The sequence below is a fragment of the Mumia sp. zg.B53 genome (assembly GCF_019550935.1).
Lineage (GTDB): Bacteria > Actinomycetota > Actinomycetes > Propionibacteriales > Nocardioidaceae > Mumia.
In genome coordinates, this window is the sequence record NZ_JAHWCK010000001.1 from 1,362,190 (window position 1) to 1,817,403 (window position 455,214).

Sequence of the window (455,214 nt, forward strand, 5' to 3'; positions counted from 1 at the left end):
TTCTCATCGCGTCCGGGCTCCCCGCCGAGGGGTCGTGGGCGCTGGGATGCGCCTGCGGCCTCACCGGGATGGTGTTCATGGGACTGGCGCTGATCTTCGCCCAGGTCAGCAGCACGAGTCGCGGCGCGTGGGGGCTGAGCGGCGCCGCGATCGGCGTGGCGTACGCACTGCGTGCCGTCGGCGACGTCGGCGACAACGCGGCGACGTGGCTCTCACCGATCGGCTGGGGCCAGCAGATGCGCGCCTTCGCCGACGAACGGTGGTGGCCGGCTCTCCTGCTGCTCGGGGCGACGTTCGCGTCGATCGCCGTCGCTCATGTCCTCCACGACCGCCGCGACTTCGGTGCGGGGCTCGTCGCCCCCCGCCGCGGTCCAGCGTCGAAGGACTGGCGAGGCGGGGCGTACGAGCTCGCGTGGCGGCTCCAACGCCCGGCCGTCATCGGTTGGCTGGTCGGGCTGGCCTTCGGCGGCGCCGCGTACGGCACCATCGGCGACGACGTCGGCGACCTCGTCGGCGACAGCGACCTGTCGGGGTCGCTGACGGGTGGGGAGACGGGCGGCAGGGCCCTGATCGACGGCTTCTACGGCAGCGCGACGCTGATGCTCGCCATCATCACCGCCGCGTTCGGGGTCGCGGTGACGCTCCGCGCCCGCGCCGAGGAGACGGCCGGAAGGACCGAACCCGTGCTGGCGACGGCCCTGCGCCGCCGGACGTACCTCGCGAGCCACGTCGCGCTCGCGGTCATCGCCTCCACGGTGGGCGTCGTGTTCGCGGGGGCGGCGACCGGATGGATGTACGGGGTGGTCTCGGGGTCGTACGACAGGGTCGGCCAGCTCGCGTGGTCGGCCCTCACCTATGCCCCCGCGATCTGGGTGATGATCGGCCTCACGGTGCTCCTCGTCGGCTTCGTCCCGCGTCTAGCCCCGCTGGGCTGGCTCGGCATCGGCTTCGCTGCTGTCGTGATGTTCTTCGGACCGCTGCTGAAGTTTCCCGACTGGATCACGGATCTGTCCCCCTTCTCCCACCTCGCGCTCGTCCCGCTCGACGACGTGGCGTGGGCGCCGATCCTGTGTCTCACCCTGGTGGCGGCCGCGCTGACGACGGCGGGCTTCGTCGGGTTCCGCCGGCGTGACGTCCAGAACTGAGGCGGGCACCGGGGAGTCCCCCGAGCCGACCGCGGCCGCGATTGAGCCAGACTGGTCGGCGTGAGGCTGCACCTGGACGCACGCGACCGCGAGATCTTCCGGATCGCCGTCCCCGCGTTCGCAGCGCTCGTCTCCGAGCCCCTCATGCTGGCCGCGGACACCGCGATCATCGGCCACCTCGGGACCGACCCGCTCGCCGGGCTCGCGATCGCGTCGACGGTCCTGCAGACCTTCGTCGGACTCTGCGTGTTCCTCGCGTACGGCACCACCGCCTCGGTCGGACGCCACATCGGCGCGGGCGACCTGCGGGGGGCGATGGCGTCGGGCATGAGCGGTCTGTGGCTCGCCGTCCTCATCGGCGCCCTGGCCGCGCTGCTGGCCGGAGCAGGCGCCTCCCTCATCGTCGGCGCGTTCGGACCGTCGGACGTGGTCGCGGACCAGGCCGTCACCTATCTGGTGTGGGCTGCTCCCGGCATCCCGGCCATGCTCGTGGTCCTCGCGGCGACCGGGGTGCTTCGTGGCCTCCAAGACCTCAAGACGCCCCTCTACACCGTGATCGTGGCCAACGTGGTCAACGTGATCCTCAACCTCGTCCTCGTCTACGGGCTCGACATGGGGATCCGAGGGGCGGCGATCGGCACCACCGTGGCCCAGCTCGGGTCGGGACTGTTCCTCGGGTATGTCGTGGTCCGTGCGGTCCGGGCCCAGCGCGCACCAGTCCGGCCCCACCGCGCGGGCATCCATGAGGCCGCGCGTGCAGGGGTGGCGCTGGTGGTCCGGACGCTCACCCTGCGCGCCGCCCTCCTGATCGCGACGGCGGTCGCGGCGACGATGGGCTCGGCGGCGCTGGCCGCCCACCAGGTCGCGGTGACCATCGTCTCGATCCTGGCGTTCGCGCTGGACGCGATCGCGATCGCCGGACAGACGCTGACGGGCCGCTCGCTGGGGGCGGGCGACGTCACGGGGACCCGAGCGACCACGCGCCGGATGATCGGCTGGGGTGTCGCCTCGGGTGTCGTCGCCACGGTGCTGCTGCTGGCGTCGGTTCCCTGGCTGCCGAAGCTCTTCACCTCCGACCCCGACGTCCAGCACCTGATCGTCGGAGCGCTCGTCGTGATCGCGCTCACGCAGCCGGTGTCCGGAGTGGTCTTCGTCCTCGACGGCGTGCTGATCGGAGCCGGCGACGGGGCCTATCTCGCGTGGGCCGGAGTCGTGACCCTGATCGCGTACGCCCCGCTCGCCGTCGCCGTGTGGATGCTCGACGCAGGGCTGACGTGGCTCTGGGTGGCGTACGCGGGCTTCATGCTCGCGCGGATGGTGACGCTGGTGCTACGTGAACGGACCGACCGCTGGATGGTGGTCGGCGCGGTCTAGGCGCACTCGGCGGTCAGGCGGCGTGCACTCCCGCGCGAGGCGCGTCGTCGGCACGATCGCAGTCGGTGCAGCCCTTCGCGTACGCCGTGTGGAGACCGGAAAGGTGGTCGTCGCGCACAGCGCAGCACTCTGCGCACCGGTCGAGCCACCCGTCCGCCACGCCGAACTCGGCAGCGCAGTCGGTGCAGATCGCGACCATCTCGGACATCATGCGTGCTCACCTCTCGTACGGGACGGGGTATCCCCCACGCTTCGAGTGTCCCTCTCGGCACTGACACGATCAACGAGCGGCCGGCCCCGGCGTGTCATCCTGAGCGCGTCAGGAAGCCTTCTTGGCGGCCGTCTTCTTGGCTGCGGGCTTCTTCGCCGGGGTCTTCTTGGCGGTCGTCTTCTTGGCCGCCGTCTTCTTCTCGGTCGTCTTCTTCGCCGGGGCCTTCTTGGTAGAGCCCTTCTTCGCCGCGGCCTTCTTGGCGGGCTTCTCGTCGGCCCCGTCGGCCTCGTCCTTCTCGTCGGCGTCCACCCCGGCGACGGCCTCGCCCTCGCCCTTCTTCGCCCGGTCGATCGACGCCTGGAGAGCGGACATCAGGTCCACGACATTGTCGGGCTGCTCCGCGCCCTCGCCGACGGCCGGCTGCACGACCTCGTTGCCCTCGAGCTTCGCCGCGACCAGCTCGTCGAGGGCGACCTCGTACTCGTCGTGGTACTGCTCGGGGTCGAAGTCGGCCTCCATGCTGGCCACCAGGGACTGCGCCATCTTGATCTCCTGGGGTCGCAGCTGCACGTCCTCACCGAGGAAGGAGAACTCCGGCTTGCGGATCTCGTCGGCCCACATCAACGTGCTCAGCGTGAGGACGTCCTCACGCACCCTGATGGTCGCCAGCTGCTCGCGTGTGCCGATCGTCACCTTCACGACCGCGACCATGTCGGAGGCCTCGAGCGCCTCACGGAGCAGGAGGTACGGCTTGAGACCGGCGTTCGTGTCGGGCTCGAGGTAATAGCTCTTGTTGTGGAAGATCGGGTCGATCTGTTCCAGCGGGACGAACTCGAGGACGTCGACCACCTTCTTGGTGGGCAGCGGCAGCTCCTCCATGTCGTCGTCGGTCAGGACGACCATCCGTCCGTCGGGGAGCTCGTAGCCCTTGGCGATCTCGCCGTAGTCGACGACCTCGCCGTCCGCCTCGGCGACACGCTTGTACTTCACGCGCGACCCGTCGCTCCGTCGGACCTGACGGAAGGAGATGTCGTGCGTGGACGTCGCGCCGTACATCTTGACCGGGATCGTGACCAGGCCGAACGAGATCGTGCCCTTCCACATCGCGCGCATCGCTCCACCTCTCTCGTAGGCCCAGCGAACCGGCCGACGTCCATGCTGTCAATCGGGAGACCGGCCCGATGGCGCCGAGTCATCGGTCATCGTGTGCGCAAAGCCTAGTCCCGCTCGATTCTTGAACCATGACCACTGACGGAGCACGCACCGCGGTCCTCTTCGACATCGACGGGACCCTCATGGACTCGAACTACCTTCACGTGCGGGCCTGGACGACGGCGTTCCGCCAGGCAGGGATCACCGTCGACACCTGGCGGATCCACCGCGCGATCGGCATGGACAACAGCCGCCTCCTCGACGACCTCGCCGGTGACGCGGACGACGCGGCCCGGGTGGCGGCGAAGGATCTGCACGCCTCCCAGTACGCCGAGCTGGCCGGCGAGCTGCGTCGATTCGACGGGGTGCGACCGCTGCTGCGGGAGATCCGCGACCGCGGCGCCCTGATCGTCCTCGCGACGTCCGCCCCACCCCACGAGCTCGATCGACTGCGTGAGGCACTGGACTGCGACGACCTGGTGGACGCGGTCACCAACGCCGACGACGTCGCGGAGGCCAAGCCAGAGCCCGACATCGTCCAGGTCGCGCTCGCCGCCGTCGGCGTGGAGGCCGGCCGCGCCGTCATGGTCGGCGACGCCGTGTGGGACGGCATCGCCGCGCAACGGGTCGGAGTCCCGTTCCTCGCCGTCCGCAGCGGAGGGAGTGGCCCGGGCGAGCTGCGTGGCGCCGGCGCGGTCGAGGTGTACGAGGACGTCGCGGTGCTGCACGCGATGATCGACTCCTCACCGATCGCTCCCTTGCTCCGCTGAGTCTGCGCACGCGGCCCCGAGCCGCGACACTTTGGCGATGCGAAAGATGGGAATCGAGGAAGAGCTGCTCCTCGTCGACCCGGCCACGGGCCTCACGAAGACGGTCTCTCAACGCGCGCTACGGCGCCACGACGGTGACGCGGATCTGGAGCACGAGCTGTTCCTCGAACAGCTCGAGACCATGACCTCACCGCACGCGCGGCTCACCGACCTGGCGACCGACCTCCACGACGTACGCCGTCAGACGGTTGCGGCCGCACGAGCCGCGGGAGCCGCGGCCATCGCCTCCGGCACGTCCCCGTTGCCGAGCGGCGAGTCCGAGGTCACCCCGAAGGCACGGTACGAGCGGATGCTCGACGAGTTCGGGGCGATCGGCGAGAGCGCCGCCGTCTGCGGGATGCACGTGCACGTCGACATCCACGACGACGAGGAGGCTGTCGGCGTCATCGACCGCGTACGCCCGTGGCTGCCGGTGCTGCTCGCGCTCAGCGCCAACTCGCCGTACGACGACGGCCGCGACACCGCTCACGCCAGCTGGCGATCGCGCCGGTGGACGGAGTGGCCGACGGCAGGACCGGTCGAGCCGTTCGGCGACGCCGCGACGTACGACGTCGCCGTGGAGGAGCTCATCACCTCGGGCGCCGCTCTGGACGAGGGCATGGTCTACTTCGACGTTCGTCGCGCCCGCTCGTACCCGACGGTCGAGCTCCGCGTCACCGACGTGTGCACCGACGTCCGCGACGGTGTGCTGCTCGCCGGGCTGTGCCGCGCGCTGGTCGAGACCGAGGCGCGTGCCTGGGCCGACGGGAAGCCGCTCGACCCCTGGCGCGTCGAGCTCCTGCGCGGTGCTCGCTGGCAGGCGGCACGGTATGGATTGTCCGACACCCTGCTCGATCCTCGCTCGCGACAGCAGCGCCCCGCTGCAGAGGTGCTGGGAGGTCTCGTCGAGCACGTCGCCGACGCGCTGGCGGCCACGGGTGACACCGACCTGGTCTGTGCAGGGATCGACCGGATCCTGCGCGACGGCAACGGCGCCGACCACCAACGCCGCGTCGGCAGCACCGGGGATCTCCGGGCCGTGGTCACCGACCTCGCGGCGCGCACCGACCCGGACTCCTGAACGCGACAGGGCCACCCGGTCAGACGACCGGGTGGCCCATGTCATGACACGTTCACGTCACCTGAGGACGGGGTTCTTCCGCACTGCCTTCTGCGCGCCCCACCAGCGACCGAGACCCCACGTGTCCCCGGCGAGACCGAGACCGACGACCGCGACGCCGAGGGCGCCGAGGATGTGCTCGTCGAGGATCGGGTGGTTTTCCGGCGGAAGCACGACGGTCCACATCATCACGTAGAGCAGGACACCGACGAGCGCGCCGATCCGGATCGCGATGCCGAGGGTCAGCGTGATGCCGACGACGAGCAGTCCCAGCATGAACAGGACGTCGACCAGCCACACGCCGGCGAGCGAGTGGTAGAGGTCCTCGAACGGGCCGTCGGGCGCGTTGGAGAGGTAACCGTCGGTCGGGCTCCCGCCGTTGATCACCGCTCCCTCGCTGGGCGTCGAGAATCCGAGGCCGAACAGCTTGTCGAGGAAGGCCCACAGGAACGTGAGCCCGAAAGCGATCCGCATCGCCGCGAGTGCCTGGGCGAAGACGCTCGTGTTGACCGCCTGGTTCTGGTCTCGAGCGGCGAGGACGCCGCCTCCTCGAGACGGTCGGCCGATGGTCTTGTTCATGATGTCCTTCCGGGGGAGTGGAATCGGGCAACTCCCATCATGGGGGGTAACCAGGGCTGCCGTCAGCGTTCGAGTCACGCCAGACGACGAAGGACCCGCCACCCCGAGGGTGACGGGCCCTTCGTCTGTGTGAGCAGCGGGTCAGGCGGCGACCACGTTGATGGTCACCTTTGCGGTGACCTCGGGGTGCACGCGCACCTGCACGTCGTACGTGCCGACCGTCTTGATCGGGTTGCCGATCTCGATCCGACGCTTGTCGACGTTGGCGCCGGCGCCCTCGAGCGCAGTGGCGACGTCCGACACCGTGATGGCACCGAACAGGCGGCCCTCGGCACCGGCGCGAGCCGGGACGCTGACAGCGTTGGACTCGAGCTTCTGCTTGAGCGCCGTCGCGCCGTCCAGGTCGTGGATCGCACGCGAGTCGCGAGCCTTCTTGATCGACTCGACCTGCTTCTCCGCGCCCTTCGTCCAACGGATGGCGAAGTTGCGGGGCAGGAGGTAGTTGCGGCCGTAGCCGCCCTTGACCTCGACGATGTCGCCGGGGGCACCGAGGCCGGTGACCTCGTGCGTGAGGATGAGCTTCATGGTGTTGTCCCTTCCCCGACGATCAGCGACCGGTGGAGGTGTAAGGCAGCAGCGCCATCTCGCGGGCGTTCTTGATCGCCGTGGCGATCTTGCGCTGCTCCTGGACGGAGACACCCGTGACGCGGCGAGCGCGGATCTTGCCGCGGTCGGAGATGAACTTCCGCAGGAGGGTGGCGTCCTTGTAGTCGATGTAGGTGATCTTCGCAGCCTTGAGCGGGTTGCTCTTCTTCTTCGGCTTACGAATGGGGGGCTTGGCAGCCATTGTGGTGCTCCCTTCCGGTGAGCCCGACCCGCAGGACGGGTCGGAATGACGTGACGGTCGAGAGACCGCCTTGAGTGTTCTTCAGATCCGACGACTCAGAACGGGGGTTCGTCGTTCGAGCCGGAGGGCGTGCTCGCCCACGGATCGTTGCCAGCGTTGCCGCCTTGCGGGGCGGGAGAGGACCACGGGTCGTTGGCCGGGGCCGACTGGCCTCCGCCGCTGAACCCGCCCTGGCCGCCGCCACCCTGCTGGTAGCCGCCGCCTCCACCTCCACCGGAGCGAGAGGCCTTGGTGACCTTGGCGGTGGCGCTGCGCAGGCTCGGGCCGACCTCGTCGACGTCGATCTCGAACACGGTGCGCTTCTCGCCCTCGCGGGTCTCGTACTGCCGGGACTTGAGGCGTCCCTGCACGATCACACGCATGCCCTTCTGCAGCGACTCGGCCACGTTCTCCGCGGCCTGGCGCCACACGGCGCAGCCCAGGAAGAGCGTGTCGCCGTCGCGCCACTCGCCGCTCTGGCGGTCGAAGGTGCGCGGCGTCGAGGCGATGCGGAAGTTGGCAACCGCTGCGCCGGACGGCGTGAACCGCAGCTCGGGCTCGTCCACAAGGTTGCCGACGACGGTGATGACGGTCTCGCCTGCCATGTCTCACTCCAACGTTCGCGGGATGTCTGCTGGCTAGCAGTCAACATCAAGACTCCGACAGAGGCGACCCCCTGCACGCCCCCGGTGGAAACCACCGGGACGGACCTGCTGGGGACGACCTGTCGGGCGTCCGTCACTTCTCGGGCCGGATGACCTTCGTACGCATGACGGACTCGTTCAGCGTGAGCTGACGGTCGAGCTCCTTGACGGTCTCGGGCGTCGCGGTCAGGTCGACCACGGCGTAGATGCCCTCGGACCGCTTGTTGATCTCGTAGGCAAAACGACGCTTGCCCCAGATGTCGACGTTGTCGACGGTACCGCCGTCCTGACGCACCACGTTGAGGTACGTGTCCAGGCTCGGGGCGACCGTGCGCTCGTCGAGGTCGGGATCGAGGATCACCATGACTTCGTAGTGACGCAAGGCAACTCCACCTCCTTCGGTCTGTACGGTCACGGTCTTTCCGTGACAGGAGGGTTGCATCGAGCTGCCCGAGCACACCGGATGGTGGCCGGGCAACCGACTCAGTCTATCGGGGCACCCCCGCGGGTCCCAAATCGCCGACCGGCAGCATGGCGAGGAGCTCCTCACCAGCATCTCGTACGAGCTGTTCCCACAGGCACTGGAGTTCGGAGGTGCGGTCGCGCTGACCGTGGGGCTGACGCTCGGAGCCGTCGCGTACTTCGTGGCCGACCGCTGGGTCCAGCGGATCGGCGGCCGCCCGGCCGGCGGCGCCGCTGGGCATCGGGACCGCCGAGCGGGGTGAGGTCAGCACGGTGCTCCTCGTCGCGGTCTTCGTGTCCAACCTTCCGGAGGCGATGGGTTCGGTGACGGACATGCGTGCCGCCGGCGAGCGGCCTGGGGTATGCCGCCTCGCGCGTCACCGCGGACCGGTTCGAAGGGGTGGTGGACGGGTTCGCCGCCGGCGCCCTGCTGGTGATGCTGGTCGGGGCGATGGTGCCGGAGGCCCGGGCGAAGGTGCAGGACAGGGCCGGGCTGGCCGCGGTGATCGGGTTCGCCCTGGCGGCGGGGCTCTCCGCCGTGACGTGATCACGCGCGACCCAGCCCCGCCGCACGTGGCCTACTCGGTCGCGATGGCCCGCAGCACGTTGAGGCGCGAGGCCCGCAGTGCCGGGAACACCGCCGCGAGCACGCCCACCACCGCCGCGATGAGGACATAGACGACCAGGGTCGTGTACGGGATCGAGAGCTCGGTGATCCCCTCGTCCTCGAGCGCCCGTTGCAGGACCACGCCGAACACCAGGCCCATCGCGATGCCGAGCACCGCACCCAGGACCGCGATCGCCACCGCCTCCAGCCGCACCATCCGACGCAGCTGCCGTCGGCTCATCCCGACCGACCGGAGGAGCCCGACCTCGCGCGTCCGCTCGATCACGCTCAGCGCGAGGGTGTTGACGATGCCCAGGGCCGCGATCACGATCGCCAGCCCGAGGAGCGCGTTGATCAGCATGAGGATCGTGTTGATCTGGTCGCGCTGGGACTCGATGAACTCGTCCTGGGTCTGGACGACCACGGTCGGGATGTCGGCCACGACGTCACGCACGGGGTCCTCGATGTCGGCTCCCGACCTCCCCGGCGCGGCGGTGACGGCCACGAAGGAGTCCTCGCGGCTGAGCTTGACGCGGTCCACGAACCCGAACGACGTGACGTAGTTGGAGACGACGTTGGACTCGGGGAACGTGCCGGCCACCGTCATCGGGTAGTCACCGGACTGCGTGGTGACATCGACCGTGTCCCCCACCTCGAGGCCTCGCTCCTCTGCGGTGTCCTCCCGGACCGCGACCTCGTCGGCGGCCAGCGTGTCCGCCGTGGCGTCGAGCTCGAACATCGAGAAGAGCTCGGCCGGATCGGTCGCGGTCAGGCCGGCGAAGGAGCCCTCGACGGAGGCAGGCACGAACTGCGCCTCCACCACGTCTCCGACACCGTCGATGCCGCGGATCTCCTCCGCGATCGACGTCGAGAACGGAGCCCCGACCGGGTTGGTGAGGAGGAAGTCGCTCGTGAACTCCTTGGTGACACCGACGTCGACCGACTTGTTGACCGACGAGCCCAGGATGCTCATCGTCGTCACGAGAGTCAGCCCGATCATGAGCGCCGAGGCCGTCGCGGCCGTACGGCGCGGGTTGCGCAGCGCGTTCTGGGTCGCCATGCGTCCCACGAGACCGAACGGGCGGAACAAGCCGCCGAGCGCGACGAGGACGGGATGGCTGAGCAGCGGGCTCATCAGCGAGACGCCGATGAGGATCGCGAGGACGCCGCCCCCGACGTACCACGCGCCGTTGTCGACCCCGGAGAGCCCGAGCCACACCAGGCCCGCGCCGATGACGACGAGAACCGCGCCGACGAGCATCCGCAGACGCATCGACGACTCCGGCAGCGCGACGTCGTCACGCATGGCCGCGACCGGCGCGACCCGCGACGCCCGGCGGGCCGGCAGGTAGGCGGCGACAAGCGTCACCAGCAGACCCACCACGTAGCCGACGACCCACGTGCGGGGCGAGATCACCAATGGCGTGTCACTCACGTCGAGGCCGAAGCTCTTGAAGAGCGCCGTCAGACCGTGGGCGAGCCCGATCCCGAGCAGCACGCCGACGGTCGATCCGATGAGACCCACCACGAGCGCCTCGATCAGCACGGACCGGCTCACCTGCCGCCGCGAGGCACCGAGGGCCCGCAGCAGCGCCAGCTCGCGGCTGCGCTGTGCGACCAGGATCGAGAACGTGTTGATGATGAGGAAGGTGCCGACCACGATCGCGATGCCCGCGAACACGAGCAGAATCGTCGTCAGGAACCCGAGGATCTCACCGATCGCGTCCTCGCTCTCCGCAGCGACGGCGTCGCCGGTGGCGGCCTCGAACCCGTCGGGCAGCACCTTCTCCGCCTCGTACGCCACCTCCTGCGGCGTCGCACCGTCGTCAGCGGTGAGGGAGACCGCGTTGTAGACGTCCTTGCCGTCGAGGAAGAGGTCCTGGGCGTAGCCGACGTCGAAGAGCACCAGCGATGCACCGGCCATCGATCCTCCGCCGAACTGCGCGAGGCCGACCAGCGTGGCCTCTAGCGTGGGCTGGTCACCGGCGGACACCAACGTCACGGTGTCGCCGACCTCGTACCCGCCCTTCTCGGCGCTCGTGGCGTCGATCGCCACCTCGCCGTCGGCGGACGGTGGCCGGCCCTCGGAGACGACGACCATCTGCTCGCCCGTCATGGCGGGCGCCTCGTCGTAGTTGAACGACAGCGTCGGGGGTCCGAAGCCCGCGACCAGCTTGCCGTCGGACCCGACGAGCGTCAGCGACTGGCTCTGCACCGTGCCGTCGGCACGGGCGACGCCGGGGAGCTCACGCAGCTCGTCGACGACGGACGCCGGGATGGTGCGGGTGTCGGCGCTCGGCGCCTGCTCCCAGCTCCCGGTGCCCTCGGCACGGACGGTCACGTCGGCAGTGGATCCCTCGATGATGCCGTCGAAGGACTTGCTCATCGTGTCGGTGAAGATGAGGGTGCCGGCGACGAACGCGACGCCGAGGACGATCGCGAACGCGCTCATCAGCAGGCGCACCTTGCGCGCCAGCAGGTTGCGCAGCGTCACCCGCAGCATCAGGCGGCACCGCCCTCGGCCGCAGCAGCCGTCTCGAGCGCGCGCATCTGGATCTTGGCCATCCGCTCGAGCACGGTCTCCGGGGTCGGCGCCCGCATCTCGTCGACGACCTTGCCGTCGGCGAGGAAGACGACCCGGTCGGTGTAGGACGCGGCGACCGGGTCATGGGTCACCATCACGACGGTCTGCCCGAGCTCGCGGACGCTGTGCTGGAGGAAGCTCAGGACCTCGGCACCCGAGGTCGAGTCGAGGTTGCCCGTGGGCTCGTCGGCGAAGACGATCGTGGGTCGGCCGACCAGAGCACGCGCCGCGGCGACGCGCTGCTGCTGGCCGCCCGACATCTCGTTGGGACGGTGCCGCAGGCGGTCGCGCAGCCCGACGGTGTCGATCACCTCGTCGTACCAGGCCGGGTCGGGCTTGCGGCCGGCGATCGACAGAGGAAGCAGGATGTTCTCCTCGGCTGTGAGCGTCGGCACGAGGTTGAAGGCCTGGAAGACGAATCCGACGTCGTCGCGCCGCAGGCGCGTCAGCTGCTTGTCGTTGAGCGCCGAGAGCTCCGTGTCGCCGATGAAGACCGAGCCGCTGGTCGCGTTGTCGAGCGCGGCGAGCAGGTGCATCAGGGTCGACTTCCCGGAGCCGGACGGGCCCATCACGGCGGTGAACTCGCCCTCGTAGACGTCGATGCTCACCCCGTCGAGGGCTCGGACCTCCGCCTCCTGCTTGCCGTAGGTCTTGCGCAGGTCCACCGCCCGGGCGGCGATCGTGCGAGCTGGGGTGGGGCCGTCGGACATGACACAACTCCTGACGAGGCGGGTTTGAAATCCCACGGTAGGGGAAGGTGGGGGCGCGACGGCACGGGTTTTGCCGCTGGCGAACACGTGCGTGCCGTGCCCGACGTCCCTGACACTGGTCGCATGAGCAACACCGAGCGCGACCCTCAGGAGATCACCGTGCCGCCCTCGTCGGACGAGGCCGAGGTGGAGCTGCTCGAGCCTCGGCTCGTCCCCCTGGGTGGACCACGGGCGATGACGGTGCGTCGTACGCTCCCCCAGCGCCTGCGCTCGCTGATCGGGGCCTGGTGCTTCGCCGACCACTACGGACCGGACGACGTCAGCGAGTCCGGCGGGATGGCGGTGCCCGGCCACCCCCACACCGGTCTCCAGACGGTGACCTGGCTGTTCGACGGCGAGGTCGAGCACCGGGACACGGTCGGGTCGGTCACGCGCATCCGGCCCGGCGAGGTCAACCTGATGACCTCCGGTCGGGGGATCGCGCACTCGGAGTACTCGACCGCCGACACCACGACGCTGCGGGGAGTCCAGCTGTGGACGGCGCTCCCGGCCCCCGACCGCTTCGGCGACCGAGCGTTCGAGCACTTCGCCACCCTGCCGGTGCGCCTCGGTGCTGCCACCGTGCGGACGTTCGTCGGTGACTTCGCCGGCGCCTCCTCGCCGGTCACCACGTTCACGCCCCTCGTCGCGGCTGAGATCGCCCTGCCGGCGCGTGCCGAGGTCCGCTTCGACCTCGACCCGGCGTACGAGCACGGCGTTCTCGTCGATCTCGGGCCGGTCGACGTCGACGGCACGCACGTGGAACCGGCCGCTCTCGCGTACCGGCCGGTCGGGCGTACGACGCTGGTGCTGCGCACCGGCGAGACGGACGGCCGGGTCGTCCTCATCGGTGGCGTGCCGCTCGACGAGGAGATCGTCATGTGGTGGAACTTCGTCGGCCGTGACCACGACGAGATCGTGCGGTTCCGGCAGGCGTGGACGGCTCAGGTGGACGGCAGCGGCGACCCTGACGCGTACGGACCGTTCCCCGCCGCGTGGGACGGAGCCGCGCTTCCCGCCCCCGCACTGCCCCACGTCCGCCTCGCGCCCCGCAAACAGCCGCCGCGCTGAGTCCTGAGCACCCGCTCTCGCCCGGCAGGACGGGCTACGCTGATCGCACGCAGGCTGGACGGACGTGGGCCAGAGAGGCGGGTGACCATGACAGCTGTCGCCGAGCCCGTGGTGGTGAGCCACCACGCCACAGGCACGCGCCGTCAACGGACCGTGCTGGTCCTGAACGCCAGCTACGAGCCGCTCCAGCGGGTGTCCCTGCGACACGCCATCCGGATGCTCGTGCGGGAGGTGGCGGTCGTCGAGGAGGCCCACCCCGAGGCCCGGTTCGGTCCGTTCCCCGTACCCAAGGTGCTGCGCCTGGTCCGCTACGTCGTGATGCGCTGGGTGCACGCCCGCACGCCGCTGTGCACCAAGGGCGCGGTCAAGGCGCGCGACCGGCACTGCGGCTACTGCGGCGGGCCGGCGGAGACCGTGGACCACATCCTTCCCCGGTCCCGCGGTGGGCTGCTGACGTGGGAGAACGCGGTCGCCGCGTGCCTGCGGTGCAACCACCGCAAGGGCGACCGGACTCCGGCGGAGGCGGGGATGACGCTGATCGTCACGCCGGCCGCGCCCCGCCGGTCCCCGCTGACGTAGCCCGGTGGACGTCAGCGGGCCTCCGGTAGCCTCGGGGCCGTGTCTCTCAGCGTCCGTACGATCAGCACCGCCGACCACCTGGCGTTCCTGACCTCCCTCCCCTCGGCGAGCTTCCTCCAGACCCCGGCGTGGGCCGCGGTGAAGTCGGAGTGGAGGGGTGAGTCGATCGGGTGGTTCGACGGCGGGGACATCGTGGGCGCCGGTCTGGTGCTCTACCGCAAGCTCCCGAAGGTCGCGAAGTACCTCGCGTACCTCCCCGAGGGGCCGAGCATCGACTTCGCCTCCGCAGCCGCTGGCCCCGGCGGCCTGGCTGCGTGGCTCGACCCGATGGTGAAGCACCTCACGGGCCGCGGCGCGTTCGGCGTCCGGATGGGGCCCCCGGTCGTGCTGCGCCGGTGGGACGCGGCGACGGTCAAGAAGGCGGTCGCCGATCCGGCGCTGCGCACCCTCGGCGACGCTCCGGCCGCGGCGACCGACCCCCGCGCGATCGCGGTCACGTCGGAGCTGCACCGCCTCGGCTGGCGGGAGCAGGTCGGCGAGGGCGGCTTCACGGCCGGCCAGCCGAAGTACAACTTCTGGCTGCCGCTCGTCGACGCCGACGGCGCCCCTCGCTCCGAGGAGGCCGTGCTGCGCGGGATGAACCAGCTGTGGCGGCGCAACATCAAGAAGGCCGACAAGGCCGGCGTCGAGGTCACGCTGGGCGGCGCGGACGACATCGCCGCCTTCCACACGATCTATGCCGAGACCGCGGAGCGCGACCACTTCACGCCGCGACCCCTCGCGTACTTCCAGACGATGTGGGACGCACTGAACGCCGAGGACCCCGACCGGATGCGGCTCTACCTCGCACGGCACGAGGGTGATCTCGTCGCGGCGACGACGATGGTGCGCGTCGGCCAGCACGCGTGGTACTCCTACGGAGCCTCCACGACCGCCAAGCGCGAGGTCCGCGGCTCCAACGCGATCCAGTGGCGGATGATCCGCGATGCGCTCGCTGCCGGCTGCACCGTCTACGACATGCGCGGCATCACCGACACGCTCGACCCGGAGGACAGCCACGTCGGTCTGATCCAGTTCAAGGTCGGCACCGGCGGAGAGGCCGTCGAGTACGCCGGCGAGTGGGACCTGCCGATCAACCGGCTGCTGTACCTCGCATTCCAGCAGTACATGAAGCGCCGCTGAGGAAGGCTGACCATGACGCTCACTCTCCACGTCGACGGCGAACGCTGGCGCGCGCACCTGCGCGGCACCGCCGAGCTGTACGACGGCATCATCCCGGTCATCAAGGGCAACGGGTACGGGTTCGGCAACCGCGCGCTGGCACGGCGGGCCGACTGGCTCGGCACGGACACGGTCGCGGTGGGGACGTACGCCGAGCTCGTCGACGTCCTCCCCCGCTTCGGCGGCGACATCCACGTGATGACCCCCTGGCGCCCGTTCTGGGCCGACACGGTGCGCACGGAGCGGATGTACGACCCGCGCGTGGTGCACACCGTCAGTCGGGTCGAGGACCTGGAGCTGCTGCGCACCGAGGCGCCGGAAGGCACCCGGATCGTCGTCGAGGGCGAGACCTCGATGGCGCGCCACGGCGTCGACCGGCACGCGCTGACGTCGGTCGCCGACAACCTGGGCCGGCTGCGGCTGATCGGGTTCTCGATCCACCTGCCGCTCTCGGAGGACAACCTGTCCGAGGCCGACAGCTGGGCTGCTGCCTTTGAGGCGTCGAAGCTCGCACCCGCCGTCTCTGGCACGCCTGTCTTCACCGTCTCCCACCTGACCGACCGTGAGGTCCGTACCCTCGCCGAGCGTCGCCCGGGACTCGTCGTGCGCCCCCGCGTCGGCACCGCGCTCTGGCTCGGAGACCGTGGCGCCTTCCGCGTCACCGGCCTCGTGATCGACTCCCACGTCGTCGAGCGCGGCGAGCGGATCGGCTACCGCCAACGTCCGATGCCGGTCGGTGGCACCGTCCTGATCGTTTCCGGCGGGACCTCGCACGGCATCGGGCTCGAGGCGCCCACCTCGGCCAGCACGATGAAGCAGCGGGCGACCTCGGTCGCGAAGGGTGGGCTCGGAGCCGCCGGTCTCGCGCTGTCGCCGTTCACCGTCGCCGGCAAGCAGCGCTGGTTCGTCGAGCCGCCGCACATGCAGGCGAGCATGATCCTCGTCCCTGCCGGCGTCGCCGTGCCGGCGGTCGGCGAGGAGGTCGAGGTCGACGTCCGCATGACGACCACGACGTTCGACGCCGTCGACGCCCCCTAGCCGGCACCGGGCCGACCCGTGAGGATCGGCCCGGTCGTACGGCTCAGGACGTCGCGAAGAAGGTCCGCAGGTCGTCGACCACCACCTGGGGCCGCTCGAGCATCGCGTAGTGCCCGCCTTCGGGGTGCTCGGTGAACTGCACGATGTTGCTGTTGTCGCGGTCGGCGAAGGCGCGGAGCGTCTGGAAGTCGTCGGCGAACACCGACACTCCCGTCCGGGCATGGTTCACCTGCGGCTCGGCGTCGCGGCGCGCCTCCTCGAAGTGGTAGCGCCCGACCGACGCCGACGTGTTGGTCAACCACTCGAAGGTGACCTCGGCGAGGATCTGCTCGGTCGTCACGAGGCTGGTCCCGTTGCCGAACGACATGAACAGCTCGTTCCAGGCGAGCTGCCCGACCGGTGAGTCGGAGACCCCCACCGCCACCGTCTGCGGCCGGGAGCCGTTCATGGCGTTGTAGCCGCCCATCGACTGGAACCACTGCATGTGCTCCAGCGCCGCGAACTCCTTCGGCCCGAAGCCCTCCATCTCGGCCGGGTCACCCGACGGGAACGAGAAGAGCTGGAGGACGTGGAGCCCGAGGAAGCCGGCGGGCTGCATCAGGCCGAGCTCGCGCGACACCATCGCGCCACCGTCGCTCCCGTGCACCCCGTACGCCTCGTACCCGAGTCGGCGCATGAGCACGTCGTACGCCGCCGCGACCCGCGCCATCGTCCACCCCCGGTCGACGACCGGCAGGCTGTAGCCGAAGCCGGGCATCGAGGGCACGACGACGTCGAAGGCGTCCTCCGCCCGACCGCCGTGCGAGACGGGGTCGACCAGCGGGTCGATCATGTCGAGGAAGTCGATCACGGAGCCCGGGTAGGTGTGCGCGAGCAGGAGCGGCGTCGCGTCCTTCTCGGCCGACCGGACGTGCAGGAAATGGATCGTCTGACCGTCGATCTCGGTCAGGAACTGGTCGTAGGTGTTGATCCGGCTCTCCACCTCGCGCCAGTCGAAGGCGTGGCGCCACTGCTCGACGACCTCGCGGAGATAGGCGTTGGGGACGCCGTAGTGCCAGTCGTCGCCAGGGGCAGGCTGCGGGAGCCGCGTGCGCTCGAGGCGCGCGGCGAGGTCGTCGAGGTCCGCCTGCGGGACGTCGATGCGGAAGGTTCGGATGGCGTCGCTCGCGCTCACGTCGGTGCTCATGAAAGGACGGTAGGACGCATTCAGGACGGTCAGATTCCTCAATCTGGGAGGATGCGGAGAATGTTGGAGACGTCAGCCCGGCTGCTCGCCCTTCTCGGCCTCCTCCAGTCGCGACCCGCGTGGTCCGGACCCGAGCTCGCGGAGCGCCTCCAGGTCACCCCTCGCACGATCCGCCACGACATGGACCGCCTGCGGGAGCTGGGATATCCCGTCGAGGGTGCCCGCGGTCCGGCGGGCGGCTACCGGCTCGGCCCTGGAGCGAAGCTCCCCCCGCTGCTCCTCGACGACGCCGAGGCGGTCGCCGTCGCGATCGGCCTACGGACCGCCAGCGGCGTGGCCGGCATCGAGGAGAGCAGCGCGAGTGCCCTCGCGAAGCTCGAGCAGGTCCTGCCCGACCGTCTCCGCCGCCGGGTCGCGACGGTGACCAGCGCGCTCAGCGCCGGACCCGTCAACACCGACAGCAACGTGGAGGACCCCGAGATCGACCCCGCGGTCCTCTCGCGCCTCACCGATGCGATCAGGGACCAGGAGCAGCTGCGCCTCGTGTACGAGGGCGAACGGCTCGACGTGGAGCCGTACCGCGTCGTCACCTGGCAGCGGCGGTGGTACCTCGTCGCCCGAGAGGTCCCTGGCGGTGCGTGGCGGGCGCTGCGGATCGACTGGGCGGAGATCAGCACGATGCCGCAACCACGGTTCGGCCCGCGTCCGATGGACGAACGGGACTACACCGCGTTCGTGGTGAGGGAGGTCGCTGCCGCAGGCTGGTCGGTGCACGCCCGCGTCACCGTCGCCGCAGCGGCCGAGGAGGTCCGTGCCCGCATCAACGACGCGGTCGGGGTCGTGGAGGCCGTCGACGAGCAGACGTGCGTCCTCGTCACCGGCGCCGACAGCATCGAGATCCTCGCCGTGTACGTCGGGATGCTCGGGCTCGACTTCTCGGTCGACTCACCGCCCGAGCTGGTCGAGCACGTCAGGCTCCTGGGCCGCCGCTACGCCGCCGCCGGCAGCGGTGATCTGCATCCGGGCGACGAGCCAGACCGTCGCGACGACGTGCAGCACGATCGCCGCGACGTACACCAGGTCGGGTGAGCCGTCGACGGCCTTCGTCGAGTCGCCCAGGTGCCACCAGGTCGCCACGACCAGGAAGACCTCCGCCGCCTGCCACCACAGGAGGTCGCGCCACACGGGGTGCGCCAGCACGGCGAGCGGGAGCAGCCACAGGGCGTAGCCCGGAGCGTACGTCGTGCCGACCAGCAGCAGCGCCGCCAGGAGACCGAAGGCGTAGCGGGCGGTCTGGTCGACGTCACCGGATCGGGCTGCGTAGAGGAACATGAGCGAGGTCGCGAAGGCGGAGACGCCGATCACCACCGCCGCGACGGCGACGGTCGAGGGTTCGGCACCCAGCTCACGCAGCACCGCCCAGATCGATCCCACTCCGTCGTCGCGATAGAGCCACCGCCGGACCACCTCGGTCAGGGCGTCGCCGGACGAGGCGACGTACGACGCCAGCCCGCCGACCGCGAGGGTCACGGCCGCGACCCCGATAAGCCGGCCGGCCGCAGGCGCGTGCCGGACGAGCGCCGTCGCCGCCAGGGCGACCAGCACCACGATCGGCCACCACGCGGTGAGCGTCGCGACCGCGAGGATGACACCCGCCGTACGCGCCCGCCCCGACGTCCAGACCGCGAGCCCAAAGGCGACGAGGGCGACCCCGACGAGGTCCCAGCCCACCCCCAGCAAGAGCGCGACCACCGGCGAGGCCGCCAACGGCATCAGCGAGAGCGTGGGGTCGGACCACGTCGGCCAGGGGCGCAGGGCGTCGTGCACGCGCGATCGGCGCGCGGCTCGGGCGAGCGCCACGAGCGCGAGGAGCAGCGCGAGCAGCGAACCGAGCGCGACCACGCCGGTATACGCGACGGCCTCCCGGCGGACCTCGGGCTCCTGCCGGACCGTGTCCGGGTCCCGGCCGCCGCGGTCGGCACGGTCGGCACCGGTCACGGCCTGGACCAGCGAGGCTGCGCCGTACTGCAGGATGCCGACGGGCACCGTCACCGCGTTGACCGGCCACCGCCCGCCGTCGTCGGACCACGGGAGGACGCCCTCGGCGAGGCCCGTGGTCACGTACTCTCCGGGAAGCTCGCTCGCGCACAGCCGCGCGTACGACGCCCCCGCCGGGACCGGGCTCGTGGAGAACCAGCGCTCACCGTCCGCGACCGCGCAGGGCGTCTTGGTGACGAGGCCGAGCGTCCCGACGAGGACGGCGGTCGCCAGCAGGATCCGGAGCGGGGTCCACCAGCGGTTCGGTCGGACCCGGCCCCCCGCCGGCTCCGCCATGGTCAGTCGCCGGATCCGCCGCCACCGGGACCGCCACCGCCACCGGGACCGCCGGTCTCCTCAGGGGGCTCCGTCGGCATGGTCGGCATGGTCGGCATGGTGGGCTCGGTGGGCATGGTGGGCTCGGTGGGGAGCGTCGGCTCGGGCTCCGTCGGGCGCGGCGGGCGGTTCGGACGCGGCGGGCGGGTCGGCCGCTCGGGGCGCGGCTTCTCCGTCTCCGGCGTCGCCGTGGGCTGCGGGACGTACGTCTTGCCCTTGGTCGACTTGATGTTGGCCGGCTCGGGGAACTCGCCGCACTCGTCGCCGTCGAGCACCTTGTCCATGAAGCTGCTGAAGGTCTTGGCGGGGTACTGGCCGCCGTAGAACGTCGGCATGTAGCCGTTGAGGGCCTCGTTGCCGTTCTTGCCGCGGACGTACATCACCGCGGTGGCGAGCTTGGGTGTGTAGCCGACGAACCACGAGCTGGAGACGTGGGCGTCGCCGACCTCTTTGCCCTTCTCGGTCTTCTGGAACGTCGCCGTGCCGGTCTTGCCGGCGGTCGGGCACATGGTGCGGCCGTTCGTGCCGCTGCCCTCCTGCACGACCTCCTGGAGCGCCTTCGTCACGTCGGCGGAGACCGCCGCGGAGAAGGCCCGCTTCGGAGCGACCTGGTGGCGGACGACGTCCTCGCCGCTGCGGTCGGTCACGCGCTCGATGACGTACCAATCGTTCTGCTTGCCGTTGTTGGCGAAGGTCGCGTAGGCCGCCGCCATGTCGACGTTGGGGACGGGCGCGTAGCCGAGCGAGACGACCGCCACGCTCGGGTCGTACCCCTTCGCGACCGTGTCGGAGATGCCGGCCTTGCGCGCCGCGTCGATCGTCTTCTGGCCCCCGTCGTCCATCACCTCGTAGGTGAGGTCGACGAAGGCGGTGTTGACCGAGTCCTTGGTCGCGGCCTCGAGGGAGACAGGCCCGAAGGACTTGCCGCCCGAGTCGCCCTGGTTCTCGATCTCGGCACCGTCCTCGAGGCGCAGCGGCGACGAGCCGTTGAGCTGTGTCTTGAGGCTGTAGCCGTCGCTGAGCGCTGCCGCCACCGCGAACGGCTTGAACGACGATCCCGGCTGCGACCCGAGCATCGCCCAGTTGCGCTGGCTCTTGAGGTAGTTGGCGCCGCCGTACATCGCGCGCAGCGCACCGGTCGCGGGATCGACGGACGACAGCGCGATGTTGAGCTGCTTGAGGCCGTCCGGCTTCATCTCCTTGACCGTCTCGACGGCCGCCTTCTGCGCCTTGTAGTCGAACGTCGTGACGACCTTGAGACCACCGCCGGTGATCTGGGCGTCGCTGAGGCCCTCCTGCTTGAGCTGCTGCTCGGTCAGCCGCAGGAGGAAGCCCTTGGTGCCGCCGAAGCGGTTCGACTCCGCCTTCTTCTTCACCTTGGGGAGCTCGGCCGAGTACGAGGCGAACTCGTCGGAGGTGATCGCCCCGGTCTTCTCCATCCCGCCGAGCACGTACGTGTAGCGCGACATCAGACGATCGCGGTCGTCCTCGTCGTAGGGGTCGAAGGCGCTCGGGTTGTTGATGACCGAGGAGAGGAGGGCGGCCTGGGGTGCGGTCAGCTTTGCTGCCTTGTGGCCGAAGTAGGTCTGCGACGCCGCCTCGACGCCGTACGCGCCGTTGCCGAAGTAGATCGTGTTGAGGTAGCCCTCGAGGATCTCCTCCTTCGACATCTGGTTGTGCACCTTGATCGAGAGGAACGCCTCCTTGACCTTGCGGGCCATGGTGCGTTCCTGCGTCAGGTAGAGGACCTTGACGTACTGCTGGGTGATCGTCGATCCGCCGGAGGTCGTCTCCGACGTCGCGTTGTTACGCAGCGCGCGCGCGATGCCCTTGAAGTCGAGACCCTGGTTGGAGTAGAAGCTGCGGTCCTCGGCGGCGATGACGGCCGACTTGATCGTCTCCGGCATCTCCTCGAAGTCGATCGAGGTCCGGTTCTGGGTCTGGAAGTCGCCGATCTTGTGCTTGCCGTCGGAGTAGTAGACCTTCGTGGTCTGCGTGAGGAACTCCGCGTTGGCGCTCGGGATCGCCACCGACCGATAGGCGAAGTAGAGACCCGCGATCGCCAGGACGAACAAGATCACGCCGGTGATCAGCGCCCACTTCACGATGCGGCGCCACAGCGGCTTCGTCGCCTTGTCGCCCTCACCAGCCGGGTCGGCGCGACGGGCGCGGGAACCACTCGAAGAGGGCTCGGCCCTCCGCGAGCGTGGGGTCACGGGTCGGCCGTGCGACTGGTCCGCCACGCGTCGTACTCCTCAAGTGTTGCTTCCGGGGGAGGGACCTGCCCTGAGTGCAGGCAAGGCCGTCAGGACCACGTACGAGACGCGACCCACCGGCCAAGTGTGCCCAATGGGTGGGTCGATCCAAAACCCCACCGCCGTCCCAGCGCAGGTTGACATCAGTTCGATGTATCGGCACGATATATCTCGTCGTCGCCTCACTGCCTCGACGTGAGCGTGGAGAGGAGTTGTCGTGGCCAGGCGCGGAGCTGCACTCGAGTTCGCCGTTCTGGGGCTGCTCCACGACACGCCGATGCACGGTTACGAGCTCCGCAAGGAGCTCAATGCCCTTCTGGGGTGGTCGAGGGTGCTGTCGTACGGCACGCTCTACCCCTGCCTCAAGGCACTCGGCAAGAAGGGCTACATCGTCGCCGACGAGCCTGCCGACACGGCAGCGAACCGGGGACGACGGGGCAAGATCGTCTATCGCCTCACCGCTGAGGGCAAGGAGCACTTCGCCGACCTGCTGGCGGCGCCGGGCCCCTCGTCATGGGAGGACGAGACCTTCGGCATCCACTTCGCTTTCTTCGCGCGCACGGACTCCCGGACCCGTGTGCGCATCCTCGAGGGACGACGGAGTCGTCTCGAGGAGCGGCTCGAACGCGTCCGGACCGCGGCACAGAAGCGCCGCGAGCGCCTCGACGCCTACACGCTCGAGCTGCAGCGTCACGGGCTGGAGTCGGTCGAGCGCGAGGTGCGCTGGCTGACGGGACTGATCGACGCGGAGCGGTCCGGCAGGCCGCCGGGCGACGAGCCGGAGGGCCCGACCAACACCACCATCCCGCCCCACCACGGCGGATAGGACGAGAGACGGGGTCGCGAGACCCCGAGGAGGAGGAACCCCATGGGTTCGGTACGCGTAGCGATCGTGGGCGTCGGCAACTGCGCCACGTCGCTCATCCAGGGCGTGGAGTACTACAAGGACGCGGACCCCGAGGGGGCCGTCCCCGGTCTCATGCACGTCCAGTTCGGTGACTACCACGTCAAGGACGTCGAGTTCGTCGCCGCCTTCGACGTCGATGCCAAGAAGGTCGGGTTCGATCTCGCCGAGGCCACGCAGGCCAGCGAGAACAACACGATCAAGATCTGCGACGTGCCGCCCCTGGGCGTGACCGTGCAGCGTGGCCCGACGCTCGACGGCCTCGGCAAGTACTACCTCGAGACCATCGACCAGTCCGACGCCGATCCCGTCGACGTCGTGCAGGTCCTCAAGGACACCGGCGCCGACGTCCTGGTGTCCTACCTGCCGGTGGGCTCGGAGCAGGCGGACAAGTTCTACGCGCAGTGCGCGATCGACGCGGGCGTGGCGTTCGTCAACGCGCTGCCCGTGTTCATCGCCTCCGACCCCGAGTGGGCCAAGAAGTTCGAGGACGCCGGCGTCCCGATCATCGGCGACGACATCAAGAGCCAGGTCGGCGCCACCATCACCCACCGCGTGATGGCCAAGCTGTTCGAGGACCGCGGGGTCACGCTGGACCGGACGTACCAGCTGAACGTCGGCGGCAACATGGACTTCAAGAACATGCTCGAGCGCGATCGCCTGGAGTCCAAGAAGGTCTCCAAGACCCAGGCCGTCACCTCGAACCTCACCGGCCCGCTGGCCGGCAAGGTCGACGACAAGAACGTCCACATCGGCCCGTCGGACTACGTCCAGTGGCTCGACGACCGCAAGTGGGCCTATGTCCGCCTCGAGGGTCGTGCGTTCGGCGACGTGCCCCTCAGCCTCGAGTACAAGCTCGAGGTCTGGGACTCGCCCAACTCCGCCGGCATCATCATCGACGCGATCCGTGCCGCCAAGATCGCCAAGGACCGTGGCATCGGTGGCGCGCTGATCTCGGCGTCGTCCTACCTGATGAAGTCGCCGCCGGTCCAGCGCCCCGATGATCTGGGACGCAAGATGCTCGAGGCCTTCATCGCCGGAGACGAAGAGCGCTAGCGAGCGCAGCGGTCGGCCGAGGTACGAGGCCGCCCGCGCAGGACACCACCTCCCACGAACGGCGCGGTCCCCCTGGTCGGGGCCGCGCCGTTCGGCGTCTCCCCCCGATGTCGGCGCTCACCGGCAGGTCAGGAGACCCGGTCACCCGAGGCCACGTACTCCCAGTGCCACGGCTCCGGCCGTGACCCCCCTGGCCGGGCCCACGACGGCAGGGCCCAGCCGTACGACGGCGCGTTCGCGTTCATCCAGCTCCACGCGCTCGTGCCCGCCGCACCGTCTCCGGCCGTGCAGAGGTCGAGGGCCAGCCCCAGGCCGTGGTTGCTGGTGCCAGGAGGCGCGACCATGCCGGGATTGCCCGCGTGCATCGTGGCCTGCTGCGCATAGCTGCGGTAGCCGTTGTTGACGCAGGGATAGCGGCCGAACGCCTTCGTGAAGTCCTCCTGGAGCCTCGCCCACGCCTCCGCGGCGTCCGCCCGAAGCTGGACGCCCGAGCCGGGCACCGCGCACAGCGCGGACGCCCGGAGGCGGCCGTTCGGTCCGGACGGCTGGGCACCGCCGGAGGCGCAGTCGGCGATGATCGTCAACCGCTCGGCCACGGCGCGCCCCGCGGCGCTCAGGTCACCGGTGACACGCAACCGGTCCTCCTCGTGCGACGACCGGCGCGCGTCCTCGGCCCGGACGGCGCTCAGGTGGGCCGCGGCCGCTGCGGCGTCTGCACGCTGCTGCTGCACGTGGTCGACCACGGGGATCGCGGCGGCGACGGCCGCGACCAGGACGAGGATCACCGCAACCGTCCGGTACGGCGGTCGTCGAGACCGCCTGGGTCGATCGGCACGGCGGCCGCCGGCAGGCGTCGTGGTGCGGCGTCGATCGGTGCGAGGTCGCTCGGTACGGCGCGAATCGGTGCGGCGATCGCTCGGGGCGGTGCTCGATGCCGCAGTCGGCGACACGGGTGACGGCTCCGCCGCCGTGGGCGGAGCAGAGTGCCGTCCGCCCACCGGTGATCCCTCGTCCCTCCCCGCGCACGTCACCCTAGCGACGCGACATCCCCGAAGGCCACGGATTGACACCTTTCTGCCTCGCCGCTTTCTGCCTCGCCGCGCGAGGTGCTTGCCCAGACGGCGAGGCAGCGAGAGGGTCGGTCGGATGACGAGACCGACGACCCGCTTCGTGACCTGGACCGGCGCCGAGGACGATCCCGCCCGCCTGGAGTCGGCGACCCTGTCGCTCGCCGACAGCCGGCTGACGGCACGGGGCACCTCTCGGGCTTCCTCGTACGCCGTGGCCTGGTCGCTCACCACGGGCGACGCCTGGGTGACGCGGCGCCTCGACCTGTCGGTCCACGGTGACGGGTGGTCGAGGACGCTCGCCCTCGTCCGCGACGATGCCGGATGGACCGGGACGGGGGCGGCGCACGGGTCCGGAGGCCCGCAGAGCCCACCTGGGCTGGCCGACCCCGACTCGGTCGCCGAGGCGCTCGACTGCGACATCGCGCTCTGCCCCGTGACGAACACGATGCCGGTCCTGCGCCACGGGCTCGTCTCGAACGGTCCGGGGCCGGAGATCCCCCACGTCATGGCATGGGTGGACGTGCCGTCGCTGACCGTGATCAGGAGCGATCAGATCTATCGCGCACTCACGCCGTACGACGACGCCGACGGGCACGCCGTCGTGCGCTACGCCAGCGCGAGCCGCGACTTCGTCGGCGACCTCACTGTGGACGTCGACGGCATCGTGGTCGACTACCCGGAGCTGGCGTACCGGGCAAGCGTGACGTCGGCCGTCCGTTAGGCGCCGTCGCGCCCCGCCCACCAGGCGAGCAGCGCCTCGCGGGCGTCGTCCTCGCTCAGCGGCCCGCGGTCGAGGCGCAGGTCGAGCAGGAAGCGGTACGCGTCGCCCACCACACGGCCCGGTCCCACGCCGAGGATCTCCATGATCTGGTTTCCGTCGAGGTCCGGGCGGATCTTGTCCAGCTCCTCGGCCTGGGCGAGCTGGTCGATCCGGTCCTCGAGGTCGCCATAGGTCCGCTGGAGCCGCTCGGCCTTGCGGCGGTTGCGGGTCGTCGAGTCGGCACGGGTCAGGATGTGGAGCCGCGCGAGCTGGTCGCCGGCGTCGCGGACGTAGCGACGGACGGCCGAGTCGGTCCACTCGCCGGTGCCGTAGCCGTGGAAGCGCAGGTGCAGCTCGACGAGCAGGGCGACGTCGTCCACGATCTCGTTCGAGAAGCGCAGTGCGCGCAGCCGCTTGCGCGCGAGCTTGGCACCGACGACGTCGTGGTGGTGGAACGTCACGGTGCCGTCCTCGAGGAAGCGGCGCGTACGGGGCTTGCCGACGTCGTGCAGCAGCGCCGCAAGCCGGGTCACGAGGTCCGGTCCACCGCCGGGGAGCCGCACCTCGAGCGCGATCGCCTGCTCCAGGACGGTCAGCGAGTGGTCGTACACGTCCTTGTGACGGTGGTGCTCGTCGCGCTCCAGCCTCAGCGCGGGCAGCTCCGGGAGCACGTAGGCGGCGATGCCGGTGTCGACCAGCAGCGTCAGACCGGGACGGGGGTGCTCGCCGAGCAGCAGCTTGCTGAGCTCGTCGCGGACGCGCTCCGCGGAGACGATCGTGATGCGCTCGGCCATCACCGTCATCGCCTCGACGACCTCGTCGACGGGCGTGAACCCGAGCTGCGAGACGAACCGTGCGGCCCGCATCATCCGCAACGGGTCGTCGTCGAAGGACTGGGTCGCCGCGACGGGCGTCCGGAGGAGCTGCGCCTCGAGATCGGCGAGCCCTCCGAACGGGTCGACGAAGGTGCGGGTGCCGAGCAGGTACGCCATCGCGTTGACGGTGAAGTCGCGCCGGGAGAGGTCGCCCTCGAGCGAGTCGCCGTAGTCGACCTGCGGCTTGCGTGAGGCAGGGTCGTACTTCTCGCTGCGGTAGGTGGTGATCTCCACGTGAACGTCGCCCTTGCGCGCCGCGAGGGTGCCGTACTCGCGGCCGACGTCCCACGTGGTGTCCGCCCATCCCTCAAGCAGGGCCTCGACATCGTCGGGTCGGGCCGAGGTCGTCAGGTCCCAGTCCTGCGAGGGCCGCCCCAGGACCGCGTCGCGCACGGGACCGCCCACGAGAGCGAGGGTGTGACCCGCGTCGGCGAAGCGTCGGGCGAGCTCTCCGACGGCCGGAGTGGTCTCGAGGAGATCGGTCACGGCGGCGGCGGGATCGCGCAGCGCAGGGGAAGAAGAGGCGGTGGCCATGACCCACCACTCTACGTGGGCGACGCAGGCGCCGTGACCGCTCGCTCTAGCATTGGCCCCGATGACACGCGTCGATGACTGCTCCTCCCGACCCGCGCGCCGACGTACGGCGTGGGCGGCGGTCGCGACCGTGCTTGCTGCCCTGCTCGTGGGCCTCCTCCCCGCCGTCGCTGCCGCGCCGGCCCACGCGGCGGACTCCGACCGGCTCTCGGTCACCATCGACGCACTCTCGCCGACCGCGCTGGGTCCCGGCGGGACGCTGACGCTCAGCGGTCGCATCACCAACCCGTCCTCGGGATCGTGGAGCCGTCTGCGCGTGCACCTCGTGATGCCGCCCGTCCCGCTCACCGACCAGACCGCCGTTGACAACGCGCTCGCCTCGCCCACACCGCTGGTCACGGGCACGCGCTTGACGTCCCCGTCGGCCGTCGTGTCGGCCGGCGACCTGGCCCCCGGCGACACGACGACCTTCCGGCTCCAGGTCCCTGCCTCCGAGCTCCCGCTCACCACCGCAGGCGTCTTTCCGGTCGGCGTGCACGTGCTGGCGACCGGTGAGGACGCCGAGCGTTCGGGCGACGCTGTGGGACGTGCCTACACCGTCGTGCCGTACGTCGGTGAGGAGCGCACGGCTCCGACACAGGTCTCGGTCGTGTGGCCGTTCGTCGCGCCCGTGCAGCGTGACGAACGCAGCCGCTACGTCGACACGTCCGCGCTCGTGGACGCCGTCTCCCCCGGTGGTCGCCTCCGGCGGCTCCTGGACCTTGCGCGGTCCGAAGACTCCTCCCCGAGCACGGTCCTGATCGATCCCGCGCTCCTCGACGCCCTGCGCGACATCGCCAACGACTCCTATGGGCCGGTCCGGCCCAACGGGCCCGGCGGCGCCGCGCCGTACGCCGCCGGTGACGTCCCCGCCGAAGCCACCAGCGCGGCGCAGCGGGCGCGCCTCTTCCTCGACGAGCTCGTCGCGTACGCCGGGCGGCACTCCGTCTGGGCGGTGCCCTACGGTCGTCCGGACGTGTTCGCGATCACCCGTCGTGCCGCCGGCGACCCCGGTACGACGGTCGTGCAGGCCGCTCGGCGCGCGACCGAGGCGACGCTCGCCCAGTTCGGCCTGACCGCGCGCATCGTCACGTGGCCGCCCAGCGGGATCACCAACGGCAACCGGATCAACGGGTCACGCCGGCTCGGTTCCACCGCGTCGCTGGTCTCGCCCGAGGTGCTCTCCGGGTGGTCGCCCGCCGACAGCACCGCACTGAGCGCGACCATCGGCGGCGAACAGATGAGCCTCGTCGTGCTCGACCCGACGCTGGCGCAGGACGAGGGCTCGACCAGCTCCACCCTGGGCCTGCGCCAGCGCGTGGCCGCGCGGGCAGCCCTGGGGTCCCTCGGATTCGGGTCGCGGCACGTGGTCGTCGTACCCGACGTCTCCTTCGACCCCGGGAGCGAGTGGTCTCGGGCGCAGTTCCACGACCTCTTCGAGCCCCGATGGGTCCGGCCCGTCGGCGCCGACGCCCAGGTCGGGGCGGACTCGCAGGCATGGAGAGGGCGCGTACGCCTTCCCCCCAAGGCCAACCAACGCGCCATCTCGCAGGATCAGGTCCAGGCCGCCGCGCGGATCGTCACCAACGGGCGCGTCGTGAGCCAGCTTCTCGGCGACGACGAGCGGCGCAACATCTTCTACGACCAGAGCGCGGCGCTCGCCGCCTCCCAGGACTGGCGGTCGGCACGCACACGAGGCCTGCAGCACGCCGAGTCGCAGGCCGAGGCGGTCGAGAGGATCCTCGAACGCGTGAGCGTCTCCGCGTCGTCGTTCGTCACGCTCTCGGGATCGTCGGGGCGGTTCCCGATCACCATCACCAACCAATTGGGATCGCCGGTGACGGTCGGAGCGAGATTCACCTCCGACGACAGTGCCGCGCGCATCGACGACATCCTCCCGCAGGAGGTCGGGGCAGGGCAGAGCGTCACGATGACGGTCACCGCCGACGTCGGCCAGGCGACCACCACGACCTTCGGCGTGTCGCTCGTGACCACCGACGGATCGACCGTCGGGGACGAGGTGCGTTTCACCGTCCGTTCGAGCGTGGTGGGTCGTGTCATCTGGGTCTTCCTCGGCCTTGCGACGCTCCTGGTCGTCCTCGCGGTCGTTCGTCGCGTGGTGACGGGCCGCAAGGTCGAGACGCTCGACGACGAGCCAGGTGACGGGACTCCTGAGACGCCGTCCGAGACCGCCACCGTTCCGACACGCCCGGCGCGGGAGCCGGACGCATGAGCAAGCACCGCCGCGCCCGTCGCGAGAAGCGCCGCGTCACCCCCGTCGCCCTTGTCACCGCTCGCGAGGCCCCCCTCGCCGCCGAGGCGGTCGAGGCGACCGAGGAGGTCGACGAGACGAGCGACGCCGTCGCGGAGGCCGTACGCCGTACGTCGACCGGTCTGCTGTCGGCCAGCGTCCTGATGGCCGCGGGCACACTCGTCTCCCGGCTGTCGGGATTCGTCCGGTCTGCGCTGATCTTCGCCGCGATCGGCGCGAGCCTGAACGCCGACATCTTCACCGGCGCCAACACGATCCCCAACGCGCTCTACGTCCTGCTCGCGGGGGGCGTGTTCAACGTCGTCCTGGTCCCGCAGCTGGTGCGGGCGATGAAGAACGACAGCGATGGCGGCGAGGCGTACGCCCAGCGGATCATCACGCTCGGCCTGCTCGTCCTCGGCATCTCGACCGTCGTGCTCGTCATCGCGGCGCCTCTGCTCGTGAGGGTCGTCTTCGACAGCCGCCTGTTCGACCCCGGCAACGAGGACGCGCTGTCGTCGGCGTACGCGTTGATGCGCTACTGCCTCCCCCAGATCTTCTTCTACGGCGCCTTCGTCCTCGTCGGCCAGATCCTCAACTCCCGGGGCCGCTTCGGGCCGATGATGTGGGCGCCGATCGTCAACAACCTGATCTCCTGCGCCATCCTCGTCACCTACATCGTGCTGTACGGCGAGAGCAACGGCTCGGGCGGTTTCACCGGACCGCAGGAGCTGCTGCTCGGCGTCGGCTCGACGGTCGGGATCGCGGCCCAGGCCCTCGTGCTGCTCCCCTACCTGCGAGCCGCCGGCTTCCACTACCGTCCGCGGTTCGACTTCCGTGGGGTCGGGCTGGGCCACACGCTCAAGCTCGGCGCGTGGACGCTCGGCTTCATCCTGGTCAACCAGGTGATGTTCGTGGTCATCACCCGCATCGGCACCAGCGCCGGCCTCCTCGCGATCACCGACGGCAACCCTGATCCCGCGGGGACGACGGTCTACGCGAGCGCCTTCCTCATCACCCAGGTCCCGCACGGGGTGATCACCGTCTCGCTCGTCACCGCGACCATGCCGCTCATCTCACGGCTCGCCGCCGAGGGCGACCTGCGCCAGATGAGGAACGAGGTCCAGAACAACATCCGATCGGTGCTGGCACTCCTCGCGCCGATCGCCGTCGCCGTCTTCGCGCTCTCCGGACCGCTCGGCACCGTTGTCGGCTCCTGGGGCTCGATGGAGGGCAACACCGAGACGATCAGCACCACGATCGCCGCGTTCGCCCCGGCGATCATCTTCTTCTCGCTGCACTACATGAGCCTTCGCGGCTTCTATGCGCTCGAGGACACTCGCACGCCGTTCTTCATCCAGATCGTGCTGGCGACGGTCAACATCGGGCTCGCGGTCACGCTCGCGTCCCAGGTGGAGCCCAGCGCGATCGCGCCCACGCTCGCGGTGGCGTACGGGGGGGCGTACCTGGTGGGTTCACTGCTGTCCATCACCGTCTTGTCGACGCGCATCGGGCCCGTCCTCGACGTACCCTCGCTCGTCTACCTCCTGCGGCTCGTGGCCGCCTGCGTCGTGACGATGGCGGTCATGCTGATGCTGTCCGCCTTCCTCCTGGAGCCGCTCGGCCTGGACAGCGTGGGCAAGATCGACGCGCTCCTGGCGCTGGTCGGCGTCGGCGGGATCGGGGCCGGCGTCTATCTCGCGCTGGCGTGGCTGCTGCGGATCCGTGAGGTCACGGCGGTCGTCCGAACGGTTCTGCGCCGCTGACGGACGACCGGCTGCTCCCCGGATAACATGAGGTGTGGACCAGACCGCGGCACTCAGCTCGGGCCTCCTGCTGTCTGGGCGCTACCGCCTCGACGACCTCATCAAGGAGTCGGGGGGTGCGGTGACGTGGAAGGCCTACGACACGGTCCTCGACCGCGCCGTCGGCATCCAGGCGGTCCGGGCCGACGACCGGCGCGCCACGGCCTTCGTCATCGCCGCAGGGCGCTCGACCGCAGTCTCGGACCCGCGCTTCCTGCGGGTGCTGGACATCGTCGAGGGTGACCACGGCCATACCTACCTGATCCGCGAGTGGGCGCGGGCCGTCTCTCTCGACCACGTCCTCGGGCCCTCCACGCTCACCAACGCGCGTTCGACCCACGTGGTTCTTGAGCTCGCCGACGCCTTCGCCGACGCCCACGAGGCCGGCGTCTACCACCGTCACCTCCGCCCAGCGACGGTGCTGCTGAAGGACAACGGCGGCATCCGCATCATCGGTCTCTCGACCGACCACGCACTCCGGTCGGCTCACCACGACGTCGACGACGCCGACGTCGGCTACGCCGAGCAGCTCGACGTCGAGGCGCTGGGCAAGATCCTCTACGCCTGCCTCACCGGTCGCTACCCGGGTGAGGACGAGCTGCTCGCTCCCGCACCACGCGAGCACGGTCGGCTCCTGCGGCCGCGGCAGGTCCGTGCCGGCGTGTCGCACGACGTCGACACCGTGTGCGACAGGATCCTCGGTCGGCCTCCTCGCCACCACCGGCCACCGCTGCGGACCGCTCGTGACGTCGCGCTCGAGCTGGCCATGACCGGCGACGACGATCCGGCCGATCCCGAGGCGACCGGCGCCTCCTCGCCGGATCTGTACCGTCACGACCCCGTACGCTCCGCGCTCTCCGAGCCCCCGCCGGCGGTCAACCCGCCGAAGCCTCGTCCGGCTGCTTTCGCACCCACCCCGCCGACGCCGATGGAACGCGGGTTCTCGAAGGTTCGACGCTCGGCGAAGGGCGAGCGCAAGCTCATCTGGCTCGCGCTGGTCGTCATGGTGGTCCTGGCCGCTGCGGTGACGTTCATCCTGGGTCGTGTCTCGGCGCCGTCCGCGCAGTCTCCGAGCGGCAGCGGGGAGGTCCCCGAGGTCAGCCGCTCGATCGTGGACTTCGGCGTGAAGGACGTGGTCTCGTTCGATCCGCCGCCCGACGGCGACGGCGACGAGAACCCCGGCCAGGCGGAGCTCGCGGTCGACGGCGATTCCTCGACCGCGTGGACCACCCGTGAGTACTACCGGCGCAACGACCTCGGTGGGCTCAAGGACGGTGTCGGGCTGCTCGTCGACCTCGGCCGCTTCCGTGACGTCACGGCGATCCAGGTCGACTTCGGCGCGTCGCCCACCTCGTTCCGTGTCTATGCCGCACCTGGCCGCAAGCGTCCTCCCACCGGGACCGGGCAGATGGAGCGCATCGGTGGCTACTCCGACGCGCCCAGCGGCGCATCCGTGTCCCTCTCGCAGGCGGTCTCGACCCGCTACCTCCTGATCTGGCTCACACGGCTCCCCGAACGCGAGTCGGACATCTACGAGGGTGCCGTCTCGGAGCTCACCGTCCAAGGGCTGGAGTAGCCGCGGCGCCCCGGACGGCCGCGTCGTCGTCCAGGAATGGTCCGGACCTAGGATGCGTTGTGGGGGTACGGCCCCAAACCGTACTGTTCTTGACACCGAAGGCGGAGCATGTCCACTGACGTACGCAACGTGATCATCATCGGCTCGGGTCCTGCCGGTTATACGGCAGCGATCTACACCGCACGCGCGAACCTCGCGCCGTTGGTCTTCGAAGGGTCCGTCACGGCCGGTGGTGCCCTCATGAACACGACCGACGTCGAGAACTTCCCGGGCTTCCCCGAGGGCATCGAGGGTCCGGCGTTGATGGACAACCTCCGCCAGCAGTCTGAGCGTTTCGGCGCCGAGCTGGTGGCCGACGACGTCGTCGAGGTCGACCTGACGGGCGCGGTCAAGATCGTCCGTACCGCGACCAGCGAGCACCATGCCCGGGCGGTCATCCTCGCCATGGGCTCCGGCTACCGCAAGCTGGGCGTCGACGGGGAGGACCGGCTGTCCGGCCGCGGCGTCAGCTGGTGTGCGACCTGTGACGGCTTCTTCTTCCGCAAGCAGGAGATCGTGGTCGTGGGCGGCGGTGACTCCGCTGTCGAGGAGGCCACCTTCCTGACCCGCTTCGCCGACAAGGTCACCCTCGTCCACCGCCGCGAGGAGCTGCGCGCAAGCAAGATCATGCAGGAGCGGGCGTTCAAGAACGACAAGATCGAGTTCGCCTGGAACTCGCGGGTCAAGGAGATCCGAGGGGAGCTGTCGCTCGAGGGCGTCGTCCTCGAGGACACCGTGACGGGCGAGGAGCGCTTCCTTCCGGCGACGGGCCTGTTCATCGCGGTCGGTCACGACCCGCGGTCGGAGCTCCTCAAGGGTCAGGTCGACCTCGACGCCGAGGGGTACGTCCTCGTGCAGCCCGGGTCGACCCGCACCAACGTCCCCGGAGTCTTCGCCTCGGGTGACCTCGTCGACCACACCTATCGGCAGGCGATCACCGCTGCCGGCACCGGCTGCTCGGCCGCCCTCGACGCCGAGCGCTACATCGCAGACCTCGAGCACGCCGATCTCGTGACCAGCTGATCGCCCGATCAGGTGCTCGGAATCCCGCGACACCCCCGGGTGTTGCAGAAGACACATTGATGGACGCCGTACCGCCAACCGAAGGGGTAGCCACTGTGGGCAACATCCAGGCCGTCACCGACGCCGAGTTCCAGACCACCGTCCTGGGCTCCGACAAGCCCGTGCTCGTCGACTTCTGGGCTGAGTGGTGCGGGCCGTGCCGCCAGGTCTCCCCGATCCTCGAGGAGATCGCCGCAGAGCACGGTGACAAGATCACCATCGTCAAGATGAACGTCGACGAGAACCCTCAGACGCCCGCGTCGTACCGCGTGACCTCGATCCCGACGCTCAACGTCTACCAGAACGGCGAGATCGTGCAGTCGATCATCGGCGCCAAGCCCAAGAGCCTGCTGCTCAAGGAGCTCGACGCGTTCGTCGGCTGACGTCCTCGGGCGTGACCGCCCGCCGACCGCAGCGCAACTGAGAGGGCCCCGGCATCATTGATGCCGGGGCCCTTCTGTGCTCCGCCCGTGCGCTCACGGTACCCGGCGACGTTGATGCGTCGACGTTGATTTGTCGACAAATCTCTAAGTCGATGTGGTGCGCGACCCGGCGTCCTCAGGCTCAGTCGCCGGAGGGTGCGTCCGGCGAGCCCGCTGCGATGTCTGCGGGATCCATCAGGGTGACGATGCGCTCGAGGTCGTCGATCGAGGCGAACTCGACCGTGATCTTGCCCTTGGTCTTGCCCAGATCGACCTTCACCCGCGTGTCGAAGCGGTCCGCGAGGCGGTCGGCCAGATCGACCAGCTTCGGAGCGACCGGCCGGCGAGGCCGCTGGCGGGGTTCAGCGTCGGGCTCATCTCCTTCACCGAGCGCGACGAGCTCCTCCAACGCGCGGACCGAGAGACCTTCGGCCACCACCCTCTGCGCGAGCCGGTCCTGGCGGGCGGGATCGGTGACGGCGACGAGGGCACGCGCGTGGCCCGCGCTGATCACGCTGGCGGCAACTCGGCGCTGGACCGCCGGGCTCAACCGCAGGAGCCGCAGGGTGTTGCTGATCTGCGGTCGGGATCGGCCGATGCGTGTCGCCAGCTCGTCGTGCGTGCATCCGAAGTCATCCAGGAGCTGCCGGTAGGCCGCGGCCTCTTCGAGGGGGTTCAGCTCCGACCGGTGCAGGTTCTCCAGCAACGCGTCGCGCAGGAGGTCCTGGTCGGAGGTGTCCCGCACGATGGCGGGGATGACCTCGAGCCCGGCGGCCTTCGTCGCTCGCCAGCGGCGCTCGCCCATGACGAGCTCGAACGTCTCGTCGCCGACCGACCGGACGACGACCGGCTGAAGAAGCCCGACCTCTTGGATCGAGTGGACGAGCTCGGCCATCGCGTCTTCGTCGAAGACCTCGCGAGGCTGACGCGGGTTCGGGGCGACCTTGTCGACCGGGATCTCAGCGAAGTAGGCGCCAGCGACGGCTGTGAGGCCCTGCTCGGCACCGGAATCCGCACCGGCATCCTGTCTGGCGTCCACACCCGCGTCGAGCCCGTCGGTGACGTGCGCGTCCTGGTGCCGTCCACCGGCGTCAGAGCTTGAGGCTGCCCGGGTATCCGCGTCGGGCTCCGTGGTCGGATCGGCGGTCAGTGTGGACGTTGCTGTCGGGGAAGCCGCCGTTTCACGTGAAACAGAGGGCGCCGTGGGGATCAAGGCACCGAGGCCTCGCCCGAGTCCGCGGCGTTGCTGGCTCATTCGTGTGCTCCTTGGTCGGCGCCTGCACGCGCTCCTGCGTCGGCGATCTCTCGGGCCGCCTCCAGGTAGGCCAGGGAACCCGGCGAGCTCGGGTCGTACGTGATGACAGTCTGCTGATAGCTGGGTGCTTCCGAGATCCTGACCGAGCGCGGAATGGCCGTCTTGAGCACCCGATCGCTGAAGTAGGCACGGACTTCGTCGGCGACACCCGCGCTCAGTCGCGTACGGGCGTCATACATCGTGAGGAGGATCGTGCTCAGGTTGAGCGCCGGGTTGAGCTGCTCCTGGACCATGTCCACCGTCTTCACCAGCTGACTGAGGCCCTCCAGTGCGTAGTACTCGCACTGGATCGGGATCATGACCTCGCGGGCTGCGACCAACGCGTTCACGGTCAGGAGACCCAGCGACGGCGGGCAGTCCACATAGACGTAGTCGTACGGCCGGCTCTTCTCCGCATCGGAAGCCAAGAACGCCTCGAGTGCTCGTCGCAGTCGGTTCTCGCGTGCCACCATCGGGACGAGCTCGATCTCCGCGCCCGCCAGCGCGATCGAGGCGGGGAGGACGTCAAGATTGTTGACGTCGGGACACGGCTGGATCAGGGACTCGATGCTTTGTCCGTCGACGAGGACCTCATAGACACCAGCGGTCTCCGCGTCGTGCTCGACCCGAAGCGCCGTGGAAGCGTTGCCCTGGGGGTCCAGGTCGATCACGAGGACGCGTTGACCGTGTGTCGCCATCGCAGCCGCCACATTGACCGTGGTGGTGGTCTTGCCGACGCCGCCCTTCTGGTTCGCGACGACGATCACGCGCGTCGCCGTAGGACGCGGCATCGGGTCGTGCTTCTCCGCCAGCTGCTGGCGCATCAGTGATGCGGCGACTTCCTGAGCGAGCGGCGTGTCGGCGGCGATGTCACCGCCGTGCGCGAGGTCGGACGCGCGTGGGAACGCCGGGGGACGGTCAGTGTCGTTCACGCGGGCCACTCCTCGTGGTTCGTCTTGGTTTCACGTGAAACCGGGGGTTGCTGCCAGCCAACCGGGCCGCGCGTGAGGTCTGCCGGGAGCGGGTTGACCTTGGAGCTGATCCACGGATAGCCCAACCCGGACGCAATCTTGTCCTGCATTCAGCCCACCTTGTCGATCATCACCATCGTCGTGGGAGTGTCGACGACTCCCTCACCGTACGTGGTGACTCGCGCATTTGTCCCCTTCGCCGCGCGGACTGTGGACTGTGCCTCACGGATCTCCTCAGCAGCCGACGATCCCTTGATCGCCCACATCTGGCCGCCCGGTCGGACCAGTGGCAGCGACCACCTGGCCAGCTTGTCGAGAGCCGCCACCGCGCGAGACGTCACGATGTCGTACTGCGTACGGACGTCCTCAGCGCGAGAACGAAGAACTGTCACGTTGTCCACACCGAGGTCGGAGGCGACCTCCTCGAGGAAGCTCGTCCGGCGAAGGAGCGGCTCGATGAGCGTCATCGCGACGTCGGGCCGGGCGATCGCCCAGACCATGCCCGGCAGTCCCGCCCCGCTCCCGATGTCGGCCACGCTGGCGCCGGCGGGGAGAGCGGGCGCGACCACACCGCAGTTGAGGATGTGGCGCTCCCAAAGACGCGGAACCTCCCGTGGGCCGATCAGACCGCGGACGACACCGGCGTCAGAGAGCATGTCGACATAGGCAGACACCACCTCGACGCGGTCACCGAAGATGATCCGGGCCGCGTCGGGGGGCGATGTTCCACGTGAAACATCCATCTGCACCGTCAGTCAGCCAGGATGACGACGCGTCGCTCGGGCTCCTCGCCCTCGGACTCGCTCACGAGCCCTGCAGCCGCCACGGCGTCGTGCACGACCTTGCGCTCGAACGGCGACATCGGCGCGAGCCGTGCCGGCTCGCCAGACTCCCGCACCGAAGCGATCGCCGACTCCGCAATCTGCTGCAGCTCCTCGCGGCGCTTCGCGCGGAATCCCTCGACGTCGAGCATCAGACGGCTGCGCTCGCCAGTCTCACGCAGCACGGCCAGCCGGACCAGCTCCTGGAGGGCCTCGAGGACCTCTCCATCCCGTCCGACGAGCATACCCAGGTCTCCCCCGACGATGGAGACGGAAGCCCGATTGCCTTCAACGTCCATGTCCAGGTCGCCGTCGAGATCGGCGATGTCGAGGAGCTCCTCAAGGAAGTCGGCTGCGATGTCGCCCTCGTTCTCGAGACGCTCGAGCCGCTTGCTTCGCGACGGCTCGTCACCCGTCGGGTCGGTCGCCATGTCCACTGCTTCGGTCTCTCGCGACGTGTCTGTCACGACGTCACACCTCCCTGCCCGGACTCTTCGCCCGGCGCACTCTCGTCACCCCGCGAAGCGTCGCCCGGACGGCTCTCGCCGCGGGGACCGCTTCCCTTCTTGCGCTGCTCGCGCGACTGCTTCTTCGGCTGCTGGCGCCGCGGACCCGGCTTCTCCTCGGCGACGGGAGCCTCGGGCTCGACCTCGACCACCTTGCCGCGCTTGGTGTCGCGCTGCTGCTTGGCCTCGAAGGCCGGGGTGCCCGGAGCCGGGTTGTTGCGGATCACATAGAACTGCTGGCCCATCGTCCACGCGTTCGAGGTCGTCCAGTAGATGAGAACGCCGACCGGGAACGCGACACCGCTGATCGCGAAGACAAAGGGAAGGACGTAGAGGAGGAGCTTCTGCTGCTGGGCGTACGGGCCGGTGAGCGCATCCGCAGGCATGTTCTTGGACATCAGCTGACGCTGAGTGAGGAACGTCGATGCGGTCATCAGCACGACGAGCACCGCGCAGACGATCTTGACGTGCACGCTGTCGTCGGTGAAACGGCTCGCGATCTGGACGCCCAGGAAGGTCGCCTCGCGGATGGAGTCGGCCTGATCCTGACTCAGAACGCCGTACGTCTTGCCGCCGGCCGCGCCGTTGATCACCCGGAACAACGCGAAGAAGATCGGCATCTGCAGGATCAGCGGCAGGCACGACGCGAACGGGTTCGTCTTGGCCTCGCGGAACAGCTTCATCTGCTCCTGGGCCATGCGCTCCCGGTCGTGCCCGTACTTCTTCTGGAGCTCGCGGATCTTGGGCTGCAAGATCTGCATGTTGCGGCTGGCCTTGATCTGCTTGACGAACAGCGGGATCAAGAGCATCCGGATCGTCACGGTGAGCCCGATGATGGACAGCGCCCAGGTCCACCCCGAGTCCGTGTCCATGCCGATCTTGGTGAACAACCAGTGCCAACCCACCATGATCGCGGAGACCGGGTAGTAGAGCACCTGCATGATGGCGTCGAAGAAGTCGCCGATGGCGGAGAACATCAAACCCCTCGGGATGGAGTCGCGGATGATCCGGCGGATGCGGATCGTGGGGGAACGGGATCGTAGCCACCGGCCGCCCAAGGATGGCAACGGGCGACACGTCGGGCAGCCATCCAGCTGCCTCGAAGTGCGCCGTGCTCCTCGACCGCGGTGAGTGCGTAGGCCGAGCAGGAAGGATAGTACCGGCAGACCTGCCCGTACATCGGACTGATCGCGAAGCGGTAGGCCTTCAGGAGGGCAACGAGTACGGGCTTCATGACAGGGCCACCGGCGTCGAGGAGGCGGAAGCGCCCGACAGCCTGCCGAAAGCCTTGTCGACGTCCGAACCGAGCTCGGCGCTCGACTTCCGGGCAGAGGCCGGCAGTGCCCGGAGGACGAGGTCGGTGCCTCCGGGGATGTCGGCGAGACGAGCAGCGACGACTCCCCGCAGGCGCCGCTTGACCGTGTTGCGGGTCACTGCGTCGCCGACCTGCTTGCCGACCACGAATGCCACGCGCACCGGCTCCTGAGGAGAACGAGCCCCGAAACGAACGTGGGCGAGGACCGTGCGGGATCCCGCACGACGTCCTCGCCTCATCGTTGTTCGGATGTCGTCGCTCGTACGGAGTCGGTGCCGCGAGCTCAGCACCGGACTACCAGCACGGCTCAGGCCGACAGACGCTCGCGGCCCTTGCGGCGACGGTCCGCCAGGATCGCGCGGCCGGCGCGGGTGCGCATACGCAGGCGGAAGCCATGCTTGCGCGCGCGGCGGCGGTTGTTCGGCTGGAAGGTGCGCTTGGTCACGGGAGTGCTCCCCATCGTGTCTCGGACCGCAACGCTCGCGGTCATCGGGTACTGGGCGTCAGAGATGTGCCGGTTCGACGGCCACCGCCCGCCCACGTAGGTGGACAGTGACTGTCCGTACGTAGGCATGCGGCAGGTGTCGATACGGTCGACCTCACCACGGTACGCGGTCCCTCCACAGCGGGTCAAACCGGCCTACACCCGTGACCACCCCCACGTCCAGGTGCCACGCCGGAACCCCGGGTTGCGGGATGTCCTGGACCCTGTGGACAATCGGGTGTCGGTGACTCTCTCGGGCTGTTAGCGTCCCGGGGACCACCGGTATCCACAGGGTACGTCGCGACCCACGGATACCCAGAAAGCGCTGAGATGACGGGGATCTCAGCGCTGGGACCAGTAAGTCCACACATTGTGGATAACTATGTGGACGCCTGTTCCGTCACGGAGCCGGAGATTGGGGCCAACATGGACGATGAGCAACAGCCCGGCAGCACTGATCGGCTCGACGGCGCCACTCTGCACCAACGGTGGAACGCGATCACCGAGGTGCTCCCGGTCACGACGCGGGCGTGGGTGACCAGCTCGGTGCCCATCACGCTCCACGAGAACACCCTGCTCGTCGGCGTACCCAACGACTTCACCCGCACGCAGATGGAGGCCCGTCTGCGCCCCCAGCTCGAGCAGGCGCTGTCCGACTCGTTCGGCCGGCCGATCCGGATCGCCGTGACGGTCGACCCGAACGTCCTCCCTGCAGGCAACCGGTTCGACGAGAACGACTCGGAGCCCGACATCGATTTGTCGACAAGTCGAGAAGGCGATCCGGAGTCCGACAGGGTGGGCTCGGCCGACAGGGTCACCGGGGACGGCCAGTTCGGCGGCCACAGCACTCACGGCGGTCCACGCTCCTCAGCGCCCCCGTACCGCGACCAGTCCTACGACCGAGACCTGGCTCGCGACCGAGACCTGGCTCGTGACGAGCCGCAACGACGTGAACCTCCCCACCGAGAGCCTGCCCCGGCCGACGACGACCCGACCCGCGGCGCGACGCCGGCCTTCGTCCCGACGACGAGCCGTGCCCGCCCGCCGCAGCACGTCCGCGCAGCAGAGACCCGCCTCAACCCGCGCTACCACTTCGAGAACTTCGTGATCGGCTCCTCCAACCGGTTCGCGCACGCGGCCGCCGTCGCTGTCGCCGAGGCGCCGGGACGCGCCTACAACCCGCTGATGATCTATGGCGAGTCCGGCCTGGGCAAGACTCACCTCCTGCACGCCATCGGCCACTACGTGCGCAGCCTCTATGCCAACGCCCGGGTGCGCTACGTCAGCACCGAGGAGTTCACCAACGACTTCATCAACGCCATCCGTGACGACCGGATGCCCGCGTTGCAGCGTCGCTACCGAGACACCGACGTCCTTCTCATCGACGACATCCAGTTCCTCGAGGGCAAGATCCAGACCCAGGAAGAGTTCTTCCACACCTTCAACACGCTCCACGGGTCCAACAAGCAGATCGTCATCACCTCCGACCGTCCTCCGCGTGGTCTCGAGTCCCTCGAGGACCGCCTCCGCAGCCGGTTCGAGTGGGGTCTGACGACGGACGTCCAGCCTCCGGACCTCGAGACGCGCATCGCGATCCTGAGCAAGAAGGCAGAGATCGAGAAGCTCACCGTCCCGCCCGAGGTCCTGGAGTTCATCGCGAGCCGGATCCAGACCAACATCCGTGAGCTCGAGGGTGCCCTGATCCGCGCCACGGCGTTCGCCAGCCTCAACCACCAGGCCGTCGATCTGACGCTCGCGGAGATCGTGCTCAAGGACCTGATCCCCGACGGGGGTGAGCCGGAGATCACGGCGGGCCTGATCATCGCTCAGACCTCGGCCTACCTCGAGTACTCGATCGAGGAGCTCTGCGGAGCTAGTCGGTCCCGCGGCCTCGTCCAGGCGCGACAGATCGCGATGTACCTCTGCCGAGAGCTGACCGAGCTCTCGCTCCCCAAGATCGGCCAGCACTTCGGTGGGCGCGACCACACGACCGTCATGCACGCCGACCGCAAGATCCGCACGCTGATGGCGGAGCGCCGCACCGTCTTCAACCACGTCACGGAGCTCACCAACCGCATCAAGCAGCAGGCTCGCCAGGCTGGCTGAGTGCCTCGAGGACGCTTGCATCTTGCGGACAAGGGCCGGTACGACACCTCGTACCGGCCCTTTTTTGGGTTATTTCCAGTACCCACATCTGGGGATACCCCTGGGGATAAACCCGTTGTTCTGTCCACAGGCGGCACGTGAGCGGTGTGCGACCTGGGGATCCCTCAACCATCGTCCACGGGCCCGCACAGCTCGTACGGCCGTCGTCCACAACGTCCGCGCAGGCCAACCTCGCTGCTGACCTGCAGGGATGACAGTTGTCCACGTTGTGCACACCCCCTACGACTAACACGAGAAGAACAATCTCCCCTCGTTCGTTCGAAGTCATCCACAGCCCAGACCTGGGGATGACGAATCACAAGATCCCTGAGTAGTCGCCCGAGCCGGAGCCGTGGCAGGATTCCAGGAAACATGTCATTCCCCGGCCGCAGTCGCGGCCGACCCACCCGTCCGGAGGCACATCGCTGTGAAGTTCCGCATCGACCGCGACGCCTTGGCCGACGCAGTGGCCTGGACGGCACGGAGCCTGCCGACTCGTCCGACCGTCCCGGTGCTCGCCGGGATCATGGTCGAGAGCACCGACGGCGGCATCGCGCTGTCGGGATTCGACTACGAGACCTCGGCCCGCTCGACCGTCGACGCGGACGTCGCCGACGACGGACGCGCCTTGGTCTCCGGTCGGCTCCTCGCCGACATCTGCAAGTCCCTGCCGTCGCGTCCCGTCGACGTGGCGGTCGATGGCACGAAGGTCTCGGTCGTGTGCGGCAGCAGCCGTTTCAGCCTCCAGACGATGCCGGTGGAGGACTACCCGCAGCTTCCTGCGATGCCGACGTCGTCGGGCACGGTCAGCTCGGACGACTTCGCGACCGCCGTCGCACAGGCCGTCGCCGCGGCCGGCCGCGACGACGTCCTCCAGCTCCTCACCGGCGTCCGGATCGAGCTCGAGGGCTCGTCGATCTCGCTGCTCGCGACCGACCGCTTCCGAGCCAGCCTCCGCGAGCTCTCATGGTTCCCGGAGAACCCCGACACCTCCGCGACCGCGGTGGTGCCGGCCCGCTCGCTCTCCGACATCGCGAAGTCGTTCACCTCCGGCGGCGAGCTGACGATGGCGGTCGCGACCGGAGAGCAGGGCCCCGGCCTCATCGGGTTCGAGGGCTCGACGATCTCCGGCACACGACGCACCACCACCCGGATGCTCGAGGGCGAGTTCCCCAAGGTCCGCCAGCTGTTCGCTGCCAATGCTCAGACGGTCGCCTTCGTCGACCGCCAGGAGCTCATCGACGCCGTCCGCCGCGTGTCGCTGGTCGCCGAGCGCAACACGCCGGTCCGGTTGACGTTCTCCGACAACCAGGTCCTGCTCGAGTCGGGCAGCGGCGACGACGCTCAGGCACAGGAGACGCTCGAGGCGCGGGTGGAGGGCGACGACATCGTGGTCGGCTTCAACCCGACGTTCCTGCTCGAGGGACTCCTGGTGATGACCGAGCCCGCCGTCCACCTGGCCTTCACCCAGGCCAGCCGCCCCGCGACGCTCGCCGGCGTGCAGGAGCTGGGCGGGGAGCCCAACATGTCCTTCAGGTACCTCATCATGCCGATGCGCCTGCCTGGCTGATCGCCTCCACGGACCCCTTCTCCGCAGGATCCCGCTCGACACGACTCCAAGGAGTGCCATGGACATCGGACTGGTCGGTCTCGGCAAGATGGGTGGCAACATGCGTGAGCGCATGCGCCGGTCTGGGATCGAGGTCGTCGGGTACGACCGCAACCCGCAGCTCGGTGACGTCGCCTCGCTGGGCGCGCTCGTCGACGCCCTGGCGTCGCCGCGGGTGGTCTGGGTCATGGTCCCCGCGGGCGACCCGACGCACGAGACGGTCGCTCAGCTCCGCGACCTGCTCGGCGAGGGCGACGTGGTCGTCGACGGTGGCAACTCCCGCTGGACCGACGACCTCCGCCACGCTGCGGAGCTGGCCGAGAAGGGGATCGGCTTCGTCGACTGTGGCGTGAGCGGCGGGGTGTGGGGTCTTGAGGAGGGGTACGCCCTCATGGTCGGCGGCTCTCCCGACGACATCGCCAAGGTGGCACCGGCCTTGGAGGCGCTGCGGCCGAGCCCCACCACGGGCTACGTCCGCGCCGGCGGTGTGGGCGCCGGTCACTTCGCCAAGATGGTCCACAACGGCATCGAGTACGCGATGATGCAGGCCTACGCCGAGGGCTACGAGCTGCTCGACAAGGTCGACCTCGTCGAGGACGTCACCGAGGTGTTCGCGTCGTGGCGCGAGGGGACGGTGGTCCGCTCGTGGTTGCTCGACCTGCTCGTCAAGGCGTTGGAGGACGACCCCGGTCTCACCAACATCCGTGGCTACGCCGAGGACTCCGGCGAGGGACGCTGGACCGTCGAGGCCGCCATCGACAACGCGGTGCCGACGCCGGCGATCGCCGCCTCGTTGTTCGCACGGTTCGTCTCGCGACAGGACGACTCCCCTTCGATGAAGGCGGTCGCCGCGATGCGCAACCAGTTCGGCGGACACGCGGTGAAGTCGGAGTAGCCGGCCACACTGTGCACGTCACCCACCTCTCGCTCCACGACTTCCGCTCCTACCCCGAGCTCGAGCTCCCTCTCGAACCCGGTGCCAGCGCGTTCATCGGCGCCAACGGACAGGGCAAGACCAACCTGGTCGAGGCCATCGACTATCTGGCGACGCTCGGCTCTCACCGCGTCGCCGCCGACGCTCCGTTGGTCCGTGTCGGCGCCGAGCGCGCGGTCGTGCGAGCGTCGGTCGTCCGGGACGACCGGTCGGCTCTCCTCGAGATCGAGATCACCCCGGGCCGCTCCAACCGGGCTCGGGTCAACCGTGGTCCCCTCCCTCGCCCACGCGACCTCCTCGGCTGGCTCCGCTCGGTGGTCTTCTCCCCTGAGGACCTCCGCCTGGTCAAAGGAGACCCGAGCGACCGGCGGCAATTCCTCGACGCGCTCCTCGTGCTCCGATCGCCGCGCTTCGCCGGGGTGCGGGCCGACTACGACCGCGCGCTGCGCCAGCGCAACTCCCTGCTCAAGAGCGCGCGCCGTTCCGGACACGGCCGCGGTCTCGAGACGCTCGACGTCTGGGACGACCAGCTCGCCACGTACGGCGGTGAGCTCCTCGCCGCTCGCCTCGCCCTGCTCGACGAGCTGGCTCCATACCTGGGAGAGGCCTACCGCGACGTCGCCGCGTCGGCCGCGGCCGAGCGTACGACCGCGGCCGCCGCGTACAAGCCGTCCTTCGAGCTGCCGGACACCCGCGACCGTGAGGTGCTGCGGGTCGCCATGTCGGAGCAGATGCGCGAGCGGCGACGCGACGAGATCGAGCGCGGTGTGAGCCTGGTCGGACCCCACCGCGACGACGTCGTGCTGTCGCTGGGCGACCTGCCGGCGAAGGGATACGCCAGCCACGGGGAGTCGTGGTCGTACGCCCTCGCGCTGCGCCTCGCGTCGTACGACCTGTTGCGCGCCGACGGCGACGATCCGATCCTGATCCTCGACGACGTGTTCGCCGAGCTCGACCGCGACCGGCGCTCTCATCTCGCGGCACGGGTCACCGGTGCCGAGCAGGTGCTGGTGACGGCGGCCGTCGCCGACGACGTGCCGGTGGGCCTGCGTGGGCATCGCTACGAGGTGGCGTCGGGCAAGGTGGTTCCGGTGGAGGGGACGACGGATGGCTGACGACGACGAGGCGGAGCGCACCGCCACGGGTGGCGGTGCCGAGACGCCGGGCGGCGAGGAGCACCAGGCCGACGGCATCGAGCTGGCCCGGAGCATCGCGCGCGCCTACCGTTCCGTCGGCCCCGCAGCACCGCGAGGCGGCCGCGGAGGTCCACGCCGCCGGCCGCGTCGCCCGCCGAGCGCGTCGGGTGCGCACCCCGACGACCGGGACCCTCAGCTGCTCGAGTCGACCCTCGACCGGTTGGTCAGCGAGCACGGGTGGGACACCGAGGTCGCCGTCCACGGGCTGTTCGGACGGTGGGCGGAGATCGTCGGCGCGGAGATCGCCGAGCACTGTCGCCCCGACCGGTACGAGGACGGCCAGCTCTGGGTCCAGGCCGACTCGACGGCGTGGGCGACACAGCTGCGGCTGCTCGCCCCGAACGTCGTGGGCAGGCTCAACGAGCGCCTCGGGCACGGCACCGTCGTCCGCATCAACGTCCGCGGTCCGCAGGGACCGAGCTGGGGCAAGGGCGCGCTGCGGGTCCGCGGGCGCGGCCCGCGCGACACGTACGGGTGAGGCCTCAGCGGGCGAAGACCGACGAGATCCTGGCGAAGACGGCGATCGACAAGGCCGTCGCGACGCCGATCAGCGCCATCACGAGCGCGGCCGGAGCGACGCCCGACCAGCCGCCGTACGGGCGCACGCCGAGGCCGAGGAGGACGGCGCCCGCCACGGCCGCCCCGACCAGCGCGAAGAACAGCGAGCCGACGGTCGTCCCCGACGACGGCCCGGCCCTGCGCAGCGCCAGCACGAGAACGACCGCCGCCCCCCAGAACAGACCGACAGCCAGCGCCGCGAGCACGTCGGAGGGCCGGTGCCAGCCGGCGACCACGGTGGAGACCCCGGTGAGGACGATCGCTCCGGTGCCGACGAGCACGACGAGCCCACGGAGGGCCAGCGGTGCGACGAGCAAAGCGGCTACCACCAGCGAGACCGCGGCTGTGGTGTGGCCGCTCGGCAGGCTGTTCACGTGCCATCCGTAGCCGTGGTCCGGGCGGTCGAGAACGACCCGCTTGAGCACCTGGGTCGTGATGTTGGCAGCTGCCACGACGGCGACGGCCCCCACGGCCGCGGCGAACCGCTGCCTCAGCGCGGCCATCGAGACGAGCACCACGATGGCCGTCGCCATCGTGCCGATCGACAGGTATCCCAGCACGGAGAGGAGCTGGTCGAGGGCGTCGCGACGGGCGTAGACGGCGTCCATCGCCGCCTGGTCGACGCGCTGGCCCTCGCGGGCGTCGAGGAGATAGGACACGGTGACGACGAGGGCGCCGAACGAGAGCGTGAGCAGGCAGAGAGCGGCGGCGACCGTCTTCGCGCGCCCTGGTGCGCGCCCTGCAGAAGGGGCACGCGAGATCGTCGGCGATGCCATGACACCAACCTTGCCTCATCGGTCAACCGGGGACGACACCCGTCACCCTCCTTCGGATGCCGTGAGCGGCTCTGAGCGTGCGCGAGGAGGGCCGGGGCGGATGGGGGCCATCGTTCGTGGGGTGTTGATCGGCCACACCCGCCGTCTGCGGCCTCTCAGGGCACATCGGGCGGACGGGCTGACCCCGATCCCGCACCGAGGATGCTCGTACGACGCCTTGTACCGGCTACACTAGAGAGGTTGCGTTCCTGCCTCTCGCGCGAGAGGCGAGCCGTGAGTGCCGGGACGTCTGCGAGTCCACGACAACAAGGAGGCCACCCGCCTGTGAGCGAGTCGATCCGTACCCCCGAGACCGGCCCTGCACCTACGGGATCCTCCTATGACGCCGCGGACATCCAGGTCCTCGAGGGCCTCGATGCCGTCCGCAAGCGCCCGGGCATGTACATCGGCTCCACCGGTGAGCGCGGTCTGCACCACCTCGTCCAAGAGGTCGTCGACAACTCCGTCGACGAGGCCATGGCCGGCTACTGCGACACGATCGACGTCACGCTGCTCGCCGACGGCGGCGTGAAGGTCGTCGACAACGGTCGTGGCATCCCGGTGAAGGACCACCCGGTGGAGAAGATCCCCACCTTGACGCTGGTCCTGACCTCCCTGCACGCCGGCGGCAAGTTCGGTGGCGGCGGATACAAGGTGTCCGGGGGTCTGCACGGCGTCGGTGTCTCCGTGGTCAACGCCCTCTCGACCAAGCTGTTCGCCGAGGTCAAGCGTGAGGGCTACGTCTGGAGGCAGTCCTTCAGCTACGGGGTGCCGGACCAGCCGCTCGAGCGTGGCGAGGAGACCGACGAGACCGGGACGACGATCACGTTCTACGCCAGCGACAAGATCTTCGAGACCACCGACTACTCGTTCGAGACGATCGCGACCCGCTTCCGGGAGATGGCGTTCCTCAACAAGGGTCTGGAGATCCGCGTCCGCGACGAGCGAGCGGCGGCCGGTGACGTCGCCGACGCGCTGCAGAGCGCCGAGGCAGGTGGCGAGATCGCGCCCGAGGACAGCGCGACGGGCGGGAGCTCCGAGGGCCTCATGGAGCGCCGCTTCCGCTACGACGACGGCCTCATCGACTACGTCCGCCACATCAACACCGGCAACCGGAGCCCGCTCAACCGCGAGGTCATCGCCTTCGAGTCGGAGAACCCCGACGTTGGTCTCAGCCTCGAGATCGCGATGCAGTGGAACGTCAGCTTCTCGGAGTCGGTCCACACCTTTGCCAACGCGATCAACACCCATGAGGGCGGCACCCACGAGGAGGGCTTCCGGTCGGCGTTGACCTACACGGTCAACAAGTTCGCCGAGGACCAGGGCCTCATCAAGAAGCGGGAGGACCGCCTCTCCGGTGACGACATCCGCGAGGGCCTCACGGCGATCATCTCGGTGAAGCTCTCCGAGCCGCAGTTCGAGGGTCAGACCAAGACCAAGCTGGGCAACACCGAGGCCCGCTCGTACGTCCAGACGGTGACCAACGACCACCTCGGCGCGTGGTTCGAGCAGAATCCCGCCGAGGGCAAGGTGATCGTCCGCAAGAGCATCGACGCGGCGACGGCACGGATGGCGGCACGGCGCGCCCGAGACCTGGCCCGCAACCGCAAGAGCCTCCTCGGCGGAGCCGGACTGCCGGGCAAGCTGGCCGACTGCTCCTCGCGCAACCCCGAGGAGTGCGAGCTGTTCGTGGTGGAGGGCAACTCCGCCGGCGGCTCGGCCAAGGGTGGCCGTGACCCGCGGATCCAGGCGATCCTGCCGCTGCGCGGCAAGATCCTCAACGTCGAGAAGGCGCGGATCGACAAGATCCTCCAGAACGCCGAGGTCCAGGCGATCATCTCCGCCCTCGGCACCGGTGTCACCGACGACTTCGACATCGACAAGCTCCGCTACCACAAGATCGTGCTGATGGCGGACGCCGACGTGGACGGCCAGCACATCTCGACGCTGCTGCTCACGCTGCTGTTCCGCTTCATGAAGCCCTTGATCGACGGTGGCTACGTCTATCTCGCGCAGCCGCCCCTGTTCAAGATCAAGTGGTCCAACTCGCCCGCCGAGCTGGCCTACTCCGACCGCGAGCGCGACGCGCTGCTCGAGGCCGGCAAGCAGGCGGGCAAGCGTCTCCCCAAGGAGGCGCCGGTCCAGCGCTACAAGGGTCTGGGCGAGATGAACGACCACGAGCTGTGGGAGACCACGATGGACCCGTCTCAGCGGATCCTGCGCCAGGTGACGCTCGACGACGCCGCCAACGCCGACGAGATCTTCACCGTGCTGATGGGCGAGGACGTCGAGCAACGGCGTGCGTTCATCCAGCGCAACGCCAAGGACGTCCGGTTCCTCGACATCTGAGCGGCGCCGCCGCCACCGTTTCACGTGAATCCACAGACTGACCCGTACGAAGGAACGCTTTCGTGACAGAGACACCCACGCCGCCGCCGGAGCGGATCGAGCGCGTCGAGCTGCAGACCGAGATGCAGCGGTCCTACATCGACTACGCCATGAGCGTCATCGTCGCTCGTGCGCTGCCCGACGTCCGGGACGGCCTCAAGCCGGTGCACCGGCGCGTGCTCTACGCGATGTACGACGGCGGATACCGTCCCGACCGGGGCTTCAGCAAGTGCTCGCGCATCGTCGGCGACGTCATGGGTCAGTACCACCCGCACGGTGACACCGCGATCTACGACACCCTCGTACGCCTGGCCCAGCCGTGGGTGCTGCGCTATCCGATGGTCGCCGGCCAGGGCAACTTCGGGTCGCCGGGCAACGACGACGCCGCGGCGATGCGCTACACCGAGTGCCGGCTGGCGCCGATCGCGATGGAGATGGTGCGCGACATCGAGAAGGAGACCGTCGACTTCACGCCCAACTACGACGGGCGCTCGCTCGAGCCGACGGTCCTTCCGGCGCGGATCCCCAACCTGCTCGTCAACGGGTCGGCCGGGATCGCGGTCGGCATGGCGACCAACATCCCACCGCACAACCTGCGCGAGGTGGCGGCGGGTGCGATCTGGGCTCTCGAGCACCCGGACGCGACGCGCGAGGAGCTCCTCGAGGCGCTGATGGAGCGCATCAAGGGCCCCGACTTCCCCACGCACGCGATGATCGTCGGCACCAAGGGCATCGAGGACGTCTATCGCACCGGTCGCGGGTCGGTCCCGATGCGGGCTGTGGTCGACATCGAAGAGGACTCCAAGGGCAAGATCTCCCTGGTCGTCAAGGAGCTCCCCTACCAGGTCAACCCCGACAACCTGCTCACCAAGATCGCCGAGCTCGTGAACTCGGGCCGTGTGCAAGGCATCTCCGACGTCCGTGACGAGTCGAGCTCGCGGGTCGGGCGCCGACTGGTCATCGAGCTCCGTCGTGACGCGGTCGCCCGGGTGGTGCTCAACAACCTCTACAAGCACACGGAGCTGCAGAGCAACTTCTCCGCCAACATGCTCGCGCTGGTCGACGAGGTGCCGCGCACGCTGACCCTCGACCAGTTCATCAGCAACTGGATCGACCACCAGGTCGAGGTCATCCGGCGGCGCACCGAGTACCTCCTCCGCAAGGCCGAGGAGCGTGCCCACGTCCTTCGTGGCCTGGGCAAGGCGCTCGACATGCTCGACGAGGTCATCGCGCTGATCCGTGCCAGCCAGACCACCGAGGACGCCAGCGCCGGCCTGATCGGCCTGCTCGACATCGACGACATCCAGGCTCGCGCCATCCTCGACATGCAGCTCCGCCGGCTGGCGGCCCTCGAGCGTCAGAAGATCATCGACGAGCTCGCCGAGATCGAGGCCGAGATCGCCGACTACAAGGACATCCTCGCCAACGTCCTTCGTCAGCGTTCCATCGTGGCCGAGGAGCTCACGGCCATCGTCGACAAGTACGGCGACGAGCGCCGTAGCCGCATCATCCCCGCCGACGGCGACCTGTCGGTCGAAGACCTGATCCCTGACGAGGACGTCGTCGTCACGATTACGCGCGGCGGCTACGTGAAGCGGACCAAGACCGACCTCTACCGCGTCCAGAAGCGCGGCGGCAAGGGTGTCCGCGGCGCGACGCTCCGCGGCGACGATGTCGTCGACCACCTCTTCTCGACCACGACCCACCAGTGGATCCTGTTCTTCACCACCGCGGGTCGCGTCTACCGGGCCAAGGCCTACCAGCTCCCGGAGGCCGGACGGGACGCGAAGGGCGGGCACGTCGCCGGGCTCCTCCAGTTCCAGCCCGACGAGCAGATCGCGCAGGTGCTGGCGATCCGCGACTACGACCAGTCCCCGTACCTCGTCCTCGCGACCAAGCACGGCCTGGTCAAGAAGACGCGGCTCGCCGACTACAACAGCCCGCGGCAGGCCGGCGTCATCGCCATCAACTTCCGTGACCCCGACGACGAGCTCGTCGGCGCCGAGCTGGTGAGCCCCGACGACGACCTGGTGCTCTTCTCGCGGCGGGCGCAGTCCATCCGGTTCACCGCCGACGACGAAGCCCTGCGGCCGATGGGCCGCGCGACGTCGGGTGTCACCGGCATGAAGTTCCGCGACAGCGACGAGCTGTTGTCGATGTCGGTCATCCGCTCGGGCACCGACGAGGGCGCGCAGTTCGTGTTCACGGCGACCAACGGGGGCTACGCCAAGAAGACCCCGGTCGAGCAGTACCGCCTCCAGGGTCGGGGCGGGCTCGGCATCAAGGCCATGAAGCTCCAGGACGAGCGCGGCTCCCTCGTGGGCGCTCTGGTGGTCGATGACGACGACGAGATCATCGCCATCAAGGCCAGCGGACAGGTCACCCGGTCCCGTGTGGCTGACGTCACGAGGACAGGACGTGACACGATGGGCGTGAAGTTCGTCGGGGTGAGGGGCGACGACGAGGTGGTGGCCCTCACTCGCAACGAGGAGAACACCGCACTGTTGGATACTGTCGAGGAGTCCGACGCCGAGGAGCCGGTCGAGGCAACGGAGCCTGTGACCAGCACCCCCGACGCCCAGGAGGAAGCATGACGGACCGCGAGCCGAACCCTTCGGCTCCCCAGCGGCCGCGGCCGAGCGCGCCCGAGAGCGGCACCGCCAACGGCGGTCCGCGGCGCCCCGCTCAGCCCACGCCGGGAAGCCTGAACGGGGGAAGCCAGGCGCCACGGCCCGCCAGCACGCCGCCGGCAGCGTCCAGTCCACCTCCCCCCGCCCCTCCCCCTCCGTCGAAGCCCGCTGCTCCGGCATCCACCACACCCGACGGGGCCGGTGCGCCCAGCCGCAACGGGCAGGGGCAGGGGCAGGGCATGCAGCCGCAGCGCCCGCCACTGGCAGGACGACGGCCGCAGCCCGCGCCGGCCCAGCAGGCACCGGCTCAGCCTTCACCGACCCAGCAGGCACCGACAGCTACGTCACGCCCTGAGCCGCGTCCGCAGCAGTCCGCCCCCCAGGGCGGACCCACCGTGACCGGCCCGACCACCCAGCCGTCTGCGCCGAAGCCGACGCCCGACGGCGCCACGAGGCCGACGACGCCGTCCCCGTCAGCGAAGCAGGCAGCGACCAAGGCGCCCGTGCCGACTGCCGGATCGATCGCCGAGTCCGAGACCACGACCGTCGAGGCACCGACCGCGCGGCAGACCGCCGTCTCCGGGGTCCCCGCGAGCACGGACGCCGCGGGCAAGCAGCGTCGTCCCAAGCCGTACGAGGAGTCTCCGCGCGAGCCGAAGAAGGCGCCGACCGGACCGACCCGCAAGGCACGCCTGCGGGTGCACCGGGTGGACCCGTGGTCGGTGATGAAGATGTCCTTCGCGCTGGCCATCGCGCTGGGCATCGTCACGGTCGTCGCCGTCACCCTGGTCTGGGCCGTGCTCGGCGCCGCAGGTGTCTGGGACGCCATCAACTCGAGCGTCGCGACCGTGCTCAACGACAACGCCGACGCGTTCGACATCGGTGAGTACGTCGGGTTCGGCCGCATCATCGGTCTGACGATCCTCATCGCGGCCATCGACGTCGTTCTCATCACCGCGCTCGCGACCGTCGGCGCGTTCCTCTACAACCTCGCCGCGCAGCTGCTCGGCGGGTTCGAGGTGACGCTCGCCGAGGACGACTGATCGCACGCCTGGTCGGGACGGACCCCGGTTTTGGCCGGCGACCGACCACCAGGTAAAGTCTCCGACGGTTCACCGCTTCGGAGACCGAGGGCCTATAGCTCAGCTTGGTTAGAGCGCTTCCCTGATAAGGAAGAGGTCACAGGTTCAAGTCCTGTTAGGCCCACTCGACCCCCACCCAGAGGAGTGTCTGATGAAGAAGCTCGTGATCGCCGCCGTCGCCGCTGCAGGTCTCTTCGCAGTGGTGAACCGGAAGAAGAAGGCCGGCCGCAACGAGCAGCAGCTCTGGGCCGAGGCCACCGACAAGGTCTGACCGGCTGCCGGACGCGACGCGTCCGCGCCACCGGGGCTGTGGCGCAATTGGTAGCGCACCTGCTTTGCAAGCAGGGGGTTAGGGGTTCGAGTCCCCTCAGCTCCACGCATGAACACACGTACGGCCCGACCGAGGCTTCGGTCGGGCCGTACGCGTCTGTCAGTGCCGCCGTGCCCCGGCCGGGGTCCGGCTCTGCTCGCGCTCCTGGGCCACGGCCACGAAGCGGCGTACGACGGTCGGCGGGTCGACCACGACGCTCGCTCGTGCCATGTCCTGGAGGGCGTCGTGCTCCGGAGGGTCGTAGTAGCCGTGGTGCTGGTACGTCGTGATGCGGGTGCACAGTCCTTCGACGTCGAGCTCGGGGTGGAACTGCGTGGCGTAGACGTGCCGACCCACCCGGAACGCCTGGACCGGGCACTGCGGTGACGACGCCAGCACGACGGCCGTCGGAGGCAGGGTGCTGATGGCCTCCTTGTGACCGACGAACGCCGTGAAGGTCTCGGGCAGCGCACCGAAGACCGGGTCGTCGCGACCCGCCTCGGTCAGGGTCACCGGGACGCTGCTGATCGGCTCCCCGAACCGTCGGTCGACGGTCGCGCCCTGGTGGGTGCCGAGGACCCCGATCCCGTAGCACGCGCCGAGGAACGGCACGTCCTTGTCGACGACGTCGTCGAGAAGCTCAGCCAGCTCCGCCTCGACCCTGCGCTGGACGCTCGACTTGGTCTCCGGAGGGTCGCTGGCGTTGAACGGGCCGCCGCCGAGGATGAAACCGGCGTAGTCGTCGATCGCCACGCCGTCGAGCGACGTCGTCTCCATCCGGACGCGGTGCAGGGTCTCCTCGGTGAGCCCTCCGAACCGGAGGAACGCGGCGTACTCCTCGTCGGCGGCATCGTCGTCGGCGCGGATGCTGAGGAGCAGGAACGGTCTCACGTGGTCGAGGGTACCGGCGCCAGGTCGGGGCGCTTGGCCGTGCGCCCGTCGCCGGACGAGCGGCCCGTCAGCCGCCGGCCGAGCCACGGGCGTACGTGGGTCCCGTACCAGGCCACCTCCGTGCCGAGCCGTTGCCGTGGGGTCCGGGGCTCCGGCGGCGGCAGGGGTTCGCGCCACGACGGGTCGGCGTCGGGCAGGTCGGCAGCGGCGGCCATCGCACGCGCCAGCAGCACATGGCCGTCAGGATTGAGGTGGAGCCTGTCCTCGGCCCAGATCCGTGGATCGCCGGCGGCCGGCACGGTGGTGATGTCGAGCAGCGTGGCGCCGCGCCGCGCCGCGACCGTCCGTAGGCCACGGTTGAGCGCCACGACGCGGCCCCGGACCGCTCGTCCCACCGGGGATACGGCCGCGAGGTCGGGGAAGGTCATGAGGAGCACGGTGGCACCGCCACGACGCAGCGCGGCGGTCATCGCGTCGACGTGCCCGACCACTACCTCGGCCGAGAACCGCGGGCGGATCAGGTCGTTCATGCCGACCAGGACGCTCGCCAGATCCGGCGCGAGCGTCAGCGCGGGCGCAAGCTGCTCGTGGTGGACCTCGCGCGCGCCCTTGCCGCGGACGGCGAGGTTGGCGTAGGCCACGCCCGGCTCGGCGTCGGCGAGGAGCGCGGCGAAGCGGTCGGCCCAGCCGCGCGGGGTGCCGTCGGCGTACGGCTCGTCGCCGATGCCTTCGGTAGTGCTGTCGCCGAGCGCGACGAAGCGCCGATAGGTCGTCATGCGTCAAGCCTAGGCAACGCCGCTTCTAGACATGAGCGAGGGCGAACGCCGTGGTCGTGGCGAGCACCTCGTCCTGGTTCGTCTCGTTGAAGATCTCGTGCCGCGCGCCGGGATAGGTCACGTCGGTGAAGTCGTCGCCCTTGATGCGCTCGATGCCCTCACGCGTGGGGCCGATCGGGACGATCGCGTCGTCCTCGCCGTGCATCCACAGCGTCGGGAGAGACCCCAGCCGAGGACCCTCGCCGATACGCGCCAGCTCGAGACGCACAGCGATGAGCGTCTCGCGTCGGAACCGTCCGTGCCAGACCAGCGGGTCGGCGGCGTACGCCTCCCCGACGCCAGGATCACGCGAGAGCGTCGACGGATCGATCGGGAGGTCGGGGATCTCGGCACGCTCGGCCAGCTTCAACACTCTCCACGAGCCGAGGACGGGGCCCGACAGGATCAGCGCAGCCAGCTCGTCACCGAACCGCTGGCCGTAGCGTGCGGCGATCATGCCGCCCATCGAGTGTCCGATCATCACGACGGGCAGTCCCGGGTGTTCCGTGCGTGCCTGCTCCACGACTCCGTGGAGATCGGCGATCACCGGACCGAAGTCCGGGATCAGGACCCTCTCCCCGTCCGACGCGCCGTGCCCGAGGTGGTCCGGGCCGACGACCAGCGCGCCGTCGTCGACCAGGCGCTGCGCCACGTGCTGATAGCGGCCGAGGTGCTCGGCGTACCCGTGGACGAGGACGGCGATCCACCGAGGTGCCTCCGGGGCCCAGCGATGGACGACCAGCGGCGCGAGGTGTCCTTCGTACGAGGTGGTGGTCGGCGCAGTCATGGAGCGAGGATCGCAGCGTCCCTCCCTCTCAGCAACCACGCCGACCCCCGGCGTCACTCCACGTCGCTGAGCAGACTTCCCCGGGCCTCACGACGACGACGCTGCTCGGCCGGGTCCGGCACCGGCACGGCGGCGATGAGCTTCCTCGTGTAGTCCTCCTTCGGCGACTGGAGGACGTCCTGCCGCAGCCCCTCCTCGACGATGCGTCCCTGCCGCATCACCGCGACCCGGTTCGACAGTGCGTCGACGACCGCCAGGTCGTGGCTGATGAAGAGGCAGGCGAACTGCAGCTCGCGCTGGAGCTCGGAGAACAGGTCGAGCACCTTGGCCTGCACCGACACGTCGAGCGCCGACGTCGGCTCGTCGGCGATCAGCAGGTCCGGGTCGAGGGCCAGGGCGCGCGCGAGGCTGACGCGCTGACGCTGCCCGCCCGAGAGCTCGTGCGGGTAGCGACCGGCGTACGACGCCGAGAGCTGGACCCGGTCGAGGAGCGCCGCGACCTTGGCCCGCTGATCGGCCGCGGAGAGGTCGCTCTGCACCTTGAGAGGCTCGGCGACGCACTCGCTGATCGTCATCTGAGGGTTGAGCGAGGCGGCAGGGTCCTGGAAGACGAACCCGAAGCGCGCTCGGTGCGGGCGCAGCCGACGGTCGGACAGCGTGGTGATGTCCTCCTCGCCGATGAGCACGGCACCCTCGGTCACCTTCTGGAGTCCCACGGCCACCCGGCCGAGGGTGGACTTGCCGCTGCCCGACTCGCCGACCAGACCGAGCACCTCCCCACGACGCACCGCGAGATCGACGCCGTCGACCGCACGGAACGCCGGCTGGCCCAGACGCCCCGCGAACTCGACGGTCACGCCCTGCAGCGACAGCACCGGCGGCGCTGTGTCGGGCACCACGGGGGCACCCGCGCCCTGCCCGAGGTGAGGGACGGCGTCCAGCAACCGACGGGTGTACGGGTGACGCGGTGCCGTGAACAGCCGGTCCACCGGGGCCTGCTCGACGATCTCGCCGCGATACATCACCACGGCACGGTCGGCCACGTCCGCGACGACGCCCATGTTGTGCGTGATGAGGACGATCGCCGTGCCGAGCCGGTCACGGAGGTCCAGCAGCAGCTGGATGATCGCGGCCTGGACCGTCACGTCGAGGGCCGTCGTGGGCTCGTCGGCGATGATGACGTCCGGCTCGAGCGCGATCGCCATCGCGATCATGACGCGCTGCTTCTGCCCGCCGGACAGCTGGTGCGGGTAGTAGTCGACGCGGTGCTCGGGGTCGGGGAGCCCGACCATCTCCAGCAGCTCGACGGCGCGCGCCCGCGCCGCCTTCTTGGAGATGTCGCGGTGGGCGCGGATCATCTCGACGATCTGCCAGCCCACCGTGTAGACGGGGTCCAGGGCCGTACCCGGCTCCTGGAAGATCATCGACACCTGGTTGCCCCGGACGGCCCGGAGCCGACGTTCCGACATCCCGTTGAGCTCGCGCGAGTCGCTGTCGCCGGTCCGCAGGAGCGCCGAGCCGGACACCTCCGCGGTGGCCGGCAGCAGGCCCAGGACGGCGCGGGACGTGACGGACTTGCCGGAGCCGGACTCGCCGACGACCGCGACGACCTCCCCCGGTGCGACGTCGAAGCTGACGCCCTTGACCGCGTTCACCGGAGCGGCACCGGTGTGGAAGGTGACGGCCAGGTCGGTCAGGCTCAGCGTCGAGACCCGGCGCACGTCGGCGTCGAGCGCGGCGGCTTCCTGGGCGACCTCCTCGTCGAGGCCGGACTCCGCGACCGCCTCCTCGTACTCGGCGCTGATCTCCTCCTCGTCGGAGGTGGTGGTGTCACCACCGCGGGCCTTGAGGAGCGGGTTGAGGACGTCGTTGAGGCTCTCCCCCACGAGAGTCACGCCGAGCACCATCAAGACGATCGCCATGCCCGGGAAGATGCCGGTCCACCAGATGCCGTTCGTCGCGTCCGACATCGCCTTGTTGAGGTCGTAGCCCCACTCGGCGGCCGACGACGGCTCGATGCCGAAGCCGAGGAATCCGAGGGCGGCGAGCGTGAGGATGGCCTCCGACGCGTTGAGGGTCGCGATCACCGGCACCGACTGGCGGACGTTGGCCAGGATGTGGCGGAACAGGATGCGGGGGGTGCTGGTGCCGACGACGCGGGCGGCGTCGACGTACGGCTCGACCTTGACCGCGAGCGTCGCGTTGCGCACCACCCGGAAGTACTGCGGGATGAAGACGACGGTGAGTGCGATCGCCGCGGCGAGCACGCCGCCGACGACCCCGGAGGAGCCACCGCCGACCACGATCGCGACGACGATGGCCAGCAGCAGCGACGGGAACGCATACAGCGCGTCCATCACGAGCACCAGCACTCGGTCGACCGGCCCGGAGAGGAAGCCCGACAGGAGGCCCAGCGGGACACCGATGACGAGCGAGAACACGACCGCGAGGACGATCACGACGACCGCGGTGCGGGCCCCGTAGATCACCCGCGAGAGGACGTCCTGGCCGCCGACGTTGGTGCCCCACCAGTGCTCGGCCGAGGGCGGCTGCTGCGTGCCGAACGGCACGCCGTCGACGCGGGTCTCGTTGAAGCCGTACGGCGCCAGCCAGGGAGCGAAGACGGCGAGAAGGAGGAAGACCGTCACGAGGGCGAGGCCGGCGACGAGCATGCCGCGCTGGAGGCCGTGGGTGGACTTGAGCAGAGAGATCATCGGTGTCTCCTCAGAACCGCACGCGGGGGTCGACGAACGCGACGATGACGTCGATCAGCAGGCTCGAGACCGCGACGACGAGGGCGATCACGGTCACGATGCCCTGGACGGCGACGAAGTCGCGCTTCACGAGGTAGTCGGCCAGCGTGTAGCCGATCCCCTGCCACTCGAAGGTGGTCTCGGTGAGGACCGCGCCGGCGAGCAGCAGCGCCACCTGGAGTCCCATCACGGTGACGACCGGGACGAGCGCGTTGCGGTAGGCGTGCTTGCGCACGACGCGGCGCTCGGGGATGCCACGTGCCCGGGTCGCGGTGACGTAGTCGGTCCGCAGCGTCTGGATCAGGTTGACCCGGACCAGCCGCAGGAAGACGCCTCCGGTCAGCAGGCCGAGGGCGATCGCCGGAAGGATCGCGTGCTTGAGGACGTCCCACACGTAGGCGGGGTCACCCCAGAGGATCGCGTCGATGATCATCACGTGCGTCTGCGGCTCGACCCCCTGCAGCGTCAGCTCCACCTCGGTGCTCGCACGGCCGGCGACCGGGAGTCCGAGCGGCACGAACGCGAGCTTGAGGAGCAGGCCGACGAAGAACACCGGCGCCGCGTACACGAGGATCGAGAAGACCCGGAGGACCGCGTCGGGCCAGGTGTCGCGGTGGCGGGCCGCCAGGCGCCCGAGCGGGACGCCGAGGCCGAAGGCCACCAGCAGCGCCCAGAAGGCCAGCTCCAGGGTCGCGGCGCCGTTCACGACCAGCACGTCGGAGATGGCGCGGCCGTCGGTGAGCGCCGTGCCGAAGTCACCGCGGAGGATGCCCGTCATGTAGTCCCAGTACTGCTGGAGGATCGGGGCGTCGAGCCCGGCCGCGGCCTTGCGCTCGGCGATCTGCTCCGGGGTGAGGCGGCCCCCCTGAGCGGCGCTGATCGGGTCGCCGATCACCCGCATCAAGAAGAACACGAACGTGACCAGGACCCACATCATCGGGATCACCAGAGCCACGCGGACGAGAAGGTAGCGGGTCAACGGGCTCAGGCCACCGGAGCGCCGAGGGCCGCTGGGAACCTCGGGCTCGGGCCCGGTCAGGAGCTCTGTCGTCGCCATGGGACAACCTGCTTTCAGGGGGCGGACGAAGCAGGGGCGAGCCCCGGCCGGAGCCGGGGCCCGCCCCTCTCAGGTGGTGCTCAAACCTCGGTTGCCGTCACTTGGACAGCGAGGTCAGGCGGAACTTGAACGCCGCGTCGAGCGTGTTCTCCACACCCTTCACGTCGTCGGTCGCCACGGCGACCTGGGCGCCGGTCAGCAGCGGCAGCGTGGAGATGTCCTCCGCCGCGAGCTGCTGGACCTGGCCGAGGAGGTCTTCGCGCTTCGCCTTGTCGGGCTCGGTGCGCTCCGCGGCGAGCAGGGCAGTCATCTTCGGGTTCTCGTAGTGGTTCCCGATGAAGTTGTCCTTGTCGAAGAACGGCGTCACGTAGTTGTCGGCGTCCGGGAAGTCCGGGAACCAGCCGAGCTGGTAGACGGGGTAGGTGTCCTTGACGCGCTCCTCGTTGTACGTGGTCCACTCGGCCGACTGCAGGTCGACCCTGAAGAGACCGGTGTCCTCGAGCTGACGCTTGACCTCGTTGTACTCCTGGTCGGAGCTGCCGCCGTAGTGGTCGGGGTTGTACTGGAGGTTGATCGTCACCGGCGTCTTGACCCCGGCGTCGTCGAGGAACTTCTTGGCCGCGGCGGCGTCCGGCTTCTCGCCGTACGCCTCCTTGAACGCCTCGGTCGCACCCGGCAGACCCTCGGGGATCGGCGAGTACGCCGGGGTGTACGTGCCCTTGTAGACCTGCTCGGAGATCGCGTCACGGTCGACCGAGGAGGCGACGGCCTTGCGGATCGCGAGCTTCTGGGCGTCGTCGGCACCGGGCATCGTCTTCAGGTTGAAGACGATGTAGCGGAGCTCGCCGCCCGCACCCTTGTGGACGGTGACACCGTCGGTGCCCTCGAGGCTCTCGATGTCGGTCGGCGTCAGCGACCGCCAGGCGACGTCGATGTTCTTCTTCTCGATGTCGAGCTTGAGGTTGTTGCTGTCGGTGTAGGTCTTCAGCGTGATCGTGTCGGTCTTGGCGTCGTTGTACGCGCCGTCGTAGTCGGCGTTCTTCTTGAACTGCGCCAGCTGGCCCTTCTGGTACTGGCCGATCGTGAACGGACCGGAGAAGCCCTCCACCTTGACGGCTTCCTCGTCGCTCAGCGCCTTGTCGGCCGGGTAGGTCTGCTCGTCGACGATCGGGCCGGCCGAGGTCACGAGGACCTGCGGGAAGGTCTGGTCGTTGGGCGACTTGAGCGTGAAGACGATGGTCTTGTCGTCCTTGGCCTCCACCTTGGCCATGTTGACCAGGAGCGACGCAGGGCCGTTCGGGTCGTTGATGGTGACGATGCGCTGGAAGGAGTGGGCCACCGACTTCGCCGTCAACGGGTTGCCGTTGGCGAACTTCAAGCCGTCCTTGATCGTGCAGGTGTACGTCGTCGGCGTGTCGAAGTCGCACTTCTCGGCGGCGTCGGGCTGAGGCTCGGTCTCACCCTCGGGGAAGTTCAGCAGGTACTGGTAGACCTGCGTCTGGACCATGAGCGAGCCGTTGTCGTACGCGGCGGCGGGGTCGATCGAGACAACCTTGTCGGTGGTGCCGACGACCATGCTGTCGCCACCGGAGCCCGACTCGTCCTCGTTGTTGCCGGCGCCGCACGCCGAAGCGCCCAGGGCCAAGGCGGTCGCGCCGGCGACGGCGACTGCTGCTCTCAGCTTTTTCACGTAGTTCTCCTCGTGTCGGAGGCGCACGGCCGAAGAATCTTGCGGTCGGCCGCACCTCGTCGGGTAAGGCTGTCCGCATGGCGGACAGCCGGTCGGCACGCTACTCCTGCCCGCGGCCTCGACCTAGGAGGCGGCCGCAACCTTCACGCGACTGTTATACGGCGTGGGCCCGCGAAGGCGCCTCGACGCGGAGGGCCAGGGTGGCGTGGGTCCGGCTACGCTGGGAGGGGCGATTCGTCCGCCCGCCGCCCGCCGCCGCGCTCCAGGAGTCTGCTCGATGACCATCAACCAGCCGTCCGCGCTGAACCAGACCCTCGCCGAGTTCGATCCTGAGGTCGCCGCCGCGATCGACGCGGAGCTCGGGCGCCAGCAGGGAACCCTCGAGATGATCGCCTCCGAGAACTTCGCCCCGCTCGGCGTGCTGCAGGCGCAGGGCAGCGTGATGACCAACAAGTACGCCGAGGGATATCCCGGCAAGCGCTACTACGGAGGCTGCGAGTTCGTCGACATCACCGAGAACCTCGCGATCGACCGGCTCAAGGCGCTGTTCGACGCCTCGTACGCCAACGTCCAGCCGCACTCGGGCGCGCAGGCCAACGCTGCAGCGATGCACGCGCTCATCAAGCCCGGCGACACGATCCTCGGCCTCGACCTCGCGCACGGCGGCCACCTGACGCACGGCATGAAGATCAACTTCTCCGGCCGGCTCTACGACGTCGTCGCCTACCACGTCCGCGACGAGGACCACCGTGTCGACATGGAGGAGGTCCGCCGGCTGGCCCACGAGCACCGCCCGCGGCTCATCATCGCCGGCTGGTCGGCCTACCCGCGGCAGCTCGACTTCGCCGAGTTCCGTGCGATCGCCGACGAGGTCGACGCGATGCTCATGGTCGACATGGCGCACTTCGCCGGTCTCGTCGCCGCCGGTCTCCACCCCAGCCCTCTGCCGCACGCTCACGTCGTCACGTCCACGACGCACAAGACCCTGGGCGGACCTCGCGGTGGCGTGATCCTCAGCAACGACCCCGAGATCGGCAAAAAGATCCGGTCGGCCGTCTTCCCCGGTCAGCAGGGCGGCCCTCTCGAGCACGTGATCGCCGCGAAGGCGGTCGCGTTCAAGATGGCCGCGCAGCCGGAGTTCAAGGAGCGCCAGGAGCGCACCATCGAGGGTGCTCGCATCCTGGCCGCGCGGCTCACCGCCGACGACATGAAGAGCGCCGGGGTCAGTGTCCTCACCGGCGGCACCGACGTCCACCTGGTCCTCGTCGATCTGCGCGACTCGACCCTCGACGGCCAGCAGGCCGAAGACCGGCTCCACGAGGCGGGCATCACCGTCAACCGCAACGCCGTCCCCAACGACCCGCGTCCGCCGATGGTGACCTCGGGGCTGCGGATCGGCACGCCGGCGCTGGCCACCCGCGGCTTCGGGGCCGAGGAGTTCCGCGAGGTGGCCGACATCATCGCCGACGCACTGCAGCCCGGCGCGATCGATGCCGAGGCGCTGCGCAAGCGGGTCGCCGTGCTGACCGACCGCTTCCCGCTCTACCCGTCGCTGCCACCACTGTCGTGAGCACCCCGCCTGCCCCGACCACCCGCGCCCGCGTGGGTTGGCTGTCGCCGCGACTGTGGGGGCTGCACGCCCTCGTCGTGGTGGCCGTCACCTTCACGGTCTTCATGGGGTTGTGGCAGATGGGCGTGTACGACGACCGGCGCGCGGAGGCCGAGGCGGACCAGACGACCGCGTCCGTGGTGCCGCTCCAGGACGTGCTCGGCCCGGACGAGCCGTTCACGACCACGGCGGCTTCCCGCACGGTCGCGCTGACCGGCACGTTCGCCCCGGCCGAGCGGCAGGTGTGGGTGTCGGGTCGGAAGCAGAGCGGTCGAGACGGCTACTGGCTGCTGGCGCCCGTCCTGGTCGACGAGGTCGCTGGGGCGTCGGACCGTCCGGCGGCGCTGCTCGTGGTCCGTGGATGGTCGCCCGATGCCGGTGCTCTGCCGCCCGTGCCGGAGGGCGACGTCGCGCTCGAGGTGGTGCTCCAGCCGGGTGACGCGCGTGGCACCGGCTTCGACGAGGAGACCCGCGTCATCGACGGCGTCCGCATCCCCCGGCTGGTCAACGTCGTGCCGTACGACCTCTACGGCGGTTACGGCATCGTCACGGCGCAGACGCCGGCCGACGGCGCAGGGCTCGCACCTGCGGAGGTCCCCGAGCAGACCCAGGACGGAACGGCCGGTCTGCGCAACCTGCTGTACGCGATCGAGTGGTGGATCTTCGGCGCCTTCGCCCTCTTCATGTGGTGGCGGATGTGTCTGGACCTGCGGCGCGAGGGCGGTGTGGTCCAGGCCCGGGTCCCGGCGGCGAAGCGGGCCGCGCAGGAGGCCGCACGGGCGCGGGCCCGCGCCCGCGACGACGAGAGGTCGTCGGCGCTGCGTTGAGCGCCGCAGGTAGGCTCGAGAGCGTGCCCAAGACACTCGCCGCCTACCGCGTCCTCGCGCTCGTCGTCAGCTTCTTCGTGATCGCCGTCGTCGGCGGCTGGATCATCAAGATGGTCTCCGCGGAGGGCAGCACGTGGCACGACATCGGTGAGTTCACCGCGTCGATCTCGCCGATCCACGGCGTCTTCTACATGGTGCTGCTCGTGATCACGGCCGTGCTCTCCCGGCAGGCGGGATGGAGCGTCGGGTTCACCGTGACGACGATGGTGCTGGCCACGATCCCGTTCGTGTCCTTCTGGGCCGAGCACCGGGCGACGCGGCACACCAAGGAGCTGTGGGCGTCGTACGAGGCCGAGGCCGAGGCGGCCGCAGCGCAGTAGCGAGGCGCCGTCCGCGCAGGGTCAGCGCCCGACGTACGTCGCCTTACCCGGCCCGTCCTCCAGGAACGACCGGATCGCCGCACGCATGTCCTCGGTGTCGTAGAGCGCTGCGGCGATCGCCGTGATCTCGTCGTCCGCAGCGGCGACACCGCCGCGCTCGACGGCGCGGAGCACGGCCTTCGTGGCCGCGTGGGCGCGGGTCGGCCCCGCAGCGAGCGTCGTGACGAGTTCCGTCACCGCATCGTCGAGCTCGTCGGCGGGGTGGACACGGTTCACCACACCCCAGCGTGCCAGGGTCGCGGCGTCGTACAGGTCACCGGTCATCACCAGCTCCTTGGCGCGGCCGATGCCGGCACGCGCCGCAAGGCGCTGTGTCCCACCCATCGTCGGGGTGAGGCCGACGACCTTCTCGACGAGACCGAACCTCGCGCGTTCGGAGGCGACGATGAGGTCGCACGCGAGGGCGAGCTCGAAGGCCCAGGTCAGGCACAGCGCGTGCGCGGCGAAGACGACCGGGTAGTCGAGCGCGGCGACACGCAGCGGCAGCTCGAGCATCCGGTCGAAGAGGATCTTGCCGTCGGCGGCGGAGGTCTGCGAGTCGAAGAGCGAGACGTCGACACCGCCCGAGACGACCGTGCCCTCGGCGCGGATCAGGAGGGCACGGGGAGGACGGACCGCCAGGTCGTCGAGGGCTTCCTCGAACTTCCGGTGGAGGTCGAGCGAGTACAGATTGAGCGGCGGCGCCGCGATCGCGAGGATCGCGGCGCCGCTCGGTTCACGCGTGAGAGTGAGAGGCACTCTCAGATCTTGTCGGACGTCGGTCCCTGACCGGCACCCGGACCGGCGCCCGGGTAGCCGAGGGCGTCGTCGTCCAGTCCCTCGGGCGGCTGGGCCGCCGACGGGCTGGGCGGAGTCGCCGTCTGGTGGTTCGGACGGATCGGCTCCGGCGGCGGGGGCGGCGGCGTGTAGCTGCCACCCGACGGCGCCGAGGTCAGCTTCTTGACCGCGAACGCGATCGCCCCGCCGACGGCGGCGACGAAGACGAACCTGCGGATGCGGTGCTTCTTCTTGGGCTTCGCCGCCTCGGCCTCGGCGTCGGCATCAGCGTCGGCCTGAGACTTGGCCTTGGCCGCAGCGGCCGCCGCTCCGAGCGCAGCGAGCTCCGCAGCGCGCTTCCTCGCCTTCCTGGCCTGGCGCTTGGACAGCTCCGCGGCATCCCGAGCACGATCCTGCGTGTCGGCGACCTTCTTCGCGACCACGGGCGCCGCCGCCTGGCGAGCGTCGTCGAACTTCGGCCCGACGGTGCTGGCGAGGGAGTCCGCCTTGCCGGAGACCGTTTGGGAGGCACTCTCCCAGAGATCGCCGACCTTCTCGGTGAGCACCTCGCCCTTGGACTTCTTCTTGCGCAGCAACATTGTCTGCCTTCCATGGAAAGCGGTCTGTTTGCGCACCACGGTACCGAGGTCGCGGTGACCTCGCTGATGGCTGAGCGTTGGGAGGCGCATGGGAGGATGGGCAGTGCACGAACACCGAACGAGAGGCAATCGTGGCTGACCAGTCGACCGTGACGCTGAAGACCAACCGTGGTGACATCACCATCCGGCTCTTCCCCCACCACGCTCCCAAGACCGTGGACAACTTCGTCGGTCTCGCGACCGGCACGAAGACGTGGCGGGACCCCGAGACGGGCGCTGAGCGCAACGACCCGTTCTACGACGGGACGACCTTCCACCGTGTGATCGACGGCTTCATGATCCAGGGCGGTGACCCCCTCGGCACCGGCACGGGCGGACCGGGCTACCAGTTCGAGGACGAGTTCCACCCCGAGCTCCAGTTCGACCGTCCCTATCTGTTGGCGATGGCCAACGCCGGGCCGGGCACCAACGGCTCGCAGTTCTTCATCACCACGGGGCCGACCCCGCACCTCAACCGTCGCCACACCATCTTCGGCGAGGTCGCCGACGAGGAGAGCAAGGCGGTCGTCGACGCCATCGGCACGACGAAGACCGGTCGCATGGACCGTCCCGTCGAGCCGGTCGTGATCGAGTCGGTCGTCGTCAGCGAGGGCTGAGCGCCTCCACCGGGGCGAGACCGCGATGTCTGAATCCCCGTACGACGCGGGGGCGGCACCTCACGAGGTGCCGCCCCGGTGCTACCTGCACCCCGACCGCGAGACCTACATCGCCTGCCAGCGCTGCGGGCGGCCGATCTGTCCGGACTGCATGCGCCCCGCCTCGGTCGGCTACCAGTGCCCCAGCTGCGTGCGGGAGGGGCAGGCGCAGGTGCGTCAGGCGCGCACGGCCGGCGGTGGCCTGGTCCCCGGCAAGCCGGGCACGGTCTCTCTGACCCTGATCGGGATCAACGTCCTCGCCTACGTCGCGATGGTGGCGACCGGTGGCCTGGGTGACAGCCCGTTGTGGTCCTGGGGCGTCATGCTCGGCGACTCGGCCGTCTACCAGCTCTCCGACGGCTCGATCGAGACGCTGCGCGGAGTCGACGACGGTGCCTACTGGCGGCTCCTGACCTCGGCGTTCCTGCACGCAGGAATCCTGCACATCGCGTTCAACATGTACGCGTTGTATCTGTTCGGACCCGTCCTCGAGCGCTATCTCGGCACGGTGCGCTATCTCATCGCGTACCTCACGTCAGCCGTGGCAGCCTCGGTGTTCGTCTACGTGCTGAGCCCGCCCAACCAGCCGACGCTGGGCGCGTCCGGAGCGATCTTCGCGCTGTTCGGGATGGCGCTGGTGATCATGTACAAGCAGGGCCAGGACGTCCGTGGACTGCTCGTGCTCGTCGGGATCAACGTGGTGATCACGTTCGCGGTGCCCAACATCAGCTGGCAGGGTCACCTCGGCGGTTTCGTGACCGGTCTGCTCCTCGGTGCGGCGTTCGCATACGCCCCCCGCGCTCGACGGACGCTCGTCCAGTACGCCGCCTTCGGCGCGGTCTGGGCGGCGATCGTCGTCGTCACGGCGTGGCGCACCCTGCAGCTGGGCTAACCGACGGGCGTGGCGTGCTGGAGGTCGACGGTGCCGGCGTAGGCGGGCGCGACGATCTCGGCCTTGGTGGTGATCGACAGACCGAGCTGGTAGCGGTCGGCGTAGTCGCGGTAGACCTCCACCGCGCCCGAGAGGTCGAGCCCTGAGTACAGGTCGCCGACGTCGCCGACGGCCTCGATGACGTATGGCGGTGAGTAGGGGACGCCGTTGAGGATGACGGTGTTGCCGACGCACTTGATGCCCGTGGTGGAGATGAGGCGCTGGCCCTGCAGCGTGACGGCGCTCGCCCCGCCCTCCCACAAGGCGTTGACGAACGCCTGGATGTCCTGCTGGTGCACGACGAGGAGGTTCGGGTCGAGCCCTGGCTCGTCGACCTCACGCGGCGCGTCCTCCAAGGAGACCCGGAGGCCGGGGCCGCTCACCTCCGTGAAGCCGGCAGGGCCACGCAGGGCCTTCACCTCCTGCCGAGCGGTCGTCACCTCGCGGTTCTCGACGTCCTCGGCGAGGGTCTCGATCTGCGTGCTCAGGTCGTCGACGACCTGCTGCTGCGCGGCGACGCTCTCGCGGCGCTGCTCGACGAGGGCCGGGAGATCCGTGCCCTCCTTGCGGAGGTCACCACCCTCGGAGCTGATGGCGCTGGTCACGAAGAGCGCCCCGGCGAGCGCGGTCGTCACAGGGACCGCGATCCGCCATGGATCACGCCGTCGTCGCGGCGTCTGCGCGTCGTCGTCCTGGACCGTCACGGGTGCTCTCCTTCTCGACCCCGAGGTGCGCCGACTACGCTAGCCGACACAACCAATTGCCGATGCCGTCCCCTGCCGGGGGCGTGCCCGTCCTGTCGAGGTGTGCTGAGTGTCTGAAGCCGAGTCCAACAAGTCCCCAGCACGTTCGGGCAACCCCGCGAAGCGTGAGGCTGCGGCGGAGGCCTCGGAGGTGCGCCGCAAGCCCGTGAAGCCGGTCAAGCTGGGCAACCGCTGGGCCGCTCCCTTGATGATCGCGTGCGCCGTGATCGGGCTGGTGTGGATCGTCGCGTTCTACACCGCCGGCAACGACATCCCCGTCATGAAGGATCTGCAGAGCTGGAACCTCGTGATCGGGATGGGCTTCATCGTCGCGGCCTTCGGGTTCGCGATGAAGTGGGAATGACAACGCGGGAATGACGCGGCGGGAATGACGACCACCCCGTACTTACAACGGTGTAGTTCTCCACACTGGGGATAACCCTGTGGACGGCCAAGGGCCCCGAACTCTGAGGAGTTCGGGGCCCTTGCCGCGTTCGGGAGGGGGAAAAGCAGGTCGAAACTATCTGGAAAAGGACGGGCTGTCCGGGCGCCGGGCGGTCATCGGGCGTACGGCGGACAGCAGGATGAGACGTTGTCCACAGTTTTTGGACAGCACAGAGCCCCGGCATCACGACGATGCCGGGGCTCTGCTCAGACTGGTCCCACGCCAGTTCGCGCTGGTCGGTCAGCCCTCTCCGTCAGGGATGGTCGGAGCCTCGGGAACGGGTGACACACCCGGGTCGGTCGGGTCGGTCGTCTCAGGACCGCTCGACACCGTCAGGATGATCTGTGCGCCGGGGTCGGCCTCGGCATCGGCGCCGGGGATCTGCTCGGTGACGGTTCCTGCCGGCTGGTCCGACGACGGCTGCTCGAAGACCCGGACCTTGAAGCCGGCGTCCTCGAGGATCGCCTCGGCCTCGTCACGCATCTTGCCGACCACGTCCGGGACCTTCGACTTGCCGGCGGAGACGGTCAACGTGACCGACGTGCCGGGATCGACCGGTTCCCCGGGGACCGGGTCGGTCTTGAGAACCTCGTTCTTGGGCGCGTCACTCTCCTGGACCACCACCTCGTACGTCAGACCCGCCGCCTTCAGCTGCTCTCTGGCGGCCTTGAGCTTGAGGCCGACGAGGTAGGGGACCTCCACCCGCTCCGGCCCGGTCGAGACGACCATGGTGACGGTCGTCTTGTCGCCCTTCGGCGTGTCGATTCCCGGGGCGGGGTCGGTCGAGATGACCTTGCCGGCGTCGACGTCGGCGCTCGCAGTCTTTTTGATCTCGCCCACCGTGAAGCCGAACTCGGGTCCGGTCAGTTTGCGCTCGGCGGCGGCCTGGCCCATGCCGACGACGTCAGGCATCGCGACCTTGGGGGTCTCTGTGGTGTCGTCCTTGCCCATGAGCTCGGGAATGCCCCATGCTGCCAGCCCGACGACCAGCAGCGCGGCGATCGCGGACAGGATCCAGACCCATCGCCTGCTCTTGCCGTCCTCCTCGTCGCCGGCGGCCGGGGGGAGGTTGGCCGGCGGCAGCGCCTCGGTCGCTGGGGCGGCCGGGACAGCTGCGTACTGGGCCGTCGGGGCCGCAGAGGCAGCGGTGGGCTGACCCGCGAGGACACGCTCGATGTCGGCGCGCATCTCGGCGGCACTCTGGTAGCGCTCGTCGGTGCGCTTGGCCAGGGCCTTCGCGACGACGCGGTCGACCACCGGCGTGACCTCGGGGTTGAACGTCGACGGCGGCGGAGCCTCCTCGCGCACGTGCTGGAGCGCGACCGAGAGCGGGCTGTCGCCCTGGAACGGCGGCCGCCCGGTGAGCAGCTCGTAGAGGAGGCAGCCGGTCGAGTAGATGTCGCTGCGGGCGTCGACGGTCTCGCCGCGCGCCTGCTCCGGCGAGAGGTACTGGGCGGTGCCCACCACGGCGGCCGTCTGCGTCATCGCCGAGGAGGTGTCGGCGATCGCGCGGGCGATGCCGAAGTCCATGACCTTGACCTGGCCGGACGGCGTGAGCATCACGTTGGCCGGCTTGATGTCACGGTGGATGATGCCCGCACGGTGGCTGTAGTCGAGCGCGGCGAGGATGTCGGCGGTGATCTCGAGCGTGCGCTCGGGGAGGATCTTGCGACCCTCGCGCTCCATCTCGCGCAGGAGGTCGCGCAGCGTCTTGCCCTCGACGTACTCCATGACGATGAACGGCACCGTGTGCCCGTCAGGCCCGGTCGCCTCGCCGGTGTCGTAGACCGCGACGATCGAGGGGTGGTTGAGAGCGGCTGCGGACTGCGCCTCGCGCCGGAAGCGGGCGAGGAACGTGGGGTCGCTGGCCAGGTCGATGCGGAGGCGTTTGATCGCCACGGTGCGGCCGAGCCGCAGGTCGCGTCCGATGCGGACCTCGGCCATGCCTCCACTGCCCAGCACGCCGCCGATCTCGTAGCGGTCGCCGAGGCGGCCGTACGCACCCGGAGGCCCTGCGTAGCCCCGACCCGGGCCGGTGGGCGTTTCGGTCATCGTTTCCTGCTTCCTTCAAGGCAACTGCTCAAAAATACCGGTCGGGCGGTGAGAATCCCGTGCAGAGGGCGTGTCATCGACCGATCACCGCCTCCATGACCGATCTGGCGATGGGTCCTGCCAGCCGGCCGCCCGAGATGTCGTCGCGTCCGGTGCTGGAGGACTCGACCACCACCGCGACCGCGACCTTGGGGTCGTCGGCGGGGGCGAACGAGACGAACCAGGCGTAGGGCGGACGGTCCGACGTGGACTGCGCGGTGCCGGTCTTGCCGCCGACCTCGACCCCCGAGATCGCGGCCGACGAGCCGGTGCCGTTGTCGACGACGTCGACCATCATCTGGCTCAGCCCGGCCGCGGTGCCGCCCGAGATCGCGTCGCGGATCTTCTCCGGCTTGGCGGTCTCGATCGTCTTGAGGTCGGGCGAGCGCACCGTCGACACGAGGTAAGGCTTCATGAGCGCTCCGCCGTTGGCGATCGCGCCGGTCGCCATCGCCATCTGCAGCGGGGTCGCCGACACCTCGAACTGCCCGATGCCGCTCTGCGCGAGCTGGGGCGGGTCGAGCTCGGCGTCGGGGTCGCCGGTGAACTGGCTGGGGTTGCTGGCGACCTGCTCGATCGGCCGGGTCCCGAACCCGAAGGCATCGGCCTGCGCCTGCATGGCGGCCTGACCGACCTTCATCGAGAGGTCGCCGAAGGTGACGTTGCAGGAGACCTCGAGCGCCTGGGTCAGGGTGATGTTCTTGCCGCCGCAGTTGCCCCCGCCCTGGTTGACCAGCTGGTATGACCCGAAGCCGGGTGCGGACAGGGCGCTCCCGCCCTTGACCTTGCTGGAGGGGGTGAGGTCGAGGTTCTCCATGGCGGCGGCAGCGGTGACGATCTTGAACGTCGACCCCGGCGGCAGCGTCTGCTGGGTCGAGCGGTTGAGCATCGGCTGGTCCTCGTCGGCGTTGAGCCGGTCCCATGCCTTGGTGACGGCGTCGAGGTCGTGGCTCGCGAGCACGTTGGGGTTGTAGGTCGGGGTGCCGGTCATCGCCAGGACGGCGCCGGTGCTCGGGTCGATCGCGACCGCAGCGCCCTTGGCGTCACCGGGGAGACCGTCGAGGCCCTCGGCGGCGGCTCGCTGGGCCTTGCGGTTGATCGTCACCGACACGCTGCCACCACGAGGCTGGTTGGATCCGATCAGGTCGACGACGCGGTTGACGAAGAGCCGGTTGTCGCTGCCGGAGAGGATCGAGTTCTGGGACTGCTCGAGGCCGCTGCGCCCGTAGGTGTAGCTGAAGTAGCCGGTGATGTCGCTGTAGAGCTTGCCCTCGGGGTAGCGGCGCTGGAACTTCCAGACGTCGTCGACCGGGACGCTCTCGGCGATCGGTCGGTCGCCGACGAGGATCGGGCCGCGCTCACGGGCGAACTGCTCGTCGATGACACGTCGGTTGCCGTTCTTGGCGTTGAGCGTGTCGGCGTCGACGAACTGGATGTAGTTGACCCCGAGGAGCAGCGCGACGAAGAGCATCAGGCACACGATCGACATCACGCGGATCGGCCGGTTCACAGCTTCACCACCTGGGTCGAGTCGTCCATCTCCAGCGGCGCCGCCTCCGGGGGCGGACGCCGGCTCTGGTCGCTGATCCGCAGCAGCAGCGCGACGATCGCCCAGTTGGCGAGGATCGAGGACCCGCCGTACGACATGAACGGGGTGGTGAGGCCGGTGAGCGGGATGATGCGGGTGACGCCGCCGACGACGACGAACACCTGGAGCGCGAAGGACACGGCGAGACCTGTCGCGAGAAGCTTGCCGAACGCGTCCCGGCACAGCAGCGCGATCCGCAGCCCTCGCTCCACGATCAGGCCGTACATCAGCAGGATCGCCATCGCGCCGGCGAGCCCGAGCTCCTCGGCGAAGGAGGCGAAGATGAAGTCGGAGTAGGCGAACGGGGTGAGGAAGGGGTTGCCCTCACCGAGCCCGCGTCCGAGGAGGCCACCCCACGCCATGCCGAACAGGCCCTGGGTCAGCTGGAACGTGCCCTCGGTCACCGGGAAGGGGCTGAGCCAGGCGTCGACACGGCTCTGGACGTGGCTGAAGGTCGTCGCGGCGAAGGTCGCGCCCCCGACGAACAGAAGGGTGCCCACCACGAGCCACCCCGGCCGCTCGGTGGCGACGTAGAGCATGACGACGAAGAGGCCGAAGAACAGCAGCGAAGAACCGAGGTCGCGCTGGAAGATGAGGACGCCGAGGCTCACGAGCCACGCGGCGAGGATGGGGCCGAGGTCGCGGCCGCGGGGGAAGTCGATGCCCATGAACCGCCGGCCTGCCAGCGCGAGGGCGTCGCGCTTCACGACGAGGTAGCCGGCGAAGAAGATCGCCAGGCAGATCTTGGCGAACTCGCCCGGCTGGAGACTCAGGCCGCCGACCCGGATCCAGATGCGGGCGCCGTTGATCTGCGTCCCGATGACGGGCAGCAGCGGGAGGATCAGCAGCACGAGCGCGGTGAGCCCGAACGTGTAGGTGTAGGCCTGGAGCTTGCGGTGGTCACGCACGATGAGCAGGACGGCCACGAACAGGGCCAGGCCGATCGCGGTCCACATCACCTGGCGTCCGGCGAACTGCTTGGCCTCGTCGCCGAGGCGGTCGAGGCGTGCCAGGTCGAGCCGGTAGATCATGGCGACGCCCAGCCCGTTGAGGGCGACGACCAGCGGCACCAGCACCGGGTCGGCGTACGGCGCCACGAACCGGACGACGAGGTGCGTCGCCACGGCGATCACCACGAGGAGGACGGCGAGGCCGGCGACGAAGCCGGGGACCTTGCCGCGGGCGCCGAGCCCGACGGCGCAGAAGGCGAAGATGACGATCACGAGAGCGAGCGCCACGAGGAGCGCCTCGGCGCCTCGGCGCTTGCGGTGGACGACGGCGGGGCTGGTCGCTGGGGTGCTCACTCGACGCCCCCGCACTCCGCACCGGGCGCGTTGGCCTGGGCGGGGTCGGCGCAGCGGGCCGCGATGTCACGGAGCTGGTCGATGGTGTCGCGGGCGTCGGCCAGCGAGGTCGACGTGATGCCCTTCTCGACCTGGTTCGCGCGGAACGTCGGCAGCGACGCCAGCGTGACGTCGGTGACCTCCTCGACGCTGTCGAGCTCGAGGAGCGGCAGGTCGGCCTGGATGCCGCGGAAGATGGCCACGTTGCCGTCGGAGGTGCCTACGTAGTACTGGCGCTGGGTCCAGTCGTAGGTCAGCTTGGCGGCGAGGGCGAGGAGGCCGACGACGACCGCGATCACGACCAGTCGCCGCAGCCACACGTAGCGCTGGGGCGGCCGAGGAGCGTACCGGAGCGCCTCGGGGTCGGCCGTGCCGTCGCCGTTGGCGCGCGCGGCACCGGCGCCGCCCGCGTCGTCGTCGATCGCCGGCACGGCGTCGAGGTTGGTCGCGGTGGTCGGTCCGGAGCCCGGTCGCGCCTGCTCGGAGGCGGCTCCGACGAGCATCGGCTGCCCGTCGGCGGAGGCGAGGGTCGGGTCGGGCGGGGCATCAAGGTCGATGATCTCGCCCAGGATGACGGTGACGTTGTCGGCGCCACCGCCGGCCAGCGCCCGCTGGACCAGCTCCACGGCCGCCGAGTCCACCGTGGGGGCGTTGGCCAGGACGTCGGCGATGGAGTCGTCGTCGACCATGTCGGACAGCCCGTCGCTGCACAGCAGGTAGCGGTCGCCCAGCCGCGGCTCGATCAGGGTCAGGTCGGGCTCGGCGTCGTCGCGACCGAGCAGGACGCGGAGGATCAGGGAGCGGTTGGGGTGGGACCGCGCCCCCTCGGGGGTCAGACGGCCCTCGTCGACCAGGCTCTGGACGAGCGTGTGGTCCTTGGTGATCTGGTGAAGGTGGCCGTCGCGCATCAGGTAGGCGCGGGAGTCGCCGATGTGGGCAAGGCCGAACGTCGTGCCGTTCCACAGCAGAGCGGTGAGGGTCGTCCCCATCCCCTCGACGCTCGGGTCGTCCTCGATCACCTCGGCGAGACGGTCGTTGGCACGGTGCACGGCGCCGGCGAGCGCCTCGATGACGTCGCCGTTCGGCGGCCGGTCGAGGCGGCGTACGACGTGCATGACCTCGGAGGAGGCGAGGTCTCCCGCGGCCGCGCCTCCCATGCCGTCGGCGATCACGAGCAGGTGCGGGCTGGCGTAACCGGAGTCCTGGTTGGAGTTCCGCCTGCGTCCGACGTCCGAGAGGGCGACGTAGGTGTAGCCGAGGCGTGTCTGGTGAGCGGGCAAGGGGCGTCCTACTTCCGGAGCTCGACCACGGTTTTGCCCAGGCGCACGGGCATGCCGAGGTCGACCGGGACGGGGGACGTCACACGTTGGCTGCCGAGGTAGGTGCCGTTGGTCGAGCCGAGGTCCTCGACGTACCACTGCTCGCCGTTGGTCGAGAAGCGCGCGTGGCGGGTCGAGACGTAGTCGTCGTCGAGCCTGATGGCGGCGTCGGTGCCGCGGCCCAGCAGGATGTCCGCGCCCGTGACCGGCACCAGCTGGCCGGCGTTGGGCCCGTCGGTGACCACGAGCGTCGACGGCATCCCGCGCTTGGGCTTGCGGCCCTTGGGTGCGCGGGGCTGCTTGGACTTCTTTTGCCGCGGCGGCTGGGGCTGCGGCGCGCGCGTCGTGTCGACCTTGGCACCGAAGATGTCGGAGCGGATCACTGAGACCGCGGAGAGTACGAAGAGCCACAGCACCGCGAGGAATCCGAGCTTGATGAGGGTCAGGGTCAGCTCGGTCACCAGCGACCGCCTTGTGGCCCGGCCTGCGGCGGCGGCTGCGAGGGCCCGGCGTACGGCGGCGGAGATCCCGGTGCGGCCGGCGCGGGGCCGGGTGGGGCCACCGGGCCGGTCGGCCCGACCGGGGGTCCGGGGCGCGCGTGCGGGTTGCGGACCACGACCAGCGTGTTGCCCAGCTGAACCCGTGAGCCGTCGGTGAGGACGGCGTGGGTGACGCGTCGCCCGTCGACCACGATGCCGTTGGTCGACCCGAGGTCCTCGATCGCGACGCGGACGCTGCTGCCCTCGAGGAAGACGCGGAACTGAGCGTGCTTGCGGGAGACGCCGGGGTCGTTGATGCGCAGCTGCGCGTCGGTGCCGCGGCCGATCACGACGCCGGGCGGCTCGACGGGGTGGCGCACGCCGTTGACCTCGAGGACCACCGGTGCCTTGGCGACGGCGGTGTCGGTCATGCGGACACCCGCGGCGGGGGTCACGGCGGCGGAGGCGCGCGAGCGGATCCGGAAGCGGCCGGTCGTCAGGTCGGGCTGGTGGACGAACTCGAGCTTGAGCGGCCCCGCGAGCGTGTAGTGCTGCTCGGCTACGTGCTCGTGCACGAGCTCGGAGAGCTCGCCCGAGAGCGTGCCGCCGTACGGGGCGAGCCGCTCGTAGTCGATCTGCGAGAGCTCGACGGTGAAGTCGTTGGGGACCAGGACCCGGTCGCGCGAGAGGATCTGAGCACCGTTGTCGAGCTCACGTTGCAGAGCAGCCGCGATCTCGACCGGTTGGACCGCACTCTGGAACACCCGCGCGAAGGCGCCGGAGACGGCATCCTCGAGCCGCTGCTCGAAGCGCTGGAGCACTCCCATCGCCGCGACCTCCTCCTGTCGTCTGGTGCCGTCGTCGAGCGGACACGCGTACTCTCGCGGAGATGACCCCCGCACGTCCACTTGATCGTATCGGGCCGACATGAGCGGGTGTCGCCGTCACACGCCCCACGGTGGACCGCCACCCGCAGATCGGGCCTCGGTGACGGCTGTTAGACTCACCAAGCACTCGCGCGAGTGGCGGAATGGCAGACGCGCTGGCTTCAGGTGCCAGTGTCCGCAAGGACGTGGGGGTTCAAGTCCCCCCTCGCGCACACGACACGATCCCGGTCAGGTCTCCTGGCCGGGATCTCGTGCGTCCGGGACCTGCCACCCGAGCCTCGGCCGTGGGACGGTGGACTCGTGACGACCCCGGGTCGCAACTGGGCCGAGACCCACACGTACGCGGCAGCCGCCCTGCGCCGTCCGTCGAGCGTGGACGAGCTCCGCAGGGTTGTGGCGGACTCTCCACGCGTGCGTGCGCTGGGCAGCCGTCACTCCTTCCACGACCTCGCGGACTCGGCCGGGCTGCTGGTGAGTCTCGACGCGATCCCGCGCACGGTGGTCGTGGACGCCGACGCCGGCACGGCCACGGTCGGTGCCGCGGCCTCGTATGCCGAGATCGCGCCGGTGCTGCACCGTGCCGGCTGGGCGCTCGGCGCCATGGCGTCGTTGCCGCACATCTCCGTCGCGGGTGCCGTCGCCACAGCGACGCACGGGTCGGGGGACGCCGCCCCGACGCTCGCCGGTGCGGTCACCGCCCTGGAGACGGTCGGACCCGACGGCGACCTGGCGTGGACGACCGAGGCCGACCCGGACCTCCGCGGCGCGGTCGTGAGCCTCGGAGCCCTGGGGATCGTCACCCGGGTGACGTTGCGCGTCGAGCCGACGTACGACGTCCGTCAGGACGTGCGCAACGCGGTGCCGTGGGAGACGGTCCTCACGGACTTCGACGCGGTCTCCTCGTCGGCCGACAGTGTGAGCCTCTTCACCCGGTGGGGAGGCGACGTGGTCGACCAGGTCTGGATGAAGAGCCGTCGGCCGACCGAGCCGACCGTCCGGTGGGGGGTGCCGGCGACCGTCGTGCAGCACCCGATCCTCGGCATCGACGCGATCCACGCCACGGCGCAGCTGGGAGTGGGCGGGCCGTGGTTCGAGCGGCTCCCGCACTTCCGTGCGGGGTTCACGCCGAGCGTCGGTGCGGAGATCCAGAGCGAGTACCTCCTGCCGCGCGACCGCGCCACGGCGGCCTTCGAGGCGCTGCGTGCGCTCGGCCCGCGGATCGACCCGCTCCTGCAGGTGAGCGAGATCCGCACGGTTCCCGGAGACGACCTGTGGCTGAGCCCGGCGTACGGCCGCGACACCGTCGCGATCCACTTCACCCTCGTCCGCGAGCCCGACGCCGTGCGGCGGCTCCTGCCGGAGATCGAGGAGGCGCTGGCGCCGTTCGGGGCGCGCCCGCACTGGGGCAAGTGGTTCAGCCTCGGCGCGGACCGGATCGCCGAGCTCTATCCGCGCCTTCCTGACTTCCAGGCCCTGGCCGACCGCCGGGATCCCGACCGGTGCTTCCGCAACGCGTTCCTGGAGCGGACTGTGCTCCGCTCCTAGAGTCCTGCGCCGGCGAAGACGTCACGGCCCTTGCCGCCCTTGGCGAAGCGCATGCCGAGCTCGAGGCTGCCGACGCGCTTGAGCGTCGCACCGTGCTTGGGGTTTGACAGGATCATGTCGACGATCGCCGGCGCGGCGTCGTCCACCGGGTCGGCGAGGATGTTCATCGCCTTGCGCACCCTGGCAAAGCCCTCCGGCCCCAGCTCGCGGGCCTCTCGGATCATGCCGTCGGTGACGACGACTCCCGGGCTGACCGACGCGATGCGGACGGGGCCGCCCGCGGTCTCGCGCACCAGAGCATCGGTGAACGCCCGCAGGCCGCGCTTGGTCGAGCCGTACACGGTCATGCCGGGCCGGATCTTGCCGTCCGACCCGCCACCGAGGATGTTGACGAGCTGGCCGTGCCCCTGGGCGGTCATGCCGCGTACGGCGACACGGCTGCCGAGGATCGTGCCGACCATGTTGGAGGTGACCATCTCGACGATCCAGTCGGGGCGCAGGTCGACGACCGGGTGGACCGTACGCGCGACGCCGGCGTTGTTGATCCAGAGATCGATGGTGTCGAGCTGGGCGGCCGCTGCGTCCCACAGGGCCTGGACGGCGGCCGGGTCCGAGACGTCGCACCCGATGCCGAGCACCCGACCGGGGGCATCGGCCTCCTCGAGCCGCTTCACCGCCTCGGTGACCGAGTCTTCCCGTCGGCCGGTGACCACGACGTCGTAGCCGCGTGACCGCAGCTCCCGAGCCAGGCCGAAGCCGATCCCTTTGCTGCTGCCCGTGATCACCGCGGTCGCCATGAGTTGAAACGTATATGATAGGAACAGCGTTCCGCTAGGGGGTCGCGCCCAGGGTGGAGAGTCCGGTGACGACCACGTCGAGCAGCGCGTCGAAGCTCGCGTCGAGGTCGGCGGGGAGACGGAAGCCCCGGTCGAGCTCCAGGCTCACGAATCCGTGCACGGCGGACCGGAGGATGCGCACGGCGTCGACGAGGTGGTCGTCCGCGACGCCGGCGCCGCGGACGACGGCCGCGAGGATCGCCACCGCATCCCCGCCCGCGCGGGCGAGCGCGGCGTCCGCCGGGTCGTCAGGGTCCGCGGGGACCTGCACCGCGGCGTACCGGCCGGGGTGCTCGCGGGCGTAGTCGCGCATGGCGTGACCGAGCGACCGGATCGCCTCGGGCCCGGAGCGGCCGACGGTCGCCTGGCTCGTGAGGCGTACGAGGTCGCCCACCGCGTGCACCCCTACCTCCCGACGCAGGTCGGCGAGAGACGCGACGTGCTTGTAGAGGCTGGGCGTCGAGACGCCCGCGGCCGACGCGACGGACGCGAGGGTGAGGTCGGCGAACCCCGTACGGCCGCCGGCGTCGACCACGTCGAGCGCGATGGCGACGACCCGGTCGCGGTTGAGGCCGGCCCTAGGCATCGGTGCCGCTGGTGGTGGAGGCGAGGAACGGCAGCAGGACCGCGAGGACCTCGTCGGCGGCCTGCAGCTGCGGATAGTGACCGACCTCTTCGAGCACGACTCCGTCGGCGTCGACCGTCTCGCGGGCGTACGCGAGCTCGGCCGCGGCGTCGGAGAAGTCGGGGTCGGCGGAGCCGAAAACGGCGAGCACGGGAGTGTGGACGTCGGAGAGGCGCCGCTCCGCCTGACGGTGGTCGAGAGCGACCGCGAGGCGACGCAGCGAGCGCAGCCGCGCACGGTCGCGGTACGTCGCGCGGAGCGTCGCGAGCCGCTCGTCGAGACCTGGCGTCGGGCGACCCTTGCTCAGCGCCGACCGGACGTACCACGTCCAGAAGGCGCCGCCCCACGGCCACGCGAAGACGGCGCGATAGACGAGCCGCAGCAGGGCGGCCACCGCCGGGGACGCCGCCTCGCGGTAGAAGCCGGCGAGAGTGACCACACCGTTGACCAGGTCAGGCCGGTCGGCCGCGGCGATGAGGGCGGCCGACCCGCCCATCGAGCTGCCGACCAGGACCGCGGGGCCGGCCGCGAGGTGCTCGACGAGCGCGACGAGGTCGGAGGCGGTGACCGCGTCGCCGTTCGAGCGGAAGCCGGTGTCGGAGTCGCCGTGGCCGCGCAGGTCGGTGACGACGACGCGGTAGCCGGCCTCGACGAGGACGGGCACGAGGAGCGCGTACGTCGCTCTGACGTCACCCATGCCGGGGACGAGGACGACGAGCGGCCCGTGTCCGGAGTCGGTGTAGGTGATCCGACCCTCGGGGAGGGCAAGGTGATGAAGGGTCTCTGACGGTAGATGGCTCATGCCCTTCACCGTACGGCTAATGTCATTAACTTTCAAGGCCGACGACAGCCCGCAACCACCACACCAGGAGTCCTCACATGACTGTTCGCCCGTACGACGCGGTGCTCTGCGACATCGACGGCGTGCTTCGACACTGGCCTGCTGCCGACGACATCGACACCAGTCACGGGCTTCCCGCGGGCACACTCGCGAAGGTGGCCTTCGCCCCGTCACGCCTGCACCCTGCGATCACCGGAGCGATCACCGACGAGCACTGGCGCTCACTCGTGGCCACAGACCTCGCGGAGGTCTGCGGATCGACCGAACGCGCCCATGCCGTGGTCGACGACTGGTCCGGCCTGGTTCCCGTCGTCGACCACGAGGTTGCGTCCCTCCTCCGCCAGGCACGCTCGGTCGCGACCGTCGCCCTGGTATCCAACGCGACCACCCGGCTGGAGCGGGACCTTGTCCAGCAAGGGCTCGACGACCTCGCCGACACCGTGGTGAACACCTCTCGCGTCGGCCACATCAAGCCTGACCCCCGCGTCTACTTCCTGGCCGCCGAACGGGTGGGCACCCCGGTCCACCGCTGCTTGTTCATCGACGACACCACCGCCAACGTCACCGCAGCCCACGAGGTCGGGATGACTGCCCTGCGCTACCAGAAGATCGACGATCTCCGCGGTGCCCTGGCGCCGCTCCTCGGCACAGCGTCAGGCACGCAGCACACGTGATCTGCCGGGTCACTCGACCCAGGTCGTGCCCTCCTGGAAGATCAGCTCGCCTTCCTCGACCGACAGCGAGTCCTCGGGCCACTCGTCGGGGTCGGTCGGCAGGAGGCCCTCGTTGGCGACGGCGAGCGTCACCTGGGCGACGGGCACGATGCCGGCCGTCTCGCCGAGCGCGCTCCAGCCGCCGAGGCCGTTGCTGTGCGCGAGTGCATAGAGGGCCTCGCCGAGGTCCGTCACCGGGCCGTCGATCTCGTCGGGCGAGGCCTTCTGCGCCACGCTGCCGGCAGCGACGACCGCCTGCGGGTCGGTGATGCGGTAGTCCATGCGCTGGAGCACCGTCACGCCCGTCACCCGCTGCCCGGTGAGCGGGCTGCCGTCGTGGTCGTGGTCGTGCGTGGCCTCCTCGTCACCGTCCTCCTCGATGATCGCGAAGGGCGGGAACGTCCCGCTGTAGTCGTACTGCGCCTCGTCGTACGCCTCGAGCGCCGCGGCGAGCGCCTCCTTGGCGGCGGTGATGGTGGGGACGTCGGCATCGGATCCCGCCGCGGCGACCGCGACGGCATGGGTGCGCAGGGCGGAGCTGAGGGCTTCGGCGGCGCGGACGAACTCGTCCTTCGCCTCGTCGGTCCAGCGGTCCTGGCCAGGGTTCTCGGGCTGCTCGTCGGTCATGCTCGGATGGTATCGCCGGGTGGTTTCGGCCAGCGCGGCTCGTGCTCCGCGGGACGTCCCCGCGGCACCGAGCGTCAGTCGGCGTCGCTGACCCGCCCGCGGTTCGACTTCGTCTGTGCACGGCGGCGTTTGGCCTCGATCCGGCGGCGCTTCGACCCGCGGGTCGGCTTCGTCGCGACGCGCGGGCGCGGAGGTGGCGCCAGGGCCGTACGCAGGCGTTCGGCGAGGCGTTCGCGTGCGGCGACGCGGTTGCGCAGCTGCGAGCGGTGCTCCGACGCGGTCACGCTGATGCGGCTCGACCCGATCACCGACACCAGGCGGTCGCGCTGCTGCGGTGACAGCACCTCCGACGTCGCGGCGTCGAACACGACCTCGACGCGGCTGTCGGTCGTGTTGACCGACTGTCCGCCAGGCCCGGGCGACCGCGAGAACCGCTCCTCGATCTCGCGCTCGGGCACCACGAGCCCCCCGGGGATGCCGGGACCCGGGGGTACGACGAGAGGGCCGCCCACCCCTGGGGTCACGCCGACCGCCTTCCCCACTCGATCAACGGGCAGGTGTCCATCACCATCGCGAGACCCGCGGCCCGGGTCCGCTCGAACGCGGCCACGTCGATCACACCCAGCTGGAACCACACGGCCCGCGCCCCGATGGCCACCGCCTGGTCCGCGAAGGGTCCTGCTGCCTCCGAGCGCCGGAAGACGTCCACGACGTCGATCGGGAACGGCACGTCGGACAGCGTCGCGTAGCCCTGCTCGCCCAGCACCGTGGGTGCGTCGGGGTGGATGGGGACGATGCGCTTGCCACGCGTCTGCATGACCTTCGCCACCTGGAAGGCGGTACGGGAGGGGTCGCCGGAGAGCCCGACCACGGCCCACGTCTTGAGCTCGTCGAGCATCAGCGAGATCGCGGCCGGGTCCTGCCAGTCACTGTCCATGAGGTCGACGTTAGCGCCGGGGTGACCGCCTCGCCCGAGGTCGGGGCCGACGTGTAGAACACCTCTGTGACCTCACGTACGGCGCGACGCCTCCTGGCCGCTGCAGCGGCCCTCCTCGTCCTTCCCGCCTGCGGCCCTGTGGAGGTGGAGACCGGCACCGAGCAGGCGGCCCAGGCGGTGACGACCACGGCGGCGCCCCCTGCCGGGAAGCCGGCGGAGCAGGTTGCCGACCAGGTCACCAAGGCGCGGGCGATGCTCGGCCGCCTCCAGGTAGCCGGTCGCGCTCCGAAGACGGGCTACGACCGCGTCGGACGCTTCGGTCAGGCCTGGGCCGACGTCACCCGGAGCGGGTGCGGCACCCGCGACAACATCCTGAGCCGCGACCTCCAGGACGTGAGCAAGCGCAACAAGTGCGTCGTCGTCGGTGGACGCCTGGCGGACCCCTACACCGGCACCACCATCACGTTCCGCAAAGAAGACGCGAGCGCCGTGCAGATCGACCACGTCGTGCCGCTCTCGCTCGGCTGGCAGCTCGGTGCGCAGCAGTGGCCGGTGGGCAAGCGCGTGACCTTCGCCAACGACCCGATCAACCTGATGGCGGTCGACGGTCCGACGAACTCCAGCAAGTCCGACTCCGGCCCCGACGCGTGGCTCCCTCCCAACAAGGCCTACCGCTGCACCTACGTCGTGCGTTTCACCCGGGTCGCCGCCGCCTACGAGATGCGGGTCACGCAACCGATGAAGGACGCGATCAGCCGCATCCTCGACGGCTGCACACGCGTCGACGGCACGCCCGCCGACCTGAAGCCGCTGCCGACGTCGACGTGGGCGTACGCCGCGAAGTTCGCCGGAGGCACCGCTGGAGACGCGGGCGCCCCGACGAGCGCCGCACCACCGGCGGCCAAGGGGCCGAGCGTGGCGCCGACGGGGAAGTCGTGCCCGGCGAAGGCGCCGATCAAGGGCAACGTCCCCGACGGCGGCGGCGCACGCATCTTCCACGAGCCGGGCAGCCGCTCGTACGCGGTCACCGTCCCCGAGGCGTGCTTCGCCACAGCGGCCGACGCGCAGGCCGCGGGGTTCCGCGCGCCACGCTGAGCCCGCGGGCAGGTGCGGCTGTGCCACGATGCGCGCATGGCTGTCGATCCCCGCGGTGCCGACCTCAAGCGCTACCTCGCCGACGACCCCGGGGGTCCGGTGACCATGCTCAACCTCCTGCGCTTCCGGGAGGGTGGGCGCGAGCTGTACGCCAGGTACGCCGCGGCGCTCGAGGAGACGTTCCTCCCCCGCTACGGCGGTGAGGTCCTGTACGCCGGCGACGGGGCGACTCCCCTGGTCGCCGAGGACGGGCAGGCCTGGGACGCGGTCGCGCTCGTGCGCTATCCCTCGCGCGAGGCGTTCAGCCGCATGGTCGCCGACGAGGACTACCAGAAGGTCACGCAGTGGCGTACGGACGCGCTCGAGGAGGCCGTGCTCCAAGCGACCGCGGAGTGGCCCGCGCGCGCCTGACCCTCAGGTCAGCTGTTCACGGCCGCGATCTCGGCGTCGCTGCGCAGGATGCAGAACTCGTTGCCCTCCGGGTCGGCGAGGACCAGCCACCCTCCACCGTCGGGCTTGCGCAGGTCGTCGAGCGCGGTCGCGCCGAGCGCCAGCACGCGCTCGATCTCCTCGTCGCGCGTGCGGTCGGTCGGTCGGAGGTCCAGGTGGATGCGGTTCTTGACTTCCTTGCCCTCGGGGACCTCGATGAAGAGCAGCGGTCCGGCTCCCGCGCTGCCGTCGCTGGGCGGCACGATCATGCACTCGTCGTGGCCCGGCTCGTTGGGATCGCCCGGCACGTCGGTGTAGCCGGTCAGCACCTGCTTCCACCACTCGGACTGGGCGTAGGCGTCGTGGGCGTCGATGCTCGTGTGCGAGATGCGGCAAGACATACGAGGACCGTAGTGTCGTCGCTGCTCACGGTCGAACGGGTTTGGCCACAGGGGTAGGCATCCCCTCCGCTCTCTGCTGTGCTGTCGACATGACTCCGACCTCGCGAGGTGGCGGCCTCGAGGCGATCGAGACCGCGTCCGTCGACGAGCTTCGTGCCCTCCAGCTCGAGCGGCTGAAGACCTCGATCCGTCGCTGCTACGACCACGTGCCGCACTACCACGCGTCTCTCACCGAGGCCGCCGTTCATCCCGACGACATCCGCACGCTGGACGACCTCGCCCGGGTCCCGTTCACGACGAAGGCCGACCTGCGCGACAACTACCCGTTCGGGATGTTCGCCGTGCCCCGCGAGGATGTCGTCCGCATCCACGCCTCCTCGGGGACGACGGGCCGACCGACCGTCGTGGGCTACACGCGCGGTGACCTCGACGTGTGGGCCACGGTCGTCGCACGCAGCATCTACGCCGCGGGTGGCCGGCCCGGCAACGTCCTCCACAACGCGTACGGCTACGGGTTGTTCACCGGCGGGCTCGGCGCGCACGCGGGGGCGGAGAGGCTCGGTTGCACCGTCGTCCCCGTCTCCGGCGGGATGACCGAGCGGCAGGTCCGCCTGATCGAAGACTTCCGGCCCACGATCATCATGGTGACTCCCTCGTACATGCTCGCGATCGTGGACGAGATGGTCCGTCAGGGCGTCGATCCCCGGGCGACGTCCTTGGAGGTCGGCATCTTCGGTGCCGAGCCGTGGACCGACGAGATGCGCCGCGAGCTCGAGGAGATCCTCGGCCTGACGGCCGTCGACATCTACGGGCTGTCCGAGGTGATCGGTCCCGGGGTGGCGATGGAGTGTGCCGAGACCCAGGACGGGCTCCACGTGTGGGAGGACCACTTCTATCCCGAGATCGTCGACCCGTTCACCGACGAGGTCCTTCCCGACGGCGAGGAGGGAGAGCTCGTGCTGACCTCCCTGACCCGAGAGGCGATGCCGGTCCTGCGCTACCGCACCCGTGACCTGACGCGGCTCCTCCCGGGGACGGCTCGGACCATGCGGCGGATCGAGAAGATCACGGGGCGCAGCGACGACATGATCATCCTCCGCGGGGTGAACGTCTTCCCGACGCAGATCGAGGAGCTTCTCCTTCGGACGGCCGAGCTGTCGCCGCACTTCCAGTGCGTCCTTGGACGCGACGGGCGCATGGATGTGATGACAGTCGTCGTCGAGCACCGCCACGGGGTGGCGAGCGACGCGGCGTACGGTGCCGGTGAACGCGTCCGTTCTCAGGTGAAGGACACCATCGGCGTGAGCGTCGAGATGAGGGTCGTGGCTCCCGACACGATCGAGCGCTCGGTGGGCAAGATGCGTCGAGTCGTGGACCGGCGCCGCGACCGCTGAGGATCACCGGGCGTGCCACGCCGCCCTCCAGAAGTCCTCGAACACCGCGGTCGGCTCGGGCGAGGACCACATCTGGTTGACGAGCAGGATGCCCACGACGTCGGCGGCAGGGTCGACCCAGAACGTCGACCCCAGCCCGCCGTCCCAGCCGTACGCCCCCGCACGGCGGCCGTCGGGGAGGTCGGTCGTCTTCACCCCGAAGCCGAGCCCCCACCCCGAGGTTTCGTCGGCTTCGATCCTGCCGACGCGCGGGCGGACCGCCTCGGCCAGCACCTCGGTGGACACCACGCGGCTCCCGTCGTCGGCCACTCCGCCTGCGCGGAGCATCCGCGCAAGCGCGTACAGGTCCGTCACGGTCGAGACCAGCCCGTCACCGGCGTTGGGGAAGGCCGGCGGTCGCGACCACTGACCGTCGCTCCCGTCGTACGGCACCGCCGGCGCACCTGCTTGGGACGGGAGCCAGAGCGGCCCCAGCGTCCCGATCTCCCCGGGACCGACGTCGAAGCCGGTGCGCGTCATCCCGCACGGCTCGAGGACCCGAGCGCCGAGGACGTCGGGCAACGGCGCCCTCGCGGCGCGCGCGACGAGAACCCCCAGCACCTCGCTCCCCGAGTGGTAGAGCCACCGCTCGCCCGGCTGGTACGACAGCGGGACGGAGCCGACGGCCCGCATCCACGTGTCCGGATCGGGGTTCGCCTGTGGGGCAGGCGGTCCGGACTGGAGCCCGAGTGCTCCCAGCGCGGACAGGACAGGCCCAGGGAACGGTCCGGTGAAGTCGAGACCGATCCCGAGCCGCAGCTCGAGCACGTCGCGAACCGTGATCGAGCGCCGCGCGGGCACGGTGTCGTCGAGCGGCCCGGCCGGGTCGCGCAGCACCTGGCGGTCGGCCAGCTCTGGGAGCCAGCGCTCGACGGGGGCGTCGAGGTCGAGGGTGCCGTCGTCGATCAGCGTGAGCGCGGCCACCGCCACGACGGGCTTGGTGACCGAGGAGATCCGAAAGACGGTGTCGGTACGGACGGGGGTCGGGTCGTCCGGTCCGTACGACCCGTGTGCACCGAGCGCGACCTCCTCGCCGCGGGCGACCAGCCACGCGAGCCCGGGCGGGTCCTCGCGTTCGACGTGAGGACGGACGGCTTCGGTGATGCGGGTCTGGAGGTCCACGGGGTTCCCTTCTCGGACGGTCGCAGCACCGACCGGCTCGGGACGCCGAACTCATCGGCGCCGACACCCCACGGCCGGACGCCGAAGGGCGGGCCGTCGGGATCGACGGCCCGCCACGGCGGGATCACGGAGTCAGACGTGGATCAGGACGTCGGGCTCCAGATCCCGATCTTGTTGTTCTCGAAGCTCGAGAACGTGATGTCGTTGGTGCCGTCGCGGTCGAGGTCGGCGATCTTGGCGCCGCCGGCCTGCCCCCAGCCTTCCGACTCGGGCAGCACGTGCTGCTGGAAGGTGCCCGGGGCCGTCTGCTCGAGCCAGTAGAGGCGGAACGCCCCGTCGCCGGACACCGCGAGGTCGAGGTCGCCGTCGCCGTCGATGTCGCCGAATCCCGTCTTGCCGGGCGCCGCCTGCCCCGGGCGTGGGCTCGCCGTGAAGTCGGCGCCCGGGTCGACGCCGGCGGCCAGCGGAGCAACCGTCCAGGGGGTGCGGGGGTCGGCTCCCGGGGTCATGAGGAAGACGTCGGGCTTGGCGCGGAGGAACACCGGGGGCCCGGGGTTGCCGGGCGTCGTGTTCGTGTGGTTCACGCCGACCCAGCGATCGGTCCCGTCGCCGAACAGGTTCTCGACGCGGTGGATGCTGAACGACGGTCCCTGCCCGCGGCTGATCTCGTGCATCACGAAGTCGGACGCGGTGAGGCCGTCGGCGGCGTCGCCGACCCGCTCGAACCAGACGAACGACGCCTCGCCGGTGGGCGGCCCGAGCACCGCAGGGCTCACCCCGAAGTACTGCGCCGACGCGACGTCGAGGTCACCGTCTCCGTCGACGTCGGTGACCACCGGGCTGCTTCCGCCGCGGTCGGCCAGGGTGACGGGAGCGGCGAACCTGCCCTTGCCGTCGCCCTTGAAGAACTGCAGCGCGACGACGTCGTCGGTCGTGTCGGAGGCGTTGAAGCCCTGTTCGCCGACCGTGACGAGATCCTTGCGTCCGTCGCCGTCGAAGTCCACGTGCTGGAGGTCGTGATAGGCGAACGGGCTGTCGGTGAGGATGTCGTGACGCTTCCAGTCGCGCAGCCGGGCGCGGCACTCCTTGAGCTGCGAGGCGCCACGGGAGGCGACGACGCACTTCGCGAGCGCGAGGACCTCACGGACGCTGCGCGGGGTGTCGCGGTTCTCCCACCAGGTCAGCGAGCCGCGGCTGAATCCCATGCCGCTGTCCCAGAAGTAGCCCGCGGGCTGGATGACGTCGACGTCACCGTCTCCGTCGACGTCGGCGAGCGTCGGCTCGCTCGGGAAGATGATCCCGTCGGACGGCTCGATCACCGGAGTGGTCTTCCAGGTGTCGACGCCTCCGCCGCGCCGGCGGCCGGCGTTCGTGTAGAGCGTGACGCTGCCCGGCTCGGGGAGTGCGGCCGGTCCTTGCATGGTGAGAGCCCCATAGGTGGTCGACACCAGCTCCGGGCGCGGGTCACCGACCACGTCGCCGACGGCGGTGAAGGCCGGGCCGACGGCGTCCTCGGTGACGAGGGTGCGGGTGAACTCGGGCGGCTCGGCCATCGCCGGCGAGAGACTGGCCGCCACCACGGCGACGGACGTCGTCACCAGCGCTACGGCGGTCGCGGTCGTACGTGCGGGGGTACGCATGGGCGCTGCTCCTCGGTGATCGCTGTTCCCATTAATGGAACACCGTTTCGATCTGCCGTGAACTGTCGCACACAGAGGCGCGCCCCGTCGAGACCCGTTGTCACGGAAGATCGAGAAGGAGCAGGTGCTGTCAGGCGTCCCAGGTCTTCGCGACCAGCGTCAGGACGTCGTACGTCGCGACCGGCTCGCTGTGGCGGTTCGTCACCTGTGCGTCCCACCGAACCTCGCCGTAGTCGGCCGTCGTGCGCGGGGTGATCTCCTTGACGGTGAGCGTCACCGCGATCGCGTCGTCGGCCTTGACCGGGGTGAGGAAACGCAGGTTGTCGACGCCGAAGTTGGCCAGCACCGGCCCTGGGTCAGGGTCGACGAAGAGACCGGCGGCGAGCGACACCAGGAGATAGCCGTGCGCCACGATGCCGCCGAAGAGCGGGTTCGCCGCCGCGGCCTCCTCGTCGGTGTGGGCATAGAACGTGTCGCCGGTGAGTGCCGCGAACGCGTCGATGTCCTCCCGCGTCACCGTCCGTGGCTCCGAGGCGATCGTGTCGCCGACGCGCAGGTCGGCCAGGCTCTTGCGGAACGGGTGGACCGAGGCCTCCCGGCGGTCGGACCCCGGCGTCCAGCGGCCGGTGATCGCGGTGAGCATGTCCGGCGAGGCCTGGACGGCCGTGCGCTGCATGTGGTGGAGGACGCTGCGGATGCCACCCAGCTCCTCGCCCCCACCGGCCCGGCCGGGCCCGCCGTGGACGAGGACCGGGAGCGGTGAGCCGTGACCGGTCGACTCGGCGGCGTCGTCGCGGTCGAGGACGAGGATGCGGCCGTGCCACGGCGTGAGCCCGAGGGTGAGCGTGCGCGCCACGGCGGGGTCGTGGGTCACGAGCGAGCCCACCAGGCTCCCGCGACCGCGGGCCGCCAGCGCGATCGCGTCGTCGAGGCCGTCGTAGGTGAGCACCGTGCTCACCGGACCGAACGGCTCGACGTCGTGCGGCTCGGTCGCGCCATCTCGCGCCCGCAGCAGCACCGGCGCCATGAAGGCGCCGCGCTCAGCGTCGCCGTCGACGCCCTCCACGCGGTCCGGGTCGCCGTAGACGATCTCCGCGGAGCTGCGCAGCGCCTCGACGGCCTTGCGGACCTCGTCGCGCTGGGCGAGGCTCGCGAGCGGGCCCATGCGGACACCGGCATCGCGAGGGTCGCCGACCGTGACCCGCGCGAGGCGTGCGGCGATCGCGTCGACCACCGTGTCGGCCATGCCTGCCGGGACGAGGACGCGGCGGATCGCGGTGCACTTCTGGCCCGCCTTGACCGTCATCTCGGTGACGACGCCCTTCACGAAGAGGTCGAGCTCGGGGTCGTCGGCGGTGACGTCGGGGCCCAGGATGGAGCAGTTCAGGGAGTCGGCCTCGACGCCGAGCCGTACGCCGCCGGTGGCGACCGACGGGTGGGCTCGCAGCACGTTCGCCGTGTGCGCGGAGCCGGTGAAGGCGACCGAGTCCTGCGGGCCGAGCTCGTCGAGGAGCGTCCCTGCGCTGCCGGCGACGAGCTGGAGGGTGCCGTCGGGCAGGAGGCCGGACTCGATGACCCGGCGCACGAGGGCCTCGGCGACGTACGCGGTGGGGCTGGCCGGCTTCACGATCGTGGGGAGCCCCGCGAGGAAGGCGGGGGCGAGCTTCTCGAGCATCCCCCACGCCGGGAAGTTGAAGGCGTTGATCTGGACCGCGACGCCGGGACGCGACGTGAAGACGTGTTGTCCGACGAAGGTCCCGCCCTTCCCGAGGGGTTCCGGCCGACCGTCGAGGACGATCGTGTCGTTGGGCAGCTCGCGCGTGCCCTTGCTCGCGTAGGAGAAGAGGGTGCCGATGCCGCCGTCGACGTCGACCATCGCGTCACGCTCGGTGGCGCCGGCGCACGCCGACAGCCGGTAGAGCTCGTCCTTGCCGGCGCCCAGGTGCTTCGCCAGAGCCTTGAGGATCCCGGCCCGCTCGTGGAACGTGAGGCTGCGGAGCGCGGGACCGCCGACCTCGCGGGCGTACGCGACCATGGCGCCGAGGTCGAGACCGGTGCTCGAGATCGTCGCGACGACCTCACCGGTCGAGGCGTCGAGGAGTGGGCGGCCCTCGTCCGGTGCGGCGTACCAACGGCCTGCGGTGTAGCTCTCCAGCAGCGTGCTCACGTGTCCCCCTCGACGTCGTCGGCGCGGTCTTCGGTCCACGCTATTGCAGAACGATCGGTCAGTAAATGTCTGTCGTTCTTGCATCAGGCCCGCGCGCGCGCTGGCAGTGCTACCTTCCCGGGACGCGAGGTGGCAGTGGGACGATCGGAGAGCGGATGTCAGGCGAGGTCACGATCAGCGAGGACGAGGCTCGGGAGGCGCAGAGCGTCCTTGTCGACGAGTTTGGTCTCCTCTTCATGTCGCTGCTTGTCGTCACGGTGGTGCTCGGTCGACCGTGGCCCGCCGTGCTGGTGGTGGCGGCACTCGCGCCGATGCTGCAGGTTGGCTCGGTCTGGGCGCTTCTTGCCGGTCACGTTCGGATGCACTCGGTGCTGTCCAAGGGCGTGTATGCCCTTTTCTTCCTCGGATTCCTCCTCTTCGTCGTGCTCGACGTGACGTCGCCGGCGCCCAACTCGCTGAGCGATGTGGTCCGTGTCATCGGGGCGGGTGTCCTCGTTGTCGCCGGCGTGGCGTACTGGAAGCTGTCGGGACCTGTCGCGAGAGCGCTCCTGAAGGACGAGACGGTCGTCCGCAACGTTCTCGCCGACTGACCGACAGGCCCAGAACGGGCGCCGCCTCCCGGCGGGGATTGCCTTCACGGCGACGGTGTGTCACGATTTACAGACCGATCGGTCAGTAATGTGCGAACCGGAGGCACCATGACGACGACGGTCGACGAGGCGCAGCTCCTCGAGGACTTCGAGCACACCGTGGCCCAGCACGACCGCATCGAGCCGCGCGACTGGATGCCCGAGCGCTACCGCAAGACGCTCGTACGGCAGATCGCGCAGCACGCGCACTCCGAGATCATCGGGATGCAGCCGGAGGGCAACTGGATCACGCGGGCTCCGTCTCTGCGTCGCAAGGCGATCCTGCTCGCGAAGGTGCAGGACGAGGCCGGTCACGGGCTGTACCTCTACTCAGCGACGGAGACGCTCGGGGTCTCCCGCGACGAGCTCACCCAGATGCTCCTGGAGGGGCGCCAGAAGTACTCCTCGATCTTCAACTACCCGACGCTCTCGTACGCCGACGTCGGCACGATCGGCTGGCTGGTCGACGGCGCCGCCATCTGCAACCAGGTGCCGCTGTGCCGGACGTCCTACGGCCCGTACGGGCGGGCGATGATCCGGATCTGCAAGGAGGAGTCGTTCCACCAGCGGCAGGGCTACGAGCTCCTGATGACGATGATGCGCGGCACCGACGAGCAGCGCGCGATGGTCCAGGAGTCGGTCGACCGCTTCTGGTGGCCGTCGCTGATGATGTTCGGTCCGCCCGACGACCAGTCGCCCAACACGGCGCAGTCGATGGCGTGGGGCATCAAGCGCGACACCAACGACGACCTGCGCCAGAAGTTCGTCGACATGACCGTGCCGCAGGCCGAGGCGCTCGGAGTCACCCTTCCCGACCCCGAGCTCGCCTGGAACGCCGATCGTGGGCACTACGACTTCGGCTCTCCCGACTGGGAGGAGTTCGCGCAGGTGGTCGGTGGCAACGGACCGTGCAACGCCCAGCGGATCGCGCATCGCCGACGTGCCCACGACGAGGGCGCGTGGGTCCGTGAGGCCGCGATGGCCTTCGCGGCGAAGCAGGAGGACGCGTGAGCGGGGTCAAGAGCGAGTGGCCGTTGTACGAGGTGTTCGTCCGCGGCAAGCGAGGCCTCAACCACGTCCACGTCGGCTCCCTGCACGCCGCCGATGACGAGATGGCGGTGCGGCACGCGCGCGACGTCTACACCCGGCGCAACGAGGGCGTAAGCATCTGGGTCGTCCGTGCCGACGCGATCACCGCGTCGAGTCCCGACGAGAAGGACCCGCTGTTCGCCCCGAGCGGTGACAAGGTCTATCGGCACCCCACGTTCTACGACATCCCCGAGGACGTCCCGCACCTGTGAGGAGGTGAACATGTCCCACGATCCCGAGACCTCGACGCAGACCAGCCCGTACGAGGACCTCTACGGCGGTGGCGACGCCGCGCACTGGGCCTTCGGCACCGGGTTCGAGGACCCGCTCGCCGGCCTCGGGGCGGGCGAGGCGGCGGCCGTGCCGGAAGGCGTCTCGCCGCGCGACCTCGCAACCTACTCGCTGATGCTCGCCGACGACGCGCTCGTGATGTCGCACCGGCTCTCGCAGTGGTGCAGCAACGCTCCCGAGCTCGAGGACGACGTCGCCCTCGCCAACATCGCGCTGGACCTGCTCGGCCAGGCCCGTCTGCTGCTGACCCGCGCGTCCGCCGCCGACCCGGCCGTCGTCCCGACACTCCCGGAGGGGTCACCGGTGCCGGCCGAGGACGCGCTCGCCTACTTCCGCGGCGACCAGGACTTCCTCAACGTGCGGCTCGTCGAAGGCGAGGACGCCGACTTCGCCGAGGCGGTGGTGCGGCTCCTCGTCTTCGCGACCTGGCGGCTGGCGCTGCTGTCACGGCTGCGCGACAGCAGCGACCCCGTCCTCGCCGCGGTCGCCTCGAAGGGCGTCAAGGAGCTGACCTACCACCGGGACTACGCCGGACGCTGGTTCGTGACGCTGGCCCAGGGCACGGAGGGGTCGCGTGCCCGTCTCCTCGCCGCTCTGGACCGGCTGTGGCCGATGCGGCCAGAGCTCACCAAGGGGCACGCGGTGGAGAGCCGCCTCGCGCAGTGCGGCGTCGGCGTCGACCCGACGACGGTCGGCGACGAGGTCGACGACGTCCTCGGGCAGGTGTTCGCCGCCGCCGACGTCGCACGTCCCGACGCAGCGGGACTGGCCGGCGTGCAAGGGCGGACCGGCCGCGACGGGCTGCACACCGAGGCGTTCGGCCGGATGCTCGCCGAGATGCAGGTCGTGGCGCGGGCCCACCCGACAGGGCGGTGGTGATCATGGTGTCGACCCGCGCCGCTGGCCCGACGTCGGGGCACGCCGCGTACGAGGTCGTCCGGCGCGTCACCGATCCCGAGATGCCCATGCTCACCCTCGACGACCTGGGAGTCCTGCGGGGCGTCGAGATCGGCGACGACGGCCGGGTCGTCGTACGCGTCACTCCGACCTACTCGGGCTGCCCGGCCGTCGCCACGATGCGCGACGACCTGGTCCGGAGCCTCCACGAGGCAGGGTTCGCCGACGTCCACGTCGAGCTGGTGCTCTCCCCCGCCTGGTCGAGCGACTGGATCACCGCGCGTGGACGCGAGGCTCTCGCCGAGCACGGACTGTCCGTGCCCGGACCCGCGCTCCGCCACGACGGCCCCGTCCCCCTCACCCTCGCGCCGGTACGGCGGGCCGTCACCTGCCCGCGCTGCGGATCGGCGTCGACGGAGGTCTCGTCGGAGTTCGGCCCGACGCCGTGCACCGCCCTCTATCGGTGCCAGACGTGCTGGGAGCCGTTCGAGCACGTCAAGGAGATCTGATGACGGTGACAACACCGGCACCCGTCCATCGCCGTACCGCCCGCTTCCACCCGCTGCCCGTCGCGGACGTGGAGCGGCTGACCGACGACGCGGTGGCGGTGACATTCGCGGTGCCTGCGGACCTCGCCGACCAGTTCGCGTTCGCCGCCGGTCAGTCGGTCACCCTGCGCCGCCTCGTCGAGGGCCGTGAGGAGCGCCGGTCGTACTCGATCTGTGCCCCTGTCGGGGCCGCCCTCCGGATCGGTGTGCGCGTGATCCCGGACGGACTGTTCTCGCGCTGGCTGTCTCGAGAGGTCGGACCGGGCACGGTCATCGACGTGCAGACCCCGACCGGGAGCTTCCGCGCCGACCTGGACCGGGGCGGCCGGCACCTGTGCATCGCCGCTGGGTCGGGCATCACGCCGATGCTGTCCATCGCGAGCACCGTCCTCACCCACCCGGACGCGTCGGTCACCCTGCTGTACGGCAACCGCACCACGACCACGGTGATGTTCGCCGAGGAGCTCGCGGACCTCAAGGACCGGTACGGCCCTCGGCTCGAGCTGGTGCACGTGCTGTCGCGAGAGCCCCGCGACGTCGAGCTCTTCTCCGGCCGGCTCGACGCCGCCAGGCTCCGACAGCTCCTCACTCTGCTCGTGCCCGTGAGCGACGTCGACCACGCGTGGGTGTGCGGACCGCACCCGATGCTCCTCGACGCCCGGGCCGTCCTCGCCGATCTCGGCGTGCCGCCCGAGCGGGTCCACGCCGAGCTCTTCTACGTCGACGAGCCGCCTCCGGAGGTGCAGCGCGTCGATGCCGTCGCCGACGGCGCGACCAGCGAGGTGACCGTCGTCCTCGACGGACGGCGGACGACCGCTACGGTGCCGCGGTCGACCACCGTGCTCGAGGGGGTCCAGCAGGTGCGCGCGGACCTGCCGTTCGCGTGCAAGGGCGGGGTGTGCGGGACCTGCCGGGCGATGCTGTGCGACGGCGAGGTGGAGATGCGGCGCAACTACGCCCTCACTCCCGAGGAGCTCGAGCGGGGGTTCGTGCTGACTTGCCAGTCCCGGCCGGTCGCCGACAGCGTGACCGTGGACTTCGACGCGTGAGCGAGGCGATGTGGGAGGCCGACGAGGCGAGCCGAGCGCTCGGGATGAGGCTTGAGGAGCTGCAGCCCGGCAGCGCCCGGGTGTCGATGGAGGTGCGTGAGGACATGGTCAACGGGCACGACCTGTGCCACGGTGGCCTCGTCGCGACGCTCGCCGACAGCGCCTTCGCGCTCGCCTGCAACGACGACGGCACGCCCACCGTCGCCGCGGGATTCGACATCACGTTTCTCGAGCCCGCCCGCCACGGCGACACGCTCGTTGCCGAGGCGTCGCAACGGTCACAGCGAGGACGGTCGGGGGTCTACGACGTGACGGTACGCCGCCGGTCCGACGCGACGGTGGTCGCGGAGTTCCGCGGGCGCAGCCGCACCCTCGGCCCCACGCCCGGGCGCTGAGCCGGGCACGTCACCGCGACGCGCGGGTCACGGGCGTACGGCGAGCCCGTCGAAGGCCAGCGTCGCGACCGCGTCGGCCAGAACCTGCGCGTCGACCGGACCATCCGGCCGGTACCACTCGACGAGCGAGTTCACCGTGCCGAAGATGAGCCTGCTGATCAGGTCCGGTGCGATGTCGCTGCGCAGCGACCCGTCGTCGACGGCCTCCTGGACGAGCGCCGCCAACCGCTCGTCGATCTGACGTCGGCGGGCGAGCGCGCGGAGCTCGAACTCGCTGTTGCCGTGTACGCGCAACAGCAGGGTCACCGACGGCAGGTGAGCCACCAGCACCGCCACGCTCTCCCGCACCGCCGTGCGCAGGCGCTCGTACGCCGAGCCGTCCTGCGGCCGGGACGCCTCGTCGATCACGGCCTCGAGACTGTCGAGCGCCTCGTCGAGCGCGAGGGCGAGAAGGTGCTCCTTGCTGGGCACGTGGTGGTAGATCGCGGACTTGGTCAGACCGAGCTCGCGGGCGAGGTCACCCACGCTGGTGGCGTCGTACCCCTGCCGGATGAAGACGTCGATCGCCCGCCGCAGCACCGTCTCCTGGTCGTAGCCGGGGCGCCCGCGGCGGGGGCTGCCCTGCGTCGACCCGGTCGCCATGGTCCCAGCGTCTCACGCCCGTACGCCCGTACGCCCGCGTGTCCCCGTGCTCACCACCCTCGGCGCCCCTAGTGTGCGAGACATGACGGATCTTGCAGGAGCCATCACCTCGGCGGCGAGAACCGCGTGGTGGATCGTCGTCGTCCGCGGACTCCTCGCCGTCGTCCTCGGCATCGTCGCGCTGGTCTGGCCCGGACCGACCGCCCGCGTGATCATCGTGCTGTTCGGCGTCTGGGCGCTGATTGACGGCATCATCGCCCTCGTCAGCATCATCACCGGGGGCGGCCGGTCGTGGGGGTGGCTGCTGCTCGAGGGCGTCCTCGGCATCGCTGCCGGCATCATCGCCTTCCGCGCGCCGGTGACGGTGGCTCTCGCGCTCGTCCTCCTGATCGCCTTCTGGTCGATCATGATCGGCGTGCTCGAGATCTCGGGATCCCTCCAGGTCCGTCAGGTCCCCGGCAGCGGGTGGGGCTGGCTGCTCGCCTCCGGTGTCGTCTCGATCGTCTTCGGCATCCTGCTCTTCGTCTGGCCCGATCTCGGCTTCGCGACGCTCATCATCCTGATCGGCATCTACGCCCTGGCGCTCGGCGTGGTCTGGCTGATCACGGCCTTCATGATCCGCAAGGACCTGAAGGCGCTCGCGTAGGCCCCTGGACGCCAACGCCCCACGCTGCGACCAGGGCCGTGGGGCGTTGTGCTGGACGGGTCGCGACGCGACGTCGTCAGCCGTACAGACGGACCGGCATTGACTCCACGCCGTAGACGATCGAGCGCTGCCGGAACCTGAGCTCGCGCGGGTCGCACGCGAGCGTCATGTCGGGGAAGCGGCGGAAGAGGCGGGGGTAGGCCGAGCGCAGCTCCATGCGCGCGAGCTCCGCACCGACGCAGCGGTGGAACCCGTGACCGAACGCGACGTGCGACACGGGCCAGTCGCGATGAGGGTTGAAGTTCTCGAGGTCGGGGCCGCCGGTGCGGTGGTCGCGGTTGGCGCCGGACAACGAGCACACGACCACGTCGCCCTTGGCGATGCGCTCGCCGAAGAGGTCGTGTTCGGCCTTGGCGAAGCGCGGGAACGCCAGCTGCACGACGGTGAGATAGCGCAGCATCTCCTCCACGACGCTGTTGGCGAACGTGTCGTCCTTGATGAGCTGCGTGCGGGCGGCAGGATCACCCATCAGCACCAGCGCGCCCAGCGCGATCGTGCTGGCGGTGGTCTCGTGCCCGCCGGTGAAGACGCCGTCGGCGAGACCGCCGAGGTCGTAGTCGGAGATCGCGTCACCGACCTCCTCGATGATCTTGCCGATGAGTCCGTCGCCTGGGTTGTCGCGCTGCGCCTTGGTGGCGTTCATGAGGAACGTCCGTGACTCCGAGATGGCACCGAAGCTGCCGGCGCCGCCCCCCGAGACGTCGAAGCGCGCCGATCCCAGCGCGAAGAACTCCTCACGGGACTCGTCGGGGAGCCCGAGAAGCTCGCAGATCACCAGGAACGGCACGGCGAAGGCGAAGTCCTCCATCAGGTCGACGTCGGGGCCCTTCTGCTCCATGACGTCGAGCTGGTGCTCGATGATCTCGGTGATCTTGGGCGTCAGCCGCGCCAGGCGACGCATCGTGAACTCGGGGGTGAGCAGCTTGCGAAGCCGTGTGTGCTCGGGTGGATCGGTGAAGCCGAGGCCGCCGATGTCACCGTCGGCCGCGCCGACGGTGCCGACGAACGGCCGGATGTCGTTGCTGTACGAGGTGCGGTCGGCGAGCACCGCCAGCGACTCGGTGTGACCGGTCACCAGCCAGATGTTCATCCCGAACAGGCTCGCGAGCCGCTTCACCGGGGCCTCGGCCCGGACCTTGCCGAGCGCCGGGATGGGGTCGAGGCCGTCCCGGCGCAGCGGCATCAGCCACCGGTTGGGGACGAAGGTGAGCTTGGAGAGGTCGATCCCGTCCCTCTGCGACCTCAGGACCGTCCGCTGCGCGGCCCACGTCAGGAGATCGGTCGTCATGTTCCGCATAGTCCGACCAGGTTAGCGTCGCACGGGTCCGATCCTTGCCTCATATCCCGGATCTCAGGGATATCCCTGAGGGCGTCCAGCGCCGCGCGCTCCTCCTCGGTCGAAAGCTCGTCGCGGTAGCGGCGGACGAAGTCCTCGTACGGGAGCCCTTCATGTCAGCCACGGAGGCCGCGACCGTGCACGGCGGGGTCGCCACCAGGACGACCCCGCCGTGACCGTCAGAACCCGAGCACCCGCGCGGTCACCGTGGTCTCCGACGGCGCGTGCGTCGCGTCACCGGTGTAGCGGACCGTGAGCTGGTGGGTCCCCGGCTTGAGTGCCCTGGCCGGGACCGCCACGAGCGTCACGCCTGCGACGAGCCGCTGGCTGGCGAGGACGGTGTCGCCCTTGAGGACCTGGACCGTCCCCGTGGCGCGAGGCTTCACCTGGGCCGCGACGATCGGACCGAACAGCGGGGAGAGACCGGGCGTCGCCACGGCGCGCACCGTCGTCGGGGTCAGCTGCTCCTCGAGGGCGATCCCGACGAGCGCCGGGTCGTGGTCGCTCGAGCGGAACGGGCCTGCGTCGTAGAAGTTGGTCGCGTTGCCGTTGTAGCGGCTGTACTCGTAGGCGATCGACTCCATGGCGTTGATGGACCAGACGCCCATGCCCGTGATGTCCGCCGCCGCGGCGGGCGACGCGAGCACGTGGTCGAGAGACCCGATCTCGCCGTCGAACTGGTAGGTCTCGGCGGTGTCGTAGGTCTCCTCGAGATCGACGTAGCCGGCCTCCCGCAGGACGGTGATCGGGTCCTCCTGGGAGTAGGCGTTGAAGTCGCCCGACAGATAGACCTTGTCGGTGCCCGCCGTCTCCTTGACGGTGTCGGCGAACGCGACCAGCGCGCGGGCCTGGGCCACCCGCTCCACCGTGCCCGCCCCCTGGTCGGCGTCGGGCGTGCCGGACCGCTTCGACTTGAAGTGGTTGACGATCGCGACGAAGCGGTCGTCCTCGGTGCCGGCGACCGGCTGGAACGCCTGGGCGAGCGGCTCGCGGGCGTCGTCGAACGCGGGTTCGCCGACGAGCACCGTCGACGCACCGACCGGCGCCAGGACCGCCGGCTTGTAGATGAACGCCGTACGGATGAAGTCCTGGTCGGCGACCGGAGGCAGCGCCGCGGCGTCGGGCGACGGGACGTACGCCCACGTGCCGGCGCCGGCAGCCTCGTTGAGCGCCTGGGTGAGCGCGGCGAGGGCCGCGTCGCGGTCCTTGCCGAACTTCACGGAGTTCTCGATCTCCTCGAGCGAGACCACGTCGGCGTCGAGAGCGTTGATCGCGGCCACGATCTTCTTCTCCTGGCGCTCGAGCTGGACGGTGGTCGCGGCGCCACGGGGACCCGCCTGGCCGACGCACTCGTCGACCGTCGTCGGGACACCCTCGCGGTCGACGAAGTACGTGCACGAGATGCCGGTGGTGGCCTCGTACTCCTCACCGGTGGTGACGAAGTAGTTGAGGACGTTGAACGCGGCGAGGCTGAAGTCGCCCCCGACGGCCGGCGGCGAGGAAGGTCGCTCCGCCCCGCTGAACGTCGCCGGGAGGACCCCGTTGGCGTCGTCGGCGGTGAGCTGCGCGGTGGGCTGGAGCTTCCAGGTGCTGTTGCGGTAGTCGAGGACCACGTCCTTGGTGAACGTCGCCGTCGCCCCGACCCGGATCGTCGTGTCGTCGTCGATCCACGGTTGAGGCGTGTTCTTGCCAGCACCGGTGTAGTTGGTCGAGGAGCCGTCGTCGAGGGTGATGCGACGGGTCGCGTTCTCCGCCTTCACGGCCTGCGAGGCGGCGCCCGGAGCCGCGACCTCTGTCGGGACGTACAGGGGAGAGTCGCCGGACGCGAGGCCGATCTCGGCGAACGTGTTGGTGGTGTAGTTGTTCGTCACGGTCAACGGACCCGCCGGGGCGACGAGCATGCCCTCGAGCCGCTCGCGACCCGCGTCGCCGAGGGGCAGTGCGAGCGGGGTCGGCTTGACCGCGTCCGCCGGCTCGTCGAGCACGACGACGTCGGCTGCGGCCGGGGTGAGCTGGGTCATCCCGCCGAACTCGCTGACCGGACCCGTCACCTTGACGTGGTCGTCCTTCTCGACCAGGGCGACCGCGGCGCCGCCGAAGACGAAGATGCCGTCGGAGGCGTCCGGAGTCGCGTCGTCCTCGCCGCCGCTGCCCGCGGTCTGGAGGTAGAACCCGTTGAAGCCGCCGGTCTTGTACGCGGCCGTGACCACGCCCTGCGTGATGACGGTGTCACCAACGTACGGGCTGGCGTCGCCGGTGCCCTGGATGGCGGCGACGGTCCGCTCGACGACGGGGTTCGGGCCTGGGACGCACGCCTGTCCGCACGCGGTCGGTGTCGGCGCACCGGCCGTGAAGTCGGCGCTGTTGTCGTCCGTGTCTGCTCCACCGGTGCGGTTGAGCGACGACGTCACCGAGTAGCCGCCAGCCTTCGGGGCGGTCTCCGCGGTGGTGGACACGCCGTACCCGAGGAGGTCGACCACATCAGGATCGGCGAGCACGGCGGCACCGTCACCGGTGAGCGTGTCGGCGGTCTTCGTCAGGGCGAGCGTGCCCCCGTTGGCGTTGCCCGAGAAGGCGATCGTGGACGTCACGTCGGGCGTCGGCAGCGGAGCACCGTTGGCCGCATTGGCGTTGCCGCTCAGCAGGTAGTGACCCCCGGCCGGGATCGTCCCCGACAGGGCGATCTTGCCGGTGAACGCCGAGGTCGACGAGTAGGAGCGGTACTGCACCGTCCATCCGTCCACCGTCACCGGCTCGCTGGTCGGGTTGTGGAGCTCGACGAACTTGTTGAGGTACGTCGCGCCGGCGCTCCCGCCGTTGAGGTAGGCCTCGTTGATGACGAGATGGTCGGCCGGTGCGGCGCTGGCGGGAGCGGCGACCGCGGCGAGCGTCCCCGCCGCGAGCGCGCCCGCGGCGAGGAGCGACGTCGTCCGGACGGCGCGTCGAAGAGATGAAGACACTGGTGATCCTCCTGGATCCGTGCGGTCAGCGGCGCTTCTTGACGGTGACGGTCAGCGTGTCGCTGCTGGCCTTCACGGTGGAGGAGCCTCGGTAGGTGATCCGGAGCTTCTTCGTGCCCTTGCTCCTGAACTTCTTGAGAGTGATCGTCGCCCGGCCGTTGCGGACGGTGGCCGTGCCGACCTTGTTGCCCTTGAAGGTCACGACGACCTTCCCGTTGGCCGGCACCCCGGTCGTGGTGCGGACGACGACGGAGACCTTCGCCTTCGTCCTCTTCGCCCGGATCGTGCGGGTCTTCTTCTTCGCCTTGGTGGCCGACGCCGCCTTGGCGACCGAGATCGAGACCGTGGTGCTGGACGCACTGGTCCTGCTGTCACCGGAGTAGCTGACGGTCAGGGTGTGACGGCCGGGTCGCAGCGCCTTCTTCTTGATCGGGACCGTGACCTTGCCGTTCTTGACGGAGCCGGTGCCGAGGATCTTCGTGCCCGCCTTGACGGTCACGGTGCCGGTGGCGCTCGGCGGGGTGACGGTCACCTGGACGGCGCCACCCTTGCCGTACTCGGCGCCGCGCACGACGGCCTTCAGCGAGGACGCCGACTTCGGGACCGACACGGGGAACGTCACCGTCGTCCCGGACGGTGCCGCGGTGAAGGTCAGCGCGCGGGCTCCGCCGGCCGTGGCGGGGACCTTCAGGGTGATGTCCGCAGCGCCGTTGACCACCGGGAAGGTGCCGACGACCGTGTTGCCGAACCGTGCTGTCACCGTCGTGTTCTGAGGGCTGTCGAGCGACGTCATGTCGAGGCCAGAGAGACCGATCTCCACCGTGTCGCCGATCTTCAGGTCGCTGGGGATCGAGCCGTCCTGCCGGACCGAGCGGCGGGCGAACGACGGGCTGAGCGGCGAGCTCTCCTCGAGGTAGGCGATCCACGCGTCTCGGTCGACGAGACCGGAGTCCTTGGGCGCCTCGCCCTCGGTGAAGACGCGGAAGTTGTCACCGCCGGTCGCGAGGAAGCTGAAGGTGCCGATCCGGTAGTTCTTGGTGGGGTCGAGCGGCGCTCCGTCGATCGTCACCGAGTCGATGACGCCCTTCTTGGCGCCGGGGTTCGCCGGGTCGTCGACCTCGTGGAACGTGTAGGAGACGTTGTCGGAGAGGCCGAGCTGAAGGTACGAGCGGCTGGGCACCTTGCCGTCTGCGTCGCGCTGCCACTGCTGCTCGAGCATCGTGACGAACTGCTCACCGGTCAGCGTTACCGACCACAGGTTGTTGGCGAACGGGAGCACGGCGTTGGCCTGCGCGTACGTCACCACACCGTCGGCGTCGGTCGGCACGGTGGGGTCGGGGGCGTACATGAGGTCGGAGCGCAGACCGCCCGGGTTCACGACGCCGATCTCGGCGTTGCCGCCCAGGTCGTCGCCGAGGCGCTCACGCAGTGCGTTGGCGACGAGGCCGCCCAGGGTCGACTCCGAGCCGCGGTCGTCGCGGACACCGCTGGCGGTCGGTGTCGGGTGGAAGTAGCGGCCGTCCTGGTAGGTGCCGCCGGTGAGCGCGGTGGTGATGTCGTCGGTGATCGTGGCCTTGCGAACGTTGCCGACCTCGGCAGCGCGGGCGAGCGCGGCGTCGACGATCGTCTTGACCGCAGCGACCCGCGGGTACTGCGCGACCAGGTCGGCGTCGGCGGTGGTGGTGCGGGCGACGACCGCGCGGGTGTACGCGGTCACGTCGTCGGTCGCGGTGTCGACGGTGAGCTCGACCTTGGCGACCCCCTCGCCGTAGTTGCCGGACTGCACCAACGGGCGTGTGCCCGTGCTGCCTGGGATGGGCGCGTCGTAGGCGTAGCGCTGGTGGGTGTGGCCGGTGAAGATCGCGTCGACCGCGGCGACCGTGTCGTTGACCAGGTGCGCGAAGACGGGGCTCGCGGCCACCTGCTGCGGCAGCGTCGCGGCGGGCTCGGAGAGCGGCGCGCCCTCGTGGTAGCTGGCGATCACCACGTCTGCCTCGCCGTTGGCGTCGTTGCCGTCCTTGAGCTCGCCGGCGACGCGGTTGACCGCCTCGACGGGGTCTCCGAACTCGAGGTCGGCGATGCCTGCGGGCCGCACCAGGGACTTGGTCTCCTCGGTCACGACGCCGACGATCGCGACGTCGACGCCCTTCACCGTGTACTGCGCGTACTCGGGAAGGGCCGGGTCGTCGGTGCCCTTCTCGTACACGTTGGCGCCGAGGAAGACCGGTGTGCCGAAGCGGTTGTCGCCCATCCGTGGGACCACACGGTCGGTGAGGTCGGCGAAGCCCTGGTCGAACTCGTGGTTGCCGACGGCGGAGTTGTCGAGCTGGAGGGCCTTGAGGACGTCGATCGTCGGGTTGTCCTGGTCGACGGCCGACGCGAAGAGAGAGGCACCGAAGTTGTCACCGGCGGCGACGAAGACCGTGCTGTCCTCGCCCGCGGCAGCGCGCAGCTGCTCGACCGTGCCGGCGAACTTCACGGTGTTGCTGTCGATCCTGCCGTGGAAGTCGTTGATGCCGAGGAAGGTGAGCTTCACCTCGTCCGCGGGCGCCGCCGACGCCGACGGGGCGAAGGACAACGGGGCTGCCACGAGGGCGGCGGTTGCGGCGAAGACGGTGCTCCGACGCAGCAGAGTACGGTGAGTGGGTCGCATCAGGGGCTCCTCGAGAGACGTGATCCCGCTGACCATAAGCGAGCGGGGGTGTCCAGCGCTTCCGCAAACTGTGACGGTTCGGCCACGATCGGATGGCAACTGTTGGCGATCCTGGCACATCGGCGGGAGGTCCTGTGGCGCGCGACCACTATCTCGTCCCCGCTGGCGCGGCGGAGGCCGCGATCGAGGTCAAGGGATCGCGCTTCCTCGGGTGGGTGCGACGGGTCGACTCCGAGGACGAGGCGCGCGCGTACGTTGCTGAGGCCCGACGCCGGTTCTGGGACGCACGCCACCACTGCTCGGCCTTTGTGATCGGCGCGGACGGGGCACTCCAGCGCAGCAACGACGACGGCGAGCCGAGCGGTACGGCGGGAGCGCCGATGCTCGAGGTCCTCGTACGGCGTGAGGTCCGCGACGTCGTCGCGGTGGTCACCCGCTGGTTCGGTGGGACCCTGCTCGGTGCCGGTGGGCTGGTCCGCGCCTACTCCGAGACGACGGCCGCCGCCCTGGACGCGGCCGGTGTCGTGCGCCGCGAGCTGCGCACGCGCGTCGAGGTCACGGTCTCGCACGGGGAGGTCGGCAAGGTCGAGAACGAGCTGCGTGCCCGCGGGGTCGCGATCCTCGGCGTCGACTACGGCGCGGGTGACGTCGTCCTCACCGCCGCCGCACACCCGGGTGCGGTGGCGTCGATCGCGGAGCTGGTCGCGGCGATCACCCACGGCTCCGGCGGGGTTGCGGCGGGTGGCACGCTCTGGGTGCCGTGACGCCCGGCCAGTGACCCGCCGGCGGGCCGGGCGCGAGTACGGTGAACGGCATGACGACACGATGGTCCGACCTCACCACGCGCCAGAGGCGTGCCGTGGTCCTCGTGGGAGCTGCCGAGGTCGTGCTCACCACCGCGGCGTTGACGAGCCTCGCCCGTACGCCCTCGACGCGCCTCCGCGGACCGAAGGCAGCGTGGATCGCCGGATGCTTCGTGCAGCCCGTCGGGCCGCTCGCCTACTTCCTCGTCGGGCGGCGCTGACCCGTCTCGTCAGAGGGCGTCGAGGCGGCCGAGGACGTCGCGGACGTGCTCCAGCGACCGCTTGTGCGCGAGACCCGTGGTGTCGTCGAAGTAGAGCCCGTCACCGATGAGCTGGACCGTACGGGCGAGCGCGTCGTCGCCGTAGTGCTCGGCCAGGACGGCGAACCACCCGTTGCGGAGCTCCGCCAACGTCTCGCGCGCTCGGACGTCGTCCTGCGCGACGCGGGAGGCGGCGATCAGCCCGCGGTCGAACGCCGACCCGGTGTCGACGGACGTCTCCAGGTAGTAGCGGACCGGTCCCTGCGGGGCGTCCTTCATCTTCAGGACGTCGGCGCGGCCCTGCTCTCGGAGCCGGTCGAGCATGGCGTCGACCATCGCGTCCTTGCTCGGGAAGTGGTAGAGCAGGCCGCCCTTCGACACCTCGGCGCGGGCCGCGACGGCGTCCAGCGTGGCGATCCTGCCGCCGCCCTCGACGAGGAGCATCTCGAAGGCGTCGAGGATGCGGTCACGGGTGGAGGCACCGTCGGATCGGGCGGACATGCGAGCACTCTAGCGAGGCGTTCTCGGCATGGACGCCCGCCCGACCGGGTACCACTCCCGCATGGATGCCGACATCACGCTGTTGGTCGACGGTCGGTCGCGGACCCTCACGGTCGACACGCGCACGACCCTGCTGGACGCCCTGCGAGAACGGCTCGGCATCGTCTCTCCTAAGAAGGGGTGCGACCACGGCCAGTGCGGATCGTGCACGGTGCTCCTGGACGGACGTCGCCACCTGACCTGCCTCGCGCTCGCCGTCTCCTTCGACGGCGCGGAGATCGTCACCTCGGACGGGCTCGCCGCGGACGGCCTGCATCCGGTCCACGAGGCGTTCCTCGAGCACGACGGCTACCAGTGCGGCTACTGCACCCCGGGCCAGGTCTGCTCCGCGGTCGGGGTGATCGAGGAGGCGAAGCAGGGACACCCCAGCCACGTCACCGATGACCTCGAGGGCGACGTCGAGCTCGACGACGATGAGATCCGCGAGCGGATGAGCGGCAACCTGTGCCGCTGCGGAGCGTACCCCGGCATTCTCGCCGCGGTGCGTGAGGCGGCACAGGCATGAGGGCCTTCGACTACGTCCGGCCGACCGATGCGCAGGAGGCCGTCCGGGCGGTGGCGGGCAATCCGCGGGCACGGTTCCTCGCCGGGGGCACCAACCTCGTCGACCACCTCAAGCTGGGCGTCGCCGAGCCCGAGGTCCTGGTGGACGTGAGCCGGTTGCCGCTGGACCGCATCGAGGAGTACGACGACGAGCACGGCGCCGGTCTGCGGATCGGCACGAACGTCCGCAACAGCGACCTCGCCGCGCACCCGTCGGTGAGGTCGCGGTTCGAGGTGATGGCGCGCGCCCTCCTGGCCGGCGCCTCCGGCCAGCTCCGCCACCAGGCGACGACCGGCGGCAACCTGCTGCAGCGAACCCGGTGCGTCTACTTCCAGGACGTGACCACCCCCTGCAACAAGCGCGACCCTGGCAGTGGCTGCTCGGCCATCGGCGGGTACGGCAGGTACAACGCGATCCTCGGCGCCAGCGAGGCGTGCGTGACGACCCACCCCAGCGACCTCGCCGTGGCGCTCGCGGCTCTCGACGCGACGGTGATCGTGCTCGGCGTCGAGGGTGAACGGCGGGTGCCGCTCCGCGACCTCCACCGGCTGCCCGGCCACCATCCCGAGCGTGACACCGTGCTCGACCCCGCCGACCTCGTGACGGCCGTCGAGGTCCCGTGGTCGGCGGCCGGGCACCGCTCGACGTACCGCAAGGTCCGCGACCGGGCCTCGTACGCCTTCGCGCTGGTGTCGGTGGCTGCCGTGCTCACGATCGAAGACGGGCTCGTGGACGACGTCCGGATCGCGTGGGGAGGCGTCGCTCACAAGCCGTGGCGGGCCGAACGGGCGGAGGCGCTGCTGCGTGGACAGGAGCTGACCGAGGAGGCGGTCGTCGCCGCCGTCGAGGACGAGCTCGCCGACGCGCAGACCGACGACGAGACGGCCTTCAAGCCGGCCATGCTCCGACGGACGACGGCGTGGACGCTCCTCGCCCTGGCGGAGGGGCGGACGCGATGATCGAGCACCCGACGAGGCCGATCGACGCCCACGCGGTCGGGTCCGACCTGCGCCGGGTCGACGGTGTCGAGAAGGTCACCGGCCGGGCGGCGTACGCGGTGGAGCACGGCGAGCCGGACGGCGTCACCGATCCCCTGCACCTGTGGCTCGTGACGTCCACGATCGCCAAGGGCCGGGTCGTCGACGTCGACGGTGGCGCCGCCACGTCGCACCCCGGTGTGGTGGCGGTGCTCGACCACACGAACGCGCCGCGGCTGGAGGACACCAGCAACGGCGAGCTCGCCATCCTCCAGGACGACGAGGTCGGCTTCCGCGGCCAGATCGTCGCGCTCGTGCTCGCCGAGACGTCCGAGGCTGCGCGGGAGGGGGCGGCGCTGGTCCACGTCCGCTATCGCGCCGAGCCGCACGAGGCCGAGCTGCGCGAGGACAACGCGGACGACAAGCCCGAGGTCGTCAACCCCTCGATGGACACCGACACCTCCGAGGGCGACGTCGACGCGGCGCTGTCCGAGGCAGAGGTCGTCGTGGCGGAGACGTACAAGACCCCGTACGAGCACAACAACCCGCTCGAGCCCCACGCAACGGTGGCCTGGTGGAGCGAGGACGGTGGCCGGCCGACGCTGACGATGTTCGACTCGACCCAGGGCGTCCACGGTGTCGTGCAGGCGATCGCGCCGATGCTCGGCCTGGAGCCGGATCAGGTGCGGGTCCGAGCGCCGTACGTCGGCGGCGGGTTCGGCAGCAAGGGCGAGGCGCACGCCCACGTCGTCGCCACGGCGATGGCGGCGCGGACGACCGGCGGACGGCCGGTCAGGCTCGCCGTGACCCGGCAGCAGATGTTCTCCCTGACCGGCTACCGCACGGCGACCTTCTCCCACCTCCGGCTGGGTGCCCGCCTGGACGGGACCCTGACCGCGGTCGAGCATGCCGTGCAGGAGCAGACCTCGGTCATCCGGGAGTTCGCCGAGCAGACGGCGGCGCCGACCCGGATGATGTACGCCGCGCCGAACCGCCGTACCAGCCACCGTCTGGCGCGGCTCGACGTGGCGGTCCCGTCGTGGATGCGTGCGCCGGGCGAGATGCCCGGGATGTACGCCCAGGAGACCGCCATGGACGAGCTCGCGGTCGCGGTCGGGGTCGACCCGATCGAGCTGCGCGAGCGCAACGAGCCGGAGGTCGATCCGGAGACGGGCAAGCCGTTCAACGAGCGGAGGCTGGTGGAGTGCCTGCAGCGAGGGGCGGACCGGTTCGGGTGGGACACGCGCCCGCCCGCGCCGCGCGCGACCGGCGACGGTGACTGGTGGATCGGCACCGGCGTGGCCTCGGCGACGTACCCCGCGATGAGGTCCCCGGGCAACGCTGCCCGTGTCCGCTCGCTCGGCGACGGGCGCTACGCCATCGCGATCGGCGCCGTGGACATCGGGACCGGTGCCCGGACGGTCCTGACGCAGATCGCCGCCGACGCGCTCGGGGTCGGTACGGACGCCATCGAGCTGGCGATCGCCGACTCGTCGCTCCCGCCGGCGAGCGTGGCCGGAGGATCGTCGGGCACCAGCTCCTGGGGCACGGCGATCGTCGCCGCGGCGCAGCAGTTCCGCGATGACCACGGAGAGGCGCCCGACGCCGGCGTGGAGACGACGGCCTCGGCGGCGGCCAACCCGGCGACCGAGGAGTATGCGTTCCACTCCTTCGGTGCGGTCTTTGCCGAGGCACGTGTGCACCGGTGGACCGGCGAGGTGAGGGTGCCGAGGCTGCTCGGCGTCTACTCGGTGGGCCGGATCGTCAATCCGACCACGGCGCGGTCGCAGCTGCTCGGTGGCCTCGTGATGGGGCTCTCGGCGGCGTTGTTCGAGGAGTCGTACCGTGACCCGCGCTTCGGTCACGTCGTCACGCAGGACCTGGCGACCTACCACGTCGCCTCGCACGCCGACGTCCTCGGCATCGAGGCCGAGTGGCTCGAGGAGTCCGACGAGTCGTTCACCCCGATGGGCTCGCGCGGGATCGGCGAGATCGGGATCGTCGGTACGGCCGCCGCGATCGCCAACGCGACGTTCCACGCGACCGGGATCCGGGTCCGCGACCTCCCGTTGACGGCCGACCACTTCCTGGCCTGAGTCACGCTCCCCGGGGCTGGTGGCGAAGAACACCACCCCTCGGCTTGAGTCGCGCTGTCTCGAAACTGTACCGTCTGGACGGGAATGACTGTACCGGCTGGACGGTTAAGTCAGGCAGGACCGAGGCCTCGACAGGGGGAGACATGAGCACCACCACCGCACCACGCCGTACGGCACCCGTGCCGGCGCGTGCCGGCCTGCGCCAGTGGGCGGCGCTCGCCGTCCTCATGCTCCCGGTGCTGATGGTGAGCATGGACAACACCGTCTTGAGCTTCGCGCTCCCCGACATCAGCTCCTCGCTGCACCCGTCCGGCACCGCGCTGCTCTGGGTCGTCGACATCTACGCCCTGATGCTCGCCGGTCTCCTGGTGGCGATGGGATCGCTCGGCGACCGCATCGGGCGTCGCCGCCTCCTCCTCGTCGGTGCGATCGGCTTCGGAGCGGTCTCGTTCTACGCGGCCCAGGTCGACGACATCAACGGGCTCATCGTCGCCCGCGCCCTGCTCGGCGTCTTCGGTGCGACGCTCATGCCGTCGACGCTGTCGTTGCTGCGCAACATCTTCTTGGACCGCCAGCAGCGGCGGCTCGCGATCGCGGTGTGGGCAGCCGGCTTCTCGGCTGGCGCCGCGCTCGGCCCCGTCATCGGTGGGTGGCTCCTCGAGCACTTCACCTGGCACGCGGTGTTCCTCATCAACCTCCCCGTCGTCGTGGTTCTGGTGCCGCTGGCGGTGTGGCTGCTGCCGGAGTCGCGCAACCCGAACCCCGGGCCGTTCGACCTGGTGAGCATCGTGCTGTCGATGACGACGATGCTGCCGGTCGTCTACGCGATCAAGACCTTCGCCGAGCACGGCCTCACCGCCGCCGTCGGCTGGACCGTGGCCGTCAGCGTGCTGAGCGCGGTCGCGTTCGTACGGCGCCAGCTGGCCCGCGAGCACCCGCTGGTCGACGTCACGATGTTCCGCAACCGCGTGTTCTCCGGAGCGCTCGGCGCCAACCTCCTGAGCCTGATGGGACTCACCGGCTTCCTGTTCTTCGCGGCGCAGTTCCTGCAGCTCGTCGTCGGGCTCGACCCGATGGAGGCGGCGTTGGTCCTGGTCCCGGGACTGGTGGCGACCATCCTGGCCGGTCTGCTCGTCGTGCGCCTCGTGCCGGTGTTCGGTGTGCGCGCTGTGGTGTCGGCGAGCTTCGGCCTGTCGGCGGTGGGCTACGCGATCGCGGCGTTCGCCGGCTCCCTGCCGTCCGCGACGTCGATCGCGGTCGCGTTCCTCGTTCTCGGTGTCGGCATCGGGTTCGCCGAGACGCTCACCAACGACGTCGTCGTGTCCAGCGTGCCGGCAGAGAAGTCGGGCGCTGCATCGGCGCTCTCGGAGACGGCGTACGAGATCGGCGCGGTGCTCGGCACGGCCGTCCTCGGCGGCATCCTCACCGCGACCTACCGCGCGGAGGTCTCGCTCCCGCCGCTGGCCGGCACCGAGACTCAGCGTGAGGCAGCGGGACAGACCCTCGGCGGAGCGATGGACCTGGCCGACGCCATCCCGCCGCAGGTCGGGGGCTGGCTCGTCGAGTCGGCGCACCTGGCGTTCGACCACGCCGTCCAGACCACGAGCGCCGTGGCCGTCGTGATCGCGCTCGGTGCCGCTGCCGTCTCGTGGTTCACCCTGCGCGACGCGGAGCGCTGAGAGCGCCGACGACCGACGCGGATTCGGCGCGGCGCAGGCGCGGCCGGGCGATGCCGAGATAAAGAAGAGACCCGATGGGGCCGAGCAGCACCATCAGGACGATGTAGGTGACCTGGCTCTGACCAGACTGCTCCCACTGTGCCGTCGGCGTCCGTAACGCGTCGATCAGCGCTAGGAGCCACAGGACGATGAGGGGAGCGACAAGGACCCCCGCAGCAAGGAACCACAGACCTAGAACCATGGCGCATTGAACCATGAAATGCGACAACGGCGGGCCCAGATCCTCCTGGGCCCGCCGCTGTCATCTCGGATCAGTTGACCCTGATCCTCATCGAGGTGCCCTCCTGCTGGAGGACCTTCACCCGGACGCCGACGGCGGGGAGCTTGACGCCGTGGTTCGGCAGCTCCTCGTACCAGTACTTCTTGGTGTCGTCGAAGACCGGTTGAGCCGGTTGTGCGCGGATGTAGCTGGGCTTGCCGTTGGTGTGCAGCGTCATCGAATCGGCCTTGATCAGACCGAACGGTGCGTCGTAGACCTGGATGCGAGCCCGCCACGGAGCCCCGGTGGTGATGTTGATGATCGGCTCCGGGTGGGCGTCGATCGGCAGGTTGCGGCCCTGGCCGGGGTGGTCGGTCGTGTTGTTGTTGGCGATCGACGTGTCCCAGTACGAGATGAGCAGCCCCTGGCCGTAGCGGTAGTGCTCGACCCAGTCCGGCTTGGTGTTCATGAAGCCGAAGTTGTACGGGCCGGTCTGGAGGTACGTGTCATAGCCGACGTAGGACCGGTGGCCCATCACGTAGTAGTTGTCGTACTCCCTCGTCGTGGTCGCGCCGACGATGCTGTAGCCCCTGAACGTCCACGGCCCGGCACCGTTCTCCGCCCCGTCGGACAGGACGGTCGCCCCGTCCGCGGTCACCGCGATCTCGTCGAGGAACAGACCGGAGCCCACGGTCGCGGCGTCGGTCGTGTAGGAGGACCGGAAGAGGATCTTCTGGCCCGCGTACGCATCGAGCGGCACCGTGACCGGCCCCCACGCAGGGTGGTTGCCGTCGAGCGCCGGGTTGCCGTCGGTGTCCGTCCCGTACGGCTTGGCGTCGAGCGTGCCAGGCAGCGACGTCCAGGTCTTCCCGCCGTCGGTGGACGCCTGGAAGTACGCGAAGTCGTAGCCCTTCTCGATGGAGAAGCGCACCCTCGCATCGAACCTCGCCGACGTCTTGCCGGTCAGGTCGATCGCGGTGGTCATCGCGTTCTCCAGGTTGTTGCCCGACCCGGACCAGAACTGCTTGGTGCCGGTGGGCGCCGGACCGTTGCTCTCCTCGACGGGCTTCTTGGGCAGGACGACGACCGCACCCTGGGCCTTGTCGGAGTTCCACTCCTGCGGGCCGAGGTCGAGCCGCTTGGTCTGCGTGGAGGCGACGGCTTCGTAGTCGAGCCAGCCGAGCTGGAGCTTCTCCCACGCGCCGAGGTCGCCCGGACGGGTGCCGAGCGGCTCGCCGGCGCCGTTGAGTCGGCTCTGCGCCATCAACGTCCAGTACTCGTTGGAGTTGTCGCCCTTGCTGGTCGTGTCGTAGGCGTCGGGCAGACCCAGGTCGTGGCCGTACTCGTGGACGAAGACCGACAGACCACCGTTCTCGGGCTGGATCGTGTAGTCGCCGACCCAGATGCCGGTCGAGCCGATCTGGGTGCCCCCGAGCCGGTTCTGCGGAGGGCCGGTGCTGCCGACGTCGGTCCGGAACGCGTACCAGCGGTGCGACCAGATCGCGTCTCCCGCATAGAGCGGGTCGCCGTCGGCCTCGTCGCCACCGGCGTGCACGATCTGGAAGTGGTCGATGTAGCCGTCGGGCTCGTTGAAGTCGCCGTCGCCGTCGAAGTCGTAGCGGTCGTAGACGTCGTACGACGCCAGGTCGGCCTTGATCTGCGCGTCGGTGCGCCCCTTGGCCTGCTGGTCGGCGACCCAGGCGGTGAGCGCGTCACGGATGAGGTCCCACGTGTTGGCGGTGACGCGACCGTAGCGGGCCTGGTTGTAGGGGACCTTCACCCAGTCCGACACGGTGCCGTCGACGGTGTAGCGACCCGAGGACTGCGCCTCGTAGTACGTCTTCACCGACTCCTGGTCCTCACCGAAGTAGATGTCCTGGTAGTGCTGACGGTCGTAGTCCGGCTGCCAGTTCGTGGAGTTGTCCTGGGTGCGGTCCGGCTCGGGGATCTGGTTGACCTGCGGCCCGTCGAACCGTTGCGGCTTGACCGTGCCGTAGCGCGACCAGTCGTCGTCGGGGAAGTCCGGGTGACGCTGGTCGCCGAACTCGGCGAGGATCACGAAGACCTTGTCGGCCCGCTCCTGCGACAGCTCGACGTACTGGTCGTGGTCCCCGTCGTCGGCGAGTGCCTCACGACCACGCACGGTGGTCTGGGCGGCGGCGTCGGCCGGCGACAACGACGTCCCGACCTTGACGACCTCGGAGCCGTTCTTGGTGACGGGCTTCGCCTCGCCGTTGACGACCGAGGTGATCGCCTCCTCGCGGAGAGCCCGTCGCTTGTCCTCGAGCGGGTTGGGGAGCTCGTGGTCCTTGCTGGTCGTGGCGGCCGCGTTGACCGGGGGCGCCGAGGACGCCGTTCCCGGTGACGCGAAGGCGGCCCCGAAAGAGGCCGCCATGCCGAGGGTGATGAGTGCCGTGCTGAGACGTCTCAAGACTTCTCTCCCCTTCGTGCAACGGAGCCGGACCGATCGGTCCGGCGAGCCCGCGCGGTCCCCGCGACGTGATGGGTGATCACCCGGGGAGACGACGCCCGCTCTGCCACCCAACCTAGGAGCGATCACGTGCTCCGGCCACACGGGACAAGGCTCGGAGCGGGGACGGAGCGGGGACGGAGCGGGCCCCGGGGGATCACCCCCGGGGCCCTCTCCGTGCTCATGACGAGGAGATCAGTTGATCTTGATCCTCATCGAGGTGCCTTCCTGCTTCTGCACCTTGATCTTCACGCCCACCGCAGGCAGCTTGACGCCGTGGCTCGGGAGCTCGGCGTACCAGTACTTCTTGGTGTCGTTGAAGGTCGGCTGCGCCGGCTGTGCCCGGATGTAGCTGGGCTTGCCGTTGGTGTGCAGCGTCATCGAGTCGGCCTTCTTGAGCCCGAACGGGGCGTCGTAGACCTGGATGCGCGCACGCCAAGGAGCGCCGGTCGCGATGTTGATGATCGGCTCCGGGTGGGCGTCGATCGGCAGGTTGCGACCCTGGCCGGGGTGGTCGGTCGTGTTGTTGTCACGCACCGACGTGTCCCAGTACGAGATGAGGAGGCCCTGGCCGTAGCGGTAGTGCTCGACCCAGTCCGGCTTCGTGTTCATGAAGCCGAAGTTGTACGGGCCGGTCTGCAGGTACTTGTCGTACCCGACGTAGGACCGGTGGCCCATCACGTAGTAGTTGTCGTAGTCCCGCGACGTCGTCGCGGCGACGATGCTGTAGCCCACGAACGTCCACGGGCCGGCACCGCTCTCGGCGCCGTCGGAGAGGATCGTGGCTCCGTCGGCAGTCACCACGATGTCGTCGAGGAACAGACCGGCCTTGGCGAGACCGCCGTCGGTCTTGTAGTACGACCGGAAGAGGATCTTCTGGCCGGCGTAGGCGTCGAGCGGGACGGAGACGTTGCCCCAGGCGGGGTGCTCGCCCGACAGCGCCGGGGTGCCCGACGAGTCGGTTCCGTACGCAGCCCCGTCGATCGTGCCGGCGAGCGCCTTCCACGTCTTCCCGCCGTCGGTGGACGCCTGGAAGTACGCGTAGTCGTAGCCTGCCTCGATCGAGAACCGGGCCTTGGCCGTGAAGGCGGCCGACGCCTTGCCGGTGAGGTCGATCTCCGTCGTCATCGAGTTCGCCAGGTCGTCACCGGAGCCGGAGAAGAACTGGTTCTGACCCGACGCCGGAGCGCCGTTGTTGAGCTCGACCCGCTTCTTGGGCAGCACGACGACCGCACCCTGGGCCTTGTCGGAGTTCCACTCCTGCGGGCCGAGGTCGAGCTTCTTGGACTGCTTGTAGCCGACCGCCTCGTAGTCGAGCCAGCCGAGCTGGAGCTTCTCCCACGCGCCGAGGTCGCCCGGGCGCGTGCCGAGCGGCTCGCCGGCGTCGTTGAGGCGGCTCTGCGCCATCAGCGTCCAGTACTCGTTGGAGTTGTCGCCCTTGCCGGAGGTGTCGTACGCATCCGGAAGACCGAGGTCGTGGCCGTACTCGTGGACGAAGACCGACAGTCCGCCGTTCTCCGGCTGCAGCGTGTAGTCACCGACCCAGAAGCCGGTGTCGCCGATCTCGGCGCCGCCGAGCGGGTTCTGCTCGGGTCCGGTGAGTCCGGCATCGGTGCCGAAGGCGTACCAGCGGTGCGACCACAGGGCGTCCCCGCCGTAGATCGGGTCGCCGTCGGCCTCGTCGCCACCGGCGTGCACGATCTGGAAGTGGTCGATGTAGCCGTCGGGCTCGTTGAAGTTGCCGTCGCCGTCGAAGTCGTAGCGGTCGTACTCGTCGTACGACGCCAGGTCGGCCTTGATCTGGGCGTCCGTGCGGCCCTGGGCCTCCTGGTCCGCGACCCACGCTGTGACGGCGTCGCGGATCAGCTCCCACGCGTTGGACTCGTCGGGATCGCCGTTCTCGTCAGCGGTCGTACGGCCGTAGCGCGCCTCGTTGTACGGGACCTTCACCCAGTCCGACACGGTGCCGTCGACGGTGTAGCGACCCGAGGACTGCGCCTCGTAGTACGTCTTCACCGACTCGTCGCCCTTGCCGTCGCCGAAGTAGATGTCCTGGTAGTGCTGGCGGTCGTAGTTCGGCTGCCAGACCGTGGAGTTGTCCTTGGTCCGGTCGGGCTCGGGGATCTGGTTGACCAGCGGGCCGTCGAAGCGCTGCGGCTCGGCGACGTCGGGGTCGAAGTCGTCCCAGCCGTCGTCGGGGTAGTCCGGGTGACGCTGGTCGCCGAACTCGGCGAGGATGACGAAGACCTTGTCGGCCCGCTCCTGGGAGAGCTCGACGTACTGGTCCTGCTTCTGGGCCTTGGGGCCCTTGGCCGCTGCGAGGGCCTTGCGGCCCTTCTTGGTCTTCTGGGCGGCGGCGTCGGCGGGCGCGTACGACGTGCCGACCTTGACGACCTTGGAGCCGTTCTTGGTGACGGGCTTCGCCTCGCCGTTGACGACCGCCGTGACGGCCTCCTCGCGGAGAGCCCGTCGCTTGTCCTCGAGCGGGTTCGGAAGCTCGTGGGCCTTGGCGGCGCGGTCCGCGGCGGTGACCGGCGGAGCGGGTTCGGCGGATCCTGGTGCGGCGTAGACGGCGCCGAACGAGGCCGCGACGCCGAGGGTGACGAGTGCAGTGCTGAGACGTCTCAAAGACTTCTCCCCTTCATGCAACGGTGGGACGGGCCGGACGGCCCGGGGTGAACGCGTCGCCCTGGCCCACAGATGGTTGTGGGGGGGAACGAGACGCACCGCGGCCCAACTTAGGCATTGGCGGGCACGCGCGTCTAGACCGGAAGTGCTCCTATTTTTGGCGCGTTTAGGCGAGGATTTATGGGGCACATGCCTCGTCGCCCGCTGTTCCCCGCGCGAGGCGCGAGCGTGCCAAGATTCGTCCATGCGTGACGAGGCCGCTCTGTCGGCGGCGAGCCGGATCATCTCGGCGAGCGGGGTGGAGCGGCACGACGCCGCCGTCGTCCTCGGGTCGGGGTGGACCGGTGCGGTCGACGTCATCGGCACCCCGAGCTGGCAGGTGCCGGCAGCCGACCTCCCAGGATTCTTCCCGCCGGCGGCACCCGGGCACGCGGGTCAGGTCGCCTCGATCCCGTTGACCGCCGGGTCCGGGGACGTCGCGCACGTGCTCGTCCTGAGCGGGCGCACCCACCTCTACGAGGGCCATGGGCCCGCGGCGGTCGCGCACGGCGTACGGACGGCGGCGGCCTGCGGTGCCCGGGTCTGCGTCCTCACCAATGCCAACGGCTCCCTCCGGCCCGAGTGGCCGACCGGGACGGGTGTGCTGATCGCGGACCACCTCGATCTGGCCGCAGTCTCGCCGCTCGTCGGCGCCGACTTCGTCGACCTCACCGACTGCTGGTCGCCACAGCTGCGTGCGGTCGCCCGTGACGTCGACCCTCGCCTGGTCGAGGGAACGTACGCGATGCTCCGCGGCCCGGAGTTCCAGACCGTCGCCGAGCTCCGTGGCCTGCGCACGGTCGGCGCCGACGTCGTCGGGATGTCGACCGTCCTCGAGGCGATCGCCGCACGCGCCGCCGGGATGGAGCTGCTCGGGATCTCCGTCGTCACCACCACCGAGCTCGACGAGCACGGTGACCACCCTGTCCTCACCGATCCCGACGCCGTGGTGGCTGCCGCCGCGCAGGCGGCGACCGGTCTGGGCACCACGATCCGCCGAGTCCTCGCCGCAACACTCCTGAAGGAGCACTGATGTCCATGGAACCCCCCTCGAGAAGCCACGAGCCCCTCCCGGCCGCCGCCCCGGTCAGTGCGCCGACCAGCGCAATCGAGGCCAACGGGATCAACGTCATCGACGAGTCCGAGCGCAAGGGCACGCCACGGTCCCTGTTCTGGCCGTGGTGCGCGGCCAACATCTCGGTCTTCGGTGTTGCGTACGGCGCCTACTTCCTCGATTTCGGGGTCTCGTTCTGGCAGGCGCTCTTCGCCGGGCTGATCGGGACGGTGCTCTCGTTCCTGCTGGTCGGGGTCGTCTCGATCGCGGGCAAGCGCGGATCGGCCCCGACGATGGTGCTGTCACGCGCTGCGTTCGGCGTGCGCGGCAACACGCTGCCGAGCGCCGTCTCGTACGTGCTGCTCGTCGGCTGGGAGACGGTGCTGGTGTCGCTCGCAGCGTTGGCGAGCGCCTCGGTCATCGAGGAGCTCGGGTGGGGCGGCGGCGACGGAGCCCGGATCCTCGGCTTCGTCCTCACCGCCGCCGTGGTCATCGGCGCGGGCATCCTCGGGTTCGACACGATCATGAAGCTGCAGGTGTGGATCACCATCGCGACCGCGGTGCTGACCGTCGGCTACGTCGCACTCACGTTCGGCGACATCGACTGGGATGCCGTGACCTCGCTGCCGTCGGGCGGTGCCGCCGCGGTGATCGGACTGGCGATCTTCGCGACCGCGGGCTTCGGGATCAGCTGGGTGAACTCCGGCGCCGACTACTCCCGCTACCTGCCCCGTACGGCCTCGGCCGGCGGCGTGGTCCTCTGGACGACCCTCGGCGGGGCGATCGCGCCGGTCCTCCTGGTGCTCTACGGCCTGCTGCTCGCGGGGTCCGACCCTGCGCTGTTCGCAGCGCTCGGCGCGGACCCGATCGGCACGCTCGTGACGCTGCTGCCCACCTGGTACCTCGTGCCGTTCTTCCTCGTCGCGCTGGCGGGGCTCGTCGGCGGTGCGGTGCTCGACATCTACTCCTCGGGCCTCGCGCTGCTCACGCTCGGCCTGAAGACCCCGCGCTGGGTCGCGGCGGCGATCGACGGTGCGATCATGGTGGCGGGCACGATCTACTTCCTGTGGTTCGCTGACGACTTCTTCGAACCGTTCCAGGGCTTCCTCATCACGCTCGCCGTGCCGATCGCGGCCTGGGCGGGGATCTTCGTCGCCGACATCGCGCTGCGCCGCCGCGACTACGCCGACCGCGACCTCTACGACCCGCGCGGACGGTACGGCGCGTGGAACGTGCCGACCGTGGCGTGGTTCCTGCTCGCGGTCGTCGTCGGCTGGGGCATGGTCACGAACACCTACGCCGACTGGCTGGGCTGGCAGGGCTACCTGCTGGAGCCGCTGCAGCTCGGCGGCAAGAAGGGCGAGTGGGCGCTCGCGAACCTCGGTGTCGTCGCCGCGCTGGCGATCGGCTTCGTGGGCTACCTCCTCACCGGGCGCGGTCAGGTCGCTCGTCAGGAGGCGCGGCGCTGATGTCGCCGCCCGTCACCGCGACCCGCTCGCGGATCGCGGTGATGGGTTCCACCGGCCGTCTCGGTGGGCAGGTGGTGCGCGCCTTGGCGGGCAGCGCCGAGCACGAGGTGGTCGCCCTCGCCCGCACCCCGGCGTACGACGGGGGTGGGAAGGTCCAGTCCGTCCACGCTGACTACGACGATCCCGACTCCCTGCGGACGGCGCTGGTCGGCGTCGACACGCTCGTCTTCGTCTCGAGCGACGGCGAGGCGGCGCGGATGATGACGCACCACCGCAACGTGGTCGAGGCGATCGTGGCGTCGGACGTCGCGCACGTCGTGTATCTCTCCGGTCTGGACGTCGACCTCTCCTCGCCGTTCTGCTACGCCTACACCAACGGCACGACGGAGGAGCTGCTCGCCCGTACGGGCTGTGGGCTGTCGGTCGTGCGTGCGTCGATCTTCACCGAGTTCTTCGCCGGTCTCGTCGCGCGAGCGAGACCGTCCGGCGAGCTGCGGCTTCCCGCTGGCGACGCGCAGGTGTCCCTGGTCTCGCGAGAGGACGTGGCGCGTTGCCTGGCCGCGTTGGCGACGACGCCGACGGGCCGCTCCCACGACGTGACCGGGCCGGTGGCGCTCGGCATGGCGGAGGTGGCCGAGGTTGCGGAGCGGGCCTGGGGCACGCCGGTCTCGTACGTCGACGTCCCCCCGACGACGTTCGGTGCCGAGCTCGCCGCGAGCGGGGAGGACCCGTGGTGGACCTACGCGTACGCGTCGCTGTTCGCCTCGATCCGCCAGCGGCGCTGGGAGGCGGTGTCCGAGGAGGTGCGGGCGCTCACCGGCCGCGCCCCGTCCGCCCCGTCCCCGTGGTGAAGGCTTCAGGTCGGTTTCAGCAGCAGAAACCGACCGCAACCCTTCACAACGGGGACGGGAGCGAGAGTCAGCTCGCGCTGCGGTGATCACGCCCGCAGGAGGCGACGAGCTCGGCGACGGCGTCGTGCTCGAAGCGCAGGCCGACCGTCGCCAGGCGGAGGTGGCGCGACCCTTCAGCAGGGCCGGCGGCCTCGGTGCCCAGCCGCGCGCGGATCCCCGACCGCGCCAGGCGCCGCAGGGCCGCCGGGCCGTCCGGCACCCGTACCCACAGGGCGAGACCGTCGACGCCGGGCACCGCGAGACCCCGGTGCCGCAGCGCCCGCGCCAGGGCGTGCCACCGTCGCGCGTACCGCCAGCGCGCCCGCGCGACCATCTCCTGGACGCCCAGGTCACCGAGCATCAGCGCCAGGGTCCGTTGGGCGACCAGCGGTGGGAACGACCCGGTGATGTCCTGGCGTGCGCGGAGCCGGTCGACGACGGCGGAGGCTCCCCCGACGACCGCCATCCGTACGGTCGGCCCGTGCGAGCGCTGGTAGCCCCGGACGAGCACGGTCTGGTCCGGCAACCAGCTGCCGACCGACCCCGCAGGCCCGGCGGCGAGACACGCCGCGGTGTCCTCCTCGACGATCAGCACCTCCCGCTCGGCAAGGACCGCGGCAAGGTCACGAGCGCGTTCGTCGGTGACGTGGTGCGCGAGGGGGTCGGCCATCCGCGGCTGGGTGACCACCATGCTCGGGCGCGTCGCGAGAGCACGTGCGAGCGCGTCGGGCAGCATGCCCGCGGCGTCGCACGGCACACGGACGATCTGCGCGCGGACCGCCGTCAGGACCGCCTGGGTCTCCGGCGAGCACGCCGACTCCACGACGACCCGGTCGCCCGGACGGACGACGAGGGCCGCGAGCTGGGCGAGTGCGTCGGCGAATCCCCAGGCGACCGCGAGGCCGTCGGGCACGAACGGCCAGCTGCCGACCGCCATCCGAGCGAGGTCGCCGTCGACCTCGCTCCTCTCGAACTGGTGCCAGGCAAGACCTTCGGCGGCCGCGAGGAGGTGAGGCGCGGGATCCGGGAGGAGGTCCACGTCGTACGCCGAGGCGACGAGGTCGATCCTCACCGGGAGCTCGGGAGGGAGCCCGGGCTCGGGGACCGGAAGGCTGAGGTCACGGACGAAGGTGCCGTTGCGCCCGTCGGAGCGTACGAGGCGCTCGTGGCGCAGGAGGGTCCAGGCGGTGGCGACCGTGGTCGCACCGACCTGCAGCGCGGCAGCCGTTGCACGGACGGTGGGCAGCCGTGAGCCGTCGGCGATCACGCCCTGTCGGATGAGTCCGGCGACGTGGTCGGCGATGCCGCGGGCGGACGGTTCGGTGACGCCTGCGGCGATCTCCGCGGCAGGCATCGAGGTGACCGGTCGACGATGCCTTCCTCCCATGACGAATTCTTAGCGTGCGTGGCAGCCGCGCGCCACCGGTGTCCGCACGCGGACCGCGTGTTGTTGCTAAGTCGGCACAATCCCGAACAATCGAGCGGCGCTCGCCGACGTGAATGCTCCTTAACGTGGGGCCACCCTCGCCGCGGACCCGCGGCGGGTTACGTGGGAAGGGCAGCACATGAGACACAGACGATTGCTCTCCGCCGCCGTCGTGACGGCGTCGGTCTCCTTGCTCGGAACCAGCCTGGTCGCGTCCTCCGCCACCGCGGAGGCGCCGTACCGGATCACCCTGCCGGCCGCCGCGGACGGCATCGAGACGCCCGAGGAGTTCTTCGGGTTCGAGATGGGGACGGAGGGGAAGCTCGCGGCGTACCCCGACGTCCTCGACTACATGAAGACCATCGCCAAGCAGTCCGACCGGGTCGACTACGAGACGGTCGGCGAGACGACGATGGGCAACGAGTACGCCACCGTCTTCATCAGCGCACCCAAGAACCTCGAGCGGCTCGACGAGATCGTCGCGGCCAGCCAGAAGCTCTCCGACCCGCGCTCCACCTCGGAGGCCGAGGCCAAGGCGCTGGCCCGGGAGAGCGTCCCGATCTATCACCTCGAGGCGACGATCCACTCGACCGAGGTCGGCAACGGCCAGGCGATCAACGACATCGTGCACCGGCTCGCGACCGAGGACTCCGACTTCACCGAGGAGGTGCTCAACAACTCGGTGATCATGCTGGTCCCGTCGCAGAACCCTGACGGCCAGCACCTGGTGGTCGACCACTTCAACCGGACCGCAGGCACCGACCTCGCGCGGACGTACCCGGATCTTTACCACAAGTACACCGGGCACGACGACAACCGTGACTGGACGATGTTCACCCAGGTCGAGGCGCAGTACCGGCTCGAGCTGGAGAAGAAGTACCGCCCGGTGATGACGCACATCATGCACCAGCAGGGCAACGGTGGGGAGCGCATCTTCGTCCCGCCGTACGGGGGCGTGACGAGCGCCAACGTGCCGCCCAACATGAACGCCTCGAGCGCGGTCGTCGGGCAGCACGCGGCTCGCCAGCTCGCCGCCGAGGGCAAGTCCGGTGTCGGGTCGCTCGACTACCACATCTTCTGGACCCTGGAGCAGCCCGTCGGGTTCTTCCCGTTCACCGGGACCGGCGCATACCTCACCGAGATCGCGTCCGCCACCGACCTCGCCTACCCGCAGAAGTCGAACGACGGCAAGCCGTTGGGCCCGCAGGTGCCGACGCAGGCGCTGATCGAGCCGTACGAGAAGGACACCTGGACGCTCAAGGACATCGTCGAGTACGCCAGCACCGCCACCTACGCGGGCATGGAGTACGTCGCGCAGAACGGCGAGAAGCTGCTCTACGACAACCTCTTCGCCGTCCCGCAGGAGTACATGGAGAACGGCGTGAAGTCCGGTGTCGAGGCCTACGTCGTCGATGCCGAGCAGCGCGACCCGTTCGCGACGTACGAGATGCTCGAGCGCCTCGACTGGACGCAGGTCGAGATCCATCGGGCGACCGCCCCGTTCACTGCGGGCGGCAAGGAGTACGCCGCCGGGTCGCACGTGATCAAGACCAGGCAGCCGCGCGGCAACTGGGTCGACCAGGTGCTCGGCAAGGACACCTACCCGACCGACGACCTTCCGTACGCCGAGGCGACGACGAGCCTGCCGCTGCAGCTGGGCGTCGCGGTGGACGAGGTCAAGGGTGCCGTCGACGCGCAGCTCGAGCGCGTGACGTCCGTCGAGGTCCCGACCGTGACGATGCCGGCAGCGCCGGGCGCCTCGGGCGCGTACCTCGTACGACCGGAGTCGTACGGCACGATCCAGGTCGTGTCGGCGCTGCAGAAGGCGAACATCACGACCTTCCGGGCCGGCAAGGAGTTCGCCGCCGCCGGCACGACGTACCCGGCGGGCACGTACGTGGTCCCGGCGACGCCGCAGGCGCGCTCGGTCCTCGCGACGTCGACCAAGAAGGTCGGTGTCCCGGTGACGGCGGTCGCGACCGCGCCGAACGTCAAGGGCATCCAGCTCAAGCCGCGCACGCGGGTCGGCCTGCTGCGTGGGGCGAACAACATGCCGGGCGGCTGGGACATGTGGCTCATGGACCAGTACAAGATCAACTACGAGGTCGTGGGTGCCCAGGACTTCCAGACCGGTCGGCTGATCGACGTCTACGACACGATCGTCCTGCCGCAGGGCATCTCCAAGGCGCGCATCGTCGACGGGCTCGACCAGGAGCGCTACGACGAGGAGTTCGCGTGGGCGTACGGCGTCGGTGAGGCGGGTTGGAAGAAGCTGCGGCAGTTCGTCCGCCAGGGCGGCACGCTGCTCGCGATCGGCAGCTCGGTCGCGACGGCGAAGGAGCTGCTGGACCTGCCGATCGAGCCGGCTCTGCCGACCGACCAGGACGTCTTCGCCACCGGCGGCAGCCTCCTCAACCACGAGTTCGACACGTCCGACATGGTCGCGTGGGGGATGCCGGAGAAGTGGCCGGTGTGGCTCTACAACACGCAGGCGTGGAAGCCGACGGGCAAGAAGGCCGACGTCGTGTCGACCTACCCGCAGTCCGACGTCCTTGCGAGCGGATATCTCAAGGGTGAGGACTACATCGAGGGCGCGGCGAACGTCGTGTCGTTCGACGTCGGCAAGGGCAAGGTCGTGACGTACGGCAGCGAGATCACCTTCCGGTCGCTCCCGCGCTCGTCGTTCAACCTGCTCTACAACGCGGTGTACGGCGGCCCCGCTGCGGAGGTGAACAAGACCCAGCTGCGCAAGCTGCAGCCGGCCTTCTCCTCCAGCGGTCGCCTCCTGCAGTAGCGCGTCGCTCCGCCCCGTCCCCGTTGTGAAGACTTCAGGTCGGTTTCAGCAGCAGAAACCGACCGCAACCCTTCACAACGGGGACGGGCCCGCGTCGCGGTGGAGCTCGGTCAGTGCGAGGTAGTTGCTGGCGTTGACCTTGAGGCCCTCGCGCTCCTCGTCGCTCAACGGGCGGCGCACCTTGCCGGGGACCCCGGCGACGAGCGACCCCGGCGGGACGTCGGTGTCCTGGAGGACGACGGCGCCGGCGGCGACCATGGAGCCCGCCCCGATCCGTGCCCCGTTGAGCACCACGGCGCCCATCCCGATCAGCGAGTCGTCCTCCACCGTGCAGCCGTGCAGCACGGCGCGGTGCCCGACCGAGACGCCGGCGCCGAGGGTGACAGGCTTGTCCGTGTCGACGTGGAAGACGCACCCGTCCTGGACGTTGCTGCGCTCGCCGATCGTGATCGGCGCGTTGTCGCCCCGCAGCACGGCGCCGTACCAGACGCTGGCCTGCGGGCCGAGCGTCACGCTGCCGGTCAGGACCGCGGTGGGCGCGACGTACGAGGTGGGATCGAGGCTGGGGCTGGTGCCGGCAATGGTGCGGAGCAGGGGTGCGTCGGTCATGGTGCCGATCGTGCCACGGGTGGTGCCGCGCCCGGGCGAGGGTCGGGTACGGCCTCAGCCGAGGAGGGCGCGGCGGGCCATCTGGGTCAGCAGCTCCGCCATCGCGTCCGCCGAGATCCGGGCGCTGTGCGGCGTCGAGTTGAGCAGGCCGAACGTCGCCTGCACGGCGGCGCGCGCTGTCCGCTGGTCGAGCTCGGGTCGCAGCGTCCGGAGCACCTCGACCCAGGTGTCGACGTAGTCGAGCTGGAGCGCGCGCACCTCTGCCCTGCTGGCGTCGTCGAGGTTGGTCCACTCGCGCTCCTGCACGACGATCAGCGCAGGGTTGGTGAGTGCGAAGTCGATGTGGAAGGCCACCAGCGCGTCGAGCGCGTCCTTAAGGTCGCTCGCTTCCGCGACACGGGTGCGGCCGCCGCTGCGAAGCGTCCGGCTGATCCCGACGAGCATCTCGGAGAGGACCGCGTCCTTGCCGGCGAAGTGGCGGTAGAGGGCGGGGCCGGAGATCCCGCAGGCCGCGCCGATGTCGTGCACGGAGACGCCATGGAAGCCCCGCTCGGCGAAGAGGGTGGCGGCGGTGGTGAGGATTTGCTCCTGGCGCGTGGTGACCACGCCGTCATGCTAGGTCTCCACCGGTTCGCAGGGGAAAAGAAAGCGGCCGGCGGAGATCCGCCGGCCGCCGTTGTCCGTGAGCGGTCTCGGGTCCGCTCACGAACATGTCCCCTCCGCGTCACGGGGGCCGCGCGGAGGAGTCGGGGTGATACAGGAAGAAATCTGCCACGAATTCACCGGCATGGGAATGGCATAATCAAGCCGTGGCATGAAAACGACACGGATCTCGTTCCGAACGAGGGCTCGCAAGGTCGAGATCGTGTGAACCGGCACCAGTTTTCCCACAAATCCGCCGGATATCGGCAAGATCACGTGGGACGATCACGCATCGAACCGCAGTGAGGGAGGTCGCGTGCTGGAAGTCCTAGGGCTGAGCCCCGACGAGTACGACCTCTATCGCACATTGGTGGAGGTCGCGAGCGCGACTCCGGGCGACCTCGGCGACGTGGTGGGGATGCCGGTCGCCGACGTGAGCGCCTACCTCTCGTCCCTCGAGCAGCGCGGGCTGGTCGGCCGTCACGTGGACGGCAGCGAGGAGCACTTCACCGCGTCTCCGCCGACGGTCGCCCTCGGCTCGTTGATCGTCGAGCGCCAGCGGTGGCTGCGCCGTGCCGAGATCGAGCTCGAGCGCCTCAACGACCTCTATCGAAAGGCCGCCGACGATCGCACCGCCTCCGACCTGGTCGACCTGGTGCCGGGCCGGGACGCGGGGTTGCAGCGCGTGAAGCAGCTCGTCCGCGCCGCACGGCGAGAAGTCCGCCTGTCGGTGCGTACGACGAAGCTGACGTCGTCGGAGTACGGCTTCGTCGAGGAGCGGCGCGCCGTCGAGCGCGGCGTACGGTTCCGGATCCTCGCCGAGCGTGCGGTGCTCGACCGTCCCAACTCGCTCTCGGACTTCCACGACGGCGAGGGCATGGACGTCCGGCTCGCGTCTGCGCTCCCGTCGCGGCTGCTGGTGGTCGACTCCGAGATTGCGATGGTGCCGGTGATGGCCTCGCCGGACGACCTGTCCGGCGGAGCGCTGATCGTGCACCGGAGCGGACTTCTCGACAGCCTGATCGCTTTGTTCGAAGGGATGTGGGCCGGCGCTTCGCCGCTGCTCGAGAGCCAGTCCGCTGACGCGAGGGCCGCCGGGCTCGACGACACCGACGCACGGATCCTCCGCCTCCTCAACGCCGGCCTCACCGACCACAAGGTGGCGAACCAGCTCAGCCTCTCGGCCCGGACGGTGCAGCGCCGCATGAGTCGGCTGATGGAGCGGGCTGAGGTGGAGACGCGGCTCCAGCTCGGGGTCGCTGCGAAGCAGCGCGGTTGGCTCTAGCTGCGAAGCAGCGCGGTTGGCTCTAGCTGCGAAGCAGCGCGGTTGGCTCTTGACCTCATGTCGACTTGAGCATGAACACTCGGGATTCCAGTCGACCGACGAGGAGGACCCGATGCGTGCAGTGGTGGTGCGGGAGTACGGCGGACCGGACGTGCTGGAGGTCGAGGAGCTCCCCGATCCCGAACCAGAGCCGGACCAGCTCCTGGTCGACGTCTCCGTCGCCGACGTGATCTACCTCGACACGATGCTCCGTCAGGGCGGGGCCGCGGAGTGGGGGATGCCTCTGCCGTACGTCGCGGGCGGCGCGGTCGCCGGCACGGTGCTCAGCGTGGGACCCGGCGTCGACGGCTCCTGGGTCGGGCGGCGGGTGGTGGCGCGATCGGGGACGCAGGGCGGGTACGCCGAGCGGGTCGCCGTTCCGGTCGAGACCGCGTACGCCCTCCCCGACGACGTCGCCGACGAGGATGCCGCCGCGCTCTCGCGTGACGGGGTGACGGCGCTGCGCCTCGTCGAGGTGACGCGTGTCGAGCGGGGCGACCGGGTGATCGTCAACGCCGCGACCGGAGGCGCAGGGGCGCTGATCGTGCAGCTGCTCCTCGCTCGGGGTGCGGCCGTGGTCGGGGCCGCCCGCGGCGAGCGCAAGCTGGCGCTCGTGCGCGAGCTCGGTGCCGAGGCGGTCGACTACAGCGTGCCCGGCTGGACCGACAAGGCAGTAGCCGCGCTCGGAGGGTTGGCTCCGACCGTCCTGCTCGACGGCGCCGGCGGCACGCCCGGGCAGGAGGCGTTCGCGGTGCTCGGCGACGGGGGCAGGCTCGTTGCGTACGGCGCGGCGGGAGGCTTCCTCGAGCCGGACCCGGAGGAGGTGCGCAGGCGTCGCCTGGAGGTGCAGGGCATCACGGGGGCACAGCTCGCACCGGACGGCATCCGGCGCCTGACGGCAGAGGCGGTGCAGCGGCGACGCGCCGCCGAGTGGGCGCCGGTCATCAAGCAGCGCTATCCGTTGGAACGGGCCGCCGACGCCCACCGTGGGCTGGAGGACCGCAGCGCGATCGGCAAGACCCTGTTGCTCGCCTGAGACGCGGTCTCACGTCCTGCTGTTGACCCCCGCTAAGCGCCTGCTTAGTGTCGGAGATCACATCCCGGCCCAGGAGGTCCCGTGAAGCGTGTGCTCGGCTCGATCGTCGCCACTCTCTCGCTCGTTCTCGCCTCGTTCGCCCTGGCAGCGCCTGCTCCGGCGAGCGGGACGGGTCCGGGACACGTCAAGCCGCGACCCATCGTCTTCGTGCACGGCTCGGCGGGCTCGGCGAGCCAGTTCCAGACACCCGCGCTGCGGTTCGCGAGCAACGGCTACCGCGCGGAGGACATCGAGGCGGTCGAGTACGACACGCAGTTCCAGACCAACACGCTCGCTCAGGTGCACGAGCGGATCGACGCCGCGGTCGCGGCGGTGCTCCGGCGTACGCGAGCCGACAAGGTCGACCTCGTCGGCCACTCCCTCGGCACGTACGTCTCCCAGCAGTACTTGAACAGCTCCCCGGCGCGCGCCGGCCGTGTCGCCCACTACGTCAACATCGACGGTCTGACGGCGACGGCGCTCCCCGGCGGGGTCCCGACCCTGGCGCTGTGGGCGGAGCCGTGGCGCTATCCAGGCGTCACCCGCACGGTCGTCGGTGCCACCAACGTCGACCTCGGCGAGCAGGGGCACACCGAGGCGGTCACCTCGGAAAAGAGCTTCCGCGAGATGTTCCGCTTCTTCAACGGGGGCCGGCCCGCCACGACCGAGGTCCGTGCGGAGCGTGGGCGTCCGACGGTATCCGGGCGGGTGAACTTCTTCGTGAGCAACCTGCCGGTGGTCGACGGCACGCTGCGGGTCTATCGCGTCGGTCGGCTCACTGGGGCACGCCTCGGACGACCGGTCGCCACCTTCGACGTGACCGACGGAGCGTTCGGCCCGTTCCGCGCCTCGCGGCACGTCCGGTACGAGTTCGTGCTCACCCGCGGCGAGATCACGCACCACTTCTACACCGAGCCGTTCACGCGCTCCGACCGGTTCGTCCGCCTGATGACCGACCAGCCCGGCGGGGTCGTGCGCAGCGTGATGACCGCGTCGCCGCGGCACGCCAACCTCACGATCAGCCGCAACAAGGAGTGGTGGAGCGACCAGGACGGCCGCAACGACACCCTGACGATCGACGGCGTCTCGGTTCTCGACGGGATCGCTCCTCGAGCCAAGCGCGCGATCGGCATCGCGGTGGGCGACCAGCACGCCGACGGGGTGAGCGTCCTGGGTCAGCCCATCGCCGAGTTCGCGTCGGTCCCGTTCATCACCGGCGTCGACCAGTACCTCCGGGCGCCCCGCCGGCACGCCGGGATCCGGCTGCGGGCGGTGCCGCGCGGGACGACACGTCCGCACACCCTCGTCGTCCCGGCCTGGCCGTCGTCCGACCACTGGGTGTCCGTGCAGTTCGACGCGCACTGACGGCTGAGGCGTACGGACCGGCGAGGCGGGTGCGTAGTCCCACGGGGGCGGTGGTTTCTCAGGTTAACAACCGTTAACATCGACGGCATGCACCCCACCGGCATGCGCGACCTCGTCGCCGAGCTGCGCGAACGCCTCGCCGTCGTGCGCACCGGCGGACCGGAGCGCGCCCGCGACAAGCACGAGAAGCGCGGCAAGCTCTTCGTCCGCGACCGCGTCGACCGCCTCCTCGACCCCGGCTCGCCGTTCCTCGAGATCGCGCCGCTGGCCGCGTACGGGATGTACGGCGCCGACGGGGACGCGCACGCGGTGCCCAGCGCAGGTGTGGTCGCCGGCATCGGCCGGGTGTCGGGCCGCGAGTGTGTGATCGTCGCCAACGACGCCACCGTCAAGGGCGGCACCTACTACCCGCTCACGGTCAAGAAGCACCTCCGCGCCCAGACCGTGGCTGCCGAGAACCGGCTCCCCTGCCTCTATCTCGTGGACTCCGGTGGCGCGTTCCTCCCGATGCAGGACGAGGTCTTCCCGGACCGGGAGCACTTCGGGCGCATCTTCTACAACCAGGCGCAGATGTCGGCGCAGGGCATCCCGCAGGTCGCCGCGGTGATGGGCTCGTGCACCGCGGGAGGCGCGTACGTCCCGGCGATGAGCGACGAGACCGTCATCGTCAAGGACCAGGGCACGATCTTCCTGGGAGGCCCGCCGCTGGTGAAGGCCGCGACCGGGGAGGTCGTCACTGCCGAGGAGCTGGGCGGCGGCGAGGTCCACGCCCGGCGCTCCGGTGTCGTCGACCACCTCGCCGACGACGACGCGCACGCCTTGGCGATCGTCCGCAGCATCGTCGCGACCTTCGAGCGCCGGACGCCTCCCAGCCTCGAGCGCACGGAGGTCGTCGAGCCCCTCGAGGACCCCGAGACCCTGTACGACGTGGTGCCGACCGACTCGCGCACCCCGTACGACGTGCGCGAGGTGATCCGTCGCCTCGTCGACGGCTCGACGTTCCACGAGTTCAAGCCGCTGTACGGCGAGACGCTGGTCTGCGCGTTCGCCCGCATCTGGGGCTACCCGGTCGCCATCGTCGCCAACAACGGCATCTTGTTCTCCGAGTCGTCCCTCAAGGGCGCGCACTTCATCGAGCTCGCCAACCAGCGCGGCGTCCCGTTGGTGTTCCTCCAGAACATCACCGGCTTCATGGTCGGCCGCGAGTACGAGAACGGCGGCATCGCCAAGGACGGCGCCAAGCTCGTGACCGCCGTCGCGTCCTCGGTCGTTCCGCGGTTCACCGTCGTCATCGGCGGGTCGTACGGCGCCGGCAACTACGGCATGTCGGGACGTGCGTACGACCCTCGCTTCGTCTGGATGTGGCCCAACGCCAAGATCTCCGTGATGGGCGGCGAGCAGGCCGCCTCGGTGCTGGCGACCGTCCGGCGAGACGGCGTGGAGGCGCGTGGCGAGGAGTGGTCGGCCGACGACGAGGAGGCCTTCAAGGCCCCGATCCGCGCCCAGTACGAGGCGCAGGGCTCTGCGTACTACTCGACCGCACGGCTCTGGGACGACGGCATCATCGACCCCGCCGACACCCGGCGCGTCCTCGGCATGGCGCTCCAGGCGTCGTCCAACGCGCCGATCCCCGAACCCCACTACGGCGTCTTCCGGATGTGAGTGCCATGACCCCACGATTCACCAGCGTGCTCGTCGCCAACCGCGGCGAGATCGCCGTCCGCGTCGTCCGCGCCCTCCAGGCGGCCGGGCTGCGGGCGGTCGCCGTCCACTCCGACGCCGATGCCCTGGCGCCCCACGTCCGCCTCGCCGACCATGTCGAGCGGGTCGACTCCTACCTCTCCGTCGACGCGATCCTCGACGCCGCTCGACGCAGCGGTGCGCAGGCCGTGCACCCTGGCTACGGATTCCTGTCCGAGCGGGCCGACGCGGCTCGGTCGGTCACCGACGCCGGCCTGGTGTGGATCGGACCGAGCGCCGAGGTCATCGACCTGATGGGGCGCAAGGACCGGGCGCGTGACGTGGCCGAGCGGGCAGGTGTGCCCGTGACCCAGCGCTATGACCCGGCGACGGTCCCCGCCGACGCCTATCCCGTCCTGGTCAAGGCCGCGGCCGGTGGAGGCGGCAAGGGCATGCGTGTCGTGCGCGACCCCGCCGACCTCGCCGAGGCGATCGCGGCCGCCCGCCGTGAGGCCGCGTCGGCCTTCGGCGACGACACGCTCATCGTCGAGGAGTACGTGGAGCGTGGCCGCCACGTCGAGGTGCAGGTGATCGGTGACGAGCACGGCACCGTCCTCCACCTCTTCGAGCGCGACTGCTCGGCCCAGCGCCGCCACCAGAAGGTGCTCGAGGAGGCCCCGGCCCCGACGATCTCCGACGCCACGCGCGCCCGGCTGACGGAGGCCGCGGTCGCGCTGTCGCAGGAGGTCGGCTACGTGAACGCCGGCACGGTCGAGTTCCTCGTGCACGGCCAGGGCGACGCGGAACGGATCGCCTTCCTCGAGATGAACACGCGCCTCCAGGTCGAGCACCCGGTGACCGAGGCGATCACCGGGCTCGACCTCGTCGATCTCCAGCTGCGGGTCGCGCAGGGTCTCCCCCTCGGCATCGCCCAGGACGAGGTGGCCGCGTCCGGGCACGCGATCGAGGCGCGCGTATACGCCGAGGACGCCTACGCGGGCTTCCTCCCGCAGGCGGGCCGTGCCGACCGCGTCGTCTGGCCCGAGCACGTGCGTGTCGACGCGGCGCTCGAGTCGGGCGCCGAGGTCACCACCGCGTACGACCCGATGCTGGGCAAGGTGATCGCGCACGGACCGGACCGCGAGACCGCTCGCGCCGCGCTCGTCGACGCGCTCGACCGGACCGCCGTGCTGGGCGTCACCACCAACACCGGCTTCCTTCGACGGCTGGTGGCGTCCGACGCCTTCGGGTCCGCGGCGGTCCACACGTCGTGGCTCGACTCGGCCGAGGCGGCAGACCTGACGACACGTCCCGACGTCCCGCCGCAGGCGTGTGAGTCCGCGACGCGCGCGTGGGCCCGGGCGAACGTGTCTCCGGCCGACGACCCGTTCGGCGCCGCCGACGGGTGGCGCTCCGCGGCGAGCCCGGCTCCGGTCCTGGTGTCGCTGGTCGACGCCGACGCCAACCCGGTGGAGGTCAGCCTGACGCCCGGGTCGTACGAAGCAGTCACGGCCGTCGACGCGCCGTCGGTCGTCGATCCCCGCAGCGTGACCGTCGCCCACCAGGGCCAGTCCTGGACGTTCCGTCACCCGGACCCGGCGCGTGACCGCGCAGGCGCTGCGACCGGCGACGCCGACATCGTGTCCCCGATGCCGGGCACGGTCCTCTCCGTCTCGGCGGCCGAGGGTGAGACGGTGGACGAAGGCCAGGTCCTCGGCGTCGTGGAGGCGATGAAGATGGAGATCGCGCTGAAGGCTCCGTACGCGGGTGTGGTGACCCGGGTCGGGGTCGCGTCCGGTGACCAGGTCGCGCTCGGTGCGCTGCTGTTCAGGGTGGAGGACCAGGCGTGAGTCTCCCCTCCGTCCACCGCGATCCGGCACTGCCCGAGAGGGTGACGATCTACGAGGTCGGTGCTCGCGACGGTCTGCAGAACGAGTCGGGCGTGATCCCTCTCGACACCAAGCTCGCGTTCGTCGAGCGGCTGACCGTCGCCGGACTCCCGGTCGTCGAGGCGACGAGCTTCGTCCACCCGCGATGGGTCCCGCAGCTCGCTGACGCCGCCGACCTGGTCGCGCGGCTCGACCTGCACGGCCCCGTGCCGTACCCCGTCCTCGTCCCCAACGAGCGCGGCCTCGACCGCGCGCTCGAGTCCGGCGTCACCCACGTCGCGGTCTTCGCCAGCGCCACGGAGACGTTCGCCTCGAAGAACCTCAACAGCACGTACGAGTCGCAGTTCGCGATGTTCGAGCCGGTGGTGCGGCGTGCCCTCGACGCCGGCGTGAAGGTGCGGGCGTACCTTTCGATGTGCTTCGGCGACCCGTGGGAGGGCGAGGTCGCGGTCGACCGCGTCGTCACCGCCGGTCGGCGGCTGCTCGACATGGGCGCGTACGAGCTGTCGCTCGGCGACACCATCGGCGTCGGCACCGCACACCATGTCGAGGTGCTGCTCGACGCGTTCGCGGAGGCGGGCGTCGGACTCGACCAGATCGCCCTGCACTTCCACGACACCTACGGGCAGGCGCTCGCCAACACGTACGCGGCACTCCGCCGCGGCGTCACGACCTTCGACGCCTCCGCCGGTGGGCTCGGCGGGTGTCCGTACGCGAAGTCTGCGACCGGCAACCTCGCCACCGAGGACCTGGTCTGGATGCTCGACGGGCTCGGCGTGGCGCACGGGGTCGACCTGTCCGCGCTCGCGCAGACGAGTGCCTGGATGGCAGAGCAGCTGGGGCGCCCGTCCCCGTCCGCGGTGGTGCGTGCGCTGACGGCCGGCTGAGCGGCCAGACGGGCCGGGGTTCTACGCTGCTGGTATGTCTGTCCGCGCGATCCCGCTGCTGCCCTGCCCTTCGATCGACGACATCACCGACTTCTACGAAGCCCTCGGGTTCACCACGACCTTTCGCCAGTCCAGCCCCAACCCGTACGTCGCCGTCGAGCGCGACGGCCTGGAGCTCCACTACTTCGGCGTGGAGGGGTTCGATCCCGACGGCTCGTACGGGACGTGCGTCGTCCTGGTCGACGACACCGAGCCGTGGTTCGAGGCGATCGCGGCCGGGTTGCGTGAGCGCTACGACACGCTCCCGATGTCCGGTGTCCCCCGGATCACGCGACCGCGCCTGCGCGAGAACGCCCGCGGCCTCTCGGGATTCAGCCTGATCGACCCGGGCGGCAACGCGGTCCGCTTCACGCGCGGCATCGCGGAGCCCGTCATGGAGGAGAGCCGGCTCGCGACGGCGTACGCGTACGCGGTGGTGCTCGCCGACTCGAACGGTGACCCGACGGAGGCGGCGACCTTGCTCGCCGGCGCGATCCGTCGTGAGGACGAGGCGAGTCCCATCGAGGACCGGGTGCAGGCGCTGGCCTACCTCGCCGAGCTCTGGGTCCGCGCCGACGACCCCGAGGCTGCGGCCCGCACCCTGGACGAGCTCGGCGACCACCCCCTCACCCCCGAGATCGAGGAGGCGGTCGCCGACCTGAGGCGATCGCTCAACCGCGCCTGACGTCGCGAGCGTTCCGTCCCCGATGTGTGCAGTTCATCCAGGTCTTACGCCCGAGATCCTGGATGTTCTGCACACATCGGGGAGGAGAGGTCAGCCGCGCTTGACGTAGCGGCTGTAGCGGGTGCGCTCGTCGTACCAGTCGTGACCCTCGCCGACGCGGGCGATGATCGCGGCACGCACCTTGACGCGCGGGCGGGTCGTCTTGGTCAGGCAGCGGACGGGCACCGAGATGGTCGTCTTCTTGCCGTTCCAGGACGTCTTGATCCCGCTGCAGGGAAGCGGTGTGTAACTGCTCGGATCGTCACCGCGCTGCCAGCCGAGGGACTTGTCGGTCACCGCGCCCTGGCGGTTGCGCTTGACCGAGACGATGTAGGCCCAGCGGCCGCTGTCACGGGTCTTGATGTTGAGCTCGGTGATCGCGAGCTTCTTCTTGTTGCGGTTCGGGATCGTCAGCACACCGCTGACGCGGTGGTCGCCGTTCTTGACCCGCAGCTTGGTGATGTCGGCGACCCGCGGGGCATCGCCGCGCGGGTCCTTCACGTCGGTGGTCGCCGCCTGTGCTGCGGTCGGCACCATGCCGACGGCCAGGACGGAACCTGCCGCTACTGCGCCGATGCGCATCCATCGTCTCGTCATGAGTGAACCTCCTCGTTCGTTTTCCTTGTCCAACCCGTGTCGTCAGCCGCGTCGGACGTAGCGGCTGTAGCGGGTGAGGTCGTCGTACCAGTCGTGTCCCGGCTCGAGCCGGGTGATGATCCCGGCGCGCGCCCGCACTCGACGGGCACTGGTCTCCGTCAGGCAGCGGACGGGGACCGAGATCGTGATCTTCTTGCTCTTCCACGCGGTCTTGATGCCGGTGCACCGCAGCCGCCGGGACGTGGCCGGATCGTCGCCGCGCTGATAGAAGAGCCCCTTCTTGGCGGCCTGGCCGTTGCCGGCAGGGGCGATCGAGACGATGTAGGCCCAACGGCCGCTGTCCTTCGTCCGGATCATGAGGTCGATCCCGGCGTACTTCCGCTTCTTGTGGTGAGGCACGGTGAGCACACCCGTGACCCGGTGTTCGCCGTTCTTGACCCGGAGCTTGGTGATGTCGGCGACTCGCGGGGCATCGCCGCGCGGGTCCTTCACGTCGGTCGTCGCCGCGTGCGCCGTCCCTGGGATCAGGCCGACGGCCAGGACGGAGCCCGCCGCTGCTACGCCGATGCGCATCCATCGTCTCGTCATGAGTGAACCTCCGCGTTCGTCATGTCGGTTGCTGACGTCCGTCCATGGCAGCACGAGGGAGGGTCAGCCCCGCCGTGCTGTGCTGCGGGACCCTTTTTTTGACTCATTCAAGAAAAGCAGCCACACTGAGCCCATGCCCCCCGCACCCGAGATCGAGCTGCTGATCCGCGCGGCGACGCTGCGCGTGACTCGGCCGCGGGTCGCGGTGCTGACCGCCGTGCACGAGGCGCCCCACGCCGACACCGAGACGATCATCGCCGCCGTACGCCGCCGTCTGCCGACGGTGTCGCACCAGGCGGTGTACGACTCGCTCCGCACGCTGGCCGATCACGGCCTCGTCCGGCGCATCCAGCCCTCCGGCTCGGTCGCCCGGTACGAGGCGCGGGTCGGAGACAACCACCACCACGTCGTCTGCCGCTCGTGCGGAGCGATCGGCGACGTGGACTGCGCCGTCGGCGAGGCTCCCTGCCTGCACGCCTCCGACGACCGCGGCTTCGTGATCGACGAGGCCGAGGTCGTCTTCTGGGGCACGTGCGCCTCGTGCGCAACCACCGCTCAGGACGTGTGATCCGTCTCGTCCCTCCCGCCTTCACCCCCAGCAGTACCCCGTAGTTCAGCAAGCCCTGGAAAGGAACACATGTCCGAGAACCACGACGCCGTCATCGGCGAGGTCAACGAGGATCAGCCCGCGGGCGGATGCCCCGTGGCGCACGGCAAGGCCGCCCACCCGACGCAGGGTGGCAGCGGCAACCGTGCCTGGTGGCCCAACCAGCTCAACCTCAAGATCCTCGCCAAGAACCCTGCGGTCGCCAACCCGCTCGGCGAGGACTTCGACTACGCCGCGGCGTTCGGTGCGCTCGATCTCGACGCCGTGAAGCAGGACATCTCTCAGGTCCTGACGACGTCGCAGGACTGGTGGCCGGCCGACTTCGGCCACTACGGGCCGTTCATCATCCGGATGGCGTGGCACAGCGCGGGCACCTACCGCGTCAGCGACGGTCGCGGCGGTGCCGGTGCGGGTCAGCAGCGCTTCGCGCCGCTCAACAGCTGGCCGGACAACGTCAACCTCGACAAGGCCCGCCGTCTGCTGTGGCCGGTCAAGAAGAAGTACGGCCAGAGCCTGTCGTGGGCCGACCTGATGATCCTCGCCGGCAACGTCGCGCTGGAGACCATGGGCTTCGAGACCTTCGGCTTCGCCGGTGGGCGCGAGGACGTGTGGGAGCCCGACGAGGACGTCTACTGGGGCCCCGAGACCGAGTGGCTGGGCGGCGACGCCGGTGGCGCCGAGCGCTACACCGGCGACCGCGACCTCGAGGACCCCCTCGCGGCGGTCCAGATGGGTCTCATCTACGTCAACCCCGAGGGTCCCGAGGGCAACCCGGACCCGCTGGCCTCGGCCCGCGACATCCGCGAGACGTTCGCCCGCATGGCGATGAACGACGAGGAGACCGTCGCGCTCATCGCCGGCGGACACACGTTCGGCAAGACCCACGGTGCGGCCTCCGCCGACCTCGTCGGCCCCGAGCCCGAGGCTGCCCCGCTCGAGGAGCAGGGCTTCGGTTGGAAGCAGGGCCACGGGACGGGCAAGGGTGACGACGTCATCAGCTCCGGCCTCGAGGTCACCTGGACCTACCACCCGGTCCGGTGGGACAACGAGTTCTTCCACATCCTGTTCGCGTACGACTGGGAGCTCATGGAGTCGCCCGCCGGTGCGAAGCAGTGGCGTCCGAAGCACGGTGCCGGCTCGGATCTCGTCCCGCTCGCGCACGATCCCTCGCAGCACCGCGAGCCGCGGATGCTGACGTCCGACCTCGCGCTGCGCTTCGACCCCGTCTACGAGCAGATCTCGCGCCGCTTCAAGGACGACCAGGCCGCGTTCGCCGACGCGTTCGCCCGCGCGTGGTTCAAGCTCACCCACCGCGACATGGGACCGCTCGCGCGCTACCTCGGCCCCGAGGTCCCCAGCGAGCAGCTTCTCTGGCAGGACCCGCTCCCCGAGGCCTCGTACGAGACGGTCGACGCGACTGACGTCGCCGCGCTCAAGGATCAGATCAAGGCCACCGGCCTGACGGTCTCGCAGCTGGTCACCACGGCCTGGGCCGCGGCCTCGTCGTTCCGGTCCAGCGACAAGCGCGGTGGCGCCAACGGTGCGCGCATCCGCCTCCAGCCGCAGGCCGGCTGGGAGGTCAACAACCCCGACGAGCTCGCAGGCGTGCTCCGTGCGCTCGAGGGTGTCCAGGCGGCGTTCAACGCGTCGCAGACCGGCGGCAAGCAGGTCTCGCTCGCCGACGTCATCGTGCTCGCCGGCAACGTCGGCGTCGAGCAGGCCGCGCAGGCGGCCGGCTACGACCTGGAGGTGCCGTTCGCGCCGGGTCGCGTCGACGCGACGCAGGAGCAGACCGATGTGGAGTCCTTCGCCTACATGGAGCCGAAGGCCGACGGATTCCGCAACTACGTGGGCAAGGCCACCCGTCTGCCCGCCGAGTACCTCCTCGTCGACAAGGCCAACCTCCTCGGCGTCAGCGCGCCGGAGATGACGGTCCTCGTCGGTGGCATGCGCGCCCTCGGCGCGAACTACGACGGTTCGTCGCTGGGTGTCCTCACGGCCACCCCGGGCACGCTGACGAACGACTTCTTCGTCAACCTGCTCGAGCTCGGCACCACCTGGACGCCGAACGACGACTCGGCGCAGACCTTCACCGGCACGACGGCGACGGGTCACACCTGGACGGGCAGCCGCGTGGACCTGCTCTTCGGGTCCAACTCGGAGCTCCGTGCGCTCGCCGAGGTCTATGCGAGCGACGACGCCAAGGAGAAGTTCGTCCGTGACTTCACCGCGGCGTGGGTCAAGGTCATGAACGCCGACCGGTTCGACCTGGTCTGACGCTCCGCCCAGCACCAGCACGCGCCCCGGCCTGACGGGTTCGCCACCGGATTCCTCGCGGATCCGGTGTGCAGCCCGTCACGCCGGGGCGCTGGTGCGTACGGCCGCGGGTGCGGGCCGTCAGCGTGGCAGTGCGAGCCGCCGGTCGCGCAGCTCCTGGCGCGCGTACGAGGCGATCTTGGCGGTGTGCCTCGCGTCGGCGACCAGGCCGACCCCTCCGCCGAGCAACGGCACCTTGCGGACGATCATCGAGGCGCCCTGCTTGCCGCTGACCCGGCCGAAGAGCGCGGTGGTCACCTCTTGGGCGACGCGGTCGTCGAGGCTCGGGTCGTGGACCGGCGAGGTCGCCAGGCCCATCGGCGTCGTCGGGATGCGTCGCTCCTTGACGGCCTTCTTGATCTCGTCCTTGCCGAGGAGGCACGCCATCACGGCGTTGCGGACCCGCGGGTCGTCGAGGTCGTAGCCGCGGAGGTAGGCGATGGCGGCCACCATGTGGCACTGGAGGACGGCCAGCCCGGTCACGTTGGCGGGGACCGTCACGATCATCGACGCGATGCCACCGACGTTGGTCAGGAAGCCCTGGGCCCCGGCGTAGCGGACGTGGATCGCGACGGTGTCGTCGATGGCGTCCTCGACCCTCCCGCCGGCGAGCGCGAGCCGGGCGTCGGCCGCGACCCGGACCGGCTTGAAGGGGCCCACGCCGTCGATCGCCCGGTCGAGCAGCACACGCACGTATCCGGACGTGACCTTCGGTCCGGCCGACATGGCCACGCGCGGTCCTACCATCTTCGCGGTCGTCCTGGCGATGCCCACACGGTCCTCCTGAGTAGTCTGCGCTCCATCGTAGGAGGTACCCACTGAGCCAGCAGGTAGCCGGCGGCCCCTGGATACAGTCAGGCCTGTGACGCCGCAGCCGCTGCCGCCGAACCACTGGGAGTTCGGCCGTACCCACTGGCCGGACGACGACTTCGTCGGCATTGGCGCCGATCTCGAGCCCGGCACCCTCGTGGCGGCATACGCGGCCGGGATGTTCCCGATGCCCGTCGAGCCGGAGGGCCCGATCGGCTGGTGGTCCCCCGTGCAGCGCGGCGTGCTGCAGCTCGACCGGCTGCGGGTCACCCGCTCGCTGCGCAAGTCGGCCAAGCACTTCACCGTGACGGTCGACACAGATTTTCACGCCGTCGTGGAGGCGTGTGCCGACCCGTCGCGGGAGGGTGCCTGGATCGACGGCCAGATCGCCGCGGCGTACTCGCGGCTGCATGATCTCGGATGGGCGCACTCGGTCGAGGTGAGAGGTACGGACGGCGCCTTGGTCGGGGGGCTGTACGGCGTTGCGGTTGGCGGCCTCTTCGCAGGTGAGAGCATGTTTCACCGCGAGCGCGACGCGTCCAAGGTCGCCCTGCTGAGTCTGGTGGAGCTGCTGTCCGACGAGTACGCGGCCCAGCGGCTCGTGGACGTCCAGTGGCTCACGCCGCACCTGGCGTCGCTCGGGGCCGAGGCATGGCCCCGCGACACCTACCTGGACACCCTCCGAAGGGTCGTCGACACACCGCTCCCGCCCCCGTGGCGCTGAAACCACCGGCGTCGTGGGCTAGTGTCAAGGCGCACCACACCGGCGTGGGGCCCCGGAAATCCGGGGAAGTTCGGCATTTCTCCCTATGCTGGTGTGCGTCCGAGACAACCCAGTCCCACCACGTCGGAGGAACCCGTGAACCGTACTGAACTCGTAGCCGCAGTCGCCGAGACGGCCGGCACCACCAAGGCCGACGCCGACGCGGTCCTCAGCGCCTTCGGCGACACGCTGATCAACGCCGTCGGCAAGGGCGAGAAGGTCCAGATCCCGGGCCTGCTCACCGTCGAGCGTGTCGAGCGCGCAGCGCGCACCGGCCGCAACCCCGCGACGGGCGAGACCCTCGAGATCCCCGCCGGCCACGGCGTGAAGGTCACCGCCGGCAGCAAGCTGAAGGCCGCCGTCAAGTAAGACGTTCCACGAAGGGACCCCGGGCACGCGTGAGCGTCCCGGGGTCCCTCGCGTTCGTGGCCCCGGGACGGCACACTGGTCACGTGCCCGAGCTGCCCGAGGTCGACGCGCTGGTCGACGACCTGTCCCGCCGTCTGGGGGTCACCGAGGGTGAGCCCCGTGCGATCGTCGCTGCCTACCCGGCCGCGATCAGCGCCCTCAAGACCTACGACCCGCCCGTCAGCGCGCTGACCGGTCTCGTCGTCGACGGCGTGACGCGACGGGGGAAGTTCCTCGACATCTCCGTCGGCGGACTTCACCTGATCATCCACCTCGCCCGTGCCGGCTGGCTGCGCTGGAAGGACGAGCAGCCCACGACCCCGCCGCGACCCGGTGGCGGCAAGAACCCGTTGGCGTTCCGCATCGTGCTCGACGACGGGTCGGGGTTCGATCTCACCGAGGCGGGGACCAAGAAGGGACTCGCGGTCTATCTCGTCCGCGACCCCGCCGAGGTCCCCGGCGTCGCCCGACTCGGGCCGGACCCGCTCGACGGCACGTTCACGATCGACGTCTTCCGCCAGATCCTCGAGTCCGCCGGCCGCTCCCAGATCAAGGGCGTGCTGCGCGACCAGGGGCAGATCGCCGGGATCGGCAACGCCTACTCCGACGAGATCCTCCACGTCGCCAAGATGTCGCCCTTCAGGTCGGCGAGCGCGATCGTGGCGTCCGAGGAGGACCTGACGACGTTGTACGCCGCGATCGGCACCACGCTCCGCGAGGCGATCGCGCGCGCGGACGGGCTGGCGGCGTCGGAGCTCAAGAAGGAGAAGAAGTCAGGACTGCGGGTCCACGGCCGTACCGGCGAGACGTGCGAGGTCTGCGGCGACACGATCCGCGAGGTGTCATTCGCCGACTCGTCCCTGCAGTACTGCCCCACCTGTCAGACCGGCGGCAAGCCGCTGGCGGACCGGCGGATGTCGAAGCTCCTGCGGTAGCGCTCAGACGAGCCGTCGGCCCGCCTGGTGCCAGGCGATGACGCCCCCGGCGAGGTTCACGGCGTCGACACCGCGCTGCTGGAGGAAGGCGGTCGCGCGAGCCGACCGTCCGCCTGAACGGCAGTAGACCAGCACCTGACCCTCCGCGGGCACCTCGTCGATCCGGGCAGCGAGATCACTGAGCGGGATGTGGAGCGCACCGTCGACGTGCCCGCTGGCCCACTCGTCGTCCTCGCGGACGTCGACGACGACCAGCCCTGCGGGAAGGGGATCGGGCACGCCGGCGACGTCCACGGTCGGGATGGTGTTCTCGTCCATGTCTCCATCCTCTCAGCCGCCTCCACACGCTCCACGAGTCGCGCCCTCGGTGAAGGCGGTGCTCTCGCGGCGACCGCTGGGTTGGCTAGGCTGAGCCCGCCGGGCGCGTGCGTGCTCGCCCGTGCGCGAGGAGGAGAGCCATGTCGCAAGGCCCGCAGGACCCCTACGGACGGCCGTACGGCTCCGGCCCCGGTCAATCCTCGGGCTCGTCCTGGGGTGGCCAGCCCGGGCCGTCCCAGCCGGGTGCCCCGCAGGGGCAGTCGTGGTCCGCGCCGCACGCCCCGCCGACGGCCCGCGGCCGTGACGTCGAGAAGTCGTCCCCTTGGGGCATGGTCGCCGTCGTCGCCCTCGGCCTCGGGACGCTCGTCGCCCTCGGTTACGCCGCGTTCGCGCTGACCGCCCGCCGCGGCATCTTTGCCGACCTCTCCGACGACCCGTCCTCGGTCAGCCGCAGCGTCGCCGAGGACAGCGACTCGCTCAACGCGTTGCTCGTCTCCGCGACCGTGCTCGTCGTGGTGCTCGCGGTGCTCCTGTGGATCGTGGCTCTCGCCGCCGGACGCGGGCGCACGCTGCTCGGCTGGATCGGACTCGGCGTCGCGGCGATCGGTGGGCTCGTCGCGGCCGGCGGTGGTGCGATGACCAGTGGCGTGGAGTCGGCGAGCGAGGTCGACGACGCCGTCACCGGATATCTCCTCGTGGGTGCCGGCATGGCGGTGCTGGCGATCGGGCTCGCGCTCGGGATCCTGGCGCTGCTGTCGTCGCGGGACGCGTCGACCGGCGACAGTCCCTCAGGCTCGCCCTACGCGGCACCGCAGCAGCAGTCTCCTTACGGCCAGCCGGCCGAGCAGCCGCAGCGCCCGCCGTACGGGCAGCCGGGCGGCCAGCCGGGTGGTGGTCAGCCGCAGCAGGCGCCGTACGGCCAGCCGCAGCGACCGCCGTATGGTCAGCACCAGCAACCCCCGTACGGCCAGCCGGGTGGCCAGCCCCAGCGACCGCCGTACGGTCAGCCGCAGCAGCCGCCGTACGGACAGCCAGGTCAGCCGGGGCAGGGTCCCCAGCAGCCGCCGTACCCGCCGCAGGGGCCGACCGGCGGCCAGTGAGCCGCGCCGGACCCCGACGCCGTACGCCGTACCCACCGACACTCAGGAGAAGCCGCCATGGGCAAGCGATCGCGCCGCCGCGTCAAGCCGGAGAAGGCCGAGCGGGTTCCGTTCCGCGCCAGGACCTTCGAAGGGCTTCCGGGAGAGTGTGACTGGGTCGCGCTGCGCGAGTTCGTGCCGTCCGCCACGGCGACGGTCGCCCTGCGGCCCGACGTCGCGGAGAGCACGACCGTACGGGTGTGCACCTTGCTGCCCGGCGCGTCCGCCGGTCTCGTCCGCCCCGACGGCGAGCTGTGGCTCGGCCTCCAGGTGACGCACAACTTCGGTGACGTCAGCCGTGATCTGGCCGCCGTGGTGGAGCAGGGCCTCGAGACCGAGCCGGGCACCGAGATCGTCATCGCCGACCCGGGGGCGGGACGGCGGTTGCAGGACCTCGTCGACCCGGAGTCCGACTTCCCCGTCGACGTGCAGGACGGCTTCGACTTCTGGACCGCCGGCGTCGACGACCCCACGGGTGCCGTGGCGGGTGCGATCGAGCAGGCCAACGAGGTCGTGACGCCGACCGAGCGGCTCGAGGAGGTCGACGCCGCCTACTGGACGCAGCTCGGCGAGCGACAGTTCCTCCGCTGGGTGATGCCCCACGACGAGGACAAGCTCCTGACCGCTCTCGCGCGGCTGCACGTCAGCGGAGACGACCGTCTCGCCGACGACGTGCGTCTCATCGGGTCGTTCCGCGCGCACGGGCTGCTCGTCCCTGTGTGGGAGATGATCGAGCCCACGCCGGCCGTCGCCCTGGAAGGCCCTGCAGCAGCATTCGAGTCGCGGCTCGAGGAGGCGCTGGCCGACTCCTCGCCGCTGACGAGCGAGCAGCGCGGGGCGCGCAACGGGCTCGCGAACCGTCAGATCACGGTGCGTTGATGCCCGGTCGAGAAGGCTCTCCGAGCAGGTGATCCAGGTCATCGAACGGAGGACTTGAACGCCCGTTCAGGATGCCCTACAGTCTTCCTTAGACCCCGGTCGCTACTGTATCCCCCGTCAGCAGCGGCTGGGGTCTTCCCATGCCAGCACCACCCCAGGTGCTACTCTCGGCCCCATGTTGAGCGGGCGATTTTATGGGCGCGACGTGCTGGTGCAGCCAGCGGTCGGCGCCTGACTCACCGACCCGCTCAGCAAGCCAGCACAGGCACGGACCACACGGTCCGTGCCTTTCGTCATTCGTGGCGGTGCCGGCGCAGGACCGGTGCCGCCGAGAGGAAGTGCCGATGTCCAGCTCAGCCCCGGCTCGTACGACCCCCACCCCCGGCCGCACGCCGACGAGCGACCTCCGCGTGCGTGCGCTCGAGCCTCTCGAGCGCCCCCGCGACGTCGTCGCGGCCCGCCCGCTCGGTGATGCCGCCGCCGACCTGGTCGCGCGGTCGCGCGACGCGGCGGCCGCCATCATGTCCGGCGAGGACGACCGTCTCCTCGTCGTCGTCGGGCCGTGCTCCATCCACGACCCGAGCGCGGCGCTCGACTACGCCCACCGGCTCGCACCCCTGCGGGAGGCCTACGCCGGCGACCTGGAGATCGTCATGCGGGTCTACTTCGAGAAGCCCCGCACGACCGTGGGGTGGAAGGGCCTCATCAACGATCCGGGGATGGACGAGTCGTACGACGTCCGCCGTGGCCTGCGGCTCGCCCGCTCGGTGCTGCTCGACGTGCTCGCGACCGGCCTGCCTGCGGGCACCGAGCTGCTCGAGCCGACCAGCCCGCAGTACCTCGCCGACGCCGTCTCCTGGGGTGCCATCGGCGCCCGTACGCCGGAGAGCCAGGTGCACCGGCAGCTCGTGTCGGGCCTGTCCATGCCTGTCGGCTTCAAGAACGCCACGGACGGCTCGGTCCAGGCGGCGATCGACGGCTGCCGGGCGGCGGGCGCGGAGCAGACGTTCTTCGGGATCGACGCGGACGGTCGGGCGTGCGCCGTCTCCACGAGCGGCAACCCCGACTGCCACGTGATCCTGCGCGGCGGGCACGCCGGCCCCAACTACGGCGTGGAGTCTCGGCGGTCCGCGCTCGGGCTGCTCGAGCGCGCCGGGATGCCGGCGCGCCTTGTCGTGGACGCCAGCCACGGCAACTCCGGCAAGGACCACGTCCGCCAGGCTGCCGTCGTCCGCGAGCTGGCCGGTGACGTCGCCGGTGGGGACCGCGGGATCGGCGGCGTGATGCTCGAGAGCTTCCTGGTCCCCGGCAAGCAGGCGCCCGCGCCGGCAGACCTGACGTACGGGCAGAGCGTGACCGACGCCTGCATCGGCTGGGACGTCACCGCCGACCTGCTCGAGGAGCTCGCGCGCGCCTCGGCGACGCGGCGGGCAGCATCCGGGGCCTAGGCTGAACACCTACCCCCGGGTAGCCGGCTAAGCGCCCGCTTACTTAGGGTGTGCCCCAGACCACGTCGTACGGCCCCACAGGAGAGCGAACATGAGGCTCGCGCTGACACCGGAGGACGCGCAGCTCCAGCAGGAGCTCCGCGAGTTCTTCACCACCAAGGTCCCGCAGGAGATCCGCGACACCGTCCGCAGCGGTGGAGAGCTCTCCAAGGAGCAGATCGTCGAGGCGCAGCGCGCCCTCAACGCAGGCGGCTATGCCGTCCCGAACTGGCCCGTGGAGTGGGGCGGCAAGGGATGGACGCCGCTGCAGCGCCACATCTGGCTCGACGAGATGCAGACCGCCGGCGTGCCCTCGCCGCTCCCGTTCAACACGAGCATGGTCGGTCCCGTGATCGCCACGTTCGGCTCCGAGGAGCAGAAGGCGCGGTTCCTGCCGGCCACGGCGAACCTCGACATCTGGTGGTGCCAGGGCTTCTCCGAGCCCGACGCGGGGTCGGACCTGGCCTCGCTGCGCACCACCGCCGTCCGCGACGGTGACGAGTGGGTCGTCAACGGCCAGAAGACCTGGACGACGCTCGGGCAGTACGCCGACTGGATCTTCTGCCTCGTACGCACCAACCCCGACGCGCCCAAGAAGCAGCAGGGCATCTCGTTCGTCCTCTTCGAGATGTCGACCCCCGGCGTCACGGTGCGACCGATCAAGCTGATCGACGGGTCGTACGAGGTCAACGAGGTCTTCTTCGACAACGTGCGCGTCCCCGCCGACCAGCTCGTCGGCGAGGAGAACCACGGCTGGGACTACGCGAAGTTCCTGCTCGGCAACGAGCGCGACGGCATCGGCGCCACCGGCAGCACCAAGCTGCGTCTCCAGATCGTCAAGGAGCACGCCTCGGTCCCGCTGGCCGACGGCAGCCGACTCATCGACCAGCCGGCGATCGCCGCCCGCTTCGCGTCTCTGGAGAACCAGCTGCTCGCGCTCGAGCTCACCGCGCTCCGGGTCGCCGGCGGCTCGAAGGACGGCAAGCCCAACCCGGTCTCGTCGATCCTCAAGCTCCGTGGCTCGCAGCTGCAGCAGGACGTCTCCGAGCTGGCCGTCGACGTCGCCGGGAGCGACGTGCTGGCCGCCGGAGCCGGAGACGACTCGGACGTGCCGGCATGGGCGGGCCGCTCCGTACCGACGTATCTGAACCTCCGCAAGGTGTCGATCTACGGTGGCTCCAACGAGGTCCAGCGCACGATCATCGCCGGCACGATCCTGGGACTGTGAGGGACTGACATGGATTTCACGCTGGACACCGAGCAGGTTGCTCTTCGGGACGCCGTCCGCGGCATCCTCGGCGGATCCGCCGCCAACCGGGAGAAGGTCGTCGCCACCGAGCCCGGCTGGGACCGTGACGTCTGGGGCCGTCTCGCCGAGATGGGGCTGCTGGGGCTGCCCTTCGACGAGGCGTACGACGGCGCCGGCGCCGGGGCCGTCGAGGTCGGGATCGTCGCCCAGGAGATCGGGCGCGTGCTCGCGCCGGAGCCGTTCATCGACGTGGTCGTCGGTGCCGGTGAGCTGATCGCCGACGCGGGCACCGAGGAGCAGAAGCAGGAGCTCCTTCCCAAGATCGCTGCCGGTGACCTGGTCGCCGTGATCGCCCACCAGGAGCCGCGTGCGCCGCACGGGACGGTCGCCTACGGCGTGACCGCCACCCCGTCGGCGGACGGCTGGACGCTCGACGGCGTCAAGGAGCCGGTCCGTCACGGCGGTGTCGCCGACGTCCTCGTCGTGAGTGCGAAGGACGGTGAGACGACACGGCTGTTCGTCGTCGATGCCCACGCCGACGGTGTCACCCGCACGACGTACGCGACGCCCGACGACTCCTACGCCGCCCGCGTCGTCCTGACCGGGGCCGTCGCGACCCCGCTCGGCGAGGCCGGCGAGGATGCTCTCGCACGGGCGTTCGCCCGCCTGCAGACGGCGTACGGCGCCGAGGCGATCGGCGCGATGGAGATCTCGGTCGAGACGACCGTCGGCTATCTCAAGACGCGCAAGCAGTTCGGGGTCACGCTGTCGAAGTTCCAGGCGCTGACGTTCCGGGCGGCCGACATGTACACGTCGCTCGAGCTGGCCCGCTCGGTCTCGCTGTGGGCGACGATGTCGCTGGCCGAGCACGGGCCCGACCCCCTGGTCGCCTCGCGCCTGCAGGCCGAGATCGGTCGCACCGCCCGGCACGTCAGCCAGGAGTCGATCCAGCTCCACGGCGGCATCGGCGTGACGGCGGAGTACTCGATCGGCCACTACGCCGCACGGCTGACCGTGCTCGAGCGCACGCTCGGCACGGAGGCCTACCACCTCGGACGCGTCGCCGAGGGCATCGACGGCCGCGGCATCGTCGAGCTGCTGCGCTGACATCGGACGGGGTCGGCGGCACGCCCGCCGACCCCGTACCCGTGCCGTGCCCGACCGTTACTGTGCCGCCATGCACCGACTCCGTACGGCCTGGGCGGCGGCGCCGCTCGCCCTGCTGATGGCGTGCGGTGGCGGTGCGGACGACCCTTCTCGGGTGTGCACGATGATCGGCTCGTCCGCCGGGATCGGGGTCTCGGTCGAGCCGCCGCTGGCGACACAGGCGGTGACGGTCCGGACCAGCGTCTGCTGGGACGGCGTCTGCGTGGACGACCAGTCAGCGCTGACGCCGGGCCGGGTGGCCGTCGACCAGGGCTGTGACGGTGACGGTCCCGACTCCTCCTGCGGCGCCGTCATGAGATCGGACGGGACGATGGTGAGCTTCGTCGAGGTCCCCGAGCTGCCTCTCGAGCAGGTCGAGGTGACGACCGTCGTGCAACGGCGCGACGGCACCGAGCTCCGTCGTGACGTGGCGCGGGTGACCCCCCAGGCGACCTATCCCAACGGCAGGAAGTGCGGTCGCGGGGGCAACCAGGCAGAGCTCTCGATCCGGTGACGTCGAGACCCTGACCCGTCCGATGAGTTCGGCAGGCGCGCCGAGTCGAGGCTGCATGAGCACCTTCGTCCTCATCCCCGGAGCCGGCGGCCACCCCGGCTACTGGTCCCGTCTCGTCCCCGCCCTCGAACGCCGCGGACACACCGCGGTCCCCGTCGACGTGCCTCAGCACGACGAGTCGACGGGCATCGAGGACCATGTCGAGATCGTGCTCGCGGCGGTCGCGGAGCGCGTGGCGCCGCACGACGACCCGCCGGTCGTGGTCGCACAGTCCATGGGGGCGTTCATCGGCCCTCTGGTGTGCGAGCGCATCCCCGTCTCCCAGCTCGTGCTCCTCAACCCGATGATCCCTGCGCCCGGCGAGACCGCAGGCGAGTGGTGGTCGGCGACCGGGAGCTCCGAGGCGCGGCGCGAGGCAGGGTGGGAGGGTTTCGACGTCGTACGCGACTTCTTCCACGACGTCCCCGAGGACCTCGCCGCCGAGATCCTCGCCGGCGGGGACCGGGAGCCCTCCGAGCGGTCGTTCGCCGAGCCGTGGCCGGCGCGAGCGTGGCCCGACGTGCCGACCGCCGTCGTTGCCGGGACGGACGACCGGATCTTCCCCATCGCGTTCCAGCGGCGTGTGTCGCAGGAGCGGCTCGGACTCACTCCGTACGAGGTGCCCGGGGGCCACCTGGTCGCGCTCAGCCGTCCCGAGGAGCTCGTCGACCAGCTCGAGGCGCTCGTCGTCCCGACCCGCTCGGACGAGCCCCGTACGAAAAAGTTCGTGACCCGTGTCGAAAACCCGGCGGCTGGTTCGGCGTAGGGGTGAGGCACCGCTCCGGCACTAGGGTCGGAACGGACTCGATCGACAAGGAGAACGACATGCGAGTCATGGTCATGGTGCAGTCCACGCCGGCGTGGGAAGCGCAGGGTCAGATGCCCTCCACCGAGATGCTGGCGGAGATGGGTGCCTACAACGAGGAGCTCGTCAACGCCGGCATCATGCTGGACGGCGATGGCCTGAAGAACAGCGCCGAGGGCGCTCGGGTCGTCTTCGGCGACGGGGAGACGCGGGTCGTCGACGGGCCGTTCACCGAGAGCAAGGAGCTGCTCGCCGGCTACTGGATCTGGGAGGTCAAGTCCTTCGAGGAGGCCGTCGAGTGGGCGAAGCGGATCCCGAACGATCCCAGCGAGCCCGGCCAGGTCGAGCTCAGGCCGATCTTCGAGGCCGAGGACTTCGGCGCGGAGTACACCCCCGAGCTCAGGCAGCAGGAAGAGAAGCTCCGCGAGCAGGTCCAGCACCAGCACGGCTCCTGAGGACGAGCGGCAGGAGCGCGGAGCGGTAGGAGCGCAGCGGATGCCCGGCGACGTCGGTCGGACGATCGACGCGATCTGGAGGATCGAGTCGGCGCGCGTGGTCGCCGGGCTGGTCCGCATCGTCAACGACGTCGGCTACGCCGAGGACCTCGCGCAGGACGCGCTCGTGGTCGCGCTCGAGAAGTGGCCGCGCGACGGCGTCCCCGACAACCCCGGGGCGTGGCTGACCAAGGTCGCCCGCAACCTCGCGGTCGACCGGGTCCGCCGCGACCAGAACCTCACCCGCAAGTACGCGGTGCTGGCGCCAGACCTCGAGGAACAGCGGCGCGCCGCGCTTCCGATGCCCGAGGACGTCGTCGGCGACCCGGTCGGTGACGACGTCCTGCGGCTCGTCTTCGTGGCCTGCCACCCTGTGCTGACCCGCGGCGCCCAGGTCGCCCTCACCCTGCGGATGCTCGGCGGGCTGTCGACGGACGAGATCGCCCACGCCTTCCTGACCCCGGCGGCGACGGTCGGGCAGCGCATCTCGCGCGCCAAGCGCACCCTCTCCGAGGCGCAGGTCCCCTTCGAGATCCCTTCCGCCGAGGAGCTTCCCGGTCGACTGGCGGCGGTCCTCGAGGTCGTCTACCTGATCTTCAACGAGGGCTACTCGGCGAGCTCGGGCGACCGGGTCGTCCGAGAGGACCTGTGCCGCGAGGCCATGCGGCTCGGGCGCGTGCTCGCTGCGCTCCTGCCGCAGGAGCCCGAACCGTACGGACTGGTCGCGCTGATGGAGCTCCAGGCGTCACGCTTCGCCGCCCGGACCGACCGGCACGGCGCCCCGGTGCTCCTCGACCACCAGGACCGCTCGAGGTGGGACCGTACGCTGATCCGCCACGGCCTGGACGCGATCGACCGCTCCGTCTCGCTGCGACGCCCGCTCGGGCCGTACACACTGCAGGCCGCCATCGCCGCCTGTCACGCCCGGGCCGCGCGCCCTGAGGACACCGACTGGGAGCGGATCGTCGCGCTCTACGACGGGCTGGCGGCGCTCAACCCGTCGCCGGTGATCGCGCTGAACCGTGCCGTCGCGGTGAGCCGGGCGTTCGGCCCGGCCGATGCCCTGCGCGCCTTGGAGCCGCTCCGGCGCGATCCTCGGATGGCGTCCTACCATCTTCTCCCGAGCGTGCGGGGCGACCTCCTGGTGCGGCTGGGCCGCGACGGGGAGGCGGCGGTGGAGTTCGAGGCGGCCGCGCGACTGGCAGGCAGCGTCCACGACCGCCGCGTCCTCATGGAGCTGGCGGCGGCCGCCCAGGCACGCGCCGAGAGGTGAACCCCTAGCCCCTACGGTGTGGCAGGTGGAGAGCCTCGACATCGCGCCGCTCGACGTCACCGACGCCGAGACGGCCGCAGAGCTGCTGGCCGTCCAACGACGGGCGTACGAGGTGGAGGCCGCGCTGATCGACTTCCCGGAGCTGCCGATGCTGCACGAGACGCTCGAGGAGCTGCAGGAGAGCTCCGAGCTGTTCCTCGGCGCGTACGCCGAGGGCGTGCTGGTGGGAGCCGTCTCGTGGGAACGCCTCGACGACGGCACGATCGACATCTTCCGGCTCGTCGTCGACCCGCCGGCCCATCGTCGCGGCGTCGCGTCGTCGCTGCTGGAGGTGCTGTCCGCGCTCGAACCGACCCACCGCACGATCGTCTCGACCGGCAGTCGGAACGCTCCAGGGCTGGCCTTCTACGCCCGCCACGGCTTCGTCCCCGTCGCCGAGCGCGAGGTCGCCCCGGGAGTACGCCTCACCGACCTGGAGCGCCTCGCGATACCGTGAGGCATGACCACGAAGGAGATCGACTTCGACGGTGGGATCCTCGTCGGCCACGACGGCTCCGACTTCTCCGACCAGGCGGTTGAGTGGGCTCTGGAGTACGGCAGGCTCACCGGTCAGCCGGTGACGGTGACCCGTGCCTGGGTGCTCACCACGGCACCCCGCCCCAAGACGTGGGAGCCCGGCTACATGCCGCCCCTGGAGGACTTCGCCGCGGCGGTCGTCGAGGTGCTCGACGACGACCTTGCGCCACTCCGCGCCAAATACCCTGAGGTCGACGTGCGCACGTGCGCCGTCCACGGCAAGCCCGCGACCCGCATCATCGAGGCCTCGGAAAAGGCCTCGACGGTCGTCGTCGGGCGTCGCGGGCTCGGCGGCTTCAAGGGACTCCTGCTCGGCTCGGTGAGCGAGCAGGTGGTCCGTCACGCGAAGGCCACCGTGGTCGTCATCAACCCCTCGGGTGGTGACGAGTCGCCGGACGCCCGCAACGTCCTCGACTCGAGCTTCTCCGACGACGCCTGAGAGATGTGGGTCGGCACGATCGAGTTCTCCCTTCTCCTCGGTGACGTCCATACGCTCAAGGAGAAGCGCGCGTTCGTGCGCCCGCTGGTCTCCGACCTGCGCCGTACCTTCGACGTGTCGGTCGCCGAGACCGACGACCAGGACCTCTATCGTCGTGCCTCGATCGGGGTCGCGGTCGTCGCCGGCGACAACTCGCACGTGATCGCCGTGCTCGACAAGCTCGAGCGGTTCGTCGCTAGCCGTCCTGAGGTCGACCTGCTCGGGACCCACCGTTCGTTCTTCAACACCGAGGACTGAGGAGTCCCCCCGTGACCGATGCCGCACAACGCTTCCGTACCGCCGTCGAGGCTCGCGACCTGGACGCGTTCGACGACGTCTTCGCCGCCGACGTCACCTTCCACAGCCCTGTGAAGTTCGCGCCGTTCGAGGGCAGGGAGGTCGTCAAGCAGGTGCTCGCCCTGGTGATGGCGGTCTTCGAGGACTTCCGATACGTCGGGGAGCTCCAGGGCGCCGGGTCGCGCGCCGACGAGGGCGCGCCAGTGCCGTCCGAGATCCTCGTCTTCCGGGCGAGCGTAGACGGGAAGGCGCTGCACGGGATCGACATGCTCCAGCTCGACGAGGACGGCAAGGTCGCCGAGCTCACCGTGATGGTGCGGCCGCAGTCGGCCCTGCACGCGCTGCGAGACGCGATGAACCGTGCGATGACCGAGGCAGGGTTCGCGCCGGCAGCGTCTTGACCTTCACATCAGTGTCAACGCCTACGGTGTCAGCATGGAGGCACGTCCTACCGACAACCCGGTGAAGCAGCTGCGGCTCGTCGTCGAGGCCGACGACTACGACGAGGCCGTCCGGTTCTACCGTGACGTTCTCGGCCTCCCCGAGCAGGTCGCGTACGAGGGTGACGGGGACGCCCGGGTCACGATCCTCGAGGCAGGCCGGGCGACGCTCGAGATCGCGAACCCTGCCCAACGACGCATGATCGACGACGTCGAGGTCGGCCACCCCACGACCTCTCGGCTGCGGGTCGCGTTCGAGGTGGCCGACGGCGAGGAGCGTACGGCCCGGCTCGTCGAGGCGGGAGCCGAGCTGATCGCCTCACCCCGGGAGACGCCGTGGCGCTCGCTGAACGCGCGGCTGGAGGCTCCCGCAGGCCTCCAGATCACGATCTTCGAGGAGCTGCTGGCGAGGTCGGAGCGCGAGCGCAGCGACGACTTCGCCACCGACGCTGAGCGCACCGACGCTGAGCGCAGCGACAACTAGAGGATGTCGTGGCGCCGGGGGCTCCGCTCCGCTCTCGGTCCGCACCGTGCGGGCGGTCGGCCGCGACCCCGCTTGTGCGCGACCGGCTGGCCCTTGACGAAGACCTCGCCGCCCCAGACGCCCCACGGCTCCCGGCGGGTGAGGGCGGCGGCGAGACAGGCGTCGCGGATCGGACACGCGCGACAGAGCGCCTTGGCGCGCTCGATCTCGTCGGCGTGCTCGGCGAACCAGAGGTCGGCGCCGGCCACTCGGCAGGGGACGTCAGGCGCATCGAGGGCGGCCCTGGCGACGGCGCTCATCCGACCAGCTCCTTGATCTGGGCACGGATCCCGGGCGCGTCGAGACCGTGCGCGGCAGCGTGATCCTTCGGTGACCCGTACCGCCGTAGCTCGGAGTCGCGCGGGACACCGACGTGGAGCACCCGGCTCGGACGATCCACCAGCGCGGCCGCGACGGCGGCAGCGCTCGTGCCCTCGAGGTACGGCTCGACCATGGCGACGACCGGCGTCGGCCCGGCGAGCGTCCGGAGGCCGTGGGCGTCGAGGGGATGCGGCGTCGACGTGTAGGCGACGCGGACGGCAAGATCTTGGGTGGCCTCGAGGACGGTGTCGAGCAGCGGGCCGACCACGACCACCAGCGGAAGGGTGTGCCGGCCCCCGCGCACGACGTGGAGCCGACCGTCGACCGGGTGGGGACGGGCGTTCTGCGCGGACGACATCCGCACGTAGACCCGCTGATCGGTGGCCGACTCACGGCGGACCATGCGGGCGAGCTCCTCGGCGTGACCCGGCACGTGCACGGTCCACCCCGGCAACGCCGAGATCAGCGCGACGTCGGCGGGCGCCTGGTGGGTACGGCCGGCGGTGCTGGCGTCGTACGAGGCGCCGGTGCTGACCAGGAGCGCTCCGACGTCCTGGTGTCCCAGGTCGAGCTTGAGCTGCTCGTAGGCGCGTTCCACCAGGAACGGGGCGTAGGTGTGGACGATCGGCCGCAGCCCTGCGAGCGCGAGGCCGCCGGCGACCCCGACCATCGTCTGCTCGCGGATCCCGACGTCGATCACGCGGTCCGGATGGCGCGCGCTCACGTCGGTGAGGCCGCTGGAGCCGATCACGGCGAGGACGACAGCGACCCGTGGATCGCTGTCGAGGAGGGGCCCGAGCTCGGAGTAGAAGCGTTCGCGCATCGGCGTACGGGTGGTCATGCGGCGCTGTCCTTCGTCCTGGTGTCCATGCCTTGCTGGTTTTCTGACCGGTCCGGGGCCAAGAACTCGTCGGTCGTGCGGGCCACGATTGCGGTGGGACGTCCGGGGTCGATGTGTCGCAGCGCCGTACGAAGAGCGGCGTGGTCGCGCCCGTCCACGTCGGCCGTCTCCCACTCCTCCAGCGCGAAGCGCGCGGCGACCCCGCCCGGCCAGCCGAACTTGTCGCTGTGGTTGTCGAGGACGACGCAGGTCAGTCCACCGAGCCGCAGGCGCCCCGCGACCGCGATCGCCTCCGCGTTGGAACCCTCGTCCAGCTCGCCGTCTCCCACGAGCACCACGACCCGGGCGGGGTTGCGCTGCGCGCGCAGACCGAGCGCCAGACCGACGGCGAGGGGGAGCCCGTGACCGAGCGAGCCGCTGCCGATCTCGACGCCGGGAACGAGCGTGCGGTCCGGGTGGTGCCCCAACCGCGACTCCCACGAGGCGACGTCGTCGAGCCACGACACGGGGATGAATCCCTTGGCAGCGAGGACGGCGTAGGTCGAGGCGGGCCCGTGCCCCTTCGACAGGAGGAACCGGTCGCGCGTCGGGTCGTCCAGACGGTCTGGGGCGATGTCCAGGACCTGGTCGTAGAGCACCCAGACGACGTCGAGCGTCGAGTGCGCGCTCGGGTCGTGCTTCTCGTCACCGGTGATGCGAGCGAGGAGGTCGTGGATCGGTGGGGGGACGGTCGTCGTGGCCATGCGGGTATCGTGCGACTTCACGTCGACATGAGGTCAAGCGTGCAAGGAGCCACGGTGATCAGCGAGCCCGACCTGACGATCGGCGAGGTCTCGGAGCGCAGCGGGGTGGCGCCGTCAGGACTGCGCTACTACGAGTCGCTGGGGCTGATCGAGTCCGAGCGGACGGCCGGCAACCAGCGTCGCTACGGGCGCAGCGCGCTGCGCCGCATCGCCTTCATCCGGACTGCGTCGCGGATCGGCCTGTCGCTGGACGAGATCCGCGACGCCCTCGCCACCCTCCCCGAGGGGCGCACGCCGACCAAGAAGGACTGGACCCGGCTCTCACGGTCCTGGCGACCGCGCCTCGATGCCCGCATCGCCGAGCTGGAGAGACTGCGCGACAGCCTCGACTCCTGCATCGGGTGCGGGTGCCTGTCGCTCAAGACGTGTGCGCTCAACAACCCCGGCGACCGAGCCGCACGGCTCGGGCCCGGGCCCCGCTACCTCGAGGGTGACAAGCCCGCCGACGCCATGCAGGCGTGAGGCTCACACCTCGAACGGGAGCCCCGAGTAGTTCTCCGCCAGACCGGTCGCGCCCGCCTGCGAGGACGTGACCCAGCGCAGCTGCGAGAGCTGGAGCTGCGCGCTGAACGGGTCGCCGTCCTGATGGAGCATCGTCGTCATCCACCACGAGAAGTGCGTGCAGCGCCAGACCCGCCGCAGCGCGCTCTGCGAGTACGCGTCGGCGAGGCGGCGGTCTCCCGACCGGACCAGCGCTGCCAGGGCCGGTGCCAGGAGGGCCACGTCGGCGATCGCGAGGTTGAGTCCCTTGGCCCCGGTCGGCGGCACGATGTGCGCCGCGTCGCCGGCGAGGAAGAGGCGCCCGTGACTCATCGGGGCGTGGACGTAGGACCGCATCGGCAGCACGCTCTTGTCGGTGATCGGGCCCGGCTTCAGCTCCCACCCGTCCTGGCCGTGGCCCAGCCGGGTCGCCAGCTCGTCCCAGATCCGGTCGTCGGACCAGGAGTCGGGGTCGGTGCCGGGCTCGACCTGCAGGTAGAGCCGGCTCACCGTGTCCGACCGCATCGAGTGCAGCGCAAAACCGTGGGGGTGCCAGGCGTAGACGAGCTCGTCGGTCGACGGAGCGACGTCGGCGAGGATGCCGAACCACGCGTACGGATAGGTGCGCTCCCACGTCGTGCCGCCGGGGATCGCGGATCGGCTCGGCCCGAACGACCCGTCGCAGCCGGCGATCGCGTCAGCCTCGAGGCGGTGCTCCGTGCCGTCGGCGGCGCGGTAGGTGACCGACGGCCGGTCGCTGTCGACCTCGTGCAGCGCGGTGTCGGTGATCTCGTACACCCACTCCTGACCACCGGCGGCACGGGCGTCGACGAGGTCCTTCTGCACCTCCGTCTGCCCGTAGACGTAGACGCTGCGGCCGGCCAGGTCCACGAAGTCGAGGTGGTGGCGCTCGTGGGGAAACTGGAGATAGATCCCGCGGTGCCGGTCACCCTCGTGCGCGAGCCGCGCGCCCAGACCGGCCTCGCTCAGGAGGTCGACGCTGCTCTGCTCGAGGATCCCCGCACGGATCCGTGCCGCCACGTACTCCTGACTGCGGGTCTCCAGCACGACCGACTCGACACCCTCCGCCGCGAGCAGGTGGGCGAGGAGGAGACCGGCGGGCCCGGCGCCGACGATGGCGACCTGGGTCCGCGAGGTGACGGGGCTCATGGGGACATTGGAGCGTGCCGCGGGTCGTCGGTCGATGTGCCGCTTCTGCTGGGCGGAATGCCTGCGGGATCGGCCCCGAGCTGCCGCTCGATCCCCTGGGCGGCGACCTGCAGCGCGGCCACCAGTCGCGACCGGTCGCGCTTGAGGTGCGGCACCACCACGCCGATCGCGGCGACGACCGACCCGCTGCGACGGACGGGGACCGCGACCGAGCAGGCGCCCAGCGACATCTCCTCGTACGTCGTCGCGTAGCCGTCGCGCCGAACCCGCACGAGCTCGTCCTCGAGGATGCCCGGCTGGGTGACGGTGTAGGGCGTCACGCGGGTGAGCGAGCCGAGGACCCGGCGGCGGACGTCGTCCGGAGCGTGCGCCAGCAGGACCTTGCCCACCCCGGTCGCGTGCAGGGGCAGCGTCGAGCCGATGCTGCTCACGACCGGGACGGACGTACGCCCGCGCATCCGCTCGAGGTAGAGCGCCTCGTCGCCGTCGCGCACCGCGAGGTGGACCGTCGCCAGCGTGGCGGCGTAGATGTCGTGGAGGAACGGCTCGGCCACCTGGCGCAGTCCGGCCTCCACCGGCGCGAGCAGCCCGATGTCCCAGATCAGCCGGCCCACGACGTACCGGCCGTCCGGACGCCGCGACAGCGCCCCGGCGGAGACCAGCTCGCCCACCAGGCGGTGCGCGGTCGCCAGGGGCAGGCCGGAGCGCCGCGCCAGCTCGCTCAGCGTCAGGCGGCGGTGGCCGGCGTCGAACGCGGCGAGCAGCGCCATGACTCGCGCAGCCACCGTCACGCCGGGTGCCGAGGTGTTGCCGGCCATGCCCGCTCCTTCCGCTGGACGGAATCGTAGTCTTCATCGTGTGACCGCGGTCACCTAGCGTGCGGGGATGACCTCAGCCGTGCCCTCCGACGACAGCACGTCCACCACGCAGGCCGACATCACGGCCGAGATCGAGGAGATCGAGGCCGCCTACCAGCGCTCCGGGGTCGAGGAGACGCAGCCTCGCCGCGACTACCCGCCCTACCGCAGCACCGCGCTGCGCCACCCCACCAAGGACCTGCACCACGCCGACCCCGAGACGATCGAGCGGTGGGCGCCCTGCTTCGGCACCCGCGACGTCGACCCGCTCGAGGCCGACCTGACGATCCAGAGCACCGGCGAGCCGATCGGCGAGCGTACGGTCGTCATCGGTCGTGTGGTCGACGGCGAAGGACGGCCGGTCCGGCACCAGCTCGTGGAGATCTGGCAGGCGAACGCCGGCGGTCGCTACATCCACAAGCGCGACCAGCACCCGGCGCCCCTGGACCCCAACTTCACCGGTGTCGGGCGGTGCCTGACCGACAGCGACGGCGTCTACCGCTTCCAGACGATCAAGCCGGGCCCGTACCCGTGGCGCAACCACCACAACGCGTGGCGGCCGGCGCACATCCACTTCTCGCTCTTCGGCACCGACTTCACCCAGCGGATGGTGACGCAGATGTACTTCCCGGGCGACCCGCTGTTCGCGCTCGACCCGATCTACCAGAGCGTCACCGACGCCAAAGCGCGCGAGCGGCTCGTCGCCACGTACGACCACGGCCTGACGAGTCACGAGTGGGCGCTCGGCTACCGCTGGGACATCGTGCTCACCGGCAGCAGCCGCACCTACATGGAGCCCGAGGACGACGCGAGCGATCGAGGTGACGCATGAGCACCCTGACGCCCACCCCCGGACAGACCGTCGGGCCGTTCTTCCACTTCGCCCTCCCGTACGCCGGTGACCGCGAGCTCGTCTCGCCGGGCACGCCGGGGGCGGTGCAGCTGCACGGGACCGTGTACGACGGTGCGGGCGCGCCGATCTCGGACGCGCTGGTCGAGATCTGGCAGGCCGCGCCGGACGGTGCCGTGGTGGCGAGGGCGGGCTCGTTGTGCCGGGACGGGGCCACGTTCACCGGGTTCGGTCGGGCACCCACGCGGCGCGACGGGACGTACAGCTTCTGGACCCTCGTGCCCGGGCCTACCGAGGAGGGCGCCGCAGCCTTCTTCGCGGTGACCGTCCTCGCGCGCGGACTCACGAACCGGCTCTTCACGCGGGCCTACGTCCCCGGTGACACCTCCGTCCTCGCCGCCGACCGGCTGCTGGCGTCGGTCGAGGACGACCGGCGCGCCACGCTGCTGGCGGTCGAGGACGAGCAAGGGCTTCGCTTCGACATCCGGCTCCAGGGTGACGATGAGACCGTGTTCCTCCAGTTTCCGGGACACTGAGACCCATGACGGATCTGCTCTGGCCCGGTGACGAGCGGGCCGGGGACCTGCTCGGCGACGCCCACGTCCTCGCGGCGACGGTGCAGATAGAGCAGGCGTGGCTCGACGCGCTCGTCGACGCCGGCCTCGCTCCGAAGGCCCTGGACCTCGTCGGGCTGGTGGGCCCCGACGACCTGCCGGAGCTCGCGGCGGGTGCCGAGGACGGCGGCACCCCCGTCATCGGTCTGGTCGCGCTGCTGCGCCGGCGCGCGGCGCCCCCTGGCGCCGCGGAGTCGGACGCCACCTGGATCCACCAGGGTCTGACCAGCCAGGACGTCGTGGACACGGCGGTCGTCCTGGTGCTCCGCGATGCCCTGGACCACATCGCCGCGCAGCTCCGAGAGCAGGCGATCGCACTCGTCGGGCACGTCGAGGCGCACCGGAGGACGGTGATGGTCGGCCGGACGCTGACCCAGCACGCCGTCCCGACGACGTTCGGGCTGGTCGCGGCGGGGTGGCTCGAGGGGTTGCTCGACGCCGCGCACGACATCGACCGGGTGCGGGGCGGCCTACCGGCGCAGCTCGGCGGGGCGGTGGGCACGCTGGCGGCCACCACCGAGCTCGCCCGGCTGCGCGGGCGTCCGGACCCGGCCGCCGTGGCCGTGTCGCTCGCGCGCTCCGCCGCGACGACGCTCGGGCTGGCGTGGACGACGCCTTGGCACGTCCGCCGTACCCCTGTCGTTCGTGCCGGCGATGCCCTCGTCACGGCGACCGACGCGTGGGGACACGTCGCGACCGACGTGCTGACGCTCGCCCGCCCGGAGATCGCCGAGCTCGCCGAGCCGACGAAGGACGGCCGCGGCGGCTCCTCGACGATGCCCCACAAGCAGAATCCGGTGCTCTCGGTCCTGCTGCGTCGTGCGGCGCTCGCCGCGCCCCCGCTCGCCTCGACGCTGCACACCGCGGCGGCGCTCGCCGGCGACCAGCGACCGGACGGTTCCTGGCACGCCGAGTGGGAGACGCTCCGTACGCTCGCGCGCCGCGCCGTGGTCGCGTCGGAGCAGGCCAGCGAGCTCCTTGCCGGGCTGCGGGTCGATGCGGCCCGGATGCGCGCCACCCTCGAGGCCGCCGGCGAGGGGATCTTCACCGAGCGTGACGGCGTCCGGCGGTCGACCGGCGCCGGCGCGGGATCAGGCCCGGATGTCATCGGGACAGAGCCCGTGGGGACGCGTGCATCCTCCTACCTCGGTGCCACCGAGCTGTTCGTCGACGCCACCCTCGTCCGCACCCGTACGTTCCTGGAGGCCTCCGCATGACGGTTCCTCGGATCACCGGAGAGGAGCTGGCCGGTCACGGGGCGCTCCCCCTCCTCATCGTCGGCCCGTCGCTCGGCACCTCCGCCTCGGCGTTGTGGTCGGCGGCGGCCAAGGAGCTCGGGAGCGACTTCCACGTGGTCGGGTGGAACCTCCCCGGTCACGTCGACGGGCCGGTGCGGTCGCCGTTCACGATCGCCGAGCTGGCCGAGGGAGTGCTCGGATTCGCTGCCGGTGCGGCCGAGGCCCGGGGTGACGAGGCGGTGCGGTTCCTCTACGCCGGCGACTCCGTGGGCGGTGCAGTCGGGCTGCAGCTCCTGCTCGACGCGCCGGAGGCGGTGACCGGCGCGGTGCTGATCTGCACGGGTGCGCAGATCGGTGACGCCCAGATGTGGCACGACCGCGCTGCGACCGTACGCGCCTCCGGGACGCCGGTGATGGTGACCACGTCGGCGGACCGGTGGTTCGCGCCCGGCTTCCTCGAGCGCGAGCCAGGTGTCGGCTCCGCGCTGCTGCACGTGCTGCAGGCGACCGACGCCGAGGGCTACGCGCAGGTCTGCGAGGCGCTCGCGGCGTTCGACGTGCGCGACCGGCTCGACCAGATCGATTCTCCGGTGGTCGCGCTCGCGGGCGAGCACGACGTCGCGACGCCCCCCGACAAGCTCAGGGAGATCGCCGACGGGGTGCGCGACGGCGAGCTGATCGTTCTTGAGGGCGTGGCCCACCTGGCCCCCGCGGAGGCGCCAGCGGAGGTCTCGTCCGCGATTCGTGCATTTGGCCACCGAATCACCGGGTCATTTCCTGGATCACCTGCACACATCGGGGACGAGGTGGCGACCCGCGGCATGGAGGTACGGCGGGCGGTGCTGGGCGACGCGCACGTCGACCGCGCGACCGCGAAGACCGACGCGCTCACGCGTCCCTTCCAAGAGCTCATCACCCGCTACGCGTGGGGCGAGGTGTGGGGTCGCGACGTCATCGACCGCCGCAGCCGCTCGATGATCACGCTCGCACTGCTGGCGACGCTGGGGCATCGCGAGGAGCTGGCGATGCACGTGCGTGCGGGCCTGCGCAACGGGTTGTCGCGGGAGGAGATCGCCGAGGTCCTGCTGCACACCGGGGTCTATTCCGGTGTCCCGGTCACGAACGCCGCGCTCGGCGTGATGCAGCAGGTCTTCGCGGAGATCGATGACGACGAGGTCTGCTAAACTGTTCACCTGACGTACCTCCGTTCGCAAAGCGAACAACAACGCCTGTCCTGCTGAGGAGTGCGATGCCTGCGTACGTGCTGGATGCCGTCCGGACGCCGTTCGGCCGCTACGGCGGCGGGTTGTCCGGCGTACGCCCCGACGACCTCGCGGCCACGGTCGTGGCGGCGACGCTGAAGCGGTCGCCCGCCCTCGACCCCGAGCGCATCGAGGACGTCGTGTGGGGCAACGCCAACGGCGCCGGCGAGGACAACCGCAACGTCGGCCGGATGGCGGCCCTGCTCGCCGGCCTGCCGGTCAGCGTCCCAGGTGTCACGGTCAACCGGTTGTGCGGCTCCAGCCTGGACGCCGCCATCTCGGCATCGCGCGCGATCGAGTGCGGCGACGCCGACGTGATCCTCACCGGCGGCGTGGAGTCGATGAGCAGAGCGCCCTGGGTGGTGCCCAAGCCGACCCGCGGATTCCCTGCCGGCAGTGCCGAGATGGTCTCGACCACCCTCGGCTGGCGGCTGGTGAACCCGCGCATGCCCCAGGAGTGGACCGTCTCGCTCGGCGAGTCCAACGAGCAGCTGCAGGAGCGGTTCGGCATCTCCCGCGAGCGTCAGGACGCCTTCGCAGCAGCCTCGCACCAGCGCGCGCACGCCGCGTGGGAGGCGGGCCGCTACGACGACCTGGTGGTCGGCGTCGACGGTGCCGACCTGGCCCGCGACGAGGGCGTACGTCCCGACTCGTCGGTCGAGGCGCTGGCGCGGCTCAAGCCGTCCTTCCGCCCCGACGGCACGATCACGGCCGGCAACGCCTCACCGCTCAGCGACGGCGCCTCGGCGGTCCTCCTCGGCTCCGAGCGGGGTGCGGAGCTGACCGGCCGTGAGCCGCTCGCCCGGATCGCGGGCCGCGGGGCGATGGCGCTGGAGCCGCAGGCCTTCGGGTACGCCCCTGTGGAGGCGGCCAACCGGGCTCTCGCCCGCGCCGGCATCGGGTGGGACCAGGTCGGCGCTGTCGAGCTCAACGAGGCCTTCGCGGTCCAGAGCCTCGCCTGCGTCGACGCGTGGGGGCTCGATCCCGACCTCGTCAACCAGTGGGGCGGCGCCGTCGCGCTGGGCCACCCGCTCGGCGCCTCCGGCGGCCGGATCCTCGGCACGCTCGCCGCCGTGCTGCGCGAGAACGGACGCCGCTGGGGCGTGGCCGCGATCTGCATCGGCGTCGGGCAGGGCCTCGCCGTCGTCCTCGAGAACGAGCAGGCAGCCTCCTGATGGAGGTGCTGGACGCGGACGCCGCGGTCGCCGACGTCCAGGACGGCGCGACGGTCCTGGTCGGAGGCTTCGGCACGGCGGGGATGCCGTTCTCGCTGATCGACGCCCTGGTCCGCCAGGGCGCGGGTGACCTCACGGTGGTGAGCAACAACGCCGGCAACGGCGAGACGGGACTTGCGGCGCTGCTCGCCACCGGGCGGGTCCGCAAGATGATCTGCTCCTACCCGCGCCAGCCCGACTCGCACGTCTTCGACGCTCTCTACCGCACGGGCAGGATCGAGCTCGAGGTCGTCCCGCAGGGCAACCTCGCCGAGCGGATGCGTGCCGCGGGCGCCGGGATCGGCGCGTTCTTCACGCCCACCGCGTACGGCACGGTGCTGGCCGAGGGCAAGGAGACGCGCTCGATCGGCGGACGCGACTACGTCCTCGAGTACCCGTTGGGCGGGGACGTCGCCCTCATCTCCGCACGGCGGGCCGACACGGCGGGCAACCTCGTGTTCCACAAGACGGCCCGCAACTTCGGCCCGGTGATGGCGACCGCCGCGACCACGACCGTGGCCGAGGTGGACGAGGTGGTCGAGGCCGGTGAGATCGACCCCGAGGCGGTGGTGACGCCGGGAATCTTCGTCGACCGGGTGGTTGCGGTCGGCGCCGAGCAGCGGATCGCCGCACGCGAAGGCGCCGTGGCATGAGAGCGCCCGACGTCGGCGAGCGCACCGACGTGACCGTCGAGCACCCCGACCGGGCACCTCTGTCGCGCGACGAGCTGGCGCGGGTGGTGGCCGGTGACATCCCTCCCGGGTCGTACGTCAACCTCGGCATCGGTCGGCCCACCCATGTCGCCGACCACCTCACGCCCGACTCCGGCATCGTCCTCCACACGGAGAACGGGATGCTCGGGATGGGCCCGGTGGCGCAGGACGAGGACGTCGATCCCGACCTCGTCAACGCGGGCAAGGTGCCGGTGACAGAGCTTCCCGGCGCCTCCTACTTCCACCACGCCGACTCGTTCGCGATGATGCGGGGCGGGCACCTCGACGTGTGCGTCCTCGGGGCGTTCCAGGTGTCGCAGCGCGGCGACCTCGCCAACTGGCACACCGGCGTGGAGGACGCGATCCCCGCGGTGGGCGGCGCGATGGACCTGGCCGTCGGAGCCAAGCGGGTGTTCGTGATGATGACGCTCTTCGCCAAGGACGGGTCGAGCAAGCTCGTCGAGTCCTTGACCTATCCGGTCACCGGCCTCGCGTGCGTCAGCCGCGTCTACACCGAGTACGGCATCGTCGACGTGGGACCCGACGGCGTCACCGTGCGGGCGACCTACGGGATCTCCGTCGACGGTCTCCGCGACAGGCTGCCGGTGGCGCTCCGCCGGCTGGAGGACTGACACCGGGGCCTCTGGGAACGCACGGGGCGAGCGTGCCCGCTCGCCTCCCCGGGGGACGGGCGCGAAGCGGGCACGCTCGGTCGGTGTCGCGCGGCTAGGGCGCGAAGCTCGTGTCGGGGGCGACGGCGACCTCCACGAGAAGGGGCCGTCCGGGCTCGGTGAGGCGCGAGGCGGCATCGGTCAGGATGTGCGTGAGCGTCTCGATGTCGTCGACATGGACGACGTCGCAGCCCAGTGCCTCGGCGATCCGACCGACCGACACCTCGAGGAACGACGGCCACGGCGGCTTGCCGGAAGCGCGCTCGGCGAGCCGGTCCATCACCGCGTAGCCGCCGTTGGCCATCACGATCCACAGCACGCCGACGTCGAGGTGCGAAGCCGTCCACAGCGACTGCACCGCGTACATCGCTGACCCGTCACCCACCACCGCCACGACCGGCCGCTGCGGGACCGCCATCTTGACGCCGATGGCGGCCGGCATGGCGAACCCGAGCCCACCCATCGCCGCCGACACGAACCCGAGCGGCTCCCGAGCGGGGACCATCGCCTGCAGCAACGGGCGCGACGACGGTGACTCCTCGAGGAGGACCGTGTCGCGGGGGAGAACGTCGGCGAGGACCTCGAAGACGTCCGCGGACCGGAGCCGTCCGCTCTCGACCAGGCCCGTCGGCCGCTCGGGCTTCGGCGGGTCAGGACGACACGACCGCTCGGAGAGCTCGGCAGGACGAGGGCCGAGTGCCTCGAGGAGCGCGCGGACGACCACGGTGGGGTCGGCGACCACGGCAAGCTCGACCGGTGACCGGTACGCCTCTTCGGGATCGGCTGTCACGACCACGACCGTGGCGCCCGGAGGGACGAGCGGGCCCTCCGCCCACGGGTACTGGCGGAGCGCAGCGCAGCCCACGATCAGCACCACGTCGGCGTTGCCGAGGGCCGCGCGGACCCGGGGCCGGTCGGCGGGAAGGTGACCGGCGAAGAGACGGTGGTCCTGCGGGAACCCGGCCCGTGCCCCGAACGGCTCCTGCCAGACCGGTGCCTCGAGCCGCTCCGCGAGCGCCGTCAACGCGTCCCAGCCGGTCCGGCTGTCGTTGCCGGACCCGGCGACCACCGCCGGTCGCTCGGCACGGCCGACCAGCCGCGCCAGGTCGCCGACGTCGACGCCCTCCGGCGCGGGCGTACGGACCACCCGCGCAGCGGACAGGTCCTGAGGGTCGTACGGGGTGCTCCAGTCGTCCATCGGCACAACCACCACGACCGGTCCCTGGTCACGGCGTGCACGGTGTGCCGCACGGTCGATCGCCGACGGGACGTCCTGCGGACGCACCGGATTCAGCATGTCGAGCGGGTAGTCGCCGGCGAGGCTGTCCAGCCTCCCGGCCAGGAACGGTTCGAGTGCCAGGTGGCGCCGGTCCTGCTGTCCGACGACGACCACGAGCGGCGCGTGGTTCACCCTCGCGGTGGCGATCGCCCCGACGCTGTTGCCCAGCCCGGCCGTGGTGTGCAGCAGCACGAGGGCCGGTTCGCGCGTGGCGATCGCCCACCCCGACGCAATCCCGACGACCGACCCCTCGTGGAGTGCGAGCACGAACCGGAGGTCGTCGGGCAGGTCGACGAGGAACGGGACCTCCGTCGACCCCGGGTTGGAGAAGATGGTCGTCATGGCATGACGCCGCAGGACGTCGAACGTGGCGGTGCGGACGTCCGCCGTCATGCGTCTGCTCCCGAGCCCCGTTTCGCCTTCTGGATCTCGGCATAGACGTGCGTGCGGAGCTCGGTGAACCTCGGCATAGACCGGGTTGCGAGCTGGTCACGCTCGGCCGGGAGGTCGATGGTCAGGTCCTCCTGCACCACGGTCGGCGAGTTGGAGAGGATCAGCACCCGCTCACCGAGATAGACCGACTCGTCGATGTCGTGGGTGACGAAGAGGACGGTGATGCCGAGGTCCTTCCAGACGCGACGGATCAGGTCCTCCAGGTCCGCGCGGGTCTGGGCGTCGACCGCGGCGAACGGCTCGTCCATCAGCAGGACCTCAGGCTCGTACGCGACCGCCCGCGCGATCGCCACCCGCTGCTGCATCCCGCCCGAGAGCTGCCACGGGTAGGACGTCTCGGCGTGCTCCAGGCCTACCGCGTGCAGGGCCGTCGAGACGACCTTCCGGCGCTCGGCCTTGGGCATGCCCGCGTTCTTCAGCGGCAGCTCGACGTTCTGGCGGACCGTCATCCAGGCGAACAGGCTGCGCCCGTACTCCTGGAACACGACCGCCATCTTCTTCGGAGGGGCGGTGACGACGGCGCCGTCGAGGAGCACCGTGCCGGCGGTCGGCTCCAGCAGCCCCGCGATGCAGCGCAGGAGCGTCGTCTTGCCGCATCCGGACGGTCCGACCAGGCAGACCAGCTCGCCCTGTCGCAGCTCGAAGGTCAGGTCGCGCACCGCCTCCACGTCGCCGGAGTCGGCCGTGTAGATCTTCTGGAGACCCTGGACCGACAGCACGACGGGGGCGTCGACACCGTCGCGCGACGCGTTCTGGACCGTGACGCTGTCACCTTCCATGCTGCACCTCTTTCTGGCCGTAGTACCAATGGAGGACCCGGCGCTCGCACGCCTGGAAGACGATCGAGACCGCCACCCCGATCAGGCCGAGCAGAACGATGCCGCTCCACATCTCGACGACCGCGAACGACCGCTGGAACACCACGATCGTGAAGCCGAGCCCTGACGACGAGGCGAACATCTCGGAGATCACCATGAGGATCAGGCCGATAGAGAGCGCCTGCCGCACCCCGGCCGCGATCTGCGGCGCAGCGCTGGGGAGCACGAGCGTCCGCAGGCGCGTGAGCCGGGTGAGCCCGTACGTCCGGGCGGTGTCGACGAGGACCGGGTCGACGGCGCGTACGCCTTCGACGGTGTTGAGCAGGACGGGCCAGATCGCGCCGAAGACGATGACCAGCACCTTCATACGGTTGTCGACGCCGATGAGCAGCATCAGGACCGGAACGAGGACCGGCGGCGGGAGGGCGCGGAAGAACTCGAGCATCGGCTCGAGCAGCGACCGCAACCACCGCACCGAGCCGATCAGCAGGCCCGCGGCGACGCCGAGGACGATCGCGAGCAGCGTCCCGACGGTGAAGCGGGCGACGCTCGGGAGGACGTCCTCGCGGAACCGAGGGCCGATCCAGGTGTCGACGAACGTGGCGGCCAGCTCGCCCGGCTTGGGGACGAAGAAGTTGGTTGAGTCGATGGTCAGCACCCACCACAGCAGGACGAGCACGACCGGGAGCCCGAGCACGTAGGCGACGCGGGTGAGGATCCTCATGCGACCTCCTCCCGTCGGACCGAGACGTGCCAGCGAAGGGCGCGCCGCTCGACGAGGCGTGCGACGAGGTTGATGGCGACACCGATGAACCCGGTCATGAGGATGAGGGCGTACATCTGGGCCGTGGCGCCGCCGGAGTTCGCGAGCGCGATCGCGGTGCCGAGCCCACCTCCTCCGATGATGAGCTCACCGGTGATCGTGAGGATGAGGGCGACGGCCGCACCGAGACGCAGGCCCGTCATCACGTACGGCAGAGCCGACGGCCAGACGAGGTAGCGGACGCGTGCGGCCCATCCGAGGCCGTAGCTGCGTGCGGTGTCCGAGGCCACGGGATCCACGTCGCCGACGCCGTAGAGGACCTGGATGAGCACCTGCCAGAAGGACGCGTAGAGGACCAGCAGCAGGGTGGACTGCATCGAGGTGCCGTACAGAAGAGAGGCGAGCGGGATCAGCGCCACCGACGGGATGGGACGCAGGAACTCGATCGTCGAGTTCGTGGCGCGGCGTAGGAACCGGCTCTGGCCGATGACCAGGCCGAGCGCCACGCCGGCGGCCGCCGAGATGGCCAGACCGATCGCCCAGGTCGTCACGGTCTCTCGGACCGACGCCCAGAAGTCGCTGGTGCCCGCGAGGCTGCCCAGCTCGCTGAGGACGGTCGACGCGGTCGGGAGGAAGCGCTCCTCGACCAGCCCGGAGCGCACCACGAGCTCCCAGGTCACGAGGAACCCGACAATGCCGAGCAGCCCGAGCGCTGCCGAGGAGAGTGGGGCGCCCCGTCCGCCGGCGCGACGCGGGGGCGCGGACGTGTCGGCGGACGGGGACGCGGTGACCGACGTCATGGAAGCAGGGCGTCCAGGTCAGGCTCGTTCTTGAGAGTCCCGTACTTCACGGCGGCGGTGCCGAGCTTCTCCATCGACGCCTCGTCGAACTCCGAGCGGAAGACAGGCAGGACCATCTTGGCGCGAGTCGGCTCGTCGATCTCGGTGTAGGTGCCGACGATGTCGCGCACCTCCTGGTCGTTGTCGCCGGCGTAGTCCAGCGACTTGTTCATGGCGCGGCTGAAGCGCTCGACCAGGTCATTGTTCTTTCCGGCGTACTCGGTGGTGGTGAAGTAGCCGGCGATGTCGAGCTCGGGCGACATGTCGAGGTAGTTGTAGGTGACCGCCCGCGCCCCGTCGGCCAGCGCGGCGGACATGAACGGCTCGAGCACCCAGATCGCGTCGACCTGATCGTTGGCGAGCGCTGCAGGGGCTTCGGGGAAGGGCACTTCGACGAACTTGACGTCCTCGGGGTCGCCGCCGTCGGTCTCGATCGCGGCACGGATGGTGGTGTCGCCGATGTTCTTGAGGTTGTTGACCGAGACGGTCTTGCCCGCGAGGTCCTTCGGCGTCTTGACCGGCGAGTCGCCGGGCACCAGCACCGCGCCGAAGTCGGGCTCCACTCCGGCCGACGACGTGCCGTTGGTGACGAAGGTCAGCGGGAGTCCCTGGTCGGCTCCCACCATCAGCGACACCACGTTGCCGAAGGCGAAGTCGAAGTCACCGCTGACGACCCCGGGCACGGCCGCGGCGCCGCCGGTCGTGGTCTCGATCTCGAGGTCGATGCCCTCGTCCTCGAAGAAGCCCTTCTCCTTGCCGAGCCAGATCGGCGCGGTGTCGACGATCGGGATGACCCCGACCGTGACCTCGTCCGGGCCGTCGGCACCGGCGTCGTCGTCGCCTCCGCAGGCGGTCAGCAGGACGAGCGACGCTAAGACCGCGGCGGCCTTGGTCGTGGGGCGCATGTGATTCCTCTCGGGGGTGGGGCTGAAGGTCAGAAGGGGAACGTCGGGGGTTCGCTGCGGAGCGTGATCCAGCGGGTCTCGGTGAACGCGTCGATGTTGGCCTCGGCGCCGCCGTGCCTCGAGCCGGTGCCGGAGACCCCCAGTCCGCCGAACGGTGCGTTGGCCTCGTCGTTCACCGTCTGGTCGTTGACGTGGACGATGCCCGACGGGATGCGGGCCGCGAGCTCCAGACCGCGCATGGCGTCGCGGGTGACGATCCCGAGCGAGAGCCCGTAGTCGCCGGCCGTGGCCAGCTTCACCGCTTCGTCGAGGTCGGAGAACCTGACCACCGACGCGACGGGCCCGAAGACCTCCTCGGCGTACGCAGGCGCGTCGACCGGCGAGTCGGCGAGCACGGTGGGGCGGTAGAACAGCCCGTCGTACGTCCCGCCGGCGACCAGGCGTGCTCCCGCCTGCTGGCTCCCTGTGACGAGGGCGTGGATCTTGTCGCGCTGCGCCTCGTCGATGATCGGCCCGAGCGCCACGTCGTCGGTGGCCGGGTTGCCGACGGGCAGCTGGTCGGCCTTCGCGGCGAGCTTCTCGACGTACGCGTCGTACAGGCTGTCGTGGACGAGGTGCCGCCCGACCGTCATGCAGATCTGGCCCTGGTGGAAGAAGGCGCCCCAGGCGGCGAGGTTCACCGCCTGGTCGACGTCGGCGTCTTCGAGGACCAGGAAGGCGGAGTTGCCACCGAGCTCGAGGTGGGCGCGCTTGAGGTGACGCCCCGCGGCCTCGCCCACCTTGCGACCGGCGGGTGTCGACCCGGTGAACGCGATGACCCGGACGTCGGGGTCGGTGGTGAGCGCCTCGCCCACCTCGGCGCCGCCGGGCAGCAGCTGGAGGACACCGGCGGGGAGGCCAGCCTCCTCGAAGATCCGCACGATCGTCACACCGCCGGTCACCGCCGAGCGCGGGTCGGGCTTGAGGATGACGGCGTTGCCGAGCGCGAGCGCCGGGGCGACGGCCCGGATGCTGAGGATGAGGGGGACGTTGAACGGGGAGATCACGCCGACGACGCCCGCCGGGACCCGCTGGGAGATCGAGAGACGCGGCTGGTCGGTGGCGAGTACCTTGCCGGCGGCGTACGACGGGAGCGCGGCCGCCTCGAAGCACTCCGCTGCTGCCACGTCGAGGGAGAACCCGGCCATGCCGGGGACGGCGCCGACCTCGCGGACGTTCCAGCCCATCACCTCCTCGGCGTGGGCGTGCCACAGGTCGCCCGCCCTGCGGAGCACGGCGGCACGCTCGGAGTGAGGGGTCGCCGCCCAGCTGCGCTGCGCCTCGGTGGCGTGCTGTGCAGCCCGGCGTACGTCGTCGGGGCTCGCCTTGCCGACCTGACCGAGACTCTCGCCGGTCGCGGGCTCGACCACCGTGTAGGTCGCGCCCCCCGATGCCTCCACCCAGTCTCCCCCGAGGGAGATCCGTCCGCTCCAGACCGATGTGTCCAGCAAAGCCTCGTCCTCTCGGTGCTAAGGTCAGTCGCTGTCCCGGCGCGTTCGCTAAGCGAACGCTTGTCCAGCATACGAACCTACTATGACGCTCATCACAGGTCAACGGAAGAGGTCGCCGACCGCCGCAGCGCGTGTGGGGGTCTCGACGACGGAATAGGGTGCCAACCGTGACGACTGACGACGGCCGACCGGTGGAGTCGGTCCAGTCCTTGCAACGAGGGCTCGCGGTCATCCGGGCCTTCGACGCCGACCACCCGCGCATGACCCTCGCCGAGGTGGCCCGACAGACCGGCCTGACCCGCGCGACGGCCCGCAGGTTCTTGCACACGCTGGTCTCGCTCGGATACACCGCCACCGACGGACGCGAGTTCTGGCTGCGTCCGCGCGTCCTCGATCTCGGCTACGCCTACCTCTCCAGCAGCACGCTGCCCGACATCGCCACGCCTCACCTCAAGGCGTTCACCGACCGCGTCCACGAGTCGTCGTCGGTGTCGGTCCTGGACGGGGCTGACATCGTCTACGTCGCCCGCGTCCCTACCCGCCGGATCATGGCCGTCGCCATCAGCGTCGGCACCCGTTTCCCGGCGTACGCGACCTCGATGGGGCGGGTGCTCCTCGCCGGTCTCGAGCCCAGCGAGCTTGACGGGGTGCTCGCCGAGATGACGTTCGAACGGCTCACGCCGCGCACCGTTTCCTCGGCGGCACAGCTGCGCGCCGAGCTCGACGTCGTTCGCGAGCAGGGCTGGGCACTGGTCGACCAGGAGCTCGAGCTCGGGCTCCGCTCCATGGCGGCGCCCGTGCGCGACCCCCGCGGACGCACCATCGCGGCGGCGAACGTCTCGGTGAGCGCCGGTCAGCGCGACGCCGAGGACGACGTGGAGAGGCTCCTGCCGGAGCTCCTGGAGGCGACGCGGCAGATCGAGCACGACCTGCGGATGGCCGGGATGTGATCGCCGAGGCCGACATCGAAGACCCCGCCGTGCCCTACGCTGTCGCCCGACCGGAGGGAAGTCGTGGTGAATCCTGGCCTGACGTGGCGCCGTTCTCGCGCCCATGCCGGGATTCTCGTTGCCTTCGCCGTGACCAGCGCCGTGTTCGCCGCCCTCGTGGCAGGACTGGCGACCAGCACGGCAGACCAGCTCGACCACGACGTCGCGCGTGCCCTCGCAGACCTCCCTCCTCGGAGCGCTGCCCTGCGGGTCACCGCCACGACGCGGATGGACGAGGAGGTCCGTGCCGCCGAGCGCCTCGCCCGCCGCGCGGAGGCGTCCGGGCTCGTCGTCACAGCGAGCACCCGCGCCGACGACATCGTCGTCGGCCGACGGTCGTTCCTGGTCGAAGAACGTCGCGAGCTGGTCGGCCTCGCGTCGTTGACCTCCGGGCGCTGGGCGGTGTCGGACAGCGAGGCGACGCTGACGACGGCCGCCGCCGAGCGACTGCGCGTCTCGCCCGGTGACACGCTGGACCTCGGGCCCGTGAGCGTCCTCGTCGTGGGGACCTGGGCGGCCGACGACCCGACGGATCCGCGGTGGTTCGGCGATCCGGGAGTCGCCTCCGGCTCCGACGCCGGGGCGGTCGGGCCGGTCGTCCTCTCGGCGGCGACGCTGGTGCGGCTCCCTGACTACCGTACGTCCACGTGGACGCTCACGGTCCCGTCGTCGGTCGGGGGCAGCGACCTCGACCGGTTGACGTCAGCACTGCGTGCCTTCGTGGAGGAGGCCGACGATGCTGGGGCGGCCCTCGACGGCAGCCTCGCCGACCGGGTCCGCGAGATCGCGCGCGCCGAGTCCTCCGTCAACGCGGTGAGACGGGTCGCGCTGGTGCTCGTCGGCGTCGTCGGGACCCTCGTGATGTGGCACGTCGCCGGCGCGGTGCGCGCGGCTCGGAGCACGGAGGCCATGCTGGTCGTGGCCAGGGGCGCGTCCCCGGGCCAGGTGATCGCGTGGCACGGCGGTGACGTCGCGATCATCGGGGCGTTGGGCTCGGCGCTCGGGCTCGTGGCGTGCTCGGCGGCGCTCGGCCCACCATCGCCGTACGTCCTGGCGGTCGCGGTCGTCGTCCCGACGGCACTCGCCATCGCACGCGCCTGGCCTCCGGCAGTCGTCGGGCGCTCGGGCACCGCCCCGGTGGCTCTGGTCGTCGCGATCCTCCTCGCCGGTGCCGGCATCCTCCTGACGGCGCGCGCCGCCTGGCTCGGGGACGTCGTGCTCGAGTCGTCGTCGGGCGCCGTTCGTGTCGACGGGCTGACGGTTCTCGCGCCGGCACTGGTGCTGGTTGCCGCAGCCGTCGTCACCGTCCTGCTGACCCGGCCGCTCCTCGGAGCCGCCGCACGGGTCGCTGCGCGCGCGAGCAACGGTCTGGCGCTCGTGCTCGCGCTCCGTAGGGCCGGAGGTCGGTCGCGCGCGACTGCCGCGACCTTGACGCTCGTGGCTCTGGTCGTCGGTACGGCGGCCGCGTCCGCGGTCGCCTCCGCGTCGGCAGGTGCCGTCGTGGATCGGACTCGTGAGATGCAGACCGGTGACGACGTCCGGGTCTCCGTCGGAGCCGAGCGGGTCGTCGATGGCCGGCAGAGTCCTCAGGTCGACCTTGGTCCGTACGCCGGGCTGCCCGCCGTCGACCGCGTCCGCGGCGCCGTCGAGACGCCAGTGGGGGTGGCCGATCTCAAGACCACGCTGTTGGCGGTCGACGGTGGTGAGGATGGTGACGGCGTCGTGGCCGGCGCCGTCCCGATCGCGATCACCGGCGGGCTCGCGTCGGATCTCGACGTCGTGGTCGGTGACCGCCTGGAGGTGCTCGTCCCGGACGTGGCCGCGACGTTCCCAGCGGTCGTACGTCGGATCGCGCGGTCCTTGTCCGGTCTTCCCACCGGGGAGGGGATGGTGGCCAGCAGGACGGCGGTCCAGACGTCGTTGTCGAAGCCCGAGGCCCTCCTCACCGTCAACACCCTGCTCCTGTCGAGCGGCGATCCGCTGGCGACCGCCCGGGCCGTGCCGTCGGTGGCCGACCGCCCGGTGACCGTGGTGCGGGCTCGCTCCGGCCAGGGCGAGCTGTCGCCCGGAGCGGCGCAGACGGCATGGCGCTGGGCTGCTGTGGGGGTCGCGCTCCTGGGGGCGATCGGGCTCGCGGCGGTCGTGCTCGGCAGTGTGCGTGGGAGTCGCGCCGAGTCGGCCGTCCTCGGTGCGCTCGGGGCGACCCGAGCCGTGCGGGGCCGCGCACGGCTCGGTGAGAGCGCGGTGGCGATGGCAGCGGGCCTGGTCGCGGGCGTGGCCGGCGCGGTGCTCCTGGTGGCCGTCCTGGTGCCCGTCCTCTCCCGCGCCCTCGTCCCGGAGACGGCGCCGGACCTCGGGCGTGTCGTCGCGCTTGACGGGCCCGTCCTGGCAGCGTCGCTCGTGCTGCTCGCCGCCGCGGCGATCGTCATCACCCTCGCGGGCGTGGTCGTGGCGCGCGGTGACGCCGACGACCTCCTGCGCAAGGAGGACGTGTGAACAGACGATCGGGTGTCGCGCGGCTCCTCCTCCGCTACGTGGTCGCTCTCCGCGGAGTGCTCGCCCTGACCGCGACCGTGGTCGTGGTGCTCGCGTTCTTCGCGTCCGCGGCGCCGGTGGCGCTCGCGAACCTCCTGACCGACGCCCAGCGCCACGCGCTCGTGGAGATTTCGCCGGCCGCGCGCGACCTGGTCGACGAGCAGCAGATCACGCCACCGCCGGAGCTGGTCGCCGACGACTGGCGTGGTCTGCGCGATCGCTTGGAAAAGACCCGCGCCGAGCTGCCGCCGCTCCTGCGGTCGGTCACCGAGCCCGCGGCATTCACCCTGACGGCGTCGACGCGGAAGACGGCGGAGAAGATTGGCGGCCCGATGCTGCCGGACTGCTACGTGAACTTGACCCTCTCGCCCGATCTGCCGAGGCACGTGACGATGGTCGAGGGAACCTTGCCTCGACCGCCGGCCGGTGAACGGGCCACGGCCGACCTCATCCTCACGCGTGCGGCCGCCGAGGAGGCGCGCTGGAGGGTCGGCGACGTACGGGTGCTGACGGGCGGTGGCCTTCCGGACCGGCGCTACCGGCTCAGCGGCACCTACGAAGCGGTCGCGCCACAGGGTCCGTTCTGGCGCCAGATCTCCGGGGGGATCGCCCCGGTGGTCACCACCACTGGCGGCCGTTGGACGGTGGCGGCAGCCGGGTGGGTCTCGGCGGAGAACCTCCACGGCACCGGGCCTGCCTCCGTGGAGCGCAGTCACACGGCACTGAAGCTCTGGTACCCCGCGACACCAGAGCGCCTCACCGCCGCCGAGGGCGCGGCGCTGGTCGACGAGCTCTCCGCCTTCACCCGGACGGCGGTCGAGCTCGCCCCGGAGAGCGAGGTCGAGGTTCCGGGCGAGGGGTTCATGCGGGTCCCGGCCGGAATTGCCACGTTCTCGACGAACACCACCGGTGTGCTCCGTGAGGCCGACGACACTGCGGTGTCGTTGACCTCGTTGACCGCACTCCTCGCGTCAGCCCCTGTTGCTGCGGCGCTGTGCGTGCTGGTGCTCTCGACCGGTCTGGTCCGCTCACGCAGCGGCACGCTGCTCGCCCTCGCCCGGGCCCGCGGCGCCTCCGCGACCCAGCTGGCCGCCGCAGGCGCCGTCGTTGGGCTGATCGTCGGCCTGCCGGCGGCGGCGCTCGGCGCAGCCGTCGCTGCTGCGGTACACGGTGCCGTCCCGTGGTGGCCGGCTGTCCTCTGCGGTCTGCTCCCCGCAGTCACCGCTGCGCTGGCCGCGACCCCGGCCGGCGAGCGCGGTCCCCGAGTGCCGCGGGTAGCAGTCGAGCTGGCCGTGATCCTCCTCGCCGTGGCCTCCGTGGTCGCCGTCTCCCAGCGAGGACTCGGGACGCAGACGGGTGGTGTCGACCCCCTCCTGATCGCCGCGCCAGTCCTCGTCTGCCTGGCCGGCGCGGTGCTGGCGCGGCGCCTGCTCCCGATGCTCGCGCGGCGGGTCGCCGCGGTGCAGCGGCGGCGTACGGGACTGGTCGGGCTCCTCGGTGCCGCGCGCACCCGAGACGACCGGGTCTCGCCGGCTGCAGTCGTCTCCCTCGTCGCCGCGCTCGGTGCGGCGACCTTCGCCGGGTGCGCCGTCGCCACCCTCGACGCTGGACGCGCGGCGACCGCAGCCGAGGCTGCCGGTGCAGACCTCCGGGTCTCCGGATCCTCGCTCGACCCGGAGAGGGTGGCAGAGCTCTCGCGACTCGCCGACGTGCGGGCCTCGGTGACCTTGACGGACGGGTCGGACGTGAGCGTGCGGTCGGGCACGACTGCCTACGCGACGCGCGTTCTCACCGACGCCCTCGCGCTCGAGGACGTCCAGCGCGACGTGCCCGGGGCCGTCCCGGGTGTCGATCGACTGGCGGCTCCGATCGACGGTCGCGTGCCGGTCGTCGTGTCCCAGGCGCTCGCCGACAGCCTCGAGGGAGAGCGAGACGTCACCGTCGACCGTGTCCCGTCCCGCGTCGTGGCCGTCGGGCCCGCGCGCCTGGCCGGTGTCCCCGACCAGCTCTGGGTCCTCGCCGACCGTGATGCCCTGGGCGACGAGCGCCCCGAGTACGATCCGGTCCTCTCCGTTCTCTCCTCGACGACCGGCGCGCCACCGCCCGCGCTCGCGCGTCGGGCCGCGAGGCTGTTCCCCGACGCCACGGTCACGACGCCCGCCAGGGAGGAGACGGTCCTCGCGGAGAACCCGGTCGTCGCTGGTGTCGACGTGGTCGCCGGGGTAGCTGCCGCGATGGCAGCCCTGCTCGTGGGCGTGACGGTCGTCATGGCCCTGGTGGCCGGTGCCGCCTCCCGCACGCGTGACCTCGCGGTGGTGCGCGCGCTCGGCCTCGCCGCGCGACGCGCCCGGGTGCTTCCCCTGTGGGAGGTCGGTCTGCTCGTCGTCGTCGCAGGAGCGGTCGGTGCGGTAGTGGGCGTCGTGCTGCCGCTGCTCCTCCTGGGCGCCATCGACCTGCACCCTTTCACCGGCGGCGACGCGCGGCCGCCGACGACGTTCCCGGTGCTCTGGTTGGCCCTCGTCGCGGTGGGCGCTCTGCTCGTCACCGTCGCCGGGGCGCTCCTCGCCGCCGAAGGATCCGCGCGCAGGGAGCTGACCAGCTCGCTCAGGATGATGGGAGAGTGATCGAGGTGACCACAGCCGAGACAGCCGAGGCAGACGGGGCGATCGTGTGCTCCGACCTCGTCCGCGTCTTCAGCACGCGTGGCGTCGAGGTGCAGGCGTTGCAAGGGTTGAGCCTGCACGTCGACGCCGGGTCGGTCGTGGCCGTGGTCGGTGCGTCGGGTTCCGGGAAGTCCACGCTGCTGGGGATCCTCTCCGGACTCGACGTCCCCACCGCGGGCCGCGCCGTGGTCGCGGACCACGACCTGCTGTCGATGGGGCGGAGCGAACGCGTCCGGTTCCGACGGAACAGTGTCGGGTTCGTGTGGCAGCAGACCGCACGCAACCTCCTCCCGTACCTCACCGCGGGCGAGAATGTCTCGCTCGTGGGAGCCGTGGGGCGTCAGTCCTCACGACGGCGGGCGGTGCTCGCCGACGAGCTGCTCGAGCTCCTCGGCGTCGCCGACTGCCGCGACCGCCGGCCCCCCGCTCTCTCGGGCGGCCAGCAGCAGCGGGTCGCCATCGCGGTCGCGATGGCGAACGCCCCTCGGGTCCTGCTGGCCGACGAGCCGACCGGCGAGCTCGACGACGCGGCGAGCGCGGAGGTCCTCGGGGCAATGAACGACGTGAGCCGGGAGCGAGGGACGACGGTCCTGATCGTCACCCACGACGCGACGGTGACCGAGCACGTGAGCCGGACGGTGCAGATCCGCGACGGACGTACGTCGACAGAGGTCCTTCGACGCGCATCCGTCGACGAGAGCGGGGAGGACACCGTGATCGCTGAGGAGTACGCCGTTCTCGACCGTGTCGGGCGTCTGCAGCTGCCCGACGAGTTCACCCGTGCGCTCGACCTGCGGCACCGGGTCCGCCTCGCGCTCGAGAGCGACCACGTGGGTGTCTGGCCGGGCGAGCGTCACGGCACCGAGGGCGCCGACGACCGCGGACCGCGTACGAACGGCGACGGGGGTGCCCGATGAGTGCGCAGCCCGCGGTCCGCGCGGACGCGGCCGGCCGGGTCTTCTGGACCCCTGCCGGCGAGGTGCACGCCTGCAAGGGCGTGACGCTCGAGGCGCGCCCCGGCGAGCTCGTCGTCGTCCGCGGTCCCTCGGGCTCCGGCAAGACGACCCTGCTCAACCTGCTGGGTGGCCTGGACCGTCCCACCTCCGGGCGCGTCGAGCTCGTCGGCACCGACACAGCGACCGCGACGGAGGACGAGCTGCTTCGCCTGCGCAGGGACGCGGTGGGGTTCGTCTTCCAGTCCTTCGGCCTGCTCCCCGTCCTGACCGCCGTGGAGAACGTGGAGGTCCCGCTGCGGATCCGTAGGGTCGACGCGGCGGAGCGAGGACGACGCGTCGAGGAGACGCTGGCTGCCGTCGGACTGGCCGACCACGGCCGACAGCGGCCGGACGAGCTGTCGGGAGGCCAGCAGCAGCGGGTCGCGGTCGCCCGGGCGCTGGTCGCCGAGCCGGCTCTGCTCATCGCGGACGAACCCACCGGCCAGCTCGACAGCCGTACCGCTGCCTCCGTCATGGACCTGATCGTCGAGCTGGTGCACCGGCGAGGGATCGCGGCGGTCGTCGCGACCCACGACCCGCTGCTCGTCGAGCGCGCCGACCGGGTTCTCACGCTGCGCGGCGGGACGGTGGTCGGTGCGCCCGGCAACGACGAAGCCGTGACCGGTCGGGGACCGGTCACGGCTTCGGACGGCGGAGGTGGCGGGATTTGAACCCGCGAGAGGTTTTATCCTCAACCCGCTTAGCAGGCGGGCGCACTAGGCCACTATGCGACACCTCCGAGGGTGCCGCTCAAGGCTACTAGGTCACGCGTCGGCCGAACCAGTCGGGGGCGGGCCTCACTCGGCGGGCGGCAGCGGGCGGTATCCGTGCGAGCTGTCCAGCCGCGCCCTGATCTCACGCTGGACCTCCAGCGCGCGGGCACCGAACAGCATCAGCGGCAGCTCGGTCGTACGCGCGTGCTCGAGGCCGATGACCAACGTCGGGGTGCCCTCGGCCGACGGCTTGTCGTCAACACGCTCGACCTGGCTCCACAGCGCCTGACGCACACCGACTCCGCGGACACGGTGGACCTGATAACCCGTGGGGGTCAGCGTGAGCAGGCGCGGCGGCCACCGCAGCGCCGCCAGCGACGCGACGACCAGCAGCCCGACGAGGACGGAGGCGACGACTCCCCAGATCGCGGCGTCACCGCCGATCGTGAGGAGCACGGCCGCGACGACGGCGCCGACCGCGGCGACCATCATGCGGATGCCGAAGAGCCTCAGCGCCAGGAACAGCGTGAGGCGGTACGTGGAAGATCTCGTCGTCTCATTCATGGAGCAGAGGGGGCGGGATTCGAACCCGCGGCTGACATCGCTGCCAGCGACCGCTTTCAAGGCGGTTCCGATCGGCCACTCCGGCACCCCTCCTCGACGCCGTGCGCGCACGACGCCGAGTCGATTGTCGCACCCGCGCGCGGCGGGCTCGACCGGCGGATCCCTACTTGAGCGCCGCGAAGCGAGGTGGCTCGGGACGGACGAAGGTGTCGCCGTCGCGGCGTGCGGCCCGGCGGCCCGAGCGGGACGTCGACCCGGGATCGAGTGCGCGGATCGCGAGGCCGAGGCCGAGGCCGAGGATCGCGGAGTACAGCGTGGAGAGCGCGACGTAGGTCGTGTCGGCGTTCGGGGACCCGAGCGCCGTCGCCATCACGGCCGTGCCGACGACGCCGAACGCGCACATCCACCAGCCCTGGCGCCGGTTGGACCGGGTGCTGACCCCCCAGACGAGGGCAGGGAACCCGATCAGCACCTCGGTCGGCCGGGGCACGCCGCCGATCGTCTCGCGCAACCAGACCACCGCGTCGTCGATCGCCTCGACGACCCCGGGAGAGCCGTACGAGCGGACGATCGTCCCGTAGACGAGCAGCACCGCGACCAGTCCGGCGCCACCGACGATGAGCGCGACGCCTCGGCGCCCCAGACCGTGGAGCCCGGCCCCGAGGCTCCAGACGATGCCGAACGTGGCGGCGAGCGCGGCACCGAGGACCAGGAGGTAGTAGCGCTGGTAGACCAGCGGGGCGTTCCAGGCGGCGACGGCGACCGCGGCGCTCGTCGCGACCACCAGCGCGATCGTGTACTCCCGGACGACCGCCGACACCGACTCGGCCGGACGGGTCATCAGGACGGCGAGCACGGCGCCGAAGGTCGCGGTCAGGACGGAGGCGGCTGCCATCGCCCACGACCACTCGGTGAGGAGGGCGATCGCGCTGAGGATGGCGACGAGCGTGGCCCAGAGAGCGCTGCGGCCCCCGCTGCGGCGGGCGACCCCGGCGGTGAAGACGACGGCGAGGAGCGCAGCCCCGTAGCGGGCATAGCCGTCGGGAAACCCGACGGCCGCCACCGAGGTGAGAGCGACGGCGAAGCCCGCGAGCCAGGCGAGGAAGAGTCCGCTGACCCCCGCCGCGCGCAACGCCTTCATGCTGAAGCGCGGCTCTCGCACGGGCGGGATGTAGCTGATGGTGTCGGCGCTGCGGCGCGGTGCGGCGCGGCGTCCTCCTGCGGTGCTCACGGCGTCGCTCCCTGGTGGCCGTCGGTGGCCGTCGGCGAGACCGGCGCGGCGATGCGGCGGTTGGCGAGCGACGGGTTGGTCGCGCGGGCGCCCTCGAGGCGCTCGGTCGAGAGGGACGCGCGTACGACTGTGGGCTCCTCGCCCGCGGACGCGACGACCACGCCGAGCGGGTCGACGACCATGCTGAGGCCGACGTACTTCCCGCACTGGTCGGCGGCCACGACGTCGACGGTGTTCTCGATCGCCCGCGCGCGCAGCAGGGTGGTCCAGTGGTCCTCCTTGAGAGGACCTCGTACCCAGGCGGCGGGGACGCAGAGCACGTCGGCGCCGGCGTCGACCAGCATCCGCGCCATCTCGGGGAACCGGAGGTCGTAGCAGGTCATCAACCCGACCCGTCGACCCGCGACCTCGAGGACGGCCGGCGCGATCTCGCCCGCGGCGAGGCGCTCGGACTCGGCGTACCCGAACGAGTCGTAGAGGTGGATCTTGCGGTACGAGGCAGCGAGGCTGCCGTCGGGGGCGAAGGCCAGGAGCACGTTGTACGGCAGACCCGGGCCGCCCGCCGATGCTGGACGCGCCTCGAACCCTCCGCCGACCACGTACGCGCCCAGCCGGCGCGCGTGCGCTGCCAGGAGCTCCGCGAACGGCCCGTCCAGCGGCTCCGCGACCGCGCTCAGGTCGAGGGACCCGTCACCGAAGTCGTGCATCGTCGCCTCGGGGAGGACGACGAGGTCGAGTCCGTCGTGCGGACCGAGCGTGCCGAGGACGTCGTCGACCAACGTGCGGTTCGTCGCGGCGTCGGTCGTCGCGCTCAGCTGGACGAGGGCGACCTGCATACGTCCATCTTTGCAGCCGACCCCCAGGCTCCGGCAGGGTGAGGTGCGTGACCGACGCGAGGAGCTCGCCCGAGCGGTCGCCACACGACGTGCCCTACGACGCGATCGTGCTGGCGGGCGGCGCGTCCAGGCGCTTCGGCTCCGACAAGCTCGGCGTCCTCGTCGAGGGCGTCCCTCTGCTCGACCGTGCGCTGCTCGCGGTGTCGGAGGCCGAGCGGCGGGTCGTCGTCGGTCCCCGTCGGGTCACTGCGGTCGACGTCGAGTGGGTGCGCGAGGAGCCTCCCGGCTCGGGGCCGGCGAACGCCGTCGCCGCCGGGCTCCGTCGGTGCGCGGCGCCGTACGTCGTGCTCCTCGCGGGCGACCTTCCCTACGTCGCTGCCGACACCGTCGACCGTCTCCTCGGCGCGATCGCTGCCGACCGGGACTTCGCGGGAGCGATGCTCGTCGACGACGACGGACGCACCCAACAGCTGTGCAGCGCCTGGCACCGTGACGCCCTGGAGGGCGCGTCCGCCCGCCGCCCGGACTGGGTCGACGTGTCGATGCGGACCCTCGTCGAGCCGCTCCGGGTGAGTCAGATCGCGTCGTCGGGGCGGGAGGCGCGAGACATCGACCGCCCTGAGGACATAACGTCGGACCCATGAGCCTGCAGGACTGGACCGACGCCGTCTGTGTCGAGCTCGGGATCGAGCCGGACTACGACATGGACGCCATCCTCGAGACCGCCCGCGACGTGGCCCACGGCGTGGAGCGTCGCGCCGCTCCGGTGACGGCCTTCCTGGTCGGATACGCCGCGGCCACGTCGGGGGGCACCCCCGAGGACCTCGACCGCGCGCTGGACCAGGTGACCGCCCTGGCGACCCGCTGGGAGGAGTAGCCACCGGTACGGTGACGTCATGCGTGCCGTGGTCGTGAAGGAGCCCGGAGGGCCCGAGGCGTTGGTCGTGGTCGACCGTGAGGATCCCGTCGCGGGGCCTGGCGAGGTCGTGGTGGAGGTGGTCGCGGCCGGTGTCAACCGCGCCGACGTCCTCCAGCGGCAGGGGAACTACGCGCCGCCCCCGGGAGCCAGCGACGTGCTCGGGCTCGAGGTCTCCGGCATCGTGCACTCCGTCGGTGACGGGGTCACCCGCTGGCGGACCGGTGATCCTGTGGTCGCCCTGCTCGCCGCAGGCGGGTACGCCGAGAAGGTCGCCGTCCCGCAGGAGCAGGTCGCGCCCCTGCCCGAGGGCATGGACCCGGTCCAGGCCGGCGGGATCATGGAGGTCGCGGCGACCGTCTGGTCCAACGTCTTCATGACAGCCGACCTGCAGCCCGGCGAGCGTCTGCTCGTCCACGGTGGCGCCTCCGGGATCGGCACGATGGCGATCCAGCTCGCCAAGGCATTCGGGGCGTGGATCGCCGTCACGGCCGGCTCTGAGGACAAGCTCGCCGCCTGCCGCGAGCTCGGCGCCGACCTCGCGATCAACTACCGGGAGGCCGACTTCGTGGAGGGCATCCGCGCCGCCACCGAGGGGCACGGCGCCGACGTCATCCTCGACAACATGGGTGCCGCCTATCTCCCCCGCAACGTCTCCGCGCTGGCCCGCGACGGCCGGCTCGTCGTCATCGGACTCCAGGGCGGGGTCAAGGGCGAGCTCAACCTCGGTGCGCTCCTGGCCAAGCGCGCCACGGTCGGCGCGTACGGGCTGCGTGCACGCCCGGTCTCCCAGAAGGGCGAGATCGTCCAGAGCCTGGTCGACAACGTGTGGCCGCTCTTCGTCGACCAGAGCGTCCGTCCCGTGATCCACGACGTCCTCCCGCTGGACCGTGTCCAGGACGCCCACCGGGTCCTCGACGACTCCGGCAACATCGGCAAGGTCGTGCTCACCCCGTGATCGAGCTCGAGTGCGGCGCGTGGTCGGCGACGGTGGCCACGCACGGGGGTGGACTGGTGGCGCTGCGCCAGCACGGCCGAGACGTCGTGGTGCCTCAGGACGGGGACGGCAGCCACCCGGCGTACAGCGGCGCCGTGCTGGCGCCCTGGCCGAACCGCCTCGAGGACGGGGTCTACACGTTCGAGGGCGTCACGTACGAGGTCCCGATCAACGAGCCCGAGGCTGCGACCGCGCTGCACGGGCTGGTGCACGACATCGCGTGGACGGTCGCCGCCGCGACGCCAGAGAGCGTGCGGCTCACCGTCGAGGTGCCACGCTCTGCGGGATTCCCCTTCACTGTGCGCCTCGACCTCGACTACGTGCTGTCGTCGGGCGGTCTCAACGTCGCGTTGACCGCGACCAACGCCGGTGACGTGGCGGCGCCGTACGGGTGCGGCTTCCATCCGTACCTCGTGCTGGACGATGGCGACGAGACGCCGCTGTGGATCCCCGCCGAGAGCTATCTCGAGACCACCCCTGTACGCCACCTGCCGCTGCGGCGGAAGGAGGTGGCCGGCAGCCCGTACGACTTCGGGTCGACCCGCCCGCTGGGGAGCACGGTTCTCGACTACGCCTACACCGACCTGCGCCGTGACGAGACCGGCGAGGTCGTGGTCCGCGTCGGCGGGACGGAGGTGCGGTGCGGACCCGGGGTGCTCTGGTTGCAGGCCTACACGCCCGAGGGCCGCGGATCGCTCGCGGTCGAGCCCTGCTCCAGCCCCGCCAACGCCTTCCGGAGCGGGCACGACCTCGTCGTCCTCCAGCCGGGGAGCAGACACGTGCTCACCTGGACGATCCGCCGACCGTGACTACAGTGGACGGCATGTCAGGAGACCCGTTCGAGCGCGCCGAAATCTCTGACCAGCACCGTGTCGTCGGACCCGACGGCCAGGAGGTCGAGCCCGTCGAGAGCGAGGACGAGGGCGGTCACCGCCCGGTCACCGACCTCGTCGAGCAACCCGCGAAGGTCATGCGGATCGGGAGCATGATCCGACAGCTCCTCGAAGAGGTGAAGTCTGCGCCGCTGGACGTGGCCAGTCGGGTCCGGCTCCGGGACATCCACCAGACCTCCATCAAGGAGCTCGAGGACGGGCTCGCGCCGGAGCTGGTGGAGGAGCTGGAGCGCCTGAGTCTCCCGTTCGACAAGGAGACGCCGTCCGAAGACGAGCTCCGGATCGCCCAGGCGCAGCTGGTCGGCTGGCTCGAAGGGCTGTTCCACGGGATCCAGACCGCGATCTACGCCCAGCAGATCGCCGCTCAGTCGCAGCTCCAGCAGATGCGACGAGCGCTGCCGGGGGCTCCGGGCGCCTCGCCACAGGGCCTGCGCCCCGGGATGCCGGGCTATCAGCAGCCCGAGGAGGGCCAGCAGCCCCGCCCGGGGATGTACCTCTGAGAATCTATTCGCTGGCCCAGACCTTGTAGCAGGTGATTCACTGTCCTCTTCGTCGCGCGAAGGGGAGGCCAGATCATGCGCACCAGCTTCAGTCACAGCCGGACCAGCGGTCGACTCGACGCGTCGCTCGATGTCGTGCCGCCCTGCGTGTCGATGCGAGACGTCTACGACACGCTCGCGGATCCGTGCGAGTCGAGGCACGCCTGGAATGGGGCTCGGGACCAGGCGGCCGAGGCCTGTGCCTCCTGCCCGCTGCTCGCCACGTGCCTCTATCGGGCGGTCGTCGAGGGGGACGTCGAGGGCTACGTCGCCTGCACGTTGCCGCAGGAGCGGCACGAGATCCGCAGCCGTCTCGGCATCACGGTGAGCGCTGTGGACACCGACCGGCTCGCCGGACTGCGTCCGACAGACTCGGTGCCGGGTCCCCACGACGTCCTCGCGGCACGGCGCGCGTACCCGAGCGACACCTTCGCCCAGCTCGCCGATCGTCTCGGCTGCTCGGTCTCCACCGTCAAGCGCCGCGTGCGCGAGGCATCGAGTGAGGGCGCCCGGCCGTCTCGCACGGCCGTTCCGAGCGTCGACGCGGTTCTCGACGTCTTCGACGAGGTCGTCGGCAACGCGCCCACCCATGTCGTGGCGAGCCGCGTGCGGAGGCGCCACGTCTCCAGCGGGCAGGGACGACCCCGGCGGGGTGCCTGTGAGTGGTACTCGGCACCGTCGCCGCACCGGTCGACGGTGACACCCGCGTCAGATACGGTGTGACGCAGGCAACACGTACCTGGTTCCCGCTGAGTAACGCCCATCTGCCGGTTGAGTATTTGCGCGCTGATTCGTGCTTTGTCGCACCTGTTTGACTCCTTGCATCTCGTAGCTCGAAGGGGATGCAAAGATCATGCGCACCGGCTCCACTCAAAACCCGTCCACCCGCCGTCAGGTCGACGCATCGCTCGACGTCGTCCCGCCCTGCGCGACGATGGCCGACGTCTACGACACGCTCTCCGTCCCGCTCGAGGACGTCTCGAGCTCCGGTGAGTCGTGGGACGCCTGGCAGGCGGCTCATGACAAGGCGGCCGAGGCATGTGCCTCCTGCCCCCTCCTCGTCCAGTGCCTCTATCGGGCCGTGGTCGACGGAGAGGTTGCCGGGTACGTGGCCTGCACCTCGCCGCAGGAGCGCCACGAGATCCGCAACCGTCTCGGCATCACGGTGGGCAATCCCGACATCGACCGCATCGCGGGCGTCCGTACGGCGGGCTCACCGGTCGATCACGAGGCGGTCCTGGCGGCGCGGCGGGCCAACCCGAGCGACACGTTCGCCCAGCTCGCCGAGCGCCTCGGGTGCTCGCTGTCCACCGTCAAGCGGCACCTTCGGCAGGCCTCGAGCCGGCCCCGTCAAGCGGGTGCGCGCCACGCTCGCACGGCACCGCCCAGTGTCGACGAGGTGCTCGACGTGTTCGACGAGGTCGTCGGCCACGCACCGATCTGTGCGTTGACCGCCTGATTCCCGGTGGCCGGCCGCGCACGGGGGCGGCCGGCCCAGCGGGACCTCAGAGGTACTTCTCGAGCTCCCGCACGACGCCGTCGTTCTCGACCGTCTCGGTGACGTCGTCGGCCACCGCCTGGACGTGCAGCGGGGCGTGCCCCATCGCGACGCCGCGGCCGGCCCACTCGAGCATCTCGACGTCGTTGGAACCGTCACCGATCGCCAGCACGTCGGCGCGGTCGACACCCAGCTCGGCGCACACGTGCTCGAGACCGGCCGCCTTGGAGACGCCCTCCGGCGCCAGGTCGAGCCAGGCCGTGTAACCGACGTAGTAGTTCGTACCCTCCAGGCCCAACGAGTGCGCGAGCTCGGCGAACTCCTCCGCCGAGGAGTCGGGGCTGCGGACGATCACGCGGGTGACCGGCTCGGCGATGAGGTCCTCGATCGGCTCGTGAGCGATCTCACCACCCAGCTCCCCGTCGGGGAACGGCTTGTTCATGCGGAAGCCGACGCCCACGTTCTCCACGGCCACGGCGGCCTCCGGCACCTCCGCCATCAGAGCGCGCACGGCCGGGCCGGCGTCGAAGGTGACGGTGTGGAGGATCGTGATCGGATCGTAGGAGAACACCACGGAGCCGTTGCTGGCGACCGCGAGGCCCTCGGTGAACCCGAGCTTCTGGACCGCGTCCATGACGCCGGAGACGGAGCGGCCGGTCGAGATCACGCAGTGCATCCCGGCCTCGGCGGTCGCGCGGACCGCCTGGCGTACGGCGTCGGTCATCTCGTTGTCGTAGTCGACGATCGTGCCGTCCACGTCCAGGGCCACGATGCGTGGCCTCCAGGTCGTGGCGGCGCCGTCGGTGGTGTGCGAGGTCAACGTCAAGACAGCGGCTCCAAGATCTCTCGGCCTGCGAGGTAGGGCTGCAGCGCCACGGGGACCCGGACTGACCCGTCGGCCTGCTGGTGGTTTTCGAGGAGGGCGATGATCGTCCGGGTCGACGCCATCAACGTGCCGTTGAGGGTCGCCAGCGGGGTGACCTGCTCGCCGTCACGCATGCGGATGCCGAGACGGCGCGCCTGGAAGCTGGTGCAGTTGGAGGCGGAGGTCAGCTCGCGGTACTTGCCCTGGGTGGGGATCCACGCCTCGCAGTCGAACTTGCGGATCGCCGAGAGACCGAGGTCGCCGGCCGCCACGTCGATCACGCGGTACGGGAGCTCGAGCGCGTTGAGCCAGTCCTGCTCGTGGGCCAGCAGCTCCTCGTGGACCGCGTAGGAGTCCTCGGGTGTCGCGTAGACGAACATCTCCACCTTGTCGAACCAGTGCACCCGGAAGATGCCCCGGGTGTCCTTGCCGTACGAGCCTGCCTCGCGGCGGTAGCACGGGCTGAACCCGGCGTAACGGCGCGGCAAAGACTCGGCGTCGAGGATCTCGTCGGAGTGGTACGCCGCGAGCGGCACCTCCGACGTGCCGACGAGGTAGAGGTCGTCCTTCTCGAGGTGGTAGACGTCGTCGGCGGCCTGCCCGAGGAATCCGGTCCCCTCCATGGCGGACGGCTTCACCAGCGCCGGCGGGATCATCGGAGTGAAGCCCCACGCCGTCGCGCGGTCCATCGCCATCTGGACCAGAGCCAGCTCGAGCTGGGCGCCGATGCCGGTGAGGAAGTAGAAGCGGGCACCGCTCACCTTGGCGCCCCGCTCGATGTCGAAGGCGCCGAGGCGCTTGCCGATCTCGATGTGGTCGAGCGGCGTGAAGCCCTCGGCGGCGAAGTCGCGCGGCTTCCCGACGGTCTCGCGGACCACGAAGTCGTCCTCGCCGCCGGGGGGCGACTCCGGCGCGGCGAGGTTGGGGAGCGTCGCGAGCAGCGTGTCGAAGAGGCGACCGGCCTCACTGGACGCGGCGTCGGCCTCCTTGACCTGGGCGGAGAGCTCCCGGGTGCGAGCGAGGATCTCGGCCTTCTCGTCACCGGTGGCGCGGGCAACCTGCTTGCCGAGCTGCTTCTGCTCGGCACGCAGCGCCTCGTACCGGCCGATCGCCGATCGACGGGCCTCGTCGGCCGCGATGAGCTCGTCGACGACAGCCTCGGACTCGCCACGGCGGCGCTGGGCGGCGCGGATCTCGTCAGGGTTGTCACGGAGCGTACGAACGTCGATCATTCCCCAAGCCTATCGGCGGGCCGGACACGACTACCCTGATCGGGTGCCGATCGACCTCCGCCGCGCCCGTCCGGCGCGCCCAGTCCTCGTGCCCGCGCTGGTCGGCCTCCTGGTCGCCGTCTTCGTCGGGCTCACCGCCGCCGTCTGGTGGGAGTGGGCTCCTCTGCTGGATCTCGACCAGGCGGTCGCCGACGCCGCGCACGACGCGGTCGCGGGCCGGGAGATGCTGATCGACACCCTGCTGTGGGTCGCCGACGGTCTCGGGCCGTGGACGCTGCGCATCGTGATGGGGCTGACCGTCCTGGTCGCGGTGTGGCGCAGGGCCTATCGCCTCGCGGTGTGGATCGCGCTGACGATCGCGGTCCAGTTCACCGCCGTGTACGTCATCAAGCGGACCGTGGACCGGTCGAGGCCGGCCTTCGACGACCCCTTCCAGACGCTCACCTCGTACTCGTTCCCCAGCGGGCACGCCACCGCAGGCGCGACGTTCTCGACGGTCATGGTGATCGTGACGCTGCTCCTGATGCGTCGCGGTCTGCTGCGCAAGGCCGTCATCACGGTCTGGATCCTCCTCGGCCTCGCCGCCGGCCTGGACCGCATCTTCCTGGGTGTCCACTACCTGTCCGACGTGGTGGCCGGCTTCGCCCTCGGGACCGCGATCCCGCTCGCGCTGTGGTGGCTGCTGATGCGGCCCGTGTTCGCCGTGGAGGAGCCGTCGCACCCCGGCGTCTCGGGCACCGGACGACGCCAGGTCGGCGTGGTGCTCAACCCGGTCAAGGTCGGCGACGTCGCGGCGTTCCGCGAGCGGGTGGCGGAGGCGGCTGCACGTCACGGCTGGGCCGAGCCGGTGTTCTTCGAGACGACGGTGGACGACCCTGGCGCCGCCCAGGCGGTCGAGGCGCTCGAGGGCGAGGCGGACCTGGTGATCGTCGCGGGGGGCGACGGGACGGTCCGCGAGGCCTGCGGAGAGCTGGCGCGCAGCGGGATCGGCGTGGGCATCGTGCCGCTCGGCACCGGCAACCTTCTCGCACGCAACCTCTCGCTGCCCCTGCACCTGGTCGACGCCATCGACAACGCCTTCACCGGTCAGGACCGCGCGGTCGACGTCGTCCGCCTGCAGATCGACGGGTCGGAGGACAGCACCACCTTCCTCGTGATGGCGGGGGTCGGCTTCGACGCCGCGGTCATGACCGGCACGAACGAGCAGCTGAAGAAGAAGGTCGGCTGGTTGGCCTACGTGGTGTCGGGCGCCACGCAGGTGCTCCGCTTCCCCACCACGCGGGTGCAGATCGCGGTCGATGGCGGGGCCTTCGTACGGCGACGCGCTCTGACGGTGATCGTCGGCAACGTCGGCTTCCTGCAAGGGGGCCTTCCCCTGCTGCCGGACGCGCAGATCGACGACGGGGTGCTCGACGTGGTGGCGATCTCGCCCCCGCACAAGTTCGCGTTCCTCTCCGTCGGGTTTCGCTTGTTCGCCCGCGGCAAGCGCACCGACGAACGCCTCGACCGCATGACGGGGCGCACGGTCACCATCCGTACGGACAGGCCTGCGGCCATGCAGCTCGACGGCGATCCCATCGGTGAGCACACCGAGCTGTGCGCGACCGTGGAGCCCGGCGTCCTGCTGGTCCGCGTGCCGCGCTGAGTCGGAATCCGGTCAGTTGACCAAAGATTACGATCCGGTAACGGATGGTAACGATGGGTTCCGCACGCTGTAACTCACTGTTGAACTCAACTTCGCATGTGATGCAGATCGCATCGTCCTCGGAGGGAGTTCACCATGCCTCAGACCCACCCCGCGCCGAAGGGCCGCACACGGCTCGCGGCCGCGGCCACGGGCGCCGCCCTGGTAGCCGGAGTCGGCGGCCTCGTCATCGCCGGTGCACCGGCTGCGAACGCGGCCGACCAGCCCCTCAGCAAGAGTTTCAACTACACCTGCGCGGTCGACGCCGCCGGGACGCCCCTGGGCAACCACATCGTGGGCGTCAAGGCCGAGGTCACGGTCCCCAGCTCGGTCTCGCAGAACCAGGTGATCCCGCCGCGCAAGACCAAGATCACGCTGACGCTTCCGGAGACGCTGCGCAACGCGACGGTGCAGCTCCTCGGTGGCAAGACCGCTGGCGGCTACTCGGACAACGCGAGCATCACCTTGTCCGCCCCGCCGGCGGCCAGCATCACGGCCAGGATCGCCAACCTCAAGGCGCCTCAGACTCCGATCCCGCAAACCGCTGGCGGCGCCTGGGTGATCCCCACGGTCGGCGACGTGCCGTCGATCAAGGTGCCGGCCACAGCAGGCAGCCTCGCGACCATCGCGATGCCTGCCGCGTTCCTGATCAAGTCGACCGTGATCGACGGGTCCGGCAAGGCCGTGGGTGGTGCGGACGCCGTCAAGCTCAACTGCGCGCTCAGTGGTGATCGTTCGCTCGGGACGATCCCGATCAGCGGCACGGCGTACCGCGACGCCAGGCTGACCGCAGCGGCCACGACCGCCACGTACGGTCGCGCCTCGCGGATCACCGCTCGCCTGAGCGCCGCCGTCGGTGGTCGCGTCGACGCCTACGTAGGCACGCGCCGCATCGGTGCCGCCAACGTCAGTGGCACCACGGCCTCGATCCCTGTCTCCGGAACGGCGCTGCGGCCCGGTGCCTACACCGTGACGTTGCGTCACTCGGGTGGCACGCGCGTCAACCCCGTCGCCGCGGTGAACACCCGACTGACGGTCCGCAAGGCCGGCTCGTCGCTGGCAGCGAAGGTGTCGCCGAAGAAGATCCGCGCCAAGCGGACCAAGGCCAAGGTGTCCGTCACCGTCCGGACCTCGGGTTTCAAGGCGACCGGCAGGGTCACCGCCAAGGTCGGCAAGAAGACCGTCGGCAAGGGCACCGTCCGCAACGGCAAGGTGACGATCAAGCTCAAGAAGTTCAAGAAGAAGGGCACCTACCGCGTCAAGCTGACCTACAGCGGCAACGCGTACGCCAACGGCTCGACCAAGACCGTCAAGGTGAAGGTCCGCCGATAGAAAGAGTGCACAACATCTCGGGCTGCGGCACGGCGTGAGCCGTCCTGACCCTCCGAGGGGACGAGTGCCCCGGATCCTGCGCGGATCCGGGGCACTCGCTCGTTCCGGCACCACCCCTCCGTTTGAGGTGCTCGCACCCGAAACGCGCGGACCGCACCTCGTATTCGAGGTGGGATCCCCCACTGTCGGGTGTGAGCACCCCAAACGGGGCTAGGGGTGGGGGACGGTGGCCGTGATGATCGAGCCGTCGGCGCGGCGTACGCCGTCCAGCGGGCCAGGCCCCGGGCCGCCCTCCAGCAACGGGCCTTGGCCGTCGAGCGGGACGACGACCGGCTCCTCGGCCGTGACGTGCACGACGCTGCCGCGTACGGAGAACTTCGCGCCGGGCCCTCGCTCGACGGTCAGCTCGACATGGTCCTCCCGCACGTCGACACGGATGCGGCTGCCGTGGATCGTGACCCGGTAGCTGAGGCTGTCCCAGCTCGACGGGAGCCGCGGGTCGATCGAGAACTCGCCGTTGTAGTCGCGGAACCCGCCGAAGCCGGTCGCGAGCGCGCTCCACACGCCGCCCGTCGACGCGACGTGGACGCCGTCGGAGGCGTTGCCGTGGAGGTCGGCGAGATCGACGTACAGCGCCTCGGTGAAGTAGCGGAGCGCGAGGTCGGAGTAGCCGACCTCCGCCGCGATCAGCGCCTGCACGACGGCCGACAGCGTTGAGTCGCCGGTGGTGATCGGGTCGTAGTACTCGAAGTTCCGGCGCTTCTGCTCCGTCGTGAACTGGTCGCCCTGGAGATACAGCGCCAGCACGACGTCGGCCTGCTTGAGCACCTGGAACCGGTAGATCACCAGCGGGTGGTAGTGCAGCAGGAGTGGTCGCTTGTTGGCCGGGGTGTGCGGGAGGTCCCACACCTCGCGCTCGAGGAAGTGCGAGTCCTGGGGGTGGATGCCGAGGTGCTCGTCGTACGGGATCACCATCGCCTCGCCGGCGCGCTCCCACTCCTCGACCTCGTCGGTGTCGAGGTTGAGGCGCTTCACCATCCGCGAGTATGCCTGCGGCCACGCGCTCTCCAGCTCGCGTGCGGCTCGCGCGGCCCGCCGGAGGTTGTGGCGCGCCATGACGTTGGTGAAGAGGTTGTCGTTGACGACGGTCGTGTACTCGTCGGGACCGGTGACGCCGTGGATGTGGAACGACCCGCGTCCCTCACTGCGCCAGAAGCCGAGGTCGGCCCACATACGAGCGGTCTCGACCAGGACGTCGATCCCCTCGCGCATGAGGAAGTCGGTGTCGCCGGTGGCGTCGACGTAGCGGCTCAGGGCGTGCGAGATGTCGGCGTCGATGTGGTACTGCGCGGTGCCGGCTGCGTAGTACGCCGACGCCTCCTCGCCGTTGATCGTCCGCCACGGGAACAGCGCGCCTCGTTGCGACAGGTCGCGGGCGCGTCGGCGCGCGGCCGGGAGCATGTTGTAGCGGAAGCGCAGCGCCGCCCTCGCGAGCTGGGGATAGGCGTAGGTGAGGAACGGGAGGACATAGACCTCGGTGTCCCAGAAGTAGTGGCCGCCGTAGCCCGAGCCCGTCACCCCCTTGGCGGGGATGCCGGCACCCTCGGCCCGGGCGGCGGCCTGCGCGACCTGGAAGAGGTTCCACCGCAGCGCCTGCTGGAGCGACGGCTGACCTCCGATGGTGGCGTCGGCGCGCGACCAGTAGTCGTCGAGCCACGACTTCTGGTCGGCGAACTGCCTCCCCACGCCCTCGGAGGCGACCCGGTCGAGGGTCCGCCGGCAGCGGTCGGCCAGCTCGCGGGCGGGGACACCGCGTGACGTGTGGTACGCCGCCACCTTCGTCAGCCGGATCGTTCGGCCCGGCTGCGCATCGATCTGATAGACCACCTTGGCCATGTCGTCGGTGACCTGGACCGTGCGTTCGACCGGGTCCCGCGTCTCGATGGTGTGGTCGGTGGCGACGGCGATGGTCATGCCGGACTCGGCGGTGCGGTAGCCGAGCATCACGCGGGCGTCGTCGTCGCCGGCGTCCTGGAGCTCGGGGATCAGCACCCGACGGCCGAAGCGCTCGGCCTTGCGGGGGTCGGTGCCCTCACCCATGGCGGCGGAGCGGACGTGGTACTCGTCGCCACCGTCCTGCCGGTTGAGGATCTGCGACGACAGCGTCACAGGAGCGGCCGCATCCAGCATCGTGACCTCGAACGTCATCACCGCGAGGTGGCGCTGGGTGAACGACACCATGCGCTGCGACTTGATCCGGACGCGCTTGCCGGCCGGGGTGCGCCACACGATCTCGCGGCACAGCACCCCGGTACGGAAGTCGAGCGAGCGCTCGTAGTCGATGAGGTCGGCGACCGGCAGCAGGAGCGGCTCGTCGTCGACGTAGAGCCGGATGACCTTCACGTCGGGGGCGTTGACGATCGTCTGCCCGACGCGTGCAAAGCCGAACGCCTCCTCGGCGTGGTTGATCTTCCACGTCTCGTGGAAGCCGTTGATGAACGTGCCCTGCGTGTGCGACTCGCGCCCCTCCTCGACGTTGCCGCGCATGCCGAGGTAGCCGTTGCCGAGCGCGAAGAGCGTCTCCGTACGGCCCAGGTCCTCGCCGGTGAAGAACCGCTCGACGAGGCGCCACCCGTGGACGGGCCACCGGTGGCGGTCGAGATAGTCGACGACGGGGCGGGGCGTGTCGCGAGGCACAGGACTCATGCCGCACCTCCTGGGACGAGCTCGGCGAGGTCGGCGACGACGACGTCGGCGCCGGCGTCAGTCAGAACCTGGCGCCCGGCGCCGCGGTCGACGCCGATGACGAGTGCGAAGCCGCCGGCGGCACCTGCACGCACCCCGGAGACCGCATCCTCGATCACGATCGAGCGGCTCGCGTCGGTCCCGAGCTCCTTGGCGGCGTAGACGAACGTGTCGGCGGAGGGCTTGCCGGGCAGCTGCTGTGCGCGGGCGACGGCCCCGTCGACCACCACCGGGAAGCGGTCGGCGAGCCCGGCGGCGGCCAGGACCTTGGGAGCGTTGGCCGAGCTGGACACGACCGCCAGGCCGATCGGCACCGTGGCGAGGTGGTCGAGCAGGGCGACGGAGCCGGGGTACGGGCGGACGCCGTCGCGCTCCAGCTCGTGCTCGAGCTCGACGTTCTTGCGGTTGCCGAGACCGCAGACAGTCTCCGCCGTCGGCGGGTCGGTCGGGTCGCCCTCGGGGATGGTCACCCCGCGCGAGGCGAGGAGAGAACGGACCCCGTCGTAGCGCGGCTTGCCGTCGACGTAGGCGAAGTAGTCCGCGTCCGTGTAGGCCGGGGTGACCCCGTGCTCGGCGAAGTAGCCGTTGAACAGCGCTGCCCAGGCGCGCATGTGGACCTCGGCGGTCGGGGTCAGAACCCCGTCGAGATCGAAGAGGGCAGCGTCATAGTCGGCCCACTGGACCAGTGCGGACTCGGTCACTCTTCGAGGGTATTCGGTCGAGGTTGCGGTCGCGTCACGTGGCAGGAGAAAACCTCGGCGCGGCGGCCGCGGCGGCGAGGCCGTTGAAAAAAGGTGTGTGATGTATCTCTCCCTGTCACACTGAGTTGCGTCTGCGGCACGGGATCGTGCTGCGTCTGGAGAGGGAGAACTATGAAGCAGGCTGATCCACCCACCGGACTCACGGCACGCGGTCGCCGCGTCGTCGGATCGCTCACGGCCGGCGCGCTCGTCGCCGGCACGCTCAGCGCCTTCGGGCTGGCGGCCGCAGGTCCTGCCGCCGCGGACACCGACCTGGTGAAGGACTACAACTACAAGTGCAACGTCGACGCCGCCGGACTGGGGCTCGGTGTGTGGGACGTCGGGGTCCGTGCTGCCGTTGAGGTGCCCGACTCCGTCGTGGCCGGCGAGACCATCCCGCCGCGCAAGACCCAGATCACGCTGACGATGCCGGAGGGACTTCGCATCCACACCGTCGGCCTGCTCCGGGCGAAGACCGCGGGCGGCAAGTCGACAGATGCGGCCATCACGATCACGGCACCGGGGGTCAGCGAGCCTCTGGTCGTCCCGATCGGCAACCTCGTGTCTCCACAGACCGATGTCCCGACGTCGCCGAACGTGCCGTGGATCATCCCGACCGAGGGTGATGTCCCGGCGATCACCGTGCCGGCCGGTGCCTCGGAGGCGGCGACGCTCCGGATGCCGGCGCGCTTCACCGTCGCGGCGACGCTGCTGACGGCCGACGGAACGGTGGTCGGCGGCGAGGGAGCGGTCAAGCTGGCGTGCGACCTCGACCCCGCCGGTCCGAACGGTGACGGAGTCTTCGGGGCGATCCCGATCAGGGTCCCCGTGAACCAGCCCCCGGTCGCCAACGACGTCTCGGTGAGGACCGACGCGGGCACCCCGGTGGCCGTCACGCTCGAGGCGACCGACCCCGAGGGCGCCGACCTCACCTACACGACCACGGCGCCCGCTCACGGCGCGCTGAGCGGCACGGCCCCGACCCTGACGTACACCCCGGCCGCGGGTTACGTCGGCTCCGACTCCTTCACCTACACCGTCAGCGACGGCACCCACGAGACCACCGCGTCGGTCCAGGTGGAGGTCGCAGGCAGTGCAGAACCGGTCGCGACCGAGGACATCACGGTGGCAGACCCGGCGTACCGCGGCATCTTCGCCGGACCGACCGCGGTCACGCTGAAGGGCACCGGCGGCCAGGGTGCACTGACCTACACGGCGGGCCCGCTCTCGGGACCGAACGAGGGCCGAAACATCGATCTCACGGTCGACGGCGACAAGGCCATGATCCAGCCCTGGGAGGACGCGGCGCCGGGAAGCTACTCCTTCACGTACACCGCGACCGACACCAACGGTCAGGCGAGCACCTCGACCGTCCGTTTCACCATCGTGAACGCTGCCCCCGTCGTGCGTGACCAGACCTTCACGACGACGAAGGACAAGCCGTTCGACGGCTGGCCCTGGGCGCGCGACCTCGACATGACCGGACCCTTCGTCTGGACCTCGGGCGCGGCGCGCTTCACGTACGGCGAGCCCGAGCACGGCGCGATCGAGACGTTCTTCGTGGCCGACGACGATCCGGCAAGCCCCGCGTCGATCTTCGCGAAGGTCCAGCACAAGTACACCTACGTCCCCGACCCGGGCTTCGTCGGGACCGACCGGTTCACGGTGACGATGACCGATGCCGACGGCGTGTCGACGACCGGGACGGTCACCATCAAGGTGGAGGAGCCGGCCGCCCCGCAGACCGGTGTCATCCGTGACGTGCGCTACCGGTGCGCGTACGACCTCGGCGACCCGGGCACGACCGACCTGGTGGCGGCGGTGATGGGCGGCGACGTGACATTCCGCGTCGACGCGCGGGCCCACATGCCGGCAAAGCTCGCGCCCGGTGAGAAGTTCACCGTGCCGGACACGGAAGTCTCGCTCAAGATGGCGCGTCCGATGGCTGAGCTGCTGGCCGGGCCCGACTTCAGCGCCGCCCCGGTGCCGCCGATGGAGGAGGCCGGTTTCGGTCAGACCGCGGTGGCCGGTCAGGCCACCGCCTCGGCGGTCTTCACCGAGACGGCCACAGGACGGACATACGAGGTGCCCATGACGGGCCTGAAGTCGGCGACCGTGCCGCTGTCGCTCCCAATGCCCGCCGAGGGCATCACCATCCCGGTGAAGGGAGGGCTGCCCGAGCTGACGGCGCCGCAGTCGGGCGCCCTGACCGTGGCGATGCCGGAGAGGATGTTCATCAACGCGGTCCTCACGCCGGGTGCCCTCGGCGTCATCACCGACGTCGGTCTCGACTGCACCGCGATGGACGGCGAGGAGCTCACGATCGGGACCGTGCCGGTCGTGGACGAGCCGGGCACGCCGGCGCCAGCGCCGTCGTCGGTGAAGGCGTCGGCAGCCTCGACCCGGTACGGCGTCTCGCCGCGGGTGGCGGTCTCCGTCTCGCCGTCGACGGCGGGTGGCCGGGTGGAGGTGCGCAAGGGCAGCACCCTGCTGGCGCGGTCCACGGTGACGAAGGGGCGCGCCACGGTGGTGCTGCCCCGTACGGCGCTGAAGCCGGGCACGCACACCCTGTCGGTGCGCTACCTCGGTGACACGAAGACGAAGCCGTCGTCGACGACCGTCCGTCTCACGATCCGCAAGGCCAAGGCGTCGGTCGCCGCGAAGGTGACGACGAAGAAGGTCGCCGGCAAGACGCGCGCCAAGGTCCGGGTGACGGTGAAGGCCAGCGGGATCACGCCGTCGGGCAAGGTCGCGGTCTACTACCGCGGCAAGAAGGTCGGGACGGCGACGCTGCCCAAGAGCGGCCGGGCGGTCGTCCGGCTGAAGAAGCTGCCGAAGGCGGGGAGGGCCACCCTCCGGGTCCGCTACCTCGGCAGCGCGACCACCGGTGGGGCGACCAAGACGGTGAAGCTCTCGGTCAGGCGCCGGTAGCGCGACCCGTGGCCCCTGGTTCCTCCCTCCGCCGAACCAGGGGTCACGTGTCGTCGGCGAGCCAGCGGCGGATCTCGTCGTCGTGCTCTCCGAGGGCAGGCGGCGCAGTGGGCGGCACCGGTGTGGTCACGGAGTACGTGACAGGGTGGCGAACCTGCGGCGGGTGGCCACCACCGACGTCGACCGTCGGCTCGAGCCCCAGTGCGCGGGCCCGGGCGATCGCCGTACCGATGTCGCCGACCTCGCCCACCGGCACGTCGGCGTCGGACAACCGCTCCTGCCACGCCGCCGCGGTGTCGGCGGACAGCGCGTCCTCGAGGGCGGTGACGAGGTCAGCGCGGTGAGCGACACGGTTCGCGTTGGTGGCGAAGCGCGGGTCCTCGGCGAGCTCGGGACGACCGACGCCCGTGCAGAGCCGCGCGAACTGTCCGTCGTTGCCGCAGGCGACGGCCAGCATGCCGTCGGCGCACCGCAGCGTCTCGTACGGCGCGATCGACGGGTGCTGGTTGCCCATCCGCCGGGGGGCCTCGCCGGTCGTCAGACAGCTCGTGGCCTGGTTGACGAGCGACCCGAGCAGGCTCGACAGCAGGGCGACCTCCACCCGCTGGCCGCGTCCGCTGCGCTCACGCTCGGCGAGGGCCGCCAGGATGCCGATGACGGCGTCCTTGCCGGTCAGGACGTCGACCAGCGCCACTCCGGCCTTGGTCGGCTCGCCGTCGGGGTCGCCCGTGATGCTCATGAGTCCGCCGACGGCCTGCACGACGAAGTCGTAGCCCGGCAGTGCGGCCCCTGCCCCGCTGCCGAAGCCCGTGATCGAGCAGTAGACGAGTCGGGGGTTGTCGGCGGTCACCGCGTCGTACCCGAGACCCAGCCGGTCGAGCGTGCCGGCGCGGAAGTTCTCCACCAGCACGTCAGCACGGCGTACGAGGCGACGGGCGAGGGCGAGGTCGCCCTCGTCGCGGAGGTCGAGGGTGACGCTGCGCTTGGTGCGGTTGGCGCTCTCGAAGTAGGACGCGGTGCCGACCGCCGTCCACGGCGGTCCCCAGTGCCGGGTGTCGTCCCCGACGCCGGGGCGCTCGACCTTGACGACCGTGGCGCCCAGGTCGGCGAGCATCGACGTGGCCATCGGTCCGGCGAGGACGCGACTGAAGTCCGCCACGAGGATCCCCTCCAGCGGCGCGGTCACGGCGTCATCAGCCGCCCGTCGACCCGCCGCGGGATGCCCCACGGGTTGCTCTCACGCAGCGGCGCGGGCAGCGCGGCGTCCGGCACCGACTGGTAGGTGACCGGCCGTGTGAACCTGCTGAGCGCGCCGGCCCCCACCGAGGTCGCCGTCGGGTCGGAGGTCGCGGGCCACGGACCGCCGTGGTGCTGCGCCCACGTGTACGCGACGCCGGTCGGGAAGTCCCCGACCGTGACGCGCCCCGCCTTGGAGGTGAGCTCGGCGAGGACGCCGGGGAGGTCCGGGTCGGAGTCACCGTCGGCGACCACGGTCGCGGCGAGCGTCCCCTGGAGAGCGCCGACGGTCCGGGTCAGGGCGGTCTCGTCGTCGTACTCCGCGACGAGGGCCACCGGTCCGAAGCACTCCTCGAGCAGACGGCTGCCCGGCTGGAGCGCGTCGAGCGGAACGGACAGGACGGTGGAGGAGACCGACCAGCCGTCGTCGGGGCCGGCGATCTCCGCGACCACCTCCGCGCCGGCGTCCACCAGCTCGCCGACGCCGGTCCGTGCCGCGTCGGCGATGCCCTGGGTCAGCGCCCACCCTCGCGGTGCGGTCTCGCGGAGGGCGGAGGCGACGGCCTCGGCGGCCCGCGAGCCGCGCGGCGCGAGCAGCAGGCCGGGCTTGGTGCAGAACTGCCCCGTACCGAGGGTGAAGGAGCCGACGAACCCGGAGGCGATCTCACCGAGGCGGGCCTCGGCGGCCGCGGGGGTCACCACGACCGGGTTGACGGTGCCCATCTCGGCGAAGACGGGGATCGGGACGTCGCGCTGCTGCGCCGCCTCGCGGAGCGCCATGCCCGCGCGCTGCGAGCCCGTGAACGCGACGGCCGCGATCTGAGAAGCCGCGACGAGGTGCACGCCTGCGTCGAAGCCGTGGACGATCCCGAGCACGCCGTCGGGCGCTCCGGCGTCGCGCAACGCCTCCGTCGCGAGAGCACCGAGCCGCTGGCTCAGGAGGGGATGCGCGGGGTGTCCCTTGACGACGACGGGGCACCCCGCCGCGAGGGCCGACGCGGTGTCGTTGCCGAGGACGCTGAACGCGAACGGGAAGTTGCTGGCGCCGAACACCGCGACCGGCCCCAGTGGCACGTTGACCCGGGCGAGCGGCGGGTTGGCGCCGGCGGCGTGGTCGATGGTGGCGCCGAGATAGGAGCCCTCCACCGCGACGTCGGCATAGAAGCGCAGCTGCCCCGCCGTCCGAGCGACCTCACCCTCCAGACGCGGTCGCCCGAGCGCCGTCTCCGCGTCGGCCAGGTCCACGAGCTCGTCCCGCGCCGCCTCGAGGGCGTCCGCGATCGCCGCGGACCACCGGACACGCTCGGCGGGCGGCGTCGCGGCCACCTCGATCGCGCACGCCGCCGCAGCCGCCACGATCGCGTCGACCTGGTCCAGCGGGGTCGCCTCCACCTCGCCGTTCACGCGTCCGGTGCGCGGGTCGTACGAGACGTCAGTCATGGCCGCTCCGTCCGCGATGTGTGCACTTGGTCAGGGAAGTGCGCCCCCGATTCCTTGAGGAACTGCACACATCGGGGACGGGGCGTACGCGTGCCCGTCACGGCAGCGCCCGGACACCGGCCTCGAGGACCCCGAGGGCGTCGTCGAGCAGCGCGTCGCTGATCACCAGGGGCGGCAGCAGCCGGATCACGTTGCCGTACGTCCCGCACACCAGCACGAGCACGCCCTCGGCGTGGCAGTGTGCGGCAAGCGCCTGGGCGAACCGCGGTGCCGGATCCTTGGTGCCGGGCTCCACCAGCTCGATCGCGAGCATCGCCCCGCGGCCGCGTACGTCGCCGATCCGCCCGCCGGAGTCCGCCCGCAGCGCCTCGAGCCGCGGCTTGACGATCTGCTCGATCTCCGCGGCCCGGGCGACCAGGCCCTCGCTCTCGATGGTCTCGATCGCCCCCAGCGCCGCGGCGCACGCGACCGGGTTGCCGGCGTACGTGCCGCCCAGTCCGCCGGGCGCGACCGCGTCCATCACCTCGGCGCGACCGGTGACGGCCGCCAGCGGCATGCCCCCGGCGAGCGCCTTCGCGGTCGTGATCAGGTCCGGGACGATCCCCTCGTGCTCGCTGGCGAACATGCGCCCCGTCCGTGCGAAGCCGGTCTGCACCTCGTCGGCGACGAACAGGATGCCGTGCTCGCGCGCGAACTCCACCACCGCCGGCAGGAACCCCTCGGCCGGGACGATGAAGCCGCCCTCCCCCTGGATCGGCTCCGCCACGATCGCCGCCACGTTGTGGGCACCGATCTGCGTCAGGACGAGGTCCTTGAGCCGCGCCAGCGCATCGGCCGCGCACGCCTTCTCGTCACCGTCGTAGCGGTACGGGTACGCCATCGGCGCGCGGTAGACCTCCGGCGCGTACGGTCCGAAGCCCTCCTTGTACGGGACGTTCTTCGCCGTCATCGTCATCGTCATGAGGGTGCGGCCGTGGTAGGCGTGGTCGAGCACGACGACAGCCGGACGACCCGTGGCCGCACGCGCGATCTTCACCGCGTTCTCGACCGCCTCGGCGCCCGTCGAGAACAGCGCGGTGCGCTTGTCGTGGTCGCCGGGCGTGAGCCGGTTGAGAGCCTCGGCCACCTCGGTGAAGCCCTCGTACTCGGTCACCATGAAGCAGGTGTGGGTGAACTTCGCCGCCTGCTCGGCGATCCGCTCGACGACCTTGGGCGCCGCCGCCCCGACACTCGTCACCGCGATGCCCGACCCCAGGTCGATCAGCCGGTTGCCGTCGACGTCGACGAGGAGCGCACCGTCGGCGTGGTCGACGAACACCGGGAGGGTGATCCCGAACCCGCGCGCGACGTGCTGGGCGCGCCTCTCGTGCAGCGCGATCGAGCGCGGGCCCGGCACCGCGGTCTTGAGGAGTCGTGCCTGGTCGGTCATGGGTGTCATCCTTCGAGGTTGGCCATCACGTGCTTGACCCGCGTGTAGTCCTCGAGGCCGTACATCGACAGGTCCTTGCCGTATCCGGAGTGCTTGAACCCACCATGCGGCATCTCGGCGACGAGCGGGATGTGGGTGTTGATCCAGACGCAGCCGAAGTCGAGCGCGTTGGACATCCGCAGGCCGCGTCCGAGGTCCTTGGTCCACACCGACGACGCGAGGGCGTAAGGCACGCCGTTGGCCTTGGCGATCGCCTCGTCCTCGTGCTCGAAGGTCTGGACGGTGATGACGGGGCCGAAGATCTCCTGCTGGATCAGCTCGTCCTCCTGCTGCAGCCCGTCGATGACCGTGGGCTCGACGAAGAAGCCGCGGTCGCCCTGCCGTCCCCCGCCCGCGGTGACGGTCGCATGGTCGGGGACGCGCGAGAGGAAGCCGAGGACGCGCTCGAGCTGGTGGACGTTGTTGACCGGCGGCACCCAGACGTCCTCGTCGTGACGGCCCTTCTCGTACGAGGTCGCGGCCGCCTTCGCCTGCTCGGTGAGCGCGGCCACGAAGTCGTCGTGGACCCGCGGGTGCACGAGCACACGGGTGGCGGCGGTGCAGTCCTGGCCGGCGTTGAAGTAGCCGGCCGTGGCGATCCCCTCGGCCGCGGCCTCGATGTCGGCGTCGTCGAAGACGACGACGGGCGCCTTGCCGCCGAGCTCGAGGTGGACGCGCTTGATGTCGTGCGCGGCTGCCTCCGCCACCTGCTTGCCCGCGGCGACCGACCCGGTGATCGACACCATCGCGGGCGTCGGGTGCGAGACGACCGCGGCCCCGGTCGTACGGTCGCCGCAGACGACGTTGAGCGTGCCCGGCGGCAGGAACTCGGCCGCGATCTCGGCCATCATCACCGTCGACACGGGGGTGGTGTCGCTCGGCTTGAGCACGACCGTGTTGCCCGCGGCGAGCGCCGGCGCGAACTTCCAGACGGCCATCATCATCGGGTAGTTCCACGGCGCCACCTGGCCGACGACCCCGACGGGCTCACGGCGGATCCACGACGTGTGGCCGGCCATGTACTCGGCGGTGGCCCGCCCCTCGAGGACGCGCGCGGCCCCGGCGAAGAACCGGATCTGGTCGACCATCGGCGGGATCTCCTCCGCCATGGTCACCGGCACGACCTTGCCGGTGTTGCGGCTCTCCGCCTCGACGAGCTCCTCAGCCCGCGACTCGATGGCGTCGGCGATCTTGAGGAGCGCCTGCTGGCGGTCCGAGGGCGTCGTGCGACGCCAGGTGTCGAACGCCTTGGCCGCCGACTCGTAGGCCAGGTCGACGTCGGCCTCCCCTGACAGCGGCGCGTCCCCGTACGTCTCCCCGGTGCTCGGGTCGACGAGGTCGGTACGGCGGCCGTCGCGGGTGTCGACGAGCTGGCCGTCGACGAAGTTCTGGACGTGGACGGTGTCGGTCATCAGTGGGCTCCTGTGGAGGTGGTCCCTGGCTTGGAGTCGCCAGGGTAAGGCGTGACGATGTTGATGGCGTCGCCGTGGGCGGCGTCGGAGTGGCGGTACGGCCGGGCGACGAGCATGTAGACGAGGCCGACGCCGAGGACGATCGCGGCACCGAGCGCGACGATCCAGGTGTCGTACCACGGGACGTCGGGGTCGTCCCCGGGCCAGATCATGATGAGCGACGCGCCCAGCTGATAGGCGAGCGCCGCGACGGTGACCAGGAGCCCCCAGCCGCCGAGCGTGAACGCGCCGGACGGCTTCCACCCGCGCAGGCGGGCGCGCAGCGCGGCGGCGACGACCATCATGAACGCGAGGTAGATGCCGAACGACGCAAACGAGATGATCCGCACCAGCGCGTCGTCGGAGACCTGCGAGCCGAGGATGATGACGACCGGGATCAGTGCGGCGAGCATCAGGGCGAACGGCGGGACGTGGCGTGCCTGCCAGAACCGCTTGAGCAGCCCGCTGCCGGGGACCATGTCGTCGCGGGCGTAGGCGTAGATCATCCGGCTCGCCGCGGCCTGGAGGCTGAGCACGCAGGACAGGAACGAGATCAGCACGATCACGAGCACGACCCGGAAGCCGACGGAGCCGAACGCGTTCTCGAGCACCGTGGACACCAGGGCTTCGTCCTCACCGGCGAACACGGCGGCGAAGCTCGGCACCCCCAGCACGAGCGCGAAGGTGATGAAGAACGCCGCGGCGCCACCGATATAGATCGTCATCCGCATCGCCTTGGGGATCTGGCGTCCCGGGTCGCGCACCTCCTCGGCGACGTCGCCGCAGGCCTCGAAGCCGTAGAAGAGGTAGAGGCCGATGAGCGCGGCGCCGAAGAACGCCGGCAGGTACGACCCGTCGCCCTGCACGTCGTAGGTGTCGAACAACGCGGCGACGCTGTGGTGGCGTTCGGTGAGCAGGACCCAGATGCCGACGACGAGAGCGCCCACGAGCTCGGCGGCGAAGCCGAAGAACGCGATCCTGGCGAGCAGCTTCGTGCCGCCGAGGTTCAGGAGTGTCGTGAGCAGGATCAGGCCGATCGCGCAGCACACGACGACGGTGGTGGTCTCGTCGATCCCCAGGACGATCGCGACGAACGGCCCCGCCCCGTACGAGACGCCGGCGATGGTCACGGTCAGCGCGATCATGTAGACCCAGCCGGTCATCCAGGCCCACTTACGGCCCCAGAGGCGGCGGGCCCACGGATAGACACCGCCGGCCACGGGATACTGCGCGACCACCTCGCTGAAGACGAGGGCGACCAGCAGCTGGCCGAGGGCGGCGAGCACGATCGCCCAGATCATCGGCGGTCCGCCGCTGGCGAGCGAGGTCCCGAAGAGGGAATAGACGCCGACGACCGGGGAGAGATAGGTGAAGCCGAGGGCGAAGTTGCCCCACAGGTTCATGTCGCGCTTGAAGTCGGAGGTGTATCCGAGCGACGCGAGGTGCGCGTCGTCCGAGTCGAGCGGCGAGGTCGTCACGGGAGTCTCCCTGGGAACGGGCCGGGGGTGGTGTCAAGCAGGCTAGGAGCGACGAGTCCAGCAGGGATCCTGACGAAGTGGCGTGCCTTGGCGACGAGCGGTGGACACTATGTCCATGGCAACCCCGCAGCCCGAGGACCCGTACGGCGTCACGCTGGCGTGGCTGCTCGCCCAGGAGGCCCTGGGGCTCCGCCTGGTCGAGCCCGAAGCCGTCCCGACGGTCTCGCTCGGATGGGCCCACGCGATCGAGCTCGTCGACCCCACGCCGTTCCTGGGCGGCGGCGAGCTCGTCCTCACCACCGGCCTGCGGATGCCACGCGACCACGCGGGCCAGGAGGCGTACGTCGAGCGGCTGGCGGCGGCCGGTGTGGTGGGGGTGGCGTTCGGGATCGGCGTCCGTTTCGACACGATCCCTCCCGGGTTGCGTGAGGCGTGCCGACGCTCGGTGATGCCGCTGATCGAGGTCCCGCTGCCGACACCGTTCGTGGCGATCACCCAGGCCGTCGCCGCGCACCGGGCGGAGCAGCAGAACGCCGTGATGCACCGCGCGGTCGGGTTCCAGCGCCAGATGACGCGCGCGACGCTCGACGAGGGTGTCGCCGGTCTGGTCACGGCCGTCGCTCGGGAGCTGCGCGCGGCGGTCGTCGTGCTGGACGAGCTGGAGCACCCGGTCGCTTCCGCCGGCGAGACGCCGGAGCTGGGTGAGCGCGTCGCGACCGAGCTGGTCGCGCTCGTCGCGCGTCCCGGACGCGCGAGCATCACCGTGGTGTCCGACACCGGCACGCTCGTGATCCAGCGGCTCGGCGGCCTCGAGCGCCCGAGCGGATGGCTCGCGGTGGAGGTCCCGGGTGCCCTGTCGGTCGGCGACCGGCTGCTTCTCAACCAGGCGGTCTCCCTGCTCACCCTCCAGCGTGAGCGACCCCGCGAGCTCGTGGACGCGCGGCACCGGCTCGGCGCGACCGTGCTCGAGCTGCTGCTCGACGACGAGGTGGTCGCTCCGTCGATCGTCCGGCACCTCCGGCACTTCGGCTTCGAGCCGGGCGAGCCCGTACGGATGCTGGTCGCGAGTGCGGGCACTGGCCGCACGTCGCCGCGCGACCTGGTCGCCCACGCTCTCGAAGCGGCGGCGCTGGCGCACGTCGAGACCGACTCCGCCGACGGCGTTCTGGTCTTGCTCCACGACCGGGACGCGGCAGCGGGTGCCGACGCTGTCGTGGACGCGCTCGGCCGTGCGGGCCGCCACGACGTGGTCGTCGGCGTCAGCGGTGCGCTGCCGACCGAGCGGGCCGCGGCTGGCCGGGCGGCGGCGGCGCACGCCGCGGCGTCGGCGCGGGCGTCGCACGAGCCGGTCGGCTGGTACGGCACGCTGACGCTGGAGGCGATCCTGGCCGACGACCTCGTACGAGCACGGGTCGCGACCCTGGCCGCATCGCCCCTGGCCCCGCTGCTCGACAGCCGCACGGAGCGTGAGCGCGTTCTGCTGGACTCGCTCGAGGTGTTCCTGCGGCACAACGGCTCGTGGGAGACGGCATCGCGTGCGCTCGGCGTGCACCGGCACACGCTCCGCCACCGGATGACGCGGGTGGAGGAGCTGACCGGCGCGCGGCTCGACGTCGCGGAGGACCGGGTGGCGCTCCTGCTCGGGCTCCTGGCGCGCGAGCGCTGACGGCCTGACGTCAGCGCGCGAGGCCGAGGAAGAGCAACGCCGCTCGCTCGATGTCAACCAGCAGTGAGGCAGGGAGGCGCCCGATGCGCTCGCTGACGTTGGTGCGCCGTACGGTCGTGATCTTGTCGACCATCGCGAAGCTCGGTCGTTCGATCCCTGTCGTTCGTGTCGACGGAACGGGGATCCGGATCAACGGCGCATCCACGACCGTCGTGGTCAGCGGAACAACGGTGACCGACTCCGTGGCGTCGAAAAGATCCTCTTGAAGGATCAGGGCGGGCCGAGGCTTCGACGCGTAGGTGCCGCCGGCGACTGCCCACAGCTCGCCGCGGTTCACTCGTCCCAGCTGTCGGAGACGGCGTCGACGAAGTCCTGGTCGTCGTCTCGACGGTCGGCGCGTGCGGCGGCGGCGGCCTGGCGGTGTGCCTCATCGCGGAACTGCTCGGTCCGCACGTCGGGAACCCACACCTGGATCGGCCGGTATCCGCGCTCGCGCATGCGCCGGCGGTGCTCGGCAACGCGGTCACGAACAGTCATGTCACCGACGTTACATGTAACACGGGTACCGGCTCAAGATCTCGCAACGGACGTCCTCAGAGTCCGAGCGCGCCCGCCAGGCCGTTGAGCTGAAGCCGGACCCCGCCGCGGACGTGGGGAAGGTCGTAGGTGCCGTCACCGGTCGGCGTCACGAACGCGACCTGCTCGGTCCAGCGCAGACGCGCGCCCTCGTCGGTCGGGGCCAGCGCGACGGTGACGAGCGACGTCCAGCGCAGCACGTCGTTCACGTGCGTCTCGTAGGTGAGGACGATCCGCTGCGCGGACACGAGGTCGACGAACCGGGAGTCGTATGCGAGGCGCTCAGCCGTGCCGTCGACGGCACGGAACGTGCTCCGCGCGGACTCGCCGCCGCCGACGCGGAAGTCGTGCTCGTACGTGGCGTCGCGACCCGGGAGCCGGAACCATCGCCTTCGTACGGCGGGGTCGGCGAAGGCGGCGTACACGAGCTCCGGTGGGACCGCGAGCTCCAGCGTCACGGTGAAGGTGTCGTGCTGGACCTCGGCGGGCGCGGGCGTCGTCATGACGGGGCACAACCACGACGGCGGACGAGCTAGTCCCGGATTGTTAGGTCGCCTCTGCCGGCGCGCCACCGATCCCGATCTCGTTGCCGTCGGGGTCGCGGTAGGTGTGCTTGCGGACCCCGTTCTCGTATGTCTCGCGAGTGGCCGGCTCGATGCCGCGTGCGCTCACCCCGGCGACGAACGCGTCGAAGTCGTCGAAGTCGTCGAAGAACAGCGTCTGCATGGCGTGCCCGGCGTGCTCGGGCTTGAGCTCGACGTAGAGGAAGCGGTGCTCGGCGAGCTCCCAGACGATCTCGGTGTCGTTGGGTCGGAACACCTCGTCCGTGCCGAGCAGACGGGCGTACCAGTCCTTCGCCGCGTCGAGGTCGCTGACGCAGATCCCGGCGAAGAGGTCGATCTGGCTCATCCGGTCAGGCTAGAGCGCGTGGAGCTCGCCGAGGCGTTCTCAGCCGGGCGATCTCGCGCCGCGAGTGCGCGACGGCGCGACTCTCGCCACCGCTGGAGGACGCGAGGTCGTGCGCGAGGTCGAGGGTCGCGTTCATGACGTGCTTCTCCCGCCGTCGGCTCACACCCTTCGGCCGTGACCGGAGTGCGGCGCGTCGAGCGCGGCGGCGCTGCCTGCGACCGCCCGCCACCGCGTCGAGCTCAGCCGCGGTGATCGTGCCGTCGACGACCTCGGGCTGGAGGATCGCCCGGAGGTATCCGCGCTCGCGTGTCCCACCGAGGTGGATCGCGACCGCCAGCGCGACCAGGGCGGCGACGGTCAGGCCGAGCATCATCGCGCCGGCCGCGGCAGCCCCGAACGGGCCCACGAGCGCTGCCATCGAGTCCCAGAGGCCGTGCAGCAGCATCGCGGTCGCGATGAGGGCCAACCCGCGCCCCACGCGCCGCGGCTGGGCGACCGTGCCGATGACGTAGATCAGCCCGGCACTGAAGAGCGCGGTGTAGAGGGCGTGCGACGGGATGCCGGTGATCGCGCGGACCACGAACGTCTCCAGCACGGTCGACGTCTGATCCGTGCCGAAGTGCGACATCGCCGCGTTCTGGCCGTACAGCACGTCTTCCAGGATCTGGAAGCCGAGACCGATGTACGCGCCGACCATCAACCCGTCGTACACCGTGCGGATCACCACCGGCGCGAGCCCAAGGAGCAGCACGAAGAAGACCGCCTTGGACGTCTCCTCGACGAAGGGAGCCGTCAGACCTGCCTGCCAGTCCTCGGCGAAGGTCTGGCCGAAGAGCTTGCCGTACAGGTCCATGAGGGCTGCGTTGCCGGGCAGCGCGAACGCCCAGGGCGCGGCGAAGCCGCCCGCGACGAACGCCGTGAGGGCCAGCCGGCCGGGCGTCTTCTCGTACCGGTCGAACGAGTGCAGGAACAGCAGGAAGACGATGGCGAACAGGCCGGAGCTGACGATCGCGACGGTGTTGGCGTCGGCGAAGATCTCGGCCGTCGGCAGGGACAGGGTCACGAACTTCCAGAGCCCGAGGCCGACGAGGAGGAGATAGACCCAGAAGCAGGCGTTGTGCGGCTGGACGAACCGGTACGGCGCGCCCCAGCCGGACACCATGATCGCGTCGCGGCGGCGGGCGAGCACCCCGTCCCCGTCGGGCGCGGGGACGGGCATCGCGGTCGCGGTCACGAGTCGTCCCGCCGGGTGTCGGTGAAGCTCCGGAGCATGTCTTCGATGTCGGAGCTCCTCTGCTTCATCGCCTCAGGGGCGCCGACGACCTGGACCTCGATCCCGGTGTCGTCGACGACGAAGGCGGCACTGACCCCGACGTTGCGCTGGGACTCGAAGCCCTCGACGAGGCCGCGCAGCCCCGAGTCGGTCGTGAGCGGTCGAGGGCTGCCGGTGACCGAGAACCCGGCGGGGTCGCCGGTCGTGGTGCTGATCCGGTCGATCTGCCGCAGCAGTCTGCGGGTCGAGCCCTTGAACGGACCCTGCGTCACCTCGAAGGAGATGCCGTCCTTGGTGAGGATGGTCTGGTCCATCGCCACCGTGCCGTCGCGCGGCTTGTCGCTCGTGCGGAGACCGCTGACGAGGCCCCAACCCGGTGACGGGGTCATGGTGACGCGGTCGGTGACCTGGAGGACGTCACCGGCACGGATCGGGTCGTCCGACGGGACCTGGTTGTCGATCCACGGGACGAGCCACGCCCAGAGCAGATAGACGACGACCGCCGGGACGGCGTACACGAAGGTCCTCCGGTCGAGCCCGAGGAGCCGGTGCTCGGCCGGGACCCGGTGGCGCGAGAAGCCGGTGCGCGAGATCGCCATGATCCCCCCGTCGCGGGACCAGCGGCCCGCGGTGCGGTCGTGCTGGTGGGTTGCAGACTACGTCGCGGGGAGCGACCGCGCGTATGAGACGCCGCGCGTCACCCACTCCGCCAGCGCGGCGTCGTCGCGGACGGCGTCGCTGCTGACGTGGAGCCACCCGCGCAGCTCGCGTCCCCGCATCATCATCGGCTCGACGCCGTCGGCAGCCTGCAGCGCGCCGACGTCCTCGGGGTCGACCCGCACCATCAGACCGCCGCGCCCGCTCGCCGCGACCGCCATCTTGCCGGCGACGAGGAACGCCAGCCCACCGAACATCCGCTGCTCGCGGAGTAAGTCCTCGCCCGAGGCGATCGCCAGCGACACGTCGCGGATGCGCTCGGCCAGCTCGTCGTCGTACGACATGAGGCCAGTGTGCGCCGACGTCCGGACAGAAAGCGAGGGTTAAGACTGTGCCTCGACGTCCTCCAGCCCAGCGAGCATCACGCGGAGCACCCGCAGCGTGGTGTCGACGTCGGTGTCGGTGAGGTCGCCGGGGACGCGGCCCATGAGCTCGTGCTCGCGGGCGACGACGGCGGCGATCGCGCGTTCGCCGTCGGGAGTGATCCGGATGAGCGAGGAGCGCCGGTGGGCCGGGTTGTCGACGGCCTCGACCCATCCGAGCGTGGAGGCGTCGTTGACCATGCGCTGCACGAACTGACGGCTGAGGTCCTGCGTGCGCGCCATCTGCGGCACGGTGCGGGCGCCCTCTCGGTGGAGCTGGTCGAGGACGGCGCGGACTCCGACGGACATGCCCATCACGGGCTGGCTCTGCTCGACGATCCGGAGGACCTTGCGAGAGAGGGGGCCGACGACGAGATAGACCTCCGCGAGCCGGGCTGCGAGACGGTCGGGGTCCAACGGGGTGGCGGTCACGTTCCCCATGATGACACCTGGGTTGTCAAAGCCGCAGGCGTATGACACCTTGGTTGTCATGCTGGCTCGTACGGACGATCTTCGGCACCTCTCCCTCATTGACCAGCGGGTCGCGTTCGTCGACCGGGACCCTGGCACGGGCGCCACGCCGCTCGTCTTCCTGCACGGAGGGGCGGTCGACCACCGGATGTGGGGACCACAGCTCGACGCGTTCCCCGAGCGGCGCGTCCTCGCGCCCGACGCCCGCGGTCACGGCTGGTCCTCGAACGCGACCGAGGCGAGGCTCTGCGACGACGTGGTCGCTCTCCTCGATGCGCTCGGGATCGAGCGTGCTGTCCTCGCCGGGATCTCGATGGGGGGTGCGACCGCCGTCGACACCGCACTCGAGCACCCCGACCGCGTCGCCGGGGTCGTCGCCGGCGGCGTCGGGACGAGCGAGCCGATGTTCGAGGACGCCTGGGCGCTCGACGTCTTCGCGCAGTGGGAGCGTGCCGCTGCCGCCGGTGACGCGGAGGCCTGGCTGGCGGCGTTCATGGCGTTCGTGCCCGGCCCGCGCCGTACCCGCGCGGACGTCGACCCCGCCGTGTGGGACGCCGTGGAGGCGATGGCGAGCCACACCCTCGCCGAGCAGGTCGTCGTCGACGAGCACGGCGTCGCGGTCCCGCCCGCGAGGCCGACCGGGGTGACCGATACGTGGTCACGGCTGTCGGGCATCTCCGTACCGGTGCTCGCGATCGCCGGTGCCGAGGACGCTGACGATCACCGCCGGATGGCCGAGCGCCTCGTCGCGTCGGTGCCGCACGGAGAGCTGGTGATGATCGAGGACGCGGCGCACTACCCCAACCTCGAGCGGCCGGAGCGCTTCAACCGCGTCCTCGATGACTTCCTCGCGGCGGGCGGGCTCTGACCCGACCGATGAGTTCCCGGGTGGCCGTCCAGGTCTGCCCACCATGACCGACACCAGAAGCCTGACCACACCCGCTGCCACGCTCGCCTACGACGTACTCGGGCCCCTTCCGCCCACCGATCGGCCGGCGCTGATGCTCGTCGCCGCCCCGATGACCGCCGAGGGGTTCACGTCGCTCGCGACCGGCTTCGGCGATCGCACCGTCATCACGTACGACCCTCGTGGCCTCGGCCGCAGCACCCGGCACGACCACTCGACCGCGCACACGCCGGAGCAGAACGCCGAGGACATGCACCGGATCATCGCCGAGCTCGGCATCGCTCCGGTCGACCTCTTCGCGAGCAGCGGCGGCGCCGTGAGCGCCTTGGCGCTCGTGGCCGCCTACCCCGACGACGTCGCGACCCTGGTGGCACACGAGCCGCCGATGCTGGCCCTGCTCCCCGACGCCGATCGTGCCTTCGCCGCCGAGAAGGCGACGCACGGGATCTATCACGAGAAGGGGTGGGGGCACGGCATGGCGTCGTTCATCGCCCTCTCCTCGTGGAAGGGGGAGCTCACCGACGAGTTCGCCGCTGCCCCGCCGCCCGATCCGTCCGCTTTTGGCCTGCCGTCGGAGGACGACGGGTCGCGCGACGATCCGCTGCTGTCCGGCGTCTCGGACGCGATCACCGCGTACGAGCCCGACGTCGACGCCGTCCTCGCGGCGCCGACCCGCATCGTGCTGGCGGTCGGCGCCGACTCGGCGGGACTGCTCACCGACCGTACGACCGCCGCCGTGGCCGGGGCCTTCGGTCAGGAGCCGGTGGTCTTCCCTGGCGGCCACGGCGGGTTCCTCGGAGGGGAGTTCGGCCAGCAGGGCGACCCGGAGGCGTTTGCCGTACGGCTGCGCGAGGTGCTCGACGAGACGTGACCGCGGAGGTCACTTCACGACGTCGAAGACCTGCTTCTGGATGCCGTTCGGGTACGCCTCGTGCTCGACGAGCGTGAGCTTGGTCGTGTCCTTGTCGGCCTCGCTCCACAGGCGCTTGCCGGCGCCGAGCAGCAGCGGGAACACCAGCAGGTGGTATCGGTCGACCAGCCCTGCGTCGGCGAGGTTGTGGCCGAGCTCCGCACTGCCGTGGACGAGGATCGGTCCGCCCTCGGTCTCCTTGAGCGCGGCGACGTCGTCGAGCGAGCGCAGGATCGTCGCGGGCCAACGGTCGTCGTCGGACTCGAGGGTGGTCGAGACGACGTAGCGCGGCATCTCGTTGTATTCCTTGAACTCCTCCATCGTCGGCCACACCGGCGCGAACGCCTCGTACGACCGGCGGCCCATCAGCATCGCCCCGGCCTCCTTCTGCTCGCGATCCTTGATCTCGTACGCGGCCTCGTCGAACTCGACGTCCTTGAACGTCCAGCCGGAGTTGCGGTAGTCGGGCTCGCCGCCTGGGCCCTCCATGACGCCGTCGGCGGAGACGAAAGCGGTGACGATGAGGGTGCGCATGGTGTCCTCCAGTGATCGGGTTGCGACCGCCACGACCCTAGTGCCGGGGCGGTTCTCGCCTCTACGCCGAACGGGGCAGCACCTTTTCGACACCGTGGCCCGAGGTTTTCTCATCGATCGGCGGAGCTGACTGTAAGGTCCCCGCGTGACGACGATGCTTGCGCTTATCGGGTGCTCCACCACCGACGGGGAGCCGGGGATCCGCTCGGCGCGGGTTCACGCTGACGGGGCAATCGAGCCATGCGGAGCGCTCGCGATGGAGTCACCCTCGTGTGTCGTCTGGCACCCGAGACTGCCGGTCGCCTACGCCACGAACGAGACGCTCGCGGGCGGTATCACCGCCGTGACCGTGGCGGAGTCCGGCGCGATGGAGGTCATCGGGACGGCCCCGACCGGCGCAACGCCGTGTCATGCCGCCGTAACCCGCGACGGCCGATGGCTGCTGACGGCCGACTACCTCGGCGGCACCGTCTCCCTCGTCGCGCTCGCGCCGGACGGACGACCGCAGGCGACGGTCGACCGCGTGCAGATGACTGGTTCGGGTCCACACCCCGAACGGCAGGATGCCCCGCACCCGCACATGGTCGCTGTGGACGTCGCCGGTGAGAACGTGCTCTGTGTCGACCTCGGTACGGACCGGCTCACCTCGCTGGCGATCACCCGCGACGGCCGGTTGGAGCGACGACACGCCTGGGTGCTGCCTCCGGGAACCGGCCCCCGCCAGGTCGTCTCCCACCCGGGCCGGGCCGGGGTGCTCGTGATCGGGGAGCTGTCGGCGACGCTGCTGCACCTGAACCTCGAGAAGCGAGGCGACTCCGACGGGGTCGCCGACGAGACCGTCGCCGAGGTGATCTCCGAGGTCCGGACGACGGCCAGTCACGAGACCACCTATCCCGCACAGATCGCCACGACCGGTGAGGGCGCCCACGTCGTCGTCTCCAATCGCGGGCCGGACTCGCTGGCGGTGTTCGACACCGGATCCGCATCGCTCGTTCGTGTCGCCGAGACGCCTGCAGGGGTCAGCTGGCCACGCCACTTCGCCGTGGTCGGCGGCTACGTCCTCGTCGTCGGCGAGCGCTCCGCTGCGATCGCCTCGTACGAGTTCGGGGTCGCAGGGCAGCTCGGTGCACCCACGGGCCGGCTCGCGACCCCGGCGCCGACCTGGATCGCGGTGCGCCCGGCTTAGAGACTCGGCGGATGGAGATCACAGCCTGGGATTCCCTTGTTACATAGGTATGCCTTACCTTTGTTAGGTGGACACCAACCCGCGCGCACCCGAGCTGACCGCTGACGGCGTCTGCGCGGCGTACGGCTCGGCCGTCGTGGTCGACGACGTGAGCATCGCTCTCGTCCCCGGCCGCGTCACCGCGCTGATCGGTCCGAACGGCAGCGGCAAGTCGACGCTCCTGCGGACGCTCGCCCACCTGCACAAGGCGTCCGCCGGCCAGATCACGCTGTGCGAGGGCGAGTCCGTCACGGACCTCAAGGCCAAGGAGCTCGCCACCCGTCTCACGCTCCTCTCGCAGTCGCGCTCGGCTCCCGGCGGCGTGACCGTGCGGGAGGTCGTCGCGTACGGCCGTCACCCGCACCGTTCACGGTGGGGCGGCGGCGATCCCGACGGGCACGCGATCGTCGAGCGCGCGATGGAGATGACCGGCGTCACCGAGCTCGCCGGGCGCGGGGTCGACACCCTCTCGGGTGGACAGGCGCAGCGCGTCTGGCTCGCGAGCTGCCTCGCGCAGGACACCCCGGTGCTGCTGCTCGACGAGCCCACGACGTACCTCGACCTCCGCTATCAGGTCGAGCTCCTCGACATCGTCCGCGACCTCGCCGACGAGCACGGCATCGCCGTCGGCATCGTCCTGCACGACCTCGACCAGGCGGCCGCGGTCGCCGACGAGGTCGTGCTGCTCGTCGAGGGCAGGGTCACCGCGGTCGGCACCCCGCAGGAAGTGCTCACGACCGAGCTGCTCTCACCCGCGTACGGGGTCACCGTCGACGTGCACGTCGACCCTCACGACGGCCACCTCCGTACCCGCGCCCGTGCGCGCCACCACGCTCGTCCCACCATCGCCGTCACCCTCTGACGGCGTACCCCCATCGAAGGAGAACCCAGGCCGTGAAGCCCACCCGTACCCTGCTCGTCGCGTCCGCGGCAGCCCTCACCCTCGCGCTCGGCGCCTGCGGCACCACCGAGGACGACGCCGACGCCTCGTCGGACGGCGGCGAGAAGATCACCATCACCGACTCGCGCGGCAAGAAGGTCACGCTCGACGGCCCCGCCAAGAAGGTGGCCTCCACCGAGTGGAACACCGTCGAGTACCTCATCTCGCTGGGCGTCCAGCCGACCGCGGTGTCCGACATCAAGGGCTTCAAGACCTGGGACAAGTCCGTCGAGCTCGATGACGACGCGACCGACATCGGCACGCGCGGCGAGCCGAGCCTCGACACCCTCGCCAGCCTCGACCTCGACGCCGTCTTCGTCACCGACCAGCTCGTCGGCGACGCGATCGAGCAGATCGAGAAGACGACCCCCGTCATCGTCGTCCCGGGCGGCGACGCGAAGGATCCGCTCGGCCAGATGTGGAAGAACGTCGACCTCGTCGCGCAGGCCACCGGCACCGAGGACGAGGCGAAGAAGCTCAAGGAAGACTTCGACAAGAAGCTCGACGAGACCAAGAAGGCGGTCGACGAGGCCGGTCTCGCGGGCAAGCCGGTCGCGTTCAGCGATGCGTACGAGGCCGGCGGCGCGGTCTCGGTCCGTCCGTACCTCGACGGCTCGCAGCTCGGCGCGCTCCTCAAGGAGCTCGGCTTCGCCAACCCGTGGACCAAGATCCCGGGCATCGAGGGTGACCCCGCCTACGGCCTCGGGACCACCGACGTCGAGGGTCTGACGAAGCTCCCGGCCGACACGCTCTACTGGTACATCGGCAACGAGGGCGAGGCCGACCCGTACACGGAGGCGCTCGGAGAGAACAAGGTCTGGACCGGTCTGCCGTTCGTCAAGGCCGGCAACGTGACACGTCTCCCGGACGCCATCTGGATGTTCGGCGGACCCGCGTCGATGAGCGACTTCCTCGACGCCGTCGTCGAGACCGTCCAGAGCTCCTGACCTCCCGTACCCACCCCTCGACATGACGCTCACCGCCGAGCCCGCCGCCGCGGACTCCCCTGACCTCCCGACGCTCGACGCCGAGCCGAAGGCGTCCCTGAGGCTCGTCCTCGTGGTCGTCGGTCTGGTCGTGCTCGCCGTCGCACTCGCGGCCGTGCACGTCGTTCAGGGGACCGCGACGGTCGGGTTCGGCGATCTGTGGGCGTGGGTGACCGGCGGCGCCTCGGAGCAGGCGTCGGCGGTGATCGTCGACTCCCGGCTGCCACGCGTCGCGGCGGGGGCGGTGGTCGGCGTCGCGCTCGGCGCGGCTGGCTGCGTCATGCAGTCGATCTCGCGCAACATGCTCGCCTCACCCGACACGCTCGCCGTCAACGCCGGCGCCTACCTCGCGTTGACGGCCGCGGCGACGGTGGGCCTGCCCGGGATCCTGCTTGGGGACCTGGTGCTTGCGTTCCTCGGTGGGATGGCCGCGGCGGCGGTCGTGTTCGGGCTGGCGGGCACCGACTACGGGACCGTACGCCTGGTGCTCGCCGGCACCGTCGTCGCGATGGTGCTGATGTCGGTCGCGACGACGCTGATCATCCTCAACCCGATGGAGGCCCGCGGCATCCAGGCGTGGGAGTCGGGAGTCGTGAGCCAGAACGGCTTCGACGCCGTGCGGCTGATGGCTCCGGTGGTGCTCGCGTGCCTGGCGGTGCTCATGTTCTATGCGCGGCGCCTCGACGTGATGGTGCTCGGAGACGACGCGGCACGATCGCTGGGCGTCCCCGTACGGCAGACGCAGCTCGTCGTCCTCGTCCTCGCGGTCGTGCTGTCCGCGGCGGCGGTGACGCTGACGGGGCCGATCGGCTTCGTCGGGCTCGCGGCACCTGCCCTCGTACGGTTGGCCGCGCCGGTGGTGCCGGGCCTGCACCGGCATCGGGTGCTCGTGCTGGTCTCCGGGCTGGCGGGTGTGGTGATCGTGCTCGCCGCGGACGTGCTGATCCGGGCGGTGGTCGGCGCGCAGCGGGCGGTCGAGGTGCCGACCGGTGTCGTGACGTCGCTGCTGGGTGCGTTGGTGCTCGTGTGGTTCGCGTACCGGCTGCGTGCGTCGCGCCTCGATGACGCGTCCAACGCGCTCGACGTCCGGGGGCTCGGGGCGAAGCATCCGTGGGTGCTGGTCGCCGTGCTCTCGGTGGTGCTGTTCGCGCTGTGCGTCGCCGCGGTGCTGATCGGCGACCGGACGTTCCTGCTCGGTGACCTCGTCAACTGGGCGACCGGCAACGCCGGCCCGATCGTGACGAACGTGATGGGCGCACGGGTGCCCCGTGTCGTCGCGGCACTGCTGGCCGGTGTCGCCCTGGCGGTGGCGGGGACGGCGATCCAGGGCGTCACGCGCAACCCTTTGGCCGACCCGACGATCATCGGCGTCGCCGGTGGTGCGTCGGTGGGTGCGGTCGTCGTGGTGACGCTGGTGCCCCTGGCGTCGTTCTGGGCGCTCGCGGGCGCGTCGGGCGTGGGTGCGCTCGTGGCGGCGGCGATCGTGTTCGGGTTGGCGGCGCGCGGTGGCTTTGCGACGGACCGGCTGGTGCTGGTCGGCGTCGGGGTGTCGTTCGCCGCGAAGGCGATCGTCTCGCTGCTGATCGTGACGACCGATCCGTGGAACGCGTCGAAGGCGCTGACGTGGCTGGGTGGCTCGACGTACGGGCGGTCGTACGAGCACCTGGTGCCGTTGATGATCGCGATCGTGGTGCTGGTGCCTGCGGTGATGGTGGGCTACCGCTATCTGGACCTGCTGTCGATCGACGAGGACACGCCTCGGGTCCTGGGCGTACGGCCGGGGCCGGCGCGGTTTGCGCTGCTGACGTGCGCGGTGCTGCTGACGGCGACGGCGGTGGCAGCGATCGGGCTGGTGGCGTTCGTGGGGCTGGTGGCTCCCCACGCGGCGCGGTCGCTGGTCGGGCGGCGGCACCTGCGGGTGATCCCGGTGGCGGCGCTGCTGGGCGCGATCTTGCTGGTGCTGGCGGACCTGCTCGGCCGGACGGTGGCGGCGCCGACGCAGCTGCCTGCGGGGTTGTTGGCTGCGCTGGTGGGGGCGCCGTACTTCTTCTGGCTGCTGCACAAGAGCCGGCGCAAGGTGTAGCCGCGGCCCTGGTTGGTCGAGTAGCCCGGAGCGCCAGCGGAGGGCGAGACCACGCCACCGTGTCGAACGCTTCCGACCTGACGGGCGGGAGCGAATCTCGCGTTTCCCCAAAATGGCCCACCAGGTTCAGTAGGTTCACGCTCACGGATCCTGGAAGGCACCCCCCATGTCGCAACTGCCACCTGCCGGTTGGTATCTCGACCCGTTTCGACGATTCCAGCATCGCCATTGGAATGGCGAACGATGGACCGAGCATGTGGCGTCGAACGGGCGTCAATGGATCGATCCACCTGCAGGTTCGGCGCCACCGGCCGCGGTTCAACACATGCCAGCCCTTTCCCCATCTGCCCCCGTACGCCCAGCCGTGCCGACTGCGGCGACCCAGCCGGCCGTGAGCACCCAGACGACCAAGAAGGTTCAGCAGCAGGTCCGGAAACTTGGCATCGTCGGTTCGGACGGAGTTGCTGACTCAGCGCTGTTTGATGAGCCCGTTCTGGTGATCAACCAGAAGGGGAAAATCGTCGAACTGCGTGCCGAGTACGCGGTCTACGACCAGGACGGGCGCCAACTCGCTGCTGTTCGAGGAAAGCGGATGTCGAGCCGACTCCAGATCATCGACATGGGTGGCCGAACCCTCCTCGACCTGCGGCGTGACGCTTCGTTCGTCAGCTCCAAGGTTGTCGTAGCGGGCCCGACGGGCGCCAAGATCGGGCGCCTCGTTCCTTCCGTGAGCTTGGGCCACATTGACCGTGCCTTCAAACTCGAAGGGGCCGACAACACCCCGATCGGTGGCGTGTACGCGGAAGATCGAAGCCGCCAGCGGAATCGCCAGAGGGAGTTCAACGTCCAGGACGGGAGCGGTTCTGTCGTCGCCCAGATCAGCAAGACACGTGCCGGGTTGGCCAAGGAGATGTTCACGAAAGGTGACAACTACATCGTCAGCATTCCAGGGCCGATGGTTGATCCGCTCCGATCACTGACCATCGCGGCGGTGCTCGTCATCGACGCTACCTACCACCAAAGCTAGGCGGAGCAAACGAGTCCATCGCGTGATCGACGAAGGACTTCGCTGTCCTACGGCTAGGCGCGGGCAGGTGCCCGAAGATTCGGGATCGTTCGGAGGCCCAGCGGACTACCGTTCTGGGATGAGCACGTCGATCACAGTGCGTCTGGACGATGAGGTCGTGCACTTCGTCGACGACCTCGTACGGCGGGGTGAGGCGTCGAGTCGATCCGCAGTGGTGGCGCAGGCGCTCAAGCGGGAGCAGCGCCGCAAGCTCGCTGAGCGTGATGCCGCGATCCTTGCTGCTCCGCGGGAAGACGCCGAGATGGACGGACGTGCAGAGTTCGCCGGCGACGCGTCGATGGACGATCTCGACTGACAGTCGGCAGGATCGGGAGACAGATCCCTGAACGGGCCGGGACCACACCCCCGTTGGCCCCGGCCCGCACTGGTCGGTCGATCAGGCGTGGGAGGAGTTGCGGCGCTTCGACCACTGCCAGATCAGCAGAGCGATGACGGCGCCGATGATCGAGCCGATGATGCCCGCCGGCTGGAAGAAGCCGTCGTCGGCGTCCTTGTGGAACAACAGGTAGCCGAGCATGCCGCCGATGAACGAGCCGATGATGCCGAGCACGATGGTCGCGACGATGGAGAGGTCTTGACGACCGGGCACGAGGAGTCGGGCAACGAAGCCGGCGATGGCGCCGACGATGAGGATGGTGATGATGAGTCCGAGCATGAGTCTCCCTTTCTTCGAGAGGCCGACTGTTGCGCCCTCTGCCCACTACGCAACCACCCCTAGGAGGGGTGTGGCACACCCCTAGGTGGGTTAGCGTCGAGTCATGAGCAATGGAGGCCGCCCCATCCAGGTCGCCCTGGTGGACGACTACGACGTCGTCGTCATGGGGGTAGCCAACATGCTCGAGCCGTACCGCGACCGCGTCGTGGTCGCCGAGCTGGACACGAACATGTCTGTCGAGGACGGCGTCGACATCGCGCTGTACGACTCGTTCGCCCAGCCGGAGTCCGATCGCGAGGAGATCAAGGCCCTCATCGACAACCCACGTGCCCGGCGAGTCGTGGTCTATACGTGGAGCTTCCACCCGGACCTCCTCGGGGCAGCCCGAGATCTTGGAGTGCACGGCTATCTGTCCAAGGCGCTCACGGCCCGAGAGCTCGTCACCGCCCTCGAGTCCGTGCACGCGGGCGAGATCGTGGTCAGCCCTCCAGCGCCCAAGGTCCGCACCCAGCGCGGTGACTGGCCCGGGCGCGGCGAAGGCCTGACCGATCGAGAGGCGGAGATCCTCGCCCTCATCACCCAGGGCAAGAACAACGCTGAGGTCGCAGCCTTGACGTACCTCAGTCCCAACACCGTGAAGTCCTACATCCGCGGGCTCTACCGCAAGATCGACGTCGAGAGCCGGACCCAAGCAGTTCTCTGGGGTGTGGACCACGGCTTCTTGCCCGACAAGCGCCGCATCGAGCACTGGCGAGGCGGTCCCTGACCGCGTCCGCCGTCACGCAGGCGCGGAATCACCAGCCGCGTCACGGGACAGGTCATCGACCGCCGAGTGGTCCGCTACTGGGCAGCGGGCTCATGGGGTTTTCTCCTCGATCGGTCGGCGGGCCCGGATCGCTGCGTCGTCGATACCTTGAGTCGGTGACCTGAGGCTCCGGCGTACGACGTGACCGGCGCTGGTCACGACAGTCATCGCAGGCACGTCCTTGGCGACGACCGTGCCGGCGCCGACGACGGAGCCGCGCCCGATCGTCACGCCGGGAGCGATGGTCGCGGACGCCCCGATCCACACGTCGTCCTCGACGACGATCGGCGCGTGGGTGAGGAAGTCGAACCGCTCGGTGACCTCGACGGGGTGCCCGCCGGTGGTGAGGGTGACGTTCGGTCCGACGAGGACGCGGTCGCCGAGCGTGATCCCACCGAGGTCGAGGAAGTGGCAGCCCTGGTTGATGAAGACACGCTTGCCGAACGTCGCGCCCAGGCCGTAGCCGCAGAAGAACGGCGGGTAGATCGTGACGGAGGCGGGCAGCGGCCGCCCGAAGATCTCGCCGAGCAGGGCGTTTCGGGTGTCGAGGTCGTTGTGTGGGAGGACGTTGAGTCGCGAGGTGAGCTCCATGACGACCTGGACGCGCTCCGCGAAGGCGCGGGAGGCAGGCGTGCTGGTTGGCATGCGTCGCTCGTCGAACATGCGGTCGATGCTCGCACGTAGGGCTGACAGGCTTCGCACGACGAGTTAGTCGGTGTCGCCGGTCTGGGTCTTCGACCCTACTCAAATGGTCTTGTGCCGATACGTGGCGCCGCGCACGCTGTGGAGCAATTTCAACGTGGACAGCAATGCAGGGGGATCCATGAAGAAGCGATTGAAGGCCGGTCTGGCGACAGCAGGGCTCGTGGCAGCGGCGGGTGTAGTCGGGGCCTCACCGAGTGCTGCAGACACCTGCTGGAACACCCGGGACGTATCCATCGGCGGCGGCCAGTCGCACTACACCATCAGCTGCGACACGTACGGCTACGTCACCGTGGCTGGGTGGCTGAAGGACACCAAGGCCGACGGCAAATGCATCCAGGTCAAGGCCATCGCCAATGACAGAACGTACTACAGCAACAAGGCATGCCCGAAGGGTGAAGTCGAGTACTTCGAGTGGACGAAATACGTGCCTTCCTCCCAGGTGTACGTCTATACCTTCTCGGTCGGCTAACAACCCGAGAACGGATTGAGACGGCGATACGGCGTGGCCGCACCGCCGTCCTTACGAAAGATCCGGACGTATGGTGAGCCGTGGCACCCGGGTCGTGGCTGTGATGGGTGCAGCCAACGACGGCTCGCTGAGAGTCCGCGAGCTCGACGAGGACAGCGTCATGGCGACGGAGACATTACCCACGTAGTTCTTCGGTCGACGTTCACCAGGCTCGACTCCCCATGGCAGTCACCAGCCCAATCGTGATGGGCGGGGGTATCGAGACGCCCTTAACCTCTCGCACACACGTGCATCCGCCGCCATCATGTGCGGATGACATACGAGCGCCTCTGGGAACGTCTCCTCGAGTACCTCAACACCTGGGGAACCGCAGTCGAGACCGCTCCTGGACGGATCCAGATGTCGTACGAGGTCGACGGCGTTGCGCGGCGTGTCGAGATCGTCATGCGTCCCGACGAGTGGGAAGACTTCGCAAGCAGCATCTGGGGCAACTTCGACGCCGCCGCCCATGATGTCCACCGGATGATCGTGGAGGCGCCGGCCGACATGCCTTTTCGCGTCTACGGGACGTACGAGCTTGTGCCGTCAGCGACGTCAGAGCTCCCGATCGACCCCGACGATCTGGAGATGGATGAGCTGGCGCGCCAGCACCCCGAGGGCTTCGGGCGCTGGGTCGTGACCGACGGTGCAGGCAACGTCCTGGACGAGCTGGGACCCGAACCGGACTGACGGTCTGACACAACGTCGATCTCCGTCGGCGCGGCTACGAGGCGAGCTGCCTCCACTGCCCCTCGGAGACGACGTCGACGGTGCCGCCGGTCACCTTGATGGCGGTCTGGTCGTCGATCGCGTACGCCGGACCCGCGATCTCGATCGCCCATCTCTCGGCGCAGGCCATGGTGTTGTCCGGCTCCATGCCGAGGTGCGGGAAGATTGAGAAGTCGACGACCCCCAGCGTGCGGTCGTCGGGTGCGGACTCCCACTCGACGAATTGCGCACCGATGCGTGGCGTCAACGCCATGCTCCCCGCGCTCAGCCCTACCCAGACGGTGTCCCGCAGCGACGGCATGACATCCGCCAGACCGGATTGCCGCATCCAGTGGGACAGGTAGCTCGCGTCTCCGCCGCCCGCGAGGATGACGTCCGCCTCCCGCACCCAGGGCAGCCACCGCTCTTCGCCGACGCTGGGCAGCGCGGTCAGCTCGAGGACGCCCAGCGACTTCCAGCCCAGCCCGCACATTGGCAGCGGCGTCCGACCGGTGATGAAGCGCCACGCCGAGGGCGGCCCGCCCATGGCGTAGGTCGCCGTGGGGATGCAGAGGGCGTTGGCGTCGGCGATCGGCTTGCCCAGCAGATCGACCAGCGCGTCGCGGATGCTCGGGTTCGTGACGCCCGCGGAGGTGAGCAGGAGCTTCACGCGCGCCTCCTGTGCATAGCTCTCACGGCTTCCCTAAAAGTCCGGAGATCGGGTGCATGCAAGAACCGACTTGACCCCCGAGGGGAAATCATCGTCGTGGCGACCTACTTCGGTCGAATCCGTGTAGCCGGTCGAGTAGCCGGAACCGCCAGCGAAGTGTGATCGAGACATCGCCAGTTGGACACGATTGCGAGCGGGCAACTCTCCCAGGCTGGTTCTACTCGCTGGCAGCGAGGGCTTCGAATGGGGTCTCACCCACTCGCCAAACGTCCCACGCCTTATCCCGAAACGAGTCTTCATGAAGATGGAGCAGAGCGATCTCTGGTCCGTCCAGCTCAGCTGATCGCGGGCTGGTGACGATTTCACCCAGTCCAAATTCGATCACAAGCCCCGTTTCAGGCGACTCCTTGACTCCTGCAACTTCATGACCGATGAACGCGCACAGCCCATCGCGATAACCCGGGTCGCCGAAGTGGAGCACTCGGCGGCCGACTGTCACGATTGGCCAGACGTACGCCGTGAACACGGCATGGGAAAAGTCGAGCTGTAGATAGTCCCCGACAAAGACAACGGAGCCGAGTTCTTCCTCGACGAGCGCATCCAACAGTGACTGACCCATGGTCAGGATGATGTCATCCTGGCGGGTCGTGAGATCGAGAAAGTTCCTTCCCGTTGCTCGGCCGCCCATCTCACAGGCACCGTGACGGTCCGGGTTGTCGGCGCAGGGTGGTTTCGCGACGGACCGGTTGGTAGCTGGTCCGTAACCCAGAGCCAGCGTCGATCAGGCCACGGGCTAGCAGTCGCTGGAGATTTCACGTCCGACATCTGCGAGTTCGCTTCCGGCTAGGCACTGGAGCGAATATCCTCCCCCCATGAGTGACAGTGGTGGCCACCTCCCGGTCAAGAAGTTGCTGTCGAGCCTCGACGTCGGCTCGTCCGTCGCGGAGCACGACGCAGACCTTGAGCGCTACTTCGTGGAGACGGCGACATTCCGTCAACTCATAGAAGACAGGGGCGACATTGTCGCTGGAGATAAGGGCACGGGCAAGACGGCGTTGTACCGCATCCTCAAGGAGCGGTACGCCAAGATCCCCGAGTTGGCGAAGGTTGAGGTTATTCCAGCCTTCAATCCGCAAGGAACACCGATATTTCAACGGATCCTGGAGGCCGATACGCTCGATGAAGGCCAGTACATCGGGGTCTGGAAGGCTTACTACTTGTCCCTGGCAGGCAACTGGTTGCTCGGGGTGCACGAGGGTGACTTCACGCCCAGTATGGACCGCCTAGACAAGTTGCTCCAAGGAGTAGGCTTGCGGTCAACTGACGATTCGGCCAGGTCCGTGTTTGGGCAACTGGTCGAGGTCGTCAAGAAGTTTCTTCGTCCCAGGGCGGCCGAACAGTCGGTCACGTTCTCGCAGGACGGCATGCCGATCATCACTCATCGTGTCGAGTTCGACGATGACCCCGCGATCAAGGTCGAACAGGGCCGGGTGCGTCACGATGACGCGCTTCGCCTTCTGAATGATGCTCTCGAGGAGGCGGACCTCAAACTTTGGCTCGTGATGGACCGACTTGACGAGGCCTTTCAAGGTAAGCCCGAACACGAGCGCCCCGCGCTTCGTGCCCTCTTCCGTACCTACCTCGAGATGCTTGAGTTCTCGAACGTTCGAGTCAAGTTGTTCGTTCGCCGCGACCTATTCGCGCGCATGATTGAGGGTGGCTTTGTCAACCTCACGCACATCAATGCGCGTCGAATCGAGATCGTGTGGGATGAGGAAGATCTCTACGCACTTCTCTACCGTCGGATCACGGAGTCAGATGAGTTCGTTAAACTCCTTGGCATCGGTGATGGTGACGCGAACGCCGTCTTCGATATCGTCTTCCCGGACCAGGTGGATCAGGGGGACCGGAAGCCGAAGACTTGGAAGTGGATCATGTCCCGGGTTCGCGATGGAAACTACGTGCGCCCGCCGCGAAACCTGATCGACCTGGTGCTGAAGGCACAGGACTCGCAGTTGCGCGCCGAAGACCGAGACGCACGCACCTATTCACCCGGCACACCGCTTATAACCGGTGAATCGCTCAAGCGGGGCCTCGACGCCCTCAGCAAGCAGCGCGTTGAGGACACGCTCCTAGCGGAGGCCGGCGATAATGCGAAGTTGATCGAGCTCTTCCGCGACGGCAAGGCCGAACATAACACGGAGAGTCTTGCTGGGGTCTTCGGCAGCCACGCAACAGACGGCGTCAAAGTTCTACAGACACTTGGATTCATCGAGCAGACTGGTAGTACGTACAAAATCCCAATGCTCTACCGGTCAGGACTGAACATCACGCAAGGCCGAGCGTTCGCCAGCGCCACTGGTGGAACGCCCGAGTCAGAGGACGAGGACTGATCCGGGACCGTCCGTGAGGCGGCTGCGTGGGGGCGGCGGCCTCGATGCGCTAAGTCGCTGACGGGTTCGAGGGGTCGCGACCTGACGGATGGCGAGTCCCGGCAGGCGCCGCTGGTGCTCCGCATAATCACGCGGTCGACCCAACGACGCCGTGACCTGCCGAGGATACGCGCCACCCGCGACGAGCGCCGGGAGTGAGGTTGACTACAGGCGCGAGAGACCTCGCTATCCTTTCGGCGGCGCCGCGCACGCACCCGCATTGTCGCCCTGAACCGCAAACGTCACGATGCCCAACGTGAGGTTTTGGACGTCCTGTGAGCGAACGGTGAGCTGCCGCGCGATGTCAGTGAAGCCTGGCCTCGATCACGCCAATCGCCAAGGACCTGCGTGAGCAGATTCGAGTCTCCGCGCGTAGATCTGAGCCCGGCTTCCCTCGCCGAAAGCTGCTTGGGGAGAGTGCTGTATGTCCAGTCGGAGATCACGCCGGGTCGGTGCGCACGTAGTTGAGCGCCATGGCACTGACTCGCCGGTGACGCTTGAGCATCAGCACGTCCTAACCATGAGGTGTTGCCACGGATGGCCTCGGTCACGTCGACTCGCGGTATTAGGACGAACTCGCGAAATCGTTTTGCGGCTTGCTCCTTATCCTTGCCGGACTCGACGTACAGGCGCCCGCGGTGTATGACGAGGTGGCCAAGTTCGTGCGCCAAGTCCGGCAGACGTGGCGCCGACTTGTGGACATTCAGGAAGAAGACTGGCGTGGCCGTATACCGGAATAGGAATGCATCTATAGCTTGGGGAGGGCCGCCCGCCTAGTACACCTTCGCCCCCTTGGCCTCGATGAGTCGCATCAGGTTCTTCATCGGCGCGACACCGAGTCCCCAGGCTCCGCGGAGGGCTTCCGCTGCCTGTTCAGGCCAAAGTTTGTCGTCGGAGTTCGATCAGGTCCTGAAGTTCCGGGACTGCTGGCGCTGGTGATCGATAAGTCGCTTCAATCCAAATCTGATAGTTCGATGGCCAGATAGACTGCGCGCGGTCGCCTCGTCTCTCGTGGCGAGTCATGGCGACGCACGGAACTGGAAAGCATCGGAAGGCGGAAGACTCACAGCCAGGTGGTAGAAGAACTTGATCAGAAAGTTCAAGGCCCGCGTGAACGCGCGAACCATTTCAGAATCGGCGTCCTCTTCACGTTCTCAGCCTGAGACACGCAGGCGGGGTCTCGTGCCCGACGTGCTCGGCTTTGTGCGACCCAAGACGTATGAAGGACGAGGTCGCAGACAACAGCGCGGCAAGGCGGACCCTTTCGGTGTGGTCGCTTCCTGCCATCGTGAGGCGGAAGGACGGCGCGGCGGCAGCGTGCGCGGGCTCCCAAGACGTGAGCGTTGGCTAGTGTCACCGGCGTGGGGATCAACGTGCACCGGGGCGACCAGCCGGAGACGCTCGTGCGCGAGTTCGCCGCGATGCTGCGCGACGACCCGGCGGACGTGTTCACTCCCGAGGTCGTCGTCGTGCCCGCGCGCGGTGTCGAGCGGTGGCTGTCGCAGCAGCTCTCCCACGCGCTCGGCACCACAGCCGGCGACGACGGCGTGGCGGCGGGCCTGGAGATCATGGCGCCACAGTCGCTCATCAGCATGCTCCTCGGCCGAGAGCGCGACGATCCCTGGCAAGCGGACCGACTCGTCTGGCCGACCCTCGAAGCGATCGACGAGCTGACCGGAACCCCGCACTTCGACGCGCTCACCCACCACCTCGGCGCCGGCCCCGAGATCACCGACAACCCGCGCGCCGAGTGGGAGCGCAAGGCGCGTCAGTCGCGCCGGTACGCCGTCGCGCGCCGGATCGCTGGGCTGTTCGCCTCGTACGCGCGCGAGCGCCCCCACATGCTTGCCGACTGGGAGAACAACACCCCTTCCGACGGCGTGGGCGGCACGCTGCCCGACGACTTCCTCTGGCAGCCGATCCTGTGGCGGCGCACGGTCGAGCTCGTCCGCGAACGGCACAACCTCACCGAGTCGGTGACCGAACGCCACCGCCGCGTCGTCGACCAGCTGTCGTCGAGCCATACAGACCTCGACCTCCCGCAACGCCTGTCGTTCTTCGGCTACACCCGCCTCGCCGCAGCCGAGCGCGAGCTGGTCGTCGCCCTGGGCGCCTGCCGCGATCTTCACCTCTGGCTGCCGCACCCGTCGCCGCAGCTGTGGGCGGACCTCGACGGCCACACCTCCAAGGGAGCGCGCACCGACGACCGTACGGCCCGCCACGCCAAGCACCCGCTCCTCGCCACCCTCGGCCGCGACGTCCGCGAGCTGCAGGCGGTCCTCAGCACCGACGGCGTCACCGTCCACGACCCCCTCAAGCCGGAGACCGCGACGCAACGGACAGACCGCCTCGCGCTGCTCCAGGCCGACATCCGCGCCAACCGCGCACCCGACGAGACGCGGACCACGACGGCCGACGACTTCTCGATCCAGGTGCACGCCTGCCACGGGCCGGCCCGCCAGGTGGAGGTGCTCCGGGAAGTGCTCACCTCGCTGCTCGCCGACGGCCAGGGCGCGCTGCAGCCGCGCGACATCCTCGTGATGTGCCCGGACATCGAGACGTTCGCGCCGCTCATCCAGGCCACGTTCGGCCTCAGCCTCGTCCGGACGCCCGACGCGGGCCAAGACTCGTACCACCCCGGCCAGCAGCTCCGCGTCCAGCTCGCCGACCGCTCCCTCGGCGCGACCAACGCCCTGATCGACCTGGCCCACCGCGTCGTCGCGCTGGTCGCCGGGCGGATGACCGTCTCCGAGGTGCTCGACCTCGCGAGCCACGAGGCCGTACGGGCAAGGTTCGGGTTCGACGAGGAGGACCTGGAACGCGTCGGCCGGTGGGTCACCGACGCGGGCGTGCGGTGGGGGTACGACGCGGGTCACCGCGGCGAGTACCAGCTGGCCGGCCTCGACGCGAACACCTGGACCCGCGGCATGGACCGCATCGCCCTCGGCGTCGCGGTCGCCGCCGACACCGACGGCCCGTCAGCCGCGCGCGTACCCGTCGACGACATCGGCAGCCGCGACATCGAGGTCGTCGGCCGGTTCCTGGAGCTGATGGAGCGACTCAAGCGCGCCGCCGACACCGTACGTAGCACCCTCTCGGCGCGTGAGTGGATGCGCTGGCTGCACGACACCATCGAGGCGCTCGCCGACACGCCTCCGGACGAGCGGTGGCAGTTCGCCCAGCTCGACCGCGACCTTGCCGCGATCGGCGAGACGGCCGGCGACCAGACGACGCTGCGCCTCAACGACATCCGGGTGATGCTCGACCAGCGGTGGGGCGCGCGCCCGACCCGCGCGAACTTCCGCAGCGGCGCGATCACAGTCTGCACGATGGTGCCGATGCGCTCGGTGCCGCACAAGGCTGTGGTGGTGCTCGGCGTCGACGACGGCGTCTATCCGCGCTCGCCCGTGGTCGACGGCGACGACGTCCTGGCCCGCTGCCCGCAGGTCGGCGAGCGGGACGCACGCAGCGAGGATCGCCAGCTGCTGCTCGACGCCGTGATGGCGGCGAGCGAGCGCTTCGTGGCGATCTATTCCGGCTTCGACGAGCACAACGGCCAGCGCCGCCCGCCGGCCGTGCCGCTGCAAGAGCTGATCGCCGCGGCAGCCCGTACGGCGACCGCGCCCGGAGACGCGGACGGCGACACCGGCCCGAGCTTCGTACGGCACCACCCGCTGCAGGCGTTCGACGAACGCAACTTCCAGCCCGACGGCCCGCTGGCCGGCGGGACGTTCGACACCGCGGCGCTCGCGGGGGCCGAGGCGTTGCGCGCCTTCCGGGCGGACCCGCCTGCCAAGAAGGACTTCCTCGACCAGCCGCTCCCGCTCCAGCCCGTCTCCGCCGTCACGGTCGACGAGCTGGTGGCGTTCCTGCAGAACCCGGCGAGGGAGTTCCTGCGGCACCGCCTCGAGGTGACCGTCCCGCGGCAGGTGGACGAGGCGAACGACGCGTTGCCGATCGCCCTCGACGGCCTGGAGCAGTGGGACATCGGCGAACGCGTGCTGCACGAGGTGCTCGACGGCCTGGCGCTCGAGGACGCCCTCGACCGGGAGGTCGTACGGGGGAGCTTCCCGCCGGGCGCGCGAGGCCGGAAGGTCCGCGAGGAGATCGCGGGCAACGTGAGGGCAATCGCCGCCGACCACGGCACCGGCCAGCCCCGGTCCGCCGACATCCGGCTCGACCTGCCCGCCTCCGAGGGCGGCGGCACCGTACGGCTGACCGGCGTGGTGAGCGCCATCCATGACGACACCGCTCACGACACCGTGTGGGTACGGACGTACTCCACGATCAGCGCGAAGCACGTCGCGGCCGCGTGGGTGCGCCTCCTGGCGCTAGCGGCGGCCGAGCCCGAGCGCGAGCACCGCGCCGAGCTGCTCGGCAAGAGGGGCGGCCTCCGGCTCTCGTCACCCGGCCCGGAGGAGGCCGTGGCGCTGCTCGCCGACCTCGTACGGGTCCGGCAGTCCGGGATGCGGTTCCCGATGGGTGTCCCGCCTAAGACCGCGAGCGCGTTCGCCGCCGCGTACCGCAAGACCCGCCCCGGCGACCCGTACGGGTTGCAGCAGGCGCTCGACCGCGCCCGCAAGAGCTGGGAGGGCGACCACCGCTTCCCCGGCGAGAACGACGACCCGTGGTGGCGATTCGTTCTCGGCCCGCAGTCGCGGGTCGAGGCGCTGAACCGGCTCCGCAGCCTCGAATACTTCGCGCCGCGCATCTGGAACCCGATCCACGAGCACGGGGGTGAGGCATGAGCCCGACGAACGCCCCTGGGATGACCAGTTTCGACATCACCGCGCCGCTCCCGTCGGGGACGACGCTGATCGAGGCGAGCGCCGGCACGGGCAAGACGTGGACGCTGTCGGCGCTCGTCGTCCGGTACGTCGCGGAGCAAGGGCGGCCGCTCTCCGAGCTGCTGATCGTCACCTTCAGCCGCGCCGCCAGCCAGGAGCTGCGCGAACGCGTCCGGGCGCGCATGGCCGAGACGCTCACCGCTCTGCAACGCGGCGACGCCACAAACGACGTCCTGGTCGACCACCTACGCGACTGCCCCGCCGACGAGCTCGCGGCGCGCATCGACCGGCTCGCCACCGCCGTCGCCGACTTCGACACGGCGACGATCGCGACCATCCACCAGTTCTGCCACTACGTGCTGAAGGGCCTCGGCGTCGCCGGCGACTCCGACTCGTACGCCACGCTGGCCGACGACCTGACCGACCTGCGCACCGACGTCGTCGATGACCTCTATCTGGCCGAGCACGTCGCGGGCTCGACCCTCGACTACGCGCAGGCCAAGGCCGACGCGCAGATCGCGCTCGACAACCCGAGCGCGGTGTTGTCGCCCACGAACGCAACCGGACCGGTCGCGGCGCGGCTGGCGTTCATCGAGAAGGTCCGCGCCGAGGTCACGCGACGCAAGCGCCGGGCCGCGCTGCTCGGCTACGACGACCTCCTCACCGAGCTCGCCGACGCGTTGGAGGCCGACGACAGCCCGGCGCGGCGGCGGATGCGCGAACGCTGGTCGGTGGTGCTGGTCGACGAGTTCCAGGACACCGATCCGGTGCAGTGGCAGGTGTTCTCGCGCGCGTTCGCCACCGAGGACAAGACCCTCGTGCTGATCGGCGATCCCAAGCAGGCGATCTACGCGTTCCGCGGCGGCGACGTCGCCACGTACCTGCTCGCCGCCAAGACCGCGGCGACGCGGACGTCGCTGCCGACGAACTACCGCAGCGACGCGCCGCTGGTGGACGCGCTGCAGCTGCTGATGGCGAACGTCCAGCTCTCGCCGGACATCGTCGCCCACCCGATCACCGCCCAGCGGACGGCGCACCGCCTGCAGGGAGCGCCCGACAACAGCCCGGTGCGGCTGCGCGCGATGCTGAGCGACAAGAAGCTGGCGATCGGGTCGGTACGAGAGAACGTCTACGCCGACGCCGCCGCCGACATCGCCCGTCTGCTCACCTCTGGTGCCACGTTCGACGGCGCTCCCGTACGGCCGCAGCACATCGCCGTTCTCGCGTACGCCAACCGTGACCTGCACGGCATCCGCGCGGCCCTGCGTACGCACGGGATCCCATCCGTCCTGGTCTCCAGCGAGTCCGTCCTCCGTACGACCGCCGCCGAGTGGTGGCTGCACCTGATGATGGCGCTCGAGCAGCCGTACCGCGCCGACCGCCTTCGTCTGGCGGCGCTCACGCCGTTCCTCGGCTGGACGGCCGACGAGCTGGACGCCCGCGGCGAGCAGGCGACGGAGGCGATCTCTGCGCAGGTACGGTCGCTGGTCGCGGCGTTCCATCGCGGCGCGATCGCCGCCGTGCTGGACGTCGCGCGCAGTCAAGGGCTCGACGCGCGTGTGCTGTCGCAGGTCGGTGGCGAGCGCGACCTGACCGACATCGAGCACTGCGCCCAGCTCCTGCAGGAGCACGTCCTCGAGGGCACGGGTGCGCTGCCGAGCCTGGTCGCCTGGCTGAGGCAGCAGAGTGCCGACGGTACGGCGACCACCGCGGCGTCGCGGATCATGCGGCTCGACTCCGACGCGCTGGCCGTCACGTTGTCGACGATCCACGGCAGCAAGGGCCTGCAGTACCCGATCGTCTATGCGCCGTTCCTCTTCGACCACTGGATGAAGGACGACCCGACGCCCGCAATCATCCACCGCGACGGGCGCCGGGTGCTCTCCTTCGACACCGACGAGGTGAACCAGCCGGAGCACCGGTCGGAGGCGCTCGGGGAGAACATGCGCCTCGCGTACGTGGCGATGACGCGCGCCCAGTCGCAGGTCGTCGTCTGGTGGGCTCCCACCTGGAACACCGCCAACTCGGCCCTGCACCGGCTGTTGTTCGGGCAGGCAGGCTCTGGCGACGAGCTCTCGGCGCTGCTCGCGGCGCGCGTCGAGGGTGGCGGGGAGGTGGTCGTCCCCGCGGAACGGGTGCCACTGGAGGACGCCGCCGTCTCCGAGCACCTCCTGCAGACGTGGGCCGCGCACGGGGCGTTCAGCGTCACGCAGGTCGACGGCGATCGCAGCGCCCCCGAGGTGCTGGCCGAGCGGGTGACGGCACCGCTGACCGTACGACGGTTCGACCGCTCGTGGGTCGACCAGCTGTGGCGGCGGACGTCGTACTCGTCGCTGACCGCGGCCTCGCACGACGCGGGCGCGGCCACCTCCGAACCCGAGTCCGATGCGGTGGGACGTGACGACGAGGAACCGCTCACCGTCGCTGCGAGCGTCGCCGGTGTCGAGGCTGGCGTCGGCGCTGAGGTCCCCTCTCCGATGGCGCAGATGCCCGTCGGCACCACGTTCGGATCGTTGGTGCACGCGGTGCTGGAGGACGCCGACTTCCAGGCCGGCGACCTGCACCAGGAGCTCCTCACCCGGATCCGCGAACACTCGGCGTGGTGGCCGGTCGACGTGGACCCGGACGCGCTGGCCACCGCGCTCGAAGCCGTCTGTACGACGCCGCTCGGGCCGCTCGCCGGCGGCGTGACCTTGGTTGACCTGCCTCGTACCGACCGGTTCGCGGAGATGGACTTCGAGTTGCCGCTGGCCGGGGGCGACCGCCCGCACGCGAACGCGCGCTTGGGCGCGATGGCGCCGATCCTGCGCGAGCACCTCCCGGCCGGCGATCCGCTGCGCGCGTACGCCGACGCCCTCGACGGCGAGGAGCTCGGCGGCCAGGCGCTGCTGGGCTATCTGACCGGCTCGATCGACCTGACGTTCCGGCACGACGGCAAGTTCTACGTCGTCGACTACAAGACCAACTGGCTCGGACCGCGCGACGCCGCGCTGACCCTCGCCGAGTACGCACCCGCGCGGCTGGCCGAGGCGATGACGCACTCGACGTACCCGCTGCAGGCGATCCTTTACTCGGTCGTGCTCCACCGCTATCTGCGCTGGCGGCTCCCGGCGTACGACCCCGACCAGCACCTGGGCGGCGTGATGTACCTGTACCTGCGCGGCATGGCCGGCCCCGACACCCCACTGGTCGACGGGCACCCGTGCGGGGTGTTCTCGTGGCGCCCGCCGTCGGCGATGCTCGAGGACCTGTCAGCCGTGCTCGACGGTCGTACGCGGGAGGGGGCGTGATGACGGCGACGACCGGCGATCCCGCGGTCAGCGTCGTCGCCGAGGGGCGGCTGCGGACCCTGAACGAGGCGGGCTTCCTCGACGGTACCGACTGCATCGTCGCCACCCGTGTCTGTCGCCAGATCGGCGAAGAGGTCGGCGGTGATGCGGCGCTCGCGCTGGCGTTCGCCGTACGCGCCGTCCGCGACGGATCCACCGCGCTCTCGCTCGGCTCCGTCGCGGCGCTCACCGCGGACGTGGATGAGGAGGATCTCGACAGCGAGCCGCCGACCGCGGGTGAGGCGGTCGAGCTGCCCGAGCCGGCCGCGTGGCTGGACGCCGTACGTTCTTCTGGCCTGGTCGCCGCCGGCGTGCTGCGCGTCGATCTCGGGCTGGTGTATCTCGACCGCTATCACGCCGACGAGCGGCTCATCGCCGACGCGTTGCGGGCTCGGCGGGCGGCTTCCGTGCGCCCGGTCGACCCGGCGGCGGTCGAGGAGGTCATGCGTGAGCCGGACCTGGACGAGGCGCAGAAGGACGCCGTGCGCGGCGTTGCCGAGCGCGCCACCACGGTCCTGACCGGCGGGCCTGGCATGGGGAAGACGCACACGATCGATCGCGTCCTCCGTGCGGTGAGCGCCGGTCGCGGAGAGGCTCTCCGCATTGGGCTCGCCGCGCCCACCGGCAAGGCAGCCGCCCGGATGAACGAGATGATCGACGCCGACCCGAGCCGCGCGTCGTCGGTCAGCCCGGCGGTGACACTGCACCGGCTGCTGGGCAGCCTGCCTGGGAGCAACCAGCGGTTCCGGCACGACTCGCGCAACCCGCTGCCCCACGACCTTGTCATCGTCGACGAGGCCTCGATGGTCTCGCTGAGCATGATGGCGCGGCTGATCGACGCACTCGCGCCCGATGCCCGGCTCCTCCTGGTCGGCGACCCTGACCAGCTGGCGTCCGTCGAGGCCGGTTCGGTTCTTGCCGACCTCGTACGCGGCCTTGAGGCTGACGGCAGCGTCGTCCGCCTGACGAAGAACCACCGTGTGGGCGGCGTTCGTGCGGACCTCGCCGTGGCGTTGCAGGCCGGCGACGCCGACGACGTGCTCAGCGCGGTCGACGTGGCGAGCGCGGACGTCGCGTTCATCAAGACCGACGCGCCATCCCTCGACCTGCTCCCGCAGGTCGTCGACCACGCCGTGCGGCTCCGCGAGCTCGCGCTGAGCGGCGACTCGGACGCTGCTCTCACCCATCTGGACACGCTCCGGGTGCTGTGCGCGCACCGTACGGGGCCCTTCGGCACCCGGCACTGGAACCAGCTCGTCGAACGGGCACTCGCCGAGCGCGCTCCCGAGGTGGCGCTGCAGACGATGTACGTGGGACGCCCCGTCCTGGTAACGCGGAACGACTACGGGCTCGGGGTCCGGAACGGCGATGCCGGTGTCATCGTGCGTGCCGAGGACGGCCCGGTGGCGGTCATCCAGACCGCCTCTGGTCCTCTGCGACTCTCGCCGTGGCGCCTGTCCGACATCGAGACCATGCACGCGATGACCGTGCACAAGGCCCAAGGGAGCCAGGTCGAGAACGTCATCGTCATCGTCCCGCCGCCGCGCTCACGGCTGCTCACGCGCGAGATGCTCTACACCGCCGTCACTCGCGCAGCCGGGCACCTGACGATCGTCGGAAGCCGCGACGCGATCGCGAACGCAGTCTGCACGACCGCCTGGCGATCCTCGGGCCTGGCACCGCGGCTGGGCATCTGACACGCTCCAAACCCGACGCGTGTCGAATGCCAGGAGCACCGACAGTAAAACCGCATAGTGGCGCTGCGGGACGCAGGCGTGCCAATGAGGAACTCCTGAGTGAGATCGGAACCCTCGTCTGTTCAAGATCTGAACACGGCTTAATCGGGGCAAACTGGCACCGCGTGAGCAGCATGGCGCGACACGAACGGAGCGCCTGCTGCGCCTCGCTGAGCAAGCGCCGCCTCCGGCGAGACGGCGAGGACATCGAGTTCTGGGGGTGCCGACCTGAACGCGATATGCCACGCGGTTCGAGCAGCGCACGCCGGGTGGTACTCGCCGTTTTCACTATTTGATACTGGCTAGTCGGGAGTTACCAATCGTGGCGCCGCGGCATCACGCATCTCCGCTGCAGCAGGGGGGATTCACAGTGACTCGGAAAACTCGGTGCCCAATTCATCCGACATCCTCCTTGACCACCCATGCACCGTCTTGCTCCGCAAGATTGAACATGTCACGCAGGACGTCGTGCGAAAATCGCGCATATTGGCTGGAGGCATACGGAAAGGCAGTCTTTGAGAAATCAATCTCCCACTCGCCGATTAACGACTTATACCGTGAGAACTCGAGCACTCCCAGTGCCGGCAGCGAGCGACGCAGCGCGATGATCATGCCATTTATCACGGTGGTTGACGTGATTTTGGACTCCGGGTCTGTCCAGTCGTCAGCATGATGGCTCTTCAGGGCACTGAAGTACTGATCCAACGTTGAGGCGCAGAACTTGACGTAGTCCTTGAGCAGTTTTGGATTGGCCTTCGTCTTGAGCGAACCCCGCGAAGGATCCTGACCTGCCCACGCATCGAACAAGCCGGAATCTGAGTCGATATCCACCAGGTATCGAAGAGCGAATTTCACGATCGATGCGATCTTGATCGGCGCTTGATCCATTTGCGAAAGTTGGAACATTCCTCGGAAAGTGGGTTTCCGGTTCATCGCTTCGAGGACGCGCCGGGCGACCGCGACATCTGCGTAGGGCGCTCGCAAGCTCTGGATTGCTAGCAACACGTCCGCGGGAACGGGTTTTGTGTTCGAGTTGATGTCAAGAAAGATTTCGCTTTGCAGCTTGAGGCGATCCAACTCGGTCATATCGGCCGGAAACACGAGACCGGTCGCCAGGAGATGCACCTTTCCGCGAATAGCCGCGACGCTCTTCTCAAGTGCGTCCGTGCCTTCGTAGTGGGCAAAGACACGATGCTGGCCATCGATAATGCAGAGCGAGTTGAACTCGTCGGGAATCGTCATCCGGTATGACGAATAATCCTGGATGTCCTCAAGCTTGACCGGCTTCTTGTCGTCAGTCTGAAACGACACCTCGGGTGGGAGGCCGAGAATAATGTTGTTGAGGAATGCTGATCCATCGCGAGCCACGTACTGCCGAATCTTCCGGATCCTGTTGGTGTCGATCAAGCGTTGGTAGAGGTCCATGGAGTAGCCCCAGTTGTCTTTCCTAAGGACATACGCATTGCGCAGCAACACATCAGCTGAGATCATGAACGATACGAGGCGAACGCCGTTGCTAAACCCAGTACTATCATCGGGTGAAATGATCGTTGTATCTATGGTCTTTGCGTCGTTTGTCGCATTGACGGGACCGATGTCACTGGCCGTTAATCCTAGAAATCGCCATAGGTCGGTTCTGGCTGAGCGACGGATGGTCTTGGCCAGCTTGTCGAAGTAATAGAATGCTCGAGGCTCTACCACCACCATCGGTTCGAGAAGGCCGAGGGCGTCGTCGTCTAGATTCATCTCGTTCTTGGAGATGTAGAGGAAAAAGATGCGAAAACGGCTCGGGGAATACGCCTTGAGTAATTCATCATGGTTCGGGGCAACCGCGAGCAGCCATGTGATGAACTCATTCTTGCTGGAATGGATTTGTTCGGCTAGCAGTTTCTTGTTCTTCGCGTGTTCGAAGGGCTTTTTGCTAACTGTGTCCTCGACAATGAGAAGCACATTTTCATATACGAACACGGAGTCCAGTTCTCCGGGTTTCATGCCGAACTTGGCCTCTTTGCCCTCCACTGGCAGGTGAACGAAACCCATGTTGGTGAACATCGTGCGAATGGACCGAGCGAGACGACGTTGCTCCTGGACTACAGGGTCGACTGGCTTGCGAGTCGACATCTTCTTCGTCGTCCGATTCGATTTTGCCACGCCTAATTCCCTTCGTTCCGTCCACAGGGAGGATCCGCGCCGGAACCACAGGATAGCGGGAGGACAGTCCGGCCGTGGCGTGTCGCGTACACCCGAGATAAATCGTCATCGGCGCCCGCTAGAGTGGGGAACCAGCGTGGTCGGTGAAGGAGGACTTGGCGAGTGACTGAGAGTGTCGCTACAGCGCAGCAGTTCAACTCTGAGGTGCCGGACTCCGAGTTCTGGACCGTCCATCAAGGGGACGCGCGCAAGCTCGGGGACTTGCTGCGCCGCGCCGCCTTGGTGGCGGGACGCGAGGGGCAGCCGTTCGTGCAGACGACGATCACGTCTCCGCCCTACGCCACGCTTGTGGACTATGGGAGTGAGAATCAAATCGGGTTCGGGCAGTCTTATGACGATTACCTTGAATCATGTCGTTCCGTGTTTCTTGAGGTCAACCGGTGGACGCTCGACGCGGGATCCATGTGGGTTGTAGCGGACAGTCTTCTGGAGCGTCGCCGTAAGGGAGGAGCGCCTTCACGGCTGGTTCCATTGCCGTTCGAGTTGGCCCGACAAGCCGAGGCGGTTGGCTGGACGCTTCGCGAGGTTATCGTGTGGCGAAAGGATCGAACGCGTCCATGGTCCCATCACGGAAAGCTTCGGAACGGCTTTGAGTATGTTTTGTTCTTCGTTAAATCGAACAGCTTCACTTTCGAGGTTGATCGCCTTCGCGAGACCAACGGGCTGAAATCGTGGTGGGTGAAATATCCTGAGCGGCATAATCCTTGGGGAATGACGCCTGATAATGTCTGGGAAATCCCCATTCCGGTGCAAGGGAGTTGGGACAATGCTGCATTTCGGCACGCGTGTCCGTTCCCACCTGAGCTCGTTCGGCGGATGGTCAGGCTTTCCACGAACGATGGAGATGTTGTTTTCGACCCGTTCGCGGGTACTGGCGCTGTCGTGGCCGAAGCGACGCGACAAGGGCGTCGCGGTCTCGGTGTTGAACTGAATCCAAAGTACGTCTCGCTTTTTCGCGAAGGCGCGCCAACTATGGGGGCCCTGCCCTCCGAGTCCAGCTCCGTCGGGGCGATGACGCAGCGGCTCCTCGAGTTGCGGATGTTGAAGTATCCGAAGGACCTTGCGAAACAGATCGTTCGTGGTGGGTTCACAACCACTCATGTGCGTGCGGTGACGGTCGAAGTCAAGTCAGTAAACTATAAACCTTCGCGCACGGCCTACGGCAGAATTGAATGCTCGGTGGTTGTGGCGGATGATTTGTCCGAACTAGATCGCGCTCGGTTATCCAAGTTGATGCTCGAGGTGGGAGCTAAACCTCCGCTATCCAAGTACGGCCTTGAGGCCAAGTGCGACATTGTCTCAATCGCAGAGGCCAGCTCGAAATTCGTAGGTAGGGAGATTGCCGTCTACACGAAAGGCCGGACCTGGCACGCTGATTTTTCGATCGACGGTGACCGTTTGGAGGACTGGGTCCGCAAAACGGGCGTGCCGACGGTTGTGCCAGTGATCTCGCCGCTTTTGGTTCGGCAGTCGCTTGAAGAGTCATTGTGAGTTCGGTCGGCAGCCTCTACTGGCAGTCGTCGCAGGCACACTCGCGGCAACCACGGCATCGGTCGCCGCGGCGAGCCCGTACGTCGTCACCTCAGCCGCCGCCCATGCCGACGCGACTCCCGGCGACGGCCAGTGGCGTACGAGCGCAGCGGCCGGCGCTGCCTTCACCCTGCGCCGCCGTACGGGCCAATTCGGCACCCTGCATCGGAACCTGCCCATCGAACACGCGCTCGCCGAAGTGCGATGACCGCATAAAGCCCAAGGCAGCCAGGCCGAGAACGTCGTCGTCATCGTCCGGCCGCCCCGGACGATCCTCGGCAGCCGCGATGCCGTACGCGCCACCGTGCACACAACCGCTCGCCGATCCTCCGGACTGGCAGACCGCCTGAGGGTCTGAGCTCGACGGAACCCTCAGAGACAGTCGTTCGGCGATTGAAGTGACTGCAACGTCCCCTCTGGCCTCAAACGACCGGTCATACGAGCGGCGCAGCGGGGAACGACGGACGCTGGGAGAGGACAAACTCCATGTTCCAGTCGAGCAGTACGTAGGGCTCTCGAGACGAGTCGTCGTCGAGGAAGATCTCCCGCAGATCTTCGACGAGCCAGCCTGGCAACGAGGCTTGTTCGGGCGGGGCTGAACCACGCTGGATGGCGTATGCCCGGTCAAGAACAATCACCGAGCGCAAGTCCGACGGGCTCAAGACGAAGGTGCGAGTCGAGCCTGAAAGGTCGTGGAGGATCAGCCGGTCACCACGATCTTCTAAGACAACGTCACGCGGCATCTCGTCGAGAAGCTGCTGCCACAAGACTTCGGCAGTCGCCACAGCGGAACTCGCGACGTCGACGGTCTGCGCGTCGGGCGTAGGCCCCATGTTTCGGATCCACTCGGCACGCTTCAAGATTTCGCCCCAGAGTGCGTCTGCGTATGCCATTGGATCTTCGAGGTGTGTGAGACGACGCCATTCTGAGTCGAATGGCAGCATCACACGTTCGTGGATCCACGTCTTCGAGTCAGCGGAGCGGACGGCGAGCTGGGCCGCCAGCACCTCGGAGTCAGGGGTTGGCTGTAGTGCAACTACCTGCACCCCTTCCGCAGACCCGGCCTGCCGAGCGCGCTCCAGTATGAGATCAACCTCGGCATTCATGCGCACAGTATCCGGCCGACCGAGGATCACGACGGCTGTTCCGCCTTGCTCACGCCTCGATCCCGCGGCGCCACACCGCATCCAACCCACGCGTGGGCAGCAGCGCTTTCATCGCGAGGATCGCCCGCGCATCCGAGCCGACGACGACGCGCGGCCGCATCCGCCGCCGCGTCAGCTGGCGCTCGACCGCGGCGGCGACCCGTTCAGGCGGCTTGGCGTTCCTGCGGATCTTGGCGACCAGCTGGCGCTCGCCGGTGAACTGCGCCGCATAGAGCGCCCGCTGCTCAGGATCCAGCCCCGCCTCGAGCACGTCGATCACCTCGTCCATCTCGTGCCACGGGTCGGTGTCGACGACGCCCGGCTCGACGAGCCCGACCTGCACGCCGAACGGGTGCAGCTCGACCCGCAGGCAGTCCGCCACCGCCTCGACGGCGTACTTCGACGCGTTGTACATCCCCGTGAACGGGAACGACACCCGGCCGTTGACCGAGGAGATGAACACGACACGCCCTCGCGCCGCACGCAGCCGCGGCAGCATTGCCCGCGTCAGCGCGAGTGGCCCGATCAGGTTCACCTCGAACTGGTGGTGCATTGCGTCGCGCGACAGTGTCTCGACCGGCCCGGCGACGGCGATGCCCGCGTTGTTGACCAGCGCGTCGAGCGGCTCCGGCAGGACGCGGTCGAGTGCCGCCACGTGCTCGGTCAGAGTGACGTCGAGCTCGACCGGCGTGATCTGGCCGGACTCCGCGGCCAGCTCCTTGGCGGCGATGTCGGTACGGACCCCTCCGTACACCCGCCAGCCCGAGCGGGCGAGGCGTACGGCGGCGGCGCGGCCGATGCCGCGACCGGCACCTGTGACGAGGACGGTACGAGTGCTCATGGCACCGACGTTCGTACGGTCCGGTCGCGCCGGTGCAAGTAGCGGGGTACTCGAATCCCGCGTCGCTAGCCTGACGTCATGGAGCGGCCGTGGCCGCTCACCGGTCGGGACGACGAGCTGCGCAGGGTCGCGGCGGCGATCCGGCCTGGTGGGGCGGGGATCGTGGTGGCGGGCCCGGCGGGGGTGGGCAAGACCCGGCTCGCCCGCGAGGCGCTGGCCGGTCCGCGCGGCCGTGGGACGACGGTTCTGTGGGCTCATGGCAGCGCCGCCGCCCGGCCGTACCCGCTGGGGGCGTTCGCCGGTGTCCTCGACATCCCGTCAGGTGACGCCGCCGAGACCATCGGCCGCGCACTCGAACAGCTCGCCCAACGACAGCCGCTGGTGCTGGCCGTCGACGACGCCCACCTGCTCGACGAGCACTCCGCGATCGTGCTGCACCGCCTGGTCGTACGACGCCTGGCCCCGGTCGTCGTCACCCTCCGGACCGGGGAACCCGCCCCCGACACGGTGACGTCCCTGTGGAAGGACGACCATCTCCCACGCCTCGACCTGACGCCGCTCGACGTCTCGGAGACCAGCGGCCTCGTCGCCCGCGTGCTCGGTGGGCCGGTCGACTCGGCCTCTGCCCAGCGGTTGTGGGCGTTGACCGAGGGCAGCCCGCTGTTCCTCCGGCATCTGCTGGCCGGAGAGGTGGCGGCGGGTCGGTTCGGCCCGACGACCGGGATCTGGCGATGGACTCGTGAGTTCGCGATCTCTCCCGAGCTCACCGACCTCCTCGAACGTGAGATCGGCGCCCTGCCGGCGGGCGTACAGGACGTGGTCGACATGGTTGCGCTGGCTGAACCCGTGACCGTGCCGACGCTGTGCGCGCTGACGTCGCCTGCCGACATCGAGCAGGCTGAGGGCCGCGGACTCGTGCGCACCGACGGACTCGTCGCAAGGCTCGCGCACCCCCTGTACGGCGAGGTCCGCCGCTCCGTGATGGGAACGCTGCGCGCGCGCCGCCTTCGCGCTCAGGTCGCGCAGACCCTGGACGCCGAGCCGGACCCGATCCCGCGAGCCGTGCTCACCCTCGACTCCGACCTGCCGCCCGATCCCGCTCTATTCCTTGCGGCGGCCGAGGCCGCGACGCGGATGTACGACCTGCCGCTGGCCGAGCGGCTGGCCCGTGCGGCGGCCTCGACGGGGGATCCGGGTGCCCGGCTGGTGCACGCCGCGGCGCTCTCGTGGCTCAGTCGCGGCCAGGAGGCCGACACGATCCTCACCGAGCTCGTCGGAAGCGCTCCGGATCCGGGGACGTGCGCGATGGTCGAGCTGCACCGCGCGGGGAACCTGCTCTGGACGATCGCCTCGCCCACCGAGGCGCGCCGTGCACTGGCGGCCGCCGAGGCCACCGGCGAGGCCGTGCTCCACGTGGCGACGATGTCGCTCGCACTCGCCGCTGCCGTCGGTGACCTCACGCCCGTCCTGGACCGCGGTCCCGCGCTGCTGCGCACGGATCTGCCCGACGATCTCGCCCGCATCCTCGTTGCGTCCGCCGTGTCCGCGGCGGCCGCGGTCACCGGTGAACGCGGTCTGCTCGATGAGGCGGCGGTCGTGGGTGGGCTCGCCGTCGACCGTGTGCCGACAGGCATCCCGGGCTTCGGGCTCGCGGACCTGCAGGTACTCGGGCACCGCCTCGCTGGGGAACCGGACGTGGCCGAGGCTAGGGCCCGGCTGATGCGGGCCGCCTCGGCCGACCTGCCGGGGCCGGCGAGACTGATGGGTCTGGTGGTCGTTGGGCATGCCGCCCTGGCCGCAGGGCGGGTCGGTGACGCGCTCGTCTCGCTGCGCGAGGCGTGGGCCGGGTTGGCGGAGTCGGGACACGAGTTCCGGTTCCGGTGCCGCACGCTCTTGGCCACCGCACTCGGGCAGGCAGGTCTGGCGGATCAGGCCGCTCCGCTCCTTGCCGAGATCGCCGCCGGGCAGCACCCCGCGTACCAGCTCTTGCTGCCGGACGATCTCCTCGCCCGGGCATGGGGCGCCGCCGCCGAGGGGGCGACGACCGAGGCGCTCGGCCATGCCGTGGCCGCGGCGGACCTCGCCCGCGAGTCGGGTGAGCCCGCGTACGAGGTGCTCGCCTGGCAGACGGCTGTCCAGCTGGGTGGCGCGCCGGCGGCCCTGCCCCGGCTCACGGACCTGAGCGGGCGCAGTCCCCGCGCTGCGGTGGCTCGCGACCATGCGCGAGCGTGGGTAGACGGGGACGGCGACCGTCTGCTCGACATCGCCGACGCCTGGGCCCGACTCGGCGACCTGGTCGCTGCGGGCGACGCCGCGGCACAGGCTGCCGACCTGCACCGGCGGCGCGGCCGGCAGGGCTCTGCTCTGTCCGCCGCGGCCCTCGCTGAGAGGCTGGCCGTCCGGTCCGGTGCCTGCACGCCGGCACTGGCGGTCGCGGCGCGTCCACTGCCGCTCACCGCGCGCGAGCGCGAGATCGCCGTGCTCGCCGCGCGGGGCCTGTCGAACAAGGAGATCGCCGAGCACCTCACGGTGTCGGTACGGACCGTCGAGGGTCACCTCTATCGCGCGGGTCGCAAGCTCGGGGTGTCCGATCGAGCGGCGATGACGGACATCGTCGGAGTCGAGTAGTCCGCTACTCGCAGCACCGACGCTCCTCCGACCAACGCTGGGCATACGACGGCCGAGGAGGAGTTATGAGCACGGTCTACATCCCGCCCGGAGAGGGGCGGCACTTCCCGATGATCGACGGCGACCACGTAGCGAAGGTCGGCATCCAGGACGACAGCGGAGCCTTTGAGGTGTTCGAGGTCGTCGCCCCCGCCGCACCGATGGCGCCGCCGCACGTCTCGCCGTGGACGGGCGTGCTGTTCCTGCTCGAGGGGCGTGTCAGCGCGATGGTCGACGGCACCTCGTACGAGGTGGAGCCTGGCGGGGTGGTCATCTTCCCGGCGGGGACGCCGAGCACGTTCGGTGTGGTCGGGGAGTCGGCGCGGTTCATCGCGATCACGTCCGGTGACAGGGCGGGGCGGTTCTTCGAGGACTTCTCCGGCACGGTGCCGGCGGATCGACCGGTCGAGGAGTCGATGGAGGCGATCATGTCGGTGACCCAGCGCCACGGTGTCGCGATGGCCGCCGCACCCCAGGCGATCGAGTAGCCAACACCGGTAGTCGAGTAGCGACCAGCCGCGGGGTGCGCGGCTCGTCGCTACTCGACCACCTGATTAGGGGCGGGGGATGCCGCGCCGCGCTGCCGCAAGGTTCGCCGCCAGCTCCGCCAGGGTCTGGTGGGCGTGCGCGTTCCACGCCGGCTGGCCGGGCCCGCTCCGCCACGACTCGCGCAGCGGGCTGTTGTCGACGGTGTCGAAGCCGAACTCGTCGTACAACCGCGTCACGACCTCGACCGCCTCGGGGAAGTCGCTCGAGACCGACAGCGCGTGCCGCCGCGGGGTGCCGGGCGGGCTGGCCGAGAGGAAGAGCCGCGGTGCCTGGATGTGCGTGAAGGCCTTGGCCACCTTCGAACGCGGGAGGTGCTCCTGGCGGAGCTCGTGCTCGGTCTTCTCGCCGGAGTCGACCATCGGGAAGTGCCCGTCGCGCCACGCCATGTAGTTGTTCGTGTCGAGGACGACCTTCCCGGCGAGCTCGTCGACCGGCAGGGTGTTCGTCAGACTGAGCGGCGCTGCGACGATGACGATGTCGCCCGCAGCCGCTGCGTCCGAGGCGGTCGCGGCACGAGCCCCCGGGCCGAGGTCCTCGATCAGGTCCGTCAGGGTCTCGGGAGCCCGTGAGTTGGCGATGACGACGCCGTACCCGCTCGTGAGGGCCGCCCGGGCGAGCTGGCCGCCGACCTCACCGGCACCGATGATGCCGATCGTCTTGATGGCTGCCGTCATCAGCGACCGTCCGGCCGCGCGACAGCGCGTTCGAGCATATGCAGGACGGCGTCCTTCGTACGGCCGAACTCGTCGTCGCCGATGCCGGACTTGTGGAGGAACTCGATGCCCTGCATGACGGCGATGAGCGCTCGGGCGGTCTGCTCCGGATCGAGGTCGCGGTCGATCTCGCCGCGCTCCTGTGCCTCGGTGATCTGTTGTGTGAAGAGTGCGAGTGTCCGCGTGTACGCCGCGCAGGCGCGGGCGCGCACCTCGTCGTCCTGGGTGCTCAGGGCCGCAGCACTGTTGGCCATCAGGCACCCCTGCTCCGGCAGATCGAGACGGCCTCCGTCCTCGAAGGTGACCGCCGCCTTGAGCCCGTGCCAGGGACTGGGATCAGCGGTCACGGCGGACTCGAGCCCGGTCGCCTGGCGGGCGCCGTACTCGTCGAGGATCCGCAGGAACAGGTCGTGCTTGCTGCCGAACGCTCCGTACAGGCTTTGCGTCCCCAGCCCGGTCGCCTCGGTCAGGTCCTGCACGGACGTCGCGGCGAAGCCGTCGCGCCAGAACGCGTCCCTCGCGGCGGTCAGAGCCTCGTGCTCGTCGAACTCCCTGGGCCTTGCCATGCCGCGAGGCTAGCGGTTGTTGAGTGACCACTCAAATTTGACATCCGTCCGGGCTCCTGGTTTCTTGATCATCCACTCAATAACCGGAAGGACCCCCTGTGACGCCACGGCCGCTCGAGGGCAGAACCGCGCTGGTGACCGGAGGATCGCGAGGTGTGGGCGCCGGGGTCGTGGCGCGCCTCGCGGCCGACGGCGCCCAGGTGGCGTTCACGTACGCGAGCTCGAAGGAGCGCGCCGAGGCGGTCGTCGACGCCGCGGTCGAAGCCGGCGGCACCGCTCTCGCGATCCGTGCCGACAGCCTGCACGAGCAGGACGTCGTGTCCGCCGTCGCACAGACCATCGATCGCTTCGGTGGCGTCGACATCCTGGTCAACAACGCCGCGGTCGGCAGCTTCGGCACGATCACCGACCTGGCGATGGCCGACATCGACGCGATGCTCACCATCAACGTCCGGTCCGCGGTCGTCGCCATCCGTGAGTCGCTCGCGCACATGGGCAGCGGCGGGCGCATCATCAACGTCGGCAGCATCAACGCCGACCGCACGCCGTTCCCGGGCCAGTCGGTCTACGCCCTCACGAAGGGCGCGATAGCGAGCCTGACGCGCGGCCTCGCCCGCGAGCTCGCGCCCCGCGCCATCACGATCAACAACCTTCAGCCCGGCCCGACCGACACCGACGCCAACCCGGCCGACGGGCCTCTCGCCGCGGGCATGCTGGGCGTGATGGCGAGCGATCGGTTCGGTACGGCAGCCGAAGTGGCTGCGTTCGTGTCGTACCTCGCCGGTCCCGAGGCCGCCTTCATCACCGGTGCAAGCCTCGACATCGACGGCGGATTCGCCGCGTAACCGACTCTTGGCGGGAGGCGCGGGGGACCTTCCGCCAGGCGCTGCTCAGCCGTGCAGGATGCCGTACGCGATCCGTCCTCGCGCCCGAACCTCCGCGGGGACGAGCGCCCACGCGACATGCCCGTCGTCCAGGAGAGCGTTCGCCTTCATGAGGCGCTGGCGATCCTTCTTCGTCATCTCGTCGGCGAGCGCGAACGGGTCGTCGACCAGCGAGCACAGGAGCGCCAGATCTCGGTAGTGACGTTGGGGATGCGCAAGGGTGACGGCCGCTGCCTTTCCGACGATGGCTGCGAGAAGGGTCGGTCGAGGCACCTGCCCTTCCCTGCCCTCGTGGACGACCGTCACCAGCTCGGTACGGGCGAGTGCCTGCGTACCGGCAGGCATCTCCACCGTCCGCCCGGGAGGGGTCGTCGTCAGGTCCGCCCGAGCGCCCAGGCCCTCCGGTGCGAGCACGTCGACGACCACGGGTCGCGGCTCGGCCGAACGCACGTAGCGGTGTGCCAGTCCGTCGCTGCTCGGCGTGCCCAGCGTGAAACCGACGCTCTCGAGCGCACCGACGACCTGCGTGAGTGCTGTGCGGTCCGAGCGAATGTCGGCCACCACGTCACCGTCCTGGCTCACCTGCGGAGGCATCTGGTCGTGCTCGAGAGCATGGAGCAGCACCATCTGTCCGCCGACCAGCGACCACGAACGCGGAGCAAGGTCGTGGAGGTCGAGCAGCACATGCCACAGCTGGTCGATCGGCGCGGGCATCGGGGGAAGGGTGATGACGTTGCTCATCGGCGCTGCCACTCCTGCAGGAGGGCGCTCAGCTGTCGTTCGCCTGCGCTGATCGCCCGTGGTTCGGCCGCCTCGAGGAGGTCGGCAGCGAGTGCCGCGTCGGAGACCGGGGCGTGCTCGGCGAAGGGCCACACCCGCTGCGGGATCCGTACGAGCAAGTTGTTGCTCTCGTCCGGTCGTGCCTCCTTGAGCGCCAGCGCGCTCCGCGCCGCCGGCCATACCTTGTCCGGGACGTAGACCTCGTCGACGCGCCCCTCGAACGCGACGAGGTCGAAGCCACGGCGAGCGGCCTCCTCGGCGCCCGCAGGCTGAACGTCCTCGCGTGCCAGCAGACGCGGCACGGCTGCGGGGTGCGCGACGATGCGGAGGACGCGACTGCGACCTCGCAGCATGCTTCGCCAACGGTCGGCGTCCGCGTCCGACAGGCGTGACAGGTGGGAGCGGACCTGGCTGCGCGCGGCGTACGACAACCACGGGGCCGCGCCGCCGTCGAGAAGGTCGAGGGCGCCCCAGGCGCGCAACGGGCCGAGTGGGCGACCGGGGTGACGGCGACGACCTTGCAGGCGAGCCACGTCCTCCGCCGACACGAGCCAGGAACGACCGACGCGTCGCCCTTCAAGGTCGCCGGCGTGGAGGAGTTGCCGGACCCGAGAGGGGCCCACGCCCAGACGCTCTGCGGCCTCGGAGACACCGATCTCCATCGCGATCACCACCTTTCGGAAATACTAGCGCTGTCGCGAGGTTTTCCGAAAGGTTCCCGCAAATCGGGCGACTAGTCCCAGTCTTCGTTCTTCGGCGGCATCGTTGGCACAAGCCTGCCGACAGGATCGAGCAGGAACGGTCCATCCTCGGGCGAGTACGCGTGCAAGCCAGAGTCAATACGGGCAACGACCGCGTCGACGCCAGCACGCTTGCTTGCTGCCTTTCGGCCCTGACCCTCGACGGCGCGGGAGCCCTCCATGGCCGTTGCGAGCTGCTCCGTGGTGAAGTCGATCTGCCACTCCCCCTGCCAATCTTGATGAGTCACCTCAACCCAAAGGCCGCCCCCGGGCTTGATACGCGCCGTGTAGCCGCAAGCCTCAAGACCTCGAATGACCTCGGCCAGCAGAGTGCTCATTTGTACCTGACTTCGCGACGGCGGGTGGTCTCGGAGGTGGGGTAGGCCGTGATGATCCGACGTTCGGTCTTTCCGAGGAAGACGTAGGTCTGACGGGTCTTCACGTAGTGCTTCCCCTGTCGGGTGATCACGAGTGAACGTTCCGCCATACGGGGGTGGCCGTCAACGCCCTTTCGTCTGTGGTGAGAGCGAGATCCACGGCGTGAACAGCTGCACCGGGCCGCCGTCGGGAAAGTTGGCGCGGAGGGCCGGGCTCGGGTCGCCCAACAGCTCGCCGTGCACCGAGCCGGTCGCGATCACCGGCTCCATGAGGTGGGCGAGATTCTGACCGTGCGCGATCAGCGCGTCGGAGTCGCGGTAGCGCTCGATCACGATCGCCTCTGTCTCGTCGGCGTTGAAGGAGACGCTGTACTCGAGGGTGCCCTGCTCCTTGGCCCGGACGATCTCCATCGCCTGCTCCGACAGGCGCTTGAACTCCTCGACGTCGCCGTCGCGGAAGTCGAACCGCGCGATGCCGATCAGTTCACTCATCTGCTTCATCCCTTCGTTGTGGGTGCGTTCATGAGGAGAACGGAGTCGAAGGCGGATTCTCGACATCGCAACGCGTACAACGACGCTGCGCAGATGCCAAGCGGTCACGCCCGGCCGACGCGGAGTGTCGCACTGAGGGTCTGGCCGCACTCGATCGCCGCCCGCCTGCGGACGGCGTCCTTCAACGGCAGGAGGTAGCGGCCGTCCTTCCGGAACAGCGCCGTCGTGAACTCCAGCCCGTTGATGCTGACCACGACCGGCACCTGGCCCCAGTACTCCACGCCCTTCGCGGCGAACTTGATGTCGTCACTGTCCTCTTCGGGGATGGCGAGGAAGTAGAAGGGGGCGGGACCGCGCCACTCGATGACGGGCCCTTCGAACACGAAGCCCCTGTTCATGAGGTGAGTATCGCGCGCCGACGGGTCGTGCCACCAGCGGCGCGAGGCGAGGAGCGGCAAGGCGCCGTACCTGCGCCTAGCCCCGCAGCACCTTCTCCATCGCCTTGCCCTTGGCGAGCTCGTCGACGAGCTTGTCGAGGTAGCGGATCTTCTGCATCAGGGGATCCTCGATGTCCTGGACCCGCACCCCGCAGACCACGCCGGTGATCTCGGAGACGTGCGGGTTCATCTGCGCGTCGGCGAAGAAGTCCTCGAAGGTCGTCTCCTTCGCCAGGTGGTTGCTCAGCGCAGCCTCGTCGAAGCCGGTCAGCCACTCGATCACCTGGTCGAGCTCAGCTTTCGTACGGCCCTTCTTCTCGACCTTCGCCACGTAGTGGGGATAGACCGACGCGACGCTGATGGTGAAGACGCGGCTCATCCTCGTGAGGATAGTCCCGTCGGCGGCCCGGGTCACCGCAGTCGCGCCGCCGGCGTACGCAGGAAGGCCTCGACCCGGTCGAACGCGCCGGCCCACACCTCGCTGGTGAAGAAGTCGCGAACCTCCGGCACGGGGAACCCGCTCTGCACGACGGTCATCAACGTGCCGTCGCCATCGGCCTCGAACGTCACCTCGACGTGCGTGGTCATCTCCGCCCCCGACGGGTCCGAACCGGTCGAGTCGGTCACCAGCCGGTGCGGGCGGTCGATCTCGACGAAGGTCTGCACCTCGCGGAAGAGCTGGTCGCGGCTCGGCCCCCACACAGCGGTCTGCGTGCCGCCGACGCGGAGGTCGACGTCGATCTCGACGATGCCGGGCTCCTCGTCGAGGATGCTGAACCACGTCTTCTGCTTCTCGGCGTCGGTGTAGGCGTCGAACGCCTCGTCCGGCGTCGCAGGCAGCCAGCGCGACAGCCTCAGTGCCAGGTCCTCAGTCGTGCTCTCGTTCTCGGTCATGCCTCGTCCTCCTTGGTGTCGGTGCCTTCGTCCTTGCGCGTTGAGCTGCCCTTGCCGAGGCCCAACGTGAAGTAGGCCTCCATGCCGTCGAGGCGGCGTTCCCACAGCCGTTGGTAGAACCCGATCCAGGCCATCGCGTCCTCCAGCCGCTCCTCGCCGAGCCGGCACACTCGCGTACGGCCGACCTTCGCGGTGGTGACGAGCCGCGCATCCTCGAGAACGCGGACGTGCTTGGCCATCCCGGTCACTGTCATCCCGAACGGAGCGGCCAGCTCACTCACGGCGGCCGGGCCCTCGGCGAGCCGCACGAGGACCTTCCGTCGTGTCGGATCGGCCACCGCCGCGAAGACCTTGTCGAGCGATTGCTGAACCATAAGGTTCACCGTACGACAGTGAACCGAAAGGTGCAATGTATTGCTCGAAAAGGACCCCTTGTGCGCGCACTATTCAGCGTTACTATGTACCAGTAGTCAGCAACGCTGAGTAGCGAGAGGAGGTGACCTCCATGGGCAAGCAGATGACCGAGATGCTCAAGGGCACGTTGGAGGGGATCGTCCTCGCGATCCTCACCCGACGACCCGCGTACGGGTACGAGATCACAGCGTGGCTGCGTGACCAGGGCTTCGCGGAGATCGCCGAGGGCACGGTCTATGCACTGCTCGTACGGATCGAGCAGCGCGGCCTCGTGGACGTGGAGAAGGTCCCGTCCGAGAAGGGGCCGCCACGCAAGGTCTACTCCCTGAACGCCCAGGGCCAGGCACACCTCGACGAGTTCTGGAAGACGTGGGGCTTCCTCGTCGAGCGCATCGAACAGCTCCGCCACGCGCAGACAGACAACGCAGAAGGAGAAGGCTGAGATGGCCGCCAAGTGGATAGAGACCGTGATCGGGTCGCTCGAGCAGAAGAAGCAGTTCCGGCGCTACCGGGCCCGCATCGAGGCCCTCCCCGAGCCGTACGAGACGGCCGCGAAGGCGCTCGAGCGCTACCTCATGTACTGCTCCGGGATCACCGACGGCGAGACCTTCATGAGGATGTTCGACGACTTCGCCGACCTGTGGGAGCGAGCCGCCGCCGACGAGACGCCGGTGCGCGCGATCGTCGGGGACGACCCGGTGGAGTTCGCCGAGACCTTCGCCGCGGCGTACTCGGGCAAGCACTGGATCGACAAGGAGCGCGCCCGCCTCATCAAGGCGATCGACGAGGCGGCGGACGCGTGACCGCCACACAGACCCCCGCGATCCAGCTGCGCGGCCTGGAGAAGGCGTACGGCGAGGTTCAGGTCCTGCGCGGCGTCGATCTCGACGTGGCGCCGGGCAGCATCGTCGCCCTGCTCGGCTCCAACGGCGCCGGCAAGACCACGGTCATCCGGATCCTGGCGACGCTGCTCAGGGCCGATGCGGGGACGGCGACGGTCAACGGCTTCGACCTCGCGACGCAGCCCGCGAAGGTACGGGAGTCGTTCAGCCTCACGGGCCAGTTCGCCGCGGTCGACGAGATCCTCAGCGGCCGGGAGAATCTGGTCCTGGTCGCCAAGCTCCGCCACCTCGCGGCCCCGGCCGCGATCGCGGACGACCTGCTCGCCCGCTTCTCCCTCACCGACGCCGGTGGACGCAAGGTGTCGACGTACTCCGGAGGCATGCGCCGCCGCCTCGACATCGCGATGAGCCTGATCGGTGATCCGCCGGTGATCTTCCTGGACGAGCCGACGACCGGGCTCGACCCGCAGTCGCGCCTCGAGGTCTGGGACACCGTCAAGGAGCTCGCCGGTGAGGGGACGACGGTGCTGCTCACCACGCAGTACCTCGACGAGGCCGAGCAGCTCGCCGACCGGATCGCGATCCTCCACGAGGGTCGCATCATCGCCGACGGCACCCTCGCCGAGCTCAAACGGCTGCTGCCGCCCGCCGAGGTCGAGTACGTCGAGAAGCAGCCGACCCTCGAGCAGATCTTCCTCTCCATCGTCGGAGCCGACCGCAAGGAGTCCAGATGACCACGCACTTCCTGCCCGACACCACCACGCTGACCGGACGGTCGCTGCGCCACATCTCCCGCAGCCCCGACACGATCATCACCACGGTCGTCACCCCGATCGCGATGATGCTGCTGTTCGTCTACGTGTTCGGGGGCGCGATCGACACCGGTCAGGACACCGGCTCGTACGTGAACTACCTGCTGCCCGGCATCCTGCTCATGACGATCGCCTCCGGCATCGCCTACACCGCCTACCGGCTCTTCACCGACCAGCAGGCGGGGATCTTCGAGCGCTTCCAGTCGATGCCGATCGCCCGCTCGTCCGTGCTGTGGGCGCACGTGCTCACCTCGCTCGTCGCCACCCTGGTCTCCGTCGCGGTCGTCATCGCGGTCGCGTTCGTGATGGGATTCAGGACGAGCGCCACCGTGCTCGACTGGCTCGCCGTCTTCGGCATCCTCGCCCTGTTCACCCTCGCTCTGACCTGGCTGGCGGTGCTCCCGGGCCTGACCGCGAAGACGATCGACGGCGCGAGCGGATTCTCGTACCCGCTGATCTTCCTGCCGTTCATCAGCTCGGCGTTCGTCCCGACCGACAGCATGCCCGCCCCCGTGCGGTGGTTCGCCGAGAACCAGCCCGTCACGCCGATCGTCAACTCGATCCGCGCGCTGTTCGCCGAGCAGCCCGTCGGCAACGACCTCTGGGTCGCCCTGGCCTGGTGCCTCGGCATCCTCGTCGTCGCGTACGTCCTCGCCATGGGCGCCTACCACCGCAAGATCGCCACGGCATAAAGCGCGTGCTGCGCCCGAGGGGCGCGTGGCACCCTCGGAGGCAGAGTGCCTGGTCGAGCCGAGGAGCCGCGCATGATCGAGACCGCCGCCGCTGTCGGCATCGCGCTCGTCGCCCTCGGGATGGTGCTCACACCCGGGCCCAACATGATCTACCTCGTCTCCCGCAGCATCAGCCAAGGCCCGCTCGCCGGCCTCGTGTCGCTCCTCGGCACGATGGTCGGCTTCGGGGTCTACATGGTGATGGCCAACGTCGGTCTCGCCGCGGTCTTCGTCGTGGTGCCGTGGCTGTACGTGGCGCTCAAGATCGCCGGCGCCGCCTACCTCTTCTGGCTCGCCTGGAAGACCCTCCGACCCGGCGGCCTCTCCGCGTTCGAGGCACGCGACCTCCCGCGCGACTCGCACCGGCGGCTGTTCACGATGGGGCTCACGACCAACCTGCTCAACCCCAAGGCCGCGATCATGTACGTCTCGCTCATCCCGCAGTTCGTCGACCTCTCGCGCGACGACGTGGTGCTGCAAGGGTTCGTGCTCGGCAGCATCCAGATCACCGTCAGCGCCGTGGTCAACGCGACGCTGATCATCGTGGCCGGCGGGATCGCCGCGTTCCTCGCGAGTCGGCCGTCGTGGATGGCGTGGCAGCGCCGGATCAGCGGCAGCCTCCTCGGCATGGTCGGCGTCAAGCTCGCCGTGGACGCGCCCAAGCCCGCGTGACTCGCCGACCCGTAGGCGGCTAATCACATCGCGTATGACACCGTGGCGTCCTAACGTTGGGTTCGAGCGCGCGAGATCGTAGGGGGCTGAGTGGACGAGTCGACCCGCGACCCGGCGCGTTCTGACGTCCTCGACGAGGGCTTGCTGGACGACGGCGTGCTGGACGAGGACGGCATGCCCGAGAGCGCTGTGCCCGACAACAACCCGCTGACCTCGAGACGCGGGCGCATCGCCGCGATGGTCGTCTTCGTCGGCGGGTTCGGGCTGTGGCTCGCCTTCATCGGCCTGCCGACCGACGTCGTCCAGATCGTCGCGTGGCTGTGGGTCCTCACGATCGCGTGGAACTTCGGCGCGGGCTGGCGTACGCACATGCAGTTCCTCCGCGACTGGTGGGGACCCGTCGCGTTCCTGCTCGTCTATCTCTACAGCCGCGGGCTCGCCGACGAGCTGATCCCGTTGCCCGTGCACGTCACCGAGCCGATCGTCTTCGACGAGTGGCTCGGCGGAGGCACCACCCCGACCCGCCACCTGCAGGACTGGCTCTGCGAGCAGCCGTGCTCGCTGGACTCTCCGCCGCAGTGGTACGACGTGGTCTTCACCACGGTCTACTTCACGCACTTCATCGCGGGTCTCTCGATCGCCGTCGTCCTGTGGCTGATGACCCGGACCGAGTGGGTGCGCTGGATGCGTCGCTATCTCGCGATCAGCTTCGGCGCGCTCGTGATCTACATCCTCTATCCGATGGCCCCGCCGTGGATGGCCTCGCAGGACGGCTACCTCGCCGACGAGGTCGTACGCCTCACCGGCCGCGGCTGGTCCGACATGGGGCTCGGCGGCTTCCACCTGGTCCTCGCCAACGTCGGCAACCCGGTCGCGGCGATGCCGTCGCTGCACGCGGGGCTCGCGGCGCTGATCGCGTTCTACGGGGTGCAGCGCCTGCGGACGAGCTGGCGGTGGGCGCTGCTGCTCTATCCGCTCGTGATGTCGTTCACTCTCGTCTACTACGCCGAGCACTACGTGATCGATATCATCGGCGGGTTCGCTCTCGCCCTCGCGGTCATGATCGGCTGCGACGCCTGGGAGCGCCGGCGCGGCGAACGCACGCGCTACAGCAGCGTCAAGGGGCCGAGCTCCACCTCGGCTGGCTCCACCTCGGCGGGCTCGGCCTAGCCCGTCCCGCGGGCCTCGGACAGGGCCCGCTCCTCCTCCGGCGTCAGCGTCTGCTCGCTGCTCCAGCCGGCGACGCTCTTGGCGTACGTCCGGGTCTCGTTGCGTCCGTGGATCGAGGTCAGGACGACGCCGCCGCCGGAGTCGTCGGCCAGCGCCAGCGACCACGACAGCGCGCCGCCGGTGTCGCCGAACGCGTCGTAGCGGACGACCGCCATGTGCCGGAACGTGTGCCGCTGGACGTCTGCCAGCGCGGCGACCTCTCGCCGCAGCGCCGCGGTGTCTCGCGGCAGGTGGTCGACCGGCCGACCGTCGGGGCGCGCCTTGCGGGCGCTCACCACGACGAGGCCCAGAGCGACGGCCGCGACCACGAGAGCGAGGAGGGAGACTGCGAGGGCCACGGGGTCCAGCCTAGGCTGAAGGGATGGATGCCGAAGTCAACCCGCCGGGTGTGGTGAACGAGGTCGGACGCCTTCGTACGGTGATGCTCCACCGGCCAGGTCCCGAGCTCAAGCGGCTCACCCCGCGCAACAACGACTCCCTGCTCTTCGACGGCCTGCCCTGGGTGGGGCGGGCGCAGGAGGAGCACGACGCGTTCGCGGGTGCCCTGGAGTCGCACGGGGTCGAGGTCCTCTATCTGCGTGACCTCCTCGTGGAGACGCTGGAGAACCCCGCCGCCCGCGCGACCGCGATCTCCGACGTCACCGCTGACCTGCGGCTCGGCGACTCGGTGGCGGAGTACCTCGTCGGAGCGCTCACGACGTACGACCCCGAGCACCTCGCCGCCATCCTCACCGCCGGCCTGCGCAACGACGAGCTCGACGGCATCCGCAGCGTCGTGACCGTGCTGCTGCAGCCCGAGGACTTCCTCATCGACCCGCTCCCCAACCTCCTCTTCACCCGCGACTCGTCGGTGTGGCTGCGCGACGAGGTCGCGCTGACGAGCTTTGCGATGCCCGCGCGCTCCCGCGAATCGCACCTGACGCAGATCGTGTACGAGCACCACCCGCGGTTCGCCCACGTTCCCCGCGTCCACGGGCCGCGTCTCGAGCATCTCGAGGGCGGTGACGTGCTGCTGCTCGGAGACGGCGTGATCGCGGTCGGAGTCGGGGAGCGTACGACGCCGGCCGGGTTTGAGCGGCTGGCGCGGCAGTGCTTCGCGCACGACCTCGCGACCACCGTGCTCGCGGTGCCCATCGCGCAGGACCGAGCCACGATGCACCTCGACACAGTCGTGACGATGGTCGACGTCGACGCGGTGGTCATGTATCCGGCGGTCGCCGACACGCTCCGCGCCTACCCGGTCACCGAGGGCTCCGGGACCGCGCTGTCGATCGACGAGCCGGCTCCGTTCCTCGAGGCGGCCGCGAAGGCGTTGCAGATCGACCGGCTGCGCGTCATCGACACCGGGCTCGACGCCGTCACCGCCGAGCGTGAGCAGTGGGACGACGGCAACAACACGCTCGCGATCGCGCCGCGGCTCGCCGTGGCGTACGAGCGCAACATCGAGACCAACGCGCGGCTCGAGTCGGCGGGCATCGAGGTGATCCGGATCCAGGGCTCGGAGCTCGGCACCGGGCGCGGCGGCCCTCGCTGCATGTCGTGCCCGATCGCGCGCGACCCGGTGGTGCCCGGCGTTTGAGGTGCTCGCGCCGGAAGTCCGACGATCCCACCTCGTATTCGGGGTGGGATCGTGGCGTCTGAGGTGTGAGCACCCGAAACGCCCCCCGGCCGGAATGAACCCGTACGGCCTGTGGTTGGTTGCATAGCAGGACTGGTCGCACCCACGCGGCCGCCGTGACAGGGGGCCAGGGTGATCTCGACCGCGCGTCGCACGCACTATCGCGTCACGCTCGCGGTGCTGTGCGTCGGAGTCGCGTCGTTCGCCCTGGTCCAGTCGCTCACGATCCCGGTGCTCCCGCGCATCCAGGAGGAGCTCGGGACCAACGCGACGACCGTGACCTGGGTCGTCACCGCCTACCTCGTCTCCGCCTCGGTCTTCACGCCGCTGGCCGGCCGACTCGGTGACGCGACGGGCAAGGAGCGCGTGCTGGTGTACGCGCTCGGGCTGCTCGCGGTCGGGTCCGTGGTCGCTGCGCTCGCCCCGAACGTCGGCGTGATGATCGCGGCGCGGGTCATCCAGGGCGTCGGCGGCGGCGTCGTACCCCTGGCGTTCGGGATCATCCGCGACGAGTTCCCCGAGCCCAAGATCTCCGGTGCGATCAGCTTCACCTCGGCCCTGATGGGAGCGGGCGGTGGCTTCGGCACGGTGGTGGCGGGGCCGATGGTGGACGGGCTGGGCTACGTGTGGCTGTTCTGGCTGCCGGCGATCGTCACCGGCGCCGCGGCCGTCGCAGCGTGGGTCCTCGTCCCCGCGTCCCCCGTACGCACGCCGGGCCGCATCCCGTTGCTCCCGACGCTGCTCTTCGCCGGGTGGCTGACGGCGCTGCTGATCGGCATCAGCGAGGGGTCGCGCGTCGGGTGGGGTGCGCCGCTGGTCGTCGGCCTCCTCGTCGCGGCGGTCGTCCTGCTCCTCGGCTGGGTGTACGTCGAGCAGCGGGCCGCCGTACCCTTCATCGACCTGCGCATGATGCGCCTCCCCGCGGTGTGGACCGCCAACCTCGTCGCGTTCCTCATGGGCGTCGGCATGTATGCGTCGTTCGCGTTCACGCCACGGTTGCTGCAGACCGACCCGAGCGTCGCCGGCTACGGGTTCGGCGCGTCCATCACCCAGTCGGGCCTGCTGATGCTGCCCTCGGCGGTCGGCACGTTCGTGATGGGACTCGTCACCGCGCCGCTCACCCGCATCCGTGGCCCCAAGCCGGTCGTGGTGATCGGCTGCCTCCTGAGCGCGATCGGGCTCGGGGCGATGGGCCTCGTCCACCACGAGCCGTGGCAGACGGCGATCGCCAGCGGCCTGTTCGGGATCGGCCTCGGCGCCGTCTTCGCCTGCCTGGCGAGCCTCGTCGTCGCCGCGGTGCCGCCGGAGCAGACCGGCGTGGCGAGCGGCATGAACGCCAACATCCGTACGATCGGCGGCGCGGTCGGCTCGGCGGTGATGGCGACGATCGTGACGGGCCAGCTCGGACGCGGCGGGGAGCCGCGAGAGTCGTCGTACGTCGCGGGGTTCCTGTTCTTGTCGGCGGCGCTGCTGGTCGCGGCGCTGGTCGCGCTGCTGATCCCGAAGATGAGCCGGCGCGAGCTGGAGGGCGGGCTCGACGTCGACCGCGAGCCGGAGCCCGCGCTCGCCGACTGACTCCCCGCCTGCCCGCTCCGTCCCCGATTTGTGCACCTCCTCAAGGAATCGGGCCGGGGATTCCTCGACCAAGTGCACAAATCGGGGACGGGAGGGACGGGCCGGGGCCGGGCGGGTCAGATGTTGGAGCCGTCCGGGGGCGAGGCAGGGGTGCCGGGATCGCCCGTGGGAGCTCCCGCACCGGCGTCCGGGCAGTCCAGGTCGAGCGTGAACGCCGTCATCGACAGCGACCCGTACGTGTAGCCGTCGACGAGCACGTCCGCTCCACGGCCTGACTGGTCGGCCATCCCGGCGAGATAGAGCAACGGCAGGAAGTGGTCCGGCGTGGGCACCGCGTGCCGGTAGTCGGCGTGCGCGTCCATCGTCGCGATGTTGGTCGGGTCCTCGGCCATCAGCTCCCTGGCCGACTCGTCGAAGCGGTGCGCCCAGTCGTACCCCTCGTCCGCGAGTCCCCAGTCCATCCCGCCGAGGTTGTGGACGACGTTGCCGCTGCCGAGGACGAGCACTCCGTCGGCGCGCAGGGCGTTGAGCCTCTGGCCCAGGTCGAGGTGGTAGTCGAGGCCCTTGTCGGCGTTGATGCTCAGCTGGACCACCGGGATGTCGGCGTCGGGGAAGACGTGGGTCAGGACCGACCAGGTGCCGTGGTCGATGCCCCAGGAGTCCTGGTCCTCGCCGCACCACGTCGGGTGCACGGCGTCGGAGACCTCCTCGTACAGCTCGGGCATCCCGGGCGCCGGATACTGCACCTCGAACAGCTCGCGTGGGAAGCCGTAGAAGTCGTGGATCGTCCTCGGGGTGCGCATCGCGGTGACCGCCGTGGCGTTGATGTACCAGTGCGCCGACACGACGAGGATCGCGCGCGGCTTCGGCAGAGCCTCGCCCAGCGCACGCCATGCCTCGGTATAGCGGTTGCGCTCGAGCGCGTTCATCGGGTTGCCGTGGCCGATGAACGCGGCGGGCATGAGGGAGGGGGCTGCGAGGTCGGCCATGTCGTCATTGTCGCCCAAGGCCCCGGAGGCCGGAGGTAGTTGACACTTCATCTACCATGGGGAGATGAAGAACGTCGGCTTCCTCTCCTTCGGCCACTGGCAGGCCGTCCCGGGCTCGCAGGTCCGTACGGCACAGGACGCGCTGCTCCAGACGATCGATCTCGCCGTCGAGGTCGAAAAGCTCGGTCTCGACGGAGCGTACGTGCGTGTGCACCACTTCGCGCGCCAGCTCGCGTCGCCGTTCCCCCTGCTGGCCGCGATCGCAGCGCGCACGTCGCGGATCGAGATCGGGACCGGCGTGATCGACATGCGCTACGAGAACCCCTTCGCGATGGCGGAGCAGGCGGCCGCCGCCGACCTGATCAGCGCGGGCCGGCTCCAGCTCGGCATCAGCCGCGGATCACCGGAGAACGCGCAGCGCGGGTACGAGTCGTTCGGGTTCGTGCCGCCGGAGGGTGGGACCGACGCCGACATGGCGCGGACGCATGCCGAGGTCTTCCTCGCAGCGATCAGGGGTGCGGGCGTGGCGCTGTCCGACCCCGCGATGACCGGCCAGCAGGTGCCGCTCTCGATCCAGCCGCAGTCCGACGGGCTCCGCGACCGCATCTGGTGGGGCTCGGGCACCCGGGCGACCGGCGAGTGGGTCGCGAAGCAGGGGATGAACCTCATGTCCTCCACGCTGCTGACCGAGGACACCGGCGTGCCGTTCGACCAGCTCCAGGCCGAGCAGATCGCCCGCTATCGCGACACGTGGGCCGAGCAGGGCTGGGAGCGCGAGCCGCGGGTCTCCGTCAGCCGCAGCATCGTGCCGTTGCTCGACGACACCGACCGCGCCTACTTCGGCGAGCGCTCGGACGCAGACCAGGTCGGGGTCATCGACGGGCTGGTGTCGCGGTTCGGGAAGTCGTACGTCGGTGAGCCCGCCGCGCTGACGGAGGAGCTCGCCGCGGACGCCGCGGTACGGGATGCCGACACGCTGCTGATCACGGTGCCGAACATGCTCGGCGTCGCCTACAACGTCGAGCACCTCGCCGCCCTGACCGAGGAGGTCCTGCCGGCGATCGGCTGGTCGCCCCGGTCGGCCTGACGCCGCTCACCCCACCCGGGGCGGTTGCACGAGCAGCGCTGCGACCCGCGCGGCCACCAGCCGCGCGACGACGACGGTGACGGCGATCCCGAGCGCGGTCCCCGCGGCGACGTCGGCGATGTCGTGGACTCCGACGACGACCCGTCCGACCACCACGACGACGGCGACAGGGACCGCGTACCGCCACCACTGCGGTGCCACCAGCACCACCGCCGTCGCGAGGGCGGCGGCGATCGTCGCGTGGTTGCTCGGCCACGCCCAGTCGCCTTCGGCGGGGCAGATCGCGAGCACGTCGACAGCGCGGCACGGCCGCTCGTCACGGACGAGGACCTTCAGCACCTCGCTGGCGCCGTACGCCAGCACGACGCCGGCTCCGGCCGCGAGCCCGATGGCGAGCGTGCGAGGCCCACGCCCGTACGAGGCGGCCACCAGGACCAGCGCGAGCACGACGAGCCCGATGTCGGGGAGCAGCTCCACCGCTGTCGCGAGCGGGGAGGGGAGGCCGGTGGCGGCCTCGGCGATCAGGCGTGAGAGCGGGTCGGAGATCAGCACTCCGTGACCGTACGGCGGCGCGCGCCGTGACCCGTCAGCCCTCGGGCCCGTGCTGCGGGCGGCGGGTCAGACCCCAGTCGTACGCGCCCCGGACAGCACGACGCCCCGCACCCTGCGTGAGGGTACGGGGCGCCGCGCCAGAGCTCAGGCCTCGAGGCGGGCCTTCAGACCGTCGAGCTCGGTCCAGAGCACGGCCGGCAGCTTGTCGCCGAACGTCTCGAACCACTCGTTGATCTGCGGGATCTCGGTCTTCCACTCATCGGCGTCGACGGCGAGGGCCTTCGCAAGCTGCTCCTCGGTGACGTCGAGCCCGTCGGTGTCGAGGGCGCCGGGCGCCGGCACGAGACCGATCGGGGTCTCGACGGCGTCGACGTTGCCCTCGATGCGATCGACGACGTACTTGAGGACGCGGCTGTTCTCGCCGAAGCCCGGCCACAGGAACGAGCCGTCGTCGTCACGACGGAACCAGTTGACGTAGAAGATCTTGGGGAACTTCGACTCGTCGTTGTTCTTGGCCATCGAGATCCAGTGGCTGAAGTAGTCACCGGCGTCGTAGCCGATGAACGGCAGCATCGCCATCGGGTCGCGACGGACGACGCCGACCGCACCGGTCGCCGCGGCCGTGGTCTCCGAGGAGAGCGTGGCGCCCATGAACGTGCCGTGGGTCCAGTCGCGGGCCTCGGTCACCAACGGGATGGTCGTCTTGCGGCGACCGCCGAAGAGGATCGCGTCGATCGGGACGCCGTTGGGGTCGTCGTACTCCGGCGCGAGGATCGGGCACTGACGGATGGGGGTGCAGAAGCGGCTGTTGGGGTGCGACGAGAGCTCGTCGGACTCCGGGGTCCAGTCGCGGCCCTTCCAGTCGGTGAGGTGCGCGGGCGCCTCCTTGGTCATGCCCTCCCACCACACGTCGCCGTCGTCGGTCAGCGCGACGTTCGTGAACACCGAGTTGCCCTTGGCGATGGTGCGCATCGCGTTGGCGTTGGTGTCCCAGCCGGTGCCCGGCGCGACGCCGAACAGGCCGAACTCCGGGTTGACGGCGTACAGGCGGCCGTCGGCGCCGACGCGCATCCAGGCGATGTCGTCGCCGAGGGTCTCGACCTTCCAGCCCTCGATGGTCGGCTCGACCATCGCGAGGTTGGTCTTGCCGCAGGCGCTGGGGAACGCCGCGGCGACGTACTTGACGACGCCCTCGGGCGAGGTGAGCTTGAGGATCAGCATGTGCTCGGCCATCCAGCCCTCGTCGCGGCCCATCGCGGAGGCGATGCGCAGCGAGTAGCACTTCTTGCCGAGGAGGGCGTTGCCGCCGTAGCCCGAGCCGTACGACCAGATCATGCGCTCCTCGGGGAACTGCACGATGTACTTGGTGTCGCTGCACGGCCACGGCACGTCGTCCTGGCCCGGCTCGAGCGGCGCGCCGACGGAGTGCAGCGCGGGGACGAAGGACGCGTGGGTGCTCTCGATGCGGTCGAGGACCTCACGGCCGACACGCGCCATCACCGACATGGACGCGACGACGTAGGCGGAGTCGGTGATCTCGACGCCGAACATCGGGTGAGCGGAGTCGATGTGGCCCATCACGAACGGGATCACGTACATCGTGCGACCACGCATCGAGCCGTCGTACAGCTCGATCATGATGCGCTTCATCTCCGTCGGAGCCATCCAGTTGTTGGTGGGTCCGGCGTCGGCCTTGTCGACGCTGCAGATGTAGGTACGGTCCTCGACGCGCGCGACGTCGGTCGGATCGGAGGCGCACCAGAAGGAGTTGGGCTTCTTGCTCTCGTCGAGCCGCACGAACGTGCCGGCGGCGACCAGCTCGTCGGTGAGGCGGGTCCACTCCTCGGGAGTCCCCTCGATCCAGGTGATCGAGTCGGGCTTGGTGAGTGCGGCGACCTCGTCGACCCAGGTCTGGAGCTCGGCGTGGCTCGACCTGTAGGTGCTTGTCGGGGCGTCGGTGGTGATGTCTGCGGCCATGATGATCTGTGTCCTTCTCGCATCGCGATTCAAGCGTGTTGATTCGCACTGGCCAGGCCAATCCCGTGACCGGTCAGCTGATGTGGATAGGTGGGCGAGGCTCACGCTGCGGGACCGGTGCGCGGTCCCGAAGGACGAGAGCCGTGTCGCCAATGTATGCCCCGTTCGCGCCCCCGCCTCACACGGGCCTCGAGATAGTGAACATTCTCACAAGGGCCTCTGGCCTGCGGTTTTAAGTTGATCCGGCCCACAAATCGAGTTCAAAAGGGTCGAACCAGGACAGTCGTCCAACTAGTTGGCTTTCACAATCTCCGGACAGGGGCGCAACCTCCCACGACCCCCTCCGCCCGCGGGTCACTCTCTTCGGTCCGCGGGTCACTTTCTTCGGCTCGCGGGTCACTCTCTTCGGTCCGCGGGTCACCCTCAGGACCAAAGGTGACCCGCGAACGCCAGGGAGTGACCCGCGAGCGCCAGGGAGTGACCCGCGAGCGCCAGGGAGTGACCCGCGAGCGGAAAGGCGGAGGGCCCGCACCCCCTTGCGGGAGTGCGGGCCCTCTGTCGTACGCCGTGGTGTCAGCGCTTCTTCGGCGGCTTGCCGTACTGCATCACCGGGACCATGAGCTGGCCGGTGACGATCGTCGCGGTCGCGCGCCGGTGCATCTTGTCGACCGCACGTCGTCCGACGCCCATGCTGAGGAGTGCGGTGACCTCGTTGCCGCGCTCCGCCCGCGTCATCGCCTTGAGGAGTCCGGGCAGCGACGACGCATCGCTGGCCGTCGAGTACTCGTCCTCGGCGTACTCCTCGTAGTACTCGTCATCCTCGTAGCCGCGGCTGGTGCCTCCCGAGACGTTGAGGATCCCGATCGGCCGCTTGAACTTCCTGCGCGGGACGGCGACCTTGAGGTTCACGATCTTCTTGGCGGGGCCGATCGAGCCCCGCTCGCGCGCGAGCGTGACACGCAGACGCAGGAAGCCGCCGCGACGAGCCATCAGCCCCTCGTCGGTCACCTTCGTCCACTGCCCGAACTGCTTCGCGTCGACACGCGAGATCCGGTACGCCTTGTAGCCCTCGCTGATCGTCGTCGTCTGCGCGGCGTCGACGATCGTGACGTCCTCGTAGTCGTTGGAGAGGATCGAGTCGATGTCACCCGCGAACTGGTTGGCAGCACCGGCGGTGATGTCGTACTTGTCGGCATAGACGTCGCTGCGCGTGTAGGTGAGGATCTGGCCGTTGGCGCGGCGCACCTTGATGGACCGGTACGCGCGGGCCTCGCCACCGAAGGTCCCGTCGGTCACGGTCCATCCGTCGTAGCTCGACTGCGTCGCTCCGACCGTCGACAGCCAGTCCTGCGACATGACCGTGGTCGCGGAGTAGCGGCTGCGGTTCTCAAAGCGGTTGGTGGTCCGCACGGTCGGGCCGGTCGGCGCCTTGCCGAGGGTGCCCACGATCGCGGTCAGACGGTCCTGCGTGAACGTTCCGATCGGCGCGCCGAGGTTGGCGATCTTGAACGACCCCTCGATCTGGTCGCGCTCGACGTAGACGGCGTCGGCGCCGTGCAGAGACATCCGCGTCTTGCCGAGCCAGTCCATCGGGTGCCCGAACGCGTAGACCGTCGAGCCGCAGACGGCCGTGGTCGTGCCGACGCCGGCGAGCGGGAAGGACCCGTACGCGTAGGAGGCGGCGATGTTGGAGCCGGCCGAGACCGGGATCGCCTTCGTCCCGGTCCGGCTGCTCGCACCGCCGTTGCGGAAGGTGACGTTCTTGAGCTTCGCCTTCTTCGCGATCGCCGCCGCCTTCGACGACGGGACGCCGGCGGGGATGGTGATCGGTGTCGGGAGGCGGCGCAGCGAGCCGGCAGCCTTGGAGGCACCGGTGGCACGCATCGAGTCCGCGACCTTGGAGGTGATCCGGACCGAGGCGGCGGCCGAGGAGTACGACCCCGAGCGGTAGAGGTCGGCAGCCGGCGTGACACCGGCGTACTCGCTCGGTGACCACGACTGGCCGTACGCCACCGCGCCGACCAGACGCCCGTCGGGGGCGTAGAGCGGGGTGCCCGACATGCCGGCCCAGATGCCGCGGTCGACGTTGCCGGCGGAGTCGGTGATCCGCGAGCCGCGCATCTTGAACACCAGCATGTCGACGCCCGGTGCGATGCCGTCCTCGATGGTCCCGACGAACTCACCGGCGACCGTGTCGGCCTCGGTGCCGGCCGACACCGTCAGGCCCTCGACGGCTGTGCCGGGCGTTGTCGTGGTCGCCCGGACGAGCTCGGCCGGCGGGAACGCCGCCGGACAGGCGGACCCGACAGCGGCGGTCGGGGCGACGGGCTCGGCCATCGCCGGGCCGGTCGCGGCCAGCGCGGTCGCGGTGACGGCCGTCGCGGCCGCCGCGACGATCGTGAGCGTACGCCTGCGGGCGCGCGCGTGTGCGGTCATGTTTACCTCGGTTTCACGGGGGAGGACGGCAGATCGACCCGAGAGAGGGCTGTGCCGCCGGACTGAAACCTAGTGCCCCGCGGGGGTCACCGGGGCGAGAATGTTCGGGCGGGGGAACCCGATTTCGGTCTCCGCGAGCGACCCGCTAGAGTAGGGGTCGCTTCGCCGGTGTGCGAGGCGGGCGCTCGTAGCTCAACGGATAGAGCATCTGACTACGGATCAGAAGGTTAGGGGTTCGAATCCCTTCGAGCGCGCAGGAGTGAGAGGCCCGGCACCGTCCTAGGTGCCGGGCCTCTTGCGTTGTCCCCGCGACACGCCGTGCGGCCACCCAGCAGTCACGCCGTGGAGGGCAGGTCCCAGCGGTTGCCCATCGGGTCGACGAACACCGCGACCCGCCCGTACGGCTCGTCGCGCGGCGGGACGTGACCTCGACGCCGGCGGCGCTCAGTCGCGTGCACAGGGTGTCGACGAAGAACGCCACGGCCTGGTCGTCGTCGGGGACCAGGAGCGTGGCGAGGTCGAGATGCATCCCGGCACCGTACGGCGCTACGAGCGCGGGAGTCGTGCCGCGCGTCGGTTGAGGTAGCGCTGCTCTGGGAGGCTCGCGGTGAGGGCCGCGGCCCGCTCGTAGGCGGCGCGGGCCCCGGCGAGCTCACCGGCGCTTTCGAGCAGATGAGCTCGGACGGCGTGGGTCCGGTGGTGCCGCTGCATCGCCGGATCGGTCAGCAGGTCGTCGACGAGTGCCAGGCCCTCCGCCGGGCCGACCGCCATGCCGACGGCGACCGCACGGTTGAGCGTGACCGCGGGACTGGGGGCGACGGCGTCGAGCATCGCGTAGAGCACGCTGATCTGTGCCCAGTCGGTCTCCTCCCACGTCGGTGACTCCGCGTGCACGGCGGCGATCGCCGCCTGGAGCTGGAAGCGCCCGACGTGGCCGCGCGGAAGGACCTCCTCGAGGAGCCCTACGCCCTCCGCGATCTGCGTCGCGTCCCACGTGCGACGGTCCTGCTCGGCCAGCGGGACGAGGTCGCCGGTGGGAGTGGTGCGCGCCGGTGCCCGCGCGTGGGTGAGGAGCATCAGCGCGAGCGCACCGCTGACCTCGTCGTGCTCGGGGACGGCGCGGTGGAGCTGTCGGGTGAGGCGGATCGCCTCGCCGGCGAGGTCGGCGTCCAGGAGGTGCTCGCCCGAGCTTCGCACGTAGCCCTCGTTGAACATCAGGTGGCAGACGTCCAGCGCAGCGGCGAGGCGTGAGGCTGCCTCCGCGGGTGGCGGCAACTCGAACCGCGCCCCTGCGGCACGGAGCGTCGCGCGCGCACGGCTCAGGCGTTGAGCCATCGTCCTCTCGGGCACCAGGTAGGCGGCCGCGATCTGGCTCGCGGACAGGCCGGCGACCGAGCGAAGCGTCAAGGCGACCTGGGAGGCGCGGCTGAGGGCGGGATGGCAGCAGACCACGAGCAGACGGAGAGTGTCGTCGGCATCCGTACGGCGGGCGTCACCGTCGGCGTTGGCCGGCATGTCCATACGGTCGGTGTGCGTCGCCTCGCGCTCTTCCCGCGCCCGGCCCGAGCGGACCGTGTCGACCAGGCGGCGCGAGGCCACCCGGATCAGCCAGGCCCGAGGATTCTGCGGGAGTCCGTCGCGCTCCCACTGCACGGAGGCCGCGAGGGCCGCCTCCTGTGCGGCATCCTCGCAGTCCGCCAGGTCGCCGTGCCGTCGCAGCAGCGCCGCCAGGACGTGCGCGGACTCGCGCCGCCACACGTCCTCGAGCACCCGTGCGTCCAGCACGTCTCAGCCTCCGCCTCCGCGCCTCACGGTGAGGACGGCGTCACTGGTCGTCGCCGCCCGGCCACATCATGGGGCGCAGCTCGACGGTCTCGCCCGGCCCGGCGAACACCGCGCCGATCTCCTCCGCACGCTCGAGGCTCTCGACGTCGATGACGAAGAAGCCCGCCAGGTGCTCCTTCGACTCCGAGTAAGGCCCGTCCGTCGCGAGCGGCCGCCCGTCCTCCCAGCGATAGAGGCGTGCGGTGGTCGGGTCGCCCAGAGCCTCGCCCATCACCAGCTCGCCGCGTTCCTGCATCTCGGTCAGCGTGCGCTCGAAGTCGCCGGTCAGGCGCTCGCGCTCCTCGGCGGGCAGCGCCTGGAACTCCGGGAGGTAGTCACCTGTGGGGTGACCCCACGGCTGCGGGTTGGAGTGGATCATGATCACGTACTTCATGCGAGCTCCTCGATCGTCGGGACGACGGCATCACGCGCCGTCTGAGGGGAACGTCGGAGCCGAGGGCGCGATGTCGACATGCTGCCTCGCTCAGCCTCCGACGACGACGGGTGCGCTTGCCGCGGCGGGGCGGGCGACGATGCGGCGACCGGCCAGCAAGAGGTGCTCGAGATCCGGCGTCGACAGCTCGTACGTCACGGTCGTCCCCTCCCGCGCGGACTGCACCAGGCCTGCTCGGCGGAGCACCGCGAGCTGCTGCGAGAGGTTCGACGGCTCGATCCCGAGCTCGGTGAGCAGCGATCGGACAGGGGTGGGCCCGTCCTGGAGGATCTCCAGGACACGAATCCGAACGGGGTGCCCGAGAGTGCGGAAGAGCTCTGCCTCCGACTGGTGCTGCGGCACGTGGCGCGTCATCAAGACCTCTGTTCGGGCTCCGACCGTATGGTGCACGGGGCAACAAACTAGGGATCGTTGCAGACTTCTTCAAGTCGTGGAACCCTTCTTCGCACCCCGTACAACGAAAGGACCCACCTGATGGCAGATCCCGAGAAGGCGATGGACGAGGCCGGCCTCACGAACCCGCGTGTCCGCGAGTACGTGCGCCACTGGGCCGAGGTCACGGGGGCCGATCGGATCGAGGTCGTCAGTGCGGACGACGACGCACGCCTCATCGACGAGGCGCTCGCGGCCGGTGACCTCCTGCCTGCGGGCGAGGGGCGCTACTACTCGCGCAGCTATCACAAGGACACGGCGCGCTCGGAGGAGCGCACGATCGTCGCCACCAACAACCCGTCCGACGCCGGGGTCTACAACAACTGGCGCCCGGCGTCGGAGATGAAGCCGCTGCTCGAGAGCAAGATGCGCGGCGCCCTCATCGGCAAGACGATGTACGTCATCCCGTACCTGATGGCACCTCCGGGCAACGCTCTCGCGCCGTGGGCCGCAGGCGTCGAGCTCACCGACACGCGCACGGTCGTGCTGCACATGATCCGCATGGCTCGCGTCGGCGCGGACTTCGTCAACGACCTCGATGATCCCGACGGCTTCGTGCGCGCGGTCCACGTCACCGGTGAGCTGGAGTCGCTGGGGCACGGGACGCCCGACGACCAGCGCTACTTCGTCACCGTCGCCGACGAGCGGACCATCCTGCACTTCGGTTCGTCGTACGGCGGCAACGCGCTGCTCGGGAAGATCGCCCACGGGCTGCGCCAGGGCGCGTACGACGGCTGGGACTCCCGCACGTACCTCGCCGAGCAGTACATGCTCATCGGGATCCACGACAAGGAGACGGACGAGACCTACCACATCTGCGGCGGGTTCCCGAGCGCCTCGGGCAAGACCAACCTCGCGATGATGCTGCCGCCGGACGCCCTCGGCGACCGCTATCACGTGTCGTTCTACGGCGACGACATCGCGTGGCTGTGGGTGGACGAGAAGTCGGGCCGCCTGTACGGCATGAACCCGGAGTACGGCGTCTTCGGCGTCGCGAAGGACACGAACGAGACGACCAACCCGACGGCGCTGCAGTCCATCGCGGAGGGCACGGGCGCGATCTTCACCAACGTCGCCTACAACCCCCAGACGCAGGAGGTCTGGTGGGAGGGCCGTACGCCCCAGCCGCCGGCCGACGTCACCGGCTGGCTGGACTGGAAGGGCGACCCGATCGCCGACCGGACGCCCGACCAGGCCGGAGAGCCGTGGGCGCACCCCAACAGCCGGTTCACCACGACGCTCGACAACGTCCCCAACATCGCGCCGGACTACAACGCCGCGTCAGGCGTGCCGATCGACGCGATCATCTTCGGTGGGCGTACGCGCGACCGCGAGCCGCTGATCCGCGCGATCAGCGATCTCGCCGAGGGCGTGTACGACGGGCTGACCCTGGGCGCGGAGGCGACCTTCGCCGCCGAGGGCGTCGACGGGCAGCTGCGCTACGACCCGATGTCCAACCGGCCGTTCATGGCCTACGGCGAGGGCGACTACGCGCGGCACTACCTCGACGTGGTCGGGGCCGCGAAGGAGCTCCCGATCTTCGCGCACGTCAACTGGTTCCAGCGTGACCCGGAGGACGGCCACTTCCTGTGGCCGGGATACCGCGAGAACCTGCGCCCGCTGCTGTGGCTGATCCAGCTCAAGAAGGGTGAGGTCACCGGGCGTCGGACCCCGGTCGGCATCATCCCCACCGAGGACGAGCTGATGCTCGACGGCGTCGACATCGCCAAGGATGACCTCGAGACGATCCTGTCGATCGACGTGGAGCGCTGGCGGCAGGAGATGGGCTTCCGCGAGGAGCACCTCGCGCAGTTCGATCGGGTGCCAGACGAGATCTGGGAGGCGCACCGCCGCGTCAAGGCCGCGCTCGACGCCGAGGCCTGACAGTCCGCTGACGACGATGAGGCGTTTCGACCAGATGGTGGTCGAAACGCCTCATCGCTGTGTCTAGCGCCGGACCTTCGTCGTCGGCAGCGACGGAGCGAGCATCGGGTGGAGCGCCGGGTCGTCGACGGACACCACCGCGACGACGCGCTTGCCGGCGTCCCCGGGCCGCGGGGTGAAGGTGTAGCCCGTCGCGCCGACGACCGGACGACCCCCGACGAGCCAGGTGTAGCGGAAGTCCGTCACCTCACGCGACCACCGTCCGTTGCTGACGGTGAGCGTCGAGCCCACCTTCGCCTCGCCGGTGATCTTCGGCAGCCGGGTCGGGACCACGGCGCGCTTGCCGGGATCGCGCAGCGTCACGTCGTCGGCCTTCACGAACACCTGCTTGTGCGCGTACCAGAGCTGGTAGTAGCGCAGCTCGCCCTTCACGTCCGTACGGTCGTCGGGGATCGAGCCGTCGAAGGACTGCGCGTAGTAGTAGTCGGTCTCCACGTCGTCGTCGCTCACGGCGTACGTCTGTCCGGCGCCGAGCGTGTACTCCAGCGGCGCGATCGCCTGCACCGGGATCTCGTACGGCGCGTACGCCTCCGGCTCGGGATAGGCGCGACCGAAGATCGGTGCCGCGGTCGTCGATGTCGTCGTCACCGTCTTGGCGGTCGTCCGGAGCACGACGGGCCTCGTCGCCGGGTTGTGGACCCACACCAACGAGCCCGCCCACCAGACGCCGAGCCACTCGTCGCGCACCTCGGCCACGACCAGCTTGTGCCCCGACTGGATGCGTGCGCTGATGTCGCTGGCGTACGTCGTCCCCGCGGTGCCGTTGGGCTTCCAGCCCGGGTCGTTCGCCAGCGGGGCCTCGAGCGAGGGCGACTGGTAGGCGAGGACGAAGTTCGTGCCCTGGCCAGGGATGCAGTCGCCGGACCCCGGAGAGGCCTGCTGGCAGCCGGTGATCGTGTTGACGTTGTCGGCGTAGCCGCCACGGACCTCGACGACGTCGCCGGCCTTCACCGACGAGGTGTTCTTGGCCGACTGGCCGATCGGCGCCTGGACGAGGTCGAAGTAGTGCTCCCAGTCCCAGTACGGCCCCGGGTCCCAGTGCACGTTCCTCGTGGCGCCGGAGGTGACGCCCGGGACCTGGTCGTGCCCGATGATGTGGGCTCGGTCGAGCGGGATGTCGTGCTCGTGCGCGAGGTGGCGCACCAGCTTCGCCGACTGCTCGTACATCGCCTCGGTGAACCAGCCCGCCGACCCCGCCCAGCCCTCGTGCTCGATGCCGATGGAGTGGGCGTTGACGTACCAGTTGCCCGCGTGCCAGCCCACGTCCTTCGGGTCGAGGTGGTTGGCGATGTGGCCGTCCGACGACCGGATCGTGTAGTTCCAGGCGAGGTAGCCCGGGTCTGTCACGAGTCCGATGGTTGGGTCGTACGCGGTCTCGGTGTCATGGATGACGATGTACTTGAGCTTCGGCCCGCCAGGCCCGGTGCGGTCGGCCTTGTCGTGGTTGCCGTAGTTGCCGGTGCTGTCGGGGTCGGCGGGGACCAGCTTCTCGTAGCCGGCCGGGATCCACTCGCACCCGAGGTCGGGCGGACAGTCGGTCTCGGGATCGCTCGCGGACGGCGGGGCGACCTCGACCGTCGGGTCGCCACCGAGGGTCACCGTCTCGCCGCCGGAGGTCGTACGAGCGCGTCCTTCACGGAGCGTGCTCAGGACCTGACGCTCGAACGTGTCGGCGGACCCGAAGCGGGCGATCGCCGCGGTCCACCTCTGCGGTGGCGTGGACGCGTCGAGGTCGGGCGCGTACGACGCGGTCAGTGCCGCGGCCGCGCAGACGTTGGCGCGGTCGTCGCTGCGGACCGTCGAGGCGGGGATCCCGGTGAGCTCGGCGGCGCGCTCGAGCTGGCTGGCCGTACGTCGTGGGGAGCGGTCGGTCGAGCCCTTGCCCGCCCCGTCGGGGACGGCCGTCGTCGTCGACTTGAGGTTGAACATGCCGTACCCGCCGTCGTTGCTGACCCGGCCGTCGTGGCCCTCCCAGCGAGACTGCATGTAGGAGACGGCTCTGAGGAGATCCGACGGGACGTCGGCGGCCTCGGCCGCGGCGTCGAACGCCGCGTCGAGGGTGGGAGCCGCGAGGACTGACTGGCAGTCGACGGCCGGGGGGTCGGTGACGGGTGACGCGGAGACGAGCGAGGCGGGCATCGTCGCCAGCACCAGTGCTGACGCGCCGGCGACGACGCCGACCCGGAGGAGTGAGGATCGCACGCGAGGGCTCCCTTCGACACCTGATCGGATTCAGGTGATCCCTGCATGCAAGCGCACCCCACGCTGGTTGCACCACGAGACGTATCAACACCTGGGACGAATATTTGTTACGTAAACCACGGCTCGACGCCGACCTGCCCCTTGCTCGTTGTGATTCGCCGTCGAGATGCGCTCCGCATCATGAAGACGCCAGTCGGTCGAGCTCGTCGGCGGTAAGTCGGAGAGCGCCGGCTGCGACGTTCTCGTCGACGTGGGCGGGGTCGCCGGTCCCCGGGATCGCCAGGACGTGCGGGCCCTGCTGGAGGGTCCAGGCGATCCGGACCTGTGCCGGAGTGGTGCCGTGCGCCGCCGCGATGTCGAGGACCTCGGCGTCCTCACGAGCTGCGGACCGACCTCGCTCGGCGCCCTGCCCGGCGACGGCGAAGAACGGGACGAAGGCGATGCCGCGTGCGCGGCAGGCCTCGAGGACGTCCCGGGCGTCGCCGCTCGACCCGATCCCGTACCGGTTCTGCACACAGACCACCGGAGTGACCGACAACGCCTCGTCGAGGTGCCCACGATCGACGCCGGAGACGCCGATGTGGCGGATCAGACCGGCGTCGCGCAGGTCTGACAACGCCCCGACGTGCTCGCTGATCGACGTCACGGAGGGCATCTTCCGGAAGTACACGAGATCGAGGTGGTCACGGCCGAGCTGGCGGAGGTTCTCCTCGACCTGGCCGCGCAGCTGGTCGGGGCGGGCCGGTGGCAGCCACGCCCCCGAGGCGTCCCTGCCGGGCCCGACCTTGGTGGCGATGACGAGGTCGTCCCCGTACGGCGCGAGTGCGGAGCAGATCAGCTCGTTGGCCGAGCGGAGCGAGGAGAAGTAGAACGCGGCCGTGTCGATGTGGTCGACGCCGAGCTCGACCGCGCGCCGCAGCACCCGGAGCGACCTCGTGCGGTCGCTCGGCTCGCCGAGGTCGAACGCGGCGCTCCCGGTCAGCCGCATCGCGCCGAGCCCGATCCGGTTGACGGTGAGGTCACCCAGCTGCCACCTTCCGGCGCTGTCGGCAGTGATCGTCGTGGAGGTCATCGGGGGAGTCTGGCACTCGGTCGCGCACGACGAAACTGCGTTGAACGCCTCCCGGTCGTCTGGTTGTCTCACCGGGTGACGATTCCTGAGCTCGGCTGGCCGAGGAGAACCGAGCGGCTCGAGCTGCGGCTGCCCACCGACGAGGCCGTCGACGAGGTGCTCCGATGGCGCAACCACCCCGACGTGACGCGGTGGCTGCTGCGGACGACCGTCGATCCGGACTCCTTCCGCAAGGCCTGGATGGCCAGTGTCGACGATCCGCTCGACCACGGAGTCTTCGTCCACCTCGGCGACGTCGTGGTCGGGCTCGCATCGTTGGGGGTGCAGGACGGGCTGGGGCAACGCGAGGACGGGGAGCCGTGGCGAGCGGCAGAAGGCACGCTCGGCTACTCGTTCGACCCCGCGTACGCAGGGCGCGGGTTCGCGACCGAGGTGGCCGGGGCGCTGCTGGAGCTGGGCTTCACCGAGCTCGGGCTGCACCGGATCACGGCCGGCTGCTTCGCCGCCAACACCGCCTCTTCCCGGGTGATGGAGAAGCTGGGCATGCGGCGCGAGCAGTACGGCGTCCGCGACTCGTGGCACGCCGAGCTCGGCTGGATCGACGGTTGCCAGTACGGGATCCTCGCCGAGGAGTGGACCCGCGGCTGATCGTGGGGTGGCACGGCTCAGGCGGGTGAGCGCTCCAAGAGTCGCGCCAAGCGGGCGAGCCCGTCCGGCGCGCCCTCGATGATCGTGGTGGCGAGGTGGCTCTGGGCGACCGGGACGGCTTCGCGGACGTACTTCGCCTCACCCTTGGACAGCTCGGCGCCCCGCAGGTCGCGTGCGGTGAGCATCGACGCGAGCAGCGCGAGGTCGTCGAGGTGGCGCCCGCGGTGGGGGTCGACGGTGATCGAGTAGGCGGCCGACTTGATGACGAGCGCGCCGAGGAGCGTCGGGCGCTGAATCGTGCCGGTGGTGTCCCCGACGGTCACCTTGACCGGCTCCGAGCGGCGCAGCGCATAGATGGCGCCCGGAGTGGCGAGAGCGGGGAACCCGCTGGCTCCGACCCCGCGCCCAGGCTGACCGGTGAAGGCGGGGATCAGGACGTCGATGGTCGCCGCGCCGCGGACCCAGCGGTGCTGCTTGCCGCTGGCGGTGAGTCCGCGCGGCTCGAACTCCGCCTCGGACAGCGCGGAGGTGACGGTCATGAGGATCTGCGGGTGGCCACGAACGTCCAGGACGGCGTCGACGTCGGGCGTCGAGCGGTACGGATCGACGCCGCGCTCGGCGCAGTGCAGGTGGACCATCTGCCCGCCGACGAGCGTCCAGCCCTCGGGGACGGTCTCGGCGAGGTGGAAAAGGCCGAACCAGGACGCCTCCTGCTCGGCGCTCATGACGGGGAGCGCGATGCTCACGCCGTACCTCCTGACCTCTGCACGACCTCGGCGGGACCGGCGCTCGGTCGCGCCGACGCTCTCGCGGGATCCTAGGTGCTCGGCCAGGTCCGTTGCCAGCACCGGCCCCACCGCCGTGTCGCGGAGCCTTTCGATCAGGATCGAAATCCCTTGCCGGTCGCTCGTCGTGGAGTCCAGGGTGGTCCGGGGCGGCGGTGTGGAGCAACGGCCACATCGCCGTCCTTCGTTCTGCGCGCCACGCCTACGCGACCCCTCTTGACGTATTCCCATATAGGCATATGATCGTCCCTATGGCACGAGCAGCGACGACGTCGGACGTCTTCAACGCGATCGCCGAGCCGCAGCGCCGGGAGATCCTGGTGCTGCTGCGCGCAGGCGAGCGGCCCGTGACGGAGGTGGCCGAGGAGCTGGGCATGACCCAGCCGGGAGCCTCCAAGCATCTGCGTGTGCTCCGCGAGGTCGGCCTGGTGCAGGACCGCAAGGTGGGCAAGCAGCGGCTGTACGGCCTTGACGCCGGCGGGCTGCGACCGGTCCACGAGTGGACCGGCGGGTTCGAGCAGTTCTGGAACGAGAGCTTCGACCGGCTGGACGCGTACGTGCAGGACCTCAAGCAGGCACGACAGGAGGAGTAACCATGGCAGCCACAGGACCAGGAGCGCCGGTGCAGTCCGCGACGGCCGACCGGGAGATCGTGATCTCCCGCGTCATCGACGCCCCGCCGGAGCTGGTGTTCGAGGCGTTCACCGAGGTGCGGCACCTGTCGCGGTGGTGGGGGCCGGACGGGTTCACCACGACGACGACGTCGCTGGAGTTCCGCGCCGGCGGGGAGTGGGACTTCGTGATGCACGGACCCGACGGGACGGACTACCCCGAGTGGATCACCTGGACGGAGATCACCCGGCCGGAGCGGATCGCGATGCTTCACGGCGAGTCCCGCGGCGACCCGAACGCCTTCGAGTCGGTCCTCACGTTCGAGCGCGACGGGACGGCGACCCGCATCGAGATGCGCACGGTGTTCCCCACCAAGGAGCTGCGTGACGAGGCGGCCGAGAAATACCACGCGATCGAGGGTGGTCAGCAGACGCTGGGCAACCTGGCCGCGTACGTCGCCGAGATGGCCGAGCAGGGGGCGGACGACTGATGGCCGGCACGGTGTTCTTCAGCGTGTCGATGTCGTTGGACGGGTTCATCGCGCCCGAGTCCACCGACGAGCTGATGGGTCGACAGTGGATGGAGCTGCAACGGTGGGTCTTCCCGCAGCGGTTCTTCCGCGAGAACCTCAAGCTCGGCGGGGGCGGCGAGGAGGGGCGCGACAACGACATCGTCCGAGCGACCTTCGAGCGCACGGGCGCGAGTGTCATGGGCAAGCGCATGTTCGACGCCGGCGAGGAGGCGTGGCCGGAGGAGGCGCCGTTCCACACGCCGGTCTTCGTCGTGACGCACGAGAAGCGTGACCCGTGGGAGCGGCCCGGCGGTACGACCTTTCACTTCGTCAACGACGGCATCGAGTCCGCCCTCGACCAGGCCCGCCAGGCCGCCGGCGAGCGTGACGTCCGCATCTCGGGCGGCGGCGCGACGATCCTCGAACACCTGAACGCGGGCCTGGTCGACGAGTTCTCGATCGCGCTGTCGCCCGTGCTCTTCGGCAAGGGAGTCCGCCTCTTCGAGGGCGTGGACGCCGAACGCGTCGCCCTGGAGCAGGTCCGCGCCGAGTCCTCCCCGCGGGTGACGCACCTGACCTACGCCGTTCGTCAGCGTGAGCGCTGACCTCAGGTCGACCCGGCCCGGACGAGCTCGGACGCACGGGCGCTCTCGCGAGACCCGAGGTGCTCGGCCAGGTCCGCCGCCAGCACCGGCCACCCCCTCGTGTCGGGAACCACGTCGGTGACGTGGAGGACCACGTTGCCCTCCTGGCGTGGAGCGGGCACGAGGAAGTAGTCATCGACGAGGCCGTCCAGGTCCGTCGTCGCCGCGTACGCCTCGAGCGTGGGGCTCACGATGAAGCTCCCCTCGGCACTGACTCCTGAGAGGTGCACGCGCTCGTCGTCGCGCAGGTCGTCGAGATCGCCGGGGGCAACTCGGAACTCCTGGCGATCGGCTCGCCGCGCCATCCAGGCCCGCAGCAGCGCGGCGGGGTCGTCGGACGCCCGCAGGCGCTCGGCGTACGTGTGCAGGCGGGCGCGCTCGGTCGACGCGACCGTGGGCGACCCTCCCGCCAGGAGATCGAGCAGCGCCCACGCCATCCGAGGCGAGAGCGGCCGCGAAGGTCGAGCGGCCGCCAGCGGCAGACGGCCGGGGTCGATCGCCCACTGGTTGCCGATGCGGACGGCGGGCAGCGTGCCGTCCTCGATGCGCTGGTGCACGCGTCGAGGGGTGATGGCGAGGCGCTCTGCTGCCTCGCGTACGCCGATCTGGGCCACAACACAAGTCTACGCGATCGCGAAGGGAAGTGTTCGACCGTGCCCGCTCACCCTGCGAGAAAGCTGAGCCGTACCTGGCGGACAGGGTTGTCGACGTTGGTGTCCACCAGGACGACGCTCTGCCAGGTCCCGAGAGCGATCGCCCCGGCGAGGACCGGCACGGTGACCGAGGGCCCGATGAACGCCGGCAGGACGTGGTCGCGTCCGTGGCCGGGGGCGCCGTGCCGGTGCTGCCACCGGTCGTCGCGAGGCAGGAGGTCGTCGAGGGAGTTCAGCAGGTCGTCGTCGGACCCGGCGCCCGTCTCGATGACTGTGATGCCCGCGGTGGCATGGGGGACGTACACGTTGAGCAGTCCGTCGCCCTCGTCGGCGACGAACCGCTCGCAGTCGCGGGTGAGGTCGTGGACGACCGGGCGGTTGCCGGTCCGGATCTCGATCGTGTCGCTTCGCATGCCTCGATCGTGCCCCGGGACCGTCCGCGGGTGCTACCTCACCCGGCGGGCTTGGTCGCCGCGCCGTCCAACCAGAGCGTGTCGGAGGGGTCGCTGTGCGAACCCTCCGTCCCGACGTGCTTGGAGCTGATCTGGGGGCCGTTGCGGATGACGTGCCACAGCGCCATCGCATGACCGCGCCCCACGCCGTACTCCTCGTCGAGCCACGCGGCGACCTGCCCCGCCTTCGCACCCGGCTCCGCGAAGCCGCGTCCGCGCGCCTCCTCGACCAGCTCGCGGGGAGTCTTGCCGGTCTTCTTCTCGATCGCGTCGAGGTAGGCCTGGAAGGACATGGTCGTTCTCCTTGTGGGGAAGGTCAGCGCGTGCTCATCCGGTCAGACCGGTCGTGCTCGGAGAAGTCATCGCACCGTCACGCGATCGCCTCCCGCACGCGGCGGGTCATCGCGGCGAACTCCGGCGATGCTCGCAGCTCGGCGGGGTCGACGTCTGCCGACGCCCTGGCGAACGGCGCCGTCTCGTCCAGCACGATCCGCCCCGGTCGCGGGCTCATCACCAGGACCCGCGAGCCGAGCAACACCGCCTCGTCGACGCTGTGGGTGATGAACAGGACGGTCTTGCCGGTCGCGCGCCACAGGGTCAGGAGCTCGCCCTGCAACCGCTCACGAGTCAGCGCGTCCAGGGCACCGAACGGCTCGTCCATGAGGACGATGTCGGGATCGTTCGCGAGGACGCGGGCGATCTGGACGCGCTGCTGCATCCCGCCCGACAGCTCGTACGGCCGTCGCTCGGCGACGTCGGTGAGCCCGACCATCGCGAGGTACGTGTCAGCGCGCGCCCGCCGCTCGCCCTTCGCGACCCCTCGCAGTCGGGGCCCCAGCGCGACGTTGCCGCGGACGTCGAGCCACGGATAGAGCGTCGGCTGCTGGAACACGACGCCCCGCTCGGCCCCAGGACCCCGCACCTCGCGCTCGCCGACCGCGATGCGACCCGACGACGGCGCCATGAATCCGGCGACCAGACGCAGCAGCGTGGTCTTCCCGCACCCCGACGGCCCGGCGAGCGTGACCAGCTCGCCGGGCTCGATCGTGAGATCGATCCGGTCCAGCGCCGGCACCTCCGTGGCGCGGGAGGCGAAGACGTGCTCGACCTCGGTGACGCGGATCGCGCCGGCGTGCGTCCGGACCGACTGGACGGTCACTTCGCCGAGCTCGCCTTCGCCGCCGCCTCCGCCGCGCTCGCGTCCACGCCATCGGCGTACGCGGACTCCGGGCCGACGGCCGCGATGCCGTCCTGGCTGTGCAGGAACTGCGCGGTCGCGAAGAGGTCGGCGCCGAGCTTGCCAGCGAGGTAGTCCGGCGTGGCCTGCTCCGCGGCGGACAGGTAGACGAACCCGTCGAACTGCGCCTTGGCCTCGTCGGTCGTCACCCCGACCTCGACCGCCACGCTCTCGGCCGCCTTGTCCGGGTCGTCGGCGATCTGTGCGACCGCGTAGTCCTGAGCCTTGGCCCACAGGGCGAGGAAGTCGGCGTTCTCGGCGATGAAGTCGTCGGCCGCGACACCCACGTCGTACGTCGGCTTGCCCGCCTTCGCGGTGTCCTCGCTGGTGAGGATGACCGTGCCCTTGTCCTTCTTGAGCTCGCTCAGGGTCGGGTCCCACACCCAGGAGGCGTCGACGTCACCGCGCGACCAGGCCGGCGCGATCTGCTCGGGGTCGGCGTTCACGAGCGTGTAGTCGGTCGCCTTCTGCCCCGCGTCGCTGATCGCCTGGAGCAGCGAGAAGTGCGCGGTCGAGCCGAACGGCGTCGCGATCGTCTTGCCCTTCAGGCCGGTGATGTCGGTCGCGGCGCCGTCACGGACCACGAGCGACTCGGCCGCACCGATGACGTCGTGGATCCAGACGACCGACACCGGCAGGTTCAGCGGCGCCGACAGGGCCTTGGTGGCCGGGGACGACCCCATGAGGCCGAGGTCGAGGCTCTTGCCGCCGAAGGCCTGGACGACGTCGCCGCCGGAGGCGAAGCTGTTCCAGGTGATCGTGGCGTTGGGCGCGCAGCTCTCGAGGATCTTCTGGTCCTTCACGACGACATCGCCGTTCGGGATCTTCTGGTAGCCGATCCGTACGGTCGAGGTGATCGACTCGTCGGCGTCCCACGGGCAACCCGAGCCTCCCCCCGCCGCGGCCTTCTCGTCACCCCCGACGCAGCCGGAGGTCAGGAGCGCGAGCGCGGACAGGGCGGCGGCCGCAGCAGCCTTGGAGCGGACGTTCTTGATCGGTTCGGGCTTCATGTCAGGCCTTTCCTCGCCAGGGGACGAGCGTTCGTTCGATGAGACGGATGACGGCGTCGAGCGCGATGGCGGTGAGACCGATGACGAGGATGCAGGCCACCGACAGCGCGATCTTGTTCTGCGTGCCCGAGAGATAGGCGAGCCCGCCGATGCCGGGCAGGCCGTTGACCAGCTCCGCGGCCACGACGGTGGTCCACGCGAACCCGACGGCGACGCGCAGACCGCTGAGGATGTCGGGCAGCGTCGCGGGCAGGACGACGGAGGTGACGGCCTGACGCCGGGAGGCGCCGAGCGAGAGGACGGCGTTGACCTGGTCCTCGCGCACGCCGCGGACCCCGTTGATCGTCGCCAGGGCGATCGGCGGGAACGCAGCGAGGAACAGCAACCAGATCTTCGACGTGTCGTAGATGCCGAACCACGCGACGAGGAAGCCCATATAGGCCAGCGGCGGGATCGACCGCAGGAAGTCGAGATACGGACCGGCGACCCGCCGTACGGACGGGACGGTGCCCATCACCAGGCCGAGCGGCACGCCGACCACCACCGCGAGGGCCAGACCGATACCGATGCGGCGCAGGCTGACGACGAGGTGCTCCCAGAGGAAGTAGTTCTCCTCCCCGCGGACCACGCGGTCGATGCCGCCGCCGATCGGGTGGTAGGTGTTGGCCCGGATGAACGCATCCCACACCTCGAGAGGGCTCGGAGCGAGGTACGCCGGCTGGACCCAGCCGGAGGCCGCCACCAGCGACCAGGTGAGCAGCACGGCGGCAGCGGTCGCCAGCGGCGGGAGCCAGCCGAGGCGGCGCGGTCGTCGGAGCATGATCGGGACCGTACGGCGCCCCGCCGCCGCCTCGGCCCGATTCTCGCCGGGTGGCTCGAACCGGTCTCGTTTCACCCGGGGTGAGCGATACCCGTGCCCGGAGAGCGTCTACGAGGGAGGGTTGGCTCGGTCTGCCGCCGTCACCGAGGAGTCGCATGAAGATCCACTGGTTCCTGCCCACGACCGGCGACAGCCGAAGCCTCGTCGGGGGCGGGCACAGCGTCCCCACCGAGCTCGCCCGGGCCGGCGGCGCCGCCCACACGGCCGGTCGATACCGGGAGCCGGACCTCGACTACCTCGTCGACGTCGCGCGGACTGCGGAGCGCCTTGGCTTCGAGTCGGTGCTGACCCCGACCGGCACCCCGTGCGAGGACGCCTGGGTGATCGCCTCCGCGCTGCTGTCGCAGACCACCCGGCTGAAGTTCCTCATCGCCGCGCGGCCAGGGCTGGTCAGCCCGACCCTGCTGGCGCAGATGGCCTCGACGTTCCAGCGCGTCTCCGGCGACCGCCTGGCGATCAACGTCGTGGTCGGCGGCGATCCCTCGGAGCAGCGGCGCTTCGGTGACCACGTGACCAAGGACGACCGCTATGCCCGCGCCGAGGAGTTCCTCGAGATCTTCCGCGGCGCGTTCACCGGCGACGGGTACGACCGGCAGGGCGCGTACTACGACGTGACCGACGCCCGGACCCGCAAGCCGGCGACCGTCCCGCCGATCTACCTCGGGGGCTCCTCCGCGGCGGCCGGTCCTGTGACGGCGCGGCAGGTCGACGTCTATCTGACGTGGGGTGAGCCGCCGGCGCAGGTCGCCGACAAGATCGCGTGGATCCGCAAGCTCGCGGAGGAGGAGGGGCGCGACGTCCGGTTCGGTATCCGTCTGCACACCATCTCCCGCGACCGCACCGAGGACGCGTGGGAGGTCGCCGACCGGCTGCTCGCCGATCTCGACCCGGCAGACGTCGCGAAGGCGCAGGCGGTCCTGGCCGCGAGCGAGTCCGAAGGGCAGAAGCGGATGCGCGAGCTCCACGGCGGCTCTGCGCCGCGCGACGCCCGCAGCCTCGAGGTCTATCCCGGCCTGTGGTCCGGCGTCGGGCTCGTCCGGTCCGGCGCGGGCACGGCACTCGTCGGCAGCCACGAGGAGGTCGCCGACCTGATCGGGGAGTACGCCGCCCTGGGGATCGACGAGTTCGTGCTGTCGGGCTACCCGCACGTCGAGGAGGCGTACTGGTTCGCCGAGGGCGTGACGCCGATCCTGCTGCAGCGGGGACTGCTGGCGTGACGATGGCACCAGCGGACCATCTCGCGGCACCAGCCGTCGATGACGTCCAGAACGCCTTCCGCGCCGCGATGTCCCACGTCGCGGCCGCGGTGTCCGTCGTGACGGTGCTCGAGGACGGCGTCCCCCACGGCACGACCGTCAGCGCGTTCATGTCGTTGTCGATGGAGCCGCCGATGATGCTGGTCTCGCTCGACGCGCGTTCGTCGCTGCTGACCCGCGTACGGCTGGGATCGCGCGTGGGTGTCAACGTTCTCGCCGACGGTCAGAGCCCGGTCGCGACGCGCTTCGCGACCAAGGGCGGCGACCGGTTCGCCGAGCTCGCCTGGCAGGTCGAGGACGGCGCGCCGGCCCTGCGCGAACGCCACGCGTGGGTCGCCCTCGACGTGGACCGACTCGTCCCGGCGGGCGACCACGTGCTCGTCCTCGGGCACGTCCGCGCGGCCGAGACCGGCACGATGCACCCCCGCCCGCTCACCTACTGGCGCCGGGGCTTCGGCACCCACGCGTGATCGACGGCAGGACTGGTCTAAGGGCACGCTTCTTCGAGCTTCACCGCCGCGAGGACGATCACCGCGTCGACTGCCACCGTCCGACCGGCCTTGGGCTTCTGGGAACACACCTTCCAGTTCGAGTCGAGAACCTGGAAGCGATCGAGGCCGAGCGCGTCCCGCTGGTCGAGCACGTAGGACCCCAGGTGCTGCAGCTTGTCCTGTGCGAGCTGCAGGTTGGTGCCGACGAGTCGCGGCATCCTGAAGGTCTCGGAGGCCGTGCTCGACGCCTCGGTCGGGGCGGCTGCTGCCTCGGTCGGCGGCGTGGTCGGTGCCGCCTCCGTCGGCGGGGTCACCGTGACGGTCTTGGTGACGTAGACCGTCTCAGGTGCTGTCGGATCGTCGGTTGCGGCACAGCCGGCGGTGAGAGCGGCGAGCGAGAGGACGGAGACGAAGGCGGCGAGGCGTGAGGACTGCATGAGGAGCTCCGATCGGTATGAGGTGGCGGACGTGCGTGCGGCGACGGCCGGGGCCGCCGCCGCACACTGAGGTGGTGGTCAGCCGATGCGGACTGCGCTGACCGAGACGTCGGCGGTGTAGTTCCCGCTGCCGTTCGCGCTCTGGTCAGCGTTGTAGCCGAACGCGAACACCTCGACCTCGGTCTCCTGCGTCACGGTGACCACCCGGGTCGACGAGGCCGTCTGCTCGAGGTCGCCCTTCGACGGGAACTCGCCCGTGTAGGCGGTCCCGTAGTCGGCGCCCCACTGGGACCCGTCGATCCCGCGAACCGCGATCTGGAGGATCGGGCTCGAAGTCGTCGAGTCGTCGATGCGGTCGAAGAACGCGTACCCGTTGACGAGGTACGTCCCCGGCTGGAGCGTCATGGTCCCGACCTCGGTCGCCCGGTTGGTGAAGCTGCCTCCGATGTTCGCGACCGTCACCTTCTCGGTGACCTTGTCCTCGAGCCCGCCCTTGACATCACTCGCGGGATCGCCGGGCTCGCCCTTCGGTCCCTGAGCGCCCGTGTCACCCTTCGGCCCGGCAGCGCCCGGAGCACCCGGCTTACCCGGAGCACCCGGCTTGCCCGGCGCGCCCGGCTTGCCGGACTGGGCGAGCAGGCGCTGGACGGACGGCGCGAGGTCGCGCTTCTTCACAGCTCCGTCCTTGATGTGGCTGGTGCGGACGGCGTTGGAGCGGATGTCCTTGGCGCCGATCTTGTCGGCGGCGACGGCGCCGCCGGTCGAGAGGGCCCCGATCGCGAGAACGGAGGCCGCGACGATTGCGACGGCCTTGCCGTGATTCTTCAGCTTCGACATGTGAGTCTTCTTTCGTCAGCCGGCGGGCCTGATGCCCGTCGGACGTGTGAGTGGTGCGGGTCGCCGTGCAAGGAGGTGGCTTGCGTGGAGTTGAGGGAGACCGATCAGAAACGTGGCAACGCCAGGAGGTTGTTCGTCTCGCGGCCGTCGGCGACCGTGGCGATGTACGCCGGCCGGCCAGCCGGGTGCCGCGTGGCGACCCGCGCGCCGGAGCCGACGGATGTCTGCGACTGGTACGAGAACCGACCGGCGTCGATGTCGCGCACCACGTCCTGACGTGAACGCGTCCGGAGGCCGCCGGCTGGCGATTCCGAGTAGCGCACGGCGACGATGTGTTCGTTGCTGGTTCCCGGCGACTGGACCGAGATCTGGCGGATGTACCTCATGGAAACCCCCGAGATCAGTAGTTCTTTGTCGTCGCTGCCGAGCAGTTCCGAGTGCTCCTCGGTGGCGACAGGGATGACGGTATGGCTCACGGTGCGACGCCCGGCAGGATGCTTTGATAAGGGGGGTTATCAGCAATCGCACGCTAAGGCGATGCCCATCGGCGTACGGTGCAACTATGTCCACGCCTGCGCCTGAGTTGCTGCTCGCGGCGAGCGATGTCGCGCTCCTCGCCGGCGTGCGCCGACCGGTTGTGTCGATGTGGCGAGCACGTTTGGCCGACAGCGATCGCCCGTTCCCGGAGCCGTGCAGTACCGCCGGACGGACCCACCTTTTCGACGCCTACGAGGTGGCCGACTGGCTCGTCGAGACCGGCCACGGCAAGAACCCCTCGGCCCGTGACGATGTGCCGGCGTTCGCGACCTTCGCGGGCGTTTCGCACCGTGATGACCCAGTCGTCTTCGCTGCGGTGACGGCGGCACTGTGCCTCGTGGTGCTTTCGGGCGAGACGCTCTCCGGGCTGGACGCCGAGGCTGTGCTCGACCTTGCCGACGAGTGCGACCCGGACGACCAGATGCTGTACGCCGAGCTCGAGGCGGCTGCCGACCGTCTTCCGTCCGTTATCCGTTATGCCGAGCTGATCACTGACAGCTCGACGAGTCCTGCCGAGGCGTTCGAGCGGCTGATGCGAGACCGGTTCCGGACCACCCTGGACGAGCACAAGGTCGTCGTGCTGAACGCCTCCGTCGGTGACCTGGTAGCCCGGACAGCGGTCGGACTCGCTGCGCGCAGTGACGGGAGCGCCACGTACGCCGACCCGTGCGCGGGTTCCAGCGACCTTCTGATGTCGGTCCTCGCCGAGCACGGGGAGAGAGGACCTGTGGAGGTGCTGACGGCGTCCGGCGATCACGCGGCAGCGCGCCTCGTTCGGCGTCGCCTCCGCGTGAACGACGTCTATCGGACCGAGATCGTCGTCGATGAGGAGGGCGGGTTCAGTGTCGATCCCGGCGTCACGCACATCGTCCAGCTTCCGCACCCGGCCCGGCCGTCGATGTCGGACGAGGCGATCCTGGACGCCGTTGATCAGGTCGTGCTCCAGATGGACGACGCCCAGCGCGGGGTCGTGGTGGCGCCGGCATCAGCACTCAGCGACGGCTTTGGGGGCCCGGCGGAGGCACGGCGCGCAGAGCTGTTGCGTTCGGGGCGGGTACGCGCCGTCGTCCGTCTCGCGAAGGGACTGGTCCCTGCACGGTCGAGGCAGGCGCTCGCGATATGGATCCTGGGCGACGAGCATCGTGCGGTCTCGACAGCGGAGCGGGTCACGATGGTCGGGGATCTCGCGGACGTGGTGCTCTCTGACGCGGTGATCGACGACCTTGCCACCGACCTGATCGCCAGTGCCGCCCCTCCCTCGCTGATGCGTGCCCATGCGTACGCCCATCTGCGTCCCGTGCACACCCGCACGTTGGTGGCGGCGCGATCGAGCCTCGTCGAGGCGGCTCCCGCGGTCGGGCGTCAGGCAACGGGCGCGGCGACGCTGCAATCCCAGCTTGAGCGAGCGTACGCGGCTCTGCAGCCGCTCGATGCGCCCGCGGTGCCGGTGTTTGTCGACGGCTCGTCTCGTACACCCATGCGGCCCCTCACGGTGAGCGAGACCCTTCGCAACGGATCTCTGCGAGTGGTTCAGGGCACCAGGTGCGCCGACGAGCACGTCACCGCGGAGGCAGGCCTTCGGGTCATCGGCGTCGGAGAGCTTACTGGCGGCGTCGAGTCGGGTGGCCGGCACATCGATCCCCTCCTGCTTGCCGCGCACTACCCCTCGGCCCGCCTCACGGAGCCTGGCGACGTTGTCTTCTGCACGAGCCCGCGACCAGCGGCGTTCGTCGATCACCAAGGAGCCTCCGTGGTGGTGGCCCCCGCGCGCGTGCTGCGACTGGGGGCCGACCCGGACGGACTGCGAGCCGACGTCGTCGCGGCGGACATCAACCGGTTGCCGCGAGGTGCCCGCACCTGGCGGCAGTGGCGGTTGCGCCGGGTCGGGGAGGCCGAAGCGTCGGCACTGACGAGTACGCTCGCAGCGGTGCGTGACGCGCGTGCGGCGGCTCTCGAGAGGGTCGCGGCGTTGGACGCGATCAGCGATCTGCTGCTCGAGGGTGTCACCACTGGCGCCCTCACCCTGGAAGTCCCGCACACCGTGGAAGGACACTGACATGCCTCCGAGGAAGACTGCCGCGGCCCCTGCCGCGCCGTCGACGATCAAGGAGCTCGAGGACCTGCTTTGGAAGGCGGCCGACAAGCTCCGTGGGTCGATGGACGCCTCGCAGTACAAGGACGTCGTGCTCGGGCTGGTGTTCCTCAAGTACGTGTCGGACGCCTTCGACGAGCGGCGGGGAGACCTGCGGACGGAGCTCGCCGCCGAGGGCCTCGACGAGGACCAGGTCGAGCAGCTGATCGACGACACCGACGAGTACACCGGCCACGGCGTGTTCTGGGTTCCGCCTGCCGCCCGTTGGGCCTACCTGTCGGCCAATGCAAAGGGATTGCCGCCGGCCGAGGGTGAGCCCGGCAAGCCCATCGGCCAGCTGATCGACACGGCGATGCTCGAGCTGATGAAGGGCAACCACTCGCTGGCTGGGACGCTCCCCACGATGTACAACAAGGACAACGTCGACCAGAAGCGGCTCGGAGAGTTGGTCGACCTCCTCAACTCGGCGAAGTTTCACGGTCAGGGTGCGACGCGGGCCCGCGATCTGCTGGGGGAGGTCTACGAGTACTTCCTCGAGAAGTTCGCCCGCGCCGAGGGCAAGCGAGGCGGGGAGTTCTACACGCCCCAGTCCGTGGTGCGGGTGCTCGTCGAGGTGCTCGAGCCGACGAGCGGGCGGGTGTACGACCCGTGCTGCGGATCTGGCGGCATGTTCGTGCAGACCGAGAAGTTCCTCGACGCGCACGACGAGGACACCACCGCGATCTCGGTCTACGGGCAGGAGTTCAACGAGCGCACCTGGAAGATGGCGAAGATGAACCTCGCCATCCACGGGCTCTCGGCCAACCTCGGCTCGCGATGGCAGGACACGTTCGCGAGGGACATCCATCCCGAGCTCAGCGGCGCCGGCGGCGCCGATGTGGTGATGGCGAACCCGCCCTTCAACATCAAGGACTGGGTCCGCAACGAGGAGGACCCGCGCTGGCGTTACGGGGTGCCGCCGGCCAACAACGCGAACTACGCGTGGATCCAGCACATCCTGTCCAAGCTCGCGCCCGCGGGGCGGGCCGGCGTCGTCATGGCGAACGGCTCCATGTCGTCCAACTCCGGCGGTGAGGGTGCCATCAGGGCGCAGCTCGTCGAGGCCGACCTCGTGTCGTGCATGGTGGCTTTGCCGACACAGTTGTTCCGCAGCACGGGCATCCCGGTGTGCGTGTGGTTCTTCGCCAAGGACAAGAAGGTCGGACGGCAGGGGTCGGTGGACCGCAGCGGGCAGGTGCTGTTCATCGACGCACGCGCCCTCGGGTTCATGGAGGACCGCGCGTCGCGGGCGCTGGCAGACGAGGACATCGCGAAGATCGCGGACACCTACCACGCCTGGCGAGGTACGCCGTCGGCTACCGAGTCCGGCATCGCGTACGAGGACGTGCCGGGCTTCTGCAAGTCGGCCACGTTGGCCGAGATCAAGGCGGCGGACTATGCGCTGACTCCTGGCAGGTACGTGGGAGCGGCTGACGTCGAGGACGACGGCGAGCCGATCGAGGAGAAGATCGCGCGACTCACGACTGAGCTGTATGCGCAGTTCGACGAGTCGGCACGCCTGGCAGCGGTCGTCCGCGAGCAGCTCGGGAGAGTGGAATGAAGCAGGTTCTACTAGGGGACGCACTCGAACTGCTACTGGACCATAGGGGAAAGACGCCCAAGAAGCTCGGCGCCGATTTCACTCCGACGGGCGTTCCCGTCGTGTCCGCGCAGCTGGTAGCCCACGGCGTCCTGGATCTGGCTGAAGCGCGCACTGTGTCCGCGGCCACATTCGAGAAGTGGATGCCTGTGCCGCTCGCGGAGGGCGACGTACTGCTGACGAGCGAAGCACCGCTCGGACGGGTCGCTCGGGTTAGCAACGGTGAACCGTTGGTGCTTGGGCAGAGATTATTCGCATTGCGCGGGAAGCGTGGCGTGCTGGATTCTCGGTACCTTTTCTACTACTTGCAAACGGAGACCGCGCAGGGCGAGCTTTTTGCGAGGTCAACTGGATCCACAGTCGTTGGTATCCGCCAGTCCGCACTCCGGATGATTCCGATTAATCTTCCAGACATCCACGAGCAGCAGGCGATTGCGGAGGTGCTAGGTGCTCTCGACGACAAGATCGCCGCAAACACCAACCTCGCCCGCACCGCCGACGGACTCGCGTCGGCGCTGTTTCGTCAAACCGTTGCCGGACTGGAATTCTCCGACCAGACATTCGCCGACGTTGCGTACGTCTCCGGCGGGGGAACACCAAAGACTTCTGTCGCCGAATACTGGGGCGGAGACATTCTTTGGGCGACGCCGACCGATGTAACCGGACTCGAAGGTCCCTATCTGTTCGACACGGGCCGTCACATTACATCCCTCGGCCTAGAAAATTGTGCGTCCCGCCTCTACCCCAGCGAGTCGATCCTGATGACTTCGAGAGCAACCATCGGGGCGTTCGCGCTCGCGGAGCAACCGGTCGCGGTGAACCAGGGGTTCATCGTCGTTCGTGCGCGAGACGATGTTCTCAATCTCTGGTTGTTCCATGAGATGCGAGATCGGACGGACGAGTTCCTTTCACACGCGAATGGAGCGACGTTTCTTGAGTTGAGCAGAGGGCGATTCAAGCAATTGCCGGTGCGGGTGCCTGAACCTGCTGTCGCACGTCGGTTCGACGGTGAGGCTCGATCACTTCACAACGCTTCGGCAAGGTTGTTCCAAGAGAACCGCACTCTGGCCGCGCTGCGTGACACGTTGCTCCCGCAGCTGATGTCCGGGAAGCTGCGCGTCCGGGATGCGGAGCGTGCGGTCGGGGAAGCACTCTGATGACTGATCGCCGCGTCTCGCGGACTGTGGCGAAGGGTCGCGCGGACATGCCAGATCCGATTCAGTTGAAGCGCTGCCGCAACCGGTCCGGTTCAGCGAGAATGTCGCCATGAGCGAGCAGGCGCCCGCGGGGTGGTATCCGGACGGGCATGGAAGTGAGCGTTACTGGGACGGCGCAACGTGGACCTCGCACGTGCGGCCCCTTGGAGGTGTCACTGCGCCTAGTGCGACCCCTCAGCGGAAGGATGGCGCGATCTCCAAGCTGGGCTCGAAGCTGAAGAAGGCGGCAGAGGACAAGCAGGCGGCGAGAGACGAGCTCGACCGGAAGCACGCTGAAGACGAGCGAGCCGCAGGCCCGCTCATCACGAGCGGACTCTTCGGCACCTCGACGATCGAGGTCTACGCCAGCGGCTACGTCCGCATCGCGACGGTGCTAAGCGCCGCGTCGCGGCCCGGGAAGATCGCCAAGGGCACCCCGTACGAGAAGCTGCGCTCCATCAAATTCGCGCAGCCAGGGCAGGACAGGAGCCCAGGTATGACCCCTTCGCTCGACGGAATGGTCGGTCCTGCGGTGTCAGGTCTGCTGAAGGGAGGCGCGGGGATCATGAAGGCGAGCGCCCCGGGCCTCGCGGTCGCAGGGCTAGCGCATCTCGCCAACGCTCAAGGAAGGAAATCCTTCCTCACCATCGTCACCGACAAGCAGATCCACTCGCTCACCAACGAGAGCAACAAGGGCCACCACGACGTGGGGCGTGCATTGGAGGCAGCCGGCAACTCAGTTCTCAGCGCGAACGGGACAGAGCCCTTGAGAGTTACCGACGCGCAACGAGCAGAGCAGACCCAGCTCCGCATGATCGATCAGGCGCCCGGTCCGAAGACCATCACCGAGCGAATCCGCGAGCTGGCTGAGTTGCACAAGGAAGGCCTCCTTTCCGACGACGAATTTGCTGGCGCCAAAGCGAAGTTGCTCGGCCAGCTCTAACTCTGCCTTGACTCAGCGCCAGCGCACCGACGGTCGTGTACGAGCCCCGATCCGTTCCTCGAGGGCAGCGATCTCGTCCATCACGTCGGCGGCGACCCAGATGCGGTTGCGGGACCGGCCGGTGATCTCGTGCAGGATGCCCGCGTCCTCCACGGCGTTGATCGCGTCGTACGACCTCGCACGCGAGGCGCCCGTGATCGCCTCGACGGCTGCGATGTCGACGATCGGGTGTTCGAGCAGGGTCCCGACGAGTGCCTGTGCCGCAGAGCCGCGTCGGGTCCTGACGCGCTCCTCCCAGAGCGAGGGCAGTGCCGCCAACCGCTCCGCGGATGCCTCCGTGGCCTCGGTTGCCGTCATGGCAGCCGAGGCGACGTACCGGACGAGCGATTCGACGTCACCCGCGCGATAGTCCGCCAGCCTGTCGAAGTAGGTGTCCACGTCCGCGAGCATCACCGCGGCGATCGGCACGACCGTGCGGCGCGTCGTCCCGCGCCGCCGGAAGACGGCGCTGATGAGACCTCGCCCGATTCGGCCGTTGCCGTCGTTGAACGGATGGATCGCCTCGAACTGCCCATGCGTGGCCGCGGCCTGGACGACCGGGTTGATGTCGTCGCGGTTGGCGAACTCGACCAGGTCGGACATCAGGTCCTGGACCAGCTCGGGAGGGGGCGGAACGTGCGTAGCGTTGCGCGGGGTGAAGTCGCTGCCGCCGATCCAGTTCTGCTGCGTCCGATAGCTTCCGGCCGAGCGGTGTTCGAGCAGATCGTCGGCAAGCAGCGCGCCGTGCGCAGAGAGGATCACACCTTCGGACAGCGGGGCGCCGCCATCGCACGCCTCGGTGAGCTCACGCAGCGCGCGGGTGGCGGCGAGCGTACTCGTCGCGCTCCTCGTCGACTCCTCGCCGAGGCTGGCGCGCGCAAGATCGTCGAGGTCGGCATACACACGCTCGATCCGCGACGAGGCCATTGATTCCGTCCGCGTGAGGAACTCCGCGAGGGACGAGAGGTATCGGCCCGGCCCAGCATCGAGTGACACGATTCCTTGGCCAGCGGCCTCGCACAGGGCGGCCGTGTCCGCCGTGAGTGGTGGGGACAGCGCGCCGATCCGTGCTGGAATCTCGGTCTCGACGTGATCGAGCATCCGATCCGCTCGGCTGGGACGGCGGCCGTCGGTGCTGCGACGATCGGGATTCGTCCGCCACCGTCGCCGTTCGAGAGAAACCGACGGCCACCCGCGATCTGCGACCTCCATGTCGCCAAGTATCACATATTCGGCTAAGTGATACTATGCCGAAGGTGTTCTCGGTTGTTGAGGTGCGCGGTGAGCTGATAACCCGCCCTATCGCCGCCGTACACCACCCGCACGGCACACGTCGGACAAGATGGAGGAGAACGTCGGGACGAGCGAAGGGACCACCATGAGCATGTCGGAGGCCGAATGGGAGGCCTTGGCGATGGAGAGCCTCGCCGAGCTCGCCTGGCGGCCGATGCGTGGTGACCAGATCGCACCGGGGTCGGGAGAACGGGAGTCATGGGGGGACCTTGTCATCCCACCGCGATTCCTCGCCGCCCTGCAGGTCCTCAACCCGACCGTGCCGCCGCAGTATCTGCAGCAGGCCGCCGACGACATCCTCGCCACGAAGTCGCAGGATGCGATCACCGAGAACCACCGCATCCACGAATACCTCGTGCATGGTTATCGCGGCATCTCCTACCTCGACAACGACGGCATCGAGACCACTCCGACGATCACGCTCGTCAGTGCCGACCCAGGCCTCAACGACTGGCTCGCCGTCAACCAGGTGAAGGTCACCCGCGGCGAGTACGACCGCCGCTTCGACGTGGTGCTGTACTGCAACGGGCTCCCGGTGAGCATCATCGAGCTCAAGCGGGCTGGCGCTGCCAACGCAGACCTCGCCTCTGCGCACGCCCAGCTGCAGACGTACCTTCGCGAGTTCCCGTTGGCGTTCCGCTTCTGCGTCTTCACGTTGGTCTCCGACGGGATCACCGCGGCGTACGGGACCCCCTTCACGCCGTTGCATCACTTCTCACCGTGGAACGTCGACGACGACGGGGAGCCGGTCGACATACGAGCGGCCGGGGGTCCAGAGGCGAACGAGGACGCCGATCTCATCGGGGTCGAGGTGGCGCTCCACGGCCTCTACAACCAAGAGCGGTTCGAGCAGCTGATGCGCAACTTCACCGCCTTCGACGAGAACGACGCCGGGCTCGCGAAGCGCATCGCCAAGCCGCACCAGTACTTCGCCGTCACCAAGGCGGTCGGTAGCACGATCACCGCCCGCGACAGCAACGGCAGAGCGGGGGTTGTGTGGCACACGCAGGGCTCGGGCAAGTCGATGGAGATGGAGCTCTACACCAACCTCGTCATGCGGCACCCTCGCCTCGCCAACCCGACGGTCGTCGTCATCACCGACCGCACGGAGCTGGACGGGCAGCTGTTCGCCGGGTTCGCGCAGAGCCTGCTGCTCCCCGAACGCCCTCAGCAGATCCGCCGCCGCAGCGAACTTCGTTCTGAGCTCACGCAGCGTACGACGGGCGGCATCTACTTCACGACGCTGCAGAAGTTCAGCCGGAGCCGTGACGAGCGTGCCGCCGGGCACGATCATCCCCTCCTGTCCGACCGGCGCAACGTCATCGTGATCGTGGACGAAGCACACCGTAGTCACTACGACGACCTCGACGGCTATGCCCGCCACCTCCGGGACGCGCTGCCGCACGCGACCCTCATCGCGTTCACCGGTACGCCGATCTCCTTCGAGGACCGCAACACGCGCGACGTCTTCGGCGACTACATCGACATCTACGACCTGACCCGAGCCGTCGACGACGGGGCCACGGTGCCCGTCTACTTCGAGCCACGTCTGATCAAGGTCACCTACGCCCAGGGCGTCACCCAGGATCAGATCGACGCGGCTGCCGACGAGGCGACAGTCGGCCTCGACGACGTCGAGCGTGCGCGGATCGAGCAGAGCGTGGCGGTCGTCAACGCCGTCTACGGTGCCCCCGAACGCGTGGCCAAGCTCGCTGACGACATCGTCCAGCACTGGGAGAACCGCCGCGCTGAGATGCAGAAGTTCATCGAGTCGCCCGGCAAGGCGCTCGTGGTCGCCGGCACGCGCAAGATCTGCGCGGACCTCTACGACGCCATCGTCGCGCTGCGACCCGACTGGCACTCCGACGAGATCGACAAGGGTCGGATCAAGGTCGTGTATTCCGGCACCGCATCGGACGAGCCGCCGATCTCGCGGCACGTGCGACGCGAATCGCTCAACAAGGTCGTCAAGAACCGGCTCAAGGACCCCGACGACGAGCTCGAGATGGTCATCGTCAAGGACATGATGCTGACGGGATACGACTCCCCGCCGTTGCACACCCTCTATCTCGACCGTCCGCTCAAGGGTGCGCTCCTGATGCAGACTCTCGCTCGCGTCAACCGCACCTATCGAGGGAAGCAGGACGGGCTCCTCGTCGCGTACGCGCCCCTCGTCGACAACCTCCGCAAGGCGCTCGACGAGTACACCGCCACCGACCGCGAGGCCAGGCCGGTCGGTCGGGATGTGAGCGAGGCGGTGGAACTCACGACGACGTTGCTCACGCGGATCCGTGAGCTCCTCGCTGGGTACGACTGGAAGGGCATGCTGGCTGCTGGTGGTAGGCGCGCGTACATCCGTGCGGTCCAGGGCACCGTCAACTACCTGAGGGATCCGCAGACGCCAGGCAACCAGGTGCCCGAGGGAGAGGTCACCCTCGCAGACGCTTTCCGGAAGTACACGTCCCAGCTGGCGCGAGCATGGGCGCTCGCATCAGGGTCGAAGAACCTGCCCGATCTGCGCCCCGAGGCGCAGTTCTACGAAGAGGTGCGGGTATGGATGGCGAAGTTCGACGCCGAGGAGCGCCGTTCACGAGGTGAGCCGATCCCGGAGGAGATCCGTCGCCTGCTCGCAAGCCTCATCGCCGACGCCACGGCCTCAGGCGAGACGCTCGACATCTACGCTGCCGCAGGCATGCCGCGGCCGTCGCTCGACGACCTCGGGGCCGGCTTCGCAGATCGTGCGCTCAAGGCAACGAACCCGCACCTCGCCATCGAGGCGCTGCGTGAGCTGGTGACCGCCGAGTCGATGAAGGCGACGGGAAGCAACCCCGTCCGTGCGCGCGCGTTCTCCGAGCGGGTCAACGACCTGATGATCAAGTACACCAACTCACAGCTCACCTCCGCCGAGGTCATCGCCCAGCTCGTCGACCTCGCGAAGGAGGTGGCGGACGAGGCCGACCGCGGGCAGCACTTCGACCCGCCACTCAACACCGACGAGCTCGCGTTCTACGACGCGGTCGCCGAGAACGAGTCAGCGGTGCGTGAGCAGGGCGACGACGTGCTCGCCCAGATCGCCCGGGAGCTGGTGGCTGTGATGAGGCGCGACGTCCGGACCGACTGGACGGTGCGTGACGACGTCCGCGCCAAGCTGCGGTCGTCGATCAAGCGCCTCCTGGTGAAGCACGGCTATCCGCCGGACAAGCAGCCGGCAGCGATCTCGCTCGTCATGGAGCAGATGGAGGCGATGGCGCCCCGGTACGCGGACGGGACGGCTCCGGCGGCCTAGATCAAGCACCTCCACGTTCGAGATGCATCCTCTGCCGAGATACGTAGCGTGGGCACGGTGCCACCGGGCGTGGGGAAGTCGGCGAGCCTGCCGATGCGTCGGGTGGACACCTGGGGGAAGTCATGTCTCGTACGCAACTCGGGCGCGCAGCGACCTTGCTGGTGGTGCCGTCCGTCCTCGCTCTCGCCCTGATCGCACCCGCCTCCGCGAAGGCGCCACCGACTCCGTCCGGCCTTCCGGCCGCGATCGAGGCGGGCGCGCCGTACGTGGGACCGATCAGCTGCGCGAAGCCGCACAAGGGGACGTCCCGCCTGGGCGCGCTCCTCGTCCGGACCTGGCCCGCGACCAGGTGGTCGGGAGCTCGCGACTGCTCGACGGCGACCAGCGAGCACCACGACGGGCGGGCGATCGACTGGACGACCAACGCACGGACCGTCCGCGGCAAGAAGCGTGGCACCGACCTGGCAGCGTGGCTGCTGCGCTCGGACGCCCGGGGCAACCGCTACGCGAACGTCCGCCGTCTGGGCGTCATGTACATCATCTGGAACAACAAGATCTGGTCGTCCTACCGCCCCGGCTGGCGCGTCTACAACGGCTGCACCGCCAAGAGCCGCGCCGGGACGGCGTACGACACCACCTGCCACCGCAACCACGTGCACCTCTCGCTGTCGTGGCCCGGCGCACGCGGCTACACCTCGTACTGGGACAAGTCCGTGGCCAAGGTCAACTACGGGCCCTGCCGCCCGGCCGACCTCAACTGGGCCGCGCGCTACACGAAGCGCCGGGCGACCCCGTGCCCTCGCTATCCGCGGGTGACCGCACGCGCCGGCTCGTCGACGCTGCACCGGACGCTCGTCGCCTACTCCGGGCTCCGGATCAGCTCGGGCACGCGCGGCCCGGCCGTCCGTGCGGTCCAGCAGGCGTTGCGCATCCGGGTCAGCGGCGTCTGGGACGCACGGTCGCGTGGGGTGATGCGCTCCTACAAGAGCGCCCGCCGCATGGGGTCGAGCTCGGTCGTCGGCAACGGTGTCTGGCGTTCGCTGCTCGCGCAGACGGCGCCGAGGCCGACGGCACGGGTGATGTGACGGCGCCCGGCGCGGCCGAGGCTAGCGCTTCTTCTTCTTTTTCTTCTTCAGGACCTTGACCGTCTGCGTGGTCGACACCGTCGACTTCCAGCCCTTGCTGCCGCTCTTGGCCCGCACGACCACGCGGTAGCGCTTGGTGCCTTTGGAGGTCATGCGGACCTTGGTGGACACCCGGCCGGTCTTGGAGGTGCGCAGCGTCTTGACCTTGCGCCACTTGCCCTTGCGCCACTGCTGCAGCACGACCTTCGCGCGCTTGGCGGGGAGACCGACCGAGGTGACGCGGGCCTTGAAGCGGACCTTCTGCCCGACCCGCACCTTGGCCTTCGAGCGGGAGAAGCTGACCTTGGCGGCCAACCGCGCGAATTCGTTGACCGACGTGACGACGGTCGCGGCGCGGCCGTTGACGGAGACCTTGAGCGCCGTACGGCCGCCCACGGAGGTCCGGGCGAGACCCGGGTTGCCGCTGGCGGTGAGGACGGTGACGACGCGTGCCGTCCGACCCGTCGCCACGCTCACCGGCACCCGGACGACCGACCCGCGGGTCGAGCGGCCGTACGACTGACCGAGCGTGCCGGCGGACGTGGTGGCGCCGGAGACGCGGGGTGTCCCTGTCGTCAGGAACCGGGCGTTGCGGACGGTGCCCGTGGAGTCTGTCCCGGTGAGCGCGACGGCGCGGCCGCCGACCCGGGCACCGACGCCCGACGGGAGAACCCACTGCTGCTGCACGGTGCCGGACGTCTTCGTCGCGCGGACGAGGTCCTCCACGACGACCGCGTCGATGCCGCGCAAGTAGTAGACGCACCGTGCCAGCTCGAAGCCGCTGCTGGCGAGGTAGCCCGGGTCGTAGACACAGGTGCGGTCGGTCGAGGCCGATGTCGCCGACGCCTGCACCCGGCCGTACACCGCACGGTTGGGAGTGCCCGGAGCGACGAGCGCACTGTGGGCCGTGCGCCGGATGATCGCCGAGCGCAGCCCCGAGCCGTTGTACGCGTACGGGCCGGGGTCGGCGATCCACGAGACCCCGTCGGCGTACATCGTCATCGCGGTCGTGTCGGCGTGCCGGTGCGACGGAAGGGCGTAGCGGTCGGCCGTGCGGACGGAGTAGAAGGTCGACGAGGTGTCGACGCCCGGAACCCAACCGGACCGGCCGAACGCGTAGCCGCCGGCGTAGCGGCGATAGAGAGCGCTCGGCTTGCGGCCCGCCTTGCCCGAGGTGCGGACCCACTCGGCCTCGGACGTCCCGCTGAAGACGCCCGACGGGATCTTCTGGAGGTGGGTGTCACCGATGGTCTCGAGGTAGCGGTCGGGTCGGCTCGCCTGCGCGTAGAACGAGCCACGGGCGTTGAGCATCGTCGCGACCTTCGATGCCGACGACGTCGCGCCGTACAGCGTGAACACGTTGACGGCGCGGTGCATGATCGTGCCGAGGTAGAGGCCGTAGCCCGGGGCGCCCTCGAGGTCGGAGCCGTCGGCGTGCGCGAGGCGCTGGGCGACGTTGACCGTCTGGTCGCGCAGCTTGACGCGCTGCGCCTCGGTGCCTGCCTGCCGCGCCCCGGCGTACGCCGACAGCTTGAGGTTCATCATCGTGTTGTTGCCGGAGGTGCCGTAGGCGAGTGCCTTCGGCAGCTCGGCCTTCAGCTGCTTGCCCGCCCAGGTGCGGTGGGTGGCCGACGCCGCGAGCCGGCTCATGCAGACGAAGGTGCCGATGCGGAAGCCGAGGTACTGAGGGTGGTTCTGCCAGTAGGTGCGCTTCTTGACCGGGTTGTCGCGGACCCAGTCGAGCATCAGCGCGGTGAACCGGGCCTGCATCGCCGCGCCCTCGGCGTCGCCGAGTGCCAGGCCGGTCTTGAGCAGCGGCAACGCCCAGTGCAGCGAGTGCATGTAGCGGTCGCCCGCCAGGTCGAGCCCGGCCTGCGGCTTCCACGAGGGGTTGGCGGCGAGGGTCATGGTGCCGTACTGGCCCATGTCGACGCGGCCGTTCATGATCGCTCGCGCGCGGTCGAGGTCGGCGCGCGTCAGGGAGCCGAGCGTGTGCATGTTCTCGCACACCCCGTCGTAGCCCGCGGCGGCGGCCGCTGGGCTCGGCGCGGCGACGGCTTGGACGGCGACGACGCCGGAGACGCTCAGCGCCGCGGCGACGGCGACGCCGGTGAGTCGGCGAACCACGGGCGTACGGCGGCGCGGGGCGATGCTGCGGGGGAAAGGCATAGGCCAGCCATAGTTGCAGACCGGGGGGTCGCCCGGAAGTCATCTCGAGCCGGGATCCGGCGAGACCCCGTACATTTCCCGCATGGACCTGCGTGACGACGATCTGACGTCGCTGGCGAACTCGCTGGCCGAGCTCGTCGGAGCACCGATCACGATCGAGGATCCCCAGGCGAACGTCCTGGCCTACTCCCAGAGCCTCGACGCCGACCGCTCGCAGGCCGTCGACGACGCCCGCATCACCACGATCCTCGGACGCCAGGTGCCTCCGCACTACCGCACCCTGCTCGACGAGGCAGGCGTCTACAGCCAGATCTCGCGGTCCCAGGACGTCGTCACGGTGGACCTTCCCGGCTCCGGCATGACGCAGCGGGCGATCGTGGCCGTGCGTGACGAGACCGGCACGCTGCTCGGGTCGGTCTGGGCGGCCGTACCCTCCGGGCTGACCGAGGTGCAGCGGCAGGCGCTGCTCGACGGCGCGCCGGTCGTCGCGCGCGGGCTGGTCCGACAGCGGGAGCGCGCCGACTCCTCCCGCCGCCGCACCGTCGAGGTCGTCGAGGCACTGCTGCGCGGGGGCGACGACGCCGCGCGTGCGGCGGACTCGGCCGGGCTCCGCTCGCCCTGCACCGTGGTCGTGCTCGCGTCGGACCGGCCCGACGACGTGGTCCCCGCCCACCGGGCGGGAGCGTTCGTCCTCCACCTCGCCGCCGTGGCGCCGAGCGCCGCTGCCGCCCAGGTGGACGGTGTGGTCTACGCCGTGGTCGCCGGCGACGAAGCAGCGGCCGCGCGGCTGGCCCGCGACTTCCTCGCCCGCTCTCACGGCCCTCTCGTGGTCGGCGTCGGGCGTACGGTGGGGTCCCCCGAGGCGATCGACCTCTCGGCCCGTGACGCCGACGGCGTCGTCCGCGTCCTGCGTCGCCGCGGTCGTACGGGCGCCGTCGAGACCGTACGGAGCACCCTCACCGACGTCGTCGCGATGCGTGCCGCGGACGCCTTCGCCGGCTACGAGGACTTCAGTCCCCTCACGGCCCTGGAGCGCTTCGACGCCGAGCACCATGCCGACCTGATGTCGAGCGCGCGCGCCTACCTCGCCCACGGCGGCGACGTCGGTGCGGCAGCGGCGTCGCTGCACGTGCATCCCAACACCCTCCGCAACCGGCTCCGCCGCGCGTCCCAGGCGGTCGGTGTCGACGTCGACGACCCCGACACCCGTCTCCTGCTGGCACTCCACGTCAAGCTGCGCGAGCTCGACGCCTGAGCCCGCGCGGCCGCGGGCGTGACGGGTGTGCGATCGCACACCCGTGCCTCGCCGATCGTGGCCGAACGCACAGCCCGCGGGACGCCATGCCGTCCGACCATGAGGGGATGAGCACACCGGGCAGCGCCGCGAGCGCGTCGAGCACTCCTCAGCACGTCGTCGTCGCCGGAGCCGGCATGGTCGGTCTGTCGACGGCGTGGTTCCTCCAGGAGCGCGGCGTGCAGGTCACCGTCGTCGACCGGGCGGGCGTCGCGGCCGGCTCGTCGTGGGGGAACGCCGGGTGGATCTCCCCCGCGCTCACGCTGCCGCTGCCCGAGCCTGCGGTCCTCTCGTACGGTCTGAAGGCGATGCTCAGCCCGTCCTCTCCGGTCTACGTGCCGCTGACGGCCGACCCCAAGCTGCTGCGCTTCCTCGTCGGCTTCGCGCGCAACTGCACCCCGAAGCGGTGGCGCTCGGCGATGGCGGTCTTCGCGGCCCTCAACCGCGACGCGCTCGGCGCCTACGACGTGCTGGGCGACGGCGGTGTTGCCGGCCACGCGGTGGACGAGCCGATCCAGGACGCCGACCCGTTCCTCGCGGGGTTCAGCTCCGTGGAGAACCGCACGACGCTCGTCGAGGAACTGGCCCATGTCGTCTCCTCGGGCGGCTCGGTGGACTACGACCTGCTGAGCGGTGAGGAGATCCGCTCGCTCGAGCCGACCCTCGGCGACGGCGTACGCGCCGGTGTCCGGATGCTGGGGCAGCGATACGTCAACCCGCCGGCGTACGTCGGGTCCCTGGCGGAGTCGGTGGTGGCTCGCGGCGGCGAGATCCGCGCCGGGTTCGACGTGAAGGACGTGCTCGACCTCGGGGCACGCGGGGTGGAGGTGCTCGCGCGCACCGGCGAGCGGCTGCGCGCCGACGCCGTCGTCCTGGCCACCGGGACATGGCTCGGTGATCTCGCCCGGGCGTACGGGGTGAAGCGCGTCGTCCAGGCCGGTCGTGGCTACAGCTTCACCGTCGTCCCCGAGCAGATGCCCAAGAACCCGATCTACTTCCCGGTCGAGCGCGTCGCGTGCACACCGCTCGGTGATCGCCTGCGCGTGGCGGGGACGATGGAGTTCCGCGACCCCGACGCCCCGTTGGAGCCAGCGCGGATCGAGGCGATCGTGGCGTCGGCGCGGCCGATGTTCACCGGCGTCGACTGGGACGCACGGCAGGAGGAGTGGGTCGGCTCGCGCCCGTGCACGACCGACGGGTTGCCGCTGGTCGGAGCGACGCGTTCGCCGCGGGTCCACGTCGCCGGGGGCCACGGAATGTGGGGCATCGCCCTCGGGCCGCTCACCGGGCGGATGGTGGCGGACGCGATGACGGGCCGCCAGGCGCCTGCGTACGCGCGTCACCTCGACCCTCTGCGCTGAGGAATCTCATCTCCTGCTGACATTTCGGTCGAATCAGGTCGAGGGCTCCAGGCGGCCGTTCTGAGTCGGTATGCTCGGCCCGGAGCACCTGCCGTGGTCACCGTCGACCGCGTACGCGTCCGGTCCCGGCGCGATCGGCTGAACGGAGGATTCGACCCATGGCGTTTCTGCTGCGCATCGAGCTTCCTGACGTCCCCGGGTCGCTCGGTGCCGTCGCCAGCGCACTCGGTGAGGCGGGAGCCGACATCCACGCGATCGAGATCGTGGAGCACCGCGGCGACGGCAAGGCCGTCGACGACGTGCTCTTGGAGCTGCCGGTGACGACGATGCCCGACCAGCTCATCACCGCGTGCCACCGGCTCGACGGCGTACGCGTCCAGTGGATCTCGCGCTACAACGCCGGGGCCAACCTCTCGATGGACCTCGAGGCTGTCGAGGCGTTCACCGCCGAGCCTGCGCGTGCCCTGGAGAGCCTGGTCGACCGGGTGCCCGAGACCTTCCGCTCGGACTGGGCTCTGCTGCTCGCCCTCGGTCCGGACGGCCAGCAGGTCCTCCACGCGACCGCGACCGCACCTGAGCGGGTCCCTGACGTCGAGAAGTGGTTCACGCTCGAGCAGGCCCAGCGGCTCGCCCACGTCCCCGACTGGGGCTCGATGGTGCTCGCCGGCGCCCCGGTGCCTCAGCGCGACGCGGTGGTCGTCTTCGGCCGCCACGGTGGTCCACCGGTCCTCGATTCCGAGCTGGCCCGGCTCGGGCACATCGTGGCCCTCGCGGCGTCCGTGGCCGCCGCGCTCTGACCGCCAGCTCGAGCCGGGCGCCGACGTCAGATGCAGCCCAGCCGCTCGACGACCCGGGGCCAGCGCTCGACCCGTTCACCGCTCCCGACGTAGGCCCAGGCGCCGTCGGCGGAGAGCCACAGGTGGTCGCTTCCACGACGGAAGCCGGTGTCCCTGGCGTCGGGAGCGAGCGCGACCGATGAGGCGTAGGGCCCTGCGAAGAAGTCGGCGAGGCTGGCATCGGGCTCGCGGACGTACTCGGCCTTGCCGACCTTGAGGAAGGTCATGTGCTCCCAGGCGCAATGCTCCGCTCCCGCGTACGAGGTGATCCGGCGGGTCGACACCCGGCCGGTGGCGTCGGACCACACCTGGACCCCCGCCGCCTCGGCCACCTCCTCGGGAAGCTCGGCGTAGTCGCAGCGCGCCCAGGACTCGACGTACCACCCCTTCTCGCCGAAGGCCTCGCCGTCGCGGGCGATCACGGCCTGGCGTACGCGGCCGTCGGCAGTGAAGGTGAACAGCGTGCGGGGACCGTCCTCTCGAACCACCCGGTAGCCGTCGCGGACCCCGTCGAGCTGCCGCTCGTCGAAGGCCGTACGCAGCGCCTCCTCCGCATCGTCGCTGAGCGCGCCGTCGTCGTGCTCGTCCGGATAGCCGTTGCCGCCCTCCGCGGACCCGTCGCACTCCACGACCTTGTGCGCAGCACCCTGCCGCCCTTCGACAGCGAGCGGTCCTTCGTACGTCCCGGTTACGCGGTCCTGACCGCATGCGGTGCAGGTCAGCATCAGGAGTGCGGCAGCGAGGGCAGGAGAGAGCAGGCGGTGACGGCGCACGGCGTCCTACTTCGCGTCGGTCACCGGGACGTGCGCCGAGTGGCTGCGGCCGAGCGCCGCGACCTCGCGCTCCATCTGCGGCACCGTCCTCTTGACCAGGCGCTTGGCGATCGGCTCGGCGACCGCTGAGGAGAAGAGCGGCTTGGTGAGGTTGGCGACCAGGACCCCCTTGGGGACGTAGACCCGGCGCTTCTTCTTCTCCAGCCCGTGCGTGACCGCCTCGACGCACTCCTCCAGCGACGTCGTGCCGTTGGCCGGCCACGGGAGCCGTCCGCGGATCGCCTTGAACGACGGGAGGTCGTCCTCCGCCCCGCGGACGATGTCGGTGTCGATCCACGAGGGGTGGCAGACGCCGACCTTCACGCCGTGGACCCACATCTCCTGGCGGTACGCGAGGGCGAGGGCCTCGACGCCCGCCTTGCTCGCGTTGTACGGCGCCAGGCCCGCGAGCGGTGTGAATGCCGCCAACGACGAGACGACGAGGACGTATCCCTTCGTGGCGATCACGTGCGGAGCTGCCGCGCGGAGCGTCCGGAAGACGCCGTTGAGGTTCACGTCCACCACCCGCTCGAACGCGCCGGGATCGATCTGGCGCACCGTGCCGTACGCGGCGATGCCGGCGTTGGCAAGCACGTGGTCGATGCGGCCGAAGCGGTCCGCGGCGGCGTCGACGGCGGACTGGACCGCGTCCGTGTCACGGACGTCGGCCTCCCACCAGTCGGCGGCGTCACCCAGCTCGGCGGCGAGGGACTTCAGCTCGTCGGGCTCGAGGCCGAGGAGCGCGACGCGACCTCCACGACGGACGTACTCGCGGGCGACACCTGCGCCGATGCCGCGTGCGGCACCGGTGACGACGGCAACCTTGCCGGTGAAGGATGAGGGCATGGCCGCCAAGATACCGTCGGTATCCCGCCATGCGCCACCCTCGATGTCACATGGTGGAGGTCATTGGAGGTCGGGTCAGGTGGCGAGTGCCCGGAGGATGTCCTCGACCCGCTCCTTGGCGTCCCCGAACAGCATCTGGGTGTTGTCGCGGAAGAACAGCGGGTTCTGGACGCCCGCGTAGCCCGCCGCCATCGACCGCTTGAACACGATGACGTTCTCGACCTCCCACACCCGCAGCACCGGCATCCCGGCGAGCGGGCTCGTGGGGTCCTCGGCTGCGGCGGGGTTCACCGTGTCGTTGGCGCCGATCACCAGCACCACCGACGTCTCGGCGAAGTCGTCGTTGATCTCGTCCATCTCGAGCACGATGTCGTACGGGACCTTGGCCTCGGCGAGCAGCACGTTCATGTGCCCGGGGAGGCGACCGGCGACCGGGTGCACGCCGAAGCGGACCTCGATGCCTCGGTCGCGCAGCCTGCGGACGAGGTCGGCGACCGGGTACTGCGCCTGAGCCACCGCCATCCCGTACCCGGGGGTGATGACGACCGACCGCGCGCTCTTGAGGAGCTCGGCAGCATCGGCGGCGGTGATCTCGCGGTGATCGCCGTAGTCGGTCGCGTCACTGGTCGCGGCCTCGATGCCGAAGCCGCCGGCGATGACGGAGAGGAACGAGCGGTTCATCGCCTGGCACATGATGTAGGACAGGTAGGCACCCGACGACCCGACGAGCGCGCCGGTCACGATCAGCAGGTCGTTGTTGAGCAGGAAGCCCGACGCGGCCGCTGCCCAGCCCGAGTAGCTGTTGAGCATCGACACGACGACGGGCATGTCGCCACCGCCGATCGAGGCCACGAGGTGCCAGCCGAGCGCCAGCGCGACGACGGTGAGGAGGATCAGCAGCGTGAGGTTCGGGGAGATGACGAACCAGACCGTCAGGATCACGAAGACGACGAGCGCGCCGATGTTGATGAGGTTCTTGCCCGGCAGCATCAGCGGCGCCGACCGCATCTTCGCCGACAGCTTGAGGTTGGCGACGATCGAGCCGGTGAAGGTCACGGCGCCGATGAAGATGCCGATGAAGATCTCGGCGTGGTGGATGTCGGCCAGCGAGCCGGTCAGGTGGTTCGGCGCCAGGTAGCCGTTCCAGCCCACCAGCACCGCGGCGAGGCCGACGAAGGAGTGCAGGAGCGCGATCAGCTCGGGCATCTGCGTCATCGCGACGCTCCGCGCCCGCCACAGTCCCAGCGCGGCGCCGATCGCGACCGCCACGAGCAGCAGCGCGATCGCGTCGGCGTCGGCGACGTCGGCGACGAGCACGAACGTCGCCACGAGCGCGATCCCCATGCCGGCGATCCCGTACCAGACACCGTTGCGTGACGTCTCGTGCTTGGACAGCCCGGCCAGGGACAGGATGAACAGCAGCGACGCGACGATGTACGCCGCGGTGGCAGCACTCTGTGCGGTCATGGCGGCGTCAGTCCTTCGAGAACATGCTGAGCATGCGACGGGTCACGGCGAAGCCGCCGAAGACGTTGATGGAGGCCAGGAGGATCGCGATGAACGAGAGGACACGGATCACCGTGGCGTTGTCGGCCCCGTCGTCGACCGAGATCTGCAGCATCGCGCCGACGACGATGATGCCGCTGATCGCGTTGGTCACCGACATCAGCGGCGTGTGCAGGGCGTGGTGCACCTTGCCGATCACGTAGTAGCCGACGACGACCGCGAGCGTGAGCACCGTGATGTGCTCCGGCAGCGGCGCGGGCGCGAAGGCGTTGACGAGGAAGAGCGCGAGGATCCCGGTGCCGATGAGGCCCCACGTGACGGCAGGCTTGGCCGGCGCCTTGGCCTTGGTCGCGGGTACGGGAGCGGGTGCAGCGGCTGCCGGGGGCGCCGCCGAGACGGCGACCGGGGGTGGCGGCCACGTCTTCTCGCCGTCTCGGACCACGGTGACCGTGCGCTGGACGACGTCGTCGAAGTCGAGGACGAGCTCTCCGTCCTTGGCCGGCGTGAGCAGCTTGAGCAGGTTGACGAGGTTGGTGCCGTACAGCTGGGAGGCCTGCGTCGGGAGGCGCCCGGCGAGGTCGGTGTAGCCGAGGATCGTCACCCCGTTGTCGGTGACGACCTTCTCCCCCGCGACGGAGCCGGCCACGTTGCCGCCCTGGCCGGCGGCCATGTCGACGATGACGCTGCCCGGCTTCATGCTCGCCACGTCGGCCTCGGTCAGCAGCCGCGGTGCGGCACGCCCGGGGATCAGCGCGGTCGTGATGACGATGTCGACGTCGAGGACCTGCTCGGAGTAGATCTCGGCGGCGCGGCGGTCGTAGTCCTCGCTGGTCGCCTTGGCGTAGCCGTCGGTGGACGCCTCCTGCTGCTCGACGTCGACCGGGAGGTACTCGCCGCCGATCGACCTGACCTGGTCGGCGACCTCAGGGCGCGGGTCGGTGGCGCGGACGATCGCGCCGAGACTGCTCGCCGCGCCGATCGCTGCCAGTCCCGCGACCCCGGCGCCCGCGACCAGCACCTTGGCCGGGGGGACCTTGCCGGCGGCCGTGACCTGGCCGGTGAAGAACCGCCCGAACTCGTGCGCCGCCTCGACGACGGCCCGGTAGCCGGCGATGTTGGCCATCGACGACAGGACGTCCATCGACTGTGCGCGGGAGATGCGCGGCACCGCGTCCATCGCCAGCACGGTCAGGTGACGCTGTGTCAGCTCGTCGACGAGGCTCTCGTTCAGCGCCGGGGACAGCAGGCTGATGAGGGTCGCGTGGTCGGCAAGGAGGCCGATCTCGTCCGGCGAGGGGGCGTTGATCTTGAGCACGAGGTCGGACCGCCACGCCTCGTCGCGGGGCACGACCGAGGCGCCGGCCTCGACGTAGGCCTCGTCGGAAAAGCTGGACGCCTCGCCTGCGCCGGACTCGACCACGACGTCATAACCCAGCTTGATCAGCTGCGTCACGGTCGCCGGGGTCCCGGCGACACGGGTCTCGCCCGGCGAGGTCTCTTTGACCACGCCGATCTTCATTCGGGAGACGTTATCGGCAGCGACTGGCGCCGACCAGAGGGTGAGACGTGCGTCTCATTGCGCGGAGGTTAACGCCTCAGGCGACGCCGTACAGCCGGTCACCGGCGTCCCCGAGACCCGGCACGATGTATCCCACGTCGTTGAGCTTCTCGTCCACCGCGGCGACCACCAGCGACACCGGCACCTCGACGTCGGCGAGGTCGTTCTCGACACGGGCGATGCCCTCGGGCACGGCCAGCAGGCAGATCGCGGTGATCGCCGTGCACCCTCGACCGACGAGGAACGCGATCGCCGCCGAGAGGGTGCCGCCGGTGGCGAGCATCGGGTCCAGCACGTACGCCTGGCGGCCGGTCAGGTCGTCGGGCAGCCGCTCGGCGTACGTCGCGGGCTCGAGGGTCGTCTCGTTGCGGATCATCCCGAGGAAGCCGACCTCGGCCGTCGGGAGCAGGCGCTGCATGCCGTCGAGCATGCCGAGGCCGGCGCGCAGGATCGGCACGATGAGCGGCTTCGGCGGCGCGAGGCGTACGCCCTCGGCCGGCGACACCGGGGTCTGCACGAGGACCGGCTCGACCCGGACGTCGCGGGTGGCCTCGTACGTCAGAAGCGTGACGAGCTCGTCGGTCAACCGCCGGAAGGTCGGGGAGTCGGTCCTCGAGTCGCGGAGCGTGGTGAGCTTGTGGGCCACCAGCGGGTGGTCGACGACGTGGATGTCCATGCGGCGAACCTTACCGAGCGACGATCTGCCGGCGACTCCCCTACACGAGGGTGTGATCGTCTGCCATCCTGCGGGTACGTGCACGACGACGAGCGAAGGGGGTGTGGCCGTGGAGGACGATCTGCAGGGCGAGGTCGATGTCGCGGTCGCCGCCTACCGTGACGAGGGCGGCTGGCAGCTGACCCGCCTTCCCGCCGGTGTCACCGGAGACATCGAGGAGGTCGAGCGGGCGCTGCGCCCGTTCCCTTCGGAGTGCGGTGTGATCGGCATGGTCGCCGTCGACGAGGACTTCTTCGTGCTCGTGCGCGTCTGGGGCCGCAGCACGCTCCTTCTCCTGTCCGACATCACCGCCGTCGACGAGTGGCCGCTCGCCAGCTCCGTCGCCGACGAGCTCGACCTCCCCGACCCGGAGGACGACGACGAGCCGCAGCCTGCCGGTGACATGGAGATCCTGGCCGACCTGGGTGTGAGCGCGATCGATCTCGCCGTGATGCTCGACGATCCGGACGCCTACCCGGACGAGGTGCTCGGCGACATCGCCGAACGGCTCGGGTTCGGCGACGCCTACCAGGCGCTCGCCGGCTGACGTGTCGTCCCCGCTCGTCCACGACGACGCCCTGATGGGCAGGGCGCTCGACCTGGCGTCACGCGCTCTCGAGACCGCCGACGTCCCGGTCGGGGCGCTCGTCGTCGACGCTGACGGAGCCGTCCTGGGCGAGGGCTGGAACGCGCGGGAGCGCGACGGCGACCCGACGGCGCACGCCGAGGTGATCGCGCTACGGGCCGCGGCGGCCGCGCGGGGCGAGTGGCGACTCGACGGCTGCACCCTCGTCGTCACGCTCGAACCCTGCACGATGTGCGCGGGTGCGCTCGTCCTCGCTCGCGTCGCCCGCCTCGTGTTCGGGGCGTACGACGACAAGGCGGGAGCGGTCGGTTCGTTGTGGGACGTCGTCCGGGACCGGCGGCTCAACCATCGCCCTGAGGTCCGCGGAGGGGTGCGTGCCGAGGAGGCGCGGGCCCAGTTGCTGGCCTTCTTTGCTGAGCACCGCTGAGCCCTGACCCGGTTCCGGAGGCGGGCGGCAGGTCCGGTAATCTCTCCTGCGGTGGCGTGTCCGAGCGGCCGAAGGTGCAACACTCGAAATGTTGTGTAGGGCAACCTACCGTGGGTTCAAATCCCACCGCCACCGCCATGACGAGCCCCGTCCGGGATCCCCGGGCGGGGCTCGCTGTCGTACGCCCTCTCCTGCGGCCGATTCCCCTCGGCCGATTCGGTGAGGAGATCGGGTCTCGATCGCGGAAACCCCCGATCTCCTCACCGAATCGCGGGGTGGGTGGGCTGGGTGGGGAGGCGCCTGGGTGCGTACGGCGCAACTCGGAGTTGCTATCTGTGTTACATCTCGTGGCAGGTGGGAAACGTGCGGCCAGTCCTCGAGAGGAGACCCCCGTGCCCGCACCGACTTCCGACAACCACCCCCGACCCATCGAGACCGACTGGGGCCGCCGTGCGTTCCTGGCCAGAGCCGGCGTGCTCGGCCTCGCCGCCGCGGCTCCACCCGCACTCTTCGCCGCACCGGCCCGTGCCGCCACCACCGACGACGCCCTCGAAGCCCTCCTGGCCTGGCTGCGCCCGCAGCTCCAGCGCCTGTCGGCCGACACCTTCGGAGGGGTCGCGGCGTTCTGCTATCCCGGCCCCGACGCCTTCTCGCTCCGTCAGCTCGAGGTCCGTCGCGAGGCCGGGGGCATCGCCACCCGCACGCCACAGTTCCTGATGGACACCCTCGACGGCTACATCCCGCTCCCCGACTCGATCGTCGTCCCGCTGCTCACCGACGGGACGCGGCAGCTCGGCGCCCTGCCGAGGCCCCTGCCGTACGTGGTCACCCGGGCAGGGCTGAGGCGGGCCCAGCGCCTCGACGAGGCGCTCACGATCGTGCTCGAGAACGACGAGCACCTGCCCGCCTCCATCGTGGTGGCGTTGCTGCTCAACGTCACCGCGGCCGTCCTGGTCCCGGCGTCGCTGCTGCGGTTGGGCTTCAACTCGCCGTTCGCGCGGTTGCGGTACGCCGAGAAGGCCCGCGTCTTCGCCGACCTGGAGAGCGACGAGCCGACGGTGGTGAAGGTGCTCCGCCCGATCGTGGGCGACTTCCTCGCCGACGAGCTGCGGGGCCTGGTCCACTACCTCGCGATGGCGCTCCTCGCGCTGCCGTCCGACGGCATGTACAGCGAGCAGTCGGCGTACGACCGCGCCACCAAGCGGCTCGTCCGCCGCCCGATCGGGTGGGACCAGACGAACTACCTGCCAGGCAGGACCACACCGCCCGACGGGCACGCCGAGCTCCTCGGCTACTACCAGGGCCGGACGGAGGTGGAGGGCTGATGCGCGACGTCATCGTGGTCGGCGCCGGAGGCGGCGGACCGGTCGTGGCCGCCGAGCTCGCCGCACGCGGGCTCGACGTGCTGCTCCTCGAGGGCGGCTCCTCGCACGCGCAACCTGAGCGGGAGTGGACGCACTTCGAGAACGACGCCTTCAACCCCAAGGACGGCTACTTCCGCGTCGGACCCGCAGACCGCGACCGGCCTGCCTGGATCCGCGACCAACCTCAGAACTCCTACCTCTGGAACGTCACCGGCGTCGGTGGGACGACGCTGCACTACTACGGCAACAGCCCTCGGGCCTACCGTGGCGCCTTCGCCGGGTACGACGGCGCGGACCGCGACGCGTACGACACCGATCATCTGTTCCCCTTCCCGTACGAGGAGCTGGTGCCCTACTACGAGTGGGTCGAGGCGACGCTTCCCGTCCAGACGGCGCCGATGGGCCGCAAGGAGCGGGTGTTCTTCGACGGGTGCGAGGCCCTCGGGCTGCCCGTCCAGACGACGAAGGACACCCACGGCATCGCGTTCCGACCCCAGGAGAACGCCATCCTGCAGCCGCAGGGGACGGCAGGCCGGACCTCGGACTCGTCGTTGCTCGTCTATCCGCAGGCGCAGGGCTGCACCTTCTGCGGGTTCTGCGCGCAGGGGTGCCGGTCACCGCTCAAGGCCCCGCGCAACCAGTTCGCGAAGCGCTCCACCGACAACAGCTATGTCCCGATGGCGGTGACGGCCTCGGCGTGGGCCGCGGCGGGCCGTGACGCCGAGCTCGTCACCGACGCCTTCGTCACCCAGGTCCACACCGAGGAGCGCGGCGGGCGCACCGTCGCCACGGGCGTGACATACCGGACCGACAACGACACGGAGACCGTCCGGGAGGACGCCGCCGTGGTCGTCCTCGCCGGGGGGTGTGTCGAGACACCGCGGCTCTGGCTGGGGTCGGGACTGCCGAACCCGAACGGCTGGGTGGGTCGGGGTCTGACCGACCACTACCTCGACTGGGTGGTCGGGACGTTCGACCGCGACACCGGCGCGTCGCGCGGTCCGGCCTCGGCGGCACGGGCGGAGTTCCCCGGGTACGGCTGCCTCGAGCAGGGTGGGCTTCCGCCGGCGCTCCAGGCGTTCAGCATGAGCCACAGCGGGAGCGGGATCCGCGAGATGTACGACCTCGGCCGAGGCAAGCGCGGAGCGTGGGACGGCGTCTCCGGACGGCTCCAGGGCTCGGAGCTGAAGGACGTGATGCTCAACGGCATCGACCGTCTTCTCAGCGTCCTCGTCATCACCGCCGACGACGTGGAGCCGGACAACCGCGTACGGCTCTCGCCGCTGTATCCGCGCGACGAGCACGGCGCGCCCGCCCGGGTGGAGATGGACTTCACGAGACGCTCCGCCGACACCGTGCGGCGGCGCAACTTCCTCGCCAACCGGGCGGCCGAGGTCCTGCGCGCAGCGGGGGCGCGCAAGGTCTACCGGATCGACTGGGCGCCGCTCATCCTCCACACGCAGTCGTCGATGAGGATGGGCGCCGACCCGGCCACGTCGGTCGTCGGGCCGACGGGTGAGGCCAGGGCGGTGGAGCGCCTCTTCGTCGCCGACAACTCGGTGCTGGCGAACTCCCTCGGCGGACCGAACCCCACCTTGACCACGCAGGCGATCGGGACGCGCACGGCCGAGCAGATCTTTGCCACGTACTTCGACGGCGACCCGTGGGTGGGAACGGAGGCGCCGGTGCCGTCGACCGATCCGCGGATCAGCGCGGCGCTGTGATCCGCGCGGTCACATCTCCGGGCGGCCGTCGCGCCAGTAGCCCATGAATGCCACCGACCGGCGGTCCACGCCGCTCTCGCTCACCAGGAACCGTCGAAGCGTCTTGATCACCGACGCCTCGCCGGCCAGCCAGGCGTAGAGATCGCCGGTCGGAGGCAGGGGCATGCCCTGGTCGTCGAGCGCGACCTCCCACACGAGCTCGTCGCCGACCACCTCGTCGAGGGCGACGTCACCCGCCTCGCCGTCACCCGCCTCGCCGTCACCGGCCTCGCCCTCGGCCGGTGCGGGGATCCCCAGCATCGCCGAGGCGCACCGTCGGACCGCGGGGACGAGCCGTTGGCCGTGGCGGCTCCCCTCGCGCGCGATCCAGGTCAGCGAGACGCCTGCGGGTCGGGCGAGGTCGGTGATGTCGTCCGCGTACGGAACCTCGAGGATGACGTGGCCGCGACGGTCGCTCGGCAGGTCCTCCAGGATCCGGGAGATCGCGGGGACCGCCGTCTCGTCGCCCACGATCAGCACGGGTCGGTCGGCGCTCGGGACGGCGAACTCCAGTCCGCCGTGCGGACCGGGGTGGGCGGCGTTCGGGCCCATCAGCACGGCGGGCGTGCCCGGTCGGCACGTCGCGGCGAAGCGGCCGGCCGGTCCGGTCGCGCCGTGCAGCACCACGTCGACGTCGACCTCGCGGAGCGCGGGACGCGACGCGCGGACGGTGTACGTACGGATCGGGTTGCGGTGCTCGTCGGGGAGGCTCCGCCACCGGTCGTACCAGTCAGGTGCGGACGGGACGTGCTCGTAGCCGCCGGTCGTATCCGGGAGCAGCAGCTTGATGCGCTGGTCGAAACCGTTCGCCGACATCGCGTCGAGGTCGTCCCCCCGGAAGGTGATGCGGACGAACGAGCGCGAGAGGCGGACCGTGCGAGCCACGGTGACGTCGAAGAACCGCCAAGGCTGGACGGCCTTCTCGATGGTGATGGTCACCGTGGCTCCTCCTGAGTGTGGCTTAGAGGTAAGGCTAACCAAAGAACCTTGAAGCGGTCCAGACGAAGAGCCACTAGCCTCCTGGTACGAGCCATGCGACGAAGGAGCCCATCATGCCGACTCCACGCCAGCCCATCACCGCCATCGCAGCCCTGGTCCTCGGGATCGGGCTCCTCGCTGCCGCAGGGGGTGCCGCTCAGGGCGACGACGCTGCACTCACCCCTGACAAGCGGGCCCTCGTCGCCGAGGCCGAAGCAGTCGAAGACGCAGCCGCAGCATCTGACCAGCCGCCTGCTCTGGCCTACGACGGTCCCATCGCGACCTCGCTGCAGCGCGCCGTCGCCGACCGCGTGACGGAGCTGCTCACCCCGCAGGGTGACAAGCCTGCCGACGGAGTCCCCGTGAGCCTCGATGCCGGAGTGATCGGCGTGACGGGGAGCCCGACGGCCGGCTACACCCTCGTCGTGACGCGGGGCACCGACGGCGCGGCACTGGTGAACCGCCTCACCTCTGGTCTCTCGGCCACCGCACGCCGTCTCCTCACCGTGCGGACGTCGGAGCGCACGGCGCAGGAGCTGCGCGACGCCTGGGTCGGCGTCACGGCGCAGCAGTGGCGCACGGCCGACGCCGCGCCGACCGCGGGCTACTCCATGGATCTCGATCCCGAGCTCGAAGCGGTCGTCGTCGACGTTGCCGCCGCGCCGCCACGAGCGGCCGCACGGCTCGATCGGCAGGCAGCGCCGGTCGAAGGAGTCGACGCGGGTGCGGTGGTGGTCCGCTACACCGGCAGTGCGGCCCGAGCGTCGCGCACCTCCGACACCTCGCCGCACTGGGGAGGCGCTCGGATCACCAGCCCCTCCAAGGTCTGCTCGTCGGGTTTCACCGTGCGCAGCAAGTCCTCGAGCACGCGCTACTCGGTCACCGCCGGACACTGCGGCGCGAACGGGACCTCGTGGTACTCCGGGTCGTACTACTTCGGGCAGATCGCCGGGCGGAGCAACTACCCCGCCTACGACCAGGCTCGCCTGGCCGGCTCCACGTACACGAACTCGATCTACACAGACGGGCTCGACAACTTCAACGTCCGTACGGTCACGGGGGCCAACGACGGCGCGGTCGGCGACAACGTGTGTGCGTCGGGTGCGGTGACGAAGTCGGTGTGCGGGATCGAGATCAAGAGCCTGTCCGCCTCGTACTGCGACGATCCGGCCAAGCCGGCCACGTGCAGCACCTACCTGATGCGGGGCCGACGGAGCGACGACCGGGTCATCGCCCGTCTGGGAGACAGCGGCGGTCCGGTCTACCAGCGCAACACGACGCAGTCGCGGGCCTCCATCCGGGCGATGGTGGTCGCGTACGACATGAGCGGGGTCCGGATGTACGCCGAGCGCTACAACTCGATCTCGAACCACCTCGGGGTGATCGCGGTCACGAGCTGACCCGACAGGGGAGAGCCCGGTCAGGCGCCAGGGTCGACGGCCAGCGTGGGCACGCAGATGGTCACGCGGTTCTTGGCCTTGAGCGCCATGACCGGGTTCTTTTTCAGTCCCTTGAACTTCTTGCCGATGTAGACCTCGACGGTGGCGTCGTCCTCAGGGGTGCCCTTCGTGTACTGCACCTTGCCCTTGAACTGCGCTCCGACCAGGCGGGCGTCGACCCGCTTGGGCTCTGGGGCGACGACCCGGACGTTGGCGATGCTCGTGCCCTCCGGTGCGTTGCCGACCGTCCCGGGGAGGAAGCCGATGCCCTGGAGGTTGAGCGCCGTGCGGTTCGCCATGCCGGAGAGGCCGCCGGCGTTGAGCACGTTGACCAGGACCTGGTTGGGCGCGATCTGCTCGCCGGGCTCCAGCACGCGGTTGCGGCAGGCGGTCGTCGCGTCGGCGTCTGGCAGCTCGGGCGCCTTGGCAAACAGGAGCTGGACACCGGTGTAGGTGCCGCCGATCAGGATGGCGCTCAGCACCGACATCGTGAGGAACGTGCGCAGCCCGCGGGTCATGGTCACCGGTCCATCGCGTAGATACGGGCATGCATGACCTGGCGTTGCTGCAGCGCCGCGCGGAGGGCGCGGTGCAGCCCGTCCTCGAGGTAGAGCTCGCCCTGCCAGCTGACGACGTGCGGGAACAGGTCGCCGAAGAACGTGGAGTCGTCGTCGAGGAGGCTGGCGAGGTCGAGCTGGCGCTTGACCGTCGTGAGCGTGTCGAGCCGGACCTGCTGGGGCGGCAGTTTTGCCCACTGGCTCTGGGTCAGTCCGTGGTCAGGGTACGGCCGCCCCTCGCCCACTCCTCTGAAGATCACCCCTGCAGTGTAGTCAGGCGATCTGGACGTGACGGACGTCACACACTAGCGTCGTCCCGCGGGATGCCGACGCCCGCTCCGGCAGGCGCCGGTTCCCTGTGGTGAGAGGCGTTGCTCATGAGGTTGAGGCGTTCGACGTTCATGGCTCCGGCGCTCGGGTTGCTGGTCTCGGGACTCGTGCTGACGGCCCCGTCGCCGGCCAGCGGATCCCTGGAGGCGCACGGCTCTCCCGGTTCCCACGGCGGGGGCAAGGGCCGCCTCGCGGTCGAGACGGTCTCCAACCCGCGAGCCGACCTCGTCAGCGGTGGCGACGTCCTCGTCCGGGTCACCGGAGCCGCCGCCGACGCGCGGGTGACGCTGCTGGTGAACGGCCGGCGTACGAAGACCTCGCTCGTCGCGCAAGCCGACGGCAGCCGCACCGGTCTCGTGACCGGGCTGCGCAAGGGACGCAACGTCGTCACCGTCCACCGCGGCTGGTCGATGGCCGCCGAGGTCGTCACCAACCACGACCTCACGGGTCCCCTCCTGTCGGGGCCGCAGCAGAAGCCGTTCTACTGCGAGACCGAGGCGTACGGCCTCGCGCCGGCGCAGCAGCCCGACTGCGAGGCTCCGACCAAGGTCACCTACCAGTACCGGTCCGGGAGCAGCTTCAAGCCGCTCGCCGACCCGAGCCAGGTCCCCGCCGACGCGGCAACCGTGACCGTCGGCGGCAGGACCGTCCCGTTCGTGGTGCGGCTCGAGACCGGCACGATCAACCGGGCGGTCTACCAGGTCGCCGGAATCTACGACGGCACCGACCCGTCGCCGACGGCACCCGAGTCGACCTGGAACGACCGGATCGTCTACACCTTCGGGGGCGGCTGCAACGGCGGCTACCACCAGGGTGCGGCCACCGGCGGCGTCCTCGATGCCACGATGCTGGCCAAGGGCTACGTGGTCGCGTCGTCGTCCCTCAACGTCCTCGACAACAACTGCAGCCCGATCATCTCGGCCGAGACGGCGATGATGGTCAAGGAGCACGTCGTCGAGACGTACGGCGTCCCGGTGCACACGATCGGGTGGGGTGGCTCGGGCGGGGCGATCCAGCAGTACACGATCGCGGAGACCTACCCCGGGATCGTGGACGGCATCATCCCGAGCATCAGCTTCCCCGACGTCGTCAGCACCAACGGCGTCAACGCCGACTGCCGCCTCCTGCAGCGCTTCTACGCCGGCGAGGGCGCGTCGTGGACCCCGGAGCAGAAGCGTGCCGTGACCGGGTTCCTCAACGCGAGCAGCTGCCAGTCGTGGGACGTGGCGTTCGGGAACCGGCTCACCGCCACGGACTCGTGCCCGCCGATCATCCCGGTCGAGGCTCGCTGGGATCCCGTCACCAACCCCGACGGCATCCGGTGTGCGGCCATGGAGCAGTTCGTCAACCAGGTCGGACGGGACCCGCGCACCGGCTTCGCGCGCAGCCCGCTCGACAACATCGGCCAGCAGTACGGGCTCGAGGCGCTGAGGTCCGGCGCGATCGATGCGGAGCAGTTCGTCACGCTCAACGAGCGCATCGGCGGCTACGACCCGGCCGGCGCCGTGGTCCCCGAACGCAGCCGCGCCGACCTGCGGGCGGTCCGGGCGTCGTACCGGTACGGCATGCTCAACACGGCGTCCCGCGGTCTCGCGGAGACGCCGATCATCGATCTCCGCACGTACGCCGACGTGGCGGGCGTCCCTGCCAACTTCCACACCGCCGAGTGGTCCTTCGTGATGCGCGAGCGGTTGCGCAAGGCCAACGGTGACGCGGACAACCAGGTGATCGTGGCGTACCTGCCGGTGCCGGAGCTGGCCGCGGCGGCCTCGGCGCAGGCGCTGCAGTCGATGGAGAACTGGCTGACGGCGATCGGTGGCGACGACCGTCGGGGGTCGAAGGCTGCCAAGGTCGTGCGCAACAAGCCCGCCGCCCTCACCGACTCCTGCTGGCTGCCCGACGGTCGCCTCGTGCCGACCGACTGGGAGGCGGGTGGCGATGCGTGCAGCTCCGTCTACCGGATCGGCTCCAACCCGCGTCAGGTTGCCGGGCAGCCCATGACCCAGGACATCGTGGCCTGCGCGCTGCGGCCGATCCGCTGGTCGGACTACGGCGTCGCGTTCACGTCCGCGCAGCGGTCGCGGATGCGGGCAGCCTTCCCCGACGGCGTGTGCGACTACACCAAGAAGTCTCGCGGCTGGGCCCCGCCGGCTCGTCCGTGGCAGAGGTTCTGAGGCCGACGTGCACGAAGGCCCGGGCCGCAGCGCGGTCCGGGCCTTCGTCGGTGTGGCGGAGGATAGGGGATTCGAACCCCTGAGGGCGTTAACCCAACACGCTTTCCAAGCGTGCGCACTAGGCCACTATGCGAATCCTCCGCGAGCAGGTTACCTGTTGGGTCGGGCCGGGCCGAAATCAGGGGGAGGGGATGCCCCGCTTCCGCGTGCTTGAGCGGTCTCGGTACGATGACTGAAGTCCCTCGCGCGGCGGTATCTCGCCCAACTCCCCCAGGGCCGGAAGGCAGCAAGGGTAAGTGAGCTCTATCGGGTGCGCGAGGGACCTTTTCATGTCCGGACGCAGGAGCCCGGGAGGGAACCGCGCGGGACGTGCAAGTCCGTGCTCGGTGCTCGGCACGGAGGGCATGCTGGGTTGATGTTCCTCGACGAGCCTCCGCACGACGATCCGGTGCGCGCCCTCTACGACGCCGACCTCGAGTCCGACGGGTACGTCAACAACCTGACCCGTCTGTGGGCGTGGCGGCCCGACGTGAACGACGCGGCCACGGCAGCACGCGCGGCCGTCAGCCGCGACAGCGCCTTGACCGACGAGGACCGCGCCGTACTCGTCGCGGCGACCGCGGCGGCGCGCCACGACTCGTACTGTGCCCTCGCCTGGGGCCGTCGGCTGGCGAGCCTGGCCGGTACGGCGACGGCGGCCGGCGTGCTCAGTGGCGCCGTCGACGCACTCGCACCGCGGACCCGTGCCCTCGCGGCATGGGCCACTGTCGTGGTCCAGGACCCGAACGCGACGACCGCGGAGGACGTCGCGCGGTTGCGCGCCGTCGGGCTGGGCGACCGCGAGATCTTCGAGGCGACGGCCTTCGTCGCACAACGGCTCGCCTTCTCGACCGTCAACGACGCGCTGGGTGCGGAGCCTGACCGACAGCTCGTCGTCGGTGCGCCCGAGGAGGTCGTCGCTGCGGTCGCGTACGGACGGCCGGTTGCCGCCGAGTAGCCCGTCCAAGCCCCTTGCCGCCTGTGGGGAAAATGTGGATAACGGCCGCGATCTGTGGATGGTGAAGCACGTTCTGTGTACGACCCTCTGGACGACGCGAAAAGGTCGAAGTTCTCTTCTCTGGACCCTTGCACGGTGTCCGGATCGCACGGTAGGACAGTGCAGGTGCGCCTCGGGCGCCATGCGTAGATGCAAACCCCCGGAAGGCCCCGCGACGCCGATGCGCGTGTCGCGGGGCCTTGCGCATCGCACGGCGATCACGGTGCACACGACAGGGCGGTTCGGACGTCAGGGACGATCGTTAGGGTTGACGCGTGGACGAACCCATGGCCTTGTACCGGCGCTATCGCCCGGAGACGTTCGCCGAGGTGATCGGCCAGTCGCACGTGACCGACCCGCTGCGGCACGCGCTCGCCAACAACCGCGTCAACCACGCCTACCTCTTCTCCGGCCCCCGCGGCTGCGGCAAGACGACGAGTGCGCGCATCCTCGCCCGCGCGCTCAACTGCGAGAAGGCCCCGGTCGCCGACCCGTGCGGCGAGTGCCAGAGCTGCCGCGACCTCGCGCGCGGAGGCCCGGGGAGCCTCGACGTCATCGAGATCGACGCCGCCAGCCACGGTGGCGTCGACGACGCCCGCGATCTGCGCGAGCGGGCGTTCTTCGCTCCCGTCAACAGCCGCTACAAGGTCTACATCATCGACGAGGCCCACATGGTCTCGAGCCAGGGCTTCAACGCCCTGCTCAAGCTCGTCGAGGAGCCACCTCCGCACCTGAAGTTCATCTTCGCGACGACCGAGCCCGAGAAGGTCATCGGCACGATCAGGTCCCGGACCCACCACTACCCGTTCCGGCTGGTGCCGCCCAAGACCCTCACCTCCTACCTCGAGGAGCTCGGCCGTACGGAGGGTGTTCCGCTCGAGGCGACGGCGCTTCCGCTGATCGTGCGCGCCGGCGGCGGATCCGTCCGCGACACCCTCAGCGTGCTCGACCAGCTCATCGCCGGGGCGTCCGACGACGGGGTCACGTACGACCTCGCCGCGTCGCTGCTCGGCTACACGCCCGACTCGCTCCTCGACGAGGTCATCGACGCGTTCGCGGCGGGCGACGGCGGCGCGGTGTTCGCGGCCGTCGACAAGGTCGTGGAGACCGGGCAGGACCCGCGCCGGTTCGCCGAGGATCTCCTCCAACGGCTGCGTGACCTGGTGATCGTGGCCAACGTGCCCGACGCCATCGGCATGGGCCTCATCGACATCGCAGGCGACCGTGGCGAGCGCATCGAGAACCAGGCCGCGCGGTTCGGCCGCGCCGACCTGACCCGTGCCGCCGACGTCGTCAGCGCCGGCCTGACCGAGCTGCGGGGTGCGACCGCCCCGCGTCTCCTGCTCGAGCTGATGTGCGCCCGCATCCTCCTGCCGGGCGCTGACGCCACACCTGACGGCGTGCAGGCCCGCCTCGACCGGATCGAGCGGCGCCTGTCGATCGTGGGAGACGGTCCGCCACCGGTCGAGCGTCCCGCGCCGGCCCCCGCGCAGGCCCCCGCGTCCACTCCGACTCCGACAAGGACTCCGGCGCCGGCGCCTGCACCCACCGAGGCCGCGAGGCCGGCGGCTCCCGCGCCGGCGGTCGAGGAGGCGCCCCCCGCGGCCGCCGAGCACACCGAGCCCGCACCGCCCGGCACGCCCGGAGTGGCCGACGTACGCCGCCTGTGGCCCGACATCCTCGACAAGGTGCGCGTCATTCGGCGCTTCACCTGGGTGATGCTCAGCCAGAACGCCCAGGTCCACTCGCTCGAGGGCACCACGCTCACCATCGGGCTCGTCAACAGCGGCGCACGGGACTCGTTCGCCCGCAGCGGCTCCGACGCGATCCTCGTCCAGGCGCTCGTCGACGTGCTCGGAGGCACGTGGCGCGTCGAGGCGATCGTCGACCCCAGCGCCGGAGGCGGGGCCGCTCCGGCGCGAGCCGGGTCGACGCCGCGCGGCCCTGACGAGTCCGCGGCGCCCCCGACGGGCTCGACCGGCTCCGCTCCTCAGGCTGCCGCGGCACCGGCGATGCCGGAGCCCTCACCCGCCCCGCCGACGGCTCCGCCGCCTCGTGAGCGCGCGAGCGCGGACGCCATCGCGGCCGCGCGAGCCAGCCTGCGTGACGACTCGGCGCGCCCCGAGGCCTACGACCCCGACCTCCATGCCAAGGTCGACGACCCCGCGATGGAGAACGACGGCCTCTCCCACGAGGAGCTCCTCAGCAGAACGCTCGGGGCCCAGGTCATCAGCGAGATCCCGCACGACTGACAGAGGAGCACGATGAGCAGCTGGCGGCCCGACATCCTTGGTGACGGCTACGAGCAACGGCGGATCGACCTCGGGCCCGACCCTGACGGTGAGGGGGCCATCGACGCCACGCTCGTCCGACGTGTCCCGCGCGACGGTGAGGACGCGAGGGGTGCGGTGCTGTACGTCCACGGCTTCAGCGACTACTTCTTCCAGACCGAGCTGGCCGACTTCTTCGCCGAGCGCGGGTTCGCCTTCTACGCCCTCGACCTGCGCAAGTGCGGCCGCTCGCTGCAGCCCAGCCACACCGCCCACTTCGTCTCCGACCTCGCGCTCTACGACGAGGAGCTCGAGCGGGCGCTCGCCGTCGTGCGTGAGGAGACCAGTGCCGACGTCCTCCTGGCGGCGCACTCGACGGGCGGCCTGATCCTTCCGCTGTGGCTCGACCGTCGGCGTCGGGCGAGCGCCGGGCGAGCCGGCGGCGTGTCCGGTCTCGTCCTCAACAGCCCGTGGTTCGACCTTCAGGGTGCGGCCTACCTGCGCTCCGTCGGCACCCAGGCGATCAGGGCCGTCGGTCGAGTCAAGCCGACGGCGCCGGTCAAGCTGGCGCCCAGCGACGCGTACGGGACCAGCCTCGCGGCCTCGCACCACGGTGAGTGGGACTTCGACACGGCCTGGAAGCCGCTCAACGGCTTCCCGGTCACGTTCGGGTGGCTTCGCGCCGTCCGCGTCGGTCACGCGCGGCTGCACCGTGGGCTCGACATCGGCGTCCCGGCGCTGGTTCTGCGGTCGACGCGCTCGCACTTCACCTCGCGATACTCCGAGGACGTCGACTCCGCCGATGCCGTCCTCGACGTCCGTCAGATCGCGCGGTGGTCCGGGTGCCTGGGCGGCGACACCCGGGTGGTCCCGATCGAGGGTGCCCGTCACGACGTCTTCCTGTCGCGCGAGGAGCCGCGCAGCAGGGCGTACGACGCGGTCGACGCGTGGCTGCGGCACGACGCGGCCCTGCTGCCGGACCAGCGGGAGCTCGCCGGGGGATGACCACGCCGGCCGCCGACCGGCGCCGGATCGGCCCGCTCGACCTGGGACCGCTGCTGCGCCGGTTGGGCGGTCGAGACCGGCTCGTCGCGCTCGTCGGGGCATGGGACTCGGGCCGCGCTCTCGTCGCGTACGACCCGGTGCGAGTGCTCGCCGACGGCGACGACCCGTTCGACGTCGGCACCGGTCCGGACGGTGCCCGGGAGATGGGCACCTGGATCGGGTGGTGGGGCTACCAGCTCGGTGCCCGGCTGGAGGACGTCGGTCCCGTGCCGCCTCGGACGGACCCGCTGCCCGACGCCGACCTCGCCCTCTACGAGACGGTCCTGCGTCGGATCGACGGCGTGTGGTGGTTCGAGTCGGTCGCCTCGCCGGAGCAGACCGAGGAGCGGTGGGCCCGCCTGTGCGGCCTGCTCGCGGGTGACGAGCCGCAGCCCGCGGCGTACGGGCTCGCGCCGTTCGTCGCCGTGCCCGGGATCGACGCGCACCGCGAGGCGGTGCGCCGCACGATCGCCCACATCCACGCCGGGGACGTGTTCCAGGCCAACGTCTGCCTGCGTCTGGAGTCGCGGATCGACGGCGCGGGCGGATCGGCCGCCGGGCTGGAGATGTTCCTCAGCGGAGTCGCCGCCCTCGCTCCGGCGTACGCGGCGTACGTCGCCGGGCGGTCGGGGACGATCGTCAGCCTCTCGCCGGAGCTCTATCTGCGCCGGACCGGGCGTCACCTCGTGTCGTCGCCGATCAAGGGCACCGCGCCTGCTGAGGCAGATCCCGCCGACCTCGTCGCCTCGGTGAAGGACCACGCCGAGAACGTCATGATCGTCGACCTCGTGCGCAACGACCTCGGACGCGTCGCGGAGACGGGCACCGTCCGCGTCACCGCGACCACCGAACCACGCCGTCGTGCCGGGGTCTGGCACCTCGTGTCCGACGTCGAGGCGACGCTCGCGGCCGACGCGACGGACGCCGACCTGCTTCGGGCGACCTTCCCGCCCGGGTCGGTGACGGGGGCCCCGAAGGTGCGGGCGATGCAGATCATCGGCGAGCAGGAGGCGACGGGGCGCGAGGTGTACACCGGCGCGATCGGTCACGCCGGGCCGCGCGGGCTGGAGGCGAGCGTCGTGATCCGGACGTTCGAGATCCGGGGGGACCGCGTCTGGCTGGGCGTGGGGGGCGGGGTCGTCGCCGACTCCGATCCCGACGCCGAGCTGCGAGAGTGCTTCACGAAGGCCGCGCCACTGCTCCGGGCGGTCGGTGCCACGCTGCAGACGCCTGCGCCCGGCGGCGCCGTTCATGCGCCGCGCCCGCCGATCGGCGGGCTTGTGGTCCCGACCCGCCTCGCGGGACCTGGTCGTCCGGGCCGGCCTGACTCGGCGGCAGGCATCTTCGACACGCTGCTGGTCCGCGACGGGCGCCTCGTCGATCTCGACCACCACCTCGCGCGGTTCGTGCGGTCGGCGCGGTCGGTCTACGGCGTCGGTCTCGAACACGAGGTCCTCGCCGTACGAGCCCGGGCCGCCGCAGGTCCGCTCAGGGGGTCGCATCGCCTCCGGCTCACGCTCGATCCACGCACGGGAGACGTCGCCGTCACCGCGGTGCCGACCGGCGCTGTGCCGTCCGATCCCTGGACGCTGTGTCCGGTCGTCCTGCCCGGTGGGCTCGGTGACGCGAAGTGGACGGACCGAGCGGTGCTCGACACACTGCCCGGCGCCCCGTGGACGCCGGCGCGGGACCCGCTGCTCGTGGACGAGGACGGCACGGTCCTCGAGACGGGCCGAGGCAGCGTCTTCGCGGTCTTCGACGACGGTGTCCACACCCCCTCGCTCGACGGGCGCATCCTGCCCGGCGTCACCCGGGAGGCCGTCCTCGGTCTGCTGCGCGGGCGGGCGGTGCCCGTGGTCGAGCGCAGGATCGCGCTGGCGGAGCTCGCCGGCGCGAGCGAGGTGTTCGTGACGAGCGCGATCAGCCGGGTCCGTCCGGTCGCTGAGGTGACCGGTGTCGTACGACGAGCCCTCGGTCGTACGACGGACTGGATCCGCCGCCTCGACCAAGACAGAGACGACCGGGACAGGGACGACCGGGACAGGGACGACCGGGGCCGAGACGGAGCGTCGAGCCCGGGTCACCGCTCCGTGGCCGAGACGCCTGGCCGTTCTGCCTCAGCGGTCGGCGGGACGCGCGTCCTGCTGATCGACAACTACGACTCGTTCGTGCACAACCTCGCCCAGTACGTCCGCGAGCTCGGCGCCGACGCCACGGTGGTGCGCAACGACGCCTTCGACGTGGAAGGGCTGGCGCGCCTGCGCCGTACGGGTGGATTCACCCACGTCGTCATCTCGCCCGGCCCCGGGGAACCCTCGAGCGCGGGGGCGAGCATCGACGCCGTCCGCGTCCTCGGCCCGACCACGCCGATCCTCGGCGTCTGCCTCGGGCACCAGGCGATCGCCGAGGCGTACGGGGCGCAGGTCGTGCGGGCGCCGAGGCCGGTCCACGGGGTGCCGTCCCTGATCCACCACGACGGGCAGGGCGTCTATGCCGGGTTGGACGGACCGCTGGTCGCGGCGCGTTATCACTCGCTCGTCGTCGAGGATCTCCCGGAGGCATTGATCCCGACCGCCCGGAACGCCGAGGGTGTGCTCATGGGCGTACGCCACCGTGAGCACCCGGTCGAGGGCGTGCAGATCCACCCCGAGTCGATCCTCACGCCGCGTGGGCACGACCTGCTGGCGAACTTCCTGTCCCGAGGCTGACGCCGACGACTGACGCCGACGACTGACGCCGACGACTGACGCCTAGGTGCGCGCCCGCGAGCGTCGGCGGACGGCGACCACCGCTCCGACCACTCCCACGACGGTGACCACGGCGAGGGCCACGCCCCACCCTGTCGTCAGCCCGGCACCCACCGCCGCATAGAACGCCGACATCCCGATCGTCGTCCACACCAGCGCCCACGCCATGCAGCCGGGGACCATCGCGACCAGATAGAGCGGGAACGGCATGCGCACGACACCCGCGCCCGCATTGATGACGGTCTGCGCCCCGACCGTCAGGAACGAGACTGGCACGGCGAGCGCGCCCCACCGCCGTACGACGTCGGCGCCGCGCTGGGCCGAGCCACCCTCGAGCCAGTCGTGGGTGCGGGCGCGCCAGCCCCCGGCCGGATGGGTACGGGTGAGCACCTGGACGGTGGCCACGCGCGCGATCCAGTACGTCGCCTGGGCGCGGAGGAAGACGACGACGAAGAAGAACAACCACACGGAGAGGGCGGGTCCTTCGGGGCGGTCCACGGCCCCAGCCTAGGAACCGCGGCACCTCCCTCCTCAGCCGCCCTCACCCCGCGAACAGCAGGAACAGCCCGAGGAACGTGTAGCCGACCATCACCAGCATCAGCGCGAGCTGGCCCGTGAGCTCGTGGGCACGCGGCAGGAGACGGAGGCAGCGGTCGTGCGCGGCGACCACGCCGAGGACGTGGCCGGTCAGGACGAGCCCGACCTTGAGGACGGCGAGCAGGTGCGGGTGCTCGGACAGCCAGTACGAGGGCTGCAGGCCGCCGAGACCGAGCAGGTCCCACCCGCGGTCGAGCGGGTCGGCGAGGGCGATGACGGTGCGCTGCCCCTTCTCGACGAGGTACGACAGGTAGTGCGCGCCGACGTATCCGACCACGATCGGGACCAGCGAGTGCGCGAGCTCTCCCGGCATCGCGCGCCGCTGCAGCGGGGTCAGCCCACGGGCGGCGCGGGTGGCCAGCACGAAGACGAGCGCGACGAGCAGCACCGCCGTGAGGAGCCCGAGCGTCTTGTACGCCACCGCGAGCGCTGCCGACCCCGCGTACCAGGTCTGGACCTCGGTCATCCACCACGGCGTCCCGGTCGCGGAGTCGAACGCGGTCGAGCCGAGCAGCACTGCGACGACGGCCACGATCCCGCGGTCGACGGGGAGGCCGGCGAGGTTGGACAGCGGGTTGCGGGCCACGATCCGACGGTCGTCGGGCGAGCGCCGCCCGAGCGGAGACAGGGCGGCGACGAACGCGGCGTACACGTCGAACGGGTCCGCCCGCTCGAACCACCGCCGCCCGAAGGCAATCCCGCCGAGCACCCCGTACGCGACGTAGCCGACCAGCCACACCCGTACGGTCGCCAGCGCGCCGGGGTCCGGCGAGGCCAGCTCGGTCCAGACGAACGCGAGCAGGCCGAGCGCCGCCGGCCAGTAGCCGAGGCGCGCCGGGTAGGTCCACACACCGGTGGCCGGGTCGCGCCGCAGCGCCCAGCAGACGGCGCCGTGCAGCGCGCGCACGGGCGAGAGGAATGCCCAGACGTGGCCGCACAGCAACGACAGCGGGACGATGCCGACCCACAGCAGCACGTAGAAGGCACCGGGTGCGCCGTTGGTGGGACCGGGGTCGCCTCCGAACGCTGCGAGGGCGACCCAGGCGGTGAAGCCGACGCCGACCAGGCCGAGGACGGCACGAGTGACACTGCTGTCGACCACCCGGGTCATCCACTGCGGGAAGGCGACCCCGGGCGAGCTCGGGTCGAGGCGGGGACGTCGCCACGCGAGCGCGAGGACGGCGAAGGAGATGGTCAGCGCCCACGCGGCGCCGACCATCGCGTACTCCAGGGGTACGGGGAGATCGGTCGATCCTCCGACCCCGTGGGCGAGGATCATGGACTGACGTCGATGGTGGCGATCGTCCCTCCGACGTGGTGGGACTCCAGCGAGACGCTGCCCGGGACCTCGACCGCGAACTCGAACCGGTGCGTGCCGGGCGTGACGGCGAAGGTCTCCTCGGGCTCGGCGTGCAGGTGCAGCTCGTCGTCGGTGTCGGAGGTGACGTCGAGGACGATCGACTGACCGACCTCCGCCGCGTACGAGGTGCCGAGCGGGCTGACCTTGCCGTCCGCGATGCGCACCTGGATCGAGATCGGCGCGTCGGCGTCCCCGTCCACGACCGGCGGGTCCTGGGCACACCCGGTGAGCGTGAGCAGGCCGGCGAGGGCGAGCGCGATGAGCGTACGGGGTGGGGTCATCGGTCGTCGTCTTCCTGGTCGGTGGTGACGGTCGGATCGGCGCTGTCGCGCGCGGCCTCCTCCTGCTGGGCGCGCTCGCGCGCCTCAGCGACGCGGTCGCGCCGGGCGACTACGAGCACGACCACCGTGATCGCGATCGCCGGGACGAAGGCCGGGATCGTGAGCAACAGGGGGTGGTGGGCGAGCAGGACGGCGTCGGGAGGCATGTCAGACGCGGGCGGGCGGGCGGTCGTCGGCGTGCCGGTCGGCGGTCGTGCCGCGCGGGGTGGCTCGTGCGACGCGGGCCGCACCCCACGCCAGTGCCCACAGCAGCAGCAGCGAGCAGATCGCAACGACGGTGCAGGCGGCGTTCCAGAGCCACGTCGGGTGGTCGGCGCTCTTCTCGCGCTGGAGGATCGAGCTCTCCGGGACGAACGCGCGCGTGAACGCGGACGGCGCCGCGAGCTCCTCCGCATCAATCGCCGCGTCGGCGGGCAGCCAGATCGGGACCGCGGCGAGGATGCGGTCGTCGGAGACGCGGATCAGCGTCTTCCAGGTGCCGTGGACCGGGATCGGCCTGGTCGTCTCCCAGACTCCGGGCGAGGTCTCACGGAGCCGGTCGACGACGACGCCGTCGCCACCGCCCTGCCACGCCGTGATCTGGACCCAGGTCGGGTCGTCGCTGGGGAGGTCGGCCGGGTCGAACGTGACACGCGCCTCGACCGTACGGCTCGCCGGGTCTGCGTCGACGTCGGTGAGCTCGACGCTCGCGGTCGCGTCGGGGACGGTCGCGTACAGCCCGTTGCCCAGTGACACCGCGACCGCGACGATGCCGGCCACGATGATGGTGCGGCACACGGCCTTGCCAGGGATCTCGCCGGTGGTGAGCGCGGTCCCGAACAGTGCCCCGGCCATCCCGGCGAGCACGCCCACCGGGACCGACATGAGGAGTCCTTCGAGCCACATGTCGCTCGTCCACGGAAGGACGAACGCAGCCTCCACCCAGAGACCCTCGAGCGCGAGACCCACGGTGGAGAGCGCGAGACCGGCGACCGCGCCGAACAGCAGGCGACGCCGGTAGAGCGGCGCGACAAGAGCGAGCACCTCGATGACGACCGCGGTGCCCAGGTAGAGCGGGAAGACGTTGTACGCCTCGCCGAGGACAGGCCCGACGATCACCGCGGTGCCGATGCGCACGGCGAGGTAGAAGAGCACGGCGAGGACGGCGCCGCCCCTGCCGAGGACGCGCCGTGCCGCGACGAGGGCGAGCCCGGCGGCCGCCGCGATCATCATGGGGTGCAGCGGCTGGCGGAACTGCTGGATGCCGAAGTCGTACTCGACCTGGAAGACCGACAGGCCGATCAGGAGCCCGCCGAACGCGGCGGTGTACGAGATGCGCACCCGGAGCTCCCGCAGCGGCGCAGTGACCTTGCCCTGCGCGAGGTCGCCCTCGCGGAGCAGGATGATGATGCCGATCAACGACAGGCCGGCACCCCCGATGAGCATGATGTGGGTCGGACCCCAGAGCGTCACGTCCTGACCGAAGATGCGGTGCCAGATGTCGTCGAGCGGGAAGCCGATCAGGGCGTACAGTCCGGCGCCGGCCACCAGGAGCCCGCCGACCGGGACGTGCCAGGCGCGGGTGATCTTCACGGCGGCGGGGCCAGGCACCTCGTCGAGGGGCAGCACCATCGCAGTCGCGCCGGCGACGAAGGTCAGGAAGAGGCCGACGAGGATGAGGTAGTGCGCCGGGTTGGCCAGCGGGCCCTCGTCGCGTCCGACTCCCGCGTGCAGGCTGACGTCCCAGATGAAGCCGAGGAACGCGGTGACGAGGGCGATGGCGAGCATCGCTCCCGGGACGGCGACCCAGCCTGGCCGGCCGAGACGCTGCTCGGCACGGTCGCCGAAGCGCTGCAGCCAGGTGATGCGGCGGGTGCGGTGCGCCCACGCGATCCACAGCAGGGCCGCCGAGACGACGACGGCGGCGACGGACATGCCGATGACCTGGTCCAGTGCAGCACCGCCCGCGGGTGGCTGCTCAACGGCGACAAGGGAGGCGAACGGTCCGAGATCGGCCATGCGACGGAGTGTGACATCGGCGATGTCACATGTCAACGGTCACGTACCGCGGGTGCGAACGAATCGCTCCCAGGAGACGCAGGCGTCGCTCGTGGGCGACACCGAGATCGCTCGCCCGGCCCTAGCATCGGGGTGAGAGGAGGACGGGACGGTGATGAGCCTCACCCCACGGAGGACCGACGTGCTGCTGTGCGTCGGTGTCACGGTCGTGCTCGCCGTCGTCGCGAACTCCCACGAGGGCCGTGGGGGTGCAGTCAACCCGCTCGTCTATCTGTGGGCTCTCGGTCTGGGCCTGCTCATGCTCGTACGACGCAGCCACCCGCTGCTGGTGCTGGCACTCACGTCGCTCGGGTTCTTCAGCTACTACGCGGCCGGCTTCCCCGCGATCGGTGTCGCCGTCCCGATCGCCGCGGCGCTCTACTCGGCCGCCGAGATGGGTCACCTGCGTGCGGCGATCGTCACGAGCGTGCTCGTCGTCGTCACCGCCACCGGCTTCCGGCTGCTGGAGGGCCAGAGTCCGTCGTTCGTCCTCGGCTACGAGCTCAGCGGCCATGCTGCCCTGATCGTCGCGACCATCGCGCTGGGGCACAGCGTCCGGGTCGGTCGCCGCCTCCGGCAGAGGACCGATCAGGTCACGCGGCTGCTGACCCGCCAGGGCGAGCTCGACGACGTCGCCCAGGTGCGCGAGGACCGGATGAGGCTCGCGCGCGAGCTGCACGACTCGATCGGGCACTCGCTCTCGGTGGCCGCGCTCTACTCCGACATCGCTCGCGAGGCGCTCGCCGAGGACGCGCGTCGAGATGCGCTCGACCTCGTCCGATCCTCGATCACCGACGCGTCCGCGCACCTGCGTCAGACGGTCGCCGTCCTCCGGGGGCGGGGACAGTTCGATCCCGCTGCGGGGCTCGACGAGGTCGTCAGCCTGGGCGTCGCGCCGACCGCGGCGGGGTACGCCGTCGACGTGCAGGTCGATCAGATCGACGTGGCGCCCGAGGTCGGTGCCGCGGCGTTCCGTCTTGTGCAGGAGGCGATCACGAACACGCTGCGTCACTCGAACGGGCGCAGCATCAGCGTCCGGATCGGCATGCAGGAGCCCGGACTGCTCGGGGTCCGCGTCGTCGACGACGGGACGGCCGCCGCAGGCCCGCAGATCCAGGACGGGCACGGCCTCAGCGGGATGCGTGAGCGGGTCAGCGCACTCGGTGGAACCCTCGACGTCGACGCGGGCCCGCAGGGATGGGCGGTCGAGGCGTCCATCCCGACGGTCCCGGTGATGAGCGGTGGTTCGTCGTGATCCGGCTGCTGCTCGTCGACGACCAGGTCCTTCTCCGCCACGGCCTGCGCGCGATCATGGAGAACACCGACGACGTCACGGTCGTCGGTGAGGCCAGTGACGGCAGGGAGGCCGTGCGTGAGGCGCGTGAGCTGCGGCCCGACGTCGTCCTCATGGACCTGCAGATGCCGGTGATGTCGGGCACCGAGGCGATCCGCGCGATGCGCGCCGACCCGCTCCTCACCACGACGCCGGTGCTCGTCCTCACCACGTTCGACGACGAGGACGACGTCGTGGAGGCGATCGCCGCGGGTGCCAACGGCTATCTGCTCAAGGACATCGACGCCGACGAGCTGCGGCGTGCGGTGCGCAGCGCCGCGGACGGGCAGGCCCAGATCGCGCCCGGGGTGCTCCGCCAGCTCATGGACCGCGTCGCGCGGATGCCCACCCGCCGTGCCCGTGAGGAGAGGCTCGCGGGTCTCACCGAGCGCGAGGTCGAGGTGCTCACCCAGGTGGGGCTCGGGCAGACGAACGAGGAGATCGGGACGGCGCTGTTCTTGAGCCCGGAGACAGCGCGCACCTATGTCAGCCGCCTCCTGACCAAGCTTGACGCCCGCGACCGCTCCCAGCTGGTCGTGCTGGCGCACCGGGCCGGTCTCGTCGACTGACGGGGACCCCGAGACCCGTACGCCCAGACGCGACGCGACTGCCGCTCCTGAGGGACTGATTCGCGCTTCCCGCGCTCCTAGCGTGGTGCGCCGACGACCTGTCGGACACCAGCGGAGGACGTGGACACCATGGAGAGACTTGCTCGAGCCTGCCAGCGAGGGCGGTGGTTCGTCGTTGCCGGATGGATCGTCGTCGTGGTGGCACTGTCGGCCCTGTCGGGGGCGTTCAGCGGTGAGACCAGTGACGACTACGACCTCCCTGGCTCGCCGAGCGACCGTGCCGTCCAGATCCTCGAGAAGGGTGGCTTCTCGTCGGACGCGGGCACCCAGGCGCAGCTCGTCCTGCAGCGCGAGGACGGCCTGGACACACCGGCCGGGCGCGATCAGGTGGCGTCGCTGGTCGACGAGGTCACGGCGCTGGCGCCCGACGCGAGGGTCGGCAGCCCGTTCGCCGCCGACGGAGCACACCAGCTCTCTCCCGACGGCACGATCGGCTACGTCACGGTGGGGCTCCCGACCCAGGACGCCGAAGCCGTCGCCGAGCTCCAGGACGACCTGGACGAGGTACGCGGCTCGTCCGCCACGGACGGCCTGACCGTGGAGGTCGGTGGCCTCGGCGCCGAGCAGGGGCATCAGAGCGGGCCGCCGAGCGAGCTGATCGGCGTGCTGGCGGCGATCGCCATCCTGCTCTTCGCCTTCGGGTCGGTCATCGCGATGGTCCTGCCGATCCTTGTCGGAGTCATCGGCGCCGCCAGCGGTGTGGCTCTCGTCGGTCTCGGTGCCCGGTGGGTCGACATGCCGAGCTTCGCCGCACCCGTCGCGGCGATGATCGCCATCGGCGTCGGCATCGACTACGCCCTGCTCGTCGTCACCCGCTACCGCGAGGCGCTCGCGGCGGGGGCCCATCCGGCGCAGGCCGTGACGATCGCGCAGACGACCGCCGGGAGGTCCGTGCTCTTCGCCGGAGTCACCGTGGTCATCGCCTCGCTCGGACTGGTCCTCATGGACCTCAAGGTGATCACGGGTGTCGCGCTGGGGATCGCCGGAGCGGTGCTCGTCACCATGCTGGCCGCCGTGACGCTGCTGCCGGCGATGCTCACGATCACCGGACGGAGGATCGACCGGCTCTCGGTCCACCGGCGGCGTACGAGGTCGGACGGTGGACGGCTCGCTCGCCGCTGGAGCCGTGTGGTGCAGCGGCGGCCGTGGCCGGCGGCCCTCGCGGCGACCGCCGTCCTGGTCCTGCTCGCCCTCCCGGTTCTCGATCTCCGGCTCGGGTTCTCCGATGCCGGCACGCGCCCGACGACCGACACCGGACGGCGGGCGTACGACCTGGTGGCGGAAGGCTTCGGCCCTGGCGCCAACGGCCCCCTCTTCGTCGCGGTGCAGGCAGCCGACGGCCCCGCCGGCGACGCTGCCGTGGAGGCGCTCGCCGACGCCCTCGAGACGACACCGGGCGTCGCGGCCACCACACCGCCGGTGCTCTCCGACGACGGCGACGTCGCCTTCTTCGAGGTGATCCCGACGACCGGACCGCAGGACGAGGCCACGACCGACCTCGTGCACACGCTCCGCGAGGAGGTGGTCCCGCAGGCGGTGGACGACAGCGGGCTCGAGGTCGCGATCGGCGGAGCGACGGCGGCGGCGGTCGACTTCGCCGACTACACCGCGGAACGTCTTCCGCTCTTCCTCGCCGTCGTCCTCGGTGCCGCGCTGGTGCTCCTCGTCCTCGTCTTCCGTGGGTTGGCCGTCGCCGTCAAGGCGGTGCTGGTCAACCTGCTGTCGCTCGGCGCCGCATTCGGGGCGGTGGTGGCGGTTTTTCAGTGGGGCTGGGGCGTGGAGCTGCTCGACCTCGGCGCGAGCGCGCCCGTCGAGGCGTGGGTGCCGATGATGATGATCGCGATCGTCTTCGGTCTGTCGATGGACTACGAGGTGTTCCTCCTGTCCCGGGTCCGCGAGGAGTACGACCGTACGGGCGACAACGCCACGGCCGTGGCCGAGGGCCTCGCGCGCACCGCGCGGGTCATCTCGGCGGCCGCCGCGATCATGGTGTGCGTCTTCGGGAGCTTCGTCCTCGGGTCGAGCCGGGAGCTCCAGCTGTTCGGGTTCGGTCTCGCGTTCGCGATCTTCATCGACGCGACGCTGGTGCGGCTCGTGCTGGTGCCTGCGGTGATGGAGCTGCTCGGCGACCGCAACTGGTGGCTGCCGCGCTGGTTGGACCGTGCTCTGCCGCACCTGACGATCGAGACCTCCCGAGGGCCGCGGGGCGTCCGATGACGAGATATCGGTTCGGGTTGCCGTGGTGGGCGATCCTCCTGCTCGCGGCGCTCTCGCTCCCACGGGTCGTCGTGCACGACCTCGACGTGGACACGGGGGCGTGGGGGCCGGCGCTCCTCGCGATCGGACCGATGCTGGTGTGGGTGGGCGTGGCCCTCTGGGCCCGCGTCCCGTCCCCCGTCACGACGCTTCTCGTCGTCGGCACGGTGTACGGGATCGGGCTGGGCATCGGCCACAACCTGATGTGGGACTCGCTTCTCGCCGAGGACCCACGGCTCGGCGGGTCGTGGGAGGGAAGGCTTCCGCGACAGGCCGAGGAGGTGATCATGCGAATCGTCACCGTGGGGAGCAGCGTCGTCACCGGCGCCGTGGTCGGGCTCGTCTCGGGCCTGGTCGCGACCGGGCTGCGCCGCCTCGGCCGGTCCGCACGCTCTCGCCGGTAGGCTGGCCAGTGCACTTCGCGGCGGAGACGCCGCGGTCGTACCAACGTGAGGACGTCTCGGTGATCGGTGATGATTTCGGCGGACCCAACCAGCCCGGAGGCGGCATGCCCGACATGTCGGCCCTCCTGCAGCAGGCCCAACAGATGCAGGAGCACCTGCTCGCCGCCAAGGACGAGCTGAGCCGGCTGCAGGTCACCGGCCAGGCCGCCAACGGTCTGGTCAAGGCCACGGTGACCGGCACCGGCGAGCTCGTGTCGGTGGAGATCAAGCCCGAGGCCGTCGATCCCTCGGACACCGAGATGCTCGGCGACATGGTCGTCGCTGCCGTCCGTGACGCCAACGGCCAGGCCGAGCAGCTCGCGGCCGAGAAGCTCGGCCCGTTCGCGGGCGGGCTCGGCGGCGAGCCCGGTGGGGGCGCAGCGGGCGCCCTCGGGTTCTGACGCGATGTACGAAGGCGTCGTCCAGGATCTGATCGACGAGCTGGGCCGGCTCCCTGGCATCGGGCCCAAGAGCGCGCAGCGCATCGCGTTCTATCTGCTCGACGCCGATCCGGTCGACGTCCGTCGCTTCGCCGAGGTGCTCACCGAGGTCAAGGACAAGGTGCGGTTCTGCACGACGTGCGGCAACGTCGCCGAGTCCGAGACCTGCCGGATCTGCGCCGACCCACGTCGCGATCCCGCCATCCTGTGCGTCGTGGAGGAGTCCAAGGACGTCGTCGCGATCGAGCGCACCCGCGAGTTCCGCGGCCGCTACCACGTCCTCGGCGGTGCGATCTCCCCGATCGAGGGTGTCGGTCCCGACGACCTGCGCCTCAAGGAGCTCATGCAGCGGCTGTCCGACGGCGCGATCCAGGAGATCATCCTGGCGACCGACCCCAACCTCGAGGGCGAGGCGACCGCGACCTACCTCACGCGGCTCCTCAAGCCCCTGGGGTTGCGGGTGACGCGTCTGGCCAGTGGACTACCCGTAGGCGGTGACCTCGAGTACGCCGACGAGGTCACGCTCGGGCGTGCCTTCGAAGGGCGTCGCTCGGTCGACTGACACCGGCACCGGAGGGGGCGACGTGAGCACGACGAGAGACGACGAGCTGGCCGCGGTGGCTCACGGGTTCGCCGAGGACGTCGACGTGGTGCTGGAGGGCTTTCGCAGCCTGATCGGCATCACCGACGGCGACGAGATGGTGGCCGGTCTGCTCGTCGAGCTGAGCCGGGCGCTCACCGTCGGTGCCCGGATGGCCGCGATGCCGAGGATGGTTCCCCCGGACCGCTACGAGCCCGACAGCGGCCCCGACATCGATCTCGACGACGTCCGGGTGGAGCTGGCCACGGTGCTCGACGGCTTCGACACCTACGTCGAGGTCTTCGACCCCTACGACGATCCCGCCGAACCCTCGGCGTACCGGATCTCCGACGACGTCATCTCCCTGGTCGCCGCGCTCGCGCACGGGATGCAGCACGCCCGCGCGGGCCGTCTGGTCGAGGCGCTGTGGTGGTGGCAGTTCTCGTTCTTCACCTCGTGGGGCGGCGAGACGACCTCGGCGCTGCGGGCACTGCAGTCGGTCGTCGCCCGCGACCGGATCGTCGGCGCGACCCCCGCGATGTCGCCCGAGGAGCCCCCGCTCGATCCGCTCTGAGCCACCCGCGGCTCACGCGTGCTCGACGGCTCGTAGAAGGCGGAGCGAGCCACACGGTCGACCGCTGGGGCGTACGCCTAGGCTCGAAACCATGACGCAGACCGACCCGTACCTGTGGCTCGAGGACGTCGACGGCGAGAAGGCGCTCGACTGGGTCCGCGCCCGCAACGCCGAGACCGCCGAGCGCCTCGAGACGAGTGACGACTTCCGTACGACGGAGAAGCAGATCCTCGAGGTCCTCGACTCCGACGCCAAGATCCCGCCGATCGCGAAGGCGGGCGACTGGTACTACAACTTCTGGCGCGACGCCCAGCACGTCCGCGGTGTCTGGCGTCGTACGACCCTCGCGTCGTACCGCACCGACGACCCGGAGTGGGATGTCGTCCTCGACCTCGACGCGCTCGCCGACGCCGAGGACGAGAACTGGGTCTGGCACGGCGCCGCCGTCCTGCGGACCGGGCCGCTCGCCTTCATGCGCGCGCTGGTCTCGCTGTCGCGCGGCGGCTCCGACGCCGACGTGACGCGGGAGTACGACCTCGCGTCGCGTACGTGGGTCACCGACGGCTTCGTGCGCCCCGAGGCCAAGGGGGACGTGAGCTGGATCGACGAGGACACGGTCTTCGTCGAGACCGACACCGGGCCGGGCTCGATGACGGCGTCCGGCTATCCGCGGATCGCGCGGCGCTGGCGTCGCGGAGAGCCGCTCGCCGAGTCCGAGGTGGTCTTCGAGGGCGCCCACGAGGATCTGTCGATCGGCGCCTTCCATGACCGCACGCCGGGCTTCGAGCGCGACTGGGTCGTCCGCGCGACGTCGTTCTACACCGCCGAGCGCTACCTGCTCACCGAAGATGACGGTCAGGTCGTGCTGACCAAGCTCGACGTGCCCGACTCCGCCGAGACCAGCGTGAAGCGCGACCAGATGCTCGTCGAGCTCCGCGACGACTGGACCGTCGACGGACGCACGTACGTCGCTGGATCGCTGCTCGCCCTGGGTTTCAGCAGCTTCCTCGACGGAGCACGCGACTTCACGGTCCTCTATGAGCCGACCGGCGACAGTGCACTCGCGGGTTATGTGTTCACCGCCCACCGGCTGGTGCTCGAGCTGATGACCGACGTACGAAGCCGCCTCGAGATCCTCACCCCGCCCGCCGAGCCGGGCGGTGAGTGGGACCGGGTCGCCGCGCGGCACGTCCCCGAGCTCGGCACGCTGCAGGTCGCACCGGTCGATGCCGACGAGGACGACGCGGTGTGGCTCTATACGACCGACTATCTGACGCCTACCACGCTCTCGCTGCTCGACCTCGGCCCACGGGGCGTCAACGCCCGCCCGGTCCCGCTGAAGGCGATGCCATCGTTCTTCGACGCCGACGGCCTCGTCGTCGAGCAGCACTTCGCCGAGTCCGTCGACGGCACGCGCGTGCCCTACTTCGTGGTCCGCCCGCACGACCTCCCGGACGACGGCTCCGCCCCGACGCTGCTCTACGGCTACGGCGGCTTCGAGATCTCGCTGACTCCCTCGTACTCCGGTGGTCTCGGCCGCGCGTGGCTCGAGCACGGCGGCGTGTATGTCGTGGCGAACATCCGCGGAGGCGGGGAGTACGGCCCGACGTGGCACCAGGCGGCGCTCCGCGACCAGCGCCACCGCGCGTACGAGGACTTCGCTGCGGTGGCGCGAGACCTGGTGGAGCGGAGGATCACCTCGCCGCAGCACCTCGGCGCGATGGGCGGATCCAACGGCGGCCTGCTCGCCGGCAACATGCTCACGCAGTACCCCGAGCTGTTCGGCGCGGTCGTCATCCAGGTGCCGCTGCTGGACATGCAGCGCTACCACCTGCTGCTCGCGGGGGCGTCGTGGATCGCGGAGTACGGCGACCCTGACTCCGCCGACTGGGAGTTCCTCGCCACGTTCTCGCCCTACCACCTCTTCGACGCCGACCGGGCCTATCCGCCGGTGCTCTTCACGACCTCCACGCAGGACGACCGGGTCCATCCCGGCCACGCGCGCAAGATGGCCGCGAAGATGCTGGAGGCCGGCAAAGACGTCACGTACTACGAGAACATCGAGGGCGGCCACGGCGGCGCCGCCAACAACGCGCAGGCCGCGCACATGTCGGCGCTGGCGTACCGGTTCCTCTGGAGCCGCCTCTCCTAGACGCCGGACACCTCAGGAGGTGCGGACCCCCCGCCCCTGGTCGAGAATCGCCGCAGGACAGGGGGGACGATGGCGACTCACGCGGAGGAAACCCACGAGGCCGAGCCGCTGGCCCGGGGCAAGGTCTGGGCGATCTTCGGCGGGCTGATGCTCGCGATGTTGCTCGCCGCCCTGGACCAGACGATCGTGTCGACCGCGCTCCCCACGATCGTCCAGGATCTCGGTGGTGCCGAGCACCTGTCCTGGGTCGTGACGGCGTACATGCTCGCGTCGACGGTGACCACGATGCTGTGGGGCAAGCTCGGGGACCTGTACGGCCGCAAGAGCCTCTTCATCACCTGCATCGTGATCTTCCTGGTCGGGTCGGCCCTCGCCGGGACGTCGCAGACGATGGGACAGCTCGTCGCGTGGCGGGCCGTGCAGGGTGCGGGCGGCGGCGGGCTGATGGTGCTGTCGCAGGCGATCATCGGCGACGTCGTGCCACCGCGGGAGCGCGGCCGCTACCAGGGCGCGTTCGGGGCGGTGTTCGGGGTGGCCAGCGTGGCTGGTCCGCTGCTCGGTGGGTTCTTCGTCGACAACCTCTCCTGGGAGTGGGTCTTCTACATCAACCTTCCGCTCGGCGCCGTCGCGCTGGTGGTCGTGACGGCCGTCCTGCCGCGCATCCGCCCAGATCGCGCCGCGAGCGTCGACTATGCCGGGGTGGTCCTGCTGGGGACGGTGGCCACGGCGATCGTGCTGATCACCAGCCTCGGCGGGTCGACCTGGGCCTGGAGCTCGGTGGAGGTGTGGACCACGGGGGTGATCGGCGTCGTGGCCCTGGGGGCATTCGTGCTCGTGGAGCGTCGAGCGCCGGAGCCGGTCCTGCCGCTGCGGCTCTTCGCGAACCGCACGTTCACGACGACGTCGCTGGTCGGGTTCGTCATCGGCTTCGCGATGTTCGGAGCGATCACCTACCTTCCGCTCTACCTGCAGCAGATCAAGGGCTCGTCACCGACCGAGTCCGGGCTGGAGATGCTGCCGATGATGGTCGGGCTCCTCCTGACCTCGATCGGCAGCGGCCACCTCATCACCAAGACGGGTCGCTACAAGGTGTTCCCCATCCTCGGGACGGCGATCACCGCGCTGGGACTGTTCCTGCTCTCTCTGATGGGCCGGGACACGACCACGCTCGAGTCCTCGGGCAGCATGTTCGTCCTGGGTCTCGGTCTCGGCATGGTCACCCAGGTGCTGGTGCTCGCGGTGCAGAACGCCGTCGCCTACCGCGACCTCGGGACCGCGACCTCGGGAGCCACGTTCTTCCGTACGATCGGCAGCTCCGTGGGTGTCGCCGCGTTCGGTGCGGTCCTCACCCGCTCCCTGGCCGACGCCCTCGGGCGCGACACCCCTGCCGACGCCACCGGACGCTGCTCGGGCGACGTGCTCAAGGAGTCGGCTCTCGGGCTCAGGGAGTGCCCACCGCAGGTGCAGAACTGGTTCCTCGACGGCTACGCGGACGCGATCCATGTCGTCTTCCTCGCCGCCGTGCCGGTGGCGCTGCTCGCGTTCCTCCTCGCCTGGCTGATCCCCGAGCTCCCGCTGCGGCGCACGACCGGGGCCCAGGACGTGGGCGGCTCCGCCGGTCAGTCGTTCGCGCTGCCGTCGAGCCGGACCTCGCTCGAGGAGCTCCGGCTCCACCTCTGGCGGCGCGTCGGTCGCCAGGACCCGCTGCGGATCTACCAGGCGCTCGTCGGCGACCTCGATCTCGGGCTCACGCCGGAGGAGTGCTGGATGGTGACGCGTGCGTCTCTCAAGGGACCTCGGTCCATCGCGACCATGGCCGAGCGGTCCGGGCGTCCTCCCGAGGCGGTGCAACGGGTCGCCGACTCCCTCGCGCGACGCGGGTTCGTGACCGTCGACGCCGGCACGGTCACCTCGACCGCCGCTGGCGACGCCGCAGCCGAGACGATCCGGGCCAACGAGCGGGAGCGCCTCCAGCACTACATCAAGGGGTGGGACCAGGAGCCGGAGATCGATCAGCTGGTCGACCAGCTGACGGAGGACCTGCTCTCGGAGGACCGGTCGACGGTTGACTAACATACGTACGTGTATGTATGTTGCGCGCATGGGGATACGCACCGGCAGGGTCGCCGACGTCGAGCACGCCGGGCGGCCGTGGAGGATCCACGACATCGCGCCCGACTTCCGGCTCGAGGACGTCTGGTCCTACCGCACTCCCGGCGCCGGACCAGACGACTTTCCGGTCATGCTCGCCGCCTTGCGTGCCGCCGGCGGGCTCAACGAGAACCCTCCGCTCGTCCGCTTCCTCTTCGCGGTCCGCTGGCGGCTCGGCGCGATGCTCGGTTGGGACTCGTCCGACCAGGGACTCGCCTCTCGGGTCGACACGCTCCGTGACCGGCTCCCGTCGGACCTGATCCAGGAGGCGGCCGGCGACCCGGTCCCCAACACGCCGTTCACGATGGTCTACGAGCTCCCCGACGAGTGCGTCATCGAGCTGGCCAACAAGACCGTCCACGACCTGTGTCACCTTGGCTGGGTGCCGAACGGCGACGGCGAGTACGAGCTGAGGATGGCAGCCCTCGTCAAGCCCAACGGTGTCTTCGGGCGGATCTACATGGTGGCGATCAAGCCGTTCCGCTACCTGATCGTCTATCCCGCCCTGACCCGCAAGTGGGAGCGCGCGTGGCTGGAGCGGGAGCGCCTCGTCGGCCCGACTCCTGCGGCGTCGTGAGCGGGTCCGTCGCGCGGCGTACGCAGGCCGACCGTCGTGAGCGGACTCGGTGGTCCCTGCTCGTCGCGGCGGCGCGGGGCCTGTCCACGTACGGCTACGCCAACCTGGTCCTGGAGCAGGTGGCCAAGGACGCGGGCTACACCCGCGGCGCGCTCTACCACCTCTTCGCCAACAAGGAGGAGCTCGCCCTCGCCGTTGTGGAGTGGGTCGCCGAGACGTGGGACGCGGAGGTGCGACGACCGAGTCTCGACGAGGGCGACCCCCTCGCGGTTCTGCTCACGATGGCCCGGCGCCACGCCGCGTACTGTCGCGGTCACGACCGTGCACGAGTCATGCTCACGCTGCGAGTCGAGCTCACCGGTCAGGACCACCCCGTCGGGCGCGCGATGGAGACGACCTACGACCGGCTCGAGGCCGAGTGCGCCGATCTGGTGCGGGCAGGGCGCCGAGACGGCTCGATCCCGGCCGGACCCCCACCCCGGCTGACGGCCCGGGCCTTCCTGGCGATCTTGGAGTCGGTCGGCATCGAGCTCGCCAGGAGCGCGCCGCACGACGTCGAGTTGGTTGAACGCGCCGTGCAGGGCGTCCTCGGAGTCCCGTCCCCACCCGTGGACTGAGGCTGCCGCGCACGTCCGCGTCACGCCGTACGGCGTCGGAACAGGCGCGCGGAGCACACCGCCGCCCCGACGAGGATCACGCCGCACCACCCGAGAGCCCACCAGCCGTGGTCGCCGATCGGCGTTCCCATCCACAGCCCACGCAGCGTCTCGATCATCGGCGTCATCGGCTGGTTCTCGGCAAACCCGCGCAGCGCGGGCGGCAGCGTGTCCGCGGGCACGAACGCCGTGCTGACGTAGGGCAGGAACGCGAGGACCATCGTGAAAGCGTTCGCGGACTCTGGAGTCCGCGCGATCAGCCCGACTGTCGCGGCGAGCCACGAGATCGCGAGGACGAAGACCGTGAGAGCGCCGATCGCTGCCAGCCATGCGACGGGTCCGCCACTCGGCCGCCACCCGACGAGCAGCGCGACCCCGATGACGAGGGTGGTCGCGACGGCGTTGCGGGCCACGCTGGCGACGACGTGACCCACGATCACCGACCCGGCGGCGATCGGCATCGAACGGAACCGGTCGATGATGCCGTTGGTCATGTCGTGCGCGACCGCAGCGGCCGTCGTTCCCGCCCCGAACCCGGCGCAGAGCAGGATGATCCCGGGCACGACGTAGTCGACGTACGCACCGTCGGTCGACAGGGCGCCCCCGAACACGTAGACGAACAGCAGCATCAGCGCAACCGGCAGAGCCAGTGCGGTGAAGAACGCCTCGGGGTTGCGCAGGGTCGTCACCAGGCTTCGGCGGACCATCACCTGCGAGTCGAGAACGAGGCTGGCGCGGGGGGTCGTGGCGGTGCTCATGGGCGGGCCTCCAGGCTCGGTGCGGTGAGGGTACGGAAGACGTCGTCGAGGCTCGGTGCGTGCATGTCGACCCGGCGTGGGGGTGCGCCCGCGGCCGCGAGCTCGGCGAGCACCCGGCACACCGACTCTGGGGCTGCGTCGGTGGGGACGTCGACGGTGAGGAGGACGGGGTCGGCGGTGACCTCGGGCGTACGCACACTGGCGAGCGCGGTCTCGTAGGTCCGGGCATCGCCGTAGGAGAGTCGCAGGATCTCGCCGGAGACCTGGGCCTTCAGCTCCTCCGGTGTGCCGTCGGCCACGACCCGACCACCGTCCAGGACGGCGACGCGGTCAGCGAGCCGGTCGGCTTCCTCGAGGTGCTGCGTGGTGAGCAGGACCGTCACACCCGTGTCGGCCAGCTCCCGCACCGTCGCCCAGACCTGGTCGCGGCTGCGCGGGTCGAGCCCGGTCGTCGGCTCGTCGAGGAAGAGCAGCGTCGGGGGCACGACCATGCTCATCGCGAGGTCGAGCCGACGCCGCTGGCCGCCGGAGTAGGTCGACGCGCGGCGGTCGGCGATCGCGGTGAGGTCGAAGCGCTCGACCACGTCGTCGACGCGCGCGGCGCTGTCTGGACGGGGCAAGCGCCGCAGGCGCGCCACCATCGTGAGGTTCTCCCGGGCGGTGAGGACCTCGTCCACGGCGGCGTACTGGCCTGTGAGGCTGATGGCGTTGCGGACGGCGTGCGCCTCCCGCGCGACGTCGCGGCCGGCGACGCGGGCGCTGCCGCCGTCGTACCCGATGAGCGTCGCAAGGACCCGCACCAGCGTGGTCTTCCCGGCGCCGTTCGTGCCGAGCAGGGCGAGCACCGTCCCGGTCTCGACAGCCAGGTCGACACCGCGCAGGACGTCGGTGGAGCCGTAGCTCTTGGTGAGGCCTTCGACCTCCACTGTGTATGTCATACGCAAAACCGTATACGTGATACACAGAAGGAGCAAGGCCTTATCGTAAGGCCGACGAGGAGGTCGGATGGCCCAGGACGAGATGCAGCTCCCGGACGAGCTCGCCCTGCTCTGGGGCAGGCGCTCCGGCGGTCGTCGAGGACCACGTCCGGAGCTCGACGCGAGCGCGATCGTCGCCGCGGCCGTCGAGATCGCCGACACCGACGGCCTCAACGCCGTGTCGATGGCGCGCGTCGCCAAGCAGCTCGGATTCTCGACGATGGCGCTCTATCGCCACGTCGCCAACAAGGACGAGCTGCTCTCGCTCATGTGGAACGAGAGCGCGTCCGTGGCGCAGCGGGTCGAGCTGACCGGCGACGGGTGGCGGGAGCGCATGCAGTCGTGGGCCACCCTCCAGCAGCAGATGCTGACGGGCCACCCGTGGCTCGCGCAGATGCCGATGAGCAACCCGCCGATGGGACCGAGCGCCTTCGCGTGGCTCGAGCGCGGCCTCGACGCGCTGTCCGGCACGCCGCTCTCCGACGCGGAGAAGCTGCAGGCGGTCGGCGCGATCAGCGCCTACTCCCTCGCCGAGGCGCGGATGGCGTACGAGGAGGCGACCGCGGCGGCCCGTCGACGCGCCGCAGGCAAGCCCGTCGTGGCGTTCGAGAACGTCCTCGCCGTCCTCGCCGACCCGGAGACCTTCCCGAACCTCGCCCGTCTCGCCGCGACCCTCTCGCCGATGCCTGCCGTCGGCGAGGCCGGCTATGAGGAGTACGGCGAGGCGAGCTTCGGCTTCGGTCTCGACCTCCTCCTCGACGGGATCGCCGCCCTCATCGAGCGCCGCGAAGGTCAGCGCCCCGCGCCGTGAGACGCCCCGTCCCCGAGACGCGGGAAAACCCGGTGACGTGCCCGGTTAGACTGACGAGGACGCAGCGTGGCGTCCAACCACCAGACTCCGAGGCAGACGAGGAACGTCCGTGGGCATTGTCGTCCAGAAGTACGGCGGCTCGTCGGTGTCCGACGCCGCCAGCATCAAGCGCGTCGCGCAGCGCATCGTCGCCACCAAGAAGGCGGGCAACGACGTCGTCGTGGTCGTCTCCGCGATGGGCGACACGACCGACGAGCTCCTCGACCTCGCCCACGAGGTCTCGCCCCTGCCCGACGGCCGCGAGCTCGACATGCTGCTCACCGCGGGCGAGCGGATCTCGATGGCGCTGCTCGCGATGGCGATCGGCAACCTCGGCCAGCAGGCGCAGTCCTTCACGGGGTCCCAGGCCGGCGTGATCACCGACTCGGCGCACGGCAGGGCCAAGATCATCGACGTCACGCCCGGGAGGATCCGCCGGGCGATCGAGGAGGACGCCGTCGCGATCGTCGCGGGCTTCCAGGGCGTCTCGCACGACAGCAAGAACATCACGACCCTCGGCCGCGGCGGGTCCGACACCACCGCGGTCGCCCTCGCCGCCGCGCTCGAGGCGGACGTCTGCGAGATCTACACCGACGTCGACGGCATCTTCACCGCCGACCCGCGCATCGTCCCCGCAGCCCGCCGCATCCCGGTCATCTCGTACGAGGAGACGCTGGAGATGACGGCCAACGGCGCCAAGATCCTGCACCTGCGCTGCGTCGAGTACGCGCGCCGCAACAACATGCCCATCCACGTCCGCTCGTCCTTCTCCACCAAGCAGGGGACCTGGGTGGTCAGCGCGGAGCGGATGGCGGAGCTGTTGTCCACGGAACTCACGAACGAAGTCGATGGGGAGGCTCCCGTGATGGAGCAAGCGATCATCTCCGGCGTTGCGCACGATCGCAGCGAGGCCAAGATCACCGTCGTCGGGGTCCCCGACAAGGTGGGCGAGGCGGCGCGCATCTTCGAGGTGCTCGCGGAGGCGCAGATCAACCTGGACATGATCGTCCAGAACGTCTCCGCCGCCTCGACGGGCCTGACCGACATCTCCTTCACGCTGCCGCGCGCCGACGGTCAGACCGCGATGACGGCGCTGGCACGGCTCAAGGACGAGGTCGGCTACGCCCAGCTGCAGTACGACGACGGGGTCGGCAAGATCTCGCTCGTCGGCGCGGGGATGCGCACCAACCCCGGCATCTCGGCGCGGTTCTTCAAGGCGATCGCCGACGCCGGCGTCAACATCGAGATGATCTCGACCTCCGAGATCCGGATCTCGGTCGTCGTCAACGAGCAGCAGATCGACGACGCGGTCACCGCCGCGCACCGCGCGTTCGACCTGGACTCCCACGAGGTCGAGGCCGTCGTCTACGGCGGCACCGGTCGCTAGGCACGAGGAGCACACCACCATGGCCCACGGACTGAAGATCGGCGTCGTCGGCGCGACCGGCCAGGTCGGCGGCGTGATGCGCACGCTGCTCCAGGAGCGCGCGTTCCCGATCGACGAGATCCGCTTCTTCGCCTCGGCGCGCTCGGCGGGCACGACGCTGTCCTTCGCCGGACGCGACGTCGTCGTCGAGGACACGGCGACCGCCGACCCGACGGGCCTCGATGTGGCCGTGTTCTCGGCCGGTGCCACCATGTCGCGGGTCCAGGCACCGCGCTTCGCCGCGGCCGGGGTGACGGTCATCGACAACTCGTCGGCCTGGCGCAAGGACCCCGAGGTTCCGCTGGTCGTCTCCGAGGTCAACCCGGAGGCCATCGAGCAGGCGGTCAAGGGCATCATCGCCAACCCGAACTGCACCACGATGGCCGCGATGCCGGTGCTGAAGCCGCTGCACGACGAGGCGGGACTGGTGCGTCTCGTGGCCAGCACCTACCAGGCCGTGTCGGGGTCGGGACTCGGTGGCGTCGAGGAGCTCGCGACGCAGGCCGAGAAGGTCGTCGCCGGTGCTCGCGCGCTGACCTACGACGGCTCGGCGCTGGACTTCCCCGAGCCGCAGAAGTACGTCGCTCCGATCGCGTTCAACGTGCTGCCGATGGCCGGCTCGGTCGTGGACGACGGCAGCGAGGAGACAGACGAGGAGCAGAAGCTGCGCAACGAGTCGCGCAAGATCCTGGGCCTCCCCGACCTGCGCGTGTCCGGCACGTGCGTGCGCGTGCCGGTGTTCACCGGCCACTCCCTGTCGCTCAACGTGGAGTTCGCCGACGCGATCACCCCCGGCCGGGCGCGGGCGCTTCTCGCCGAGGCGCCCGGGGTTCAGCTCGTCGACGTGCCGACGCCGCTGCAGGCCGCCGGTGCCGACCCGAGCCTCGTCGGACGGATCCGCCAGGACTCCAGCGTCGACGGTGAGCGCGGTCTCGTGCTCTTCGTCAGCAACGACAACCTGCGCAAGGGCGCGGCTCTCAACACCATCCAGATCGCTGAGCTGATCGCGGCACGCTGACGTGCCGGTCGTCGTCCGGCCTCGCGACCCCAGGGACGTCGACGCGCTCGTGGCGGTGCTGGCGGTCGTGCACGAGCACGACCGCTATCCCATCGTCGGCGCGCACGTCGAGCCCGGGTGGATCCTCGAGCCCGACGGCCCTGCCTGGGTGGCCGAGCTCGACGGAGCGGTGGTCGGTCAGGTGGCCCTGCAGTCCGGCGCCGACCCGGTCGCGGCCGAGGCGCTCGGGGTCGGTCCGGCCGAGGCGCTGACGCTCGCCCGGTTCTTCGTGGACCCGGCCGCGAGGGGCACGGGAGCCGCCCGATCGCTGCTGGACGCCGTCGAGTCGTACGCCCGGGAGGCAAGGCGGCCTCTGGCTCTCGAGGTCGTCGCGCACAACGAGGCGGCGCGGACGCTCTACGCCGGCCGGGGCTGGACCCCTCTCGGGCCGTATGCGGCCCGCTGGTTCGGCGACGACGGGCCGGTGTTCGAGGCCCACCGGTTCGTCCTTCCGACCGCGGGCGCACCGCGCCCCCGCGATGTGGAACGATCGGCCACGTGAGCGAGATCAGTCCGACCGGAGATCCCTGGAGCCGCTTCTCTCGAGATCCGCGTGACCCTGCGGTCTCGGCCCTGCGCACCGGTGACGTCGACCGCGCCGTCCTGACCGACGTCCTCGGCGAGGCCTTCTCCGACGGACGGCTCACCCGTGAGGAGTACGACGAGCGTGCGGACGAGGCAGTCCGGGCGCGTACGTACGGTGACTTCCTCCCGCTGATGCAGGACCTTGTTCCCACCAGCGGAGCCGCGGCGCCCCCGGTGCGCCGTGGCGACACCCCGGACCTTCAGCGTGCCGCGGTGAAGGCGTACGAGCGCAAGCGTCGTGACTCGTGGGTCGAGGCCGTGACGATCACCCTGATCTGCACCGGCATCTGGCTGGCGATCAGCCTCGCCGGCGGCGGGTTCGACCCTCACTTCCCGTGGCCGATCATCGTCGCGGTGATCGCGTTCGCCGACTCCATCGAGACGACGGCGAGCCGGGAGAAATACATCGAGAAGGAGCGCGCGAAGCTCGAGCGCAAGGCGCGCAAGCAGGAGCGCAAGGAGCTTCCGGGCTCCTGATCGGGTGCCTGTGCCTCACACCGACGCTGACGCGTCGACCCGCGTACGGAGCAGGTCCAGCGCCCGCTGCGGGCGGTCGGTGATGATGCCCTCGACCCCGGCATCGGCCGCCCGCAGGATCGCCGCCGGCGCGTTGGCCGTCCAGACGTAGGTCTCGAGCCCCGCGAGCTGGGCACGACGGACGTACGCCGAGGTGACCGCTCCGTGCCAGGGGTTGACGGCGTCAGCCCAGGCCTCGAGCCTGGGCTGACGGGGCGTGGAGTGGACCAGGAGCCCGCGCGGGACCTCCGGAAGCAGGCGCCCGAGCTCCCGGAGCGCTGGTGCGTGGAAGCTCTGCGCCGTCACCGACACCCCGGGCGAGAAGCAGCGCAGGACCTCCGCGACCGCGCCGACGAGCCGGGGTTGCGTCTCGGGGTTCTTGATCTCGGCGAGGAGCGCGACGCCGGTGGCGCGGAGCGCGTCGAGCACCTGCTCCAGCGTCGGGACCGGCTCTCCGGCGAACGCGGCACCACGCCCGGAGCCTGCGTCGAGGCGCCGTACCTCGTCGTCGGTGAAGGTCCAGACGGGGTCGTGGGCGCGACCGGGGTGGCGCCGAGCGACGTCGGTGGTGCGCGCGAGCGTCGGGTCGTGGACGACGACGGGCGTGCCGTCCCGGGTGGACTGGACGTCGATCTCGACCGCGTCGACGCCGATCGCCACTGCTGCGGCGACAGCGGCGAGCGTGTTCTCCGGCGCGACGGCGTGGGCGCCCCGGTGGGCGACCACGCGCGGGCGGCGCATCGTGGTGATCTGCTCGTTCATGCTGCGAGCGTCGTCCGGACCGATGGAGCGCGGGCGAGAACGAGGTGGACACGGGGTGAACGGACGCTGAGGTGTTGTCCGAGTTGGCGGCGTAGGATACGAACATGCGTTCGATCGATGCTGTGGTGGGAGGGCGGTGAACGGCGACGCCACCATCCTCCACGCCGACCTCGACTCGTTCTTCGCGTCGGTCGAGCAGCGCGACGACCCTTCCCTCCGCGGCCGGCCGGTCCTCGTCGGCGGGGGTGTGGTCGTCGCCGCGAGCTACGAGGCCAAGGCGTACGGCGTGCGGACACCGATGGGCATCGTCGAGGCCAAGTCCCTGTGCCCGGGCGCGATCGTGGCGTCGCCACGCTTCGAGGCGTACTCGGCCGCCAGCAAGGCCGTCTTCGAGCTGTTCCGCGACACCACCCCGCTGGTCGACCCGATCTCGATCGACGAGGCGTTCCTCGAGGTCGGTGGGCTGGCGCGGCTCGTCGGGTCACCGGAGTCGATCGGGGCTCGGCTGCGCGCACGGGTCCGCGACGAGGTCGGGCTGCCGATCACGGTCGGGATCGCGCGCACCAAGTTCCTCGCCAAGATCGCCAGCGCCCACGCCAAGCCCGACGGCTTGCTCGTCGTGCCGGTCGACGGTGAGCAGGCGTTCCTGCATCCGCTGCCGGTCGAGCGGATGTGGGGGGTCGGGGCCAAGACCGGCGCGAAGCTGCGGGCCCGCGGCATCGAGCGGATCGGAGAGCTCGCGGCAGTGCCGCCGCACGCGCTGTCGGCGTACGTCGGTCGGGCGGCGGCGTACCATCTGCACGCCCTCGCCAACGGGCAGGACCCGCGTCCCGTCGAGACAGGGAGACGACGACGATCAGTCGGGGCGCAGCGTGCGCTGGGACGGCGGCCGAAGTCCATGTCCGACATCGACGCGGCGCTCGCGGGTCTCGTCGACCGCGTAGCGCGACGGATGCGCAAGGCGGAGCGAGAGGGGCGGACGGTCACGTTGCGGCTTCGCTTCGACGACTTCACGCGCGCGACCCGCTCGCACACGCTTCCTCGACCGACCGCGCGGACCGAGCGGCTGCTGCTCGTGGCGCGGTCGTTGCTCGACATGGCTGCGCCGATGATCGCCGAGCGTGGGTGCACGCTGGTCGGCGTGGCCGTGAGCGGGTTCGATGCCGACACGGGCGTCCAGCTCGAGCTGCCGTTCGGGGAGCCCGACACGGCGACGCTCGATCTGGCGCTCGACGACGTGCGGGAACGGTACGGCTCGTCGGCGGTCCTGCGGGGCTCGCTCGTACGGCGCGGCGAAGGCCTCGCGATGCCGACCCTCCCCGACTGACCCCTCCCTTCCTCCGCTCGCGGGTCACTCTCTTCCGCTCGCGGGTCACCGTCGGGTGTTCCCGGGTCACTGTCGTGCGCTCGCGGGTCACCGGGACTGACCCGCGGGCGCCAGGGACTGACCCGCGGGCGCCAGAGAGTGACCCGCGAGCGGAAGGGAAGGGGCGGGGTCAGGCGTCGCCGCGCAGGCCTTCGTACGCCTCGAGGGTCTCCGGGTTCTGCAACGCACCGCGGGCGGCCGCGTCGTCGATCGCCGTCCCGCGCAGGATCTTCTTCACCGGCACCTCGAGCTTCTTGCCCGACAGCGTGCGCGGCACCCCGGGCACCTGGTGGATCACGTCCGGCACGTGCCGCGGCGACAGCTGCGAACGCAGGGCGCCGGCGATGGTGCGCTGCATCGCCTCGTCCAGCTCCAGTCCCTCGGCCAGTACGACGAAGAGCAGCAGCTCCCCGGCGCCACCCTCGGCGTCCTCCAGGTGTACGACGAGACTGTCGGTGACCTCGTCCAAGCCCTCGACCACGGAGTAGAACTCGGCCGTCCCGAGGCGCACCCCGCCGCGGTTGAGGGTCGCGTCGCTGCGCCCCGTGATCGTGCACGAGCCGTCGGCGCGGATCGTGATCCAGTCACCGTGACGCCAGACGCCGGGGAAGTCCTCGAAGTACGCGGCGTGGTAGCGCGATCCGTCGTCGTCACCCCAGAACCCGATCGGCATGGACGGCATCGGCTCGGTGATCACGAGCTCCCCGAGCTCGTCGACGACCGGGCGGCCGTCGATGTCGTACGCGGCGATGGCGACGCCCAGGTTGGGCCCGGAGATCTCGCCGGCGTACACGGGGAGCATCGGGTTCGCGCCCACGAACCCGGTGCACACGTCCGTGCCGCCGGAGAGCGAGCCGAGGTGGACGTCGCCCCCGACCGCCTCGTACACCCACCGAAACCCCTCGACCGGCAGCGGCGCGCCCGTCGACCCGACACCGCGCAGCCGCGACAGGTCGGCGACGTCCTTCGGCACCAGCCCCTCCTTGCGGCACTGGAGCAGGAACGGCGCGCTCGTCCCGAAGTAGGTGATGCCGAGCTCGTCGCTCATCCGCCACAACGACCCGAGGTCGGGGTGCGCGAGGTTGCCGTCGTACATCACGACGGTCGCGCCCGACAGCAGCCCCGAGACGAGCAGGTTCCACATCATCCAGCCGGTGGTGGAGAACCAGAAGAAGACGTCCTCCGGGCCGAGGCCGAGCTCGAGCGCCACGGACTTCGTGTGCTCGACGGTGATGCCGCCGTGGCCGTGGACGATCGGCTTGGGCAGTCCGGTCGTGCCGGACGAGAACAGCAGATAGAGGGGGTGGTCGAACGGTACGCGGTCGAACGCGAGCTCGGCCGGCTCCGCCACCAGGTCCGCCCACGTCACGGAGTCGGCGGGTGCCGCCGCCTCCGGGTCGAGGTACGGCAGCCACACCGTCGCGCGCAACGACGGCAGCGCCGCCCGGATCGCGGCGACCTCGTCGCGCCGGTCGACCGCCTTCGTGCCGTAGCGGTAGCCGTCGACCGCGAGCATCACGGTCGGCTCGATCTGCCCCCAGCGGTCGATCACGCTCCGCGTCCCGAACTCGGGTGCGCAGGACGAGAAGATCGCGCCGAGGCTCGCTGCGGCGAGCAGCAGGACGAGCGTCTCGGGCACGTTGGGGGCGTACGCCACCACCCTGTCGCCGCGGGTGATCCCGAGGCGTACGAGGCCCGTTCGTGCCCGAGCGACCGCGTCTCTCAGCTCGGCCGCCGTGTACGTCACGTCGTCGCGCGACTGCGACCGTGCGACTACGACGACATCGTCGTCGGCCCGTCCGGGCATCTGCAGCATGGCCTCGGCGTAGTTCAGCGCGACGCCGGGGAACCACGTACGGCCAGGCACCGGCGGCGCGCCGTCGGCGGCGGGCACGAGCGCGACGGCCGGGTCATCCTCCGCGCCGTCGACCGTCCCGGGGATCGCGAAGTACGTCCAGATCGAACGCCAGAACGCGTCCTGGTCGTCGACCGACCAGGCGTGCAGGGCGCGGGCGTCGGCGAGCGGCGGACCTCCGTGGGACTCGGCCCAGTCCATGAAGGCGCCGATGCGCGTCGTACGGCGCGCGTCGGGCGCGGGCTCCCAGAGGACCTCGTGCGTCACCTGCGGTGTGAACATGGCGACACCCTAGACGGCGTGGAGCACGGCCTCCCACGCGTGTCACGGCTCGACGACGGCGAACCTCGGGTCGGGCTCGTCGGTCAGCCCGATGATCGTGGTGAGCACCGACATGTCACCGTCCGCACCGACGCCGTCGAGCGAGCCCGACCCCAGCAGGCCGAGCAGCTGCGGACGGGTGAGGCGGAGGGTCAGGTCGGCGGCGTCGTCGCGGGTGGTCGGGAAGTGGACGAGCGCACCGTTCGAGAGCTCCATCCGGTACGCCTCGCCCGAGTCGGTGAAAAGCCACGTGATGCTCCCGGTCACGCCCGCAGCCTTCGCCCCGTCGAGCCGGATGGCGATGGTGTCGAACAGCTGGGTCGTCGTCAACGCGCTCACCATCCCCGAGGCCGCGAAGGAGGCGGTCGGGCTACCTCCGCGGAGCTCGTGCGCGCCGGTGAGGAAGCAGTTGCGCCACGTCGCGTTCTCGGCACCGAGACCCAGCGACTCGAGGACCTCCGCCAACACCTCGCGGGCCTGCGCGTTGCCCGGCTCGGCGAACACGGCGTGACTGCCCAGCTCGGCGGCGAAGCGGAGGTCGCCCGCATCCGCGTAGCGTCGGACCGCGTCCACCACGGCGTCGACACCGCCGAGGAGCTCGACGTAGCGGTCGGCCCGGTTCTCCGGCGTGTGCTCCCACAGGTGGGCGGGATTGCCGTCGTACCAGCCGAGGTAGCGCTGGAAGACCGCCTTGACGTTGTGGCTCAGTGACCCGTAGTAGCCGCGCGTGCTCCACCGTTGTGCCAGGGAGTCGGGAAGGTCGAGCATCTCGGCGATCTCGCTGCCGACGTAGCCCTGGTTCATGAGGCGCAGCGTCTGGTCGTGCAGGTACGCGTAGAGGTCCCGCTGCTCGGTCAGGAAGGCGATGACCTCGTCGGTCCCCCACGTGGGCCAGTGGTGCGACGAGAACACCACGTCGGAGTCGTGCGCGAACAGCTCGATCGACTCCGCGAGGTAGCGCGACCAGATTCGCGAGTCGCGGACCTGGGCGCCGCGCAGCGTGAGCAGGTTGTGCATCGTGTGGCACGCGTTCTCCGCCATGCAGAGCACCCGCTCGTCGGGGAAGGAGAAGTTCATCTCTGCGGGCGACTCCGTCCCCGGCGTCAGCTGGAAGACGATCCGCACACCGTCGAGGGTCTCCTCCTGGCCGGTGTGCGTGATGTCGACCGTCGGCGGAAGGAGCCCGACCGTCCCCGCCGAGGTGCGCGGGCCGAGACCGATGCCGACGGCCCCGGTCACCGAGGCGTCGAGCGGGTGTCCGTCGTAGTAGTAGCCACGCCGCAGCATGGCCACACCGGCGTACACGTTCTCCGACACCGCGTGCTCGAGGAAGTGCTCCGGCGCGAGGATCGGCACGTCGGTGGACGCGTCGACGACGCCGAGCACGCCCCCGAAGTGGTCGATGTGCGCATGCGTGTAGATCACCGCGCTGACCGGGCGGTCCCCTCGGTGCTCGCGATAGAGGGCGAGCGCAGCGGAGGCGGTCTCGGCGCTCACGAGCGGGTCGATGACGATGACGCCCGAGGTCCCCTCGACCAGCGTCATGTTCGAGATGTCGAACCCGCGGACCTGGTAGAACCCGGGCGCGACCTCGTACAGGCCGTGGCGCGACGTCAGCTTCGCCTGGCGCCACAGGCTCGGGTGGACCTCCTCCGGAGCGCTTCCGGACACGAACGCCAGCGCGTCGGCGTCGAAGACGACCGTCCCGGTGGCGGAGGTGATCGTCGCCGGCGAGATCGTTCCGACGAATCCCCGGTCGGCGTTGGCGAAGTCTGGGTGGTCCTCGGAGTACGACACGGCCATGGGAGTCTCCGTCTGGTGGCGCGGTCAGCGACCTCTCCACCATCGTCGGTGCCCTGGACGTGCGCATCTCCCGGCCGACGGGCCGGGAGACGACGAAACCCCAGATCCGGTGGGGATCTGGGGCTCATGCTGTCGGGGTGACAGGATTTGAACCTGCGGCCTCGTCGTCCCGAACGACGCGCGCTACCAAGCTGCGCCACACCCCGTGGCTCCTCGTACGTGGTACGAGCAGAACCTCTCCGCGAGTGGGCCCGCGCTCAGTTCCTCGGAGAGTCTACCGGACGCATCCGGAGCACTGTCGCCTCGGGTCGGCACGCGAAGCGGACGGGTGCGTACGGCGATGTGCCGCAGCCGGCAGAGACGTGGAGCCACGAGGCGTCATGGCCCGCGGTCCGGTGCTGGTGGAGGCCGCGGGCACGCCGACGGTCGATGTCGCAGTTGGTCACGAGCGCGCCGAAGCCGGGCACACGGAGCTGGCCGCCGTGGGTGTGCCCGGCAAGGATCAGCGGGTATCCCTGGACGTTGAACGCGTCGATGGCCCGCAGGTACGGGGCGTGGACGACGGCGATCGCGAGGTCCGCCGACGGGTCGGCCGTCGTCGGGATCGCCTCGAGGTCGTCACGGTCGACGTGGGGGTCGTCGAGCCCCGCGAACGACAGCGAGAGCCCGCGGACGTCGAGCTTGCCGGTCGCGTTGTTGAGGTCGATCCAACCGGCCTCGCTGAAGGCGGTCCGCATCTCCTCGTACGGGAGGTCGGCGGTGCGGCGGCGTACGCCTGACGGCCCCATGAGATAGCCCGCCGGGTTCTTGAGCGTCGGCGAGTAGTAGTCGTTGGAGCCGAAGACGAACACTCCTGGGACACCGAGCAGGTCGTTGTAGGCCTGGAGGACGGCGGGCAGCGCCTCGAGGTGTGCGAGGTTGTCGCCGGTGTTGACGACGAGGTCGGGCTCGTACTCGACCAGGCTGCGCAGCCACCGCTGCTTGCGCGACTGTCCTGGGGTCATGTGGACGTCGGAGATCTGGAGCACCGTGAGCGGACGCGCCTCGGCTGGCAGGACGGGCAGGTAGATCTCGCGGACCACGAAGGCGTTGCGCTCGTAGAGGGACGCGTACGCCAGCGCGCCCGTGCCCGCGGCGGTCGTGGCCAGGAGGGTCTTCGTCAGGGGATGCACGCCTGCAAGCGTGCCACAGGGACGGCTGGGGAATCGGCGTGCCGGGGTGTGAAGCCCTGAGCGATGATGACCTCATGAGCGATCTCAAGGACCGACTGCGCACCGACCTGACCGCGGCGATGAAGGAGCGTGACTCGCTCCGGGCGTCGACACTGCGCATGGTGCTGTCGGCCATCAGTCGGGCCGAGACCGCCGGCAAGCAGGCCAAGGAGCTCTCCGACGCCGAGGTCCAGTCCGTGATCACGTCGGAGTCGAAGAAGCGGCGAGAGGCCGCCGAGGCGTACGAGTCGGGGAACCGGCCCGAGCTGGCGCAGAAGGAGCAGGACGAGGCCGCGATCCTCGCCGACTACCTGCCCGAGCCGCTCGGCGCCGACGAGGTGACCGCCCTCGTCTCCGAGGCGATCACCGAGGTCGGCGTCGCGGGCGAGGGCATGCGGGGCATGGGCAAGGTGATGGGGCTGCTCAAGCCCCGTACGGAGGGCCGGGTCGACGGCGCCGCGCTCGCCGCGGAGGTGCGCAAGCAGCTCGGCGCCTGAGCGCGCGAACGGCGGCCGGCTGAGGAGCCGGCCGCCGCTCGTCGCGCTCGGTCAGTCGTCGTTCCCGCGGCCTCCGCCGCCGCCGTTGCCGCGCCCCGGGCGGTCGTCGCCGCCACCACCGCCACCGCCACGGTCGCCCTTCTTGTCCTTCTTGTCGGGCTTGGCAGGGGCCCGCGGCGTGTCCGAGGGCGCTGCGCCGAGGCTGCCCGGCGACTCGAAGTTGGCGTACGGCAGGTCGTCCTGGATCGCGCGCATGGTGTCGGCCCACATCGGACCGGCGAGCGAGGAGCCACCGACGGCGCTGAAGCCGATGTACTCACCGTTGAGCTGCTGGTTCTCCAGCGACTTCCAGTGGCCATCGCGGTTGGCGCCGGCAATCATCGACGCGTTCACGAGCTTGGGGGTGTAGCCCATGAACCACACCGCCTTGTTGTCGTTCGTCGTGCCGGTCTTTGCGGCCGATGGTTTGTCGAGCTGCAGCGCGGCGCCGAAGCCGCCGGGCGACTGCACGCCGCGGAGAATCTGGTTGACCGAGTCGGCGGTCGCCTGCTTCATGACCTTCTCGCACGCGGGCTGGTAGTCCTTGACGGTCTCGCCCTTGTTGTTGGTGATCAGCGTGACCGGCAGCGGCGTGCAGTACTTGCCACGTGCGGGGAAGGTCGCGTAGGCCGCCGCCATGTCGAGGACGCTCACGTCGACGACGCCGAGCGTGAACGCGGGGACTTCCTGAGTCTTCTCGAACTTGACGCCCATCTTGCGCGCCATCTTCGTGACGGAGCACAGGCCGACCAGCCGCTCGAGCTGACCGAAATAGGTGTTGACGGACTGCCGGAGGCCGCGCGTCATGTCGAAGCCGCCTGCGCCCGTCGAGTTCTGCGGGTTCCACGGCCCGAAGCCGTCGCCGGAGCAGTTGCGGTAGCCGCTGAGCGTCATCGTCTGCGGTGAGTTGAAGTAGGTGGAGGGCGGGTAACCCTTCTCGAGCGCCGCAGCCGCGGTGAACGCCTTGAACGTCGACCCGGCTTGGAAGCCGTTGGCGCCGCCGAGCGACTTGGGCACCGTGTAGTTGATGAAGGTCTCGCCGGCCTTCTTGTTGTTGCCCATCGGGCGCGACTGCGCGAGCGCACGCACCGCCCCGGTCCCGGGGACCACCAGCGCCTGCGCGCCGATCGCGTTGTCGGTGGGCGCCACGCGGTTGCTGACGGCCTTGTCGGCGGCGCGCTGGAACGTGGGCTCGAGCGTCGTCTTGATGACCAGGCCGCCGGTCTCGAGCGTGTGGAGACGCTCGTCCTTGGTCTTGCCCAGCGACTTGTCCTGGAGCAGGTAGGTGCGCACGTAGTCGCAGAAGAACGGCGCCTTGGTGCTCACGCAGCCGTTGGAGAAGCGGGTGATCTTGAGCCCGAGCGGCTGCGCGATGGCCTTCTGGACGACCGAACGTGTCAGGAGCCCTTGGGCCTCCATCGCCGACAGCACGATGTTGCGTCGACGCATGGCGTTCTCGGGGTAGGTCACCGGGTCGTACTCCACCGGGTTCTTGACCAGCCCGGCGAGCGTCGCGGCCTGCGTGAGGGTGAGATCGGCGGCGTCGACCGAGAAGTAGTGCTTGGCAGCGGCGCTCACGCCGTACGCGCCGTCTCCGAAGTAGGAGATGTTGAGGTAGTTCTCGAGGATCTGCTGCTTGCTGTGCTTCTCCTCGTACGACATCGCGTACTTGAGCTCGCGGACCTTGCGGGCCGGCGACACCTCGGTGGCGGCGCGGTGCTCCGCCGTCGTCGTGGCCTGCTGCACCAGGATGTTCTTGACCAGCTGCTGGGTCAGGGACGAGCCGCCCTGGGTCTGGCCGTCGGTGGCGTTGTTGACCAGCGCGCGCAGCGTGCCCTTGAAGTCGAGGGCACCGTGCTCGAAGAACCGCGCGTCCTCGATGGAGACCACGGCCTGCTGCATCACCGGCGCGATCTTCGACAGCGGGATGTCCTGCCGGTTCTGGGAGTAGAAGTAGGTGAGGAGGGACCCGTCGGCCGCGAGGACCTTCGAGCGCTGCGGGATGGGGGTCTCGCGCAGCTCCAGCGGCAGCTCTTCGAAGCCGCGCGCCATGCTGTTGGAGGTCACCCCGACGAACGCGGCGACAGGGATCGCAAGTCCGGCGACGAGTACTCCGGCAAAGAGGCTGAGAAGCGCCATGGAGCCGATCACACGAGCCGCCCCCACGCCTTCGTCGCCGTGTCGACTGGGGCCCAGATTCATGGGCCTAGGTTACGGGAGCCCAGGTCAGTCACCAACTAATGGCCCGAAAGGACTATGGCAAACCATCCCGGGGTGTCTGTTATGTGGCCTGCGACACTGCGAGTGTGTGTGTATCACCACAGGACTTCTCGGTGATCCTCTCGGGGAAGGTGTCGGATCATGAGCTGGAACGAGTCTTGGGCCACGGTGGCAGCGTGCAAGGAGTCGCAGGACGCGCTGTTCGTCCGGGGCGCCGAGCAGAACCGCGCCAAGCAGATGTGCCGGTCGTGCCCGGTCAAGCTTGAGTGTCTCGCCGAGGCCCTCGACAACGACATCGAGTGGGGGATCTGGGGCGGCATGACCGAGCGTGAGCGCCGCGCCCTGCTGCGCCGTCGTCCTAACGTGACGTCGTGGCGCACGCTTCTCGAGGCCGCCCGCGCCAGCAAGCCGGCCGGCGCCGCCGTCGCGGTCTGACGCCGGCCCCTCCGGGTCCGGTCCGTCTGGCTCAGTCCGCCTGGCTCAGTCCGTCGGGGCCGCGTCTGCGTCGACCTGGTCGGTCGCCGAGAGGCGGCGACCCGCGAGCAGCTCGCCGATCGTCGTCAGCCCCTCCACGTCGTGGACGTCGGTCGCGAGACCGGCGACCTCCACGCGGGGCACGCGCGGGTGCGCGGCAGCGAATCCCGTGACCACGCGCCGCTCGCGTGCCGCCACCCGCTCGCCGCGTGCGTGCACCGCCAGCAGCCCGGCGACCACCTTGTCGTCGACCGTCGGCCGTGAGCGACCGTCGAGCCGCCGCGCGGCGGCGTGGGCGTCGTCACCGTCGAGCGAGAAGAGCGGCACCGTCATGCGGTTCACGATCAGACCGGCCAGCGGCATGTCCTCCTGGCTGAGGCGCTCGACGAAGTAGGACGCCTCGCGCATCGCGTCCGGCTCGGGCGACGCCACGACGAGGAAGGCGGTGCCACGGTCCTGGAGGAGCGCGTACGTCGCCTCGGCGCGCTGACGGAACCCACCGAAGAGCGTGTCGAAGGCGGCGACGAAGGTCTGCACGTCGGTGAGGACCTGCGCGCCGAGGACCTTGTTGAGCGCTGACGTCACCATCCCGAACCCCGCCGAGAAGATGCGTGCGGGACCACGCGCGGGGGCCAGCAGGAGACGGATCAGCCGGCCGTCGAGCAGCGACGACAGCCGCTCCGGGGCGTCGAGGAAGTCGAGCGCAGATCGTGACGGCGGGGTGTCGACGACGATCAGGTCCCAGCGGCGCCGGTCGCCCTCGGCGGCGTCGGTCTCCTCGCGCTGGGCCACTGCCTCGGCGTGGAGCTGGCCGAGCTTCTCCATCGCCATGTACTCCTGCGTGCCCGCGAACGAGCTCGACAGCGCCGCATAGAAGGGGTTCGCGAGGATCTGCTGCGCCTTCTCCGGCGACGCGTGGGCTTCGACGACCTCGTCGAAGGTCCGCTTCATGTCCAGCATCATGGCGTCGAGCGATCCGCCCTGGGCGCCGGCGCCCGCGACGGGGCGAGGAACGTTGTCGAGCGCGGTCAGGCCGAGCGACTGTGCGAGCCGTCGTGCGGGATCGATGGTGAGCACGCAGACGCGGCGGCCGCGCTCGGCGGCGCGCAGGGCGAGAGCGGCCGACGTCGTCGTCTTGCCCACTCCGCCCGAGCCGCAGCACACCACGATCTCGATCGTCGGGTCGTCGATGATCGCGTCCATGTCGAGCGCGGTCGCCGATGCGGGGCCGCGTCCGGCATCGAGTGTCCGGCTGCGGGCCGCGGGACGGGACCGCGAGGCGGTGCGGGCACCCGTACGCGAGCCTCCCCTCGACGTGCTCGGACTCACCGGACACCTCCTTCGACCAGGCGCCGCCCCAGTGCGTAGAGGCCGCCGAGGTCGACCCCGTCCTCGAGGTGCGGGAGCTCCACCACAGGGCTGCCGGCCTCCAGCAGCACCGCCCGCTGGTGGGCCTGCAGCCGCTGACGGGCGACGTGCTCACGGCCTTCGCTGAGGAGGGCTTCGGCGGCCTGTGGCTCGACCTCCACGTCGACGCGGGCCAGGCTCTTCGCCACCGCCGTGGACGTCAGCGCACCGGAGGCGATCCGCTCGGCAGCCGCGTCGGACAGCGGGGAGGGCAGCACCTGGTTGACGACGACGTGCCCGACCCCGAGGCCTGCGTCCGTGAGCTCGTTGATCGCGTCCATCGTCTCCTGCACCGGCATCTCCTCCAGCAGCGTGACGAGATGCACGGCTGTGCGGCGGGACCGCATCATCGTCATGATCGAGTCGGCCTGCCGTCGGACGGGGCCGGCCTTGGCGAGCCCTGCCACCTCCTCGTTCACGTTGAGGAAGCGCGTGATCCGCCCGGTCGGCGGAGCGTCCAGCACGACCGCGTCGTAGGTGTAGGAGTCGTCGTCCTCGCGACGGCGGACCGCCTCGTACACCTTGCCGGTGAGCAGCACGTCGCGGACGCCGGGCGCGATGGTGGTCGCGAAGTCGATGACCCCGAACCGGTCGAGCGCCTTGCCGGCACGGCCGAGCCGGTAGAACATCGCGAGGTACTCCAGGAGCGCCGACTCGGCGTCGATCGCGAGGGCGTACACGCCGCCGTCGTCGGTGGCGGCAACCTGGCGCTCCTCGTACGGCAGCGGGGGCACGTCGAAGAGCTGCGCGATCCCCTGACGACCCTCGACCTCGCACAGCAGCACGGTCTTGCCCTCTGCCGCCAGACCCAGCGCGAGAGCGGCGGCGACGGTGCTCTTGCCCGTCCCGCCCTTGCCTGTCACGACGTGAAGCCGCTTCTCGCCTGCCACGGTGTCGAGCGTAAAGGGTGGCCCGAAGCCGGGTACGGATACAGTCGACGCATGACGCAGTGGGAGTACATGACAGCGCCCGTCCTCGTGCACTCGACGAAGGCCATCCTCGACAACTTCGGTCGCGACGGCTGGGAGCTCGTGCAGATCGTGCCGGGCATGAACCCGGAGAACCTCGTGGCCTACTTCAAGCGACCGGTCGAGGGCGCGTGATGACGTCTCCCGAGGAGCGTCTCGCCGAGCTGGGCCTGAGGCTGCCCGAGGTCGTCCCGCCGCTCGCGGCGTACGTGCCTGCGGTCGTGACGGGATCCTACGTCTACACCTCGGGTCAGCTGCCGATGCGCGACGGCTCCCTCCTGACGACCGGCAAGGTCGGCGCCGACGTCACGGCCGACGAGGCGTACGACTGCGCACGGCAGTGCGCGCTCAACGCGCTGGCCGCGATCGCCGCCGTGGCCGGTGGCGACCTGTCGCGCGTGAAGCGGGTCGTCAAGACGGTCGTGTTCGTCGCGAGCACGCCCGACTTCATCGGTCAGCCGGTCGTGGCCAACGGTGCCAGCGAGCTCTTCGGTGCCGTGTTCGGCGACGCCGGCGTGCATGCGCGCAGCGCCGTCGGCGTCTCTGTCCTGCCCCTCGACGCGCCGGTGGAGGTCGAGCTCGTCGTCGAGCTGTCGGCATGACGATGCGCGTGCCGCTGCCCTCGTCCATCGCCGAGCACGCGCACCGCGGGTCTGCTGACCCCGCGGTGCCGCGTGACGCCGCCACCGTCGTGCTGCTGCGCGACGGTGCTGACGGTGTCGAGGCGTACCTCATGCGCCGGCAGCGGTCGATGTCCTTCGCCGCGGGGATGTACGTGTTCCCCGGTGGCGGCGTCGACCCGCGCGACTCCGACACCGATGTGGCCTGGGCCGGTCCGGAGCCGGAGGCCTGGGCCGAGCGTCTCGGGTGCTCGACCGAGCTGGCGCGTGCGCTGGTGTGCGCGGCGGTGCGCGAGACGTACGAGGAAGCGGGCGTCCTGCTCGCGGGCCCCGACGCGGACACGGTCGTGGACGACACGAGCGGTGCCGACTGGCAGGCCGACCGCGAGGCGCTGGAGGCCCACACGCTGGCGTTCTCCGACTTCCTGGAGCGCCGCGCCCTGGTCCTGCGGACCGATCTGCTCGCCGCCTGGACGCACTGGATCACCCCCGACTTCGAGCCCAAGCGGTTCGACACACGCTTCTTCGTCGCGGTCATGCCGCAGGGGCAGCGGGTCGGCACCCTCACCGGGGAGGCTGACCACGCCTCGTGGATGCCGCTGGGCGCGGCCCTCGCCTCGGTCGACGCCGGTGACATGGCGATGCTGCCGCCGACCGCCATCACGTGCCGCGAGCTGTCGGAGCTGTCGGCGGCGGCCGATGCCCTCGATGTGGCGGCACACCGTCGGATCGTCCCGGTGCTGCCGCGCCTCGTGGAGGTCGACGGCGACCTCTATCTGGAGACGGAGCTGCCGTGAGCGAGAGGTTCGACGGCGGAGTCGTGAGCGCGTGGGCGACCTGCGTCCGTGAGGACAACCCGGGGCACATGACGCTGGACGGCACCAACACCTGGGTGCTGCGGTCCCCGGAGGCGACCGCGGAGACGCGGTCGGTCGTCATCGACCCGGGCGAGCTGGACGAGCCGCACCTGCGCCGCGTGCTGGAGGTCGCCGCGCCGGTCGGTGTCGTGCTGCTGACGCACCGCCACCACGACCACACCGAGGGTGCGGCGCGGTTCGCCGACCTGTCGAGGGCTCCGGTACGTGCGATCGACCCGACGCTGTGCCTGGCCGCCGACCCGCTGGTCGACGGGGAGGTCGTCGAGGTCGACGGTGTACGGCTCGAGGTCGTCGCCACTCCTGGACACACCACCGACTCCGTGTCGTTCCTGCTGCGCGACGATGCCGCACTGCTGTCGGGCGACACGGTCCTCGGACGCGGCACGACGGTCGTCGCCCACCCCGACGGGGCGCTGGGCCCCTATCTCGACTCCCTGTGGACGCTGCGCCGGGCGGTGGACTCGGTCGACGGTGCGGTCCGGCTCTATCCGGGGCACGGCCCCGTCCTGCCGGACGCCGGCGCGGTGATCGACGCATACCGTGCCCACCGCGAGGAGCGTCTCGAGCAGGTCCGCGCAGCGCTGGAGGCCGGGTCGGAGACAGCCGACGACGTCGTCCGTACGGTGTACGCGGACGTGGACCCCGTCCTCTGGCCCGCGGCGACCCTCTCGGTGCGGGCGCAGCTGGACTATCTCCGCGCCCGCCCCTGACCGCTCCTTTCGCTCGCGGGTCACCGTCTTGCGCTCGCGGGTCACCCTCTGGCGCTCGCGGGTCACCCTCTTGCGCTCGCAGGTCATTACCAGCGGCGCGCGAGCGGAGTGATCCCGAGCAGCTCTCCGATCGCGAGCTCGAACGCGGGGTCTGTGCCGAAGATCGTCTCCCGCGTTCCGATCACGAACCGCCACCCGTACCGGCGCTCGAAGTAGGTTCGGCGCTCCTCGTCGTGCCGAGCTGAGTCCGCGCCCGTGTGGAACTCGCGGCCGTCGTACTCGGCGGCAAGGAGGAGGTGCAGATAGCCCATGTCGAACCGCCTGTCCCGGCCCAACGCGTCGGTCACGGGGATCTGCGTCTGCGGGCGCGGGAAGCCGGCGTCGAGCATGCGGAGCCGCTGCCACGACTCGCCGGGGGACTCCGCGCCTGGATCGACGAGGCGCGCGAGCTCGCGCGCCTGCGGGCCTCCGCGATAGCCCTTGAGCTCGTCGACGTAGTCCACGAGCTGCTCGATGTCGGCGAGCTCGGCGCGAGCCATCCCGTCGGCGGAGGCGAGGGCGTACGGCCGTCGTTGCCGCCGAAGAAGATCGGACGTGGTCCGTAGCGGGCTGGTCACACGGATGCCGTCGACCTCGGTGACGTCGGGATCGGCAAGGAACGCCTGTCGGCACGTCACCCCGTCGGCGCGGACCCTGCCCACACCGTGCGGCGTCACCAAGGTCGGTGTCAGGAGGTGGCGCTCGCTCGGCCGGAAGGTGTCGACCCCGAACAACCACGCCGCGAAGCAGTCGCTGAGGATCGCGTGCGGCGGGGTGACGAGGCGAGTGGCTCGGACGCGGAGCAGTCTCGTGTCCGGCACCCCTGCATCCACGTAGACCGACTTGAGGACGCCGCGGATCTGCTTCTGAGCGATCGATCGGCGGAGGTCCGACTCGCTCGCGAGGCCCGCGGCGGCACGGTCACGACCACGAAACGGCAGCCCGTCGTTGATGAGGTTGCGCATCGCCACATCGAACAGCGGTCGCACGGCGGTTGGTCGGCGCTATCCACAGGGGTGACCCGCGAGCACCAGAGAGTGACCCGCGAGCGGCAGAGGGTGACCCGCGAGCGGCAGAGGGTGACCCGCGAGCGGCAGAGGGTGACCCGCGGATCGCAGAGGGTGACCCGCGGGCGCAAGAGGGTGACCCGCGAGCGCCAGGGGTCAGCGGGCGCGCTTCGACAGCCGCTCGGGGTCGATGATCACGACCGAGCGCGGCTCGAGCCGCAGCCATCCGCGCATCGCGAAGTCGGCCAGCGCCTTGTTGACCGTCTCGCGGGAGGCGCCGACGAGCTGGGCGAGCTCCTCCTGCGTGAGGTCGTGGTGGACGTGGATTCCGTCGTCGGCCTTGCGCCCGAAGCGCTGCGAGAGGTCGATGAGCGCCTTGGCGACACGGCCCGGGACGTCGGAGAACACCAGGTCTGCCACGACGTCGTTGGTCCGACGCAGACGCGAGGCGAGCTGACCGAGGAGGGCACGGGCGACGTTGGGGTGGTCGTTGAGCCACTTGGTGAGCTCGTCGTGGCTCAGGCTCGTGAGCTCGGAGTCGGTCACCGCGGTCGCCGTCGCCGAGCGCGGGCCCGGGTCGAACAGGGAGAGCTCTCCGAACATCTGCCCGGGGCCGAGGATCGCGAGGAGGTTCTCGCGGCCGTCCGCCGAGCTGCGGCCGAGCTTGATCTTGCCGTCGGTGACGATGTAGAGCCGGTCGCCCTCGTCGCCTTCGTGGAAGAGCACCTCGCCGCGACGCAGGCGTGCCGACGACATCTGAGAGCCGAGCGACTCGGCGGCTTCGTCGTCGAGGCCCGAGAAGAGAGGTGCCTGTCGAAGTACGTCGTTGTCCACGGGTTCTCCTTGACCGAAGAAAATGTCACGCACTTCTCAGTGTCCCTCATTCGGACAACTCGGCGCCACCGACACGGTCATACGTGTCGCCCTCGCACCGTACGCTGGCACCGTGCCGAAGACCACCGCAGGGCCTGCCGCGGCCCGCCGCAGCGCCAAGGCCAAGCTCCCCGAGGTTCCTGCGCCCGAGACGTCCGACGTCCGCCGCGCACGCAAGATCGACCGCGTGCTCGCCGAGACCTATCCCGACGCCGACATCGAGCTCGACTTCGACGACCCCTTCCAGCTCCTCGTCGTCACGGTGCTCTCGGCGCAGACGACCGACCGGCGCGTCAACTCCGTACGCCCTGCGCTGTTCGGTCGTTATCCCGACGCGCGGGCCCTCGCCGAGGCCGATCGCGCCGACGTCGAGGAGATCATCAAGCCGACCGGCTTCTTCCGCGCCAAGTCCGAGCGCATCATCGCCCTCGCGACTGCGCTGGTCGACCGCTTCGGCGGCGAGGTGCCGCCACGGATGGACGACCTCACGACGTTGCCCGGTGTCGGTCGCAAGACGGCCAACGTCGTCCTCGGCAACGGCTTCGGCATCCCCGGATTCCCGGTCGACACGCACGTCCAGCGCGTCGGGCGTCGGCTCGGGCTCCTCGACGCGGCCGCGCTGAAGGATCCCGTCCGCGCCGAGATGGTCCTCGACCGGCTGATCGCCAAGAAGGACTGGACGATGGCGAGTCAACGACTGATCTGGCACGGGCGGCGCTGCTGCCATGCCGCCAAGCCGGCGTGCGGTGCCTGCTCGATCGCGCGCTGGTGCCCGTCGTTCGGCGAGGGGCCGACCGACCCGGAGGTGGCTGCCAAGCTTCTCCGGACCGAGGGGCGTGCATGAGGGGTACGACCGTGGCGCGGCGCCGTCGCGTGCGCTCCGCGCGCGTACGCTCCCCGCGGTCGGCGCCTGCGCTCGCGGCGGTGGCGGCGCTGCTCGCCCTGACAGCCTGCGGCGGAGACGACCTCCGACCTGCCGACGACGGCGCCCAGACCTCCGACGACATCGGGGCGAGCGTGGTCGACACCCCCACCCTGCGTGCGCTGAAGGCCGACGCAGGGATCGAGGCGTGTCCCCGTACGAGTCGCCGAGGGGCTGTCGAGGGCGGTCTGCCGGGTGTAATTCTCGACTGTCTGGGCGGCGGCGCGCCTGTGAGCCTCGCCGGCCTGCCGGCACGACCGACCGTCGTCAACGTCTGGGCGACCTGGTGCGGCCCCTGTCGCGAGGAGCTGCCCTACCTGGCGCGGCTTCACGACGAGGCGGACGGCTCCGTGGCCGTGCTCGGCATCGACTACCGCGACCCTGATCCGGAGGCCGCCCTGCGCCTCGCCAAGGATTCAGGGGTCACCTATCCGCTCGTCTCCGACCCCGACCAGTCGGTCGCGAAGGGCCTCGGTGTCGTCGGCCTGCCGCAGACGGTCTTCGTCGACGCCGCCGGAGTCGTCGTCGCCACCGAACGGACGCCGATCACGTCGTACGATCAGCTGCGATCGCTCGTCCGGGAGCACCTCGGCGTCGACGTGGCATGAGGAGAACCCATGACGTACGCCCGTGAGCTGGTCGACGACGACGCCCTGCCCGACTGGCTGCGGCCCCTCGCCGAGGTCGGGCGGAGCATCGACAGCCCGCGCTTCCTGTCGCCCTCGATGCCGGAGGCGCCGCCGAAGGCCCGTCCGGCGGCCGTGCTCGTGCTCTTCGGCGAGGGAGACTCCGGTCCCGACCTGCTGCTCACCGAGCGCGCGCACTCGATGCGGTCGCACGCCGGCCAGATCGCGTTCCCGGGCGGCGCGACCGACCCCGAGGACGCCGGTCCGGTCGCCACCGCTCTCCGCGAGGCCGAGGAGGAGGTCGGGCTCGACCCGGACGGCGTCGACGTCTTCGCGACCCTGCCGCGCCTGTGGCTGCCGCCGAGCAACTTCGCCGTCACGCCCGTGCTGGGCTGGTGGCGTCGCCCGTGTCCCGTGCGGCCTGTCGACCCGGTGGAGGTCGAGTCCGTCTTCCGGAGCCCTGTCGCCGAGCTGACCGATCCGGTCAACCGCTTCTCCGTCTCCCACCCCTCCGGTTGGGTGGGTCCCGGGTTCGCGGTCAACGGCGGGCTCACGCTCTGGGGATTCACCGCAGGGATCGTCTCGCGGCTGTTCGGCGCCGTCGGGTGGGAGCGCCCGTGGGACGCCGGCCGCGTCGTCCCCTATCCCGGCACGGCCCGCGACCCGTTGGTCGAGGAGATCGAGACCGACGCGGCACGTGGACGGCGTCGATGAATCCCGTCGACGCCGTCGTCCTGCTGATCGTCGTCTCGTACGCCGTCCTCGGCTACCTCCGTGGATTCGTCGCCGGTGCCGTCGCGATGGTCGGTCTCATCGCCGGTGGTGTGGTCGGGCTGGTGGTGTCGCCGCTGCTGCTGACCCGGCTGGAGCACGGGACCGTGCGTTCACTCGTGGCCGTGATCCTCGTGCTGGTCCTGGCCTCCGCCGGCCAGGCGATCGGCTCGCAGGTCGGCACGCGCCTGCGCGGCCGCATGACGCATCCTCCGGCCCGGGCGCTGGACGCGGCCGGCGGCGTGGCACTGAGTGCGGTCGCGTGCCTGGTCGTGTGCTGGGCCCTCGGCTACGCGGTCTCGGGCTCGCAGATCCCGGGGGCCTCAACTGCGGTCCGCGGGTCGCAGGTGCTCGGCAAGGTGGACTCCGTGATGCCGCAGGGCGTCCGTACGGCGCTGCACTCGTTCGACAGCGTCGTCGACGCCACGCTGTTCCCGCGCTATCTCGAGCCGTTCGCCCCGGAGACGATCAAGCCCGCGGCAGCCCCCGACCCCGCGGTCCTGCAGCGTCCGGAGGTCCAGTCCGCTCGTCGCAGCGTCGCCCGGGTCACCGGTCGTGCGGAGTGCAACCGCGGGCTCGAGGGCTCCGGGTTCGTGTACGCCAAGGAGCGCGTGATGACCAACGCCCACGTGGTCGCCGGGGTCGACGATCCCGCGGTCACGGTGGGCGACAAGACCTACGACGCCGACGTCGTCTACTACGACCCGAGCCTCGACGTCGCCGTGCTTCGCGCACGAGGGCTGAGAGCGCCGGCGATCCCGTTCGACGAGGACGCGCGGCAGGGACAGAGCGCCGCGGTCCTGGGCTTCCCCGAGAACGGGCCGTTCGACGCTCGCGCGGCGCGGATCCGGTCCGAGCAGCGGTTGCGCAGTCCCGACATCTACGGGTCGGCGCAGGTCGTGCGAGAGGTCTACTCCCTGCGCGGCCTGGTCCGGTCAGGCAACTCCGGGGGCCCGATGATCTCCGAGGACGGTCGCGTGCTGGGGGTGATCTTTGCCGCGTCGATCTCGGACTCGTCGACCGGCTACGCTCTCACGGCGGGTCAGGTCGGCGAGGCCGCCCGCAAGGGCGTGCGCGCGACCCGAGGACTGGACACAGGACCGTGTGCGTGATGATGTGGCGTCCGTCACTCTTGAGCACTCCCTGCGCGTCACGTATTCGCTTCAGGGGGTGGGTGCGTGGAAGATGTTCGGCGTTGTCCGCAATCGAAGGAGATCTGTGAAGACCCGACTGGCGGCAGTAGCCGTGCTCACGATGTTGACCGTCTCGGCCTGCAGTGGTGATGACGAGTCTGCCGGTGCAGACACCGGCGGGGGTCCTTCCCACTCTGTCGAGACCGGCAGCCTCGGGTCGAAGGAGGCCGACGAGCTCGCCATGGAGTCGGCCACCCGCGTCGTCACGCTCTGGGCCCGCCCTGACGTCCCGATCGCGCAGTGGACCTCCGAGCTCCGGCCTCAGCTCTCCGCTGTGGCGATGTCCGTCCTGTCCTTCACGGACCCGGCGTCCCTCGATCCCGCCAAGCCGGAGGGCAAGCCTCGTATAATGGCCGGGTCGAAGACGCGGGTGAGGGTCGAGGTGCCGACCACGGCCGGGCCCTACCGCGTGACGATGAGCCGAGACACCGACGGGACCAACTGGCTCGTCGACCGCGTCGACTCTCCCTGAGGGCGGGGGGCCGCCCGTCATGACGCTGCCGGGCGCTCCCCGGGCGCTCTAGGCTGCGGCTATGCGCACCGTGGCGTCGTTCCTGCTGGGTCTGCTCGCGCTGGTTGCCGTCGCGGGAGCCGCGCCGGGTCTGTGGTTCGAGCGCACCATCGTCGACGAGTCCGGCTACGTGTCCCTCGTCGCCCCGCTGGGCGACGACCCGGAGTTTCGTACGGCGCTGGCCGACACCGTCGCCGACGCCGTGGTCAGCGACACCGGTCTCGACGGTGTCGCGGGTCGCGCCGCCGACGGGGTCGTGCGCAGGGTTGCGGACGGCATGACGGAGCTCAGCGGATTCGACGCCGCCTGGACCGAGGTCAACACGCTGTCGCACCGCCTCAACGTGACCGACATGCCGCCGGCCGAGCTCGACGGGCGCCTCGGCGTCGATCTCTCCCCGATGGTGGACCTGGTCGTCGACGCGGCGAACCGACGGCTCGGCACCCAGCTGCAGGGGCCGACCGACCTCGTGGTCGCCGTCGGCACTCCCGAGCAGCGTGACGTCGTCGACCGCCTCCGCGAGCTGGCACCGTGGTCGTGGGCGCTGGGCGGCGCCGCGGTCCTGCTCTTCGCGGGCGCCGTCGCGGCTGCCCGGCGTCGCGGCACCGCGCTCGTGCTGCTCGGACTAGGGCTCGTCGCGATCGCCGCCGTGGAGATGATCCTGGCCGTCGCCGGGGGCGACCGCGTGGTCGACGAGGTGGCGGCCGGGGCTGGGTTCGGGCGCTCCCTGATGGAGCAGGTCCACGACGAGGCGGTGCGCTCGTACGCCGTGTGGATGGCCGCGCTCGCGATCGCCGGTGCGGTCTCGGTGGTCAGCGGTCTCGTGGTGCGTTCGAGACCTGAGGCGCGCCCCTAGGCGCACGCGGGGTCAGCGAGCGCGCTTGCCGGACCTCGAGCGCTCCGCAGCAGCCGCAGCGGCGCCGTCCCCCGCCGGGGACGGCGTGGCCGCCGGGAGATCGATGGTGATGCGGGGATCGGTCTTTCCCTTGAGGGCGGAGGGGATCTCCTGCACGGTCGCGATCGTCCGCTTGGGCGCCTTGACCTTCTTGAGGAACCGGATGCCGACCAGCGCGAAGATGAGCACGACGAGGAGCCACACACCGGTCATCACGAGGAAGCCCCACGTGAAGCCGAGCGGGATGTCGCGGTCGAAGAGCCATGCGAAGAAGAACCCGCCTGCCATCGAGAGCATCGTGATCACGAAGAGCAGCAGGACGCCGACCGCGACGAGGAGGCCTGCGCCGACCCCGCCCGCCTTGGCGCTGACCCGGAGCTCAGACTTCGCCAGCGCGATCTCTCCCCGCACCAACGTGGAGAGGTCGCTGCTGATGTCCGAGACGAGCCTCCCGATGGTGGGCTCGGCGTCGTCCACGGATCCGGGGGCTCCAGGCTGAGACATCACGACTCCTCGTAGGCAGTTCGGTCGAGTCGAGCCTAGGGGATCAGCGCGTTTTCGGGGCATTGCCCCGCCGCTCCCCGACCGACGTCGTACGGGTCGGGAGCGGCCCGACCCGTACGACGCCCGGTGCTTCCGGTGTGCTCAGTCCTCCGAGGACGACGACATCCCGGTCTTGATCTGATCCATCACGCCGGAGTCAGCCAGGGTGGTGACGTCCCCGACCTGACGGTTCTCCGCGACGTCGCGGAGGAGTCGGCGCATGATCTTGCCCGAGCGCGTCTTGGGCAGCTCGGCGACGACCATGATCGACTTCGGCTTCGCGATCGCGCCGATCTCCTTCGCGACGTGGGCGCGCAGGTCCGCGACGATCTCGGTGCCGCCGTCTCCGGCGGACTCGCGCAGGATCACGAACGCGACGACCGACTGCCCCGTGGTGTCGTCCGTGGCGCCGACGACGGCGGCCTCGGCGACCTTCGGGTGCGACACCAGCGCGGACTCGATCTCGGTGGTCGACAACCGGTGGCCGGACACGTTCATCACGTCGTCGACCCGGCCGAGGAGCCAGAGGTCTCCGTCGTCGTCCTTCTTGGCCCCGTCACCGGCGAAGTACAGGTTCGCGAAGCGCGACCAGTACGTGTCGATGAACCGCTGGTCGTCGCCCCACAGGGTGCGCAGCATCGACGGCCACGGCTCGGTGAGCACGAGGTATCCGCCGGAGCCGTTGGGGACCGACTCGGCGTCGTCGTTCACCACGTCGGCGGCGATGCCGGGGATCGGTCGCATCGCCGAGCCGGGCTTCGCCGCGGTGACGCCCGGGAGCGGCGAGATCATGATCGCGCCGGTCTCGGTCTGCCACCACGTGTCGACGACGGGCGTCCGGCCGCCTCCGATGGTCTCGCGGTACCAGACGTACGCCTCGGGGTTGATCGGCTCGCCCACCGACCCGAGCACACGCAGCGAGGAGAGGTCGAACTCCGCAGGGATCTCGGCGCCCCACTTCATGAAGGTGCGGATCGCCGTCGGGGCGGTGTAGAGGATGGTGACGCCGTACTCCTGGATGATCTCCCACCACCGGCCCTTGTGCGGGGTCTCCGGCGTGCCCTCGTACAGCACCTGCGTCGCGCCGTTGGCCAGCGGGCCGTACACGATGTAGCTGTGCCCGGTGACCCAGCCGATGTCGGCGGTGCACCAGTAGACGTCGGTCTCGGTCTTCAGGTCGAAGACCGCCCAGTGCGTCCACGCGGCCTGGGCGAGGTAGCCCCCGGTGGTGTGCAGGATGCCCTTGGGCTTGCCGGTCGTGCCCGACGTGTACATGACGTAGAGCGGGTGCTCGGCGGGGAAGGCCTTGGGGCGGTGCTCGGTCGACGACGCGTCGACGACCTCGTGCCACCAGACGTCGAGATCGCCGTTCCATGCGACGTCCTGACCGGTGCGGCGGACGACGAGGACGTTCTCGACGAGTCCCGGCTGCTCCGCCGACACCTTGGCCACCGCCTCGTCGACGGCCGGCTTGAGAGCGGAGGGGGCGCCACGGCGGTAGCCGCCGTCCGCAGTGATGACGAGCTTGGCGCCGCAGTCCACCACACGGCTGGCGAGGGCGTCGGCGGAGAAGCCGCCGAACACGACCGTGTGCACCGCGCCGATGCGCGCGCAGGCGAGCATGGCGACGACCGCCTCGGGGATCATCGGCATGTAGATGGCGACCCGGTCGCCGGCCTCCACGCCCAGCTCCTCGATCGCGTTCGCGGCCTTGCTCACCTCGTCCTTGAGGTCCGCGTACGTGAGGGTGCGCGTGTCACCCTCGGGCTCGCCGACCCAGTGGAAGGCGACCTTGTCCCCGCGGCCGGCCTCGACGTGCCGGTCGACGCAGTTGTACGACGCGTTGAGCGTGCCGTCGGCGAACCACTTCGCGAACGGGGGGTTGGACCAGTCGAGAACCTCGGTGAACGGCTTCTCCCAGTCCAGGCGTCGTGCCGCGTCGGCCCAGAACGCCAGGCGATCCTCGGCGGCGAGGTCGTACGTCTGGGCCGTGACGTTGGCGTCGGCTGCCAGCTCGGCGGGGGGCTCGAAACGACGGTTCTCCTGCATCAGGTTGGACAGCGACTCTCCCACGGCACTTCCTCAGGTCTCGGCGGCACGTTCCGCCGACCATTGTGCCCCCGGTCACATGCTGTACGGGGTGCGGGACCGCGCCGGATCGATCAACGGCGTGGTCCGTGCGGTCGGCGGCAGGCGCCGTACGACCTGCGGATCGGACTCGCTGCCGGCCGGCCCGGCGCGTGACCGGTCTCACGGGCCGGCAGGTCGTCGCCGGTCGACACATGGCTGAAATACCAACGATTCGCCGAATCCACTGTGGTGGAGATCATTCTGCGGGGAGTGGGTGTGTACGCGTGCTCGGAGGGGCTAGGATGACGCGCACGGGGGCGGTACAGGACGGTTGGTTCGGCGACCGCAAGAAACGAAGAAGAGAGCAAAGTGACCGCGTATCCCGGTTGGCAGATCATTCATGAAGCCACCACCAAGGGCCCGTCGTCCATGCGGCGCATCGTGATCTTCAGTCACCGAGCAGGGTCTCGGCTGCGGCTCACCAGCGACTATCGCGGCGACGTCGCGACGACCGTCGCAGAGTCGTGGTCCTCGATCGGTTGGGTGGAGGCGCACCGCAACGTCGACACCCAGCTGTTCCGGAGCAGCACGCCCAACGAGGCAGCGCTCGTGGACACCCTCGACCGGCTTCTGATCGAGGTGTTCCGGCTGGCGAGCCAGATCGTCGTCGGCCCGCAGGGAGTGTCGACGCCGACGTCCTCGTTCAGCGAGATGATGCGCTGAGGCGGGGCGCTCGCGCCGCCACGGGCGACACGGTTCGGAGCCCGGACAGGATCAGTCCCAGCCCGAGGTCGAAGGACGCCGCCGACCCGATCGAGTCGTCGCGCGCGATCGCCCCGGTGGCGCTCGCCTGCTCGTGCATCTGACGTGCTGAGGCATGCCCGAGCACGAAGAGCATGATCGTCCTCGCGCCCGAGACGGCGACGTCGTCGTCGAAGTCCTCGAGCGCCGCGACGAGCCTCTCCTCGGGCTCGCGCGCACCGAGGCCGAACGCTGACGCTGTCGCGACCACCTCGGCGCCGTCGCGGACCGCCAGCATCGCGCTGCGGAACTCGTGGCAGAGCGCCTTCGCCCGCTCGTCCCAGCTGCCCGCCGGCTCGTCTCGCCGGCCTCGGGCGAGGATCTCGTCCGCCATCAACGCCAACAGCGTCTGCTTGTTGGGGACGTGGTGGTAGAGCGCGCTGGGCTGGACGTCGAGGGCGGCCGCGACCCGTCGCATCGAGAGGAACTCGAGACCGTGGGTGTCGAGCACGGTGAGTGCCGCGTCCACGACGTCTTGGAGGCTGTTGGCCATGAGCCCACCCTATCGACTAGCCTGAACACTGTTCAGGTGAACACCGTTCAGGAGATGCTCATGTCGCTCGACGCCACCCCAGACACCACGCCCGACGCCACGCCGACTGCGCGGGCGAGCTCCCGCAGGTTCTCGACCACCGACCTCGCCCTGATCGCGGCGTTCGCCGCACTCATCTCCGCCTGCGCCTACATCGGTGCGATCCCGGTCGGCTCGGCCGGCGTCCCGATCACGCTCCAGACCTTCGCCGTGATGCTCACGGGTTGTCTGCTCGGGCCCGTCCGAGGGTTCGCTGCCGTGGCCCTCTACCTCACCCTCGGTGCCATCGGGCTCCCCGTCTTCGCCGAGCACAGCGCCGGCCTCGGGGCCTTCACCAGCGTCAGCGCGGGCTATCTGATCAGCTTCCCGTTCGCCGCCGCTCTCGGTGGGTTCCTGGTGGCCTACGTCGCCGGCCCGCGACGCAAGACTCGCGCGGCGTGGGTGTTCTGCTGCTCGATGGCTGCGAGCATCCTCGTCATCCACCCGATGGGCATCGTCGGCATGGCGCTCCACCAGGACGTCTCGCTGTGGACCGCGGCCACGTGGGACGCGCCCTTCTGGGTCGGCGACCTGCTCAAGACGACGTTGGTCGCCATCATCGCCGCCGAGGTGCACCGCGCCTTCCCCAAGCTGCTCCACCCCTGACCGTGCCCACGCTCAGCTTCGATGCCGCCGGCGTCACGGTCGACACCCCGCACGGCCCCAAGGTCGTGCTCGAGCCCATCACGCTCGAGCTCACCGAGCGCCGCATCGGCGTCGTCGGAGCCAACGGGTCCGGCAAGTCCACCCTTGCGCGTCTCGTGAACGGTCTGGTGACGGCCACGACCGGTCGGGTCCTGGTCGACGGGGTGGACGTCGCGCGGGACGCCTCCCGCGTACGCCGCCGCGTCGGGTTCGTGTTCACCGACCCGGCGGCACAGGTCGTGATGCCGACGTGCGTCGAGGACGTCGAGCTGTCGCTGCGCAGGCACGTCAAGAGGGCTGCCGCACGGCGTGCCCGCGCGCTGGAGGTCCTCGACTCCTTCGGCCTGGCCGATCTCGCCGACACGAGCGTGCACGCGCTGTCGGGCGGCCAGCGCCAGATGCTCGCCCTCGCGGGAGTGCTGGCGGTGCAGCCCGCGGTCGTCGTCGCCGACGAGCCGACGACGCTGCTCGACCTCGCCAACACCCGCACCGTGGGCGATGTCCTCCTGGGGCTCGACCAGCAGTTGCTCCTGGTCACCCACGACCTCGCGCTCGCCCGGCGTTGTGACCGCGTGCTCGTGATCGAGGACGGTCGCCTCCGCTACGACGGTGCGGCCGACGCCGCGGTGGACGACTACGTCGCGTCGGTGGAGGCGCGGTCGGGAGCGGTGAGGTGAGCACTCCGGTCCTCGTCGGCCTTCACCAGCCCGGCGACTCCGTCGTGCACCGGATGCCGGTGGGAGCCAAGGCGAGCGCCCTCGCGGCGTTCAGCATCGCGGTCGTCGCCGTACGCAGCATGCCGGCGTCGTGGGTGTTCCTCGCGCTGGCGGTGGCCGCGGCCGTGCTCGCCCAGGTCGCGCTCGGGTCGGTGCTGCGGGCGGCGCGCAGCGTGCTGCTGATCGCGGTCGTCGTCGCCGGGTTCCAGTGGTGGCTGAAGGGACCGGACCGGGCGATCGAGACGGTGGTGGACCTCGTCGCGCTCGCCCTCGCCGCGGTCGTGCTCACGACCACGACGCCCGTCAACGCGATGCTCGACGCCGTCGTGGGCTGGATCCGGCCGTTCCGGCGGTTCGGAGCCGATCCCGAGCGCGTCGCCCTGACCCTGGGACTCGCGATCCAGGCGCTCCCGGGGACGATCGCGATCGCCGTCGAGACCCGCGACGCCGCGCGTGCGCGCGGGCTCGAGCGTCGACCGCGCGCGTACCTGTCACCGTTCGTCATCCGCGTCGTCGCCCGTGCTCAGGAGACCGGTGACGCGCTCGCGGCCCGAGGCCTCGGCGACGACTGAGCGTCACCAGCTCACGTGCAGCGGGCGACCCTCCTCGTACCCGGCGGTGCTCTGCAGCCCCACGACCGCGCGCTCCGCGAACTCCCCGATGGTGCGGGCGCCGGCGTAGGTGGCCGACGAGCGGACACCGGCGATGATCTCGTCGACGAGGTCCTCGACGCCTGGGCGCTCCGGGTCGACGTACATCCGCGAGGTGCTGATGCCCTCCTCGAACAACGCCATGCGGGCCCGCTCGAAGCCGGCGGCGTCGCGGGTCCGGTTGGAGACGGCGCGGGCCGACGCCATGCCGAACGACTCCTTGTAGTCGCGACCGTCGGAACCGGTGCGGAGGTCGCCGGGGCTCTCGTACGTGGCGGCGAGCCAGGAGCCGATCATCACGCTCGAGCCACCTGCGGCGAGGGCGAGGGCGACGTCGCGCGGGTAGCGGACGCCACCGTCGGCCCAGACGTGCGCGCCCAGCTCGGCGGCCGCGGCTGCGCACTCCAGCACCGCCGAGAACTGCGGCCGGCCGACTCCGGTCATCATGCGCGTCGTGCACATCGCGCCCGGACCGACCCCGACCTTGACGATGTCGGCTCCGGCGGCGACGAGGTCACGGGTGCCCTCTGCGGAGACCACGTTGCCGGCGACCACAGGGATGCGACGCCCTGTCTGGTCGGCGTACGCGTCCCGCTCGGCGACGACCTCCGGCAGGGCGCGCAGCATCTTGTCCTGGTGGCCGTGGGCGGTGTCGACGACCAGCACGTCGACGCCCATCGCCAGCAGCGCCGCGGCCTTGCTCCGGACGTCGCCGTTGATCCCGATCGCGGCACCGACCTCGAGACGGCCCTCCGGGTCGAGCGCCGGGGTGTAGAGGGTGGAGCGGAGCGCGCTCTTCTTGGTCGTCACGCCGACGAGGTCGCCACCGTCGAGCACCGGCGCGTACGACACGTGGCGCTCGCTGAGAGCGTCGAAGATCGCGCGCGGCTCGTCGGACGCCTGGACCGTGAGGACGTCGGTGCTCATCACCTCGTGCACCTGGGCGAAGCGGTCGACCTCCGCCCCGTCGTGGTGCGTGACCACGCCGAGAGGCTTGTCGCCGTCGACCACCAGGACGGCGCCGTGCGCCCGCTTGCTCAGGAGGCTGAGGGCCTCCCCGACGGTCGTGTCCGGCGAGACCGACACCGGGGTGTCGTAGACGGGGTGCGCGGCCTTGACCTGGGCGACCGACCGCCCGACGACGTCGAGCGGGATGTCCTGCGGGATGACGGCGAGCCCACCCCGCCGCGCCAGGGTCTCGGCCATGCGGCGACCGGAGACCGCCGTCATGTTGGAGGCGACGATCGGGATCGTCGTGCCGACGCCGTCGGGAGTCGTGAGGTCGACGTCGAACCGTGAGGTCACGTCGGAGCGCGACGGCACCATGAACACGTCGCTGTAGGTCAGATCGCCGGTCGGCTGCAGATCGTTGAGGAAGCGCACCATTCCAGCGTACTGATCGCTGCCGTCACGCCGCTCGCGTCACACGAACTTGTCCGACCCCGATGGCACCGTGGCGCCATGCCTGTTCATGAGCACCTCATCCCGCTGTCGGTCGACTACGTCGAGATCGCCGTCACCGACCTGCCCGCGGCCTCCGCGTTCTATCGCGAGGCCTTCGGGTGGGAGATCGTCCCGTACGGCGACGAGTACGCCGGATTCCGCACGCCCGCCGAGCCGGAGGGGCACGAGGCGGGTGGTCTCCGGCTCGCTGACGAGGTGGTGCGCGGCAGCACGCTGGTCCAGCTGTACGCCGACGACCTGGAGGCGTGCGCCGAGGCCGTCACCGCCGCGGGTGGGCGTGTCGTCCAGGGGCCGTACGGGTTCCCGGGTGGCCGCCGGTTCCACTTCCTCGACCCGAGCGGCAACGAGCTCGGGGCCTGGTCGCAGGCCTGAGCGCCTACCCGTACGCGCGGACGGCGTCGCGCAGGCGGCGCCGGCCGAGGGTCCCGAACGGCTCCGTGCCGGCGCTCACCGCCCGCACGACGTCAGCGGCCGACCGCTCGGCGAGGGCCACCACGTCGTCGGGATAGCCGAGGGTCACGCGGTGCTCGGCGAGCTCGTCCTCGTCGAGCAGCTCGACGGTCCCGTCGACCGTCTGCACGACGTCCAGGTCGAGGTCGAGCATCGTGACCAGATCAGGGCGCTCCCAGACGGCCGGCGTCGTCATGTCGACATAGAGCCTCCATCGGAGGAGCTGAGTCGGGTCGTCCTCGACGGCGTGGAACGTCGCCACGTACGGATCGGTGTGCGGCACGAGGGTGATGCTCGCGACCCTGGTCGCGATCACCCGTCCGGGACGCACCATCTGCGAGCCCGCGGGCATGAACAACCAGCTGCCCAGGTCGTCGGTCACGGTGAGGACGGTGTCGAACTCCCAGTGCGGGTGTCCGCCGTACTTCGTGGTCACCTGCCGTACCCGCGAGCCGGGCGTGGCAGGCGTGACGGCGGCACGCCCCCCTGAGCCCGCCGCGTGCACCGGTCAGGCAGCGATCGCGACCGGGCACGGCCCGCCGGCGGCACGCATCGCGCCGTGGCCCTCGTGCACCGCGTACGTGCGGGCCACCGAGGCGACCAGGTCGAGCATGGTGATCCCGAGAGCCGTGGACACGGCGGCGATGATCTCCGAGGATGCTTCCTTCTGACCACGCTCGATCTCAGAGAGATAGGCCAGCGAGACCTGCGACGACTTCGCCACGTCGCGGAGCGTCCGTCCGCGCGCCTGGCGCTCGTCTCGCAGCGCGTCACCCAGCGCGTGGCGCAGCAGCGGCGTGGGCTCCGGTGCGGGCTGGACGGGGACGAGCGACGTGGTCACCCCTTCACGCTAGGCCGGTGACCCAAGTCGGCGCCATCGGAATCGACCGCGTTCGCTCTCAGCAGACGTGTCGGCGGCCCTCAGCCGAGGTCGACGCGGAGCTCGCGCGCCACGGTGCCGGGGTTGAGCGCGTCCTTGTGGACCTCGGCGCGGAAGCATCGCGTCGCGTAGCGCATCCGCAGGCCGTTGTGACCGCTCGCGTGGCTCTCGTACAGCCCGGCCACCTGCGCGAGGATGTGATCGCGCTCGGCCGCCCGGCGCGCGGCGATCGACGAGCGTGACGCGACGAGGGCCAGGAGCGCGTCGAGGTCGAGCTGTTGCCAGAAGCCGTACTCGGACGACTCAGGCAGCCCGAACAGGCCCGACAGGGGCAGCGACGCGGTGATCTCCTCGAGGTCGTCGGGCTCGGCGTCGATGATCGAGGTGAGTCGGCGGACCCACGGGACGGACTCGTCGCGGGTGTTCCAGACCAGCGACAGCCGGCCGCCTGTCCGCAGCACGCGGGCGAGCTCCGGGAGGGTGCGCAGCGGATCGAACCAGTGGAACGACTCGGCGGCGACCACGACGTCGAACGCCCCGGCGTGGAAGGGCAGCCGTTCGGCGACGCCGCGCACCACCGGCACGTCCAGGCGCGAGGCGAGCTGCCCCAGGATCTCCGACGAGCGGTCGAGCGCGACCACCTCGTGACCCGCCTGGAGAAGTGCTCCCGTCATCTGCCCGGAGCCGGCGCCGACCTCGAGCACGCGTACGGGTGTTTCTCCGACGAGCCACCGGACCGCCCGCTCGGGATAGGAGGGCCGGGCGAGCGCGTAGTCGCTGGCGTACGCGTCGTACCCGCGCGTGCGCTCCCAGGACCTGTCCACAGGCCGAGGCTACCAAGTGGCTCCTGTTGGTCCGGGTACTCTGCAGGGCGTGCCTGACCCCTTTTCCTCGCTGGTCGCGATGGACGGTGTGCCGTCTGCCTTCGCCGCTACCCGCGACGGCATCGACTCCCTGCTCCGTGACCGCGGCCTTCGCCGCAGCACTCCCGAGATGACGGCCGACTCGCTCCTGCTCGGTGCCGCGTCGAGCGCCGCCATCGAGGGCGCGCCGTACGATCCCGACGGGCTGCGCGCCGGCGAGGCGGACCCGCTCGCTCTGGCGGTGGCGCGGATGACGACCGAGCTTCTCGGTCTGGTGCCCACCTGGAACACCGCGCCCCTGCAGGCGATCGCGCGTCTGCACGCGCTGGTAGCCCGCGGCCGGGTCGCCGACGACGAGCTGGGTCGACCGGTCTCGCCCGAGGGCGCGCGCCGTCTGGGGACCCTCGCACAGGCCGTCGTGGCGCCGACCCAGGCGCCCGGGCTGCTCGTCGCCGCGGTGGTCCACGCCGAGATCGCGACCGCCGGTGCCTTCGTCTCCGACAACAGGATCGTCGCGCGGGCGGCGGAGCGGCTGGTCCTCGTTGCGAAGGGCGTCGACCCTGCCAGCCTGACGGTGCCGGAGGCGGGGCACAGGCTGGCCGGAGCGGGATACGCGAAGCTTCTGGGCGAGTACGAGGAAGGCGGCACGGCCGGCGTCCACCGGTGGCTGATGTACGCCGCGCAGGCCTACGCCGACGGGGCGGAGGCTGCCCCGGTCGAGCCCCCGAAGGGTCCGCGACGGCGGGGATGACCCGTCGCGGCGCCGTACGGCCGGAGCAGACAGCAGACAGCAGACGCGCCATCTGCTTGAGATGGCGCGTCTTCGGCTGGCCTTGACCTCGGCTACCAAGCGTCCTGAACTCCGTAGCACCACTCCGGGGCCTCGATGGGTTCTCCCGTGAGCGGTCTCCCTCTAGGACGGGATGATCGCCGCGTGGGTACCGAGTATCCGGTCTGCCGCTTTCCTGTCTCCTTTGTACCCGCTTCAGCGGGTTACGGCTACCCCTCCGGGGCGACAGAATCCGACCAGGTCGGGTCGTCAGTCGGTCCGGCGCCTCTTGATCTGATGCAGAGCGACTCCTGCCGCGGCGGAGACGGCCGCGGCAGCCAGACCGGCCGCAGCGACCTTGCTGCCGGTCGAGTCGAGCGAGATACGGGTCTTCAGCGCCACCGGCTGGGCGAACTCGAGGATCGGCCAACCCTCCTCGACGGCGACGCGGCGCAAACCCTTGTCGGGATTGACCGCCGAGGGATGGCCGACCTCGACGAGCATGGGGATGTCGGTCTCGGAGTCGGAGTAGGCGTAGGAGTCGCTGAGGTCGTAGCCCTCGGCCTCGGCCAGCTCACGGATGGCGACGGCCTTGTTCTCGCCGTAGGCGTACATCCGGATCTCGCCGGTGTAGAGGCCTTCCTCCTCGACCAGCCGGGTCGCGATCACGCGGTCCGCACCGAGCAGGGCGCCGATCGGCTCGACCACCTCCGAGCCGGACGCGGACACGATCACGACGTCGCGCCCCGCCTGGTGGTGAGCACCGATCAGCTCGACCGCCTCCGCGTAGACCAGCGGGTCGACGACGGTGTGCAACGTCTCGGCGACCACCTGACGCACGGTCTCGACGTCCCACCCCTTGACGAGCTGGGTGAGATAGGCGCGCATCTTCTCCATCTGGGCCTGGTCGGCCCCCTGGAGTGCGAAGACGAACTGCGCGTAGGCGCTGCGTAGCGCCGATCGCCGGTTGATGAGCCCGGAGTCGTAGAAGTGCTTGGAGAACGCGAGCGTGCTCGACCGGGCGATGATCGTCTTGTCGAGGTCGAAGAACGCCGCTGAGCGCGTGCGCGCACGGGGCACGGGCGTCGCCTCGGACGTGGTCACCCGATCAGCATAGACAGCCGTTGGGACGAGCACCGACGAATAACTCCAGACAAGGGTGCGGCGACAACGCCCGTCCCCAGGGCGGCGGTGTCCACAGGCCGACGAGCGGTGCGTCCGTGACCGGGTGGCGGGACACACCCTTGGGGCATGCCTGCCTCGTACGCCACCGCGCCGTCACGACCCCTGCTGGTCACCGCTTCCGAGCAGATCCTCGACGCCGTCCTCCGGCTGTGCGCCGGAGCCGGTGTGGAGCCGGTCGTCTGCAGCGAGCTCGGTGCCGCGCGGTCGCTGTGGAGCACGGCCTCGGTGGTCGTGCTCGGCGACGACGTCCTCGGCCCCCGGGCGGCGCCGGCGCCCGAGCGACGCCCGGACGTCTGGGTGGTCGCCGTCGCCGATCCGCTGCCGGCCACCTGGAGCACCGCTCTCGCCGTGGGTGCCGAGGCGGTGCTCGTGCTCCCACGCGATGACGACACGCTGGCCGAGGTGCTCGTCGACCGGGCAGACGGCGGTGCCGGTGATGCGCCCGTGCTCGCGTTCGTCGGCGGGTGCGGTGGCGCAGGTGCCTCGTCGCTCGCGGCCGCCGTCGCGCTGTGTGCCGCTGCTGACCGCAGGGGCGACGGTGGCGAGGTGCTCCTGGTCGACGGTGACCCCTTCGGAGGCGGTCTCGACCTGCTGCTCGGTGACGAGGACGCCGCCGGCCTTCGGTGGGGCGACCTCGCCTCGACCCACGGGCGGCTCAGCGGCGCGGCCTTGCGTCGATCGTTGCCCCGCTCGGGCGGGCTCGCCGTCCTGTCGTGGGAGCGCGGACTCACCGACCCGGCGCGCGACGAGGTCGTCCGGTCGGTGCTCACTGCGGTGCGGCGGGTGCACGACCTCGTGGTCGTCGACCTGCCCCGCCACCTCGATGACGCCGCTGCCGAGATCGTGACCCGTGCTGCCGTGCTGGTGGTCGTCGTCCCCGCCGATGTCCGCGCGGTCGGTGCGGCGACCGGCGTCGTGCGCCGCGTGTCGGCATGGGCGACCGACGTCCGGGTCGTGGTGCGACGGCGCCGTGGAGCCCTGCCCTCCGACGTCGTCGCCGACGCGCTCGATCTTCCCCTCCTCGCGACAGTCGGCGAGGACCCCCGCTTCCGGCGGGCGGTCGAGGAGGGAGTGGGGCCGGTCGCTCGCCACTCCTCGGTCCGCGCCGCCGCCCGTTCGGTCTGGGCGTCGCTCGGCCCGGAGATCGCCGCGTGAGGCCGACGCGGGCAGGGGGCCAGCACGTCGTGCCCAGGGCTCCGGAGCGAGGTCTCGTCGTCGAGGTGCGGGACCGCATCGCCGCCGCCGGTGTGCGGCCTACGCCGGAGCGCGTGGCCGAGGCACTGCGCGTCGGAGGGCATGTCCACGGTGACACGACGGTCCTCGCTGTGGTCGACGCGCTTCACCGGGAGACGGTGGGTGCCGGACCTCTCGAGGGCCTCTTGCGCACCGTCGGGGTGACCGACGTCCTCGTGAACGGCCCCGAGGCGGTGTACGTCGATCGTGGTGCGGGCCTCGAGCGCACCGACGTCGTCTTCGAGGACGACGACGCGGTGCGGCGGCTGGCCCAGCGGCTCGCTGCTGCCGCAGGGCGTCGGCTGGACGACGCCTCGCCGTTCGTCGACGTACGGCTCCCGGACGGCACGCGTCTGCACGCCGTGCTCGCTCCCCTCGCCAGACCAGGCACCGCGCTGTCGCTGCGTGTGCCCGCGCGCGTCGCCTACTCCCTCGACGAGCTGGCCGAGCTGGGCGCCTTCGCCTCCGCCGTGGGCCGGGTGCTGCACGCGGTCGTCCGTCATCGGACCGCCTTCCTCGTCACCGGCGGCACCGGCACGGGCAAGACGACGCTCCTGTCGGCCATGCTCGGTGCGGTCGACCCGCTCGAACGCCTCGTGCTCGTGGAGGATGCGAGCGAGCTCCGGCCGGACCACCCCCACGTGGTTGCGCTCGAATCACGGCCGGCCAACGTCGAGGGCGCGGGGAGCGTCGTCCTCCGAGACCTCGTCCGCCAGGCACTGCGGATGCGCCCGGACCGTCTCGTCGTCGGGGAGGTGCGAGGCGCCGAGGTGGTCGACCTCCTCGGCGCGCTCAACACCGGTCACGAGGGAGGCTGCGGGACGCTCCACGCCAACGCGTCGCGGGACGTGCCGGCACGGCTCGAGGCGTTGGCGATGGCGGCAGGGCTTCCTCGCGCCGCGCTCCACAGTCAGCTCGCGGCGGCGCTCGACCTCGTCGTCCATCTCGTCAGGGACAGCGGTGGTCGACGACGGGTCGCCGAGGTGGCCGTCTTCCGGCCGACGGCCGACCGCACGGTCGAGTGCACGGCCGCACTGACCGTGATCGGTCACGGGCGGGTCGAGGAGGGTCCCGGCCGTGACCGGTTGAGGGAGCTCCTCCCCAGCCTCGGCGAGCTCCGGACGGACGGTCTCGAGGGCATCGAGTGACGGCCGTGGCGGGATGGGACGTCGCAGGGGCGGCGTGCCTCGGGGCGGCGACGGTCCTGCTGGGCTGGGGGCCCGCGAGCAGCCGCCGCGTCTCCGCAGCCGTCACCTCGAGCAGGCGTCAGCTCGTCTCCGCACCTGAGCGGCGATCGGCGAGAGCTGCCGCGACGCGACCTGCCCTCGTCGCGGCGGCGACCGTCGCCGTCCTCGCGACGACCGGTGTCACGCCTGCCGTCGTTGTCGTGGCCGGATGCATCGCGTGGCTGGTCGCGGGTCTGCGTGCCCGGTCGCGAGCCCGTCGCGATCGCCGGGCCACCCATACGGAGACAACCGCGGCCTGTGAGGCTCTGGGAGCCGAGCTCGCCGCCGGACTTCCGGCGGCGATGGCGATCGAACGGGTCGCCGGCGACTACCCGGTTCTCCGGGCGGTCGCCGCCCACGTGCGGCTGGGTGGCGACGCGGGCGCGGCGTTCCGAACGGCGGCGGAGCGTCCCGGCGCCGAGGGCCTCGCCGACGTGGCGGCGGCGTGGACGGTGAGCGCCCGCGCCGGCGGTGGCCTGGCGTCGGTCCTCGATCGTGTCGTCGACGACCTCCGCGCGCGCGACGACCTGGTGAGGGAGGTCGACGCGACGCTCGGGCCGCCCAGGGCGACCGCTCGACTCCTCGCCGTCCTCCCAGTGCTCGCCCTCGCGCTCGGCGCTGCCCTGGGTGGCAACCCGGTGGCCTTCCTGCTCGGCGGTGGCGCAGGCTCGTGGTGCCTCGTGGCTGGTGTCGCACTCGCAGCCCTCGGGGTCCTGTGGGTCGAGCGGATCACCGACGGTGTCGCGCGATGAGCGTGGTCGCCGGTCTCCTCGCCTGGTGGGCGGTCTCACTGGCCTGCGACACCCCACGGACCGGGCGACTGCGCGCGTTGCCTCTTCAGACCGACGCCGGTTCCTCCGCGCGTGTCCGCCCGGGATGGGTGACGGCTCCCTGGTTCGCCGGGATGCTCGCGACCGCCGCGGTTCTCCTGGTGGTCGGGGGCACGCTCGGTCTCGTCGCCGGGGCGGTGACAGGGGGTGGCGTCACCTGGTGGATCCGGCGGCTGGAGCCCGCGGCCGTCCGCCGGCGACGCGAGGCGGAGATCGCGGCGCTGCCCGTGGCGCTGGACCTCGTGGTTGCCGCCATCGAGTCGGGACGGCCCTCGAACCACGCGCTCGAGCTGGTCGGCGGCGCGGTCGGAGGTCCACTGGGCGAGCGGCTGGCGGGCGTCGCGGTACGGCTCGAGATCGGCTCCGATCCGGTGACCGTCTGGCGCGAGCTCGTCGACGATCCGGTCCTGGCACCGCTCGCCCGCGCCTTCGCCCGAGCCTCACGCAGCGGCACGCCGGTCGGGCGCTCGCTCGTCCGCAGCGCCGACGACCTCCGGGCCTCCGCCGCCGCCCAGGCGCTGGAGAGAGCGCGGTCGGTCGGCGTCCGGACGGCCGCGCCGCTGGGGGCGTGCTTCCTGCCTGCGTTCCTGCTCCTCGGGGTCGTGCCGACGATCGTGTCGACCTTCACGTCGTTGCAGCTGTGACCCCGCTGCACGATGCCGCGTCCACAGCCCGGCGGCGTCCCCAGCCCGGTCACCGCCACGGGCCCGGCAGAGGTCGCGGACCCACCTTGAAGATGCGGCCAGATCGCGTCCGCGTCCGTGACACACCCACTGAGGAGATCCCATGACATTCCTGAAGACCTTGCGTGCCCGTGCCGACGAGCGGGGCATGACCACCTCGGAGTACGCCGTCGGCACGGTCGGCGCATGCACCGTGGGCGGCGCCATCTACAGCATCGCGACCTCGGACTGGTTCAACGACTTCATCAAGAACGTCTTCGAGAAGGGCATCGAGCTCCTGCCGTTCATGTGAGGCAGCCAGGTGTGGGCCTGCGACTGGCGCAGGCCCGCACCTGGCCGACAGAGGGAGGACGACGAGTGCGGCTGGGCAGAGCAGACACCGAGGACCAGGGGATGGTCACCGCGGAGACGGCGATGATCCTGCCCTTCCTCGTGGCCCTGGCGTTCGCGCTGGTGTGGGCGACGACGATGGGGATCACCCAGGTGCGGCTGGTCGATGCCGCGCGAGAGGGCGCACGGATGGCGGCGCGAGGCGACGACTCGGACGCCGTCCGGGAGGGTGTCCGAGCCATGGCACCTCAGGGATCGGTCGTCGAGATCGACGAGGGCCGCGAGTCGACCACCGTGGTGACGGTGGCTCACGAGGCGCGGGTCGATCTCCCGATCGTGAGGGGATTCGCGCTGTCGCTGCAGGCGATCGCGGTGAGCGCCGACGAGGACGGCTCGTGATGGACCGGCAGCCGGCCGAGCGGGGGGCCGCGACGGTGTACGCCGCCGTCCTCGCCGTCGTGGCCACCACGGCATGCGCCGTGACGCTCCACGTTGCCGCCGTCGCGCGCCTGCAGCACCACGTCACCGCGAGCGCCGACCTCGCCGCGCTGGCCGCGAGCCAGGCGGTGCTCCGTGGCGACGACGGCTGCGAGGCGGCGCGCCGCGTCGCGTCCGCCAACCTGACGGTCCTGCACCGCTGCACCGTCGAGGAGGCGGTGGCCACCGTCGTCGTCGAGCGGTCGGCGCGTCTGTGGGGACGGTCGATCTCCGTCCACCGGACCGCTCGTGCCGCGCCGTCGGACTACCGCCCCGGGGGAGCGGAAGGGCCGTGACGGGGGTCCTCGGGCGGATACCCCTCCTGGGTCGTGCTCTCGTGCGGCGCCTCGACGCGACCTTCGTCGGCCGTCGGGGTCTCGTACGGGTCCGCCATCGTCGGATCCGCTGGAGCGTCGTACGCGGGGTCGTAGGCCCGCTCGCTCTCGGGGTCGTACGCCTGATCCCGTGGGGCGGCAGCGCTGTCGTCAGGGCGATCTCCAGGCACTCCGGCGGGACCCTGCGGGCTTCCCTGCGCCTGTTCCTTCTCCCGGCTGCGCTGCTCCTTGCGGAGCTGCCGGTTCTCCTTGCGCACGCGGTAGCCACGGCGGGTTCCCCGGACGACCAGCGCGAGCCCGACGACCGCGACGAGCATCGTCGCCGCACCGGCCCAGAACACGCCCATCCCGTCCGTCGCGACGTCCCAGCCGAGGACGTCCATCCTCACGGGGTCGGTCGCCTCGATGGTCACGACGACGCCCACCAGGACGGCGAGCGCGAGCAGCAGCACTCCGACAGCGATCATCGGTCCCCCACCTTCCGATCGTGTCGCCACGATAACCGCATCCGGGGGGTTCGACCCGGATCCCGCGCCGTCCGGTCACCCGGAGCGTGTGCCTCCGACCGGCTGGGCCGCGTCGTCGTGCCCGGGTGCGCCGGCGAGAAGCGCGTCGAGAAGCACCACGGCGCCCCGCTTGGAGAGGGGGTTGTTGCCGTTCCCGCACTTCGGCGACTGCACGCACGACGGGCACCCCGTGTCGCAGGCGCACGAGGCGATCGCGTCACGCGTCGTCGCGAGCCACGTGCGAGCCATGTCGTACCCGCGACGGGCGAAGCCGGCCCCGCCCGGGATCCCGTCGTGGACGAAGACCGTGAGCATGCCGGTGTCGGGGTGCAGGGCGGTCGACACGCCGCCGATGTCCCACCGGTCGCACGTCGCGAGGAGCGGCAGCAGGCCGATCGACGCATGCTCGGCGGCGTGGGCCGCCCCGGGGACGTCGGCCGCGTCGAGGTCGAGGCTCTCGACGACGCGGCCGGGCAACGTCCACCAGACCGCGGTCGTCCGCAGCGTGTGCTCCGGGAGGTCGAGGGGGATCTCGGCGAGGATCTGGGCCGATCCCGACCGGCGTTTCACGTACGAGACGACTCGGCTGGTGACGTCGACGTCACCGAAGGCGACCGTGGCACGCTCCCACGGCACCGCAGCCCGCTCGGCGACGATCGCGATGTCGGTCACCGACCGTGCCGTGGTGGTGTGGTCGGGACGGTCCGGGCGGACGAGAGCGATCTGGTCGGCGGGCTCGTAGTGCTCGACGACATAGGTCTCGCCCCGGTGCACGTAGACCGCGCCCTCGTGGACGGTGGAGTCGGCCCGTCCACCGTCGACCGTGCCGAGCACACGCCCTGTCGCGTCGTCGGCGATCTGGACGGCGGGGCCACCGACCGATCTGATGTCGACGAGGTCGGCGGCCCGCTCCCGGCGCGTCCAGAACCACCCCTGCGGCCGACGGCGGAGCCACCCGGCCTCGGCGAGCGCGTCGACACCTTCGGCTGCCCCCTCACCGAAGAGCTCGAGGTCGGCGACCGTCAGCGGCAGCTCCTGGGCGGCCGCAGCCAGGTGTGGGCCGATGACGTGCGGGTTGGACGGATCAAAGACGGTGCCTTCGACCGGCGCCCCGAGCAGCGCCTCCGGGTGGTGCACGAGATACGTGTCGAGCGGGTCGTCCCTCGCGATGAACACGCCCGCTGCCCGAGACCCGTCACGACCCGCCCGCCCGAACTGCTGCCGCAACGCCGCTCGGGTCCCGGGGAAGCCGGTCGTCACCACGGCGTCCAGGCCCGCGATGTCGATCCCCAGCTCGAGCGCGTTGGTGCTCGCGAGCCCCAGCAGGGCGCCGCTGCGGAGATCCCGCTCGATCGCCCGCCGCTCCTCAGGCAGGTAGCCGCCGCGATAGGTGGCGACCCGTTCGGCGAGCTCGGCATCCGCCTCGGCGAGCATCCGACGCGTCGACATCGCGACCGACTCCGCGCCGCGTCGCGACCTGACGAAGGCCAGGGTGCGCACGCCCGCGGCCACGAGGTCCGCGAGCAGCCCCGCCGCCTCGACCGTCGCGGGGCGTCGCACCGGCGCGCCGTTCTCACCGCCGGCAGACTCCACGAGCGGCGGCTCCCACAGGGCGTACGCGACCTCGCCGCGCGGGGCGGAGTCGTCGGTCACCGCCCGCACCGGCGCCCCGGCAAGCCGCGACGCCGACCGTGCCGGGTCGGCCACCGTCGCCGAGGCCAGCACGACGACGGGATTTGCGCCGTAGTGCGCCGCGATCCGGCGGAGCCGCCGCAGCACGTGCGACACGTGCGAGCCGAAGACGCCGCGATAGTGGTGGCACTCGTCGACCACGACGTACTGGAGGCCGGACAAGAACCGTGCCCACCGCGCGTGCGAGGGCAGCAGCGTGCGGTGCAGGAGGTCGGGGTTCGTGACGACATAGTTCGCGTGGTCCCGCGCCCACTTCCGCTCCTCGCGGGTGTTGTCTCCGTCCACCGCGGCGGCGCGGACCTCCTCCCACCCCGAGGTGATGCGGCACAGCCCCTGGAGCTGGTCGTGCGCCAACGCCTTCGTCGGCGCCAGATACAGGACAGTCGGACCCCTGCCCCGACGGAGGTCTGCCGCTCGCCCGGCCTCGAGAGCAGCCAGCGCCGGCAGCTGGTAGGCCGCCGACTTCCCCGACGCGGTCCCCGTCGCGACCACCACGTGATGCCCGGCGTGAGCCAGCTCGGCGGCCTCCGCCTGGTGTGCCCACAGCGTTTCGACGCCTACGGCGCGATAGCGCGCGCGCAGCGCGTCGCTCACCCACGACGGCCACGGCGCATAGACGGCGTCGCGCGCATCCTCGCGAGCGAGGTGCAGCAGACGACCGTCCGTGGCACCCGGCAGTCGCAGCAGGGTCTCGATCGGATCGGGCACATCCAAAGTCTCCCAAGGACGGCAAGCGGATCCGGCCTCATCGGGCCCGCAGCGTTCCCGCGGCAGGCCGTTTGCGCCGCCGGTCGCGTGATTGAATGTCGTCTGTCCCACCCGCCGATGTGCAGGAGCAGCCGTCGTGGACCTGTCGCTGGAGACCCGAGCGCTCGACGGCTTCCGTGTCGTCGACGTCGCGGGCGAGATCGACGTCTACACGGCACCGCGGCTGCGGGAGGCCCTGGCCGACCTCATCGAGGGCGGCCACCACCGTGTCATCGTCAACGTCGAGCAGGTCGACTTCCTCGACTCGACCGGCCTCGGTGTCCTCGTCGGGGGGCTCAAGCGGGTCCGCGCCCACGACGGCAGCCTCGATGTCGTCTGCACCCGCGAGCGTCTGCTCAAGATCTTCGAGATCACCGGGCTCGCCAAGGTGTTCGGGATCTACACCAGCGTCGACGACGCGATCGACGCCCACCGCGACGGGTCCTGACCCTCCTGCGGCCTCCGGATGCGGCGTCGCTGCGGACCCCGCAGACTTCTGGTCACAAATCGATGTGGCGTCACCCAAATGGTTGTGTCCTAGGTCACGTTGCTGGTTGTCTGTTCGGGCACGTCCGAGTCAGCGCACCCGTGCGCCGTGCCGAGGAAGGATCCGTATGACGTACGTTCCGCTGGCAGCATCCACAGATCTGTCCCTGACCGGGACAAATCTCACCCTCGTCGCGGCGGTCGCCGCGATTGCGGTCGTGTCTCTGGTGATGGCTGCCCTGTTCCGCAAGCAGGTTCTCGACGCCTCAGAAGGCACTCCGCGGATGCAAGAGATCGGCCGCGCGGTGCAAGAGGGCGCGTCGGCCTACCTTGCGCGACAGTTCAAGACCCTCGGGGTCTTCGTCGTCCTGGCGTTCCTCCTCCTCTTCATCCTCCCCGGCGACGCCGAGATCCGGGTCGGACGCTCCATCTTCTTCCTCGTCGGCGCTCTCTTCTCCGCGACCATCGGTTATCTGGGGATGTGGCTCGCCGTGCGGGCCAACATCCGCGTCGCGGCCGCGGCGCAGAACGAGGGCCGCGACCCGGCGATGCGCATCGCCTTCCGTACCGGCGGCTTCGTGGGCATGTCCACCGTCGGACTCGGCCTGCTCGGCGCCTCGGTCGTCGTGCTCATCTACAAGGGCGACGCCCCGTCGGTGCTCGAGGGCTTCGGCTTCGGTGCCGCGCTCCTCGCGATGTTCATGCGAGTCGGCGGCGGCATCTTCACCAAGGCCGCCGACGTCGGCGCCGACCTCGTCGGCAAGGTCGAGCAGGGCATCCCTGAGGACGACCCGCGCAACGCCGCCACCATCGCCGACAACGTCGGCGACAACGTGGGAGACTGCGCCGGCATGGCCGCGGACCTCTTCGAGTCGTACGCGGTGACGCTGGTCGCCGCACTCATCCTCGGCTCGGTGACCTTCGGCGAGGAGGGCCTCGTCTACCCGCTGATCGTCCCGGCGATCGGTGCGCTGACCGCGATCCTCGGCGTCTTCCTCACCCGTCCCCGCGAGGGCGAGGGCGGTCTCACCACGATCAACCGCTCCTTCTACCTGTCGGCGATCGTCTCGGCCATCGGCTGCACCATCGCAGCGTTCCTCTACCTGCCGTCCAGCTCCGCCGATCTCACCGGCGCCGGCGGCGGCACGGCGATCGAGGGCTTCTTCGGACAGCTCGGTCTCGTCGAGGATCCGGGCAACTTCAACCCGCAGGTCGTCGCGATCGTCGCCGTCCTGATCGGCATCGTGCTCGCCTCGGTCATCCTGGCGCTCACCGGCTACTTCACCGGCACGGACCACCGCCCCGTCAAGGACGTCGCCAAGACGGCGCTCACCGGCCCGGCGACGGTCATCCTGTCCGGGTTCTCGCTCGGCCTCGAGTCGGCCGTCTACACCGCGCTCGTGATCGCCGCCGCCGTCTACGGCGCGTTCCTGCTCGGCGGCGGCGTCGTCCTGGTGTCGTTGTTCGCGGTGGCGCTCGCCGGCTGTGGCCTGCTGACCACGGTCGGCGTCATCGTCGCCATGGACACCTTCGGGCCGGTCAGCGACAACGCGCAGGGCATCGCAGAGATGTCGGGCGACGTCGACGAGAAGGGCGCCCAGATCCTCACCGAGCTGGACGCGGTCGGCAACACCACCAAGGCGATCACCAAGGGCATCGCGATCGCGACCGCTGTGCTGGCGGCGACGGCGCTGTTCGGGTCGTTCGCCGACATCGTCACGCGTGAGGCGAACGACCTCGCCGGGGTCACCGACGAGGGAGCCAGCGAGCTGCTCGGCCTGCTCGGGGTGCTTAACATCGCCGAGCCGAACAACCTGGTCGGACTCATCATCGGTGCGTCCGTGGTGTTCCTCTTCTCCGGACTCTCGATCGCCGCCGTCGGCCGCGCCGCCGGGGCGGTCGTCTACGAGGTGCGCCGTCAGTTCCGCGAGATCCCCGGCATCATGGAGGGCACGGGTCGCCCGGAGTACGGCCGCGTGGTCGACATCTGCACCCGCGACTCCCTGCGTGAGCTGGCGACACCCGGCGTCCTCGCGATCTTCGCCCCCATCACGGTCGGATTCGGTCTCGGGATCACCGCGCTCGGGTCCTACCTCGCCGGCGCTATCGCGGCGGGCACCCTGATGGCCGTCATGCTCGCCAACGCCGGCGGCTCGTGGGACAACGCCAAGAAGCTCGTCGAGGACGGCCACTACGGCGGCAAGGGGTCCGCGGCGCACGAGGCCACCGTGATCGGTGACACCGTCGGTGACCCGTTCAAGGACACCTCCGGTCCGTCGATCAACCCGCTCCTCAAGGTGATGAACCTTGTCGCGCTGCTCATCGCCCCGGCGATCGTCACGATGTCGTACGGCGATGACGCCAGCGACCCGCTGCGCTTCACGATCGCCGGCGTTTCCCTGGCGATCATCGTGGTGGCCGTGGTCGTGGCTCGGAACCGCACCACGGCGATCACCGACGACCCGGGTGCGGGTGACGACGGGTCCCACGGCGGCGGGCACGGCGGCGAGCCCGACGAGGTCACGCCCCCCGGCGTCGACTACGACCCGTCGAGCGACGAGGACCGCGAGCCACGCCGTGGTCCGGTGCCCGACGCGCCCGAGTGGGACCAGTCCGGCTACCAGGACCCGCGACCGGTCTAGTGCCCCTGCCCGGAGGGCCGTACCCCACGGGGGTGCGGCCCTCCGGCACGTCGGGGGGTCGCGCCTAGGGTGAGGCCATGCTCCGCGACTCCGACGCTGCTGCCCTGCGCGACGCCCTGCGTGCCGCCCCCTACACGGTCGACGGTGTCGCTGGTCTCCTCGGAGCCGACGCCCACCGTGCGCTCATGCGCAACGAGACGACACCCGGCCGGCGGGCGACCACCGACGGCTCCCCGCTGTCGACGCTCACGCGGCTGTTCGCCCTCCAGATGCCGGTCACGCTCGACGACGCCGAACGCGCTCTCCCAGGGCTCGTCGACCCGCTCGCCGTCGCCGGGATCCTCGAGCGTTCCGTCGGTGAGGTCGCTGCGCGGGTCGACCTGAGGGCGTACGGGGACGAGGACCACGACTGGTGGGTGGTCTGCGACCTGACCCCCGGGCTCGACGGGAGCCCGCGCACGGTCGGGCCGGAGCACGTCCTGGGCATCAGCGAGGCTTCGTCCTCGCTGGCGCAGCTGACCGTCCGTACCCCTGTCGGCAGCGCGCTGGACCTGGGCACCGGTTGTGGCGTCCAGTCGCTCCACCTGGCGACCCACGCCGACCGCGTCGTCGGCACCGACGTGAACCCTCGCGCCCTGGCGATGGCACGGGCGACCGCGGCGATCAACGCCGAAGACCCCGCGTCACCGGCGTACGAGGTGCGAGACGGCAGTCTCTTCGCACCCGTCCACGGCGAGCGGTTCGACCTGATCGCGACCAACCCGCCGTTCGTGGTGTCGCCGGCGACCGGCGAGCGGCTGGTCTACCGCGACTCCGGCCTCCCGGGCGACGAGGTCGTCCGGCGGATCGTGTCCGAGGCCTCCTCGTACCTCAACCCCGGCGGCTGGTGCCAGGTCCTCGCCAACTGGGTGCACGTCGAGGGACAGCCGTGGACCGAGCGGATCTCCGGGTGGCTCGAGGGCACCGGGTGCGACGCCTGGGTGCTGCAGCGTGAGGTGGCGGACCTCCCGACCTACGTCGAGATGTGGCTCGCCGACGCCGGTCTCCAGGGAGCGCCGGACTACGTGCAGCGCTACGACACGTGGCTCGCGTGGTTCGAGGAGCAGCGGATCGAGGCGATCGGGTTCGGCTGGCTGAGCCTGCGCAACATCGGGCGTGACGAGCCGGTGCTGCGCCTGGAGGAGTGGCCGTACGAGATCGAGCAGCCCATCGGCCCGCACGTCGCAGCCTGGGCGGAGCGCACCGACGCGTACGCCGGCGCGTCCGACGACGCGCTGCTCGCCGCCCATCTCGTCCAGGCCGAGGACCTCGTCCAGGAGAGTGTCGGTCCCGCCGGCGCCGCGGACCCCGAGGTCATCCTGGTCCGCCTGCAGCGAGGGGTACGGAGAGCCAGGCAGCTCGACACGGCCGAGGCCGGTCTGGTCGGTGCCTGCGACGGTGAACTGTCTGTCGGGCAGATCATCGACGCGCTCGCCCAGATCCTCGGCGAGGAGCCCGCCGCGCTCCGCCGGGCGACGCTGCCGACGGTGCGCGAGCTGGTCGCCGACGGCTACCTGCACTGAGCCGGGCGGCTCGCCGGTGGGGAGTCCCGTACCCGCCATCTTGCCGACACGCGCTACCTTGGGCCGCGTCACGCCTTTGTGACGCACTGCGGGCTGCCCCTCGGGGGCAGCGTCCCGACAGCACAGGACCAGGAGCACCCAGCACCGTGACCTCTCTCGTCATCGTCGAGTCGCCGAAGAAGATCGCCCAGATCGCTGGCTACCTCGGCAAGGGCTACGTCGTCGAGGCCTCGTACGGCCACATCCGCGACCTGCCCAACGGCGCGGCCGAGGTCCCGGCGAAGTACAAGGGACAGCCCTGGGCGCGCCTCGGCGTCGACGTCGACGGCGACTTCGAGCCGGTCTACGTGGTGCCCGCGGACAAGAAGGCGCAGATCACCAAGCTCAAGAAGCTCCTCAAGGAGTCCGACGAGCTCATCCTCGCGACCGATGAGGACCGCGAGGGCGAGGCGATCGCCTGGCACCTCGTGGAGGAGCTCAAGCCGAAGGTCCCCGTGCGTCGCATGACCTTCAACGAGATCACCCCTCAGGCGATCCAGAACGCGATCGCCAACACCCGGACCATCAACGAGGACCTCGTCGACGCGCAGGAGACCCGACGGATCCTCGACCGCCTCTACGGCTACGAGGTCAGCCCGGTCCTGTGGAAGAAGGTCATGTCCGGCCTCTCCGCCGGCCGTGTGCAGTCGGTCGCGACGCGGATGGTCGTCGAGCGGGAGCGCGAGCGCATCGCCTTCCGCGCAGCCTCGTACTGGGACCTCGACGCCCGCTTCGACGCCGGCCAGGACAAGGACCCGCGCTCGTTCCCGGCGCGCCTGCTGTCGGTCGGCGGTGCCCGCGTGGCGCAGGGTCGCGACTTCAGCTCCGAGGGCGAGCTGACCAGCCCCGCGATCGTGCACCTCGACGAGTCCCGCGCCGCAGCGCTCGCCGAGGGGCTCCAGGACCGCGTCTTCACCGTGCAGTCCGTCGAGTCCAAGCCGTACACGCGCCGTCCGTACGCCCCCTTCCGCACCGTGACCATGCAGCAGGAGGCCGGCCGCAAGCTCTCGTGGGGTGCGCAGCGCGCGATGCAGGTCGCCCAGCGGTTGTACGAGGGCGGCTACATCACCTACATGCGTACGGACTCCACGACCCTCTCGCAGACCGCGCTGAACGCGGCGAGGGCCCAGGTGCGCGAGCTGTACGGCCCCGACTACCTCCCGGAGGCGCCGCGGACCTACGCGTCGAAGGTCAAGAACGCCCAGGAGGCGCACGAGGCGATCCGTCCGGCCGGAGAGACCTTCCGCACCCCCGCCGAGACCGGCCTCACCGGCGACGAGTTCCGGCTCTACGAGCTGATCTGGATGCGCACGATCGCGTCGCAGATGAAGGACGCCAAGGGCAGCACCCTGACCGTGCGCACCGGGGCGACCTCGGCGTCCGGCGAGGAGTGCGTGTTCACCTCCTCCGGCCGCACGATCACCTTCTACGGCTTCCTCAAGGCCTACGTCGAGGGCGCCGACGACCCGGAGGCCGAGTCCGACGACAAGCAGACCCGGCTGCCCGACGTCGCCGAGGGGGACACCGTCACCGTCGAGTCGCTCGACGCAGCGGGGCACACCACCAAGCCGCCGTCCCGCTACACCGAGCAGACGCTGATCGGTGAGCTCGAGAAGCGCGAGATCGGCCGCCCGTCGACGTACGCCTCGATCATCCAGACGATCCTCAACCGTGGCTACGTCTACAAGAAGGGCACCGCGCTGGTGCCGTCGTGGATCGCCTTCTCGACGGTGCGGCTCATGGAGCGTCACTTCGGACGCCTGGTCGACTACGCGTTCACCGCCACCATGGAGGACGTGCTCGACGACGTCGCGGCCGGTCGCGAGCAGCGCCCGCACGTGCTGCACGGCTTCTACTACGGCGACGACGACGGCAACACCGGCCTGAAGCGCCTCGTCGACGGGCTCGGCGAGATCGACGCACGGGAGCTGTCGACGTTCGAGCTCGGCGACGGGATCGCGCTACGCGTCGGACGCTACGGCCCGTACCTCGAGGGACCCGACGCCGACGGCGTCATGCAGCGCGCGAACGTCCCGGACGACCTGCCGCCCGACGAGCTGACGCTCGACAAGGCCAAGGAGCTGCTCGCCAACCCCGCCGGGCAGGACCGTGAGCTCGGCACGGATCCGTCCACCGGGCGGGTCGTCGTCGCGAAGAACGGTCGCTTCGGGCCGTACGTGACCGAGGTGCTCCCCGAGGACGCGCCCAAGAAGGAGAAGGCGCGCACCGGCTCGCTCTTCAAGTCGATGGACCTGGACTCGGTGACGCTCGAGGACGCGCTCAAGCTGCTGTCCCTGCCGCGCGTGGTCGGCGCCGACCCCGAGAGCGGCGACGAGATCACCGCCCAGAACGGTCGCTACGGCCCGTACCTCAAGAAGGGCACCGACTCCCGCTCGCTCGAGACCGAGGACCAGATCTTCTCGATCACGCTGCCCGAGGCGCTGGCGATCTACGCCCAGCCGAAGCAGCGCGGACGCCGGGCGGCCGCTGCCCCGCTGAAGGAGCTCGGTGACGACCCGGAGTCCAAGCAGCCGGTCGTGGTGAAGGACGGTCGCTTCGGGCCGTACGTCACCGACGGCCAGGTCAACGCGACGCTGCGCAAGGGCGACGAGGTCGAGACGATCACGCTCGAGCGGGCCGCCGAGCTGCTCGCCGAGAAGCGCGCGAAGGGCCCGGTCAAGAAGACGGCACGCAAGGCGCCGGCCAAGAAGACGGCAGCCAAGAAGGCCCCGGCGAAGAAGGCGACCGCCAAGAAGGCGACCGCCAAGAAGGCGCCGGCCACGAAGACCGCGGCGACCAAGAAGGCCTGAGCGGTGCGTCGTACGGCGGCGCTGCTCGCCGCGGCTCTGCTCACCCTCGCCGGGTGTGGTGGCGAAGCGCTGGAGGAGGCCGCGGGATCGGTCGACCCGACGGTGTCGTCCTCGACCCCTCCGTTGGCCGGGGGCGACCGTCAGCGCCTGGGCTACGCCTCTCCAGAGGAGCTGGCGAAGGAGTCTCCGGTGGTCGTGCTGGGGACCGTCGCCTCCTGGGAGGACGGCCCGACGCTGGTGCTCTCCGAGGGTGGGGAGGAGAAGGACCGCATCCCGTACGACGTGGTGCTGGTCGACGTCGACCAGGTCGTGAAGGACACCACGAAGCTCGTGACCGGCGACCAGATCGCGGTCCCGGTGCGTGTCGACGAGGGCGAGCCCGACCCCGCCGAGCTCGCTCCGCCGGGGTCGAACGTGGCGTTCCTCGGCGGTGCGGACGCGACGTTCGGAGTCTTCGGCGAGGCCGATGCGAGGATCGAGCCCGGCGGCGACGTCGACCCCGACAGCGTCCTGTGGGGAGAGCCACAGGGCGTCGTCCTCGAGACACCGAGCGGCGAGCTGGTCAACGCCGACCCCTACTCTCGCGCCGAGATCTGGCCCGAGATCGGCGAGCTGCCGGCCGAGGAGCAGTTCGGGATGCTCGCCCAGCGCCTGATGGCTCTCGGCTGAGCGAGCCGACCTGCGGCGCGGCGCGGCTCTAGGGCAGCGCGCCGAGCACCTCGCTCGCGGCACGCTCGCCGGAGGAGATCGCGCCGTCGACGTAGCCGCACCATCGCTCCGCCGTCTCCGTGCCGGCCCAGTGGATGCGGCCCACCGGCGTACGCAGCGCCCGGCCGACCTGCGTCCAGGCGCCGGGCGGGAGGTGCGCGCCGTAGCACCCGCGCGTCCACTCCGCCGCCGTCCAGTCCTTCGCGAGGTAGCCGACGATGTCCATGGCCTTGGGCCCGATGTGGCCCGCAAGCCCTCGCAGCACCGCGTCGCGGGCCCGGGCAGGGTCCATCGTGCCGAGGCGGACGGCGTCCTCGCCCTCGACGAGCACGGTCAGGACGCCGTACGCGCCGTCGGACGGACTGGTGTCGAACACGACCTTCGCCGGTCCCTGGTCGGAGAAGATCTCACCCGACAGCGCCTCGTCGCGCCAGAACGGGCGTCGATAGACGGCGTGACACTTGACGACGCTCCCGTGCGGCATCCGTTGGGTGAGCAGCGTCCGGTCCTGCGGGAGGCCGGGGAGGTACTCGATGCCCGACGCCAGCGCCGGAGGGACGGTCACGACGACGCGGTGCGCGGTCGTCGCTCCGGACTCGCTGTGGACGGAGACCCCGTCGGCATCGTGCATGATCGTCGTCACCGGCTCGTGCAGCCGGACCCACGGGCCGAGGCCGTCGGCGAGTCGCTCGGCCACCTGCTGCATCCCGCCGTCGACCCGAGCGTCCTGAGCGCCGCCGCCGGTCGCGAGGAGCGTCAGCAAACCTCCGCCCGACTTGGCGTAGAAGAGGACGTGCAGCAGCGACACGTTCTGCGGCTCGGTCGCGAGCACGCCCTCGCAGACGACGCGGAAGTAGTCGCGTCCCTTGCTGGTCAGGCACGTACGGCGGATCCAGCTCTCGAAGGTCTGCGCGTCGTAGCGGGTGGCGTTGTCGCTGCGCCACGGGGCGGACAGGTCGACCTTGGCAGCCGCGGCTGAGAAGCGCAGCATCGCCTGGGCGATGTCGGCGGTCGTGACCGCGTCGAACACCCGGTCGTGCCCGGAGGCGCGGCGCGCGCGTCCGCGCAACGAGACGAGAGCGTCACCCGGACGAGCCTGGGGGGTGGTGTCGAGGCCGAACCGTGCGAGCTCTGCCTGCAGGAGCTTCTGGTCCGGAGCCACCCAGCCGGCACCGGAGTCGACGACGAGACCGTCGAGCGAGTCGCTGCCGTCCCTGGCCGGCACGGGTTCGGTGAGCGTACGGCCACCGACCCGGCCCCTCGCCTCGAGCACCACGACGCTGCGACCGGCCGCGCGGACGCGGTCGGCCGTCACCAGACCGGACACGCCGGCCCCGACCACGATCACATCCACGTTCGCCACGCGACGATCCTATGCAGGCGCGGCCGCTCTCGGGTCCGGCCGCGCTGATCGTCTGGTCGCGCCGGTCAGGACTCGCGCTCGCGAGGCTGGACGAGCCCGGTCTCGTACGCGAACACCACCAGCTGCGCGCGGTCGCGGACGCCGGTCTTGGTCATCGCCCGGCTCACGTGGGTCTTGGCCGTGGTCGGGCTGACCACGAGCCGCTCGGGATCTCGTCGTTGCTCAGGCCGTAGCCGACCAGTGCGACGACCTCGCGCTCCCGTGCGGCCAGGGCCTCGAGCGTCGAGACGGAGACGACCTCCGGAGGACGCGCGACGAACTCGCTGATCAGCCGTCGGGTGATCGCCGGTGACAGGAGCGCGTCCCCGTCGGCGACCACGCGCAGCGCCTGCACGATCTCGGCAGGCTCGGTGTCCTTGACGAGGAACCCGCTCGCGCCGGCGCGCAGGACGTCGAACACGTACACGGAGGCGATGGTCGTGGTCGCCCGGATGGCGCCTCCCGGAGCGCCCACGCCGTCGCTCGACGGCCCGAGTGACGACTGGGACGCCGTCGCACGGCACGGCACAGGCGCGTACGTCGGGTTCCTGTCGCAGGACGACCCCGCGTCCGTCGCTGCCCCGTACCCGCCGGCGACGTACGCCCGTCTGGTCGCGGTCAAGCGGGTCTACGACCCCGGCAACCTGTTCCGGCGCAACCACAACGTCGCGCCGGAGCGGCGGGTGGTGCCTACGCTGTAGCGGGTGCCGACCATCTCGAGTCGCGTCCTCGGGCTCCGCGCCCGCGACCCCAGCGAGCCGCACCGGGCCGCCACACCGCTCGAGCTCCTCACCGACCTGTGCTTCGTGGTCGCGGTGGCTCAGGGGGCGACGCAGCTGCACCACGCCACGACCGACGGCGACCTGGCCCACGGGCTGCTCCGGTTCGCGATGGTCTTCTTCGCGATCTGGTGGACGTGGCTCAACTTCGCGTGGTTCGCCTCCGCGTACGACGACGACGGCGTCGCGTACCGGTTGCTCACCATCCTGCAGATCGTCGGAGCGCTGGTCCTGGCCGCCGGCATCCCACGGATGTTCGACGGCGACCTCGGCCTCATCGTCGTCGGCTACGTCATCATGCGGGTCGGCCTGGTCGTCCAGTGGCTCCGCGCCGCGGCGGGCGACCCGCAGCACCGAGCCAGCTGCCTCCGCTTCGCGGCCGGGATCACCGCCGTACAGCTGCTCTGGGTCGTCTACCTCGTCAGCCCACGCGACATAGCGATCCCGGAGTTCGCGGTGTTCGTCGTCTGCGAGCTCGCGGTGCCGGTGTGGGCCGAGCGGCCGAACCAGACCAGCTGGCACGCGCACCACATCGCCGAGCGGTACGGCCTGTTCTTCATCATCGTGCTGGGCGAGACCATCCTGTCGGTCACCCTCGCCATCCAGGAGTCGGTCGATGCCCATGATGTCCAGCGCGGGCTGGCGTACGTCTCCGTGGGTGGGGTGCTGATCGTGTTCTCGGTGTGGTGGATCTACTTCGCTCGTGACTCGGCCGCGGCGCTGGAGCGTGCGCGGGGCACCGGGGCGGAGTACGTGTGGGGGTTCGGCCACTACGCGGTGTTCGCATCGGCGGCCGCGATCGGGGCGGCGCTGGCCGCGCGCGTGGACTTCTGGCAGCACGAGGTGGTGCACGGGCACGTCGTCGAGTCCTGGCCGAGCGTCGCGCTGCTCTGCGGGTCCGTGGCCGTTCTTCTCGCGGCGTGCTGGGTCGTCAAGGTCCGCCCGGAGGACCGTTCTGCGGGCACCGCAGCGCGGTGGGGTGCGGCGATCGCCGCGGTCCTGCTGCTCGTCCTCGCCCCGCTCCCGGAGGTCGGAGTGGGCCTCGTCTGCGTCATCCTGCTCGTCACCGAGCTGTACGCCGCGTCACCTCGGGGTCGGGTCAGGGCTGCGCCGGAGCCGGAATGACTGTGCTGGTGGATACCCTGAGTCGGTGGCATACGATCCGGCAGGCACAGCAGCCGACGACGACGCGAACGGCATCCGCCTGGTGATGCGGATTCCGGTCTTCCGGCGCTTCTGGGCTGCCCTCGGGCTCGCCTCGCTCGCCGACTGGATCGGGCTGCTGGCCATCACGGCGTTCGCCAACTCGATCGGCGAGGGTTACGCCGGCAAGAACTTCGCGATCGCCGCGGTCCTCTTCGCCCGCCTGGCCCCAGCGCTGGTGATCGGTCCCTTCGGCGGTTACGTCGCCGACCGCATGGATCGCCGCATCACGCTCACGACCGGTCTCTTCCTGCGGGCGGGCATCTTCGCGAGCATCCCGCTCGTCGGCACGCTGTGGTGGTTGATCGTCGCGACCGTGCTGATCGAGGCGGTCAACGCGGTCTGGATGCCGACCAAGGACGCGACGGTCCCGACCCTCGTGCCGCGTGAGCACCTCGAGGACGCCAACCGCCTCAACCTCGCGACCACGTACGGCTCCGCCCTGCCCGCGGCGGTCCTGTTCATCGTCGTCACCGGCATCACCAAGGCGGTCGACGGGCTGTTCGCCATCTCGGTCCCCGATGTCGACCCGGCGCTCTATCTCGTCGCGGTGCTGTTCGCGCTCGGCGGCCTGGTCTTCCTCGGCGCGCGCGACATCCCCGAGGGCGCCGCCGTCGACCAGCAGGTCGGTGTCTGGCGCACGATCGCCGACGGCTGGGCGTACGTCTTCCGCACCCCGCTGGTGCGCGGCCTGGTGCTCGGCATCGTGGGCGCGTTCGGCTGCGGCGGCGTGGTGATCGGCCTGGGTCGCGTGTTCGTCGGAGACCTCGGAGCCGGCGACCCGGGCTACGGCACCCTGTTCGGCGCGGTCTTCCTCGGTCTCGGCCTCGGCATGTGGCGTGGACCCAAGGTCCTGCCGCAGGTCAGCCGGCGCCGCATGTTCGGTGTCGCGCTGGTCGGTGCGGGAGTCGGGCTGCTCGTCGTCGCCATCGTCCACAACATGGCCCTCGTGGCGATCCTGGTCATGCTGGTCGGCTTCTGCGCCGGCATCGCCTGGATCACCGGCTATACGTTGCTCGGCCTCGAGGTCGACGAGGAGATGCGCGGCCGGACGTTCGCCTTCGTCCAGTCGCTCGTCCGTCTGGTGCTGTCGGCGGTGCTCGCGATCGCCCCGCTGGTCGCCGGTCTGATCGGCACCCACACGATCGCGCTGCGCGACCTCGGCGACTACACCTACACCGGCACGCAGATCGCGATCCTGGTGGCGGCGGTCCTCGCGACGGGGTTCGGGCTGATCTCCTTCCGCCAGATGAACGACCGGCACGGCCTCTCGCTCATCTCCGAGCTCAAGCAGGACCCGTCGACCGCCCCCTCGTACTCCACGAGCGGGCTCTTCATCGCCTTCGAGGGCGGCGAGGGCGCCGGCAAGTCGACGCAGGCGTGGATGCTGGCCGAAGCGCTGCGGGCCGACGGCTACCGCGTGCTGCTGACCCGCGAGCCCGGAGCGACCCCGGTCGGCCAGACCGTACGGGAGATCCTGCTCGACCCGGCGACCGGAGAGCTCTCCCCACGGACCGAGATGCTGCTCTACGCCGCCGACAAGGCCGAGCACCTCGAGCAGGTCGTCAACCCGGCGCTGGCGAGGGGTGACATCGTCATCACCGACCGGTACGTCGACTCGACCCTGGCCTATCAGGCTGGAGGTCGCGGGCTCGACCTCCACGAGGTGGAGTCCGTGGCCCGGTGGGCGACCTCGCGCCTGCGCCCGCACCTCACCGTGCTGCTCGACGTCGACCCAGAGCTCGGTCGATCGCGTTTCGACCAGGCCGACCGGCTCGAGGCGGAGCCGACGGAGTTCCACGTCCGCGTGCGGGAGACGTTCCTCCAGCTGGCCTCCAAGAACCGCGACCACTACATGGTCCTGCGGGCCGACCGGGACATTGTCGACATCGCCGACGTGGTCCTCGAGCGGGTGCAGCCGTTGCTCGGCCACGTCGAGCGGGCGATCGCTCCGATGCGGCCACCGCCGCACGGGTCACCGTTCGAGAGCCGTGCTCAGACCGACGGCGCCGACAGCGCCGCTGAGGCGTCACGCGTCGACCCGGTGGACCTCGAGGAGCGCGTCGAGACGATCGACGAGGCGTTCACTCCATACGACACGGTCTCCGAGGGCGGTGACCCGTCGTACGCCGACGCCGACGAGATCCGGGCCGACGACCGCGGCGGTCAGCGGTGAGCGTCTGGGACGACCTGGTCGGGCAGGACGACGTGGTGGTGATGCTGAAGGCCGCGACCGCGTCGGCGCAGGAGCGCCTCGCCGGCGGCCCCGGACCCGCGATGACCCACGCCTGGCTGTTCACCGGACCACCCGGCTCGGGTCGCTCCAATGCGGCGCGCGCGTTCGCCGCCGCGCTGCAGTGCGAGGACGGTGGCTGCGGCCACTGCCGGGCGTGCCGGACGGCGCTGGCCGGGGCGCACCCGGACGTCTCGCTGGTGAGCACCGACGGGCTGAGCATCGACGTCGCCGAGGTGCGGGAGCAGGTCCGCCTCGCCGCGATGCGTCCGTCGGACGGTCGTTGGCAGGTCGTGGTGGTCGAAGACGCCGACCGCCTGACCGAGAAGGCGGCCGACGCCCTCCTCAAGAGTCTCGAGGAGCCTCCGCCGCGCACGGTGTGGATGCTGTGCGCGCCGACGGCCGAGGACGTGATCGTGACGATCCGGTCCCGGTCGCGGCAGGTGGTGCTCCGTACGCCGCCGGTGGCCGCGGTCGCTGCGATGCTGGCCGCACGGGAGCAGGTCGCCCCGGAGCTCGCGCTGCAGGCAGCCCGTGCCTCGCAGGGTCACGTCGGGCGGGCCCGTGCACTGGCGACCAAGGAAGCCGTGCGCGAGCGTCGCCGCGCTGTGCTCGCCATCCCAGGTTCGCTGACGTCGCTGGGGGCGTGCCTCGATGCTGCCGCGACCATCACGCGCACGGCGCAGGCGCAGGCCGACGAGGTCGCCGAGCGGCTGGAGGACGCCGAGCGTGACGGGCTCAAGATGGAGTTCGGTGTCGAGGACCGCGGCCGTCGCCCCGCAGGCTACGCGGGTCGGCTCGCGGCGCTGGAGAAGGACCAGAAGCGTCGCCGTACCCGCATCGCGCGTGACTCGATCGACGGTGTCCTCATCGACCTGCTGTCGTTCTACCGCGACGTCCTCGCCGCCCAGACCGCCCCCGGCGCGGAGCTCGTCAACGCCGACGTGACCGACACGGTCCGTCGTCTCGCCGGTGCGGGCACCCCCGAGCAGACCCTCGCGCGGATCGAGGCGATCCTCGCCTGCCGGGAGGCACTCGAAGCCAACGCGGCGCCACAGCTGGCGTTGGAGAACCTCCTCCTCCAGCTGCGCCTGTGAGCTGACCCGTCACACGCACGAGGCGTGAGCGCTGTGGATGACGTCAGCCGGCTCGGGGGATCGTCACGTACGGTGGCTGCACGCCCGATTCCACGCCGTCCGAGGGAGATCACCAGTGCGTCGTCGCAGGATCGCCGCCGTCATCGTTGCGGGTCTTCTCGCACTCAGCGCGTGCGGCAGCGCCGAGGACTCGCGTGGCACCGACCGCACCGACGGGCCCTCGACCACGTCGTCGCCGAGCGCCGACGACACGATCGATCCGGAGCTCGCACCGTTCTATGAGCAGCGACTCGACTGGGCCTCGTGCGGGCGCTACGAGTGCACCAGCGCCCAGGTGCCGCTCGACTACGACGACCCTGACGGTGAGCGGATCACGCTGAAGCTCCGCCGGCTGCCGGCCGGTGACCCGAGCGCACGACGCGGATCGTTGTTCATCAACCCGGGCGGACCGGGTGGGTCCGGTGTCGACTACGTCGCCGCCTTCACGTCCATGGCCAGCGACGACATCCTCGACGCCTACGACGTCGTGGGGTTCGATCCGCGCGGCGTCGGGACCAGCACGCCGCTGGAGTGTGCCACCACCGCGCAGCTCGACGCCTACGTCAACACCGACCCGACGCCCGACGACGCCGCGGAGGAGAAGGCGTTCTACGACGCGGCCCAGACGCTGGGCAAGCGCTGCGAGACCGACTCCGGGCCCCTCGCCGCTCACATGTCGACCGTGGAGGTCGCCAAGGACCTCGACATCCTCCGTGCCGCGGTCGGCGACCCGTCGTTGACCTACCTCGGCGCCTCGTACGGCACGATGATCGGCGCGACCTATGCCGAGCTGTTCCCCAAGCGAGCCGGCCGTCTCGTCCTCGACGGAGCGATCGACCCCTCGATCGACTCCGAGGGGCTCAACCGAGGACAGGCCGAGGGTTTCCAGACGGCGCTCCGTGCCTACCTCGAGGCCTGTGCCAAGGAGAGCGACTGCCCGCTGGGCGACGATCCCGACGCGGCCGAGCGGCGCCTGTCCGGCTTCCTCTCCGACCTCGACCAGGACCCGCTCCGCACGTCGACCGCCGGCCGTCCGCTGACCGAGGCGCTCGGGTTCTACGGCATCGCGGTCACTCTCTACAACGAGGACTACTGGGAGCTCTTGACCCGCGCGCTGCGCCAGGCTCTCAAGGGCAACGGGACCCAGCTGCTGTTCCTCGCCGACCAATACCTCTCGCGCGACGAGAAGGGCTACACCGACAACTCCGTCGTCGCGCTCAACGCCGTCAACTGCCTCGACGACCCGTCGACACTCACCCTCGAGCAGGCTCGGGAGACGGTGCCCGACTTCGAGAAGGTGTCGCCCGTCTTCGGCGAGAGCTTCGCGTGGTCGCCGGTCACCTGCACCGCGTGGCCGATCAAGCCGGCCCAGCCTGCTCCCACGATCGACGGAGCAGGGGCGCCGCCGATCGTCGTCGTCGGCACGACACGTGACCCGGCCACTCCCTATCGCTGGTCGGTGGCGATGGCCGAGCAGCTCGAGTCCGGTGTGCTGGTCAGCCGCGAAGGCGACGGTCACACCGGCTACTCGATGGGCAACGAATGCGTCGACGAGGCCGTCAACGACTTCCTCCTTACCGGCACGGCGCCCAAGGATGGCGTGAAGTGCTGAGGGTCCGTCCACCCGCTGTGTGAGGGCGGAGCGAGCTCAACCCCCGATCGCCAGGCCGGGTGTGCGATTCCCCCGTCCGCACCCGGCCTGGCTCGTTCTTGCTCGGGGTCAGGCTGAGGGGAGACGGCCCATGATCCGATCGACGTCGACGATGATCGCGACGCGCTCGGGGTTCACGCTCGGTTGCCGGTATCGCAGCGCATAACGCCGCACGGCCTCGGCGACCTCGTCGGGGTCACGCGTGACACGCGCGACGCCTTCGAGCGTGAGCCAGTGCCCGCCGTCGATGTGGCCGAACGCGACCCGAGCTGCTCCGTCGGCGGCCTCGATGTTGCGCACCTTCACCGACCCCATGCGGGTGATGGAGCGGGCGGTCCTGGTCGCGGCGTCGTAGGTCACGCCGACGGGGACGACGTGCGGCGTCCCGTCGGGACGCAACGTGGTCAGCGTGGCGAGGTGGTAGTCGCTCATGAACGCGATGAGCGAGGGATCGTCGAACGCGATGCGGGGCATCAGTCGCGGAACGCTTCGTGGTGGCGGATGACCTCGGAGATGATGAAGTTCAAAAACTTCTCCGCAAACGCGGGGTCGAGGTCGGCATCGACGGCGAGGGCGCGAAGCCGCGCGATCTGACGCGCCTCACGTGCGGGATCGGCAGCCGGCAGGTTGTGATCGGCCTTGAGCCGCCCCACGCGCTTGGTGCACTTGAACCGCTCAGCGAGGATGTGGATCAGCGCCGCATCGATGTTGTCGATGCTCGCGCGCATCTCCTCCAGCTCCGCGATGACGACGGGAAGTCCGGCCTTGTCGGCGCTCAGGTCACGGGGTTCGCTCACGCGACCTGAGTCTACGGCCCCCCTTTTGGGTCGCCCTGACCGTCTCGGCTAGACTCATCCTCGGCCAGCGGGCGATCCTCGCGAGGCCATCGCCGCTTTAGCTCAGTCGGCAGAGCGTCTCACTCGTAATGAGAAGGTCGTCGGTTCGATTCCGACAAGCGGCTCCACTAGTTCTTGCAGGTCAGAGGCGGTCTTCGGGCCGCCTCTGACCGTTTTCCAGAGGGTGAGTCGAGCCCCGAGCAGCCGCCCAAGTCACCCGTCGTCTCCCTAGGCACCGCGAGCTTCGCAAGTACATCCTGCAGAGCAACGAGATCACGTGGTAAGAACGGGCATGCGCTGCGCGGTCGCCATCGGGTTGATTGCGATCCTTGTCGGCGGATGCTCGGCAGCTCGCTCGCCTAGCAACGATCCGTCGGTGGCCGCGCACTCTGCGTCCGCCCCGGCGATTCCCGTCAGCCTCGAAGAGGTAGATCCGCTTCCTCGGGCAAGTTACACGCGTTTGGCCGGCGTATGGATTCGTCAGGGTGGTGAGGCGGTCGGCGTTGATGCGCTTGAAACTCCCGCAACGATTCTGATCGTGAAAGCTGATGCGACGTCTTTCGACGGCGAGGCAGCCATCAAGCAGGGCAGGATCGAGGTGCGCCCGATCGGCGTGAAGGGATCCGTGGAGAAGATTGCCTCACCGCCCGGTCGTAGGCCAAGGCAGATCAACGGGTCGGATTTGAATACCCGTTACGTGGTGTGGACGGAGATCGAATCGGTTGACCTCGGAGTCTCTCCTTGGGTCCTCTTCGCTTACGACCGAAAGACCGGCATGACACGAAAGCTCACGGAAGCGCCAAAGGTCGACGGCAGAACCCCTCCTCCACCTCCCGGTTACACCGGGCCGGTCGTCGCCGGTGGGAGGGTCTTCTGGGCTCAGGTCGGCGGGAAGTTCGGTGCGGAGGCGGTTGACATATGGGGATGCGAGATCGGGAATTGCCTCCCCAAGGTCGTGATGCGCGGCGCAGCATTTCCCGCGGTCACCTCGACGGAACTCTACGGCGTCAGGTCGGCGCGGTACGAGGGAGTCAGGGACTCCAGGCGGATCACCTCTGCCACGATATCCAAGGTTCGTTTCGGCGGCGGTGAGCCGGCCGCCGTGAAGCAAGTCCCACTCGGAGAACAGGACACCTTCACAGGATTCGCCGCGAGTGACGCTGGGCTCGCATGGATCGTCGGCCGCAAGAAGAGTCCCGAAGAGCAACGCATGTATCTCACCGTTACCGAAGACGGTAACGAGACCACATTCGGTTCGAGCGCCAACGGTGGGTTCGGCTATCCCGTGATGACCGATCGGTTCGTCGCGTGGGCCGAGACTTCCGGCAACGCTCCAGGTGAACTGGGGGGATACCTGTACGACCTCGAGTCCAAGAAGCTTAATTCCATCGGAAACACACTCGGTCTCTACGGAATCGAAGGAAGTGGCGACCTGCTTGGGTGGCAGGAGAGCGAAACACCCCAAGCCCGACCGGAGGACATCGAGTACGTCATCGTTCGCTTACGGTAATTCGGCTCATCACAGTTGAGGGTGTGGAGGCAGCCGATCGACCTGGCGGCGCGTCGGTGACTGGATAGGGGTCGAGGTCTCCCAAGGATGAAGGTTCCTACACGCCTCATCCGGAAGACCTCGACATGCCAGACGCTACCTTCGCGCGCCCTGACCTGACCAAGTTCTGCCGCCTCGACGAGCTCGGTCTCGTTGCCACCGGCCAACGCCTTGAACCCGACCGTGCGGTCCTTGCATGCAGGGTTCTCGATCCCGACCAGTGGTGCCGACCCTGCGGCTGCGAAGGCACCGTTCATGACACCGTCACCCGCCAACTGGCCCACGAACCACTCGGCTGGCGCCCGACCACCCTGGTCGTGACGATCCGCCGCCCCGGTGCTCGGGCTGTGGGCACGTGTGGCGCCAAGACACCACCGCCGCAGCCGAACCCCGGGCGAAGTTGTCGCGTCGTGGGCTGCGGTGGGCACTCGAAGCGATCGTGGTTCAGCACCTGACCGTGGCCCGGGTCGCCGAAGGGCTCGGCGTCGCGTGGAACACCGCCAACGACGCCGTCCTGGCCGAAGGTCGACGGATCCTGATCAACGACGAGCACCGCTTCGACAGCGTGGCGGTCCGCGGCGTCGATGAGCACGTGTGGCGCCATACCAGGCGCGGCGACAAGTACGTGACGGTGATCATCGACCCGACCCCGATCCGCGACAAGACAGGTCCGGCATGCCTGCTGGACATGGTCGAGGGCCCCTCGAAGCAGGCGTTCATGACCTGGCTCGCGAACCGTCCCCCGGCGGCGCGCGACGGGGTGGAGGTGGTCGCGATGGACGGGTTAACCGGCTTCAAGACCGCCACCACCGAAGAACTGGCCGACGCGGTGACGGTGATGGATCCCTTCCACGTCGTCCGGCTGGCTGGTGACGCACTGGACCGGTGCCGGCGTCGGGTCCAACAAGATCTGCACGGCCACCGCGGTCGCAGGGACGAACCGCTCTACCGCGCACGGCGGACCCTGCATACCGGCGCCGACCTGCTGACCGACAGACAGCGTCAACGGCTGGTCGACCTGTTCGTGGCCGATGTCCACGTCGAGGTCGAGGCGACTTGGGGGATCTACCAGCGCATGATCGCCGCGTACCGCGAGCCCGACCGCGTCCTGGGTCGCGAACTGATGGAGAAGTTGATCGCCTCGGTCAGCACCGGTGTCCCGAAAGCGCTCATCGAGGTCACCACGCTGGGCAAGACCCTGACCAGACGCGCCGTCGATGTGCTCGCCTACTTCGACCGCCCGGCACCAGCAACGGACCCACGGAGGCCATCAACGGCAGGCTCGAGCACCTCCGCGGATCAGCCCTCGGCTTCCGCAACCTCACCAACTACATCGCCAGAAGCCTGCTCGAGACCGGAGGCTTCAGACCTCGACTGCTACACCCTGGATTGTGATGAGCCTGGAAAGGGCAGTGTCAGCATGTGGAGGGCGTCGGGTGAACGACAAGCAAGTTTGTCCGAACAAACAAAGTTGTTCGAGAAATCTTCGATGCCGCTAGCTTTCGTGGATCCGGCGGGCCGCATCCTGTACGGCGTTGAGACGCTCTGCCCTCATGGCCTCGCGTCCCTTCGCCACCCAATGAGGGGGAGCCGTGACGGCGGCACCCGTGCCGAAGGGAGGTTGCGGTGCGTACTCGAGAGACATCTCGATCCACGATCCCTTACGGGCACCGAAGACCTCGCCCGCTACCCACAGAGCCAGGTCAATGCCCGCGCTCACGCCCGCCGCAGTCGCGAAGGGGCGGTCGACCACGACCCGTTCCTCCACAGGAATGCACCCGAGTTCGGCCAGCATCGGATGAGAGGCCCAGTGTGTGGTGGCGCGGCGACCTTTCAGCAGACCAGCCGCACCAAGAACGAACGACCCCGTGCAGACCGAGCAGACCCACGAGGCACCCGCAGCTTGCGCCTCGACGAAAGCGAGCAATTCTGAGTCGGCCATGGCATCGACGATGCCGGGCCCGCCCGGGATCAACAAAACAGACGCCGACGGCGCCTCGGCCAGATTGCAGGAAGGCACCACGACCGCGCCCAGGTCAGTGACAACCTGGGGCTCTCGCGCAGCCAGATGGATCCTCGCTCCGGGACAGCGACCGAAGACTTCCACAGGCCCGACATAGTCCAGTTGCGTGACGCCGGGAAAGAGAAGGACCACTACGTCGAAGTGCTCAGTTGACGACTGCTCGGCTGTCAGTTCCACGTCGCTCCCTAGGTGATTTCGCGTGACCCACGATACGCTGGCGCATTGAAGAATGTCGCGCGGAACTTTCACGGATCGATCCGCTCATCAGCGATCGCCTGCTCGGGGTTGTTTGGCGATTGTGTGCGAATATCCAGGCGCGTGGGATGTCGAACTTAATATCGTCTCGACGCGGAGGCATGCTTGAATCACATCAGGGTCAGATCGGCATGAGAACTTGTGGTCTGAAGTTCTGAAAGTTCCGTCTCAAGTTCAAAATTATTCCCTCTATGCGACCGTCGTTATGGGAGGCAGTGACGTGAGTGGCGGAGCCTCGGGAAAGCGAGCACATCATCGACGCCTATAGGCGCGCGTGGAGACGGCGCACGGAGGCCGACGTCAACTCCTTGGAGTTGTTTCAGTCTGAAGTCGGTAGCCGGGAACGTGTCGACGAGGAGGAGTGGAAGCTCTATTCTGCACTTTGGGAGAAACGAGTTCCTCCTTCGAAGCTGGCGAAGGAACTACGCCGAGCGGGCCTTCGATCGCTGCGCGATGTGGTTGGGCAGACCTTCAGGCTTTGCGCTGGAGCCCGCGAGAGCCGCGCTGGACGAAGGAGCCGTCCGACGTCGAGTTGCTTGGTCAAGACTCGCAATACTGGAGTCTCCCAGTGACTGAACTGCCGTATTCTTTTGGTGACGAGGAGTATCGCTGGCTCGAGCGAGCTTGTGCTGAGTATGAACTCGACGAAGGCGAAATGTCTCATGCTTTCGCGATCTGGCTCGACCCGCTCTTTGACGCCCGAGTATGACCGCACATTCATCCACTTGACCCTGCGCCATTCGCGAAGATCCGTCGTGATTGGAGACTCCGCAACTCGCGCCATACCTCGGTTGAAACTCGCGCCTGCTCGGACAGATCTGGTCGTTTCTACACGTGAGTTTCAATGCTTCCGGGAAGGACCGTCACGATGAATGCTGGAAAGCCCGGGGAGCGTGAGACGACGATAAGGTTTGAGTTGGCACGAGCCTGTCTTCGTATTTTCCTCTTCGGCCTTCTGGCAGCTATTCCGTTGCTATGGTCGCACGACGAGAGCGACGGAGGAAATAGAGCGTTTCTGCTGGCCCTCGCCGCGATGGCGACAGCGCTGTTGGCGTGGAGTCTTGTTGACAGCGCCATCGCGGTCCGCGCGGCAATGAAGCGACGTAGGGGGCGTCGGGACAGGTCGGCGACCCACCCGGCTCGACCTCCCACCTAGCGGAGCACCCCGCACGCTGCCCGAGCACCGGCGTCGCCGGTGGCCAGTGTCGTCGCGTCCGGGCCACCCTGGCCCGCGGCCGAATAGCGGTCGGGGATGTTCGCGAAGTTGTCGCGTCCGGCGTGGACCATCACGGCCGAGCCGTCTGCGTCACGCAGCTCCCGCAGGGTGAACCGGTCGGTGACGAACTTCAGCCGTGCGCGGCCGTTGTCGGTGACCAGCAGCGACGGCAGGTCGCCGGCGTGGTCGCCGTGGTTCGGCCGACCGCCGGTGTAGTGCCCGCCAGCGGACGTGAACGGCCCGTCCGGTGCGTTCGCATCACACCGGCCGACCGCGTGGATGTGGAACCCGTGGAAGCCGGGCGCCAGGCCGCGAGCGGTGGCCTTCACGACGACCTTGCCGCGAGTCTGTCTCAACGTCACCCGGCCGACCGTGCTGCCGTCGGCGCTGTGCAGGGTTGCCCGGGCGATCTTGGCCCGTGCGTGGCCGCGGTCCGCGCTCGCGGTGGTGGCGTTGACGGCGAGCGCGCCGGTCGCCACCACGAGAGCCGTCGTCCCCGCCACGGCCAACCGGCGTCGGTTCATCCAATCGGGCATCTTCCCCACCTCATCCGTGAGTTGTTCCGAATGCTCGTCCCACGACGCTCCTCCGGCGCCTGCGCACTGTCAAGGTGCTCGGGCGGTACGCGGGCCGTGGGCAGCGGCGGTTGCGCCGTACCGGTTTGCCGAGCAAAGACCGGGGAACCCGAGGGGCGTGGCAAGCCGCACCGCAGAGCAGCGAGTACGCGTTCCCGCGCTGTGCACCTCGTGGCTGGACCTCACTTTCGTCCACTGGCGCGTCCCGCCGGAGCGCGTCCAGGCGGTGCTGCCGCCATCCCTCACCGTCGACGAGTACGACGGCGCGGCGTGGGTCGGTCTGACCCCGTTCCGGATGGCCGACATGCGACCGCTCGGGCTGCCCGCCATGCCGGGCACCGCGCGCACCAGTCCGGAGACCAACCTCCGGACGTACGTGCGCGGACCTGATGGCCGGGACGGGCTCTGGTTCCTGTCCCTCGACATCGGCACCCGGGTGCTCGCTGCCCTCCTGAGGACGGCTGTCGGGGCGCCGTACCACGGTGCCGACCTCAGCGTCGAGCGCCGCAGCGACACGGTGGTCTCGACCGGATCCCGGCACGGTGGCGGGCCGTCGTACCGGCTCGAGGTCCAGGCAGGTGCCCCCGCCGAACCCGCCGATCTCGAGATCTGGCTGACCAGCCGGTGGCGCGCCTACACCCGCCATCTGGGACAGATCGTGGTCACGCCGGTGGAGCACGAGCCCTGGCCGCTGCGCGCGGCACAGGTCCGGCGACTCGACCAGGACCTCACCCGTGCAGCCGGGCTCGGGGACCTGGCCGAACCTGACACGGTCCACTTCTCTGACGGCGTGAGAAACGTACGGCTCGGTGTGCCGTCGCTTGCCGGGCGCGCCTGAGTCCACTGGACGAGAATGATCAGAGCGGTTCAGGGCACTGGGTGTTGATCCCCTGCCACCGAACGAACGATCGGAGAGGACGTCTCCTATGACCGACGAGCGCAGGCTCACCACCCGACAGGGCCACCCGGTCTACGACAACCAGAACCAGAGGACCGTGGGAGCACGGGGTCCGGCGACCCTGGAGAACTACCACTTCCTCGAGAAGGTCAGCCACTTCGACCGCGAGCGCATCCCGGAGCGTGTCGTCCACGCCCGAGGCGCCGTGGCGTTCGGCACCTTCGAGGCGACGGGGCGATGGGGCGACGAGCCGATCGAGCGATTCACGCGGGCCAAGGTCTTCAAGACCGGCAAGGTCACAGACCTGGCGATCCGCCTCTCGACCGTCATCGGCGGTCGCGACTCCAGCGAGACGGCGCGCGACCCGCGCGGCTTCGCCGTGAAGTTCTACACCGAGGACGGCAACTGGGACCTGGTCGGCAACAACCTCGGCATCTTCTTCATCCGGGACGCGATCAAGTTCCCCGACGTCATCCACTCGCTCAAGCCCGACCCGGTCACCTTCCGGCAGGAGCCGGCACGGATCTTCGACTTCATGTCGCAGACGCCCGAGTCGATGCACATGCTGGTCAACCTGTTCAGCCCACGCGGGATCCCCGCGGACTACCGGCACATGCAGGGCTTCGGGGTGAACACGTACAAGTGGGTCAACTCCGAGGGCGAGACCAAGCTCGTCAAGTACCACTGGCTGCCCCAGCAGGGTGTGAAGTCGATGACCGAGGAGGACGCGGCCAACATCCAGGCGGGCGACCTCGGGCACGCCTCGAAGGACCTCTACGACGCGATCGAGAGCGGCGACTACCCCAAGTGGGACCTCTACGTCCAGATGATGGACGACCACGACCACCCTGAGCTCGACTTCGACCCGCTCGACGACACGAAGGTCTGGCCGGAGGAGGTCTTCGAGCCCAAGCACGTCGGGACGATGACGCTCAACCGCAACGTCGACGACCACCACAACCAGAACGAGCAGATCGCGTTCGGCACCGGTGTCCTCGTCGACGGGCTCGACTTCTCCGACGACAAGATGCTCGTCGGGCGGACGTTCTCCTACAGCGACACGCAGCGCTACCGCGTCGGTCCGAACTACCTGCAGCTCCCGGTGAACTCGCCGAAGCACGCGCGTCCGCAGACGAACCAGCGCGGCGGTGAGATGAGTTATCACATCGACCTCGCCGACGGTCAGAACCCGCACGTCAACTACGAGCCGTCCACCATGGGCGGGCTGCACGAGGCGGCCAAGCCGGCCTCGAGCCAGGCATATGGTCCTGAGATCGTCGGACGGCTCACCCGCGAGCGGATCCCTCGTACGAACGACTACGCGCAGGCGGGCGAACGGTTCCGGCTGATGGAGGACTGGGAGCGTGACGACCTGGTGAAGAACTTCGTCGCGAACATCTCCGAGGCCACCCGCGAGGTGCAGGAGCGGATGGTGTGGCACTTCTTCCTCTGCGAGGACGAGCTCGGCGAGCGGGTCGGTGAAGGCCTGGGCATCACGGTCGACGATGTTCGTGGTCTCGCGCCGCTCGAGACGCAGACGCTCAACGAGGAGGAGCTGCGTCGCCTGGAGAACCTTGGCAAGAACGGCCCCCGCGACGTCGAGGGCCACACGATGACGCACTGCGTCCCCAACGAGCATGTCGTCGTCGAGCGGAGCTGAGCGACTCCTTCAGACCGGGCGGCCTTTTGGGGTTACCGGACGGTACTGCGTACGGTCGTCCGTGGCGCGTGACCGCGCGCCACGGACGAGGAGTGTCATTTCAGATGGACAAGATCGGTGTGGTCGGGTGCGGCCTGATGGGTGCGGGCATCGCCGAGGTGTGCGCGCGGGCCGGCGCCCAGGTGGTGGCCGTCGAGTCGAGCCCTGAGGCTGCCGCGGCCGGTCGCGCGAGGATCACGAAGTCGCTGGAGCGCGCCGAGTCACGCGGACGCATCGACAGTGCCGCCGACGTGCTCGCGAGGATCACCGTCGTGGAGGACCTCGAGGCGCTGCGTGACCGTGACCTCGTCATCGAGGCGATCGTCGAGGACGAGGCGACCAAGGTCGCCCTCTTCAAGAAGCTCGACGCGATCGTCGAGTCTCCCGAGGCGATCCTGGCGTCGAACACGTCGTCCATCCCGATCATGAAGCTGGCCGTCGTGACATCCCGGCCGGGCCAGGTCCTCGGGATCCACTTCTTCAACCCGGTGCCGGTGCTCTCGCTCGTCGAGCTGGTGCCGAGCCTGCTGACCGACGAGAAGACCACGCTCCGGGCCCGCTCGTTCGTCGAGGGCCAGCTCGGCAAGCACGCGATCCTCAGCCAGGACCGCGCGGGCTTCGTCGTCAACGCACTCCTGATCCCGTTCGTGCTGTCCGCGATCCGGATGCTGGAGTCCGGCTTCGCCACGGCCGAGGACATCGACGAGGGTCTCGTCCGCGGTGCGGCGCACCCCCAGGGACCCCTCGCTCTCGCCGACCTCGTCGGTCTCGACACGACGAAGGCCGTGGCGGAGTCGCTGTACGAGGAGTTCAAGGAGCCCCTGTACGCGCCCCCGCCGCTGCTCGCGCGGATGGTCGATGCCGGTCTCCTCGGACGCAAGACCGGGCGCGGGTTCTACACGTACGAGTGACCGCGACCGGTCACTCTGACCGGTCACTCCGGGATGCGTGGCTCCGTCTGAGGCGGCGGCGCGACGGGAGTGGGGTCACCCGGGTCGGGGTCCAGGCTGGGGACGACGTCCGGCTCGATCGTGTCCGGGTCCACGGGGTCGCCGGGGCCGTTCGGGTCGATGCTCGGTGTGCTCATCACCCCATCGAACACCCGCGCTGCGGTCCGGGCAACCGTCACCCGTAGGCGGCCGAGCCGATCCGACGGGCGGCGTCTCGGACCAGCTGTTCAGCGCGTTCGGCGACCTCGGGTCGGCTGGTGATCACCGCGACCGCCGCGCGTCCGCCGCGCAGGCCGGGCACGGGCGCGGCGATGCCGTACGCACCCGGGTTCAGCTCGGCGTGTGTGGTGACGACGCCCGCCGACCGGGCGTCGGCGACGCGGGCGGGCTCGTCCGGTGCGGGTGGGCCCGAGGCGAGCGCGGCCAACCCGCCGGCGCCACGGTCGAGCGGGTCGCGGTTGCCGAGGCGGTAGGAGAACCGCGGTCCGTCGGTGGGCGGCTCGGCGACGACGGTGCTCACGGCGGCACCGGCAACCACCTCGACGAGGCTGGCGGTGGCATCGAGCTCCGTGGCCAGATCCTGGAGCACGGGCTCCGCCGCAGTGTGGAGGCGTGGGCGGGTGCGGTCGGCGAGGGTCGTGAGCGTCCTGCCCACCTGATAGCGACCGCCCGCGTCGCGCTCGACGTACCCGCTCCGTTCCAGGCTCACCAGCAGGCGATGGACGATCGACCGGTGCAGGCCAGCGCGCACGGCGACCTCCGAGCCCGTCGCACCCGGAGCGTCGGCCACCACCTCGAGCACGAGCAGCCCGCGCTCGAGCGTCTGGGACCCGCCCCCGTCCCCGGTTTGTGCGGTTCGTCCAGGTCTCGCCGTCATGATTCCTTGTCCAACTGCACAAATCGCGGACGGGACGGGCGGGAGGGACGGGAGGGACGGGAGGGGGCGGGGAGGATGCGGCCGCGGACCTCGCCGAGGGTCACGGTGCCGGCACTCGCGCGCAGCACCACCTCGTCGCCGTCGCGCAGGAACGTACGCTCCTCGCCGCCGGCGGTCCACGGCTCGCGCCCACCCCACGAGAGCTCGAGGAACGACCCGCGCTCGTCGCGCTCCGGACCCGACACGGTGCCGGAGGCGAAGAGGTCGCCGGTCCGCAGCGACGCGCCGTTGCTCGTCAGGTGGGCGAGCATCTGGGCGGGGCTCCAGTACATCGTCCGGTACGGCGGGCGGCTCACGACCTCACCGTTGAGCTCGACCTCGAGCGCGAGGTCGTACCCGGCCGGCTCCGCGACCTGGAGGTACGGCAGCGGCGGCGGATCCTGGCTCGGCAGGGGAACGCGGGACGGCTCGAGCGCGGCCAGCGGTGTCACCCACGGTGAGACCGAGGTCGCGAAGGACTTGCCGAGGAAGGGCCCGAGCGGCACGTACTCCCACGCCTGGATGTCGCGGGCCGACCAGTCGTTGAGGAGGACCACCCCGAAGACGTGCTCGGCGAAGCCGCTCGTCGGGACGGAGTCACCGAGGCGGCTCGGGGTCCCGACGACAAAACCGACCTCGGCCTCGATGTCGAGACGCGCGCTCGGGCCGAGGTCGGGCTCTGCCGCATCTGGACCCTTGCGCTGGCCCAGCGGGCGTACGACGTCGGTGCCCGAGACGACGACCGTGCCGGCGCGCCCGTGGTAGCCGACCGGCAGGTGGCGCCAGTTGGGCAGCAGCGGCTCGGCGTCGGGGCGGAAGATCCGCCCCACGTTGGTCGCGTGGTCCAGCGAGCAGTAGAAGTCGATGTAGTCGGCCACCTCGAACGGCAGGTGCAACGTCACCTCGCTGAGACGGTGCAGATGCCCGGACAGGCGCTCGGGCCCGGCGTCGTGGTCGAGGAGCGTGGCCTGGAGCCATCGCCTGATCTCGTCCCACGTGGTCCGCCCTGCGGCCATGAGCGTGTTGAGCGTCGGGCCGCCCAGGTGCCGGCCGAACCCTTCACCGCCTTCACCGTCCGCACCGCCCGCGGCGCCCGCGAGGTCGAGCACGTGGTCGCCGATCCGTACGCCGATCCGGTGCTGGCTCGACGGTCCCTCCGAGCGGAGCCCGACCACGCCGTACGGCAGGTGGTCGACGTCGTACCCGGACCCGGCAGCGCCCTGGACCCACGTCGTCGCGGCCGTCACAGGAGCCCCAGCGAGCGCAGGTCCTGCACCGGTTCGTCGATGCTGCAGGAGCCGAAGGACGTGAACCACGTGCGGGCCTCGGCGAGCGCCTCCGGCCCGACCGCGCCGGCGTCCTCCATGAGCACCTCCGCCGACTGCTCCTCCAGGACGACGGCGACGGTGCGCAGGTCGGCACGGTCCAGGCTCGCGCGGGTCGCCAGCAGCACGTTGAGGAAGCCGTGGTGCACGAGTCCGGTCGCGGGATCCTCGGCGCGTACGGCGTGGTGCAGCCCGGCCGTGCACTTGAAGGCGACCCCTCGCTCGACCAGCGCGACGATCGCCGTGGCCAGGGCGTCGGGCGTCGGGAACGCCTCGGCGGTCGCGCCACCGGTGCGGAGCTTGACCCGGACACCGCGGGCGGCGGCAGCGTCCGCGGCGGCGAGCCACGTCGGGTCGCGAGGGTCGCTCGGGAGCGCCAGCTCCAGCGCGGTCGGCGTCGCGTTCTCGCTGGTGGTCCGCAGCGTCTCGACGGCGAGGTCGACGGCCTCGGGCGTCGCGGCCGGCAGGCGGGTCTCGAGCGACTCGAGCAGCAGCGTGGACGTGGCGGCAGCCTGGGGAGCCGCGATCGCGAGCTCCTCGGCGGTCCCGACCAGCGCGATGTCGAGCGGAGCGGCGTCCGCGTCGGTCGCAGCGATGGAGACGAGGTCGTCGAGCGACGCGGCGGGGACGACCAGCGGCCCCACGAGGTCGGTCAAGGGCGACGCCCGGTGGCCGCGGTGGGCGCGTACGGCGTCGGCCAGCGTCGCGTTGCCGGGAGGGAAGACGGCCGCGTCGTCGACCAGGGCGCGGAGCATCGGGGGGACGGTTGACATACCGGAACCCTAAACCCAGGATGTTCTGAAAGGGAACCGCGCGGACCGATTATCGGACAGGCCCGGCGGGCGGCACGCGAGGGGGAGCCCACGGTGGTCTACTACCGCAAGGTCGGTGACGTCCCGCGCCAGCGCCACACGCAGCTGCGCGACGAGGGCGGTGCGCTCCGCTACGAGGAGCTCATGGGCGAGGAGGGCTTCTCGTCGGACTCGTCGCTGCTCTACCACCGCGGCGTGCCCCACGCGATCAGCGCGAGCGAGGTCTGGGACCTGCCCGATCTGGCCACGACCGCGAACCACCCCATCCGGCTGATCCACCTCAGGCTGCACGAGCTGTTCGACGAGGCCGAGGCGAAGGCGCTCGATCCGGTGACCGGACGACGACTCGTCCTGGGCAACGGTGACGTGCGGATCTCGTACGTCGTGGCGGGTGAGACCTCGCCGTACTACCGCAACGCGGTGGGGGACGAGTGCGTCTTCGTCGAGGCGGGGACCGGTGTCGTCGAGACGGTGTTCGGCGTCGTGCCGTACCGGCCGGGCGACTACGTCGTCATCCCGCGGGCGACGACGCACCGGTGGGTGCCCGCGGAGCTGAGCCGCCTCTATGCGATCGAGAGCAACAGTCACGTCGCGCCGCCGAAGCGCTACCTGTCGCGGTACGGCCAGCTGCTCGAGCACGCGCCGTACTGCGAGCGTGACCTCCACGGCCCGGACGAGCCCTTCGTCGTGGACGGCACGGACGTCGAGGTGCTGGTCAAGCACCGCGGATCGGGTCCGTCGGGAGTGGTGGGGACACGGCTGACGTACGCCACGCACCCGTTCGACGTCGTGGGCTGGGACGGCTGCCTCTATCCCTACACGTTCAACATCGAGGACTACATGCCCATCACCGGCAAGGTGCACCAGCCGCCGCCGGTGCACCAGGTCTTCGAGGGGCACAATTTCGTGGTCTGCAACTTCCTGCCCCGCAAGGTCGACTACCACCCGCTGTCGATCCCCGTGCCGTACTACCACTCCAACGTGGACTCCGACGAGGTCATGTTCTACGTCGCCGGCGACTACGAGGCGCGCAAGGGCACCGGCATCGGCGTCGGCTCCATCTCGCTGCACCCGGGAGGCATCGCGCACGGGCCGCAGCCGGGCGCAGTCGAAGCCTCGCTCGGGGCCCAGGAGTTCGACGAGGTCGCGGTCATGGTCGACACCTTCCGGCCGCTGGAGCTCGGCGAGGGTGGCACCGCGACCGACGACCACGCGTACGGCACCGCCGCCGCCAGGGCCCTCGGCTCCGACTGACCGCGGCAGCGTTGGCGCCGTCACCACGCACGAACCGCCCCAGCGTCAGACGCTGAGGCGGTTCGGTGTCTCGGTACGAGATCAGTGGCGGTCGGACTCAGCCCGGTCGCCGGCGTCGTAGAAGTCACGGCTTCCGGACTTCGCCAGGCCGCGGCTGACCATGTAGCCGATCGTCAGGAGGGTCACGTAGAACCATGCCTCCTGAGGGCCGAAGTCGCTGCCGTCGACGAAGGCCGAGGCGATCAGGACGCCGAGCGCGACGACGACGTAGGCGATGAGCTCGCTCGTCTTGAAGGACGCCTTGGTCTCGGTGCTCAGTCGGGCGGTCGAGCGGTCGTGGTTCTGGTGGGTGGCATGCGTGGTCGACATTGTGAATTCCTTGTGTGAGATCAGGAGGCTCTAGCCGGATCGGCTCGGCCTCTCCCGGGCCGCGAAAACGCGATCAAACTCAGGTACCCGGCGGTAACATCTCCAAACCTCCCCGACCGCGGCGTGCGCGTCAGCGCATGACGCTCAACGGCAGGTACGCGCTGACCACCCAGTTCGGTGCGTCGACCACCTCGCTGATCTTGAGGTCGACCACGACGCTGCACAGCACGTAGGCGTCGCGCGGGTCGAGCCCGTAGGTGTGGCCGAGGTGGTCGATCATCGCCCGCACGGCGTCCTGAGCGGCCCGCATCAAGGACGGCGCCACCCCGGTCGTCGCATACCAGCCGGCATCCTCGAGCCCCGTGCGCAGCGCACCGGGAGTCCGGAACTGCGGCCCGGGGATCGATCGCCCCTGGTGCAGGCGAACGCGTACGGAACCGCGGGCCGCCCATTCGACCGCGCTCACGCACACCTCGCCGTCACCCTGCGCCGCGTGCGGGTCGCCGATCGCGAGCCGCGCGCCCGGCACCTGGACCGGCAGGAACACCGACGAGCCGACGACGAGGTCGCGGCAGTCGAGGTTGCCGCCGAACGTGCCTGGCGGCATGACCGGCAGCGGCTCGACGGTGTCCGGGCAGACGCCGACGACGCCGAAGAACGGACGGACCGGCACGCGCGCCACGTCGCCCATGTCGGTGTGGTCGCCGTCGATCTCCCAGCGGAACAGGTACCTCTCGCTGAAGTCGGCGGCGAGCAGTCCTTCGTCCGGCCCCAGCACGGTCCAGCCGAATCCCTTGGTCCCTTCCGCCTCGAGGATCTCCACCTCGAGCACGTCACCGGGCCTTGCGCCGGCGACCACGACGGGGCCGGCGAGCGGGTACATCGGCCGTGTCGGGTCGGACGCAGGCAGCGCTCCGCCCGTCGGCACCTCGTCGTACCGCCCGTTCACGGCATCCTCGCAGTCGAACGACACCGTGTCGCCGGACGCGACCTCCAGCCGGGGCTCGTGGGTCGTCGTCCAGAGGTGCTGAGGATCGCCGGCGAGGTCGTGGTGGGTCATGCCGACGATCCTCGCGCACGTGGAGGTCTCGCCGTCACCTGCCGGGCGGCGCCTCGGCGGCGTCCAGACGCCGGCGGGCCAGAGCACGGGCTGCGGCACCGGCCGTCGTCCTCTCCGCGCTCGCCGTCGCGAAGATGTCGCGGACGCGGTCCTCCAGCGCGGCGACCCTCACCCGGACCTGGTCGGGCGTGCTGCCGTCGCGCTCGCCGCCGACCTGGACGAGGCCTCCTGCGTTCGCGACGTAGTCCGGCACCCAGACCGTCCCACGCTCGACGAGCATCTCCTCGACGTCCGGAGTTGAGAGCTGATTGTTGGCGGCGCCGCAGACCAGACCAGCGCGCACCGTCCCGACCGAGGCCGGCGTGAGCGTGCCGCCGAGGGCGCACGGGGCATAGACGTCCACCTCGGCGTCGACCACCGAGTCCACGAGCTCCAGCCCGAGATGGGTCTCCCCGGCCCGGCGACGTGCGCCGGCGTCGGGCTCGGCGAGCACCACACGCGCTCCCTGGTCGCGCAGCAGTCCGATCAGCCGGAGACCGACCTTGCCCGCCCCCTCGACGCCGACGGTCAGAGCGCCGAGGTCGGCGCTCCCGAACGTGTGCGCGGCGGCCGCGCGCATCGCGGAGAACACGCCCAACGCCGTCGCGAACCCGCTGTCACCCGAGCCGCCCGCCGCGACCGTGCGACCGACGACGTACGGGGTCTCCTCGCCGACCACGTCGAGGTCCTCCGCCGTGACGCCCACGTCACCCGCGGTGATGTATCGGCCCCCCAGCGACCCGACGAACCGACCGTACGCGCGGAGCAGCGCCCGCGACCTGAGGGTCGCCGGGTCCCCGACGATCACGGCCTTGCCGCCGCCGAGGTCGAGCCCCGCGGCCGCTGCCTTGTACGTCATGCCCTCCGAGAGACGGAGCACATCGGTGAGGGCATCGCTCCCGGACGCGTACGGGTAGAACCGCGTGCCGCCGAGTGCCGGACCGAGCCGGGTGTCGTGCACGGCGATGATCGCGCTCAGCCCGGTGGCCTCGTCGTGGTGGAAGTGGACGCGCTCGTGGGAGTCGATCGTCAGCCCCTCGAGTCCGTCGAAGATGCCGTCGACGGTGTCGCGTGCGGTGGTGGTCATGCGCGTCCTTCCGAGTCCGAGGGGCGCGGTCGGCGCCAAGGGTCGGCACCCATGCTCGGAGCGCCCACGGATGTGGTCAACATCACGTGCTCGAACTCAGTGTCCTGATCACTTCGTGCCGAGAAACGCTGGCTCTGCTGCGCAGTCTGCTCATCAGCTGCCGTGCGAGCGGTATGCCGGGGCGCGGGTGGTCCCCGGGCGAGGAGCCGACTCCAGCAGCGGCTGGACGCGACGCGGGATCAGCACCGACAGCACGACGATGCTCGTGGACCGGACGATGCTCGGCGACTGGTCGAGCCGCAGCAGGGTGCCCTGGAGCTCTTCGTGCGAGGCCGTGGCGACCAGGCACAGGACGTCGAACGACCCCGTCGTCACGACGGCCTCCACCACCTGCGAGATCGCGTCGAGCGCCTCCCGGACCTCGTCCAGGGCGCCCTGCGCGATCTCGAGCGTGACGTAGGCCTGGACGGGGAAGCCGGCCGCCCGCAGGTCGACGTCAGGGCCGTACCCGGTGATCACGCCTGCCTCCTCCAGCCGCCGCAGACGGGCCTGGACGGTGCCGCGGGCGACGGAGGTGGTGCGCGAGAGCTCCAGCACCCCCGCGCGGGGGTGGTCGTGCATCACCGCGATCAGGGCGAGGTCGAGCTGGTCGAGCATCACGACGCCACTCTCGTACGAAGTAGACGATCCGTCCAGTCAAACCAGCCTCCCGGTGGGCGATCTGCACGTTGCGGCCAGGTGAGGAGGTGCCGGTTGCACAGTCGATCGTCCGCGCGATGTGATCTGGGACACGAGGCTCGACCCGCTCGCTCGCGCAACAAACCGGAGGACACGATGACCATCGAGCACACGCTGACCAGCGAGGAGGCTCTCGCCGGACTCGACGTCGACCAGCTCAAGAAGCTCGTCGGACTGGTGGAGTACGACGAGGCCAACGACCCCTTCCCGGTCACCGGCTGGGACGCCGTGGTGTGGGTGGTCGGCAACGCGACGCAGGCCGCGCACTACTACCAGTCGGCGTACGGCATGGAGCTCGTCGCCTACTCCGGCCCGGAGACCGGCAACCGTGACCACTGCGCGTACGTCATGCGCAGCGGCGGCGTGCGCTTCGTCCTCAAGGGCGCCGTCGCACCGGACAGTCCTCTGATCGCCCACCACGCGGCGCACGGAGACGGCATCGTCGACATCGCGCTCGAGGTACCCGACGTCGACCGCTGCATCGCCCACGCGCGTGAGCAGGGCGCGACGGTGCTCGAGGAGCCGCACGACGTCACCGACGAGCACGGCACCATCCGCACCGGGGCCATCGCCACCTACGGCGAGACCCGGCACACCCTCGTCGACCGGTCGGCGTACTCCGGTCCGTACCTGCCCGGCTTCGTCGAGCGCACCAGCGCGTACGAGAAGCGGGCGGGAGCGCCGAAGCGCATCTTCCAGGCGCTCGACCACGTCGTCGGCAACGTCGAGCTCGGCCGCATGGACGCCTGGGTGGACTTCTACCACCGCGTGATGGGGTTCACGAACATGGCCGAGTTCATCGGCGACGACATCGCGACCGACTACTCGGCGCTGATGAGCAAGGTCGTGGCCAGCGGCAACCACCGGGTCAAGTTCCCCCTCAACGAGCCGGCGGCGGGCAAGAAGAAGTCGCAGATCGACGAGTACCTCGAGTTCTACGGCGGTCCGGGCGCGCAGCACCTCGCCCTGGCGACCAACGACATCGTCAACGCCGTCGACGTCCTGCGTTCGGAGGGAGTGGAGTTCCTCGCGACGCCCGACTCCTACTACACCGACCCCGAGCTGCGGGCGAGGATCGGCGAGGTCCGGGTGCCGATCGAGGAGCTCCAGGCCCGAGGGATCCTCGTCGACCGCGACGAGGACGGCTATCTCCTCCAGATCTTCACCAAGCCGGTCGGTGACCGGCCGACTGTCTTCTTCGAGCTGATCGAGCGCCACGGCTCGCTCGGCTTCGGCAAGGGCAACTTCAAGGCGCTCTTCGAGGCGATCGAGCGCGAGCAGGAGCGGCGCGGCAACTTCTGATCAGTGCGGAGGGGCCGGCCGTACGGGCCGGCCCTTGCGCGACTCCCGGCCGAACGTGGTTAAGTTAGGCAAGGCTTACAGAAGCCAAGGGGGAAGCGTGTTCGCGAACTATCTCATCGGCCTGCGCGAGGGGCTCGAGGCGGCGCTGGTCATCAGCATCCTCGTCGCCTACCTCGTGAAGACCGAGCGACGCCACCTCCTGCCGCGGATCTGGGCAGGAGTGGCACTCGCCGTCGGGATCAGCGCGGCCTTCGGCGCCCTGCTGACCTTCGGTCCGCGCGGCCTGACGTTCGAGGCGCAGGAGGCGATCGGCGGCACGCTGAGCATCATCGCCGTGGCATTCGTGACCTGGATGGTCTTCTGGATGGCCGGCGCGGCCCGCACGATCAGCGGCGAGCTCCGCGGCAAGATCGACGTCGCCGCCGACGCCGGACGCTGGTCCCTGGTGGTCGTCGCCCTCCTCGCCGTCGGCCGCGAGGGACTCGAGACGGCGCTGTTCCTCTGGGCAGCGACCCAGACCGCCACCGCCGACGGCCAGACCGCGACGTGGGAGCCGCTGCTCGGCGCCGCCCTCGGGCTCGCGACCGCCGTCGTGCTCGGCTACCTCTTCTACCGGGGCGCGATCAGGATCAACCTCTCGCGTTTCTTCCTCTGGACCGGAGCGTTCCTCGTCGTCGTGGCCGCGGGAGTGCTCTCGTACGGGGTGCACGACCTCCAGGAGGCGGGGATCCTCCCCGGGCTGGGCAACGTGCTCTTCGACGTCTCCGACGTCATCGACCCGGCCACCTGGTACGCCACCCTTCTCAAGGGTGTCTTCAACTTCTCGCCCGCCACCACCGTCCTCGAGGGCCTCGCCTGGCTGCTGTACCTCGTCCCGACGATGACGCTCTTCCTCCTCACGATGCGACGCCGCGACCGGTCCGACCGACCGGTCGAGCAGCGCGTCTCCGCCTGACCGACCGCCACACCGCATCACCCCACGAAGGATCCGTTCACATGCGTCGTACCTCCCTCCCCGCCGTCGTCGGGCTCGTCACCTTGTCGGTCGGCGTCCTCGCCGGGTGCACCGACAACCGACCCGCCGACGCAGGTGACGCCCGCAGCCTCGACGTGGTCTCGACCGCCGACGGCTGTGAGCTGTCGGCCACCAAGGCTCCCGCGGGCAACCTGAGGTTCAGCGTCCGCAACGACGGCTCGGAGGTCACCGAGTTCTACCTGCTGGCCTCCGACGGCCTGCGGATCGTCGCCGAGATCGAGAACATCGGCCCGGGCCTGACTCGTGACCTCGTCGTGACGGCGCCCGAGGGCGACTACGTGACCGCCTGCAAGCCGGGCATGAAGGGGGAGGGCATCCGCGACGACTTCGCGGTGACTCCCTCCGACGAGGACGTCACGGCCAGCGGGGACGACAAGGTGCTGGTCGACCAGGCCAACAAGAACTACGCCGCGTACGTGCAGGACCAGAGCGCCCAGCTGCTCGACCAGACGACGCGGTTCGTCGCGCTCTACACGGCCGGCAAGGACGACGAGGCCCGCGAGCTCTATCCGGTCGCGCGCCAGCACTGGGAGCGCATCGAGACGGTGGCCGAGTCGTTCGGTGACCTCGACCCCAAGATGGACGCGCGCGAGGCCGACCTCGAGCCGGGCCAGCGCTGGACCGGGTGGCACCTGATCGAGAAGGACCTCTGGCCGCAGCGGGCCAAGGGCTACGAGCCGCTGACCCGCGCGGAGCGGTCGACGTACGCCGACGACCTGCTGGCCAACACCCAGACCCTCGACGACCGGGTCCAGGACCTCACGTACTCCGTCGACCAGATCGCGAACGGCTCCCGTGGCCTGCTCGACGAGGTCGCCACAGGCAAGGTGACCGGCGAGGAGGAGTACTGGTCGCGGACCGACCTCTGGGACTTCCAGGCCAACGTCGACGGCGCGCGCGTCGCGTTCGAGGGCGTGCAGCCGATCGTCGAGAAGAACGACGAGGCGCTCGCCACGCAGATCGCAGAGCGCTTCGACGCGCTCCAGGCGCTCCTCGACGAGCACAAGGACGGTGACGGCTTCGTCACCTACGACCAGTTGACGACCGAGCAGGTCAAGGCGCTGTCCGACGCCGTCAACGCGCTGAGCGAGCCGCTGTCCCGGCTCGCCGCCGCGACGGTCTGAGGCAGGGGCATCAGGCATCGGAGGTGAGGACATGGGCGAGGAGCGACGAGGGATCAGCAGGCGCGGCCTGATCGGCGGTGGGGCCGCTCTCGGGGTCGGCGCGGCTGCGGTCGGGTTCGGTGCGGGGCGGGGGACGGCCGTCGAGACCGAGCGCGCCGGTGCCGCGGCGGCGTACTCCCTCTACGGCGCGCACCAGCCGGGCATCGTCACGCCCGTGCAGGATCGCCTCCACTTCGCGACGTTCGACGTCACCACCGACTCGCGCGCGGCACTGGTCGACATGCTGCGCGCGTGGACCGACGCCGCCGCCCGCATGATGCATGGTGACGGCGCAGGACCCTCCGGGCCGACGTCCGGAGACTACGACGCCCCGCCGGACGACACCGGCGAGGCGATCGACCTTCCTCCGTCGCGGCTCACGCTGACGTTCGGCTTCGGGGCCTCGCTCTTCGACGACCGGTTCGGCCTGTCCGGCAGGCGGCCGGCCGCGCTCGATCCCCTTCCGCACTTCCCCGGTGACAACCTGCGCCCCGAGCGCAGCGAGGGTGACCTCTGCGTGCAGGCGTGCGCCGACGACCCGCAGGTCGCCGTGCACGCGATCCGCAACCTTGCCCGGATCGGCTTCGGCACCGTCGGCATGCGGTGGTCACAGCTCGGGTTCGGCAAGACGTCGACCACGACCCGAGACGAGGCGACGCCTCGCAACCTGTTCGGCTTCAAGGACGGGACGATGAACGTCAAGTCCGACGACCGTGACGCTCTGGCCGACCACGTGTGGGTCGGCGAGGACGCCGACCAGCCGTGGATGGCCGGGGGCAGCTACCTGGTCGCGCGGCGCATCACGATGACGATCGAGACCTGGGACCGGCAGTCGCTGCGTGAGCAGGAGCGCGTGGTCGGCCGGACCAAGTCGGAGGGGGCGCCGCTGTCCGGCGGCGTCGAGCGCGACCAGCCCGACTTCGCGCGGGCCGGCCGCGAGGGGAAGCCCTTGGTCGACCCCGCCGCCCACGTCCGCATCGCGCACCCCGACCACAACGGCGGCGTGCAGATGCTGCGCCGTGGCTACAACTTCGTCGACGGCAGCTCCGACATCGGCCGGATGGATGCCGGTCTCTTCTTCCTCGCCTACGTCGTCGACCCCGCGACCCACTTCGTCCCGGTGCAGATGCGGCTGGCCACCCTCGACGACATGCAGGAATACGTCCAGCACACCGGCTCCGGGCTGTTCGCGATCCCTCCGGGCGTCCGGCGCGGCGAGTACGTCGGGCAGGGCCTCTTCTCCGCCTGAGCCTGCGCGACGCCGGTCGGAGTGGCACGTTGGTGACCATGGCAAAAGAGACCCGTCCGATCGGGATCGACGTCGGCGGCAGCGGCATCAAGGGCGCGCCGGTCGACCTGAAGAAGGGCGAGTTCGCCGCTGAGCGGCTCCGGATCGAGACCCCGAAGGAGTCGACACCGGACGCGGTCGTCGACGTCATCGCCGAGATCGTCGACCACTTCGGCGACCGTGACCGCAAGGCCCCGGTCGGCGTCGCGTTGCCGGCCGTCGTGACACGCGGCCTGGTCCGTACGGCCGCCAACATCGACCGCAGCTGGATCGGCACCGACGCCGTCCACCTGCTCACCGAGCGGCTCGGGCGGCAGGTGGTCGTCCTGAACGACGCCGACGCCGCCGGGATCGCCGAGCGCGAGTACGGCGCGGGGCGCGACACGTCCGGTCTCGTCATCATGACCACCCTCGGCACCGGCATCGGGACGGCGATCCTCAACGAGGGACACCTCGTCCCCAACAGCGAGCTCGGCCACCTGCGCATCGACGGCGAGGACGCCGAGAAGTCCACCTCGTCTGCCGCGCGTGAGAACGAGGACCTCTCGTGGGAGGAGTGGGCCGAGCGTCTCCAGCGCTACTACGCCCGGCTCGAGGACCTGCTCTGGCCCGACCTGTTCATCGTCGGGGGAGGAGTCGCGAAGCACGCCGACAAGTTCCTCCCCCTCCTGCACCTGCGCGCGCCCATCGTGGCCGCACGGCTCGGCAACTCCGCCGGCATCATCGGCGCTGCTCTGAGGGCGTCGCGGGCGCAGGACTGAGACGCGTCAGGCGGTCGTCTCGGGCTCGTAGGTGAAGAACGAGATCCGACCGTCGATCTCGAGGACGGCGATCTCCACGTCGGACAGGCGACGTACGCCCTGCTCGCGGGCGGAGGTGATGAGGTCCTCCAGCGCGAGCCGCTGGTCCCGCAGCACCTTCATGCGTGGCTCCCCGTCGCGCATCACCACGACCGGCGAGCCCTTGATGAAGCGCAGCCGGTCGGGGAAGCGCCACGCCAGCCACGACAGCGACACGGTCAGGAGCGTGAAGGTGCCGACGGCCAGCACGGCGCCGGTGATCGAGCTGTCCTGCTGCGTGACGGCGCCCTGGACGAGGTCGCCCATCACGATGAACAGGATCAGCTCGAACGTGCTGAGCTCCCCCAGGGTCGAGCGTCCGACGGCTCGGGTGATGAGCCACAGGAAGGCGAAGATGATGATGGCGCGGACGACGATCTCCATCGCCGGCCTCTGTTCTGCGGTAGTCGAGTCGTCCTGCTCCAGGTCAGGGCAGGAGCGTCGTCCGGATGGTGGTCTCGGCGAGCCGGGTGCTGCCGTCGGCGACGAAGACCGTCGCCTGCTCGCCCTCCTGGCTCGACGGCTGGACGTAGACGTCGACGTCGATGCGGACCGTGGTCGCGCCGGGCTGCGCGGCGATCGTGAGATAGAGGTACGTGCCGTCGGTGCTGGTGTCGCTCGGCTCCGGGAAGATGCCCTGGCTCTCGAAGATCTCGAGGTACTCCTGGGAGACGCCCACGACGACCTCCTCACCGACGCCGTCGGGGTTCGACACGGTGATCGAGAGCGGGGTGTCGAGTCCGGCGCGCGCGAGTCGCGGATAGTTCACCGAGAGCGTGAAGCCACCGTCCTCGGCGGTCGCGGTGAGGTTGCGGACGCCGAGCAGACCCGCCGCTCCCGCGACGACAAAGAGGAACAGGGCGATGAGGACGACCCGCGTCGTCCACCGGGCCGTGCCGGTCGTCGTGTCCTCGGGCACGTCCTCGTACGTCGTCGTCACGGGGTCATCCTGCCCTGCTCAGCGGTCGCTGACCGACCCTGTCGGGCACCTCGCACTAACGTGGGTGACATGGACTTCCGTTACCTCGGCAACAGCGGCCTCAAGATCAGCGAGATCGCCTACGGCAACTGGCTCACCCACGGCTCCCAGGTGGAGGCCGACGTCGCGCAGGCATGCGTGCGCCAGGCCCTCGACGAGGGCATCACGACCTTCGACACCGCCGACGTCTACGCCAACACCGTCGCGGAGGAGGTGCTCGGCGACGCGCTCAAGGGCGAGCGGCGCGAGTCGCTGGAGATCTTCACGAAGGTCTACTGGCCGACCGGTCCGCGGGGGCACAACGACTCGGGCTTGTCCCGCAAGCACATCCGCGAGTCGATCGACGCGTCGCTGCGCCGTCTGCAGACCGACTACGTCGACCTCTACCAGGCGCACCGCTACGACGTGGAGACGCCGCTCGAGGAGACGATGCAGGCCTTCGCCGACGTCGTACGCTCCGGCAAGGCGCTCTACATCGGTGTCTCCGAGTGGACGGCCGACCAGATCCGCGCCGGGCACGCGCTCGCGCAGGACCTGGGCGTCCAGCTGATCTCGAGCCAGCCGCAGTACTCGATGCTGTGGCGGGTCATCGAGGGCGAGGTCGTGCCGACGAGCGAGGAGCTCGGGATCAGCCAGATCGTGTGGTCCCCCATCGCGCAGGGCGTGCTCACCGGCAAGTACAAGCCCGGTCAGCCGGCGCCCGAGGGCTCGCGCGCCACCGACACCAAGGGCGGGGCCGACATGGTCGCTCGCTTCCTCCAGGACGATGTGCTCGAGCGCGTCGCGCGGCTCGAGCCGATCGCCGACGACCTCGGGCTGTCGATGGCGCAGCTCGCGGTCGCGTGGGTCCTGCAGAACCCGAACGTCGCCGCGGCGATCATCGGCGCCTCGCGACCGGAGCAGGTCACCGACAACGTCAAGGCGAGCGGTGTGCGCCTCGATGCCGAGGTGCTCAAGACGATCGACGAGGTCCTCGGTGACGTCGTCGTGCGCGATCCGGCGATGACCGCACGCAACGCGCCTGACACGCGCCCGAGCTGACGGAGAGGGACACGATGAGCACGTTGGGGGAGACAGGGCCGAACCGCCGTCTCATGCAGCTGTCGGAGAGCGAGTGCTGGGAGCTCGTCGGCACCCAGGAGGTCGGCCGGATCGGGTTCGTGGCCGAGGGGTCGCCGCAGATCTTCCCGGTGAACTTCATGGTCCACGAGCACCGGATCCTGTTCCGCACCACGCCGTACGGCGCGGTCGCCCAGGCCGTCACCGACACGCCGATCGCCTTCGAGGTCGACACGATCGACGGCGCCAACCAGACCGGGTGGTCGGTCCTGCTCACCGGCATCGGTCAGCACGAGACCGACCCCAAGGTCCTCAACGACCTGTGGGGGCCGAACCGTGCGACGCCGTGGGCGGACGGTGCCCGGGTGCTCTGGATCTCGCTCACGCCCACCGCGGTCAGCGGGCGTCGGATCGCCTGGAGCTGACCCTCACGAGACACGGTGCGGCCCACCCGGCATGATCGCGCCATGAACCCGACGGTGAGCCCAGACGAGCTCGCGGACATGCTCGAGCAGGTGCGCCAGCTCGTCCGCCGAGACGTCGTGCCGCGCGAGCGAGAGATCGCCGACGCGGACGCGATCCCCGCCGACCTGCTCGCCAAGGCGAAGGCGATGGGCCTGTTCGGGTACGCCATCGACCAGGAGTGGGGCGGGCTCGGGCTCGACCTCGTCCAGGAGGTCGAGCTGGCGATGGAGCTGGGATACACGTCGCTCGCGTTCCGGTCGATGTTCGGCACCAACAACGGCATCGCCGGGCAGGTGCTGGTGAACTTCGGCACCGACGTCCAGAAGGCGACCTGGCTCGAACGGATCGCCGGCGGTGACGTCGTGGCGTCGTTCGCCCTCACCGAGTCGGGTGCGGGGTCCAACCCCGCGGGGCTGCGCACCAGGGCGGTGCGCGTCGACGACGGGTGGTCGATCACCGGGGAGAAGCGGTTCATCACCAACGCTCCGCTCGCCGCCCTCTTCATGGTGTTCGCCCGCGTCGACGCGGAGGAGGGCGACCAGATCGCGGTCTTCCTCGTGCCGGGCGACACGGCGGGGGTCACCGTCGGACCGCACGACCGCAAGATGGGCCAGGAAGGCGCCTGGACGGCCGACGTGCACCTCGACGACGTCCGCGTCCCGGACGACGCGCTGGTCGGCGGCGCGGTCGACGTCGGCTACCGCGCCGCGATGACGTCGCTGGCCAAAGGCCGCGTCCACATCGCCGCGCTCGCGGTGGGCCAGGCGCAGCGGGCCCTCGACGAGTCGGTCGCGTACGCAGCGACGGCCACCCAGGGAGGCACGCCCATCGGTGACTTCCAGCTCGTCCAGGCGATGCTGGCCGACCAGCAGGTCGGTGTCCTCGCCGGCCGCAGCCTCGTCCGCGACACCGCCCGCCGCTTCGTCAGCGGAGAGGACCGCCGGATCGGCCCGTCCGCGGCGAAGCTGTACTGCACGGAGATGGCCGGCCGCGTCGCCGACCTCGCGGTCCAGGTCCACGGCGGCTCCGGCTACATGAGGGACTCGACCGTCGAGCGCATCTATCGCGACGTCCGACTCCTCCGCCTCTATGAAGGCACGAGCGAGATCCAGCGCCTGATCATCGGCTCGAACCTCCTGCGGGAACAGCGCCGCAACGCCTGATCAGGTCAGCCGGACGACGACGTCGGCCCGTGCTCGCGTGGCCTCGACCAGCCGCGCGTTGGCCTGGTCGCTGCGCGCCACCCACGCCTCGGCCTCGGCCGGCGACTTCCCGAAGGCGACGTGCCGCGCCACGAGCCGGCGTACGCGGAGCTCCTCGTCCTCGGCGAGGAACCACACCTCGTCGAGCAGCGCTCTCACCGCCTGCCAGCCGGGCTCCTCGAGCAGGAGGTAGTTGCCCTCGGTGAGCACGAGCTCGGCGGCACGCGGAACCGCGATCGCCCCGGCCACGGGCTGCTCCAGCTCGCGCTCGAACACCGGGCCGTAGACGACCTCCTCCTCGCGGCGGGCGATCCGGCGGAGCGTGGCGGCGTACCCGCCGACGTCGAAGGTCGTGGGCGCCCCCTTCACGTCGCGCAGCCCCAGCCGGTCCAGAGTGACGTCGGCCAGGTGGAACCCGTCCATCGGGAGGTGCGCGACGTCCAGATCGGTCGCCCTCGCAAGGAGCTCCCCGACGAGCCACGACTTGCCCACCCCCGGTGCGCCGGTGATCCCGAGGAGGCGTCCACCGTCTCGTACGAGTCGGTGAGCGCGGTCGGCAGCCCGGTCGAGGTCGTCCACGACGATCGTCACGCACACCAGTGTGTCGTGCACGAGCCGTGCGGGCAGGCGGTCGGACCCTCTACGCTCGTGCTCTGCCCACCCGACGGAGGACGCGATGAACATCATCACGCGAGGGTTCCGCGGCCGGCGCGGTGACGACGACGTCACCCTTCCCCCGGGGCAGTACCTCGAGCGTGGCTTTCCGGTGCTGTCGGCCGGACCCACCCCGCAGGTCGCCCCGGGGGCCTGGTCCTTCACGATCACCACCGAGGGCGGCGAGAAGCACCACTGGAGCTGGATGGAGCTGCAGGCGCTCCCGCGCGAGGACATCACCGTCGACATCCACTGCGTCACCAAGTGGAGCAAGCTCGGCACCCGGTGGACAGGAGTCAGCCTCGACGTCCTGCTGTCGGGCATCGACACCGGCGCTTCGTACGCGATGGCGCACTCGTACGGCGGCTACACCACCAACCTCCCGCTCGCGGACCTGCGCGACGGACAGGCGTGGGTCGCGTACGGCTACGACGGGCAGCCGCTCCGGCCCGAGCACGGCGGACCGGCACGGCTCCTCGTGCCCCACCTCTACTTCTGGAAGTCCGCAAAGTGGGTCACCGGGCTCGAGCTGATGACCACGGACCGGCAAGGGTTCTGGGAACGCGCGGGCTACCACGACTACGGCGACCCCTGGCGCGAGCAGCGCTACGCGGGCGACTGAGGCCCCGGCACGTGACCGGGATGCCGTGGAGGCGAGCCGTGGTGCTCGCCCGTCGCACCGAGACGGCGACTGCCGCGACGCTTCTCCTGCACGTCGAGGGGCAGCCGGCGGCGACCGCCGGGCAGCGGGTGGAGATCCGCCTCACCGCCGAGGACGGATACACCGCCGACCGCGAATACTCGCTCGCGCGGGCAGGAGAGCCGGACCGGGCCGAGATCACGGTCCAGGCGATCGACGGCGGTGAGGTGTCGCCCTTCCTGGTCGACGAGCTCGAGATCGGCTCCGAGCTGCAGGTGCGCGGACCGATCGGTGGATGGTTCGTGTGGCGGCCGGACCAGACCGAGCCCGTGCTCCTGGTCGCCGGCGGCTCGGGCATCGTCCCGCTCATGGCGATGGTTCGTGCGCGCAGGGAGGCCGGCAGCAAGGCCCCCTTCCGGCTCGTCTACTCCGTCCGCTCGCGCGAGGAGATGTTCTACCGCTCGGAGCTGCGCATGCCCGATCCGGGTGTCGACGTCACCGAGGTCTACACCCGAGAGGCGCCCGAGGGGTCTCGCCGTCCGGCCGGACGGCTCACCGTCGCCGACGTGAACACGGGCGGGTGGCCGCCCGACTTCGCGCCGACCGCCTACATCTGCGGGCCGACGGGCTTCGTCGAGAGTGCCGCGGACATGCTTCTCGCCCTCGGTCACGACGCGCGCCGGATCCGCACCGAGCGCTTCGGCCCGACGAGCTGACCGCACGGCGGATGCGGACCATCGTCCCGGACGCCATGATGGCCGGGATCACCACCACCAGAGGGGGCGCCTGATGACGGGCAGCAGCAGCGACGTGGAGATTCACATCGGCGAGGGTCTCGCGGGGACGCAGACCGTGGAGGTGGCGGTCTCGGAGAAGGGGACCGCTGAGCTCCTCGCGGCCCTCGACGAGCACGACATCGGCCACGACGTGCTCGACAAGCGCGTCGAGTCCCTCCCTGGGGGCACCGTCCTCGCCGTCGGCTCGTTCCACCTGGGGCAGGGCGGTGCCGGGCTCGGAGACGCGCTCGCCGACTGCGCCCGACGCCTCGAGCCCGTGGTCCCCGTGGTCACGATCGGAGGGACCCCGTACGAGGTGGCCGAGTCCGGAGCCGTCGCCTCGGCGCTCGTCGCACTCCGCGCCGCCCAGGACGAGCGGGACGCCGCCGCCGCCGAGGCCCGGTCGGAGTGGGAGCGTGACTACGAGCAGGAGCAGGGGGCGGAGGACTCCGAAGAGCCCAAGGGCTGACGGCCTCAGGCGGCGCGGAACCACTTGGCGAGCTTGTCGAGCTCGCCCTCGGAGCTGGGGCGGTCGGACTCGCCGGACTCGTCAGCGTCCGCGGGCTCGTCCGCTGCGGGATCTTCGACCACCGGCCGCTCGACCGTGGGCTCCTCGGCCGCGGGCTCCTCAGCCTCAGGGCCGGCCTCGGCCTCAGGACCAGCCTCATCCTCAGGGCCAGCCTCGGCCACCGGCTCCTCCGGTGTGGCTTCGGCCTCCGCGGTCGGCATCCACCCCGCCGGCACCGGCAGATACGGCCGAGGCACTCCGGGGTCGTTGAGCAGCGACGTCAGCCGGTCCAGCTCGCGGGCGAGCTGGATCTCCGGGGCGACCTCCTCCTCGACGACGAGGTACTTCGCGATGCTCTCCTCGCGTGCGATCGCGGCGGCGCTGCGGGTCGGCTCGGCGGCCGAGCTCTCGACCGAGGCCGGGCGAGGCGTGGGGAAGACGAGGCCGGTGCTGTCCAGTCGGGCCGCGTGGATGGTATGGACGACGAGGACCGCCGTGAGCACCAGCGTCGCGGTGACCCACCCGGCCACCAGCTGATCGACCGGGGCGTCGGGCGCGAGGGGGAGCAGGAGGTTGAAGGGGACGAGTGCAGCGCTGAGGGCCACCAGGAACAGGGTCCCGAGCGGGCGCCACCATCGGCTCTCCCAGCCGAACAGCACGCGTTCACGCTCTTCGACCGAGCCGCGATAGTCGGGGAGGTCCGTCGGCAGCCCGTTGAGCCATCGGCGCTGGGCCCGGACGGTCCGGCGCCAGTCGCGCCGTACGAGCACGTCGGCGACCAGGCCACCGGTCATCACGGACAGCAGCACGACCAGGACCGGCACCACGAGAGCGTCCGGCAACCCCGTGACGCAGAGCAGCAGCGTCACTGCGGCAGCGGCCGTCGTCGTGACCAGCCCGATCCACATCCGCCGCGGTGTTCGAGTACGTCCCGAGTCCATGCTCTCCTCCCTTGACGCCCCTCCGGGGATACGTAATCAGTCCAACAGGACAACGTGGTCTCGACCACTCCAAGTTCCTCGTACGCGGTGAGACGTGTCACCCGGCTGCTCGACGCGCCGGCGGCCGCACTGTCTAGGATGGGCAGGTGATCGACATCGAGGACGAGGTGACGGCGCGCGACGGTGCCGTGGACGCCACCGGGACAGCGAGCCCTCTGGCCTGGCTGATGGCGATCGGCGGCGTGATCGGACTGGTCGCCTCGGCGATGCTCACCTACGACAAGATCAAGCTCCTCGAGACCCCTGGCGCCAGCCTCGCCTGCTCGATCAACCCCTGGGTCGACTGCGGCGGCGTCGTCTCGAGCTGGCAGGCCTCACTCTTCGGCTTCCCCAACACGTTCCTGGGCCTCGCCGGCTTCTCCGTGGTGACCACGCTCGGCGTGCTGCTGCTCTCGGGCACGCGGCTGCCTGAGTGGTTCTGGGCGGGCCTCCAGGTCGGCGCGGTCCTCGCGGTCGCCCTGATCACCTTCCTGCAGTACACGAGCATCTACAACCTCGTGAAGCTGTGCCCCTACTGCATGGTGGTGTGGACGGTGACGATCCCGCTGTTCGTGGCCGTGACCGCGCGCAACCTGCGTTCCTGGGCCCCGACGTCGGCGGTGACCCGCTTCGTCTCGAACTGGACGCTGCTGATCGTCCTCCTCTGGTACGTCGCCGTCGTCTCGGCGATCTGGTTCCAGTTCGGGCCTGAGCGCCTCTTCGCCTCCTGAGGGGACGGGCCTGCGCGGGAGGACAGATGTCATCCCCGACTGCCCACTTTTCGCTCTGGGAGCCGCCCCACGTCGCTCCGTAGCGTCGTCCGTACGGCCCAGGTCGGGCCGTGGACGGAGGAGCGACATGACAGAGCAGCTGAGCCGGGACGGCACGTCGGAGACCGCGGACCGGCGGGGCACCTTCCTCGACGACCTGGCAGCGGCGGTGGTGAGCGCTGCAGCCGCTGCGTTCGCCTGGTTGCTGTGGAGCCAGGTCATCGGCGTGGAGCTCGAGGTGAAGGGGTTCGGCGGCGGCGTCCAGGAGGTGGGCGTGGTGTCGGTCGTGCTCAGCGCGGTCGCCTTCGTCCTCGTCGGTGCGGCGTTGTTGAGATGGATGCAGCGGCGCTCGGAGGCGGGGCTGCGGTGGTGGACCTGGATCGCGACGGCTTTCGCGGTCGTCTCGCTGATGTCGCCGACCTCGGCGCTGTCGGCGCGTGCGGTGGTCGCGCTGATGAGCATTCACGTGGTCGTCGCGGCGGTGGCCATCCTGTGGTTGCGGCATGTTCACGGGCCCGTCGACGGTCCACGCGAGCGCGTCGCCGCACGCGGACGAGCAGTAGGTTGAACCTCATGGCCGAGACGTGGGGCTGCCAGGCGCGACGGTACGCCGCTGTCCTCGTCTGGGTCCCGTTGCTCGCGGGTGTCCCGTTGTTCGCCCTGCACGGCGGGTCGGCGCAGGTCCTCGGTCAGATCGCGATCCTGTCAACGGTGGCGGCAGCCTCGGTCGCCACCGTGCTGACCGGACGCGTCGCGGCACTGGTCGTCCTCGGTGTGGCGACGGTCGTCGCGTCCACGCAGGGCGAAGGCTGGATGACTCCGTGGACCCTGCTCGCGATCACCGCGCCCGTCGTCTTGAGGGGGTGGCCGTTGGCGGTGACCGTCGTCGCCGCGGCTGCCGGTTCGGCGACGGCGATGTGGAGGGTCGACGACGTCGGCGAAACGTTCTGGATCGGCGTCGCGGGGGTGCTGCTCGCTGGCGGAGCGACGACGGCCTACCTTCGGCTGCTCGAGGCGAACGCGGCGTTGCGGTGCACGCGCGCCGAGCTCGCCCGGGTGGCCGTGGCGGAGGAGCGTGAGCGGTTCTCACGCGACCTCCACGACCTCCTGGGACACACCCTGAGCGTGATGGTGGTCAAGGCGCAGGCGGTACGGAGGCTTGCGGAGCGCGACCCGGCGGCTGCGGCCGTGCACGCCGCCGACATCGAGCGGATCGGCCGCGACGCGCTCGTCGACGTACGGCGCGCGGTGGACGCGATGCGGGCGCCGCGGCTGTCGGAGGAGCTCGAGGGCGCACGTCACGCCTTGTACGCGGCGGGGATCCGGAGCGAGGTGGTTCCCTTCGGTGGTGAGCTCCCCGAGCCGGTCGACGAGACGCTCGCCTGGGTGGTGCGCGAGGGCGCGACGAACGTCATCCGGCACTCTGGCGCGACGCAGGCGACGTTCGCGCTGACCGGCGTCGACGGAGAGGTGGAGCTGACCGTCGCCGACGACGGGGTCGGGGGGCCTCTCGAGGTGAGCAGACGTGACGGTGGGCTCGAAGGGCTTCGTCGGCGGGTGGCGGCGGTGGGGGGTCTGCTGACGTACGAGCCGGCGGACGAGGGTTTCCGTCTGGTCGCGCGGGTGCCGGTGACGTGATCCGGCTCCTTCTCGCCGAGGACCAGGCGATGATGCGGGGCGCGCTCGCGGTGCTCCTCGACCTCGAGGACGACCTCGAGGTGGTCGCCCAGGTCGACGACGGCGACGACATCGTGCCGACCGCTCTCCGCGAGCGGCCGGACGTGGCACTCCTCGACATCGAGCTGCCGCACGTGAGCGGTCTGGAGGCGGCAGAGCAGCTCGCGACCGTGCTTCCGGAGTGCCGTGTCGTCATCGTCACTACCTTCGCGCGCACCGGGTACCTCCAGCGGGCGATGGCCGCCGGCGCTCGGGGCTATCTGGTCAAGGACGCGCCCGTGGAGGGCCTCGCCGATGCCATCCGGCGGGTCGCCGCCGGCGGCACCGTCGTCGACCCCGAGCTCGCCGGTGCGGCGCTGCGGGCACCCGCGAACCCGTTGACGCCGCGCGAGAAGGAGGTCCTCGCGGCAGCCGAGGACGGCTCGTCGATCGTCGACATCGCCGGCCGCGTCCACCTCTCGCCGGCCACCGTCCGCAACTACCTCTCGGTCGCGATCAGCAAGACCGGCACCCGCAACAAGACCGAGGCGGCGCTGCTGGCCCGCGACAACGGCTGGCTGTGACCCGTCCTCACCAGCCCCGGGCGATCCGGTCACGGAGCCACCCGTACGAGGCCTTCGGGGTGCGCCGGCCTGTCGAGAAGTCGACGTAGGTGAGCCCGAACCGCTGGGTGTAGCCCTCGGCCCACTCGAAGTTGTCGAGCAGCGACCACACGAGGTAGCCGCGGACGTCGACGCCGGCCGCGCGCGCCTCGCCGACCGCACCGATGTGGGCGTCGAGGAAGGCGATGCGGTCGGAGTCGTCGACCGTCCCGCCGGGCGAGAGCACGTCGGGGTACGAGCAGCCGTTCTCGGTGACCACGATCGGCGGGAGCCCGGCCCCGTAGGTGTCGCGCAACCCGACCAGCAGCTCGGTGAGCCCGTCGGGGACGACCGGCCAGCCGAAGCCGGTCTGCGCCGGACCCTCGATCGGCACAAGCTCGAACGGGAGCGGACTGCCCGGACCGGGCGCCTTCACCTGCGTGGGGTTGTAGTAGTTGACGCCCAGCAGGTCCAGCGGCTGCCCGATCACCGACAGGTCGCCGTCTCGCACCACCGCGCCGGCACCGGCCACGGCGGCACCGAGCTCGTCGGGGTAGGCGCCACGGAGCACGCTGTCGAGGAACATCCTGTTGTGGAAGGCGTCGTACGCGCGCGCCGCGGCGGTGTCCGTCGCCGAGGTCGACGCCGCGCGTACGGGTGTCAGGTTGTTGACGAGCATCACCGGCGCGTCACCCGGCCCTGCTCGTAGCGCCTGCGTCGCGAGCCCGTGCGCGAGCAGCTGGTGGTGCCCCGCCGCGAAGGCGTCGAGGAGCAGAGTCTCTCCCGGTGCGTGGGTGCCGAAGGCGTATCCCAACGCCATGTGCACGAACGGCTCGTTGAGGGTGCCCCAGGCCGCGACCCGGTCGCCGAGCACCTCGGCGACCACCGCGGCGTACTCGGCGAACCTCTCGGCGGTCTCGCGCGCCATCCAGCCGCCGGCGTCCTGCAGGGCTTGGGGAAGGTCCCAGTGGAAGAGGGTCGGGACCGGCGCGATCCCCCGCTCCAGGAGGCCGTCGAGGAGTCGGTCGTAATAGCCGATCCCTGCCTGGTTCACGGGTCCCTGGCCGCGGGGCTGCACCCGTGGCCAGGCGAGGGAGAACCGGTACGCGTTCGCGCCGAGACCGGCCAGGAGGTCGAGGTCCTCGGGCCACCGGTGGTAGGAGTCGCACGCGACCGCACCGGACGAGCCGTCGGTGACCCGGCCGGGCTCGGCGCAGAAGGTGTCCCAGATGCTCGGGCCACGTCCGTCCTCGTCGGCGGCGCCCTCGATCTGGTACGCCGCGGTCGCCGCGCCCCACCAGAACGACGAGTGACTCGCGACCCTGGTCACGCCAGCTGCCATGGGCACATACTGTGCGCGTGTCCAAGATCACGCAAGCGCCGTCGGCCGCGCTGCGTCGCGCACGGTTGGCGACGTCGGTCGGGTTCTTCCTCCAGGCCGCGATCCTGGTCACCATCTTGTCGCGGCTGCCGACGTTCGAGGACGAGCGGGGCGTGACCGAGGCCGACGTCACGATCATGCTGCTCCTCACGTCGGTCATCGCGGGGGCGGGCTCCTTGCTCGCCGAGCGGATCGCGGTGCGGCACTCGAGCGCGCTCGCTCTCCGGCTGGCCCTGCTGATCATCAGCGCGATGGTCGTCGTGGTCGGCCTGGTGGAGTCGCTGCCGGGCATGTACGTCGCCTTCGCCGTCTACGGCATCGGCGTCGGGGCGGCTGACGCGGCGACGAACATGCAGGGCGTGACCGTCCAACGGCTCTACGGCCGCAGCATCATGACCCGGTTCCACGCCATGTGGAGCATCGGCGCGATCGTCGGCGCCTTGTACGCCGCCGGCAGCGCCGAGCTCGGGATCGGACTCATGCCCTCGCTGGTCGCGCTGGGCATGGTCGGGATCGTGGTCACCGTCGTCGTCTCGCCGTCCCTCGTGGGCCCGGGCGTCGAGCAGGAGGTCACCCACGACTCCGAGGGCTCCGCCGCGTCCCTTCACGTCCCGTGGCGGCCTCTGCTGGCCCTGGGACTCGTGGTGATCGTCTTCTATCTCGCCGACACGTCGGTGATGAGCTGGAGCTCGCTCTATCTGCACAAGGCGCTCGACTCGAGCGAGACCGTCGCCCCGCTCGGATATGCGGCCTACCAACTTGGTGCCGTGATCTCGCGGCTCGCCGGCGACCGGTTCGTCAGCCGGTACGGCGCCGTGCCGGTCGTCCGCGCCGGCACCGTGGTTGGGCTGGTCGCGCTCTTCCTGGTCGTGGCCGCGCCGGTGCCGTGGATGGCGATCGCCGCCTTCGGCCTGATGGGGTTGGGGCTGCCGATCGTCATCCCGCTCGCGTTCGCTGCCGCGGGCAGCATCCCCGGCACCGATGCCGACGTTGCCATCGCACGTCTCAACCTCTTCAACTACGTCGGCAACATCGTCGGCGCGGCGCTGATCGGCGCGTTGGCGACCGGTGGTCAGCTGCGGTGGATCTACGTCGTACCGCTGGTCCTCGTCCCGCTGATCCTGCTCGTGGCGCGGACCTTCGCGCCGGAGCGCGAGATCGAGGCCGTCGCCCGAGCCCGCCCCTGACACTCGGGGGGTATGGACGAGGGGGAGCCCTGCGGTTCCCGTGGGCCGTCAGGGCCGTTGGGCCTGCTCTGTCGCCGCGAGGTGGGGCGCAACGACGCTGACGATCTGCTGATGGGTGTCAGCGTCAGCGGCCGCGATCAGGCCCCGGCCGGTCTCCAACGGTCCACCGTGGAGGTCGGTCACGATGCAACCAGCGGTGCGGCACAGCTCGATGCCCGCGGCGAAGTGGACGTTACCGACGAAGTGGCCGTCGCTGATGTACGCCGCACGGCGACCAGCCGCCACCCACGCCACGGCGAGCGTTGTCGACATGACCCGCGGTCCGAACGCTGAGCGGAAGGCCGGGTCGACGATGACCTGCGCAACGAGGAACGGTCGGTCGAGCGGGCCGTCGCAGTTGACGTCGACCAGGCGCGACTCAGGCGACGGGAGGAGCGGGACGTCGACACCGCCCCGCCTGAGAGCCGCCTGCTCTCCGTCTGTCCAGAACACCTCGCCGGCGATGGGGTCAACCGAGACACCCACCAAGGTCCGCGAGTCGTGAATCAGCGCAACGTTCACGGCAACCAACGGGGTCTCGGCCGCGAAGTTGAGCGTGCCGCACAGCGGGTCGACCAGCCAACGACGTCTGGAATCCAGGACACCGCCGCCGCCTGACTCCTCGCCCTCCACAGCATCCGCGGGTCGAGCGGCGGTGATCACCTCGAGAATCGCGCGTTCGGCGTCGAGGTCGGTGTCTGTCGCGAAGTCGGTGGGTGTCTTCGCATGCTTGACCAACGATCCCCCGTTGGCCGAGCGGACCACAGCCGCCCCGGCTTCAGCGGCGGCCAGGGCAACGTCGACGTCATTCGACAGTCGGGTCACGGGATGATGGTCCCGGACTCACGACCCTGGCGAGGGCCAGCCGGGTCATGACGGCCGACATCGCCGGCACCGGCTCGGGTTGATCGCCACACGCTCCAGAGGACGATGAGGAGGAGCGTGGCGACCGCGGTGTATCCGACGACTCCGCAGACGCGCTGCATCGCTGGGTCGTGCGGGACCAAGGGGCGGGTGGTGAATGCCTTGTGGGCGATGTAGGTGGGTACGGCGAGGGAGGCCAGCAGGCCTCGTATTCCGCCCTTGTGGATGGTGACGACGATGAGGCTGAGACCTGCAGCGGTGATGGACCCGATCACGAGGTAGGCGGTCACGTCGGTGACGACGCCCATGTCGCCACCCGCGTACGTTCCGGCGGCGAGGTCGGACACGTAGTAGCCGAGGACCGCAGGCAACAGGAAGGCCAGGCATCGCCGCATCGCGGTCGTCCAGGTGCGTGCCGGCAAGGCGCTGAGGAGTCCCGCCGTGAGCCAGGCCCAGTCATTTCCGAGGAGTTTTGACAGGTGTACGGCCAGCGGCGTTTCGCCGTGGTTGGCGGCTGAGGTGGCAACTCCGAATCCGAGACCGGCGAGCAACAGGACGGACGGATGGGTGAGGTCGAAACGGCGTCGCATGATTCGACTGCTCGCTACTTCGACCACGACGCATAACAGGTCGCGGTTGTGTACTCGGCGTAGCCGGCCGCAGCGAGTCCGCCGGCGGGGGCCCAGGCGGAGCGTGTCTTGCCGTTCATCTTCGCCGTCGCGCCGTGGCCGACGGAGGGGTGCAGGTAGTGCGATCGGCAGACCTTCTTGCCGCCCGCGTCGAGCGTCGCTCCGTACGACCAGGTTCCGCCACCCACCGTGACGATGGCCCGCGCGCCGATCGTGCCTTCAGAGGTTTCGCCGTCGACGACGACCTCTCCCGTGCCGGTGAACTGAACCCATCCGCCGGTGGCCGTTTCACCCTGGGAGATGACCTGGATGCCGGTCGTACGGCTCTGCTCGGCCGCAGCGGCGGGGCCAGCGCCCAACGCTGCCGCCCCCGCAAGAGTGAAGAGCGACGCCATTGCCATTGCCATCGTCAATGTCTTCTTCATTGCCGGAGAGTAGCGGTCGTGAAGTGACGGCTTGCTGTCGAGAGCGGCACGGCCTAATGTGAAGTGATGACTTCAGAAGTGGCCGCCGGCGGACTACCTCCACGCCGAGTCGTTGCGAGCGCCGCGCTGGCCGCGCTCGCCGTACCAGCCCGGTTCGCGATCCTCAGCCATCTGCTCGCGGCCGGCCCCCGGACGGCCAGCCAGTGCGCGAAGGTCGTGGGCGAGAGCCCCTCGAACTGCTCGTGGCATCTGCGCGAGCTCGCCAAGGTGGGTCTCGTCGAACCGTCCGACCTGGCGCACTCTGACGGACGCGCGAAGCTGTGGCAGGCGACGGCGGCGGGCTTCGACCTCTCGGGGGGCGACGAGCCGGCCGAGAGGGTCGCCCTGACCGCGCTCGCGGTGGTGGCGGCGGAGCACGTCGACCGGGCCTACGGCCGCTACCTGGCTCGCCAGGACGAGCTTCCCGAGGACTGGACCGAGGTGTCGGGCGCCAACGAGTACGCGCTCGACCTCACGCCCGCCGAGCTGGAGAAGCTCCTGGAGGCGGTCGATGCGCTGGTTCGCCCCTATGTCCGGCCGATCCGGAAGGACGCGCCTGCGAACAGTGAGGTCGTCCACGTGACCCTCCGAGCGTTCCTCGAGACCGACCTGTTCCTCGACCGGTGACGACCCGGGCGGTGCTCGGGCGGCCGGACCTGCTCCGGCTCGCCGCGGGTGGCCTGATCTCCGAGGTCGGCGACTGGATGCTCCTCGTCGCTTTCCCGTTGTTCGTGCTCGAGCTCACCGGCTCGCCGCTGGTCACCTCGACGGTCTTCGTGCTGCAGATGGTCCCGAGCGTGGTTGCCGGGCCGCTCGCCGGCGTCCTGATCGACCGGGTGGACCGATGGCGGTTGATGGCCGTGGTCGCGCTCCTCCAGGCGGCGATCCTGAGTCCGCTCCTGGCGGTGACCTCGGCGGACGAGCTGGGGGTGGTGTATCTGGTGGTCGCCGCGCAGTCCGTGCTCGGCACGATCATCGAGCCGTGTCGAGCGACGACGGCAGCGGCCCTGGCGCCGGCCGAGGACCTGATGGCCGTCAACCAGACGCTCGGGGTGGCCTCCAACCTCGCCCGCCTGGTCGGAGGACCGCTGGGCGGGCTCGCCCTCGGGCTCGGCGGCATCGGGACCGTGCTGGTGGCCGCCGGCGCCGCGTTCGTGCTGTCGGCCGTCCTGTTCGGCACCCGGCGTCGCGTGGGCTCCGACCCGACGCCAGGCACCAACCACGGTGACCACGCCTTGCGTGAGCTGTTCGACGGCCTTCGCCTGGTGGTGCAGGCGCCGGTGCTGCGCCGGTTGATGGGCGTCGCCGGATGCATGGCTCTCGCCCAGGGCGGCTTCGTCATCCTCTTCGTGCTGTTCGTGATCCGTGACCTGAACGGCGCCGAGTCCGAGGTGGGCATCCTGCGTGGGATACAGGCCGTCGGAGCCTTGGCCGGTGGACTGCTGCTCGCCCTCGTCGTGCGCAGGGTGCGCGCGCACCACCTCGTCGCGGGATCGCTCGCCATGTTCGGCGTGCTGTCGCTCGCGGTGTGGAACCTGCCGCACGTCACGACGTCCTTCGGGGTGTACGTCGCCCTGTTCATCGTCGTCGGCGCGCCGGGGCTGGCGGCCATGACCGGGCTGCTGACGATCGTCCAGACCCACGCGCCGGAAGCCGCACGAGGACGGGTGGTCAGCACCTTCTTCGCTGCCCTGACCGGGGTCCAGGCGGTGGGGATGCTCGCGGGCGGGCTCGTCGGCACGGGGATGGGATTGACCGTCGCCCTGCAAGTACAGGGCGTGCTCTACCTGGTGGCCGGTGCCTTGGCGCTGAGGCTCAGGCCAACGGTGCTGTCGGACAGCGCCCGCGCGGATTCGGCAGTGGTTCGGGACGGGTCGGCCGCCCCCGGGTCTTGACGAACAGCAGCATGTTCTTCAGCAGCCGATCGAGCGTGAGTTCTCTAACGGTCGTAGCTCATCAGTGGACGCCACACCCGTGGACGCCGAAGACGCCGGCGGCGACCCGCTAGATGACGAGGTAGCGGATGGTGTCGCCGAAGCTGTCACGATCCCTGAAGGCGAAACTGGCACCTGGGACCCATCAAGCGGGACAACCGGTGGAACTGTCGGCGCGGCTGGGACGGCCCCCACTGACGAGGACATCCCTTACGCGGGCTGGCGCGCGTGCGGGGTCTCCGATAGCCGCTACAAGCACGCTCGAGACTACGTCCGAATCCGGATCCACTCGCGCATGGTGGGGTCGATCGGACGTCTCTACTGTGGACGCTACGACTCTGTGCCGGGAGGAGAGTTGACCTTTGGGTACCGCCACATCAAGCAACGACACACGCGTGACTTTGCGCTGAAATCTCAGTGGATCTCCCGGAACTGGAGAGATCTGGCTGGCTGGACAATCAACTGGACGCTTCGAGATCCTGACGTTGCGGGCGACCCCACTCCGAGGCGCTTTTGCTATCAGCGAAAGTTCTACCTTTACTACGGCGACACCTTGGTCGCGAAAATGCGAACCTACGTGTACCTCGGCAAGACCGGGATGAGGATCATGACCGCTTTCCCGGGTAGTGGCGTTGGTGGAAAGGGCAAATGCAAGGCAGAAATCATCAATCGTGGCGGGACAGTCCGCTATGACACAGGACGTTAGGAAGGGAGCATGGGACTCGTAAGGCCACAAGTTTGGGTATGGCCCTCGACTGACGAGAGTGTCCTTCATCTCAAGGTTGGCCGACTCCTTCACGAACTGGACCCCGCGACCCTCGACCTGCCGCCTGATCTCAGGAAGAGGCTGCTGCGCTGGGTCGAGACGTTCATGGACCAAGGACCGATGTGGGAATGGGACGACCCTGAAGTCTGGCGTCAGTTCCGTGTGGCCGGGTTTCGGCTAGCGGCCGATCTCCAAGAAGCTCTTTGGCCTCAGTACGAGGTCTATTACGCGGACCGCTTGGAACCTTCCTCCAACTTCCCCTAGATGTGATGTCCGGGGAGGTTGGTCAGTCGGGTGACTGGTTGCCGGCCGCCGATGGCGGAGTTGGGGCAGTGGACTCTTCTATGTCGCGTCCAGGGGCAGGGGCCGGGCTCGGCGCGGAGTCTTTCGAGCGTCCGGTAGAACTGGCGGGCGAGGTAGGGCTTGAGGCACGGTCGGATCTATTTGGTGGTGCGCCCCTCTGTGCGGCGCCGCTCGGCATAGGCCTGGGTGCCGGGGTCGTCGTCATGCGAGTGACGGCGGCCATGTGCAGGGCTGGTTTAACCTCCGGTCACCGCGGCGATTGAGCCGGTCGCGCGTGGTGATCTCGGACGAGGCGGGACATCGGATTGACGCCTGGCGAGGGCGGCGAAGGGTGCTTCGGAACGGTCCGCCAAGCGTGTGACCAGGAGGCGTCGACGTCCGCGATGGTGACCGGGCCGATGCTGGTCTTGTCCAGAAGTTCGGCAGCCTTGCTGTCGCGTACGACGGTCGATCATCTGGGCGTGGTTGGTCGCGAGCTCCTCGTTGAGCGCGATCACTCGCTTGGCCAGCCGGACTGGTTCGGCGAGCGGTGAGCGTCGCGAGTTCTTCACTGCGGGTGCGCCAGCGCGCGACATCGCCGAATCTGGCTCGCGGTCTGCCCGGCACCCTCATGCTCAGGGCTTCGAAGAGCGTAACCGACACGTTCCAAAGTCTCCGGCAGGAGTTCGAGCGTCACGAAACCAGTTATGGGTCCTCGGAGTTTCGGTCCTGATTTTCGGTGCGGCTGAGTTTCGGGCAACGCGACGCGAAGTGCTCCTGTCGGCTATGACGCGACGGCGGGGGCGGGGGCGTCGATCGCGAGCTTCACGCCGATTGCACCGAGGAGCGTGCCAGTGACCCACTTCTGCCACCGCATCCAGGCCGGCTTGCGTTGTAGGAACGTGGCGACTGATCCGGCGGCGAGGATGATCGCGCCGTTCACGGCAACGCCGACGAGGATCTGGATCGCGCCGAGCTGAAATCCTTGGGCCACGATGCTGCCGGCTGCGGGGTCGATGAACTGCGGGATAAGGGCGAGGTAGAGGATCGCGACCTTCGGGTTGAGGAGGTTCGTCAGGAGCCCCATGCGAAAAAGCTTGCCGAACGAGTCCCGCGGAAGATCGTTGGTTTCGAACAGCGATTTCCCGCCCGGGCGGAGCGTCTTGTAGGCGAGCCAGAGAAGGTAGACGGCACCCGCGACCTTCAGGGCGATGAACAACCACGGGACGACGAGAAACACTGCCGCCAACCCGAGGTTTGCCATCGCCATGTACACGACGAACCCCACGGCCGTCCCGGACAGTGACATCATTCCGGCGCGCCATCCCTGACTGATGCTGCGGGAGACGAGATACATCATGTTCGGCCCCGGGGTGAGGGCGAGCCCGAGCTCGATGAGCGCGATACCGACGGCGGCGGACAGCGAGACCATGCAAGCTTCTTTCGTGAGGAGGGTTGCGGTGAGCATCCCCCTCGATGCCGAACTCCACCAAATCTCCCACTCGCTGCCGCAGGCGACAGCGCGCCCCCTTCTTGGGCGGGTGTGCCGGGGTTTCCTCCTCTTGTAGGAATCCACAACGGGCCGAAACTGATCGTTTCTGAACGATGAGCGCCGGCCTCCTCGATGTCGACGACACGCTCGGGCCGGCGGTCCCAGAACGCTGGACCGAAACCAATCGACCCGAAACTTCCCGTAGACCGCTTTCGGGATGCCGCTGGTAGCAGCGGCCCACTGAACTCTGGCGGTCTCTGGCAGCGGTCGGCAGAACTTGATGCCGTCCTCGACCCGGGCCGCGCCCCTGCTGCCTTGGACGACGCCGTCGAAGGACTCGTTGACGTCGGGTAGAACGCCAGACGGCGCCGCTCTCGGAGTCGGTGGCCCGGCGTGTAGGACCGGCGAACTGCCGCCCGCGAGCTCCCGAAGGTGAATGACGCTGTCGCTCGTGGTCGCGGGTCACCAGTCGTCGCGCCACTCGATCTTGTCGAAATCAGCGTTGAGCCAGACAGCTGGACAGGAGATGTCCTCAGATTTGGCGACTTCGACATCTCGCTGTCGGCGCCCAGCTGCGGACATCTGGGACACAGGAAGGATCCCCGCAGCGACGTCGTCGCGTAGGTAGCTGTTCACGAAGATGGTGCCCTCGAGTTTGAATCCGAGATACTCGGGAGCGGTGGCGAGCACGGTGACGGTTGCCGTCTGGTTGGTGCGGGGTTTGAGCCATCTCGTCACGGTGAACGTCATCGGCGCGAGGTGGTCCTTGTTAGTAGCGCCCACCTCGGTCAGGACGCCCTCGAAGATGTATCGAGAGCACGCGATTTCTTCGACGCCGGAGAGCTGGACGTCGCGTGCGGTAGGCCCGTCATCGCTCGATGAGCAGCCCGCGCAGAGGAGTACGGCGGCCGAACACAGCGAGACCAGGCTTGCTCGGCGCGCGATGGCCCCCGGGACCGCGACTCCGCTCACTGCCGGGAGCCCGACAGCACGCGCAGGCGCCGCAGGGCCTCCGCGATCACCGGCTCCTGCTTGCAGAACGCCCAGCGTACGAGCGGTCGCCCGGCATCCTCGTCGTCGTAGAACACCTGCGTCGGGACGGCGACGACCCCCGCGATCTCCGGCAGCGCTCGGCAGAACTCGATGCCGTCCTCATAGCCGAGGGGTCGGATGTCGGTCGTCGCGAAGTACGTGCCCTCGGGCACGTACGTGGTGAAGCCGACCTCGTTGAGGCCCGCGCAGAGCTGGTCGCGACGCGCCTGCAGCGTCGCGGCGAATCCCTCGAAGTACGCCGCGTCGTGCCCGAGCGCGTGAGCGATCGCCGGCTGGAGCGGAGCGCCGGAGGTGTAGGTGAGGAACTGCTTGGCGCCCACGGCCGCGCGGACGAGCTCGGGCGGACCGCTCAACCAGCCCACCTTCCAGCCGGTGAACGAGAACGACTTTCCGCCGCTGGAGATGGTGAGCGTCCTCTCTCGCATCCCGGGGAGGGTCGCGAGGGGCACGTGCGCATGGCCGTCGAAGACGAGGTGCTCGTACACCTCGTCGGTCACCACGACGAGGTCGTGCTCGACGGCAAGGTCGCGGATCGCCTCGCGCTCCTCGGGGTTCAGCACCATCCCGGTGGGGTTGTGCGGGCTGTTGATCAGCATCATCGTGGTCCTCGGTCCGACCGCCGCCCTCAGCGCGTCGAGGTCCAGGCGGAAGTCCGGCGCACGCAGCGTCACCGGCCTGCGCACGCCGCCGGCGAACTCGAGCACCGCCACGTAGGAGTCGTAGTACGGCTCCAGGACGACGACCTCGTCGCCGGGATCGACCAGACCGAGGATCGCCGCGGCGATCGCCTCCGTGGCGCCGGTGGTCGCGGCGACCTCGGTGTTCGGGTCGAGCTCGATCCCGTACCAGCGGTGCTGGTGGTCGGCGACCGCCTGCCGGAGCGCCGGGACGCCGATCCCGGGCGCGTACTGGTTCGCCCCTGACCGCATCGCCTCGACCGCCACGTCGATCACGTCCTGCGGGCCGTCGGTGTCGGGGAACCCCTGCCCGAGGTTCACCGCTCCGGTGCGTACGGCGAGCGCCGACATCTCGGCGAAGATCGTGGTCCCGAGGCCGGCGACGCGCATGCTGCTGGTCTTCATCGCCCTGACTCTAGGTGTCGACGGTGCCGTCGGTCTCCCGGTGCGAGACTGGACGGGTGTCAACCGCGACCGTGTCGCCACCGCGACGCCCGAGCCGGCGCCGTACGCCGCTGGGGCGGGCGCTGACCGCGTTGGGGGTCGTGCTGGTGCTCGTCGGCGTCGGCATGCTGGGCTACGTCGGATGGCAGTACTTCGGGACCAACATCGTCTCCAAGCAGCAGCAGGCCGAGATCCGCGACGACCTCGTCAAGTCGTGGGCGTCTCCGGACGCCGAGGAGGCGGACATCCCGGGGCGCGCGATCGGCCTCCTGCGGGTCCCGCGCTTCGGCGACGACGAGGTGCCCATCGTGAGGGGCGTGGACGACCGCTCGCTGGCTCGGGGCGTCGGATGGTTCCCCGACTCGGCGCGCCCGGGAGAGATCGGCAACGTCGCGATCGCCGGGCACCGGGTCACCCACGGTGAGCCGTTCCGCGACTTCCTCGAGCTGAGGAAGGGCGACAAGGTCGAGATCGAGACGCGGACGCACATCTTCACCTACCGGCTGCGCGACGACGGGACCGACCGCGAGCTCGACTTCTCGGAGAGCTGGGTCCTCGACCCGGTGCCTGAACGTCCGGGTTCGAAGCCGACCGAGCGGCTCCTCACGATGGTGACCTGCTCCGAGCTGTTCCACACCGACAAGCGGTCGGTCGTCTTCGGGGAGCTGGTCTCGTCGGTGGAGAAGCAGCCCGCCGATACGCTGACGCCATGAGCGATCGCGACGCCCTCATCGACCAGATCAAGGACAAGGCCGTCATCCACGGCACGGTGACACTGTCCTCCGGCAAGGAGGCCGACTACTACGTCGACCTCCGGCGGGTCACCCTCGACCACGAGGCGGCGCCGCTGGTGGGGCGCGTCATGCTCGACCTCCTCGACGACCTCGACTACGACGCCGTCGGAGGGCTGACGATGGGGGCCGACCCGGTGGCGGCGGCGATGCTGCACCAGGCCGCCGCGCAGGGCCGGGCCCTCGACGCGTTCGTCGTGCGAAAGGCCGAGAAGGCGCACGGCCTCCAGCGGCGGATCGAGGGGCCGGACGTCGCCGGGCGTCGCGTGGTGGCGGTCGAGGACACCTCGACCACCGGTGGCTCGGTTCTCACAGCGGTCCAGGCCCTGCGGGAGGCCGGTGCTGAGGTGGTCGCCGTCGCGGTCATCGTCGACCGGGAGACCGACGCCGCCGATCGGGTCCGCGGCGAAGGGCTCGGCTACCGCTTCGCGGTGTCCAAGAGCGACCTGGGCCTGTAGGCCTCCCGGGCCGCGACGGCGACGTCCGGCTGGTCGGCGAACACGCCGTCGACGCCCAGGTCGAAGAGCGCGGCCAGCTCCGCGCCCACGTCGCCGCCCTCCTGCTCGAGATCGCTGCTGCGCAGGTCGCACGCGAGGAACGCGTTCTCCTGCCGCACCGTCCACGCGTACACCTGCAGCCCGGCCGCGTGCGCCTGCGCCGTCAGCGTGCTCGGGACGCCCCGCGACCCGTCGGCGGAGCGGGGCAAGAGCAGGTCCTTCGGGACTCCGAGGACCTGCGCGTACTCGGCGACGGCGCCGAGGCCTTCAGGGGTGACCATGTCGGCGTACGTCAGCGGGTCACCGGCCTGGCTGCGGTCGTACGGCGCCCCGTTGGGCAGGACCAGCTGGAGCAGGCAGAGCTGTGACCCGGCGGCGAGAGCCTTCAGGTTGGACACCTCGAGCGACTGGACCAGCAGCCCTGACGGCGGGTCGTCGAGGCCGCGCTCCCTCAGCGTCCGGAGCAACGGCTCCTCGAGCGGCAGACCGCGATCGCGGAAGTACGTCGAGCTCTTGAGCTCGGGGTAGACATCGACGCGTCGCCCGTACTGGGTGGCGGCGACTTCCGCGAGGTCGAGGATCTCGTCGAGGGTCGGCACCTCGTACCAGCCGTCGTAGGCAGTGCAGCCCGGGCGCAGGTGCGAGATCCGCTCCTTGGCCCGCAGCGTCTTGAGCTCGTCGAGGGTGAAGTCCTCCGTGAACCACCCGGTCACCCGGCGGGCGTCGACCACCTTCGTCGTCCTGCGCGCCGCGAACTCCGGATGCTCCGACACGTCGGTGGTGCCGCCGATCTCGTTCTCGTGCCGAGCGACGAGGACACCGTCGGACGTGCTGACGAGATCGGGCTCGATGGCGTCGGCGCCGAGCCCCACGGCCAGCCGGTAGGCGGCGAGGGTGTGCTCCGGCCGATATCCGCAGGCACCGCGGTGTGCGATGACGATCGGCGTGGGTACGTCGGGCATCCCGGCCGATCGTAGGCGGTCGGGTCAAGCCTCGCAGGAGAGCCGCGCCGTACGACGTCGGCGGCGTGACACCGTACGCTCGGCGCGTGGACCCGGAGGACGAGCAGGCACCGGTGGTCGGCGTGGGGCCCTGGGAAGGCCCGTGGCCCGACGACCCGCGGCTCGACCCTGACCTGCTGCGCGAGGGCGACCGGCGCAACGTGGTCGACGGCTACCGCTACTGGACGGTGGAGGCGATCGTCGCCGACCTGGACACCCGCCGGCACCCGTTCCATGTCGTCGTCGAGAACTGGCAGCACGACCACAACATCGGCTCGATCGTGCGGACGGCCAACGCCTTCGGGGCCGCAGAGGTGCATGTGGTCGGGCGGAGGCGGTGGAACCGGCGCGGCGCGATGGTCACCGATCGCTACCAGCACGTACGCCACCACCCCGACGTCGACGACCTGGTCGCGTGGTCGCAGGGTGCGGGCGTGCCGCTGGTCGCGATCGACAACGTGGAGGGATCGCGGCCCATCGAGCGGGCGCTGCTGCCACGGGAGTGCGCGCTGGTGTTCGGCCAGGAGGGGCCGGGGCTGTCGCCGGACCTTCTCGCCGCTGCCGAGGCTGTCCTCGCCATCTCGCAGTTCGGCTCGACGCGCTCCATCAACGTCGGCGCGGCTGCCGCGGTCGCGATGCACGCCTGGATCCTCCAGCACGCCGAGATCGGCGATTGACCGCTCGGGCGTCGGCGGGCGTCCTCGACGGGTCCTAGGCTCGGGCCCATGCCCCGCAGACTGGTCGTGGTCGGAGGGGACGCTGCGGGCATGTCCGCGGCGTCCACCGCAAAGCGCGCGCTCGGCGACGCGATCGACGTGCTCGTCCTCGAGCGGCAGCGGTGGACGTCGTACTCGGCGTGCGGCATCCCCTACTGGGTGGCCGGCGACGTCGCGACGGCCGGCGACCTGGTGGCCCGAACCCCCGAGGAGCACCGCGCCAACGGCATCGATGTGCGCACCGGCTCGACGGTCACCGAGCTCGACCTCGATGCCGGCAAGGTCGTCGCCCTCACGCCGGACGGCACGCAGTCCTTCGGCTACGACGAGCTCCTGATCGCCACCGGCGCGGAGCCGATCCGTCCCGACGTGCCCGGCGTCGAGTCGCGAGGGATCCACGGGGTCCAGACCCTGACCGACGGGCGCCGGGTGCTCGACGCGCTCGAGACCGACCCCAAGCACGTCGTCATCGTCGGGGCGGGCTACATCGGGGTGGAGATGGCCGAGGCATGCATGCGCCGCGGCCTGGAGACGGTGGTCGTCGGCAAGCACCCGACACCGATGCCGACGATCGACGACGACCTGGGCGAGCTCATCGCCGCGGAGATGCGCGCCGACGGGATCGACGTACGCACCTCCGTCACCGTGACCGGCTTCGAGGACGACGCCGAGGGGCGGGTGCGCGCCGTCGTCACCGACCAGGGTGCGATCCCGACCGACCTCGTGATCCTCGGCGCCGGCGTGCGCGCGCGCACCGAGCTCGCGGCCGGGGCTGGGCTCCCGACAGGGATCAAGGGCGCTCTCCCGGTCGACCCGCGGGGCCGCGTCGACGCCGAACGCCACGTCTGGGCGGCCGGTGACTGCGTCGAGACCCGCAACCGGGTCAGCGGCCGCGCGGCGTACGTCCCCCTCGGCACCCATGCCAACAAGCAGGGGTGGGTCGTCGGACGCAACCTGGCCGGCGTCGACGTCGCCTTCCCCGGTGTGCTCGGGACGGCGATGACCAAGGTCGTGACGCTGGAGATCGCGCGGACGGGCCTGGGTGAGCAGGAGGCCGCAGACGCCGGGTTCGACGCGCTGGTCGTCCGGATCGACGCGACGACGAGTGCGGGATACATGCCCAACGCGCGCTCGATGACGATCAAGGTCGTCGCCGAGCGCTCCACCCACCGGCTCCTCGGCGCCCAGATCGTCGGGAGGGAGGGGGCGGCACTCCGGATCGACTCCTTCGCGCTCGCGCTGTGGAACGAGATGACCGTTGACGAGCTGATGATGACCGACCTCGGCTACGCGCCCCCGTTCGCGTCGGTCTGGGACCCGGTCCAGCAGGCCGCGCGCGCGGCAGCCACCCGGCTCGGGCCACGGGCCTGACACGGCGGGCGGGTGGTGGGCGATAATGACCACACCGCCTGATGTGTGGCAAACCAGCACTGGTCGATGAGGAGTCAGCATGCCTGTCGCAACCCCCGACGTCTACGCCGAGATGCTCGACAAGGCGAAGCGTGAGTCGTTCGCCTACCCGGCGATCAACGTCAGCTCGTCCCAGACCCTCAACGCGGCTCTCGCCGGGTTCGCGGAGGCCGAGAGCGACGGCATCATCCAGATCTCGACCGGCGGCGCCGACTACCTCTCGGGACCGACCGTCAAGGACATGGTTGCCGGCTCGCTGGCCTTCGCCGCGTATGCGCAGGAGGTCGCCAAGAACTATCCCGTCAACGTCGCCCTCCACACCGACCACTGCCCGAAGGACAAGCTCGACGGGTTCGTCCGCCCGCTGCTGGCGGCGTCGACCGAGCGGGTCCAGCAGGGCGGCCTTCCCTACTTCCAGTCGCACATGTGGGACGGCTCGGCGGTGCTGCTCGACGAGAACCTCCAGATCGCGGAGGAGCTGCTCGCGGCGTGCGCCGCAGCCCACGTGATCCTGGAGATCGAGGTGGGTGTCGTGGGCGGCGAGGAGGACGGCGTCGTCGGCGCGATCGACGACAAGCTCTACACCACGCCGTCCGACGCGCTCGCCACCGTCGAGGCGCTCGGCACCGGCGAGAAGGGCCGCTACCTCACTGCCCTGACGTTCGGCAACGTGCACGGCGTCTACAAGCCCGGCAACGTCAAGCTCCGCCCGGAGGTCCTCGACGCCGCTCAGAAGGCCGTCCAGGAGAAGTACGGCATCGAGCGCGCATTCGACTTCGTCTTCCACGGAGGCTCCGGCTCGACCGCCGAGGAGATCGCGGAGGCGGTCTCGTACGGCGTCGTCAAGATGAACATCGACACCGACACCCAGTACGCGTTCACGCGTCCCGTGGCCGACCACATGTTCCGCAACTACGACGGCGTCCTCAAGGTCGACGGCGAGGTCGGCAGCAAGAAGCAGTACGACCCGCGTGCCTGGGGCAAGGCCGGCGAGGCCGGCATGGCTGCCCGGGTCGTCGAGGCGTGCCAGCACCTGTCGTCGACGGGCACCAGGATCGCCTGACCGACCGGAGCCGGCGGCGGGCGCAGCGCTACGGTGAGCCCATGACGAACCTCTTGGGAGAGCCGCCGGAGACCCTGCTGCCCGCCGACCCGGTGGCCGACGCCGACGGAACCCCCCAGGAGCTGGCCCGCGACAACCCGTCGTCGAGCCTCGCCTGGGCGCTCTGTGCGGAGGAGGCCCTCGCCGACGGCGAGGACGTGACGGCGTACGCGTTCGCGCGCACCGGCTACCACCGGGGCCTGGACGCGCTGCGACGCAACGGCTGGAAGGGCCACGGCCCCATCCCGTGGGGACACCCGGGCAACCAGGGCTTCCTCCGGGCGCTCGCCGACCTCGCGGAGGCCTCCGAGCGGATCGGCGACCTCGACGAGGCCCACCGGTGCCGGGAGTTCCTCCGGGAGTCGAGCCAGGAGGCGTACGACGTGCTCGTGCTCGGCGGGCGCGCCGGCGAGGAGTAGGAGACCCCGGACGAGGCAACAGTGGCCGCGGACTAGAGCCATCCCCCGGTAGACTCCGTCGCGGCCACTGCTACCCGACCATTGTCACCCTCAAGGGGTCACACCGCAATATGTCTGATTCGGACAGTTCTAGTCGGTCTCAGCGCCCCGCTTGATCCCGGCTGGGAGCAACATCCGGTAGGCGCCCGGGACGACCGTCCAGGTGCGCTCCCGCAGCCCGTCACCCGTCTCCCCGTCGGCATTCCACGACATCGCCTTGCCCGAGATGGTGACCGACCTTCCCCGCGTGGTCACGACGTCGTCGCGGTCGGTGTGCGAGCCCCTCAGGAGCCTCACGCCGTAGGCGATCCGGCGGTGCATGGGGTTGGCCCGCGACACGGTCACGTCCAAGATCCCGTCCGTGGGGTCGGCCTCGGGGAGCAGCGGCGCCCCGCCTCCGACGTATCGGCCCACCCCGACCGCGACCTGCACCACGTCGTCATGGCGCACCAACGACCTGCCGTCGACGACGACGCTCAGCCGCGCCGGAGAGCCGAGGAGCCCGGCCTTGAGTGCGCCGACCACGTATCCCGCGGGGCCCAGCCGTCGCTTCCAGGGCTCGGCGTCCTTGCCCGCCTGA

At 70.3% G+C, this 455,214-nt stretch carries 438 protein-coding genes, 10 tRNA genes, 1 other RNA gene and 3 pseudogenes (2 of these 452 cut by a window edge); 251 read left to right on the plus strand and 201 right to left on the minus strand.

Annotated features, from left to right (window positions below):
• Both KV102_RS06525 and KV102_RS06530 read left to right on the plus strand, forming a co-directional pair.
• Positions 1-1,145: the 3' portion of an ABC transporter permease gene (locus KV102_RS06525; RefSeq protein WP_220345665.1), read on the plus strand. 445 nt of this gene lie to the left of the window's left edge; 1,145 of the gene's 1,590 nt are visible here — the last part of the coding sequence; its start codon lies off the left edge, out of view; the stop codon is at positions 1,143-1,145.
• A gap of 60 nt (positions 1,146-1,205) precedes the next feature.
• Positions 1,206-2,519, plus strand: a complete 1,314-nt coding sequence (locus tag KV102_RS06530) for an MATE family efflux transporter (RefSeq protein WP_301021813.1) — start codon at positions 1,206-1,208, stop codon at positions 2,517-2,519.
• 13 nt (positions 2,520-2,532) lie between these two features.
• Here KV102_RS06530 and KV102_RS06535 read toward each other — a convergent pair whose 3' ends face one another.
• Both KV102_RS06535 and KV102_RS06540 read right to left on the minus strand, forming a co-directional pair.
• A complete protein-coding gene (locus KV102_RS06535; protein WP_220345666.1) occupies positions 2,533-2,730 on the minus strand; it encodes a hypothetical protein in 198 nt (65 codons plus the stop codon).
• A gap of 108 nt (positions 2,731-2,838) precedes the next feature.
• Positions 2,839-3,843 carry a Ku protein gene (locus tag KV102_RS06540; protein ID WP_220342722.1) on the minus strand — a complete coding sequence of 335 codons (1,005 nt, stop codon included), beginning with the start codon at positions 3,841-3,843 and terminating at the stop codon, positions 2,839-2,841.
• Between the two features lie 128 nt (positions 3,844-3,971).
• On the opposite strand from KV102_RS06540, the gene KV102_RS06545 reads away from it, so the two are divergent.
• The gene (locus KV102_RS06545; protein WP_220345667.1) at positions 3,972-4,652 is read left to right on the plus strand and encodes an HAD family hydrolase; all 681 of its coding nucleotides are present in this window, start codon (positions 3,972-3,974) and stop codon (positions 4,650-4,652) included.
• A gap of 37 nt (positions 4,653-4,689) precedes the next feature.
• Entirely contained in the window at positions 4,690-5,772 is a 1,083-nt protein-coding gene (locus tag KV102_RS06550; protein ID WP_220345668.1) for a glutamate--cysteine ligase, read from the plus strand.
• Positions 5,773-5,829: 57 nt separating this feature from the next.
• On the opposite strand, the gene KV102_RS06555 is transcribed toward KV102_RS06550, so the two are convergent.
• The 6 genes from KV102_RS06555 to KV102_RS06580 form a co-directional block, all read right to left on the minus strand.
• The gene (locus KV102_RS06555) at positions 5,830-6,390 is read right to left on the minus strand and encodes a DoxX family membrane protein (protein WP_255560571.1); all 561 of its coding nucleotides are present in this window, start codon (positions 6,388-6,390) and stop codon (positions 5,830-5,832) included.
• 141 nt (positions 6,391-6,531) lie between these two features.
• Positions 6,532-6,975, minus strand: a complete 444-nt coding sequence (rplI, locus tag KV102_RS06560; RefSeq protein ID WP_220342725.1) for a 50S ribosomal protein L9 — start codon at positions 6,973-6,975, stop codon at positions 6,532-6,534.
• A gap of 22 nt (positions 6,976-6,997) precedes the next feature.
• Positions 6,998-7,237 carry a 30S ribosomal protein S18 gene (gene rpsR / locus KV102_RS06565; RefSeq protein WP_220342726.1) on the minus strand — a complete coding sequence of 80 codons (240 nt, stop codon included), beginning with the start codon at positions 7,235-7,237 and terminating at the stop codon, positions 6,998-7,000.
• A gap of 95 nt (positions 7,238-7,332) precedes the next feature.
• Complete coding sequence (locus tag KV102_RS06570; protein ID WP_220342727.1) at positions 7,333-7,881, minus strand: single-stranded DNA-binding protein; 549 nt, start codon at positions 7,879-7,881, stop codon at positions 7,333-7,335.
• Positions 7,882-8,014: 133 nt separating this feature from the next.
• Entirely contained in the window at positions 8,015-8,302 is a 288-nt protein-coding gene (rpsF, locus tag KV102_RS06575) for a 30S ribosomal protein S6 (RefSeq protein WP_220342728.1), read from the minus strand.
• A gap of 106 nt (positions 8,303-8,408) precedes the next feature.
• Complete coding sequence (locus tag KV102_RS06580) at positions 8,409-8,654, minus strand: hypothetical protein (protein WP_220345669.1); 246 nt, start codon at positions 8,652-8,654, stop codon at positions 8,409-8,411.
• Positions 8,655-8,719: 65 nt separating this feature from the next.
• On the opposite strand from KV102_RS06580, the gene KV102_RS06585 reads away from it, so the two are divergent.
• Positions 8,720-8,929, plus strand: coding sequence for a hypothetical protein (locus KV102_RS06585; protein ID WP_220345671.1), 210 nt, complete (start codon positions 8,720-8,722; stop codon positions 8,927-8,929).
• A 31-nt stretch (positions 8,930-8,960) separates the two neighbouring features.
• On the opposite strand, the gene KV102_RS06590 is transcribed toward KV102_RS06585, so the two are convergent.
• Positions 8,961-11,492, minus strand: coding sequence for an ABC transporter permease (locus KV102_RS06590; RefSeq protein ID WP_220345672.1), 2,532 nt, complete (start codon positions 11,490-11,492; stop codon positions 8,961-8,963).
• Complete coding sequence (locus KV102_RS06595) at positions 11,492-12,283, minus strand: ABC transporter ATP-binding protein (RefSeq protein ID WP_220345673.1); 792 nt, start codon at positions 12,281-12,283, stop codon at positions 11,492-11,494. Before KV102_RS06595 ends, KV102_RS06590 begins: the two co-directional genes overlap by 1 nt.
• 123 nt (positions 12,284-12,406) lie before the next feature.
• Here KV102_RS06595 and KV102_RS06600 point away from each other — a divergent pair, with 123 nt between their 5' ends.
• From KV102_RS06600 to KV102_RS06615, 4 genes are all read left to right on the plus strand, one after another.
• Positions 12,407-13,393 carry a pirin family protein gene (locus KV102_RS06600; RefSeq protein WP_220345674.1) on the plus strand — a complete coding sequence of 329 codons (987 nt, stop codon included), beginning with the start codon at positions 12,407-12,409 and terminating at the stop codon, positions 13,391-13,393.
• An 87-nt stretch (positions 13,394-13,480) separates the two neighbouring features.
• On the plus strand, positions 13,481-13,972 hold the full coding sequence (locus KV102_RS06605) for an HNH endonuclease (RefSeq protein WP_220342733.1): 492 nt from the start codon (positions 13,481-13,483) through the stop codon (positions 13,970-13,972).
• A gap of 39 nt (positions 13,973-14,011) precedes the next feature.
• On the plus strand, positions 14,012-15,154 hold the full coding sequence (locus tag KV102_RS06610; RefSeq protein WP_220342734.1) for a peptidoglycan bridge formation glycyltransferase FemA/FemB family protein: 1,143 nt from the start codon (positions 14,012-14,014) through the stop codon (positions 15,152-15,154).
• Positions 15,155-15,166: 12 nt separating this feature from the next.
• Positions 15,167-16,231 (plus strand): alanine racemase, encoded by a 1,065-nt coding sequence (locus tag KV102_RS06615; RefSeq protein ID WP_220345675.1) that lies wholly within the window; start codon positions 15,167-15,169, stop codon positions 16,229-16,231.
• Positions 16,232-16,274: 43 nt separating this feature from the next.
• On the opposite strand, the gene KV102_RS06620 is transcribed toward KV102_RS06615, so the two are convergent.
• The gene (locus tag KV102_RS06620; RefSeq protein ID WP_220345676.1) at positions 16,275-17,417 is read right to left on the minus strand and encodes an epoxide hydrolase family protein; all 1,143 of its coding nucleotides are present in this window, start codon (positions 17,415-17,417) and stop codon (positions 16,275-16,277) included.
• 60 nt (positions 17,418-17,477) lie between these two features.
• On the opposite strand from KV102_RS06620, the gene KV102_RS06625 reads away from it, so the two are divergent.
• Positions 17,478-18,506: a YafY family protein gene (locus KV102_RS06625; protein WP_220345677.1), complete on the plus strand. Its 1,029-nt coding sequence runs from the start codon at positions 17,478-17,480 to the stop codon at positions 18,504-18,506.
• Between the two features lie 1,247 nt (positions 18,507-19,753).
• Here KV102_RS06625 and KV102_RS06630 read toward each other — a convergent pair.
• On the minus strand, positions 19,754-22,033 hold the full coding sequence (locus KV102_RS06630; protein WP_220345678.1) for a transglycosylase domain-containing protein: 2,280 nt from the start codon (positions 22,031-22,033) through the stop codon (positions 19,754-19,756).
• Positions 22,034-22,262: 229 nt separating this feature from the next.
• Between KV102_RS06630 and KV102_RS06635 the strand changes: the two genes are divergently transcribed.
• Both KV102_RS06635 and KV102_RS06640 read left to right on the plus strand, forming a co-directional pair.
• Positions 22,263-22,871 carry a PadR family transcriptional regulator gene (locus KV102_RS06635; protein ID WP_220342739.1) on the plus strand — a complete coding sequence of 203 codons (609 nt, stop codon included), beginning with the start codon at positions 22,263-22,265 and terminating at the stop codon, positions 22,869-22,871.
• Positions 22,872-22,913: 42 nt separating this feature from the next.
• A complete protein-coding gene (locus KV102_RS06640) occupies positions 22,914-24,005 on the plus strand; it encodes an inositol-3-phosphate synthase (RefSeq protein ID WP_220342740.1) in 1,092 nt (363 codons plus the stop codon).
• Between the two features lie 128 nt (positions 24,006-24,133).
• Here KV102_RS06640 and KV102_RS06645 read toward each other — a convergent pair whose 3' ends face one another.
• Complete coding sequence (locus KV102_RS06645; RefSeq protein ID WP_220345679.1) at positions 24,134-24,790, minus strand: D-alanyl-D-alanine carboxypeptidase family protein; 657 nt, start codon at positions 24,788-24,790, stop codon at positions 24,134-24,136.
• 361 nt (positions 24,791-25,151) lie between these two features.
• On the opposite strand from KV102_RS06645, the gene KV102_RS06650 reads away from it, so the two are divergent.
• Positions 25,152-25,796, plus strand: a complete 645-nt coding sequence (locus KV102_RS06650) for a putative glycolipid-binding domain-containing protein (RefSeq protein WP_220342742.1) — start codon at positions 25,152-25,154, stop codon at positions 25,794-25,796.
• On the opposite strand, the gene KV102_RS06655 is transcribed toward KV102_RS06650, so the two are convergent.
• Entirely contained in the window at positions 25,793-27,244 is a 1,452-nt protein-coding gene (locus tag KV102_RS06655) for a CCA tRNA nucleotidyltransferase (RefSeq protein WP_220345681.1), read from the minus strand. The two genes, KV102_RS06650 and KV102_RS06655, sit on opposite strands and share 4 nt — an antisense overlap.
• Positions 27,245-27,305: 61 nt before the next feature.
• Here KV102_RS06655 and KV102_RS06660 point away from each other — a divergent pair, with 61 nt between their 5' ends.
• The 5 genes from KV102_RS06660 (at position 27,306) to trxA (ending at position 34,399) form a co-directional block, all read left to right on the plus strand.
• The gene (locus KV102_RS06660) at positions 27,306-29,516 is read left to right on the plus strand and encodes a DUF6049 family protein (RefSeq protein ID WP_220345682.1); all 2,211 of its coding nucleotides are present in this window, start codon (positions 27,306-27,308) and stop codon (positions 29,514-29,516) included.
• A complete protein-coding gene (murJ, locus tag KV102_RS06665; protein ID WP_220342745.1) occupies positions 29,513-31,300 on the plus strand; it encodes a murein biosynthesis integral membrane protein MurJ in 1,788 nt (595 codons plus the stop codon). The genes KV102_RS06660 and murJ overlap by 4 nt, the downstream gene beginning before the upstream one ends.
• A gap of 34 nt (positions 31,301-31,334) precedes the next feature.
• Positions 31,335-32,915: a protein kinase family protein gene (locus KV102_RS06670; protein ID WP_220345683.1), complete on the plus strand. Its 1,581-nt coding sequence runs from the start codon at positions 31,335-31,337 to the stop codon at positions 32,913-32,915.
• Between the two features lie 108 nt (positions 32,916-33,023).
• A complete protein-coding gene (trxB, locus tag KV102_RS06675; protein ID WP_220342747.1) occupies positions 33,024-33,977 on the plus strand; it encodes a thioredoxin-disulfide reductase in 954 nt (317 codons plus the stop codon).
• A gap of 95 nt (positions 33,978-34,072) precedes the next feature.
• On the plus strand, positions 34,073-34,399 hold the full coding sequence (gene trxA / locus KV102_RS06680) for a thioredoxin (RefSeq protein ID WP_374197344.1): 327 nt from the start codon (positions 34,073-34,075) through the stop codon (positions 34,397-34,399).
• A 181-nt stretch (positions 34,400-34,580) separates the two neighbouring features.
• On the opposite strand, the gene KV102_RS06685 is transcribed toward trxA, so the two are convergent.
• The 8 genes from KV102_RS06685 to rpmH form a co-directional block, all read right to left on the minus strand.
• Positions 34,581-35,477: a ParB/RepB/Spo0J family partition protein gene (locus KV102_RS06685; protein WP_308290246.1), complete on the minus strand. Its 897-nt coding sequence runs from the start codon at positions 35,475-35,477 to the stop codon at positions 34,581-34,583.
• Positions 35,478-35,689: 212 nt separating this feature from the next.
• Positions 35,690-36,664: a ParA family protein gene (locus KV102_RS06690; protein ID WP_374107000.1), complete on the minus strand. Its 975-nt coding sequence runs from the start codon at positions 36,662-36,664 to the stop codon at positions 35,690-35,692.
• 149 nt (positions 36,665-36,813) lie between these two features.
• On the minus strand, positions 36,814-37,446 hold the full coding sequence (rsmG, locus tag KV102_RS06695; protein WP_220342750.1) for a 16S rRNA (guanine(527)-N(7))-methyltransferase RsmG: 633 nt from the start codon (positions 37,444-37,446) through the stop codon (positions 36,814-36,816).
• Between the two features lie 8 nt (positions 37,447-37,454).
• A complete protein-coding gene (locus KV102_RS06700) occupies positions 37,455-37,955 on the minus strand; it encodes a R3H domain-containing nucleic acid-binding protein (protein ID WP_220342751.1) in 501 nt (166 codons plus the stop codon).
• A 32-nt stretch (positions 37,956-37,987) separates the two neighbouring features.
• Positions 37,988-39,007 carry a membrane protein insertase YidC gene (gene yidC / locus KV102_RS06705; RefSeq protein ID WP_220342752.1) on the minus strand — a complete coding sequence of 340 codons (1,020 nt, stop codon included), beginning with the start codon at positions 39,005-39,007 and terminating at the stop codon, positions 37,988-37,990.
• Entirely contained in the window at positions 39,007-39,264 is a 258-nt protein-coding gene (gene yidD, locus KV102_RS06710; RefSeq protein WP_220342753.1) for a membrane protein insertion efficiency factor YidD, read from the minus strand. Before yidD ends, yidC begins: the two co-directional genes overlap by 1 nt.
• Positions 39,261-39,635 carry a ribonuclease P protein component gene (rnpA, locus tag KV102_RS06715; RefSeq protein ID WP_220345685.1) on the minus strand — a complete coding sequence of 125 codons (375 nt, stop codon included), beginning with the start codon at positions 39,633-39,635 and terminating at the stop codon, positions 39,261-39,263. Before rnpA ends, yidD begins: the two co-directional genes overlap by 4 nt.
• 17 nt (positions 39,636-39,652) lie before the next feature.
• Positions 39,653-39,790, minus strand: coding sequence for a 50S ribosomal protein L34 (gene rpmH / locus KV102_RS06720; RefSeq protein ID WP_220342755.1), 138 nt, complete (start codon positions 39,788-39,790; stop codon positions 39,653-39,655).
• Between the two features lie 465 nt (positions 39,791-40,255).
• Between rpmH and dnaA the strand changes: the two genes are divergently transcribed.
• From dnaA to KV102_RS06745, 5 genes are all read left to right on the plus strand, one after another.
• Entirely contained in the window at positions 40,256-41,935 is a 1,680-nt protein-coding gene (gene dnaA, locus KV102_RS06725; RefSeq protein ID WP_220342756.1) for a chromosomal replication initiator protein DnaA, read from the plus strand.
• Between the two features lie 466 nt (positions 41,936-42,401).
• A complete protein-coding gene (gene dnaN, locus KV102_RS06730) occupies positions 42,402-43,544 on the plus strand; it encodes a DNA polymerase III subunit beta (RefSeq protein ID WP_220342757.1) in 1,143 nt (380 codons plus the stop codon).
• Positions 43,545-43,602: 58 nt separating this feature from the next.
• Positions 43,603-44,478, plus strand: a complete 876-nt coding sequence (gnd, locus tag KV102_RS06735) for a phosphogluconate dehydrogenase (NAD(+)-dependent, decarboxylating) (RefSeq protein WP_220345687.1) — start codon at positions 43,603-43,605, stop codon at positions 44,476-44,478.
• 11 nt (positions 44,479-44,489) lie between these two features.
• A complete protein-coding gene (gene recF, locus KV102_RS06740; RefSeq protein ID WP_220342759.1) occupies positions 44,490-45,632 on the plus strand; it encodes a DNA replication/repair protein RecF in 1,143 nt (380 codons plus the stop codon).
• Positions 45,625-46,191 carry a DUF721 domain-containing protein gene (locus KV102_RS06745; protein ID WP_220342760.1) on the plus strand — a complete coding sequence of 189 codons (567 nt, stop codon included), beginning with the start codon at positions 45,625-45,627 and terminating at the stop codon, positions 46,189-46,191. Before recF ends, KV102_RS06745 begins: the two co-directional genes overlap by 8 nt.
• Positions 46,192-46,195: 4 nt before the next feature.
• On the opposite strand, the gene KV102_RS06750 is transcribed toward KV102_RS06745, so the two are convergent.
• Positions 46,196-47,047, minus strand: coding sequence for a phosphatase PAP2 family protein (locus tag KV102_RS06750; RefSeq protein ID WP_220342761.1), 852 nt, complete (start codon positions 47,045-47,047; stop codon positions 46,196-46,198).
• 324 nt (positions 47,048-47,371) lie between these two features.
• Between KV102_RS06750 and gyrB the strand changes: the two genes are divergently transcribed.
• The 6 genes from gyrB (at position 47,372) to KV102_RS06780 (ending at position 53,562) form a co-directional block, all read left to right on the plus strand.
• Positions 47,372-49,435, plus strand: coding sequence for a DNA topoisomerase (ATP-hydrolyzing) subunit B (gene gyrB, locus KV102_RS06755; RefSeq protein ID WP_308290247.1), 2,064 nt, complete (start codon positions 47,372-47,374; stop codon positions 49,433-49,435).
• A 122-nt stretch (positions 49,436-49,557) separates the two neighbouring features.
• Complete coding sequence (gyrA, locus tag KV102_RS06760) at positions 49,558-52,068, plus strand: DNA gyrase subunit A (RefSeq protein WP_374107002.1); 2,511 nt, start codon at positions 49,558-49,560, stop codon at positions 52,066-52,068.
• 431 nt (positions 52,069-52,499) lie between these two features.
• A complete protein-coding gene (locus tag KV102_RS06765) occupies positions 52,500-53,147 on the plus strand; it encodes a DUF3566 domain-containing protein (RefSeq protein WP_308290248.1) in 648 nt (215 codons plus the stop codon).
• An 88-nt stretch (positions 53,148-53,235) separates the two neighbouring features.
• A tRNA-Ile gene (locus tag KV102_RS06770) sits at positions 53,236-53,310 on the plus strand.
• Positions 53,311-53,337: 27 nt separating this feature from the next.
• Positions 53,338-53,457, plus strand: a complete 120-nt coding sequence (locus KV102_RS06775; RefSeq protein ID WP_220342765.1) for a DLW-39 family protein — start codon at positions 53,338-53,340, stop codon at positions 53,455-53,457.
• A gap of 32 nt (positions 53,458-53,489) precedes the next feature.
• Positions 53,490-53,562, plus strand: a tRNA-Ala gene (locus KV102_RS06780).
• Positions 53,563-53,616: 54 nt separating this feature from the next.
• Here KV102_RS06780 and KV102_RS06785 read toward each other — a convergent pair.
• From KV102_RS06785 to KV102_RS06810, 6 genes are all read right to left on the minus strand, one after another.
• The gene (locus KV102_RS06785) at positions 53,617-54,387 is read right to left on the minus strand and encodes a glutamine amidotransferase (RefSeq protein ID WP_220345692.1); all 771 of its coding nucleotides are present in this window, start codon (positions 54,385-54,387) and stop codon (positions 53,617-53,619) included.
• On the minus strand, positions 54,384-55,163 hold the full coding sequence (locus tag KV102_RS06790; RefSeq protein WP_220342767.1) for an SGNH/GDSL hydrolase family protein: 780 nt from the start codon (positions 55,161-55,163) through the stop codon (positions 54,384-54,386). The genes KV102_RS06785 and KV102_RS06790 overlap by 4 nt, the downstream gene beginning before the upstream one ends.
• A 25-nt stretch (positions 55,164-55,188) precedes the next feature.
• Positions 55,189-55,989 carry an alpha/beta hydrolase gene (locus KV102_RS06795; RefSeq protein ID WP_220342769.1) on the minus strand — a complete coding sequence of 267 codons (801 nt, stop codon included), beginning with the start codon at positions 55,987-55,989 and terminating at the stop codon, positions 55,189-55,191.
• 53 nt (positions 55,990-56,042) lie between these two features.
• Positions 56,043-58,703, minus strand: coding sequence for a dipeptide ABC transporter ATP-binding protein (locus tag KV102_RS06800; protein ID WP_255560572.1), 2,661 nt, complete (start codon positions 58,701-58,703; stop codon positions 56,043-56,045).
• A 10-nt stretch (positions 58,704-58,713) separates the two neighbouring features.
• Positions 58,714-59,799, minus strand: coding sequence for an ABC transporter permease (locus KV102_RS06805; protein WP_220342770.1), 1,086 nt, complete (start codon positions 59,797-59,799; stop codon positions 58,714-58,716).
• Positions 59,800-59,896: 97 nt separating this feature from the next.
• Positions 59,897-61,489, minus strand: coding sequence for an ABC transporter substrate-binding protein (locus tag KV102_RS06810; RefSeq protein ID WP_308290249.1), 1,593 nt, complete (start codon positions 61,487-61,489; stop codon positions 59,897-59,899).
• A gap of 277 nt (positions 61,490-61,766) precedes the next feature.
• Here KV102_RS06810 and glyA point away from each other — a divergent pair, with 277 nt between their 5' ends.
• From glyA to KV102_RS06825, 3 genes are read left to right on the plus strand one after another with little or no spacing between them, the layout of a single operon-like run.
• Complete coding sequence (gene glyA, locus KV102_RS06815; RefSeq protein WP_220345693.1) at positions 61,767-63,059, plus strand: serine hydroxymethyltransferase; 1,293 nt, start codon at positions 61,767-61,769, stop codon at positions 63,057-63,059.
• The gene (locus tag KV102_RS06820; RefSeq protein ID WP_220345695.1) at positions 63,056-63,925 is read left to right on the plus strand and encodes an SURF1 family protein; all 870 of its coding nucleotides are present in this window, start codon (positions 63,056-63,058) and stop codon (positions 63,923-63,925) included. Before glyA ends, KV102_RS06820 begins: the two co-directional genes overlap by 4 nt.
• 23 nt (positions 63,926-63,948) lie before the next feature.
• The gene (locus KV102_RS06825) at positions 63,949-64,305 is read left to right on the plus strand and encodes a DUF3817 domain-containing protein (RefSeq protein ID WP_220342775.1); all 357 of its coding nucleotides are present in this window, start codon (positions 63,949-63,951) and stop codon (positions 64,303-64,305) included.
• Positions 64,306-64,326: 21 nt separating this feature from the next.
• Here the strand turns inward: KV102_RS06825 and KV102_RS06830 are convergent, their stop codons facing one another.
• The gene (locus KV102_RS06830; RefSeq protein WP_308290250.1) at positions 64,327-65,103 is read right to left on the minus strand and encodes an enoyl-CoA hydratase/isomerase family protein; all 777 of its coding nucleotides are present in this window, start codon (positions 65,101-65,103) and stop codon (positions 64,327-64,329) included.
• Between the two features lie 2 nt (positions 65,104-65,105).
• Positions 65,106-65,720: a hypothetical protein gene (locus tag KV102_RS06835; RefSeq protein WP_220345697.1), complete on the minus strand. Its 615-nt coding sequence runs from the start codon at positions 65,718-65,720 to the stop codon at positions 65,106-65,108.
• A 131-nt stretch (positions 65,721-65,851) separates the two neighbouring features.
• Here KV102_RS06835 and KV102_RS06840 point away from each other — a divergent pair, with 131 nt between their 5' ends.
• Positions 65,852-66,376, plus strand: coding sequence for a peptidylprolyl isomerase (locus tag KV102_RS06840; RefSeq protein WP_220345698.1), 525 nt, complete (start codon positions 65,852-65,854; stop codon positions 66,374-66,376).
• Between the two features lie 25 nt (positions 66,377-66,401).
• On the plus strand, positions 66,402-67,307 hold the full coding sequence (locus KV102_RS06845; RefSeq protein WP_220345699.1) for a rhomboid family intramembrane serine protease: 906 nt from the start codon (positions 66,402-66,404) through the stop codon (positions 67,305-67,307).
• On the opposite strand, the gene KV102_RS19545 is transcribed toward KV102_RS06845, so the two are convergent.
• On the minus strand, positions 67,304-68,050 hold the full coding sequence (locus tag KV102_RS19545; RefSeq protein ID WP_301022936.1) for a DUF881 domain-containing protein: 747 nt from the start codon (positions 68,048-68,050) through the stop codon (positions 67,304-67,306). The two genes, KV102_RS06845 and KV102_RS19545, sit on opposite strands and share 4 nt — an antisense overlap.
• Positions 68,051-68,159: 109 nt before the next feature.
• Here KV102_RS19545 and KV102_RS06855 point away from each other — a divergent pair, with 109 nt between their 5' ends.
• Entirely contained in the window at positions 68,160-68,453 is a 294-nt protein-coding gene (locus KV102_RS06855; RefSeq protein WP_220345700.1) for a cell division protein CrgA, read from the plus strand.
• Positions 68,454-68,774: 321 nt separating this feature from the next.
• On the opposite strand, the gene pknB is transcribed toward KV102_RS06855, so the two are convergent.
• The 6 genes from pknB to KV102_RS06885 form a co-directional block, all read right to left on the minus strand.
• The gene (gene pknB, locus KV102_RS06860) at positions 68,775-70,586 is read right to left on the minus strand and encodes a Stk1 family PASTA domain-containing Ser/Thr kinase (protein WP_220345701.1); all 1,812 of its coding nucleotides are present in this window, start codon (positions 70,584-70,586) and stop codon (positions 68,775-68,777) included.
• A 73-nt stretch (positions 70,587-70,659) separates the two neighbouring features.
• Positions 70,660-72,135, minus strand: coding sequence for a penicillin-binding protein 2 (locus KV102_RS06865; protein ID WP_220345702.1), 1,476 nt, complete (start codon positions 72,133-72,135; stop codon positions 70,660-70,662).
• Positions 72,132-73,517, minus strand: a complete 1,386-nt coding sequence (locus KV102_RS06870; protein ID WP_220345703.1) for an FtsW/RodA/SpoVE family cell cycle protein — start codon at positions 73,515-73,517, stop codon at positions 72,132-72,134. Before KV102_RS06870 ends, KV102_RS06865 begins: the two co-directional genes overlap by 4 nt.
• Positions 73,514-74,836 (minus strand): PP2C family serine/threonine-protein phosphatase, encoded by a 1,323-nt coding sequence (locus KV102_RS06875; RefSeq protein ID WP_220345704.1) that lies wholly within the window; start codon positions 74,834-74,836, stop codon positions 73,514-73,516. Before KV102_RS06875 ends, KV102_RS06870 begins: the two co-directional genes overlap by 4 nt.
• An 8-nt stretch (positions 74,837-74,844) precedes the next feature.
• Positions 74,845-75,336, minus strand: a complete 492-nt coding sequence (locus tag KV102_RS06880) for an FHA domain-containing protein (RefSeq protein ID WP_220342791.1) — start codon at positions 75,334-75,336, stop codon at positions 74,845-74,847.
• Complete coding sequence (locus tag KV102_RS06885; protein ID WP_308290251.1) at positions 75,333-76,256, minus strand: DUF3662 and FHA domain-containing protein; 924 nt, start codon at positions 76,254-76,256, stop codon at positions 75,333-75,335. The genes KV102_RS06880 and KV102_RS06885 overlap by 4 nt, the downstream gene beginning before the upstream one ends.
• A gap of 114 nt (positions 76,257-76,370) precedes the next feature.
• On the opposite strand from KV102_RS06885, the gene KV102_RS06890 reads away from it, so the two are divergent.
• Positions 76,371-76,453 (plus strand) — tRNA-Leu (locus KV102_RS06890).
• 88 nt (positions 76,454-76,541) lie between these two features.
• Positions 76,542-77,786, plus strand: coding sequence for a D-arabinono-1,4-lactone oxidase (locus tag KV102_RS06895; protein ID WP_220345705.1), 1,245 nt, complete (start codon positions 76,542-76,544; stop codon positions 77,784-77,786).
• Here KV102_RS06895 and KV102_RS06900 read toward each other — a convergent pair.
• Genes KV102_RS06900 through KV102_RS06910 form a run of 3 tightly spaced genes read right to left on the minus strand, consistent with a single transcriptional unit; the run spans position 77,783 to position 80,049 of the window.
• Positions 77,783-78,583 carry an SDR family oxidoreductase gene (locus KV102_RS06900; protein WP_220342794.1) on the minus strand — a complete coding sequence of 267 codons (801 nt, stop codon included), beginning with the start codon at positions 78,581-78,583 and terminating at the stop codon, positions 77,783-77,785. The two genes, KV102_RS06895 and KV102_RS06900, sit on opposite strands and share 4 nt — an antisense overlap.
• Positions 78,584-78,617: 34 nt before the next feature.
• Positions 78,618-79,208, minus strand: a complete 591-nt coding sequence (locus KV102_RS06905) for a TetR/AcrR family transcriptional regulator (RefSeq protein WP_220345706.1) — start codon at positions 79,206-79,208, stop codon at positions 78,618-78,620.
• A complete protein-coding gene (locus KV102_RS06910) occupies positions 79,201-80,049 on the minus strand; it encodes an alpha/beta fold hydrolase (protein WP_220345707.1) in 849 nt (282 codons plus the stop codon). The genes KV102_RS06905 and KV102_RS06910 overlap by 8 nt, the downstream gene beginning before the upstream one ends.
• A gap of 77 nt (positions 80,050-80,126) precedes the next feature.
• Between KV102_RS06910 and KV102_RS06915 the strand changes: the two genes are divergently transcribed.
• Complete coding sequence (locus tag KV102_RS06915; RefSeq protein WP_220345708.1) at positions 80,127-80,762, plus strand: HAD-IA family hydrolase; 636 nt, start codon at positions 80,127-80,129, stop codon at positions 80,760-80,762.
• Positions 80,763-80,771: 9 nt separating this feature from the next.
• Here KV102_RS06915 and KV102_RS06920 read toward each other — a convergent pair whose 3' ends face one another.
• From KV102_RS06920 to KV102_RS06930, 3 genes are all read right to left on the minus strand, one after another.
• Positions 80,772-81,428: a hypothetical protein gene (locus KV102_RS06920; RefSeq protein ID WP_220342799.1), complete on the minus strand. Its 657-nt coding sequence runs from the start codon at positions 81,426-81,428 to the stop codon at positions 80,772-80,774.
• Between the two features lie 74 nt (positions 81,429-81,502).
• Entirely contained in the window at positions 81,503-81,952 is a 450-nt protein-coding gene (gene arfB, locus KV102_RS06925; RefSeq protein WP_301021662.1) for an alternative ribosome rescue aminoacyl-tRNA hydrolase ArfB, read from the minus strand.
• Positions 81,949-82,365 carry a CoA-binding protein gene (locus KV102_RS06930; protein ID WP_220345710.1) on the minus strand — a complete coding sequence of 139 codons (417 nt, stop codon included), beginning with the start codon at positions 82,363-82,365 and terminating at the stop codon, positions 81,949-81,951. Before KV102_RS06930 ends, arfB begins: the two co-directional genes overlap by 4 nt.
• A gap of 66 nt (positions 82,366-82,431) precedes the next feature.
• On the opposite strand from KV102_RS06930, the gene KV102_RS06935 reads away from it, so the two are divergent.
• Together KV102_RS06935 and KV102_RS06940 are read left to right on the plus strand one after the other, a co-directional pair.
• Positions 82,432-83,460, plus strand: a complete 1,029-nt coding sequence (locus KV102_RS06935) for an HNH endonuclease family protein (RefSeq protein ID WP_220342805.1) — start codon at positions 82,432-82,434, stop codon at positions 83,458-83,460.
• Positions 83,461-83,496: 36 nt separating this feature from the next.
• Positions 83,497-83,871, plus strand: a complete 375-nt coding sequence (locus tag KV102_RS06940; protein WP_220345711.1) for a DUF1330 domain-containing protein — start codon at positions 83,497-83,499, stop codon at positions 83,869-83,871.
• An 8-nt stretch (positions 83,872-83,879) separates the two neighbouring features.
• Here KV102_RS06940 and KV102_RS06945 read toward each other — a convergent pair whose 3' ends face one another.
• The gene (locus tag KV102_RS06945; RefSeq protein WP_220342809.1) at positions 83,880-84,290 is read right to left on the minus strand and encodes a VOC family protein; all 411 of its coding nucleotides are present in this window, start codon (positions 84,288-84,290) and stop codon (positions 83,880-83,882) included.
• A gap of 89 nt (positions 84,291-84,379) precedes the next feature.
• Between KV102_RS06945 and paaK the strand changes: the two genes are divergently transcribed.
• Positions 84,380-85,684 (plus strand): phenylacetate--CoA ligase PaaK, encoded by a 1,305-nt coding sequence (gene paaK, locus KV102_RS06950; RefSeq protein ID WP_220345712.1) that lies wholly within the window; start codon positions 84,380-84,382, stop codon positions 85,682-85,684.
• A gap of 3 nt (positions 85,685-85,687) precedes the next feature.
• Here the strand turns inward: paaK and KV102_RS06955 are convergent, their stop codons facing one another.
• From KV102_RS06955 to paaZ, 3 genes are all read right to left on the minus strand, one after another.
• Positions 85,688-86,845 (minus strand): serine hydrolase, encoded by a 1,158-nt coding sequence (locus KV102_RS06955; protein ID WP_220345713.1) that lies wholly within the window; start codon positions 86,843-86,845, stop codon positions 85,688-85,690.
• A 143-nt stretch (positions 86,846-86,988) separates the two neighbouring features.
• Positions 86,989-88,485, minus strand: a complete 1,497-nt coding sequence (locus tag KV102_RS06960) for a VCBS repeat-containing protein (protein ID WP_220342814.1) — start codon at positions 88,483-88,485, stop codon at positions 86,989-86,991.
• A gap of 130 nt (positions 88,486-88,615) precedes the next feature.
• Positions 88,616-90,652: a phenylacetic acid degradation bifunctional protein PaaZ gene (gene paaZ / locus KV102_RS06965; protein WP_220345714.1), complete on the minus strand. Its 2,037-nt coding sequence runs from the start codon at positions 90,650-90,652 to the stop codon at positions 88,616-88,618.
• Between the two features lie 155 nt (positions 90,653-90,807).
• Between paaZ and KV102_RS06970 the strand changes: the two genes are divergently transcribed.
• The 7 genes from KV102_RS06970 to paaI all read left to right on the plus strand — a co-directional run bounded on the left by KV102_RS06970 (position 90,808) and on the right by paaI (position 95,550).
• The gene (locus KV102_RS06970; RefSeq protein WP_220342819.1) at positions 90,808-91,242 is read left to right on the plus strand and encodes a hypothetical protein; all 435 of its coding nucleotides are present in this window, start codon (positions 90,808-90,810) and stop codon (positions 91,240-91,242) included.
• Positions 91,243-91,350: 108 nt separating this feature from the next.
• Complete coding sequence (gene paaA, locus KV102_RS06975) at positions 91,351-92,292, plus strand: 1,2-phenylacetyl-CoA epoxidase subunit PaaA (protein ID WP_220345715.1); 942 nt, start codon at positions 91,351-91,353, stop codon at positions 92,290-92,292.
• Positions 92,289-92,582 (plus strand): 1,2-phenylacetyl-CoA epoxidase subunit PaaB, encoded by a 294-nt coding sequence (gene paaB / locus KV102_RS06980; protein WP_220342823.1) that lies wholly within the window; start codon positions 92,289-92,291, stop codon positions 92,580-92,582. The genes paaA and paaB overlap by 4 nt, the downstream gene beginning before the upstream one ends.
• 10 nt (positions 92,583-92,592) lie before the next feature.
• A complete protein-coding gene (gene paaC / locus KV102_RS06985) occupies positions 92,593-93,540 on the plus strand; it encodes a 1,2-phenylacetyl-CoA epoxidase subunit PaaC (RefSeq protein WP_220345716.1) in 948 nt (315 codons plus the stop codon).
• 2 nt (positions 93,541-93,542) lie between these two features.
• Positions 93,543-94,067: a 1,2-phenylacetyl-CoA epoxidase subunit PaaD gene (gene paaD / locus KV102_RS06990; protein ID WP_220345717.1), complete on the plus strand. Its 525-nt coding sequence runs from the start codon at positions 93,543-93,545 to the stop codon at positions 94,065-94,067.
• Complete coding sequence (gene paaE, locus KV102_RS06995) at positions 94,067-95,155, plus strand: 1,2-phenylacetyl-CoA epoxidase subunit PaaE (protein WP_220345718.1); 1,089 nt, start codon at positions 94,067-94,069, stop codon at positions 95,153-95,155. The genes paaD and paaE overlap by 1 nt, the downstream gene beginning before the upstream one ends.
• Positions 95,152-95,550, plus strand: coding sequence for a hydroxyphenylacetyl-CoA thioesterase PaaI (gene paaI / locus KV102_RS07000; protein WP_308290252.1), 399 nt, complete (start codon positions 95,152-95,154; stop codon positions 95,548-95,550). The genes paaE and paaI overlap by 4 nt, the downstream gene beginning before the upstream one ends.
• 27 nt (positions 95,551-95,577) lie before the next feature.
• Here paaI and KV102_RS07005 read toward each other — a convergent pair whose 3' ends face one another.
• Complete coding sequence (locus KV102_RS07005; protein ID WP_220345719.1) at positions 95,578-96,192, minus strand: TetR/AcrR family transcriptional regulator; 615 nt, start codon at positions 96,190-96,192, stop codon at positions 95,578-95,580.
• Between the two features lie 82 nt (positions 96,193-96,274).
• Here KV102_RS07005 and KV102_RS07010 point away from each other — a divergent pair, with 82 nt between their 5' ends.
• Positions 96,275-96,838: an HdeD family acid-resistance protein gene (locus tag KV102_RS07010; protein ID WP_220345720.1), complete on the plus strand. Its 564-nt coding sequence runs from the start codon at positions 96,275-96,277 to the stop codon at positions 96,836-96,838.
• 76 nt (positions 96,839-96,914) lie between these two features.
• Here the strand turns inward: KV102_RS07010 and KV102_RS07015 are convergent, their stop codons facing one another.
• From KV102_RS07015 to KV102_RS07025, 3 genes are all read right to left on the minus strand, one after another.
• Complete coding sequence (locus KV102_RS07015) at positions 96,915-98,186, minus strand: cytochrome P450 (RefSeq protein ID WP_255559818.1); 1,272 nt, start codon at positions 98,184-98,186, stop codon at positions 96,915-96,917.
• Between the two features lie 227 nt (positions 98,187-98,413).
• Positions 98,414-101,194, minus strand: a complete 2,781-nt coding sequence (locus tag KV102_RS07020; RefSeq protein WP_220345722.1) for an ExeM/NucH family extracellular endonuclease — start codon at positions 101,192-101,194, stop codon at positions 98,414-98,416.
• A gap of 25 nt (positions 101,195-101,219) precedes the next feature.
• Positions 101,220-103,847 carry a 5'-nucleotidase C-terminal domain-containing protein gene (locus tag KV102_RS07025; RefSeq protein ID WP_220345723.1) on the minus strand — a complete coding sequence of 876 codons (2,628 nt, stop codon included), beginning with the start codon at positions 103,845-103,847 and terminating at the stop codon, positions 101,220-101,222.
• 134 nt (positions 103,848-103,981) lie between these two features.
• On the opposite strand from KV102_RS07025, the gene KV102_RS07030 reads away from it, so the two are divergent.
• Positions 103,982-104,611: a YigZ family protein gene (locus KV102_RS07030; protein WP_308290253.1), complete on the plus strand. Its 630-nt coding sequence runs from the start codon at positions 103,982-103,984 to the stop codon at positions 104,609-104,611.
• A gap of 50 nt (positions 104,612-104,661) precedes the next feature.
• Positions 104,662-104,871, plus strand: coding sequence for a PLD nuclease N-terminal domain-containing protein (locus tag KV102_RS07035; protein WP_220345724.1), 210 nt, complete (start codon positions 104,662-104,664; stop codon positions 104,869-104,871).
• 9 nt (positions 104,872-104,880) lie between these two features.
• Here KV102_RS07035 and KV102_RS07040 read toward each other — a convergent pair whose 3' ends face one another.
• Positions 104,881-105,411 (minus strand): TetR/AcrR family transcriptional regulator, encoded by a 531-nt coding sequence (locus KV102_RS07040; RefSeq protein WP_220342837.1) that lies wholly within the window; start codon positions 105,409-105,411, stop codon positions 104,881-104,883.
• 61 nt (positions 105,412-105,472) lie between these two features.
• Between KV102_RS07040 and KV102_RS07045 the strand changes: the two genes are divergently transcribed.
• From KV102_RS07045 to KV102_RS07060, 4 genes are all read left to right on the plus strand, one after another.
• Positions 105,473-105,976, plus strand: a complete 504-nt coding sequence (locus tag KV102_RS07045) for a 2Fe-2S iron-sulfur cluster-binding protein (protein ID WP_220343697.1) — start codon at positions 105,473-105,475, stop codon at positions 105,974-105,976.
• Entirely contained in the window at positions 105,973-106,974 is a 1,002-nt protein-coding gene (locus KV102_RS07050; protein WP_220342839.1) for a xanthine dehydrogenase family protein subunit M, read from the plus strand. Before KV102_RS07045 ends, KV102_RS07050 begins: the two co-directional genes overlap by 4 nt.
• Positions 106,971-109,088, plus strand: coding sequence for a xanthine dehydrogenase family protein molybdopterin-binding subunit (locus tag KV102_RS07055; RefSeq protein WP_220345725.1), 2,118 nt, complete (start codon positions 106,971-106,973; stop codon positions 109,086-109,088). Before KV102_RS07050 ends, KV102_RS07055 begins: the two co-directional genes overlap by 4 nt.
• A gap of 143 nt (positions 109,089-109,231) precedes the next feature.
• Entirely contained in the window at positions 109,232-110,767 is a 1,536-nt protein-coding gene (locus KV102_RS07060) for an MFS transporter (RefSeq protein WP_220342843.1), read from the plus strand.
• On the opposite strand, the gene KV102_RS07065 is transcribed toward KV102_RS07060, so the two are convergent.
• The 3 genes from KV102_RS07065 to KV102_RS07075 form a co-directional block, all read right to left on the minus strand.
• Positions 110,742-111,008, minus strand: coding sequence for a hypothetical protein (locus KV102_RS07065; protein ID WP_220345726.1), 267 nt, complete (start codon positions 111,006-111,008; stop codon positions 110,742-110,744). The two genes, KV102_RS07060 and KV102_RS07065, sit on opposite strands and share 26 nt — an antisense overlap.
• Before the next feature lie 70 nt (positions 111,009-111,078).
• Positions 111,079-113,457, minus strand: coding sequence for an immune inhibitor A domain-containing protein (locus KV102_RS07070; RefSeq protein WP_255559816.1), 2,379 nt, complete (start codon positions 113,455-113,457; stop codon positions 111,079-111,081).
• Between the two features lie 234 nt (positions 113,458-113,691).
• A complete protein-coding gene (locus KV102_RS07075; RefSeq protein WP_255560573.1) occupies positions 113,692-116,124 on the minus strand; it encodes an immune inhibitor A domain-containing protein in 2,433 nt (810 codons plus the stop codon).
• Positions 116,125-116,368: 244 nt separating this feature from the next.
• Here KV102_RS07075 and KV102_RS07080 point away from each other — a divergent pair, with 244 nt between their 5' ends.
• Genes KV102_RS07080 through KV102_RS07090 form a run of 3 tightly spaced genes read left to right on the plus strand, consistent with a single transcriptional unit; the run spans position 116,369 to position 119,537 of the window.
• A complete protein-coding gene (locus KV102_RS07080) occupies positions 116,369-117,196 on the plus strand; it encodes a purine-nucleoside phosphorylase (protein WP_220342848.1) in 828 nt (275 codons plus the stop codon).
• Positions 117,196-118,686 carry a cytosine permease gene (locus KV102_RS07085; RefSeq protein WP_255560574.1) on the plus strand — a complete coding sequence of 497 codons (1,491 nt, stop codon included), beginning with the start codon at positions 117,196-117,198 and terminating at the stop codon, positions 118,684-118,686. The genes KV102_RS07080 and KV102_RS07085 overlap by 1 nt, the downstream gene beginning before the upstream one ends.
• The gene (locus KV102_RS07090) at positions 118,686-119,537 is read left to right on the plus strand and encodes an NAD(P)H-binding protein (protein ID WP_220345728.1); all 852 of its coding nucleotides are present in this window, start codon (positions 118,686-118,688) and stop codon (positions 119,535-119,537) included. The genes KV102_RS07085 and KV102_RS07090 overlap by 1 nt, the downstream gene beginning before the upstream one ends.
• Positions 119,538-119,604: 67 nt before the next feature.
• On the opposite strand, the gene KV102_RS07095 is transcribed toward KV102_RS07090, so the two are convergent.
• Positions 119,605-120,963 carry an aminotransferase class I/II-fold pyridoxal phosphate-dependent enzyme gene (locus KV102_RS07095; RefSeq protein ID WP_220345729.1) on the minus strand — a complete coding sequence of 453 codons (1,359 nt, stop codon included), beginning with the start codon at positions 120,961-120,963 and terminating at the stop codon, positions 119,605-119,607.
• A gap of 178 nt (positions 120,964-121,141) precedes the next feature.
• On the opposite strand from KV102_RS07095, the gene KV102_RS07100 reads away from it, so the two are divergent.
• Positions 121,142-123,796 carry a M14 family zinc carboxypeptidase gene (locus KV102_RS07100; RefSeq protein WP_220345730.1) on the plus strand — a complete coding sequence of 885 codons (2,655 nt, stop codon included), beginning with the start codon at positions 121,142-121,144 and terminating at the stop codon, positions 123,794-123,796.
• 72 nt (positions 123,797-123,868) lie between these two features.
• Here KV102_RS07100 and KV102_RS07105 read toward each other — a convergent pair whose 3' ends face one another.
• Positions 123,869-124,405: a gamma carbonic anhydrase family protein gene (locus KV102_RS07105; RefSeq protein WP_220342857.1), complete on the minus strand. Its 537-nt coding sequence runs from the start codon at positions 124,403-124,405 to the stop codon at positions 123,869-123,871.
• A 54-nt stretch (positions 124,406-124,459) separates the two neighbouring features.
• Complete coding sequence (locus KV102_RS07110) at positions 124,460-125,011, minus strand: TetR/AcrR family transcriptional regulator (protein WP_220345731.1); 552 nt, start codon at positions 125,009-125,011, stop codon at positions 124,460-124,462.
• A gap of 352 nt (positions 125,012-125,363) precedes the next feature.
• Between KV102_RS07110 and KV102_RS07115 the strand changes: the two genes are divergently transcribed.
• From KV102_RS07115 to KV102_RS07145, 7 genes are all read left to right on the plus strand, one after another.
• On the plus strand, positions 125,364-126,332 hold the full coding sequence (locus KV102_RS07115; RefSeq protein WP_220345732.1) for a LuxR family transcriptional regulator: 969 nt from the start codon (positions 125,364-125,366) through the stop codon (positions 126,330-126,332).
• Between the two features lie 112 nt (positions 126,333-126,444).
• The gene (locus tag KV102_RS07120) at positions 126,445-127,407 is read left to right on the plus strand and encodes a zinc-binding dehydrogenase (RefSeq protein WP_220345733.1); all 963 of its coding nucleotides are present in this window, start codon (positions 126,445-126,447) and stop codon (positions 127,405-127,407) included.
• A gap of 81 nt (positions 127,408-127,488) precedes the next feature.
• Positions 127,489-128,811, plus strand: a complete 1,323-nt coding sequence (locus KV102_RS07125; protein WP_220345734.1) for an alpha/beta fold hydrolase — start codon at positions 127,489-127,491, stop codon at positions 128,809-128,811.
• An 87-nt stretch (positions 128,812-128,898) separates the two neighbouring features.
• Positions 128,899-130,473, plus strand: a complete 1,575-nt coding sequence (locus tag KV102_RS07130; protein ID WP_255560575.1) for a carboxyl transferase domain-containing protein — start codon at positions 128,899-128,901, stop codon at positions 130,471-130,473.
• A 5-nt stretch (positions 130,474-130,478) separates the two neighbouring features.
• Positions 130,479-132,341 carry a biotin carboxylase N-terminal domain-containing protein gene (locus KV102_RS07135; RefSeq protein WP_220345735.1) on the plus strand — a complete coding sequence of 621 codons (1,863 nt, stop codon included), beginning with the start codon at positions 130,479-130,481 and terminating at the stop codon, positions 132,339-132,341.
• Positions 132,338-133,267 (plus strand): hydroxymethylglutaryl-CoA lyase, encoded by a 930-nt coding sequence (locus tag KV102_RS07140; RefSeq protein ID WP_220345736.1) that lies wholly within the window; start codon positions 132,338-132,340, stop codon positions 133,265-133,267. The genes KV102_RS07135 and KV102_RS07140 overlap by 4 nt, the downstream gene beginning before the upstream one ends.
• Positions 133,268-133,301: 34 nt before the next feature.
• Positions 133,302-133,991, plus strand: coding sequence for a VOC family protein (locus KV102_RS07145; protein WP_220345737.1), 690 nt, complete (start codon positions 133,302-133,304; stop codon positions 133,989-133,991).
• 90 nt (positions 133,992-134,081) lie between these two features.
• On the opposite strand, the gene KV102_RS07150 is transcribed toward KV102_RS07145, so the two are convergent.
• Both KV102_RS07150 and KV102_RS07155 read right to left on the minus strand, forming a co-directional pair.
• The gene (locus tag KV102_RS07150) at positions 134,082-134,627 is read right to left on the minus strand and encodes a hypothetical protein (RefSeq protein ID WP_220342868.1); all 546 of its coding nucleotides are present in this window, start codon (positions 134,625-134,627) and stop codon (positions 134,082-134,084) included.
• 42 nt (positions 134,628-134,669) lie between these two features.
• On the minus strand, positions 134,670-135,215 hold the full coding sequence (locus KV102_RS07155) for a hypothetical protein (RefSeq protein ID WP_220345738.1): 546 nt from the start codon (positions 135,213-135,215) through the stop codon (positions 134,670-134,672).
• Between the two features lie 133 nt (positions 135,216-135,348).
• Here KV102_RS07155 and KV102_RS07160 point away from each other — a divergent pair, with 133 nt between their 5' ends.
• Together KV102_RS07160 and katG are read left to right on the plus strand one after the other, a co-directional pair.
• Positions 135,349-135,783, plus strand: a complete 435-nt coding sequence (locus KV102_RS07160; protein ID WP_220345739.1) for a Fur family transcriptional regulator — start codon at positions 135,349-135,351, stop codon at positions 135,781-135,783.
• A gap of 69 nt (positions 135,784-135,852) precedes the next feature.
• Positions 135,853-138,099 carry a catalase/peroxidase HPI gene (gene katG, locus KV102_RS07165; protein WP_220345740.1) on the plus strand — a complete coding sequence of 749 codons (2,247 nt, stop codon included), beginning with the start codon at positions 135,853-135,855 and terminating at the stop codon, positions 138,097-138,099.
• A 120-nt stretch (positions 138,100-138,219) separates the two neighbouring features.
• On the opposite strand, the gene KV102_RS07170 is transcribed toward katG, so the two are convergent.
• Complete coding sequence (locus tag KV102_RS07170; protein ID WP_255560576.1) at positions 138,220-138,864, minus strand: EcsC family protein; 645 nt, start codon at positions 138,862-138,864, stop codon at positions 138,220-138,222.
• A 136-nt stretch (positions 138,865-139,000) separates the two neighbouring features.
• Between KV102_RS07170 and aat the strand changes: the two genes are divergently transcribed.
• The 3 genes from aat (at position 139,001) to KV102_RS07185 (ending at position 141,054) form a co-directional block, all read left to right on the plus strand.
• Entirely contained in the window at positions 139,001-139,672 is a 672-nt protein-coding gene (gene aat / locus KV102_RS07175) for a leucyl/phenylalanyl-tRNA--protein transferase (protein ID WP_308289472.1), read from the plus strand.
• A gap of 135 nt (positions 139,673-139,807) precedes the next feature.
• On the plus strand, positions 139,808-140,080 hold the full coding sequence (locus tag KV102_RS07180; protein ID WP_220342875.1) for an HU family DNA-binding protein: 273 nt from the start codon (positions 139,808-139,810) through the stop codon (positions 140,078-140,080).
• Between the two features lie 83 nt (positions 140,081-140,163).
• Positions 140,164-141,054 (plus strand): Fpg/Nei family DNA glycosylase, encoded by an 891-nt coding sequence (locus KV102_RS07185; RefSeq protein WP_220342877.1) that lies wholly within the window; start codon positions 140,164-140,166, stop codon positions 141,052-141,054.
• Between the two features lie 3 nt (positions 141,055-141,057).
• Here the strand turns inward: KV102_RS07185 and KV102_RS07190 are convergent, their stop codons facing one another.
• On the minus strand, positions 141,058-141,372 hold the full coding sequence (locus tag KV102_RS07190; protein ID WP_220342879.1) for a rhodanese-like domain-containing protein: 315 nt from the start codon (positions 141,370-141,372) through the stop codon (positions 141,058-141,060).
• A 140-nt stretch (positions 141,373-141,512) separates the two neighbouring features.
• On the opposite strand from KV102_RS07190, the gene KV102_RS07195 reads away from it, so the two are divergent.
• The 14 genes from KV102_RS07195 (at position 141,513) to KV102_RS07260 (ending at position 152,672) form a co-directional block, all read left to right on the plus strand.
• Positions 141,513-142,472, plus strand: a complete 960-nt coding sequence (locus KV102_RS07195) for a hypothetical protein (RefSeq protein WP_220345741.1) — start codon at positions 141,513-141,515, stop codon at positions 142,470-142,472.
• 57 nt (positions 142,473-142,529) lie between these two features.
• Positions 142,530-143,390: a DUF5926 family protein gene (locus tag KV102_RS07200; RefSeq protein ID WP_220345742.1), complete on the plus strand. Its 861-nt coding sequence runs from the start codon at positions 142,530-142,532 to the stop codon at positions 143,388-143,390.
• A gap of 344 nt (positions 143,391-143,734) precedes the next feature.
• Positions 143,735-144,838, plus strand: coding sequence for a 3-deoxy-7-phosphoheptulonate synthase (locus KV102_RS07205; RefSeq protein WP_220342885.1), 1,104 nt, complete (start codon positions 143,735-143,737; stop codon positions 144,836-144,838).
• A gap of 91 nt (positions 144,839-144,929) precedes the next feature.
• Entirely contained in the window at positions 144,930-146,105 is a 1,176-nt protein-coding gene (locus KV102_RS07210) for an acyl-CoA dehydrogenase family protein (RefSeq protein WP_220342886.1), read from the plus strand.
• A gap of 9 nt (positions 146,106-146,114) precedes the next feature.
• The gene (locus KV102_RS07215; RefSeq protein WP_220342887.1) at positions 146,115-147,233 is read left to right on the plus strand and encodes an acyl-CoA dehydrogenase family protein; all 1,119 of its coding nucleotides are present in this window, start codon (positions 146,115-146,117) and stop codon (positions 147,231-147,233) included.
• 70 nt (positions 147,234-147,303) lie between these two features.
• Positions 147,304-147,786: a hypothetical protein gene (locus KV102_RS07220; RefSeq protein WP_220345743.1), complete on the plus strand. Its 483-nt coding sequence runs from the start codon at positions 147,304-147,306 to the stop codon at positions 147,784-147,786.
• A 55-nt stretch (positions 147,787-147,841) separates the two neighbouring features.
• Complete coding sequence (locus tag KV102_RS07225) at positions 147,842-148,591, plus strand: alpha/beta fold hydrolase (RefSeq protein ID WP_220345744.1); 750 nt, start codon at positions 147,842-147,844, stop codon at positions 148,589-148,591.
• A gap of 59 nt (positions 148,592-148,650) precedes the next feature.
• Entirely contained in the window at positions 148,651-149,085 is a 435-nt protein-coding gene (locus KV102_RS07230) for a YciI family protein (RefSeq protein WP_220345745.1), read from the plus strand.
• A 40-nt stretch (positions 149,086-149,125) separates the two neighbouring features.
• A complete protein-coding gene (locus tag KV102_RS07235; RefSeq protein ID WP_220345746.1) occupies positions 149,126-150,397 on the plus strand; it encodes an RNA polymerase sigma factor in 1,272 nt (423 codons plus the stop codon).
• Positions 150,398-150,422: 25 nt separating this feature from the next.
• Positions 150,423-150,893 (plus strand): GNAT family N-acetyltransferase, encoded by a 471-nt coding sequence (locus KV102_RS07240; RefSeq protein WP_220342892.1) that lies wholly within the window; start codon positions 150,423-150,425, stop codon positions 150,891-150,893.
• Positions 150,894-150,896: 3 nt separating this feature from the next.
• The gene (locus KV102_RS07245; RefSeq protein WP_220342894.1) at positions 150,897-151,412 is read left to right on the plus strand and encodes a universal stress protein; all 516 of its coding nucleotides are present in this window, start codon (positions 150,897-150,899) and stop codon (positions 151,410-151,412) included.
• A 3-nt stretch (positions 151,413-151,415) separates the two neighbouring features.
• On the plus strand, positions 151,416-151,709 hold the full coding sequence (locus KV102_RS07250) for a DUF503 domain-containing protein (protein WP_220342896.1): 294 nt from the start codon (positions 151,416-151,418) through the stop codon (positions 151,707-151,709).
• 11 nt (positions 151,710-151,720) lie between these two features.
• The gene (locus KV102_RS07255) at positions 151,721-152,149 is read left to right on the plus strand and encodes a nuclear transport factor 2 family protein (protein WP_220342898.1); all 429 of its coding nucleotides are present in this window, start codon (positions 151,721-151,723) and stop codon (positions 152,147-152,149) included.
• Positions 152,150-152,183: 34 nt separating this feature from the next.
• Positions 152,184-152,672 carry a VOC family protein gene (locus KV102_RS07260; RefSeq protein WP_220345747.1) on the plus strand — a complete coding sequence of 163 codons (489 nt, stop codon included), beginning with the start codon at positions 152,184-152,186 and terminating at the stop codon, positions 152,670-152,672.
• Here the strand turns inward: KV102_RS07260 and KV102_RS07265 are convergent.
• The 3 genes from KV102_RS07265 to KV102_RS07275 are packed head-to-tail and all read right to left on the minus strand — an operon-like array spanning position 152,669 to position 154,616.
• On the minus strand, positions 152,669-152,971 hold the full coding sequence (locus tag KV102_RS07265; RefSeq protein WP_220342902.1) for a WhiB family transcriptional regulator: 303 nt from the start codon (positions 152,969-152,971) through the stop codon (positions 152,669-152,671). The two genes, KV102_RS07260 and KV102_RS07265, sit on opposite strands and share 4 nt — an antisense overlap.
• Entirely contained in the window at positions 152,968-153,873 is a 906-nt protein-coding gene (locus tag KV102_RS07270; protein ID WP_220345748.1) for a transketolase family protein, read from the minus strand. The genes KV102_RS07265 and KV102_RS07270 overlap by 4 nt, the downstream gene beginning before the upstream one ends.
• Positions 153,870-154,616 carry a thiamine pyrophosphate-dependent enzyme gene (locus KV102_RS07275; protein WP_220345749.1) on the minus strand — a complete coding sequence of 249 codons (747 nt, stop codon included), beginning with the start codon at positions 154,614-154,616 and terminating at the stop codon, positions 153,870-153,872. Before KV102_RS07275 ends, KV102_RS07270 begins: the two co-directional genes overlap by 4 nt.
• Before the next feature lie 54 nt (positions 154,617-154,670).
• Between KV102_RS07275 and soxR the strand changes: the two genes are divergently transcribed.
• Complete coding sequence (soxR, locus tag KV102_RS07280; RefSeq protein ID WP_308289471.1) at positions 154,671-155,138, plus strand: redox-sensitive transcriptional activator SoxR; 468 nt, start codon at positions 154,671-154,673, stop codon at positions 155,136-155,138.
• A gap of 3 nt (positions 155,139-155,141) precedes the next feature.
• On the opposite strand, the gene KV102_RS07285 is transcribed toward soxR, so the two are convergent.
• On the minus strand, positions 155,142-156,326 hold the full coding sequence (locus tag KV102_RS07285) for a 4-hydroxybenzoate 3-monooxygenase (protein ID WP_220345751.1): 1,185 nt from the start codon (positions 156,324-156,326) through the stop codon (positions 155,142-155,144).
• On the minus strand, positions 156,323-157,144 hold the full coding sequence (locus KV102_RS07290; RefSeq protein WP_220342912.1) for an IclR family transcriptional regulator: 822 nt from the start codon (positions 157,142-157,144) through the stop codon (positions 156,323-156,325). Before KV102_RS07290 ends, KV102_RS07285 begins: the two co-directional genes overlap by 4 nt.
• Positions 157,145-157,211: 67 nt before the next feature.
• Here KV102_RS07290 and pcaH point away from each other — a divergent pair, with 67 nt between their 5' ends.
• The 7 genes from pcaH (at position 157,212) to KV102_RS07325 (ending at position 163,706) form a co-directional block, all read left to right on the plus strand.
• On the plus strand, positions 157,212-158,015 hold the full coding sequence (pcaH, locus tag KV102_RS07295) for a protocatechuate 3,4-dioxygenase subunit beta (RefSeq protein WP_220345752.1): 804 nt from the start codon (positions 157,212-157,214) through the stop codon (positions 158,013-158,015).
• Positions 158,012-158,569, plus strand: coding sequence for a protocatechuate 3,4-dioxygenase subunit alpha (gene pcaG / locus KV102_RS07300; RefSeq protein ID WP_220342914.1), 558 nt, complete (start codon positions 158,012-158,014; stop codon positions 158,567-158,569). Before pcaH ends, pcaG begins: the two co-directional genes overlap by 4 nt.
• A 5-nt stretch (positions 158,570-158,574) precedes the next feature.
• On the plus strand, positions 158,575-159,864 hold the full coding sequence (locus KV102_RS07305; RefSeq protein ID WP_220345753.1) for a lyase family protein: 1,290 nt from the start codon (positions 158,575-158,577) through the stop codon (positions 159,862-159,864).
• The gene (gene pcaC / locus KV102_RS07310) at positions 159,861-161,069 is read left to right on the plus strand and encodes a 4-carboxymuconolactone decarboxylase (protein WP_220345754.1); all 1,209 of its coding nucleotides are present in this window, start codon (positions 159,861-159,863) and stop codon (positions 161,067-161,069) included. Before KV102_RS07305 ends, pcaC begins: the two co-directional genes overlap by 4 nt.
• 65 nt (positions 161,070-161,134) lie before the next feature.
• Positions 161,135-162,322 (plus strand): thiolase family protein, encoded by a 1,188-nt coding sequence (locus KV102_RS07315; RefSeq protein ID WP_220342920.1) that lies wholly within the window; start codon positions 161,135-161,137, stop codon positions 162,320-162,322.
• Entirely contained in the window at positions 162,322-163,014 is a 693-nt protein-coding gene (locus tag KV102_RS07320; protein WP_220345755.1) for a 3-oxoacid CoA-transferase subunit A, read from the plus strand. Before KV102_RS07315 ends, KV102_RS07320 begins: the two co-directional genes overlap by 1 nt.
• The gene (locus KV102_RS07325) at positions 163,011-163,706 is read left to right on the plus strand and encodes a 3-oxoacid CoA-transferase subunit B (RefSeq protein WP_220345756.1); all 696 of its coding nucleotides are present in this window, start codon (positions 163,011-163,013) and stop codon (positions 163,704-163,706) included. The genes KV102_RS07320 and KV102_RS07325 overlap by 4 nt, the downstream gene beginning before the upstream one ends.
• 94 nt (positions 163,707-163,800) lie before the next feature.
• On the opposite strand, the gene KV102_RS07330 is transcribed toward KV102_RS07325, so the two are convergent.
• Genes KV102_RS07330 through KV102_RS07355 form a run of 6 tightly spaced genes read right to left on the minus strand, consistent with a single transcriptional unit; the run spans position 163,801 to position 170,292 of the window.
• A complete protein-coding gene (locus tag KV102_RS07330) occupies positions 163,801-165,417 on the minus strand; it encodes a thiamine pyrophosphate-dependent enzyme (protein WP_220342927.1) in 1,617 nt (538 codons plus the stop codon).
• Positions 165,414-166,256 (minus strand): ABC transporter ATP-binding protein, encoded by an 843-nt coding sequence (locus tag KV102_RS07335; RefSeq protein ID WP_220342931.1) that lies wholly within the window; start codon positions 166,254-166,256, stop codon positions 165,414-165,416. Before KV102_RS07335 ends, KV102_RS07330 begins: the two co-directional genes overlap by 4 nt.
• The gene (locus KV102_RS07340; RefSeq protein WP_220345757.1) at positions 166,246-167,019 is read right to left on the minus strand and encodes an ABC transporter permease; all 774 of its coding nucleotides are present in this window, start codon (positions 167,017-167,019) and stop codon (positions 166,246-166,248) included. The genes KV102_RS07335 and KV102_RS07340 overlap by 11 nt, the downstream gene beginning before the upstream one ends.
• Positions 167,016-167,858 carry an ABC transporter permease gene (locus KV102_RS07345; protein WP_220345758.1) on the minus strand — a complete coding sequence of 281 codons (843 nt, stop codon included), beginning with the start codon at positions 167,856-167,858 and terminating at the stop codon, positions 167,016-167,018. Before KV102_RS07345 ends, KV102_RS07340 begins: the two co-directional genes overlap by 4 nt.
• A complete protein-coding gene (locus tag KV102_RS07350; protein ID WP_220345759.1) occupies positions 167,855-168,802 on the minus strand; it encodes an ABC transporter substrate-binding protein in 948 nt (315 codons plus the stop codon). The genes KV102_RS07345 and KV102_RS07350 overlap by 4 nt, the downstream gene beginning before the upstream one ends.
• A gap of 29 nt (positions 168,803-168,831) precedes the next feature.
• Positions 168,832-170,292: a benzaldehyde dehydrogenase gene (locus KV102_RS07355; RefSeq protein ID WP_220345760.1), complete on the minus strand. Its 1,461-nt coding sequence runs from the start codon at positions 170,290-170,292 to the stop codon at positions 168,832-168,834.
• Between the two features lie 167 nt (positions 170,293-170,459).
• Here KV102_RS07355 and KV102_RS07360 point away from each other — a divergent pair, with 167 nt between their 5' ends.
• The 5 genes from KV102_RS07360 to KV102_RS07380 all read left to right on the plus strand — a co-directional run bounded on the left by KV102_RS07360 (position 170,460) and on the right by KV102_RS07380 (position 178,145).
• Positions 170,460-171,242 (plus strand): IclR family transcriptional regulator, encoded by a 783-nt coding sequence (locus tag KV102_RS07360; RefSeq protein WP_220345761.1) that lies wholly within the window; start codon positions 170,460-170,462, stop codon positions 171,240-171,242.
• A gap of 129 nt (positions 171,243-171,371) precedes the next feature.
• Positions 171,372-173,777 carry a hypothetical protein gene (locus tag KV102_RS07365; protein ID WP_220345762.1) on the plus strand — a complete coding sequence of 802 codons (2,406 nt, stop codon included), beginning with the start codon at positions 171,372-171,374 and terminating at the stop codon, positions 173,775-173,777.
• Positions 173,774-176,440 carry an FtsX-like permease family protein gene (locus tag KV102_RS07370; RefSeq protein ID WP_220345763.1) on the plus strand — a complete coding sequence of 889 codons (2,667 nt, stop codon included), beginning with the start codon at positions 173,774-173,776 and terminating at the stop codon, positions 176,438-176,440. Before KV102_RS07365 ends, KV102_RS07370 begins: the two co-directional genes overlap by 4 nt.
• Positions 176,441-176,445: 5 nt before the next feature.
• Positions 176,446-177,396, plus strand: coding sequence for an ABC transporter ATP-binding protein (locus KV102_RS07375; protein ID WP_220342944.1), 951 nt, complete (start codon positions 176,446-176,448; stop codon positions 177,394-177,396).
• Positions 177,393-178,145, plus strand: a complete 753-nt coding sequence (locus KV102_RS07380; RefSeq protein WP_220345764.1) for an ABC transporter ATP-binding protein — start codon at positions 177,393-177,395, stop codon at positions 178,143-178,145. The genes KV102_RS07375 and KV102_RS07380 overlap by 4 nt, the downstream gene beginning before the upstream one ends.
• On the opposite strand, the gene KV102_RS07385 is transcribed toward KV102_RS07380, so the two are convergent.
• The 5 genes from KV102_RS07385 to KV102_RS07405 all read right to left on the minus strand — a co-directional run bounded on the left by KV102_RS07385 (position 178,127) and on the right by KV102_RS07405 (position 180,818).
• Positions 178,127-178,213 (minus strand) — tRNA-Ser (locus tag KV102_RS07385). The genes KV102_RS07380 and KV102_RS07385 overlap by 19 nt on opposite strands.
• A 58-nt stretch (positions 178,214-178,271) precedes the next feature.
• A complete protein-coding gene (locus tag KV102_RS07390; RefSeq protein WP_220342948.1) occupies positions 178,272-178,751 on the minus strand; it encodes a hypothetical protein in 480 nt (159 codons plus the stop codon).
• 4 nt (positions 178,752-178,755) lie between these two features.
• Positions 178,756-178,844: transfer RNA gene (locus KV102_RS07395), tRNA-Ser, on the minus strand.
• A gap of 70 nt (positions 178,845-178,914) precedes the next feature.
• The gene (locus KV102_RS07400) at positions 178,915-179,982 is read right to left on the minus strand and encodes a hypothetical protein (RefSeq protein WP_220342950.1); all 1,068 of its coding nucleotides are present in this window, start codon (positions 179,980-179,982) and stop codon (positions 178,915-178,917) included.
• Positions 179,979-180,818: a carbon-nitrogen hydrolase family protein gene (locus tag KV102_RS07405; protein WP_220345765.1), complete on the minus strand. Its 840-nt coding sequence runs from the start codon at positions 180,816-180,818 to the stop codon at positions 179,979-179,981. The genes KV102_RS07400 and KV102_RS07405 overlap by 4 nt, the downstream gene beginning before the upstream one ends.
• Before the next feature lie 47 nt (positions 180,819-180,865).
• Between KV102_RS07405 and KV102_RS07410 the strand changes: the two genes are divergently transcribed.
• From KV102_RS07410 to KV102_RS07440, 7 genes are all read left to right on the plus strand, one after another.
• Positions 180,866-181,462, plus strand: a complete 597-nt coding sequence (locus tag KV102_RS07410; protein ID WP_220345766.1) for a molybdenum cofactor guanylyltransferase — start codon at positions 180,866-180,868, stop codon at positions 181,460-181,462.
• Positions 181,459-181,695, plus strand: a complete 237-nt coding sequence (locus KV102_RS07415; RefSeq protein WP_220345767.1) for a DUF6457 domain-containing protein — start codon at positions 181,459-181,461, stop codon at positions 181,693-181,695. The genes KV102_RS07410 and KV102_RS07415 overlap by 4 nt, the downstream gene beginning before the upstream one ends.
• Before the next feature lie 19 nt (positions 181,696-181,714).
• Complete coding sequence (locus tag KV102_RS07420) at positions 181,715-182,692, plus strand: NAD(P)H-quinone oxidoreductase (protein WP_220345768.1); 978 nt, start codon at positions 181,715-181,717, stop codon at positions 182,690-182,692.
• Positions 182,689-183,540, plus strand: a complete 852-nt coding sequence (locus KV102_RS07425; protein ID WP_220345769.1) for a galactose mutarotase — start codon at positions 182,689-182,691, stop codon at positions 183,538-183,540. The genes KV102_RS07420 and KV102_RS07425 overlap by 4 nt, the downstream gene beginning before the upstream one ends.
• A 14-nt stretch (positions 183,541-183,554) precedes the next feature.
• A complete protein-coding gene (locus KV102_RS07430; protein ID WP_220342960.1) occupies positions 183,555-184,124 on the plus strand; it encodes a bacterial proteasome activator family protein in 570 nt (189 codons plus the stop codon).
• Positions 184,125-184,199: 75 nt separating this feature from the next.
• Positions 184,200-184,886, plus strand: a complete 687-nt coding sequence (locus tag KV102_RS07435) for a WhiB family transcriptional regulator (RefSeq protein WP_220342962.1) — start codon at positions 184,200-184,202, stop codon at positions 184,884-184,886.
• Positions 184,887-185,016: 130 nt separating this feature from the next.
• On the plus strand, positions 185,017-185,622 hold the full coding sequence (locus KV102_RS07440; RefSeq protein WP_220342963.1) for a winged helix-turn-helix domain-containing protein: 606 nt from the start codon (positions 185,017-185,019) through the stop codon (positions 185,620-185,622).
• Between the two features lie 46 nt (positions 185,623-185,668).
• On the opposite strand, the gene KV102_RS07445 is transcribed toward KV102_RS07440, so the two are convergent.
• Together KV102_RS07445 and serS are read right to left on the minus strand one after the other, a co-directional pair.
• A complete protein-coding gene (locus KV102_RS07445) occupies positions 185,669-186,487 on the minus strand; it encodes an HAD family hydrolase (RefSeq protein WP_255560577.1) in 819 nt (272 codons plus the stop codon).
• On the minus strand, positions 186,484-187,758 hold the full coding sequence (serS, locus tag KV102_RS07450; protein WP_220345770.1) for a serine--tRNA ligase: 1,275 nt from the start codon (positions 187,756-187,758) through the stop codon (positions 186,484-186,486). The genes KV102_RS07445 and serS overlap by 4 nt, the downstream gene beginning before the upstream one ends.
• Positions 187,759-187,801: 43 nt before the next feature.
• Between serS and KV102_RS07455 the strand changes: the two genes are divergently transcribed.
• Both KV102_RS07455 and KV102_RS07460 read left to right on the plus strand, forming a co-directional pair.
• On the plus strand, positions 187,802-189,403 hold the full coding sequence (locus tag KV102_RS07455) for a diacylglycerol kinase family protein (RefSeq protein ID WP_220345771.1): 1,602 nt from the start codon (positions 187,802-187,804) through the stop codon (positions 189,401-189,403).
• Positions 189,404-189,538: 135 nt separating this feature from the next.
• Positions 189,539-190,774, plus strand: coding sequence for a DUF6801 domain-containing protein (locus KV102_RS07460; RefSeq protein WP_220345772.1), 1,236 nt, complete (start codon positions 189,539-189,541; stop codon positions 190,772-190,774).
• 210 nt (positions 190,775-190,984) lie between these two features.
• Here KV102_RS07460 and KV102_RS07465 read toward each other — a convergent pair whose 3' ends face one another.
• A complete protein-coding gene (locus KV102_RS07465) occupies positions 190,985-193,480 on the minus strand; it encodes a glycoside hydrolase family 65 protein (protein WP_220345773.1) in 2,496 nt (831 codons plus the stop codon).
• Positions 193,477-194,220 (minus strand): HAD family phosphatase, encoded by a 744-nt coding sequence (locus KV102_RS07470; RefSeq protein WP_301022921.1) that lies wholly within the window; start codon positions 194,218-194,220, stop codon positions 193,477-193,479. Before KV102_RS07470 ends, KV102_RS07465 begins: the two co-directional genes overlap by 4 nt.
• A gap of 171 nt (positions 194,221-194,391) precedes the next feature.
• Between KV102_RS07470 and KV102_RS07475 the strand changes: the two genes are divergently transcribed.
• Positions 194,392-197,190 (plus strand): DUF6801 domain-containing protein, encoded by a 2,799-nt coding sequence (locus KV102_RS07475; protein ID WP_220345774.1) that lies wholly within the window; start codon positions 194,392-194,394, stop codon positions 197,188-197,190.
• Positions 197,191-197,233: 43 nt separating this feature from the next.
• Here the strand turns inward: KV102_RS07475 and KV102_RS07480 are convergent, their stop codons facing one another.
• The 5 genes from KV102_RS07480 to KV102_RS07500 form a co-directional block, all read right to left on the minus strand.
• Entirely contained in the window at positions 197,234-198,376 is a 1,143-nt protein-coding gene (locus KV102_RS07480; RefSeq protein ID WP_308290255.1) for a CoA transferase, read from the minus strand.
• Positions 198,373-199,866 carry an aldehyde dehydrogenase family protein gene (locus KV102_RS07485; protein ID WP_220345776.1) on the minus strand — a complete coding sequence of 498 codons (1,494 nt, stop codon included), beginning with the start codon at positions 199,864-199,866 and terminating at the stop codon, positions 198,373-198,375. The genes KV102_RS07480 and KV102_RS07485 overlap by 4 nt, the downstream gene beginning before the upstream one ends.
• A 97-nt stretch (positions 199,867-199,963) precedes the next feature.
• On the minus strand, positions 199,964-201,295 hold the full coding sequence (gene gabT / locus KV102_RS07490; RefSeq protein WP_374106996.1) for a 4-aminobutyrate--2-oxoglutarate transaminase: 1,332 nt from the start codon (positions 201,293-201,295) through the stop codon (positions 199,964-199,966).
• Between the two features lie 5 nt (positions 201,296-201,300).
• On the minus strand, positions 201,301-202,746 hold the full coding sequence (locus KV102_RS07495) for a gamma-aminobutyraldehyde dehydrogenase (protein ID WP_220345777.1): 1,446 nt from the start codon (positions 202,744-202,746) through the stop codon (positions 201,301-201,303).
• Positions 202,746-204,263, minus strand: coding sequence for an APC family permease (locus KV102_RS07500; protein ID WP_308290256.1), 1,518 nt, complete (start codon positions 204,261-204,263; stop codon positions 202,746-202,748). Before KV102_RS07500 ends, KV102_RS07495 begins: the two co-directional genes overlap by 1 nt.
• Positions 204,264-204,378: 115 nt before the next feature.
• Between KV102_RS07500 and KV102_RS07505 the strand changes: the two genes are divergently transcribed.
• Complete coding sequence (locus tag KV102_RS07505) at positions 204,379-205,929, plus strand: PucR family transcriptional regulator (protein WP_220345778.1); 1,551 nt, start codon at positions 204,379-204,381, stop codon at positions 205,927-205,929.
• 10 nt (positions 205,930-205,939) lie between these two features.
• On the opposite strand, the gene KV102_RS07510 is transcribed toward KV102_RS07505, so the two are convergent.
• The 8 genes from KV102_RS07510 to KV102_RS07545 are packed head-to-tail and all read right to left on the minus strand — an operon-like array spanning position 205,940 to position 210,198.
• A complete protein-coding gene (locus KV102_RS07510; protein ID WP_220345779.1) occupies positions 205,940-206,266 on the minus strand; it encodes a type II toxin-antitoxin system PemK/MazF family toxin in 327 nt (108 codons plus the stop codon).
• A complete protein-coding gene (locus KV102_RS07515; RefSeq protein WP_220345780.1) occupies positions 206,263-206,466 on the minus strand; it encodes an antitoxin MazE-like protein in 204 nt (67 codons plus the stop codon). The genes KV102_RS07510 and KV102_RS07515 overlap by 4 nt, the downstream gene beginning before the upstream one ends.
• 56 nt (positions 206,467-206,522) lie before the next feature.
• Positions 206,523-207,008: an SRPBCC domain-containing protein gene (locus KV102_RS07520; RefSeq protein WP_220345781.1), complete on the minus strand. Its 486-nt coding sequence runs from the start codon at positions 207,006-207,008 to the stop codon at positions 206,523-206,525.
• Between the two features lie 43 nt (positions 207,009-207,051).
• A complete protein-coding gene (locus KV102_RS07525) occupies positions 207,052-207,414 on the minus strand; it encodes a VOC family protein (protein WP_220345782.1) in 363 nt (120 codons plus the stop codon).
• A 4-nt stretch (positions 207,415-207,418) separates the two neighbouring features.
• The gene (locus KV102_RS07530) at positions 207,419-208,648 is read right to left on the minus strand and encodes a PrsW family intramembrane metalloprotease (RefSeq protein WP_220345783.1); all 1,230 of its coding nucleotides are present in this window, start codon (positions 208,646-208,648) and stop codon (positions 207,419-207,421) included.
• The gene (locus tag KV102_RS07535) at positions 208,645-209,286 is read right to left on the minus strand and encodes a hypothetical protein (RefSeq protein WP_220342993.1); all 642 of its coding nucleotides are present in this window, start codon (positions 209,284-209,286) and stop codon (positions 208,645-208,647) included. The genes KV102_RS07530 and KV102_RS07535 overlap by 4 nt, the downstream gene beginning before the upstream one ends.
• 57 nt (positions 209,287-209,343) lie before the next feature.
• Positions 209,344-209,688, minus strand: coding sequence for a TfoX/Sxy family protein (locus KV102_RS07540; RefSeq protein WP_220342994.1), 345 nt, complete (start codon positions 209,686-209,688; stop codon positions 209,344-209,346).
• 39 nt (positions 209,689-209,727) lie between these two features.
• Positions 209,728-210,198, minus strand: a complete 471-nt coding sequence (locus tag KV102_RS07545) for a MarR family winged helix-turn-helix transcriptional regulator (protein WP_220345784.1) — start codon at positions 210,196-210,198, stop codon at positions 209,728-209,730.
• A gap of 58 nt (positions 210,199-210,256) precedes the next feature.
• On the opposite strand from KV102_RS07545, the gene KV102_RS07550 reads away from it, so the two are divergent.
• Positions 210,257-211,105 (plus strand): alpha/beta fold hydrolase, encoded by an 849-nt coding sequence (locus tag KV102_RS07550; RefSeq protein ID WP_220345785.1) that lies wholly within the window; start codon positions 210,257-210,259, stop codon positions 211,103-211,105.
• 43 nt (positions 211,106-211,148) lie between these two features.
• On the plus strand, positions 211,149-212,015 hold the full coding sequence (locus KV102_RS07555; protein ID WP_220345786.1) for an alpha/beta fold hydrolase: 867 nt from the start codon (positions 211,149-211,151) through the stop codon (positions 212,013-212,015).
• A 9-nt stretch (positions 212,016-212,024) separates the two neighbouring features.
• On the opposite strand, the gene KV102_RS07560 is transcribed toward KV102_RS07555, so the two are convergent.
• Positions 212,025-212,588 carry a dihydrofolate reductase family protein gene (locus KV102_RS07560; protein ID WP_220345787.1) on the minus strand — a complete coding sequence of 188 codons (564 nt, stop codon included), beginning with the start codon at positions 212,586-212,588 and terminating at the stop codon, positions 212,025-212,027.
• Positions 212,589-212,742: 154 nt separating this feature from the next.
• Here KV102_RS07560 and KV102_RS07565 point away from each other — a divergent pair, with 154 nt between their 5' ends.
• The 7 genes and pseudogenes from KV102_RS07565 (at position 212,743) to KV102_RS07590 (ending at position 219,204) form a co-directional block, all read left to right on the plus strand.
• On the plus strand, positions 212,743-213,774 hold the full coding sequence (locus tag KV102_RS07565; protein WP_255560793.1) for a beta-propeller fold lactonase family protein: 1,032 nt from the start codon (positions 212,743-212,745) through the stop codon (positions 213,772-213,774).
• A 67-nt stretch (positions 213,775-213,841) separates the two neighbouring features.
• Positions 213,842-214,675 (plus strand): ABC transporter ATP-binding protein, encoded by an 834-nt coding sequence (locus tag KV102_RS07570; protein WP_220345789.1) that lies wholly within the window; start codon positions 213,842-213,844, stop codon positions 214,673-214,675.
• Between the two features lie 32 nt (positions 214,676-214,707).
• On the plus strand, positions 214,708-215,700 hold the full coding sequence (locus tag KV102_RS07575) for an iron-siderophore ABC transporter substrate-binding protein (protein WP_220345790.1): 993 nt from the start codon (positions 214,708-214,710) through the stop codon (positions 215,698-215,700).
• A 22-nt stretch (positions 215,701-215,722) separates the two neighbouring features.
• Entirely contained in the window at positions 215,723-217,822 is a 2,100-nt protein-coding gene (locus KV102_RS07580; RefSeq protein WP_220345791.1) for an iron ABC transporter permease, read from the plus strand.
• Between the two features lie 166 nt (positions 217,823-217,988).
• Positions 217,989-218,102: pseudogene (locus tag KV102_RS19730) on the plus strand (DUF2510 domain-containing protein); the annotation flags it as partial.
• Between the two features lie 111 nt (positions 218,103-218,213).
• Complete coding sequence (locus KV102_RS19050) at positions 218,214-218,849, plus strand: phospholipid scramblase-related protein (RefSeq protein WP_308290257.1); 636 nt, start codon at positions 218,214-218,216, stop codon at positions 218,847-218,849.
• A gap of 118 nt (positions 218,850-218,967) precedes the next feature.
• Positions 218,968-219,204, plus strand: a complete 237-nt coding sequence (locus tag KV102_RS07590; protein ID WP_220345793.1) for a ribbon-helix-helix domain-containing protein — start codon at positions 218,968-218,970, stop codon at positions 219,202-219,204.
• Positions 219,205-219,285: 81 nt separating this feature from the next.
• Here KV102_RS07590 and KV102_RS07595 read toward each other — a convergent pair whose 3' ends face one another.
• Positions 219,286-219,564, minus strand: coding sequence for a GlsB/YeaQ/YmgE family stress response membrane protein (locus KV102_RS07595; protein ID WP_139084769.1), 279 nt, complete (start codon positions 219,562-219,564; stop codon positions 219,286-219,288).
• A gap of 103 nt (positions 219,565-219,667) precedes the next feature.
• Between KV102_RS07595 and KV102_RS07600 the strand changes: the two genes are divergently transcribed.
• Positions 219,668-220,330, plus strand: a complete 663-nt coding sequence (locus KV102_RS07600) for a response regulator transcription factor (protein WP_220345794.1) — start codon at positions 219,668-219,670, stop codon at positions 220,328-220,330.
• Between the two features lie 90 nt (positions 220,331-220,420).
• On the opposite strand, the gene KV102_RS07605 is transcribed toward KV102_RS07600, so the two are convergent.
• Complete coding sequence (locus KV102_RS07605) at positions 220,421-221,014, minus strand: sugar O-acetyltransferase (protein WP_255560579.1); 594 nt, start codon at positions 221,012-221,014, stop codon at positions 220,421-220,423.
• 70 nt (positions 221,015-221,084) lie between these two features.
• Here KV102_RS07605 and KV102_RS07610 point away from each other — a divergent pair, with 70 nt between their 5' ends.
• Both KV102_RS07610 and KV102_RS07615 read left to right on the plus strand, forming a co-directional pair.
• A complete protein-coding gene (locus KV102_RS07610; RefSeq protein WP_220345796.1) occupies positions 221,085-221,543 on the plus strand; it encodes a hypothetical protein in 459 nt (152 codons plus the stop codon).
• Positions 221,544-221,855: 312 nt separating this feature from the next.
• Positions 221,856-222,272 (plus strand): hypothetical protein, encoded by a 417-nt coding sequence (locus KV102_RS07615; RefSeq protein ID WP_220343013.1) that lies wholly within the window; start codon positions 221,856-221,858, stop codon positions 222,270-222,272.
• 34 nt (positions 222,273-222,306) lie between these two features.
• Here the strand turns inward: KV102_RS07615 and KV102_RS07620 are convergent, their stop codons facing one another.
• Positions 222,307-222,960: a Type 1 glutamine amidotransferase-like domain-containing protein gene (locus tag KV102_RS07620; protein WP_220345797.1), complete on the minus strand. Its 654-nt coding sequence runs from the start codon at positions 222,958-222,960 to the stop codon at positions 222,307-222,309.
• A 217-nt stretch (positions 222,961-223,177) separates the two neighbouring features.
• Positions 223,178-223,579 (minus strand): hypothetical protein, encoded by a 402-nt coding sequence (locus KV102_RS07625; protein WP_220345798.1) that lies wholly within the window; start codon positions 223,577-223,579, stop codon positions 223,178-223,180.
• Positions 223,580-223,832: 253 nt separating this feature from the next.
• Here KV102_RS07625 and KV102_RS07630 point away from each other — a divergent pair, with 253 nt between their 5' ends.
• A complete protein-coding gene (locus KV102_RS07630; RefSeq protein WP_220345799.1) occupies positions 223,833-225,353 on the plus strand; it encodes a P-loop ATPase, Sll1717 family in 1,521 nt (506 codons plus the stop codon).
• A 281-nt stretch (positions 225,354-225,634) separates the two neighbouring features.
• On the opposite strand, the gene KV102_RS19735 is transcribed toward KV102_RS07630, so the two are convergent.
• Entirely contained in the window at positions 225,635-226,144 is a 510-nt protein-coding gene (locus tag KV102_RS19735; protein ID WP_220346288.1) for an ImmA/IrrE family metallo-endopeptidase, read from the minus strand.
• A gap of 609 nt (positions 226,145-226,753) precedes the next feature.
• Here KV102_RS19735 and recC point away from each other — a divergent pair.
• The 3 genes from recC to recD are packed head-to-tail and all read left to right on the plus strand — an operon-like array spanning position 226,754 to position 235,205.
• The gene (gene recC, locus KV102_RS07640) at positions 226,754-230,140 is read left to right on the plus strand and encodes an exodeoxyribonuclease V subunit gamma (RefSeq protein ID WP_220345800.1); all 3,387 of its coding nucleotides are present in this window, start codon (positions 226,754-226,756) and stop codon (positions 230,138-230,140) included.
• 20 nt (positions 230,141-230,160) lie between these two features.
• Positions 230,161-233,469, plus strand: coding sequence for a UvrD-helicase domain-containing protein (locus tag KV102_RS07645; RefSeq protein WP_220345801.1), 3,309 nt, complete (start codon positions 230,161-230,163; stop codon positions 233,467-233,469).
• Positions 233,469-235,205 (plus strand): exodeoxyribonuclease V subunit alpha, encoded by a 1,737-nt coding sequence (gene recD, locus KV102_RS07650; protein ID WP_220345802.1) that lies wholly within the window; start codon positions 233,469-233,471, stop codon positions 235,203-235,205. The genes KV102_RS07645 and recD overlap by 1 nt, the downstream gene beginning before the upstream one ends.
• Before the next feature lie 435 nt (positions 235,206-235,640).
• Here recD and KV102_RS07655 read toward each other — a convergent pair whose 3' ends face one another.
• Positions 235,641-237,296 carry a DGQHR domain-containing protein gene (locus KV102_RS07655; protein ID WP_220345803.1) on the minus strand — a complete coding sequence of 552 codons (1,656 nt, stop codon included), beginning with the start codon at positions 237,294-237,296 and terminating at the stop codon, positions 235,641-235,643.
• A gap of 261 nt (positions 237,297-237,557) precedes the next feature.
• On the opposite strand from KV102_RS07655, the gene KV102_RS07660 reads away from it, so the two are divergent.
• Positions 237,558-238,946, plus strand: coding sequence for a site-specific DNA-methyltransferase (locus KV102_RS07660; RefSeq protein WP_220345804.1), 1,389 nt, complete (start codon positions 237,558-237,560; stop codon positions 238,944-238,946).
• A 473-nt stretch (positions 238,947-239,419) separates the two neighbouring features.
• On the opposite strand, the gene KV102_RS07665 is transcribed toward KV102_RS07660, so the two are convergent.
• Both KV102_RS07665 and KV102_RS07670 read right to left on the minus strand, forming a co-directional pair.
• Positions 239,420-240,091, minus strand: coding sequence for a hypothetical protein (locus tag KV102_RS07665; RefSeq protein WP_220345805.1), 672 nt, complete (start codon positions 240,089-240,091; stop codon positions 239,420-239,422).
• Positions 240,092-240,140: 49 nt separating this feature from the next.
• Entirely contained in the window at positions 240,141-240,971 is an 831-nt protein-coding gene (locus KV102_RS07670) for an SDR family oxidoreductase (RefSeq protein WP_220345806.1), read from the minus strand.
• Positions 240,972-241,049: 78 nt separating this feature from the next.
• Between KV102_RS07670 and KV102_RS19390 the strand changes: the two genes are divergently transcribed.
• Together KV102_RS19390 and KV102_RS07680 are read left to right on the plus strand one after the other, a co-directional pair.
• Entirely contained in the window at positions 241,050-243,599 is a 2,550-nt protein-coding gene (locus KV102_RS19390; protein WP_304610785.1) for a LuxR family transcriptional regulator, read from the plus strand.
• Positions 243,600-243,664: 65 nt separating this feature from the next.
• The gene (locus KV102_RS07680) at positions 243,665-244,126 is read left to right on the plus strand and encodes a cupin domain-containing protein (protein ID WP_220345807.1); all 462 of its coding nucleotides are present in this window, start codon (positions 243,665-243,667) and stop codon (positions 244,124-244,126) included.
• A gap of 66 nt (positions 244,127-244,192) precedes the next feature.
• Here KV102_RS07680 and KV102_RS07685 read toward each other — a convergent pair whose 3' ends face one another.
• Positions 244,193-244,861 (minus strand): NADPH-dependent F420 reductase, encoded by a 669-nt coding sequence (locus tag KV102_RS07685; protein WP_255560581.1) that lies wholly within the window; start codon positions 244,859-244,861, stop codon positions 244,193-244,195.
• Entirely contained in the window at positions 244,861-245,466 is a 606-nt protein-coding gene (locus tag KV102_RS07690; RefSeq protein WP_220345808.1) for a TetR/AcrR family transcriptional regulator, read from the minus strand. The genes KV102_RS07685 and KV102_RS07690 overlap by 1 nt, the downstream gene beginning before the upstream one ends.
• 134 nt (positions 245,467-245,600) lie before the next feature.
• Here KV102_RS07690 and KV102_RS07695 point away from each other — a divergent pair, with 134 nt between their 5' ends.
• A complete protein-coding gene (locus tag KV102_RS07695) occupies positions 245,601-246,311 on the plus strand; it encodes an SDR family oxidoreductase (RefSeq protein ID WP_308290258.1) in 711 nt (236 codons plus the stop codon).
• Positions 246,312-246,356: 45 nt separating this feature from the next.
• On the opposite strand, the gene KV102_RS07700 is transcribed toward KV102_RS07695, so the two are convergent.
• The 8 genes from KV102_RS07700 to KV102_RS07735 all read right to left on the minus strand — a co-directional run bounded on the left by KV102_RS07700 (position 246,357) and on the right by KV102_RS07735 (position 250,444).
• Positions 246,357-247,091 carry a hypothetical protein gene (locus KV102_RS07700; protein ID WP_220345810.1) on the minus strand — a complete coding sequence of 245 codons (735 nt, stop codon included), beginning with the start codon at positions 247,089-247,091 and terminating at the stop codon, positions 246,357-246,359.
• Complete coding sequence (locus KV102_RS07705) at positions 247,088-247,804, minus strand: excisionase family DNA-binding protein (RefSeq protein ID WP_308290259.1); 717 nt, start codon at positions 247,802-247,804, stop codon at positions 247,088-247,090. The genes KV102_RS07700 and KV102_RS07705 overlap by 4 nt, the downstream gene beginning before the upstream one ends.
• Before the next feature lie 59 nt (positions 247,805-247,863).
• A complete protein-coding gene (locus KV102_RS07710; protein ID WP_220345811.1) occupies positions 247,864-248,208 on the minus strand; it encodes a hypothetical protein in 345 nt (114 codons plus the stop codon).
• Between the two features lie 162 nt (positions 248,209-248,370).
• On the minus strand, positions 248,371-248,739 hold the full coding sequence (locus tag KV102_RS07715) for a putative quinol monooxygenase (RefSeq protein ID WP_220345812.1): 369 nt from the start codon (positions 248,737-248,739) through the stop codon (positions 248,371-248,373).
• 104 nt (positions 248,740-248,843) lie between these two features.
• Entirely contained in the window at positions 248,844-249,137 is a 294-nt protein-coding gene (locus KV102_RS07720; protein ID WP_220345813.1) for a DUF1905 domain-containing protein, read from the minus strand.
• A 76-nt stretch (positions 249,138-249,213) separates the two neighbouring features.
• Positions 249,214-249,555, minus strand: coding sequence for a DUF2200 domain-containing protein (locus KV102_RS07725; RefSeq protein WP_220345814.1), 342 nt, complete (start codon positions 249,553-249,555; stop codon positions 249,214-249,216).
• Positions 249,556-249,587: 32 nt separating this feature from the next.
• Positions 249,588-250,070 (minus strand): SRPBCC domain-containing protein, encoded by a 483-nt coding sequence (locus KV102_RS07730; RefSeq protein WP_220345815.1) that lies wholly within the window; start codon positions 250,068-250,070, stop codon positions 249,588-249,590.
• Positions 250,067-250,444 carry a helix-turn-helix transcriptional regulator gene (locus KV102_RS07735; RefSeq protein ID WP_220345816.1) on the minus strand — a complete coding sequence of 126 codons (378 nt, stop codon included), beginning with the start codon at positions 250,442-250,444 and terminating at the stop codon, positions 250,067-250,069. Before KV102_RS07735 ends, KV102_RS07730 begins: the two co-directional genes overlap by 4 nt.
• 131 nt (positions 250,445-250,575) lie before the next feature.
• Between KV102_RS07735 and KV102_RS07740 the strand changes: the two genes are divergently transcribed.
• The 6 genes from KV102_RS07740 to KV102_RS07765 all read left to right on the plus strand — a co-directional run bounded on the left by KV102_RS07740 (position 250,576) and on the right by KV102_RS07765 (position 254,711).
• Positions 250,576-250,926, plus strand: a complete 351-nt coding sequence (locus KV102_RS07740; protein WP_220345817.1) for a PadR family transcriptional regulator — start codon at positions 250,576-250,578, stop codon at positions 250,924-250,926.
• A 1-nt stretch (position 250,927) separates the two neighbouring features.
• On the plus strand, positions 250,928-251,287 hold the full coding sequence (locus KV102_RS07745; RefSeq protein ID WP_220345818.1) for a DUF1048 domain-containing protein: 360 nt from the start codon (positions 250,928-250,930) through the stop codon (positions 251,285-251,287).
• Positions 251,284-252,060 (plus strand): ABC transporter ATP-binding protein, encoded by a 777-nt coding sequence (locus KV102_RS07750; protein WP_220345819.1) that lies wholly within the window; start codon positions 251,284-251,286, stop codon positions 252,058-252,060. Before KV102_RS07745 ends, KV102_RS07750 begins: the two co-directional genes overlap by 4 nt.
• Complete coding sequence (locus KV102_RS07755) at positions 252,057-252,830, plus strand: ABC transporter permease (RefSeq protein WP_220345820.1); 774 nt, start codon at positions 252,057-252,059, stop codon at positions 252,828-252,830. The genes KV102_RS07750 and KV102_RS07755 overlap by 4 nt, the downstream gene beginning before the upstream one ends.
• A 72-nt stretch (positions 252,831-252,902) precedes the next feature.
• On the plus strand, positions 252,903-253,541 hold the full coding sequence (locus KV102_RS07760) for a LysE family translocator (protein ID WP_220345821.1): 639 nt from the start codon (positions 252,903-252,905) through the stop codon (positions 253,539-253,541).
• A gap of 90 nt (positions 253,542-253,631) precedes the next feature.
• Entirely contained in the window at positions 253,632-254,711 is a 1,080-nt protein-coding gene (locus KV102_RS07765) for a phosphatase PAP2 family protein (RefSeq protein ID WP_220345822.1), read from the plus strand.
• On the opposite strand, the gene KV102_RS07770 is transcribed toward KV102_RS07765, so the two are convergent.
• On the minus strand, positions 254,708-255,109 hold the full coding sequence (locus KV102_RS07770; protein WP_308290260.1) for a DUF4446 family protein: 402 nt from the start codon (positions 255,107-255,109) through the stop codon (positions 254,708-254,710). The genes KV102_RS07765 and KV102_RS07770 overlap by 4 nt on opposite strands.
• Before the next feature lie 23 nt (positions 255,110-255,132).
• Here KV102_RS07770 and KV102_RS07775 point away from each other — a divergent pair, with 23 nt between their 5' ends.
• Both KV102_RS07775 and KV102_RS07780 read left to right on the plus strand, forming a co-directional pair.
• Entirely contained in the window at positions 255,133-256,350 is a 1,218-nt protein-coding gene (locus tag KV102_RS07775; RefSeq protein WP_220343052.1) for an arginine deiminase, read from the plus strand.
• A 171-nt stretch (positions 256,351-256,521) separates the two neighbouring features.
• Positions 256,522-257,964, plus strand: a complete 1,443-nt coding sequence (locus KV102_RS07780) for an MFS transporter (RefSeq protein ID WP_220345823.1) — start codon at positions 256,522-256,524, stop codon at positions 257,962-257,964.
• Between the two features lie 116 nt (positions 257,965-258,080).
• Here KV102_RS07780 and ygiD read toward each other — a convergent pair whose 3' ends face one another.
• Positions 258,081-258,953: a 4,5-DOPA dioxygenase extradiol gene (gene ygiD / locus KV102_RS07785; RefSeq protein WP_220345824.1), complete on the minus strand. Its 873-nt coding sequence runs from the start codon at positions 258,951-258,953 to the stop codon at positions 258,081-258,083.
• Positions 258,954-259,017: 64 nt separating this feature from the next.
• Here ygiD and KV102_RS07790 point away from each other — a divergent pair, with 64 nt between their 5' ends.
• Positions 259,018-260,040 (plus strand): LLM class flavin-dependent oxidoreductase, encoded by a 1,023-nt coding sequence (locus KV102_RS07790; protein ID WP_220345825.1) that lies wholly within the window; start codon positions 259,018-259,020, stop codon positions 260,038-260,040.
• A 6-nt stretch (positions 260,041-260,046) separates the two neighbouring features.
• Here the strand turns inward: KV102_RS07790 and KV102_RS07795 are convergent, their stop codons facing one another.
• The 3 genes from KV102_RS07795 to KV102_RS07805 form a co-directional block, all read right to left on the minus strand.
• Complete coding sequence (locus KV102_RS07795) at positions 260,047-260,592, minus strand: phosphatase PAP2 family protein (protein WP_220345826.1); 546 nt, start codon at positions 260,590-260,592, stop codon at positions 260,047-260,049.
• Positions 260,593-260,736: 144 nt separating this feature from the next.
• The gene (locus KV102_RS07800; protein WP_220345827.1) at positions 260,737-262,569 is read right to left on the minus strand and encodes a phosphoenolpyruvate carboxykinase (GTP); all 1,833 of its coding nucleotides are present in this window, start codon (positions 262,567-262,569) and stop codon (positions 260,737-260,739) included.
• A 573-nt stretch (positions 262,570-263,142) separates the two neighbouring features.
• Complete coding sequence (locus KV102_RS07805) at positions 263,143-265,005, minus strand: hypothetical protein (RefSeq protein ID WP_220345828.1); 1,863 nt, start codon at positions 265,003-265,005, stop codon at positions 263,143-263,145.
• A 181-nt stretch (positions 265,006-265,186) separates the two neighbouring features.
• Between KV102_RS07805 and KV102_RS07810 the strand changes: the two genes are divergently transcribed.
• Positions 265,187-265,259, plus strand: a tRNA-Arg gene (locus KV102_RS07810).
• 81 nt (positions 265,260-265,340) lie between these two features.
• Here KV102_RS07810 and KV102_RS19060 read toward each other — a convergent pair.
• The 4 genes from KV102_RS19060 to KV102_RS07825 all read right to left on the minus strand — a co-directional run bounded on the left by KV102_RS19060 (position 265,341) and on the right by KV102_RS07825 (position 267,637).
• A complete protein-coding gene (locus KV102_RS19060; RefSeq protein WP_255560582.1) occupies positions 265,341-265,463 on the minus strand; it encodes a hypothetical protein in 123 nt (40 codons plus the stop codon).
• Positions 265,464-265,551: 88 nt separating this feature from the next.
• Entirely contained in the window at positions 265,552-266,790 is a 1,239-nt protein-coding gene (locus KV102_RS07815; RefSeq protein WP_308290261.1) for a sigma-70 family RNA polymerase sigma factor, read from the minus strand.
• Positions 266,791-266,830: 40 nt separating this feature from the next.
• A complete protein-coding gene (locus KV102_RS07820) occupies positions 266,831-267,223 on the minus strand; it encodes a YciI family protein (RefSeq protein ID WP_220343062.1) in 393 nt (130 codons plus the stop codon).
• A 90-nt stretch (positions 267,224-267,313) separates the two neighbouring features.
• Positions 267,314-267,637, minus strand: coding sequence for a helix-turn-helix transcriptional regulator (locus KV102_RS07825; protein WP_220345829.1), 324 nt, complete (start codon positions 267,635-267,637; stop codon positions 267,314-267,316).
• Between the two features lie 120 nt (positions 267,638-267,757).
• On the opposite strand from KV102_RS07825, the gene KV102_RS07830 reads away from it, so the two are divergent.
• A complete protein-coding gene (locus KV102_RS07830) occupies positions 267,758-269,599 on the plus strand; it encodes a phosphoenolpyruvate carboxykinase (GTP) (protein WP_220345830.1) in 1,842 nt (613 codons plus the stop codon).
• Positions 269,600-269,662: 63 nt separating this feature from the next.
• Here KV102_RS07830 and KV102_RS07835 read toward each other — a convergent pair whose 3' ends face one another.
• Positions 269,663-271,861, minus strand: a complete 2,199-nt coding sequence (locus tag KV102_RS07835) for an N-acetylmuramoyl-L-alanine amidase (RefSeq protein ID WP_220345831.1) — start codon at positions 271,859-271,861, stop codon at positions 269,663-269,665.
• 178 nt (positions 271,862-272,039) lie between these two features.
• Positions 272,040-272,933: an aldo/keto reductase gene (locus tag KV102_RS07840; protein WP_220343066.1), complete on the minus strand. Its 894-nt coding sequence runs from the start codon at positions 272,931-272,933 to the stop codon at positions 272,040-272,042.
• Positions 272,934-273,008: 75 nt separating this feature from the next.
• Between KV102_RS07840 and KV102_RS07845 the strand changes: the two genes are divergently transcribed.
• A complete protein-coding gene (locus KV102_RS07845) occupies positions 273,009-273,581 on the plus strand; it encodes a GNAT family N-acetyltransferase (protein ID WP_220345832.1) in 573 nt (190 codons plus the stop codon).
• Between the two features lie 17 nt (positions 273,582-273,598).
• On the opposite strand, the gene KV102_RS07850 is transcribed toward KV102_RS07845, so the two are convergent.
• Positions 273,599-274,327 (minus strand): hypothetical protein, encoded by a 729-nt coding sequence (locus tag KV102_RS07850; protein ID WP_220345833.1) that lies wholly within the window; start codon positions 274,325-274,327, stop codon positions 273,599-273,601.
• A gap of 290 nt (positions 274,328-274,617) precedes the next feature.
• Here KV102_RS07850 and KV102_RS07855 point away from each other — a divergent pair, with 290 nt between their 5' ends.
• From KV102_RS07855 to KV102_RS07865, 3 genes are read left to right on the plus strand one after another with little or no spacing between them, the layout of a single operon-like run.
• Positions 274,618-274,959, plus strand: coding sequence for a metalloregulator ArsR/SmtB family transcription factor (locus KV102_RS07855; RefSeq protein WP_220343069.1), 342 nt, complete (start codon positions 274,618-274,620; stop codon positions 274,957-274,959).
• A 2-nt stretch (positions 274,960-274,961) separates the two neighbouring features.
• On the plus strand, positions 274,962-275,468 hold the full coding sequence (locus KV102_RS07860) for an SRPBCC family protein (protein WP_220345834.1): 507 nt from the start codon (positions 274,962-274,964) through the stop codon (positions 275,466-275,468).
• The gene (locus KV102_RS07865) at positions 275,468-276,094 is read left to right on the plus strand and encodes a dihydrofolate reductase family protein (RefSeq protein WP_220345835.1); all 627 of its coding nucleotides are present in this window, start codon (positions 275,468-275,470) and stop codon (positions 276,092-276,094) included. Before KV102_RS07860 ends, KV102_RS07865 begins: the two co-directional genes overlap by 1 nt.
• A gap of 2 nt (positions 276,095-276,096) precedes the next feature.
• Here KV102_RS07865 and KV102_RS07870 read toward each other — a convergent pair whose 3' ends face one another.
• The 6 genes from KV102_RS07870 to KV102_RS07895 form a co-directional block, all read right to left on the minus strand.
• Entirely contained in the window at positions 276,097-276,747 is a 651-nt protein-coding gene (locus KV102_RS07870) for a helix-turn-helix domain-containing protein (RefSeq protein WP_220345836.1), read from the minus strand.
• A 47-nt stretch (positions 276,748-276,794) separates the two neighbouring features.
• Positions 276,795-277,199, minus strand: a complete 405-nt coding sequence (locus KV102_RS07875; protein ID WP_220343073.1) for a secondary thiamine-phosphate synthase enzyme YjbQ — start codon at positions 277,197-277,199, stop codon at positions 276,795-276,797.
• A gap of 38 nt (positions 277,200-277,237) precedes the next feature.
• On the minus strand, positions 277,238-277,531 hold the full coding sequence (locus KV102_RS07880; protein WP_220343074.1) for a DUF4287 domain-containing protein: 294 nt from the start codon (positions 277,529-277,531) through the stop codon (positions 277,238-277,240).
• Positions 277,532-277,608: 77 nt separating this feature from the next.
• The gene (locus KV102_RS07885; RefSeq protein WP_220345837.1) at positions 277,609-278,397 is read right to left on the minus strand and encodes an ABC transporter ATP-binding protein; all 789 of its coding nucleotides are present in this window, start codon (positions 278,395-278,397) and stop codon (positions 277,609-277,611) included.
• Positions 278,394-279,485 carry an ABC transporter substrate-binding protein gene (locus KV102_RS07890; protein WP_220345838.1) on the minus strand — a complete coding sequence of 364 codons (1,092 nt, stop codon included), beginning with the start codon at positions 279,483-279,485 and terminating at the stop codon, positions 278,394-278,396. The genes KV102_RS07885 and KV102_RS07890 overlap by 4 nt, the downstream gene beginning before the upstream one ends.
• A 1-nt stretch (position 279,486) precedes the next feature.
• A complete protein-coding gene (locus KV102_RS07895) occupies positions 279,487-280,305 on the minus strand; it encodes an ABC transporter permease (protein ID WP_220345839.1) in 819 nt (272 codons plus the stop codon).
• A 155-nt stretch (positions 280,306-280,460) separates the two neighbouring features.
• Here KV102_RS07895 and KV102_RS07900 point away from each other — a divergent pair, with 155 nt between their 5' ends.
• Positions 280,461-281,582, plus strand: coding sequence for an LLM class flavin-dependent oxidoreductase (locus tag KV102_RS07900; RefSeq protein WP_220345840.1), 1,122 nt, complete (start codon positions 280,461-280,463; stop codon positions 281,580-281,582).
• A 2-nt stretch (positions 281,583-281,584) separates the two neighbouring features.
• Entirely contained in the window at positions 281,585-282,091 is a 507-nt protein-coding gene (locus KV102_RS07905; protein WP_255560807.1) for a flavin reductase family protein, read from the plus strand.
• 17 nt (positions 282,092-282,108) lie between these two features.
• On the opposite strand, the gene KV102_RS07910 is transcribed toward KV102_RS07905, so the two are convergent.
• The 3 genes from KV102_RS07910 to KV102_RS07920 all read right to left on the minus strand — a co-directional run bounded on the left by KV102_RS07910 (position 282,109) and on the right by KV102_RS07920 (position 283,862).
• On the minus strand, positions 282,109-282,549 hold the full coding sequence (locus tag KV102_RS07910; RefSeq protein ID WP_220345842.1) for a hypothetical protein: 441 nt from the start codon (positions 282,547-282,549) through the stop codon (positions 282,109-282,111).
• 78 nt (positions 282,550-282,627) lie between these two features.
• Positions 282,628-283,386, minus strand: a complete 759-nt coding sequence (locus tag KV102_RS19395; protein ID WP_220345843.1) for a collagen-like protein — start codon at positions 283,384-283,386, stop codon at positions 282,628-282,630.
• 104 nt (positions 283,387-283,490) lie between these two features.
• Entirely contained in the window at positions 283,491-283,862 is a 372-nt protein-coding gene (locus KV102_RS07920; protein ID WP_220345844.1) for a DUF3892 domain-containing protein, read from the minus strand.
• Between the two features lie 86 nt (positions 283,863-283,948).
• On the opposite strand from KV102_RS07920, the gene KV102_RS07925 reads away from it, so the two are divergent.
• From KV102_RS07925 to KV102_RS07940, 4 genes are all read left to right on the plus strand, one after another.
• Positions 283,949-285,979, plus strand: coding sequence for a hypothetical protein (locus KV102_RS07925; protein WP_220345845.1), 2,031 nt, complete (start codon positions 283,949-283,951; stop codon positions 285,977-285,979).
• 1 nt (position 285,980) lies between these two features.
• On the plus strand, positions 285,981-287,615 hold the full coding sequence (locus tag KV102_RS07930; RefSeq protein ID WP_220345846.1) for a class I SAM-dependent DNA methyltransferase: 1,635 nt from the start codon (positions 285,981-285,983) through the stop codon (positions 287,613-287,615).
• Positions 287,612-288,811, plus strand: coding sequence for a restriction endonuclease subunit S (locus KV102_RS07935; protein ID WP_220345847.1), 1,200 nt, complete (start codon positions 287,612-287,614; stop codon positions 288,809-288,811). Before KV102_RS07930 ends, KV102_RS07935 begins: the two co-directional genes overlap by 4 nt.
• A gap of 109 nt (positions 288,812-288,920) precedes the next feature.
• The gene (locus tag KV102_RS07940) at positions 288,921-289,793 is read left to right on the plus strand and encodes a DUF2510 domain-containing protein (protein WP_220345848.1); all 873 of its coding nucleotides are present in this window, start codon (positions 288,921-288,923) and stop codon (positions 289,791-289,793) included.
• 12 nt (positions 289,794-289,805) lie between these two features.
• Here the strand turns inward: KV102_RS07940 and KV102_RS07945 are convergent, their stop codons facing one another.
• On the minus strand, positions 289,806-290,933 hold the full coding sequence (locus KV102_RS07945; protein ID WP_220345849.1) for a Fic family protein: 1,128 nt from the start codon (positions 290,931-290,933) through the stop codon (positions 289,806-289,808).
• 277 nt (positions 290,934-291,210) lie between these two features.
• On the opposite strand from KV102_RS07945, the gene KV102_RS07950 reads away from it, so the two are divergent.
• Both KV102_RS07950 and KV102_RS07955 read left to right on the plus strand, forming a co-directional pair.
• A complete protein-coding gene (locus KV102_RS07950) occupies positions 291,211-294,411 on the plus strand; it encodes a type I restriction endonuclease subunit R (protein WP_255560584.1) in 3,201 nt (1,066 codons plus the stop codon).
• 122 nt (positions 294,412-294,533) lie between these two features.
• Positions 294,534-295,496, plus strand: coding sequence for a hypothetical protein (locus tag KV102_RS07955; protein ID WP_220345850.1), 963 nt, complete (start codon positions 294,534-294,536; stop codon positions 295,494-295,496).
• A 21-nt stretch (positions 295,497-295,517) separates the two neighbouring features.
• Here the strand turns inward: KV102_RS07955 and KV102_RS07960 are convergent, their stop codons facing one another.
• Positions 295,518-297,704, minus strand: coding sequence for a heparinase II/III family protein (locus KV102_RS07960; protein ID WP_220345851.1), 2,187 nt, complete (start codon positions 297,702-297,704; stop codon positions 295,518-295,520).
• A gap of 82 nt (positions 297,705-297,786) precedes the next feature.
• On the opposite strand from KV102_RS07960, the gene KV102_RS07965 reads away from it, so the two are divergent.
• The 3 genes from KV102_RS07965 to KV102_RS07975 all read left to right on the plus strand — a co-directional run bounded on the left by KV102_RS07965 (position 297,787) and on the right by KV102_RS07975 (position 301,156).
• Positions 297,787-298,959: a CdaR family transcriptional regulator gene (locus KV102_RS07965; protein WP_220345852.1), complete on the plus strand. Its 1,173-nt coding sequence runs from the start codon at positions 297,787-297,789 to the stop codon at positions 298,957-298,959.
• 107 nt (positions 298,960-299,066) lie between these two features.
• Entirely contained in the window at positions 299,067-300,359 is a 1,293-nt protein-coding gene (locus KV102_RS07970; protein ID WP_220345853.1) for an FAD-binding oxidoreductase, read from the plus strand.
• 158 nt (positions 300,360-300,517) lie between these two features.
• Positions 300,518-301,156 (plus strand): ACT domain-containing protein, encoded by a 639-nt coding sequence (locus KV102_RS07975; RefSeq protein WP_220345854.1) that lies wholly within the window; start codon positions 300,518-300,520, stop codon positions 301,154-301,156.
• Positions 301,157-301,182: 26 nt separating this feature from the next.
• On the opposite strand, the gene KV102_RS07980 is transcribed toward KV102_RS07975, so the two are convergent.
• From KV102_RS07980 to upp, 5 genes are all read right to left on the minus strand, one after another.
• Complete coding sequence (locus KV102_RS07980) at positions 301,183-301,968, minus strand: hypothetical protein (protein ID WP_220345855.1); 786 nt, start codon at positions 301,966-301,968, stop codon at positions 301,183-301,185.
• A 6-nt stretch (positions 301,969-301,974) separates the two neighbouring features.
• Positions 301,975-302,853: an SDR family oxidoreductase gene (locus KV102_RS07985; protein WP_220345856.1), complete on the minus strand. Its 879-nt coding sequence runs from the start codon at positions 302,851-302,853 to the stop codon at positions 301,975-301,977.
• A gap of 75 nt (positions 302,854-302,928) precedes the next feature.
• Positions 302,929-304,320, minus strand: coding sequence for a Re/Si-specific NAD(P)(+) transhydrogenase subunit beta (gene pntB / locus KV102_RS07990; protein ID WP_220345857.1), 1,392 nt, complete (start codon positions 304,318-304,320; stop codon positions 302,929-302,931).
• Between the two features lie 7 nt (positions 304,321-304,327).
• Positions 304,328-305,878, minus strand: coding sequence for a Re/Si-specific NAD(P)(+) transhydrogenase subunit alpha (locus KV102_RS07995; RefSeq protein ID WP_220345858.1), 1,551 nt, complete (start codon positions 305,876-305,878; stop codon positions 304,328-304,330).
• A gap of 76 nt (positions 305,879-305,954) precedes the next feature.
• Positions 305,955-306,593 (minus strand): uracil phosphoribosyltransferase, encoded by a 639-nt coding sequence (upp, locus tag KV102_RS08000; RefSeq protein WP_220343091.1) that lies wholly within the window; start codon positions 306,591-306,593, stop codon positions 305,955-305,957.
• Between the two features lie 109 nt (positions 306,594-306,702).
• Here upp and KV102_RS08005 point away from each other — a divergent pair, with 109 nt between their 5' ends.
• The 5 genes from KV102_RS08005 (at position 306,703) to KV102_RS08025 (ending at position 310,733) form a co-directional block, all read left to right on the plus strand.
• Positions 306,703-307,179 (plus strand): tRNA adenosine deaminase-associated protein, encoded by a 477-nt coding sequence (locus KV102_RS08005; RefSeq protein WP_220343092.1) that lies wholly within the window; start codon positions 306,703-306,705, stop codon positions 307,177-307,179.
• Between the two features lies 1 nt (position 307,180).
• The gene (gene tadA / locus KV102_RS08010) at positions 307,181-307,645 is read left to right on the plus strand and encodes a tRNA adenosine(34) deaminase TadA (RefSeq protein ID WP_301021919.1); all 465 of its coding nucleotides are present in this window, start codon (positions 307,181-307,183) and stop codon (positions 307,643-307,645) included.
• Between the two features lie 50 nt (positions 307,646-307,695).
• A tRNA-Ser gene (locus KV102_RS08015) sits at positions 307,696-307,783 on the plus strand.
• Between the two features lie 254 nt (positions 307,784-308,037).
• The gene (locus tag KV102_RS08020; RefSeq protein ID WP_220345860.1) at positions 308,038-308,970 is read left to right on the plus strand and encodes a hypothetical protein; all 933 of its coding nucleotides are present in this window, start codon (positions 308,038-308,040) and stop codon (positions 308,968-308,970) included.
• Complete coding sequence (locus KV102_RS08025) at positions 308,970-310,733, plus strand: GMC family oxidoreductase N-terminal domain-containing protein (RefSeq protein WP_220345861.1); 1,764 nt, start codon at positions 308,970-308,972, stop codon at positions 310,731-310,733. Before KV102_RS08020 ends, KV102_RS08025 begins: the two co-directional genes overlap by 1 nt.
• 9 nt (positions 310,734-310,742) lie before the next feature.
• Here the strand turns inward: KV102_RS08025 and KV102_RS08030 are convergent, their stop codons facing one another.
• Complete coding sequence (locus tag KV102_RS08030; protein WP_220345862.1) at positions 310,743-311,711, minus strand: siderophore-interacting protein; 969 nt, start codon at positions 311,709-311,711, stop codon at positions 310,743-310,745.
• A gap of 113 nt (positions 311,712-311,824) precedes the next feature.
• Between KV102_RS08030 and KV102_RS08035 the strand changes: the two genes are divergently transcribed.
• Positions 311,825-313,150, plus strand: coding sequence for a S1 family peptidase (locus KV102_RS08035; protein WP_220345863.1), 1,326 nt, complete (start codon positions 311,825-311,827; stop codon positions 313,148-313,150).
• Between the two features lie 20 nt (positions 313,151-313,170).
• Here KV102_RS08035 and KV102_RS08040 read toward each other — a convergent pair whose 3' ends face one another.
• Both KV102_RS08040 and KV102_RS08045 read right to left on the minus strand, forming a co-directional pair.
• A complete protein-coding gene (locus tag KV102_RS08040; protein ID WP_255559786.1) occupies positions 313,171-313,707 on the minus strand; it encodes a LytR C-terminal domain-containing protein in 537 nt (178 codons plus the stop codon).
• Positions 313,708-313,709: 2 nt separating this feature from the next.
• Entirely contained in the window at positions 313,710-314,006 is a 297-nt protein-coding gene (locus KV102_RS08045) for a type II toxin-antitoxin system VapB family antitoxin (protein WP_220343100.1), read from the minus strand.
• Positions 314,007-314,123: 117 nt separating this feature from the next.
• Between KV102_RS08045 and KV102_RS08050 the strand changes: the two genes are divergently transcribed.
• Entirely contained in the window at positions 314,124-316,250 is a 2,127-nt protein-coding gene (locus KV102_RS08050) for a DUF6351 family protein (RefSeq protein WP_220345864.1), read from the plus strand.
• 53 nt (positions 316,251-316,303) lie between these two features.
• Here KV102_RS08050 and KV102_RS08055 read toward each other — a convergent pair.
• Positions 316,304-316,391: transfer RNA gene (locus KV102_RS08055), tRNA-Ser, on the minus strand.
• A gap of 92 nt (positions 316,392-316,483) precedes the next feature.
• On the opposite strand from KV102_RS08055, the gene ffs reads away from it, so the two are divergent.
• The 5 genes from ffs to KV102_RS08080 all read left to right on the plus strand — a co-directional run bounded on the left by ffs (position 316,484) and on the right by KV102_RS08080 (position 323,308).
• Positions 316,484-316,580, plus strand: an RNA gene (ffs, locus tag KV102_RS08060) — signal recognition particle sRNA small type.
• An 85-nt stretch (positions 316,581-316,665) separates the two neighbouring features.
• Positions 316,666-317,247, plus strand: coding sequence for a carboxymuconolactone decarboxylase family protein (locus KV102_RS08065; protein WP_220343102.1), 582 nt, complete (start codon positions 316,666-316,668; stop codon positions 317,245-317,247).
• A gap of 326 nt (positions 317,248-317,573) precedes the next feature.
• Positions 317,574-319,538: a DNA polymerase III subunit gamma and tau gene (locus KV102_RS08070; RefSeq protein ID WP_220346296.1), complete on the plus strand. Its 1,965-nt coding sequence runs from the start codon at positions 317,574-317,576 to the stop codon at positions 319,536-319,538.
• Between the two features lie 12 nt (positions 319,539-319,550).
• Positions 319,551-320,561, plus strand: a complete 1,011-nt coding sequence (locus KV102_RS08075) for an alpha/beta hydrolase (protein ID WP_220345865.1) — start codon at positions 319,551-319,553, stop codon at positions 320,559-320,561.
• Positions 320,558-323,308, plus strand: coding sequence for a chorismate-binding protein (locus tag KV102_RS08080; protein WP_220345866.1), 2,751 nt, complete (start codon positions 320,558-320,560; stop codon positions 323,306-323,308). Before KV102_RS08075 ends, KV102_RS08080 begins: the two co-directional genes overlap by 4 nt.
• 42 nt (positions 323,309-323,350) lie before the next feature.
• On the opposite strand, the gene KV102_RS08085 is transcribed toward KV102_RS08080, so the two are convergent.
• From KV102_RS08085 to KV102_RS08105, 5 genes are read right to left on the minus strand one after another with little or no spacing between them, the layout of a single operon-like run.
• Positions 323,351-323,845 carry a VTT domain-containing protein gene (locus tag KV102_RS08085; protein ID WP_220343105.1) on the minus strand — a complete coding sequence of 165 codons (495 nt, stop codon included), beginning with the start codon at positions 323,843-323,845 and terminating at the stop codon, positions 323,351-323,353.
• Between the two features lie 43 nt (positions 323,846-323,888).
• Entirely contained in the window at positions 323,889-325,223 is a 1,335-nt protein-coding gene (locus KV102_RS08090; protein WP_220345867.1) for a hypothetical protein, read from the minus strand.
• Positions 325,220-325,585 carry a hypothetical protein gene (locus tag KV102_RS08095; RefSeq protein WP_220343107.1) on the minus strand — a complete coding sequence of 122 codons (366 nt, stop codon included), beginning with the start codon at positions 325,583-325,585 and terminating at the stop codon, positions 325,220-325,222. Before KV102_RS08095 ends, KV102_RS08090 begins: the two co-directional genes overlap by 4 nt.
• On the minus strand, positions 325,582-325,791 hold the full coding sequence (locus tag KV102_RS08100; protein WP_220343108.1) for a hypothetical protein: 210 nt from the start codon (positions 325,789-325,791) through the stop codon (positions 325,582-325,584). Before KV102_RS08100 ends, KV102_RS08095 begins: the two co-directional genes overlap by 4 nt.
• 1 nt (position 325,792) lies before the next feature.
• Positions 325,793-327,643 carry a hypothetical protein gene (locus KV102_RS08105; protein ID WP_220343109.1) on the minus strand — a complete coding sequence of 617 codons (1,851 nt, stop codon included), beginning with the start codon at positions 327,641-327,643 and terminating at the stop codon, positions 325,793-325,795.
• A 154-nt stretch (positions 327,644-327,797) separates the two neighbouring features.
• Here KV102_RS08105 and KV102_RS08110 point away from each other — a divergent pair, with 154 nt between their 5' ends.
• The 11 genes from KV102_RS08110 to KV102_RS08160 all read left to right on the plus strand — a co-directional run bounded on the left by KV102_RS08110 (position 327,798) and on the right by KV102_RS08160 (position 339,434).
• Positions 327,798-328,937, plus strand: coding sequence for a sensor histidine kinase (locus tag KV102_RS08110; RefSeq protein ID WP_220345868.1), 1,140 nt, complete (start codon positions 327,798-327,800; stop codon positions 328,935-328,937).
• Positions 328,934-329,584 carry a response regulator transcription factor gene (locus KV102_RS08115; RefSeq protein ID WP_220345869.1) on the plus strand — a complete coding sequence of 217 codons (651 nt, stop codon included), beginning with the start codon at positions 328,934-328,936 and terminating at the stop codon, positions 329,582-329,584. Before KV102_RS08110 ends, KV102_RS08115 begins: the two co-directional genes overlap by 4 nt.
• A gap of 129 nt (positions 329,585-329,713) precedes the next feature.
• Positions 329,714-331,861 (plus strand): MMPL family transporter, encoded by a 2,148-nt coding sequence (locus KV102_RS08120; RefSeq protein ID WP_220345870.1) that lies wholly within the window; start codon positions 329,714-329,716, stop codon positions 331,859-331,861.
• Positions 331,858-332,304, plus strand: coding sequence for a hypothetical protein (locus KV102_RS08125; RefSeq protein WP_220345871.1), 447 nt, complete (start codon positions 331,858-331,860; stop codon positions 332,302-332,304). The genes KV102_RS08120 and KV102_RS08125 overlap by 4 nt, the downstream gene beginning before the upstream one ends.
• An 8-nt stretch (positions 332,305-332,312) precedes the next feature.
• Positions 332,313-332,744, plus strand: a complete 432-nt coding sequence (locus tag KV102_RS08130; protein ID WP_308290262.1) for a YbaB/EbfC family nucleoid-associated protein — start codon at positions 332,313-332,315, stop codon at positions 332,742-332,744.
• 4 nt (positions 332,745-332,748) lie between these two features.
• On the plus strand, positions 332,749-333,345 hold the full coding sequence (gene recR / locus KV102_RS08135; protein WP_220343114.1) for a recombination mediator RecR: 597 nt from the start codon (positions 332,749-332,751) through the stop codon (positions 333,343-333,345).
• 22 nt (positions 333,346-333,367) lie between these two features.
• On the plus strand, positions 333,368-333,937 hold the full coding sequence (locus KV102_RS08140; RefSeq protein WP_220345872.1) for a DUF5063 domain-containing protein: 570 nt from the start codon (positions 333,368-333,370) through the stop codon (positions 333,935-333,937).
• Positions 333,938-334,028: 91 nt separating this feature from the next.
• On the plus strand, positions 334,029-336,089 hold the full coding sequence (locus KV102_RS08145) for a prolyl oligopeptidase family protein (protein WP_220345873.1): 2,061 nt from the start codon (positions 334,029-334,031) through the stop codon (positions 336,087-336,089).
• 69 nt (positions 336,090-336,158) lie between these two features.
• Entirely contained in the window at positions 336,159-338,162 is a 2,004-nt protein-coding gene (locus KV102_RS08150; RefSeq protein WP_220345874.1) for an MFS transporter, read from the plus strand.
• A gap of 28 nt (positions 338,163-338,190) precedes the next feature.
• Entirely contained in the window at positions 338,191-338,817 is a 627-nt protein-coding gene (locus tag KV102_RS08155) for a DUF2867 domain-containing protein (protein ID WP_220345875.1), read from the plus strand.
• A complete protein-coding gene (locus KV102_RS08160; protein WP_220343121.1) occupies positions 338,814-339,434 on the plus strand; it encodes a TetR/AcrR family transcriptional regulator in 621 nt (206 codons plus the stop codon). Before KV102_RS08155 ends, KV102_RS08160 begins: the two co-directional genes overlap by 4 nt.
• Positions 339,435-339,454: 20 nt before the next feature.
• Here the strand turns inward: KV102_RS08160 and KV102_RS08165 are convergent, their stop codons facing one another.
• Both KV102_RS08165 and KV102_RS08170 read right to left on the minus strand, forming a co-directional pair.
• Entirely contained in the window at positions 339,455-340,231 is a 777-nt protein-coding gene (locus KV102_RS08165; protein WP_220345876.1) for an ABC transporter permease, read from the minus strand.
• Positions 340,228-341,169 (minus strand): ATP-binding cassette domain-containing protein, encoded by a 942-nt coding sequence (locus KV102_RS08170; RefSeq protein WP_220345877.1) that lies wholly within the window; start codon positions 341,167-341,169, stop codon positions 340,228-340,230. The genes KV102_RS08165 and KV102_RS08170 overlap by 4 nt, the downstream gene beginning before the upstream one ends.
• Before the next feature lie 67 nt (positions 341,170-341,236).
• Between KV102_RS08170 and KV102_RS08175 the strand changes: the two genes are divergently transcribed.
• The 5 genes from KV102_RS08175 (at position 341,237) to KV102_RS08195 (ending at position 345,603) form a co-directional block, all read left to right on the plus strand.
• A complete protein-coding gene (locus KV102_RS08175) occupies positions 341,237-342,019 on the plus strand; it encodes a TetR/AcrR family transcriptional regulator (protein WP_220345878.1) in 783 nt (260 codons plus the stop codon).
• 109 nt (positions 342,020-342,128) lie between these two features.
• Positions 342,129-343,445, plus strand: a complete 1,317-nt coding sequence (locus tag KV102_RS08180; RefSeq protein WP_220343125.1) for an aspartate kinase — start codon at positions 342,129-342,131, stop codon at positions 343,443-343,445.
• 19 nt (positions 343,446-343,464) lie between these two features.
• Entirely contained in the window at positions 343,465-344,502 is a 1,038-nt protein-coding gene (locus KV102_RS08185; protein WP_220345879.1) for an aspartate-semialdehyde dehydrogenase, read from the plus strand.
• 1 nt (position 344,503) lies between these two features.
• Positions 344,504-345,043 carry a GNAT family N-acetyltransferase gene (locus tag KV102_RS08190; protein ID WP_220345880.1) on the plus strand — a complete coding sequence of 180 codons (540 nt, stop codon included), beginning with the start codon at positions 344,504-344,506 and terminating at the stop codon, positions 345,041-345,043.
• Positions 345,040-345,603, plus strand: coding sequence for a DUF1707 domain-containing protein (locus KV102_RS08195; RefSeq protein WP_220345881.1), 564 nt, complete (start codon positions 345,040-345,042; stop codon positions 345,601-345,603). The genes KV102_RS08190 and KV102_RS08195 overlap by 4 nt, the downstream gene beginning before the upstream one ends.
• Positions 345,604-345,618: 15 nt before the next feature.
• On the opposite strand, the gene KV102_RS08200 is transcribed toward KV102_RS08195, so the two are convergent.
• Positions 345,619-346,404 carry a glycerophosphodiester phosphodiesterase family protein gene (locus KV102_RS08200; protein WP_220345882.1) on the minus strand — a complete coding sequence of 262 codons (786 nt, stop codon included), beginning with the start codon at positions 346,402-346,404 and terminating at the stop codon, positions 345,619-345,621.
• A 136-nt stretch (positions 346,405-346,540) separates the two neighbouring features.
• Here KV102_RS08200 and dinB point away from each other — a divergent pair, with 136 nt between their 5' ends.
• Positions 346,541-347,731: a DNA polymerase IV gene (dinB, locus tag KV102_RS08205; RefSeq protein WP_220345883.1), complete on the plus strand. Its 1,191-nt coding sequence runs from the start codon at positions 346,541-346,543 to the stop codon at positions 347,729-347,731.
• Between the two features lie 169 nt (positions 347,732-347,900).
• Here the strand turns inward: dinB and KV102_RS08210 are convergent, their stop codons facing one another.
• The 4 genes from KV102_RS08210 to KV102_RS08225 form a co-directional block, all read right to left on the minus strand.
• On the minus strand, positions 347,901-349,907 hold the full coding sequence (locus tag KV102_RS08210) for an acetoacetate--CoA ligase (protein WP_220345884.1): 2,007 nt from the start codon (positions 349,905-349,907) through the stop codon (positions 347,901-347,903).
• Between the two features lie 42 nt (positions 349,908-349,949).
• Positions 349,950-351,749, minus strand: a complete 1,800-nt coding sequence (locus KV102_RS08215) for an alkyl/aryl-sulfatase (RefSeq protein WP_220345885.1) — start codon at positions 351,747-351,749, stop codon at positions 349,950-349,952.
• A gap of 132 nt (positions 351,750-351,881) precedes the next feature.
• Positions 351,882-351,955, minus strand: a tRNA-Pro gene (locus KV102_RS08220).
• A gap of 51 nt (positions 351,956-352,006) precedes the next feature.
• Entirely contained in the window at positions 352,007-352,921 is a 915-nt protein-coding gene (locus KV102_RS08225) for a metallophosphoesterase (RefSeq protein ID WP_220345886.1), read from the minus strand.
• A 74-nt stretch (positions 352,922-352,995) separates the two neighbouring features.
• On the opposite strand from KV102_RS08225, the gene KV102_RS08230 reads away from it, so the two are divergent.
• The gene (locus KV102_RS08230; RefSeq protein WP_220345887.1) at positions 352,996-353,457 is read left to right on the plus strand and encodes a GatB/YqeY domain-containing protein; all 462 of its coding nucleotides are present in this window, start codon (positions 352,996-352,998) and stop codon (positions 353,455-353,457) included.
• A 51-nt stretch (positions 353,458-353,508) separates the two neighbouring features.
• Here the strand turns inward: KV102_RS08230 and KV102_RS08235 are convergent, their stop codons facing one another.
• Positions 353,509-355,635: a transglycosylase domain-containing protein gene (locus KV102_RS08235; RefSeq protein WP_220345888.1), complete on the minus strand. Its 2,127-nt coding sequence runs from the start codon at positions 355,633-355,635 to the stop codon at positions 353,509-353,511.
• A 222-nt stretch (positions 355,636-355,857) separates the two neighbouring features.
• Between KV102_RS08235 and KV102_RS08240 the strand changes: the two genes are divergently transcribed.
• A complete protein-coding gene (locus tag KV102_RS08240) occupies positions 355,858-356,151 on the plus strand; it encodes a WhiB family transcriptional regulator (RefSeq protein WP_220345889.1) in 294 nt (97 codons plus the stop codon).
• A gap of 45 nt (positions 356,152-356,196) precedes the next feature.
• Here the strand turns inward: KV102_RS08240 and KV102_RS08245 are convergent, their stop codons facing one another.
• Positions 356,197-357,393, minus strand: a complete 1,197-nt coding sequence (locus KV102_RS08245) for an ArsA-related P-loop ATPase (RefSeq protein WP_220346297.1) — start codon at positions 357,391-357,393, stop codon at positions 356,197-356,199.
• Between the two features lie 122 nt (positions 357,394-357,515).
• Entirely contained in the window at positions 357,516-358,487 is a 972-nt protein-coding gene (locus tag KV102_RS08250; RefSeq protein ID WP_220345890.1) for an ArsA-related P-loop ATPase, read from the minus strand.
• A 51-nt stretch (positions 358,488-358,538) separates the two neighbouring features.
• Here KV102_RS08250 and KV102_RS08255 point away from each other — a divergent pair, with 51 nt between their 5' ends.
• From KV102_RS08255 to KV102_RS08270, 4 genes are read left to right on the plus strand one after another with little or no spacing between them, the layout of a single operon-like run.
• Complete coding sequence (locus tag KV102_RS08255; protein WP_220343138.1) at positions 358,539-358,700, plus strand: DUF4177 domain-containing protein; 162 nt, start codon at positions 358,539-358,541, stop codon at positions 358,698-358,700.
• Positions 358,700-359,167, plus strand: a complete 468-nt coding sequence (locus KV102_RS08260; RefSeq protein WP_220343139.1) for a RidA family protein — start codon at positions 358,700-358,702, stop codon at positions 359,165-359,167. The genes KV102_RS08255 and KV102_RS08260 overlap by 1 nt, the downstream gene beginning before the upstream one ends.
• Positions 359,164-359,982: an NUDIX domain-containing protein gene (locus tag KV102_RS08265; protein WP_220345891.1), complete on the plus strand. Its 819-nt coding sequence runs from the start codon at positions 359,164-359,166 to the stop codon at positions 359,980-359,982. The genes KV102_RS08260 and KV102_RS08265 overlap by 4 nt, the downstream gene beginning before the upstream one ends.
• Positions 359,979-360,773, plus strand: a complete 795-nt coding sequence (locus tag KV102_RS08270; RefSeq protein ID WP_308290264.1) for an MBL fold metallo-hydrolase — start codon at positions 359,979-359,981, stop codon at positions 360,771-360,773. The genes KV102_RS08265 and KV102_RS08270 overlap by 4 nt, the downstream gene beginning before the upstream one ends.
• Positions 360,774-360,859: 86 nt before the next feature.
• Here KV102_RS08270 and KV102_RS08275 read toward each other — a convergent pair whose 3' ends face one another.
• Positions 360,860-361,777 (minus strand): hypothetical protein, encoded by a 918-nt coding sequence (locus KV102_RS08275; protein ID WP_220345892.1) that lies wholly within the window; start codon positions 361,775-361,777, stop codon positions 360,860-360,862.
• A 198-nt stretch (positions 361,778-361,975) separates the two neighbouring features.
• A complete protein-coding gene (locus tag KV102_RS08280; RefSeq protein WP_301022906.1) occupies positions 361,976-362,653 on the minus strand; it encodes a Crp/Fnr family transcriptional regulator in 678 nt (225 codons plus the stop codon).
• Positions 362,654-362,765: 112 nt separating this feature from the next.
• Here KV102_RS08280 and nth point away from each other — a divergent pair, with 112 nt between their 5' ends.
• From nth to KV102_RS08310, 6 genes are all read left to right on the plus strand, one after another.
• Complete coding sequence (nth, locus tag KV102_RS08285; RefSeq protein WP_308290265.1) at positions 362,766-363,536, plus strand: endonuclease III; 771 nt, start codon at positions 362,766-362,768, stop codon at positions 363,534-363,536.
• Positions 363,533-364,222, plus strand: a complete 690-nt coding sequence (locus tag KV102_RS08290; RefSeq protein ID WP_220345894.1) for a TlpA disulfide reductase family protein — start codon at positions 363,533-363,535, stop codon at positions 364,220-364,222. The genes nth and KV102_RS08290 overlap by 4 nt, the downstream gene beginning before the upstream one ends.
• A 9-nt stretch (positions 364,223-364,231) precedes the next feature.
• The gene (locus KV102_RS08295; RefSeq protein WP_220345895.1) at positions 364,232-364,954 is read left to right on the plus strand and encodes a CoA pyrophosphatase; all 723 of its coding nucleotides are present in this window, start codon (positions 364,232-364,234) and stop codon (positions 364,952-364,954) included.
• On the plus strand, positions 364,951-366,123 hold the full coding sequence (locus KV102_RS08300; protein WP_220343145.1) for a MarP family serine protease: 1,173 nt from the start codon (positions 364,951-364,953) through the stop codon (positions 366,121-366,123). The genes KV102_RS08295 and KV102_RS08300 overlap by 4 nt, the downstream gene beginning before the upstream one ends.
• A gap of 106 nt (positions 366,124-366,229) precedes the next feature.
• Positions 366,230-366,676: a hypothetical protein gene (locus tag KV102_RS08305; RefSeq protein WP_220343146.1), complete on the plus strand. Its 447-nt coding sequence runs from the start codon at positions 366,230-366,232 to the stop codon at positions 366,674-366,676.
• 61 nt (positions 366,677-366,737) lie between these two features.
• Positions 366,738-367,571, plus strand: a complete 834-nt coding sequence (locus KV102_RS08310; protein WP_220345896.1) for a hypothetical protein — start codon at positions 366,738-366,740, stop codon at positions 367,569-367,571.
• Positions 367,572-367,583: 12 nt separating this feature from the next.
• Here the strand turns inward: KV102_RS08310 and KV102_RS08315 are convergent, their stop codons facing one another.
• Together KV102_RS08315 and acs are read right to left on the minus strand one after the other, a co-directional pair.
• Positions 367,584-368,114, minus strand: coding sequence for a phage holin family protein (locus tag KV102_RS08315; RefSeq protein ID WP_220345897.1), 531 nt, complete (start codon positions 368,112-368,114; stop codon positions 367,584-367,586).
• 141 nt (positions 368,115-368,255) lie between these two features.
• Positions 368,256-370,202, minus strand: a complete 1,947-nt coding sequence (gene acs / locus KV102_RS08320) for an acetate--CoA ligase (RefSeq protein WP_220346299.1) — start codon at positions 370,200-370,202, stop codon at positions 368,256-368,258.
• A 390-nt stretch (positions 370,203-370,592) separates the two neighbouring features.
• Here acs and KV102_RS08325 point away from each other — a divergent pair, with 390 nt between their 5' ends.
• Entirely contained in the window at positions 370,593-370,946 is a 354-nt protein-coding gene (locus KV102_RS08325; RefSeq protein WP_220343149.1) for a hypothetical protein, read from the plus strand.
• Here KV102_RS08325 and KV102_RS08330 read toward each other — a convergent pair.
• Positions 370,927-371,517, minus strand: coding sequence for a TetR/AcrR family transcriptional regulator C-terminal domain-containing protein (locus KV102_RS08330; protein ID WP_220345898.1), 591 nt, complete (start codon positions 371,515-371,517; stop codon positions 370,927-370,929). The two genes, KV102_RS08325 and KV102_RS08330, sit on opposite strands and share 20 nt — an antisense overlap.
• A gap of 36 nt (positions 371,518-371,553) precedes the next feature.
• Between KV102_RS08330 and KV102_RS08335 the strand changes: the two genes are divergently transcribed.
• Genes KV102_RS08335 through KV102_RS08345 form a run of 3 tightly spaced genes read left to right on the plus strand, consistent with a single transcriptional unit; the run spans position 371,554 to position 373,528 of the window.
• Positions 371,554-372,201, plus strand: a complete 648-nt coding sequence (locus tag KV102_RS08335; protein ID WP_308290266.1) for a biotin transporter BioY — start codon at positions 371,554-371,556, stop codon at positions 372,199-372,201.
• Positions 372,202-372,203: 2 nt separating this feature from the next.
• Positions 372,204-372,917 (plus strand): energy-coupling factor ABC transporter ATP-binding protein, encoded by a 714-nt coding sequence (locus tag KV102_RS08340; RefSeq protein ID WP_220343151.1) that lies wholly within the window; start codon positions 372,204-372,206, stop codon positions 372,915-372,917.
• Positions 372,914-373,528, plus strand: a complete 615-nt coding sequence (locus KV102_RS08345) for a CbiQ family ECF transporter T component (protein WP_308290267.1) — start codon at positions 372,914-372,916, stop codon at positions 373,526-373,528. The genes KV102_RS08340 and KV102_RS08345 overlap by 4 nt, the downstream gene beginning before the upstream one ends.
• A 3-nt stretch (positions 373,529-373,531) precedes the next feature.
• On the opposite strand, the gene KV102_RS08350 is transcribed toward KV102_RS08345, so the two are convergent.
• Positions 373,532-374,992, minus strand: coding sequence for a GuaB1 family IMP dehydrogenase-related protein (locus KV102_RS08350; RefSeq protein ID WP_220343152.1), 1,461 nt, complete (start codon positions 374,990-374,992; stop codon positions 373,532-373,534).
• Positions 374,993-375,067: 75 nt separating this feature from the next.
• On the opposite strand from KV102_RS08350, the gene KV102_RS08355 reads away from it, so the two are divergent.
• Positions 375,068-375,442, plus strand: a complete 375-nt coding sequence (locus KV102_RS08355; RefSeq protein WP_220343153.1) for a VOC family protein — start codon at positions 375,068-375,070, stop codon at positions 375,440-375,442.
• Positions 375,443-375,446: 4 nt separating this feature from the next.
• Here KV102_RS08355 and KV102_RS08360 read toward each other — a convergent pair whose 3' ends face one another.
• The 3 genes from KV102_RS08360 to KV102_RS08370 form a co-directional block, all read right to left on the minus strand.
• Positions 375,447-375,956, minus strand: a complete 510-nt coding sequence (locus KV102_RS08360) for a DUF402 domain-containing protein (RefSeq protein WP_220343154.1) — start codon at positions 375,954-375,956, stop codon at positions 375,447-375,449.
• A 72-nt stretch (positions 375,957-376,028) separates the two neighbouring features.
• Entirely contained in the window at positions 376,029-376,361 is a 333-nt protein-coding gene (locus tag KV102_RS08365) for a helix-turn-helix domain-containing protein (RefSeq protein ID WP_374106995.1), read from the minus strand.
• 80 nt (positions 376,362-376,441) lie between these two features.
• Complete coding sequence (locus KV102_RS08370; protein WP_220345899.1) at positions 376,442-377,224, minus strand: class I SAM-dependent methyltransferase; 783 nt, start codon at positions 377,222-377,224, stop codon at positions 376,442-376,444.
• Between the two features lie 49 nt (positions 377,225-377,273).
• Between KV102_RS08370 and KV102_RS08375 the strand changes: the two genes are divergently transcribed.
• A complete protein-coding gene (locus KV102_RS08375; protein WP_308290268.1) occupies positions 377,274-378,014 on the plus strand; it encodes an oxidoreductase in 741 nt (246 codons plus the stop codon).
• Positions 378,015-378,302: 288 nt separating this feature from the next.
• Here KV102_RS08375 and KV102_RS08380 read toward each other — a convergent pair whose 3' ends face one another.
• On the minus strand, positions 378,303-379,136 hold the full coding sequence (locus KV102_RS08380; RefSeq protein ID WP_308290269.1) for an HAD family hydrolase: 834 nt from the start codon (positions 379,134-379,136) through the stop codon (positions 378,303-378,305).
• 147 nt (positions 379,137-379,283) lie between these two features.
• On the opposite strand from KV102_RS08380, the gene ssd reads away from it, so the two are divergent.
• The 7 genes from ssd to KV102_RS08415 all read left to right on the plus strand — a co-directional run bounded on the left by ssd (position 379,284) and on the right by KV102_RS08415 (position 384,292).
• Positions 379,284-380,372 carry a septum site-determining protein Ssd gene (gene ssd / locus KV102_RS08385; protein WP_220345901.1) on the plus strand — a complete coding sequence of 363 codons (1,089 nt, stop codon included), beginning with the start codon at positions 379,284-379,286 and terminating at the stop codon, positions 380,370-380,372.
• Between the two features lie 29 nt (positions 380,373-380,401).
• On the plus strand, positions 380,402-381,598 hold the full coding sequence (locus KV102_RS08390) for a TadA family conjugal transfer-associated ATPase (protein WP_220345902.1): 1,197 nt from the start codon (positions 380,402-380,404) through the stop codon (positions 381,596-381,598).
• Positions 381,595-382,428, plus strand: a complete 834-nt coding sequence (locus tag KV102_RS19550) for a type II secretion system F family protein (protein ID WP_220345903.1) — start codon at positions 381,595-381,597, stop codon at positions 382,426-382,428. The genes KV102_RS08390 and KV102_RS19550 overlap by 4 nt, the downstream gene beginning before the upstream one ends.
• Positions 382,425-383,150, plus strand: a complete 726-nt coding sequence (locus tag KV102_RS08400) for a type II secretion system F family protein (RefSeq protein WP_220343159.1) — start codon at positions 382,425-382,427, stop codon at positions 383,148-383,150. The genes KV102_RS19550 and KV102_RS08400 overlap by 4 nt, the downstream gene beginning before the upstream one ends.
• 142 nt (positions 383,151-383,292) lie before the next feature.
• Positions 383,293-383,481 carry a DUF4244 domain-containing protein gene (locus tag KV102_RS08405; RefSeq protein ID WP_220343160.1) on the plus strand — a complete coding sequence of 63 codons (189 nt, stop codon included), beginning with the start codon at positions 383,293-383,295 and terminating at the stop codon, positions 383,479-383,481.
• Between the two features lie 101 nt (positions 383,482-383,582).
• The gene (locus KV102_RS08410) at positions 383,583-383,918 is read left to right on the plus strand and encodes a TadE/TadG family type IV pilus assembly protein (protein ID WP_220345904.1); all 336 of its coding nucleotides are present in this window, start codon (positions 383,583-383,585) and stop codon (positions 383,916-383,918) included.
• Positions 383,918-384,292 (plus strand): Rv3654c family TadE-like protein, encoded by a 375-nt coding sequence (locus KV102_RS08415; protein WP_220343162.1) that lies wholly within the window; start codon positions 383,918-383,920, stop codon positions 384,290-384,292. Before KV102_RS08410 ends, KV102_RS08415 begins: the two co-directional genes overlap by 1 nt.
• Here KV102_RS08415 and KV102_RS08420 read toward each other — a convergent pair.
• Positions 384,262-384,798 (minus strand): hypothetical protein, encoded by a 537-nt coding sequence (locus KV102_RS08420; RefSeq protein WP_220345905.1) that lies wholly within the window; start codon positions 384,796-384,798, stop codon positions 384,262-384,264. The two genes, KV102_RS08415 and KV102_RS08420, sit on opposite strands and share 31 nt — an antisense overlap.
• Positions 384,799-384,873: 75 nt before the next feature.
• Positions 384,874-387,237 carry a DEAD/DEAH box helicase gene (locus tag KV102_RS08425; protein ID WP_308290270.1) on the minus strand — a complete coding sequence of 788 codons (2,364 nt, stop codon included), beginning with the start codon at positions 387,235-387,237 and terminating at the stop codon, positions 384,874-384,876.
• A 136-nt stretch (positions 387,238-387,373) separates the two neighbouring features.
• Here KV102_RS08425 and KV102_RS08430 point away from each other — a divergent pair, with 136 nt between their 5' ends.
• The 5 genes from KV102_RS08430 (at position 387,374) to KV102_RS08450 (ending at position 395,484) form a co-directional block, all read left to right on the plus strand.
• Complete coding sequence (locus KV102_RS08430) at positions 387,374-387,724, plus strand: STAS domain-containing protein (RefSeq protein ID WP_220345907.1); 351 nt, start codon at positions 387,374-387,376, stop codon at positions 387,722-387,724.
• Between the two features lie 166 nt (positions 387,725-387,890).
• Positions 387,891-390,404: a sodium-translocating pyrophosphatase gene (locus tag KV102_RS08435; protein WP_220343166.1), complete on the plus strand. Its 2,514-nt coding sequence runs from the start codon at positions 387,891-387,893 to the stop codon at positions 390,402-390,404.
• A 77-nt stretch (positions 390,405-390,481) separates the two neighbouring features.
• Positions 390,482-391,966 (plus strand): methyltransferase, encoded by a 1,485-nt coding sequence (locus tag KV102_RS08440; protein WP_220345908.1) that lies wholly within the window; start codon positions 390,482-390,484, stop codon positions 391,964-391,966.
• A 146-nt stretch (positions 391,967-392,112) separates the two neighbouring features.
• Positions 392,113-394,815, plus strand: coding sequence for a type I DNA topoisomerase (gene topA / locus KV102_RS08445; RefSeq protein ID WP_220345909.1), 2,703 nt, complete (start codon positions 392,113-392,115; stop codon positions 394,813-394,815).
• Positions 394,816-394,818: 3 nt separating this feature from the next.
• Positions 394,819-395,484 (plus strand): hypothetical protein, encoded by a 666-nt coding sequence (locus KV102_RS08450; RefSeq protein WP_220345910.1) that lies wholly within the window; start codon positions 394,819-394,821, stop codon positions 395,482-395,484.
• Positions 395,485-395,512: 28 nt separating this feature from the next.
• On the opposite strand, the gene KV102_RS08455 is transcribed toward KV102_RS08450, so the two are convergent.
• Both KV102_RS08455 and KV102_RS08460 read right to left on the minus strand, forming a co-directional pair.
• Positions 395,513-396,886, minus strand: coding sequence for an FAD-dependent oxidoreductase (locus KV102_RS08455; protein ID WP_220345911.1), 1,374 nt, complete (start codon positions 396,884-396,886; stop codon positions 395,513-395,515).
• Between the two features lie 65 nt (positions 396,887-396,951).
• A pseudogene (locus KV102_RS08460) lies at positions 396,952-397,370 on the minus strand (DNA-binding response regulator); the annotation flags it as partial.
• A gap of 7 nt (positions 397,371-397,377) precedes the next feature.
• On the opposite strand from KV102_RS08460, the gene KV102_RS08465 reads away from it, so the two are divergent.
• From KV102_RS08465 to KV102_RS08485, 5 genes are all read left to right on the plus strand, one after another.
• A complete protein-coding gene (locus KV102_RS08465; RefSeq protein WP_374197345.1) occupies positions 397,378-397,626 on the plus strand; it encodes a BBE domain-containing protein in 249 nt (82 codons plus the stop codon).
• A 3-nt stretch (positions 397,627-397,629) separates the two neighbouring features.
• Complete coding sequence (locus KV102_RS08470; RefSeq protein ID WP_308290271.1) at positions 397,630-398,829, plus strand: low temperature requirement protein A; 1,200 nt, start codon at positions 397,630-397,632, stop codon at positions 398,827-398,829.
• A gap of 25 nt (positions 398,830-398,854) precedes the next feature.
• Positions 398,855-401,083 (plus strand): dTMP kinase, encoded by a 2,229-nt coding sequence (gene tmk / locus KV102_RS08475; RefSeq protein ID WP_308290272.1) that lies wholly within the window; start codon positions 398,855-398,857, stop codon positions 401,081-401,083.
• Positions 401,084-401,124: 41 nt separating this feature from the next.
• The gene (locus KV102_RS08480) at positions 401,125-402,237 is read left to right on the plus strand and encodes a DNA polymerase III subunit delta' (RefSeq protein ID WP_255560816.1); all 1,113 of its coding nucleotides are present in this window, start codon (positions 401,125-401,127) and stop codon (positions 402,235-402,237) included.
• A 115-nt stretch (positions 402,238-402,352) separates the two neighbouring features.
• On the plus strand, positions 402,353-403,888 hold the full coding sequence (locus tag KV102_RS08485; protein WP_308290273.1) for an alpha/beta hydrolase: 1,536 nt from the start codon (positions 402,353-402,355) through the stop codon (positions 403,886-403,888).
• 108 nt (positions 403,889-403,996) lie between these two features.
• Here KV102_RS08485 and KV102_RS08490 read toward each other — a convergent pair whose 3' ends face one another.
• Both KV102_RS08490 and KV102_RS08495 read right to left on the minus strand, forming a co-directional pair.
• Positions 403,997-404,401 (minus strand): pyridoxamine 5'-phosphate oxidase family protein, encoded by a 405-nt coding sequence (locus KV102_RS08490; protein ID WP_220345915.1) that lies wholly within the window; start codon positions 404,399-404,401, stop codon positions 403,997-403,999.
• Positions 404,401-404,673 carry a chorismate mutase gene (locus KV102_RS08495; RefSeq protein WP_308289477.1) on the minus strand — a complete coding sequence of 91 codons (273 nt, stop codon included), beginning with the start codon at positions 404,671-404,673 and terminating at the stop codon, positions 404,401-404,403. The genes KV102_RS08490 and KV102_RS08495 overlap by 1 nt, the downstream gene beginning before the upstream one ends.
• A gap of 142 nt (positions 404,674-404,815) precedes the next feature.
• Between KV102_RS08495 and KV102_RS08500 the strand changes: the two genes are divergently transcribed.
• The 3 genes and pseudogenes from KV102_RS08500 to KV102_RS08510 all read left to right on the plus strand — a co-directional run bounded on the left by KV102_RS08500 (position 404,816) and on the right by KV102_RS08510 (position 407,707).
• Positions 404,816-404,891: transfer RNA gene (locus tag KV102_RS08500), tRNA-Thr, on the plus strand.
• A gap of 248 nt (positions 404,892-405,139) precedes the next feature.
• Complete coding sequence (locus tag KV102_RS08505) at positions 405,140-406,273, plus strand: hypothetical protein (protein ID WP_220345916.1); 1,134 nt, start codon at positions 405,140-405,142, stop codon at positions 406,271-406,273.
• A gap of 125 nt (positions 406,274-406,398) precedes the next feature.
• Positions 406,399-407,707 (plus strand): annotated as a pseudogene (locus tag KV102_RS08510) (ISL3 family transposase).
• A 100-nt stretch (positions 407,708-407,807) separates the two neighbouring features.
• Here KV102_RS08510 and KV102_RS08515 read toward each other — a convergent pair.
• Together KV102_RS08515 and KV102_RS08520 are read right to left on the minus strand one after the other, a co-directional pair.
• A complete protein-coding gene (locus tag KV102_RS08515) occupies positions 407,808-408,584 on the minus strand; it encodes a DJ-1/PfpI family protein (protein WP_374197346.1) in 777 nt (258 codons plus the stop codon).
• 1,158 nt (positions 408,585-409,742) lie between these two features.
• Positions 409,743-410,342, minus strand: a complete 600-nt coding sequence (locus tag KV102_RS08520) for a superoxide dismutase family protein (RefSeq protein WP_220343177.1) — start codon at positions 410,340-410,342, stop codon at positions 409,743-409,745.
• A gap of 157 nt (positions 410,343-410,499) precedes the next feature.
• Between KV102_RS08520 and KV102_RS08525 the strand changes: the two genes are divergently transcribed.
• The 3 genes from KV102_RS08525 (at position 410,500) to KV102_RS08535 (ending at position 413,889) form a co-directional block, all read left to right on the plus strand.
• A complete protein-coding gene (locus KV102_RS08525; RefSeq protein WP_220345918.1) occupies positions 410,500-411,219 on the plus strand; it encodes a YqjF family protein in 720 nt (239 codons plus the stop codon).
• An 88-nt stretch (positions 411,220-411,307) separates the two neighbouring features.
• Positions 411,308-412,939, plus strand: a complete 1,632-nt coding sequence (locus KV102_RS08530) for a catalase (RefSeq protein WP_220345919.1) — start codon at positions 411,308-411,310, stop codon at positions 412,937-412,939.
• A 104-nt stretch (positions 412,940-413,043) separates the two neighbouring features.
• Positions 413,044-413,889, plus strand: coding sequence for a 3-hydroxybutyryl-CoA dehydrogenase (locus KV102_RS08535; protein ID WP_255560588.1), 846 nt, complete (start codon positions 413,044-413,046; stop codon positions 413,887-413,889).
• A gap of 23 nt (positions 413,890-413,912) precedes the next feature.
• Here the strand turns inward: KV102_RS08535 and KV102_RS08540 are convergent, their stop codons facing one another.
• Genes KV102_RS08540 through KV102_RS08555 form a run of 4 tightly spaced genes read right to left on the minus strand, consistent with a single transcriptional unit; the run spans position 413,913 to position 416,942 of the window.
• Positions 413,913-414,065 carry a hypothetical protein gene (locus KV102_RS08540; RefSeq protein ID WP_220345921.1) on the minus strand — a complete coding sequence of 51 codons (153 nt, stop codon included), beginning with the start codon at positions 414,063-414,065 and terminating at the stop codon, positions 413,913-413,915.
• Positions 414,066-414,103: 38 nt separating this feature from the next.
• Complete coding sequence (locus KV102_RS08545) at positions 414,104-414,805, minus strand: IclR family transcriptional regulator (protein WP_220345922.1); 702 nt, start codon at positions 414,803-414,805, stop codon at positions 414,104-414,106.
• On the minus strand, positions 414,802-416,091 hold the full coding sequence (fahA, locus tag KV102_RS08550; RefSeq protein WP_220345923.1) for a fumarylacetoacetase: 1,290 nt from the start codon (positions 416,089-416,091) through the stop codon (positions 414,802-414,804). Before fahA ends, KV102_RS08545 begins: the two co-directional genes overlap by 4 nt.
• Positions 416,088-416,942: a hypothetical protein gene (locus KV102_RS08555; protein ID WP_220345924.1), complete on the minus strand. Its 855-nt coding sequence runs from the start codon at positions 416,940-416,942 to the stop codon at positions 416,088-416,090. The genes fahA and KV102_RS08555 overlap by 4 nt, the downstream gene beginning before the upstream one ends.
• Before the next feature lie 93 nt (positions 416,943-417,035).
• Between KV102_RS08555 and KV102_RS08560 the strand changes: the two genes are divergently transcribed.
• On the plus strand, positions 417,036-418,235 hold the full coding sequence (locus tag KV102_RS08560; protein ID WP_220345925.1) for a homogentisate 1,2-dioxygenase domain-containing protein: 1,200 nt from the start codon (positions 417,036-417,038) through the stop codon (positions 418,233-418,235).
• Between the two features lie 81 nt (positions 418,236-418,316).
• Here the strand turns inward: KV102_RS08560 and KV102_RS08565 are convergent, their stop codons facing one another.
• The 4 genes from KV102_RS08565 to KV102_RS08580 all read right to left on the minus strand — a co-directional run bounded on the left by KV102_RS08565 (position 418,317) and on the right by KV102_RS08580 (position 421,447).
• Positions 418,317-418,604 (minus strand): hypothetical protein, encoded by a 288-nt coding sequence (locus KV102_RS08565; RefSeq protein WP_220343186.1) that lies wholly within the window; start codon positions 418,602-418,604, stop codon positions 418,317-418,319.
• A gap of 130 nt (positions 418,605-418,734) precedes the next feature.
• Positions 418,735-419,664, minus strand: a complete 930-nt coding sequence (locus tag KV102_RS08570; RefSeq protein WP_220343187.1) for an acetamidase/formamidase family protein — start codon at positions 419,662-419,664, stop codon at positions 418,735-418,737.
• 34 nt (positions 419,665-419,698) lie between these two features.
• The gene (locus KV102_RS08575) at positions 419,699-420,790 is read right to left on the minus strand and encodes a Glu/Leu/Phe/Val dehydrogenase (RefSeq protein ID WP_220343188.1); all 1,092 of its coding nucleotides are present in this window, start codon (positions 420,788-420,790) and stop codon (positions 419,699-419,701) included.
• A gap of 153 nt (positions 420,791-420,943) precedes the next feature.
• A complete protein-coding gene (locus tag KV102_RS08580) occupies positions 420,944-421,447 on the minus strand; it encodes an Lrp/AsnC family transcriptional regulator (RefSeq protein WP_255560819.1) in 504 nt (167 codons plus the stop codon).
• A gap of 177 nt (positions 421,448-421,624) precedes the next feature.
• Between KV102_RS08580 and hppD the strand changes: the two genes are divergently transcribed.
• The 5 genes from hppD (at position 421,625) to ppgK (ending at position 427,078) form a co-directional block, all read left to right on the plus strand.
• Complete coding sequence (gene hppD / locus KV102_RS08585; RefSeq protein WP_220345927.1) at positions 421,625-422,830, plus strand: 4-hydroxyphenylpyruvate dioxygenase; 1,206 nt, start codon at positions 421,625-421,627, stop codon at positions 422,828-422,830.
• A 97-nt stretch (positions 422,831-422,927) separates the two neighbouring features.
• Positions 422,928-423,785 (plus strand): iron uptake transporter permease EfeU, encoded by an 858-nt coding sequence (gene efeU, locus KV102_RS08590; protein WP_220343191.1) that lies wholly within the window; start codon positions 422,928-422,930, stop codon positions 423,783-423,785.
• A 41-nt stretch (positions 423,786-423,826) separates the two neighbouring features.
• Complete coding sequence (gene efeO / locus KV102_RS08595) at positions 423,827-424,990, plus strand: iron uptake system protein EfeO (protein ID WP_220345928.1); 1,164 nt, start codon at positions 423,827-423,829, stop codon at positions 424,988-424,990.
• Between the two features lie 31 nt (positions 424,991-425,021).
• The gene (efeB, locus tag KV102_RS08600; RefSeq protein WP_220345929.1) at positions 425,022-426,278 is read left to right on the plus strand and encodes an iron uptake transporter deferrochelatase/peroxidase subunit; all 1,257 of its coding nucleotides are present in this window, start codon (positions 425,022-425,024) and stop codon (positions 426,276-426,278) included.
• A 38-nt stretch (positions 426,279-426,316) separates the two neighbouring features.
• Complete coding sequence (gene ppgK, locus KV102_RS08605; RefSeq protein WP_220345930.1) at positions 426,317-427,078, plus strand: polyphosphate--glucose phosphotransferase; 762 nt, start codon at positions 426,317-426,319, stop codon at positions 427,076-427,078.
• Between the two features lie 6 nt (positions 427,079-427,084).
• On the opposite strand, the gene KV102_RS08610 is transcribed toward ppgK, so the two are convergent.
• A complete protein-coding gene (locus KV102_RS08610) occupies positions 427,085-427,540 on the minus strand; it encodes a DUF421 domain-containing protein (RefSeq protein ID WP_220343195.1) in 456 nt (151 codons plus the stop codon).
• A gap of 43 nt (positions 427,541-427,583) precedes the next feature.
• Positions 427,584-428,096 (minus strand): hypothetical protein, encoded by a 513-nt coding sequence (locus KV102_RS08615; protein ID WP_220345931.1) that lies wholly within the window; start codon positions 428,094-428,096, stop codon positions 427,584-427,586.
• 69 nt (positions 428,097-428,165) lie between these two features.
• Between KV102_RS08615 and KV102_RS08620 the strand changes: the two genes are divergently transcribed.
• The 3 genes from KV102_RS08620 to KV102_RS08630 are packed head-to-tail and all read left to right on the plus strand — an operon-like array spanning position 428,166 to position 430,822.
• Positions 428,166-429,176, plus strand: coding sequence for an aldo/keto reductase family protein (locus tag KV102_RS08620; protein ID WP_220343197.1), 1,011 nt, complete (start codon positions 428,166-428,168; stop codon positions 429,174-429,176).
• A 14-nt stretch (positions 429,177-429,190) separates the two neighbouring features.
• Positions 429,191-429,619 carry a pyridoxamine 5'-phosphate oxidase family protein gene (locus KV102_RS08625; RefSeq protein WP_220345932.1) on the plus strand — a complete coding sequence of 143 codons (429 nt, stop codon included), beginning with the start codon at positions 429,191-429,193 and terminating at the stop codon, positions 429,617-429,619.
• Between the two features lie 42 nt (positions 429,620-429,661).
• Positions 429,662-430,822, plus strand: coding sequence for an acyl-CoA dehydrogenase family protein (locus KV102_RS08630; RefSeq protein WP_220345933.1), 1,161 nt, complete (start codon positions 429,662-429,664; stop codon positions 430,820-430,822).
• Here KV102_RS08630 and KV102_RS08635 read toward each other — a convergent pair whose 3' ends face one another.
• On the minus strand, positions 430,823-431,452 hold the full coding sequence (locus KV102_RS08635) for a nucleoside/nucleotide kinase family protein (RefSeq protein ID WP_308290274.1): 630 nt from the start codon (positions 431,450-431,452) through the stop codon (positions 430,823-430,825).
• An 85-nt stretch (positions 431,453-431,537) separates the two neighbouring features.
• On the opposite strand from KV102_RS08635, the gene KV102_RS08640 reads away from it, so the two are divergent.
• The 3 genes from KV102_RS08640 to KV102_RS08650 all read left to right on the plus strand — a co-directional run bounded on the left by KV102_RS08640 (position 431,538) and on the right by KV102_RS08650 (position 433,400).
• Positions 431,538-432,137, plus strand: a complete 600-nt coding sequence (locus tag KV102_RS08640; protein WP_220343200.1) for a sulfite oxidase-like oxidoreductase — start codon at positions 431,538-431,540, stop codon at positions 432,135-432,137.
• Positions 432,138-432,157: 20 nt separating this feature from the next.
• On the plus strand, positions 432,158-432,871 hold the full coding sequence (locus KV102_RS08645) for a ferredoxin reductase (protein WP_220343729.1): 714 nt from the start codon (positions 432,158-432,160) through the stop codon (positions 432,869-432,871).
• A 73-nt stretch (positions 432,872-432,944) separates the two neighbouring features.
• Complete coding sequence (locus KV102_RS08650; protein ID WP_220343201.1) at positions 432,945-433,400, plus strand: hypothetical protein; 456 nt, start codon at positions 432,945-432,947, stop codon at positions 433,398-433,400.
• A gap of 5 nt (positions 433,401-433,405) precedes the next feature.
• Here KV102_RS08650 and KV102_RS08655 read toward each other — a convergent pair whose 3' ends face one another.
• On the minus strand, positions 433,406-434,380 hold the full coding sequence (locus tag KV102_RS08655) for a hypothetical protein (protein WP_220345934.1): 975 nt from the start codon (positions 434,378-434,380) through the stop codon (positions 433,406-433,408).
• Positions 434,381-434,526: 146 nt separating this feature from the next.
• Between KV102_RS08655 and KV102_RS08660 the strand changes: the two genes are divergently transcribed.
• The 4 genes from KV102_RS08660 to KV102_RS08675 all read left to right on the plus strand — a co-directional run bounded on the left by KV102_RS08660 (position 434,527) and on the right by KV102_RS08675 (position 437,429).
• Positions 434,527-435,150, plus strand: coding sequence for a vitamin K epoxide reductase family protein (locus tag KV102_RS08660; protein WP_220345935.1), 624 nt, complete (start codon positions 434,527-434,529; stop codon positions 435,148-435,150).
• A 127-nt stretch (positions 435,151-435,277) separates the two neighbouring features.
• Positions 435,278-435,757 (plus strand): DUF6069 family protein, encoded by a 480-nt coding sequence (locus KV102_RS08665; protein ID WP_220345936.1) that lies wholly within the window; start codon positions 435,278-435,280, stop codon positions 435,755-435,757.
• A gap of 5 nt (positions 435,758-435,762) precedes the next feature.
• Positions 435,763-436,827 (plus strand): sensor histidine kinase, encoded by a 1,065-nt coding sequence (locus KV102_RS08670; protein WP_220343205.1) that lies wholly within the window; start codon positions 435,763-435,765, stop codon positions 436,825-436,827.
• Positions 436,824-437,429, plus strand: a complete 606-nt coding sequence (locus KV102_RS08675) for a response regulator transcription factor (RefSeq protein WP_220343206.1) — start codon at positions 436,824-436,826, stop codon at positions 437,427-437,429. Before KV102_RS08670 ends, KV102_RS08675 begins: the two co-directional genes overlap by 4 nt.
• Before the next feature lie 7 nt (positions 437,430-437,436).
• Here the strand turns inward: KV102_RS08675 and KV102_RS08680 are convergent, their stop codons facing one another.
• Complete coding sequence (locus KV102_RS08680; RefSeq protein ID WP_220345937.1) at positions 437,437-438,789, minus strand: GH1 family beta-glucosidase; 1,353 nt, start codon at positions 438,787-438,789, stop codon at positions 437,437-437,439.
• Between the two features lie 11 nt (positions 438,790-438,800).
• Here KV102_RS08680 and KV102_RS08685 point away from each other — a divergent pair, with 11 nt between their 5' ends.
• The gene (locus tag KV102_RS08685; protein ID WP_374197347.1) at positions 438,801-440,015 is read left to right on the plus strand and encodes an MFS transporter; all 1,215 of its coding nucleotides are present in this window, start codon (positions 438,801-438,803) and stop codon (positions 440,013-440,015) included.
• A gap of 48 nt (positions 440,016-440,063) precedes the next feature.
• On the opposite strand, the gene KV102_RS08690 is transcribed toward KV102_RS08685, so the two are convergent.
• The 3 genes from KV102_RS08690 to KV102_RS08700 are packed head-to-tail and all read right to left on the minus strand — an operon-like array spanning position 440,064 to position 441,972.
• Positions 440,064-440,879: an inositol monophosphatase family protein gene (locus tag KV102_RS08690; RefSeq protein WP_308290275.1), complete on the minus strand. Its 816-nt coding sequence runs from the start codon at positions 440,877-440,879 to the stop codon at positions 440,064-440,066.
• A complete protein-coding gene (locus KV102_RS08695) occupies positions 440,876-441,508 on the minus strand; it encodes a hypothetical protein (RefSeq protein ID WP_220345939.1) in 633 nt (210 codons plus the stop codon). Before KV102_RS08695 ends, KV102_RS08690 begins: the two co-directional genes overlap by 4 nt.
• 14 nt (positions 441,509-441,522) lie before the next feature.
• A complete protein-coding gene (locus tag KV102_RS08700; RefSeq protein ID WP_220345940.1) occupies positions 441,523-441,972 on the minus strand; it encodes a lactococcin 972 family bacteriocin in 450 nt (149 codons plus the stop codon).
• A 66-nt stretch (positions 441,973-442,038) separates the two neighbouring features.
• Between KV102_RS08700 and KV102_RS08705 the strand changes: the two genes are divergently transcribed.
• The 3 genes from KV102_RS08705 to KV102_RS08715 all read left to right on the plus strand — a co-directional run bounded on the left by KV102_RS08705 (position 442,039) and on the right by KV102_RS08715 (position 444,651).
• Positions 442,039-442,638, plus strand: coding sequence for a winged helix-turn-helix domain-containing protein (locus KV102_RS08705; RefSeq protein WP_220345941.1), 600 nt, complete (start codon positions 442,039-442,041; stop codon positions 442,636-442,638).
• The gene (locus KV102_RS08710; protein ID WP_220345942.1) at positions 442,635-443,906 is read left to right on the plus strand and encodes an MFS transporter; all 1,272 of its coding nucleotides are present in this window, start codon (positions 442,635-442,637) and stop codon (positions 443,904-443,906) included. Before KV102_RS08705 ends, KV102_RS08710 begins: the two co-directional genes overlap by 4 nt.
• A gap of 64 nt (positions 443,907-443,970) precedes the next feature.
• Positions 443,971-444,651: a hypothetical protein gene (locus KV102_RS08715; protein WP_220345943.1), complete on the plus strand. Its 681-nt coding sequence runs from the start codon at positions 443,971-443,973 to the stop codon at positions 444,649-444,651.
• 1,126 nt (positions 444,652-445,777) lie between these two features.
• Here KV102_RS08715 and KV102_RS08720 read toward each other — a convergent pair.
• The 3 genes from KV102_RS08720 to KV102_RS08730 all read right to left on the minus strand — a co-directional run bounded on the left by KV102_RS08720 (position 445,778) and on the right by KV102_RS08730 (position 448,620).
• A complete protein-coding gene (locus KV102_RS08720; protein ID WP_220345944.1) occupies positions 445,778-446,425 on the minus strand; it encodes a LysE family translocator in 648 nt (215 codons plus the stop codon).
• Between the two features lie 522 nt (positions 446,426-446,947).
• On the minus strand, positions 446,948-447,457 hold the full coding sequence (locus KV102_RS08725) for a hypothetical protein (RefSeq protein ID WP_220345945.1): 510 nt from the start codon (positions 447,455-447,457) through the stop codon (positions 446,948-446,950).
• On the minus strand, positions 447,454-448,620 hold the full coding sequence (locus tag KV102_RS08730) for a pyridoxal phosphate-dependent aminotransferase (protein WP_220345946.1): 1,167 nt from the start codon (positions 448,618-448,620) through the stop codon (positions 447,454-447,456). The genes KV102_RS08725 and KV102_RS08730 overlap by 4 nt, the downstream gene beginning before the upstream one ends.
• A gap of 56 nt (positions 448,621-448,676) precedes the next feature.
• On the opposite strand from KV102_RS08730, the gene KV102_RS08735 reads away from it, so the two are divergent.
• Together KV102_RS08735 and pyrE are read left to right on the plus strand one after the other, a co-directional pair.
• The gene (locus KV102_RS08735) at positions 448,677-449,372 is read left to right on the plus strand and encodes a class E sortase (protein ID WP_308289454.1); all 696 of its coding nucleotides are present in this window, start codon (positions 448,677-448,679) and stop codon (positions 449,370-449,372) included.
• Complete coding sequence (pyrE, locus tag KV102_RS08740) at positions 449,369-449,908, plus strand: orotate phosphoribosyltransferase (protein ID WP_220345947.1); 540 nt, start codon at positions 449,369-449,371, stop codon at positions 449,906-449,908. The genes KV102_RS08735 and pyrE overlap by 4 nt, the downstream gene beginning before the upstream one ends.
• Here the strand turns inward: pyrE and KV102_RS08745 are convergent.
• The gene (locus tag KV102_RS08745) at positions 449,869-450,909 is read right to left on the minus strand and encodes a glycerophosphodiester phosphodiesterase (RefSeq protein ID WP_220343213.1); all 1,041 of its coding nucleotides are present in this window, start codon (positions 450,907-450,909) and stop codon (positions 449,869-449,871) included. The genes pyrE and KV102_RS08745 overlap by 40 nt on opposite strands.
• Positions 450,910-450,995: 86 nt before the next feature.
• Here KV102_RS08745 and KV102_RS08750 point away from each other — a divergent pair, with 86 nt between their 5' ends.
• The 4 genes from KV102_RS08750 (at position 450,996) to KV102_RS08765 (ending at position 454,595) form a co-directional block, all read left to right on the plus strand.
• Positions 450,996-451,625, plus strand: coding sequence for a TrmH family RNA methyltransferase (locus KV102_RS08750; protein ID WP_308290276.1), 630 nt, complete (start codon positions 450,996-450,998; stop codon positions 451,623-451,625).
• Between the two features lie 48 nt (positions 451,626-451,673).
• On the plus strand, positions 451,674-453,035 hold the full coding sequence (locus tag KV102_RS08755) for an FAD-dependent oxidoreductase (protein ID WP_220345949.1): 1,362 nt from the start codon (positions 451,674-451,676) through the stop codon (positions 453,033-453,035).
• 79 nt (positions 453,036-453,114) lie between these two features.
• Positions 453,115-454,137, plus strand: coding sequence for a class II fructose-bisphosphate aldolase (gene fbaA / locus KV102_RS08760; protein ID WP_220343216.1), 1,023 nt, complete (start codon positions 453,115-453,117; stop codon positions 454,135-454,137).
• 41 nt (positions 454,138-454,178) lie between these two features.
• Positions 454,179-454,595: a DUF3151 domain-containing protein gene (locus tag KV102_RS08765; protein WP_220345950.1), complete on the plus strand. Its 417-nt coding sequence runs from the start codon at positions 454,179-454,181 to the stop codon at positions 454,593-454,595.
• A 129-nt stretch (positions 454,596-454,724) separates the two neighbouring features.
• Here KV102_RS08765 and KV102_RS08770 read toward each other — a convergent pair whose 3' ends face one another.
• Positions 454,725-455,214 carry the 3' portion of a diacylglycerol kinase family protein gene (locus KV102_RS08770; protein WP_220343218.1) on the minus strand. 422 nt of this gene lie beyond the right edge of the window, so the window shows 490 of its 912 coding nt (coding positions 423-912); the start codon falls outside the window, past its right edge; it ends in the stop codon at positions 454,725-454,727.

Bases quoted from the DNA above. Each gene is read 5' to 3' on its own strand.
- murJ (WP_220342745.1), top strand. From the start codon at position 29,513: ATGAGCAAGCACCGCCGCGCCCGTCGCGAGAAGCGCCGCGTCACCCCC.
- KV102_RS08120 (WP_220345870.1), top strand. From the start codon at position 329,714: ATGGAGAGACTTGCTCGAGCCTGCCAGCGAGGGCGGTGGTTCGTCGTT.
- KV102_RS07925 (WP_220345845.1), top strand. From the start codon at position 283,949: ATGTCCACGCCTGCGCCTGAGTTGCTGCTCGCGGCGAGCGATGTCGCG.
- KV102_RS08765 (WP_220345950.1), top strand. From the start codon at position 454,179: ATGACGAACCTCTTGGGAGAGCCGCCGGAGACCCTGCTGCCCGCCGAC.
- KV102_RS08105 (WP_220343109.1), bottom strand. From the start codon at position 327,643: ATGGCCGATCTCGGACCGTTCGCCTCCCTTGTCGCCGTTGAGCAGCCA.
- KV102_RS08310 (WP_220345896.1), top strand. From the start codon at position 366,738: ATGCGCACCGTGGCGTCGTTCCTGCTGGGTCTGCTCGCGCTGGTTGCC.
- KV102_RS06745 (WP_220342760.1), top strand. From the start codon at position 45,625: ATGGCTGACGACGACGAGGCGGAGCGCACCGCCACGGGTGGCGGTGCC.
- KV102_RS08400 (WP_220343159.1), top strand. From the start codon at position 382,425: ATGAGCGTGGTCGCCGGTCTCCTCGCCTGGTGGGCGGTCTCACTGGCC.
- pntB (WP_220345857.1), bottom strand. From the start codon at position 304,320: ATGACCGCACAGAGTGCTGCCACCGCGGCGTACATCGTCGCGTCGCTG.
- KV102_RS07215 (WP_220342887.1), top strand. From the start codon at position 146,115: ATGGATTTCACGCTGGACACCGAGCAGGTTGCTCTTCGGGACGCCGTC.
- KV102_RS07050 (WP_220342839.1), top strand. From the start codon at position 105,973: ATGAGGGCCTTCGACTACGTCCGGCCGACCGATGCGCAGGAGGCCGTC.
- KV102_RS06945 (WP_220342809.1), bottom strand. From the start codon at position 84,290: ATGTCTTGCCGCATCTCGCACACGAGCATCGACGCCCACGACGCCTAC.
- ssd (WP_220345901.1), top strand. From the start codon at position 379,284: ATGCCTGCCTCGTACGCCACCGCGCCGTCACGACCCCTGCTGGTCACC.
- KV102_RS06775 (WP_220342765.1), top strand. From the start codon at position 53,338: ATGAAGAAGCTCGTGATCGCCGCCGTCGCCGCTGCAGGTCTCTTCGCA.
- KV102_RS08650 (WP_220343201.1), top strand. From the start codon at position 432,945: ATGACGGGCAGCAGCAGCGACGTGGAGATTCACATCGGCGAGGGTCTC.
- KV102_RS07895 (WP_220345839.1), bottom strand. From the start codon at position 280,305: ATGCTCCGACGACCGCGCCGCCTCGGCTGGCTCCCGCCGCTGGCGACC.
- KV102_RS07565 (WP_255560793.1), top strand. From the start codon at position 212,743: ATGCTTGCGCTTATCGGGTGCTCCACCACCGACGGGGAGCCGGGGATC.
- pcaH (WP_220345752.1), top strand. From the start codon at position 157,212: ATGACCTCAGCCGTGCCCTCCGACGACAGCACGTCCACCACGCAGGCC.
- KV102_RS06930 (WP_220345710.1), bottom strand. From the start codon at position 82,365: ATGGACAGTGACTGGCAGGACCCGGCCGCGATCTCGCTGATGCTCGAC.
- KV102_RS07155 (WP_220345738.1), bottom strand. From the start codon at position 135,215: ATGACGAGACGATGGATGCGCATCGGCGTAGCAGCGGCGGGCTCCGTC.
- KV102_RS07515 (WP_220345780.1), bottom strand. From the start codon at position 206,466: ATGACTGTTCGTGACCGCGTTGCCGAGCACCGCCGGCGCATGCGCGAG.
- KV102_RS07930 (WP_220345846.1), top strand. From the start codon at position 285,981: ATGCCTCCGAGGAAGACTGCCGCGGCCCCTGCCGCGCCGTCGACGATC.
- KV102_RS07160 (WP_220345739.1), top strand. From the start codon at position 135,349: ATGCCCCCCGCACCCGAGATCGAGCTGCTGATCCGCGCGGCGACGCTG.
- KV102_RS06545 (WP_220345667.1), top strand. From the start codon at position 3,972: ATGACCACTGACGGAGCACGCACCGCGGTCCTCTTCGACATCGACGGG.
- KV102_RS07875 (WP_220343073.1), bottom strand. From the start codon at position 277,199: ATGCGAAGCGACACGATCGAGATCCGGACCGGCAACCGCCCGGTCGTC.
- paaK (WP_220345712.1), top strand. From the start codon at position 84,380: ATGACTCCGACCTCGCGAGGTGGCGGCCTCGAGGCGATCGAGACCGCG.
- KV102_RS07330 (WP_220342927.1), bottom strand. From the start codon at position 165,417: ATGACGGCGGACGTCCGCACCGCCACGTTCGACGTCCTGCGGCGTCAT.
- KV102_RS08200 (WP_220345882.1), bottom strand. From the start codon at position 346,404: ATGAACGAGCAGATCACCACGATGCGCCGCCCGCGCGTGGTCGCCCAC.
- fbaA (WP_220343216.1), top strand. From the start codon at position 453,115: ATGCCTGTCGCAACCCCCGACGTCTACGCCGAGATGCTCGACAAGGCG.
- KV102_RS06640 (WP_220342740.1), top strand. From the start codon at position 22,914: ATGGGTTCGGTACGCGTAGCGATCGTGGGCGTCGGCAACTGCGCCACG.
- KV102_RS08215 (WP_220345885.1), bottom strand. From the start codon at position 351,749: ATGGCCGTGTCGTACTCCGAGGACCACCCAGACTTCGCCAACGCCGAC.
- KV102_RS08580 (WP_255560819.1), bottom strand. From the start codon at position 421,447: ATGCTCGACCAGCTCGACCTCGCCCTGATCGCGGTGATGCACGACCAC.
- KV102_RS06940 (WP_220345711.1), top strand. From the start codon at position 83,497: ATGGCTGTCGATCCCCGCGGTGCCGACCTCAAGCGCTACCTCGCCGAC.
- KV102_RS07290 (WP_220342912.1), bottom strand. From the start codon at position 157,144: ATGGCCGGCAACACCTCGGCACCCGGCGTGACGGTGGCTGCGCGAGTC.
- KV102_RS07495 (WP_220345777.1), bottom strand. From the start codon at position 202,746: ATGACCGACACCGTCCACGTCCAGAACTTCGTCGACGGCCAGCTCGTC.
- KV102_RS06795 (WP_220342769.1), bottom strand. From the start codon at position 55,989: ATGACTGCGCCGACCACCACCTCGTACGAAGGACACCTCGCGCCGCTG.
- hppD (WP_220345927.1), top strand. From the start codon at position 421,625: ATGACCATCGAGCACACGCTGACCAGCGAGGAGGCTCTCGCCGGACTC.
- KV102_RS07760 (WP_220345821.1), top strand. From the start codon at position 252,903: ATGATCGAGACCGCCGCCGCTGTCGGCATCGCGCTCGTCGCCCTCGGG.
- KV102_RS07085 (WP_255560574.1), top strand. From the start codon at position 117,196: ATGTCCATGGAACCCCCCTCGAGAAGCCACGAGCCCCTCCCGGCCGCC.
- KV102_RS07340 (WP_220345757.1), bottom strand. From the start codon at position 167,019: ATGAGGATCCTCACCCGCGTCGCCTACGTGCTCGGGCTCCCGGTCGTG.
- KV102_RS07625 (WP_220345798.1), bottom strand. From the start codon at position 223,579: ATGGGTCAGTCACTGTTGGATGCGCTCGTCGAGGAAGAACTCGGCTCC.
- KV102_RS08265 (WP_220345891.1), top strand. From the start codon at position 359,164: ATGACGATGCGCGTGCCGCTGCCCTCGTCCATCGCCGAGCACGCGCAC.
- KV102_RS06570 (WP_220342727.1), bottom strand. From the start codon at position 7,881: ATGGCAGGCGAGACCGTCATCACCGTCGTCGGCAACCTTGTGGACGAG.
- KV102_RS08125 (WP_220345871.1), top strand. From the start codon at position 331,858: ATGACGAGATATCGGTTCGGGTTGCCGTGGTGGGCGATCCTCCTGCTC.
- KV102_RS07260 (WP_220345747.1), top strand. From the start codon at position 152,184: ATGGAGGCACGTCCTACCGACAACCCGGTGAAGCAGCTGCGGCTCGTC.
- KV102_RS07380 (WP_220345764.1), top strand. From the start codon at position 177,393: ATGAGTGCGCAGCCCGCGGTCCGCGCGGACGCGGCCGGCCGGGTCTTC.
- KV102_RS07210 (WP_220342886.1), top strand. From the start codon at position 144,930: ATGAGGCTCGCGCTGACACCGGAGGACGCGCAGCTCCAGCAGGAGCTC.
- KV102_RS07690 (WP_220345808.1), bottom strand. From the start codon at position 245,466: ATGGCAAGGCCCAGGGAGTTCGACGAGCACGAGGCTCTGACCGCCGCG.
- KV102_RS08350 (WP_220343152.1), bottom strand. From the start codon at position 374,992: ATGGTGCGCTTCCTCAACGATCTGCAGCCGACCGGCGATCTGACCTAC.
- KV102_RS07945 (WP_220345849.1), bottom strand. From the start codon at position 290,933: ATGCTCGATCACGTCGAGACCGAGATTCCAGCACGGATCGGCGCGCTG.
- KV102_RS07830 (WP_220345830.1), top strand. From the start codon at position 267,758: ATGGCAGATCCCGAGAAGGCGATGGACGAGGCCGGCCTCACGAACCCG.
- KV102_RS06595 (WP_220345673.1), bottom strand. From the start codon at position 12,283: ATGTCCGACGGCCCCACCCCAGCTCGCACGATCGCCGCCCGGGCGGTG.
- KV102_RS07645 (WP_220345801.1), top strand. From the start codon at position 230,161: ATGACCAGTTTCGACATCACCGCGCCGCTCCCGTCGGGGACGACGCTG.
- ygiD (WP_220345824.1), bottom strand. From the start codon at position 258,953: ATGGCCGACCTCGCAGCCCCCTCCCTCATGCCCGCCGCGTTCATCGGC.
- KV102_RS06915 (WP_220345708.1), top strand. From the start codon at position 80,127: ATGACTGTTCGCCCGTACGACGCGGTGCTCTGCGACATCGACGGCGTG.
- KV102_RS07200 (WP_220345742.1), top strand. From the start codon at position 142,530: ATGGGCAAGCGATCGCGCCGCCGCGTCAAGCCGGAGAAGGCCGAGCGG.
- KV102_RS07775 (WP_220343052.1), top strand. From the start codon at position 255,133: ATGGATGCCGAAGTCAACCCGCCGGGTGTGGTGAACGAGGTCGGACGC.
- upp (WP_220343091.1), bottom strand. From the start codon at position 306,593: ATGGACATCCACGTCGTCGACCACCCGCTGGTGGCCCACAAGCTCACC.
- KV102_RS08520 (WP_220343177.1), bottom strand. From the start codon at position 410,342: ATGCCCGATTGGATGAACCGACGCCGGTTGGCCGTGGCGGGGACGACG.
- KV102_RS08240 (WP_220345889.1), top strand. From the start codon at position 355,858: ATGAGCTGGAACGAGTCTTGGGCCACGGTGGCAGCGTGCAAGGAGTCG.
- KV102_RS07100 (WP_220345730.1), top strand. From the start codon at position 121,142: ATGAGACACAGACGATTGCTCTCCGCCGCCGTCGTGACGGCGTCGGTC.
- KV102_RS08185 (WP_220345879.1), top strand. From the start codon at position 343,465: ATGGCCCACGGACTGAAGATCGGCGTCGTCGGCGCGACCGGCCAGGTC.
- KV102_RS08040 (WP_255559786.1), bottom strand. From the start codon at position 313,707: ATGACCCGCGGGCTGCGCACGTTCCTCACGATGTCGGTGCTGAGCGCC.
- KV102_RS06535 (WP_220345666.1), bottom strand. From the start codon at position 2,730: ATGATGTCCGAGATGGTCGCGATCTGCACCGACTGCGCTGCCGAGTTC.
- glyA (WP_220345693.1), top strand. From the start codon at position 61,767: ATGACCATCAACCAGCCGTCCGCGCTGAACCAGACCCTCGCCGAGTTC.
- KV102_RS07420 (WP_220345768.1), top strand. From the start codon at position 181,715: ATGCGTGCCGTGGTCGTGAAGGAGCCCGGAGGGCCCGAGGCGTTGGTC.
- KV102_RS08530 (WP_220345919.1), top strand. From the start codon at position 411,308: ATGACCGACGAGCGCAGGCTCACCACCCGACAGGGCCACCCGGTCTAC.
- KV102_RS07940 (WP_220345848.1), top strand. From the start codon at position 288,921: ATGAGCGAGCAGGCGCCCGCGGGGTGGTATCCGGACGGGCATGGAAGT.
- KV102_RS07540 (WP_220342994.1), bottom strand. From the start codon at position 209,688: ATGTCGTACGACGACGAGCTGGCCGAGCGCATCCGCGACGTGTCGCTG.
- KV102_RS08645 (WP_220343729.1), top strand. From the start codon at position 432,158: ATGCCGTGGAGGCGAGCCGTGGTGCTCGCCCGTCGCACCGAGACGGCG.
- rsmG (WP_220342750.1), bottom strand. From the start codon at position 37,446: ATGGATGTTTCACGTGGAACATCGCCCCCCGACGCGGCCCGGATCATC.
- KV102_RS08630 (WP_220345933.1), top strand. From the start codon at position 429,662: ATGAACCCGACGGTGAGCCCAGACGAGCTCGCGGACATGCTCGAGCAG.
- KV102_RS07800 (WP_220345827.1), bottom strand. From the start codon at position 262,569: ATGGCCGCAGACATCACCACCGACGCCCCGACAAGCACCTACAGGTCG.
- KV102_RS07890 (WP_220345838.1), bottom strand. From the start codon at position 279,485: ATGAAGCCCGAACCGATCAAGAACGTCCGCTCCAAGGCTGCTGCGGCC.
- KV102_RS07665 (WP_220345805.1), bottom strand. From the start codon at position 240,091: ATGAATGCCGAGGTTGATCTCATACTGGAGCGCGCTCGGCAGGCCGGG.
- KV102_RS08050 (WP_220345864.1), top strand. From the start codon at position 314,124: ATGAGGTTGAGGCGTTCGACGTTCATGGCTCCGGCGCTCGGGTTGCTG.
- KV102_RS08230 (WP_220345887.1), top strand. From the start codon at position 352,996: ATGAGCGATCTCAAGGACCGACTGCGCACCGACCTGACCGCGGCGATG.
- KV102_RS07505 (WP_220345778.1), top strand. From the start codon at position 204,379: ATGGCAACCCCGCAGCCCGAGGACCCGTACGGCGTCACGCTGGCGTGG.
- KV102_RS06625 (WP_220345677.1), top strand. From the start codon at position 17,478: ATGTTGGAGACGTCAGCCCGGCTGCTCGCCCTTCTCGGCCTCCTCCAG.
- KV102_RS06910 (WP_220345707.1), bottom strand. From the start codon at position 80,049: ATGAGCCATCTACCGTCAGAGACCCTTCATCACCTTGCCCTCCCCGAG.
- KV102_RS07745 (WP_220345818.1), top strand. From the start codon at position 250,928: ATGGCCGCCAAGTGGATAGAGACCGTGATCGGGTCGCTCGAGCAGAAG.
- KV102_RS07790 (WP_220345825.1), top strand. From the start codon at position 259,018: ATGAAGAACGTCGGCTTCCTCTCCTTCGGCCACTGGCAGGCCGTCCCG.
- KV102_RS08575 (WP_220343188.1), bottom strand. From the start codon at position 420,790: ATGACCACCACCGCACGCGACACCGTCGACGGCATCTTCGACGGACTC.
- KV102_RS08260 (WP_220343139.1), top strand. From the start codon at position 358,700: ATGACGTCTCCCGAGGAGCGTCTCGCCGAGCTGGGCCTGAGGCTGCCC.
- KV102_RS08410 (WP_220345904.1), top strand. From the start codon at position 383,583: ATGGTCACCGCGGAGACGGCGATGATCCTGCCCTTCCTCGTGGCCCTG.
- ppgK (WP_220345930.1), top strand. From the start codon at position 426,317: ATGGCAAAAGAGACCCGTCCGATCGGGATCGACGTCGGCGGCAGCGGC.
- KV102_RS08355 (WP_220343153.1), top strand. From the start codon at position 375,068: ATGCCTGTTCATGAGCACCTCATCCCGCTGTCGGTCGACTACGTCGAG.
- KV102_RS08680 (WP_220345937.1), bottom strand. From the start codon at position 438,789: ATGGCAGCTGGCGTGACCAGGGTCGCGAGTCACTCGTCGTTCTGGTGG.
- KV102_RS07485 (WP_220345776.1), bottom strand. From the start codon at position 199,866: ATGACTGACGTCTCGTACGACCCGCGCACCGGACGCGTGAACGGCGAG.
- KV102_RS07265 (WP_220342902.1), bottom strand. From the start codon at position 152,971: ATGAGCGCCGTCGCCAGGGCCGCCCTCGATGCGCCTGACGTCCCCTGC.
- KV102_RS07975 (WP_220345854.1), top strand. From the start codon at position 300,518: ATGGCGTTTCTGCTGCGCATCGAGCTTCCTGACGTCCCCGGGTCGCTC.
- KV102_RS08480 (WP_255560816.1), top strand. From the start codon at position 401,125: ATGCTGAAGGCCGCGACCGCGTCGGCGCAGGAGCGCCTCGCCGGCGGC.
- KV102_RS06800 (WP_255560572.1), bottom strand. From the start codon at position 58,703: ATGATCTCTCTGCTCAAGTCCACCCACGGCCTCCAGCGCGGCATGCTC.
- KV102_RS07415 (WP_220345767.1), top strand. From the start codon at position 181,459: ATGAGCCTGCAGGACTGGACCGACGCCGTCTGTGTCGAGCTCGGGATC.
- KV102_RS06620 (WP_220345676.1), bottom strand. From the start codon at position 17,417: ATGAGCACCGACGTGAGCGCGAGCGACGCCATCCGAACCTTCCGCATC.
- KV102_RS07900 (WP_220345840.1), top strand. From the start codon at position 280,461: ATGAAGATCCACTGGTTCCTGCCCACGACCGGCGACAGCCGAAGCCTC.
- KV102_RS07475 (WP_220345774.1), top strand. From the start codon at position 194,392: ATGAAGCAGGCTGATCCACCCACCGGACTCACGGCACGCGGTCGCCGC.
- KV102_RS07605 (WP_255560579.1), bottom strand. From the start codon at position 221,014: ATGCCAACCAGCACGCCTGCCTCCCGCGCCTTCGCGGAGCGCGTCCAG.
- KV102_RS07970 (WP_220345853.1), top strand. From the start codon at position 299,067: ATGAGCACACCGGGCAGCGCCGCGAGCGCGTCGAGCACTCCTCAGCAC.
- efeO (WP_220345928.1), top strand. From the start codon at position 423,827: ATGCGTCGTACCTCCCTCCCCGCCGTCGTCGGGCTCGTCACCTTGTCG.
- KV102_RS08730 (WP_220345946.1), bottom strand. From the start codon at position 448,620: ATGAAGACCAGCAGCATGCGCGTCGCCGGCCTCGGGACCACGATCTTC.
- KV102_RS07275 (WP_220345749.1), bottom strand. From the start codon at position 154,616: ATGGCCACGACGACCGTCCCCCCACCGATCCACGACCTCCTCGCTCGC.
- KV102_RS07525 (WP_220345782.1), bottom strand. From the start codon at position 207,414: ATGAGCCAGATCGACCTCTTCGCCGGGATCTGCGTCAGCGACCTCGAC.
- KV102_RS07910 (WP_220345842.1), bottom strand. From the start codon at position 282,549: ATGCAGTCCTCACGCCTCGCCGCCTTCGTCTCCGTCCTCTCGCTCGCC.
- KV102_RS06605 (WP_220342733.1), top strand. From the start codon at position 13,481: ATGACAGCTGTCGCCGAGCCCGTGGTGGTGAGCCACCACGCCACAGGC.
- KV102_RS07035 (WP_220345724.1), top strand. From the start codon at position 104,662: ATGACGACACGATGGTCCGACCTCACCACGCGCCAGAGGCGTGCCGTG.
- KV102_RS07955 (WP_220345850.1), top strand. From the start codon at position 294,534: ATGTCTCGTACGCAACTCGGGCGCGCAGCGACCTTGCTGGTGGTGCCG.
- KV102_RS06655 (WP_220345681.1), bottom strand. From the start codon at position 27,244: ATGGCCACCGCCTCTTCTTCCCCTGCGCTGCGCGATCCCGCCGCCGCC.
- paaD (WP_220345717.1), top strand. From the start codon at position 93,543: ATGGTGTCGACCCGCGCCGCTGGCCCGACGTCGGGGCACGCCGCGTAC.
- KV102_RS06900 (WP_220342794.1), bottom strand. From the start codon at position 78,583: ATGGCGACCGCGGTGATCACGGGCAGCAGCAAAGGGATCGGCTTCGGC.
- KV102_RS07580 (WP_220345791.1), top strand. From the start codon at position 215,723: ATGACGCTCACCGCCGAGCCCGCCGCCGCGGACTCCCCTGACCTCCCG.
- KV102_RS08165 (WP_220345876.1), bottom strand. From the start codon at position 340,231: ATGAGCACCGCCACGACCCCCCGCGCCAGCCTCGTTCTCGACTCGCAG.
- KV102_RS07225 (WP_220345744.1), top strand. From the start codon at position 147,842: ATGAGCACCTTCGTCCTCATCCCCGGAGCCGGCGGCCACCCCGGCTAC.
- KV102_RS07120 (WP_220345733.1), top strand. From the start codon at position 126,445: ATGCGTGCAGTGGTGGTGCGGGAGTACGGCGGACCGGACGTGCTGGAG.
- KV102_RS07535 (WP_220342993.1), bottom strand. From the start codon at position 209,286: ATGGCGATCTCGCGCACCGGCTTCTCGCGCCACCGGGTCCCGGCCGAG.
- KV102_RS08535 (WP_255560588.1), top strand. From the start codon at position 413,044: ATGGACAAGATCGGTGTGGTCGGGTGCGGCCTGATGGGTGCGGGCATC.
- katG (WP_220345740.1), top strand. From the start codon at position 135,853: ATGTCCGAGAACCACGACGCCGTCATCGGCGAGGTCAACGAGGATCAG.
- rplI (WP_220342725.1), bottom strand. From the start codon at position 6,975: ATGAAGCTCATCCTCACGCACGAGGTCACCGGCCTCGGTGCCCCCGGC.
- yidD (WP_220342753.1), bottom strand. From the start codon at position 39,264: ATGAAGCCCGTACTCGTTGCCCTCCTGAAGGCCTACCGCTTCGCGATC.
- KV102_RS06615 (WP_220345675.1), top strand. From the start codon at position 15,167: ATGACGCTCACTCTCCACGTCGACGGCGAACGCTGGCGCGCGCACCTG.
- KV102_RS19395 (WP_220345843.1), bottom strand. From the start codon at position 283,386: ATGTCGAAGCTGAAGAATCACGGCAAGGCCGTCGCAATCGTCGCGGCC.
- paaA (WP_220345715.1), top strand. From the start codon at position 91,351: ATGACGACGACGGTCGACGAGGCGCAGCTCCTCGAGGACTTCGAGCAC.
- KV102_RS08565 (WP_220343186.1), bottom strand. From the start codon at position 418,604: ATGTCGACCACGCATGCCACCCACCAGAACCACGACCGCTCGACCGCC.
- KV102_RS07190 (WP_220342879.1), bottom strand. From the start codon at position 141,372: ATGGACGAGAACACCATCCCGACCGTGGACGTCGCCGGCGTGCCCGAT.
- pcaC (WP_220345754.1), top strand. From the start codon at position 159,861: ATGACGGTTCCTCGGATCACCGGAGAGGAGCTGGCCGGTCACGGGGCG.
- KV102_RS07040 (WP_220342837.1), bottom strand. From the start codon at position 105,411: ATGTCCGCCCGATCCGACGGTGCCTCCACCCGTGACCGCATCCTCGAC.
- KV102_RS07235 (WP_220345746.1), top strand. From the start codon at position 149,126: ATGCCCGGCGACGTCGGTCGGACGATCGACGCGATCTGGAGGATCGAG.
- KV102_RS07010 (WP_220345720.1), top strand. From the start codon at position 96,275: ATGACGGATCTTGCAGGAGCCATCACCTCGGCGGCGAGAACCGCGTGG.
- KV102_RS07025 (WP_220345723.1), bottom strand. From the start codon at position 103,847: ATGCGACCCACTCACCGTACTCTGCTGCGTCGGAGCACCGTCTTCGCC.
- KV102_RS08700 (WP_220345940.1), bottom strand. From the start codon at position 441,972: ATGAAGAAGACATTGACGATGGCAATGGCAATGGCGTCGCTCTTCACT.
- KV102_RS08490 (WP_220345915.1), bottom strand. From the start codon at position 404,401: ATGCCCCGCATCGCGTTCGACGATCCCTCGCTCATCGCGTTCATGAGC.
- KV102_RS08075 (WP_220345865.1), top strand. From the start codon at position 319,551: ATGAGCAGCTGGCGGCCCGACATCCTTGGTGACGGCTACGAGCAACGG.
- dnaA (WP_220342756.1), top strand. From the start codon at position 40,256: ATGGACGATGAGCAACAGCCCGGCAGCACTGATCGGCTCGACGGCGCC.
- paaE (WP_220345718.1), top strand. From the start codon at position 94,067: ATGACGGTGACAACACCGGCACCCGTCCATCGCCGTACCGCCCGCTTC.
- KV102_RS07220 (WP_220345743.1), top strand. From the start codon at position 147,304: ATGCACCGACTCCGTACGGCCTGGGCGGCGGCGCCGCTCGCCCTGCTG.
- KV102_RS08095 (WP_220343107.1), bottom strand. From the start codon at position 325,585: ATGACCCCACCCCGTACGCTCATCGCGCTCGCCCTCGCCGGCCTGCTC.
- KV102_RS07860 (WP_220345834.1), top strand. From the start codon at position 274,962: ATGGCAGCCACAGGACCAGGAGCGCCGGTGCAGTCCGCGACGGCCGAC.
- KV102_RS06555 (WP_255560571.1), bottom strand. From the start codon at position 6,390: ATGAACAAGACCATCGGCCGACCGTCTCGAGGAGGCGGCGTCCTCGCC.
- KV102_RS07440 (WP_220342963.1), top strand. From the start codon at position 185,017: ATGCGCACCGGCTCCACTCAAAACCCGTCCACCCGCCGTCAGGTCGAC.
- KV102_RS07315 (WP_220342920.1), top strand. From the start codon at position 161,135: ATGCCTGCGTACGTGCTGGATGCCGTCCGGACGCCGTTCGGCCGCTAC.
- KV102_RS08620 (WP_220343197.1), top strand. From the start codon at position 428,166: ATGGACTTCCGTTACCTCGGCAACAGCGGCCTCAAGATCAGCGAGATC.
- KV102_RS07145 (WP_220345737.1), top strand. From the start codon at position 133,302: ATGTCTGTCCGCGCGATCCCGCTGCTGCCCTGCCCTTCGATCGACGAC.
- KV102_RS06660 (WP_220345682.1), top strand. From the start codon at position 27,306: ATGACACGCGTCGATGACTGCTCCTCCCGACCCGCGCGCCGACGTACG.
- KV102_RS08405 (WP_220343160.1), top strand. From the start codon at position 383,293: ATGACATTCCTGAAGACCTTGCGTGCCCGTGCCGACGAGCGGGGCATG.
- KV102_RS07150 (WP_220342868.1), bottom strand. From the start codon at position 134,627: ATGACGAGACGATGGATGCGCATCGGCGCAGTAGCGGCAGGTTCCGTC.
- KV102_RS07730 (WP_220345815.1), bottom strand. From the start codon at position 250,070: ATGACCGAGAACGAGAGCACGACTGAGGACCTGGCACTGAGGCTGTCG.
- KV102_RS08080 (WP_220345866.1), top strand. From the start codon at position 320,558: ATGACCACGCCGGCCGCCGACCGGCGCCGGATCGGCCCGCTCGACCTG.
- KV102_RS07320 (WP_220345755.1), top strand. From the start codon at position 162,322: ATGGAGGTGCTGGACGCGGACGCCGCGGTCGCCGACGTCCAGGACGGC.
- KV102_RS08145 (WP_220345873.1), top strand. From the start codon at position 334,029: ATGACGCAGACCGACCCGTACCTGTGGCTCGAGGACGTCGACGGCGAG.
- KV102_RS08665 (WP_220345936.1), top strand. From the start codon at position 435,278: ATGACAGAGCAGCTGAGCCGGGACGGCACGTCGGAGACCGCGGACCGG.
- KV102_RS07950 (WP_255560584.1), top strand. From the start codon at position 291,211: ATGAGCATGTCGGAGGCCGAATGGGAGGCCTTGGCGATGGAGAGCCTC.
- KV102_RS06790 (WP_220342767.1), bottom strand. From the start codon at position 55,163: ATGACGACCTATCGGCGCTTCGTCGCGCTCGGCGACAGCACTACCGAA.
- paaC (WP_220345716.1), top strand. From the start codon at position 92,593: ATGTCCCACGATCCCGAGACCTCGACGCAGACCAGCCCGTACGAGGAC.
- KV102_RS07130 (WP_255560575.1), top strand. From the start codon at position 128,899: ATGCACCCCACCGGCATGCGCGACCTCGTCGCCGAGCTGCGCGAACGC.
- KV102_RS07965 (WP_220345852.1), top strand. From the start codon at position 297,787: ATGGACCTGCGTGACGACGATCTGACGTCGCTGGCGAACTCGCTGGCC.
- KV102_RS08540 (WP_220345921.1), bottom strand. From the start codon at position 414,065: ATGAGCACACCGAGCATCGACCCGAACGGCCCCGGCGACCCCGTGGAC.
- KV102_RS08570 (WP_220343187.1), bottom strand. From the start codon at position 419,664: ATGACCCACCACGACCTCGCCGGCGATCCTCAGCACCTCTGGACGACG.
- KV102_RS07170 (WP_255560576.1), bottom strand. From the start codon at position 138,864: ATGTCGGCCGGACCGAAGGTCACGTCCGGATACGTGCGTGTGCTGCTC.
- KV102_RS07735 (WP_220345816.1), bottom strand. From the start codon at position 250,444: ATGGTTCAGCAATCGCTCGACAAGGTCTTCGCGGCGGTGGCCGATCCG.
- gabT (WP_374106996.1), bottom strand. From the start codon at position 201,295: ATGACCGACCAGGCACGACTCCTCAAGACCGCGGTGCCGGGCCCGCGC.
- KV102_RS08440 (WP_220345908.1), top strand. From the start codon at position 390,482: ATGCTCCGCGACTCCGACGCTGCTGCCCTGCGCGACGCCCTGCGTGCC.
- KV102_RS07520 (WP_220345781.1), bottom strand. From the start codon at position 207,008: ATGACGACGCCCGCGCCCGCCGAGGTCCAGCACGACACCTTCACCGTG.
- KV102_RS08555 (WP_220345924.1), bottom strand. From the start codon at position 416,942: ATGTCAACCGTCCCCCCGATGCTCCGCGCCCTGGTCGACGACGCGGCC.
- KV102_RS07350 (WP_220345759.1), bottom strand. From the start codon at position 168,802: ATGCGCCCCACGACCAAGGCCGCCGCGGTCTTAGCGTCGCTCGTCCTG.
- KV102_RS07325 (WP_220345756.1), top strand. From the start codon at position 163,011: ATGAGAGCGCCCGACGTCGGCGAGCGCACCGACGTGACCGTCGAGCAC.
- gnd (WP_220345687.1), top strand. From the start codon at position 43,603: ATGGACATCGGACTGGTCGGTCTCGGCAAGATGGGTGGCAACATGCGT.
- KV102_RS07590 (WP_220345793.1), top strand. From the start codon at position 218,968: ATGAGCACGTCGATCACAGTGCGTCTGGACGATGAGGTCGTGCACTTC.
- KV102_RS07105 (WP_220342857.1), bottom strand. From the start codon at position 124,405: ATGACCGACGCACCCCTGCTCCGCACCATTGCCGGCACCAGCCCCAGC.
- serS (WP_220345770.1), bottom strand. From the start codon at position 187,758: ATGATCGACGTTCGTACGCTCCGTGACAACCCTGACGAGATCCGCGCC.
- recR (WP_220343114.1), top strand. From the start codon at position 332,749: ATGTACGAAGGCGTCGTCCAGGATCTGATCGACGAGCTGGGCCGGCTC.
- KV102_RS07345 (WP_220345758.1), bottom strand. From the start codon at position 167,858: ATGACGTCGGTCACCGCGTCCCCGTCCGCCGACACGTCCGCGCCCCCG.
- KV102_RS07390 (WP_220342948.1), bottom strand. From the start codon at position 178,751: ATGAATGAGACGACGAGATCTTCCACGTACCGCCTCACGCTGTTCCTG.
- KV102_RS08065 (WP_220343102.1), top strand. From the start codon at position 316,666: ATGTTCCTCGACGAGCCTCCGCACGACGATCCGGTGCGCGCCCTCTAC.
- KV102_RS08290 (WP_220345894.1), top strand. From the start codon at position 363,533: ATGAGGGGTACGACCGTGGCGCGGCGCCGTCGCGTGCGCTCCGCGCGC.
- KV102_RS07755 (WP_220345820.1), top strand. From the start codon at position 252,057: ATGACCACGCACTTCCTGCCCGACACCACCACGCTGACCGGACGGTCG.
- KV102_RS07135 (WP_220345735.1), top strand. From the start codon at position 130,479: ATGACCCCACGATTCACCAGCGTGCTCGTCGCCAACCGCGGCGAGATC.
- KV102_RS07935 (WP_220345847.1), top strand. From the start codon at position 287,612: ATGAAGCAGGTTCTACTAGGGGACGCACTCGAACTGCTACTGGACCAT.
- KV102_RS06960 (WP_220342814.1), bottom strand. From the start codon at position 88,485: ATGCGTACCCCCGCACGTACGACCGCGACCGCCGTAGCGCTGGTGACG.
- KV102_RS08415 (WP_220343162.1), top strand. From the start codon at position 383,918: ATGGACCGGCAGCCGGCCGAGCGGGGGGCCGCGACGGTGTACGCCGCC.
- KV102_RS08300 (WP_220343145.1), top strand. From the start codon at position 364,951: ATGAATCCCGTCGACGCCGTCGTCCTGCTGATCGTCGTCTCGTACGCC.
- KV102_RS08705 (WP_220345941.1), top strand. From the start codon at position 442,039: ATGACTTCAGAAGTGGCCGCCGGCGGACTACCTCCACGCCGAGTCGTT.
- KV102_RS07820 (WP_220343062.1), bottom strand. From the start codon at position 267,223: ATGAAGTACGTGATCATGATCCACTCCAACCCGCAGCCGTGGGGTCAC.
- acs (WP_220346299.1), bottom strand. From the start codon at position 370,202: ATGCAGGAGAACCGTCGTTTCGAGCCCCCCGCCGAGCTGGCAGCCGAC.
- KV102_RS07335 (WP_220342931.1), bottom strand. From the start codon at position 166,256: ATGGAAGGTGACAGCGTCACGGTCCAGAACGCGTCGCGCGACGGTGTC.
- KV102_RS07840 (WP_220343066.1), bottom strand. From the start codon at position 272,933: ATGACCTCCACGACGATCACTGCCGACAGCGCCGGAAGGTGGCAGCTG.
- KV102_RS06805 (WP_220342770.1), bottom strand. From the start codon at position 59,799: ATGGCGACGACAGAGCTCCTGACCGGGCCCGAGCCCGAGGTTCCCAGC.
- KV102_RS07055 (WP_220345725.1), top strand. From the start codon at position 106,971: ATGATCGAGCACCCGACGAGGCCGATCGACGCCCACGCGGTCGGGTCC.
- KV102_RS07405 (WP_220345765.1), bottom strand. From the start codon at position 180,818: ATGCAGGTCGCCCTCGTCCAGCTGAGCGCGACGACCGACGCCGCGACG.
- KV102_RS07005 (WP_220345719.1), bottom strand. From the start codon at position 96,192: ATGGCGACCGGGTCGACGCAGGGCAGCCCCCGCCGCGGGCGCCCCGGC.
- KV102_RS07430 (WP_220342960.1), top strand. From the start codon at position 183,555: ATGTCAGGAGACCCGTTCGAGCGCGCCGAAATCTCTGACCAGCACCGT.
- KV102_RS08100 (WP_220343108.1), bottom strand. From the start codon at position 325,791: ATGCCTCCCGACGCCGTCCTGCTCGCCCACCACCCCCTGTTGCTCACG.
- KV102_RS07655 (WP_220345803.1), bottom strand. From the start codon at position 237,296: ATGTTCACCAACATGGGTTTCGTTCACCTGCCAGTGGAGGGCAAAGAG.
- KV102_RS07045 (WP_220343697.1), top strand. From the start codon at position 105,473: ATGGATGCCGACATCACGCTGTTGGTCGACGGTCGGTCGCGGACCCTC.
- KV102_RS08070 (WP_220346296.1), top strand. From the start codon at position 317,574: ATGGCCTTGTACCGGCGCTATCGCCCGGAGACGTTCGCCGAGGTGATC.
- KV102_RS07090 (WP_220345728.1), top strand. From the start codon at position 118,686: ATGTCGCCGCCCGTCACCGCGACCCGCTCGCGGATCGCGGTGATGGGT.
- KV102_RS06920 (WP_220342799.1), bottom strand. From the start codon at position 81,428: ATGACCGACGAGCAGCCCGAGAACCCTGGCCAGGACCGCTGGACCGAC.
- KV102_RS08295 (WP_220345895.1), top strand. From the start codon at position 364,232: ATGACGTACGCCCGTGAGCTGGTCGACGACGACGCCCTGCCCGACTGG.
- KV102_RS06970 (WP_220342819.1), top strand. From the start codon at position 90,808: ATGTCAGGCGAGGTCACGATCAGCGAGGACGAGGCTCGGGAGGCGCAG.
- KV102_RS07230 (WP_220345745.1), top strand. From the start codon at position 148,651: ATGCGAGTCATGGTCATGGTGCAGTCCACGCCGGCGTGGGAAGCGCAG.
- efeB (WP_220345929.1), top strand. From the start codon at position 425,022: ATGGGCGAGGAGCGACGAGGGATCAGCAGGCGCGGCCTGATCGGCGGT.
- KV102_RS07720 (WP_220345813.1), bottom strand. From the start codon at position 249,137: ATGAACAGGGGCTTCGTGTTCGAAGGGCCCGTCATCGAGTGGCGCGGT.
- recD (WP_220345802.1), top strand. From the start codon at position 233,469: ATGACGGCGACGACCGGCGATCCCGCGGTCAGCGTCGTCGCCGAGGGG.
- KV102_RS07270 (WP_220345748.1), bottom strand. From the start codon at position 153,873: ATGACCACCCGTACGCCGATGCGCGAACGCTTCTACTCCGAGCTCGGG.
- KV102_RS07600 (WP_220345794.1), top strand. From the start codon at position 219,668: ATGAGCAATGGAGGCCGCCCCATCCAGGTCGCCCTGGTGGACGACTAC.
- KV102_RS07995 (WP_220345858.1), bottom strand. From the start codon at position 305,878: ATGAAGATCGGCGTGGTCAAAGAGACCTCGCCGGGCGAGACCCGTGTC.
- KV102_RS07305 (WP_220345753.1), top strand. From the start codon at position 158,575: ATGACGGATCTGCTCTGGCCCGGTGACGAGCGGGCCGGGGACCTGCTC.
- KV102_RS06540 (WP_220342722.1), bottom strand. From the start codon at position 3,843: ATGCGCGCGATGTGGAAGGGCACGATCTCGTTCGGCCTGGTCACGATC.
- KV102_RS08610 (WP_220343195.1), bottom strand. From the start codon at position 427,540: ATGGAGATCGTCGTCCGCGCCATCATCATCTTCGCCTTCCTGTGGCTC.
- KV102_RS07825 (WP_220345829.1), bottom strand. From the start codon at position 267,637: ATGACGCGCCACGTGCCGCAGCACCAGTCGGAGGCAGAGCTCTTCCGC.
- KV102_RS06905 (WP_220345706.1), bottom strand. From the start codon at position 79,208: ATGCCTAGGGCCGGCCTCAACCGCGACCGGGTCGTCGCCATCGCGCTC.
- KV102_RS07015 (WP_255559818.1), bottom strand. From the start codon at position 98,186: ATGACGACCGATCTCCTGACGTGGGCCGCGCAGCGGACGGTCCTGAGG.
- KV102_RS07725 (WP_220345814.1), bottom strand. From the start codon at position 249,555: ATGAGCCGCGTCTTCACCATCAGCGTCGCGTCGGTCTATCCCCACTAC.
- KV102_RS08245 (WP_220346297.1), bottom strand. From the start codon at position 357,393: ATGGACGCGATCATCGACGACCCGACGATCGAGATCGTGGTGTGCTGC.
- KV102_RS19390 (WP_304610785.1), top strand. From the start codon at position 241,050: ATGGAGCGGCCGTGGCCGCTCACCGGTCGGGACGACGAGCTGCGCAGG.
- KV102_RS08670 (WP_220343205.1), top strand. From the start codon at position 435,763: ATGGCCGAGACGTGGGGCTGCCAGGCGCGACGGTACGCCGCTGTCCTC.
- KV102_RS07550 (WP_220345785.1), top strand. From the start codon at position 210,257: ATGCTGGCTCGTACGGACGATCTTCGGCACCTCTCCCTCATTGACCAG.
- KV102_RS08150 (WP_220345874.1), top strand. From the start codon at position 336,159: ATGGCGACTCACGCGGAGGAAACCCACGAGGCCGAGCCGCTGGCCCGG.
- KV102_RS08090 (WP_220345867.1), bottom strand. From the start codon at position 325,223: ATGATCCTCGCCCACGGGGTCGGAGGATCGACCGATCTCCCCGTACCC.
- KV102_RS07555 (WP_220345786.1), top strand. From the start codon at position 211,149: ATGACCGACACCAGAAGCCTGACCACACCCGCTGCCACGCTCGCCTAC.
- KV102_RS07680 (WP_220345807.1), top strand. From the start codon at position 243,665: ATGAGCACGGTCTACATCCCGCCCGGAGAGGGGCGGCACTTCCCGATG.
- KV102_RS06750 (WP_220342761.1), bottom strand. From the start codon at position 47,047: ATGGCATCGCCGACGATCTCGCGTGCCCCTTCTGCAGGGCGCGCACCA.
- KV102_RS07095 (WP_220345729.1), bottom strand. From the start codon at position 120,963: ATGGGAGGAAGGCATCGTCGACCGGTCACCTCGATGCCTGCCGCGGAG.
- KV102_RS07710 (WP_220345811.1), bottom strand. From the start codon at position 248,208: ATGAGCACTCTGCTGGCCGAGGTCATTCGAGGTCTTGAGGCTTGCGGC.
- KV102_RS08315 (WP_220345897.1), bottom strand. From the start codon at position 368,114: ATGTCTCAGCCTGGAGCCCCCGGATCCGTGGACGACGCCGAGCCCACC.
- KV102_RS06700 (WP_220342751.1), bottom strand. From the start codon at position 37,955: ATGGCGACCGACCCGACGGGTGACGAGCCGTCGCGAAGCAAGCGGCTC.
- trxB (WP_220342747.1), top strand. From the start codon at position 33,024: ATGTCCACTGACGTACGCAACGTGATCATCATCGGCTCGGGTCCTGCC.
- KV102_RS08720 (WP_220345944.1), bottom strand. From the start codon at position 446,425: ATGGTCTCGCTGTCCGCCGCCGTCGGTATCGCGCTCATCGAGCTCGGG.
- KV102_RS06845 (WP_220345699.1), top strand. From the start codon at position 66,402: ATGTCTGAATCCCCGTACGACGCGGGGGCGGCACCTCACGAGGTGCCG.
- KV102_RS08745 (WP_220343213.1), bottom strand. From the start codon at position 450,909: ATGCCCGACGTACCCACGCCGATCGTCATCGCACACCGCGGTGCCTGC.
- KV102_RS08210 (WP_220345884.1), bottom strand. From the start codon at position 349,907: ATGTTCACACCGCAGGTGACGCACGAGGTCCTCTGGGAGCCCGCGCCC.
- KV102_RS07905 (WP_255560807.1), top strand. From the start codon at position 281,585: ATGGCACCAGCGGACCATCTCGCGGCACCAGCCGTCGATGACGTCCAG.
- KV102_RS08170 (WP_220345877.1), bottom strand. From the start codon at position 341,169: ATGACATACACAGTGGAGGTCGAAGGCCTCACCAAGAGCTACGGCTCC.
- pknB (WP_220345701.1), bottom strand. From the start codon at position 70,586: ATGACCGAAACGCCCACCGGCCCGGGTCGGGGCTACGCAGGGCCTCCG.
- yidC (WP_220342752.1), bottom strand. From the start codon at position 39,007: ATGTTCTCCGCCATCGGCGACTTCTTCGACGCCATCATGCAGGTGCTC.
- KV102_RS07285 (WP_220345751.1), bottom strand. From the start codon at position 156,326: ATGAGCCCCGTCACCTCGCGGACCCAGGTCGCCATCGTCGGCGCCGGG.
- KV102_RS07205 (WP_220342885.1), top strand. From the start codon at position 143,735: ATGTCCAGCTCAGCCCCGGCTCGTACGACCCCCACCCCCGGCCGCACG.
- KV102_RS08175 (WP_220345878.1), top strand. From the start codon at position 341,237: ATGGCCCAGGACGAGATGCAGCTCCCGGACGAGCTCGCCCTGCTCTGG.
- KV102_RS07250 (WP_220342896.1), top strand. From the start codon at position 151,416: ATGTGGGTCGGCACGATCGAGTTCTCCCTTCTCCTCGGTGACGTCCAT.
- KV102_RS07855 (WP_220343069.1), top strand. From the start codon at position 274,618: ATGGCACGAGCAGCGACGACGTCGGACGTCTTCAACGCGATCGCCGAG.
- KV102_RS06650 (WP_220342742.1), top strand. From the start codon at position 25,152: ATGACGAGACCGACGACCCGCTTCGTGACCTGGACCGGCGCCGAGGAC.
- KV102_RS08545 (WP_220345922.1), bottom strand. From the start codon at position 414,805: ATGACGGCGAGACCTGGACGAACCGCACAAACCGGGGACGGGGGCGGG.
- pyrE (WP_220345947.1), top strand. From the start codon at position 449,369: ATGAGCGATCGCGACGCCCTCATCGACCAGATCAAGGACAAGGCCGTC.
- KV102_RS06600 (WP_220345674.1), top strand. From the start codon at position 12,407: ATGAGCAACACCGAGCGCGACCCTCAGGAGATCACCGTGCCGCCCTCG.
- KV102_RS07880 (WP_220343074.1), bottom strand. From the start codon at position 277,531: ATGTCCTTCCAGGCCTACCTCGACGCGATCGAGAAGAAGACCGGCAAG.
- KV102_RS07065 (WP_220345726.1), bottom strand. From the start codon at position 111,008: ATGGTTCTAGGTCTGTGGTTCCTTGCTGCGGGGGTCCTTGTCGCTCCC.
- KV102_RS07560 (WP_220345787.1), bottom strand. From the start codon at position 212,588: ATGCGCACCCTCATCGTCACCGCTTTCGTCTCCGCCGACGGCGTCATG.
- KV102_RS07960 (WP_220345851.1), bottom strand. From the start codon at position 297,704: ATGCCTTTCCCCCGCAGCATCGCCCCGCGCCGCCGTACGCCCGTGGTT.
- KV102_RS07465 (WP_220345773.1), bottom strand. From the start codon at position 193,480: ATGAGTCCTGTGCCTCGCGACACGCCCCGCCCCGTCGTCGACTATCTC.
- KV102_RS08155 (WP_220345875.1), top strand. From the start codon at position 338,191: ATGGGGATACGCACCGGCAGGGTCGCCGACGTCGAGCACGCCGGGCGG.
- KV102_RS08255 (WP_220343138.1), top strand. From the start codon at position 358,539: ATGACGCAGTGGGAGTACATGACAGCGCCCGTCCTCGTGCACTCGACG.
- KV102_RS06550 (WP_220345668.1), top strand. From the start codon at position 4,690: ATGCGAAAGATGGGAATCGAGGAAGAGCTGCTCCTCGTCGACCCGGCC.
- KV102_RS08235 (WP_220345888.1), bottom strand. From the start codon at position 355,635: ATGGCGCTTCTCAGCCTCTTTGCCGGAGTACTCGTCGCCGGACTTGCG.
- KV102_RS07685 (WP_255560581.1), bottom strand. From the start codon at position 244,861: ATGACGGCAGCCATCAAGACGATCGGCATCATCGGTGCCGGTGAGGTC.
- KV102_RS07740 (WP_220345817.1), top strand. From the start codon at position 250,576: ATGGGCAAGCAGATGACCGAGATGCTCAAGGGCACGTTGGAGGGGATC.
- KV102_RS07805 (WP_220345828.1), bottom strand. From the start codon at position 265,005: ATGACCGCACACGCGCGCGCCCGCAGGCGTACGCTCACGATCGTCGCG.
- KV102_RS07715 (WP_220345812.1), bottom strand. From the start codon at position 248,739: ATGAGTGAACTGATCGGCATCGCGCGGTTCGACTTCCGCGACGGCGAC.
- KV102_RS08420 (WP_220345905.1), bottom strand. From the start codon at position 384,798: ATGATCGCTGTCGGAGTGCTGCTGCTCGCGCTCGCCGTCCTGGTGGGC.
- KV102_RS06590 (WP_220345672.1), bottom strand. From the start codon at position 11,492: ATGCTGCGGGTGACGCTGCGCAACCTGCTGGCGCGCAAGGTGCGCCTG.
- KV102_RS08625 (WP_220345932.1), top strand. From the start codon at position 429,191: ATGAGCACGTTGGGGGAGACAGGGCCGAACCGCCGTCTCATGCAGCTG.
- KV102_RS08465 (WP_374197345.1), top strand. From the start codon at position 397,378: ATGGCGCCTCCCGGAGCGCCCACGCCGTCGCTCGACGGCCCGAGTGAC.
- KV102_RS08110 (WP_220345868.1), top strand. From the start codon at position 327,798: ATGAGCCTCACCCCACGGAGGACCGACGTGCTGCTGTGCGTCGGTGTC.
- KV102_RS07615 (WP_220343013.1), top strand. From the start codon at position 221,856: ATGACATACGAGCGCCTCTGGGAACGTCTCCTCGAGTACCTCAACACC.
- KV102_RS07865 (WP_220345835.1), top strand. From the start codon at position 275,468: ATGGCCGGCACGGTGTTCTTCAGCGTGTCGATGTCGTTGGACGGGTTC.
- KV102_RS07460 (WP_220345772.1), top strand. From the start codon at position 189,539: ATGCCTCAGACCCACCCCGCGCCGAAGGGCCGCACACGGCTCGCGGCC.
- KV102_RS08330 (WP_220345898.1), bottom strand. From the start codon at position 371,517: ATGGCCAACAGCCTCCAAGACGTCGTGGACGCGGCACTCACCGTGCTC.
- KV102_RS07985 (WP_220345856.1), bottom strand. From the start codon at position 302,853: ATGCCCTCATCCTTCACCGGCAAGGTTGCCGTCGTCACCGGTGCCGCA.
- rpsR (WP_220342726.1), bottom strand. From the start codon at position 7,237: ATGGCTGCCAAGCCCCCCATTCGTAAGCCGAAGAAGAAGAGCAACCCG.
- KV102_RS07195 (WP_220345741.1), top strand. From the start codon at position 141,513: ATGTCGCAAGGCCCGCAGGACCCCTACGGACGGCCGTACGGCTCCGGC.
- KV102_RS07435 (WP_220342962.1), top strand. From the start codon at position 184,200: ATGCGCACCAGCTTCAGTCACAGCCGGACCAGCGGTCGACTCGACGCG.
- KV102_RS08035 (WP_220345863.1), top strand. From the start codon at position 311,825: ATGCCGACTCCACGCCAGCCCATCACCGCCATCGCAGCCCTGGTCCTC.
- gyrA (WP_374107002.1), top strand. From the start codon at position 49,558: ATGCAGCGGTCCTACATCGACTACGCCATGAGCGTCATCGTCGCTCGT.
- KV102_RS08640 (WP_220343200.1), top strand. From the start codon at position 431,538: ATGAACATCATCACGCGAGGGTTCCGCGGCCGGCGCGGTGACGACGAC.
- KV102_RS08755 (WP_220345949.1), top strand. From the start codon at position 451,674: ATGCCCCGCAGACTGGTCGTGGTCGGAGGGGACGCTGCGGGCATGTCC.
- KV102_RS07080 (WP_220342848.1), top strand. From the start codon at position 116,369: ATGCGTGACGAGGCCGCTCTGTCGGCGGCGAGCCGGATCATCTCGGCG.
- KV102_RS08025 (WP_220345861.1), top strand. From the start codon at position 308,970: ATGCGCGACGTCATCGTGGTCGGCGCCGGAGGCGGCGGACCGGTCGTG.
- KV102_RS08275 (WP_220345892.1), bottom strand. From the start codon at position 361,777: ATGCGCAACCTCATCAACGACGGGCTGCCGTTTCGTGGTCGTGACCGT.
- KV102_RS08655 (WP_220345934.1), bottom strand. From the start codon at position 434,380: ATGGACTCGGGACGTACTCGAACACCGCGGCGGATGTGGATCGGGCTG.
- KV102_RS07670 (WP_220345806.1), bottom strand. From the start codon at position 240,971: ATGAGCACTCGTACCGTCCTCGTCACAGGTGCCGGTCGCGGCATCGGC.
- KV102_RS07630 (WP_220345799.1), top strand. From the start codon at position 223,833: ATGAGTGACAGTGGTGGCCACCTCCCGGTCAAGAAGTTGCTGTCGAGC.
- KV102_RS07060 (WP_220342843.1), top strand. From the start codon at position 109,232: ATGAGCACCACCACCGCACCACGCCGTACGGCACCCGTGCCGGCGCGT.
- KV102_RS06835 (WP_220345697.1), bottom strand. From the start codon at position 65,720: ATGTTGCTGCGCAAGAAGAAGTCCAAGGGCGAGGTGCTCACCGAGAAG.
- KV102_RS07245 (WP_220342894.1), top strand. From the start codon at position 150,897: ATGACCACGAAGGAGATCGACTTCGACGGTGGGATCCTCGTCGGCCAC.
- KV102_RS08695 (WP_220345939.1), bottom strand. From the start codon at position 441,508: ATGCGACGCCGTTTCGACCTCACCCATCCGTCCGTCCTGTTGCTCGCC.
- KV102_RS07700 (WP_220345810.1), bottom strand. From the start codon at position 247,091: ATGAGCAACGTCATCACCCTTCCCCCGATGCCCGCGCCGATCGACCAG.
- KV102_RS08435 (WP_220343166.1), top strand. From the start codon at position 387,891: ATGACGTACGTTCCGCTGGCAGCATCCACAGATCTGTCCCTGACCGGG.
- pcaG (WP_220342914.1), top strand. From the start codon at position 158,012: ATGAGCACCCTGACGCCCACCCCCGGACAGACCGTCGGGCCGTTCTTC.
- KV102_RS07595 (WP_139084769.1), bottom strand. From the start codon at position 219,564: ATGCTCGGACTCATCATCACCATCCTCATCGTCGGCGCCATCGCCGGC.